Source organism: Leucobacter allii (assembly GCF_022919155.1).
Taxonomy (GTDB): Bacteria; Actinomycetota; Actinomycetes; order Actinomycetales; family Microbacteriaceae; genus Leucobacter; species Leucobacter allii.
Genome location: NZ_CP095045.1, coordinates 846,062 through 1,296,831, shown reverse-complemented (window position 1 = coordinate 1,296,831; position 450,770 = coordinate 846,062). Strand labels below are relative to the sequence as shown.

Annotated in this window: 422 protein-coding genes, 3 tRNA genes, 3 rRNA genes, 1 other RNA gene, 7 pseudogenes and 2 riboswitches (2 of these 438 running past the window's edge); of the genes and pseudogenes, 148 read left to right on the top strand and 288 right to left on the bottom strand. The window is 71.9% G+C overall.

The annotated features are described in order from the left end of the window. The 10 genes from trpB (MUN78_RS06015) to rpe form a co-directional block, all read right to left on the bottom strand. Positions 1–440: the 5' end (the start) of a tryptophan synthase subunit beta gene (gene trpB, locus MUN78_RS06015; protein WP_244693616.1), read on the bottom strand. 814 nt of this gene lie to the left of the window's left edge; 440 of the gene's 1,254 nt are visible here — the first part of the coding sequence; the start codon lies at positions 438–440; its stop codon lies beyond the left edge, outside the window. Between the two features lie 14 nt (positions 441–454). Continuing rightward, positions 455–1,225 carry an indole-3-glycerol phosphate synthase TrpC gene (gene trpC / locus MUN78_RS06010; RefSeq protein ID WP_244693615.1) on the bottom strand — a complete coding sequence of 257 codons (771 nt, stop codon included), beginning with the start codon at positions 1,223–1,225 and terminating at the stop codon, positions 455–457. A 1-nt stretch (position 1,226) separates the two neighbouring features. Continuing rightward, positions 1,227–1,460, bottom strand: coding sequence for a DUF6704 family protein (locus MUN78_RS06005; RefSeq protein ID WP_244693614.1), 234 nt, complete (start codon positions 1,458–1,460; stop codon positions 1,227–1,229). Positions 1,461–1,494: 34 nt separating this feature from the next. Next, entirely contained in the window at positions 1,495–2,097 is a 603-nt protein-coding gene (locus tag MUN78_RS06000) for a Trp biosynthesis-associated membrane protein (protein WP_244729452.1), read from the bottom strand. Then, the gene (locus MUN78_RS05995; protein ID WP_244729450.1) at positions 2,087–3,670 is read right to left on the bottom strand and encodes an anthranilate synthase component I; all 1,584 of its coding nucleotides are present in this window, start codon (positions 3,668–3,670) and stop codon (positions 2,087–2,089) included. The genes MUN78_RS06000 and MUN78_RS05995 overlap by 11 nt, the downstream gene beginning before the upstream one ends. A gap of 48 nt (positions 3,671–3,718) precedes the next feature. Continuing rightward, positions 3,719–4,120: a phosphoribosyl-AMP cyclohydrolase gene (gene hisI, locus MUN78_RS05990; protein ID WP_244693611.1), complete on the bottom strand. Its 402-nt coding sequence runs from the start codon at positions 4,118–4,120 to the stop codon at positions 3,719–3,721. Next, the gene (gene hisF / locus MUN78_RS05985; protein WP_244693610.1) at positions 4,117–4,899 is read right to left on the bottom strand and encodes an imidazole glycerol phosphate synthase subunit HisF; all 783 of its coding nucleotides are present in this window, start codon (positions 4,897–4,899) and stop codon (positions 4,117–4,119) included. Before hisF ends, hisI begins: the two co-directional genes overlap by 4 nt. Positions 4,900–4,913: 14 nt before the next feature. Beyond that, positions 4,914–5,756, bottom strand: a complete 843-nt coding sequence (hisG, locus tag MUN78_RS05980) for an ATP phosphoribosyltransferase (protein ID WP_244729448.1) — start codon at positions 5,754–5,756, stop codon at positions 4,914–4,916. Positions 5,757–5,850: 94 nt separating this feature from the next. Further along, positions 5,851–6,114, bottom strand: a complete 264-nt coding sequence (locus MUN78_RS05975) for a phosphoribosyl-ATP diphosphatase (protein WP_244693608.1) — start codon at positions 6,112–6,114, stop codon at positions 5,851–5,853. 30 nt (positions 6,115–6,144) lie between these two features. After that, positions 6,145–6,807, bottom strand: a complete 663-nt coding sequence (rpe, locus tag MUN78_RS05970) for a ribulose-phosphate 3-epimerase (protein ID WP_244729446.1) — start codon at positions 6,805–6,807, stop codon at positions 6,145–6,147. A gap of 83 nt (positions 6,808–6,890) precedes the next feature. On the opposite strand from rpe, the gene MUN78_RS05965 reads away from it, so the two are divergent. Then, positions 6,891–8,444: a hypothetical protein gene (locus MUN78_RS05965; RefSeq protein ID WP_244729444.1), complete on the top strand. Its 1,554-nt coding sequence runs from the start codon at positions 6,891–6,893 to the stop codon at positions 8,442–8,444. On the opposite strand, the gene MUN78_RS05960 is transcribed toward MUN78_RS05965, so the two are convergent. Genes MUN78_RS05960 through MUN78_RS05950 form a run of 3 tightly spaced genes read right to left on the bottom strand, consistent with a single transcriptional unit; the run spans position 8,375 to position 12,249 of the window. After that, the gene (locus tag MUN78_RS05960) at positions 8,375–9,763 is read right to left on the bottom strand and encodes an MFS transporter (protein WP_244693605.1); all 1,389 of its coding nucleotides are present in this window, start codon (positions 9,761–9,763) and stop codon (positions 8,375–8,377) included. The two genes, MUN78_RS05965 and MUN78_RS05960, sit on opposite strands and share 70 nt — an antisense overlap. A 45-nt stretch (positions 9,764–9,808) precedes the next feature. Next, the gene (locus MUN78_RS05955; RefSeq protein ID WP_429952302.1) at positions 9,809–11,314 is read right to left on the bottom strand and encodes an RsmB/NOP family class I SAM-dependent RNA methyltransferase; all 1,506 of its coding nucleotides are present in this window, start codon (positions 11,312–11,314) and stop codon (positions 9,809–9,811) included. Next, a complete protein-coding gene (locus MUN78_RS05950) occupies positions 11,275–12,249 on the bottom strand; it encodes a methionyl-tRNA formyltransferase (RefSeq protein ID WP_244729442.1) in 975 nt (324 codons plus the stop codon). Before MUN78_RS05950 ends, MUN78_RS05955 begins: the two co-directional genes overlap by 40 nt. A gap of 189 nt (positions 12,250–12,438) precedes the next feature. On the opposite strand from MUN78_RS05950, the gene trpB (MUN78_RS05945) reads away from it, so the two are divergent. After that, positions 12,439–13,665 (top strand): tryptophan synthase subunit beta, encoded by a 1,227-nt coding sequence (trpB, locus tag MUN78_RS05945; RefSeq protein WP_244729441.1) that lies wholly within the window; start codon positions 12,439–12,441, stop codon positions 13,663–13,665. Here trpB (MUN78_RS05945) and MUN78_RS05940 read toward each other — a convergent pair. From MUN78_RS05940 to MUN78_RS05925, 4 genes are all read right to left on the bottom strand, one after another. After that, complete coding sequence (locus tag MUN78_RS05940) at positions 13,662–15,806, bottom strand: primosomal protein N' family DNA-binding protein (protein ID WP_244729439.1); 2,145 nt, start codon at positions 15,804–15,806, stop codon at positions 13,662–13,664. The two genes, trpB (MUN78_RS05945) and MUN78_RS05940, sit on opposite strands and share 4 nt — an antisense overlap. A gap of 2 nt (positions 15,807–15,808) precedes the next feature. Beyond that, on the bottom strand, positions 15,809–17,002 hold the full coding sequence (gene metK / locus MUN78_RS05935; RefSeq protein WP_244729437.1) for a methionine adenosyltransferase: 1,194 nt from the start codon (positions 17,000–17,002) through the stop codon (positions 15,809–15,811). A 127-nt stretch (positions 17,003–17,129) separates the two neighbouring features. Continuing rightward, entirely contained in the window at positions 17,130–17,420 is a 291-nt protein-coding gene (gene rpoZ, locus MUN78_RS05930; protein ID WP_244729435.1) for a DNA-directed RNA polymerase subunit omega, read from the bottom strand. A gap of 61 nt (positions 17,421–17,481) precedes the next feature. Continuing rightward, the gene (locus MUN78_RS05925; protein ID WP_244693598.1) at positions 17,482–18,126 is read right to left on the bottom strand and encodes a DUF8185 domain-containing protein; all 645 of its coding nucleotides are present in this window, start codon (positions 18,124–18,126) and stop codon (positions 17,482–17,484) included. A 96-nt stretch (positions 18,127–18,222) separates the two neighbouring features. Between MUN78_RS05925 and MUN78_RS05920 the strand changes: the two genes are divergently transcribed. Beyond that, the gene (locus MUN78_RS05920; RefSeq protein WP_244693597.1) at positions 18,223–19,086 is read left to right on the top strand and encodes an acyl-CoA thioesterase; all 864 of its coding nucleotides are present in this window, start codon (positions 18,223–18,225) and stop codon (positions 19,084–19,086) included. 50 nt (positions 19,087–19,136) lie between these two features. Here MUN78_RS05920 and MUN78_RS05915 read toward each other — a convergent pair whose 3' ends face one another. The 3 genes from MUN78_RS05915 to MUN78_RS05905 form a co-directional block, all read right to left on the bottom strand. Next, entirely contained in the window at positions 19,137–19,604 is a 468-nt protein-coding gene (locus tag MUN78_RS05915; protein WP_244693596.1) for an acyl-CoA thioesterase, read from the bottom strand. A gap of 10 nt (positions 19,605–19,614) precedes the next feature. Further along, positions 19,615–21,297: an energy-dependent translational throttle protein EttA gene (gene ettA, locus MUN78_RS05910; RefSeq protein ID WP_244693595.1), complete on the bottom strand. Its 1,683-nt coding sequence runs from the start codon at positions 21,295–21,297 to the stop codon at positions 19,615–19,617. A gap of 75 nt (positions 21,298–21,372) precedes the next feature. Then, positions 21,373–21,864 (bottom strand): DUF6993 domain-containing protein, encoded by a 492-nt coding sequence (locus MUN78_RS05905; protein ID WP_244729433.1) that lies wholly within the window; start codon positions 21,862–21,864, stop codon positions 21,373–21,375. 321 nt (positions 21,865–22,185) lie between these two features. On the opposite strand from MUN78_RS05905, the gene ssb (MUN78_RS05900) reads away from it, so the two are divergent. Further along, positions 22,186–22,689, top strand: a complete 504-nt coding sequence (gene ssb, locus MUN78_RS05900; RefSeq protein ID WP_244729431.1) for a single-stranded DNA-binding protein — start codon at positions 22,186–22,188, stop codon at positions 22,687–22,689. A gap of 78 nt (positions 22,690–22,767) precedes the next feature. On the opposite strand, the gene msrA is transcribed toward ssb (MUN78_RS05900), so the two are convergent. From msrA to MUN78_RS05770, 26 genes and pseudogenes are all read right to left on the bottom strand, one after another. Next, positions 22,768–23,277 (bottom strand): peptide-methionine (S)-S-oxide reductase MsrA, encoded by a 510-nt coding sequence (gene msrA, locus MUN78_RS05895; RefSeq protein WP_255821015.1) that lies wholly within the window; start codon positions 23,275–23,277, stop codon positions 22,768–22,770. 144 nt (positions 23,278–23,421) lie between these two features. Beyond that, a pseudogene (nadE, locus tag MUN78_RS05890) lies at positions 23,422–24,243 on the bottom strand (NAD(+) synthase); the annotation flags it as partial. 33 nt (positions 24,244–24,276) lie between these two features. Further along, positions 24,277–27,797 (bottom strand): annotated as a pseudogene (dnaE, locus tag MUN78_RS05885) (DNA polymerase III subunit alpha). Between the two features lie 196 nt (positions 27,798–27,993). After that, a complete protein-coding gene (locus MUN78_RS05880; RefSeq protein WP_244693592.1) occupies positions 27,994–28,167 on the bottom strand; it encodes a hypothetical protein in 174 nt (57 codons plus the stop codon). 183 nt (positions 28,168–28,350) lie between these two features. After that, positions 28,351–29,181 carry a DUF2690 domain-containing protein gene (locus tag MUN78_RS05875; RefSeq protein WP_244693591.1) on the bottom strand — a complete coding sequence of 277 codons (831 nt, stop codon included), beginning with the start codon at positions 29,179–29,181 and terminating at the stop codon, positions 28,351–28,353. Positions 29,182–29,309: 128 nt separating this feature from the next. Beyond that, positions 29,310–30,230, bottom strand: coding sequence for an RluA family pseudouridine synthase (locus MUN78_RS05870; protein ID WP_244729429.1), 921 nt, complete (start codon positions 30,228–30,230; stop codon positions 29,310–29,312). Continuing rightward, positions 30,217–30,825 carry a signal peptidase II gene (lspA, locus tag MUN78_RS05865; RefSeq protein WP_244729427.1) on the bottom strand — a complete coding sequence of 203 codons (609 nt, stop codon included), beginning with the start codon at positions 30,823–30,825 and terminating at the stop codon, positions 30,217–30,219. The genes MUN78_RS05870 and lspA overlap by 14 nt, the downstream gene beginning before the upstream one ends. Positions 30,826–30,833: 8 nt before the next feature. Then, positions 30,834–31,517, bottom strand: coding sequence for a DivIVA domain-containing protein (locus tag MUN78_RS05860; RefSeq protein WP_244729425.1), 684 nt, complete (start codon positions 31,515–31,517; stop codon positions 30,834–30,836). An 88-nt stretch (positions 31,518–31,605) separates the two neighbouring features. Then, positions 31,606–31,902 carry a YggT family protein gene (locus tag MUN78_RS05855; RefSeq protein WP_244693587.1) on the bottom strand — a complete coding sequence of 99 codons (297 nt, stop codon included), beginning with the start codon at positions 31,900–31,902 and terminating at the stop codon, positions 31,606–31,608. Between the two features lie 3 nt (positions 31,903–31,905). Continuing rightward, positions 31,906–32,412, bottom strand: a complete 507-nt coding sequence (locus MUN78_RS05850) for a cell division protein SepF (protein ID WP_244729423.1) — start codon at positions 32,410–32,412, stop codon at positions 31,906–31,908. A 30-nt stretch (positions 32,413–32,442) separates the two neighbouring features. Further along, positions 32,443–33,150 (bottom strand): YggS family pyridoxal phosphate-dependent enzyme, encoded by a 708-nt coding sequence (locus MUN78_RS05845; protein WP_244729421.1) that lies wholly within the window; start codon positions 33,148–33,150, stop codon positions 32,443–32,445. Between the two features lie 5 nt (positions 33,151–33,155). Continuing rightward, the gene (ftsZ, locus tag MUN78_RS05840) at positions 33,156–34,385 is read right to left on the bottom strand and encodes a cell division protein FtsZ (protein WP_244729419.1); all 1,230 of its coding nucleotides are present in this window, start codon (positions 34,383–34,385) and stop codon (positions 33,156–33,158) included. Between the two features lie 169 nt (positions 34,386–34,554). Continuing rightward, positions 34,555–35,694, bottom strand: a complete 1,140-nt coding sequence (locus MUN78_RS05835) for a cell division protein FtsQ/DivIB (RefSeq protein WP_244729417.1) — start codon at positions 35,692–35,694, stop codon at positions 34,555–34,557. Between the two features lie 13 nt (positions 35,695–35,707). Continuing rightward, on the bottom strand, positions 35,708–37,147 hold the full coding sequence (gene murC / locus MUN78_RS05830; protein WP_244729416.1) for a UDP-N-acetylmuramate--L-alanine ligase: 1,440 nt from the start codon (positions 37,145–37,147) through the stop codon (positions 35,708–35,710). Between the two features lie 121 nt (positions 37,148–37,268). Then, positions 37,269–38,447 (bottom strand): MFS transporter, encoded by a 1,179-nt coding sequence (locus tag MUN78_RS05825; protein ID WP_244693581.1) that lies wholly within the window; start codon positions 38,445–38,447, stop codon positions 37,269–37,271. Positions 38,448–38,450: 3 nt separating this feature from the next. Continuing rightward, entirely contained in the window at positions 38,451–39,527 is a 1,077-nt protein-coding gene (locus tag MUN78_RS05820) for a UDP-N-acetylglucosamine--N-acetylmuramyl-(pentapeptide) pyrophosphoryl-undecaprenol N-acetylglucosamine transferase (protein WP_244729414.1), read from the bottom strand. Further along, positions 39,527–40,741: an FtsW/RodA/SpoVE family cell cycle protein gene (locus MUN78_RS05815; protein WP_244729412.1), complete on the bottom strand. Its 1,215-nt coding sequence runs from the start codon at positions 40,739–40,741 to the stop codon at positions 39,527–39,529. Before MUN78_RS05815 ends, MUN78_RS05820 begins: the two co-directional genes overlap by 1 nt. Before the next feature lie 5 nt (positions 40,742–40,746). Further along, entirely contained in the window at positions 40,747–42,291 is a 1,545-nt protein-coding gene (gene murD / locus MUN78_RS05810) for a UDP-N-acetylmuramoyl-L-alanine--D-glutamate ligase (RefSeq protein ID WP_429952301.1), read from the bottom strand. Next, a complete protein-coding gene (mraY, locus tag MUN78_RS05805; protein WP_244729408.1) occupies positions 42,273–43,358 on the bottom strand; it encodes a phospho-N-acetylmuramoyl-pentapeptide-transferase in 1,086 nt (361 codons plus the stop codon). The genes murD and mraY overlap by 19 nt, the downstream gene beginning before the upstream one ends. Next, on the bottom strand, positions 43,355–44,767 hold the full coding sequence (locus MUN78_RS05800) for a UDP-N-acetylmuramoyl-tripeptide--D-alanyl-D-alanine ligase (RefSeq protein ID WP_244729407.1): 1,413 nt from the start codon (positions 44,765–44,767) through the stop codon (positions 43,355–43,357). Before MUN78_RS05800 ends, mraY begins: the two co-directional genes overlap by 4 nt. Then, a complete protein-coding gene (locus MUN78_RS05795) occupies positions 44,764–46,320 on the bottom strand; it encodes a Mur ligase family protein (RefSeq protein WP_244729405.1) in 1,557 nt (518 codons plus the stop codon). Before MUN78_RS05795 ends, MUN78_RS05800 begins: the two co-directional genes overlap by 4 nt. After that, positions 46,317–48,146, bottom strand: a complete 1,830-nt coding sequence (locus MUN78_RS05790; protein WP_244729403.1) for a peptidoglycan D,D-transpeptidase FtsI family protein — start codon at positions 48,144–48,146, stop codon at positions 46,317–46,319. Before MUN78_RS05790 ends, MUN78_RS05795 begins: the two co-directional genes overlap by 4 nt. Before the next feature lie 27 nt (positions 48,147–48,173). Continuing rightward, entirely contained in the window at positions 48,174–48,788 is a 615-nt protein-coding gene (gene ftsL, locus MUN78_RS05785; protein WP_244693573.1) for a cell division protein FtsL, read from the bottom strand. Beyond that, on the bottom strand, positions 48,785–49,771 hold the full coding sequence (gene rsmH / locus MUN78_RS05780) for a 16S rRNA (cytosine(1402)-N(4))-methyltransferase RsmH (protein WP_244729401.1): 987 nt from the start codon (positions 49,769–49,771) through the stop codon (positions 48,785–48,787). The genes ftsL and rsmH overlap by 4 nt, the downstream gene beginning before the upstream one ends. A 12-nt stretch (positions 49,772–49,783) precedes the next feature. After that, on the bottom strand, positions 49,784–50,215 hold the full coding sequence (gene mraZ / locus MUN78_RS05775; RefSeq protein WP_244729400.1) for a division/cell wall cluster transcriptional repressor MraZ: 432 nt from the start codon (positions 50,213–50,215) through the stop codon (positions 49,784–49,786). 1,089 nt (positions 50,216–51,304) lie between these two features. Next, positions 51,305–51,685: a DUF3040 domain-containing protein gene (locus tag MUN78_RS05770; RefSeq protein ID WP_244693570.1), complete on the bottom strand. Its 381-nt coding sequence runs from the start codon at positions 51,683–51,685 to the stop codon at positions 51,305–51,307. Between the two features lie 72 nt (positions 51,686–51,757). On the opposite strand from MUN78_RS05770, the gene MUN78_RS05765 reads away from it, so the two are divergent. Further along, complete coding sequence (locus MUN78_RS05765; protein WP_244729398.1) at positions 51,758–52,858, top strand: polyprenyl synthetase family protein; 1,101 nt, start codon at positions 51,758–51,760, stop codon at positions 52,856–52,858. A gap of 79 nt (positions 52,859–52,937) precedes the next feature. Here the strand turns inward: MUN78_RS05765 and MUN78_RS05760 are convergent, their stop codons facing one another. Next, positions 52,938–53,285 carry an Rv2175c family DNA-binding protein gene (locus MUN78_RS05760; protein WP_244693568.1) on the bottom strand — a complete coding sequence of 116 codons (348 nt, stop codon included), beginning with the start codon at positions 53,283–53,285 and terminating at the stop codon, positions 52,938–52,940. 147 nt (positions 53,286–53,432) lie between these two features. Here MUN78_RS05760 and pknB point away from each other — a divergent pair, with 147 nt between their 5' ends. Further along, positions 53,433–55,394 (top strand): Stk1 family PASTA domain-containing Ser/Thr kinase, encoded by a 1,962-nt coding sequence (gene pknB / locus MUN78_RS05755; protein WP_244729396.1) that lies wholly within the window; start codon positions 53,433–53,435, stop codon positions 55,392–55,394. Positions 55,395–55,515: 121 nt separating this feature from the next. On the opposite strand, the gene MUN78_RS05750 is transcribed toward pknB, so the two are convergent. Both MUN78_RS05750 and MUN78_RS05745 read right to left on the bottom strand, forming a co-directional pair. Next, positions 55,516–56,880, bottom strand: a complete 1,365-nt coding sequence (locus MUN78_RS05750; RefSeq protein WP_244693566.1) for a class II 3-deoxy-7-phosphoheptulonate synthase — start codon at positions 56,878–56,880, stop codon at positions 55,516–55,518. A gap of 78 nt (positions 56,881–56,958) precedes the next feature. Further along, positions 56,959–57,648, bottom strand: coding sequence for a lysophospholipid acyltransferase family protein (locus MUN78_RS05745; RefSeq protein WP_244693565.1), 690 nt, complete (start codon positions 57,646–57,648; stop codon positions 56,959–56,961). A gap of 141 nt (positions 57,649–57,789) precedes the next feature. Between MUN78_RS05745 and MUN78_RS05740 the strand changes: the two genes are divergently transcribed. Beyond that, positions 57,790–59,619 (top strand): AMP-dependent synthetase/ligase, encoded by a 1,830-nt coding sequence (locus MUN78_RS05740; protein ID WP_244729394.1) that lies wholly within the window; start codon positions 57,790–57,792, stop codon positions 59,617–59,619. A gap of 49 nt (positions 59,620–59,668) precedes the next feature. On the opposite strand, the gene def is transcribed toward MUN78_RS05740, so the two are convergent. Continuing rightward, positions 59,669–60,160 carry a peptide deformylase gene (gene def, locus MUN78_RS05735; RefSeq protein WP_244729392.1) on the bottom strand — a complete coding sequence of 164 codons (492 nt, stop codon included), beginning with the start codon at positions 60,158–60,160 and terminating at the stop codon, positions 59,669–59,671. Positions 60,161–60,225: 65 nt separating this feature from the next. After that, positions 60,226–63,624 (bottom strand): pyruvate carboxylase, encoded by a 3,399-nt coding sequence (locus tag MUN78_RS05730; protein ID WP_244729390.1) that lies wholly within the window; start codon positions 63,622–63,624, stop codon positions 60,226–60,228. Between the two features lie 177 nt (positions 63,625–63,801). Between MUN78_RS05730 and MUN78_RS05725 the strand changes: the two genes are divergently transcribed. After that, positions 63,802–64,644 carry a ParA family protein gene (locus tag MUN78_RS05725; RefSeq protein ID WP_244693561.1) on the top strand — a complete coding sequence of 281 codons (843 nt, stop codon included), beginning with the start codon at positions 63,802–63,804 and terminating at the stop codon, positions 64,642–64,644. Between the two features lie 104 nt (positions 64,645–64,748). On the opposite strand, the gene MUN78_RS05720 is transcribed toward MUN78_RS05725, so the two are convergent. From MUN78_RS05720 to MUN78_RS05660, 13 genes are all read right to left on the bottom strand, one after another. Then, a complete protein-coding gene (locus MUN78_RS05720; protein WP_244693560.1) occupies positions 64,749–65,336 on the bottom strand; it encodes a MerR family transcriptional regulator in 588 nt (195 codons plus the stop codon). Between the two features lie 152 nt (positions 65,337–65,488). Further along, positions 65,489–66,166, bottom strand: coding sequence for a transcriptional regulator FtsR (gene ftsR / locus MUN78_RS05715; protein WP_244729388.1), 678 nt, complete (start codon positions 66,164–66,166; stop codon positions 65,489–65,491). A 1-nt stretch (position 66,167) separates the two neighbouring features. Further along, complete coding sequence (locus MUN78_RS05710) at positions 66,168–66,632, bottom strand: FHA domain-containing protein (protein ID WP_244693558.1); 465 nt, start codon at positions 66,630–66,632, stop codon at positions 66,168–66,170. A 160-nt stretch (positions 66,633–66,792) separates the two neighbouring features. Next, entirely contained in the window at positions 66,793–68,271 is a 1,479-nt protein-coding gene (locus MUN78_RS05705) for a helix-turn-helix domain-containing protein (RefSeq protein ID WP_244729386.1), read from the bottom strand. A 64-nt stretch (positions 68,272–68,335) separates the two neighbouring features. After that, positions 68,336–68,695 (bottom strand): monovalent cation/H(+) antiporter subunit G, encoded by a 360-nt coding sequence (mnhG, locus tag MUN78_RS05700; RefSeq protein WP_244693556.1) that lies wholly within the window; start codon positions 68,693–68,695, stop codon positions 68,336–68,338. Beyond that, positions 68,688–68,999 carry an MrpF/PhaF family protein gene (locus tag MUN78_RS05695; protein ID WP_244729384.1) on the bottom strand — a complete coding sequence of 104 codons (312 nt, stop codon included), beginning with the start codon at positions 68,997–68,999 and terminating at the stop codon, positions 68,688–68,690. Before MUN78_RS05695 ends, mnhG begins: the two co-directional genes overlap by 8 nt. Beyond that, positions 68,996–69,577 (bottom strand): Na+/H+ antiporter subunit E, encoded by a 582-nt coding sequence (locus MUN78_RS05690; protein WP_244729383.1) that lies wholly within the window; start codon positions 69,575–69,577, stop codon positions 68,996–68,998. The genes MUN78_RS05695 and MUN78_RS05690 overlap by 4 nt, the downstream gene beginning before the upstream one ends. Continuing rightward, positions 69,570–71,276, bottom strand: a complete 1,707-nt coding sequence (locus MUN78_RS05685; RefSeq protein WP_244693553.1) for a Na+/H+ antiporter subunit D — start codon at positions 71,274–71,276, stop codon at positions 69,570–69,572. Before MUN78_RS05685 ends, MUN78_RS05690 begins: the two co-directional genes overlap by 8 nt. Next, complete coding sequence (locus tag MUN78_RS05680) at positions 71,273–71,740, bottom strand: Na(+)/H(+) antiporter subunit C (RefSeq protein ID WP_244729381.1); 468 nt, start codon at positions 71,738–71,740, stop codon at positions 71,273–71,275. The genes MUN78_RS05685 and MUN78_RS05680 overlap by 4 nt, the downstream gene beginning before the upstream one ends. Beyond that, positions 71,737–74,652, bottom strand: coding sequence for a Na+/H+ antiporter subunit A (locus MUN78_RS05675; RefSeq protein ID WP_244730018.1), 2,916 nt, complete (start codon positions 74,650–74,652; stop codon positions 71,737–71,739). Before MUN78_RS05675 ends, MUN78_RS05680 begins: the two co-directional genes overlap by 4 nt. Before the next feature lie 206 nt (positions 74,653–74,858). Beyond that, a 5S ribosomal RNA gene (gene rrf / locus MUN78_RS05670) occupies positions 74,859–74,975 on the bottom strand. A gap of 142 nt (positions 74,976–75,117) precedes the next feature. Further along, a 23S ribosomal RNA gene (locus MUN78_RS05665) occupies positions 75,118–78,228 on the bottom strand. A 473-nt stretch (positions 78,229–78,701) separates the two neighbouring features. Further along, positions 78,702–80,230 (bottom strand): 16S ribosomal RNA (locus MUN78_RS05660). Together the 16S, 23S and 5S rRNA genes form the textbook arrangement of a ribosomal RNA operon. 475 nt (positions 80,231–80,705) lie before the next feature. Here MUN78_RS05660 and tgt point away from each other — a divergent pair. After that, positions 80,706–82,043 (top strand): tRNA guanosine(34) transglycosylase Tgt, encoded by a 1,338-nt coding sequence (gene tgt, locus MUN78_RS05655; protein ID WP_244729379.1) that lies wholly within the window; start codon positions 80,706–80,708, stop codon positions 82,041–82,043. Between the two features lie 24 nt (positions 82,044–82,067). On the opposite strand, the gene MUN78_RS05650 is transcribed toward tgt, so the two are convergent. From MUN78_RS05650 to MUN78_RS05565, 18 genes and pseudogenes are all read right to left on the bottom strand, one after another. Continuing rightward, the gene (locus MUN78_RS05650; RefSeq protein ID WP_244693550.1) at positions 82,068–83,060 is read right to left on the bottom strand and encodes an NAD(P)/FAD-dependent oxidoreductase; all 993 of its coding nucleotides are present in this window, start codon (positions 83,058–83,060) and stop codon (positions 82,068–82,070) included. A gap of 2 nt (positions 83,061–83,062) precedes the next feature. Continuing rightward, positions 83,063–84,597, bottom strand: a pseudogene (gene gltX, locus MUN78_RS05645) (glutamate--tRNA ligase). 48 nt (positions 84,598–84,645) lie between these two features. Next, positions 84,646–85,596 carry a LysR family transcriptional regulator gene (locus tag MUN78_RS05640; protein WP_244729377.1) on the bottom strand — a complete coding sequence of 317 codons (951 nt, stop codon included), beginning with the start codon at positions 85,594–85,596 and terminating at the stop codon, positions 84,646–84,648. 88 nt (positions 85,597–85,684) lie between these two features. Then, a complete protein-coding gene (locus tag MUN78_RS05635) occupies positions 85,685–85,969 on the bottom strand; it encodes a hypothetical protein (protein WP_244729376.1) in 285 nt (94 codons plus the stop codon). Between the two features lie 96 nt (positions 85,970–86,065). Then, the gene (rlmN, locus tag MUN78_RS05630) at positions 86,066–87,382 is read right to left on the bottom strand and encodes a dual-specificity RNA methyltransferase RlmN (protein ID WP_244729374.1); all 1,317 of its coding nucleotides are present in this window, start codon (positions 87,380–87,382) and stop codon (positions 86,066–86,068) included. Between the two features lie 57 nt (positions 87,383–87,439). Continuing rightward, positions 87,440–88,270 carry an aldo/keto reductase gene (locus MUN78_RS05625; RefSeq protein ID WP_244729372.1) on the bottom strand — a complete coding sequence of 277 codons (831 nt, stop codon included), beginning with the start codon at positions 88,268–88,270 and terminating at the stop codon, positions 87,440–87,442. Between the two features lie 47 nt (positions 88,271–88,317). Then, positions 88,318–88,719 carry a DUF779 domain-containing protein gene (locus MUN78_RS05620; protein WP_244693996.1) on the bottom strand — a complete coding sequence of 134 codons (402 nt, stop codon included), beginning with the start codon at positions 88,717–88,719 and terminating at the stop codon, positions 88,318–88,320. Positions 88,720–88,920: 201 nt separating this feature from the next. After that, complete coding sequence (exaC, locus tag MUN78_RS05615) at positions 88,921–90,444, bottom strand: acetaldehyde dehydrogenase ExaC (RefSeq protein ID WP_244729370.1); 1,524 nt, start codon at positions 90,442–90,444, stop codon at positions 88,921–88,923. A gap of 104 nt (positions 90,445–90,548) precedes the next feature. Beyond that, positions 90,549–91,907, bottom strand: a complete 1,359-nt coding sequence (locus tag MUN78_RS05610; protein WP_244729368.1) for a sigma-54-dependent transcriptional regulator family protein — start codon at positions 91,905–91,907, stop codon at positions 90,549–90,551. 91 nt (positions 91,908–91,998) lie between these two features. Then, positions 91,999–93,099 (bottom strand): carboxylate-amine ligase, encoded by a 1,101-nt coding sequence (locus MUN78_RS05605; RefSeq protein WP_244729366.1) that lies wholly within the window; start codon positions 93,097–93,099, stop codon positions 91,999–92,001. 81 nt (positions 93,100–93,180) lie between these two features. Further along, positions 93,181–93,969, bottom strand: coding sequence for a fumarylacetoacetate hydrolase family protein (locus MUN78_RS05600; RefSeq protein WP_244729365.1), 789 nt, complete (start codon positions 93,967–93,969; stop codon positions 93,181–93,183). Then, a complete protein-coding gene (locus MUN78_RS05595) occupies positions 93,966–95,084 on the bottom strand; it encodes a branched-chain amino acid aminotransferase (protein WP_244729363.1) in 1,119 nt (372 codons plus the stop codon). Before MUN78_RS05595 ends, MUN78_RS05600 begins: the two co-directional genes overlap by 4 nt. A gap of 25 nt (positions 95,085–95,109) precedes the next feature. Continuing rightward, positions 95,110–96,174 carry a 3-isopropylmalate dehydrogenase gene (locus tag MUN78_RS05590; RefSeq protein WP_244729361.1) on the bottom strand — a complete coding sequence of 355 codons (1,065 nt, stop codon included), beginning with the start codon at positions 96,172–96,174 and terminating at the stop codon, positions 95,110–95,112. Between the two features lie 115 nt (positions 96,175–96,289). After that, a complete protein-coding gene (locus tag MUN78_RS05585) occupies positions 96,290–97,414 on the bottom strand; it encodes an ABC transporter substrate-binding protein (protein ID WP_244693539.1) in 1,125 nt (374 codons plus the stop codon). A gap of 3 nt (positions 97,415–97,417) precedes the next feature. Further along, positions 97,418–98,212, bottom strand: coding sequence for an ABC transporter permease (locus tag MUN78_RS05580; protein WP_244693538.1), 795 nt, complete (start codon positions 98,210–98,212; stop codon positions 97,418–97,420). Then, positions 98,209–99,168 (bottom strand): ABC transporter permease, encoded by a 960-nt coding sequence (locus MUN78_RS05575; protein WP_244729359.1) that lies wholly within the window; start codon positions 99,166–99,168, stop codon positions 98,209–98,211. The genes MUN78_RS05580 and MUN78_RS05575 overlap by 4 nt, the downstream gene beginning before the upstream one ends. Continuing rightward, a complete protein-coding gene (locus tag MUN78_RS05570) occupies positions 99,165–100,244 on the bottom strand; it encodes an ABC transporter ATP-binding protein (protein ID WP_244729357.1) in 1,080 nt (359 codons plus the stop codon). The genes MUN78_RS05575 and MUN78_RS05570 overlap by 4 nt, the downstream gene beginning before the upstream one ends. After that, a complete protein-coding gene (locus MUN78_RS05565; RefSeq protein ID WP_244729355.1) occupies positions 100,245–101,702 on the bottom strand; it encodes an amidase in 1,458 nt (485 codons plus the stop codon). Between the two features lie 164 nt (positions 101,703–101,866). Here MUN78_RS05565 and MUN78_RS05560 point away from each other — a divergent pair, with 164 nt between their 5' ends. Beyond that, positions 101,867–102,880, top strand: a complete 1,014-nt coding sequence (locus MUN78_RS05560; RefSeq protein ID WP_244729353.1) for an Lrp/AsnC family transcriptional regulator — start codon at positions 101,867–101,869, stop codon at positions 102,878–102,880. A 62-nt stretch (positions 102,881–102,942) separates the two neighbouring features. Here MUN78_RS05560 and MUN78_RS05555 read toward each other — a convergent pair. From MUN78_RS05555 to guaB1, 4 genes are all read right to left on the bottom strand, one after another. Next, positions 102,943–103,015 (bottom strand) — tRNA-Glu (locus MUN78_RS05555). A gap of 149 nt (positions 103,016–103,164) precedes the next feature. Beyond that, positions 103,165–104,340: an AI-2E family transporter gene (locus MUN78_RS05550; protein ID WP_244693533.1), complete on the bottom strand. Its 1,176-nt coding sequence runs from the start codon at positions 104,338–104,340 to the stop codon at positions 103,165–103,167. A gap of 61 nt (positions 104,341–104,401) precedes the next feature. Further along, the gene (gene thrC / locus MUN78_RS05545) at positions 104,402–105,832 is read right to left on the bottom strand and encodes a threonine synthase (RefSeq protein ID WP_244730017.1); all 1,431 of its coding nucleotides are present in this window, start codon (positions 105,830–105,832) and stop codon (positions 104,402–104,404) included. Positions 105,833–105,908: 76 nt separating this feature from the next. After that, entirely contained in the window at positions 105,909–107,447 is a 1,539-nt protein-coding gene (guaB1, locus tag MUN78_RS05540; RefSeq protein ID WP_244693532.1) for a GMP reductase, read from the bottom strand. A 146-nt stretch (positions 107,448–107,593) separates the two neighbouring features. Between guaB1 and MUN78_RS05535 the strand changes: the two genes are divergently transcribed. Both MUN78_RS05535 and mscL read left to right on the top strand, forming a co-directional pair. Beyond that, positions 107,594–108,538, top strand: a complete 945-nt coding sequence (locus MUN78_RS05535) for a DUF4190 domain-containing protein (protein WP_244729351.1) — start codon at positions 107,594–107,596, stop codon at positions 108,536–108,538. A gap of 75 nt (positions 108,539–108,613) precedes the next feature. After that, positions 108,614–109,030, top strand: coding sequence for a large conductance mechanosensitive channel protein MscL (gene mscL, locus MUN78_RS05530; RefSeq protein ID WP_244729349.1), 417 nt, complete (start codon positions 108,614–108,616; stop codon positions 109,028–109,030). Positions 109,031–109,185: 155 nt separating this feature from the next. On the opposite strand, the gene MUN78_RS05525 is transcribed toward mscL, so the two are convergent. From MUN78_RS05525 to MUN78_RS05515, 3 genes are all read right to left on the bottom strand, one after another. Further along, positions 109,186–110,628 (bottom strand): dipeptidase, encoded by a 1,443-nt coding sequence (locus tag MUN78_RS05525; RefSeq protein WP_244729348.1) that lies wholly within the window; start codon positions 110,626–110,628, stop codon positions 109,186–109,188. Between the two features lie 142 nt (positions 110,629–110,770). After that, on the bottom strand, positions 110,771–111,427 hold the full coding sequence (locus MUN78_RS05520; protein ID WP_244693528.1) for an SOS response-associated peptidase family protein: 657 nt from the start codon (positions 111,425–111,427) through the stop codon (positions 110,771–110,773). A gap of 9 nt (positions 111,428–111,436) precedes the next feature. Beyond that, the gene (locus MUN78_RS05515) at positions 111,437–112,456 is read right to left on the bottom strand and encodes a YihY/virulence factor BrkB family protein (protein ID WP_244693527.1); all 1,020 of its coding nucleotides are present in this window, start codon (positions 112,454–112,456) and stop codon (positions 111,437–111,439) included. 75 nt (positions 112,457–112,531) lie between these two features. On the opposite strand from MUN78_RS05515, the gene MUN78_RS05510 reads away from it, so the two are divergent. After that, a complete protein-coding gene (locus MUN78_RS05510) occupies positions 112,532–113,239 on the top strand; it encodes a GyrI-like domain-containing protein (protein WP_244729346.1) in 708 nt (235 codons plus the stop codon). 39 nt (positions 113,240–113,278) lie between these two features. Here the strand turns inward: MUN78_RS05510 and MUN78_RS05505 are convergent, their stop codons facing one another. Beyond that, a complete protein-coding gene (locus MUN78_RS05505) occupies positions 113,279–114,151 on the bottom strand; it encodes an ABC transporter ATP-binding protein (RefSeq protein ID WP_244729344.1) in 873 nt (290 codons plus the stop codon). Next, a complete protein-coding gene (locus MUN78_RS05500; RefSeq protein WP_244693526.1) occupies positions 114,148–114,831 on the bottom strand; it encodes a FadR/GntR family transcriptional regulator in 684 nt (227 codons plus the stop codon). The genes MUN78_RS05505 and MUN78_RS05500 overlap by 4 nt, the downstream gene beginning before the upstream one ends. Before the next feature lie 331 nt (positions 114,832–115,162). Here MUN78_RS05500 and MUN78_RS05495 point away from each other — a divergent pair, with 331 nt between their 5' ends. Next, positions 115,163–116,938 carry a 2-isopropylmalate synthase gene (locus MUN78_RS05495; protein WP_244730015.1) on the top strand — a complete coding sequence of 592 codons (1,776 nt, stop codon included), beginning with the start codon at positions 115,163–115,165 and terminating at the stop codon, positions 116,936–116,938. A 109-nt stretch (positions 116,939–117,047) separates the two neighbouring features. Here MUN78_RS05495 and MUN78_RS05490 read toward each other — a convergent pair whose 3' ends face one another. From MUN78_RS05490 to MUN78_RS05480, 3 genes are read right to left on the bottom strand one after another with little or no spacing between them, the layout of a single operon-like run. Continuing rightward, positions 117,048–117,824, bottom strand: coding sequence for an ABC transporter ATP-binding protein (locus tag MUN78_RS05490; RefSeq protein WP_244729342.1), 777 nt, complete (start codon positions 117,822–117,824; stop codon positions 117,048–117,050). Further along, positions 117,821–118,615: an ABC transporter permease gene (locus tag MUN78_RS05485; RefSeq protein WP_244729340.1), complete on the bottom strand. Its 795-nt coding sequence runs from the start codon at positions 118,613–118,615 to the stop codon at positions 117,821–117,823. Before MUN78_RS05485 ends, MUN78_RS05490 begins: the two co-directional genes overlap by 4 nt. Then, positions 118,612–119,688: an ABC transporter substrate-binding protein gene (locus MUN78_RS05480; RefSeq protein ID WP_244693523.1), complete on the bottom strand. Its 1,077-nt coding sequence runs from the start codon at positions 119,686–119,688 to the stop codon at positions 118,612–118,614. The genes MUN78_RS05485 and MUN78_RS05480 overlap by 4 nt, the downstream gene beginning before the upstream one ends. Before the next feature lie 32 nt (positions 119,689–119,720). Beyond that, positions 119,721–119,830, bottom strand: a riboswitch (TPP riboswitch). 343 nt (positions 119,831–120,173) lie between these two features. On the opposite strand from MUN78_RS05480, the gene MUN78_RS05475 reads away from it, so the two are divergent. Further along, positions 120,174–120,884: a Ykof family thiamine-binding protein gene (locus tag MUN78_RS05475; RefSeq protein WP_244729338.1), complete on the top strand. Its 711-nt coding sequence runs from the start codon at positions 120,174–120,176 to the stop codon at positions 120,882–120,884. Here MUN78_RS05475 and MUN78_RS05470 read toward each other — a convergent pair. The 3 genes from MUN78_RS05470 to MUN78_RS05460 are packed head-to-tail and all read right to left on the bottom strand — an operon-like array spanning position 120,874 to position 123,391. Next, the gene (locus MUN78_RS05470) at positions 120,874–121,644 is read right to left on the bottom strand and encodes a glycerophosphodiester phosphodiesterase family protein (RefSeq protein ID WP_244729336.1); all 771 of its coding nucleotides are present in this window, start codon (positions 121,642–121,644) and stop codon (positions 120,874–120,876) included. The two genes, MUN78_RS05475 and MUN78_RS05470, sit on opposite strands and share 11 nt — an antisense overlap. 9 nt (positions 121,645–121,653) lie before the next feature. Next, positions 121,654–122,148, bottom strand: a complete 495-nt coding sequence (locus tag MUN78_RS05465) for a YflT domain-containing protein (protein WP_244693520.1) — start codon at positions 122,146–122,148, stop codon at positions 121,654–121,656. A gap of 55 nt (positions 122,149–122,203) precedes the next feature. Next, positions 122,204–123,391: a YncE family protein gene (locus tag MUN78_RS05460; protein WP_244729334.1), complete on the bottom strand. Its 1,188-nt coding sequence runs from the start codon at positions 123,389–123,391 to the stop codon at positions 122,204–122,206. 62 nt (positions 123,392–123,453) lie between these two features. On the opposite strand from MUN78_RS05460, the gene MUN78_RS05455 reads away from it, so the two are divergent. The 3 genes from MUN78_RS05455 to MUN78_RS05445 are packed head-to-tail and all read left to right on the top strand — an operon-like array spanning position 123,454 to position 126,502. Next, entirely contained in the window at positions 123,454–124,725 is a 1,272-nt protein-coding gene (locus MUN78_RS05455; protein WP_244693518.1) for a magnesium transporter MgtE N-terminal domain-containing protein, read from the top strand. Then, on the top strand, positions 124,722–125,336 hold the full coding sequence (locus MUN78_RS05450) for a DUF1003 domain-containing protein (protein WP_244729333.1): 615 nt from the start codon (positions 124,722–124,724) through the stop codon (positions 125,334–125,336). The genes MUN78_RS05455 and MUN78_RS05450 overlap by 4 nt, the downstream gene beginning before the upstream one ends. Next, the gene (locus MUN78_RS05445; RefSeq protein ID WP_244729331.1) at positions 125,333–126,502 is read left to right on the top strand and encodes an Mrp/NBP35 family ATP-binding protein; all 1,170 of its coding nucleotides are present in this window, start codon (positions 125,333–125,335) and stop codon (positions 126,500–126,502) included. The genes MUN78_RS05450 and MUN78_RS05445 overlap by 4 nt, the downstream gene beginning before the upstream one ends. Positions 126,503–126,601: 99 nt before the next feature. Here MUN78_RS05445 and MUN78_RS05440 read toward each other — a convergent pair whose 3' ends face one another. Together MUN78_RS05440 and MUN78_RS05435 are read right to left on the bottom strand one after the other, a co-directional pair. Further along, positions 126,602–127,966: a putative bifunctional diguanylate cyclase/phosphodiesterase gene (locus MUN78_RS05440; RefSeq protein WP_244729329.1), complete on the bottom strand. Its 1,365-nt coding sequence runs from the start codon at positions 127,964–127,966 to the stop codon at positions 126,602–126,604. Continuing rightward, positions 127,963–128,331: a twin-arginine translocase TatA/TatE family subunit gene (locus MUN78_RS05435; protein WP_244693515.1), complete on the bottom strand. Its 369-nt coding sequence runs from the start codon at positions 128,329–128,331 to the stop codon at positions 127,963–127,965. The genes MUN78_RS05440 and MUN78_RS05435 overlap by 4 nt, the downstream gene beginning before the upstream one ends. 153 nt (positions 128,332–128,484) lie before the next feature. Here MUN78_RS05435 and MUN78_RS05430 point away from each other — a divergent pair, with 153 nt between their 5' ends. Next, positions 128,485–129,117, top strand: coding sequence for an O-methyltransferase (locus MUN78_RS05430; RefSeq protein WP_244729328.1), 633 nt, complete (start codon positions 128,485–128,487; stop codon positions 129,115–129,117). A gap of 62 nt (positions 129,118–129,179) precedes the next feature. Here MUN78_RS05430 and MUN78_RS05425 read toward each other — a convergent pair whose 3' ends face one another. Together MUN78_RS05425 and dapE are read right to left on the bottom strand one after the other, a co-directional pair. Then, positions 129,180–129,350 (bottom strand): DUF3117 domain-containing protein, encoded by a 171-nt coding sequence (locus tag MUN78_RS05425; protein WP_244693513.1) that lies wholly within the window; start codon positions 129,348–129,350, stop codon positions 129,180–129,182. A gap of 90 nt (positions 129,351–129,440) precedes the next feature. Continuing rightward, the gene (gene dapE / locus MUN78_RS05420; protein ID WP_244730014.1) at positions 129,441–130,532 is read right to left on the bottom strand and encodes a succinyl-diaminopimelate desuccinylase; all 1,092 of its coding nucleotides are present in this window, start codon (positions 130,530–130,532) and stop codon (positions 129,441–129,443) included. Between the two features lie 62 nt (positions 130,533–130,594). Here dapE and dapD point away from each other — a divergent pair, with 62 nt between their 5' ends. Further along, positions 130,595–131,551, top strand: coding sequence for a 2,3,4,5-tetrahydropyridine-2,6-dicarboxylate N-succinyltransferase (gene dapD, locus MUN78_RS05415; protein ID WP_244729326.1), 957 nt, complete (start codon positions 130,595–130,597; stop codon positions 131,549–131,551). A gap of 284 nt (positions 131,552–131,835) precedes the next feature. On the opposite strand, the gene MUN78_RS05410 is transcribed toward dapD, so the two are convergent. From MUN78_RS05410 to MUN78_RS05305, 22 genes are all read right to left on the bottom strand, one after another. After that, positions 131,836–132,810 (bottom strand): hypothetical protein, encoded by a 975-nt coding sequence (locus tag MUN78_RS05410; RefSeq protein ID WP_244729325.1) that lies wholly within the window; start codon positions 132,808–132,810, stop codon positions 131,836–131,838. A gap of 445 nt (positions 132,811–133,255) precedes the next feature. Then, positions 133,256–134,554 (bottom strand): citrate synthase, encoded by a 1,299-nt coding sequence (locus MUN78_RS05405; RefSeq protein WP_244729323.1) that lies wholly within the window; start codon positions 134,552–134,554, stop codon positions 133,256–133,258. Positions 134,555–134,710: 156 nt separating this feature from the next. Beyond that, positions 134,711–135,790, bottom strand: coding sequence for a succinyldiaminopimelate transaminase (dapC, locus tag MUN78_RS05400; protein WP_244730013.1), 1,080 nt, complete (start codon positions 135,788–135,790; stop codon positions 134,711–134,713). A gap of 38 nt (positions 135,791–135,828) precedes the next feature. Next, positions 135,829–136,149 carry a ferredoxin gene (fdxA, locus tag MUN78_RS05395; RefSeq protein WP_053353380.1) on the bottom strand — a complete coding sequence of 107 codons (321 nt, stop codon included), beginning with the start codon at positions 136,147–136,149 and terminating at the stop codon, positions 135,829–135,831. Positions 136,150–136,249: 100 nt separating this feature from the next. Next, positions 136,250–138,808 carry a glycoside hydrolase family 65 protein gene (locus MUN78_RS05390; RefSeq protein ID WP_244729321.1) on the bottom strand — a complete coding sequence of 853 codons (2,559 nt, stop codon included), beginning with the start codon at positions 138,806–138,808 and terminating at the stop codon, positions 136,250–136,252. After that, positions 138,805–139,554: an HAD family hydrolase gene (locus MUN78_RS05385; RefSeq protein WP_244729319.1), complete on the bottom strand. Its 750-nt coding sequence runs from the start codon at positions 139,552–139,554 to the stop codon at positions 138,805–138,807. Before MUN78_RS05385 ends, MUN78_RS05390 begins: the two co-directional genes overlap by 4 nt. 106 nt (positions 139,555–139,660) lie before the next feature. Further along, the gene (locus MUN78_RS05380; RefSeq protein ID WP_244729317.1) at positions 139,661–140,206 is read right to left on the bottom strand and encodes a prepilin peptidase; all 546 of its coding nucleotides are present in this window, start codon (positions 140,204–140,206) and stop codon (positions 139,661–139,663) included. A 30-nt stretch (positions 140,207–140,236) separates the two neighbouring features. Next, the gene (argB, locus tag MUN78_RS05375; protein WP_244729315.1) at positions 140,237–141,139 is read right to left on the bottom strand and encodes an acetylglutamate kinase; all 903 of its coding nucleotides are present in this window, start codon (positions 141,137–141,139) and stop codon (positions 140,237–140,239) included. A gap of 16 nt (positions 141,140–141,155) precedes the next feature. Continuing rightward, positions 141,156–142,313 (bottom strand): bifunctional glutamate N-acetyltransferase/amino-acid acetyltransferase ArgJ, encoded by a 1,158-nt coding sequence (argJ, locus tag MUN78_RS05370; RefSeq protein WP_244693505.1) that lies wholly within the window; start codon positions 142,311–142,313, stop codon positions 141,156–141,158. After that, positions 142,310–143,383, bottom strand: a complete 1,074-nt coding sequence (argC, locus tag MUN78_RS05365) for an N-acetyl-gamma-glutamyl-phosphate reductase (RefSeq protein ID WP_244693504.1) — start codon at positions 143,381–143,383, stop codon at positions 142,310–142,312. The genes argJ and argC overlap by 4 nt, the downstream gene beginning before the upstream one ends. A 73-nt stretch (positions 143,384–143,456) precedes the next feature. Then, entirely contained in the window at positions 143,457–144,233 is a 777-nt protein-coding gene (locus MUN78_RS05360; protein WP_244729313.1) for an enoyl-CoA hydratase, read from the bottom strand. A gap of 73 nt (positions 144,234–144,306) precedes the next feature. Further along, positions 144,307–144,729 carry an alternative ribosome rescue aminoacyl-tRNA hydrolase ArfB gene (gene arfB / locus MUN78_RS05355; RefSeq protein WP_244729311.1) on the bottom strand — a complete coding sequence of 141 codons (423 nt, stop codon included), beginning with the start codon at positions 144,727–144,729 and terminating at the stop codon, positions 144,307–144,309. 99 nt (positions 144,730–144,828) lie between these two features. Beyond that, complete coding sequence (locus MUN78_RS05350) at positions 144,829–145,953, bottom strand: bifunctional 2-methylcitrate synthase/citrate synthase (protein WP_244729309.1); 1,125 nt, start codon at positions 145,951–145,953, stop codon at positions 144,829–144,831. Positions 145,954–146,014: 61 nt separating this feature from the next. Next, complete coding sequence (gene prpB / locus MUN78_RS05345) at positions 146,015–146,926, bottom strand: methylisocitrate lyase (protein WP_244729307.1); 912 nt, start codon at positions 146,924–146,926, stop codon at positions 146,015–146,017. Then, entirely contained in the window at positions 146,926–148,497 is a 1,572-nt protein-coding gene (locus tag MUN78_RS05340) for an MmgE/PrpD family protein (RefSeq protein WP_244729305.1), read from the bottom strand. Before MUN78_RS05340 ends, prpB begins: the two co-directional genes overlap by 1 nt. Then, on the bottom strand, positions 148,494–149,147 hold the full coding sequence (locus MUN78_RS05335; RefSeq protein WP_244729303.1) for a GntR family transcriptional regulator: 654 nt from the start codon (positions 149,145–149,147) through the stop codon (positions 148,494–148,496). The genes MUN78_RS05340 and MUN78_RS05335 overlap by 4 nt, the downstream gene beginning before the upstream one ends. A 110-nt stretch (positions 149,148–149,257) precedes the next feature. Beyond that, positions 149,258–150,202 carry a VOC family protein gene (locus MUN78_RS05330; RefSeq protein ID WP_244693497.1) on the bottom strand — a complete coding sequence of 315 codons (945 nt, stop codon included), beginning with the start codon at positions 150,200–150,202 and terminating at the stop codon, positions 149,258–149,260. Positions 150,203–150,440: 238 nt separating this feature from the next. Next, positions 150,441–150,854: a VOC family protein gene (locus MUN78_RS05325; RefSeq protein WP_244729302.1), complete on the bottom strand. Its 414-nt coding sequence runs from the start codon at positions 150,852–150,854 to the stop codon at positions 150,441–150,443. A 27-nt stretch (positions 150,855–150,881) separates the two neighbouring features. Continuing rightward, on the bottom strand, positions 150,882–153,491 hold the full coding sequence (gene pheT, locus MUN78_RS05320) for a phenylalanine--tRNA ligase subunit beta (RefSeq protein ID WP_244729300.1): 2,610 nt from the start codon (positions 153,489–153,491) through the stop codon (positions 150,882–150,884). After that, positions 153,491–154,522, bottom strand: coding sequence for a phenylalanine--tRNA ligase subunit alpha (gene pheS, locus MUN78_RS05315; RefSeq protein WP_244730012.1), 1,032 nt, complete (start codon positions 154,520–154,522; stop codon positions 153,491–153,493). The genes pheT and pheS overlap by 1 nt, the downstream gene beginning before the upstream one ends. A 53-nt stretch (positions 154,523–154,575) precedes the next feature. Continuing rightward, the gene (locus MUN78_RS05310; RefSeq protein ID WP_244729298.1) at positions 154,576–156,729 is read right to left on the bottom strand and encodes a 5-oxoprolinase subunit B/C family protein; all 2,154 of its coding nucleotides are present in this window, start codon (positions 156,727–156,729) and stop codon (positions 154,576–154,578) included. Continuing rightward, positions 156,668–157,429 carry a LamB/YcsF family protein gene (locus tag MUN78_RS05305; RefSeq protein ID WP_244729296.1) on the bottom strand — a complete coding sequence of 254 codons (762 nt, stop codon included), beginning with the start codon at positions 157,427–157,429 and terminating at the stop codon, positions 156,668–156,670. Before MUN78_RS05305 ends, MUN78_RS05310 begins: the two co-directional genes overlap by 62 nt. Before the next feature lie 70 nt (positions 157,430–157,499). On the opposite strand from MUN78_RS05305, the gene MUN78_RS05300 reads away from it, so the two are divergent. The 4 genes from MUN78_RS05300 to MUN78_RS05285 all read left to right on the top strand — a co-directional run bounded on the left by MUN78_RS05300 (position 157,500) and on the right by MUN78_RS05285 (position 160,800). Continuing rightward, positions 157,500–158,129, top strand: coding sequence for a hypothetical protein (locus MUN78_RS05300; RefSeq protein ID WP_244729295.1), 630 nt, complete (start codon positions 157,500–157,502; stop codon positions 158,127–158,129). A gap of 151 nt (positions 158,130–158,280) precedes the next feature. Continuing rightward, positions 158,281–159,015: a copper resistance CopC family protein gene (locus MUN78_RS05295; RefSeq protein WP_244693491.1), complete on the top strand. Its 735-nt coding sequence runs from the start codon at positions 158,281–158,283 to the stop codon at positions 159,013–159,015. Next, the gene (locus MUN78_RS05290; protein ID WP_244729293.1) at positions 159,015–159,569 is read left to right on the top strand and encodes a copper chaperone PCu(A)C; all 555 of its coding nucleotides are present in this window, start codon (positions 159,015–159,017) and stop codon (positions 159,567–159,569) included. The genes MUN78_RS05295 and MUN78_RS05290 overlap by 1 nt, the downstream gene beginning before the upstream one ends. After that, positions 159,550–160,800: a Dyp-type peroxidase gene (locus MUN78_RS05285; protein ID WP_244729291.1), complete on the top strand. Its 1,251-nt coding sequence runs from the start codon at positions 159,550–159,552 to the stop codon at positions 160,798–160,800. The genes MUN78_RS05290 and MUN78_RS05285 overlap by 20 nt, the downstream gene beginning before the upstream one ends. 10 nt (positions 160,801–160,810) lie before the next feature. On the opposite strand, the gene MUN78_RS05280 is transcribed toward MUN78_RS05285, so the two are convergent. The 4 genes from MUN78_RS05280 to infC all read right to left on the bottom strand — a co-directional run bounded on the left by MUN78_RS05280 (position 160,811) and on the right by infC (position 163,060). Then, complete coding sequence (locus tag MUN78_RS05280; protein ID WP_244729289.1) at positions 160,811–161,620, bottom strand: TrmH family RNA methyltransferase; 810 nt, start codon at positions 161,618–161,620, stop codon at positions 160,811–160,813. Positions 161,621–161,723: 103 nt separating this feature from the next. Continuing rightward, positions 161,724–162,107, bottom strand: coding sequence for a 50S ribosomal protein L20 (gene rplT, locus MUN78_RS05275; protein ID WP_244693487.1), 384 nt, complete (start codon positions 162,105–162,107; stop codon positions 161,724–161,726). A gap of 53 nt (positions 162,108–162,160) precedes the next feature. Continuing rightward, positions 162,161–162,355, bottom strand: a complete 195-nt coding sequence (rpmI, locus tag MUN78_RS05270; protein WP_010156662.1) for a 50S ribosomal protein L35 — start codon at positions 162,353–162,355, stop codon at positions 162,161–162,163. A 78-nt stretch (positions 162,356–162,433) separates the two neighbouring features. Then, positions 162,434–163,060 (bottom strand): translation initiation factor IF-3, encoded by a 627-nt coding sequence (gene infC / locus MUN78_RS05265; protein WP_244693486.1) that lies wholly within the window; start codon positions 163,058–163,060, stop codon positions 162,434–162,436. A 214-nt stretch (positions 163,061–163,274) separates the two neighbouring features. On the opposite strand from infC, the gene MUN78_RS05260 reads away from it, so the two are divergent. Genes MUN78_RS05260 through MUN78_RS05250 form a run of 3 tightly spaced genes read left to right on the top strand, consistent with a single transcriptional unit; the run spans position 163,275 to position 164,838 of the window. After that, positions 163,275–163,664, top strand: a complete 390-nt coding sequence (locus MUN78_RS05260) for a DUF1844 domain-containing protein (protein WP_244693485.1) — start codon at positions 163,275–163,277, stop codon at positions 163,662–163,664. Positions 163,665–163,672: 8 nt separating this feature from the next. Then, a complete protein-coding gene (locus MUN78_RS05255) occupies positions 163,673–164,497 on the top strand; it encodes an AzlC family ABC transporter permease (RefSeq protein WP_244729287.1) in 825 nt (274 codons plus the stop codon). Further along, a complete protein-coding gene (locus MUN78_RS05250; protein WP_244729285.1) occupies positions 164,494–164,838 on the top strand; it encodes a branched-chain amino acid transporter permease in 345 nt (114 codons plus the stop codon). The genes MUN78_RS05255 and MUN78_RS05250 overlap by 4 nt, the downstream gene beginning before the upstream one ends. A gap of 90 nt (positions 164,839–164,928) precedes the next feature. Here the strand turns inward: MUN78_RS05250 and MUN78_RS05245 are convergent, their stop codons facing one another. The 6 genes from MUN78_RS05245 to MUN78_RS05220 form a co-directional block, all read right to left on the bottom strand. After that, on the bottom strand, positions 164,929–165,825 hold the full coding sequence (locus MUN78_RS05245; RefSeq protein WP_244729283.1) for an SseB family protein: 897 nt from the start codon (positions 165,823–165,825) through the stop codon (positions 164,929–164,931). 5 nt (positions 165,826–165,830) lie between these two features. Beyond that, on the bottom strand, positions 165,831–166,583 hold the full coding sequence (gene priA / locus MUN78_RS05240) for a bifunctional 1-(5-phosphoribosyl)-5-((5-phosphoribosylamino)methylideneamino)imidazole-4-carboxamide isomerase/phosphoribosylanthranilate isomerase PriA (protein WP_244729281.1): 753 nt from the start codon (positions 166,581–166,583) through the stop codon (positions 165,831–165,833). Positions 166,584–166,624: 41 nt separating this feature from the next. Beyond that, the gene (hisH, locus tag MUN78_RS05235; RefSeq protein WP_244729279.1) at positions 166,625–167,257 is read right to left on the bottom strand and encodes an imidazole glycerol phosphate synthase subunit HisH; all 633 of its coding nucleotides are present in this window, start codon (positions 167,255–167,257) and stop codon (positions 166,625–166,627) included. Then, positions 167,254–167,862, bottom strand: a complete 609-nt coding sequence (hisB, locus tag MUN78_RS05230; protein ID WP_244729277.1) for an imidazoleglycerol-phosphate dehydratase HisB — start codon at positions 167,860–167,862, stop codon at positions 167,254–167,256. Before hisB ends, hisH begins: the two co-directional genes overlap by 4 nt. Before the next feature lie 47 nt (positions 167,863–167,909). Next, on the bottom strand, positions 167,910–168,992 hold the full coding sequence (locus tag MUN78_RS05225; RefSeq protein WP_244729275.1) for a histidinol-phosphate transaminase: 1,083 nt from the start codon (positions 168,990–168,992) through the stop codon (positions 167,910–167,912). A gap of 158 nt (positions 168,993–169,150) precedes the next feature. Beyond that, entirely contained in the window at positions 169,151–169,549 is a 399-nt protein-coding gene (locus MUN78_RS05220) for a LysM peptidoglycan-binding domain-containing protein (RefSeq protein WP_244693477.1), read from the bottom strand. 255 nt (positions 169,550–169,804) lie between these two features. Here MUN78_RS05220 and lexA point away from each other — a divergent pair, with 255 nt between their 5' ends. Beyond that, entirely contained in the window at positions 169,805–170,470 is a 666-nt protein-coding gene (gene lexA, locus MUN78_RS05215) for a transcriptional repressor LexA (RefSeq protein WP_244693476.1), read from the top strand. Positions 170,471–170,657: 187 nt separating this feature from the next. Here the strand turns inward: lexA and MUN78_RS05210 are convergent, their stop codons facing one another. The 5 genes from MUN78_RS05210 to MUN78_RS05190 form a co-directional block, all read right to left on the bottom strand. Then, positions 170,658–171,623 carry a methylenetetrahydrofolate reductase gene (locus MUN78_RS05210; protein WP_244729273.1) on the bottom strand — a complete coding sequence of 322 codons (966 nt, stop codon included), beginning with the start codon at positions 171,621–171,623 and terminating at the stop codon, positions 170,658–170,660. Beyond that, complete coding sequence (locus MUN78_RS05205; RefSeq protein WP_244729271.1) at positions 171,620–172,903, bottom strand: uroporphyrinogen decarboxylase/cobalamine-independent methonine synthase family protein; 1,284 nt, start codon at positions 172,901–172,903, stop codon at positions 171,620–171,622. The genes MUN78_RS05210 and MUN78_RS05205 overlap by 4 nt, the downstream gene beginning before the upstream one ends. Continuing rightward, positions 172,900–175,248 carry a 5-methyltetrahydropteroyltriglutamate--homocysteine S-methyltransferase gene (gene metE, locus MUN78_RS05200; protein WP_244729269.1) on the bottom strand — a complete coding sequence of 783 codons (2,349 nt, stop codon included), beginning with the start codon at positions 175,246–175,248 and terminating at the stop codon, positions 172,900–172,902. The genes MUN78_RS05205 and metE overlap by 4 nt, the downstream gene beginning before the upstream one ends. Positions 175,249–175,416: 168 nt before the next feature. Beyond that, positions 175,417–176,913, bottom strand: a complete 1,497-nt coding sequence (gene hflX / locus MUN78_RS05195; RefSeq protein ID WP_244729267.1) for a GTPase HflX — start codon at positions 176,911–176,913, stop codon at positions 175,417–175,419. Next, positions 176,880–177,029, bottom strand: a complete 150-nt coding sequence (locus MUN78_RS05190; RefSeq protein WP_244729265.1) for a hypothetical protein — start codon at positions 177,027–177,029, stop codon at positions 176,880–176,882. Before MUN78_RS05190 ends, hflX begins: the two co-directional genes overlap by 34 nt. Before the next feature lie 78 nt (positions 177,030–177,107). Here MUN78_RS05190 and MUN78_RS05185 point away from each other — a divergent pair, with 78 nt between their 5' ends. Beyond that, positions 177,108–177,731: a class I SAM-dependent methyltransferase gene (locus tag MUN78_RS05185; RefSeq protein WP_244729263.1), complete on the top strand. Its 624-nt coding sequence runs from the start codon at positions 177,108–177,110 to the stop codon at positions 177,729–177,731. 112 nt (positions 177,732–177,843) lie between these two features. Here the strand turns inward: MUN78_RS05185 and MUN78_RS05180 are convergent, their stop codons facing one another. The 22 genes from MUN78_RS05180 to dapA form a co-directional block, all read right to left on the bottom strand. Beyond that, entirely contained in the window at positions 177,844–178,962 is a 1,119-nt protein-coding gene (locus tag MUN78_RS05180; RefSeq protein WP_244729261.1) for a hypothetical protein, read from the bottom strand. 149 nt (positions 178,963–179,111) lie between these two features. Continuing rightward, a complete protein-coding gene (gene dapF, locus MUN78_RS05175; RefSeq protein ID WP_244729259.1) occupies positions 179,112–179,993 on the bottom strand; it encodes a diaminopimelate epimerase in 882 nt (293 codons plus the stop codon). Next, entirely contained in the window at positions 179,990–180,520 is a 531-nt protein-coding gene (locus MUN78_RS05170) for a GNAT family acetyltransferase (protein WP_244729257.1), read from the bottom strand. Before MUN78_RS05170 ends, dapF begins: the two co-directional genes overlap by 4 nt. An 11-nt stretch (positions 180,521–180,531) precedes the next feature. Next, a complete protein-coding gene (gene miaA / locus MUN78_RS05165; RefSeq protein ID WP_244729256.1) occupies positions 180,532–181,476 on the bottom strand; it encodes a tRNA (adenosine(37)-N6)-dimethylallyltransferase MiaA in 945 nt (314 codons plus the stop codon). After that, a complete protein-coding gene (miaB, locus tag MUN78_RS05160) occupies positions 181,476–183,032 on the bottom strand; it encodes a tRNA (N6-isopentenyl adenosine(37)-C2)-methylthiotransferase MiaB (protein ID WP_244729254.1) in 1,557 nt (518 codons plus the stop codon). Before miaB ends, miaA begins: the two co-directional genes overlap by 1 nt. 66 nt (positions 183,033–183,098) lie before the next feature. Continuing rightward, on the bottom strand, positions 183,099–183,890 hold the full coding sequence (locus MUN78_RS05155; protein ID WP_244729252.1) for a regulatory protein RecX: 792 nt from the start codon (positions 183,888–183,890) through the stop codon (positions 183,099–183,101). Positions 183,891–183,894: 4 nt separating this feature from the next. Continuing rightward, positions 183,895–184,968, bottom strand: a complete 1,074-nt coding sequence (gene recA / locus MUN78_RS05150; RefSeq protein WP_244729250.1) for a recombinase RecA — start codon at positions 184,966–184,968, stop codon at positions 183,895–183,897. Between the two features lie 242 nt (positions 184,969–185,210). Beyond that, positions 185,211–185,627, bottom strand: a complete 417-nt coding sequence (locus MUN78_RS05145) for an NAD(+)--rifampin ADP-ribosyltransferase (RefSeq protein ID WP_244729248.1) — start codon at positions 185,625–185,627, stop codon at positions 185,211–185,213. 54 nt (positions 185,628–185,681) lie between these two features. Further along, positions 185,682–185,903, bottom strand: a complete 222-nt coding sequence (locus MUN78_RS05140; protein WP_244729246.1) for a DUF3046 domain-containing protein — start codon at positions 185,901–185,903, stop codon at positions 185,682–185,684. 97 nt (positions 185,904–186,000) lie between these two features. Beyond that, the gene (locus MUN78_RS05135) at positions 186,001–186,321 is read right to left on the bottom strand and encodes a helix-turn-helix domain-containing protein (RefSeq protein WP_244693461.1); all 321 of its coding nucleotides are present in this window, start codon (positions 186,319–186,321) and stop codon (positions 186,001–186,003) included. A 170-nt stretch (positions 186,322–186,491) separates the two neighbouring features. After that, a complete protein-coding gene (locus tag MUN78_RS05130) occupies positions 186,492–187,073 on the bottom strand; it encodes a CinA family protein (protein WP_244729245.1) in 582 nt (193 codons plus the stop codon). Continuing rightward, a complete protein-coding gene (gene pgsA, locus MUN78_RS05125; protein ID WP_244693459.1) occupies positions 187,070–187,666 on the bottom strand; it encodes a CDP-diacylglycerol--glycerol-3-phosphate 3-phosphatidyltransferase in 597 nt (198 codons plus the stop codon). Before pgsA ends, MUN78_RS05130 begins: the two co-directional genes overlap by 4 nt. A gap of 77 nt (positions 187,667–187,743) precedes the next feature. Next, positions 187,744–188,706 (bottom strand): Cif family virulence factor, encoded by a 963-nt coding sequence (locus MUN78_RS05120; RefSeq protein ID WP_244693458.1) that lies wholly within the window; start codon positions 188,704–188,706, stop codon positions 187,744–187,746. Between the two features lie 10 nt (positions 188,707–188,716). Continuing rightward, positions 188,717–191,617 carry an FtsK/SpoIIIE family DNA translocase gene (locus MUN78_RS05115; protein WP_244729243.1) on the bottom strand — a complete coding sequence of 967 codons (2,901 nt, stop codon included), beginning with the start codon at positions 191,615–191,617 and terminating at the stop codon, positions 188,717–188,719. Between the two features lie 120 nt (positions 191,618–191,737). After that, the gene (locus MUN78_RS05110) at positions 191,738–195,136 is read right to left on the bottom strand and encodes an ATP-binding protein (RefSeq protein ID WP_244729241.1); all 3,399 of its coding nucleotides are present in this window, start codon (positions 195,134–195,136) and stop codon (positions 191,738–191,740) included. Next, positions 195,133–195,813 (bottom strand): DUF4194 domain-containing protein, encoded by a 681-nt coding sequence (locus MUN78_RS05105; RefSeq protein ID WP_244729239.1) that lies wholly within the window; start codon positions 195,811–195,813, stop codon positions 195,133–195,135. Before MUN78_RS05105 ends, MUN78_RS05110 begins: the two co-directional genes overlap by 4 nt. After that, entirely contained in the window at positions 195,806–197,374 is a 1,569-nt protein-coding gene (locus MUN78_RS05100) for a DUF3375 domain-containing protein (RefSeq protein ID WP_244729238.1), read from the bottom strand. The genes MUN78_RS05105 and MUN78_RS05100 overlap by 8 nt, the downstream gene beginning before the upstream one ends. Positions 197,375–197,380: 6 nt before the next feature. Next, positions 197,381–198,415 (bottom strand): lipid II:glycine glycyltransferase FemX, encoded by a 1,035-nt coding sequence (locus tag MUN78_RS05095; RefSeq protein ID WP_244693453.1) that lies wholly within the window; start codon positions 198,413–198,415, stop codon positions 197,381–197,383. Beyond that, a complete protein-coding gene (murJ, locus tag MUN78_RS05090) occupies positions 198,412–200,031 on the bottom strand; it encodes a murein biosynthesis integral membrane protein MurJ (protein WP_244729236.1) in 1,620 nt (539 codons plus the stop codon). Before murJ ends, MUN78_RS05095 begins: the two co-directional genes overlap by 4 nt. After that, positions 200,031–201,143 carry a lipid II:glycine glycyltransferase FemX gene (locus MUN78_RS05085; RefSeq protein ID WP_244729234.1) on the bottom strand — a complete coding sequence of 371 codons (1,113 nt, stop codon included), beginning with the start codon at positions 201,141–201,143 and terminating at the stop codon, positions 200,031–200,033. Before MUN78_RS05085 ends, murJ begins: the two co-directional genes overlap by 1 nt. 3 nt (positions 201,144–201,146) lie before the next feature. Further along, positions 201,147–202,733: a ribonuclease J gene (locus tag MUN78_RS05080; protein ID WP_244729232.1), complete on the bottom strand. Its 1,587-nt coding sequence runs from the start codon at positions 202,731–202,733 to the stop codon at positions 201,147–201,149. 103 nt (positions 202,734–202,836) lie between these two features. Then, positions 202,837–203,814 (bottom strand): 4-hydroxy-tetrahydrodipicolinate synthase, encoded by a 978-nt coding sequence (gene dapA / locus MUN78_RS05075; RefSeq protein WP_244693450.1) that lies wholly within the window; start codon positions 203,812–203,814, stop codon positions 202,837–202,839. A gap of 319 nt (positions 203,815–204,133) precedes the next feature. On the opposite strand from dapA, the gene MUN78_RS05070 reads away from it, so the two are divergent. Next, a complete protein-coding gene (locus MUN78_RS05070) occupies positions 204,134–205,138 on the top strand; it encodes a DUF559 domain-containing protein (RefSeq protein WP_244729229.1) in 1,005 nt (334 codons plus the stop codon). Positions 205,139–205,307: 169 nt separating this feature from the next. On the opposite strand, the gene MUN78_RS05065 is transcribed toward MUN78_RS05070, so the two are convergent. The 13 genes and pseudogenes from MUN78_RS05065 to MUN78_RS05005 form a co-directional block, all read right to left on the bottom strand. Beyond that, positions 205,308–205,940 (bottom strand): dihydrofolate reductase, encoded by a 633-nt coding sequence (locus tag MUN78_RS05065; RefSeq protein WP_346730614.1) that lies wholly within the window; start codon positions 205,938–205,940, stop codon positions 205,308–205,310. A gap of 2 nt (positions 205,941–205,942) precedes the next feature. After that, positions 205,943–206,752: a thymidylate synthase gene (locus tag MUN78_RS05060; protein ID WP_244730009.1), complete on the bottom strand. Its 810-nt coding sequence runs from the start codon at positions 206,750–206,752 to the stop codon at positions 205,943–205,945. A 174-nt stretch (positions 206,753–206,926) separates the two neighbouring features. Next, positions 206,927–207,469: pseudogene (locus MUN78_RS05055) on the bottom strand (GGDEF domain-containing protein); the annotation flags it as partial. 361 nt (positions 207,470–207,830) lie between these two features. After that, a complete protein-coding gene (locus tag MUN78_RS05050) occupies positions 207,831–209,429 on the bottom strand; it encodes an APC family permease (RefSeq protein WP_244729227.1) in 1,599 nt (532 codons plus the stop codon). Between the two features lie 222 nt (positions 209,430–209,651). Further along, entirely contained in the window at positions 209,652–210,122 is a 471-nt protein-coding gene (locus tag MUN78_RS05045) for a hypothetical protein (protein ID WP_244729226.1), read from the bottom strand. Next, a complete protein-coding gene (gene dapB / locus MUN78_RS05040) occupies positions 210,119–210,862 on the bottom strand; it encodes a 4-hydroxy-tetrahydrodipicolinate reductase (RefSeq protein WP_244729223.1) in 744 nt (247 codons plus the stop codon). The genes MUN78_RS05045 and dapB overlap by 4 nt, the downstream gene beginning before the upstream one ends. Positions 210,863–210,871: 9 nt before the next feature. Next, a pseudogene (locus MUN78_RS05035) lies at positions 210,872–212,283 on the bottom strand (M16 family metallopeptidase). A 188-nt stretch (positions 212,284–212,471) separates the two neighbouring features. Then, a complete protein-coding gene (locus tag MUN78_RS05030; protein ID WP_244729221.1) occupies positions 212,472–214,736 on the bottom strand; it encodes a polyribonucleotide nucleotidyltransferase in 2,265 nt (754 codons plus the stop codon). Between the two features lie 283 nt (positions 214,737–215,019). Further along, a complete protein-coding gene (locus tag MUN78_RS05025; protein WP_244693442.1) occupies positions 215,020–215,808 on the bottom strand; it encodes an SDR family NAD(P)-dependent oxidoreductase in 789 nt (262 codons plus the stop codon). A 33-nt stretch (positions 215,809–215,841) separates the two neighbouring features. Continuing rightward, a complete protein-coding gene (locus MUN78_RS05020; protein ID WP_244693441.1) occupies positions 215,842–216,336 on the bottom strand; it encodes an SRPBCC domain-containing protein in 495 nt (164 codons plus the stop codon). A gap of 94 nt (positions 216,337–216,430) precedes the next feature. Then, positions 216,431–218,023, bottom strand: a complete 1,593-nt coding sequence (gene serA, locus MUN78_RS05015) for a phosphoglycerate dehydrogenase (protein ID WP_244693440.1) — start codon at positions 218,021–218,023, stop codon at positions 216,431–216,433. Between the two features lie 93 nt (positions 218,024–218,116). Beyond that, the gene (locus MUN78_RS05010) at positions 218,117–218,440 is read right to left on the bottom strand and encodes a hypothetical protein (protein WP_244693439.1); all 324 of its coding nucleotides are present in this window, start codon (positions 218,438–218,440) and stop codon (positions 218,117–218,119) included. Between the two features lies 1 nt (position 218,441). After that, positions 218,442–218,921 carry a hypothetical protein gene (locus MUN78_RS05005; protein WP_244693438.1) on the bottom strand — a complete coding sequence of 160 codons (480 nt, stop codon included), beginning with the start codon at positions 218,919–218,921 and terminating at the stop codon, positions 218,442–218,444. 91 nt (positions 218,922–219,012) lie between these two features. Between MUN78_RS05005 and MUN78_RS05000 the strand changes: the two genes are divergently transcribed. Then, complete coding sequence (locus MUN78_RS05000; protein ID WP_244729219.1) at positions 219,013–219,948, top strand: hypothetical protein; 936 nt, start codon at positions 219,013–219,015, stop codon at positions 219,946–219,948. 10 nt (positions 219,949–219,958) lie between these two features. Further along, positions 219,959–222,598 carry an ATP-dependent helicase HrpB gene (gene hrpB, locus MUN78_RS04995; RefSeq protein WP_244729217.1) on the top strand — a complete coding sequence of 880 codons (2,640 nt, stop codon included), beginning with the start codon at positions 219,959–219,961 and terminating at the stop codon, positions 222,596–222,598. Here hrpB and MUN78_RS04990 read toward each other — a convergent pair. Further along, complete coding sequence (locus MUN78_RS04990; protein ID WP_244729215.1) at positions 222,595–223,584, bottom strand: TetR/AcrR family transcriptional regulator; 990 nt, start codon at positions 223,582–223,584, stop codon at positions 222,595–222,597. The genes hrpB and MUN78_RS04990 overlap by 4 nt on opposite strands. 106 nt (positions 223,585–223,690) lie before the next feature. Between MUN78_RS04990 and MUN78_RS04985 the strand changes: the two genes are divergently transcribed. Together MUN78_RS04985 and MUN78_RS04980 are read left to right on the top strand one after the other, a co-directional pair. Further along, entirely contained in the window at positions 223,691–224,560 is an 870-nt protein-coding gene (locus MUN78_RS04985; protein ID WP_244729213.1) for an ABC transporter ATP-binding protein, read from the top strand. Beyond that, entirely contained in the window at positions 224,557–225,381 is an 825-nt protein-coding gene (locus MUN78_RS04980) for an ABC transporter permease (RefSeq protein WP_244729211.1), read from the top strand. Before MUN78_RS04985 ends, MUN78_RS04980 begins: the two co-directional genes overlap by 4 nt. Before the next feature lie 111 nt (positions 225,382–225,492). Here the strand turns inward: MUN78_RS04980 and ilvC are convergent. From ilvC to MUN78_RS04955, 5 genes and pseudogenes are all read right to left on the bottom strand, one after another. Then, a pseudogene (gene ilvC, locus MUN78_RS04975) lies at positions 225,493–226,533 on the bottom strand (ketol-acid reductoisomerase); the annotation flags it as partial. Positions 226,534–226,606: 73 nt separating this feature from the next. After that, on the bottom strand, positions 226,607–227,116 hold the full coding sequence (ilvN, locus tag MUN78_RS04970; protein ID WP_244693431.1) for an acetolactate synthase small subunit: 510 nt from the start codon (positions 227,114–227,116) through the stop codon (positions 226,607–226,609). A 2-nt stretch (positions 227,117–227,118) separates the two neighbouring features. Then, positions 227,119–228,858: an acetolactate synthase large subunit gene (locus tag MUN78_RS04965; RefSeq protein ID WP_429951719.1), complete on the bottom strand. Its 1,740-nt coding sequence runs from the start codon at positions 228,856–228,858 to the stop codon at positions 227,119–227,121. A gap of 132 nt (positions 228,859–228,990) precedes the next feature. Continuing rightward, on the bottom strand, positions 228,991–230,685 hold the full coding sequence (ilvD, locus tag MUN78_RS04960) for a dihydroxy-acid dehydratase (protein WP_244693429.1): 1,695 nt from the start codon (positions 230,683–230,685) through the stop codon (positions 228,991–228,993). A gap of 61 nt (positions 230,686–230,746) precedes the next feature. Beyond that, complete coding sequence (locus MUN78_RS04955) at positions 230,747–230,986, bottom strand: hypothetical protein (RefSeq protein ID WP_244693428.1); 240 nt, start codon at positions 230,984–230,986, stop codon at positions 230,747–230,749. Positions 230,987–231,143: 157 nt separating this feature from the next. On the opposite strand from MUN78_RS04955, the gene MUN78_RS04950 reads away from it, so the two are divergent. The 4 genes from MUN78_RS04950 to MUN78_RS04935 all read left to right on the top strand — a co-directional run bounded on the left by MUN78_RS04950 (position 231,144) and on the right by MUN78_RS04935 (position 232,882). After that, positions 231,144–231,356 carry a hypothetical protein gene (locus MUN78_RS04950; protein ID WP_244729209.1) on the top strand — a complete coding sequence of 71 codons (213 nt, stop codon included), beginning with the start codon at positions 231,144–231,146 and terminating at the stop codon, positions 231,354–231,356. 130 nt (positions 231,357–231,486) lie between these two features. Beyond that, positions 231,487–231,559 (top strand) — tRNA-Lys (locus MUN78_RS04945). Between the two features lie 94 nt (positions 231,560–231,653). Continuing rightward, complete coding sequence (locus MUN78_RS04940; RefSeq protein ID WP_244729208.1) at positions 231,654–232,457, top strand: inositol monophosphatase family protein; 804 nt, start codon at positions 231,654–231,656, stop codon at positions 232,455–232,457. Next, positions 232,454–232,882 carry a DUF3054 domain-containing protein gene (locus MUN78_RS04935; RefSeq protein WP_244729206.1) on the top strand — a complete coding sequence of 143 codons (429 nt, stop codon included), beginning with the start codon at positions 232,454–232,456 and terminating at the stop codon, positions 232,880–232,882. Before MUN78_RS04940 ends, MUN78_RS04935 begins: the two co-directional genes overlap by 4 nt. A gap of 117 nt (positions 232,883–232,999) precedes the next feature. On the opposite strand, the gene gap is transcribed toward MUN78_RS04935, so the two are convergent. Together gap and MUN78_RS04925 are read right to left on the bottom strand one after the other, a co-directional pair. Continuing rightward, positions 233,000–233,998, bottom strand: coding sequence for a type I glyceraldehyde-3-phosphate dehydrogenase (gap, locus tag MUN78_RS04930; RefSeq protein ID WP_244729204.1), 999 nt, complete (start codon positions 233,996–233,998; stop codon positions 233,000–233,002). A gap of 129 nt (positions 233,999–234,127) precedes the next feature. After that, positions 234,128–235,069 (bottom strand): GlxA family transcriptional regulator, encoded by a 942-nt coding sequence (locus tag MUN78_RS04925; protein WP_244693423.1) that lies wholly within the window; start codon positions 235,067–235,069, stop codon positions 234,128–234,130. Positions 235,070–235,224: 155 nt separating this feature from the next. On the opposite strand from MUN78_RS04925, the gene MUN78_RS04920 reads away from it, so the two are divergent. From MUN78_RS04920 to MUN78_RS04885, 8 genes are all read left to right on the top strand, one after another. After that, a complete protein-coding gene (locus MUN78_RS04920) occupies positions 235,225–236,238 on the top strand; it encodes a permease (protein ID WP_244729202.1) in 1,014 nt (337 codons plus the stop codon). Next, positions 236,228–237,079 carry a TIGR03943 family putative permease subunit gene (locus MUN78_RS04915; RefSeq protein ID WP_244729200.1) on the top strand — a complete coding sequence of 284 codons (852 nt, stop codon included), beginning with the start codon at positions 236,228–236,230 and terminating at the stop codon, positions 237,077–237,079. Before MUN78_RS04920 ends, MUN78_RS04915 begins: the two co-directional genes overlap by 11 nt. Then, complete coding sequence (locus tag MUN78_RS04910; protein WP_244729199.1) at positions 237,069–238,562, top strand: hypothetical protein; 1,494 nt, start codon at positions 237,069–237,071, stop codon at positions 238,560–238,562. The genes MUN78_RS04915 and MUN78_RS04910 overlap by 11 nt, the downstream gene beginning before the upstream one ends. Positions 238,563–238,686: 124 nt before the next feature. Then, complete coding sequence (locus tag MUN78_RS04905; RefSeq protein WP_244729197.1) at positions 238,687–239,655, top strand: alpha/beta hydrolase; 969 nt, start codon at positions 238,687–238,689, stop codon at positions 239,653–239,655. Positions 239,656–239,695: 40 nt separating this feature from the next. Beyond that, positions 239,696–240,679: a helix-turn-helix domain-containing protein gene (locus MUN78_RS04900; protein ID WP_244729195.1), complete on the top strand. Its 984-nt coding sequence runs from the start codon at positions 239,696–239,698 to the stop codon at positions 240,677–240,679. Between the two features lie 93 nt (positions 240,680–240,772). Then, positions 240,773–242,029 (top strand): flavin-dependent oxidoreductase, encoded by a 1,257-nt coding sequence (locus MUN78_RS04895; protein WP_244729193.1) that lies wholly within the window; start codon positions 240,773–240,775, stop codon positions 242,027–242,029. Beyond that, complete coding sequence (locus MUN78_RS04890) at positions 242,026–242,586, top strand: MarR family winged helix-turn-helix transcriptional regulator (protein ID WP_244729191.1); 561 nt, start codon at positions 242,026–242,028, stop codon at positions 242,584–242,586. Before MUN78_RS04895 ends, MUN78_RS04890 begins: the two co-directional genes overlap by 4 nt. Continuing rightward, positions 242,583–243,044 (top strand): DUF3237 domain-containing protein, encoded by a 462-nt coding sequence (locus tag MUN78_RS04885; RefSeq protein WP_244729189.1) that lies wholly within the window; start codon positions 242,583–242,585, stop codon positions 243,042–243,044. The genes MUN78_RS04890 and MUN78_RS04885 overlap by 4 nt, the downstream gene beginning before the upstream one ends. Positions 243,045–243,084: 40 nt before the next feature. Here the strand turns inward: MUN78_RS04885 and chrA are convergent, their stop codons facing one another. The 8 genes from chrA to yczR all read right to left on the bottom strand — a co-directional run bounded on the left by chrA (position 243,085) and on the right by yczR (position 250,982). Beyond that, entirely contained in the window at positions 243,085–244,272 is a 1,188-nt protein-coding gene (gene chrA, locus MUN78_RS04880; protein WP_244729187.1) for a chromate efflux transporter, read from the bottom strand. A gap of 215 nt (positions 244,273–244,487) precedes the next feature. Further along, positions 244,488–244,859: a transfer-messenger RNA gene (gene ssrA / locus MUN78_RS04875) on the bottom strand. Positions 244,860–244,946: 87 nt separating this feature from the next. Continuing rightward, the gene (locus MUN78_RS04870; protein ID WP_244729185.1) at positions 244,947–245,618 is read right to left on the bottom strand and encodes a TetR/AcrR family transcriptional regulator; all 672 of its coding nucleotides are present in this window, start codon (positions 245,616–245,618) and stop codon (positions 244,947–244,949) included. Between the two features lie 35 nt (positions 245,619–245,653). Further along, the gene (gene smpB / locus MUN78_RS04865) at positions 245,654–246,130 is read right to left on the bottom strand and encodes an SsrA-binding protein SmpB (RefSeq protein ID WP_244693412.1); all 477 of its coding nucleotides are present in this window, start codon (positions 246,128–246,130) and stop codon (positions 245,654–245,656) included. A 76-nt stretch (positions 246,131–246,206) separates the two neighbouring features. Then, positions 246,207–247,121 carry a permease-like cell division protein FtsX gene (gene ftsX / locus MUN78_RS04860; RefSeq protein WP_244693411.1) on the bottom strand — a complete coding sequence of 305 codons (915 nt, stop codon included), beginning with the start codon at positions 247,119–247,121 and terminating at the stop codon, positions 246,207–246,209. Beyond that, positions 247,118–248,278, bottom strand: coding sequence for a cell division ATP-binding protein FtsE (gene ftsE, locus MUN78_RS04855; RefSeq protein WP_244693410.1), 1,161 nt, complete (start codon positions 248,276–248,278; stop codon positions 247,118–247,120). Before ftsE ends, ftsX begins: the two co-directional genes overlap by 4 nt. Before the next feature lie 91 nt (positions 248,279–248,369). Continuing rightward, complete coding sequence (gene prfB / locus MUN78_RS04850) at positions 248,370–249,479, bottom strand: peptide chain release factor 2 (protein WP_244693409.1); 1,110 nt, start codon at positions 249,477–249,479, stop codon at positions 248,370–248,372. A 45-nt stretch (positions 249,480–249,524) separates the two neighbouring features. Continuing rightward, on the bottom strand, positions 249,525–250,982 hold the full coding sequence (yczR, locus tag MUN78_RS04845) for a MocR-like transcription factor YczR (protein WP_244729184.1): 1,458 nt from the start codon (positions 250,980–250,982) through the stop codon (positions 249,525–249,527). 62 nt (positions 250,983–251,044) lie between these two features. Between yczR and yczE the strand changes: the two genes are divergently transcribed. After that, complete coding sequence (gene yczE, locus MUN78_RS04840; protein WP_244729183.1) at positions 251,045–251,743, top strand: membrane protein YczE; 699 nt, start codon at positions 251,045–251,047, stop codon at positions 251,741–251,743. On the opposite strand, the gene MUN78_RS04835 is transcribed toward yczE, so the two are convergent. The 5 genes from MUN78_RS04835 to MUN78_RS04815 form a co-directional block, all read right to left on the bottom strand. Beyond that, on the bottom strand, positions 251,744–253,195 hold the full coding sequence (locus MUN78_RS04835) for an APC family permease (RefSeq protein ID WP_244693406.1): 1,452 nt from the start codon (positions 253,193–253,195) through the stop codon (positions 251,744–251,746). 178 nt (positions 253,196–253,373) lie between these two features. Next, positions 253,374–254,174 carry an ABC transporter permease gene (locus MUN78_RS04830; RefSeq protein WP_244693405.1) on the bottom strand — a complete coding sequence of 267 codons (801 nt, stop codon included), beginning with the start codon at positions 254,172–254,174 and terminating at the stop codon, positions 253,374–253,376. Beyond that, on the bottom strand, positions 254,171–255,031 hold the full coding sequence (locus tag MUN78_RS04825; protein ID WP_244693404.1) for an ABC transporter permease: 861 nt from the start codon (positions 255,029–255,031) through the stop codon (positions 254,171–254,173). Before MUN78_RS04825 ends, MUN78_RS04830 begins: the two co-directional genes overlap by 4 nt. 12 nt (positions 255,032–255,043) lie before the next feature. After that, positions 255,044–256,228: an ABC transporter ATP-binding protein gene (locus MUN78_RS04820; RefSeq protein ID WP_244729182.1), complete on the bottom strand. Its 1,185-nt coding sequence runs from the start codon at positions 256,226–256,228 to the stop codon at positions 255,044–255,046. Then, entirely contained in the window at positions 256,228–257,424 is a 1,197-nt protein-coding gene (locus MUN78_RS04815) for an ABC transporter substrate-binding protein (RefSeq protein ID WP_244693402.1), read from the bottom strand. The genes MUN78_RS04820 and MUN78_RS04815 overlap by 1 nt, the downstream gene beginning before the upstream one ends. A 275-nt stretch (positions 257,425–257,699) precedes the next feature. On the opposite strand from MUN78_RS04815, the gene MUN78_RS04810 reads away from it, so the two are divergent. The 4 genes from MUN78_RS04810 (at position 257,700) to MUN78_RS04795 (ending at position 261,204) form a co-directional block, all read left to right on the top strand. Then, positions 257,700–258,167: an Lrp/AsnC family transcriptional regulator gene (locus tag MUN78_RS04810; protein WP_244693401.1), complete on the top strand. Its 468-nt coding sequence runs from the start codon at positions 257,700–257,702 to the stop codon at positions 258,165–258,167. Positions 258,168–258,169: 2 nt separating this feature from the next. Further along, positions 258,170–259,564, top strand: a complete 1,395-nt coding sequence (locus MUN78_RS04805) for an aspartate aminotransferase family protein (RefSeq protein ID WP_244693400.1) — start codon at positions 258,170–258,172, stop codon at positions 259,562–259,564. Positions 259,565–259,802: 238 nt separating this feature from the next. Beyond that, complete coding sequence (locus MUN78_RS04800) at positions 259,803–260,558, top strand: alpha/beta hydrolase (RefSeq protein WP_244729180.1); 756 nt, start codon at positions 259,803–259,805, stop codon at positions 260,556–260,558. 58 nt (positions 260,559–260,616) lie between these two features. Beyond that, positions 260,617–261,204 (top strand): hypothetical protein, encoded by a 588-nt coding sequence (locus MUN78_RS04795; RefSeq protein WP_244693398.1) that lies wholly within the window; start codon positions 260,617–260,619, stop codon positions 261,202–261,204. A 179-nt stretch (positions 261,205–261,383) separates the two neighbouring features. Here MUN78_RS04795 and rpsO read toward each other — a convergent pair whose 3' ends face one another. Then, positions 261,384–261,653 (bottom strand): 30S ribosomal protein S15, encoded by a 270-nt coding sequence (rpsO, locus tag MUN78_RS04790; protein WP_244693397.1) that lies wholly within the window; start codon positions 261,651–261,653, stop codon positions 261,384–261,386. Between the two features lie 323 nt (positions 261,654–261,976). On the opposite strand from rpsO, the gene MUN78_RS04785 reads away from it, so the two are divergent. The 3 genes from MUN78_RS04785 to MUN78_RS04775 all read left to right on the top strand — a co-directional run bounded on the left by MUN78_RS04785 (position 261,977) and on the right by MUN78_RS04775 (position 265,532). Continuing rightward, complete coding sequence (locus MUN78_RS04785) at positions 261,977–263,209, top strand: ammonium transporter (RefSeq protein ID WP_244729178.1); 1,233 nt, start codon at positions 261,977–261,979, stop codon at positions 263,207–263,209. 173 nt (positions 263,210–263,382) lie between these two features. Beyond that, on the top strand, positions 263,383–264,222 hold the full coding sequence (locus MUN78_RS04780; RefSeq protein WP_244729176.1) for an inositol monophosphatase family protein: 840 nt from the start codon (positions 263,383–263,385) through the stop codon (positions 264,220–264,222). Between the two features lie 107 nt (positions 264,223–264,329). After that, a complete protein-coding gene (locus tag MUN78_RS04775; protein WP_244729174.1) occupies positions 264,330–265,532 on the top strand; it encodes an ABC transporter substrate-binding protein in 1,203 nt (400 codons plus the stop codon). Positions 265,533–265,566: 34 nt separating this feature from the next. Here MUN78_RS04775 and MUN78_RS04770 read toward each other — a convergent pair whose 3' ends face one another. Beyond that, positions 265,567–266,493, bottom strand: coding sequence for an NTP transferase domain-containing protein (locus MUN78_RS04770; protein WP_244729172.1), 927 nt, complete (start codon positions 266,491–266,493; stop codon positions 265,567–265,569). After that, a complete protein-coding gene (locus MUN78_RS04765) occupies positions 266,490–267,821 on the bottom strand; it encodes a molybdopterin molybdotransferase MoeA (protein ID WP_244729170.1) in 1,332 nt (443 codons plus the stop codon). Before MUN78_RS04765 ends, MUN78_RS04770 begins: the two co-directional genes overlap by 4 nt. 64 nt (positions 267,822–267,885) lie before the next feature. Here MUN78_RS04765 and fdhD point away from each other — a divergent pair, with 64 nt between their 5' ends. Together fdhD and MUN78_RS04755 are read left to right on the top strand one after the other, a co-directional pair. After that, entirely contained in the window at positions 267,886–268,818 is a 933-nt protein-coding gene (gene fdhD / locus MUN78_RS04760) for a formate dehydrogenase accessory sulfurtransferase FdhD (protein WP_244729169.1), read from the top strand. Beyond that, on the top strand, positions 268,815–271,139 hold the full coding sequence (locus MUN78_RS04755; RefSeq protein ID WP_244693390.1) for an FdhF/YdeP family oxidoreductase: 2,325 nt from the start codon (positions 268,815–268,817) through the stop codon (positions 271,137–271,139). The genes fdhD and MUN78_RS04755 overlap by 4 nt, the downstream gene beginning before the upstream one ends. Before the next feature lie 66 nt (positions 271,140–271,205). Here the strand turns inward: MUN78_RS04755 and fmdA are convergent, their stop codons facing one another. The 3 genes from fmdA to MUN78_RS04740 all read right to left on the bottom strand — a co-directional run bounded on the left by fmdA (position 271,206) and on the right by MUN78_RS04740 (position 273,532). After that, the gene (gene fmdA / locus MUN78_RS04750) at positions 271,206–272,462 is read right to left on the bottom strand and encodes a formamidase (RefSeq protein ID WP_244729167.1); all 1,257 of its coding nucleotides are present in this window, start codon (positions 272,460–272,462) and stop codon (positions 271,206–271,208) included. An 82-nt stretch (positions 272,463–272,544) separates the two neighbouring features. Then, positions 272,545–272,832: an FmdB family zinc ribbon protein gene (locus MUN78_RS04745; RefSeq protein ID WP_244693388.1), complete on the bottom strand. Its 288-nt coding sequence runs from the start codon at positions 272,830–272,832 to the stop codon at positions 272,545–272,547. 85 nt (positions 272,833–272,917) lie between these two features. Then, positions 272,918–273,532 carry an AmiS/UreI family transporter gene (locus tag MUN78_RS04740; RefSeq protein ID WP_244729165.1) on the bottom strand — a complete coding sequence of 205 codons (615 nt, stop codon included), beginning with the start codon at positions 273,530–273,532 and terminating at the stop codon, positions 272,918–272,920. Between the two features lie 217 nt (positions 273,533–273,749). Between MUN78_RS04740 and MUN78_RS04735 the strand changes: the two genes are divergently transcribed. From MUN78_RS04735 to moaA, 5 genes are read left to right on the top strand one after another with little or no spacing between them, the layout of a single operon-like run. Then, positions 273,750–274,148, top strand: a complete 399-nt coding sequence (locus MUN78_RS04735) for a TOBE domain-containing protein (RefSeq protein WP_244729164.1) — start codon at positions 273,750–273,752, stop codon at positions 274,146–274,148. A 34-nt stretch (positions 274,149–274,182) separates the two neighbouring features. After that, a complete protein-coding gene (locus MUN78_RS04730) occupies positions 274,183–274,335 on the top strand; it encodes a hypothetical protein (RefSeq protein WP_244729162.1) in 153 nt (50 codons plus the stop codon). Further along, positions 274,332–275,021 (top strand): molybdate ABC transporter substrate-binding protein, encoded by a 690-nt coding sequence (gene modA, locus MUN78_RS04725; protein WP_346730633.1) that lies wholly within the window; start codon positions 274,332–274,334, stop codon positions 275,019–275,021. Before MUN78_RS04730 ends, modA begins: the two co-directional genes overlap by 4 nt. A 4-nt stretch (positions 275,022–275,025) precedes the next feature. Next, a complete protein-coding gene (locus MUN78_RS04720; RefSeq protein WP_244729160.1) occupies positions 275,026–275,847 on the top strand; it encodes an ABC transporter permease in 822 nt (273 codons plus the stop codon). Positions 275,848–275,903: 56 nt separating this feature from the next. Then, on the top strand, positions 275,904–277,049 hold the full coding sequence (gene moaA / locus MUN78_RS04715; RefSeq protein WP_244729158.1) for a GTP 3',8-cyclase MoaA: 1,146 nt from the start codon (positions 275,904–275,906) through the stop codon (positions 277,047–277,049). 34 nt (positions 277,050–277,083) lie between these two features. On the opposite strand, the gene MUN78_RS04710 is transcribed toward moaA, so the two are convergent. Next, complete coding sequence (locus tag MUN78_RS04710; RefSeq protein WP_244693987.1) at positions 277,084–277,503, bottom strand: molybdenum cofactor biosynthesis protein MoaE; 420 nt, start codon at positions 277,501–277,503, stop codon at positions 277,084–277,086. Positions 277,504–277,576: 73 nt separating this feature from the next. Continuing rightward, the gene (locus tag MUN78_RS04705; protein ID WP_244729156.1) at positions 277,577–278,833 is read right to left on the bottom strand and encodes a ThiF family adenylyltransferase; all 1,257 of its coding nucleotides are present in this window, start codon (positions 278,831–278,833) and stop codon (positions 277,577–277,579) included. A gap of 50 nt (positions 278,834–278,883) precedes the next feature. On the opposite strand from MUN78_RS04705, the gene MUN78_RS04700 reads away from it, so the two are divergent. The 5 genes from MUN78_RS04700 to MUN78_RS04680 are packed head-to-tail and all read left to right on the top strand — an operon-like array spanning position 278,884 to position 282,165. Next, positions 278,884–279,489: a GNAT family N-acetyltransferase gene (locus MUN78_RS04700; RefSeq protein WP_244693381.1), complete on the top strand. Its 606-nt coding sequence runs from the start codon at positions 278,884–278,886 to the stop codon at positions 279,487–279,489. A gap of 10 nt (positions 279,490–279,499) precedes the next feature. Continuing rightward, positions 279,500–279,772: a MoaD/ThiS family protein gene (locus tag MUN78_RS04695; RefSeq protein WP_244693380.1), complete on the top strand. Its 273-nt coding sequence runs from the start codon at positions 279,500–279,502 to the stop codon at positions 279,770–279,772. Beyond that, entirely contained in the window at positions 279,769–281,103 is a 1,335-nt protein-coding gene (locus tag MUN78_RS04690) for a molybdopterin molybdotransferase MoeA (RefSeq protein WP_244729154.1), read from the top strand. Before MUN78_RS04695 ends, MUN78_RS04690 begins: the two co-directional genes overlap by 4 nt. Further along, positions 281,096–281,617, top strand: a complete 522-nt coding sequence (moaC, locus tag MUN78_RS04685; RefSeq protein ID WP_283248410.1) for a cyclic pyranopterin monophosphate synthase MoaC — start codon at positions 281,096–281,098, stop codon at positions 281,615–281,617. The genes MUN78_RS04690 and moaC overlap by 8 nt, the downstream gene beginning before the upstream one ends. Continuing rightward, a complete protein-coding gene (locus MUN78_RS04680; RefSeq protein WP_244729152.1) occupies positions 281,614–282,165 on the top strand; it encodes a molybdopterin-binding protein in 552 nt (183 codons plus the stop codon). Before moaC ends, MUN78_RS04680 begins: the two co-directional genes overlap by 4 nt. Here the strand turns inward: MUN78_RS04680 and MUN78_RS04675 are convergent. Then, the gene (locus MUN78_RS04675) at positions 282,155–283,624 is read right to left on the bottom strand and encodes an NCS2 family permease (protein ID WP_244729150.1); all 1,470 of its coding nucleotides are present in this window, start codon (positions 283,622–283,624) and stop codon (positions 282,155–282,157) included. The genes MUN78_RS04680 and MUN78_RS04675 overlap by 11 nt on opposite strands. 130 nt (positions 283,625–283,754) lie before the next feature. Then, complete coding sequence (locus MUN78_RS04670; RefSeq protein ID WP_244729148.1) at positions 283,755–284,126, bottom strand: FKBP-type peptidyl-prolyl cis-trans isomerase; 372 nt, start codon at positions 284,124–284,126, stop codon at positions 283,755–283,757. Between the two features lie 164 nt (positions 284,127–284,290). On the opposite strand from MUN78_RS04670, the gene MUN78_RS04665 reads away from it, so the two are divergent. Beyond that, on the top strand, positions 284,291–285,148 hold the full coding sequence (locus tag MUN78_RS04665; protein WP_244693375.1) for a fumarylacetoacetate hydrolase family protein: 858 nt from the start codon (positions 284,291–284,293) through the stop codon (positions 285,146–285,148). Positions 285,149–285,229: 81 nt separating this feature from the next. Here the strand turns inward: MUN78_RS04665 and MUN78_RS04660 are convergent, their stop codons facing one another. The 7 genes from MUN78_RS04660 to MUN78_RS04630 form a co-directional block, all read right to left on the bottom strand. Next, the gene (locus MUN78_RS04660; protein WP_244693374.1) at positions 285,230–286,735 is read right to left on the bottom strand and encodes an aspartate ammonia-lyase; all 1,506 of its coding nucleotides are present in this window, start codon (positions 286,733–286,735) and stop codon (positions 285,230–285,232) included. 91 nt (positions 286,736–286,826) lie between these two features. Further along, positions 286,827–288,341 carry an MFS transporter gene (locus tag MUN78_RS04655; RefSeq protein WP_244729147.1) on the bottom strand — a complete coding sequence of 505 codons (1,515 nt, stop codon included), beginning with the start codon at positions 288,339–288,341 and terminating at the stop codon, positions 286,827–286,829. A gap of 81 nt (positions 288,342–288,422) precedes the next feature. Further along, positions 288,423–289,295: a M48 family metalloprotease gene (locus MUN78_RS04650; protein WP_244729144.1), complete on the bottom strand. Its 873-nt coding sequence runs from the start codon at positions 289,293–289,295 to the stop codon at positions 288,423–288,425. Positions 289,296–289,314: 19 nt separating this feature from the next. Continuing rightward, on the bottom strand, positions 289,315–289,884 hold the full coding sequence (locus MUN78_RS04645) for a LemA family protein (protein WP_244693371.1): 570 nt from the start codon (positions 289,882–289,884) through the stop codon (positions 289,315–289,317). 58 nt (positions 289,885–289,942) lie between these two features. Beyond that, the gene (locus tag MUN78_RS04640; protein WP_244729142.1) at positions 289,943–291,358 is read right to left on the bottom strand and encodes a D-arabinono-1,4-lactone oxidase; all 1,416 of its coding nucleotides are present in this window, start codon (positions 291,356–291,358) and stop codon (positions 289,943–289,945) included. After that, positions 291,355–292,623 carry an alanine racemase gene (locus MUN78_RS04635; RefSeq protein WP_244729140.1) on the bottom strand — a complete coding sequence of 423 codons (1,269 nt, stop codon included), beginning with the start codon at positions 292,621–292,623 and terminating at the stop codon, positions 291,355–291,357. Before MUN78_RS04635 ends, MUN78_RS04640 begins: the two co-directional genes overlap by 4 nt. A 109-nt stretch (positions 292,624–292,732) precedes the next feature. After that, on the bottom strand, positions 292,733–292,903 hold the full coding sequence (locus MUN78_RS04630) for a hypothetical protein (RefSeq protein ID WP_244693368.1): 171 nt from the start codon (positions 292,901–292,903) through the stop codon (positions 292,733–292,735). A 40-nt stretch (positions 292,904–292,943) separates the two neighbouring features. Here MUN78_RS04630 and MUN78_RS04625 point away from each other — a divergent pair. After that, positions 292,944–293,017 (top strand) — tRNA-Leu (locus MUN78_RS04625). A gap of 104 nt (positions 293,018–293,121) precedes the next feature. Here the strand turns inward: MUN78_RS04625 and MUN78_RS04620 are convergent. The 4 genes from MUN78_RS04620 to MUN78_RS04605 form a co-directional block, all read right to left on the bottom strand. After that, positions 293,122–294,435: a tyrosine-type recombinase/integrase gene (locus tag MUN78_RS04620; protein ID WP_244729139.1), complete on the bottom strand. Its 1,314-nt coding sequence runs from the start codon at positions 294,433–294,435 to the stop codon at positions 293,122–293,124. Between the two features lie 117 nt (positions 294,436–294,552). Then, the gene (locus MUN78_RS04615; RefSeq protein WP_244729137.1) at positions 294,553–294,996 is read right to left on the bottom strand and encodes an ImmA/IrrE family metallo-endopeptidase; all 444 of its coding nucleotides are present in this window, start codon (positions 294,994–294,996) and stop codon (positions 294,553–294,555) included. A gap of 3 nt (positions 294,997–294,999) precedes the next feature. Continuing rightward, positions 295,000–295,608 carry a DUF4352 domain-containing protein gene (locus MUN78_RS04610; RefSeq protein WP_244729136.1) on the bottom strand — a complete coding sequence of 203 codons (609 nt, stop codon included), beginning with the start codon at positions 295,606–295,608 and terminating at the stop codon, positions 295,000–295,002. A gap of 44 nt (positions 295,609–295,652) precedes the next feature. Continuing rightward, positions 295,653–296,108 (bottom strand): helix-turn-helix domain-containing protein, encoded by a 456-nt coding sequence (locus tag MUN78_RS04605; RefSeq protein ID WP_244729134.1) that lies wholly within the window; start codon positions 296,106–296,108, stop codon positions 295,653–295,655. A 133-nt stretch (positions 296,109–296,241) separates the two neighbouring features. Between MUN78_RS04605 and MUN78_RS04600 the strand changes: the two genes are divergently transcribed. From MUN78_RS04600 to MUN78_RS04480, 25 genes are all read left to right on the top strand, one after another. Beyond that, a complete protein-coding gene (locus tag MUN78_RS04600) occupies positions 296,242–296,502 on the top strand; it encodes a helix-turn-helix domain-containing protein (RefSeq protein WP_244729132.1) in 261 nt (86 codons plus the stop codon). Positions 296,503–297,233: 731 nt separating this feature from the next. After that, entirely contained in the window at positions 297,234–297,998 is a 765-nt protein-coding gene (locus MUN78_RS04595; protein WP_244729130.1) for a phage antirepressor, read from the top strand. After that, entirely contained in the window at positions 297,995–298,297 is a 303-nt protein-coding gene (locus tag MUN78_RS04590; RefSeq protein ID WP_244729128.1) for a hypothetical protein, read from the top strand. Before MUN78_RS04595 ends, MUN78_RS04590 begins: the two co-directional genes overlap by 4 nt. Positions 298,298–298,383: 86 nt before the next feature. After that, positions 298,384–298,689 carry a hypothetical protein gene (locus MUN78_RS04585; protein WP_244729126.1) on the top strand — a complete coding sequence of 102 codons (306 nt, stop codon included), beginning with the start codon at positions 298,384–298,386 and terminating at the stop codon, positions 298,687–298,689. Positions 298,690–298,695: 6 nt separating this feature from the next. Then, on the top strand, positions 298,696–298,890 hold the full coding sequence (locus MUN78_RS04580; RefSeq protein WP_244729125.1) for a hypothetical protein: 195 nt from the start codon (positions 298,696–298,698) through the stop codon (positions 298,888–298,890). A 4-nt stretch (positions 298,891–298,894) separates the two neighbouring features. Then, positions 298,895–299,479 carry a hypothetical protein gene (locus MUN78_RS04575; protein WP_244729123.1) on the top strand — a complete coding sequence of 195 codons (585 nt, stop codon included), beginning with the start codon at positions 298,895–298,897 and terminating at the stop codon, positions 299,477–299,479. Then, complete coding sequence (locus MUN78_RS04570) at positions 299,479–299,805, top strand: hypothetical protein (RefSeq protein WP_244729121.1); 327 nt, start codon at positions 299,479–299,481, stop codon at positions 299,803–299,805. Before MUN78_RS04575 ends, MUN78_RS04570 begins: the two co-directional genes overlap by 1 nt. Next, complete coding sequence (locus tag MUN78_RS04565; protein ID WP_244729119.1) at positions 299,802–300,827, top strand: YqaJ viral recombinase family protein; 1,026 nt, start codon at positions 299,802–299,804, stop codon at positions 300,825–300,827. The genes MUN78_RS04570 and MUN78_RS04565 overlap by 4 nt, the downstream gene beginning before the upstream one ends. Beyond that, a complete protein-coding gene (bet, locus tag MUN78_RS04560; protein WP_244729117.1) occupies positions 300,824–301,705 on the top strand; it encodes a phage recombination protein Bet in 882 nt (293 codons plus the stop codon). Before MUN78_RS04565 ends, bet begins: the two co-directional genes overlap by 4 nt. Continuing rightward, positions 301,702–302,148, top strand: coding sequence for a hypothetical protein (locus tag MUN78_RS04555; RefSeq protein ID WP_244729115.1), 447 nt, complete (start codon positions 301,702–301,704; stop codon positions 302,146–302,148). Before bet ends, MUN78_RS04555 begins: the two co-directional genes overlap by 4 nt. Further along, positions 302,148–302,327 carry a hypothetical protein gene (locus tag MUN78_RS04550; protein WP_244729113.1) on the top strand — a complete coding sequence of 60 codons (180 nt, stop codon included), beginning with the start codon at positions 302,148–302,150 and terminating at the stop codon, positions 302,325–302,327. Before MUN78_RS04555 ends, MUN78_RS04550 begins: the two co-directional genes overlap by 1 nt. 367 nt (positions 302,328–302,694) lie before the next feature. Then, entirely contained in the window at positions 302,695–303,408 is a 714-nt protein-coding gene (locus MUN78_RS04545) for a hypothetical protein (RefSeq protein WP_244729112.1), read from the top strand. Then, on the top strand, positions 303,392–303,739 hold the full coding sequence (locus MUN78_RS04540; RefSeq protein ID WP_244729110.1) for a hypothetical protein: 348 nt from the start codon (positions 303,392–303,394) through the stop codon (positions 303,737–303,739). Before MUN78_RS04545 ends, MUN78_RS04540 begins: the two co-directional genes overlap by 17 nt. Further along, on the top strand, positions 303,736–305,046 hold the full coding sequence (locus MUN78_RS04535) for a replicative DNA helicase (protein ID WP_244729108.1): 1,311 nt from the start codon (positions 303,736–303,738) through the stop codon (positions 305,044–305,046). Before MUN78_RS04540 ends, MUN78_RS04535 begins: the two co-directional genes overlap by 4 nt. 3 nt (positions 305,047–305,049) lie before the next feature. After that, positions 305,050–305,592 (top strand): single-stranded DNA-binding protein, encoded by a 543-nt coding sequence (gene ssb / locus MUN78_RS04530; protein WP_244729107.1) that lies wholly within the window; start codon positions 305,050–305,052, stop codon positions 305,590–305,592. Between the two features lie 135 nt (positions 305,593–305,727). After that, positions 305,728–305,973 carry a hypothetical protein gene (locus MUN78_RS04525; RefSeq protein WP_244729105.1) on the top strand — a complete coding sequence of 82 codons (246 nt, stop codon included), beginning with the start codon at positions 305,728–305,730 and terminating at the stop codon, positions 305,971–305,973. A 160-nt stretch (positions 305,974–306,133) separates the two neighbouring features. Further along, a complete protein-coding gene (locus MUN78_RS04520) occupies positions 306,134–306,598 on the top strand; it encodes a hypothetical protein (protein ID WP_244729103.1) in 465 nt (154 codons plus the stop codon). Between the two features lie 5 nt (positions 306,599–306,603). Further along, positions 306,604–307,050, top strand: coding sequence for an ASCH domain-containing protein (locus tag MUN78_RS04515; RefSeq protein WP_488153896.1), 447 nt, complete (start codon positions 306,604–306,606; stop codon positions 307,048–307,050). Further along, positions 307,047–307,922: a WDGH domain-containing protein gene (locus tag MUN78_RS04510; RefSeq protein WP_244729099.1), complete on the top strand. Its 876-nt coding sequence runs from the start codon at positions 307,047–307,049 to the stop codon at positions 307,920–307,922. Before MUN78_RS04515 ends, MUN78_RS04510 begins: the two co-directional genes overlap by 4 nt. Further along, positions 307,919–308,362, top strand: a complete 444-nt coding sequence (locus MUN78_RS04505; RefSeq protein ID WP_244729097.1) for a hypothetical protein — start codon at positions 307,919–307,921, stop codon at positions 308,360–308,362. Before MUN78_RS04510 ends, MUN78_RS04505 begins: the two co-directional genes overlap by 4 nt. 177 nt (positions 308,363–308,539) lie before the next feature. Next, complete coding sequence (locus tag MUN78_RS04500; RefSeq protein ID WP_244729096.1) at positions 308,540–309,565, top strand: hypothetical protein; 1,026 nt, start codon at positions 308,540–308,542, stop codon at positions 309,563–309,565. 445 nt (positions 309,566–310,010) lie between these two features. Then, positions 310,011–310,634, top strand: a complete 624-nt coding sequence (locus tag MUN78_RS04495) for a hypothetical protein (RefSeq protein ID WP_244729094.1) — start codon at positions 310,011–310,013, stop codon at positions 310,632–310,634. Then, positions 310,631–310,867, top strand: coding sequence for a hypothetical protein (locus tag MUN78_RS04490; RefSeq protein ID WP_244729092.1), 237 nt, complete (start codon positions 310,631–310,633; stop codon positions 310,865–310,867). Before MUN78_RS04495 ends, MUN78_RS04490 begins: the two co-directional genes overlap by 4 nt. A gap of 215 nt (positions 310,868–311,082) precedes the next feature. Then, positions 311,083–311,559, top strand: coding sequence for a helix-turn-helix domain-containing protein (locus tag MUN78_RS04485; RefSeq protein WP_244729090.1), 477 nt, complete (start codon positions 311,083–311,085; stop codon positions 311,557–311,559). Between the two features lie 14 nt (positions 311,560–311,573). Then, positions 311,574–312,863 carry a PBSX family phage terminase large subunit gene (locus MUN78_RS04480; RefSeq protein WP_244729088.1) on the top strand — a complete coding sequence of 430 codons (1,290 nt, stop codon included), beginning with the start codon at positions 311,574–311,576 and terminating at the stop codon, positions 312,861–312,863. A gap of 5 nt (positions 312,864–312,868) precedes the next feature. On the opposite strand, the gene MUN78_RS04475 is transcribed toward MUN78_RS04480, so the two are convergent. Continuing rightward, positions 312,869–313,267, bottom strand: a complete 399-nt coding sequence (locus tag MUN78_RS04475; protein ID WP_244729086.1) for a hypothetical protein — start codon at positions 313,265–313,267, stop codon at positions 312,869–312,871. A 31-nt stretch (positions 313,268–313,298) separates the two neighbouring features. Between MUN78_RS04475 and MUN78_RS04470 the strand changes: the two genes are divergently transcribed. The 23 genes from MUN78_RS04470 (at position 313,299) to MUN78_RS04360 (ending at position 333,244) form a co-directional block, all read left to right on the top strand. Next, complete coding sequence (locus tag MUN78_RS04470; RefSeq protein ID WP_244729085.1) at positions 313,299–314,858, top strand: phage portal protein; 1,560 nt, start codon at positions 313,299–313,301, stop codon at positions 314,856–314,858. 63 nt (positions 314,859–314,921) lie between these two features. Further along, positions 314,922–316,454 carry a phage minor capsid protein gene (locus MUN78_RS04465; protein ID WP_244729083.1) on the top strand — a complete coding sequence of 511 codons (1,533 nt, stop codon included), beginning with the start codon at positions 314,922–314,924 and terminating at the stop codon, positions 316,452–316,454. Between the two features lie 444 nt (positions 316,455–316,898). Next, complete coding sequence (locus tag MUN78_RS04460) at positions 316,899–317,282, top strand: hypothetical protein (protein ID WP_244729081.1); 384 nt, start codon at positions 316,899–316,901, stop codon at positions 317,280–317,282. A 21-nt stretch (positions 317,283–317,303) separates the two neighbouring features. Then, entirely contained in the window at positions 317,304–318,311 is a 1,008-nt protein-coding gene (locus tag MUN78_RS04455; RefSeq protein WP_244729079.1) for a major capsid protein, read from the top strand. Positions 318,312–318,387: 76 nt separating this feature from the next. Then, positions 318,388–318,699, top strand: coding sequence for a hypothetical protein (locus MUN78_RS04450; RefSeq protein WP_244729078.1), 312 nt, complete (start codon positions 318,388–318,390; stop codon positions 318,697–318,699). Beyond that, positions 318,699–318,914, top strand: a complete 216-nt coding sequence (locus tag MUN78_RS04445; protein WP_244729076.1) for a hypothetical protein — start codon at positions 318,699–318,701, stop codon at positions 318,912–318,914. The genes MUN78_RS04450 and MUN78_RS04445 overlap by 1 nt, the downstream gene beginning before the upstream one ends. Before the next feature lie 9 nt (positions 318,915–318,923). Continuing rightward, the gene (locus tag MUN78_RS04440) at positions 318,924–319,322 is read left to right on the top strand and encodes a head-tail connector protein (protein ID WP_244729074.1); all 399 of its coding nucleotides are present in this window, start codon (positions 318,924–318,926) and stop codon (positions 319,320–319,322) included. Positions 319,323–319,359: 37 nt separating this feature from the next. After that, the gene (locus tag MUN78_RS04435; protein WP_244729072.1) at positions 319,360–319,683 is read left to right on the top strand and encodes a hypothetical protein; all 324 of its coding nucleotides are present in this window, start codon (positions 319,360–319,362) and stop codon (positions 319,681–319,683) included. Beyond that, positions 319,680–320,027 carry a minor capsid protein gene (locus tag MUN78_RS04430; RefSeq protein WP_244729071.1) on the top strand — a complete coding sequence of 116 codons (348 nt, stop codon included), beginning with the start codon at positions 319,680–319,682 and terminating at the stop codon, positions 320,025–320,027. Before MUN78_RS04435 ends, MUN78_RS04430 begins: the two co-directional genes overlap by 4 nt. After that, the gene (locus MUN78_RS04425) at positions 320,024–320,488 is read left to right on the top strand and encodes a hypothetical protein (protein WP_244729069.1); all 465 of its coding nucleotides are present in this window, start codon (positions 320,024–320,026) and stop codon (positions 320,486–320,488) included. Before MUN78_RS04430 ends, MUN78_RS04425 begins: the two co-directional genes overlap by 4 nt. Positions 320,489–320,554: 66 nt before the next feature. Continuing rightward, the gene (locus MUN78_RS04420) at positions 320,555–321,067 is read left to right on the top strand and encodes a hypothetical protein (RefSeq protein ID WP_244729067.1); all 513 of its coding nucleotides are present in this window, start codon (positions 320,555–320,557) and stop codon (positions 321,065–321,067) included. 213 nt (positions 321,068–321,280) lie between these two features. Continuing rightward, positions 321,281–321,682, top strand: a complete 402-nt coding sequence (locus tag MUN78_RS04415; RefSeq protein WP_244729065.1) for a hypothetical protein — start codon at positions 321,281–321,283, stop codon at positions 321,680–321,682. 247 nt (positions 321,683–321,929) lie between these two features. Then, positions 321,930–325,019: a phage tail tape measure protein gene (locus MUN78_RS04410; RefSeq protein ID WP_244729064.1), complete on the top strand. Its 3,090-nt coding sequence runs from the start codon at positions 321,930–321,932 to the stop codon at positions 325,017–325,019. Beyond that, the gene (locus MUN78_RS04405) at positions 325,019–325,765 is read left to right on the top strand and encodes a hypothetical protein (RefSeq protein ID WP_244729062.1); all 747 of its coding nucleotides are present in this window, start codon (positions 325,019–325,021) and stop codon (positions 325,763–325,765) included. Before MUN78_RS04410 ends, MUN78_RS04405 begins: the two co-directional genes overlap by 1 nt. Positions 325,766–325,774: 9 nt before the next feature. Then, positions 325,775–326,839, top strand: a complete 1,065-nt coding sequence (locus MUN78_RS04400; RefSeq protein ID WP_244729060.1) for a hypothetical protein — start codon at positions 325,775–325,777, stop codon at positions 326,837–326,839. Next, entirely contained in the window at positions 326,836–327,810 is a 975-nt protein-coding gene (locus tag MUN78_RS04395) for a hypothetical protein (RefSeq protein ID WP_244729058.1), read from the top strand. Before MUN78_RS04400 ends, MUN78_RS04395 begins: the two co-directional genes overlap by 4 nt. Further along, positions 327,807–328,235, top strand: coding sequence for a hypothetical protein (locus MUN78_RS04390; RefSeq protein WP_244729056.1), 429 nt, complete (start codon positions 327,807–327,809; stop codon positions 328,233–328,235). Before MUN78_RS04395 ends, MUN78_RS04390 begins: the two co-directional genes overlap by 4 nt. Then, positions 328,236–329,345 (top strand): collagen-like domain-containing protein, encoded by a 1,110-nt coding sequence (locus MUN78_RS04385; RefSeq protein WP_244729054.1) that lies wholly within the window; start codon positions 328,236–328,238, stop codon positions 329,343–329,345. Then, positions 329,342–330,349, top strand: a complete 1,008-nt coding sequence (locus tag MUN78_RS04380; RefSeq protein WP_244729052.1) for a hypothetical protein — start codon at positions 329,342–329,344, stop codon at positions 330,347–330,349. The genes MUN78_RS04385 and MUN78_RS04380 overlap by 4 nt, the downstream gene beginning before the upstream one ends. A 19-nt stretch (positions 330,350–330,368) precedes the next feature. Continuing rightward, the gene (locus tag MUN78_RS04375; protein WP_244729051.1) at positions 330,369–331,256 is read left to right on the top strand and encodes a M23 family metallopeptidase; all 888 of its coding nucleotides are present in this window, start codon (positions 330,369–330,371) and stop codon (positions 331,254–331,256) included. Continuing rightward, a complete protein-coding gene (locus MUN78_RS04370; protein ID WP_244729049.1) occupies positions 331,253–331,642 on the top strand; it encodes a DUF2746 domain-containing protein in 390 nt (129 codons plus the stop codon). The genes MUN78_RS04375 and MUN78_RS04370 overlap by 4 nt, the downstream gene beginning before the upstream one ends. Then, complete coding sequence (locus MUN78_RS04365) at positions 331,639–331,938, top strand: hypothetical protein (protein ID WP_244729047.1); 300 nt, start codon at positions 331,639–331,641, stop codon at positions 331,936–331,938. Before MUN78_RS04370 ends, MUN78_RS04365 begins: the two co-directional genes overlap by 4 nt. 235 nt (positions 331,939–332,173) lie before the next feature. Further along, positions 332,174–333,244, top strand: coding sequence for a P63C domain-containing protein (locus MUN78_RS04360; RefSeq protein WP_244729045.1), 1,071 nt, complete (start codon positions 332,174–332,176; stop codon positions 333,242–333,244). A gap of 61 nt (positions 333,245–333,305) precedes the next feature. Here MUN78_RS04360 and MUN78_RS04355 read toward each other — a convergent pair whose 3' ends face one another. The 4 genes from MUN78_RS04355 to MUN78_RS04340 form a co-directional block, all read right to left on the bottom strand. Next, on the bottom strand, positions 333,306–333,947 hold the full coding sequence (locus tag MUN78_RS04355; protein ID WP_244729043.1) for an SOS response-associated peptidase family protein: 642 nt from the start codon (positions 333,945–333,947) through the stop codon (positions 333,306–333,308). Between the two features lie 38 nt (positions 333,948–333,985). Further along, positions 333,986–334,198: an SHOCT domain-containing protein gene (locus MUN78_RS04350; RefSeq protein WP_244729041.1), complete on the bottom strand. Its 213-nt coding sequence runs from the start codon at positions 334,196–334,198 to the stop codon at positions 333,986–333,988. Beyond that, positions 334,195–334,500: a hypothetical protein gene (locus MUN78_RS04345; protein ID WP_244729038.1), complete on the bottom strand. Its 306-nt coding sequence runs from the start codon at positions 334,498–334,500 to the stop codon at positions 334,195–334,197. Before MUN78_RS04345 ends, MUN78_RS04350 begins: the two co-directional genes overlap by 4 nt. 607 nt (positions 334,501–335,107) lie before the next feature. Continuing rightward, positions 335,108–335,383: a hypothetical protein gene (locus tag MUN78_RS04340; protein WP_244693367.1), complete on the bottom strand. Its 276-nt coding sequence runs from the start codon at positions 335,381–335,383 to the stop codon at positions 335,108–335,110. A 169-nt stretch (positions 335,384–335,552) separates the two neighbouring features. Between MUN78_RS04340 and MUN78_RS04335 the strand changes: the two genes are divergently transcribed. After that, positions 335,553–337,655 carry a hypothetical protein gene (locus tag MUN78_RS04335; protein WP_244729032.1) on the top strand — a complete coding sequence of 701 codons (2,103 nt, stop codon included), beginning with the start codon at positions 335,553–335,555 and terminating at the stop codon, positions 337,653–337,655. 653 nt (positions 337,656–338,308) lie between these two features. Here MUN78_RS04335 and MUN78_RS04330 read toward each other — a convergent pair. Then, the gene (locus MUN78_RS04330; protein ID WP_244729031.1) at positions 338,309–340,156 is read right to left on the bottom strand and encodes a phosphoenolpyruvate carboxykinase (GTP); all 1,848 of its coding nucleotides are present in this window, start codon (positions 340,154–340,156) and stop codon (positions 338,309–338,311) included. A gap of 129 nt (positions 340,157–340,285) precedes the next feature. Between MUN78_RS04330 and MUN78_RS04325 the strand changes: the two genes are divergently transcribed. Continuing rightward, positions 340,286–341,755: a helix-turn-helix domain-containing protein gene (locus tag MUN78_RS04325; protein WP_244693363.1), complete on the top strand. Its 1,470-nt coding sequence runs from the start codon at positions 340,286–340,288 to the stop codon at positions 341,753–341,755. A 624-nt stretch (positions 341,756–342,379) separates the two neighbouring features. On the opposite strand, the gene MUN78_RS04320 is transcribed toward MUN78_RS04325, so the two are convergent. The 6 genes from MUN78_RS04320 to hisS form a co-directional block, all read right to left on the bottom strand. Further along, on the bottom strand, positions 342,380–343,711 hold the full coding sequence (locus MUN78_RS04320; RefSeq protein WP_244729029.1) for an NAD(P)/FAD-dependent oxidoreductase: 1,332 nt from the start codon (positions 343,709–343,711) through the stop codon (positions 342,380–342,382). Positions 343,712–343,903: 192 nt separating this feature from the next. Further along, positions 343,904–344,386 carry a DUF501 domain-containing protein gene (locus MUN78_RS04315; protein ID WP_244729027.1) on the bottom strand — a complete coding sequence of 161 codons (483 nt, stop codon included), beginning with the start codon at positions 344,384–344,386 and terminating at the stop codon, positions 343,904–343,906. Beyond that, a complete protein-coding gene (locus MUN78_RS04310; protein ID WP_244693360.1) occupies positions 344,383–344,919 on the bottom strand; it encodes a septum formation initiator family protein in 537 nt (178 codons plus the stop codon). Before MUN78_RS04310 ends, MUN78_RS04315 begins: the two co-directional genes overlap by 4 nt. A 21-nt stretch (positions 344,920–344,940) precedes the next feature. Continuing rightward, positions 344,941–346,218, bottom strand: a complete 1,278-nt coding sequence (gene eno, locus MUN78_RS04305; RefSeq protein ID WP_244730006.1) for a phosphopyruvate hydratase — start codon at positions 346,216–346,218, stop codon at positions 344,941–344,943. An 80-nt stretch (positions 346,219–346,298) separates the two neighbouring features. Further along, complete coding sequence (locus tag MUN78_RS04300) at positions 346,299–346,724, bottom strand: VOC family protein (RefSeq protein WP_244693359.1); 426 nt, start codon at positions 346,722–346,724, stop codon at positions 346,299–346,301. Between the two features lie 153 nt (positions 346,725–346,877). Continuing rightward, a complete protein-coding gene (gene hisS / locus MUN78_RS04295; protein WP_244729026.1) occupies positions 346,878–348,176 on the bottom strand; it encodes a histidine--tRNA ligase in 1,299 nt (432 codons plus the stop codon). A gap of 308 nt (positions 348,177–348,484) precedes the next feature. Here hisS and MUN78_RS04290 point away from each other — a divergent pair, with 308 nt between their 5' ends. Next, positions 348,485–349,339, top strand: a complete 855-nt coding sequence (locus MUN78_RS04290) for a LuxR C-terminal-related transcriptional regulator (protein ID WP_244693357.1) — start codon at positions 348,485–348,487, stop codon at positions 349,337–349,339. A gap of 6 nt (positions 349,340–349,345) precedes the next feature. On the opposite strand, the gene MUN78_RS04285 is transcribed toward MUN78_RS04290, so the two are convergent. Further along, a complete protein-coding gene (locus tag MUN78_RS04285; RefSeq protein WP_244729024.1) occupies positions 349,346–350,119 on the bottom strand; it encodes a MazG nucleotide pyrophosphohydrolase domain-containing protein in 774 nt (257 codons plus the stop codon). Positions 350,120–350,260: 141 nt separating this feature from the next. On the opposite strand from MUN78_RS04285, the gene MUN78_RS04280 reads away from it, so the two are divergent. Then, the gene (locus MUN78_RS04280) at positions 350,261–350,794 is read left to right on the top strand and encodes a hypothetical protein (protein WP_244729022.1); all 534 of its coding nucleotides are present in this window, start codon (positions 350,261–350,263) and stop codon (positions 350,792–350,794) included. Between the two features lie 61 nt (positions 350,795–350,855). Here the strand turns inward: MUN78_RS04280 and mfd are convergent, their stop codons facing one another. From mfd to hutH, 5 genes are all read right to left on the bottom strand, one after another. Continuing rightward, positions 350,856–354,542: a transcription-repair coupling factor gene (mfd, locus tag MUN78_RS04275; RefSeq protein ID WP_244729020.1), complete on the bottom strand. Its 3,687-nt coding sequence runs from the start codon at positions 354,540–354,542 to the stop codon at positions 350,856–350,858. After that, a complete protein-coding gene (gene pth, locus MUN78_RS04270; RefSeq protein ID WP_244729018.1) occupies positions 354,539–355,165 on the bottom strand; it encodes an aminoacyl-tRNA hydrolase in 627 nt (208 codons plus the stop codon). Before pth ends, mfd begins: the two co-directional genes overlap by 4 nt. 177 nt (positions 355,166–355,342) lie before the next feature. Next, entirely contained in the window at positions 355,343–355,933 is a 591-nt protein-coding gene (locus MUN78_RS04265; RefSeq protein WP_244693352.1) for a 50S ribosomal protein L25/general stress protein Ctc, read from the bottom strand. 179 nt (positions 355,934–356,112) lie between these two features. Further along, positions 356,113–356,979: an IclR family transcriptional regulator gene (locus MUN78_RS04260; protein ID WP_244729016.1), complete on the bottom strand. Its 867-nt coding sequence runs from the start codon at positions 356,977–356,979 to the stop codon at positions 356,113–356,115. A gap of 26 nt (positions 356,980–357,005) precedes the next feature. Continuing rightward, the gene (hutH, locus tag MUN78_RS04255; protein ID WP_244693350.1) at positions 357,006–358,589 is read right to left on the bottom strand and encodes a histidine ammonia-lyase; all 1,584 of its coding nucleotides are present in this window, start codon (positions 358,587–358,589) and stop codon (positions 357,006–357,008) included. 158 nt (positions 358,590–358,747) lie between these two features. Here hutH and MUN78_RS04250 point away from each other — a divergent pair, with 158 nt between their 5' ends. Continuing rightward, positions 358,748–359,692, top strand: coding sequence for an arginase family protein (locus tag MUN78_RS04250; RefSeq protein WP_244729014.1), 945 nt, complete (start codon positions 358,748–358,750; stop codon positions 359,690–359,692). Positions 359,693–359,782: 90 nt separating this feature from the next. On the opposite strand, the gene MUN78_RS04245 is transcribed toward MUN78_RS04250, so the two are convergent. Both MUN78_RS04245 and MUN78_RS04240 read right to left on the bottom strand, forming a co-directional pair. Next, positions 359,783–360,487 carry a uracil-DNA glycosylase gene (locus tag MUN78_RS04245; RefSeq protein WP_244729013.1) on the bottom strand — a complete coding sequence of 235 codons (705 nt, stop codon included), beginning with the start codon at positions 360,485–360,487 and terminating at the stop codon, positions 359,783–359,785. Between the two features lie 4 nt (positions 360,488–360,491). Beyond that, positions 360,492–361,265, bottom strand: a complete 774-nt coding sequence (locus MUN78_RS04240; protein ID WP_244729011.1) for an SDR family NAD(P)-dependent oxidoreductase — start codon at positions 361,263–361,265, stop codon at positions 360,492–360,494. A gap of 223 nt (positions 361,266–361,488) precedes the next feature. Here MUN78_RS04240 and MUN78_RS04235 point away from each other — a divergent pair, with 223 nt between their 5' ends. The 3 genes from MUN78_RS04235 (at position 361,489) to MUN78_RS04225 (ending at position 364,775) form a co-directional block, all read left to right on the top strand. Beyond that, the gene (locus MUN78_RS04235) at positions 361,489–362,814 is read left to right on the top strand and encodes a bifunctional o-acetylhomoserine/o-acetylserine sulfhydrylase (protein ID WP_244729009.1); all 1,326 of its coding nucleotides are present in this window, start codon (positions 361,489–361,491) and stop codon (positions 362,812–362,814) included. Positions 362,815–362,881: 67 nt separating this feature from the next. Then, positions 362,882–364,087: a homoserine O-acetyltransferase MetX gene (gene metX, locus MUN78_RS04230; RefSeq protein WP_244693345.1), complete on the top strand. Its 1,206-nt coding sequence runs from the start codon at positions 362,882–362,884 to the stop codon at positions 364,085–364,087. A gap of 97 nt (positions 364,088–364,184) precedes the next feature. Next, positions 364,185–364,775 (top strand): hypothetical protein, encoded by a 591-nt coding sequence (locus MUN78_RS04225; RefSeq protein ID WP_244693344.1) that lies wholly within the window; start codon positions 364,185–364,187, stop codon positions 364,773–364,775. 84 nt (positions 364,776–364,859) lie between these two features. Here the strand turns inward: MUN78_RS04225 and MUN78_RS04220 are convergent, their stop codons facing one another. Further along, complete coding sequence (locus MUN78_RS04220) at positions 364,860–365,906, bottom strand: hemolysin family protein (protein WP_244693343.1); 1,047 nt, start codon at positions 365,904–365,906, stop codon at positions 364,860–364,862. Continuing rightward, positions 365,903–367,261, bottom strand: coding sequence for a hemolysin family protein (locus MUN78_RS04215; protein WP_244693342.1), 1,359 nt, complete (start codon positions 367,259–367,261; stop codon positions 365,903–365,905). The genes MUN78_RS04220 and MUN78_RS04215 overlap by 4 nt, the downstream gene beginning before the upstream one ends. A 243-nt stretch (positions 367,262–367,504) precedes the next feature. Between MUN78_RS04215 and MUN78_RS04210 the strand changes: the two genes are divergently transcribed. Genes MUN78_RS04210 through MUN78_RS04200 form a run of 3 tightly spaced genes read left to right on the top strand, consistent with a single transcriptional unit; the run spans position 367,505 to position 372,743 of the window. Continuing rightward, positions 367,505–371,251: a multifunctional oxoglutarate decarboxylase/oxoglutarate dehydrogenase thiamine pyrophosphate-binding subunit/dihydrolipoyllysine-residue succinyltransferase subunit gene (locus tag MUN78_RS04210; protein ID WP_244729007.1), complete on the top strand. Its 3,747-nt coding sequence runs from the start codon at positions 367,505–367,507 to the stop codon at positions 371,249–371,251. 8 nt (positions 371,252–371,259) lie between these two features. Next, the gene (locus MUN78_RS04205) at positions 371,260–372,033 is read left to right on the top strand and encodes a FadR/GntR family transcriptional regulator (RefSeq protein ID WP_244729005.1); all 774 of its coding nucleotides are present in this window, start codon (positions 371,260–371,262) and stop codon (positions 372,031–372,033) included. After that, the gene (locus tag MUN78_RS04200; RefSeq protein WP_244729003.1) at positions 372,030–372,743 is read left to right on the top strand and encodes a cache domain-containing protein; all 714 of its coding nucleotides are present in this window, start codon (positions 372,030–372,032) and stop codon (positions 372,741–372,743) included. Before MUN78_RS04205 ends, MUN78_RS04200 begins: the two co-directional genes overlap by 4 nt. Here the strand turns inward: MUN78_RS04200 and MUN78_RS04195 are convergent. From MUN78_RS04195 to MUN78_RS04175, 5 genes are read right to left on the bottom strand one after another with little or no spacing between them, the layout of a single operon-like run. Beyond that, positions 372,728–373,483 (bottom strand): type 1 glutamine amidotransferase, encoded by a 756-nt coding sequence (locus MUN78_RS04195; protein ID WP_244729001.1) that lies wholly within the window; start codon positions 373,481–373,483, stop codon positions 372,728–372,730. The two genes, MUN78_RS04200 and MUN78_RS04195, sit on opposite strands and share 16 nt — an antisense overlap. Continuing rightward, positions 373,480–374,229: a gamma-glutamyl-gamma-aminobutyrate hydrolase family protein gene (locus MUN78_RS04190; RefSeq protein WP_244728999.1), complete on the bottom strand. Its 750-nt coding sequence runs from the start codon at positions 374,227–374,229 to the stop codon at positions 373,480–373,482. Before MUN78_RS04190 ends, MUN78_RS04195 begins: the two co-directional genes overlap by 4 nt. Continuing rightward, positions 374,226–374,978 (bottom strand): substrate-binding periplasmic protein, encoded by a 753-nt coding sequence (locus MUN78_RS04185; protein WP_244728998.1) that lies wholly within the window; start codon positions 374,976–374,978, stop codon positions 374,226–374,228. The genes MUN78_RS04190 and MUN78_RS04185 overlap by 4 nt, the downstream gene beginning before the upstream one ends. Further along, entirely contained in the window at positions 374,975–376,471 is a 1,497-nt protein-coding gene (locus MUN78_RS04180) for a glutamine synthetase family protein (RefSeq protein ID WP_244728996.1), read from the bottom strand. Before MUN78_RS04180 ends, MUN78_RS04185 begins: the two co-directional genes overlap by 4 nt. 39 nt (positions 376,472–376,510) lie before the next feature. Beyond that, positions 376,511–377,734: a cytochrome P450 gene (locus MUN78_RS04175; protein WP_244728994.1), complete on the bottom strand. Its 1,224-nt coding sequence runs from the start codon at positions 377,732–377,734 to the stop codon at positions 376,511–376,513. Positions 377,735–377,973: 239 nt separating this feature from the next. Between MUN78_RS04175 and MUN78_RS04170 the strand changes: the two genes are divergently transcribed. After that, the gene (locus MUN78_RS04170; protein ID WP_244728992.1) at positions 377,974–379,302 is read left to right on the top strand and encodes a ferredoxin--NADP reductase domain-containing protein; all 1,329 of its coding nucleotides are present in this window, start codon (positions 377,974–377,976) and stop codon (positions 379,300–379,302) included. An 11-nt stretch (positions 379,303–379,313) separates the two neighbouring features. After that, on the top strand, positions 379,314–379,772 hold the full coding sequence (locus tag MUN78_RS04165) for a flavodoxin domain-containing protein (protein ID WP_244693332.1): 459 nt from the start codon (positions 379,314–379,316) through the stop codon (positions 379,770–379,772). Positions 379,773–379,899: 127 nt separating this feature from the next. On the opposite strand, the gene MUN78_RS04160 is transcribed toward MUN78_RS04165, so the two are convergent. From MUN78_RS04160 to MUN78_RS04150, 3 genes are all read right to left on the bottom strand, one after another. Further along, positions 379,900–380,091, bottom strand: a complete 192-nt coding sequence (locus MUN78_RS04160) for a hypothetical protein (RefSeq protein WP_244728990.1) — start codon at positions 380,089–380,091, stop codon at positions 379,900–379,902. Positions 380,092–380,295: 204 nt separating this feature from the next. Continuing rightward, on the bottom strand, positions 380,296–381,099 hold the full coding sequence (locus MUN78_RS04155) for a gamma-glutamyl-gamma-aminobutyrate hydrolase family protein (protein ID WP_244728988.1): 804 nt from the start codon (positions 381,097–381,099) through the stop codon (positions 380,296–380,298). 136 nt (positions 381,100–381,235) lie between these two features. Continuing rightward, positions 381,236–382,738: an APC family permease gene (locus MUN78_RS04150; RefSeq protein WP_244728986.1), complete on the bottom strand. Its 1,503-nt coding sequence runs from the start codon at positions 382,736–382,738 to the stop codon at positions 381,236–381,238. Between the two features lie 255 nt (positions 382,739–382,993). Between MUN78_RS04150 and MUN78_RS04145 the strand changes: the two genes are divergently transcribed. The 3 genes from MUN78_RS04145 (at position 382,994) to MUN78_RS04135 (ending at position 387,474) form a co-directional block, all read left to right on the top strand. Then, entirely contained in the window at positions 382,994–384,019 is a 1,026-nt protein-coding gene (locus MUN78_RS04145) for an agmatine deiminase family protein (protein WP_244728984.1), read from the top strand. Positions 384,020–384,219: 200 nt separating this feature from the next. Continuing rightward, the gene (locus tag MUN78_RS04140) at positions 384,220–384,951 is read left to right on the top strand and encodes a GntR family transcriptional regulator (RefSeq protein ID WP_244728983.1); all 732 of its coding nucleotides are present in this window, start codon (positions 384,220–384,222) and stop codon (positions 384,949–384,951) included. A 273-nt stretch (positions 384,952–385,224) separates the two neighbouring features. After that, positions 385,225–387,474, top strand: coding sequence for an SdrD B-like domain-containing protein (locus MUN78_RS04135; RefSeq protein ID WP_244728981.1), 2,250 nt, complete (start codon positions 385,225–385,227; stop codon positions 387,472–387,474). Positions 387,475–387,490: 16 nt separating this feature from the next. Here MUN78_RS04135 and MUN78_RS04130 read toward each other — a convergent pair whose 3' ends face one another. Genes MUN78_RS04130 through MUN78_RS04090 form a run of 9 tightly spaced genes read right to left on the bottom strand, consistent with a single transcriptional unit; the run spans position 387,491 to position 396,885 of the window. Then, a complete protein-coding gene (locus MUN78_RS04130; RefSeq protein ID WP_244728979.1) occupies positions 387,491–388,555 on the bottom strand; it encodes a LacI family DNA-binding transcriptional regulator in 1,065 nt (354 codons plus the stop codon). Between the two features lie 3 nt (positions 388,556–388,558). Further along, a complete protein-coding gene (locus MUN78_RS04125; protein WP_244728977.1) occupies positions 388,559–389,740 on the bottom strand; it encodes a fumarylacetoacetate hydrolase family protein in 1,182 nt (393 codons plus the stop codon). 26 nt (positions 389,741–389,766) lie between these two features. Further along, positions 389,767–390,558 (bottom strand): enoyl-CoA hydratase/isomerase family protein, encoded by a 792-nt coding sequence (locus MUN78_RS04120; RefSeq protein ID WP_244728974.1) that lies wholly within the window; start codon positions 390,556–390,558, stop codon positions 389,767–389,769. Beyond that, a complete protein-coding gene (locus tag MUN78_RS04115) occupies positions 390,555–391,706 on the bottom strand; it encodes a type 2 periplasmic-binding domain-containing protein (protein WP_244728972.1) in 1,152 nt (383 codons plus the stop codon). The genes MUN78_RS04120 and MUN78_RS04115 overlap by 4 nt, the downstream gene beginning before the upstream one ends. Positions 391,707–391,714: 8 nt before the next feature. Next, complete coding sequence (locus tag MUN78_RS04110; protein WP_244693321.1) at positions 391,715–392,953, bottom strand: CaiB/BaiF CoA transferase family protein; 1,239 nt, start codon at positions 392,951–392,953, stop codon at positions 391,715–391,717. 5 nt (positions 392,954–392,958) lie between these two features. Next, positions 392,959–394,086, bottom strand: a complete 1,128-nt coding sequence (locus tag MUN78_RS04105; RefSeq protein ID WP_244728970.1) for an aldose 1-epimerase family protein — start codon at positions 394,084–394,086, stop codon at positions 392,959–392,961. Further along, positions 394,083–394,844 (bottom strand): SDR family NAD(P)-dependent oxidoreductase, encoded by a 762-nt coding sequence (locus MUN78_RS04100; protein WP_244728968.1) that lies wholly within the window; start codon positions 394,842–394,844, stop codon positions 394,083–394,085. The genes MUN78_RS04105 and MUN78_RS04100 overlap by 4 nt, the downstream gene beginning before the upstream one ends. A gap of 2 nt (positions 394,845–394,846) precedes the next feature. Next, entirely contained in the window at positions 394,847–395,761 is a 915-nt protein-coding gene (locus tag MUN78_RS04095; protein WP_244693318.1) for a sugar phosphate isomerase/epimerase family protein, read from the bottom strand. Positions 395,762–395,793: 32 nt separating this feature from the next. After that, a complete protein-coding gene (locus MUN78_RS04090) occupies positions 395,794–396,885 on the bottom strand; it encodes a Gfo/Idh/MocA family protein (RefSeq protein ID WP_244728966.1) in 1,092 nt (363 codons plus the stop codon). Between the two features lie 204 nt (positions 396,886–397,089). Here MUN78_RS04090 and MUN78_RS04085 point away from each other — a divergent pair, with 204 nt between their 5' ends. The 5 genes from MUN78_RS04085 to MUN78_RS04065 all read left to right on the top strand — a co-directional run bounded on the left by MUN78_RS04085 (position 397,090) and on the right by MUN78_RS04065 (position 403,443). Next, positions 397,090–398,160 (top strand): substrate-binding domain-containing protein, encoded by a 1,071-nt coding sequence (locus MUN78_RS04085; protein ID WP_244693316.1) that lies wholly within the window; start codon positions 397,090–397,092, stop codon positions 398,158–398,160. A 31-nt stretch (positions 398,161–398,191) separates the two neighbouring features. Further along, on the top strand, positions 398,192–399,775 hold the full coding sequence (locus MUN78_RS04080; protein WP_244728964.1) for a sugar ABC transporter ATP-binding protein: 1,584 nt from the start codon (positions 398,192–398,194) through the stop codon (positions 399,773–399,775). Beyond that, a complete protein-coding gene (locus tag MUN78_RS04075) occupies positions 399,772–400,794 on the top strand; it encodes an ABC transporter permease (protein WP_244728962.1) in 1,023 nt (340 codons plus the stop codon). The genes MUN78_RS04080 and MUN78_RS04075 overlap by 4 nt, the downstream gene beginning before the upstream one ends. Next, positions 400,787–401,782 (top strand): ABC transporter permease, encoded by a 996-nt coding sequence (locus MUN78_RS04070; RefSeq protein WP_244728960.1) that lies wholly within the window; start codon positions 400,787–400,789, stop codon positions 401,780–401,782. Before MUN78_RS04075 ends, MUN78_RS04070 begins: the two co-directional genes overlap by 8 nt. Positions 401,783–401,925: 143 nt before the next feature. Further along, the gene (locus MUN78_RS04065) at positions 401,926–403,443 is read left to right on the top strand and encodes an aldehyde dehydrogenase (NADP(+)) (RefSeq protein ID WP_244728958.1); all 1,518 of its coding nucleotides are present in this window, start codon (positions 401,926–401,928) and stop codon (positions 403,441–403,443) included. A 184-nt stretch (positions 403,444–403,627) separates the two neighbouring features. Here MUN78_RS04065 and MUN78_RS04060 read toward each other — a convergent pair whose 3' ends face one another. From MUN78_RS04060 to MUN78_RS04045, 4 genes are all read right to left on the bottom strand, one after another. Continuing rightward, positions 403,628–403,981, bottom strand: a complete 354-nt coding sequence (locus MUN78_RS04060; RefSeq protein WP_244693311.1) for a hypothetical protein — start codon at positions 403,979–403,981, stop codon at positions 403,628–403,630. 122 nt (positions 403,982–404,103) lie between these two features. Further along, on the bottom strand, positions 404,104–405,768 hold the full coding sequence (purH, locus tag MUN78_RS04055) for a bifunctional phosphoribosylaminoimidazolecarboxamide formyltransferase/IMP cyclohydrolase (protein ID WP_244693310.1): 1,665 nt from the start codon (positions 405,766–405,768) through the stop codon (positions 404,104–404,106). A 97-nt stretch (positions 405,769–405,865) separates the two neighbouring features. After that, positions 405,866–406,477, bottom strand: a complete 612-nt coding sequence (purN, locus tag MUN78_RS04050; protein ID WP_244693309.1) for a phosphoribosylglycinamide formyltransferase — start codon at positions 406,475–406,477, stop codon at positions 405,866–405,868. Positions 406,478–406,486: 9 nt separating this feature from the next. Next, positions 406,487–406,912: an OsmC family protein gene (locus MUN78_RS04045; RefSeq protein WP_244728956.1), complete on the bottom strand. Its 426-nt coding sequence runs from the start codon at positions 406,910–406,912 to the stop codon at positions 406,487–406,489. 96 nt (positions 406,913–407,008) lie between these two features. Between MUN78_RS04045 and MUN78_RS04040 the strand changes: the two genes are divergently transcribed. The 3 genes from MUN78_RS04040 to MUN78_RS04030 are packed head-to-tail and all read left to right on the top strand — an operon-like array spanning position 407,009 to position 409,363. Continuing rightward, positions 407,009–407,782: a methionine ABC transporter ATP-binding protein gene (locus MUN78_RS04040; RefSeq protein ID WP_244728954.1), complete on the top strand. Its 774-nt coding sequence runs from the start codon at positions 407,009–407,011 to the stop codon at positions 407,780–407,782. Continuing rightward, positions 407,779–408,495: a methionine ABC transporter permease gene (locus tag MUN78_RS04035; protein WP_244728953.1), complete on the top strand. Its 717-nt coding sequence runs from the start codon at positions 407,779–407,781 to the stop codon at positions 408,493–408,495. Before MUN78_RS04040 ends, MUN78_RS04035 begins: the two co-directional genes overlap by 4 nt. Positions 408,496–408,523: 28 nt before the next feature. Continuing rightward, positions 408,524–409,363 (top strand): MetQ/NlpA family ABC transporter substrate-binding protein, encoded by an 840-nt coding sequence (locus MUN78_RS04030; protein ID WP_244728951.1) that lies wholly within the window; start codon positions 408,524–408,526, stop codon positions 409,361–409,363. Between the two features lie 380 nt (positions 409,364–409,743). Here the strand turns inward: MUN78_RS04030 and MUN78_RS04025 are convergent, their stop codons facing one another. From MUN78_RS04025 to MUN78_RS03985, 9 genes are all read right to left on the bottom strand, one after another. After that, positions 409,744–410,466: a nucleoside/nucleotide kinase family protein gene (locus tag MUN78_RS04025; RefSeq protein WP_244728949.1), complete on the bottom strand. Its 723-nt coding sequence runs from the start codon at positions 410,464–410,466 to the stop codon at positions 409,744–409,746. Continuing rightward, positions 410,457–412,262 (bottom strand): ABC transporter permease, encoded by a 1,806-nt coding sequence (locus MUN78_RS04020; protein ID WP_244728947.1) that lies wholly within the window; start codon positions 412,260–412,262, stop codon positions 410,457–410,459. The genes MUN78_RS04025 and MUN78_RS04020 overlap by 10 nt, the downstream gene beginning before the upstream one ends. A 4-nt stretch (positions 412,263–412,266) precedes the next feature. Then, the gene (locus MUN78_RS04015; protein ID WP_244728946.1) at positions 412,267–413,373 is read right to left on the bottom strand and encodes a thiamine ABC transporter substrate-binding protein; all 1,107 of its coding nucleotides are present in this window, start codon (positions 413,371–413,373) and stop codon (positions 412,267–412,269) included. Beyond that, positions 413,367–413,476: riboswitch (TPP riboswitch) on the bottom strand. (Overlaps the previous gene by 7 nt.) Before the next feature lie 6 nt (positions 413,477–413,482). After that, the gene (locus tag MUN78_RS04010) at positions 413,483–415,285 is read right to left on the bottom strand and encodes a cell division protein PerM (RefSeq protein WP_244728944.1); all 1,803 of its coding nucleotides are present in this window, start codon (positions 415,283–415,285) and stop codon (positions 413,483–413,485) included. Between the two features lie 25 nt (positions 415,286–415,310). Then, positions 415,311–416,084 (bottom strand): ABC transporter ATP-binding protein, encoded by a 774-nt coding sequence (locus MUN78_RS04005; protein ID WP_244728942.1) that lies wholly within the window; start codon positions 416,082–416,084, stop codon positions 415,311–415,313. Continuing rightward, complete coding sequence (locus tag MUN78_RS04000) at positions 416,081–416,860, bottom strand: ABC transporter permease (RefSeq protein ID WP_244728941.1); 780 nt, start codon at positions 416,858–416,860, stop codon at positions 416,081–416,083. Before MUN78_RS04000 ends, MUN78_RS04005 begins: the two co-directional genes overlap by 4 nt. A gap of 6 nt (positions 416,861–416,866) precedes the next feature. Beyond that, positions 416,867–417,883 carry an aliphatic sulfonate ABC transporter substrate-binding protein gene (locus tag MUN78_RS03995; protein ID WP_244728939.1) on the bottom strand — a complete coding sequence of 339 codons (1,017 nt, stop codon included), beginning with the start codon at positions 417,881–417,883 and terminating at the stop codon, positions 416,867–416,869. Between the two features lie 55 nt (positions 417,884–417,938). After that, a complete protein-coding gene (locus tag MUN78_RS03990; protein WP_244730005.1) occupies positions 417,939–418,625 on the bottom strand; it encodes a response regulator transcription factor in 687 nt (228 codons plus the stop codon). Further along, on the bottom strand, positions 418,622–419,872 hold the full coding sequence (locus tag MUN78_RS03985) for a sensor histidine kinase (protein ID WP_244728937.1): 1,251 nt from the start codon (positions 419,870–419,872) through the stop codon (positions 418,622–418,624). Before MUN78_RS03985 ends, MUN78_RS03990 begins: the two co-directional genes overlap by 4 nt. Before the next feature lie 107 nt (positions 419,873–419,979). On the opposite strand from MUN78_RS03985, the gene MUN78_RS03980 reads away from it, so the two are divergent. Next, positions 419,980–420,735, top strand: a complete 756-nt coding sequence (locus MUN78_RS03980; RefSeq protein WP_244728935.1) for a GAP family protein — start codon at positions 419,980–419,982, stop codon at positions 420,733–420,735. A gap of 363 nt (positions 420,736–421,098) precedes the next feature. Here the strand turns inward: MUN78_RS03980 and sucD are convergent, their stop codons facing one another. The 3 genes from sucD to MUN78_RS03965 form a co-directional block, all read right to left on the bottom strand. Next, on the bottom strand, positions 421,099–422,001 hold the full coding sequence (gene sucD, locus MUN78_RS03975; protein WP_244728933.1) for a succinate--CoA ligase subunit alpha: 903 nt from the start codon (positions 421,999–422,001) through the stop codon (positions 421,099–421,101). Between the two features lie 31 nt (positions 422,002–422,032). Continuing rightward, positions 422,033–423,199 (bottom strand): ADP-forming succinate--CoA ligase subunit beta, encoded by a 1,167-nt coding sequence (gene sucC / locus MUN78_RS03970; RefSeq protein WP_244728922.1) that lies wholly within the window; start codon positions 423,197–423,199, stop codon positions 422,033–422,035. A 132-nt stretch (positions 423,200–423,331) separates the two neighbouring features. Beyond that, positions 423,332–425,395, bottom strand: a complete 2,064-nt coding sequence (locus MUN78_RS03965) for a GGDEF domain-containing protein (protein WP_244728920.1) — start codon at positions 425,393–425,395, stop codon at positions 423,332–423,334. Positions 425,396–425,663: 268 nt separating this feature from the next. Between MUN78_RS03965 and MUN78_RS03960 the strand changes: the two genes are divergently transcribed. Beyond that, positions 425,664–426,293, top strand: a complete 630-nt coding sequence (locus MUN78_RS03960) for a TetR/AcrR family transcriptional regulator (RefSeq protein ID WP_244728918.1) — start codon at positions 425,664–425,666, stop codon at positions 426,291–426,293. 77 nt (positions 426,294–426,370) lie between these two features. On the opposite strand, the gene MUN78_RS03955 is transcribed toward MUN78_RS03960, so the two are convergent. Next, the gene (locus MUN78_RS03955; RefSeq protein ID WP_244728916.1) at positions 426,371–428,953 is read right to left on the bottom strand and encodes an ATP-dependent helicase; all 2,583 of its coding nucleotides are present in this window, start codon (positions 428,951–428,953) and stop codon (positions 426,371–426,373) included. Between the two features lie 58 nt (positions 428,954–429,011). On the opposite strand from MUN78_RS03955, the gene MUN78_RS03950 reads away from it, so the two are divergent. Continuing rightward, positions 429,012–430,010 (top strand): asparaginase domain-containing protein, encoded by a 999-nt coding sequence (locus tag MUN78_RS03950; protein ID WP_244728914.1) that lies wholly within the window; start codon positions 429,012–429,014, stop codon positions 430,008–430,010. A gap of 64 nt (positions 430,011–430,074) precedes the next feature. On the opposite strand, the gene MUN78_RS03945 is transcribed toward MUN78_RS03950, so the two are convergent. Next, positions 430,075–431,097, bottom strand: coding sequence for a glycerophosphodiester phosphodiesterase family protein (locus MUN78_RS03945; protein ID WP_244728912.1), 1,023 nt, complete (start codon positions 431,095–431,097; stop codon positions 430,075–430,077). A 138-nt stretch (positions 431,098–431,235) separates the two neighbouring features. Between MUN78_RS03945 and MUN78_RS03940 the strand changes: the two genes are divergently transcribed. Beyond that, a complete protein-coding gene (locus MUN78_RS03940) occupies positions 431,236–432,105 on the top strand; it encodes a Bax inhibitor-1/YccA family protein (RefSeq protein ID WP_244728911.1) in 870 nt (289 codons plus the stop codon). 420 nt (positions 432,106–432,525) lie between these two features. Here the strand turns inward: MUN78_RS03940 and guaA are convergent, their stop codons facing one another. The 7 genes and pseudogenes from guaA to groES all read right to left on the bottom strand — a co-directional run bounded on the left by guaA (position 432,526) and on the right by groES (position 439,849). After that, on the bottom strand, positions 432,526–434,133 hold the full coding sequence (gene guaA / locus MUN78_RS03935) for a glutamine-hydrolyzing GMP synthase (protein WP_244728909.1): 1,608 nt from the start codon (positions 434,131–434,133) through the stop codon (positions 432,526–432,528). 90 nt (positions 434,134–434,223) lie between these two features. Then, complete coding sequence (locus MUN78_RS03930; RefSeq protein WP_244728907.1) at positions 434,224–434,730, bottom strand: DUF3817 domain-containing protein; 507 nt, start codon at positions 434,728–434,730, stop codon at positions 434,224–434,226. Between the two features lie 10 nt (positions 434,731–434,740). Continuing rightward, the gene (locus tag MUN78_RS03925) at positions 434,741–435,640 is read right to left on the bottom strand and encodes an SURF1 family cytochrome oxidase biogenesis protein (RefSeq protein ID WP_244728906.1); all 900 of its coding nucleotides are present in this window, start codon (positions 435,638–435,640) and stop codon (positions 434,741–434,743) included. Further along, on the bottom strand, positions 435,640–436,761 hold the full coding sequence (locus tag MUN78_RS03920; RefSeq protein WP_244693282.1) for a GuaB3 family IMP dehydrogenase-related protein: 1,122 nt from the start codon (positions 436,759–436,761) through the stop codon (positions 435,640–435,642). Before MUN78_RS03920 ends, MUN78_RS03925 begins: the two co-directional genes overlap by 1 nt. A gap of 170 nt (positions 436,762–436,931) precedes the next feature. Next, positions 436,932–438,433, bottom strand: a pseudogene (gene guaB / locus MUN78_RS03915) (IMP dehydrogenase). 73 nt (positions 438,434–438,506) lie between these two features. After that, complete coding sequence (gene rarD, locus MUN78_RS03910; RefSeq protein ID WP_244693280.1) at positions 438,507–439,430, bottom strand: EamA family transporter RarD; 924 nt, start codon at positions 439,428–439,430, stop codon at positions 438,507–438,509. A 122-nt stretch (positions 439,431–439,552) separates the two neighbouring features. After that, positions 439,553–439,849 (bottom strand): co-chaperone GroES, encoded by a 297-nt coding sequence (gene groES, locus MUN78_RS03905; protein WP_087011741.1) that lies wholly within the window; start codon positions 439,847–439,849, stop codon positions 439,553–439,555. 237 nt (positions 439,850–440,086) lie between these two features. Between groES and MUN78_RS03900 the strand changes: the two genes are divergently transcribed. The 3 genes from MUN78_RS03900 to MUN78_RS03890 are packed head-to-tail and all read left to right on the top strand — an operon-like array spanning position 440,087 to position 442,231. After that, positions 440,087–440,569: a DUF4190 domain-containing protein gene (locus MUN78_RS03900; RefSeq protein ID WP_244693279.1), complete on the top strand. Its 483-nt coding sequence runs from the start codon at positions 440,087–440,089 to the stop codon at positions 440,567–440,569. Positions 440,570–440,618: 49 nt separating this feature from the next. Further along, positions 440,619–441,029, top strand: a complete 411-nt coding sequence (locus MUN78_RS03895; protein ID WP_244728904.1) for a DUF4190 domain-containing protein — start codon at positions 440,619–440,621, stop codon at positions 441,027–441,029. After that, positions 441,026–442,231: a THUMP-like domain-containing protein gene (locus tag MUN78_RS03890; RefSeq protein WP_244728902.1), complete on the top strand. Its 1,206-nt coding sequence runs from the start codon at positions 441,026–441,028 to the stop codon at positions 442,229–442,231. Before MUN78_RS03895 ends, MUN78_RS03890 begins: the two co-directional genes overlap by 4 nt. 173 nt (positions 442,232–442,404) lie before the next feature. On the opposite strand, the gene MUN78_RS03885 is transcribed toward MUN78_RS03890, so the two are convergent. The 8 genes from MUN78_RS03885 to glmS all read right to left on the bottom strand — a co-directional run bounded on the left by MUN78_RS03885 (position 442,405) and on the right by glmS (position 449,162). Continuing rightward, on the bottom strand, positions 442,405–442,788 hold the full coding sequence (locus MUN78_RS03885) for a hypothetical protein (RefSeq protein WP_244728900.1): 384 nt from the start codon (positions 442,786–442,788) through the stop codon (positions 442,405–442,407). Positions 442,789–442,904: 116 nt separating this feature from the next. Further along, complete coding sequence (tsaD, locus tag MUN78_RS03880) at positions 442,905–444,008, bottom strand: tRNA (adenosine(37)-N6)-threonylcarbamoyltransferase complex transferase subunit TsaD (RefSeq protein ID WP_244693275.1); 1,104 nt, start codon at positions 444,006–444,008, stop codon at positions 442,905–442,907. Continuing rightward, positions 444,005–444,475, bottom strand: coding sequence for a ribosomal protein S18-alanine N-acetyltransferase (rimI, locus tag MUN78_RS03875; protein ID WP_244728898.1), 471 nt, complete (start codon positions 444,473–444,475; stop codon positions 444,005–444,007). The genes tsaD and rimI overlap by 4 nt, the downstream gene beginning before the upstream one ends. Continuing rightward, positions 444,472–445,116, bottom strand: a complete 645-nt coding sequence (gene tsaB, locus MUN78_RS03870) for a tRNA (adenosine(37)-N6)-threonylcarbamoyltransferase complex dimerization subunit type 1 TsaB (RefSeq protein WP_244728896.1) — start codon at positions 445,114–445,116, stop codon at positions 444,472–444,474. Before tsaB ends, rimI begins: the two co-directional genes overlap by 4 nt. Continuing rightward, a complete protein-coding gene (gene tsaE, locus MUN78_RS03865; RefSeq protein WP_244728894.1) occupies positions 445,113–445,673 on the bottom strand; it encodes a tRNA (adenosine(37)-N6)-threonylcarbamoyltransferase complex ATPase subunit type 1 TsaE in 561 nt (186 codons plus the stop codon). Before tsaE ends, tsaB begins: the two co-directional genes overlap by 4 nt. Then, the gene (alr, locus tag MUN78_RS03860) at positions 445,670–446,854 is read right to left on the bottom strand and encodes an alanine racemase (protein ID WP_244728893.1); all 1,185 of its coding nucleotides are present in this window, start codon (positions 446,852–446,854) and stop codon (positions 445,670–445,672) included. Before alr ends, tsaE begins: the two co-directional genes overlap by 4 nt. A gap of 11 nt (positions 446,855–446,865) precedes the next feature. Next, entirely contained in the window at positions 446,866–447,294 is a 429-nt protein-coding gene (locus MUN78_RS03855) for a holo-ACP synthase (protein ID WP_346730609.1), read from the bottom strand. A gap of 17 nt (positions 447,295–447,311) precedes the next feature. Continuing rightward, positions 447,312–449,162 (bottom strand): glutamine--fructose-6-phosphate transaminase (isomerizing), encoded by a 1,851-nt coding sequence (glmS, locus tag MUN78_RS03850; protein WP_244728891.1) that lies wholly within the window; start codon positions 449,160–449,162, stop codon positions 447,312–447,314. Positions 449,163–449,194: 32 nt separating this feature from the next. Here glmS and coaA point away from each other — a divergent pair, with 32 nt between their 5' ends. Next, positions 449,195–450,208, top strand: a complete 1,014-nt coding sequence (coaA, locus tag MUN78_RS03845; RefSeq protein WP_244693269.1) for a type I pantothenate kinase — start codon at positions 449,195–449,197, stop codon at positions 450,206–450,208. Between the two features lie 132 nt (positions 450,209–450,340). On the opposite strand, the gene glmM is transcribed toward coaA, so the two are convergent. Next, on the bottom strand, positions 450,341–450,770 hold the 3' portion of the coding sequence (gene glmM / locus MUN78_RS03840) for a phosphoglucosamine mutase (protein WP_244693268.1). Its footprint extends 920 nt past the window's final position; only the last 430 of its 1,350 coding nucleotides appear in the window; its start codon lies off the right edge, out of view; its stop codon occupies positions 450,341–450,343.

Sequence of the window (450,770 nt, the reverse complement as noted above, 5' to 3'; positions counted from 1 at the left end):
ATCGTGCACTCGAGGCCGAACAGCGCGGCTGCCGTCGCCGTGGCGACGCCGTGCTGCCCCGCCCCGGTCTCGGCGATGACGCGCGGCTTGCCGAGCCGCTTCGTGAGCAGCGCCTGGCCGAGCACGTTGTTGATCTTGTGGGAGCCCGTGTGGTTGAGGTCCTCGCGCTTGAGGAAGATGCGGGCGCCGCCCGCGTGCGCCGCGAAACGGGGCACCTCGGTGATCGGCGACGGGCGTCCGGCGTAGGAGTGCAGCAGCTCGGAGAGCTCGGCCGCGAAGGCGGGGTCGGCCTGCGCCTCCGCATAGGCCTCGGTGAGCTCGTCGATCGCCGCGATGAGCGACTCGGGCATGAACCGCCCGCCGTATTCGCCGAAGAAGGGGCCCCGCGCGTCGCGCAGAGCGCGGGCGCCGTCGGGCTGGGGGCTCTCGTGTGTGGTCATGCTGCCTGTCCGGGTCAGACGCTGGTGTAGGCGCTCAGCGTGGCGATGGGGTCGTTGGTGACGAGGGCCTCGCCCACGAGCACCGCGTCGGCGCCGGCCTCGCGGTAGCGCTCGACGTCGGCGACGTCGAGGACCGCCGACTCCGCCACGCGGATGACGCCGGCGGGGATCTGATCGGCGACCCGGCCGAACAGCTCGCGGTCGAGCTCGAAGCTGCGCAGGTCGCGGGCGTTCACGCCGATGAGCTGCGCGCCGAGGTCGACCGCGCGGGCCACCTCCTCGGCGGAGTGCGCTTCGACGAGCGGGGTCATGCCGAGCCCGCGGATGAGCTCGTGCAGCGCGACGAGCCGCGCCTGCGGGAGCGCGGCGACGATGAGCAGCACCAGGTCGGCGCCCGCGGCGCGCGCCTCGAGCACCTGGTATTCGTCGCCGATGAAGTCCTTGCGCAGCACCGGGATGCTGACGGCCTTGCGCACCGCCTCGAGGTCGGCCAGGGAGCCCTTGAACTTGCGCTCCTCGGTCAGCACGCTGACCGCGCTCGCGCCGCCCGCCTCGTACTGGGCCGCGAGCGCGTGCGGTTCGGGGATCTCGGCGAGGTCGCCGCGCGAGGGGCTCGCGCGCTTGACCTCGGCGATCACCTTCATGTGCTCGGCGGGCGCGAGCGCCTCGAGCGCGTCGAGGGCGGCCGGGCGCGCGAGCGCCTCGGCCTCGACCACGGCGTACGGTCGGAGCTGTCTGCGGGTCCGCGCGTCTTCGAGGGAGCCCGCCAGCAGTTGCTCGAGCACTTCAGTCGTGGGTCTGGGGGCTGTACTTTGGGCCGTTGACGCCGAAGCCGGCCTTCGAGAGGATCCAGCCGAGCAGCGCTCCCACGATCACCACGCCCACGCACACCCACACCATGGCGGCGTTGTGCAGGAAGAAGAAGACGGTGCCGGCTGCGATGCCGAGCAGCATCACCACGACCGCCGTCCATGCGGCGGGCGAATCACCGTGACCGGGGTCTCCGTGCTGGGTACTCATGAATCTCCTCTGAACAACTGCGGATGGGTCAAGCCTAGCGGATATCGCGGCCGGGGTCGGCGTCGCCGCCGGCCTCGCTCGGGTCGTCGCCGCCGCTGAGCGCATCCCAGTCGGAGATGCGGTCGGGCGCGCCGGAGGCCTCCGCCCGGGGCTTCGCATCGTACTTGCGGCCGGCCGCCGCCCAGCGGCCGCCGGCGACCACGACCGCGATGCCGCCGAGGACGGCGACGGCGCCCGCGACGACGCTCGCCCACACCCACGGCGAGAGCTCGTGCCAGACGACCATCCCCGACGTATCGGATCCGGCGATGCCGGTGAGCGCCGTGATCCGACCGCGGATCGCGGAGAGCGGATCGACGACGACGCCCAGCGTCAGGGCGATGAGGCCGGCGCCGAGCAGCGCCACGAGGACGCCGAGCACGCGGCGGAACACGGGTCCCGCGATCGTGAGCGCGAGAGCGGCGGCGACGACCGCGATGGAGACGGGGGCGAGCGCCGAATTGACGTCGTTCCCCGCGACCGTCTCGACGCGGTGCTCGGTCTCGAGCATGAAGGACACCCAGCGCTGGGATCCGGCGACGAGTCCGAGCCCGCCGGAGAGCGCGACCGCGGCGAGCGTGGAGAGCTTAGCGCGCATGACGTCCGCCTGTCTCCCCGACCGCGAGCTCCGCGAGGGTGTTCGCGATGGCGATCGCGCGCAGCGGCGCCGCGGCCTTGCTGCGGCACTCGGCGTCCTCCGTCTCCGGGACCGAGTCGGCCACGACGCCTGCCCCCGCCTGCACCATCGCGATGCCGCCCGAGATGGTGGCGGTGCGGATCGCGATCGCGAGATCCGCGGCGCCGCCGAGCCCGAAGTAGCCGACCACGCCGCCGTAGACGCCGCGCTGCACGGGCTCCAGCTCGTCGATGATCTCGAGCGCGCGCGGCTTCGGCGCGCCGGACAGGGTGCCCGCGGGGAAGGTCGCCCGGAACACGTCGACGGGGTTCACCCCGGCACGGGTGCGGCCCTCGACGGAGGACACGATGTGCATGATGTGGCTGAAGCGCTCGATGCGCATGAACTCCGTGACCTCGACCGACGCGGGCTCGCACACCCGCAGCAGGTCGTTCCGCGCGAGGTCGACGAGCATGAGGTGCTCGGCGCGCTCCTTCTCGTCGGCGAGGAGCTCGCGCTCGTGCTGCTGATCCTCGTCGACCGTGGCGCCGCGGGGGCGCGAGCCCGCGATCGGGTGCGTCATCACCTGGCCGGTCTCGTGCACCGTGACGAGCGCCTCCGGGCTCGAGCCGACGACGGCGAAGGGCTCCCCCGCGGCGTCGACGAGCTGCAGCAGGTACAGGTAGGGGCTGGGGTTCAGGTGGCGCAGCACCCGGTAGACGTCGAGCGGGTCGGCGGCGCACTCCTGATCGAAGCGCTGGGAGGGCACCACCTGGAAGATGTCGCCGTCGACGATGTAGCGCTTCGCGGCCTCGACGGCCGCCACGTAGGCCGGCGTCTCGGTGAGCCGCGCCGGATCGGGCTCCGCGGCGCGATCGAGCACGCCGAGCGGCGACGGCGACGGCGCGGCGAGCGCCTCCTGGAGCGCGTCGAGGCGCGCCTGGGCATCGGCCCAGAGCGCGTCGCCCGACGCCACGTCGTCCGGGGAGTCGTTCGCCGGGTCGCCCAGCACGTTCGCGAGGAGCACGACGCTGCCCTCCCGGTGGTCGATGACGACGAGCTCCGACACGAAGCTGAGCCCCTGGGTGGGCAGTCCCGGCCCCTCCGTCGGCCCGTGCTCGAGGCGCTCGAACTGCCGCACGGTCTCCCAGCCGAGGTAGCCGACGAAGCCGCTCGCGAGCGGCGGCAACCCCGGCACCTGAGGCGAGCGCCAGCGCTCGTAGACCGCGCGCAGGGCGGCGACGGGGGCGAGCCGGGCGACGCCGCCGGGGAGGATCCGGTCCTCGGGCACGGCGGGGCCCGCCGGCTCCCAGTGCGCGCGGCCGTCGCGCTCGCCGAGCACGCCGAAGCTGCCGGCGCCCACGAAGCTGAAACGCGTCCACACCCCGCCCTGCTCGGCGGATTCGAGGAGGAAGGTGCCCGGGCGGGAGCCGGCCACCTTGCGGTAGATGCCGACCGGGGTGTCGGCATCGGCGAAGATCTCGCGGCAGACCGGGATCACGGCGTGGGAGCGTCGCGCGGCCTCGAACTCGGCGCGCGTGGTCGTCAGGGTCACCGTCCCAGCCTAGCGTCCGCCGCGCGGCCGGCGACCCGCTCGCCCCGCTCAGGCATCGGCTCCCGGCGCGGCGGCGCCTCCCGATCCGGCCTCGGCGTCCGGATCCCCCACGAGCGCCGGGATCTCGCGGTCGGTGAAGCAGCTGCGCGTGCCGGTGTGGCACGCCGCGCCGATCTGGATCACCCGCACGAGGAGGGTGTCGCCGTCGCAGTCCATCGCGACGCCGCGCACGTACTGCCGGTGCCCGGAGGTGTCGCCCTTCCTCCAGTACTCCCGACGGGACCGGGACCAGAAGGTCACGCGGCCCGTGGTGAGCGTGCGGCGCACGGCCTCCCGGTCCATCCAGGCGAGCATGAGCACCTCGCCTGAGACATCGTCCTGGATGATCGCGGGAAGCAGTCCGGTCTCCCCGAAGACGAGCTCCGCGGGCACCGGATCGGGCGCGGTCATCGCCCGGCCCCGTCCGTCAGCCGCACCTCGTGCCCGGCCTCCGCGAGCGCGCGCTTCACCTCGCCGACCGTGAAGGTGCCGTCGTGGAAGACGGAGGCCGCGAGCACGGCGTCGGCCCCCGCCTCGACGGCCGGGGCGAAGTGCTCGAGCCGCCCCGCGCCGCCCGAGGCGATCACCGGCACCGCCGAGACGCTCCGCACGAGCGCCGTGAGCTCCAGATCGAAGCCGGCGAGCGTGCCGTCGGCGTCCATCGAGTTCACGAGGAGCTCGCCGGCGCCGCGCTCGACCGCCTCCCGGCACCAGGCGATCGCATCGATGTCGGTCTCCCGCTTGCCGCCGTGGGTCGTCACGACGAAGCCGGAGGGCATGCGCGCGCTGCGCGTGACATCGAGGGACAGGACGAGCACCTGCGCGCCGAAGCGATCGGCGATCTCGCCGATCACGGCGGGCCGGGCGATCGCGCCGCTGTTGATGCCCACCTTGTCGGCGCCGACCCCGAGCAGCCGCGCCACGTCCTCGGCGCTGCGCACCCCGCCGCCGACGGTGAGCGGGATGAACACCTGCTCGGCGGTGCGCTGCACGACGTCGTAGGTGGTGGAGCGGTCGTCAACCGTCGCGGTGACGTCGAGGAAGGTGAGCTCGTCGGCGCCCTGCTCCGCGTATCGCGCGGCGAGCTCGACGGGATCCCCCGCGTCGCGGAGGTTCAGGAAGTTGACGCCCTTGACCACACGCCCCGCGGCGACGTCGAGGCAGGGGATCACGCGGGTCGCGATCGGCATCGTCCGCGCCCCCCTCAGAGCCTGGCCGCGTGGATGGCCGTGACGAGGATCGCACGGGCGCCGAGGTCGTAGAGCCGGTCCATGACCTCGTTGGCCTCGTCGGCGCGGACCATCACCCGCACGGCCACCCAGGCCCCGTCCTTCAGGGGCGAGACCGTGGGCGACTCGATGCCGCCGGCCACAGCGGACGCGGCCTCGAGCTGCTCGGCCGGCAGATCGTAGTCCATGATCACGTACTTGCGGGCCACGAGCACGCCGCGCAGGCGGCGCAGCAGGCGCTCGATGCCGGGGTCCTCGCTCGGCCCGCCGATGAGGACCGCCGTGGACTCGAGGATCACGGGGCCGAAGATCTCGAGCCCGGCGGCCTTCAGCGTCGCCCCGGTCGAGACGACGTCGGCCACGGCGTCGGCGACGCCGAGCTGCACGGCGGACTCCACGGCGCCGTCGAGCCGCACGAGCGTCGAGACGACGCCCCGGGCGCGCAGGAAGTCGTCGACGAGCTTCGGATAGCTCGTGGCGACGCGCTTGCCGGCGAGCTGCGCGAGGTCGGCGATTCCGCTGCCGACCGGCGCCGCGAAGCGGAACGTCGAATCCGCGAAGTCGAGCTCGGCGATCTCCCGCGCCTCGGAGCCGGAGTCCAGGAGCAGATCGCGCCCGGTGATACCGACATCGAGGGCGCCGGAGCCGACGTAGGTGGCGATGTCGCGCGGGCGCAGGTAGAAGAACTCGACGTCGTTGCGCGTGTCCGCGTGGACGAGCTTGCGGCTGTCCTTGCGACCGGAGTAGCCGGCCTCGGCGAGCATCTGCGCCGCGACCTCCGAGAGTGAGCCCTTGTTGGGCACCGCGATGCGAAGCATGGTCTGTGGAATCCTTCCGTAGTGGCCGGGGCCGGCCGAGTGCGTGCGAGCGTCGGCGAGCGTCGGGGCCGCGGACGGGGTCCGGGCGCCGACGCTAGAGATGCCTGTAGACGTCCTCGGGGCTCAGCCCCTTGGCGAGCATCATGACCTGCAGGTGGTACAGCAGCTGGCTGATCTCCTCGGCGCAGGCCTCGTCGGACTCGTACTCGGCGGCCATCCAGACCTCGGCCGCCTCCTCGACGATCTTCTTGCCGATCGCGTGCACGCCCGCGTCGAGACGCGCGACCGTGTCGCTCCCCTCCGGCCGGGTCTCGGCCTTCAGACGGAGTTCGGCAAAGAGCGCATCGAACGATTTCACGTCACTAGGCTATCGTGTTCCGGCGTCGCGTCAGTGCGCGTGCGCCGCCGCCGCGGCGCGGAGCTCGGCGATCCGCTCCTCGGGCACGCCGCCGTAGACCGCCGAGCCCGCCACGAAGGTGTCGGCGCCGGCCTCGGCCGCGATCCCGATGGTGTCGACGGAGACCCCGCCGTCCACCTGCAGCCAGACCTCGAGCCCGAGCCGCCGCTTCGCCTCCGCGAAGCGGCGCAGCTTCGGCATCATGTCGGGCATGAACGACTGCCCGCCGAACCCGGGTTCGACGGTCATGACGAGCACCTGATCGAATTCGGGCAGCAGCTCGAGGTAGGGCTCCGGGTCGGTGCCGGGCTTCAGCGCGATGCCGGCGCGGGCGCCGATCTCCCGGAGCCGGCGGGCGAGCGCGACCGGATCCGCCGCGGCCTCCGCATGGAAGGTGACGGAGCTCGCGCCGAGCTCGGCGTATCCGGGGGCCCAGCGATCGGCGTCGGCGATCATGAGATGCACGTCGAGCGGGATTGGCGACACGGCCTGGATCCGCTCCACGATCGGCGGTCCCATCGTGAGGTTCGGTACGAAGTGGTTGTCCATGACGTCGACGTGCACGAGGTCTGCGGAGCGGATCGCCTCCAGCTCGGCCTGCAGGTTCACGAAATCGGCGGACAGGATGCTCGGGTTGATGCGCTGCGCGGTCACCCGCCCAGCCTACGCGGTCGGGCGCGCCCGGCACGACGGTCGACCGCGCGCCGCGGACCCGTCGCCACCTCTAGGCTGGAGCCATGGACGAGGAGCTGCCCGAGCCGCGGAGCGCCCGCGGACCCGAACCGCGCGCGCAGCCGCCCCGCGACGCGGAACCCTGGCTCCGCGCGGAGCCGCCGCGCGGCCTCGCCCCCTCCCCCGGACTCGCCCCGTCGCCCGGCTTGGCGCCGCCGCGCGACTTCGCTCCGCCCGAGGGGTTCGGGCTGCCGCAGGGTCTCGCGGCATCGGCGGGCCGGACGCCGCCGAACGCCCCGACGGACCCCGCGCGGGCGCGGGCCGCCGATCTGGCCGCGGAGTCCGCTCCGCCGGCGGCCCCGGGGACCCCGGCAGCGCCGCCAGCGGCAGCGGCGCCAACGGCCCCGGCAGCGCCGGCACCCCCGGCGCCCGGACCATCAGCGGCTCCGACCGCTCCGACAGCGGCTCCGGCCGCTCCGGCCGCTCCGACAGCGGCTCCGGCGGCGCCCGTCGCCGCTGCCGCGGCGGCACCCGCCTCCGTCTCCACGGCGCCCGCCTCCGCGTCGGGCGCAGCCCCCCGCCGCCGTGCCGGGACGGCGGCGAAGCGCGCGGGACTCTGGATCGCCGGCGGGGTCGCGGCGCTCCTCGTGCTCGGCCTCGGCGTCTCCGCGCTCGGTTCGGCCTTCGCTCCGCGGACGGGGCCCGCGGCCGACGCGCCGGGAACGTCGGCGGCGGAGGCCGAGGGCGAGCCGGATACCGCAGCCGGCACCGTAACGGCTTTCCTCGAGGCCCTGGCCGCCGGCGACGCCGAGACGGCGCGCGCCCTCGCGGGCGGCACCGCGGAGGACGCGCTGCTCAGCGACGCCGTGCTCGCGCGCTCGAACGCCCTCGCGCCGCTCGGGGACGTCCGGGTGGAGCCGACGGCCTCCGACGATTCCTTCCGCGCCGAGGTCGACGCCGGCTTCACGCTGGGCGAGCGCCGCGTGGAGCGCCGCTTCCAGCTCTGGAGCTCCGGGGACGGCTGGACCATCTCGGACGGCCTCGTCATGCTGCCGCTCTCCCGCTTCGACGGCTTCGGCACTCGCGTCAACGGCGTCGAGCCGCGGGACGCCTTCCCCTTGGCCTTCCCCGGGAGCTACGAACTCGAGCTGGGGATCGAGGAGTTCGAGGCGGGCGACGGGGCCGCCGCGTTCAGCATCGCGGACGAGGACGATGTCGAGCTGCTCGCGAACGCCCGGCCGGGACTCACGGATGCCGCGACGGCCGAGTTCCGCGCGCTCGTCGCGGAGTCCGCGCACGCGTGCCTCGCCATGACGACGCTCGTCACGCCCTGCGGGCTCGATATCGAGGCGGAGCTCTCGGACGGCGCCGCGCCCATCGACGGCACGATCGCCCATACGCTGAGTCCCGAGGGCGAGGCCGCCCTTCTGGAGCTGGAGCCGGTGATCGACCCGGCCGCACCGGGGCGCGTCACGGGCTCCGCGTACCTCCCGGTCTCCACGCGCGTCGAGGCGGTGCTGGGCGGCGAGATCGTGAGCGGGGAGCTGCTCTACGGCGGCGAGTTCCTCACGCCCTCCGTCGATTTCTCGGCTCCGGTGCCCGAGGTGGTCTGGGAGTAGCTCCGCGAGAGGAGCCGGTAGGAGCGCGTGAGCGAGGCGCCGACGGCGAGCAGGATCATCGCGAGCCCGGACCACAGGAAGATGAGGGCGATGCCGCGGCTGTCCCCGGCCCCGAGCAGCCACCCCCAGTCCCGCCGCCCGGACTCCTCGTCCATGTAGGGGACGATCCAGTACTCGGCGATGGGCGCGACGAGGAAGGACGTGATCGGTGCCGCCGCGGCCTCGAAGGTCATCGCGAGGCCGAAGACGCGCCCCTGCTTCTCGTAGGGGACGACGCGCTGGATGACGGTCTGCTCGGCCGCCTCGATCGCCGGCATGAGCGCCATGAACAGCCAGATCCCCGAGACGAAGAGCCAGGGCAGCTCGCGCACGGTGAACACGGCCCCGAGCGCTCCGAGCACGCCGACGAGCACGAGCATCGTGCGGATCGGGTTCTCGCCGAGACCGCGCTTCGCGACGACCGCGCCGCCGACGATGAAGCCCGTGGAGGCGATCCCGAAGACGATGCCCCACCACTCGACCGGGAACATGTTGAGCCCGTAGGGGTCGAGCAGCGCCATGAAGACGCCGCCGGAGAGGTTGTTGAGCATCGTGAAGATGACGAGCGCGAACAGCCCGGGCACGGCGAGCATCGCCGCCATCCCGCCGCGGAAGTCCACGGCGGAGCGACCGGGATCGTGCGCGATCTCGGGCTCGGGGATCCGCAGGAGGTGGAGATGCACGATGGGGAGCGCCACGAGCCCGAGCGCGATGAGCAGCGTCGCCCCCATCCCGAGCAGGCCGACGGCGAGCCCGCTGAAGACGCTCGTGGCGATGAACGCGATCCCCTGCACCGTGCCGACCAGGCCGTTGGCGTTCGCGTGCCGCTCGACCGGCACGAGCAGGGTGACGGTGGTCGACAGCGCGAGATTGCGCAGCACCTCGACGACGCAGCCCGCGAGCACGACCAGGGTGAAGATCCAGAACCACGGCCCGCCGAGGTCGAGCAGCACGTCGCCCGGCACGGCGAAGAAGACGCCGATGCCGACGGCGAAGGCGAGGAGCGAGGCCCACGCCGAGACGAGCATCACCCGGCGCTTGCGATAGCGATCGACGAGCGAGCCGAACCACATCGAGCTCAGCGCGATGAGGATCATGTAGGCGCCGCCGAGCACGCCGGTCGCCATGATGCTGCGCGTCTCGAGGTACACCCAGAACACCACCGCGAACCAGAGGAAGTTCGTCGTGAGGTTCGCCACCGCCGTGTTCACGAGCACGTGCAGGAAGGTCCGCATCCCTCCGGGAGGCGGCGTCATCGGTGCGACGGCTGCGCTGCTCATGGGATCAGCGTAGGCGCAGCCGCCGACATCCGCGAGCGCCGCCGCTCAGGCCGCCCGGGTGAGCAGGGCGATGAACATCGCGTCGGTGCCGTGCCGGTGCGGCCAGAGCTGCGCGGCTCCCGGCCCCTCGGGCAGGTCGAGCGGTCCGCGGGCGATCCCCTGCAGCACCGCCCGGGCGTCGAGCTCCTCGAGCGCCGGGCGCCGCCGCCGCAGGCGCTCGACCGCGACCCGAGTCTCCGCGAGGTGCGGCGAGCAGGTGACGTAGGCCAGCAATCCGCCCGGGGCGAGATGCGCGACCGCCGCGTCGAGGAGCTCCCCCTGCAGCGCGGTGAGCTCCGGCAGGTCCGCGGGACGCTTCCGCCAGCGCGCTTCGGGGCGCCGCCGGAGCGCTCCGAGCCCCGAGCACGGCGCGTCGACGAGGATGCGGTCGAAACGGGCGTCGTCGCCGCCGAAGGCCGCCGCCTCCCGCCCGTCGTGCGACACCACCTCGACCGCCTCGGCGACGCCGGTGACCGATCGCCGCACGAGCTCGGCGCGGTGCGCGGAAACCTCGTTCGCGCGCAGCCGCGCCCCTGCGGCGAGCGCCTCGGCGCCGAGCACGGCGGTCTTGCCCCCCGGGCCGGCGCAGAGATCGAGCCAGCGTTCCCCCGCTGCGGCCTCGCGCGCCCGTGCGAGGGCGAGCGCTGCGAGCTGCGAGCCCTGGTCCTGGACGCGCGCGAAGCCGTGGGCCGCGCCGCTGCGCGCGATCGCGCGCGCCGGGTCCCCGCCCGAGAGCTCGAGCCCGATCGGCGACGGGCCGACGACCGCGAGCGACTCCTCGCGCGCGGCGACCTCCTCGGGCTCGATGCCGGCGCCCGGGAGCAGCGCGAGGCTCACCCGCGGCGCATCGTTGTCGGCGCCGAGCAGCGCTTCGAGCTCGTCGGCGCGCCCCTCCGCCCGCAGCGCGTCGCGCAGGGCGCGCAGCACCCAGCCCGGGTGGGAGCTCCGCGCCGCGAGCGCGTCGTCCGCGGTGCGCGCCTCGGCGTCGATGCGCGCGTCCCACGCCGCATCCGTCTCCCGTCCGATCGCGCGCAGCACGCCGTTGACGAAGCCGGCCGCCGAGGCATTGGCGACGCGGCGCTGGAGTTCGACGCTCTCGTTGACGGCGGCGTGCGACGCCGTCCGCATGCCGAGCAGCTGATGGACGCCGAGGCGGAGCACGTTCCTCGTGCGGGGGTCGATGCGGTCGATCGGGCGCTCCGCGGCGAGCTCGATGATGCGATCGTAGCGTCCCCGCCAGCGCAGCGCGCCCGCGGCGAGCTCCGTCGCGAGCGCGGCGTCCCGCGCCGCGAGCCCGGCGTCCCCGATGCGGGCGGACAGGGCGAGGTTGGCGTAGGCGTCGCGCTCCTCCACGTCGCGCAGCACGTCGTAGGCGACGAGGCGCGCCGCGGAGATGCGCGCGCGAGGCGCGCCGCCGCGGGGAGCGCCGCCGCGAGAGGCGCCGCCGCGAGGACCTCGTGCGCCCGCGCCGCTCACGCGAGCACCGCCTTCCCGCCGCGGCCCCGCAACCATGCGGCGCCGTCCATCGCCGGCTTGCCCGCGGGCTGCACCCGCACGAGCTCGAGCGCCGTGCGCGCCGTGCCGTCGGCGCCGCCGAGCCGCAGGATCGCCGCGCCGTGCTCGAGGGTGACCGTCCCCGCCGGGTCCGCCACGCCCTCGACCGGCGCCCCGGCGGGCCCCTCGGCGTCGGGGGTGCTGTCGGGTGCCGCGGCGAGCGCGTGCAGCTTCAGCGGAGCCCCGTCGTGGAGCACGTAGGCACCCGGTTCGGGCGTCACCCCGGCCCAGTGGGCGAGCACTTCGTCCGCGGAGCGGGCGAGATCGATCCTGCCGTCCTCCCGCGCCAGCTTGTGCGCATAGCTCGCCTCGCCGTCCTGGGGCTCCCCCGCCGCGGGGTCGGCGGCGAGCGCTTCGACGGCGGCGAGGAGCGCGGAGGTCCCCGAATCCGCGAGCGCGGCGAGCGCCTCCCCCGCGGACGTGCCGCGCGGGAACTCTCGCGCGTCGCGGCTGAGCACGTCCCCGGCGTCGAGCGCGGCGACGAGCCGGAAGACCGTCACGCCGAGCCGCTGCTCGCCCGCCTGGAGCGCGCGCTGCACCGGCGCCGCTCCCCGCCACCGCGGCAGCTCCGAGAAGTGCAGGTTGATCCATCCGAGGACCGGCGCCGAGAGCAGCGGCTCGCGGACCAGCCCGCCGTACGCGACGACGACCCCGAGATCGGGGGCGAGGCCCCGCACCCACTCCGTGGCGGCAGCGTCGAGCCGGTTCGCCTTGAGCGTCGGAATCCCGAGCTCGGCGGCGGCGGTCGCGACCGGCGACGGCGTGGTCACCCGCTTGCGCCCGAGCGGTGCGTCCTCGCGGGTGACCGCGCCGACGACCTCGTGCCCCGCGCGGACGAGGGCGTGCAGACTGGGGACGGCGACCTCCGGGGTCCCGGCGAAGACGATGCGCATCCCCCCATTCTCGCACCGCGGCAGGGTCCGCGGATCCTGCTACACTCGCCGCATGCACGTTGCGCGCGAGTGGTGGATCGCCTGAGGGCGGTCCCCCGTACGCAGCTGCATGCACCCGGCACCGCGCTCCTCGCGAGACGGTGCCGTTTGTCGTCTCCGAGTGGCGCAACGAAGCAAAGGACCACTGCATTGACCCAGATCGATTCCCCCTCCGTCTACCGCGCCGATGAGGCCGGCTTCTTCGGCGAGTTCGGCGGCGCCGCGCTGCCGCCCTTCCTCGCCGCTCCGATCGCCGAGGTCGCCGCCGCCTACGCGGAGGCCTCGCAGGATCCTGGCTATCTCGAGGAGCTGCAGGCCCTGCTCGCGAAGTACGTCGGCCGGCCCTCGCTGCTCTACTTCGCGGAGAACCTGACCCGGCGCCTCGGCGGTGCGAAGGTGTACCTCAAGCGCGAGGACCTCAACCACACCGGCGCCCACAAGATCAACCACTGTCTCGGCGAGGCGCTGCTCGCCAAGCGCATGGGCAAGACGAAGCTCATCGCCGAGACCGGCGCCGGCCAGCACGGCGTCGCCCTCGCGACGGCGGCGGCGCTGCTCGGGCTCGAGTGCGAGATCCACATGGGAGCCATCGACGTCGCGAAGCAGCACCCGAACGTCGTGCGCATGGAGCTGCTCGGCGCGAAGGTCGTCTCCGTCGACGCGGGAGGACGTTCCCTCAAGGAGGCCGTGGACTCCGCCTTCGGCGTCTACGCGGCCGCGCCCGAGGAGTACTTCTTCGCGATCGGCTCGGTCGTGGGACCGCACCCCTACCCCTCGATGGTGCGCGACTTCCAGTCCGTCGTCGGTCGCGAGGCGCGCGCGCAGATCCTCGAGGCGGAGGGACGGCTGCCCGACGCGCTCGTCGCCTGCGTCGGCGGAGGCTCGAACGCGATGGGCCTCTTCGACGCGTTCCTGCCCGACGAGGACGTCCGCATCATCGGCGTCGAGCCCGCCGGCGAGGGCCTGGACACCGATCGCCACGCGGCGACGATGACGCTCGGCGTGCCCGGCATGATCCACGGCATGCAGACGAAGGTGCTGCTCGGCTCCGACGGGGAGCCGGCGCCGGTGCACTCCATCGGCTCGGGGATCGACTACCCCGGCGTCGGGCCACAGCACGCGCACCTCGAGCAGATCGGGCGCGCCGAGTACGTCACCGTCACCGACGCCGAGGCGCTCGACGCGTTCCAGCTCCTCACCCGCGCCGAGGGCATCATCCCCGCGCTCGAGTCGTCGCACGCGCTCGCGCACGTCGCGAAGCTCGCGCCGACGCTGCCGAGCGACGCCGTGATCATCGCGAACCTGTCGGGCCGCGGCGACAAGGACGTCGATTTCGTCGCCGACCGGCTCCGCTCCGGAGCACCCGCGACCGTCTAGCCGTCGAAGACGCCGCGGTCGTCGAAGCGGAGTCGCAGCGCCTCGGGCCGTGCCCGGCCCGGGGCGCGGCCGCGCGTCCGGGACGCGGATCCCGCGGCGTCGGCGACGAGCGCGCCGCGCAGGCGCCTGGCGACCTCGGCACCCTGCCCGTAGTCGAAGCGGACGATCGCGCGGACGAGCCCGTGCGGCGTCTTCGCGGCTCCGCCCGCGGGGATCGCGGTGGGCCCGAGGTGGTCCACGCCGGGGAGCTGCGCGAGCGCCGCGAGCGCGCGGTCGACCTCCTCGGCGCCGCCGCTGACGCTCGCGACGCGCACGGCCGGCGGGTAGCGCAGGGCGTGCCGGTCGCGGAGCTCCCCGTGCAGCCACTCCTCGACGCGCCCCGTCACGAAGGCGCGGACGACGGGACCGCCGCCGGCCGCCATGAGGCACACCCCGTCCTCCGCGACGAGCGCCGCGGCGTTCTCCCACCACCGCAGGCAGTCCTCACCGGCGCGCAGGGTCTCGAGTCCGAGCAGCCGGTCGGCGTCGAGGAGCACGACGGCGCGGTAGCCGCCCGCGGCGAGCGGCTCGGCGCCGCGCGTCGCGACGACGAGCGCCGGTCGTCCGTCGACGCGCTCCCGCGGGTGCTCGCCGTCGCTGAGGAGCACCCGCGCTCCCGCGAACTGCCGTTCGAACTGCTCGACGGTGCGGGCCGAGCCCATGCCGCGCTCCTCGAGGCGCCGCCCATCGCAGCCGCCGCAGCGCCAGCCGGCGGCGTACTCGCCGCACCAGCGGCAGGAGGCGCGCCCGACGGTGCGGAAGCCGATCGGCCCGCCGCAGGCGCGGCACCGGGCGAGCTCACCGCACTCGCCGCACACGGCCACCGGAGCGTAGCCGGGCGTGGCGACCTGCACGAGCACCGGTCCCTCCCGCAGCGCGCCGCGGATCGTGCGGGCCGCGAACTCGGGCACGCGGCCCGCGAAGACGTCAGGGGTCATCGCGGCATCGGCGTGGCGGATGACCGCGCGCCGCGGCGGATTGCGCTGCGCGCGCACGTAGCCGAGATCGACGAGCCGCTGCACCTCCGCGCTGCGCGCGTGCGCGGCGAAGAAGAGCCCCGCGCCCGACTGCTCGGCCCGCACGAGCGCGGCGTCGCGCGCGTGCACGTACGGGGCGAGCGGCTCCGCGAGCACCGGATCGCCGTCGTCCCAGAGCAGGATCGCGCCGAGCGCGTGCGCCGGCGCGTACACGGCGGAGCGGTTGCCGAGCACGATCCGCGGCTGCGCGTCGAGCGCGCGGAGGAACCCGGCGTATCGCTCGGCGCCCGACTGCCGCGCATCGACGCGGACGACCGCGTCGCCCGCGCCCAGGGCGTCGAGGGCGTCGCGGAGCTGGTCGAGGTCGCGGTAGTCCGGGGCGACGAGGATCGCGCTGCGGCCGAGCGCGTGCACCGCGAGCGCGACCCTGGCGAGCTGCGCGGCCCAGCCGCCCACCCACTCCCCCGTGTGGAGCCGTTCGGGGCCGTGCGAGGCCGTGAGCGCGAGCCGCTCGCCCGCGACGAGCGCCGCGGCGACGGCGGCCTCGGCCGGAGGCGCGGCTGCCCCGGCCGCCGCATCCGACCCCCCGGGCTCCGCGGCAGCCGACTCCGAGGCAGCCGACTCCGCGGCTGGCACCTCCTCCGGCGCCTCCGCGGCGGATCCCGCTTCCGCGACGCCCCCGGGCTCCGATCCCGCGGCGATCGCGTCCTCCGGCGTCTCCGAGGCCGCCAGGTGCCGCTTCTCGACGCGGATCTGCCGACTCGGGATCGCGAGCCGCAGGATGTCGCCCGCGGAGCCCCCCGCGCGGTCCGCCACGGCGCGGGCGAGCCGCCAGATCTCCGGCTGCAGCACGGGAACGGGGCCGACGATGTCGGCGATCGGGGAGAGCTCGCCGCCGAACTCGCTGCGCTCGGCGAAGCCGACGACGTAGCCGAAGCTCTTCCGCTCGCGAGAGCGGAACGGCACCCGCACCCGCTGCCCGACCCGGAGCTCCGCCGCGAGCGACGGCGGCACGGCGTAATCGAACAGGTGGTCGAGCTGGGGCAGCGCGGAATCCAGCAGCACCTGCGCGACCGGGCGGTCCCCCGGAGCCTCCGCGCGCTCCGCCGCCGAGGCCGGAGCCACCGCTAGACCCCCGCGGCGGCCCGCAGCTCGGCGATGCGCGGCGTCGCCTCCCAGGTGAACTCGGGGAGCTCGCGGCCAAAGTGGCCGTAGGCGCTCGTGCGCGCGTAGATCGGGCGGATCAGCTCGAGATCGCGGATGATCGCGAGGGGGCGCAGATCGAAGACCTCGCGCACCGCACGCTCGATGCGCTCGACCGGCACGGTCTCCGTGCCGAAGGTCTCCACGTAGAGGCCGACGGGATGGGCCCGGCCGATCGCGTACGCGACCTGCAGCTCGGCGCGACGGGCGAGCCCCGCCCGCACGACGTGCTTGGCGACCCAGCGCATCGCGTACGCCGCCGAGCGGTCGACCTTGGAGGGATCCTTGCCGCTGAAGGCGCCGCCGCCGTGCCGGCTCCACCCGCCGTAGGTGTCGATGATGATCTTGCGCCCGGTGAGCCCGGCGTCGCCCATGGGGCCGCCGACGACGAACGGGCCGGCGGGGTTGATGATGAGTTCGGCACCGCCGCTCGGAAGCTCCACGCGGTCGAGCACCGGGCGGATGACCTCGCGCGCGACGGCCTCCTGCAGGGCGGGCAGCGCGAGGTCAGCGTGGTGCTGGGTCGAGACAACGACGGCCTCGATCGACGCCGCACGGTCCCCGTCGTAGCCCACCGTGACCTGGGTCTTGCCGTCGGGGCGGAGCTCGGGGAGGATGCCGGCCTTGCGCACCTCGGTGAGCCGCTCCGCGAGCCGGTGCGCGATCCAGCTCGGCAGCGGGTGCAGCTCGGGGGTCTCGTCCGTCGCGAAGCCGAACATGATGCCCTGGTCCCCGGCGCCCTGCCGGTTCAGCTCGTCGTCCGCGTCCTCGCCGCTGCGCACCTCGAGGGACGCGTCCACGCCGCCGGCGATGTCGGGCGACTGCTGTCCGATCGACACGGACACGCCGCACGAGGCGGCGTCGAAGCCCATCTCGGAGCTCGTGTAGCCGATCTCACGCACGGCATCGCGCACGAGCTGCGGGATCTCGACGTACCCCGAGGTCGAGACCTCGCCGGCGACGTGGACGAGTCCCGTGGTCACGAGGGTCTCGACGGCCACCCTGGCGCCCGGATCCTGCGCGATCATCGCGTCGAGGATCGTGTCGGAGATGCGGTCGCAGATCTTGTCCGGGTGCCCCTCGGTGACCGATTCCGAGGTGAACTGGCGCAGCGGCACGTGGGCTCCTAGCGTCTGGCGGGCGATGATGGGCGCGGGATCGGGCGCGGCCGGAAACGGGCGGTGGCGCCGGATCCCCATTCAGGGTATCCGACGCCACCGTCGTCGCCGCGCGCGCAGCGGAAGATTACGCGGCCTCCGTGGCGGGGACCTCCTCCGCGGCGGCCTCGGCCCGCGGGGTCATCGTGAGCTTGCCCTCGACGATCTCGTGCAGCGCGATCGACAGCGGCTTGTCGTCCACCGACGAGTCGACGAGCGGTCCCACGTTGTCGAACAGGTTCCCGTCGTGCAGATCCGTGTAGTAATCGTTGATCTGGCGGGCGCGCTGCGACGCGAAAACCACCAGAGCGTACTTCGAATCCACCTTCTCGAGCAGGTCGTCGATGGGCGGATCGATGATGCCGTTGGGGTTGGCCATGTACACACTCCTCTTGTAGACCTCACCATTCTACCGGAGGTGCGGCGATCCCGCGCACCGCTCACCCGAGCAGCGAGCGCACGAGCACGTGGCCGCGACGCGCCGAGAGCCGCGTCCACGTCACCGAGCGCGACAGCGCGACGCGCTCCTCGTCGCGGAGGAAGCCCATGACCTCCGCGGCGAAGGCCGCCGCCGCCGGGACGCCCGGCGCGATCTGCGCGCCCCAGACCGAGGCGCGCACCCGCTGCACGACCGCCTCTCCCGGCTCCTCGGGCAGCAGGGCCGCGACGCGCCCGATGCCCTCGTCCGCGACCCTCCGCAGGGAGGGCGCGTCGAGGGCGCCGGCCGCGTCCCAGCCGGAGACGGGGGGCAGCACGCCCGACCACGCGGCCATCGCGGTCACCTCGGGGAGCTCGAGCGCGAGTCCGACGATCCCGAGACGGGCGATGCGATCGAGCAGCGCGCGCACCGCGACCGTCGAGTCGATCGGCACGGGGGCCTCGGCGAGCGCGAAGGCGCGCATCACGAGCACGACGGGCACGGGGTCCGTGAGCCCGCGCGGCGCCTGCGTGCAGCCGTACACGGCGAGCGCCCGGCCGCGCGATGTCACGCGCACCTCGGGCTGCCCGGCCCGGCCGAGTCGTTCGAGGAAGATCCTGAGGTCGTCGCGGGTCGCGTGGTCCTCGAGCAGCACGGTGTCAGCCATCGCGCCCAGCCTAGCGCCAGCGACGGCCCTAGACTGGCGGTACCCGTCCGCACCGCGTCCCGGGTGCGGCACCGACGCCGAGCAGGAGACCCTTCCATGACCGATGCCCCGTCGCTCCTCGATATGCTCACCGTGCTCGATTCCGGCGCGCGCACCCGCGAGGACATCCTCACGGGGCCGCCGATGCCCACCCCGCACGGCCGCTCCTTCGGCGGCCAGGTGCTCGGACAGGCGCTCGCCGCGGCCGGCACGACCGTGCCGGCCGATCGCCCCATCCACTCGATGCACGGGTACTTCATCCGCCCGGGCGCGAGCGACCTGGGCATGACCTTCGAGGTGGACCGGCTGCACGACGGCCGTTCCTTCTCCACGCGGCGCGTGCAGGCCTACCAGGAGGGCAGCGTGCTGATGTCGCTCATCGCCTCCTTCCAGGAGGACGCTGCGGGGCTCGAGCATCAGGAGCGCATCGAGGTCGCGGACCTGCCCGACCCCGAATCGCTGCCGTCCGTCTGGCAGCGCTACGGGCACCTCGCGGGCGACGGCGGAGCCTCCTGGGTGCTCAACCGGCCATTCGACTTCCGCTACCTCGAGTCGGACATCATCCTCGAGGTGCCGGAACGCACGAACCGGCAGCGCGTGTGGATGCGCAGCCGCGACCCGCTCCGGGGCGACGCGATGCTGCACGCCGCGGCGCTCGCCTTCGGCAGCGACTACCTGCTCCTCGAGCCGGTGGCGCGGCGGCACGGGATCCCCTGGGCCACGCCGGGGATGCGCGGGGCGAGCCTCGACCACGCGATGTGGTTCCACCGCCCCTTCCGCGTGGACGAGTGGCTGCTCTACGAGCTCGACTCGCCCACGGCGCAGGGCGGGCGCGGACTCGCCCACGGCCGCTTCTACGATCGCGACGGAGCGCTCGTGGCGAGCGTCGCCCAGGAGAGCATGCTCCGGCTCCCCCAGTAACCCGGGGCGAGACGCCGCAGGCGCCGGCGCGGCGCCCGCAGGCGCCGGCGTCAGCCGTGCCGCATCGGGACCGGCGCGTCGCGCCACGGCTCGACGGCCGCCCGACCCTCGCTCGAGAGCCGGATCGGGCGCAGCGAACGGCCGTCGACGACGACCACGTGCGTGACCGCCCGAGCCACCACGCGCCGCTCCGGCGCGGCCCCGTCGACGATCTCGTAATGCACCTCGAGGCTCGAGCCGCCGAGCCTCCCGATCCAGAGCTCGACCGTCACGGGGCGGTCGCCGTACTCGAGCACGCCGACGAACTCGATCCGCTGACTCGCCACGAGCATCTTCGGGTCCTCGGGCGCGTCGCCGCGGAAGTACCGTTCCATGCCGGCCTCTTCGCGGGTCGCCCCCGTCCAGAAGGTGCGCACGCGCGCCTCCTCGAGGAGGCGCGCGAAAGCCACGTTGTTGACGTGGCCGTAGGCGTCCTGATCGCCCCAGCGGAGCTCGATGTCGACGTGCACGCGTGCCATGCGCGGCCGTTCAGTCGCGGGTGAGCTTGCGGTACGTGACGCGCGACGGCTTCGCCGCGTCGGCCCCGAGCCGCTCGATCTTGTTCGCCTCGTAGGCCTCGAAGTTGCCCTCGAACCAGTACCAGCTCGCGGGGTGCTCCTCGGTCCCCTCGTAGGCGAGGATGTGCGTCGCGATGCGATCGAGGAACCACCGGTCGTGGGTGATGACGACGGCGCAGCCGGGGAACTCGAGCAGGGCGTTCTCGAGGCTCGTCAGCGTCTCCACGTCGAGGTCGTTCGTCGGCTCGTCGAGCAGCAGCAGATTGCCGCCCTGCTTGAGCGTCAGGGCGAGGTTCAGGCGGTTGCGCTCGCCGCCCGAGAGCACGCCGGCGGGCTTCTGCTGGTCCGGGCCCTTGAAGCCGAAGGTCGACACGTAGGCGCGCGAGGGGATCTCGGTCTTGCCGACCTGGATGTAGTCAAGCCCGTCTGAGACCACCTCCCAGACCGTCTTCTTCGGATCGATGCCGCCGCGGGTCTGATCGACGTAGCTCAGCTGAACCGTCTCGCCGATCTTCAGCTCGCCGCCGTCGAGCGGCTCGATGCCGACGATCGTCTTGAACAGCGTCGTCTTGCCGACGCCGTTCGGGCCGATGATGCCCACGATCCCGTTGCGGGGCAGCGAGAAGGAGAGCCCGTCGATGAGCGTGCGCCCGTCGAAGCCCTTCTGCAGCCCCTTCGCCTCGAGCACGAGGTTGCCGAGGCGCGGTCCTGCGGGGATCTGAATCTCCTCGAAGTCCAGCTTCCGCGTGCGCTCGGCCTCCGCGGCCATCTCCTCGTACCGGGCGAGGCGCGCCTTCGACTTGGCCTGGCGGCCCTTCGTGTTCGAGCGCACCCACTCGAGCTCCTCCTTGAGGCGCTTCTGGAGCTTCTGGTCCTTCTTCCCCTGCACCTCGAGGCGCGCGGCCTTCTGCTCGAGGTAGGTGGAGTAGTTGCCCTCGTAGGGGTAGAGCCTGCCGCGGTCGACCTCGCAGATCCAGGTGGCGACGTGGTCGAGGAAGTAGCGGTCGTGCGTGACGGCCATGACGGCGCCGGGGTACTTCGCGAGGTGCTGCTCGAGCCAGAGCACGCTCTCGGCGTCGAGGTGGTTGGTGGGCTCGTCGAGGAGAAGCAGATCGGGCTTCTCGAGGAGGAGCTTGCAGAGCGCGACGCGGCGCTTCTCGCCGCCGGAGAGATGCTTCACGACGGCGTCGGAGGGCGGGCAGCGCAACGCGTCCATCGCCTGCTCGAGCTGGTTGTCGAGGTCCCAGCCGTCGACCGCGTCGATCGCCTCCTGCAGTTCGCCCATCTCCGGCAGCAGGGTGTCGTAGTCCGCGTCGGGGTTCGCCATCTCCGCGGAGATCTCGTTGAAGCGGTCGAGCTTGCCCTTGATCTCGGCGACGCCCTGCTGCACGTTCTCGAGGACGGTCTGCTCCTCGTCGAGCTCCGGCTCCTGCATGAGGATGCCGACGGAGTAGCCCGGGGTGAGGATCGCCTCGCCGTTCGAGGGCGTGTCGAGGCCCGCCATGATCTTCAGGATCGTCGACTTGCCCGCGCCGTTCGGGCCCACCACGCCGATCTTCGCGCCAGGCAGGAACGCCATGGTCACGTCGTCGAGGATCACCTTGTCGCCGTGCGCCTTGCGCGCGCGGACCATCTGGTAAATGTACTCAGCCATATGCTCTCTCGGGCGCGTCGGCGCCCAGGACTCCCTGCGTCGGACGGATGTTTCGGATCGCCACTACTCTAGCGTTCACCAGTCGATGGCGCGGGTGCTGCCGATCAGGCAGATGTCGCCGTTCGGGCCGAGCGCCGGCTCGTTCTCGGCCGCGAAGCTGCGGTCGGCGGCGACGATCTGGCCGACGAGGCAGTCGGCGCCGATCCGCACCGAGACGAAGATGTTGTCCGCGGGCAGGCCGGTCTTCGATTCGTCGAAGCTCACCTGCATCGCGGCGCGGTCGAAGCCGGCACCGGCGACCGCGTCGACGATCGGCTGCCCCTGCACGGCACCGTCCCCCGCGGCGTAGTCGCGCAGCACCTCCGTGAAGTACGGCAGGTTCTCCTCGGCGGTGCCACCGGGCACGAACTCGGGGGCGACCTCCGGTGCGGCGGGCGCCTCGCGGGTCGGGGTCTCGGGCGTCGGCCCCTCGAGCAGGAAGCAGCCGGTCAGCGTGGTCGACGCGAGTCCGAGCACGAGGGCGCTGAGCGCGAGGCGGCCGGGCTTCGGGGTGATCTGAGAGCGCACCCGATCAGTGTACGCAGTCGGGCTGCGCGGCCGCTGTCGGCGCGCAGGCGACTGCGCGGCGACTGCGCCGCGCAGGCGACTGTGCGGCGGCGCGGCGGGTCGACGCCGCGCCCGCGCTCCGCGTCCGAACTCCGTGCACAGCCCCCGGACGACGGCCGCCCGCCTCGATCCATCCACAGATCCCTCCGGCGCGCCCCGCTCGGCGGGAGCCGGGCGCAGAGTGGAGGGGAGCGGGCGGTCCGGCGACACGCACGGCCCGGGCCGCCCGCTCGGCATCGTCACCGCCCGGGCACCGGCCCGGCAGGCATCGAAGGAGATCCCATGTCCACCGCGCTTAGCATCATCGGCACCGTCGCGACGGAGCCCCGGCTCATCACGACCTCGACCCGCACCGTCTTCTGCTCCTTCCGCGTCGCCAGCAACGACCGCTGGTACGACCGGGAGAAGGCCGAGTGGGTCGACGGTGCCACGAACTGGTTCACGGTCAACGCCTTCCGCACTCTCGCCGAGCACACGCTCAAGTCGGTGCAGATCGGAGACCGCGTCGTGGTCTCCGGCCGGCTGCGCATCCGCAGCTGGGAGACCGACGAGCGCTCCGGCACGACCGCCGAGGTCGAGGCCGACGGCATCGGCCACGATCTGCGCTGGGGCACCTCCGTGTTCACGCGGGACGGCCGCGCCGCGCGCTCGGGGAACCCCGAGGGTTCGGGGAGTTCGGAGAGCCCGGTGCCGGGTGCGGATGCGCGCTCGGCGCCGGGCGAGGAGCCGCCCGCGTCCCCGGAGGATGCCGCCGCGGGCGACGGCTTCGTCCCGGTCGCGGCGTGAGCATCGACCGCCGCGGTCGGGGCCCGGGCACCACGCGCGGATCGCCGCGTCGCCCGGGCAGATCGCCGCGCCGCGGGATCAGCGCAGGTACTCCGCGAAGGCGGCGCGCACCTTGTTCACCTTCGGCACGGCGACCGCCAGGCAGTACCCCTGCGTCGGGTTCTTCGCGAAGAAGTCCTGGTGGTACTCCTCGGCCCGGTAGACCGGGCCGAGCGGCTCGAGGGTCGTCACGATCTCCCCCGGCCACCACTCGGAGGCGCGATCCCTCGCGGCCTCGAAGCGCGCGAGCTGCGCGGGATCGGCCGGGAACATCGCCGAGCGGTACTGGGTGCCGACGTCGTTGCCCTGCCGGTTGAGCTGCGTCGGATCGTGCATGGTGAAGAACGCGTCGAGGATGACCTCCTCGGGGATCACCTCGGGATCGAAGGTCACCGCGACCGCCTCGGCATGACCGGTCGTCCCGGTGCACACCTGCTCGTAGCTCGGGTTCGGCGCACCGCCCCCCGTGTAGCAGGAGACCACCTCGGTCACCCCGCGCAGCTGGCGGTATGCCGCGTCGAGGCACCAGAAGCAGCCGCCCGCGAGCACGTAGCTCGTGGGCCCCTGCTCACGGGGAAGCTCGGCGGCGGGTGACGGTGCGGCGGATACGCCGGCCGGTGCGGGCGCGTCCGACGGGCCCGAGGAGGCGGAGGCCCGGGCTTCCCGGGCCGATCCCGCGGCCCCCGGCCCGGAGCGCCACCAGTCGTCGTCCGGCCCCACGGGCAGGTGGCGCTTGTGCGCCGTCGCGCGGTAGCGGCGCTCCAGGTTCGCAGCGGCCTCGGCCGGCACCTCCTCACCGCGGAGATACGCGTCGATCTCCCCGTAGCTGACGCCGAGGCTCGACTCGTCCGACTGGCCGGGCTGCTCGTCGAGCAGATCCGCCGTCGGGGTCTTCTCCCACAGCCGCGCCGGCGCATCGAGGGCCCTGAGCAGCTCCGCACCCTGGCCCTTCGTGAGCCCGGAGAGCGGCAGCACGTCCGCCGCCCCGTCGCCGAACTTGGTGAAGAATCCCGTGATCGCCTCGGCGGCATGGTCCGTGCCGATGACGAGCAGACCCCGGTCGCCGGCGATCGCGTACTGCGCGATCATGCGCATGCGCGCTTTCACGTTGCCGCGGTTGAAGTCGCTCACCGGCTCGCCGAGCGCCTCGGCGACCGAGGCCGAGATCGCATCGGTCCCCGGAGCGATGTCGACCGCCACCGAGCGGTCGGGGCGGACGAAGGAGAGCGCGAGCTGCGCGTCGTCCTCGTCGCGCTGCACCGCGTACGGGAGCCGCACCGCGATGAACTCCGCTTCGCGCCCCTCGGCGCGCAACCGCTCGACCGCGAGCTGCGCGAGCCGTCCGGCGAGGGAGGAGTCCTGTCCACCGGAGATCCCGAGCACGAAGCCGCGGGCCCCGGGGACCGAGCGCGCGTACTCCGCGAGGAACGACACCCGCCGCTCGACCTCCTCGGGGGCGGAGACGGCCGGCCGGGAGCCGAGCGCACGGACGATCTGCTGCTGGAACTCGCTCATGCCCCACCCTACTCCGCCGTGATTGCCTGGCCGTTACGGAATCGGCGCCCCGACGAGCTCCTCCAACGGCACGAGGCAGCGCGGCCCGAGCAGGCCCTTCAGCTCCCCGAAGAGGTCCGCGGAGATCCGCACCTGCTGGGGCAGCTCGAAGACCCGCACGCTCGTGGCCGTCAGCAGATTGATGCGCACCTCGCTCTCCCCGCGGTGCCGCCCGAGCATGTCCCTGAGGTCCTGCATGAGCGGCTCGGTCGCCCGGCTGTCCGAGAGCGTGAGCATGAGGGTCGAGGCGTCCTCCTGCACCGCCGCGTCGATCGGCTTCACGCCGTAGGCGTGCATGGACATGCCGTCGTCCCTCGCGTTGAGCTTGCCGCGCAGCGCGACGATGGAGTCGGGCTGCAGCAGCGAGCCGAACTCCTGGTAGGACTTCCCCATGAAGAGCGCCTGGATCTCACCCGTGAAGTCCTCGATCGTCACCATTCCGTAGAGATTGCCGGACTTCGCGGTGCGGTGCTGCACGCTCGTCAGCAGCCCCGCGATGGTCACGATCTCGCCGTCCATGACCGAGCTCTGGTCGGGGTGGGTCGCCTGCTCCACCGTCGTGCTGGCCTCCTTCGCGAGCGCGGCGTCGAGTCCGCGCAGCGGGTGGTCGGACACGTAGAGGCCGAGCATCTCCCGCTCGAAGGAGAGCTTGTCCTTCTTCGTCCACTCGGGACGGTCAGGCACCTGCGACACGGCGTCGCCGGGCTCGCCCGAGGCCTCGGCCGCCTCGGCGAACAGGCTGTCGAAATCGAAGCCGACGTTGCCGTTCTCGGCGTCCCGCTTCTCCTTGACCGCGCTCTCGATCGACGGCTCGTGGATCTCGACGAGCGCGCGGCGCGTGCCGCCGAGGCCGTCGAACGCCCCGGCCTTGATGAGCGATTCGACGGTGCGCTTGTTGAGGGCCACGAGCGGCACCTTCTTCAGGAAATCGTGGAAGCTCTCGAAGCTCCCCTTCGACTCGCGCGATTCGCGGATCGCCTCGACGACGTTGGTGCCCACGTTGCGGATCGCGCCGAGGCCGAAGCGAATGTCGTCGCCGACGGCGGAGAAGTTCGCGAACGACTCGTTCACCGCGGGCGGCAGCACCTTGATGCCCATGTGCCGGCACTCGTTGAGGTACAGCGCGAGCTTGTCCTTCGAGTCGCCCACGCTCGTGAGCAGCGCCGCCATGTACTCGGCCGGATAGTGCGCCTTGAGATAGGCGGTCCAGTAGCTGACGACGCCGTAGGCGGCGGAGTGCGCCTTGTTGAACGCGTAGTCGGAGAAGGGCAGCAGGATGTCCCAGAGCGCCTTGACCGCGGCCTCGGAGAACCCGCGCTCCTTCATGCCGCCCGAGAAGCCCGCGTACTGCTTGTCGAGCTCCGACTTCTTCTTCTTGCCCATCGCGCGCCGCAGGATGTCCGCCTGGCCGAGCGAGAAGCCCGCGACCCGCTGGGCGATCGACATCACCTGCTCCTGGTAGATGATGAGGCCGAATGTGGTGTCGAGGATGTCCTTCAGCGGTTCCGCGAGCTCGGGGTGGATCGGCGTGATCTCCTGCAGCCCGTTCTTGCGCAGCGCGTAGTTGGTGTGCGAGTCCGCCCCCATGGGCCCGGGCCGGTAGAGCGCGAGGACGGCCGAGATGTCCTCGAAGTTGTCCGGCTTCATGAGCCGGAGGAGGCCGCGCATGGGCCCGCCGTCGAGCTGGAAGACGCCGAGCGTGTCGCCGCGCGCGAGGAGTTCGTACGAGGCGGCGTCGTCGAGCTCGAGCCGTTCGAGGTCCAGCTCCTCGCCGCGGTTCAGGCGGATGTTCTCGAGCGCGTCGGAGATGATCGTGAGGTTGCGCAGCCCCAGGAAGTCCATCTTGATGAGGCCGAGCCCCTCGCAGGTCGGGTAGTCGAACTGCGTGACGATCTGGCCGTCCTGCTCGCGCTTCTGCAGCGGGATGATGTCGATGAGCGGATCGCTCGACATGATCACGCCGGCCGCGTGCACGCCCCACTGCCGCTTCAGCCCCTCGAGCCCCAGCGCCGTCTCGTAGACGGTCTTCGCATCGGGATCCTCCTGGAGCACGGCGCGGAACTCGGCGGCCTCCTTGTACCGCGCGTGCTCGGGATCGGTGATCCCGGACAGCGGGATGTCCTTCGCCATCACCGCGGGCGGCATCGCCTTCGTGAGCTTCTCCCCCATTCCGAAGGGGAAGCCGAGCACGCGCGAGGAGTCCTTCAGCGCCTGCTTCGACTTGATGGTGCCGTAGGTGACGATCTGGGCGACCCGCTCGTCGCCGTACTTCTCCGTGACGTACTTGATGACCTCGCCGCGACGGCGATCGTCGAAGTCGACGTCGAAGTCCGGCATCGAGACGCGATCGGGGTTCAGGAAGCGCTCGAAGATGAGGCCGTGCTGCAGCGGGTCCAGGTCGGTGATGCGCATGGCGTAGGCGACCATCGAGCCCGCGCCCGAACCGCGCCCCGGCCCGACGCGGATGCCGTTGTCCTTCGACCAGTTGATGAAGTCCGCGACGACGAGGAAGTAGCCGGGGAAGCCCATCTGCGTGATGACGCCGATCTCGTACTCCGCCTGCTTGCGCACCTCGTCGGGGATCCCGTTCGGGTAGCGGTAGTGCAGCCCCTGCTCCACCTCCTTCACGAACCAGCTCGCCTCGCTCTCCCCTCGGGGACGGGGAAGCGCGGCATGTAGTTCGCCGAGGGGTTGAACTCGACGTTGCACCGCTCCGCGATGAGCAGGGTGTTGTCGCACGCCTCCGGGAAGTCGCGGAAGAGGTGCCGCATCTCGGCCGGGCTCTTGAGGTAGTAGCCCGAGCCGTTGAACTGGAACCGGTTCGGATCGTCCAGTCGCGAGCCCGACTGCACGCACAGCAGCGCGGAGTGCGCCTCAGCGTCGGCCTCGTGGACGTAGTGCAGGTCGTTCGTGGCGACGAGCGGGATCGACAGATCCTTCGCGATCTTCAGCAGATCGGACTGCACGCGGCGCTCGATCTCGAGGCCGTGATCCATGAGCTCGCAGAAGAAGTTCTCCCTGCCGAAGATGTCCTGGAACTCGGCCGCCGCGGCGATCGCCTCGTCGTACTGGCCGAGGCGCAGGCGCGTCTGGATCTCGCCCGATGGGCATCCCGTCGTGGTGATGAGCCCCTTGCCGTAGGTCTGGAGCAGTTCGCGGTCCATGCGGGGCTTGAAGTAGTAGCCCTCCATCGACGAGTAGCTCGACAGCCGGAAGAGGTTGTGCATGCCCTCGGTCGTCTCCGAGAGCATCGTCATGTGCGTGTAGGCGCCGGCGCCCGAGACGTCGTCGCCCGCGCCGTCGCCCCAGCGCACCCGGGTGCGATCCGAGCGATGGGTGCCCGGAGTGAGATAGGCCTCGATGCCGATGATCGGGTTCAGCCCGTGGTCCTTGGCCTGGCGCCAGAAGTCGTAGGCGCCGAAGACGTTACCGTGGTCCGTGACCGCGATGGCGGGCATGCCGTGCGATTCGACCGCGTCCATGAGCTGACCGACGCGCGCTGCGCCGTCGAGCATCGAATACTCGCTGTGGACGTGCAGGTGGACGAAGCCGTCTGTGTCGGACACCGATGGAACCCCTTTCGCCGAGGACTTCCAGGGTACCGCTCACGGCTCCGCGTCGGCGCGCGCCGACCGCCCGAGTCGTATGCGCGTTCGTGCATACGACGGCGCGCCGGGGATCCCGACGCCCGGTCCCGACCTCCCGGCGGGGTCAGCGCACGTCGGCGCCGCAGTACGGGCAGTCGTACGCCGCTTCGGGACGGGCCATGCGCTTGAAGACCGTGTGCCACTGCTGGCACATCGATCGGAGGATCCAGTCGCCGCGCGTGGTCTTCGATGCCGTGAGTTTCAGCGCCGTTGGACGCTCCGCGATCGCGTTCGCCATGGTCTCGCCCCTTCGAGGTATGGGAATGGGTACGGAAGCGAACGGATGCTACGGTGACGTCCCCCGCCTCTGCCTGCAGTCAAGCAGCCCGGCGGCGCGTTCTGGCCGTTTCCGGACCCGAACGGAAAGTCCGAACGCCTGCGTCGCCGGCGACGCCCGGGATGACGGGCATCGCTCGGCGCGTTACAGGCAGATCGGCGGGGCGAGTTCGACCGCTTCCCGGTCGACCGTGAACCTCGCGATGCCGCAGAGGTTGGCGTCGGCGTCCACCTCGGCGATCATCGCGGTGGAGACGGACTGCACATCGTAGGCGGTCTGCTCCTGCGCGCGTGCGCTCTCGAGGTCGGCGGCCGGGTAGAGCTTGAAGGAGAGCGAGTTGCCCGCGCTCTTGCCGTCGTAGCGCGTCACCCGCCCCCACGCCGACATGCAGGAGGGGGAATACAAGATCTGCACCTGCACCTCGTCGTCGGCGCGCAGTTCGCTCGCGAGGATCTCCGCGTCATCGGTGCAGACGGTCCGACGCGGATCGACGCCGTCCGCCGCGTCGAGCACCGCGGAGCGTCCGCCTCCGGCGCGCTCCTCCATCCCGCCGATCTGCGCGAGCCAGATCGTGCTCGTGAGGGCCGCGGAGACCACGGCGGCGCCCACGGCGATGACGAGCGTCTGCGCGATCGAGAGCCGCCTCGGCGCCTTCGCGACGGAGACCTCGGGGTCGGCCGCGGCCGCGGCCGCGCTCCGGGGGTCGAGCGAGTGGCGCCGTGCGACCCAGGCCTCGCGGTCTCCGCCGAGCGCCTCGACGAGCTTCACCACGGTGCGCTCGGTCGGCAGCCGTCTCCCGGAGAACGCCTCGGAGATGACGCTCTTCGAGACGCCGGTGCTCGCGCTCAGCGCGGCGAGCGTCGGATCGCCCACCGACATCCGGAGCGCGCGCAGCTCCGCCGCGAACAACTCGGCGGAATCGGCCGACTGGTCCCCCGCGCGGCCGACGGCGCTCGGGTCGAATCCAGCGGTCATCGGGCGTTCTCCTCCTCGGCTGCCGCTTCGCACGGGGACCGGCCCCGAGCCGCCGAAGCGGACGACGGTTCAACGATACTCGATCCTCGTGCGCCGCCGTCGTCCCGCCGGGCCGGCCGCGCCCGCGATCAGCCCGCGTCGAGGACGTCGAGTGCGTGCTGCAGATCGGCCGGATACCCGCTCTCGAAGGCGACCGGCTCGCCGTTGCCCGGGTGGCGGAATCCGAGGCGCTTCGCGTGCAGCCACTGGCGCTGGAGCCCCAGACGCTCGGACAGCGTCGGATCCGCGCCGTACATGCCGTCGCCCACGCAGGGATGCCGCTGCGCGGACATGTGGACGCGGATCTGATGGGTGCGCCCCGTCTCCAGCCGGATCTCGAGCAGGGTGGCGTAGGGGAAGGCCTCGAGGGTCTCGTAGTGCGTCACGGAGGGCTTGCCGTCGCGGGTGACGGCGAAGCGCCACTCGTGCCCGGGATGGCGCCCGATCGGCCCCTCGATCGTCCCGGAGAAGGGGTCGGGGTGCCCCTGGACCACGGCGTGGTAGATCTTGTCGACCTCCCGCTCCTTGAACGCCCGCTTGAGCTCGCGGTACGCCCGCTCGCTCTTGGCGACGACCATGAGCCCGCTCGTGCCAGCGTCGAGTCGGTGAACGACGCCCTGGCGCTCGGCCGGCCCGGAGGTCGCGATCCGGAACCCCGCGCCCGCGAGGGCGCCGAGCACCGTCGGCCCCTCCCAGCCGAGCGAGGGGTGGGCCGCGACCCCGGCCGGCTTGTCCACGACGACGAGGTCGTCGTCCTCGTGGACGATCCCGAGCTCGGGGAGATCGATCGGCACGATCTCGGGACCGCGCTTCTCCTCCCAGGAGACCTCGAGCCAGCCGCCCGCGGGGAGACGATCGGACTTGCCGAGCACGCGTCCGTCGACGGCGACGCCGCCCCCCTGCGCGAGTTCCGCGGCGAAGCTGCGCGAGAAGCCGAGGAGCTTGGCGAGCGCCGCATCGACGCGCTCGCCCGCGAGTCCGTCGGGGACGGGGAGGCTACGGTGCTCCATCGCCCGGCTCCTCGCTCGCCTCGGGCGCCTCCGCGCGCCGACGCTGCCGGGGCGATCCGTCGATGGGCAGGCCGAGCAGCGTGATGACGATGAACAGCGCCATGCCGACGACGATGCCCATGTCGGCGATGTTGTAGATCGCCGGGGGGAAGCCGAGCCACATCCACGGGGTGAGGATGAAGTCGATCACGTGCCCCTCCGGGAATCCGGGTGCGCGCGTGAGGCGGTCCGTGAGGTTGCCGAGCACGCCGCCGAGGAGCAGACCCAGGAAGATGGCCCACGGCAGGGAGCGCAGGCGCCGGATCTGCCACAGGATCACGACGACCACGACCGCCGCCAGGATCGTGAAGATCCAGGTGGCGCCGCTCGCGAACGAGAACGCGGCTCCCGGATTGCGCACGAAGTGCCACTGCAGGAACTCGCCGAGCACCGGGACGGATTCGCCCTCGGGGAGCGTCGCGACGACCCAGTTCTTGACGAGCTGATCGGCCGCGAACACGGCGATCGCGACGCCGAGCAGCAGCAGGGGCACGGCTCGGCGTCGCGATGAGACGGGGGCGGCGGGATGACCCGCCGCGTCGGAAGCTTCGTTCACGCTCCCGGCTACTGCAGGCCGTCCGGCGCGCCGGCCGGCTCGGGCGAGCCGTCGAGCCCGCGCAGCTGGGACTGGATGTAGGAGCGGAGCGTGGAGCGGTACTCGCCCTCGAACTGCCGCAGGTCCTTGATCTTGAACTGCAGATCGCTGCGCTCGTCGCCGAGCACGCGCAGCTCCTCGGCGCGCTGCTTCTGCGCCTCCTCGACGAGCTGGCGCGCGGTGCGCTCCGCGTCCTCGATCATCTGATCGCGCTTGGCCTCGGCCTCGCTGATGAGCGCGTCGCGGGTGGACTCGCCCTCGTGCACGTGCTTGTCGTGGAGCTCGAGGGCGAGCTGCAGCATGGCGCTCGACTTCACCGCGTCGGGCTGCGGCACGGCCGCGGACTCCGCCACGGGCGGCGCGGCCGCCACGGGGGCGGCCGGTGCCGGCGCCTCGACGACGATGGTCTGCTCGGACGCCACGGCATCCTCCCGGGGCGTGCTGGTCTCGGCGCCCTTGCCGGCTTCGCAGGCCGCGAGCTTCGCCTCGAGCTCCTCGATCTGCCCGCGCAGCTCCGCCTTCTCCTGCTCGTGCAGACGCAGCTCCTCGACGATCGTGTCGAGGAAATCATCGACCTGGTCGAGATCGTAGCCGTCGCGGAACTTGGTGATCGTGAACTTCTGATTCACGACATCTTCGGGAGTCAGGGCCATCGTTACGTCTCTTTCGCTTCGTGACCACTGACGTGGTCTGCATCAACGCTAGCAAATAATGTCGGTTTCGCGCAGGTCCGCGCTCGGGCTACGCCCATCCCGGGATGAGCGCGAGCAGGATCCAGCAGGCCAGGAGCGTGAGCATCCAGCCGAGATCGAGGGAGATCTGGCCGATCCTGATGGGCGGCAGGACGCGCCTGAACATCTTGATCGGCGGATCCGTCAGGGTGTAGACGAGCTCGATGAGCACCGCGAGCACGCCCCGGGGACGGAACCGGCGGTTGAGCACCAGGATCCAGTCCAGCACGAAGCGGGCCCAGAGCACGAAGATGTAGATCCGGAGCGCGATCTGCAGTACGGTCCCGATCGCGAGGACGATCCCCACGGCCTACGCCGAGGGAGCGACGAAGAAGGAACCGCCGTCGCCCTGCGGCGCCTCCTCGGCGCTGCCCACCTCGATGTGCTCGGGCGAGAGCAGGAAGACCTTGCTCGTGACCCGCTCGATGCGTCCGTGGAGCCCCATCGTCAGCCCGCTCGCGAAGTCGATGAGGCGCTTCGCCTCGGCGTCCTCCATGCGCGAGAGATTGATGATCACGGGGATCCCCTCGCGGAAGCTCTCGGCGATGACCTTCGCGTCCCGGTACTCGCCGGGGTGCACCGTGAGGATCTCGTTCATGGACGGGGCCGACTGGGGCTTGGTCGGGGTGACGCGGCGCAGCGGCGTCACCGCGGCGCGCTGGGCGGCGGGCCGCGGTGCGGGCTCCGCCTTCGCCTGGGCGGCGGGTGCGCTCTGGCGCTGGGTCGGCTGCGCCTGCTGCGACTGGGCGGCCTGCTCCTCGAGTTCCTCCTCGGCGAGGCCCAGGAACACCATGGTCTTCTTCAGCGGGTTGCTCATCTTCTCTCCCAACGGTGCGGTGCTTCGAGACTACCGGGGCTCCGGGCGTTTCCCGGTGATTGCGCTGCCGATGCGGAGGTGTGTCGCCCCCGCGGCGATGGCCTCGGCGTAGTCGTGGGTCATGCCGGCCGAGATCCGGTCGGCGGCGGGGTCCAGCGCGCGCACGCGATCCGAGTATCCGGCGAGCCGCGCGAACGCCGCGGCCGGCGGTTCCTCGAGCGGCGCCACGGCCATGACGCCGCGCAGACGGAGGCCCGGCGCCTGGAGGACGCGCTCCGCGAGCGCCTCGATCCCCTCGGGGGCGACGCCGCCGCGCCCCGGGTCGTCGGTGAGATTGATCTGGAGGAAGGCGTCGATGACGCGACCGGGTGCTTCCTCCGGTCCGAGGGCGAGAGCGTCGACGAGCCGCTCGCGGTCGATCGAGTGGATCGCCGCCGCGTACCGCGCCGCCTGCCGCGCCTTCTTCGTCTGCAACTGCCCGACGAAATGCCAGCGCAGCCCGAGCCCGGCGAGTTCCTCCGCCTTGGCCTGCGCCTCCTGGTGCCGGTTCTCCCCCACGTCGCGCACGCCGAGCCCGGCGAGCGCGCGTACGAGCGCGGCGGGGTGGAACTTCGTGACGACGATGAGCGTCGTCGCGTCCTCGCCGCGTCCCGCCGCTCGGCTGGCCACGGCGATCCCCTCCCTGACCGCGGAGAGGCGGTCCGCGAGGGCGGGATCCGCCGATGCCTCGACTGCCATCGCGCCTACTTCAGGAAGTCGGGGATGTCGAGGTCGTCGTCGTCGCCGTCGAAGGCGGGGTCGGGCAGCTGCGCCTCGACCGGCGGGTTGGCGAGCACCTCGCCGAACTGACCGGTGGCCGGCGCCCCGCGCTCGGGATCGCGCTCGACATTGCCGTTGAACCCGGGGAAGCCGAGCCCCGTCGCCTCGGCGGTGGCCGCCGCGGCGGGCCGCCCCGCCGCGACCTCCTCGAGGCCTTCGACGTGGCTGCCGCGGCGACCGCGCTCGGGGGCCGAGACCTGCGGGCTCGGCTCGGCGTCGAATCCGGCCGCGATGACCGTCACGCGCACCTCGTCGCCGAGGGTGTCGTCGATCACCGTGCCGAAGATGATGTTCGCCTCGGGATGGACGACGTCCTGCACGAGGGTCGACGCCTCGTAGATCTCGCTGAGCGCCAGGTTCGAGGAGCCCTGGATCGACAGCAGCACGCCGTGCGCGCCCTCGACCGATGCCTCGAGCAGGGGCGAGGCGACCGCGAGCTCGGCCGCCTTGATGGCCCGGTCGGCGCCGCGCGCCGATCCGATGCCCATGAGCGCGGCCCCCGCGCCCTGCATCACGGACTTGACGTCCGCGAAGTCGAGATTGATGAGGCCGGGTGTCGTGATGAGGTCCGTGATGCCTGAGACGCCGGCGAGCAGCACCTGATCGGCGGCGGCGAAGGCCTCGATCATGCTGATGCCCGGCTCGCTGATGTCGAGGAGGCGGTCGTTCGGCACGACGATGAGGGTGTCGACCGCTTCGCGGAGCGTGCTGACGCCCGCATCGGCCTGGGCCGCGCGGCGCTTGCCCTCGAAGCTGAAGGGGCGCGTCACGACGCCGATGGTCAGCGCGCCGATGGACTTGGCGATCCGCGCGACGACGGGCGCGGCGCCCGTGCCGGTGCCGCCGCCCTCGCCCGCGGTGACGAACACCATGTCGGCGCCCGCGAGGGCCTCCTCGATCTCCTCGGCGTGGTCCTCGGCGGCGCGCCGTCCTACCTCCGGGTCGGCGCCGGCGCCGAGCCCGCGCGTGAGCTCCCTGCCGACGTCGAGCTTCACGTCGGCGTCGCTGAGCAGCAGCGCCTGCGCGTCGGTGTTGACGGCGATGAACTCGACGCCGCGCAGGCCGAGCTCGATCATGCGGTTGACGGCGTTCACGCCGCCGCCGCCCACACCGACGACCTTGATCACCGCGAGGTAGTTCTGGTTGCCTGACACCTGGATCCTCCGCCCCTAACCTTCAACCTTTACCTAAGATTCAAGGTTAGTATCGCCGTATACATTTCCTGCGCACCACGGTAGGGCCAGCGACGACCGCGCGCCCCGAGACACGCCGAACGAGCGCAGCTCGCTCCCCGCGGTCGGCGAGTCGCTCGGCGAGCCTCGGTCACCGGAAGACGGGCGCCTCCGAGGAGGAGACGTCGATCTGCTCGACGGGACGGTCGCCGAGCGCGGTCAGCATCTGCCCGAGCACGACGGACTTGAGGGCCGAGCGATCCGCGTCGCCCCAGAGCACGGAGACGCCCGTGTCGAGCGTGAAGGTCACGTCCTGCGCGCTCGTCGCCGTCGCCGCGGTCATCCGGGAGCGCAGTTCCGCCGGCATGTCCCTGAGCGCGGCCGACGCCGAGGCGAAGGCCGGTGAGGAGACGTCCGCGATCGCCCCGCCGCCGAGGGGCACGCCGGCGATCGGGGTCTCGGACGCCCCGAGCACGACGCCCGCGGCGTCGTAGAGCGCGTAGCCGTCCCCGTCGGATCCGATCGCGAGCACGGGGACGCGCTCCTCGATCCGCACGATCAGCGTGTGCGGAGGCACCCGCTCGACGGCGTACTTCTGGATCAGCGGGAAGCCCTCGAGGGCGCGGTGCACATCGGCGTCCTCCACGAGCGCGAGCGGTCTCCCCTCGAGCTCGGCGAGCGCGGCTTCGACGGCCGCGGCGTCGACCTGCGACGCCCCCTCCAGCCGCACCGAGGCGACGGCCATGAGCGGCGTGAGCACGCCGACGCCGACGAACAGCGCGAGCGCCGCGACCGCGGACCCCGCGATGAGCCAGCGCCGCCGTCGCGCGCGGGCGAGCGCCGAGAAGCGTCGGCGCTCGCGCCGGAATCGCGCCTTCCGCTCGCGACCCGCGGCGCGCACCCGGCGTTCGGCCGCGCGCACGCGCGCCTCCGCGTCCCGCACGGGATCCTCGCCCGGCTCCCGCCGCAGGCGGGCGAGCGCCGCCCCCAGCCGCCCGTCCCCGGCGGGGGCGACGGCCGCGTCGTCGCGCCCCGCGCGGAGCTCGCCGAGATCGACCGTCGGAGCGAGGGGGGACGGCGCGTCGCGCTCCGGCGCATCGGCCTCGCGCGGCGCAGTCTCCGGTGCCCCGGACCCCGGCAGTCCGGGTCCGGGCGCACCGGCTCCCGGCGGTCCGGTCTCCGGTAGTCCGGTCACCGGCGCGGCCGACGGCTCCGCGGCGCGGTCGCCCGTCCGCCCGCGCCCGGGGCGCCGCGGTTCCGGGCGCCGGTCGAAGCCGCTCGGCCGCTTCATCGCTCGCGCCGCCTCATCGGCCTTCCGGGGAGACGCGCTCGCGCAGCGCCTCGACGATCTGCGGAATGATCCGGTACACCGTGCCGCAGCTCATCGTGACGAGCACGTCGCCCGGCCGTGCGAACGCGGCGAGGTAGTCCGCCGCCTCCTGCCACTCGGGGACGTAGGCCACGCGATCCGCGTCCGTGAAGTCATCGGCCACGAGCGCGCCGGTGACCCCGGGCACCGGATCTTCCCTGGCGCCGTCGACGGCGAGCACGACGGTGTGGTCGGCGCCGCGCTCGAGCACCTCGGCGAACTCGCGGTGGAGGAGGCCGGTGCGACTGTAGAGGTGCGGCTGATGGACGGCGATGAGCCGCCCTTCGCCCACGACCGCGCGGGCCGAGTCGAGCAGCGCCGCAACCTCCGTGGGGTGGTGCGCGTAGTCGTCGTAGACCCGCACTCCCCCGACCTCTGCGTGGAACTCGAAGCGGCGCTTCGTGCCGCCGAACTCCGCGATGGCGGCCAGCGCGGCGCCGGCCTCGAAGCCGAGTCCCGTGAGCACCGCGAGCGCGCCGACGGCGTTCACGGCGTTGTGCCTGCCGTACACGGAGAGCGCGGCCTCGTGGCGCTCCACGCCGTCGGGGCCCGCGAGCTCGACGGCGAACCGCGCCGGCCCGCTCGTGTCGACCTCGACGAGCCGCACATCGGCGTCGGCGGCCTCGCCGAAGGTGCGGATCCGGGAGGCGTCGAAGGCCGGATCGGCGCGGAGCGCCGCGAGCACCTCGCGGGCCCCCGGATCGTCCGCCGAGATGACGAGCTGCTCGCGCGCGCCGCGGGCGAAGTCGACGAATGCCGCCATGAACGCCTCGCGCGAGCCGTAGAAGTCGAGGTGCTCCGGATCCACGTTCGTGATGAGCGCGATGGCGGTGTCGTAGAGCAGGAACGACTTGTCCGACTCGTCGGCCTCGATCACGAAGAGCTCGTCGCTGCCCTGCCCGGAGCTCACGCCGAGGGACTCGATGATGCCGCCGTTGACGAACGAGGGATCCGCGCCGGCACCGAGCAGGCCCGTCACGATCATCCCGGTGGAGGTCGTCTTCCCGTGCGCCCCGGCGACCGACACGACCCGCTTGCCCCGCGCGAGCCAGGCGAGGCCCTGCGAGCGGTGGAGCACCGGCAGACCGCGCTCCAGGGCGGCACGGTACTCGGGGTTGTCCTGCCACAGCGCGCCCGTCACGACGAGCGTGTCGGCATCCCCGACGTTCGCCGCGTCGTGCCCGATCGCCACGGGGATCCCGATGGCCTCGAGGGCCGCCGTCGAGTAGTTCGCGCTGCGATCGGAGCCGGTGACGGGGACGCCGGCCTGGTGCATCATCCGCGCGATCCCGCTCATGCCGGAGCCGCCGATGCCCACGAAATGCACCCTGCCCAGATCGGCGGGGATCTCGAGCTCGAGATCGGGATAGATCATGGGTCCTCCTAGCGGGGCGAAACGACACTCCAGCGTACCGCTCCCCGCCCGGGCGCGCGGTGAGACCCGCGCGCCCGGCCGGGGAGAACCGAGGTCGCCGGACGGCCGGAGCGGGGCGCGGTCAGGCTGCGGGTCGCTCGGCCTCGGGGCGGGGCACGAGCGGCGTCGCGATCGCGGGCGCGAGCGCCGTGAGCGCCAGCGCGGCCGGGACGCCGATGAGGCCGATGGCCGCGCCGACCACCGGACCGACGGCGGCCGCCGCGAGGAACTGCCCCGTGTTCTGCACGCCGAGCGCGCGGCCGGCCCATCCCGGCCCGGCGATCTCCGCGACCGCGGTGAACGCGAGGCCGTTGTCCGCGACGCTCACGCAGCTCGCCACGACGTACGCGATGGCGGCCGGGATCGCCCACTCCGCCCAGCCGCAGGCGGCGGTCGCCAGCAGCGCGACGATGCCGACGATCGCCACGAGGCGGAGCGGCCCGAGGCGACTGGCGACCCGGTCGCTCCAGACGCCGACGAGGATCCGTCCCGCGGCCCCCGCGAACTGGGCGCCGGCGACGAGGGCGCCGGCAGCGAGCGCGCTCCACCCGAAGCCGACGGTGAACCAGACGAGCCCGAAGGTCGACAGCGCGAACTGCGGCACGACGAGGAGGAGCGACACCGTGTGGATCCGGGCGAGCGTCCCCGATGCCCGGTAGGGGTTCCCCGCCGCCGCGATCTGGGCGCGCGGCGGCCGCTGCGGATCGCGCACGGCGACCGCGCAGCAGACGAGGCTCACCAGGGTCAGCGCGCCGCCGAGCCCCAGGGCCGCGGGGATCCCGCCGGCCTCCGCGAGCGGCGGCACGCCGAGCGCGGCGATCGCCATGCCCAGGGGCTGGCAGGTCTGCCTGATCCCCATCGCGAGTCCGCGCCGCTCGGGCGGGAACCAGCCGGTGATGAGCCGGCCGCTCGCGCTGTTCGTGCACGCGGAGAGCGCGCCGCCGACCACGAGCGCGACGCCGAGCCAGGCGAAGCCGTGGACGAGCATCGACGCCGCCACGGCGACGACCGTGAGCGCGAGACCCGCGAGCAGCACGCGGCGCTCGCCGAAGCGATCGGTGGCGGCGCCCCACGCGACGAGCGAGAGCACGAGTCCGAGGTTCGGCGCGCCGGCGAGGAGGCCGGCGGCGGCGAGGCTCAGCCCCTCCGCCGTGTGCAGGTGCGGGATGAGGAAGGCCGGGGCGGCGGTGACGACGGTGGTCGCGGCCTGGGCCACGACCATGACGCCGAGCATCGCCCAGAGCCGGGCGGGGACGCGCACGGCTCAGCGCGCCGCGAGCGCGTCGCGGACGAGTGCCAGCAGCCGCTCCGTGCCGTCGAGCGTCCCCACACCGCGGGCCCGCTCGGACATCCGCGCGAGTCGCGCTCCGTCCAGCGCGAGCGGGATCAGTGTCTCCCGCACCCACGCCGGTGTGAGCTCCGCGTCCTCCACGAGCAGCGCCCCGCCGGCCGCCACGACGCTCGCGGCGTTGAAGCGCTGCTCGCCGTTGCCGTGGCTGTAGGGGACGAGGACGGCGGGGACGCCGAGCCCGGCGAGCTCGCTGACGGTCGTCGATCCCGCGCGCGACACGGCGAGGTCGCAGGCGGCGAGGGCGAGGTCCATGCGATCGCAGTACTCCAGCACCCGGTAGTCGGCGACGCCGGGATCCTCGAGCTCCGTGAGCCCGCCCCAGATGTGGAGCACCTGGATCCCCGCGGCGGTGAGCTCGGCCGCCGCACCGGCGATCCCCCGGTTGATCGCGCGCGCCCCGAGGGAGCCGCCCGTGACGAGCAGCGTGCGGCGCGCGGGATCGAGGCCGAAGTGCGCGCGCGCCTCGGCGCGCAGCCCGGCGCGGTCGAGCCCCGTGATCTCCGGCCGCAGCGGCATGCCGGTGACGCGGGCGTGCGGGATCGGCGTCCCCGGGAACGTGACGCCGACGAAGCGGGTGGCGCGCGCGCCGAGCCGGTTCGCCATTCCCGGCTTCGCGTTGGCCTCGTGGATCACGACGGGCACACCCTCGGCCGCTCCCGCCCGGTAGGCGGGTGCCGAGGCGTACCCGCCGAAGCCGACGACGACGTCGATCCCCCGCTCCCTGATGAGCGCGCGCACCGCCCGCACGGCGCGGGCGAAGCGCCGGGGGAAGCGCAGCGCGTCGAGGTTCGGACGGCGCGGGAACGGCAGGCGCTCGATCGTGACGAGCTCGTAGCCGCGCTCGGGGACGAGGCGAGCCTCGAGCCCCTCCCGGGTCCCGAGCACCGCAATCCGGGCCTCGGGCTCCTCGGCGCGGATGAGGTCGGCGAGGGCGAGGAGCGGGTTCACGTGCCCGGCGGTGCCGCCGCCGGCGAGCAGATAGCTGGTCATCAGGGGGTCGACGTCCTTCCGCCCGCCTCCGCGAGCTCGTGCTGGTACTGCGCGCCGTCGCGCGCGATCGAGATCACGACGCCGAGCGCCGTGAGGCAGGCGACGAGCGCGGTGCCGCCCGCGCTGATGAGCGGGAGCGGGACGCCGAGCACCGGGAACACCCCGATGACGACGCCGATGTTGATGAAGGCCTGGCCGACGATCCAGACGAGCACGCCGCCCACCACGGCCTTGCCGAAGCGGTCGCGCGCCCGCGTGATGACCCTGAGCATGACGACGGTGAGCACCACGAACATCGCGATCACGAGCAGCGCGCCGATCAGGCCGAGCTCCTCGCCGACGATGGCGAAGATGTAGTCGTTGTCCGCCGCGGGGAGCCAGGACCACTTCGCCTTCGAGCCGCCGAGGCCCACGCCGAAGAGGCCGCCCCCGGCGAGCGCCCACAGTCCGTGCAGCGGCTGCCAGCCGAGCCCGCTGTAGTCCTCGTTGCCCGAGGCGTGGCCGAGCAGGCGGTTCAGACGGTTCTCGCTCGTGAGCACGAAGAACACGACGGCGAGCACGCCTCCGAGCGCGATCACGCCGAGCGTCTTCCAGCTGATCCCGCCGAAGTACATCGCGCCGATCACCATCGCGGCCATGACGAGCACGGTGCCGAGGTCGCGGCCGAGCAGCACGACTCCGAGGGCGATGAGCGCTCCGGGGAGGATCACGGGGATCATCTCGTGCCGCATGCGTCCGAGCAGCGGCTCCTTGCGCAGCAGCACGGTGCCGATCCAGACGACGAGGGCCAGCTTCAGCGCCTCGGAGGGCTGGGCGCTGAAGCCGCCGATCTGGATCCAGTTCCGGTTGCCGTACACGTCGATGCCGAGCGGCGTGAACACGAGCAGCTGGAGCACGATGCCGAGTCCGAGGAACCACCACGCCCAGCGCTTCCAGAACGCGAGCGGCAGGGCCGCGGCGATGAGCATGAGCGGGATGCCGATGAGGGCGAAGGTCGCCTGCTTCCAGAAGCCGCCGAAGAAGCCCTCGTCGGCTACGTAGGACGTGATCGACGAGGAGGAGAGGACCATGATGAGCCCGAAGCCGACAAGGAGGAAGGTGATCGCGTACAGCGCCACGACGGTGCGGTCCGAGCCCGTGCGCAGCGCGGCGCCGAGCGAGATCCGCGCCTGCCCGGGCAGGCCTGCGGAGCCGCCGCCGCGTTCGCCCGCCATGCCCGTCACTCCAGTTCGCGCACGGCGGCCTGGAATCGGCGGCCGCGGTCGCCGTAGTCGGCGAACTGGTCCATGGAGGCCGCCGCCGGCGAGAGCAGCACGGTATCGCCGGCCCCGGCGATCTCTGCGGCCGCGCGCACGGCCTCGCGCATCACCCGCTCGGCGTCGGCCGCGCTCTTCTCGCCCGGAGCGACGCGCACGACCGGGATCCCGGCGGCGTACCGGCCGAGGGCCGCCGCGAGCGGCTCCTGATCGAGACCGATGATGACGGCGCCGCGCAGCCGGTGGGCGTGCGCCGCCACGAGCTCGTCGACGTCGACGCCTTTGAGGAGCCCGCCGACGATCCACACGACCTGCTGCATCGCGCGCAGCGAGGCGTCGGCGGCGTGCGCGTTCGTCGCCTTCGAATCGTCGATGAAGCGCACCTCGGCGACCGTGCCCACGGGCTGGGCGCGGTGCGGATCGGGCTCGAACTCGAGGACGGCGCGGGTGATCTCGGCCGGCTCGACGCCGCGCGAGCGCGCGAGCGCGCTCGCCGCGAGCACGTTCTGCACCATGTGGGGCGCGGCGAGGTGGCGTTCCGCCAGCTCGGCGACCGTCACGAGTTCGAAGGCCTCGCGCTGCCGCTCGGCGTGGAAGCCGCGATCCACGAGGATGCCCTCGACCACGCCGAAGCCGCTCGGCGGCGGCGAGTCGAGGCCGAAGCCGATCGCTCTGGCCCCCTCGACGACGTCGGCCTCCTCGACCATGCGCTCCGTCTCGGCGTCGGCGCGGTTGTAGACGCAGGCGACCTGGGTGTGTGCGTAGACCTTCGCCTTCGCCGCCCAGTAGGCCTCCCGCCCGCCGTGCCAGTCGAGATGATCGTCCGCGAAGTTCAGGCAGGCGCTCGCGTAGGGGGAGATCTCCCCGAGCCGCTCCAGCTGGAAGCTCGAGAGCTCGACGACGATCGCGTCGTAGCCCTGCGGGTCGCGCAGCGCATCGAGGATCGGGGATCCGATGTTCCCCGCCGGGGTCACCCGCAGCCCGCCGGCGGCGAGCATGTGCGCGGTGAGGCGGGTCGTGGTGGTCTTGCCGTTCGTGCCCGTGATGCAGATCCAATCGGCGATCCGATCGGTCTTGTCGCGCAGTCTCCACCCCAGCTCGATGTCCCCCCAGACCGGGATGCCGCGCTCGGCGGCCCAGGCCGTGAGCGGGTGATCGGGCCGATAGCCGGGCGAGACGACCACCAGGTCGGGACCGAATGCGGCCAGGTCGCCGAGCTGCTCGGGATTCGTCTCGGCGCAGAACCGCTCGGCGCCGATGACGTCGAGCAGGCGCTCCCGATCGGCGTCGGGCGCGCCGTAGACGACGCGCACGCGCGCGCCGAGCTCGACGAGGGTGTCGGCGACGGAGAAGCCGGTCACACCGAGTCCGAGCACCGCGACGCGCAGCCCCGACCAGTCGTGGTGCCAGCTCGAGAGCGCGAGCACGCGCTCGCGCGAGGCGGGATGTTCAGCTGAGGGCACGTTCTGCTCCGTCGTTCCGTCCGCGGTCACTGCTGCAGCAACCATTCGCCGTAGAAGGCCCCGACGCCGGCGACCACGAAGAGCCCGGCGATGATCCAGAAGCGCACGACGACGGTGACCTCGGCCCACCCCTTGAGCTCGAAGTGGTGGTGGATCGGGCTCATGAGGAAGATGCGCTTGCCCTTGGTGACCTTGAAGTACAGGCGCTGCAGGATCACGGAGCCCGTCTCGATGATGAAGAGGCCGCCGATGAGCACGAGCAGCAGCTCGGTGCGGGTGAGGATCGCGAGCGCCGCGATCGCGCCGCCGATGCCCATCGAGCCGGTGTCCCCCATGAAGACCTGCGCGGGGTTGGTGTTCCACCACAGGAAGCCCGCGACGCCGCCGAGGAAGGCGGCGGCGATGACCGCGAGGTCCATGGGATCCCGCACCGCGTAGCAGCCGGGCTCCCCCGCCGTGCTCGCGCAGCTCTGCGCCGACTGCCAGAAGCCCATGATGAGGTACGCGCCGAAGGCGAAGATCGCGGCGCCCGCGGCGAGGCCGTCGAGCCCGTCGGTCACGTTGACCGCGTTCGTCGTGGCCGTGACGATGACCATCACCCAGATCACGATGAGACCGACGCCGATGATCGGGCCGAAGGTCATGAAGTCGAAGGGCAGGTCGCGGAAGGCCGAGATGCGCGTGGAGACGGGCGTCAGCCCGGCCTCGTTCGCGAACTGCAGGCCGAGCAACGCGAAGGAGACGGCGATCACCACCTGCCCCGCGATCTTCGCCCAGCCGTTGAGGCCGGCGGAGTTCTGCTTGCGCGCCTTCATGTAGTCGTCGATGAAGCCGACGAGCCCGGCGCCGACGGCCATGAGGATCACGAGGAGCGCGGAGGGCGAGGGCGTCTCGCCCATCACGAGCTTGCCGACGAAGTAGGCGATGACGGAGCCGGAGAGGAAGATGAGGCCGCCCATCGTGGGCGTGCCGCGCTTGACCTCGTGCTCCTTCGGACCGTCGACGCGGATCGGCTGCCCCCAGCGGAGCCGGTTGAAGCCGCGCACGAACAGCGGCGTCAGGAGCAGCGAGTACAGCAGCGAGAAGCCGCCGGCGATGAGCAGCGCGATCATGCGAAGGCCTCCCCCAGGCGATCGCCGAGGGACTGGAGCCCGGCGGCGTTCGACGACTTCACGATGACGGTGTCGGCCGGGCGGAGCGTGTCCGCGAGGTATCCGAAGGCCTCGTCCTGCGTCTCGAAGAACACGCTCTCGCCGTCCCAGGAGCCCTCGTTGATCGCGCTGATGTGCAGGTGCCTGGCCTCGGCTCCCACCACGACGAGCTCCGAGATGCCGAGCCGCACGGCGAGGAGGCCGATCCTCCGGTGCTCCTCGATCGAGAACTCGCCGAGCTCGCTCATCGCGCCGAGCACGGCGACGGAGCGTCCCTCGGGCCTGCGGATCTGCGCGAGCGTGCGCAGGGCGGCGCTCATCGAGTCCGGGCTCGCGTTGTAGGCGTCGTTGATGATCGTGATGCCGTCGCGGCCGCCGAGGGGCTGCATGCGCCCGGGCGCCGCGATCGCGGTCTCGGCGAGGCTCTCCGCGACAGCATCCAGGGAGAGCCCGAGCTCGAGGCCGATCGCGGAGGCCGCGAGCGCGTTGGCGACGTGGTGCTCGCCGAGCACGGGGAAGTGCAGGCGGGCCGACGCCTCGCCGGCGCGGAGGAGGAAGCGGGTGCCGTCCGGGCCGGAATCGACGTCTTCGGCGCGCACCTCGGCCTCCGGGTGCAGCCCGAACCAGCGCACGCGCGCCTCCGTGAGTCCCGCCATCTGCGCGACCCGCGGGTCGTCGCGGTTGAGCACGGCGACGGCGGATGCCGGGAGGTCGCGCACCATCTCGCTCTTCGTGCGGAAGGTCGTCTCGATGCCGCCGAACTCGCCCGCGTGGGCGAGACCGACCGAGAGGACGACGCCGATATGGGGCGGCGCCATCGCGGTCAGCCGCGCGATCTCGCCCTCGGCGCTCGCCCCCATCTCCGCGACGAGGGCGTCGGTGCCCGCGTCGACGCGGAGCATGGTGAGCGGTCCGCCCACCTCGTTGTTGAAGGACTTCTCCGAGGCGACGGTCGCGATCCCGGCGCGCTCGGTCATCGCGGCGACGAGGTTCTTCGTCGTGGTCTTGCCGTTCGAGCCGGTGATGCCCACGATCGTGAGCCTCCCGATCTCGCGCACGCGGCGCACGACCTCGGTCGCGAGCGCGCCGAGGGCGAGCGTCGATTCGGGCACGATGACCTGCGGCACGCGATCGTCCACTGAGCGCTCCGCGACGACGAGCGCGGCGCCGGCGTCCACCGCAGCGCCCGCGAAGCGGTGGCCGTCGGTCTCCTCGCCGCGCCGGGCGAAGAAGATCTGGCCGGGGCGCACCTCGCGCGAGTCGGTCTGCGACGCGCCGCCGACCACGGTCTCCGGCGTCGCCCCTCCCGTCCCGAGGAGGAGCTCGCCGCCCACTGCGGACGCGATCTCTGCGAGCGTCAAATCGATCACGGGAGCAATCCTGCCTCGCGGAGCGCGCCGCGTACCTCGTCACGCGCCGAGTAGGGGAGGAATTGCCCGGCGACTTCCTGATGGTCCTCGTGTCCGGGACCGGCATACAGGATAACGTCATCGGGGCCGGCCATCGAAATGGCCAGGCGCACGGCCGCGCGCGGATCCCCCTCCTCGATCACGGTCGCTCGGTTCGCCGAGCGGGCGCCGGCGAGCAGCTGCGCGCGGATCGCCTCGGGCGGCTCGGAGCGCGGGTGGTAGTCGCAGACGATCACGGTGTCGGCGCCGGCGGCCGCGATCCGCCCCATCTCCTCGCGCTTGCTCGTGTCGCGGTCGCCGTCGGCGCCGAACAGGAAGATGATGCGGCCGGGGGCCACCTCGCCGAGCGCGTCGAGCATGGCCTCGAAGGCGCCGGGCGTGTGCCCGTAGTCGACGAAGAAGCGCGGGCCCGCGCCCCCCGTCGTCATCTCCTCGAGGCGGCCGGGGATGAACACGGGGATGCGGCCGCCCTCGAGGCCCGCCTCGACGCGGGCGATCGGGATACCCGCCTCGTGGAGCATGATGAGGGCGAGCGCGGCGTTCTCCGCCATGAACCGGCCGAAGACGGGCACGCTCCCCCGGAACATGGCCCCCTCGGGCCCCTGCAGCACGAAGGACACGCCGTCGAGCGACTGCCGCGTGACGGCGAGATACCAGTCGGCCTCCTGGCCGTACTCCGTCGCGAGGGTCGTCACCGGGATCCGGGACTCGCGCGCGATGCGCTGGCCGTAGGGCGAGTCGACCACCACGACGCCGCGAGCGGCGCGCTCGGGCGTGAACAGCGCGGCCTTCGCCGCGAAGTAGGACTCGAGATCGCCGAACTCGTCGAGATGGTCCTGCGAGAAGTTGTTGAAGGCCACGACGTCGAAGTGCACGCCGTCGAGCCGGTGGCGCACGACCGCCTGCGCCGACACCTCGATGGCGACGCCCTCGACGTGCTCCTCGGCCATCCGGGCGAGGAGCCCGTGGAGCTCCGAGGCCTCCGGGCTCGTGAGGTTCGCCGGGATCACCTCGTCGCCGACCCGGCGCTCGGCGGTCGAGCTCAGGCCGGGCGTGAGCCCCGCGGCGCGCAGCAGCTCCGCGATGAGGTACACGACGCTCGTCTTGCCGTTCGTGCCGGTGATGCCGAGGATCTTCGCGTCGAAGTCCGCCGTGCCGTAGACGGTCGCGGAGAGTTCGCCGAGCAGGCGCCGCGGATGCTCGGCGGAGACCAGCACGGGCAGGGTCGCGCCCGCCTCGCGCACGAGCTCCGCGCCGGCGGCATCGGTGAGGATCGCGACGGCGCCGCGTTCCGCGGCCTGGGCGGCGAAATCCGCGCCGTGCCGGCGCGCCCCGGGCATCCCGACGTAGAGGTCGCCGCGGCGGACGTCGCGCGAGTCGAGCGACACGCCCGTCGCCGAGGCCGCGGAGGCGGCCCCGTCGGGCGCCGCGAGACCGAAGCGCTCGGCGAGTGCGGCGAGCGGGACGGGGACGGGGTGCTTCGGGCGAATGCTCAGCGCATCTCCGGTACTCACGTGGGGTGGCCTCCTGGGCGGGTCTCAGTACTCCGTGGGGAGCGGGGTGAACTCCCCGGTGGACGGCGGGATGTGGAACGTGCGGATCGTGGCCTCGGCGGCGTCGTGGAACGCCGCGATCGCCGCGGAGCTGCCGTCTCCCCCGGTGCCGGGAACGCAATCGATGCTACCGCGACGTACTGCGGGTCGTCGGCGGGGAAGATCCCCGCGAAGGAGTGCACGTAGTCGGTGCGGTACAGGCCCGTCGCGGGATCGACCTGCTCGGCGGTGCCCGTCTTGCCCGCGATCCGGTAGCCCGGGATCGATACGAGGTCCGAGAACCAGCCCTCGGTGGTCACGGTCTCGAGCATCGCCATCACCTGCCCAGCGGTGTCCTCGGTGACCGCGCGCACCTCCTCCCCGTGATCGGGGACGGTGCGGGTGCCGTCGGCCTCCGTGCAGGAGCTCACCACGCTCGGCGGCACGCGGACGCCCCCGTTCGCGATCGTCTGGTAGACGCCCGCGGTCTGCACGATCGTCGAGGAGAGCCCCTGGCCGAACATGGTGTTGTAGGAGGTCTGGGCGTCCCAGTCGGCGTAGGGCGCGAGCATGCCGGAGTCCTCCACAGGCATCCCGGCCTGTGTCGACTCGCCGATCCCGAACTTGCGGAGGTAGTCGTAGCGGGTCTCCGGACTCAGCCGGCTGCCGAGCATCGAGGTGCCCACGTTGGAGGACTGCACGAGGATGCCGGTCAGCGTCCACTGCATGGGCGGGTGGGGGAAGGAGTCGCCGAAGCGCACGTCGGCCTCGGGCTCGAGGTAGTCGGGGGTGAGGTTCTGCGTGGTCGGCGTCGCGGCTCCCTGGTCGATGAGCGAGGCGGCGGTGATCGTCTTGAAGGTGGAGCCGGGCTCGTAGGGCGCGACGAAGGACCGGGCCTCGCGCTTCGTCGGATCCGAGGCGTCCACGTCGTTCGGGTCGACGGAGCCGTCCTCCGCGACGGCGACGAGCTCGCCGGTGCGCACGTCCATGACGACGAGGTAGCCCCACTCCGCCCCGACCTGCAGCACCTGCTCGTTGATGGCCTGCTGCGCCTCCCACTGCAGGTCGCGGTCGATGGTGAGCTCGACGGTGCCGCCGTTCACGGCCTGCTCGGTGACCACGACGCTGCCGGGGAGCGCCACGCCGTCCTCGCTGCGCTCGTAGGTCTCGGTGCCGTCGACGCCCGTGAGGCACGCGTCCTGCGAGACCTCGACCCCCGCCTGCGGCACGTCCTCGAAGCCGGAGAAGCCGATGAGGTTGCCGGCGACGGCGCCGTTCGGGTAGCTCCGCGTATGGTGCTCGGTGAAGGTGAGCCAGCCGATCTCGAGCTCCTTGAGCGCATTGAGCTGCGTGAGGTCGATCCCGCGCTTCACGTACGCGAAGTCGGACTTGGGATTCTCCGCGAGCGCGTCGTCGACGATCTTCTGGATCTCCGCGGCGCTCTGCCCCGTGACCGCGCCGATCTCGGCGAACGCCTCCTCGGCGGTGACCTCGACGGTGGCCGCTCCCCCGCGCTCGGGGTCGCTCCGCCAGAACTTGCCGCCGTTGAGCTTCGTGTTCTTCGGGGAGAGCTGCACGTCGTAGCGCTCGTCCGTCGTCGCGAGCACCTCGCCGTCCCGGTCGACGACGTCGCCGCGCACGCTCGCGATCGTGACCGGCACGGCGCGCTTGTCGAGCGCGTCGGCGTTGAGCGCGGCGGCCGAGACGATCTGCACGTCGACGAGCCGCACGAGGAAGACGAGCGAGGCGAGCACGACGACGCCGAGCGCGATCGCGCGGCGCTGCCGTGAAGTGCGCGAGTTCCGCATGTTTCCGCTTTCCCTCTCGCCCGCCCCCTAGTGGGTCGCCGGGGCGGGCAGCTTGCCCTTCCACCGTACCGGCGCCTCCGTGGACGCGTCCTGGGATCCGGCGGCCGGGGCGTCGCGGGAGACGAGGAGCCCCGCGGCGTCCACGACCGGCATCGTCTCGAGGGTCGCGTTCGGCACGAGGTTCCCCTGCGCGGCCGTCGTCTCGGTCTCGAGCGAGCCGAGCACGGCGCCGTCGCTGAGCCGCAGAGCGGCCGGTCTGACGTTCTGCACCATGCCGAGCTGCGCGGCGTTCTCGGCGAGGTTCTGCGGCGAGGAGAGCTTGTCCACGTTCTGCGAGAGCACGCGTTCGACCCGGCTGAGGTCGCGCTGCTCGACCTCGAGGGCGCGGGCCTCGTACGCGCCCTGGGAGATCGCGATGCTCAGCCCCAGCTGGGTCGCGAGAATCGCGAGGATGACGCCGACGGCGAGGAGCGCCCCCACGAGGGGGCTGCGGCCGGCGCGTTTCGCCGCCGCAGGCGCGGGTTCCGCGAGCCGCAGGTGGCGCTCGCCTGGCGCGCCGGGAGCGCCCGGCGCGCGGACGGGCGAGGGGTCGGCCGCACGCGCCCAGTCGGGCTCCCGTTCGATCGGGACGGTGGTGTTCATCGTGTGTCCCTCATCCGTTCGGCGGCGCGCAGTCGCACCGGGATCGCCCGCGGATTGCGGGCGCGTTCGTCTTCGGAGGCGAGTTCGGCGCCGCGGGTGAGCAGGCGGAACTCGGGCCGATGCTCGGGGAGCTCGACCGGGAGGCCCGGCGGGGCCGTCGACGTGCTGCGGCTCGCGAGCTCGCGCTTCACGAGGCGATCCTCGAGGGACTGGTAGGACATGATCACGGCGCGACCGCCGACGCCGAGGAGCGACAGCGCCGCCGGGATCGCCCGCTCGAGCACGGAGAGCTCCCCGTTGACCTCCACGCGCAGGGCCTGGAAGACCCGCTTGGCCGGGTGGCGCTGATCCCGCACCGCCGCGGGAGTCGCCCGCTGCAGCAGCTCGACGAGCTGGCCGCTGCGGAGGATCGGCTCCTCGCGCCGGGCCGCGACGATCGCGCGGGCGTAGCGTCCCGCGAGGGGCTCCTCCCCGTAGCGCTCGAAGATGGCGCGCAGCCGCCCTTCGGGGGCGGTCGCGAGCACCTCGGCGGCCGTCTCCCCCGCGTGCTGGTCCATGCGCATGTCGAGCGGCGCGTCCTGGGCGTAGGCGAAGCCGCGCTCGGCGTCGTCGAGCTGCAGCGAAGAGACGCCGAGATCGAAGAGCACGCCGTCGATGCGGGTGACGCCCGCCTCCCGGACGGCCCGCGCGATCTCGTCGTAGACGGCGTGCACGCGGATCGCGCGGTCGCCGAAGCGGCCGAGCCGCGCCCCGGCGAGCGCGAGCGCCTCCGTGTCGCGGTCGAGGCCGATGAGCGTGAGGCCGGGGTGGGCGTCGAGCAGGGCCTCGCTGTGGCCGCCCATGCCGAGGGTCGCGTCGACGACGACCGCGCCGTCGTGCGCGATCGCCGGGGCGAGCAGTTCGAGGCAGCGCTCGAGCAGCACCGGCGTGTGCAGCCGGCTCGGGTCCCGCCCGTCGGGCGTGTTCGTCTCGTCTTCGGTCATCGGGAGCCCGGGCTAGAACATGCCCGGGATCACCTCCTCTTCGATGTCGGAGAACGCGGATTCCTGCGCCGTCAGATACGTCTGCCACGCCGCGGCGTCCCAGATCTCGGCGCGGGACCCTGCGCCGATGACCGCGAGCTCGCGATCGAGGCCGGCGTACTCGCGCAGGCCCTGCGGGATCGTGACGCGGCTCTGCTTGTCGGGCGTCTCGGGGTGCGCCCCGGAGAGGAAGACGCGGAGATAGTCGCGGGCCTGCTTCGAGGCCAGCGGGGCCCGACGGATGCGGTCGTGCATCTCGGCGAACTCCCGCTCGCTGAAGAGGTAGAGGCAGCGCTCCTGGCCGCGGGTGATCACGAGGCCGTCCGCGAGCTCGTCGCGGAACTTCGCGGGGAGGATGACGCGTCCTTTCTCATCGAGCCGGGGCGTGAAGGTACCGAGGAACACGGATCCCTCCTTCCACCGGCTCGCATTTGCCCCTACATTACTCCACTTTCCTCCACTTCACTTCAGACGGGCTCCACTTTATTCCCGCGACTTTCGACTTCGGCGAGATTCCGCGGGTTCCATGCGCGACATTCCGGCACCGCAACGGGGGTCGACGTGCCGCGCACGCGCGGACCCGGCCGCGCGCGTCGTCGCGCCGGCTCTCATGATTCCGCAGAATCGTGCGGTTTCTCGCGACACCGAACCGTCACCCGGGGGCGGTGGAACCGATCCGGTGGAGCAAAGTGGAGGGGATGCGCCGTTCCCGCCCTGCGCTGTGCCAGGCCGCGCTGCGCTGCACCGCGCGCCGCGTCCTCCCTATCCCGTTCCGACTCTCCCCGCACGCCACCCGCCCCGCACGCCACCCGCCCCGCGCCGCCCACCCCGCGCCGCCCGCGCCGGGCCGCCCGCAGCCTCGGCGGCGTTCTCCCCGTCCCGTTCCGCGCCGCGTCCTCCCCATCCGTTCCGCCCCGAGCCGCGCGCCCCGCGACACGCGCGGCTGCGCGACGGCCTCACGGATGACGCATTCCGGTGGGAAGCAGCGCGGGAACGCCGTATCGCGTCATCTCCGCGCGGACCGCGGGCGAGACGCGGCCGCGCAGCGGAAGCGGGCCCCGCCCCGCGCCGCCCGCCCCGGTCCGCCTCGCCACCCCGCGCGGGGAACGCCCGATTCCGCTCACGGATGACGCGTTGCGGTGCGGTACGCGCGGGAGGCCGCGCAACGCGTCATTTCCGAGCGGGCAGGCACGTCCAGCGTGCGGGATCAGGGCCGAGAGTTCTGGACGCGGCGCTGCCGCGCCCGCGGCGGGAGGCAGCGCGGGGGGGGGATCGGGCGCGCGTTCGCCAGGCGCGCACGCGCTCAGGGAGCGGGCATGCACTCAGCGGGCGCGCACACGCCCAGGGAGCCGGCGCGCATTCGGCAGGCGTGCGCTTTAGCGCTCACGACCACACGAGCTCAAGAGCTCAAGAGCTCACGAGCTCACGGGCCGTGCATGCAATGGGCCCGCACGGCGATACGCCGTGCGGGCCCATGAGGCAGAGGGGAGAGCGCTAGCGCTCGCCCTCCATGCGTTCGTCCCAGCGCCGTTCCATGCGCTCGCTGAAGGACTCGCGGGACGACGGCTTCCGATCGTCGGAGCCTCCGGCGGCGGGAGCGTCATCCACCACCGGATCCGATCCCTTCGCGAGCATCAGCATGACGCCGCCGAGCATGGCGGCGAAGCCGATGAGGCCCAGCCACAGCTGCTGCGCGGCGACCCCGGCGATGAGCACGCCGACGCCGACGATCACGACGAGCACGCCGAGAACGAGCGATCGGTAGTTCACCCGACGCCGGGCCCCCGGCGCCGTACGCATGACATCGGCCTCGCTCTGATAGAAGCCACGCTCCATCTCGTCAAGCAGCCGCTGCTCGTGTTCTGACAGCGCCATGACGACCCTCCCGGCTTTCGATATCCTGATGCAGTCCAGTCTACGTCCCCCGCCCGGCACTAGGCTAGTTGCGTGCAGGAAACGACACGACTCGCAGCCCTCGTTCAGGAGCGGATCGGCGATACGATCGCCCGCCATCGCGCGGCGCTCGCGCCGCTCGGAGCCGATGCGGACCCCCTGCTCGACGGCGCCGCCGGCTTCCTCGGCGGCGGGAAGCGCTTCCGGGCGCAGTTCGCGGTGCTCGGGTACCGCGCGGTACGCCCGCTCGACGTCGAGGGCCCCGTCGACGCGGAGTTCGGGGCCGTCCTCGACGCCGCCTGCGCGCTCGAGTTCTTCCACGCGGCGGCGCTGATCCACGACGACATCATCGACCGCTCGGACACGCGGCGCGGCCGGCCCGCCGTCCACCGCGCGTTCGCGGCGCGGCACCGCGAGCACGGCTGGCGCGGCGCGGCCGAGCACTTCGGCCTCGCCGGAGCGCTGCTGCTCGGCGACCTGCTGCAGTCCTGGGCGGACGAGCTCATGGAGGAGGCGCGCGCGGCGATCCCGGACCCCGAGGCCGCGAACCGCGCGCGGGCCCACTTCAACCGCATGCGCAGCGAGGTCGCCGTGGGCCAGTACCTCGACGTGCTCGAGGAGCAGCAGCCCGGCTTCGCCGCCCACGACGCCCAGCTCGAGCGCTCGACGCGCGTGCTCGTCTACAAGTCGGCGAAGTACAGCGTCGAGGCGCCGCTGCTCATCGGCGCGGCGCTCGCCGGCGCCGATGACGCACAGGAGTCCGCCCTCGCGGGCTTCGGTCTGCCGATCGGCGTCGCATTCCAGCTGCGGGACGATCTCCTCGGCGTCTTCGGCGACGCGGAGATCACGGGGAAGCCCGCGGGCGACGACCTGGCCGAGGGCAAGCGGACCGTGCTCGTCACGCTCGCCAGGGAGCAGCTCCCCACCACGACACGGCGCATATTCGACGACCTCATCGGCGAGGAGCTCGACGGGGAGCAGGTCGCGATGCTGCAGCGCACGATCCGCGAGAGCGGCGCGGTCGACCGGGTCGAGACGATGATCTCGCGCAACGTGGAGCGCGCGCTCGGGGCGCTCGACGACGCCGCGATCCGGCGCGACGCGGCCGAGCAGCTCTCACGCCTCGCGGACCGCGCGACCCGTCGGAGCTTCTGAGGCTCTCCGCGGCCGGGGCGCGAACGCCCGTCGAGTCTCCAATCCGCTCCGCTGAGCGCTCCGATCCTCCGTCCTCGCGCTAGAACGCGAGGGACTGCGTCGCGCGGCGCACCGCGCTCTTGCGGCCGGCGCGCAGCGCGGCGACGGGACGCTCCCCGAGCTCCTCGTTCTCGGCGAGCAGCCAGGCCACCGCCTCCTCCTCGGAGAATCCGGCGTCGAGCAGCACCAGCAGGGTCCCGCGCAGCGGCGGCAACGGGTGGTCGTCCAGCACGAACTCGGCCGGGACCCGCAGCACGCCGTCGACGCGCACCGCCGCGAGGTGCCGATCCTCGATGAGGCGGTGGATCTTCCCTGGCGTGAGCTCGAAGCGCTCGACGAGCTCCGGGATCGTCAGGAACTCGGTATCGGGGTCGAGATGCAGTGACACGCTTCCACTCTGCCAGCGTCTCGCGGGCTGCGCAATCCGACGCCCGGAGCCGCCCGACGCGCGATCGGGGCCGGGTCGACGCGCCCGAGCCGCTACACACCGGCGCGCATCAGGCGGTTCCGCCCCGAACTTCCGTAGACTCTCGTCGTGACCTCAGCCCCCGCCGACCCGTTGATCGGGCAGACGCTCGACGGGCGATACGCGATCCGCTCGCGCATCGCCCGCGGCGGCATGGCGATGGTGTACCTCGCGGCCGACCTGCGGCTCGAACGCCGCGTCGCCGTGAAGGTCATGCACGAGCATCTCGCGGAGGACGAGAACTTCACCCGCAGATTCGAGCAGGAGGCCCGCAGCGCCGCGCGGCTCTCCCATCCGAATCTCGTGAACGTGTTCGACCAGGGGCACGACCTCGGGCGCACCTACCTCGTGATGGAGTACCTGCCGAGCATCACGCTGCGCGAGCTCCTGAAGCAGCAGAAGCGCCTCACCGCCGAGCAGACGCTGGAGATCGGCGAGGCCGTGCTCTCCGGCCTCGCCGCGGCGCACCAGGCCGGCATCGTCCATCGCGATCTCAAGCCCGAGAACGTGATGCTCGCCGACGACGGCCGCATCAAGCTCGGCGACTTCGGGCTCGCGCGCGCCGTCAGCGCCAATACGACGACCGGTCAGGCGCTGCTCGGCACCATCGCCTACCTCTCCCCCGAGCTCGTGACGCGCGGCGTGGCGGACGCGCGCAGCGACGTCTACGCCTTCGGCATCATGCTCTACGAGATGCTCACGGGCGTGCAGCCCTTCACCGGTGAGCAGCCGATGCAGATCGCCTATCAGCACGCGCACGACGAGGTCCCCGTGCCCTCGCTCCGCAGCGCCGAGGCCTCGCCGGAACTCGACGAGCTCGTGCGCTGGACGACGCAGCGCGACCCGGAGCTGCGCCCGAGGGACGCGACGGAGGCGCTCGCCTACCTCGAGCCGCTGCGCCACGGCCTCGTGCCGCCGCAGGCGACCCGCGTGCTCCCCGCGGCCGACCCGGCCGACGCCGTCTCCCCCGAGACGAGCGTGCTGGCGGGGACGACGGTGCTCGGCGGGGCGACCGAGATGACCGGCACGACCGTGCTCGCCGGCGCCGCTTCGGCCGGGGCGACCGCGCCGCAGCCGGAGGCGCCCGCGACGCCGCTGGACCGCGCCGCGGAGGAGGGCGCGGCTCGCGGACGCCGCGGACGCTGGCTCGCCGCGCTCGCGGTCCTGCTCGTCGTGCTCGCGGGCGGCGCCGGCTGGTGGTTCGGGCAGGGCCCGGGATCGCGGGTCGCCGTGCCCGAGGTCGCCGGCCTCGAGATCGAGGCTGCGCGCTCCGCGCTCGCCGAGCGGAGCCTCGAGTCCGACGTCGTCGACTGCACGAGCCTCGACATCGCTGCGGGCCTCGCGGTCGGCACCGATCCGGCCCCGGGCACCCGCCTGGATCGCGGCAGCTCGGTGACCCTCTGCCGGTCCATCGGCCCCGAGATGAAGCCGGTCCCCACCCTCATCGGACTCGACCGGGACGCGGCGGAGGCCGCGATCGCGGAGGCGGGCTTCACCGTGGGCGAGGTCCTCGAGCAGCGCTTCTCCGACGACGAGGCCGACACCGTCCTCGCCGCGCTCGGCACGGACGGCGAGGGCCTCGGCGAGCAGTACCCCGAGCAGGAACGGATCGATCTGATCGTCTCGGCCGGGCCGCTGCCCGACGTCGTGGGCGCCACCGTCGCGGATGCCACTCGGACGCTCGCCGACCGCGAGCTCGTCGTCGACGAGACCCTCGGCAGCGAAGCGCACAGCGCCGACATCCCTGAGGGATCGGTCATCGCGCTGCTGCCCGCGACCGACCCGGTGCGCCCCGGGGACGCCGTGGGACTGCAGGTCTCGCTCGGACCCGAGCTCTTCGAGATCCCCGACGTCTCCGGCATGGCGCTCCAGGAGGCCATGGACGCGCTCACCGCTGCGGGCTTCGCCCCGTCCACCCTCGTCCCCGACGCCCTCCGGGGCTTCGCGAAGGCGACGGGCACCGACCCCGCGGCCGGCGAACGCGTCCCCTCGGGCACCGAGATCCGGGTGCGCAGCACCATCTCGCTCTGACGCCAGCGCCGCGGCGAGGCCGCGGATGGATCAGCGGTTCCACGGGTCCGCGGCGGCCGCGGACGCGCCGAGCGCCCCGGAGGCGGACCCCCGGGGCGCTCGAGCGTCGTCTCGCGCCGGGCTACGCGCTGCGCTTGAGCTCCTCCGCCACCTGGAAGGCGAGCTCGAGCGACTGCATGTGGTTGAGGCGCGGATCGCAGAGCGACTCGTACCGGGTCTCGAGCGCCGCCTCGTCGATGTTCTCCGAGCCGCCGAGGCACTCGGTGACGTCGTCGCCCGTGAGCTCGACGTGGATGCCGCCGGGGAAGGTGCCGACCTCGCGATGGGCCTCGAAGAAGCCGCGGAGCTCGTCCATCACATCGTCGAAGCGCCGGGTCTTGTACCCGGTCGCGGTCGTGATGCCGTTGCCGTGCATCGGATCGGTGACCCAGAGCGGCGACGCGCCGGCGTCGCGGACCCCGGCGAGGAGCTCGGGCAGCACGTCGCGGATCTTGCCGGCGCCCATGCGCGTGATGAACGTGAGGCGGCCGGGCTCGCGCTCGGGATCGAGCTTGTCGATGAGGCGGAGCGCGTCGTCGACCGTCGCCGTCGGGCCCAGCTTCACGCCGATCGGGTTGCGCACGTGCGAGAGGAACTCGACGTGCGCGCCGTCCAGCTCGCGCGTGCGCTCCCCGATCCAGAGCATGTGGCCCGAGGTGTCGTACAGCTCGCCGGTGCGGGAGTCGACGCGCACGAGCGGCCGCTCGTAGTCGAGCAGGAGCGCCTCGTGGCTGACGTAGAACTCGGTCCGCGTGAGCGCGGTGTGATCGACCCCGCAGGCGTCCATGAACTTCAGCGCGCGGTCGATCTCCTGCGCGAGCGACTCGTAGCGCTGGTTCGCCGGGTTCGAGACGAAGCCCTGGTTCCAGGCGTGCACCTGGCGCAGATCGGCGAAGCCGCCCTGCGTGAAGGCGCGGATCAGGTTGAGCGTCGACGCCGAGACGTGGTAGCCCTGCACGAGGCGCCGCGGATCGGCAGCGCGCGTCTCCTCGGTGAAGTCGTAGCCGTTGACGAGATCACCGCGGTACGCGGGCAGCGTGACGCCCTCGCGGGTCTCGCTGTTGCTCGAGCGGGGCTTGGCGAACTGGCCGGCCATGCGCCCGACCTTGATGACGGGCATGGAGGCGCCGTAGGTGAGCACGACGGCCATCTGCAGAATGGTCTTCACGCGATCGCGGATCTTGTCGGCGGTCGCCGCCGCGAAGGTCTCGGCGCAATCGCCGCCCTGCAGCAGGAAGGCCTCGCCCCGCGCGGCCGCCGCCAGGCGCTCGCGCAGCTGGTCGGCCTCGCCGGCGAACACGAGCGGCGGCTGCGCTGCGAGCTCCTCGCCGGCGGCCCGCGTGGCCTCGGGATCGGGCCAGACCGGCTGCTGCTTCGCCTCGAGCGCGCGATAGGCGTCGAGGCCTGCGAACGCGCGTGCGGCAGCGGTGTCAGTGAACTGGCTCATCTTCGATCCTCAAATGTGGCATTCGGGCACAGGGAAACCGCGACGCGGCGCCGCGGTCCCTCAAGCTTACCCGCAGCCTCAGGCGGTTCTCGCCTGCGGACGCCCGCGTACGCTGGAGGCGTAGACGTCGATGTACTCCTGGCCGCTGAGCTTCTGGATCTCGAGCATGATCTCGTCGGTCACGGCGCGCAGCACGAAGCGGTCGGCGCTCATCCCGGCGAAACGGCTGAAGTCGAGCGGTTTGCCGATGACGGTGCCGATCCTGCGGATCTTGGGCACCTTCGCGCCGATGGGCATCGCCTTCTCCGTGTCGATCATCACGGCGGGCACCACGGCGGCCCCGGACTCCACGACGAGTCGGGCGACGCCGGTGCGGCCGCGGTAGAGCCGGCCGTCGGGGCTCCGGGTCCCTTCCGGGTAGATGCCGAGCACGTCGCCGCGATCGAGCACGGCGAGCCCCGTGTTGAGCGACGCCTCGGAGGCCTTGCCGCCCGAGCGGTCGATCGGCAGCTGGCCGACCGCGAGCATGAAGGACTTCACGAGCCAGCCCTTGAGCCCGGTGCCCGTGAAGTAGTCGCTCTTCGCGAGGAAGTAGACGCGCCGGTCGATCATCAGCGGCATGAAGAAGGAGTCGATCACCGAGAGGTGGTTTCCCACAATAATCACGGGCCCGGAGGCCGGAATGTTCTCGGCACCCTCCACCCACGGACGATAGACCGTTTTCAGCAACGGCCCGATGATCAGGTGTTTGAATATCCAGTAGAGCACGTCGCGCGGTTTCCTCTCGACTCGGAACAGAATAGCCGACCCGGGGCCGCGTGCGGGTATGCGTATAGGCTGGAAGTCCTATCGAGTGCGGCCGAGAGCCGCACGCCGCAGACCGGTGACATGAGTATCAAGGGAGCTGCCGTGAAACAGTCTGAGACGCCGATCCTCGTGCCCCCGGTGCCCGAGGACAACATCACCGACCTGCTCGAGCAGCGCGTCGCCGCGACCCCGGACCGGGCGCTCTTCGCGGTCCCCGAGGACGGCGGCTGGCGCGACCTCAGCGCCGCCGCGTTCCGCGCGCAGGTCGTGGCGCTCGCGAAGGGCTTCGCCGCGGCGGGCGTCGAGCCCGGCGACCGGGTCGCCTTCATCTGCAAGACGAGCTTCGAGTGGACGCTCGTCGACTTCGCGCTGCACTACGCCGGCGCCGTGATGGTGCCGGTGTACGAGACCTCCTCCCCGCTGCAGATCCACTGGATCCTCGAGGACTCCGGCGCCCGGGCGATCCTCACCGAGTCGGCGGACCACGCCGAGCGCTTCGCCGAGATCAGCGCGGAGTCCCCGGCGGTGACGCTCTCGTGGCGCATGGACGAGGGCGCGCTCGCCGACCTCGCGGCCGGCGGCACCGGGATCGACGACGCCGAGATCGAGCGCCGGCGCGGGCTCGCCGTCGGCAGCGACACGGCCACCCTCATCTACACCTCGGGGTCGACGGGGCGCCCGAAGGGCTGCGTGCTCACCCACGCCAACTTCGTGGATCTCTCCCGGAACGCGGCGGGCGCGCTCGACCAGGTCGTCAATCAGCCGGGCTCCTCGACGCTCCTCTTCGTCACCCTCGCCCACGTCTTCGCCCGTTTCATCTCCGTGCTGGCCGTGCACGCCGGGGTGCGGGTCGGGCACCAGGCCGACACCACGAAGCTGCTGCCGGCCCTCGGCACCTTCAAGCCGACGTTCCTCCTCGCGGTGCCCCGCGTGTTCGAGAAGGTGTACAACTCTGCCGAGCAGAGCACGGAGGCCGACGGCAAGGGCAAGATCTTCCGCGCCGCGGCGAAGGTGGCCGTGCAGCACTCCGAGGCGCTCGACGCCGGCCGGGTGCCGTTCCTCCTCGGCCTGAAGTTCAAGGTCTTCGACAAGCTGGTCTACGCGAAGCTGCGGGAGAAGCTCGGCGGCAACGTCCGCTACGCGGTCTCCGGTTCTGCGCCGCTGAGCCACTACCTCGGACACTTCTACCGCAGCCTCGGCGTCAAGATCCTCGAGGGCTACGGCCTCACCGAGACGACCGCACCGGTGACGGTGAACCTTCCCGACAAGTTCAAGATCGGCACGGTCGGCCCGGCCCTCCCCGGCCACACCATCCGGATCGCCGAGGACGGCGAGATCGAGGTCACGGGCATCGACGTCTTCAAGGAGTACTGGAACAACCCCGAGGCGACCGCCGCAGTCTTCACCGACGACGGCTTCTTCCGCACGGGCGATCTCGGCTCGCTCGACGAGGACGGCTATCTGTCCATCACGGGGCGCAAGAAGGAGATCATCGTCACGGCCGGCGGCAAGAACGTCGCCCCGGCCGCGCTCGAGGATCCCATCCGGGCGAACACCATCATCGGGCAGGTCGTCGTCGTCGGCGACCAGAAGCCGTTCATCTCGGCGCTCATCACCCTCGACCCGGAGATGCTGCCGGCGTGGCTGAACAACGCGGGCGAGGACCCGAACATGACGCTCGCGGAGGCGGCGGTGCACCCGAAGGTGCTCGCAGAGGTGCAGAGCGCGATCGACGCGGGCAACGCCCACGTCTCCCGGGCGGAGTCGATCCGCAAGTTCGTGATCCTGCCGACGGAGTTCGTGGAGGCCAACGGTCACCTGACGCCCAAGATGAGCATCAAGCGCGACAACATCCTCAGGGACTTCGCGGGCGAGATCGCGGCGCTCTACGGCGAGAACCCGCAGACGGAGGCCGTCGCGATCGACCGCTGAGGGCGCGGTGCCGGGCCCGTCGGCGTCCCGGCACCGCCCCGCCGGAGCCTCAGAACCAGGCCGAGGTGCGGATGCGGCGCATCGCCTCGCCGCGGGTCTCGCGGTCGAGCCTGCTGAGGTAGAGCTTGCCGTCGAGGTGGTCGCACTCGTGCTGGAGCGCCTGGGCGAGCAGGCCCTCGCCCGAGATCTCGACGGGCCGGCCGTCGAGATCGATGCCCCGCACCGTCGCCCGCGGATGCCGCTGCACGTCGAACCAGAGATCGGGGACCGAGAGGCACCCCTCCCCGGTCGGCACCGGATCGCCCTCGAGGGCCACGATCTCGGGATTGAGCACGTAGCTCACCTCGCCGTCGATGTGCAGGCTGAACGCGCGCTGCGTGTACCCGATCTGCGTCGAGGCGAGGCCGGCCCGGCCGTCGAAGGCCACGGTCTCGCAGAGATCCGCGACCATGGCGCGCACGCCGTCGTCGATCTCCGCGACCGGGGTGCAGACCGTGCGCAGCACGGGATCGCCGAACAGTCGGATCTCTCGAATGGCCATGGCTCAACAGCCTACCGCGCGCGAGCGCGGCAGGGCCCCGCTCGGGCGCCCCGCCGCGCGGCCGGCTAGGAGATCGCGGCGATGAGGTCGCCGGCCTCGACCGCGCGGGCGCCGGCGAACGCGATCCGCTCGATCGTGCCCGAGACCGGGGCCGTGATCGCGGCCTCCATCTTCATGGCCTCGATCGTCGCGACCGGCTGCCCGGCCTCGACCGCGTCCCCGACCGCGACCTTCACCGTCACCGTGCCCGAGAAGGGCGCCGACACGTGCCCGGGCTGGGTGCGGTCGGCCTTCTCCGCGATCGCGATGTCGACCTGCACCGATTCGTCCTTCACGAACACCTGCCGCAGCTGACCGTTGACGCGCACCATCACCGTGCGCACGCCCTTGTCGTCGGCCTCGCCGATCGCCTCGAGCCCGACGTACAGGCGCACGCCCCTGGCCAGATCGATCGCGTGCTCCGTGCCCGCCTCGAGCCCGTACAGATAGTCGGGCGTGTCGAGCACCGACACGTCCCCGAACTGCTCCCGTACCGCCTCGTACTGACGCGTCGGCTGCGGGAACAGCAGGCGGTTCAGCGTCTCGCGGCGCTCGGCTCCCGGGCGCTCGAGCAGTGCCCGATCCGCGTCTCCGAGCGGGGCGACGGCGATGTCGACGTCGCGCCCCGCGAGCACCTTCGAGCGGAAGGGCTCGGGCCAGCCCCCCGGGATCTCCCCGAGCTCGCCCGCGAGGAACCCGACGACCGAGTCCGGCACGTCGTAGTTCTCGGGATGCGCCTCGAAGTCGGCCGGATCGGCGTCGACCGCCGTGAGATGCAGGGCGAGGTCGCCCACGACCTTCGAGGACGGGGTCACCTTCGGGATGCGGCCCAGGATCCGGTCGGCCGCCGCGTACAGGTCCTCGATCTTCTCGAAGTTGTCGGCGAGGCCGAGGGCGATCGCCTGCTGCCGGAGGTTCGAGAGCTGCCCGCCGGGGATCTCGTGCGCGTACACCCGTCCCGTCGGGGACGGCAGCCCCGATTCGAAGGGCCGGTACACGCTCCGCACCGCGTCCCAGTAGGGTTCGAGCGCGTAGACGGCCTCCTGCGAGAGGCCGGTGTCGCGCTCGGTGTCGGCGAGGGCCGCGACGAGCGCCGACAGCGACGGCTGGCTCGTGGTCCCCGACATCGGCGCCGAGGCGACGTCGACCGCGTCGACGCCCGCCTGGGAGGCGGCGAGGAGGGTCGCGAGCTGGCCGCCCGGCGTGTCGTGCGTGTGCAGGTGCACGGGCAGCTCGAAGCGCTCCCGCAGCGCCGACACGAGCCTCGCCGCGGCGGCCGGACGCAGGAGCCCCGCCATGTCCTTGATCGCGAGCACGTGCGCGCCGGCGTCCACGATCCGCTCCGCGAGGGCGAGGTAGTAGTCGAGGGTGTACTTGTCCTCGGCCGGGGACAGCAGGTTCCCGGTGTAGGCCATCGCGACCTCCGCGACCGCGCCGCCCGTCTCCCGCACCGCGTCGATCGCGACCCGCATCTGCTCGACGTCGTTGAGCGCGTCGAAGATGCGGAACACGTCCACGCCCGTGGCCGCGGCCTCCGCGACGAAGGCGCGCGCCACCTGCGCCGGGTACGGCGTGTAGCCGACCGTGTTCTGGCCGCGCAGCAGCATCTGGATCGGCACGTTCGGCAGCGCCTCGCGCAGCGCCGCGAGCCGCTCCCACGGATCCTCTCCGAGGAATCGCAGCGCGACGTCGTACGTCGCGCCGCCCCACGCCTCCACGGACCACAGCTCCGGCGTCAGCCGGGCGACGTAGGGGGCGACGCGCGCGAGATCCTTGGTGCGCACCCGCGTCGCGAGGAGCGACTGGTGGGCGTCGCGGAAGGTGGTCTCCGTGACCGCGAGCGCCGTCTGCGCGCGCAGGCTCCGCGCGTACTCCTCCGGGCCGAGCTCCAGGAGCCGCTGCCGATGGCCGGACGGCGCGGCCGCTGCGAGATCGATGCCGGGCAGCTTCGCCGCCGGATCGAGGCTGCCCGGGCGGGGCCCGTGGGGCTGGTTCACCGTGACGTTCGCGACGTGCTGCAGCAGTCGCGTCGCGCGATCCTTCGGCTTGTTCAGCGACAGCAGCTCGGGGCGCTCCTCGATGAACGACGTCGCCACGTCCCCCGCCTGGAATGCGGGATCCGCGAGGACCGCCTGCAGGAACGGGATGTTCGTCGCGACCCCGCGGATCCGGAACTCGGCGAGCGCCCGGCTCGCCCGCGCGACCGCGTCCGCGAACGAGCGCCCGCGGCAGGTGAGCTTCGCGAGCATCGAGTCGAAGTGCGGGCTGATCTGCGCGCCGACGTCGATGGTGCCGCCGTCGAGCCGCACCCCGCCGCCGCCCGGCGAGCGGTACGCCGTGATCCGGCCGAGGTCCGGGCGGAAGCCGTTCGCGGGATCCTCCGTCGTGATGCGGCACTGCAGCGCCGCTCCGCGCAGCTGGATGCGATCCTGCGTGAGCCCGAGCTCCGCGAGCGTCTCCCCCGCCGCGATCCGCATCTGCGAGCGCACGAGGTCCACATCCGTGACCTCCTCCGTCACGGTGTGCTCGACCTGGATGCGCGGATTCATCTCGATGAAGACGTGCTCGCCCGCGCGCTCGCCCTCCGTGTCGAGGAGGAACTCGACCGTTCCGGCGTTCTCGTAGCCGATCGATCGGGCGAACGCGATCGCGTCGCGCGTGAGCGCTGCCCGCTTCTCCTCCGAGAGGTTCGGCGCGGGGGCGATCTCCACGACCTTCTGGTGGCGGCGCTGCACCGAGCAGTCCCGCTCGTAGAGGTGCACCGTCTCCCCCGAACGATCCGCGAGCACCTGCACCTCGATGTGCCGGGGCCGCAGCACCGCCTGCTCGATGAACATCGTCGGATCGCCGAAGGCCGACTCCGCCTCGCGCATCGCGGACTCCAGCGCGTCCCTGAGGTCCTCCTCGCGCTCCACCCGGCGCATGCCGCGCCCGCCGCCGCCCGCGACGGCCTTCGCGAACACGGGGAAGCCGATCTCCCGCGCCCCCGCGATCAGCGCGTCGACGTCCGTCGACGGCGGGGTCGAGGCGAGCACCGGCACGCCGGCCGCGATCGCGTGCTCCTTCGCGGCGACCTTGTTCCCTGCCATCTCGAGCGCCTCGCGCCCCGGACCGATGAAGCGGATCCCCGCCCGCTCGGCCGCGGCCGCGAGCTCGGGATTCTCGGACAGGAAGCCGTACCCCGGGTAGATCGCGTCGGCGCCCGCCTCGACGGCGACCCGCACGATCTCCTCCACGTCGAGGTAGGCGCGCACCGGGTGCCCGACCTCCCCGATGAGATACGCCTCGTCGGCCTTCAGCCGGTGCAGGGAGTTGCGATCCTCGTACGGGAACACCGCGACCGTGGACGCGCCGAGCTCGTGCGCGGCGCGAAACGCCCGGATCGCGATCTCACCGCGATTGGCAACCAGAACCTTCTCGAACATACGGAAAATACCCCTTCGTGTCGGTGTTTCTCGGGTTGCCCAGACCGTCGAATCGTTCGATATCAAGATACATGACGGTGCGAGCGCGACGCGCATCTCACCGGGTGGGCGGCCCCGCGCGGCGCGGGATCCGCGATTCCAGCCATGCGGCGGGGAGGGATCCACTAAACTCGTCGTGTGCATGTATTGAGTGTGAGTTCCCTCAAGGGCGGCGTCGGCAAGACGACCGTGACGCTCGGCCTCGCATCGGCGGCCTTCTCGCGGGGTCTGCGGACCCTCGTCGTGGACTTCGACCCGCAGTCGGACGTCTCCACCGGGCTCGCCGTGAACCCCGAGGGCTTCGCGAACGTCGCCGACGTGCTCGAGAGCCCGAAGGAGAGGACGGTGCGCGCGGCCATCGCGCACAGCGGCTGGAACGACTACCACGAGGGCGGCACGATCGACCTCATGGTCGGCAGCCCCTCCGCCATCAACTTCGACGGACCGCACCCGTCCACTCGGGACATCTGGAAGCTCGAGGAGGCCCTGGCCGTGGTCGAGTCCGAGTACGACCTCGTGCTCATCGACTGCGCCCCCTCGCTCAACGCCCTCACCCGCACGGCCTGGGCGGCGAGCGACCGCGTGCTCGTCGTCGCCGAGCCGAGCCTCTTCGCCGTGGCCGCCACCGACCGGGCGCTGCGCGCGATCGAGGAGATCCGCCGCGGGGTGAGCCCTCGCCTCCAGCCGCTCGGGATCCTCATCAACCGCACGCAGCCCGGATCGATGGAGCATCAGTTCCGCATCCGCGAGCTGCGCGAGATGTTCGGCCCGCTCGTGCTGAGCCCGCAGCTGCCCGAGCGCCCCTCGCTGCAGCAGGCGCAGGGCGCCGCGAAGCCCGTGCACATGTGGCCGGGCGAGGCCTCGCAGGAGATGGCGGGCAATTTCGACACCGTGCTGGATCGGGTGCTGCGCTCCGCGGGGATGGATGCGGCCCGCGCCGCCGCGGCGCAGGCGCCGCGCCCCGGCACCGTCACCGACTGACACCGTCACCGACTGACATCGGCACCGACCGGGTGCCTGCGCCGTTCCCGGCTGAGGCCGTCGCGGTTCCCGGCTGAGGCCGGTGCTCGCCGCGCGGCCCGCGGTCAGGAGATCTTCTTGCGGGCCTTCCGCCGTGCTGCCAGCTCGTCCTCGCCCGGATCGCGGTGCTCGTCCATGTCGACGAGCGTCGTCTCGACCTCCCGGAGCACCTTGCCCACGGCGATGCCGAAGACGCCCTGGCCCCGGCTCACGAGGTCGATGACCTCGTCGTTGGAGGTGCAGAGGTAGACGCTGGCGCCGTCGCTCATGAGCGTCGTCTGCGAGAGATCGTGCACGCCCGCCTCGTGCAGCTGGGCGACGGCCGTCCGGATCTGCTGCAGCGAGATCCCCGTATCGAGCAGCCGCTTGACGAGCTTGAGCACGAGGATGTCCCGGAAGCCGTAGAGGCGCTGGGAGCCCGAGCCCTGCGCGCCGCGCACCGTCGGCTCGACGAGTCCGGTTCTGGCCCAGTAGTCGAGCTGGCGGTAGCTGATCCCGGCGGCGCGCGCCGCCGTGGCTCCCTTGAACCCGCCCTGCTGATTCGGCCGGGGCAGGCCGTCGTCGAAGAGGAGGTCGGCGTCGATGGTGAGGCGCTCCGCAGTCGCTTCGCCGGACGACCCCGGGTCGCCGCTCGGCTGCTGGGGCTCTTCCATCGTGTTCCTTCCTCACGCGGCGCGACAGGGGCGCCGGACTCCCCTAACGCTACCGAGCGGATCCGCCCCGTGCAACGACCGACGAACGGCAATTCCGGCGTGTCGACCTCTACTTGAACTTGAAGGTTGAAATCACGCCGATCCGGTCCCGCTCAGGCCCCGCTGATCCGCCGGCGCAACACGCCGGAGCGCACCGTGTCGAGATGTCCGGCGAGCTCGAGGGAGTCCTCGGCGCCGAGCGGCGTCCCCGACTTCACCCCGCGCGAGGAGACCGCGTGGTCGATGAGCTCGGCTTCGCGTTCGGCGGCGACCCGGAGCGGTCGCAGGTGGCGCGGGGTGATGCCGCGCGCCGCGAGTTCGAGCAGCGACGTCAGCTGGGCGACCGCGTCGTGCGGGAAGACCTCGGCCGCGGGCAGCAGCCCCGCCGCGATCGCCTCGCCCAGAAAGCGGGGGCTCGCCCCCGTCGCCCGCCGCAGCTCCTCCGCGCTGAGCACCCGCTTCGGCGCGAGGATGCTCGAGACGTTGCGCTGGGCGGCGCCCGGGATCACCGGGTCGCGCCCGCGATCCACCTCCTCGAGCACCTCGGCGATGACCTTCAGCGGCAGGTAGTGGTCGCGCTGCAGGGTGAGGATGAGCCGCAGCCGCTCGATGTGCTCCTGCGAGAACTTGCGGTACCCCGACTTCGTCCGTGCGGGCGTGATGAGCCCCTGCTCCTCAAGGAAGCGCAGCTTCGAGGGCGAGAGGTCGGTGAAATCGCCCTGCAGCCGGGCGAGCACCTGGCCGATGCTCAGCAGCCCCGAGGGCTGCGGGTGGGCCTCGGCGGCCGCCACCTCAGGAGTCCTCGGCGAGGTCGAAGCGCGAGGCGAAGAAGGTGAAGCGGAACTTGCCGACCTGCACCTCGGCGCCGTCGCTCAGCACGACCTCACCCTCGATGCGGGTGCCGTCGCAGAACGTGCCGTTGAGGGACCCGAGGTCGACGACCGAGAACGCCGTCCCCTGACGGCGGAACTCGGCGTGGCGTCGCGAGACCGTGACGTCGTCGAGGAAGATGTCGACCGCCGGGTGGCGCCCCGCGACCGTCACGTCCTGGTCGAGCAGGAAGCGGGCGCCGAGATCCGGTCCGCGACGCACCACGAGCAGTGCGGCTCCGGAGGGCAGCGCCTCGACGGCCTCCCGCTCGTCGACGGAGAGATCCGTCGCGTGCGCGCGGATGAGCGCGCCGAGATCGTCCCGGAACTGCTGGGTGGAGCGCACTTCGGGCGTATCGGCGCGACGGGCATGCTGTTCGGTGTTCACGTCATCACCCATTCCTGATCTCGAGCCCTGCGGACCGGTCGTCCGCCGGTGCCTCTACGCTATCGCAGCCGGGGTCGGCGGCGCACCTCGCGGCCCGCGATTCCCAGCGCTTCCGGCGGCGCGGCGGGGTCCCGCTCCTCGACGGCGCGGGTCACGCCGCTCAGTGCTCGTGGGACTCGAGGAAGGCGTACACCTCGTGCGCGTCCACGCCGGGGAACGTGCCCGTCGGCAACGCCGCGAGCAGGCTCGTCGGCGTCGCCGCTTCCGGCCACGCCGCGTCCTCCCACTTGCGCGTCAGCTCGGAGGAGGCGCGGCGGCAGCAGCGCTCGTCCGGGCAGAAGGACTGCGTGCGATGCGGCGTCTCGCGACCGCGGAACCACTTCACGTCCTCGAACCGCACGCCCACGCTCACGGAGTACATGCCCTCCTTCGCCTTCTCCACGCGCGAGGTGCACCAGTAGGTGCCCCCGCCGGCCATGTCCGTGTACTGGTACCAGGGGTTGAAGCGGTCGGGCTGCGCGAACACGGTGCGCGCGGTCCAGTTGCGGCACACGATCGATCCCTCGAGGTTGCCGAGCGCGTCGGAGGGGAAGCTCACCCCGTCGTTCTGGTACGCCTTGATGAGCGTGCCGGACTCGTGGGCCTTCATGAAGTGCACCTGGAGCTCCAGCCGTTCCGTCGCGAGGTTCGTGAAGCGGTGGGCGGCCATCTCGTAGGAGACGCTGAAGGCGTCGCGCAGGTCCTCCATCGAGATGCGCCGCTGCTGCTTGGCGTCAGCGAGCACCGAGACCGCGGCGGCCTCGGGCAGCAGCACGGCGCCGGCGAGGTAGTTGGCCTCGACGCGCTGCCGCAGGAAGTCGCCGTAGCTGCGGGGCTCCTCGTGCCCGCAGACGACGCTCGCGAGCGCGCGCAGGATCGGCGCGCGGGCGTCGCGCGTGGGCACATCGCTGCCGAGGTAGATGCGGCCGTTGCGCCGGTCGATGACCGAGCGGGTGGAGTGCGGCATGTCCGTGACGTAGTGCAGGTCGAAGCCGAGCTTCTGCGCGACGTCGGCGATGAGCTGCTGCGAGACCGGTCCGCCGGCATAGCCCACCCCGCGCAGCAGCTCCGCGGCGGCCGCCTCGAGCTCGGCGTAGTAGTTGCCCACCCCGCGCATCTCGGCGCGCAGCTCGGTGTTCGCGCGGCGCGCCTCCTCGGGGGTGGCCGCGCGCTCCCGGTGCAGCCGCTCGACCTCCTGATGCAGGCCGAGCACCGCGCGCAGCGTCTCGTCGCTCGTCGCCTTGGAGACCCGGATCGGCTGGATCCCGAGGGAGGCGAAGACGGAACCGCGCTGCGCGCGCTCGACCGCGATCTCGAGGGCGGCGCGCTCGCTGGGCGCCTCGTCCGCGAGCAGCTCGTCGACCGTCGCGCCGAGGGCCTGCGCGATGGCGCGCAGCACCGGCAGCCGCGGCTCGCGCCTGCCGTTCTCGATTGCGGACAGCTGGGAGGGGGCGCGCTCGACGGCTTGGGCCAGCTGCTCGAGCGTCAGACCGAGCTGCGTGCGGCGTTCACGGATGCGACGGCCGAGCGTGAGGGCGTCGCCGGCCTCCGCGGGGGGCGCGGCGGCCTCGGGGACGGGAGCGGTCTGGAGGAGCGTCATACCCCCATGGTGCCAGGGACGAGAAGTTCCGACAAGCGGAAGAAGCCGGAAGTTTCTGCCGGGATCAGCGGTGGAGCGAATCGCTCCGCTCGATGGCCGGCCCCAGCTCGTCGACGGTCAGCGTGCTCGTGTCGAGCTGTCCCGTGCGGTACGCGGCACGGCCGACCATGTGCGCGGCGATCGGCGCGGTCAGGGACTGGAAGACGAACACCGGCACGAGCGCGAGCAGCGTCGCGAAGGAGCGCTGGTCGAGCGCGATCGCGGCGATCGTGAGCAGCAGGCCGAAGATCTGGGGCTTCGTCGCCGCGTGCAGCCGGCTGAGCGCGTCGGGGAAGCGCAGGATCCCGATCCCCGCGGCGACCGAGAGCACGGCGGCGAGGAAGACGCACACGACCGCCGCGAGGTCGAGGAGCATCTCAGACATGTCCCACCCCCGTGCTCGGCTGCTGCGGCTGGTGCGCCGCGCGGCGCTTCACGAAGCGCGCGACCACGATGGTCGCGAGCGTCGCCGTCGCCCCGATCACGGTCATCAGCGGAATGGTGTCCGTGTGCCCGCGGACCACCATGTCCGCCCCCACGGCCAGCATGAGCGTCGTGAGCAGGACGTCCGAGGCGATCATGCGGTCGAGGATCGTCGGACCGCGCACGATCCGCACGAGGGAGGCGAGCGCGGTCGCGGTGAGCCCGACGCCGGTGGCGACGAGCAGGATCGTGGTGAAGGTGGTCATGCCGTCCTCCTCGCGTTCACGGCCTGCATCTCGGCCTTCGACCCGACCGCGTACACGAGCAGCCGCTCGATCGTGCGCACCTCGCGGCGCATCTTCGTGAGCTCGCGCTGCGTCGGGGTGTTGAGCACGTGCAGGTAGAGCGTCGACTCGAAGCGGTCCACCTCGGCGACGAGGGAGCCGGGGATCAGCGAGTTCGTCAGCCCGACCATGGTGAGGATGAAGTCGGAGCGCGTCGTCAGACGGACCGCGATGATCGACGTCGCGGGCGGCGGCCCCGGCCGCACCGCGAGCCACGCGACCTCCCAGGAAGCCCGAGCCAGGTGCCAGAAGAAGTAGCCGAGATAGCGCAGCGCCCACCACGCGTTGAACCGGCCGGCGAGCGCCACGGGCGGCAGGTAGAAGAGCCGCATCACGAAGAAGGCGACGACGAAGCCGCTCACCGCCGAGAGCGGCGAGACCTCCTGCCAGAGCATCATCCACAGCACGACGAGCCCGAACAGCAGGGGCAGCTCGTACAGCCGCACGCCGATCTCGAGCCGTCGTGCGGCGCGGCGTCCGGCCATCCTCGCCTCACCCATGCGCGCCCCCCTCCTCGTCCAGCACGGCGACCTCGGGCACGGTGTCCCCGCTGCCGCCCCCCGGCGATCCGCCGTCGCCGTGGTCGCCGAGCACGAGCTCCACGGTCCTCCCCGGCTCGGCGAGCTCCTCCCCCGCCCGCGTGGCGAAGGCGTAGAGCGGTCCGGCGAACACCGTGAGCGCGACGCTCACGACGACCATGCCGCAGGTCGCGCCGAACATGAGCCTGGGGATCTCCTTCTGCTCCGCCTGGGGCAGCGCATCGGGCGCGTCCTGGAGCCGCTCGAAGAGCGCCTGCTCCCGGTCGCGCAGCATGAGCGCCTCGGTCGTCGCGGGCTTCGCGGCGGGGGCCTCGGCCTTCGCCTCGATCTTCGCCTCCGCGCGCTTCGGGGAGCGCCAGAAGGCGAGCACCCAGGCGCGGGCGAGCGCGTACAGGGTGAGCAGCGAGACGAGCGCACCGATCCCCATCAGCCAGTACGCCGCGGGGGTGGCGAGCTCGGCCGCGACCGTGAAGAGCCCGAGCTTCCCGATGAAGCCCGAGAACGGCGGGATGCCGCCGAGGTTCAGCATCGGGATGAAGAACAGGATCGCGATGACGGGGGCCGTGCGCATGAGCCCGCCGAGCCCCGAGATCGACGTCGTGCCGCCCTGCCGCTCGATGAGGCCGACCGCGAGGAAGAGCGTCGTCTGCACGATGATGTGGTGGGCGATGTAGTAGATCGTCGCGGCGAAGCCCGCAGCGTTCGCCATGCCGATGCCGAAGATCATGTAGCCGATATGGCTGATGAGCGTGAAGGAGAGCAGCCGCTTGATGTCGAGCTGCGACACCGCGCCGAGGATCCCCACGAGCAGCGTGAGTCCGGCGATAACGAGCAGCAGCTGGTCGACGCTGGACTGCGGGAAGAGCTGGGTCTGGCTGCGGATGATCGCGTAGACGCCGACCTTCGTGAGCAGGCCGGCGAAGACCGCCGTGACCGGAGCGGGCGCGGTGGGGTACGAATCGGGGAGCCAGAACGCGAGCGGGAAGACGGCGGCCTTGATGCCGAACGCGATGAGCAGCGCGAGGTTCAGCAGCAGCTGCACCTCGCTCGGCAGCTCGGCGATCCGGAGCGTGAGCTGGGCCATGTTGACGGTGCCGGTGGCTCCGTAGATGAGCGCGATGGCCGCCAGGAAGAGCACGGAGGAGACGAGCGACACGATGACGTAGGTGACCCCCGCGCGGATGCGCTGGGCGGTGCCGCCGAGGGTGATGAGCACGTAGCTCGAGACGAGCAGGATCTCGAAGCCGACGTAGAGGTTGAAGAGGTCTCCGGCGATGAACGCGTTGAAGACGCCGGCGCCGAGCACGAGGTACGTCGGGTAGTAGATGGAGACCGGCGTGTCCTCGTCGCCGTCGGCGAGCCCCTGGCCGATGGAGAAGAGGAAGACCCCGAGCAGCACGACGGAGGAGACGACGAGCATGAGCGCCGAGACCCGGTCGACGACGAGCGCGATGCCGAACGGCGCCGCCCAGCCCCCGACCTCCATCACGAGGGTGCCGTGCGCGTCGACCGCCCACATGAGGAAGCCGCTCAGCGCGACCACGGCGCTGAGCGCGACGAGCGTGATGCCCTGCTGGAGACGGCGGTGCCCGGGCACGGCGAGGGCGAGGGCGGCGCCCGCGAGCGGGATGAGCACGGCGAGCGGGACGAGCGGGATCATCGCTGCCCCTCCCCGCCCGGCGCGGCGTCCGCCGGGACGTCCGCATCGTCGTACTCCTGCGTCTCCGCGAGGTCCTCGTCCGTGACCTCGTCGGCGGCCAGCGCCTCCGCGGTCGCGATCTCGAGATCGGCCTCGTCGTCCTCGACCCGGTCGTCGTGATCGTGGGCGAGGCGCCAGGAGCGGTAGATGAGGGCGAGCAGGAATGCGCTGACGCCGAAGGTGATGACGATCGCGGTGAGGATGAAGGCCTGCGGCAGCGGGTCGCTCATCTCCTCGGCGCGCGCCCCGTCGGAGATGGGGGCCTCGCCGAAGGAGCCAGACATCAGGAAGATGAGCAGGTTCGTCGCGTTGCCCACGAGGAGGAAGCCGAGCAGCAGCCGGGTGAGCGAGCGGTCGAGCATGAGGTAGACGCCGCAGGCGTAGAGCACCACCATCACGGCGACCAGGACGAGCGGCATCGTCATCGGGTGCTCACCTCCTCCTCTTCGAACTGCGCGACTTCGGCCTCCTCGTGCTCGTCGATCTCCGCGCCGAGGCTGCGCAGCACGTCGAGGATGAGCCCGAACACGACGAGGTAGACGCCGACGTCGAAGAGCGTGGAGGTCACGAGCGGCAGCGAGCCGAAGACGCCGAGGTCGAGATCGATCCACGCGGAGGCGAGCGCCGACTGGCCGAACAGCATCGGCAGGAAGGCCATCGACACCGCGATCGCGAGACCGGTGCCGAGGATGCGGCCGGCGTCGAGGGGCACCGTCGCCCCCAGTTCGTGCCGGCCGCCCGCGAGATAGCGCGCGACGAGCGCGAGTCCCGCCACGAGACCGCCGGCGAAGCCGCCGCCGGGACTGTTGTGCCCGGTCAGGAGGAGGTAGATGGAAAGGATGATGAGGCCGTGGAAGATGAGGCGCACGACGACCTCGAGCAGGATCGAGCGGCGCGCCGGATCGAGGTGCCGGCCCGCGAGCAGCCAGGACACGCGGCGCGCGGGGTCGTTCGGGTCGGCCACGCGGAGCAGCTGCTCGCGCGCGGCGACGCGCGCGTCCCGGCGGCTGAGCTTGGGGCGGTGATCGACGCGCGTCTTCACGAAGACGAGGGAGGCGACGCCGGTCGCGGCCGCGAGGATCACGGAGAGCTCGCCCATCGTGTCCCACCCGCGGATGTCGACGAGCATGACGTTGACCACGTTCGCGCCGTGACCGCCGGCGTAGGCCAGTTCGGGCAAGCGCAGCGAGATGGGCTCGGCGATCCGCGAGCCGAGGGCGATGATCGCGAGCGCACCGATCACGACGCCGACGCCGACGCCGATGCCGGCGCGCAGCCAGCGCTTCCGCGGCGTCGCCCGTGTGCCGATCCGCTGCGGGAGGCGACGGATCACGAGCACGAACGCGATGAGGGTGACGGTCTCGACGAGTGCCTGGGTGAGCGCGAGGTCGGGCGCCCCGTGCATCGCGAAGATCGCGGCCATGCCGTACCCCGTGACCCCGACGAGCACGACCGACTGGAAGCGGGTGCGGGCGCGCAGGGAGAAGAGCGCGGCGACGATCATCACGATCGCGATCGGCAGCTGCACCGGCGAGCTCGCGAGCACGACGTCCGCAGGCCAGAGCGGCGCGCCGCCCTGCAGCGTGCCGACGACGACGCTGCCGCCGAGCGCGGCGACGAGGACGATGAGGATCACCGCGAGGTAGAAGGGCAGCGAGCCGCGCTGGGTGATGGAGGTCAGTTTGACGGCCACGAGATCGACGAACTGCGTCACCACCCAGTAAGCGTGGGAGCCCGACCAGCGCTCGGCCGGCGGCGGCAGCAGGAGGATGGTCCGGCTGAGCAGCTTCGCGAGCAGCGCGCCGACGAGCAGGACGGCGACGGAGCTCAGGAGCGCGGGGGTGACCCCGTGCCAGAGCGCCAGGTGCTCGGCCGCGGTGCCCGCCGCGGTCGACTGCTCCGGAACGAGCGTCTGGAGCACGCCGTCCGCCCAGGGCGCGGCGAGCCCGGCCGCGAGCACGGCCAGCGAGAAGACCGCGGGAGCCACGATGATCGACCACCCCGGTGCGTGCTGGATCGCGGTGTCCGCGACCCCCCGCTTGCTCGCGAAGGCGCCCCAGAGGAAGCGCCCCATGTAGCCGACGGTGAGGATGCTGCCGGCGATCGCGACGACGAGGGCGAGGATCGCGATGGGGTGGGCGTGCCCGACCTCGATGAGCTCGGTGAACATCGACTCCTTCGCGACGAAGCCGAAGAACGGCGGCAGGCCGGCCATGGAGGCCGCGGCGAGCACCGTCACCCAGGCGAGCACGGGCATGCGACGGCCGAGGCCGCTGAGCTTGCGCAGGTCACGGGTCCCCGTGGAGTGGTCGATGATCCCCACGCCGAGGAAGAGCGGCGCCTTCGCGAGCGCGTGCGCGAAGAGCAGGGCGAACCCGGCGAAGCTGGCTCGCGGATCGCCGACGCCGAAGACCATGACGAGCAGGCCGAGCTGGCTCACGGTGCCGTGGGCGACGATGAGCTTGATGTCGAACTGGCGCAGCGCGCGGATCCCGCCGTTGAGCATCGTGATCGCGCCGAGGACGACGAGCGTCTCGCGGTAGCCGGGGACATCCCCGAACGCCGGAGTGATGCGCGCGATGAGGTAGATCCCCGCCTTCACCATGGCGGCGGCGTGCAGATACGCGCTGACGGGGGTCGGCGCCGCCATGGCGCCCGGCAGCCAGAAGTGGAACGGGAAGATCGCGGACTTCGAGAGCGCCCCGACGAGCACGAGGAAGACCGCCGTGACGCCGACGGCGCCCGAGGGCTCCGAGGCGACGATGTCGGAGAGCAGGGAGCTGCCCGCGGACTGCGCGAGCAGCACGAGCCCGACGAGCATCGCGAGGCCGCCGAGGGTCGTCACCATGAGCGCCTGCAGCGCCGCCGCCGTCGAGGTGCGCAGACGGGTGACATGACCGATGAGGAGGAAGGAGAACACCGTCGTGCCCTCCCAGAAGATGAAGAGCAGGTAGACGTCGTCGGCGAGGACGAGCCCCAGCATGGAGGTCGCGAAGCCCATGAAGACCGCTGCGAAGCGTTCGACGCCGGCCTCACCGGCCTCGAAGTAGCGGGTGCAGTAGAGCAGCACGAGGGCGCCGGCGCCGGTGACGAGCAGCGCGAAGAGCAGGGCGACGGGATCGAGCCGGAAGGTGAGACTCAGCTCGAGCTGCGGCACCCAGGCCACGGACTCGACGCGCGTCTCCCCCGCGAGCACGGCGGGGGCGAGGGCGAGCAGCCCCGCGAAGACGAGCGCCAGCAGTGCGGCGAAGATCCAGAAGACGTTTCGTCCGAGTCGGCGGGCCAGCGGATGCGCGATCACGGAGGCCAGAGCGAGGATGAGCAACGCGCCCATCATCGCTCCCATAGGCGGCCCACTTCCGGTTCGGTCGTCGTTTGGATTTCTCCACCCAGTCTACCGGAAAGCCGCCTGACGATTCCGGGTGCGCGATCCCGCGGGTGTCGGGTGTGTGCGGTGGTGCAAGCACACAAAAAAAAGGGGGGTGTCGTGTCCCGACCCGACACTCTTGTCGGACCAGAACACGACACCCCCCACACAAGGGTGTCCGGCGGTGTCCTACTCTCCCACGAGGTCCCCCTCGCAGTACCATCGGCGCTGTCAGCCTTAGCTTCCGGGTTCGGAATGTGACCGGGCGTTTCCCTGACGCTATAACCACCGTAACGCTATCAACATATCAACCACCCACCCCCACACACGAGCACGAGGGGTTGGTGTGGCCGTCCGTTGGGAACCACAAAGTGAACGCGAACATCGTTAGAAAAAACCCATGCACCCACCCACACACAAAGCGGAGGGGGTGAAGAAATCAAGTCATCGGCTTATTAGTACCAGTCAGCTCCACACGTCACCATGCTTCCACATCTGGCCTATCAACCCAGTCATCTCCTGGGAGCCTCACACACCCCGAAGGGTGTACGGAGATCTCATCTCGAGGCCGGCTTCCCGCTTAGATGCTTTCAGCGGTTATCCATCCCGAACGTAGCCAACCAGCCATGCCCTTGGCAGAACAACTGGCACACCAGAGGTCCGTCCAACCCGGTCCTCTCGTACTAGGGTCAGATCCTCTCAAATCTCCAACGCGCGCAGAGGATAGGGACCGAACTGTCTCACGACGTTCTAAACCCAGCTCGCGTACCGCTTTAATGGGCGAACAGCCCAACCCTTGGGACCAACTCCAGCCCCAGGATGCGACGAGCCGACATCGAGGTGCCAAACCATGCCGTCGATATGGACTCTTGGGCAAGATCAGCCTGTTATCCCCGAGGTACCTTTTATCCGTTGAGCGACAGCGCTTCCACAAGCCACTGCCGGATCACTAGTCCCGACTTTCGTCCCTGCTCGACCTGTCAGTCTCACAGTCAAGCTCCCTTGTGCACTTACACTCGCCACCTGATTGCCAACCAGGTTGAGGGAACCTTTGGGCGCCTCCGTTACTTTTTGGGAGGCAACCGCCCCAGTTAAACTACCCACCAGGCACTGTCCCAGAACCCGATCAGGGTCCGTAGTTAGATATCCAATATGACCAGAGTGGTATTTCAACAACGACTCCACCAACACTAGCGTGCCAGCTTCACAGTCTCCCACCTATCCTACACAAGCCACACCGAACACCAATACCAAGCTGTAGTAAAGGTCACGGGGTCTTTCCGTCCTTCTGCGCGTAACGAGCATCTTTACTCGTAGTGCAATTTCGCCGAGTTCACGGTGGAGACAGCTGGGAAGTCGTTACGCCATTCGTGCAGGTCGGAACTTACCCGACAAGGAATTTCGCTACCTTAGGATGGTTATAGTTACCACCGCCGTTTACTGGGGCTTAAATTCAAAGCTTCGGACCAAAGCCCTAACCTCTCCTCTTAACCTTCCAGCACCGGGCAGGCGTCAGTCCGTATACATCCACTTGCGTGTTGGCACGGACCTGTGTTTTTAGTAAACAGTCGCTTCCCACTGGTCTCTGCGGCCACCACACCCTTTCCCACGCAAGGCGGTATAAGCGGGTGGCCCCCCTTCTCCCGAAGTTACGGGGGCATTTTGCCGAGTTCCTTCACCATGATTCTCTCGATCTCCTGAGTATTCTCTACCTGACCACCTGAGTCGGTTTGGGGTACGGGCAACAATGAACCTCACGCCGATGCTTTTCTTGGCAGCATAGGATCACCTGCTTCCCCATACGGGTCCGCATCACATCTCACCCACACAGAACGAACTATTCATCCGCTCCGGGCTACATGCTTACACCGGGACAACCATCGCCCGGCACAGGCTACCTTCCTGCGTCACACCTCACGCTCACCACCCCAGCATCGGGTTCACAGCCGCCACCCAGGCATCACCCGAAGGATCCACCCAAGCATTGGTTTGTTTAGCACTACTGGTTAGGTCTTTGACGGTCCACCGCCGGTACGGGAATATCAACCCGTTGTCCATCGACTACGCCTGTCGGCCTCGCCTTAGGTCCCGACTTACCCAGGGCAGATTAGCTTGACCCTGGAACCCTTGGTCTTCCGGAGGACGGGTTTCTCACCCGTCTTTCGCTACTCATGCCTGCATTCTCACTCGTGTGGCATCCACGACTGGATCACTCCGCCGCTTCACTCGCCACACGACGCTCTCCTACCCATCCAACGAACTGAACCACGAAGGCTTGTCTACACGCTGAATGCCGCAACTTCGGTGGTGTGCTTGAGCCCCGTTACATTGTCGGCGCGGAATCACTTGACCAGTGAGCTATTACGCACTCTTTCAAGGGTGGCTGCTTCTAAGCCAACCTCCTGGTTGTCACAGCAACTCCACATCCTTTTCCACTTAGCACACGCTTAGGGACCTTAGTTGGCGATCTGGGTTGTTTCCCTCTCGACTATGAAGCTTATCCCCCACAGTCTCACTGCTGCGCTCTCACTTACCGGCATTCGGAGTTTAGCTGACGTCAGTAACCTTGTAGGGCCCATCGGCCATCCAGTAGCTCTACCTCCGGCAAGAAACACGCAACGCTGCACCTAAATGCATTTCGGAGAGAACCAGCTATCACGAAGTTTGATTGGCCTTTCACCCCTATCCACAGCTCATCCCCTCAGTTTTCAACCTAAGTGGGTTCGGCCCTCCACGACGTCTTACCGTCGCTTCAGCCTGGCCATGGATAGATCACTTCGCTTCGGGTCTAGGACATGCGACTGAATCGCCCTATTCAGACTCGCTTTCGCTACGGCTACCCCACACGGGTTAACCTCGCCACATATCGCTAACTCGCAGGCTCATTCTTCAAAAGGCACGCCGTCACACCAACAAGGGTGCTCCGACGGATTGTAAGCAAACGGTTTCAGGTACTCTTTCACTCCCCTCCCGGGGTACTTTTCACCTTTCCCTCACGGTACTAGTCCGCTATCGGTCATCTGGGAGTATTTAGGCTTATCAGGTGGTCCTGACAGATTCACACGGGATTTCTCGGGCCCCGTGCTACTTGGGATACACACCACGCGGCCAAGGCATTTCGCGTACGGGACTCTCACCCACTCCGGCCACCCCTTCCAAGATGTTCCGCTATACCTTGACGCTCACGCTCGGAGATCAGCAGCTCTCCACGGCACGTCCCACAACCCCGATGATGCAACCCCTGCCAGGTATCACACACCACCGGTTTAGCCTCATCCGGTTTCGCTCGCCACTACTCCCGGAATCACATGTTGTTTTCTCTTCCTGTGGGTACTGAGATGTTTCACTTCCCCACGTTCCCTCTACCCGCCCTATATATTCAGGCGGGAGTCACCAGGTACGCACGCGCCCTGGCGGGGTTTCCCCATTCGGAAATCCTCGAATCACAGCCCGTTTATCGGCTCCCCGAGGCTTATCGCAGATTACTACGTCCTTCTTCGGCTCCAGATGCCAAGGCATCCACCGTTTGCTCTTAGAAACTTGAAATCACATAAGTATTCAGAAACACGCACCACACACCAACACCCACCCAAACAGGTGACCATCAATGCGGGCACGACCAATGAAATAAATCTAAGTATTCAACACCACCCCGCAAAACAGGATGATGTTGAGATGCTCGCGTCCACTGTGTAGTTCTCAACGTACGGTCAGTCCCGACCCGCCCGGCAACACGTCCGAACAGCCCGGGCCAGAAAACCAAGTCCACCCACACCCCCGCAAGGAGGCATGAGCCGGCTGGGCTTCCAGGACCCAATAATGCGCACCCGAAAAAACAAACCCCGTCACACACCCACACGTTCCATCCCCCCGCCCAAAGACGAGAAGAGTACTAGCACAGGCGAGAAACCAAGCTCGCTCGTTGATGTATGTTCCACCCATGAGCGTCTCCGTGTCACACGAACGGCGACAACCGGGACATTCTGCGCAACCCACAAAGGGTCACGAGTGCTCCTTAGAAAGGAGGTGATCCAGCCGCACCTTCCGGTACGGCTACCTTGTTACGACTTAGTCCTAATCACCAGTCCCACCTTCGACAGCTCCCTCCCACAAGGGGTTAGGCCACCGGCTTCGGGTGTTACCGACTTTCATGACTTGACGGGCGGTGTGTACAAGGCCCGGGAACGTATTCACCGCAGCGTTGCTGATCTGCGATTACTAGCGACTCCGACTTCATGGGGTCGAGTTGCAGACCCCAATCCGAACTGAGACCGGCTTTTTGGGATTCGCTCCACCTTACGGTATCGCAGCCCTTTGTACCGGCCATTGTAGCATGCGTGAAGCCCAAGACATAAGGGGCATGATGATTTGACGTCATCCCCACCTTCCTCCGTGTTGACCACGGCAGTATCCCATGAGTTCCCACCATCACGTGCTGGCAACATAGGACGAGGGTTGCGCTCGTTGCCGGACTTAACCGAACATCTCACGACACGAGCTGACGACAACCATGCACCACCTGTATAGAAGTGTCCAAAGAGTTGACGATCTCTCGCCCGTTCTTCTACATGTCAAGCCTTGGTAAGGTTCTTCGCGTTGCATCGAATTAATCCGCATGCTCCGCCGCTTGTGCGGGCCCCCGTCAATTCCTTTGAGTTTTAGCCTTGCGGCCGTACTCCCCAGGCGGGGAACTTAATGCGTTAGCTACGACACAGAACCCGTGGAACAGGCCCTACATCTAGTTCCCAACGTTTACGGCATGGACTACCAGGGTATCTAATCCTGTTCGCTCCCCATGCTTTCGCTCCTCAGCGTCAGTTACGGCCCAGAGATCTGCCTTCGCCATCGGTGTTCCTCCTGATATCTGCGCATTCCACCGCTACACCAGGAATTCCAATCTCCCCTACCGCACTCTAGCCTGCCCGTACCCACTGCAGGCCCGGGGTTGAGCCCCGGGATTTCACAGCAGACGCGACAAGCCGCCTACGAGCTCTTTACGCCCAATAATTCCGGACAACGCTTGCACCCTACGTATTACCGCGGCTGCTGGCACGTAGTTAGCCGGTGCTTTTTCTCCAGGTACCGTCACCTTGCGGCTTCTTCCCTGACAAAAGAGGTTTACAACCCGAAGGCCGTCATCCCTCACGCGGCGTTGCTGCATCAGGCTTGCGCCCATTGTGCAATATTCCCCACTGCTGCCTCCCGTAGGAGTCTGGGCCGTGTCTCAGTCCCAGTGTGGCCGGTCACCCTCTCAGGCCGGCTACCCGTCGTCGCCATGGTGAGCCGTTACCCCACCATCAAGCTGATAGGCCGCGAGCCCATCCATGTCCGATAAATCTTTCCACCCACACACCATGCGGTGATGGGACATATCCAGTATTAGACGCCGTTTCCAGCGCTTATCCCAGAGACATGGGCAGGTTACTCACGTGTTACTCACCCGTTCGCCACTCATCCACCCGAGCAAGCTCGGGCTTCAGCGTTCGACTTGCATGTGTTAAGCACGCCGCCAGCGTTCGTCCTGAGCCAGGATCAAACTCTCCGTAAAAAAAACAGTGCAACCCCGGGCAGCGGAATAAGCCACCCACACAGGGTTACGAGTTCGAACTGGCAACAGAAACCATCAAACTGACAGTCTCGTTATCCAAAAAAGGAATCACCCACACCCACACCCCAAAAGGGTCCGGGTGACGGGGATAAAACATATTGGCATACACCAATTTCAAGTGCACACTATTGAGTTCTCAAAGACCAGACACCACCCGTCACCCCCAACCAAGGAGGCTCCGAACAGCAACCTGTCCAACTTACCACACCAAGTGCGGTGAGAAGCGCATCACAATCGCCGGAACCGCTTCGCGGCCCGGCTCCGATGCGCTGACAAGGGAATACATTACGCCGAACCGCGACCCGCAGCAACATCCACCCCACACCCGGGCGTGTCGCGCACGCCGTCACCGTGCGGCGACTCCCGGAGGGGGCCACCCGGCCCGCCCGCAGCACCGCGATGCTTAGATGGACGGGTGAACGAGCAGACTGCAGCGACTCCCCCGCCCTCCCCCGACGACTTCGGCTTCGCCGTCGAGCATCGTCTCGGCGCGGGCGGGGCGCTCGGCTCGGACGGCGCGCCGCTCGGCCGTGCGGGGACGATCCGCACGCCGCACGGCGAGATCCAGACCCCCGCGTTCATCCCCGTCGGCACGAAGGCCACGGTGAAGGCCCTGCTGCCGGCGACGGTGCGCGAGCTCGGCGGCCAGGCCGTCCTCGCGAACGCCTACCACTTGTTCCTGCAGCCCGGCAGCGATCTCGTGGACGAGGCGGGCGGTCTGGGGAGGTTCATGAACTGGGAAGGCCCCACGTTCACCGACTCCGGCGGATTCCAGGTCATGTCGCTCGGCGTCGGCTTCAAGAAGGTCATCTCGATGACCGAGTCCGCGTACGCCGACGCCGAGGTCATCGCGAAGACGAAGGAGCGCCTCGCGCACGTCGACGAGGACGGCGTCACCTTCAAGTCCTTCCTCAACGGCGACAAGCATCGCTTCACCCCCGAGGTCTCCATGCGGATCCAGCACGAACTCGGCGCAGACATCATCTTCGCCTTCGACGAGTGCACCACGCTCCTCAACACGCGCGCCTACCAGGAGGATTCCGTCGCCCGCACGGCGCGCTGGGCGGTGCGCTGCCTCGACGAGCACGCCAGGCAGACGGCGGCGCGCGGCCATCGTCCCTACCAGGCGCTCTTCGGCGTGGTGCAGGGCGCCCAGTATGAGGACCTGCGTCGCGCGGCCGCACGAGGGCTCGCGACGATGCGCGGCGCGGAGGCCGAGGCCCAGCGCTTCGACGGTTTCGGGATCGGCGGCGCGCTCGAGAAGCGCGAGCTCGGCACGATCGTCGGCTGGGTGAGCGACGAGCTCCCCGAGGATCGCCCCAGGCACCTCCTCGGGATCTCCGAGCCCGACGACCTCTTCGCGGGGATCGCGGCCGGCGCCGACACCTTCGACTGCGTGGCGCCGTCGCGCCAGGCCCGTGGCGGGAGCATGTATTCCCCGAGCGGGCGCATCAATGCGAAGGCCTCGGCCCAGCGCCGCCGCTTCGAGCCGCTCGATCCCGAGTGCGACTGCTACACCTGCGAGCACTACACGGCGGCCTACCTGCACCACCTCTTCAAGGCGAAGGAGATGCTCTCCTCGACGCTCGCGACGATCCACAACGAGCGCTACATCGTCCGTCTGGTCGAACGGATCAGGCAGAGCATCATCGACGGCGACTTCGCGGAGCTGCGCGACGAGGTGCTCGGCCGGCAGTACGGTCCCGAGTTCGCCCGCGAGGCCGCCGCGCGATACGCCGCGACCGCGAGCTAGGCGGCGTCCCGGGCTCGGCCCGGTTCAGTCGTCGACGCGCCCCACGCCGAGCGCGCCTCGAATCATGTCGAGGTTGAGCTTGGCCGCCACGCGCGCGCCGTTGCCCGCCGCGATGATGAGCTGCTGCGGGCCGGGAGGGACGATGTCGCCGACGGCGTACACGCCGCGGATCGAGCTCTCGCCGCGCGCGTCGACGGAGACGAGCCCCCAGGCGTCGCGCGCGATGGGCAGCTCGCCGAGGAATTCGACGGGTGCGTGCCAACGGGGTCGCACGAAGCCCCCGACCCGGGGAATCACCTCGCCGTCGGCGAGGCGGACCCCCGTCATCTCTGCCTTCTCGCCCACGATGTCGTCGATCGCGCGTCGCTCCACGCGGACGCCGATGCCCGCGAGCTGCGCCTCCTGCTCGGCCCGGATCGTGTCGGCCCCGTTCGTGAACACGATGAGATCCGAGCTGAACCGGCTGATGAGCAGGGCCCGCGAGAAGACATCGGTCGTCTCCCCGATGAGCGCGAGCGGCTCATCGCTCTTCTCGAAGCCATCGCACTCGACGCAGCTGTGCAGAGCGGTCCCGTAGTACGCGCGAATCATGGGGAGCGCAGGCAACTCCTCCGTGAGCCCCGCGGCGAGGAGGACGCGGCGCGCGACGAAGGTCTCGTCGGCGGCGCCGCGGATCCCCGTCGCACGCACTCGGAAGCCGATGCCGTCGGGGAAGCCGACGGCGAGCGCCTCCTCCGCAGCGAGCGGCAGCACCTCGCGGACCACCGCCTGCGCGGTGATCGCGCTCGGGTACGCTTCGAACTCCTCGCGCCCGAGGCGGCGCAGCTCGAGCGGCGAGATACCGTCCCGCGTGAGGAAGCCGTGCGAGCGGAGCGTCGCGGAGTGCCGCGGTCGATTGCTGTCGAGGATCGCGATGCGCCGGTTCGCGCGCACGAGCTGCAGGCCCGCCGAGAGCCCGGCCGGTCCGCCGCCGATGATGGCGACGCCGACGGGCGCCGTCCGATCCTCCGCCGCCATCGCTACGCCGCGCCGGCCGGATCTTCGAGCCGGGCGGCGAGGCTCCGCAGCCGCGCCAGGGTCTCCGCCTTGCCGAGCAGCTCGAAGGACTCGAAGAGCGGGGGCGAGACGCGACGCCCCGAGGCGGCGACGCGCAGCGCTCCGAACGCGACGCGGGGCTTCAGCCCGAGCCCGTCGATGAGCGCACCCTGGAGCGCCTGCTGGATCGGCTCGGTGGCCCACTCGGCCTCCGGGATCGGCTCGAGCGCCTGGATTCCGGCGGCGAGCACCTGCGGCGCGTCCGCTTTCAACGACCGCAGCGCATCCTCCTCCACGACGAGCGCGTCGGCGGTCGTGAAGAGGAAGCCCATCATGCCCACGACCTCGGAGAGCACGGTGACGCGGCTCTGCACGAGGGGACGGCGCGCCGGACGACGTCGAGCTGCGGCGCGCTCGGTTCGACCGGGAGCGCGCCGCCCGCGATGAGGTAGGGCAGGATGCGCCGGCCGAAGTCCTCCTCGGAGAGGAGTCTGATGTGGTCGGCGTTGATCGCGTCGGCCTTCTTCTGATCGAAGCGGGCGGGGTTCGGGTTGACGTCGGCGACGTCGAAGGCCGCCACCATCTCCGCGCTGCTGAAGATGTCGCGATCCGGCCCGATCGACCAACCGAGGAGCGAGAGGTAGTTGAGCAGCCCCTCGGGGATGAAGCCGCGCGACCGGTGATGCAGGAGGTTCGACTCGGGGTCGCGCTTGGAGAGCTTCTTGTTGCCCTCGCCCATCACGTAGGGCAGATGCCCGAACTGCGGGATCGCCCGGGCGATGCCGAGCTCGACGAGGGCGTGGTGGAGCGCGATCTGCCGCGGCGTCGAGGAGAGCAGATCCTCGCCGCGCAGCACGTGGGTGATGCCCATGAGCGCGTCGTCCACGGGGTTCACCAGGGTGTAGAGCGGGGCGCCGTTCGGGCGGACCACGACGAAGTCGATCGTCGAGCCCGCGGGGAAGGTGATGTCCCCGCGCACGAGATCGGTGAAGGAGAGATCCGCGTCGGGGACCCGGAAGCGCAGCGCGGGCTCGCGGCCCTCGGCGCGGAACGCCGCGCGCTGCTCCTCGGTGAGGCCGCGGTCGAAGTTGTCGTAGCCGAGCTGCTTGGGGCGGCCGGCCGCGAGGTTGCGCGCGTCGATCTCCTCGGCGCTCGAGTAGCTCTCGTACAGGTAGCCTGCCGCGCGGAGCCGCGCGATCACGTCCTGGTAGATCTCGCCGCGCTGGGACTGGCGGTACGGCCCATGGGGGCCGCCGACGTCGATGCCCTCGTCCCAATCGAGCCCGAGCCAGCGCAGGGAATCGAGGATCTGCCCGTAGCTCTCCTCGCTGTCGCGCGCGGCGTCGGTGTCCTCGATGCGGAACACGAAGGTGCCTCCGGTATGCCGGGCGTACGCCCAGTTGAAGAGGGCCGTCCGCACCATGCCGACGTGCGGGGTGCCCGTCGGCGAGGGGCAGAAGCGCACGCGAACGTCGCTGCCGGTGGCTGTGGAGAACTGGGGGCTGGCGGTCTCAGACATCGTCCCCAGTCTACTGCGTACGGGCTCCGCGACGCGCGACGACGCGGCTCACGAGACCGCTTCGAGCCCCCACTGCGCGCCGTCGACGCCCGAGAGGAGCCGCTTCGCCAGGCGCACCTGCGGGCTCTCGTTCGCGGTCGCCATGGAGACGATGCCGATGGTGCGGTACCGGGCGGGCGTCAGGGGCAGCGCGCTCGCGTCATCGGGCAGGGAGCGCGCCGCCGCGAGCGCGAGCCCGGGGACGAGGGCCACCGCGCCGCCCGCGGCGGCCATGGCGAGCATCGCGGGGACGTTGTCGGTCTCCTGGATGATGTCGGGTTCGAAGCCCGCCTCGCCGGCGGCGCTGAGGAGGTGCCCGCGGCACTTCTCGCAGCCCGCGATCCAGTGCTCCTCCGCGTAGTCCGCGAGGTCGGCCGCTCCGCCTGCGACCCCGCGCGCCTGCGACACGACGAGCCGCACCTCTTCGCGCCACAGCGGCTGGAAGGCGCTGCCCGCGGGCAGCCCGCCCGCCCCCTCGTAGTCGAAGATCAGCGCGCAGTCGACCTCGCCGTCGCGGAGCATCGCGGTGGCGGCGGGCGGCTCGGCCTCGCGGTACTGCAGCGACACCTCCGGCGCCTCGACCGCGAGTGCGCGCATGAGCGAGGGCACCACGGTCGCCGATGCGGAGGGGAAGCCGACGAGCCGGAGCGTGCCGGCGCGCTCGCCGCGTAGGTCGTCGATGGCGGCGAGCGCCGCGTCGATCTCGGCGACGACGGTGCGCCCGTGGTCGGCGAGGATGCGTCCCGCCGGGGTGAGCCGGATCCCGCGACCGTTCCGTTCTATGAGCGGCACGGCGAGACGCGTCTCGACCCGCTTGATCCGCTGGCTCACCGCGGGCTGGCTGAGGCCGAGGGTGCCGGCCGCCGCGGTGAGGGATCCGGTGGTGGCGAGCGCGTGGAGGATGCGCAGCTCGGTGGAGTCGATCGAGCCGAGCGGCTCGGAGGTGCGAAGCGTGCTCATGACCTGCAGTGTAGCCGATCATAATCCATGATGAAGCAAGACATAACATTCATTCGCGGCCATTATGCCCGGCGCGACGCCGCCGGACTCAGACGCCCCAGAGGGACAGGGCCGAGAGGACGCCCGCGACGGACAGCGCGAGAGCGACCCGCGCGACCGTCGTCGCCGGGCGTCGCGTCGCCCGCGTGATCGCCCTCCAGGCCAGCACGGCGAGCAGTACGCCCCCGATCGGGCCGAGCACGCCGACGACGATCGTTGCACCCCACTGTTGCGGCTCGAAGCGGGGCAGCGCGGTGATCACGAGCCCGAGCGCGGCGAGCACGCACACGGTGACGCCCAGTGCGAGGCCGCGGTCGTCACGGTGCTCTCCCATGCACGCCACGCTAGCACCGTCGTGGGCACGACCGGAGGCGGAGCGATCCCGCGATCAGCCGTTCCGCCTGCAGCGCACGGCGCCGGACACCGCCACTCAGCCCGCCGTCGCGAAGGCCTCGGCCTCGGCGCGGTCCTGCTCCGTGGCGACGAGCTGCCCGCAGGCCCCGTCGATCTCCTTGCCGCGGGTGTCGCGCAGGGTCGTCGGGATCCCGGCGGCGTTGAGCCGGTCGACGAACTCGCGCGTGACCTCCTTGGTGGAGGAGGTCCAGATGGAGCCCGGCGTCGGGTTCAACGGGATCGGGTTGACGTGCACCCAGCCCCTCCCGCGGGCGTTGAGCTTCTCCGCGAGCAGGTCGGCGCGCCAGGCGTGATCGTTCATGTCCTTGATGAGCGCGTACTCGATGGAGACCCGGCGCCCCGTCGTCTCGTAGTAGTGGTATGCGGCGTCGAGCACCTCCTCGACCTTCCACCGGCTGTTCACCGGGATGAGATCGTCGCGCAGCTGGTCGTCCGGCGCGTGCAGCGACAGCGCGAAGGTGATGGGGATGTCCTCCGCCGCGAGCTTGCGGATCGCCGGGGCGAGCCCCACGGTCGAGACCGTGATGCCGCGGGCGGACATGCCGAGCCCCTCGGGCGACGGCGCGATCATGCGGTGCACCGCGTGCATCACCCGCTTGTAGTTGGCGAGCGGCTCGCCCATGCCCATGAAGACGATGTTGTTCACGCGCTCCGGCTCGGCGCCGTTGCCGGCCTCGCGCCGTCGGCCGAGTCCGCCCTCGGCGATCACGCGGTTCGCCTGCACGATCTGATCGAGGATCTCGGCGGTCGACATGTTGCGGGTGAGCCCCGCCTGGCCCGTCGCGCAGAACGGGCAGTTCATGCCGCAGCCGCACTGGCTGGAGACGCAGAGCGTGATCCGGCCCGGGTAGCGCATGAGCACCGACTCGACGAGCGCACCGTCGAAGAGGCGCCAGAGGAACTTGACGGTGTCCCCATCGTCGGTCACGAGCCGCTTCACCTCGGTGAGCAGCGGCGGGAAGAACGCGGCGGCCAGCTCATCGCGCCGGTCCTTCGGCAGATCCGTCATCCGCTCGGGGTCGGTCGTGCGGTGCTCGAAGTAGTGCTTCGAGAGCTGCTTCGCACGGAACTTCGGCAGCCCCAGCTCCACGACCTTCGCCTCGCGCTCGGCGAGGGTCATGTCCGCAAGGTGCGTGTCCGGCTGCTTGACGCGCGGCGATGCGAACTGGAGGGTCGGACGGCCGTCGGGGCTCGTCAGCTGCTGCCATCCCTCGGCCTTCGGGCGCACCTGCGGGCGCGCCGCGGCGGCGCGGGGCCGCGTCTTGATGAGCTTCGGCGGCGCCTCCGGCGAGGGCTGCGCGGCCGCGCCGTGGTTGAGCTTGTTCGGATCCATCGCCTTCTATTGTCGCATCCCCCGGGCCCGGCGGCGTCCGAGCCGCGGATGCGCGGCTCAGAACTCCTCGTAGACGGCCGGATCCTGACCTTTGAGCCGTCCATCGGGGCGGCCGAGCGCCGTGATCGCGGCGACCTCCTCGGGGGCGAGGACGATATTCTCGGCCGCGAGATTCTCGCACTGCCGCGCGGGATCCTGCGACTTCGGCAGCGGCACGGCGCCGCGCGCGACGTGCCAGGCGAGGATCGCCTGCACCGGGGTGACGCCGTGCGCAGCGGCGACCCGCGCGATCACCGGGTCCTCGACGACGTCTCCGCCGCGGCCCACCGGGCTCCACGCCTCCGTGACGATGCCGTGCTCCCGGTGGTAGGCGAGCGCCTCCTCCTGCGGGAACCTCGGATGCAGCTCGATCTGGTTCACGACGGGGCGCACGCCGGTCTCCCCCTCGATGCGCTCGAGGTGCTCGGGCAGGAAGTTGGAGACCCCGATGCGGCGCACGAGGCCGCACTCGCGCGCCTCGATGAGCGCGCGCCAGGCCTCGACGTACTTCCCCGCCCCGGGGTTGGGCCAGTGGATGAGATAGAGATCGATCGCGCCGGCGCCGATCCGGTAGACGCTCTCCTCGACGGTGCGCAACGCCGCATCGTAGTCGTGGTGCCGCCCGGGCAGCTTGCTCGTGACGATCACCTCGGAACGGTCGACGCCGGATTCGCGCACGCCGCGGCCGACGGCGCCCTCGTTCTCGTAGGCGAAGGCCGAATCGACGAGCCGGTACCCGCCGCGCAGGGCGGCGCTCACGGCGTCGGCGCCCGCGACGCCGTTCAGGCGGGAGCTGCCGAGGCCGATGGCCGGGAAGGCGGATCCGTCATGCGCGAGCTGAGCGGTCATGCCCCCACCCTACGCACGGGAGGACTCGTCGCGCGAGGCCTCGGTGGTCACAGCAGTCGGGAGCGGATCAGGAAGCGCCGGCCCTCCGGAGCCTCGAGCGAGAACCCGCTCCCCCGGCCGGGCACCGCGTCGACGGTGAGGTGCGTGTGCGCCCACACCGCGAACTGCTCGCGGGACATCCAGAATCCGATCTCTCGGGGACCCGCATCCGCATCGGCCGCGGGGAGCTCGAGCGTGCCGAGCAGCACGTCCTGCGCACCGGTGCGGAACTCTCCCGCCTGGTAGCACATCGGCGAACTGCCGTCGCAGCAGCCTCCGGACTGGTGGAACATGAGCGGCCCGTGCATCTCCCAGAGCTGCTCGATGAGCGCGAGGGCCGCCGGCGTGAAGGCGAGCCGGCTGGCGGTCTCCCCCGGCACCTCGGGTCGGGCGTCGACGGCGCCCGGGATCGGCTCCGCGGCCGGCGGCGCGGGCGCAGGGGGCGCGGAGCCGTCGAGCTCGCAGCTCCCGAGCTGCGGCGGGACGCGATCGACGTCGGGATTCGGTACGGTGCGGGACACGATGCCCTCCTCGCTGCGGCGACGGTGCCGCTCGGTCTCATGGTACGCCCCGTCCCGCGGCGCTCGCGGGACGGGGCGGGACGTAGCGGCTCAGAAGAAGCCCTGGGCGGTCTCGCTGTAGCTGACGAGCAGGTTCTTCGTCTGCTGGTAGTGGTCGAGCATCATCAGGTGGTTCTCGCGACCGATGCCGCTCGACTTGTATCCGCCGAAGGCGGCGTGCGCGGGGTAGGCGTGGTAGTTGTTCACCCAGACGCGACCGGCCTGGATCGCCCGGCCCGCGCGATAGGCCGTGTTCCCATCGCGGCTCCACACCCCCGCGCCGAGGCCGTACAGGGTGTCGTTCGCGATCCCGATCGCGTCGTCGAAGTCGCGGAAGGTCGTCGCCGCGACGACGGGGCCGAAGATCTCCTCCTGGAAGACGCGCATGGAGTTGTCCCCGCGGAAGATGGTCGGCTGGATGTAGAAGCCGTCCGCGTACTCGCCGCCGAGGTCGGCGACCTCCCCGCCCGTGAGCACCTGGGCGCCCTCCTGCCGGCCGATGTCGAGGTACGACTTGATCTTCTCGAACTGGTCGTTGGACGCCTGCGCGCCCATCATCGTGTCGGTGTCGAGCGGATTGCCGCGGGTGATGCGCTCGGTGCGGTCCACGGCGGCCGCGAGGAAGTCGTCGGCGATGGATTCCTGGATGAGCGCCCGGGACGGGCAGGTGCAGACCTCCCCCTGGTTGAGGGCGAACATGGCGAAGCCCTCCTGCGCCTTGTCCCAGTAGGCGTCGTCGCGTGCCCGCACGTCCTCGAAGAAGATGTTGGGGCTCTTCCCGCCGAGCTCGAGCGTCACCGGGATGATGTTCTCGGAGGCGTACTGCATGATGAGCCGGCCCGTCGTCGTCTCCCCGGTGAACGCGATCTTGCGGATGCGGGGGTTCGAGGCGAGGGGCTTGCCCGCCTCGGCGCCGAAGCCGTTGACGATGTTGACGACCCCCGGCGGGAGCAGGTCGCCGATGAGCTCGAACAGGAACAGGATCGACGCGGGGGTCTGCTCCGCGGGCTTGAGCACGACCGCGTTCCCGGCGGCGAGCGCAGGAGCGAGCTTCCAGGTGGCCATGAGGATCGGGAAGTTCCACGGGATGATCTGACCGACGACGCCGAGCGGCTCGTGGAAGTGGTACGCGACGAGATCCTCGTCGATCTGGGAGATCCCACCCTCCTGCGCGCGGATCGCGCCGGCGAAGTAGCGGAAGTGGTCGACGGCGAGGGGAATGTCGGCGTTCAGGGTTTCGCGGACGGCCTTGCCGTTGTCCCAGGTCTCGGCGACCGCGATCGCCTCGAGGTTCTCCTCGATGCGATCCGCGATCCGGTTGAGGATCACCGCGCGCTCGGCGGGGCTGGTCCGTCCCCAGGCCGGGGCGGCGGCGTGGGCCGCATCGAGCGCCGCCTCGATGTCCTCGGCGGTGCCGCGGGCGATCTCGCAGAACGGTTTTCCGGTGACGGGGGTCACGTTCTCGAAGTATCGGCCCTGGACGGGCGGGACCCAGGCTCCGCCGATGTAGTGCTCGTAGCGGCTCTGGAAGCTCACCAGCGCATCCGGCTGGCCCGGGGCGGCGTACACGACCATGATGGGACTCCTCTTGACGTCGTTGTCGATCCGGATCGGCGATCCGGTACTCGGCATGCTAGGCCGCGCGAGGTTGCACTCGCGTTGCACGGGCCCGTCGCGGGTCACTGCTCCCGAGCGATTCCTTCGAGCCGCGCGACGACTCTGGCGCGCTTGGGCGAGAGCGGCGGCAGCACCTGCAGCAGCGTCTCCCACACCCTGGCATCGTCTGCGGCCCAGTTCTGGGCGTAGTCGAACAGCGGCTCCGCGGCGGCGGACTGCAGCATGGCCTCCCGCAGCGTCGCATCCACGGCGGCCCGAAGCTCCGTCACGACGGGGGCGTCGGAGGCGGGGAGCACCGGCCCCTCGTAGGCCGCCAGAGCGAGGCGGTGCGCGCCGCGGCTCAGCGCCTCCAGGGTCTCGTGCGCGTCGACGCGCAGGGGCGGCTCGAGGCGATACGGGCGGGAGTGCAGTGCGATGCCCGTCGCGTGCTGCTCGAGCCACCGCCGCAGTCGGACCATCTCCGGCCGGAGGGTGCCTTCTGCCCCCGCGTACCCGTACACCCGGTGCGCGAGCTCCGCGGCCGGCAGGCCGTTCGGCGCTGCGGCGAGGGCGAGCAGGATCTCGGCGTGGCGCCCGCTGACCGGGAGCGCGCCGCCGTCGCGCTCGAGCATCGCCGGGTCCCGTCCGAGCACGACGAGCCGCGGCGGCGCCGTCGTGGGACGCGACGGCCTCGCGCGCGTGCCGCGCTCCTGTTCCATGCGCCGACGCAGAGCCGCGAGCTGCAGCTCGGCCTCGACGGCCGCGACCGTCGCGTCCATGAGCGGCATGAGATGCGGCGATGCCGCGCCGTCGCCGCCCGTGACGTCGATCACTCCGATGATCGCTCCGCTCGCGGGATCGTGGACGGGAGCGGCGGTGCAGCTCCACGGGTGCACGGCCCGCGAGTAGTGCTCCGCGCCGAGCACCTGGATCGCGTGGTCGAGGGCGAGGGCGCTGCCGGGAGCGCTCGTGCCGACGGCGTGCTCGGACCAGTCCATCCCGGCGCGGAAGCCCATCTCCTCGGCCCGGGCGCGCAGCCGCGCATCGCCGTCGACCCACAGCAGCCGTCCGGCGGCGTCGCCGAGCGCGACGATAAAGCCGGATTCGCTCGCCTCTGCGAGCAGCAGCCGCCGCACGACCGCGAGCGCCTCGCCGATCGGGTGCGTCCGCTGCAGTTCGGCGAGCTGCGCTTCGTCGATGGCCTGCCGCTCGGGCAGACGATCGGGGTCGACGGTCAGCCTCCGCGCGCGCATCCAGGAATCGAGCACCACCGCGCGAAGTCCTGCGGACTCCGCAGCGCGCTCCGTGCCGCGGTCCCCGTCGAAGCCGCCGTCGAGCCGGGTCGCGCGCTCGCCGATGAAGCGCTCGTGCGCGCGCTCCAGGAAGCGTCGGCGCTCGAGGGCCGATTCCCCCCGTCGGAGGGCCTGCCACCCGTTGGTCATCCCGACCCCCTCCTCGCGGCCCCGGTTGCCTCGAGCGTACCCGAGGCCCGGCCGGCTGTCACCGGGGCGCGGAACCGACGCCGGCGCGGGATCAGCCCGGCGCGTGCCCGGCGCCGTAGAGCTCCAGGAGCGCGCGGATCCCGCCGGCCTCCCAGGCGGTGCGCTGCTGCTGCGCACCGCCGAGGTCCTTGCGGCGTCGCGCGAGGTATGCGTGGACGCGGGCGAGATCGCCCGCGGCCTCGAGCTCCGGCTCCGCATGCGCGAGCAGGGCGTCGATGACGTCGAACGCGGGATGGGGGGCTCCCTCCGCGGGGTGCACGAGCTCCGAACCGAGCCCGTTGCGCGCGGCCAGCCAGTGCGCACCGCGCAGCACGTCCCGCTGGGCCCCCGGCGCGGGCGCGCCCGAGGCGGCGTCTCGGAGGGCGCGCGCCACGAGGGCGCGCAGGAGCAGCGCGAAGTCGACCGCGTCCTCGCCGCGCAGCTGGGCATCGGCGGTGCGCAGCTCGACGGTCGGGTAGCGCTCGGAGAGCCGGATCGACCAGTTCACGAGCGCCGTGTCCATGAGGGCGCCGGCGCGCACGAGCGCCTGCACGGTCGCCTCGTACTCGGCTGCATCGGCGAAGCGCGGCGGGTACCCGGAGCTCGGCCACTGCTGGATGGAGAGGAAGCGCCAGCTCGCGTAGCCGCTGTCCCCGCCGAGCCAGATCGGCGAGTTCGCGGTCAGTGCGAGCAGCGCGGGCGACCAGGGGGCGATGCGCGCGATCACCTCCACACCGGCGTCGCGGGAGGGCACCTCGACGTGCACGTGCGTGCCGGTCGAGTAGTAGCGGGTGACCATGCCGCGCATGGTGCGGTGGATGTCGAGATACCTCGGCTTCGGCACGACCCTGCCGGGGGCGTCGCCGCCGATCGGCGGGAGTCCCGTCCCGGCGAGCACGAGCCCGAGCGCTCCCGCGGTCTCCGCGACGGCGCCGCGGAACCCGAGGATCGCCTCCAGCGCATCCTCGGCGCGCTCGCAGACGGGCGTCGCGGTCTCGATCTGGCTGTGGAAGAACTCCAACTCGATGGGGAGCTCAGGCCGCAGTTGCGCGATCTCCATGACCCCGTCGCGCGGCAGTCCGGTCTCCGCGTCGAGCAGCAGGAACTCCTCCTCGACCCCGAACCTCGGGGCGCTCGCGATGCGCGCTGCCATCTGTGCACCTGTCCTTCGTCGGGGAGACCAGTGTCGCACAGCGATCCGCGGTCGGCCGCGCGACCGGCGGATCGCGCGGTGTCAGACCACGCTGTTGCGGAGGATCCCGATCCCCTCGATCTCCACCTCGACCGTGTCGCCCGCATCGAGCGGCCCGACGCCCGCCGGCGTGCCGGTGAGGATCACGTCGCCCGGCAGGAGCGTGAACGCCTGCGAGGCGTAGGAGACGATGCGCGCGAGCGAGTGGATCAGCTGGGAGGTGCGGCCCTCCTGGCGGATCTCGCCGTTCACGCGCGTCACGATGCGCGCATCGCGCAGATCCGGATCGGTCTCGATCACCGGTCCTAGCGGGCAGAAGGTGTCGAAGCCCTTGCCGCGCGTCCACTGGCCGTCGGCGATCTGGAGATCGCGGGCCGTGACGTCGTTCGCGCAGGTGAAGCCGAAGACGACCGTGAGCGCGTCCTCCTCAGGCACGTCCTTCGCGACGGCGCCGATGACGAGGGCCAGCTCGCCCTCGTGCTCGACCCGCTCGGAGACCTCCGGGCGCACGATGGCGTCGCCCGGGCCGATCACGGAGGTGTTCGGCTTCAGGAAGAGGAGCGGCGCCTCGGGCGCCTCGCCGCCGGTGACGTCGGCCATCTCGGCGACGTGGTCGGCGTAGTTCTTGCCGACGCACACGACCTTCGAACGCGGGATGACGGGCGCGAGCAGGCGCACGTCCTCGAGTCGGAAGCGCCGGCCCGTCGTGTCGTATCCCGCGACCATCGGATCCCCGGTGAGCTCGACGAGCTCGACGCCGCCCCCGTGCTCCGCCTGATCGAGGACCCCGTAGGAGATCTCCCCCTCGGCCTGGAAGCGCGCGACCTTCACGCCCGCATCCCCGCGCCGACGGCGGCCGGGACGATCACGTCGAGCCAGCCGTGAGGGTCCTCGCGCACCCCGAACTGGATCCCGGTGAGCTCCTCGCGCAGCGACATCGTGAGCGCGCCGGGCGCCGCCTCGCCGAAATCGACGATGGTCCCCGCCTCGCCCTTGAGCCGAGCGATCGGGGTGATCACCGCGGCCGTGCCGCAGGCGAAGGCCTCGACGATGGAGCCGTCGGCCACGCCGTCGCGCCATTCGGACACCGTCACGGCGCGCTCCTCGACCGCGTGGCCGCGGTCCCCGGCCAGCCGGATGAGGCTCTTGCGCGTGATGCCGTCGAGGATGTTGCCGTTGAGCGCGGGCGTGATGAGCGTCCCGTCGGCGCGCACGAGGAACAGGTTCATGCCGCCGAGCTCGTCGATCGTGTCCTCCGTGGCGGAGTCGGTGAAGAGCACCTGGGCGCAGCCGTTCGCCGCCGCGATGTTGGTGGGCAGCAGGGAGGACGCGTAGTTGCCCCCGCACTTGGCCGCTCCGGTGCCGCCGTGCCCGGCGCGGGCCAGCTCGGAGGACAGCCAGATCGAGACGGGCTTCACGCCGCCGGTGAAGTACGCGCCCGCGGGGCTCGCGATGATCATGAAGCGCGCCCGGTGCGCGGCGCGCACCCCGAGGAAGCTCTCGTCGGCGATCATGAACGGGCGCAGGTAGAGGCTCTGGTCGGCCCCGCTCGGCACCCAGTCGGCGTCGACCTCCACGAGCTCGTGCACCGCGCGCACGAAGAGCTCGACGGGCAACTCGGGCAGCGCGAGGCGCCGGGCGCTCTCGTTCAGACGCCGGGCGTTCTCCTCGGGCCGGAACGCGACGATCGAGCCGTCCGCATGGCGATAGGCCTTCAGCCCCTCGAAGATCTCCTGGCCGTAGTGCAGCACCGAGGAGGCGGGGTCCATCGGGATCGGCCCGTAGGGGACGACCTCGGCGTCGTGCCACCCGCCGTCCTTCGTCCACGCGATCGAGACCATGTGGTCGGTGAAGTGGTTGCCGAAGCCGGGGTCCGCGAGGATCGCGTCGCGCTCGGACTGGGGCTTCCGCGTCGCGTCGGTGCGGGTGAATGCGAGGTCGCTCATGAGGGTGCTTTCTGCGGTCGAATGGTTACGCGCGGCGGCCGGGGAGGGCCGCGATGATGGCGTCGCCGATGGCGGCGGTCGCGCGGGGCTCGGCGCCGCGGGCGGCGAGGTCGGCGCGCACGCCGGCGCGCACGCGCTCCGCCTCGCCGGGGAGGCCGAGATGGTCGAGCATGATCGCCGCGGAGAGGATCGCCGCGGTCGGGTCCGCCTTCTGCTGCCCTGCGATGTCGGGAGCAGATCCATGGACGGGCTCGAACATGCTCGGGAAGGCGCCCTCGGGATTGATGTTGCCGGAGGCTGCGAGCCCGATGCCGCCGCCGATGGCGCCGGCCAGGTCCGTGAGGATGTCACCGAACAGGTTATCAGTCACGATGACGTCGAAGCGCGACGGATCCTGCACCATGAAGATCGTCGCCGCGTCGATGTGCATGTAGTCGACGGCGATCTCGGGGAACTCCGCGGAGATCGACTGCACGAGCCGCTGCCAGACCGCGCCGGCGTGGGTGAGCACGTTGGTCTTGTGCACCCAGGTGAGCTTGCGGCGCGGCCGCTCGCGGGCGGTCTCGAAGGCGTAGCGGACCACGCGCTCGATGCCGTGCGCCGTGTTCACGGAGACCTCCGTGGCGACCTCGCCCGGCGTCCCCGCGCGGAGCGTGCCGCCATTGCCCGCGTAGGGGCCCTCGGTGCCCTCGCGGACCACCACGAAGTCGACCGCGCCGGGATCGGCCAGCGCCGAGACGACCCCCGGGAACAGCGTGCAGGGGCGCACGTTCGCGTAGTGGTCGAAGTCGAAGCGGAGCTTGAGCAGCAGCCCGCGCTCGATGTTCGCGTCCTTGAGCCGCGGGTCTCCCGGCACCCCGCCGACCGCGCCGAAGAGGATCGCGTCGTGCTCCGCGATCGCGGCCTGCTCCGCGGCGGGCAGGGTCTCCCCCGTCGCGAGGAAGCGCTCGGCGCCGAGGCGGAACTCGGTGCGCTCGAGCGCGACATCGCCGCCGGTCAGCACCGCATCGAGCACGCGATTCGCCTCGGCGACGACCTCGGGGCCGATGCCGTCGCCGGGGATGACTGCGAGCTTGATGGTACGGGTCACGGAGCGCTCCTTAGCATGCCTGGACAGGATGCCTCCAGCATACTGCCGCGCCCGCGGGCTGACGCGCGAGCGCGAGCCGTCCGTTCCGACGGCCCGCGCTCGCCCGGGGCGGGAATCAGCCCTTGAACATCGTCCAGAGCTTGTCGTACTGCTCCTTGACATCGGCCGAGCACGGCACCTGATCGTGCGCGCGCTCCATCGTCTCGGCGTCGGCCACGATCACCGGCGCGTCGCCGTCGCCGGGCTCGGGCAGGAACTCCTCGATGCCCTCGACGGGCGAGGTGTACTTGATGAAGTCCGCGTTGATGGCCGCGTTCTCGGGATCGAGCATCCAGTTCAGGAAGATCTTGGCGTTGTCCTGGTTCTGCGCGTTCGTGAGGATCGCGAGGTTGTCCGATCCCATCATGAAGCCCTCTTCGGGGAACACGTACTCGAGCGCGGGATCCTGAGCCTGAGCGCGGGCGAAGGATCCGTTCCACATCGTGGAGAGCACCGTCTCACCTCCGGCGAGGCGGTCGATCGTGCCGTCGGAGCTGATGATCTTGATGCTCGGCTTGAACTCGTTCAGGAGATCGAGCGCCCGCTGGTAGTCGGCGTTGTCCGTGCTGCAGGCCTCGGCGCCGACGGCCATGAGCGCGGCGTCGATGACGTAGGTCTGGCTGTCGTGGAGCCCGATCTTGCCGCCGGCGCTCGCCGGCGCCGCGAAGTAGTCCGCCCAGGAGGCGACCGGCTCCGTGACCACCTCTGGATTGACCCCGATCCCCTGGTAGACCACCGCGTACGGGGAGGTGTACTTGCGTCCCTCGTCGAAGTACGCGTCGACGAAGGCGTCCTCGATGTTGCCGCCGTTGGGGAAGGTCGTGGTGTCGATCTCGGCGAGCTGCCCGCTCGCGATGAGGTCCCCGGCGACGTAGTCCGAGACCGTGACGACGTCGTAGGTCGCCGAGCCGGTCTTCACCTTGGCGACCATCTCCTCGGCGGAGGAGAAGGTGTCGACGTTGACCGTGATGCCGGTGTCCGCGGTGAACTTCTCGAGCGCATCGGGGCTGATGTAGTTCGTGAAGTTGAAGAGGTTCACCTCCCCGGAGCCCTGCTCGGGAAAGGCGGCGTCGCTGCCGCCCGCGGCCTCGCCGCCGGACGAGGCGCCGCCGGCGCAGGCGGTGGCGCCGAAGAGCAGCGCTGCTGCGGCGACGGACGCGAGCGCGGCTCTGAACGGGGTGTGTGACGTGATGGTGCGCATGGGTCACCCTTTCTTGCGTGTGATGAATCGGGAGAGGAGGAGCACGAGGACGGAGGCGACCAGGATCATGGTCGACAGCGCGTTGATCTCCGGGGTGAGACCCACGCGGAGCGCGCCCCAGATGTAGAGCGGCAGGGTGGTGGACCCCGGGCCGGCGGTGAAGAAGGACATGATGAAGTTGTCCATCGACACGATGAAGGAGAGCATGCCGCCCGAAATGATCGCCGGGGTGAGCATCGGGAGCGTGATGCGGCGGAAGATCCGCCGTTCGTCCGCCCCGAGATCGGCGGCCGCCTCGAATTGGCTCCAGTCGGCCTCGGCGAGCCGCGAACGGATCGTCATCAGCGCGAACGGGAGCCCGACCACCGCGTGACCGACGATCATCGCCGGAACCCCGAGCGGAACCTTCGCGAAGGCGAAGAGGCTGAGGATCGCGATGGCGAGGACGATCTCGGGCAGGATGAGCGGCGCCGACAGCAGCCCGCTGACGAGCGCCGAGTTGCGGCGGCGCATGCTCACGAGCCCCACGGCGACGAGCACGGCCAGAACGAGCACGATGAGCGTCGACCAGACGGCGATGATCACGGAGTTCATGAACGCCTGCTGGATCTGCTCCGAGCGGAACACCTCCGCGTACCAGGCGAGGCTGAAGCCGTCCCACACCATGACGATGTTGTTCGCGTTGAACGAGTACCCCACAATGACGGCGAGCGGCAGGTACAGGAACGCCAGCAGCGCGATGCCGATCCCGGCGAAGCCGGGGAAGGCGTTGAGCGCCTTGAACGCGCGGGATTTCACAGGAGGCTCACTTTCTCGCCCTGGGCCGAGACCCGTTTCGCGGCGAACGCGAAGCCGAGCAGCGCCAGGAGGGTCAGGATCAGCAGCGCGACGGAGATGGCGGCGCCGAACGGCCAGTTCATGGATTCCTTGAACTGCCGCTGGATCACGGTGCCGATGAAGTCGACTTTCGCCCCGCCCAGCAGCATCGGCTGGATGAAGGCGCCGAGCGCCGGCACGAAGACGAGCAGGCTGCCGGCCAGGATCCCCGAGCGCAGGCTCGGCAGCAGCACGCGCGTGACCACGCGCCAGCGCGTCGCCCCGAGATCGTAGGCCGCCTCCGCCAGGCGGAAGTCGAACTTCGCCGCGCTCGTGTAGATCGGGAGGATCATGAAGGGGACGAAGACGTAGACCAGGCCGATGACCGTCGCGAACTGGCTCGGATACAGCGGCAGCGGGGACAGGCCGAGCGCGCCGATCCCGGAGTTGACGATGCCCTGGTCGTTGAGGAGGATCATCCAGGCGTAGGTGCGGATGAGGGTGTTCGTCCAGAACGGGATCGTCACGGCGAGCACCAGCAGAGTGCGCACGCGGGGGCGACGCGTGGCGATCCAGACCGCCGTCGGCACGGCGATCACGATGGCGAGCACCGTCGTGAGCGCCGCGACCCAGACCGAGCGCCACAGCACCTCGAGGTACTGGCCGTTGAAGGCGAAGGTGCCGCTGAAGTCCTCCTCGAACAGCAGTTTCTGCCAGCTCTCGAGATTCGCCGGCCCGGCGACGCCGACTCCGCCCGGCGCCTTGCTCATGAAGGAGTAGACGACGACGAGGATCACGGGGATCGCCACGAAGACGATACCGAGGAGGATGCCGGGTGCGGCGAGCCAGGCCGTCGCGCTCCCGGGCCGGCGCCACCGGGTCTCGCGGAAGCGCTCGGCCGCCGCAACGTCGACCGGAACCGTGGGGTGCGCGCTCATGCGCGCACCAGCCGAGCGGCCCGGGGAGCGATGTCGAGCGCGATCCGCTCCCCGACCGCGCTCGCTCCCGAGTGGTTCGCGTCGACGCGCGCCCAGAGCTCCCCGCCGGATGCGGTGCGGATGCACAGGCGCAGATCGGTGCCGGTGTACTGCGAGGCGATGATCTCGCCGGCGAAGATCCCGTCGGGGACCACGCGGAGATGCTCGGGGCGGATCCCGACGGTCGCCTCCCCCGCGACGCGGATCGGCTCGGCGAGGGCGCCGTCGGGGATCAGCCCCCCGTCGCGCGTCCGGGCTCCCCCGGCCTCGGGGATCACCGGCACGAAGTTCATCTCGCCGATGAACTCCGCGACGAAGCGGTTCGCCGGCTCGGCGTACAGCGCGCGCGGCGCACCGAGCTGCGCGATGGCGCCCTGGTTGAAGACCGCGATGCGATCCCCCATGCTCATGGCCTCCTCCTGGTCGTGCGTCACGAACACGAAGGTGATGCCCGATTCGACCTGGATCCGTTTGAGCTCGGTCTGCATGCCCCGGCGCAGCTTGAGATCGAGCGCCGACAGCGGCTCGTCGAGCAGCAGCACGTCGGGCTGCTTCGCGAGGGCGCGGGCGAGCGCGACGCGCTGCTGCTGCCCGCCCGAGAGCTGCGCGGGCTTCCGGCTGCCGAAGGCCGACAGTCCGACCAGCTCGAGCATCTCGTCGACGCGGGCGGCGACCTCGGGCGATTTCGCCGGCTTGCCCTCCATCTCGAGCCCGAACGCGATGTTCTGGCGCACGGTGAGGTGCGGGAAGAGCGCGTAGGCCTGGAACACCGTATTGACGCGGCGCCGGTACGGCGGCAGACGGTCGATGCGGGCGTCGCCGAGCCAGATCTCCCCGCTCGTGGGCTGTTCGAGGCCCGCGATCGAACGGAGCAGGGTCGTCTTGCCGCAGCCGGAGGGGCCGAGCATCACGAAGAACTCGCCCGGCACGATCTCGAGATCGATGCCCGCGAGCGCCGTGAAGTCCGCGCCCTCCGGCGTCACGAAGTGCTTGGTCAGCTGCCTGATCGACAGCGTCGCACCAGAATCGGTTCCCATTTAGACGACCTCCATGTTCGATGTGTGGGTGCTCGACGCGGCGGCGAGGACGCGCGGAGTCTCCCGCCAGACGGGACGGGCTCGTTCGAAGGCCGCCGCGACGGCGAGCAGCCGGTCCTCGTGCCGCGGCGGGGCGATGAGCTGCAGGCCGACCGGCAGCCCCGTGTCGCTGAACCCGCAGGGCACGCTGATGGCGGCGAAGCCCGTCACCGTGATGCGCCAGCTCGCGCGCATCCACTCGAGATAGTCGGGCTGCGCGATGCCGTTGATCTCCCGCGGCCACGTGGTGCGGGCGTCGAAGGGCAGCACGGCGGTGACCGGCGCGGCGAGCACGTCGATGCGGGAGAACAGTTCCAGCATCCTGCGGTAGACGCGGGTGCGCTGCTCACGGGCCTCGAAGTAGTCCGCGATGGTCAGCCGTTCGCCGAACTCGACGTTCGCGGTGAGCTCGGGGCTGAGCGCGTCACGGTGCTCCGCGAGCAGGTGCCCGAAGGAGCGCGCGTAGTTCAGACCGCGGAGGACGCGGAATGCGGCGTCGGCCTCGGCGAGCTCGGGCTCGACATCGGTGAGGGCGTGTCCCAGCCGCTGGAGCTCGGGGAGGCCGTCGCCGTCGAGCACCGCCGTGACCTCGGGCTCGATGTCGAGTCCGCCCAGGGTGCGGCTCCAGCCGATGCGCAGAGGGGCGGCCGCGGTCTCCGGGGCGGCTGCGAGCGGCTCGGGGAACGCCAGCGGCGCCCGATCATCGCCCCCGGAGATGGCGGAGAGCAGCAGCGCGGCGTCGCCGACGGTCCGGCCCATCGGGCCGTTCGTGGCGAGCGTGTCCCAGGCATCGGTCACCGGCCAGTTCGGCACCCGGCCCATGGACGGTCGGAACCCGACGACGTTGCAGAACGAGGCGGGGTTGCGCAGCGATCCGCCCATGTCCGAGCCGTCGGCGACCGAGCTCAGCCCGGCGGCGAGGGCGGCGGCGGCCCCGCCGCTCGAGCCGCCCGCGGAGCGCGTCGGATCGTAGGGGTTCGTCGTCGTGCCGAAGACCCCGTTGTACGTGTGGGATCCGGTCCCGAACTCCGGCGTGTTGGTCTTACCGTAGATCACGGCACCGGCCGCGCGCAGCCGCGCCACCAAGAGCGAGTCGGCCTGCGGCACGTGCTCGGCGTGCAGCGTCGAGCCGTAGGTGCTGCGCATCCCCGCCGTGTCCTCGAGGTCCTTCACCGCCACGGGCAGTCCCTCCAGCGGGCGGGCGGGCGGCCCCGCGGCCCGTCGGCGGTCGGATGCGTCGGCCGCGCGCTCAGCTGCCGCGAAGTCCGTCGTCACCACGGCGTTGATCACGGGGTTCGCCTCCGCGTGGCGTCGTCGCGTCTCGTGCAGCAGCTCGCGCGCCGACAGCTCGCCCGACGCGAGCGCCGCCAGCTGATCGATCGCGCTGCGCCGGCACAGGTCAATTTCCGATTCGGGCACCAATTCCTCCTTGAATAAGCGAAAGAGAGCATAATCTGCATCAATTTTGCTTCTTTAGGAATAGATGATCACCCGAGATGTCGATAATGTCAAATGAAATCCGCTCACGCGTCGGAGAGCGTTCGTTCCCGCGATAGGCTCCGACATGGACCGAAGGAGCCCCGATGCCTGACACCCTCGACCGGGCCGACCGGGAGATCTGCGCCGCGCTGCTGCGCAACGGACGCGCCCCCTGGCGCCTCATCGCACAGGCCACCGGCATCCAGGAGCGCACCGTGGCGCGCCGGGGGACGCGCCTGCTTGACTCGGGCCTCGTGCGCGTGAAAGGACTCTCCCAGCCCGGACTCGTCAATCGCGGTGAGGGGTACCTCGCCCGCATCGCCTGCGCGCCGGCGGAGCTGCGGGGCGTCGCCGCCTGGCTCGCGAAGCGCGACGAGACACTCTGGGTGGCGACGCTGGTCGGCAGCAGCACCGTGATCGCCGAGTGCTACCTGCGGTTCGAGGATCGCGCCGGATTCATCGAGGAGGAGCTGGCCGCTCTGCCGATCACCCACGCGTCCTTCGCCTACATCGATCACTACCGCCGCACCGTGCGCGGCTGGCACCCGAATATTCTGCGCCCGGAGCAGTTGGAGCAGCTCGGCGAGAACGAGAGCCGCGCCCTCGCGGCCACGTCGCGGGCCGGGGAGGGCCGGCCGTTCGATCCCGACGACGTCGATCTGCAGATCATCGAGCTGCTCAGCACCGATGGGCGCCTGAGCATCGACGCCATCGCGAGCGCCGTCGGCATCGCCAAGCCGACGGTGCGCAAGCGGATCGCGGTCATGCAGGAGACGGATTTCCTGAGCATCCGCGCGGTCGTCGATCCGGCGCTGCTGGGCTTCCCCCTCGAAGCGCTCCTCACCGTCCACGCTCCGCTCGCCGAGCTCGACGCCGTCGGCATCGCGCTCGCCGAGCACTGGCGCACCCGCTGGGCCGTCCAGCTCCCCTCGGAGCGCCGGGCGCAGGCACTCGTGACCGCGGAGTCGCGCTTCGAACTGCACGCGCTGCTCCGAGCGTTCGAGGCCCGTCTGGCTCCCCTCGGCGGTCGGGTCGAGGCGAGCCCGCTCCTCACCCACTACAAGCGCAGCGACGTCCTCCTTCCGGCCGCCGAGGAGCCGCGGACGGCGCACCGGTGACCCGCCGCACCGCCCGCGGAAACGACAGAAGCCCCACCCGAGGGTGAGGCTTCTGCTTCCGGTGACCCCAGCGGGATTCGAACCCGCGTTACCGCCGTGAGAGGGCGGCGTACTAGGCCGCTATACGATGGGGCCGGACGCTGTTGCCGCTTCCGGGGCTTCCCCCGCCGCGCTGGCAACTCATATATATAACCACACTCGCGCGGCGGGAGCCAAATCAGACCGAGCATCCCGGGTGTGTCCCGCATGACGGCGCGGGTCGCCGCGCCGGCCCACGGCCGCGTCTACTGCCTGCGATGGGGTCGCGCCCACTTCGCCGGCGTGTCCGGCCCGTCCCACACCTTGATGACCCCCCAGGCGACGGCGGCGATCGGCACCGCGAGCACCGCGCCGAGGATGCCGCTGAGCACGGTGCCGATGGTCAGGGCGAGCAGGATGACGAGGGAGTGCAGCTTCAGCGCCCGACCCATGAGCACGGGCTGCAGGAAGTTGCCCTCGAGCTGGTTCACGACGATCACGACGCCGACGACGATGATCGCGTTGATCGGTCCGTTCGCGACGAGGGCGACGAGGGCCGCGAGGATGCCGGCGACGGTCGCGCCGACGATCGGGATGAAGGCGAGGACGAACACGAGCGCCGCGAGCGGCAGCGCGAGCGGCACCTGCAGGATGAGGAGGCCGATGCCGATGCCGACCGCGTCGACGGCCGCGACGCCGGCGGTGCCGCGGACGTAGGAGCCGAGGGTCTCGACGACCTTCGTGCCGGAGCGCTCGGCGCGGGCGAGGGCCTCGCCGGAGAAGGGACGGAGGAGGAAGCGCCAGATCGTCGGCCCGTCCTTGAGGAAGAAGAACAGCACCACGATCATGAGCACCAGCCCGGTGATGAAGTTCGTCACGACGCCGACGCCCGCGAGTGCCCCGGAGCCGAACTGGGCGCTCGTCAGGAAGTCGACGATCTGCTCGCCCCACTCGTGCAGCTGCGCCTCGTCGGGCATGAACGGCAGCGTCTTCGACCACTCGACGACCTGCGCGAAGCCGTCCTGCGCCTGGGCGGAGAGGTCGTCCCACTGATCGCGCACGGCCCAGACGACGAGCCAGCCGACGCCGGTGAGGAGCGCGACGATCCCGAGCAGCACGATCACGGCCGCGAGCGCTGCGGGCACGCGGCGGCGGCGGAGCCACTCCGTGACCGGCGCGAAGGTGCTCGCGAAGATCAGGGCGAGCAGGATCGGGATGACGACCGTCGTGAGCTCGCGCATCCCCCAGATCACGGCGGTGGTGAGGATCAGCACGATGATCACCTGCAGCGCGCGCGTCGCGAGCAGGCCGAAGCCGTCGCCCCATGCGCGTCGCGCCCCCTCACCCGCGGCGATCCGTTCGCGGGAGGCGCGCGGGCGCTCCCCCGTCTCGAGACGCGTCACGCGGTCCTCGAGCTCGCGTCGTGCATGTCGTCCGAACATCGGCGCTCCCCTCGTCCCGCTCCAGCCTAGGGCGTGGAGCGGACCGCGCGCACGATCGGGGCTAGCGGGTCGTCGCGTGCTCCGAGATGTACGCGCGCAGCGCCGCCTCGTCGTCCGCCATCTCCGTGACGCGCTGCGGCCGCTCGAGGAGCCCGGCGAGCCGCTCGGGGACGCCGATCCGCTCCCCTGTCGCCTCGAGGACGATCTCCGGGAACTTCGCGGGCTTCGCGGTCTCCAGGACGAGCATCGGCACCCCGGGCTCGCGGTGCTCGCGCGCCACCTTGATCCCGTCCGCGGTGTGCGGGTCGAGCAGCACGCCGTACCGCGCGGAGACGTCGCGGATCGTCTCGACCCGGTCCGCGTGCGTGCTCGTGCCGCTCTGGAAGCCGAACTCGGCCTCGAAGCGGGGCTGCTCGGCGGCGAGATCGATCCGGCCCGTCTCCGCGAGCTCGCGCCAGGCCGCCGCGAGGCGCTCCGGGTCGCGGCCGAGCACCTCGTAGACAAAGCGCTCGAGGTTGGAGGCCTTGGAGATGTCCATCGAGGGGCTCGAGGTCGCGTGCGTCTCCGCCGCGGAGCGGGGCGCGTAGACGCCCGAGCGGAAGAAGTCGTCGAGCACGTTGTTCTCGTTCGCCGCGAGCACGAGCCGGCGGATCGGCACGCCCATGGTCTTCGCCGTGTACCCCGAGAGGATGTTGCCGAAGTTCCCCGAGGGGACCGTGAAGGACACCTCGTAGCCGGCGCGCTCCGCGGCCGGCAGCGCGTCCGTCTGGCGCAGCCACGCCCAGAAGTAGTAGACGCTCTGCGCGCTCACCCGTCCGAGATTGACGGAGTTCACCGCGCCGAGATCGTGCGCACGCTTGAACTCGAGGTCCTCCGACAGCGCCTTCATGAGGTTCTGGCAGTCGTCGAAGACGCCGTCGATGGCGATGTTGTGGATGTTCTCGTCCGTCAGGGAGTACATCTGCGCGCGCTGGAAATCGCTCATGCGGCCCTGCGGGGAGAGCATGAACACGGCGATGCCGTCCTTGCCCCGGAGCGCGTACTCAGCCGCCGAACCGGTGTCGCCCGACGTGGCCCCGACGATGTTCAGCGCGCGATCGCTCCGGGCGAGGACGTACTCGAGGGACTGTCCGAGGAACTGCATCGCCATGTCCTTGAAGGCGAGCGTCGGCCCCTCGGAGAGGCCGACGACGGTCAGCTCATCGCCGAGCGGCGTGAGCGGCACGATCTCGGGCGCGGCGAAGTTCTCGGCGCTGTAGGCGTCCCGGCACATGCGCGCGAGATCCTCGCGCGGGATGTCGGGAGCGAAGCGGGCGAGCACCTCGGTCGCGAGCTCCGGGTAGCTCAGCCCGCGCCACGATTCCAGCTCCTCCGGCGTCACGACGGGGGTCGTCTCGGGCACGGCGAGACCGCCGTCGGTCGCGAGGCCCTCGAGCAGGATCGCGCTGTACGGGACCGGCTCCATGCCGCCTCGGGTCGAGATGTACTTCACCATGCTCCTTCGATCGTTGACCCCTCGATTGTATTCGCCACGACGACGCGCCCGCGCCGCGGTCGCTCGGCGGGCGTCACCAGCTGACGGGCAGAGCCTTGCCCTCCTCGTATCCCGCCGCCGATTGCAGGCCGACGCGGGCGCGGAGGTGGAACTCCCGCACGCTCGCCGCCCCCGCGTACGTGAAGGAGGAGCGCACGCCCGAGGTGATCATGTCGAGGAGATCCTCGACGCCGGGGCGCTGCGGGTCGAGGTAGATCCTCGAGGAGGAGATGCCCTCGGCGAAGAGCTCCTTGCGGGCCCGCTCGAAGGCGTCCAGGCCGCCGAACCGGTGCTGCACGGCCTTGGTGGACGCCATCCCCCACGACTCCTTGTACTGCCGCCCGTCCGCGTCGCTGCGCAGCACCCCGGGCGACTCCGCCGTGCCGGCGAACCAGGATCCGATCATCACCGAGGCGGCGCCCGCGGCGAGCGCGAGCGCCACGTCGCGGGGATACCGCACGCCGCCGTCGGCCCAGACGTGCGCGCCGAGCTCGCGCGCCGCCTGCGCGGTCTCGAGCACGGCGGAGAACTGCGGGCGGCCGACCGCGGTCATCATGCGCGTGGTGCACATGGCGCCGGGGCCGACCCCGACCTTCAGGATGCCGGCGCCCGCGGCGACGAGATCGCTCGCCCCGTCGGCGGTGACGATGTTGCCCGCCACGATCGGGAGGCCGAGGCCGGCGTCCGCGACCGCGCGGATCGCGCGGAGCATGCCCTCCTGGTGCCCGTGCGCGGTGTCGACGACGAGCACGTCCGCCCCGGCGACGGCGAGGGCCCGGGCGCGGGCCGCGACGTCACCCGTGATGCCCACCGCCGCGGCGACGGCGAGCCGGCCCTCGCGGTCGAGCGCGGGCCGGTAGATGCTGCGTCGCAACGCGGAACGCCGTGTGAGGATGCCGACGAGCGCGCCGCCTCGGACGACGCCGACCGCCGCGGGAGCGTGCTCGCCGAGGGCGTTGGACTCCGCGGCGAGGGCCGAGTCGACCGCGTCGAACGCCGCGCGCGGCTCCGCGAGTTCGGCCGCGTCGAGCAGCGGCACGGGCCTGCCGCCGCCGTGGAGCAGGTCGCCGAGGCGCGCGTCGGCCGGCACGCTCGCAAGGCGCGCGGCGGAGAGGATGCCGCGGACGGCTCCGGCGGCCACCGGCGGCGCATCCGGATCGGCGTCCAGGGCGCGATCCGGGGCGCCGGGCGCGCCGTCGGCGACGACGATCGCCTGTCCGTCCGCGCGCGGGACGAGGCGGAGGGCGTCGGCGGCGCTCGCCTCGGGCGGGAGCAGGATCGGCGCGTCGGCCTGCACGGGCTGCGCCTTGACCTGGCCGATGGCGCGCGCCGCGGCGCCCGGGCCGAGATCCTGCGGCAGCACGGCCAGCCCGCCGCGTCGGGCGAGCACCGCCGCGAGGCGCGGTCCCGTCACCGAGTTCATGTTCGCGGCGACGAGCGGCACCGTCGCCGGGGTACCGTCGCCGGGGGCGAGGTCGACGGCGAGCCGGCTCCCGACGTCCGAGTGCCTCGGCACGAGGAAGACGTCGGAGTAGGTGAGGTCGACCGCGGGCATGGCGCCGATGAATTCCATACCCCCCACGCTAGGCCATCGGACGGCGCGAGGCCCCGCCGATCTGGCAGACCGTTTCCCGCCCGCGAACTCGGGAACCGCATAGGATGGGACGCGTCGGGTCGGTCGACCCGCACGGAAGCCCAACACGAGGAGCCATCGGAACCATGTCCGACACCAACGTCCCCGGCGGGGAGACGCCGCAGCAGCCGACCGCGCCGGTGCCGCCCGCCGCTCCCGCATCCGCGCCCCAGGCGCCCCAGTTCCCGCCCGCACCGCAGGCAGCCCCGGCGCCGCAACAGCCCCAGGCTCCGGTGCCGCCCGCGCCGCAGCAGCCGGGGTACGCCCCTCAGGCCCCCGGCTACGCTCCCCCGCAGCAGCCGCAGGCGCCGCAGCAGCCGCAGATCCCCGGCTACGGGGCGATGCCCCCGGCGCCGCCGCAGCCCGGCTACCCCATGGCCGGCGGGCCCGCTCCCGTGCAGCCGAAGGGCCTCGCGCTCGCGGCGCTCATCGTCGGCATCGCGAGCCTCGTGCTGTGCTGGATCCCCTTCATCGGCATCCTCGGCGGCATCGCGGCCATCGTCCTCGGCATCATCGCCATCAAGAAGGCGCAGTCGAAGGGGATGTCGATCACGGGCATCATCACGGGCGGCGTCGCCCTGCTCGCGGCCGCGGCGTTCCTCATCGTCTCCATCGTCGTGCTGAGCTGGGCGTCGAGCACCACCTCCTCGGCGCTCGATGAGCTCGAGCAGGCCACCGAGGAGCTCGAAAGCACGCTCCCCGACTCCCTCGACGACTCCGGGAGCGGCCTCTCGGACGGCACGACGAGCGATGAGCCCGCCGACGACTCCGCGGCCACAACGAGCGGCGATCGCTCGGCGGAGTTCTGCGACGCGCTCGATGCCGCGATGGCCGCCGACGCGCCGATGACCGATTCCGGAGCAGCGGCCCCCGAGCTCGTCGAGGCGTACCGGGAGCTGGCCGCCATCGACAGCCCGCACCAGGACGCCTACGCCTCCTTCGCGGACTACATCGCGGATCCGATGAACGCCGATGCACCGGACGACGAGTACTACACGGCGATCGTGGAGGACTCGATGGCCTGCATGTAACCGCGACCGCCCCGGCCGGCGTCGGTCGGCCGGGACGGTGCGATCACTGAGAACATCTTCGGGAGGGAGAGACGCATGTTCAACGGTTTCAAGGAGTTCCTGCTGCGGGGGAACGTCGTCGACCTGGCGGTCGCCGTCGTCATCGGCGCCGCGTTCAACACGGTGGTGGAGCGGGTCGTCGATTCGCTCTTCAACCCGATCATCGGCATGTTCTTCCGTGCCGATTCGCTCGATCAGGCGCTGACGGTCGCATTGCCGGGCGGCGGCACGCTCGCCTTCGGCGCCATCATCGGCGCGCTCATCAACTTCCTGATCGTCGCGGCGGTCGTGTACTTCGTGTTCGTCATGCCGATGAACCGGCTCCGCCCGAAGGCGGAGGAGGCTCCGGCCGGCCCGAGCCAGGAGGAGCTCCTCGCCGAGATCCGCGACCTGCTCGCGGCGCAGCAGAACCGCGGCGCCGCTCCGCCGGAGACCACGGCGCACAAGCACTGACCCGGCGGACCCGCCAAACCCTACGTCACGCGCGAGCCGCTATGAAGACGTCATAGGGGCTCGCGCGTTCCACAGGGGTTCGCGGATTCCATAGGGGTTCGCGCGTTTCAGCGGGGCTCGCACGATGCGCGGGATGCGCACCGCTCCGCGGCCGCTCAGTCGGCGGTGCGCGCATCGAGGCGCGCGAGGAAGAGCGCCTCGGTGAGCAGCGACTTCTTGAACGAGGCGAGATGGAGCGACTCGTTCGGGCTGTGCGCGCGCCCGTCCGGGTCCTCGACCCCGGTGACCAGGATCTGCGCGTCGGGGAACTCCGTCACGAGCTCGGCGATGAACGGGATCGAGCCGCCGACGCCGATGTCGACCGGGTCCGTCCCCCAGGCGTCGGCCATCGCACCGCGCACCTCGGCGACGGCCCAGCCGCTCGTTTCGACGAGGAAGGCCTGCCCGAGCCCCGCGTCCTCGAAGCTCAGCCGCGCACCGAAGGGGACGTGCGCCTCCAGATGCGCGCGCAGCGCGGCGTACGCCGACTCGGGGTCCTGCCCCGGGGCGATACGCGCGCTGAGGCGCACGCGGGTGCTCGGGATGAGCGTGTTCGAGGCGTGCGCGATGCTCGGCGCGTCGATGCCGGTGATCGAGATCGCGGGCTGCGCCCACAGCCGGCTGAGGATCTCGCCGCGTCCGATCGGCGAGACGCCGTCGAGAAGCCCGGTCTCGCGGCGCAGGCGCGCCTCGTCGTACTCGGGGACCGCGAGATCCGCCGAGGCGAGCCCGGGCACGGCGACCGCGCCGTCGGCGTCCCAGAGGGTGTCGAGCAGCCGCACGGTCGCGAGCATCGCGTCGGGTACGGCCCCGCCGAACATGCCGGAGTGCGAGGCGTGATCGAGCGTCTCGACGCGGAGGTTGCAGGCGACGGCACCGCGCAGGGCGACCGTGAGCGCCGGCGTCGTCTCGTCCCAGTTGCTCGAGTCGGCCACGATGATCGCGTCGGCGGCGAGCAGTTCGCGCTGCTCGCGGAGGAAGTTGCCGAAGGACTGCGAGGCCCACTCCTCCTCCCCCTCGATGAAGAGGGCGATGCCGAGCTCGAGCTCCCTGCCGGTCTCCGCCGCCGCGGCGGCGAGCGCGCGGATCGCGCCGATGTGGGCCATCACGCCGGCCTTGTCGTCGGCGGCGCCGCGGCCGTAGAGCCGCCCGTCCCGCTCGCTCGGCTCGAACGGCGGCGTCTCCCACGCCGCCTCGTCCCCGGGCGGCTGCACGTCGTGGTGCGCGTAGAGCAGCACGGTCGGACGCCCGTTCCTGGCCTCCCGGCGCGCGACGACGGCCGGCTGTCCGAGCGCCGGCTCGGCCTCGTGCTCCTGACCGTCGAGCGGGGCGCGACGGATGTCGACGACGTCGAAGATCCCGGTGCCGCGCAGCAGCTCCGCGATCTCCTGCGCGCTCGCGGCGAGGTGGGCGTGGTCGAAGTCCGGCCAGGAGACGGACGGGATGCGCACGAGGCGCTGCAGCTCGTCGAGCGTGGCGGCGAACTGCGCGTCGACGGCGGCGCGCACCGCCGATTCGACCCCCTCCGGCCGCGCCGATCCCGCGCTCTGCTCGCCCATGCTGCCTCGTCTCTCTCGCGTGCCCGGCCGCTCCGGCCCGGATCCAGCCTAGCCCGGAGGGGCTTCGGACGCCCGGGGCGCCGCGGATGCGCCCGGCCCGCATCGGTCCCGCGCGGACCGATGCCGCGAGGGACCGCGCGGCTCAGAAGAGGACCGCGTCGAATCCGGTCGCCGCGGCCTCGTCGATGCGGAGCACCTCGGCGGCGGCGCCGTCGGAGGCCGCCACCGTCTCGGCGACGAGCGCCGCATCCCCCGGCCGCGCCGGATCGAGCCAGGCCGCGTGGGCGGTGCGCGGCAGCACGAGCGGCATCCGCGGATGGATCTCGGCGGCGGCGCCCACCGCGGCGCGGGTGACCATCGCGTAGCTGAGCAGCGGTTCGCCGGCCGCCTGCGGCACGGGCGTCACGATCGCGGCGATTCCGAACAGCTCGTCGCCCGGCATCGCGAAGATCCCGCCCTGCTCGACGTACCAGTGGGCGGGGAGGATCGCGCGGCGCTGCAGCGGGGCGCGCCAGCTGCGCAGCAGCGCGTCGTCCCGGGCGTTGAAGGCGCTGAAGGGGGCGGGCGCCCCTCCGACGTGCAGCCACCACCAGGCGAGCTCCACGACCGGTTCGCCGCGCCCGCGGTGGATGAGCGGGTTGAGGTTGCGGGCGCGCCGTCCCGTGATGCGCGCCGTGCTCCCCTGCTCGCGCGCCCAGCGGGCGATCGTCTCCCGGGACTCCGGCTCGTGCATCGGGGGCAGGTCGAAGGTCAGCTCCACCCGGTGCGGCCCGCCGCCGAGCCCGTAACTCGCGCACATGCGGCCACCCTAGCCCGGTTCTCCACGAGCGGCATCCCGCTCGCGCTCCTCGGCCGATCGCGCGTCGCGGAGCTCCCGGCTCGCGGCGCGCACGGCGTCCTCCGCGCGGCGGCGCCGGTGCTGCGCGAGCGTCTCGGCGCCGTAGCGCTCGCGGATCCGGTCGCGCGACTCGGCCGTCGCCGTCACGATGTAGCTGCTCGCCACGAGGATCACCTGCGCCGAGAGGTTGAACCAGATCAGCAGCGCGATGAGCGCAGCGAAGGAGGCGAGCAGCGGATTCGCGCTCGCCCCGCGCACGAACAGTCCGGAGAGCTCCTGGAGCACCGTCAGCCCGGCGCCGCCGATGAGCGCCCCGCCCCAGAGCGCTCGCGCCGGAGCGCGCACGCCCGAGAGCACGCGGAAGACGAGAGCGACCGCGAGCACGTCGATGACGAAGACGACGAGCACGCCGAAGCCGCGGCCGAGCCACGACGCGACGGGACCGTCGTCCTCGCCGATCCAGCCGAGCACGGCCGCGATCCCCGACGCGCCCGCGACGCTGAGCACGGCGGCCGCGACGAGGAGCCCGCCGAGCACTGCGGCGACGAGCAGGTTGCGCAGCGCCACCCACACGAAGAACACGTCGTCGTGGAGCTCGTCCGCGAGGATCCGCAGCGCGGTGCGCAGGCTCCCGATCGCGCTGATCGCCGCGCCGGCGAGTCCGATGAATGAGACGACGCCCACGATCGAGAAGCCGACGGGCGCATCGATGCGGCTGAGGTCCACGACCTCCGAGAGCCCGGGAACGGCCCGGTCGAGGGCCGCGGTGAGCGCGGCCATGGCCTCGGGATCGCCGCCGAGCCAGATCGCGGCGGCGGAGAAGCCGAGCAGCACGGCCGCGAACACGCTGAAGAGCGCGCGGTAGGTGATGCTGTCCGCGAGCATGGGTCCGCGATGCTCGCTGTAGCGGAGGTACGCACGCACCGCTCGCCACTGCAGCAGCCGTGCGATCCCGCGGCCCACGATCCCCCGCCCAGCCGCATCCGCCATGCTCCGACCGTAGGGGACGCGGGCGGGGCAGGCAAGCCATTGCCGCCCGTGCGGCCGATGCCGTACACTCCTCGCATGCCGGGGCAGGATCGGGCGGCGAGCGCCGGGAAGATCGATTTCAAGCGGGAGATCGCCGCGTACCGAGCGCCTCGGGGAGCGTTCGAGATCGTCGACGTCCCGAGGCTGCAGTACCTCATGGTCGACGGGCACGGGGACCCCAACACCGCTCCGGCCTACTCGGCGGCGCTCGCGGCGCTCTACCCCCTCGCCTACGCGCTGAAGTTCGCGAGCCGGCGGGAGCTCGGGCGCGACTACGTCGTCATGCCTCTCGAAGGACTGTGGTGGGCCGAGGACATGGCGGTGTTCACCGCGGCCCGCGACAAGAGCCGCTGGGACTGGACGATGATGATCATGGTGCCCGACTGGATCGACGCGGGACGCCTCGACGCGGCGCGCGCGACGGTGCGCGCCGGCCGGGGACGGGTGGCGACGACGCCGGATTCGCTCGGCGACGTGCGGCTCGACGCCCTCGCGGAGGGGTGCTGCGTGCAGACCCTCCATGTGGGCCCCTACGACGCCGAGGCTCCGGTGCTCGCGGAGCTGCATGAGCGCTTCATTCCCGAGCGCGGGCTGCGGATGACCGGCCCGCATCACGAGATCTACCTCGGCGATCCGCGCCGGGTCGCGCCCGATCGGCTCCGCACGATCCTGCGCCAGCCGGTCGCGCGACGGGGTCCGGAGCCCCTCGCCGCGTCCGAGTCCGAGCCGCTCGCCGCGGCCTAGCGGTTCGCCGCGACCGAGTCGTTCGTCGCGACCGGGTCGTTAGCCGTTCACCCCGATCCGGCCGTTCGAGGAGCCCGAGCCCGTCGCGGGGCCCGAGCCGCGCGCGGTCGGGGAGCCGGGGGCCGTGCGCCGCGCGCGGGCCGACCACCGCCCCTCCGCGTGCACGACCTCGATGGGGTGCTCGAAGGCGCGCGAGATCGTCCCGGTCGTCACCACGGCCCCGACCGGCCCCGCCGCGACGACGCTGCCGCGGGCGATCACGACCGCGTGCGTGGTCGTCTCGGGCAGCTCCTCGAGGTGATGGGTCACGAGGATCGTGGTGAGATCCGGCTCCGCTCGGGCGAGCGCGTCGAGCGTCTCGAGGAACTGCTCGCGCGCGGCCACGTCGAGGCCCGTGGTGGGTTCATCGAGCAGCAGCAGCCGCGGCTCCGCGGCGAGCGCGCGGGCGATGAGCGCGCGGCCGCGCTCCCCCTGCGACATCGTCGGCCAGGCCGCTTCGCGGCGCGCCTCGAGCCCCACGTCGGCGAGCAGCGCGTCGGCGCGGGCGAGCTGCTCGGGGCCGGGCGACCAGCGCAGGGGGAGCTCGATCGTCCCGGTGAGGCCCGTGAGCACGACCTCGCGCGCCGTGATCGCTGAGCGCACGGGATGCCGCGGGTTGACGTGCCCGATCCCGCGGCGCAGCTCCTGCAGCTCGACGCGGCCCAGCCGGTGCCCGAGCACGTCGACGGTGCCCGAGGTGGGATGGGTCTGCGCGCCGCAGAAGCCGAGGATCGTGCTCTTGCCCGCGCCGTTCGGCCCGAGCAGCGCCCACCGCTCCCCGGCGCGCACCGTCAGGTCCACGCCGTGGAGGATCTCCTGGCCGTTGCGCCGGAAGACGACGTCGCGCAGCGCGAGGACCGGCGCGGCGCTCACGCGAGGGCCTCCGCGAGCGCGGCGAGATGGGCACGGCTGAGCGCGGAGGCGGCGTCCGCCTCCCGCGCGGCGACGGCGTCGGCGAGCCGTTCGTGCGCCGCGTGGTCGGCGTCCCCGCCGAACTCCGTGCGGATCCGCAGCATCTCGATCATGGCCTGCCGCATGCGCGGCGTGAAGCCGTCGAAGAGCTCGAGCAGGATCGGGTTGTGCGCGGCGACGACGATACCGCGGTGGAAGGCCGTATCCGCATCGACGTGCGCCGCGATCCCGTCCCGCGCGGCCGCCCGCTCCGTCAGGGCGCGACGGATCGCGCGGAGGTCCGCGGGCGTGCGACGGGCGGCCGCGAGAGCGGCCGCCTCCGCCTCGATGGCGGCCCGGGCCTCGAGCACGGAGCGGATGTCGGCGCGCAGCAGCACGGCGTCCCAGTCCTCCCGCGCGTCGAGCGCTCGGACGAACACGCCCGCGCCCTGGCGCGAGGCGAGCACGCCGCGGCCGGCGAGCTGCCGGATCGCCTCGCGCACGGTGGAGCGGCCGACGCCGAGCTGCGGAGCGAGCGTCGTCTCCCCCGGCAGCCGGGCGCCGAGTGGCCACTCGCCCGCCCGGATGCGCTCGAGCAGCAGCTGCGCCGCCTGATCGGCCAGCGGTTCCCTGCGGACGCCGGCGCGTGCGTTCTCCGGCATGCGTCCCCCTCTTCCCGGCGGGGCCCGGCGCCCCGCAAGTGCCGTCAGCGTATCACAACACCTCAACTTGTCTGAGGAGTTGTGCTACAGTGGCTGCCATGCTCTTCCGGATGCTCCACCTTCTGCGCCACGACGGGGCCTGACGCGGCCGGCACCCCGTCGTGGAGCGACGCGCTGCCGGCCGCACCCCGACGATCCGGAAGGAACCCCCGTGTCCCCTCGAGTCCCCGTGCACTCCGAGCACCCCGCCGCCCCGGTCGCCCCCGCGACCCCGGTCGCGACGGCCACCCCCGCCGCCCCGGCCACCTGGAACCGTCAGCGCCCGTCGGGCATGCCGTCCCACCGCTACCGCGACGCCTTCTCCCGCGTCCGGGTCCCGCTCGCCGAACCCGGCGCCGAGGCGCGCCGCTGGCCCGATGCGCGCCTCACCCGAGCCCCCCTCTGGGTGCCCGTCGATCTGCGCGACGGCAATCAAGCCCTCGCCGAGCCGATGGATCCGACACGCAAACGGCGCTTCTTCGAGCTCATGGTCGGCATGGGGTACACGGAGATCGAGGTCGGATACCCCTCCGCGTCGCAGACCGACTACGACTTCGTGCGGCTCATCGCCGAGGGCGGCGTCGCCCCCGAGCACGTCACCATCGTCGTGTTCACCCCCGCCAGGCGCGACCTCATCGAGCGCACGGTCGCCTCGATCGCGGGCATCGAGAACGAGGTCGTCATCCACATGTACACCGCGACGGCGCCCGTGTGGCGCGAGACGGTGCTGCAGCGCGACCGGGAGGAGCTGCGGGAGCTGATCCTCGCCGGCGGTCGGGATCTGCTCGAGCTCGCCGGGTATCTGCCGAACGTCCGCTTCCAGTTCTCCCCCGAGGTGTTCAACCTCACGGAGCCCGACTACGCGCTCGAGATCTGCGACGCGATGACCGAGCTCTGGGACGCCCGGCCGGAGCGCCCCGTGATCCTCAATCTGCCCGCCACGGTCGAGATCGCGACCCCCAACGTCTACGCCGACCAGATCGAGTACATGCACCGCCGCCTCGCGCGGCGCGACGGCGTGATCCTCTCCGTGCACCCTCATAACGATCGCGGCACGGGCGTGGCCTGCGCCGAGCTCGCCGTGCTGGCGGGGGCGCAGCGCGTCGAGGGGTGCATCTTCGGCAACGGCGAGCGCACCGGCAACGTCGATCTCGCGACCCTCGCGCTCAACCTGCATGCGCAGGGCGTGGACCCGATGATCGATTTCTCCGACATCGACGGGATCCGGAGCGTGGTCGAGGACTGCAACCGTCTGGAACTGCACCCCAGGCATCCGTACGTCGGCGACCTCGTGCACACCGCCTTCAGCGGCACCCACCAGGACGCCATCCGCAAAGGCCTGGCCGAGCACCGGGAGCGGGCCGCCGCGGACGGCGTCCCCGAGGGCGAGGCCGCGTGGCGGGTGCCGTATCTGCCGATCGATCCCGCCGACCTCGGGCGCGACTACGCGGCGGTGATCCGCGTGAACTCGCAGTCGGGCAAGGGCGGCATCGCCCATCTGCTCGAGACCGGCTACGGCATCGAGCTGCCGCGCCGCTTCCAGATCGAGCTCGCCGGCCGCGTGCAGCGCTACGCCGACGCCTCGGGCGGCGAGATGACGTCCGCGGAGCTGTGGTCCGTGCTCGAGCGCGAGTACCTCTGGGATCCGGGCGCCCGCTCGCCGATCGCGAGCGCGAGCGTCGACGCGAGCGGGGCGCGCAGCGAGGTCACGCTCCGGATCGCCGGCGCGGAGCATCGCAGCGTCCACGCGGGGACGGGTCCGATCGAGGCGCTCACGGCGGCGCTCGCCTCGCACGGCGCCGCGATCGAGGTGATCGGGCTCCACCAGACGAGCGTCGGCGCCGGGGCCGGCGCCGCGGCGCTCAGCCTCCTGGAGTTCCGCGGCGCCGACGGACGGACGCGCTGGTCGGCCGGGCACGACGGATCCGTGCTGGCGGCGAGTACGGCAGCCGTGGTCCGCGCCGCTGGCACGGCAGTGGTCCGCGCCGCGGGCGCAGGTGCGGGCGTCGACACGGGCGCGGGGGTCGACACGGGCGCGGGGGTTCGCGTCGGCGCGGGCGCCGACTGAGCCGGGCCGTCGGCGGCGCGGGGCGACCGCGCCGCCTCCCGCGACCCGCGTGTCTCGCGGCGTCGCCCGGCGCCCGCGGCGTCGCTCGGCGCCGGGAGCCGCCCGTGGTTCAGGCGGGGCCCTGAGCCACCGGCGTCCCCGGCATCGCCGCGGCGCGCAGCAGCGCGTGCACCCGCTCCTCGAGGCCGGGCACCCGGGGATCGGCGCGGAAGCCGTCGCCGCGGGGGATGTCCCGCGTCACGCCGACCTCCCCCGCGATCCGCCCGCCGCCGAGCACGAGCACCCGGTCGGCCATCCGCACCGCCTCGCGGATGTCGTGGGTGATGAAGAGCGCGCTCCACCCCTGCGAATCCCAGATCCCGAGCAGCCAGCGCTGCAGCTCGTCGCGCGTGATCGCATCGAGCGCGCCGAACGGCTCGTCGAGCAGCAGCACCGGGCGCTGCTGCACGACCGTGCGCAGGAACGACACCCGCTGCCGCATGCCGCCCGACAGCTGCCGCGGGAAGCGATCCTCGGTCCCGGCGAGCCCGAAGGCGTCGAAGAGCGCCCCGGCCCGGCGGCGCGCCTCCGCACGCGGGAGACCCGCCACCTCGAGACCGATCGCCGCGTTGTCGAGGATGCGGCGCCACGGCAGGAGCACGTCGCGCTGCGGCATGTAGGCGAACGGCCGACCGGCTTCGGCGGTGGCCGCCCCGCCGTAGCGGATCTCCCCGGCGTCGGGCCGCTGCGCCCCGGTGAGCAGGCTCAGCAGCGTCGACTTGCCGCAGCCGCTCGGGCCAACGACGGCGACGATCTCCCCAGGGGCCACGTCGAACGAGACGTCCGCGAGCACGGTGCGCGCGCCGAAGCGCTTCGCGATCCCGCGCAGCTGCAGGCCGTCGCTCACCGCTCGCGCCCCTGCTCGATGCGCAGCCACGGCGCGCCGTACCGCTCGCAGAGGACGACGAGCGCGTAGAGGGCCAGCGTGAGGAGCGTGCTCACGGCGACCGCCGCGAGCACGAGGTCGGTGCGGAACACGTGCTTCGCGGACTGCATGTAGACGCCGAGCCCCGCGACGGCGCCGGCGTACTCCGCGAAGATCGCACCGACCACCGCGTAGGTGATCGAGATGCGCAGCGCGGAGAAGAAGGACGGCACCGAGGCCGGCAGGCGGATCATGCGGAAGACGCGGGCCCGAGACGCGCCCATCGAGCGCAGCAGATGCTCCGCCTCGGGATCGGCGGATTCGAAGCCGCGCAGGAAGCCGACGACCATGGGGAAGAAGGTCACGAACGCGACGAGGAGCACCTTCGGCAGCAGCCCGAAACCGAACCACAGCACCACGAGCGGCGCGAGCGCGATGAGCGGCAGGGTCTGGCTCACCACGAGGAGCGGCAGGAGTGCGCTGCGCAGCGCCGTCGACGCGTCGAGGAGCGCGGCGGTCGTGAAGGCGACGGTGACCGAGAGCGCGAAACCGGCGATCGTGGCGGTGAGCGTCGGCAGGGTGTGTCCGAGAAGCGCGGCCCGCTCGGCCACCCCCGAGGCCACGACGCGGCTCGGCGCCGGCAGCACGTCGGCCGGCACGAGTCCCGCCGCGGCGACCGTTTGCCAGATGCCGAGCAGCACGAGGAACGCGAGGATCGGGGCGAGCACGGCGCCGACGCCCCGCCCTCCGCCCGCAACGGACCGGAGGCTCACCCGAGCAGCTCGTCGGTGTAGTACGCACCCCAGTCGGGCTCCTCGGCCAGCGGCTTCCCCTCCGCGTCGACGAGGAAGCCGCCGTCGAAGAGGAACGCGCCGAAGGCCGCCCAGGCCTCGGGGTCCGCGGCGCCGATGGCGCGATCCTCCGATACGAGGTATCCGTCCTGCGCGAGCATCTCCGCGCTCCGGTGCACGAGCTCCTGGGCGGTGCCCAGGGTGTCAGGGTTCGCCGCGATGAGGAGCTCGGCGGCCTCGTCGGGATGCGCGGCGGCGTAGGCGTAGCCGCGGGCGGTCGCCTGCACGAACGCTGCGGCTTCCTCGGGATGGCCCTCCACGTAGGCCTCGCTCGAGACGATGCCCGTGGACTGCTGCTCGGGCACCCCGAAGTCCTGGTAGCGGAACTGCCGATAGGGGGCGCCCTCGAGCTCGGCCTGCAGTCCCTCCCAGGTCGCGACCGAGAGCGTGAAGTCGATGCGCCCCTGCGCCAGCGCCTCGTAGGCCCCGGTATCGAGCACGACCTCGGTGAACTCCCCGGCGCCTCCGTCACCCGCGATCGTCGCCGTGGCGAGCGCCGTGTACAGCGGCGAGCCGAACCCGCCGAACGTCGCCCCGTCGAGCTCGGCGGGGCGGGAGAACTCGTCGCGGTCCCCCGCCACGACGAGGCGTCCGGTGTCGTGCTGCGTCACCCGGTAGACCGAGATCAGGTCGAGCCCCGCCGTGCGCGCGATCTGCACGCTCGACTGGCCGCCGATCCCGAAATCGGCCTCGCCCGCGGATACGAGCTGCGTCGCGGCGGTCGAGCCGTAGGGCAGGATCTCGACGTCGAGGCCGGCGTCGGCGTAGTACCCGAGCGCATCGGCGACGTAGACGCCGATGTGGTTCGTGTTCGGCGCCCAGTCGAGCGCGAAGGTGACGGTGGACCCCCCGGCGGGGTCGGCGGCGGGATCGGCTCCCGCCGGATCGGTCGGCGCGCAGCCGGCGAGGCCGAGCGCGGCCGCGAGCGCGGCGGCGGTGAGCGCGGTGGTGGTGACGCGGCCGGCGGTGCGGCGCGCGGTGTTCGGTCGACGCATGGAAGCGTGCCCCTGTTCTCTCGGTGGGCACGGGTGCGAAAAGAGTGTCTCCCTGCGCTGGCATGATCCAGATCAGGTTCGACGGTCGAAGGTTGATGACCTTCCTCTCAGCCCGGCCTACCGGACTCCCGTGTGCCCCCAGGCTAGCAGCCTCGCGCGGGGGCCGCCGCCCGGCTCCGCTTCCCTCGTTCCGCCACGGACTCCCCGCCCTCATCGCCCTCCTCGGCCTCCACGCCCTCGCCGCCTTCATCGAGCTCGCCGAGAATGACGCGAATGGGCCTCATTCGCGCATGAAACCCCGGAATGCGTGATTTCCGAACGCCGACGGGCGCTCCGCACGGGGCCTGGCGCACGGGCGGGGCCTGGCGCACGGGCAGGGCCGGGCGCACGGGCGGGGCCTGGCGCACGGGCAGGGCCGGGCGCCGACGGGCGCTCCGCACGGCCCCGGGCGCACGCGCGCGCGGGCGATCCCCTAGGGTGGTGGCGTGACCTCATCGATGACCCCGCAGCAGTACGGCGTCGGCGCCCGCTTCACGCTGTCCGTGTACGACTCCGACTACGTGCGGATCATCCTGGACGCGCTCGCCGCCGCGGACGCGGCGGGCCTCGTCGTCGAGACGAACGACATCTCGACCTTCGTGAGCGGGGCGGAGCAGCGCGTGCTCGAGTACCTGGCCGCCGTCATCGGAGCCGCGGCGGCGAGCGGGGCGCACCTCTCCGCCGCGATCCTGCTCTCCCGCGGCTGCCCGGGCGAGCTCCAGTGCGCGCTTCCCCCCGGGGTGCCCGCGCTCGGCGCCGCCCCCGTCTCCCTCGCCGGCACGGGCGTGCGCGCGCGGGCTCACTGGTCCCTCTACCCCCTCCTCGACGCCGGACCGGCCGAACCGGCAGTTCCGGCCGAACGGACCGAACCGGCCGCACCGGAAACGACCGCCCCCGCGGCATCCGCGGACGGGTCACCGGAGCAGGCCCCCGACAGGCACCTGGAGCACATGGCCCCCATCTACGCGGCGATCGAGGCGGCGAAGCGCGACGGGATCTACGCAGGATCCGACCATTACGCGACCCGTCTCGACGGCGATCTCGCGGCCGTCCTCGAGACCGTCGCGAACGCCTGGATCGGCGTCGGCGCGTCCGTGCAGCACGTCGTCACCCATCTCACCGTCTCGGTGAACAGCCCGACGCCGGTCAGCGACTGAGCGCGAGGTCGGCGCGGTCGGTAATGATCCCGTCGACGCCGCGGGCGACGAGCGCCCGCATCCGCGCGGGATCGTTCACCGTCCACACGTGCACCTCGACGCCGTGCCGGTGCGCGGCATCGACGACGCGCGGCGTGAGCACGGGCACGATCCCCTGCCGCTCCGGGATCTGCAGCGCGTCGATCCCCGCGAGGGCCCGGGCGACGCGCGCGCGGGAGCCGGAGGCGACCGCGAGCAGCACGCGTACGATGCCGCCGCGACCCGGGGCGGTCGCCGGTCGCACGGAGCCGGGGACGGCGGCCGCGGCGGCGAGCGCGGCGCGCCTCAGCGCCTCGGAGAAGCTCGTCACGAGGACGCGATGCGCTTGCCCGGCCGCGATCCGCCCGACGCCCGCGGCCGCTTCCGCGGCCTTCACGTCGACGTTGAATCGCGCGTCCGGGAACTCGGCGAGCGCCTCGTCGAGGGTGAGGAGGCCGCCGCGCCCCGCCAGCAGCGCACCGAGCTCCGCGTGCGTGAGATCGGCGACACGGCGGGGGTCGCCGGCGACGCGCCCGAGCTCCGCGTCGTGCACGAGCACGATCTCCCCGTCCCGCGTGGCCCGGCAGTCCGTCTCGAGGTAGCGCGCCCCCGCGGCCAGCGCGGCGCGGAAGGCGGCCCGGGTGTTCTCGGCGACGCCCCGCGCGGCATCCGCCGGTCGCACGAGCCCGCGGTGCGCGAGGACGCGCGGACGGACCGGGTCGGCGAGATACGGATGGGCCACGGCGGCCCGCTAGACGGACGCGGTGAGGATCTGCCTCGCCTGGTGCACGAGTTCCGGCTCCGTCACGAGGTCGTAGCGCGTCGCGACCATCTGCATGACCGAGGAGAAGTCGCGGCGGTTGCGGTTGAGCGCGTAGGAGAGCACGCCGAAGAGCATGCCGAAGCCCGCGCCGATCACCACGGCGGCGGCGAAGACGCCGAGGATCGCCGCGTTGTCCGGCTGGAAGATGAAGAGCAGCAGCCCCAGGAAGAGCCCCAGATACGCCCCGGAGAGCGCGCCCATGAGGGCGATCCTGCCGTAGGTGAGCCGACCCGTGACCCGCTCGACGCTGCGCACGTCGTTGCCGACGATGCTGATCTGCTGCACCGGGAAGCTCGCCCGCGCGAGCACGTCGACGGCGTGCTTCGCGTCCTCGTAGCGGTCGTACGTCGACACGATCTCGCCCTTCGGGATCTCGGGCATCAGCTGCTGACGGGCCCTGCCGCCCGGCGTGGGGGTGCTCATGCCTCGATTCTGCCACCTCGGGCCGCGTGGCACCCGCCCGAAGCGCGGGATCGGTTCAGCGCTCCGCGAACCCGACAACGGCCTGCGGGTAGCCGGGGATCGGGATCGCGCGCTCGCCGTCGCCGTCGAGCGCGATCAGCGTGATCCCGTCCCACCCCTCGTCCCGCGTGTTGCCGCCGGCGACGGCGGCGTACTCCGCGCCGTCGCCATCGCGCCAGAGCGCCACCGTCTCGTGCGGCACGGCGAGGGGCACGACGCGCTCCGCCCCCGTGTCCACGTCGAGGATCGAGAGGTTCGGCGCCCCCGTCGCGCTGCCGAAGGCGCCCGTGCCGACGGTGAGCAGGCGCCGCCCCGCGAGCGCCGTGCCGTGCGCGTGCGAGTTCGCGGCGCTCGGGATCGCGGCGGCGTCGCCGGTGCGGGGATCCAGCCGGAGGACCACCTGCCCCTGGAACGGCAGCAGGATCGACGCGGCGCCCGCGCCGTCCTCCGCATCGGCGCCCGCATCGACCGCTCCGTAATGCGGCTTCTCCCAGGAGGCGAGACCGCCCTCCTCCCCGAACGGCGCGACGCGGTGCTGCACGGCGGTGAAGTCCGCCGTATCGACGACGGTGACGGTGAAGCCGTCGTGATCCACGCTCGCGACCCAGGCCCCTGCAGGGTCCGCGAGCACGTCGAAGGGGCGCGCGCCCACCGGCGCCGAGCGGGCGAACGCGCCCGCCTCGACGTCGTACTCCTCGAGGTGCCAGCTGCCGTCTCCTGGCGCCACCGCGACGGCGACGCTGGCGCCGTCGGCTGCGACGGCGAGACCGAGCCCGCCCGGACGGTACTCCCCCGCCCCGATCTCGGCTGCGGGGTGCAGATAGGGGACGAGCGCGGTCCGCCGGCGCGCCCGGAGATCGAGCACCGCGAGCCCCTCGGCGGTGGCCGCGTAGCCCACGCGCCCGTCCGGGCTCGTGCCGACGCCCCAGGGGGACGCCCCGGCCGCGATCCGCTGCACGGCCTCCGCGTCGGGCAGCGCCGGATCGATCACCGCGACCTCGGCGGCGTGCGCGAGCGAGGCGAGCAGGAGCACCGGCGCGGGCGCCGGTTCGGGTGCCGGATCGGGTGCCGGGTCGGGACGCGGCTCCGCGGGAGCCGGGTCGTCCGGCTCCGGAGCGCAGCCGGCGAGGAGCGCCGCGGTCCCGGCGAGGCCGAGCAGCGCGGCGGCGCCGAGCACGCCGCGGCGGGAGGGGTGCGCAGTCATGCTCCCAGCCTCTCGCAGATGCCGCAGCGGCGCATCTCCGCTCGGAGCGGTAGCGTAGTGGCGTGAGTACTTCCAGGGTCTTCGTCGGGCGCCTCGCCGGGCGCGGGGTGTTCGATCCGGTCGGCGACCGGATCGGGAAGGTGCGGGACGTGCTGGTGGTCTTCCGCGCCGCGGGACTGCCGCGCGTCGTCGGCCTCATCGTGGAGATCCCGGGGAAGCGCCGCGTCTTCGTCCCCATCGGCCGCGTCACCTCCATCGGCTCGGGCCAGGTGATCACCACCGGCCTCATCAACGTGCGGCGGTTCGAGCAGCGCGGCGGCGAGACCCGCATGATCGCCGAGCTCATCGGGCGCGAGGTGCATCTCGCGCCCGAGCGCGCGGGCGGTCCCGCGGCGTCGGCGCGCATCGAGGACGCCGCCATCGAGCGCAGCCAGAACGGCGAGTGGGTGGTGTCCGAGGTGTTCGTGCGGCTGCCGAAGCCCGCGGCGCCCTTCAGCCGCGGCGACGCGCGCACGGTGCGCTGGACGGACCTGCGCGTGCCGAGCAGTTCGCCCGGCACGCAGTCGGCTGAGCTGCTCATCCAGACGCTCGTCGACCTCAAGCCCGCAGACCTGGCCGAGGCGCTGCTCGAGTTGCCGCGGCCCCGGATGCTCGAGGTCATCGACGAGCTGCCCGACGACCGGGTCGCCGACGCGCTCGAGGAGATGAGCGAGCAGGACCAGCTCGCCCTGCTCGCCCAGCTCCCCTCGGATCGCGTCGCCGAGGTGCTCGACCGCATGGAGCCGGACGACGCCGCCGACCTCATCTCCGCGCTCCCCGCGGCCCGCGGCGAGGAGCTCCTCGACCTCATGGACCCGGAGGAGGCGGAGGACGTGCGCCGCCTCCTCGAGTACGACGCGGACACCGCGGGCGGGCTCATGAGCCCCTCCCCGATCGTGCTCTCGGGCGAGTCGAGCGTCGCCGAGGGGCTCGCCATGATCCGGCGCGCCGAGATCCCGCCCGCGATGGCGTCCGCCGTCTACGTCACGCATCCGCCCTACGAGACCCCGACAGGCGAGTACATCGGCCTCGCGCACTTCCAGCGCATGCTGCGCTTCCCGCCGCACGAGCGCCTCGTGTCGCTCATCGACACCGAGATCGAGGCGGTCCCCGTCGACGCGAGCGCGGCGGAGGTCTCCCGGAGGCTGGCCAGCTACGACCTCGTGGCCATGCCCGTGGTCGACGATCAGCAGCGGCTCGTCGGCGTCGTCACCGTCGACGACGTGCTCGACCACCTGCTGCCCGACGACTGGCGCCACGCCGACGACGAGCCCGGGGACGGGGGTGCGCGGTGAGCCTGTTCAGACGCGATCCCGGGCTCGACGCGCCGCTCGCCGCCGGCGGGCGCGCCGCGCGCGGCGACTCCCGCGGCAACGAGCGCTTCGGGCGCTGGACGGAGAGCATCGCCCGCGGCATGGGCACGCCCTGGTTCCTCCTGCTGCTCAGCCTCTTCTGCGCCGCCTGGCTCGCCTGGAACGCCTTCGGCCCCGATGACTGGCGCTTCGACTCGGCGGCCCTCGGCTTCACCGCCCTCACGCTGATCCTCTCCCTGCAGGCCTCCTACGCGGCCCCGATGATCCTGCTCGCGCAGAACCGGCAGGACGACCGCGACCGCGTGCAGATCGAGCAGGATCGCCAGCGCGCCGAGCGGAATCTCGCCGACACGGAGTTCCTCGCCCGCGAGGTGGTGGCGCTGCGCCTCGCGCTCAAGGAGCTGCCGGATCGCGACTTCGTGCGGCAGGAGCTCAAGGCGCTGCTCGCCGAGCTCGACGCCGAGTCCGAGGAGACGCCGCCCACCGAGGAGCCCGCGGTCGGCGAGGACCCGGGCGCCGTGAGGCCGCCGGGATCCCCGGACGACCCGGAGGCGCAGGGATCCTCGGAGACGCCGTCGCAGGACCCCCGGTGAGCGCCCCCGAGGGCGCGAGCGCCGCCGAACGCGCGGTCTGGGAGGCGCTGGGTCGGGTGCGCGACCCCGAGATCCTGCGCCCCATCACCGAGCTCGGCATGGTCGACGAGGTGCGGGTCGACGCCGCGGGGCGTGCCCGCGTGGCCATCAGCCTCACGATCGCGGGATGTCCGGCGGCCCGACGCATCGAGGAGGACACCCGGGCCGCCGCCGGCGGCGCCGCGGGCGTCACCGGCGCGGAGGTCGTGGTCGGGGTGATGACCCCCGAGGAGCGCCGCGCCTTCACCGAGCGCGTGCGCGGCGGCCGGGAGACGCGACCGCAGCAGTTCGGCCCCGACTCGCTGACGCGCGTCATCGCCGTCACGAGCGGCAAGGGCGGCGTCGGCAAGTCCTCGCTCACGGCGTCCCTCGCCGTCGCGCTCGCCGCGCGGGGTCTCGCCGTGGGGCTCGTCGACGCCGACGTCTTCGGCTTCTCGATCCCCGGCATCCTCGGCCTCAGCCGCGACGGTCGCACCGAGCAGCCGACCCGCCTCGACGATCTCATCCTGCCCCCCGTCGCGCACGGGGTGAAGACGATCTCCATCGGCATGTTCCTCGGCGATCAGGATCCGCGGACCACCGCGGTCTCCTGGCGCGGGCCGATGCTCCACCGCACGATCGAGCAGTTCCTCCGCGACGTCTGGTTCGGGGACCTCGACGTGCTCCTCCTCGATCTGCCTCCGGGCACGGGGGACATCGCGATCAGCGTCGGGCAGCTCCTCCCCCAGGCGGAGGTCCTCGTGATCACGACGCCGCAGGAGGCGGCGGCGGACGTCGCCGTGCGCAGCGCGCTCGTCGCCAGGCAGACGGGGCAGCGCGTCATCGGCGTCGTCGAGAACATGGCGGGCCTCCCCGGCCCCGACGGCGGCGTCATCGAGGTGTTCGGCACGGGCGGCGGCGCCCGCGTCGCCGAGCGGCTAAGCGACGCCGAGCATGGGGACGTGCCGCTCCTGGGCAGCGTACCCCTGAGCCCCGGATTCCGGGAGGCCGGGGATCGCGGCGCACCCGCGGTGCTCGCTGATCCGGCGGACCCCGCTGCGGCCGCGGTGCTCACGATCGCGGAGCGCATCGCGGGCCTGGGCCGCGGGCTCAGCGGCCGATCGCTCGGGATCTCGCCCGCGCCCTGATCCGCCTCGCGCCCGATCCGGTGCGCGCCCGCCCCGCGCGCTCCGTTCCTGCCCTCGCCGCGTTCTGCGCGCCCCGATCCGGCACGCGCCGGCTCCGCCTCAGACCGCCGCCAGCTCCTCGACGGGACGCGGCTTGCCGAACAGGTACCCCTGGAAGGCGTCCACCCCGATCCGCCGGAGCTCGGCGAACTGCGCCTCGGTCTCGACCCCCTCGGCCACGACCTGCAGGCCGAGCGTGGTGCCGAGCTCCACGATCGTGCGGGCGATCGCGGCCGCCTGCCGATCCTCCGCGACGGTCGTCACGAAGGAACGATCGATCTTCAGCTGCTGCACCGGGAGCTGATGCAAGTAGCTCAGCGAGGAGTAGCCGGTGCCGAAGTCGTCGAGCGAGGCGAGGATCCCGTCGGCGCGGAGCAGGGTGAGCATGCGGATGGTGCTCTCCAGATCGGACTGCAGCACGCTCTCGGTGAGTTCGAGCTTCAGCCGCTCGGCGGGCACCCCGTGCGTCGAGACGAGCTCTCGCAGCCGCTCCGCGAAGTCCTTGGTCCGCAGCTGGCGCGCGCTCAGGTTCACCGAGAAGGTCACGTCCCGGAACCGCGGATCGCGGCTCCATTCCGCGAGGATGCGGCAGGCCTCCTCGAGCACCCACTCCCCGATCTCCACGATGACGTCGGTCTGCTCGGCGAGCGGGATGAAGCTGTCGGGCGGCACGAGTCCGCGCTCGGGGCTGAGCCAGCGGATGAGCCCCTCCTCACCGATGAGCCTGCGCTCGGCGTCCACGATGGGCTGGGCGTAGAGCCGCAGCTCGCCCGCTCGGATGCCGCGGCGCAGTTCCGAAATGAGGTGGACCCGCTCCTGGGCCTCCTCGAGCATGTAGGGGAGGAACCTCCGCGCCCGCTTCGTGGTCTCGGAGGCCACGATGCGCTTGCGGGCGATGTCCGCGCACTTCATGATCTCGAAGGCGTCGGCCGTCCGCAGATACGCGGCATCGATGAAGCCGGCGGCGTCCGCGCCGTGCGCCGAGCGCGGGAAGGCGGGAAGCGTCCAGATGACGAAGCCGATGCTCGCGGAGAGCTCGATGGGCACGCCGGAGCCGAGATCCGCCTTCCCCGTGAGCGCTGCGCTCACCGCGTCGACGAGCTCGCGGCAGCGCCGCTCGGCGCGGGCGCGATCGGTGCCGAGCGCCCCGGCGAGCACGCCGAAGGTCTCCACGCCGATGCGCCCGAGGCGCACGCCGGGGATGCTGATCGCACGCAGGCGCTCCGCGGCTGCGTCGATGAGGATGTCCCCCGCCTCATATCCGAAGGCGTCGTTGACGGCAGAGAGATCGTCGACGCTCACGCAGATGAAGGCGCCGTACCCTTCGGCCGTGGTGCGGCTCGCCGCCTCCTCGATGGCGCACAGCATCGACCCGCGGTCGGCGAGGCCGTGCACTGCCGGCGACGCGTCCCCGCGGTCGCTCACGTCGCTTCCTCGTCGAAGTTCAGTTCTCCGGGCACGGCGGGTCCGAGCCGTTCCTGCCGCGCCTTCGCGGCTTCGGCGACGCGCTCCTTGCGCGCCGCGGCGCGCGCCTCGCGCTCGTCCTCGACGAGGGCGTCGCGGATGATCCGGCGCGGATCGTACTGACGCGGATCCAGCTGCTTCCAGTCGACCTCGTCGAACTCGGGGCCCATCTCATCGCGCAGCCGATCCTTGGCGCCGTCGGCCATGTGCTTGATGTTGCGCACGAACTCGCCGAGCTTCTTCGCGTACATCGGCAGCTTGTCGGGGCCCAGCACGAACATGGCGATCACCATGATCACCAGTATCTTGTCGATCGTGAGCCCCATTCCCCCCATCGTAGTGGGTGGGGGCCCGGCGCGGACCTCCCGCGACGCCCGAATCGCGGGCTCGTGCGCGTGGGAGGATCCGCCCGTGCGCAGCGCCCCCTACGCTGGGAGGATCCGCGGCGCACGGCCGCGCGGGAGCCCCCGGAGGAGAACGTGAGCAAGCTCGAACGCAACTGGCAGTACGCCGAGCAGTACCCCGGCGAGACGGATGCGCTCGTCCGGGCACGCCGCCTCTCCCTCGAGCTCGGCGTCGAGCCCGTCAGCCGCTCCGTCGCCGCGCAGCTCTCCGCGTTCACGGTGCTCGCGGGAGCGAAGGCCGTCTGCGAGATCGGCACGGGCGTCGGCGTGAGCGGGCTGTCCCTGCTGCGCTATGCGCCCGAGGCGACCCTCACCTCCATCGAGCTCGAAGCCGAGCACCTGCGCGAAGCGAAGGGCGTCTTCGCGCAGGCGGGCATCCCGGCCGCCCGGCTGCGCCTCATCGAGGGCGATGCGAGGCACGTCGTCCCGCGGCTCAACCTCGCGGCGTACGATCTCGTGCTCGTCGACGCGGATCCCGCGCAGCTGCTCGAGCACTTCGAGAACGCGCTCGGCATCGTCCGCCCCGGCGGCTGCATCATCGTCCCCGGAGTGTTCGCGCACGGCAGGGTCCCCGATCCGGCGGCGCGCGACGAGGCGACCATCGCCTGCCGCGACCTCCTCGCCCTCGTGGCGGAGTCCCCGGCGATCGCGCCCATGCTCTCCCCCGCGGGGGACGGCGTGCTCGCGCTCGTGCGGCTCGACGGCTGACGTGCGGACGCACGAAGCCCCGCCGCGCGATGCGGCGGGGCTTCGTGGTCGAGCCGGGCGGATCAGCCGTCGAGCACCGCGGCGAGCACGTCGCGCAGCTCGCCGGCCTCCTCGTCGTTGACCGAGACCACCAGGCGTCCGCCGCCCTCGAGCGGGACGCGGACGACGATCAGGCGGCTCTCGCGCACCGCCTCCATGGGTCCGTCCCCAGTCCTCGGTTTCATTGCAGCCATGACGCCTCCTCGCAAGTTTGGTGGTTCAGTGCCATTTTATCGGGTTCGGCCGCGCCAGGTCGAACGGCGCGACGGCGCATGACGCCGCGATCACCCCGCGGTGGCGAGCCAGGAGCGCAGCGCGTCGGCCGCGGACTCGATCTGCGCGACCGGCACGCGCTCGTCGTCCGCGTGCGCGAGCATCGCGTTCCCCGGCCCGAAGTTCACGGCGGGAATGCCGAGCGCCGAGAAGCGGGAGACGTCCGTCCAGCCGAACTTGGCCGTGGGCACGGCGCCCACGGCGGCGACGAAGCCCTGCGCGAGCGGGGCGTCGAGGCCCGGCCTCGCCCCCGGCGCCAGGTCGACGATCTCCACCTCGTCGGCATCGGCGAAGAACTCGCGCACGACCTCCGCGGCCTCTTCGGCCGTGCGGCTCGGCGCGAAGCGGTAGTTCACCTCGATGTCGCAGCGATCCGGGATGACGTTGCCGGCGACGCCGCCCTCGATGCGCACCGCGTTCAGTCCCTCGCGATACTCGAGGCCGTCGACCACGATGCGCTCGGGTTCGAAGGCGGCGAGACGATCGAGGAGGAGGCCGGCCCGGTGGATGGCGTTGACACCCATCCAGCTGCGCGCGGCGTGCGCGCGGGTGCCCGTGAGCGTGACGCGGGCGCGGAGGGTGCCGTTGCAGCCGCCCTCGATGGTGCCGTTGGAGGGCTCGCCGAGGATCGCGAAGTCCGCCGCGAAGAGCTCGGGGCGGTGACGCATCGCGCGTCCCAGGCCGCTGAGGTCTGAGGCCACCTCCTCGTGGTCGTACCAGATCCAGGTGAGGTCGACGGCGGGGTCGGTGAGCTCCACGGCGAGCGCGAGCTGCACCGCGACGCCCGCCTTCATGTCGACCGTGCCGCGGCCGCGGATGCACGCCTCGCCCGTCTCCGGGTCGATCTCGTCGCGCACCGGCAGGTTGTCGTTGATCGGGACGGTGTCGAGATGCCCGGCGATCGCGACGCGGCGCGCGCGCCCGAGCTCCGTGCGGGCGATGAGGGTGTCTCCGTCGCGCACGACCTGCAGATGGGGGGCGTGCGCGGCGAGCGCGGCCTCCACCGCATCGGCGATCGCGCGCTCGTCGCCGGAGACGGACGGGATGTCGCACAGCGCCCGCGTGAGCGCCACGGGACCGGCGCTCGGGTCGAGGAGGGGCACGGGCTGCGGGGTCGACTCGTCACTCACGGAACCAGCCTAGCGGCACCGATACACTGGCCGTCATGACTGACACCCGCTACGCCTGGTCCGCCGGAATCGCCACGATCGCCGCGAACGGCACCGTTCTCGATGCCTGGTTCCCCGCCCCCGCGCTCGGCAAGCGCCCGGAGGAGCGCGATCCGTGGATCGCGCCGGCGGAGCTCGAGGCGCAGGCGGGCGCCGACGAGGCGCGCGGTGTGGAGCTGCGCCCCGTGAATCTCGAGATCGACCTCGACGCGGCCCCCGCGTCGACGGAGGACGCCTATCTCCGTCTGCACCTGCTGTCGCACTGCCTGGTGCGGCCGAACGCGCTCAACCTGGACGGCGTCTTCGGCAAGCTGCCGAACGTCGCGTGGACGACGGCCGGGCCGATGCTGCCCGAGGAGTACGCGGCGCGGCTGCCGCAGCTCAAGCGGGCGGGGATCACCGCGGTGGGGCTCGACAAGTTCCCGCGCCTCACCGATTACGTCGTGCCCGCGGGCGTGCGCATCGCCGACGCCTCGCGCGTGCGTCTCGGCGCCCATCTCGCGCCGGGCACGACGGTGATGCACGAGGGCTTCGTGAACTTCAACGCCGGGACCCTGGGCGCCTCGATGGTCGAGGGGCGCATCTCGCAGGGCGTCGTCGTGGGCGACGGCTCGGACATCGGCGGCGGTGCGTCCATCATGGGCACCCTCTCCGGCGGCGGCACCCAGCGCATCACGATCGGCGAGCGGGCGCTGCTCGGGGCGAACTCGGGGATCGGCATCTCCCTCGGCGACGACAGCGTCGTCGAGGCAGGCCTGTACGTCACCGCAGGCACGAAGGTCGTGCTGCCGCAGGGCACCGCCGATGCGCCGGGCGAGGCCGTCGAGGTGAAGGCCGTCGAGCTCTCGGGCGTCGCGAAGCTCCTCTTCCGCCGCAACTCGCGCACCGGCGCGGTGGAGGCGCTTCCCCGCGAGGGCGCCGGCATCGTGCTCAACGCCGCGCTCCACGCGTAGCGCCGCCGCGCCCGGGTCGAGGCGCGATCCGGGCGCCCCATTCCCGACCCCGCCCCCGATCCGACCCCGCCCCCGACCCCGAGCTCGAAGCGCTCGCACGTCAGGAAATGTGGGTCGGACGCGCTCCAAGCCGCAACGACTGACGTCCGAGCGGGCCGTCGAGGACGATCCTCGCTCACGGCGGACACGGCGAACACTGCGGACACGGCGGACTCGGCGATCCCGCGTCGCCGAGAACTCGGCGAGCGCTCCGGCGAGTCCGCGCGCAGAGGATCAGCGGGCGCTCACGCGCTCCGCGGATCCCGCCATCCGCGTTCCTCGAGGGCGGCTCGCACCCGCGAGACGAGCTCGCCGGGCCGTCGGCGCAGCGAGCGCGTCACCTCGACAATGTTCCAGCCCGCCGCACGGAGGGCCGCGAGCCGCTCGACGTCGTCCGCGTAACGCCCCTCGTGCTGCTCGCCCTGGTACTCGATCCCGACCCGATATCGCGGATACCGCATGTCGAGACAGCCGAGGAACCGACCGGCGTCGTCGAAGACGTCCCCGTTGAGCTCCGGCTCCGGAAGCCCCGAGCGCACGATCTCGACGCGGACGAGCGATTCCTGGGGCGACCAGGAATCCTCTCGGATCAAGCCGAGCGCCGCGCGCAGCCGCGCGGCTCCGAACCGGCGCCCCTGCGCGAGCGCGTCGGCGAGTTCGGTCATCGCGGCGAGCGGCGGGCGGCCGGCGTCTCGACGGCCGTGCCCGTCGCGGTACTTCCGCACCAGGAAGTCGCCGACGGCCACGAGCTCGGGCACCGAAAGGGTCCCGAGCTGCGCCCAGGCGACCGCCGGAGCGGTCAGGCGCAGTCCGTCGAGCTCGGTCACCGAACACAGACGTGCGGAGAGATTGTGCCCGACCACGCCGTCCGCGCGCGGCGAGCGCCTCGGCAGCAGCACGCTGAGATGCACCGGCGCTCCGGGGCGGTGAGGCACCGGCGCGCCCCACAGGAGCGCGGCGCTTCGATGGCTGAAGAATTGCGTCGGCGTGCTCACGAGGGCGACGGCCCGGATCCGCTCGAGCTCTGCGCGGCGATGACGTTCGAAGCGGCTCGACTGCTCGACCGACGTGATCGGATCGTCGCGCAGCCGCACGCCGCGGCGCGGCGCGATCAGGTCTGCGGCACGCAGCCGGGAAGGCGCGACCCCGCGATCGCGCGCCGACACGGTCGAGAACAGGGCGGGAAGCGATTCGGGAAGCGGCGACCGTGCAGAGGACATGCCTTCAGCATGGGCCGGGAGCCGGCCGACAGGAGGAGTTCTCCACAGCCCCGCAGCGGATCGCCTGCGGATCGGGCGATTCCATGCGGATCGGCCGAGGTGTGAGCGGCATGAACCTGACGCGCCCGCGCAGGCCAGCGCAGACCCGCGCGCGGAACCCGACGCTCGCACGCGGAACCCGCCGCTCGCACGCGGAACCCGCCGCTCGCACGTCAGTAAGTGCGACTTCGGGGCCGCTCAAGCCGCAACGAGTGACGTGCGAAGCACGCGCGCGGCGCGGTCGGCCGGCAGACAGCGGCCGGGAGACAGACAGCGGCCGGCAGACACGGGCCGGCAGTCAGACAGCGGCCGGCAGACACGGGCCGGGAGACAGACAGCGGCCGGCAGACACGGGCCGGCAGTCGGCACAGACCGGCAGCGCGGGCCGGCCGTCAGCGGACCGGGGTCAGCGGTCGAGGTGGCGCTCCGGGGAGCCGATGTAGAGCTGCTGCGGCCGGCCGATCTTCGTCTGACGGTCCTCGCGCGCCTCGCGCCACTGCGCGATCCAGCCGGGCAGGCGCCCGATCGCGAAGAGCACCGTGAACATCCGCGTCGGGAACCCCATGGCCTTGTAGATGACGCCGGTGTAGAAGTCGACGTTCGGGTAGAGCTTGCGCTCCTTGAAGTAGTCGTCCTCGAGGGCGATCTGCTCGAGCTCCTGCGCGAGACCGAGCAGCGGGTCGTTGACGCCGAGCTCCTCGAGCACCCGGCCGGCGCTCTCCTTGACGATGCGGGCGCGCGGATCGTAGTTCTTGTAGACGCGGTGCCCGAAGCCCATGAGCTTCACCCCGTCCTCCTTGCGCTTCACCTTCTCCACGAAGGTGGCCACGCTCTGCCCAGAGTCGCGGATCTGCGCGAGCATGTCGAGCACGGCCTCGTTCGCGCCGCCGTGCAGCGGACCGGAGAGGGCGTTGATGCCCGCGGACACCGAGGAGAACATGTTCGCCCCGGTCGAGCCGACGAGGCGCACGGTCGAGGTCGACGCGTTCTGCTCGTGATCGGCGTGCAGGATCAGGAGCTTGTCGAGCGCATCGACGAGCACGGGATTCATCTCGTACTTCTCGGCCTTGTTGCCGAAGTTCAGCCGCAGGAAGTTCTCGACGAAGTTGAGCTCGTTGTCGGGGTACAGGAAGGCCTGGCCGATCGACTTCTTGTGCGCGTAGGCCGCGAGCACGGGCAGCTTCGCGAGCAGACGGATCGTGTTGACCTCGACGAACTCGGGCACGGTCGTGTCGAGCGAGCTCTCGTAGTAGGTCGACATCGTCTGCAGGCCGCCGGAGAGCACCGCCATGGGGTGCGCGGTGTGCGGCACGGCCTCGAAGTAGTACCGCATGTCCTCGTGGAGGAGGGTGTGCCGCCGGATCTCGTTGGTGAACCCCTCGAGCTGCTCGGGCGTGGGCAGCTCCCCGTAGATGAGCAGGTAGGCGACCTCGATGAAGGTGGACTTCTGCGCGAGCTCCTCGATCGGGTAGCCGCGGTAGCGCAGAATGCCCTCGTCGCCGTCGATGTACGTGATCTCCGACTTCGTCGACGCCGTGTTCACGAAACCGTAGTCGAGCGCCGTGTATCCGGTCTGCTTGGTGAGCGTGCTGACGTCGATCGCGGGGTGCCCGTCCACGGAGTCGAGCAGGGGGAGCTCGGCGCTGCCACCGGGGAACGTCAGCTTCGCCGCCGCCGGGCCCTGGCTCTGAGTCGAATCGGTCACGTCGTCTCCTCGTGAGGTCGAATGCCGGCCGGGCGTCGGGTGTGACGCCGCCGTTCTGTACACCTTAGCGGCTCCCTCGGGAGCCCCCGGACGCCGCCGCATGCGCGGCGCACCCTTCCTAGATTATCTTGACGTCGAACGAAATGTCGATTCGGCTCAGGCCGGGGCGATGCGCTCCGCCGCCGCCGAGATGGCCGCGTCGCTCGCCGTCAGCGCGAGACGCACGTGCTCCGGCGAGTGCGCTCCGTAGAAGTGTCCGGGACCCACCACGATCCCGAGCTCCGCGAACTCGGCGACGCTCTCCCAGGCGTCGCGCCCGCGCGTCGCCCAGAGGTAGAGCCCCGCCTCGCTGCCCTCCACGCGGTATCCGGCGGCTTCGAGCGCCGGCAGGATCGCGGCGCGCCTGGCGCGGTAGCGCTCGCGCTGCTCCGCGACGTGCGACTCGTCGCCGAGCGCCGCGATCATCGCGGCCTGCACGGGGGCCGGCTGCATGAGGCCGGCGTGCTTGCGGACGGTGAGGAGCCGTGCGACGAGCGCGGGATCGCCGGCGACGAACGCCGCGCGGTAGCCCGCGAGGTTCGACTGCTTGCTCAGCGAGTAGGCGCTGAGCACGCCGCGGTGGTCGGGCGCCCCGTCCGTCTCGCCCACGACGCGCGGGTCGAGGATCGAGGGGATCGGCTCCCGATCCCACGGCGACTCCCAGCCGAATTCGGCGTAGCACTCGTCCCCCACGATCACGGCGCCGATCTCGCGCGCCCGGGCGACGGCCGCCGCCAGCGCGGCCACGTCCATCACCCGCCCGTCGGGGTTCGACGGCGAGTTGATCCAGATGAGCTTCGCGTGCGCGGGCCACTCCGAGGGATCGTCGCTCGCGATGGCCTCGGCACCCGCGAGCGCCGCGCCCATCGCGTAGCTCGGGTAGGCGATCCGCGGGAAGACGACGGCCTCGCCCGCGCCGATGCCGAGCAGGAAGGGCAGCAGCGCCACGAGCTCCTTGGAGCCGATCGTGGGCAGCACGGCGTCGGGCGCGATCGTCACGCCGCGCCGTCTGCCGAACCACTCGGCGATGGCCGCGCGGAGTGGCGGGGCGCCCGCGGTGGCGGGGTAGGCGTGAGCGTCGGTCGCCGCGGCGAGCGCCGTGCGCACCGCGGCGGGCGCGGGATCGACGGGCGAGCCGACGGAGAGGTCGAGGGCGCCGCCCGGGTGCTCCGCCGCGCGGGCGGCATAGGGCGCCATCGCGTCCCAGGGGTAGTCGGGCAGCGGCCCGCGCACGGCTACTCCCCCTGCGGCGGGAGCGCCGCGATGATCGGATGGTCGAAGTCGTACGCGCCGGTCTTCGCGGCGCCGCCCGGCGAACCGATCTCGTCGAAGAACTCGACGTTCGCCTTGTAGTAGTCCGCCCACTCCTCTGGCAGATCGTCCTCGTAGTAGATCGCCTCGACCGGGCACACCGGCTCGCAGGCGCCGCAGTCGACGCACTCGTCCGGGTGGATGTAGAGCGAGCGCTCGCCCTCGTAGATGCAGTCGACCGGGCACTCGTCCACGCAGGCGCGATCCTTCACGTCGACGCACGGGAGAGCGATCACATAGGTCACGATTCCTGCCTTCCACTCGGAGCCGGTCGGGCGGTCCCGACCCGCCCATTCTACGCGCAGCGCGCGTCGGCCCCGCGCCGCCCGCCGCGCGCGCCCGCGTTCAGCCGAGGGGCGCGCGGGTGGGGATCGAGGTGGTGACGACCGGCACCTCCCCGTAGGCCAGCGGGATGGCCCCGGTGTCGCCCTCCCGCGGCAGGATGCCTGCGGAGAGCCCCGAGAACGGCCCGAGCTCGGGCCCCTGGTCGGCGAGCGGCACCTCGACGGGCCGACCGGCGCGCACCTCGACGGCTTCGCCGCGCACGCTGAGCGCCACGGGCTCCTCCCCCTCCTCCAGCGCGAAGCGGATGCGCTGCGGTTCGAGGGTCACGAGCAGTCGCTGCCCGCGCCAGGCGAGCGGGAACTCCAGGCGACCCCAGTGCGCGGGGAGCCGGGGGTCGAAGCTGAGCCGCCTGCCCGCGTCGCGCATCCCCGCGAAGCCCTGGACGAGGGTCATCCACACCCCGCCGGCCGAGGCGATGTGCACGCCGTCGGACGAGTTGCGGTGCAGGTCGTCGAGGTCGACGCGCAGCGCGTGGTCGAAGTAGCGGTAGGCGAGCTCGCGGTAGCCGACCTCCGCGGCGACGATGGACTGCACGACGGCCGAGAGCGTGGAGTCCCCCGTGGTGAGGGCGTCGTAGTACTCGAAGTCCCGGCGCTTCGCCTCGCGGCCGAACTCGTCGCTCGCGAGCAGCAGCGCGAGCACCACGTCCGCCTGCTTGAGCACCTGGAAGCGGTAGATGACGAGGGGGTGGAAGTGCAGCAGCAGCGGCTTCTGCTCGGGCGGGGTCGCCGCGAGATCCCACACCTCCCGCTCAAGGAAGTGGGCGTCCTGCGGATGGATCCCGAGCTCCTCGGAGAATGGGATGCTCATGCCGTCGGCGGCGGCCTCCCACGCATCGGCCTCGTCCGGCCGCAGTCCGACGCGGGCGACGAGCTCGGCGTGGGCCCCGGGGGCCTCGCGTTCGAGCCGCCGCACCACCTCCACCGCGAAGCGCAGGTTGAAGCGCGCCATGACGTTGGTGAAGAGGTTGTCGTTCACGACCGTCGTGTACTCATCCGGGCCGGTCACGCCGTGGATGTGGAAGCGGCGCTCGCCGTCGGCGTCGGTGTTCCAGAACCCGAGGCTGGCCCAGAGCCTCGCGGTCTCGACCGGGATGTCGCAGGCGCCCTGGACGAGGAAGGCGAGGTCCCCGGTCGCCCCGACGTAGCGGGCGAGGGCGTAGCTGATGTCGGCGTTGATGTGGTACGCGGCCGTGCCCGCGGCGTAGTAGGCGCTCGCCTCCTCGCCGTTGATCGTGCGCCAGGGGAAGAGCGCCCCGTCCTCGCTCAGCGTGGCCGCGCGCAGGCGCGCCTTCGGGAGCATGCCCTCCCGCGCGCGGAGCGCGTTGCGCGCCCAGAACGGCGAGGTGTAGGTGAGGAAGGGGAGCACGTAGATCTCGGAGTCCCAGAAGTAGTGCCCGCTGTAGCCCGAACCGGTGACGCCTTTCGCGGGGATGCCGCGGCCGTCGGCGCGCGCCGAGGCCTGCGCCAGTTGGAAGAGCGCCCAGCGGATCGCCTGCTGCACGCCGGCCTCGGCCTCGACGCGGACGTCGCTGCGCTCCCAGAACGCGTCGAGGAAGCGCCGCTGCGCCGTCCACCGCGCCTCCGCGGGCTCGGCTGCGACGGACTCGAGCGTGTGCACGCAGCGATCGATGACCTCGCTGAGCCCGGCGGTCGCCGAGGAGTGGTAGGCGACCGTCTTGCGCAGCCGCACGGTGCGCCCGCGCGCGGCGACGCCCTGGAACATGTGGCGCACGCGGTCCGGCGAGGTCTCCACGCGGCGGCGCCAGCCGTCCCCGCCGTCGAAGTCGTGGTCGACGCCGACGCCGAGCCCCCAGCCCGAGTCGTGGACCCGGTAGCTGAGCACGCTGCGCGCGCCGTCGTGGAGCGTCGGTCCGGGATCGAGGATCCGCTCCGTGAGCTGCTCGCTCTTACGGGGGTCCGCGGCGCCGGTGAGTCCGGGGCCCTGATCGGCGCCGGGCGTCTCCGTGTGCACCCGGCCGAGGTCCTGCCGATTGACGACGAGGCTGCTGAGGGTGAGCTCCGCGTCGGCGTCGAGCACGGTCACCGCCATCTCCAGGGTCGCGAGGTGGCGCGATGCGAAGGAGACCATGCGGCGGGTCTCCACGCGCACCCGCTTGCCGGTCGGCGTCAACCACAGCAGCGTGCGCTCGAGGGTGCCGGCGCGCAGATCGAGCGTGCGGCGCACCTCCGAGATGTCGGAGGAGGCGAGGTTCAGCCGCTCGTCGTCGACGTAGATCCTGACGGTCTTCGCGTCGGGGACGTTCACGATCGTCTGCCCGTGCTCGGCGAGCCCGTAGGCGCCCTCCGCGTGGTGGATCGGCCAGGTCTCGTGCACGCCGTTCACGAAAGTGCCGTGGCTGCCGAGGGGCAGCCCCTCCTCGTGGTTGCCGCGCATGCCGAGGTAGCCGTTGCCGAGGGAGAAGAGCGTTTCGTCCTGTCCCGCGAGCGCGGGATCGATGCCGTCGACGACGAGCCGCCAGGGGTCCTCCCCGAACTCGCGCCGGCTCTCGGTCTCCGGCTCGGCGCCGGCGGCACCCGCGCGGTCGAACGGCGTCACGGCAGCATCTCCTCGAGATCGTCGACGACGGTGTCGGCGCCCGCGGCGATGAGGGCGGCGCGCCCGGCGCCGCGATCCACCCCGACGACGAGGCCGAAGCCGCCGGCGCGGGCGGCGGCCGTGCCGGATTCCGCGTCCTCGAACACGGCGGCGCGCGCGGGCGGGGAGCCGAGCGCGGCGGCCGCGCGCAGGAAGGTGTCGGGTGCGGGCTTCCCCGGGAGCCCCTCGCGTTCCGCCGTGACGCCGTCGACGACCACCGTGAAGCGCTCCTCGAGCCCCGCGGCGCGCAGCACCGGCAGGGCGTTGCGCGAGGACGAGACGAGGCCGAGCGGCACGCCGAGCTCCGCGAGCCGGTCGAGCAGGCGGAGCGAACCCGGGTACGGGGCGATGCCGTCGCGGGAGAGCACGCGGGTGAACGCCGCGTTCTTGCGGTTGCCGATCCCGATCACGCTCGTGAGGCCGTGATCGTCCGCGGCGCCCTCGGGCAGCGAGACGCCGCGCGACTCGAGCAGGCTCCGCACGCCGGCGAAGCGGCTGCGACCGTCGAGGGACGCGAAGTACTCCTCCTCGCGGTAGGGCGGGAGCGCGAGTCCCGCGAAGAGCTCGTCGAACGTCTCCGCCCAGGCCCGGCGATGCAGCTCGACGGTGGGCGTGATGACGCCGTCGAGGTCGAAGAGCACGACGTCGACGTCCGTCCAGGCGGGGGCGGTCAGGGGGTGCTGGGGTCGCGGTTCTGCAGTCGGCACACGCCCAGCGTAACGAGCGAAGATGCACGGAGACCACCCCGTCGTGTGACGGCTTCGTGACGGTGCCGCGGACGGGGATACGGACGGGGGCGGGCTGCGCGCCGGCTCAGCCGCGCCCGCCGAGCAGGGCGAAGGCGAGCGCGATCCAGCTGCCGAGGAGCAGGCAGGGGGCGAAGGGGATCGTGGCGGAGCGGCGCCCGCGCAGGATCCCGGGCAGCGCCCACACCGCCGCGATCCCGCAGCCGAGCGCGAAACCGGCCCCGAGCGCCGGCCAGCCGCCGAAGTGCCCGAGCACCGCGCCGACGAGCGCCGCGAGCTTCACGTCGCCGCCGCCGATCGGGCCCGAGCCGCCGATCGTGCCCGAGCCGCCGCCGAGCAGCGCGGCTGCGAGCAGCGCGGCGAAGCCCGCGGCCGCGCCGCCGAGCGTCCGGCCGAGCACGGCGGCGCCCCACGCCGCGAAGGAGCGCTCCGGCTCCCCCGACCACGCGCCGGCGGCGACGGCCGCCGCGAGCAGGAGCAGCACCGCGGCGAGCGCGGGCAGCAGGATGCGGTCGGGGATCCGCCGTGCGCGGACGTCCGCGACGGCGAGCGCGGCCCCCGCAGCCGCGTACAGGCCGAGCGCGGCGCCCTGGAGGATCCCGACCCCCGTCATCGCGCGCCCGCCGGCCCGGTTCCCCGACCCCTAGGGGGTGACCTCGGTGCCGATCCCGCGCTCGGTGAAGATCTCCAGCAGCACCGAGTGGGGCTCGCGGCCGTCGATGATCGCCGCCTTCGAGACCCCGCCGCGCACGGCGTCGAGGCAGGCGCGCATCTTCGGGATCATGCCGGACTCGAGGCTCGGCAGCAGCTCCTCGAGCTCCGTCGCCGTGATCGAGGAGACCAGGGACTCCCGATCCGGCCAGTCCGCGTAGAGCCCGGCGACGTCCGTGAGGATCACGAGCTTCTCGGCGCCGAGGGCGGCCGCCAGCGCGGCCGCGGCGGCGTCGGCGTTCACGTTGAGCGAGTCCCCCGGGCGATCCATGTCGGGGGCGATCGAGGAGACCACGGGGATGAGCCCGGCGTCCAGCAGCGCCAGCACCGGCTGCACCCGCACGTCGACGACGTCCCCGACGAGGCCGAGATCCACGAGCTCGCCGTCGACCTCCAGCGGGGGCCGTCGCCGTCCGACGAACAGCCCCGCGTCCTCGCCCGTGGTGCCGGCGGCGAGGGGGCCGTGCGCGTTGATCTCGTCGACGAGCTCGGGATTCACCTTGCCGGTGAGCACCATGCGCACGACGTCCATGGTCTCCGGCGTGGTGACGCGGTAGCCGCCGCGGAAGGCGCTCTCGATGCCGAGCCGCGCGAGCATCGCGTTGATCTGCGGTCCGCCGCCGTGCACGACGACGGGCCGGATGCCCGTGTGCCTGAGGTACACGATGTCCTCCGCGAAGGCGCGCAGCAGCGCCTCGTCGACCATCGCGTTGCCGCCGAACTTGATGACCATCACCGCGTCGCGGAACTTCTTCAGCCACGGCAGCGACTCGATGAGGACCTCGGCCTTCGCGGCCGCGCGCTCGTGGTCGAGCGCGGTGGTCGTGTTCGTCATGGCGTCCCGTCTCCCGTCAGCTCGAGTAGGCGCTGTTCTCGTGCACGTAGTCGTGCGTGAGATCGTTCGTGCGGATCGTGGCGGTCGCCTCGCCCGCGAAGAGGTCGATCTCGACGTGCGTGCGCCGGGGCGCGAGATCGCACTCCTCGACCGGGCGGTCGGGGGCGCCGGCGTGGCAGAGCCGCACGCCGTTGAAGGCGACGTCGACGGCGTAGGGGTCGAACTCCGCGCTCGTCGTGCCGATCGCGGCGAGCACCCGCCCCCAGTTGGGGTCGTTGCCGAAGATGGCGGCCTTGAAGAGGTTGTTGCGGGCGACGGATCGGCCCACCTCGACGGCCTCCGCCGTGCTGCGCGCGCCCCGCACCTCGATGTCGATATCGTGGCTCGCGCCCTCGGCGTCGGCCTGCAGCTTGCCTGCCAGCTCGTCGCACACCTCCGCGAGGGCCGCCGCGAACGCGGCCTCCTCGGGCGCGACGCCGGAGGCGCCGCTCGCGAGGAGCGTCACCTGGTCGTTCGTCGACATGCAGCCGTCGGAGTCGAGCCGGTCGAAACTCGCCCCGGTCGCGCCCCGCAGTGCGCGGTCGAGGGCCGCGTCGCTCAGCACCGCGTCCGTCGTGATGACCACGAGCATCGTGGCGAGTCCGGGGGCGAGCATCCCCGCCCCCTTCGCCATCGCGCCGATCGTCCAGCCGTCGCCGCGGCGCACCGCGGTCTTCTCGACGGAGTCGGTGGTGAGGATCGCGGCGGGCGCGGTGACGTCCTCGGCGGAGAGCGCGGCGGCGAGCGCGGGGACGTTGCCGACGATCTTGTCGCGGAACGCCTGATCCCCGGTGCCGATCAGCCCGGTGGAGCACACGAGGATCCGCTCGGCGTCCGGCTCCCCGATCGCCGCGGCGACCGCCTCGGCGGTGAGCCGGCTCGTGTCGTAGCCGAAGTCTCCGGTGAAGCAGTTCGCACCGCCGGAGTTCAGCACCACGGCTCGGGCGGTCCCCTGCGCGACGACGCGACGGCTCCACAGGATCGGGTTCGCCTGCGCGCGGTTGCTCGTGAAGACGACGGCGCTCGCCGGGGCCGGACCGTCGTTGACGACGAGCGCGAGGTCGGGCTTGCCGGTGCTCTTGAGCCCGACGGCGATGCCGGCCGAGCGGAAGCCCTGCGGGATGGTGACGGTCACGGTGCGACTCCATTCGTGGTGAGCCCGGTCGATTCCGGGAGGCCGAGGGCGATGTTCGCGGACTGGATCGCGGCTCCGGCGGTGCCCTTGGCGAGGTTGTCGAGGGCGGCGACCACGACGACGCGGCCGGCCGCCTCGTCGACGGCGAGCCCCATGAGGCAGGTGTTCGCTCCGAGGGTGTCGGCGGTGCGCGGGAAGGTCCCCTCCGGGAGGAGCTGGACGAAGCGCTCCTCGCCGTACGCGGCCTCCCACGCGGCGCGCACCTCGGCCGCGCTCGTCCCAGGGACGAGCCGGGCGGAGGAGGTCGCGAGGATCCCGCGACTCATCGGCACGAGCACGGGCGTGAAGCTGATCCGCGGGTCCGCGGCCCCCGCGCCGCGGAGCGCCTGCTGGATCTCGGGGATGTGGCGATGGCCGCCGCCGACCGCGTACGGGTTCGCGGAGCCCATGAGCTCCGCGCCGAGGAGATGGGTCTTCGCCGCCTTGCCGGCGCCGGAGGGTCCGACGGCGAGCACCGAGACGAGGTCGTCGGACTCGATGACCCCGGCGGCCACGCCCGGGGCGAGGGAGAGCGCCACGGTCGAGGCGTTGCATCCGGGCGCGGCGATGCGCGTCGCACCGACGAGCTCCTCGCGCTGCTTGCGCCCGCCGGCTCCGACGCCGGCAGCGCTGCCGGCGCCGACGAGCAGCTCGGGCACGCCGTAGCTCCAGGGCTCGTGGTGCTCCCCGCCGTAGAACGCGGCCCAGTCGGCCGCGCTCGCGAGCCGGTGATCGGCGCCGCAGTCGACGGCGAGGCGCACGTCGCGCAGCTCGGCGGTGAGCGCGCCCGAGGCGCCGTGGGGCAGGGCGAAGAACACCGCGTCGTGGCCGTCGAGCACTTCGGGCGTCGTCTCCTGCAGCGTCAGGTGGCCGAGTCCGCGCAGGTGGGGCTGCGCGGCGACGAGGGGCTGCCCGGCGCTCGAGTGCCCCGTGACGGTGCGGATCTCGAACTCGGGGTGGGCCGCGAGCAGGCGCAGCAGTTCACCGCCCGCGTATCCGCTGGCTCCGGCCACGGCTACCGAATAGCTCATCGACTTCCCTCCGTCAGACGCACGAATGCCTCCTATTCTGGCACTCCGGACGGGCCCCGCCTGACGCGCGCCCTCAGCGGTGGCGGAACTCGGGTGCGCGCTTCTCGGCGAAGGCGCGCATCCCCTCCTTCTGATCCTCCGTGGCGAAGGCGGCGGCGAAGGCCTGGCGTTCGAAGCGCAGCCCCTCCGCGAGCGGCATCTCCTGCGCGGCCTGCAGCGCGTCCTTCGCCGCGATGACGGCGGGCAGGGACTTCGAGGCGATGGTCTCGGCGAGCGCGGCGGCCTCCGCGAGGAGCTCGTCCGCCGGCACGATCCGGGAGACGAGACCGGCGCGCTCGGCCTCCTCGGCGCCCATCATGCGGCCGGTGAGGATCATCTCGGCGGCCTTGTACTTGCCGATGGCGCGCGGCAGCCGCTGCGATCCCCCGAAGCCGGGCAGGATGCCGAGGGTGATCTCCGGCTGGCCGAACTTCGCCGTGTCGGCGGCGAGGATGATGTCGCACATCATCGCGAGTTCGCATCCGCCGCCGAGGGCGAAGCCCGACACGGCGGCGATGATCGGGGTGCGCAGGCGCTCGAATCCGACCCATCCCGGGAAGGGCCCGCCGAGAAGCATCTCGGCGTAGCCGTGCTCGGCCATCTCCTTGATGTCCGCGCCCGCGGCGAAGGCCTTCGCCGATCCGGTGATCACGATTGCGCCGATCCCCGGGTCGGCGTCGAATCCCGTCGCCGCGTCGATGAGCTCGCGCACGAGCGCGCCGTTGAGCGCGTTGAGGGCCTCGGGCCGGTTGAGCGTGATCGTCGCGACGCGTCCGCGCGTCTCGGCGATGATGCAGGTGTATGCGTCCATCGGGTAGTCCTTCCTCGTGCGGCGCCGCCCCGGGCGCCCCTCCCTACGCTACCCGGCGCGCGGTGCCCGAGGCCTACTCGCCGGGCGGCCGGCGTCGCAACCGCTTCGTGTCCGAGCGCCGCGCCTTCGCCTCCAGTCGGCGTCGCACTGCGCCCCGGCCGGGCCGCGTCGCGCGTCGCGGAGCGGCGTCGGGGGCGAGCCCCTCCCGCACGAGCGCCGCGAGCCGGGCGCGCGCCGCCTCGCGGTTGCGCAGCTGCGAACGGCGCTCGGAGGCGGCGACCGTGAGCGTGCCCGCCGCGAGCCGGGGCGCCAGGCGCGCGAGGAGTCGGGCGCGCTGGGCCTCGCTCAGCGCCCCCGAGGCGGCGACGTCCCAGCTCAGCTCGACGCGGCTGTCCGAGGTGTTCACGTGCTGCCCGCCCGGCCCCGAGGCGCGGGAGAAGCGCCACGACAGTTCGGCGCCGGGGATGCGCAGGGCGCGCGTCACCTCGAGATCCATGCTCCCAGCATCTCACGCCGACGTTCTGACGCACCCTGGCGGCGCGGGCCACTGCGGCTCCGCGGGGCGGGCCGACGCACCTCACGGCATGTGCCGCATTCAGCCCTGCGGCACGTGCCGCTCCTCGGGGCCGTCGTACGCCGAGAGGGGCCTGATGAGCGCGTTCGCGGCCGCCTGCTCCATGATGTGGGCCGTCCACCCCGTCACCCGCGCGGCGACGAAGAGGGGCGTGAAGATCTCCGTGTCGAAGCCGAGCAGGCGGTACGCCGGTCCCGAGGGGTAGTCGAGGTTCGGATAGATGCCCTTACGCGCGACGAACTCGCGCTCCAGGGTCTCGTACAACTCCGCGAGCCCGGTGTCCCCAGACTCCTCGAGCAGCACCTCGAGGGCCGCGCGCATGGTCGGCACGCGCGAGTCGCCGCGCTTGTACACCCGGTGCCCGAAGCCCATGATCTTCCGCTTCTCGGCGAGCGCCCGGTCGAGCCACGGCCCCACCCGCTCGGCGCTGCCGATCTCGTCGAAGAGGTGCATGACGGCCTCGTTGGCGCCGCCGTGGAGGGGGCCCTTGAGCGCGCCGATGGCGCCGACGACGGCGGAGTAGAGATCGGCCGTCGTCGAGGCGATGACCCGGGCGGTGAAGGTCGACGCGTTGAAGGAGTGCTCGGCGTAGAGCACCATCGACACGCGGAACACGTCGACGGCGGCCGCCGAGGGCAACTCCCCGAAGGTCATCCACAGGAAATTGCTCGCGTAGTCGAGGTCGTCGCGCGGCGGGATCGGGGCGAGGCCGCGACGGCGGCGCTGCACGGCCGCGACGACGGTGGGCAGCTGCGCGAAGAGGTACCGGGCGCGCGCGAGGTCGAGTTCGGGGTCGGTCCAGGCGCCCGGCCCGTGCAGCGTGTCGTCGCAGGCGCCGAGCTGACTCACGACGGTGCGCACGACGTCCATCGGATGCGCGGTGCCGGGGAGCGTGTCGAGCAGCGCGAGCGTGCGCGGGTCGAGCGGCCGGAGCGCGCGCTCCTCCCGCTCGAACGCCGCGAGTTCGTCGGCCGTCGGCAGTTCCCCGTGCCACAGCAGCAGCGTCACCGCTTCGAACGGCTGCGTGGCGGCGAGCTCCTGCACCGGGTAGCCCCGGTAGAGCAGACTGTTCGTCTCGGGGTTCACCTTGGACACCGCGGTCGTGTCGACGACGACGCCCGCGAGGCCCTTGTGGATGTCGGTCATGATTCCTCCTCGAATCGTGGGGTCGGATGCGGCGCGGCGCCCGCTCGCGGGGCGACGGCGCTCAGCGCCGCACCTCGAAGTTGAAGACGCCGGAGTCGAAGCGGTTGTAGGACTCGTAGTCGACGAGGTCGTAGAGCTCCGCGCGGTGCTGCATCTCGTCGAGCTTGCCCGCGAGGTGCCCCTCGGCGTGCAGCTCGTCGAGCGCCCGATCGGTCGCCCCCATCGCGATCCGGAGCATCGACACCGGCCAGATCACGATGTTCATGCCGATGTCGGCGAGCTGTTCCGTCGAGAACAGCTCGCTCTTGCCGAACTCGGTCATGTTCGCGAGCAGCGGCACGTCGACGGCCTCCCGCATCGCCGCGAACTCCTCGAGGGTGCGCATGGCCTCGGGGAAGATCGCGTCCGCGCCCGCGTCGACGAGCGCACGGGCGCGATCGACGGCGAGGCGCAGCCCGCCCGGCCCGGGCTCGGTGGCGCGGATGTCGGTGCGGGCCATGATGAGGAAGTCGGGATCCCGACGCGCCTCGACCGCGGCCCGGATCCGCTTGAGGGCCGTATCCTCGTCCACGACGCTCTTGCCGTCGAGATGGCCGCAGCGCTTCGGGTTGATCTGATCCTCGATGTGGGCACCGGCGATGCCGGCGTTCTCGAGCGTCTGGATGGTGCGCGCCACGTTCATCGGCTCGCCGAAGCCCGTGTCGGCATCGATGATCGCCGGCAGCTCGGTCATGCGCGCGATCTGTTCCCCGCGACCGGCGACCTCCGTGAGCGTGGTGAGCCCGATGTCGGGGAGTCCGAGGTCCGCCGCGAGCACGGCGCCCGAGATGTAGACGCCGTCGAAGCCCTTGCGCTCGATGAGGCGCGCCGAGAGCGGGTTGAACGCGCCGGGGAACCGCAGCAGCTCACCGCTCGCGAGTCGTTCGCGGAGCGCCCGGCGCTTCGCCTGGGGGGTGGTCGTGCCGTACAGCATCAGAACAGCCCTCCCTGCGCCTCGGGGTGCGCGGCGACGCCGCGCTCGAGGACGCCGGGGGCGGCGACGAGGTTCAGTCCCCGCACCTCCGCAGCGGTGAGCTCCGGCAGGCGCTGCACGAGGGCGAGGAAGCGCTCGATTTCGGCGGGCGCGAGGACGGGCTCGGCGAGAAGCCGGAACTTGCGCACGTAGTCGGCGCGCGCGAAGGGACGTGCCCCGAGCGGGTGCGCGTCGGCGACGGCGATCTCCTCCTCGATCCGCCCGCCGCCGGCGAGCAGGATCTCGACGCGCCCGCCGAACGCCTTCTCCGCGGGGTCCTCGGAGTGGTAGCGACGGGTCCACTCGGCGTCCTCCGCCGTGACCACCTTCTGCCAGAGGGCGACGGTGTCCGCCCGGGCGGCGCGCTCCGGCGCGTAGGAGTCGACGTGGTGCCAGCCGCCGTCCTGCAGCGCGACCGCGAAGATGTACGGGATCGAATGGTCGAGCGTCTCGCGCGAGGCCGCGGGGTCGTACTTCTGCGGATCGTTCGCGCCCGAGCCGATCACGACGTGCGTGTGATGGCTCGTGTGCAGCACGATCCGTTCGATGTTCGCCGGATCGCGCAGCTCCGGCCGCTGCGCGCCGAGCCGGCGGGCGAGGTCGATCCACGCCTGTGCCTGGTACTCCGCCGAGTGCTCCTTCGTGTAGCTGTCGAGGATGGCGCGCTTGGGCTCGCCCGGGGCGGGGAGCGGCACCTCGTAGGCGGCGTCCGGCCCGTCGAGCATCCAGGCGATCACGCCGTCCTCGCCCTCGTAGATCGGCGCGGGCGCGGTCTGTCCGCGCATCGCCCGGTCGACGGCCTCGACGGCCATCTTGCCGGCGAACGCGGGGGCGTGCGCCTTCCACGTCGAGATCTCGCCCTTGCGGCTCTGGCGGGTCGCCGTCGTCGTGTGCAGGGCCTGCGCGACGGCCTGCGCGATCACGGGGGCGTCGAGGCCGAGCAGCGTGCCGATGCCGGCCGCGGCCGACGGGCCGAGATGCGCGACGTGGTCGATCTTGTGCCGGTGCAGGCAGATCGCGCGCACGAGATCCATCTGGATCTCGTAGCCGGTCGCGATGGCCCGCACGAGGGCCGCACCGTCTGCGCCGACGTGCTGGGCGACCGCGAGGATCGGCGGGATGTTGTCTCCCGGGTGCGAGTACTCGGCGGCGAGGAAGGTGTCGTGGTAGTCGAGCTCCCGTACCGCCACGCCGTTCGCCCACGCCGCCCATTCGGGGCTCGTGAGCGACGCCGAACCGTCCGCGCCGTCCGAACCGTCCGCACCGTCGAGCCCGAAGAGCGTCGACCCGGCGCCGCCGCGGGACACCGGGTGCGCGAGCGCCTGCGCGCGCGCCGCGACGATGGGCGCGCGGTTCAGGGACGCCGCGGCGACGGCCGCGTTGTCGATGACGCGGTTGACGATCATGTCGACGACGGCGGGCTCGACCGCGACCGGGTCGGCCGCGACCTCCGCGATCTTCACGGCGAGCTGCTCCGCCGCGGGGAGCGGCTCCTCGCTGCGGTAGACGCGGACGTGGTGGGTGAGGGTCATGGACGGCCTTCCTCTCGGGGCTCGGCGATGGCGCCGAGGATCGCGGTGAGCGCGCGATGCAGGTGGACATGGGTGGCGTGGGCGGCGAGCTCGGCGTCGCCGGCGGCGATGGCCTCGGCGATGAGCGCATGCTCCGCGACGGAGGCCTCGAGCCGCGCCGCGTCGTCGCGCGCGAGCCTCCTCGCCCGGACGAGGTGCCTCCGGACCGGCCGGAGCGCCGCCGTGAGGTAGTCGTTGTCCACGGCGGCGTCGATCGCCGCGTCGAAGCGGGCGATGAGGGCGTAGTACGCGTCGGCGTCCTCCGATCCCGCGGCCGGGCGGGCCTCGGCGAAGGCCACGGCGAGTTCGGCGAAGGCGCCGCGATCGCCGCGCTCGGCCGCGAGGCGCGCCGCGGTCTCCTCGAGCGCGCGCCGGGTCTCGAAGAGGGCGCGGACGTCGCGCGCGTCGAGGTCGGCGACGACGACCACGCGCGGCGAGACCTGCCGCAGCAGCCCATCGGCGACGAGCCGGCCGATCGCCTCCCGCATCGGGGTGCGGCTCACTCCGATGCGCAGTGCCTGCTCCACCTCGCCGACGACCGCGCCCGGAGCCAGCGCCCCGTTCTGGATCTCGGCGAGCAGTTGCGCGTGCGCCCGATCGCTGGCTCGCATGACTCCCCCTCCGACCCGTTCAGCGTATACATAGTTGACCAATTCACGCAAGTGAAGCTGAGTCAAGGGAATTTACGTATACATTCACGAGTTCGCGGGAAGGTCCCGCGTCAGAACTCGGCGATCACGATCTTGTGCATCCGCATCATCCGCTCATAGGCGCCGGGCCGCTCCATGAGCTCGCCCATGTTCTCGGGCACGATCTGCCAGCTCACGCCGAAGCGGTCCGCGAGCCAGCCGCACTGCTCCGCCTCCGGCACCGCGGAGAGGCGATCCCACAGCAGGTCGATCTCCGCCTGGTCCGCGCAGCGCACCTCGAGGGAGACCCCGCAGCTGAACGTGGTGTCCTGCGCGACGCCCGAGTCCATCGCGGCGAACCACTGCTCCCCGATGCGGAAGTCGGCGAACATCAGCGCTTCAGCGGTCGCCGGACCCGTCTGCGCGCCGTAGGGGAAGCGCGATCCCGCGGCCGCGTCGGGGAACGTCGAGACGTAGTGGTCGATCGCCTCCGCGGCCCGGTTCTGCACGGGGCCCGCGAACATGAACGCCGGGATGAGGAACGGTCGAGGATCCCCGGCCGGATCCGTGAGCATGAGCTGCCAGCTCACCCCGAAGCGGTCCTCCACCCAGCCGTAGCGCCGGCTGAAGGGGTATTCCTGGAGCGGCATGAGCACGCGTCCGCCGTCCGAGAGCGCCCGCCAGACCGCGTCGAGACCCTCGCGGGCGGCCGCCTCCGCCGCGGCGGGGCCGTCGGCGTCGGGGAAGTCCGACGGATCGAAGTTCAGGATGAACGACAGCGAGGAGTTCGGCGAGAACTCGTCGCCGGCGTTGATGAGCGTCAGCCGGGTCGCCGCCGCGTCGGGATTCGGCGACGGGATGGTGACTGCGACCGTGAGCGGCGCCCCGGCGAAATCGAGCTGGAAGTCGAGCAGCCCGGTCTCCGGGTAGCGCGACTCGACCTCGGTCGTGGCGCCGGGGAACGCGGCCGCGTAGGCGGCCCCGACCTCCTCGGCGTTCCTGTTGCACCAGATGTTCGGCACGATCTTCTGCGACATGGGGAGCCTCCTCGAACTCGCACGGTCCTCCCAGTATCACCCCGCGTCGTCCGGGCGGCCCGATTCCCCGGGAATCCCGCAGGAATCACGAGAACGGGGCTCAGCTCGGAGCATGCCCCCCGTTCGCGTCATCCGCGGCCGGGCGGCACGCGGGGCGGGAGCGCGCGGGCGGGAGCACGCGGCCGGGGGGCGCGCGGGGCGGCACGCAGGGCGGGAACGCGCGGGGCGCCCTCGGGGCTCAGGCGGCGGGATCGTCCTCCGAGCCGATCAGCCAGCGCACGCCGTAGCGGTCGACGAGCTGCCCGTCGATCGCGCCCCAGGGGCGCCGGACGAACGGCTCGATGATCCGCCCCTCGGCCGCGAGCGCGGCGAAGCAGCGCGCGAGCTCGGCGACGGGGGCGGTGCCGAGGAGCGAGAGGAACATGCCGCCCATGTGGACGGCGTCGTCGTCGGACCCCGCGTCGGCGCCGGCGAGCGCCACCGGTCCGGTGAGCACGCCGTGCGCGATGGCGTCGCCCGGACCGTCCGTGCGCCCGAAGGCGGCGTAGTCGTGCAGCTCGAGCTCGCCGCCGAAGACGTCGCGGTAGTACGCGAGCGCTTCGGCGGCGTTGCCGGGGAACAGCAGGTAGACCCCGGGCGCTCCCGCGCTCATGCGATGCTCCTCACGACGTCCGCCGCCTCAATCCCGAAGTTTCGCGCCGAAGGCGAGCTCGGCGGCGGCGACGCCCGCGAGCTTCGCCGCGCTCGCCTCCTCCGCCTTGAGCGTCCGGTCGCCGGCGCGGAAGCGCAGCGCGAAGGTGAGCGCCTTCGCGCCCGCCTCGAGCCCCGAGCCGCGGTAGTCGTCGACGATCGCGGCGTTCTCGAGGAGCTCACCGGCCCCGGCGACGACGACGGCCAGCAGATCCCCCGCGGGCACCTCCTCGGCCACCACGAGGGTGAGGTCCTGCGTGGCGGCGGGATAGCTCGACAGCGGCGCCGTCTCGGGCTCGCGCGGCGCCAGCTCGACGAGCCGGTCGAGCTCGAGCTCGAAGGCCGCGACGCGGCCGGGCAGGTGGTGCTCGGACACCAGCTCGGGCAGCAGCTCGCCGGCGACGCCGACGACCACGAGACCGCCCGCGTCGCCATCGGCGTCGCTACCGTCGAGCGGCACGCGCACGCTGAGCTCGGCGGTGCGGCCCGGGTGGAAGGCGCGGTGCGCGCCCTGAGCGACGACGAGCTCGGCCCCGACGGCCGCCGCGACCGTCCGCGCGGCGTCGATGGCGTCGGCCCAGTCGAGGAGTCGCGGCGCCGCCCCCGGCTGCTTCGCGACCGCTTCGCCGAGGAGGAGGCCGGCGGCGCGGCGCGGCTGCTCGGGGATCGAGGCGTCCAGCTCCGCGAGACGCTCGTCGGCGGGCCGCTCGGCCAGCGGCGGCACCTCCGCGGTGCCGAGCGGCGCCCCGGAGGACGTCCCGGGCGCGAACACGGCGCCGAACTCCACGAGCGCGAGATCGGTGAGCCCGCGCGAGACGTTGCGCTGCGCCGCGGTCACGAGGCCGGGCAGCAGCGAGCGCCGCAGGAAGGGCGACTGCGCGTCGAGCGGATTCGCGAGGCGGATCGCGGCCGTCGACCCCGGGTTTCCGGCCTCCGCGGAATTCTCCGGGCCCGCGCCGAAAGCGTCGAGCTGGGCGCGCGCCACGAACGGGTAGCTCTGCACCTCGTCGAGCCCGGCGGCGGTCGCGATGTTCGCGGCGCGGCGGCGCAGGCGCTGCTCACGGGTGAGTCCGCGGCCCGCGGGGGCGACGGGGAGCACCGACGGGATGCGGTCGTAGCCGACGATGCGCGCGACCTCCTCGACGAGGTCGGCCGCGCGGCCGAGGTCGGAGCGCCAGCTCGGCGGGGTGACGCCGAGGTCCGCATCGCCGTCCGCGCCGAGCGCCACGTCGCAGCCGATCATCTCGAGGGCGCCGGTGATCTCCGCGTCCGTGTAGTCCGTGCCCAGGAGGCCGTTCACGCGGGACTTCCGCAGCCGGATGGGTGCCGGGGCGAACTCGGGCACGATCGCGCCGCCGAGCGGGTCGGCCGTGCCGCCCGCGAGCTCCACGAGCAGGGCCACCATCCGCTCGGCCGCTGCGGGCGCCACGAGCGGATCGACGCCGCGCTCAAAGCGCTTCGCGGCCTCGCTCGGCAGTTTGTGCCGGCGCGCGCTGCGCGCGATGGAGACGGGGTCGAAGGTCGCCGCCTCGACGAGCACATCGGTGGTGGATGCATCCGCTTTCGTCGACTCGCCGCCCATGACGCCGGCGAGCCCGATGGCGCCCGATGCGTCGGCGATCACGAGATCCTCGACGTGGAGCGCGCGCTCCTGGCCGTCGAGGGTGACGAGGGTCTCCCCCGGCTCCGCGCGGCGCACCGTGATGCCTCCGGAGAGCTTCGCGAGGTCGTAGGCGTGCAGCGGCTGCCCGAGCTCCAGCATGACGTAGTTCGAGATGTCCACCTCGAGCGACAGCGAGCGGATCCCCGCGAGCTGCAGCCGCGCGACCATCCACGCCGGCGTCGGCCGGCTCTGGTCGATGCCGCGCACCACGCGCGTCACGAATCCGGTCGCGCCGGCGCGCCCGCGGATCGGCGCCGCGTCGGCGAGGGTCACGGGGAAGCCCGATGCCGTCGCGGGCGTCACGGCCAGCGCGGGATCGCGGTACGCCGCCCCCGTCGCGTGCCCGTACTCCCTGGCCACGCCGCGCACCGAGAAGGCGTAGCCGCGGTCGGGGGTGACGTTGATCTCGACGGCGGTGTCGTCGAGCCCGAGGAGCGCCTTCGCATCGCGGCCCGGCTCGAGGGACGCGGGATCGAAGCCCCAGCGCTCGAGCACGATGATCCCGTCGTGATCCTCGCCGAGCGACAGCTCGCGCGCCGAGGCGATCATCCCGTCGGAGACGTGCCCGTAGGTCTTGCGCGCGGCGATCTCGAAGCCGCCGGGGAGCACGGCCCCGGGAAGGGTTACCACGACCTTGTCGCCGGCCTCGAAGTTGTGCGCGCCGCACACGATCCCGCGGACGTCCTCGCCGCCATCGGCGGCCCGCGCCCCCTCGGGCGCGACGCGCACCCGGCACCAGTTGACGGTCTTGCCGTTCGAGTGCTCCTCGGGCTCGCGGGAGAGCACCTCGCCCACCACGACGGGTCCGGTCACCTCGAAGCGCCGGATCGACTCCTCCTCGAAGCCGACGCGCACGAGGTCGGCGTGCACCCGCTCCGGGGTGGCGCCCTCGGGCAGGGTGACGTACTCGCCGAGCCAGCTGAGTGGAACGCGCATTAGACCAGTCCTCCGAACTGACGGTTGAAACGGACATCGCCCTCGACCATGTCCCGCATGTCGTTGAGGTCGTGGCGGAACTGCAGCGTCCGCTCCACGCCCATGCCGAAGGCGAAGCCCTGGTACTCGTCGGGGTCGATGCCGGCAGCGAGGAGCACGTTCGGGTCGACCATGCCGCAGCCGCCCCACTCGACCCAGCGCGCGCCGCCCTTCGCGTTCGGCTGCCACACGTCCATCTCCGCGGACGGCTCGGTGAAGGGGAAGAAGTTGGGGCGCAGGCGGATCTCGGCCGCCTCGCCGAACATCTGCCGCGCGAAGTGCTCGAGGGTGCCGCGCAGGTGCGCCATGGTGAGCCCGCGGTCGATCGCGATGCCCTCGATCTGGTGGAACACCGGGGTGTGCGTCGCGTCGAGCTCGTCGGTGCGGTAGACCCGGCCGGGCGCCACGACGTAGACGGGCAGCTCGCGACCGAGCAGCGAGCGCACCTGGACGGGCGAGGTGTGGGTGCGCAGCAGCAGGTGCCGATCCGCCGGTTCGACGAAGAAGGTGTCCTGCATGGCGCGCGCGGGGTGGTCGGGATCGAAGCCGAGCGCATCGAAGTTGAACCACTCGTGCTCGAGCTCCGGCCCCTCCGCGATCTCCCAGCCCATGCCGATGAAGATGTCGCCGATCTCCTCCTGGAGTTGCGCGAGCGGGTGGCGGCTGCCGGCGCGGCGGCGCACCGGCGCCGCGGTCACGTCGACCGTCTCGGCGAGGAGGCGCGCGGCCGCCTCCCGTGCGGCGAGCTCCGTCTCGCGCCCCTGGTAGGCGCCCTCGATCCGCCCGCGGGCCTGGCCCATGAGCTTGCCCGTCTGCGCCTTCTCCTCCTTCGGGACCTGACGCATGAGCGCGTTGAGCCCCGCGATCGCCGAGCCCTCTCCCGAGTGCGCGGTGCGGGCCGCCTTCAGCTCGGCGACGGTGCCGGCCGCGGCGAATGCGGCGAGCGCCGCGTCGACGGCCGCGTCGGCCGCTTCCTGGGTGATCGGATTCATGTCTGCCACGAGGATCCATCCTACCGGGCTCGGGCCGCGGGCCCGGCGCGGGCTCAGCCGTCGTGGGGCGCGGAACGGCGGGCGTCCGCTGCCCCGGCGGGGCCGGCGGCTTCGCCCGGGATCCCGGCTGCGCCGAGGATCCGCGCCAGCACCGCCCGCACCGCCGACCCGTCCCCCGCGCGGAGGGCCGCGTCCACGGCGGCGGCGAGCGCCCACGGCACGGCGACGGAGACGCGGCGCCCGTCGACCTCGAGCGCGAAGCGCACGGGCTCCGGCGGCCCCGGCGCGCCCGGCGCGTCGGGATCGACCGGCGTGAACCGTACGGCGTCGCCCGGGCACAGCTGCGCGGCGAGGTCGAGATCGGCGTCGAGCACGGTGCCGATCACGGGATAGCCGCCCGTGACCGGGTGATCGGCGAGGAAGAGCACGGGACGCCCGTCGGGCGGCACCTGCACCGACCCGGCGACCATGCCCTCGCTCGCGAGCTCGGCGCCGGCGGCCGCCGCCGTCCGCGCGAGCGCGGGTCCCGCGAGGCGGATGCCGACCCGGTCCGCCCGCGGCGTGACCCGCCAGGCGGTGCGCGCGAAGGCGCGCCGCGATGCGACGGCGAACCAGTCGTCACGGGGGCCGGGGACGTAGCGCAGCACCACGAGCGCACCGGCGCGGACGCCGGGATCCGGGCTCGCGGCCTCCCGCGGCCCGGTCGTGGCTTCCGGATCGCCGGCGTCTGGCGCGGTCGCGGCCTCGGGATCGCCGGCGCCCGGCCCGGCCGCGGCGTCCGTCCCGGCCGCGGTGTCGGGCCCGGCCGCGGTGTCTGGCCCGGCCGCGGAGTCGGACCCGGCCGGCGCAGACCCGGAGCCGCCGTCGAGCCGGAGCGCGTCGCCGGCGCGCAGCGGTGCGGGACCGAGGCCGGCGAGCGTGTCGCGCGCGCGGCTGCCAAGCACCGTCTCCCCCGCGAGCCCGCCGCCGAAGGCCAGCACGCGCCGCAGACCGTTCGCGAGCGGCCCGAGCCGCAGCACGTCCCCGGCCGCCAGGGCGATCGGTCTCCCCGGCCCGACAGCCGCCGCTTCGACGGAGCCTGGCGCCTCCCCGGGCGCGGAGGCCCGCCGACGGACGACGCCGACCGCGCCGGGCGCCCCGTCGACCGCGACGACGATCGGCCGTTCGGCGCGCAGGGCGAAGTCTCCGCCGAGGATCTCGAGGGCCGCGGCCCCCGAGGGGTTTCCGACGGCGGCGTTCGCGCGGATCAGCGCGCCGCGGTCCAGGGCGCCGGAGACGGTGACGCCGACGTCCGCGCGCCCCGGGCGGCCGAGATCCTGCACGAGCGCGAGCATGCCGGGGTCGAGCACGGTCGCCGCCGGGGCCGTCGACGCGGACGGTGCCGTCGGCGCGACCGCCGCCGTCGCGGCGCCCGGGGCGCGCATCGCCGTCGCGGGCCCCGCCACCGCGAGCGCCTCGCGCACGGCTCGGAAGCGCACGGCGTCCCCGGGGGCGACGCGCGCCGCCGGGTTCCGCTGCGCATCCCACATCCGCTCCGCGGTCGTGCCGATGAGGCGCCACCCTCCGGGGGAGGGCGCCGGGTACACCGAGCTGAAGCCGCCCGCGAGCGCGACCGCGCCCGCGGGCACCCGGGTGCGCGGAGCGTCGAGGCGCGGGACCGAGAGGCGGGGATCGCCGCCGGCGAGGTAGACGAATCCCGGGGCGAACCCGCCGAAGGCCGCCTGCCACGACGTCCCGGTGTGCGCCGCGATGACACCGTCCACGCCGAGGCCCGTGAGCGCCGCGACCTCGGCGAGGTCGTCGCCGGCGTACACGACGTCGATGTCGATCGTGCGCCGATCCCCGGCCCCGGTGGCGGAGCCCGCGATCGGCGCTTCATCGGCGGCGTCACGGGCCGCCCCGGAGGGCTCCGCCGCAGCGAGGGCGTTCAGGGCGCGCGCCGCGCCCCTGGCCGACTCCCGATCGGCGCAGCGCACGAGCACGGTCAGCGCCGCGGGCACCGTGTCGACCACGCCGGGGAGCGCGAGCGCGCGGAACGCCTCCGCCACGCGCAGCACGGCCCCGAGATCGCCGAGCTCGACGACGCAGGCGAGGTCGCCCGCGGCGCGCACCCGACGGGTCCCGTCCTCGTCCCGGCGCTCGCGCTCAGGCCGCGACGAAGCTCCGGATCGCGACCCCGGCGTCCTCGAGGGCTGCGCGGATCTCACGCGCCAACTGTACCGCCGACGGCGCGTCGCCGTGCAGGCAGATGGTCTCGGGGGTGAGCTCGATCTCGCCCCCGTCGACCGTCGTCGCGCATCCCTCGGCGACCAGTCGCACCGCCTGCGCGACGGCCGCCTCCGGCGCGAGAACGGCCCCGGGCTCGCCCCGCGGCACGAGACTGCCGTCGGCGCGGTAGGCGCGATCGGCGAATGCCTCGGGAACGACCCGCAGGCCCGCCTCGCGGGCGAGGCGTTCGATCGCCGACCCCGGAAGGACGACCAGGGGAAGCCCGGGGTCGACGTCGCGCAGCGCCGCGACGACGGCCCTCGCCTGCACCGGGTCGTGCGCGATCCGGGTGTAGAGGGCGCCGTGGGGCTTCACGTAGCGCACCGATGTGCCCGCGCTGCGCGCGAGCGCCTGCACCGCGCCGATCTGGGCGACGATCTCGGCGGCGAGCACCTCGGGGTCGTAGGCGATGAACCGTCGGCCGAAGCCCGCCAGATCGCGGTAACCGGGGTGGGCTCCGACGGCGACGCCCAGTCGCGCCGCCGCGCGGCACGTCTCCCGGATGCCCGGCGGGTCGCCCGCGTGGAAGCCGCAGGCGACATTCGCGCTCGAGATCGACGCGAGCACCGCGGCGTCGTCGCCGAAGGTCCAGCTGCCGAAGGATTCGCCGAGGTCGGCGTTCAGATCGATGCTCGTCACCGCTGCGTCCTCTCCACCCGGGCGGAGCCGTCCCCGCCCGCTCCGATCATCCCACGGGTATCATGGGGGCATGCAGGGTCCGACCGGAGCGAGGCGCGCACGCGCGTCGGCGCGCATGGGGCGCGGAGTCCGCGCGGCCCGCGGCGCCTCCGGCGCGCTCGTCGCCACGCTGCTCGCCGCCGCCTCCCATGGCCTCGCCGGCGGCGCGATCACCTGGCTCGCCGTCGCCGCGACGGCGCTGCTCGCGCTACCGCTGTGCACCGCGCTCGCCGGCCGCGTCGGCTCGCTGTGGCGGCTCGTCGTCGGCGTCGGCGCCGCCCAGTTCGTCTACCACTGGTCCTTCGCGGGACTCGGCACCGGCACGGCCGCGGGCGGCGCGGCTGAGGCGCTCCCCGCGCACGCCGCGCACCTCGCCGCGCTGCAGCGCTTCACCCCCGCGGCCGTCCCGGCGGACGGGGCCATGTGGCTCGGCCACGCCCTCGCCGCGGCGCTGACCGTCGCCCTGCTGCACCGCGGCGAGCAGGCCGTCCTCTCGCTCGCGCGTCTCGTGCTGCGAGCACTGCCCCGCTCGTTCCCCAGGCTCGCGCCGCGGCACTCGAGCGCCGCGGCGGCCGTGCCGCCGGCCCCCGAGCACGCCGAGCTGCGCGAGCGATGGCTCGGCGTCTCCCTGACGCACCGGGGTCCGCCGCTGCCGGCCTGATCCCCAACTCATCATCGTTTTCCGCGCCGCGACGCGCGCCGGGCCCGCGGGCTGCGGCGACGCGTCGTCCGCGCACGCTGCGGCGCGGCCGAATGCCCCGCAGCGCGCCGGCGCACCACCCCGGATCACCGGAGAAACCCGAAAGACGCACATGTCACGTACCACCATGTCCCCCGTCCGCCCCGCCGCCGTGCGGCGCAGCTCCTCGCGAGCGCTGCGCCTCGCCGCCGCCGGCCTCCTCGCCGGAGCCGCGTCGCTCGGCGTCGCCGCCCCCGCGTTCGCGCACGACCAGCTCGTCGACACCACCGCGCTCACCGCGGAGGACGGCGCGCTCACCGGCGTGCAGCTCACCTTCAGCAACAGCATCATCGAGGTCGGCACGGAGATCGCCGTCACCGACGCGAGCGGAGCCGACGTGACCGACGGCGCCCCCGAGGTCTCCGGGCCCGACGTCGTCCAGCCCGTGCTGGCGGAACTCCCCGACGGCAGCTACGACGTCGCCTGGCGCGTCGTGTCGAGCGACGGGCACCCGATCGACGGCGCCTTCGCCGTCGAGATCGCGGGCGGCTCCCCCGAGCTGCAGGAGGCCGACGCGGACGATCACGAGCACGCGGAGGAGGCCGCCGGCGCGGAGCACGAGCACGCCGACGACGAGCACGCCGACGACGCCGCTGCCGGAGCGGACGCCGAGCATGCCGGCACCGCCTCCGGGACCTCGACCGGGCTCGCGATCGCGATCGGCGCGGGCGGCGTGATCGTCGTCGCCGCCGCGGTGGCCGCGATCATGGTCGGTCAGCGCCGCCGCGCCGCCGGGATGGGCGGGGACGCCGACGGCGGGTCGCGCGCCGACGGACGCTCGTCCTCCGACGACGAGGGACGCGCCTGATGCGCGCCGTCGCCGCGCTCGCGGCCCCGGCACTGGCCATCGCGCTCCTTGCGGGCTGCGCGAGCCCGTCCGACGCTCCCGCGGGCGCCGCCGCGTCCGCCGAGACGAGCGGCTCGGCCGCCGCCGCCACCACCGCCGAGGGCGTCGCTCTCTCCGGCGGCTGGGCGAAGGCCGGCGAGGGCATGACGGGGGTGTTCGGCACGCTCGAGAACACGGGCGAGGCGCCGGTCGTCCTCGAGCGCGTCGAGAGCCCGGCCGCGGGCATGATCGAACTCCACGAGACCGTCACCTCCGGCAGCTCGTCGACCATGCGCGAGGTCGACGGCGGCTTCGAGATCCCCGCCGGCGGCTCCGTCGAGCTGGCCCCTGGCGGTGACCACATCATGTTCATGGACATGCCGAAGGCCCTCCTCGCGGGCGACGAGGTGCCCCTGACGCTCGTCTTCGATGACGGCTCCACGCTCGAGGTCTCCGTGCTGGCGAAGGACTACGCCGGCGCCGAGGAGAACTACGAGAGCGGCGCCCCCGGCGACGATGCGCACGCCGGGCACTGATCGGATCGACGCACCGCGCTTCGGCCGCCGCGCCCTCCTCACCGGGGGCGCGGCGGGCGCCGGCCTCGGCGCCGCGCTCGGCGCCGGAGCGGTGCTCGGGATCCCCGCGCTCACGGGAACGGAGGACGCCCCCGATCCCGCCGCCGCGGGTTTCGGCGGCGAGACGCTGCCGTGCCACGGCGCGCACCAGGCCGGAGTGGCCACGGCGCCGACCGCGCACGCGCGCTACCTCGCCTTCGCTCTGCGGCCCGAGACCGACCGAGCCGCGCTCGCCCGCATGTTCCGCATCCTGAGCGACGACATCGAGGGGCTCGCCTCCGGCGAGGCTCCGCTCGCCGATCCCGAGCCCGAGCTCGCCGCGAGGCCGGCACGGCTCACGATCACCGTCGGCGTGGGGCCCGGGCTCGTGGACCGCGTCGATCCCGCGCGACGGCCGGCGTGGCTCGCGCCGCTCCCGTCCTTCGCGCGCGACGCGCTCGACGGGCGCCACGACGGCGGCGATCTGCTCTGCCTCGTGCAGGCAGACGATCCGCTCGCGATCGCCCATGCCGCCCGCATGCTCGCGCGGGACCTGCGCTCCTTCGCCGAGCCGCTGTGGACGCAGCAGGGGTTCCGCCGGGCGCGCGGCGCGGAGCCGGCCGGGACTACGATGCGCAATCTCATGGGGCAGGTCGACGGCACCGTGAACCCGTCGCCCGAGGACCCCGACTTCGCGGACCTCGTGTGGTGCGACGGCCGAGCCTCCGCGAGCGACGCCGCCGACGTGTCCTGGCTCGCGGGGGGCACGGCGCTCGTGCTGCGGCGGATCCGGATGGAACTGGACACGTGGGATCGCGTGGACCGCCCCGGCCGGGAGCAGACGATCGGGCGCACGCTCGCGGACGGGGCACCGCTCACCGGTGGCACCGAGCGCAGCGCGGCGGACTTCGACGCGCGCACCCCGCACGGTCTGCCCGTCATCCCCGGCTACGCGCACATCCGCCGCGCGCACTCGGAGGACCCCGCCGAGCGGATCTTCCGGCGGAGCGCGAACTACGACGCGGACGGCGAAGCCGGGCTCGTCTTCGCCTGCTTCCAGCGCGACCCGCTCCGGCAGTTCGTGCCCATCCAGCGCAGGCTCGACGAACTCGATCTGCTCAACGAATGGGTGACGCACACGGGTTCCGCGGTCTTCGCGGTGCTGCCGGGCTTCGCGCCGGGCGGCGTGCTCGGCGCGGCGCTGCTCGCCTGAGCCGGCGCGACTACCCGCGCTGCGCGAAGGCCGTCTCGTAGAGCAGCACGCTCGCCGCGGTCGCGAGGTTCAGGGACTCCGCCGCACCGTAGATCGGCAGTCGCACCGAGCGGTCGGCCAGCGCGCGGTCGGACTCCGTGAGCCCTCGCGCCTCGTTGCCGAACACCCAGGCCACGGGACCGCCGAGAGCGCCGGCGTTCCGCGCGGCGAGCAGGTCCTCGCCGCGGACATCCGCGGCGAGGACCGCGAGCCCGGCGTCGCGGGCCGCGCCCGCGGCCTCGGCGAGGCTCGAGGCCACGGCGACGGGGAGGTGGAAGAGCGACCCCGTGGTGGAGCGGACGACCTTCGGGTGGAACGGGTCGATGCTCTCCCCCGCGAATACGACGAGATCGGCACCGGCGGCGTCCGCCGCGCGGAGGACGGCGCCCGCGTTGCCGGGATCCCGCACCTCGTACATGATCGCGATGAGCCGGGCGCCCGCGCTGGCCGCGGCGAGGGGCGTCTCCCAGCTGCGCGCCACGGCGACGACGCCCTGCGGGTGGACGGTCTCGGCGATCGCCGCGAGCACCTGGGGGGTGACGCGCTCGAGCGCAGCGCCGCCGTCGGACGCGAGCCGATCGATCTCGTGCTGCCAGGGCTCCGTGCCCATCGTCGCGAACACGGTCTCGACGAGCTCGGGACGGTACGCGAGGAGCTCGCGCACGGCCTGCGGCCCCTCCACGAGGAACCGGCCCTGCTGCCGGCGATCCTTCTTCCGGACGAGCGCCGCGGCCCGTCGCACGCGCGCCGACTGGGGGTTCTCGAGGATCGCTTCGTTCATCCGCACCAGCCTATCGCGCGAGGCCGCGTCCGGGCGTCGCCGGAACGCGCAGGAGCCCCGCCACCGGAACGGCGGCGGGGCTCCTGCAGAGCGTCGGAGTCGCTTACGCGGCCTTCGGCGCCGAGGTGTCCTCGGGAAGTGCGTTCTTCGCGACCTCGACGAGGGCGGCGAAGGCGGCGGGCTCGTTCGTGGCGAGCTCGGAGAGCATGCGGCGGTCCACCTCGACGCCCGCCAGGGCGAGGCCCTGGATGAAGCGGTTGTAGGTGAGGCCGTTCGCGCGGGCGCCGGCGTTGATCCGCTGGATCCACAGGCGACGGAAGTCGCCCTTCTTCTTGCGGCGGTCGTTGTACGCGTAGACGAGGGAGTGGGTGACCTGCTCCTTGGCCTTGCGGTACAGGCGCGAACGCTGCCCGCGGTACCCCTCGGCGCGCTCGAGGATGACGCGACGCTTCTTGTGGGCGTTGACGGCCCGCTTGACTCTTGCCATTTCAGTTCTTCCTTACGAAATTCTCAGATGAAAGCTGTGCGCTCGCGTCGGGCTCAGTGGCCGAGGAGCTTCATCGCCTGCTTGGCGTCGCCCTTGGCGAGCACCTGCTCGGCGTTCAGGCGGCGCTTGCGCTTCGAGGCCTTCACCTCGAGGTTGTGGCGCATGCCGGCCTGCTGCTTCATCAGCTTGCCGGAGCCGGTGAGCTTGAAGCGCTTCTTGGCCCCCGAGTGGGTCTTCTGCTTGGGCATCGATCTCTCCTTGTTCAGTGCGCGCCCCGGAGGGCTGCGTGGTGCGCGGGGCAGCTGCGCGAGGCAGTGCGCCGCAGATTATTCGCCGTCGGCGGCGGGCGATGCCGCCTTGTCCGCGCGGCGAGTGGCCTTCTCCTCGGCACGGCGGGCGTTCTGCTCCGCCTTCGCCTCGGACTTGTTCTTGAGCGGGGCGATGACCATGACCATGTTGCGGCCGTCGATCCGCGGGTTCGACTCGACGGTGCCGAACTCCGCGATGTCCTCCGCGAACTGCTGCAGCAGCCGCACGCCCATCTCGGGACGCGACTGCTCGCGACCGCGGAACAGGATCATCGCCTTGACCTTGTCGCCCTGCGACAGGAAGCCGACGGCGCGCTTGGTCTTGGTCTCGTAGTCGTGCTTGTCGATCTTCAGACGGAAGCGAACCTCCTTGAGGATCGTGTTCGCCTGGTTGCGGCGGGCTTCCTTCTGCTTCTGGGCGGCCTCGTACTTGTACTTGCCGAAGTCCATGATCTTCGCCACGGGCGGCTTCGAGTTCGGGGCAACCTCAACGAGATCGAGATCGGCGTCCGCCGCCAGGCGCAGCGCGGTCTCGATCGGCACGACACCGACCTGCTCGCCACTGGGTCCGACCAGTCGCACCTCGGGGACGCGGATTCTGTCATTCGTACGGGGATCGCTGATCGCCGGCTCCTCTGATCTCATGGGTCGGTCCTCCCGCTCGGGGAGCCACGGACGGAGATCAGGGCCGCGCATGCGCCGCCCGCACCCTTCAGCTGCCGTGTGAACGACGGGGTGCCAACTACCCGGTAACCTGGATTCGGTGCCGGGTGGGAGAATCTCCGCTTCCGTATCCCGGCAAGTCGCCGAGAACCACAGGCAATCCTAGCACACGACCGCAGCGAACAGTCAGGACCCCATGAGCGAGCAGACCGCAGACCAGCACGAGACGCGCGCGGAGGATGCCGCGCAGGCACCCGACGACGTGGCGCAGGCGACCCGCGACATCGCGGACGTCGCCGCCGTCGAGGTCATCACGACCGCGGCCGTGCACCTGCTCAGCGCGGCGGCCGTCAAGGTGGGGCTCGCCGACGACCCGGAGTCCCAGACCGACCTCGACGAGGCCCGCAAGCTCATCAACGCGCTCGCCGGCCTCATCACGGCCGGCGCGCCCGAGGTGAGCGACATGCACGCGCGCAGCCTCCGCGACGGACTGCGCTCGGTGCAGCTCGCCTTCCGCGAGGCCTCGACGATCCCGGATCCGATCGGTCAGGGCCCCGGCGAGAAGTACACGGGGCCCGTGAACTGAGCCCGCTCGTGCCGCGCTCCCGGCGGGCGGGCATCGCGCGCGGCGTCGCCGACTCGCTCGGCGTCGGGATCGGCATCTTTCCGCTCGGCGTCGCGCTCGGCGTGCTCGTGGTGCAGGCCGGGCTCCCCGGATGGGTCGCGCCGGCGCTGTCGATCGGCATCTTCGCCGGGTCCGTCGAGCTCCTCCTCGTGAGCCTGCTCGCGGCGACCACCCCGATCCTCACCATCGCGGTGACGGTCCTCGCGATGAACTTCCGCCACGTGTTCTACGCGCTGTCGTTCCCCCTCGACCGGGTCTCCCCGGGGATCCCCCGCGCCTATTCGGTCTACGCGCTCATCGACGAGGCATACGCGACGTACGTGCTGCTGCCCGCCGGACAGCTGAGCTCGGCCCGCATCGTCGCGGGACAGCTGCTCATGCAGGCCTACTGGGTGGCTGGAGGCCTCCTCGGCGTGGCGCTCGCCGGGATCCTCCCGGCTCGTCTCGAGGGCCTCGAGTTCGCGCTCGTCGCGCTCTTCGTCGTCATGACGCTGGACGCGGCGCGCAGCCGGAACGAGGTCCCGTCGCTCCTGCTCGCGGGCCTGTCGGTCGGCGTCGCGCTCCTCGCGTTCCCCGGCCAGGCGCTGCCGGCGGCGCTCATCGTGTACACCGCGCTGCTCGCGCTGCGCTTCGTCCTCGCGCGCGGGAGCGACGACGGGCCGGACGGCGACGTGTCGCGCGATGGACCGAGCGGCGGGTCGCGCGACGGCGGATCGGGCGGGGCGGCCGGCAGCGCGACGGACGGTGCGCGGCGGGGCGATCCGGGATCCGCGGCGAGCGGGGCGGACGCATGAGCGTCGCCCTCGCCGCGCCGTCGACCGGGTACGTCATCGCCGCCATCGCCGTCGCGGGCCTCATCACCCTCGCGCTGCGGGCGCTGCCCTTCGCCGCGCTGAAGCCGCTGCGGAAGTCGCGGTTCGTGCAGTCCCTGGGGCGGTGGATGCCGGCCGGGATCCTGCTCATCCTGGCCGTGGTCGTGCTCGGCGGCGAGCTCGCCGGCCGCCCGGAGCGGGTCTGGCCCGTCGTGATCGCGACGGGCGTCACGGTCGCCGTGCACCTCCTCGCCCGACGACGCGCGCTCCTGAGCATCGCGGCGGGCACCGCCTGCTACGTGCTCCTGCTCGCCGTGTGGTGAGCCCCGGCGCCGGGGTCGGCGCTCGGCGCGGTGTCGGCGCCCGGCGCCAGGATCAGCGCCCGGCGCCACGGTGGGCGCTCGGCGCCGGGATCAGCGTTCGGCGACGGGGCGCACGCGCATCGAGTCGACCCGGTCGGCGATGACGGCCGAGCCGGCCCAGCGCTCCTGGAGCCGGCCGAGGAGCGCGCGCAACCCGTCGGGGTCGAGCCCCGGGACGACCCTCAGCCGCACGTCGACGTCCGGGAGGCGGAGGCGCGACTCGGGGTCCGCGGGGGCGAGCCACACGGCGGACACCTCACGCTCATCGGCCGCGGAGGCGTCGAACGCGTCCTCGACCTCGGGATCGGCCCAGGCGGGGAGGTACCGCTCCCCCAGCGCGAGCGCGCGCAGGGCCGGGCGACGGATGCCGAACTCCCGCTCGGCGTCGGCGGCGTCGAGCATGAGCAGGTCGGTCCGCTCCTGGGCCGCCGCGACGGCGGCCTGGACCCCCGGCACCGGGATCGGCCTCGCTTCGGCGTGCCAATTGCCGAGCGCCGCGGTCGAGCTGAAGACGGGCAGCACGCGACGGCCGTCGGGGGCGGCGACCGTCACGATCGACAGCTCCTGGGACTTCTCCACGGTGCGTCCGTCCGGCGTCGTCCCGAGTGCTCCGGCGTCCGCGAGCATGGGCACGAGCACCCGCTCCCTGCCGAGGGCGGCGATCACGGCGGCATGGGCCCCCGCGAGCCGTACGACGGCATCCCAGTAGTCGCCGGCGGTCCGGGCCCCCGCGGTCAGCGCCGCGGCCGCGCGCACCTCGGCGACGGCATCGACGACCGCGGCGGGGCCGGAGCCGTCGTCGCCGGCGAAGGCGGTGCCGTGATGGTCGAAGGTCCGTCCTTCCCAGGGGAAGCCCGCCGAGTCCGCGGCTCCCCCGGGGACGAGGCTCTCCGGGACGCCGGTGGCGCGCGGCGCGTCGCCGGTCGAGGGGAGCTTCTTGATGGCCACGGGGCCTACGCGTCCCCTCCGGCGACGTCGAGCGCGGCGGGCAGCGTGAATGCGCCGTCGTACAGCGCCTTGCCGACGATGGCCCCCTCGACGCCCAGCGGGACGATCCGGCGGAGCGCTGCGAGGTCGTCGAGGCTCGACACGCCGCCTGAGGCGATCACGGGACGGTCGGTGCGCGCGCACACCCGGGTGAGCAGGTCGATGTTCGGGCCGCGGAGCGTGCCGTCCTTCGTCACGTCGGTGACGACGTAGCGCGGGCAGTGCGCGTCCTCGAGGCGCTCGAGCACCTCCCAGAGGTTGCCGCCCTCCTCGGTCCAGCCGCGGGCCGCGAGGGTCTCTCCGCGCACGTCGAGGCCGACCGCGATCTGGTCGCCGAAGCGCGCGATGACGGAGCGCGTCCATTCGGGGTTCTCGAGGGCCGCCGTGCCGAGGTTGACGCGCCGGGCGCCCATCTCGAGCGCCGCCTCGAGGCTCGCGTCGTCCCGGATGCCGCCGGAGAACTCGATGTTCACCCCGCCGGCGCGCTTGATGATCTTGCGCGCGACCGCGACGTTGCTGCCGCGCCCGAAGGCGGCGTCGAGGTCCACGAGGTGGATCCACTCGGCGCCCTGCTCGATCCAGTCGAGCGCGGCGTCGACGGGGCTGCCGTAGTTCGTCTCCGTGCCGGCCTCGCCCTGGGTGAGGCGGACCGCCCGCCCGTCGACCATGTCGATCGCGGGGAGCAGCTGGAGTTTCGGGCCCTGTGCGAGCTCGCTCATGGGATGGGGTCTCCTTGTTCGGATGCGGGAGGGAGCGCGGCCTAGAGCGCGGCGATCCAGTTGCGCAGCAGCTGGATGCCGGCCTCGCCGGACTTCTCGGGATGGAACTGGGTGGCGCTGAGCGGGCCGTTCTCGACGGCCGCGATGAAACGCTCGCCGTGCTCGGCCCAGGTGACGATGGGGCGGGTCGCCTCGGTGCGGCCCTCGATGCTCCACTCGGTCGCCGCGTTGCTGTGGACGAAGTAGAAGCGCTCCTCCGCGATTCCCGAGAAGAGCGTCGAGTTCGCGGGAGCCTCGACCGTGTTCCACCCCATGTGGGGCAGCACCGGGGCGCGGAGCTCGCGCACGGTGCCCGGCCACTGGCCGAGCCCCTCCGTCTCGACACCGCGTTCGATGCCGCGGGAGAACATCACCTGCTCCCCGACGCAGATGCCGAGCACGGGACGCCCGCCGGCGAGACGGCGGTCGATGAGCTCGTCGCCGCGCACGGCGCGCAGCTGCGTCACGACCGCGTCGAACGCACCGACGCCGGGCACGAGGAGCCCGTCCGCGGCGAGCACGGCCGCCGGATCGCGGGTGAGCTCGACATCGGCCCCGGCGCGGGCGAGCGCCTTCACCGCCGAGTGCACGTTGCCGGACCCGTAGTCCAGCACCGCGACGCGCTTCACCGTCACAGAGCGCCCTTCGTCGACGGGATCCCCGCGACGGCGGGGTCGAGCGCCTTGGCCTCGCGGAACGCGCGGGCGAAGGCCTTGAACTCCGCCTCGGCGATGTGATGGGGGTCGCGGCCTTCGACGAGCCGCAGGTGCACGGTGAGCCGCGCGTTGAGGGTGAGCGCCTCGAAGAAGTGACGCACCATGGACCCGGTGAAGTGGCCGCCGATGAGGTGGAACTCGTAGCCCGCCGGCTCGCCGGAGTGCACGAGGTAGGGGCGGCCCGAGATGTCGATGACGGCCTGTGCGAGCGCCTCGTCCAGGGGCACGAGCGCGTCGCCGTAGCGGGAGATCCCGGCCTTGTCGCCGAGCGCCGCGAGGATGGCCTGGCCGAGGAGAATGCCCGTGTCTTCCACGGTGTGGTGCACGTCGATGTGCACGTCCCCGCTCGCCCGCACCGTCAGGTCGGTGAGGGAGTGCCGTGCGAACGCGGTGAGCATGTGATCGAAGAAGGGCACGCCCGTCTCGACGTCGGATTCCCCCGAGCCGTCGAGGTCGAGGCTGAGGCTGATCTGCGATTCGCTCGTGGCGCGCTCGAGCGCTGCGGTGCGTGGGTCGGCGGTCATGCGGCCAGTCTATCCGGGAGGAGCGCAGGCGCGGGCCCGCAGCGCGCTCAGGCGCCGCCCGGCCCGAGGGCCGCGATCGCCTCGATCACGGCGCTGGTCTCGGCTTCGGTGCCGGCTGTGATGCGCACGTGGCCCGGGATCCCGAGATCGCGGATCAGGATGCCCTGCGACCGGAGCGCCGCGAAGGTCGCCGAGGGATCCCGGAATCCGCCGACGAGCAGGAAGTTCGCCCCGGAGGGATGCACGGTGTAGCCGAGCTCGGTGAGGGCCGTATCGAGGCGATCTCGCTGGGCGCGGATGTCCGCGACGGTCGCGAGCATGGCGTCCGCGTGCCGGATCGCGGCGGTGGCGGCGGCCTGGGTGAGCGCGGAGAGGTGGTACGGCAGGCGGACGAGCCGCAGCGCATCGATGACGGCGGGATCCGCGGCCAAGTAGCCGAGACGCACGCCGGCGAAGGCGAACGCCTTGCTCATGGTGCGCGAGACGAGCAGCCGGTGCCGCCCGGGGAGCAGGGACACGGCGCTCTCGCGCTCCGCGTCGAACTCCTGATAGGCCTCGTCGACGATGAGGATGCCGTCGAAGGCGTCGTAGGCGGCGAGGATCACGTCCCGCTCGAGCGGGGTGCCCGTCGGGTTGTTCGGCCCGCAGAGGATGACGATGTCGGGCCGATGCTCGCGGAGCGCGGCGGCGACGCCCTCCGCGGTGAGCGCGTAGTCCGCGGGTCGCGGGACGGGGATCCAGCCCGTGTCCGTCCCCGAAGCCAGGAGCGGGTACATGGAGTAGGTGGGCGTGAAGCTCAGCAGCGTGCGGCCGGGCCCCCCGAAGGCCTGCAGGATCTGCTGCAGCACCTCGTTCGAGCCGTTTGCCGCCCACAGCCCATCGGCGTCCAGCCCGTGGCCGAGGTACCCGGCGAGCGCCGTCCGCAGCTCACCGAACTCCCGATCCGGGTAGCGGTTCACGCCGCGAACGGCCTCGGCGAGCGAGGCGGTGATATCCGCGAGCACCTCCTCCGGGATCGGATGGGTGTTCTCGTTCACGTTGAGACTCACCGGCACCGGGTCCTGCGGGGCGCCGTAGGGCTCCTTGCCGACGAGGGATGCGCGCAGTGGGAGGTCGCTCAGGCTGGTCACCGCCCCAGTCTACGCGGGCCGGACGCGCGAACACGCGGGCCGTCCGCGCCGGGATGCCGACTCCGGGCGGCGCGCGACGCGCGCACCGAGTCGGTGCGCGCGACCCGTCGGCGTGACCATCGAAACGGTGCGACCGTCGAGACGGAGCGAGCGTCGGCTCAGAGGCCGAGCTCCTCCGCGGAGACCGCGACGGGGCTCTCGGCGTAGCGCAGGGGCACCGCGAGCGGCTGTCCCGCATCGACGCCGGAGCCGTCGAGCTGGTTCAGCCGCACGATCTCCGCGACGACGTCGCGCGGATCCGCCGCGGGATCGAGCGCGGTCGCGAGCTCCCAGAGCGAGGAGCCGGACTGCACGACGACGTAGGGGAAGGACTCGCCGGACGCCGCATCGGAGGCGACCGCCTGCGGTGCGCTGAACGTCGCCAGCAGCGCGAGCACTCCCGCGACCGCGATCGTCGCGAGCCCGCCGAGCACGACGCGACCGCGACGGGTGAGCCGGAGCCTCACGGCCCCGACGGCTCCACGCAGATCCTGCTCCGGCATCGCCTGTGCACTCATGAGGGGCTCCTTCCGATCCGACGACGGCGACGCGGCCGCCGTGCGAACATCTGTTTCGAATATATCTTCGATCCTCGATCCCTGCAAGCCGCAATCGAAGATGTGTTCCGATTTTTTCCGCGACACTCGAACATCTGTTTGCCGGTCTTCGAACGCTGCGGCTAGGGTTTCGAACGACGGGATCATTTGAACAGGGACCACCGACATTCACCGTGTCGGACCCGCCGCAGCCCGCAGGGGCAGGAAAGGACAGCGATGAGCACCGGAGCCGCGCCCCGCCCCCCGAAGCCCCTGAGCGAGAAGCAGCAGGCCATCCTCGAGTGCATCGCCCGCTCCGTGGAGTCGCGCGGCTACCCGCCGAGCATGCGCGAGATCGGCGACGCGGTCGGCCTCTCGTCCCTCTCGAGCGTCACGCACCAGCTCAGCAGGCTCGAGCTCGGCGGCTACATCCGGCGCGATCCCAACCGCCCCCGGGCGCTCGAGATCCTCGTCGAGCTCGCCGGCACGTCCGGGGCGGTCGCCGACGCGCCCCAGCAGCAGCCCGAGGAGGCGGCCTACGTGCCGCTCGTCGGCCAGATCGCCGCCGGTGTGCCGATCACGGCGGAGCAGCAGGTCGAGGAGCTCGTGCCGCTCCCCCGGAGCCTCGTCGGCGACGGGCAGCTCTTCATGCTCAAGGTCGTCGGCGACTCGATGGTCGATGCGGCGATCTGCGACGGCGACTTCGTCGTGGTGCGCCAGCAGCGCGACGCGGAGAACGGCGACATCGTGGCGGCCATGCTCGACGGCGAGGCGACGGTGAAGGTGTTCCGACGCCGTGACGGCCACACCTGGCTCCTCCCCCGGAACTCCGCGTTCGAGCCGATCCTCGGCGACCACGCGGAGGTGCTCGGTCGCGTCGTGGCGGTGTTCCGCTCAGTCTGACTCGCACTCGCCGAGCGGTCGACGCCGACCGCGATCCCGACCGTGACCGCGATCCCGACCGCGATCGCGGTCGCGGTCGCGGTCGCGAGACCCTACGGGAGCGCCGACACCCTATGAAAGCACCGAGACCCTACGAAATTCGCGCTTCCTTACATAGGGTCTCGCGAGCTACATGGGGTCTCGCGAGCTACACAGGGTCTCGCGAGTTCCCTGGGGGCGTGCGAGCCCGATCCGCCGCGAACGAGGCCCGGAGCACCGGGTCCGGGGCGAGCAGATGCAGCTCGCGCAGCACCGCGAGCACCTGCTCATGGCGGTTGAAGGTGTACAGGTGGATCGACGGCGCCCCGCCCGCGATCAGCTCGCGGGCCAGTCCGATCGTGTGCTCGACCCCGAGCTCCGGCGCGTACCCGCCGGCAGCGTCGAGCGCGCGCACGAGCCCCTCGGGCGCCGGACGCCCCGCGAGGGAGGCGACCTTCCGCAGCTGCGCGCTCGTGGAGACGGGCATGAGCCCCGGGAGCACCGGGATGCGCAGGCCGCGCTCGCGCGCCTCGGCGACGAAGCCGAGGTACTCCTCGGCGCGGAAGAAGAGCTGCGTGATCGCGAACCGCGCCCCCGCCTCCTGCTTCGCGACGAGCCAGTCCAGATCCTCGGAGCGCGAGCGCGAGAGCGGATGGCCGTTCGGGTAGGCAGCGACCGCCGTCCGGCCGACGCTCGTGAGGGCGGGCCGATCCGCGCGGGCCTCGGCGACGAGCTCGACGAGCTCCCGCGAGCTCAGGGATCCGGCAACGGCGGCGTCGGCCTCGCCGCTGCCGCGCGGCGGATCGCCGCGGAGCGCCAGGAAGTCGTGGATGCCGGCGTCGAGGATCCCGTGGATCGCGCGCCGTACGGCCTCCCGCGTCTCGCCCACCGTCGTGAGATGGGCGAGCGGAAGTGCGCTCGTGCGGTCGCGGAGGTAGCGCAGCAGGTCGAGCGAGGCGTCCCGATTCGAGCCGTTCGCGCCGTAGGTGACCGAGATGAAGTCGGGTCCGGCCGCCGAGAGGTGCTGCACGGCGTGGCCGAGCGCGAGCGCCGCAGCTCCGCTGCGCGCCGGGAAGACCTCGAAGGAGAACCGGGTACGGGTCGGCGCGCTGCCCGTGAGCAGCAGGGCGCTCATCCCGCACTCCCCGCGCCGGGAGCTGCGGACGCCGACGGGACCGCGTGCCCCGGCAGCACCGCGGACGCCGGAGGCACCGCGGACGCCGACGGCACCGCAGACACCGCGAGCACCGGGGACGCCGCGCCCGCGAGCTCGGCCGTCGCGAGCGCAGTGCCCCGCACGCGCGCCGCGATCTTCGCGAAGGCGACGTCCCGCGCGAAGTCGGGCGAGCCGTGCCGCGGCTTCTCGTCGACGAGGTACGGCGAGAAGCCGCAGTCGTCCGTCGATCCGAGCCGCTCGGGATCGATGAACCGCGCCGCCCGCACGAGCTGGTCGCGGATGTCCTCGGCGGTCTCGAGCTTCGGGCTCGTCGGATCGGTGACCCCGAGGAGCACGCGCGGTCCGCGCCCGCTCCCGGCGCCGGAGCGCAACTGCCTGCCGATGAGCCGCGCCACCCGGTCGGGCTCGGCCTCCCCCGCCGCCTGCACGAGGAAGTACCCCGCCTCGATCTGGAAGAGCTCGGGGAGCAGCTCCGCATAGTCGACCTCGGCGCTGTGCGCCGAGTCCTGGTCGTTCCCCGGGCAGGTGTGCACGCCGACGGCGGCGCGATGCTCGGGCGGCAGGAGGTCCAGCACGCGATTGATGAGCCCGATGAAGCCTCCGAGCGCTTCCGGCCCGGCCCACGGCGCGCGGATGTCGCGCCGCAGGGCGAGGCGACCCTCCGTGAAGTCGATGCTCACGCGGGAGGCTCCCGCGGCGAAGCACCGGCGGATGTCCTCGGCGCAGCCGGCGACGATGTCGTCGAGGATGTCCTCGCGGGCGTGGGCGCCGATCCCGCCCTCCGGCACCATGAGCGAGAGCATCGACGGCGAGACCACCGCCTGCTTGAGCGGGTGCGCGGTGATCGTCCGCGCCCGCGCGACGTCGTCCGCCGCCCAGGCGCGGAACGCGAAGGGGGCGCGGGCGAGGCTCGGCACGACCCGGTGGTGCCCGTCGGCGAAGACGGCGAACACCGGGCCTTCGGTGACCTCCGCGGGGTCCGGCGCGGGGCCCAGGGGGTAGCTCGCGAAGCTCTGCCTGCGCTGCTCGCCGTCGCTCAGGATCGGCGAGCCCGTCTCCGCCATCCGCGCGAGAGTGTCCCGCACGGCCCGCTCCTGCTCGGTCGCGAGCTCCGCGGGGTCCGCGAGCCCGGCCTCCGCGTCGAGCACGGCGCGTTGCAGCCGCGCCGGGCGGGGCAGCGAGCCGACGGGCTCCGTGGCGAGCGCGCCCGTCGGCCACGCCCCGGCCCCGCCGTTCATGCGGTGCCGGCGCCGGCCGGCGCCGCATCGGCCCGCACGAGTCGCGCCGCCCGCACGAGGTTCGTGAGGCTCGCGACCGCCTCCTCGTATCCCCGCGTCTTCAGCCCGCAGTCGGGGTTCACCCAGAGCTGTTCGCCCGGGATCCGCCGCCCGGCGATCCGGATGAGCTCCGCCTGTTCCTCGGCGCTCGGCACGCGCGGCGAGTGGATGTCGTAGACGCCCGGGCCGATGCCGCGGGAGTAGCCGTGGTCGCCGAGCGGCGCCACCACGTCCATGCGGCTGCGGGCCGCCTCGATGCTGGTCACGTCGGCATCGAGGCCGTCGACGGCGCCGATGATCTCCCCGAACTCCGAGTAGCACAGGTGCGTGTGAATCTGGATCCCGGGCCCGGCGCCGCTCGTGGCGAGCCGGAAGGCGCCGACCGACCAGTCGAGGTAGGCGCGCTGCCGCTCGGCGTCGAGGGGCAGCAGCTCGCGCAGCGCGGGCTCGTCGACCTGGACGATGCGGATGCCCGCGGCGACGAGATCGTCGATCTCGTCGCGCAGGGCGAGGGCCACCTGATCGGCGGTGTCGGCGAGCGGCTGATCGTCGCGCACGAACGACCAGGCCAGGATCGTCACGGGGCCGGTGAGCATCCCCTTCACGGGACGCTCCGTGAGCGACTGCGCGTAGCCGCTCCAGGAGACGGTGATGGGCGCGGGGCGCGACACGTCTCCCCAGAGGATGGACGGCCGGGTCGCGCGCGTGCCGTAGGACTGCACCCAGCCGTGCTCGGTGACGGCGAAGCCGTCCAGATGCTCGGCGAAGTACTGCACCATGTCGTTGCGCTCGGCCTCGCCGTGCACGAGGACGTCGAGGCCGATCTCCTCCTGCAGCCGGATCACGCGCTCGATCTCCGCGCGCAGGAAGCCGTCGTAGGCCTCCCGGTCGATCTCGCCGCGGCCGAAGCCGGCGCGGGCGCGGCGGATCTCCGCGGTCTGCGGGAAGGATCCGATGGTGGTGGTCGCGAGCTCGGGGATCCCGAGCGCGCGCTGCGCATCCCGGCGCTCCGCCTCCTCGCCGCGGCGCCGATCGGCCTCGCCGACGGCCGCAGCGCGATCCCGGATCGCGCCGACGTGCACGCCGGGCGCGGAAGCACGGTCGGCGAGGGCGGCGTCGGTCTCGGCGAGCTCTGCGGCGATGGCCGCCGAGCCGTCCGCGAGCCCTCGGGCGAGCGTCGCCGTCTGCGCGACCTTCTGGTCGGCGAAGGCGAGCCAGCTGCGCAGCCGCGCATCGAGCCGCGTCTCCTCCGCGACGTCGTGGGGCACGTGCTGCAGGCTGCTGGCGGTGCCCACGACGGTGGCGATGCCCGCATCGCGGAGACGGCCGAGGCGCTCGAGCGCGGCGCGCAGGTCGGTGCGCCAGACGTTGCGCCCGTCCACGACCCCGGCGACGAGCTGCGTGCCGGTGAAGGCCTGCGCCAGCGAGCCGTCGGCGAGCGCCGCCTCGGGGAGGCCGCCGCGGACGAGGTCGGCCTGCACGGCCTCGACGGGCAGCGCGCCGAGACGGGGCAGGGCGGCCGCGGAGTCCCCGTAGGGCGCCGCCAGCAGGATCGCGGGGCGTGTGGCGCCGCCGCCGAGCCGGCGGTACGCGCGCTCGACGAGCGCGAGCGTCTCCTCGCGGGAGAGCAGCAGGGAGTCGGAGACGAGGGCCGGCTCGTCGAGCTGCACCCATTCGGCGCCGGCCGCCGCGAGCGACGCGAGCAGCTCGGCGTAGACCGCGACGACCTCATCGAGGCGATCGATGGGCGTGAAGCGCCGTCCCGCGTCGTCCGAGGGCTTCGCGAGGAGCAGGTAGGTGACGGGCCCCACCAGCACCGGGCGGGAGGAGACGCCCTGCCCCCGGGCCTCGACGAGCTGCGCGACCAGCTGCGCCGGGTCGGCGGCGAACGGCGTGCGCTCGTCGATCTCGGGGACGCTGTAGTGGTAGTTCGTGTCGAACCACTTCGTCATCTCGAGCGGCTGGTGCCGCTCGTCACCGCGGGCCAGCGCGAAGTAGCTCGCGAGGTCGCCCGCCCCCGCGATGTCGGCGAAGCGCGCCGGGATCGCGCCGAGCGCGAGGGTCGCGTCGAGCACCTGGTCGTAGAAGCTGAAGCTCTCGGGGATGGCGCCGCCGGCGGCGGGGAGCCCGAGCGCGACGAGCCGCTCGCGGGTTGCGGCGCGCAGCTCCCGGGCCGTCGCGCGCAGTTCGGTCTCGTCGATGCGGCCCGCCCAGAAGGATTCGACCGCGCGCTTGAGCTCGCGGCGGCGGCCGATCCTCGGGTAGCCGAGGATCGTGGCGGTGGGCAGGGGGGTCGTCGCGGTCATGGTCATCCTTTGCGGTCGGAACTCAAGGTTCGAGGCCGGCTGCCTCTCCCCGTGGAACCCCATCAAGGTATGCCGATGGCGCGCGTCCGCCCTAGCCCTGTTGCCGACTATGACCGGAGTGCGGCTCCGCTTATCCCTGTCATCACGCGGAATCCCTCGGCGCTTCCCCTATGCCGAGAGGTAGCCCTCGAGCTTCGCGAACATCTCGCCCGTGACGTACGCGCGCACCCGTGTGCCGGCCTCGACGTACTCGGTCTCGAGCACCCGGTTGCGCTCGTGCAGCTCGGCGACCAGCTCACCGCGATCGTAGGGGATCACCGCGGTCACCTCCCGATCAGGGATCGGCAGGGCCGCGTCGATCCGCGCCCGCAGCTCCTCGATCCCCTCGCCCGTGCGGGCGGAGACGAAGACCGCGTCCGGCACGAGGCCGTGCAGCACGAGCCGCTGCGAATCGTCGAGGAGATCCGCCTTGTTGAACGCGACGAGCTCGGGGATGGCCTGCGCGTCGACCTCGGCGATGACGTCGCGGACGGTGCGCAGCTGCGACTCGGGATCGGGGTGCGAGCCGTCGACCACGTGCAGGATCACATCCGCCTCGCCCACCTCCTCGAACGTCGAGCGGAACGCCTCGACGAGCTGGTGCGGGAGGTTGCGGACGAAGCCGACCGTGTCGGCGTAGGTGAAACTGCGCCCGTCGGCCGTCTCGGCATGCCGCACCGCCGTGTCGAGCGTCGCGAAGAGCTGGTTCTGCACGAGCTCCTGAGTGCCGGTGAGCCGGTTGACGAGGCTCGACTTCCCCGCGTTGGTGTACCCCGCGATCGCGACCGACGGCACCTCGCCTCGCTTGCGGCTCGAACGCTTCGCCTCACGGGCCGGTGCGAAGCCGGCGATCTGCTTGCGCAGCTTCGCCATCCGGGTGTGGATCTTGCGCCGATCCAGCTCCATCTTCGTCTCGCCGGGGCCGCGGGAGCCCATGCCGGCGCCGCCGGAGCCGACCTGGCCGCCCGCCTGGCGCGACATCGACTCGCCCCAGCCGCGCAGGCGCGGCAGCAGGTACTCGAGCTGCGCGAGCTCCACCTGCGCCTTGCCCTCGCGGCTCTTCGCGTGCTGGCTGAAGATGTCGAGGATCACGGCGGTGCGGTCGATCACCTTGACCTTCACGACGTCCTCGAGCGCGCGGCGCTGGCTCGGGGCCAGCTCGGTGTCGGCGACGACCGTGTCCGCGCCGACGGCGGCGACAAGCTCCTGCAGCTCCCTGGCCTTGCCCTTGCCGAGATAGGTGCTCGGGTCAGGGTTCGCCCGGCGCTGCAGCAGTCCGTCGAGCACGCGCGCGCCCGCGGTCTCGGCCAGGGCGGCGAGCTCGCGGAGCGAGTTCTCGGCGTCCTCGAGGCCGCGCTGACCGGAGCCGGAGTAGACGCCGATGAGCACGACGTTCTCGAGGCGCAGCTGGCGGTACTCGACCTCCGTGACATCCTCGAGCTCGGTCGAGAGTCCGACGACGCGCTTCAGCGACGCGCGATCCTCGCGCTCCATGCGGATCGCGTCGAGGTCGTCGGCGAGTCGGTCGTCGGAGGCGTCGCCGAGGGCCTGCGCGCCGCCCGTGAGGTCGTGCACGCGACCCGCGTCGCGGATCACGGTGGCGCCTCCGGCGGCGCGCGCCAGCACCCGGTCGAGCGGGTCCGCCGCGGCCCCCGTGTCGTCTCCTCGGGCGCCGCGGTCTCGTCCTCGAGCTCCGGGGTCTCCCGCTGGTCCACTTCTTCTTCTGAGAAACGTTTCGTCATCTGGCCTCCAGTGTACGTCGGCGGCGGTCCGGGCGCGTCCCCGTTCGCCCACGGCGCAGGCGCTGGGATACTGGAGGGGTGAATCAGCACTACTTCTCGGCGTCGCCCGCGGGCGCGCTGGAGCCCCGCGAGATCAAGGCGGTGCTGGCGGGCGCCGCCCGCACCGTCCTGACGGCCGGAGGGGTGTTCAGCCCCGAGCAGCTGGACCGCGGCACCGGGATCCTGCTCCGCGAGCTCGCCGCCGATCCCGCGCTCGGCGACGATGCCGCCGGCCCGCTGCTCGACATCGGCTGCGGTTGGGGGCCGATCGCGCTGGATGCGGCGCTGCGCGATCCCGAGCGCGAGATCTGGGCGATCGACGTCAACGAGCGCTCCCGCGAACTGACCCGGCGCAACGCCGCAGGGCTCGGCCTCGAGCGGGTGCGCGTCGCCGCCCCCGAGGACGTTCCGGCGGAGCTCGGCTTCGCCGAGATCCGCTCGAACCCGCCCATCCGGGTGGGCAAGGAGGCGCTGCACGGCATCCTGCGGCAGTGGCTCCCCCGGCTGAGCGCCGGCTCCGAACCCGGCGTCGCGCACTTCGTCGTCGCCAAGCACCTCGGCGCCGATTCGCTCCAGCGCTGGATCGCGACGGAGTTCCCCACGCTGGAGGTCTCCCGCATCGCCCGCGACAAGGGCTTTCACGTCATCCGCGCGCAGGCGTAGCCGCGCGATTCACTCGAACCGGGGTCGTTCGGCCGGAACACCCCCTCGCGCGTCATTTCCACGGTCGCGCAGGCCCAGTGCCCGGCGCTCAGCCCGGAGCTCAGCCCGGAGCTCAGCCGGCGTCGCGCTCGCCGGCGTCGGCGGCCGGGTCGAAGCGGCAGAGGCCCGAGACGCCTTCGCCGTACAGCACGACTTCGAGGCCGTCCTCCAGCCCCGCCGCCGCGACGCCGGCGTGCAGCTCCTCCGCCAGCTGCTCGGCCGCAGCGCTCGCCTCGCACCATGTCGCGCGCCATCCGGGCCCGGCCTCGGCCTCCGGCGGGAGCGGCGTCGCGCGGGGGCTCCCCGGCGTGTCGCCGATGAATCGTCCCCACGCCGTCGGATCCTCGTCCCAGCGCCCGCCGGGGAGCAGCAGCACCCCGCCGATGCGCGTCGGAGACGCGTCGAGCCGGAAGGTCCACTTCGCGCCGTCCGCCGCGTCCGTGCTCGCCGCGGCGATGGCCTCCAGCACGCCGAGCGCGGCGTCGCCGAGCGCCCGGTCGTGCCGCAGGCGGAGTTCGGGGTCGGGGTCCACCGGCTTCGCCCCCTCCGGGATCACGAGCGAACGGACCTCGGCCTGCCCGTCCGCGTGCGGCTCCTGCTCGGCGACGATCGCCCGCGCGGCGGCCTCCACCTGGCCGGACACCGGCGTCCCCGTCTCCGCTGCGGGAACCCGGGAGACCAGGAAGGCGACGGGAGTCCCATCGTGCTGCCGCTCGAGCACGACCTCCTCGGGCCATTCGGCGAGCACCGTTTCGATGACGTTGCCGTAGTCGTCCGGCGGAACGCTCACGATGTCCGCGGCGAAGGAGATCCGCGTCGCGTGCGACGCGAAGCCGATCGCCGTCTGATCGTGCCGGCAGCCCGTGATGCCCGTGATCTCCTGGAGCACGCGGTCGAACCGCGCCGCGTCGGGATCCTCGAGGAAGACGACATCGACGCCGATGCAGACGGACGACCCCTGCAGGAATCCGCCGTCGCCCGGGGCGCTGCGCACCTCCTCCACCGTGCCGGCATCGCCGAGCACGGCGGCGAGCGCGTCGAGCTTCTCGTGTTCCGTGGAAGCGGCTCCCGACGATCCCTCCGCGCCGATCGGCGTGCGCCCGGAGCAGGCGACGGCCCCGAGCGCGAGCGCTCCCGCGAGCATCGCCCCGACGACGCGGGCGTACGGTCGGACCGGTGCATCGGAGCGCATGCCCCCATCGTAGAGCTACGGATCGCGGCGGCCGCGCGGAACGCACGCGACCGGGGTCCATTCGGCCGCAGAGCCCCTTGCGCGTCCTCCGCGCGGCGATCCCGCGGGGCGGGTGCGCGATCGGGACGACTCCGCGGGGCCGACCGGGATCAGGCCTCGGGCAGCTCGATCTCGCCCGAGTAGACGAGCTCCGCCGGCCCGTTCAGGGAGACGTGCTCGCCCTCCTCCGTCGGGAACATCCGCACGGCGAGCCGCCCTCCCGGCACGTCGACCCGCCAGTGGTTCGGCATGCCCTCGCCGCCCCAATGCCGGAACGCGAGCGCCGCAGCGGCGGTGCCGGTGCCGCAGGAGAGCGTCTCGCCGACGCCGCGCTCGTGCACGCGCATGCGGATCCTCGCGACGCCGTCCTTCACCAGCGGATCGGCGGGCACCACGAACTCCACGTTCGCACCGTCGGCGGGCTCCGGGTCGAGTGCGGGGCGTCGACCGAGGTCGAGCGCGTCGAGCTCCCCGTCGTGCGCGAGCGCCGCGACGATGTGGGGGTTGCCGAGGTCGATACCGAGGCCGGGCCTGGCGACGTCGAGACCGTGCGCCGCGACGAGCCGCTCCGGCGCGAGCCGCCACCGACCGAGGTCGACGGTGTAGCCGGAGACCCCGGCGAGCACGTCCTTGACGCCCGCGCGGGTGCCGATGGGGAGCGTGTCCCGGCGCTCCGGAGCGACGAGCCCCTCGGCTATGAGGTAGTGCGCGTAGACGCGGATCCCGTTGCCGCACATCTCGGCCGGCGTGCCGTCGGCGTTCCAGTAGTCCATGAACCACTCGGCCTCCGGCTCCTCCGCGAGGCTCGCCGCCCCTTCGGGGAGCGCGCGCGAGCGCACGGCGCGGATGACGCCGTCCGCGCCGATGCCGAAGCGGCGGTCGCACAGGAAGCGGATCTGCTCAGGCGTGAGCGGGCGCGTTCCTTCGGGATCGGTGTAGAGCACGAAGTCGTTGCCGGTGCCGTGGCCCTTGGTGAACGCGAGGGTGGTCATCGCCCCAGTCTACGGGGCGCTGCCGCGGGGGCGTCCCGCGGCTCGGAGGCCGGGGCATGATCCGCGATGAGCCGTCTGCCGCGCACGTGCACCTCGTCGGTGCGGTAGCCGAGGGCGTCGTACAGTCCGAGCGCATCGCCGTTGTCGCGGCGCACCATGAGCATGGCCTTCGGGCAGCCGAGGGCCAGGAGCCGCGCCTCGGCGTCGGCCACCAGGGCCCGGGCGATCCCCGCGCCCCGTCGCGCCGGGTGGACGGCGAGATAGTACATCCATCCGCGATGCCCGTCGTATCCCGCCATGACGCTGCCCACGATGGCCTCCGGAGCGGCGACGTCGCCCCTCGGCGCACCCGCCTCGGGGACGGGAGCGCGTTCCACCGCGAGGCGGAAGAGCTCGGGCTGCACCGTCAGCTTGCGGGCGATGTCGGCGCGGGGGTCGTTCCACGGTCGCGTGAGCCCGCACCGCTTCCAGAGCGCGACGACCTCCTCGGTGTCCGCCGTATCGAAGGCGCGCAGCGCGACTCCCATGCTCGTCCTCCTCACGCATCCGCACGCGCGCGCAGCAGCGCCCCGGGCAGTTCCCCGGCGGCGAGCCATTCGATGCCCGCGTAGCGTCTGAACCAGCTCACCTGGCGCCGCGCATAGCGACGGGTGAGCGCCTGCGTCTCGGCGATCGCCTCCGCCTCCGTCATGCGGCCCTCGAGCTGCGCGAGCGCCTGCGCATACCCGATCGCCCGCGAAGCGGTCGGGCCGTGGGCGATGCCGTACGGGAGGAGGCCGCGCACCTCGTCGAGGAGCCCCGCAGCCCACATCGATTCGACTCGGCGGTCGAGCCGCGGTACGAGCTCGGACCGCTCGCAGTGCACCCCGAGGAGGCGGGTCGCGCCCGGGAATCCGCCGTACCAGTGCTCGGGCGCCGCGGGCAGCTCCGTCTGGGCCTCGCCGCCGAGCAGGGCCACTTCGAGCGCCCGCACGACGCGGCGCGGATTGCGCGCATCGACCGCTGCGGCGGCGCGCGCGTCGATGCCGCGCAGCCGTTCGAGCAGCGGATCGACGCCGGCGCGCGCGGCCTCCGCCTCGAGCTCGGCCCGCAGCGCGTCGTCGCGCGGCGGGAAGCGGAAGTCGAAGAGCACGCTCGAGGCGTAGAGGCCGGATCCGCCGACGAGGATCGCGTCGGCGCCGCGGGCGTGGATGCCCGCGATGGCCCCACGGGCGCGCGGCTGGTACCAGGCCACCGTCGCCTCCTCCGCAGGGGTCAGCGCGTCGAAGAGGTGGTGCGGGATGCCCCGGCGCTCCGCGGGGGCGAGCTTCGCCGTGCCGATGTCCATGCCGCGGTAGAGCTGCATCGCGTCGGCGTTCACGATCTCGGCCCGGCGGCCCTGCGCGGCCAGCGCCTCCGCGAGGTCGAGGGAGAGGGCGGACTTGCCGGTCCCCGTCGCGCCGACCACGGCCCACAGCCGCGGGGCCGGGGCCTGCCCGGGCATCATCTCGTCCGGAGCGCCGGCAGCCCGAGGCTCACGACGCGCGGCGCGCTGCCGCTCGCCGCCGCCGGGGCGGGGACGCCGCAGCTCTCCGCCTGACGCCGATCCCACGCGTCGCCGGCGCGCGTGCGCCGCACCGCGTACCGGGGCGTCGCGGCCACGGCGGAGTCGGCGATGAGGAAGTGCGGCGCGGCGCTCGTCACCTCGACCGTGACGACATCGCCCGGTCGGGGCTCCTCGGCGCCCTCGGGGAGGGCGAAGTGGACGAGGCGGTTGTCCTCAGCCCGGCCGGAGAGCCGGCGCGTCGCGGCGTCCTTCTTGCCCTCGCCGACGGCGACGAGCACCTCGAGCGTGCGCCCGATCTGCGCGAGGTTCTCCTCGTGCGAGATCCGCTCCTGCAGGGCGAGCAGCCGCTCGTAGCGCTCCTGCACGACCGCCTTGGGCAGCTGGTCAGGCATCTCGGCCGCCGGGGTGCCCGGGCGGATCGAGTACTGGAAGGTGAACGCGCTCGAGAATCGGGACGCCTCGACGACGCGAAGGGTCTCCTGGAAGTCCTCCTCCGTCTCGCCGGGGAACCCGACGATGATGTCGGTCGTGATCGCCGCGTGCGGAATGCGCGCGCGCACGGCGTCGAGGATGCCGAGGAAGCGCTTCGAACGGTAGGAGCGCCGCATCGCCTTGAGCACGGCGTCCGACCCCGACTGCAGCGGCATGTGGAGCTGCGGCATCGCATTCGGGGTCTCGGCCATCGCGGCGATCACGTCGTCGGTGAACGCGGCGGGGTGCGGGCTCGTGAAGCGCACGCGCTCGAGGCCCTCGATCTCGCCCATGGCGCGCAGCAGCTTGCCGAAGGCCTGCCGGTCGCCGAACTCGACGCCGTAGGTGTTGACGTTCTGCCCGAGCAGCGTCACCTCGATGGCGCCGTCGTCGACGAGGGCCCGCACCTCGGCGAGGATGTCGCCCGGTCGACGGTCCTTCTCCTTGCCCCGCAGCGAGGGGACGATGCAGAAGGTGCAGGTGTTGTTGCAGCCGACCGAGATGGAGACCCAGCCGCTCGATGCCGAATCGCGCTTCGTCGGCAGCGTGGAGGGGAACACCTCGAGGGACTCGAGGATCTCGATCTGGGCCTCGGCGTTGTGTCGCGCGCGCTCGAGCAGCACGGGCAGGGAGCCCATGTTGTGCGTACCGAAGACGACGTCGACCCAGGGGGCCTTCGCGACGATCTCCCCCTGATCCTTCTGCGCGAGGCATCCCCCGACGGCGATCTGCATCCCCTCGCGCTGCCGCTTCACCCCGGCGAGCGTGCCGAGGCTGCCGTAGAGCTTCTTCGCGGCGTTCTCGCGCACGGCGCAGGTGTTGATGACGACGACGTCGGCCGCATCCGCGTCCTCCGCGGCGACGTATCCCGCGGCCTCGAGCGAGCCGGAGAGCCGCTCGGAGTCGTGCACGTTCATCTGGCACCCGAGCGTGCGCACCGTGTAGCTGCGCGGGGTGCCGTCGGGGCGGAGCGCCGCGGGCGACGGCGCGATCTCGGTGGGATCGGCGATGGCGAGACTCATGCGCCCAGTCTACCGAGCGGCCCCGGCGGCGCCGTGCGCCCGGGATCAGGCGCCGTGCGCCCGGGATCAGCTGAAGCGGACGCCGCCGGAGGGGCGACCGGCGCCGTCGAGCGCCTCGCGCGCGGCCCGCGCCGCGGGCTCGCCGGACCAGCCGCGCCGTGCAAGGAAGCCGAGGAGGCGTCGTTCGGCGGTCTGCCGGTCGAGCCCGCCGAGCTTGCGGGCCCGATCGACCGCGGTCTCCCGCAGCAGCGCGAACTCCTCGTCGACGTCGAGTGCTCCGAGCGCCTCCTCGATGACCGCGTCCGGCAGCTTCCGGCCGCGGAGCTTCACCCGGATCTGGGAGCGGCTCGCGCGCTTGGAGCTCCGCAGCTTCTCGGTGACCGCGCGGGCGAGCCCGGAATCGTCGAGGTAGTGGCTCGCGATGAACTCGTCGATGACGGTCTCGACCTCCCCGGCGTCGTGCTCGAGCCGGAGCAGTTCTTCGCGCAGCTCTCCGCTGGATCGCGCGCGGCGCGCGAGGATCCGTACGCCGTCCTCGGCGCAGCCGGCGCGCTCCGACGGGGCCTCCGTTGCGGGCTCGTCGATGGCGACCGGCGCGCGCGCGATGCTCGGCAGCTCCCCGGGTTCCGCCCCAGGGACCTCCCCGGGATCGACATCGGGCTCGGCTCCGCCGAGCTCGGGAGCGCCGCGCGCGGGGGCGCCGGAGGCGGCTCCGCCGGGCTCGGGCCCCTCGGACGCCGGGAGCCAGGAGCGCTGCGCCAGCCGCGAGCGGAGCTCGATGACCTCCGCGAGGTCGCCGCGCTCCGCCGCGCGCTCCGGTCGCGGCGCTTCGGGCGGGGGCAGGAATCGCACCGCCATGGCGCTAGGCGCTCACGCGCTGCTCGCCGTCGCCGATCGTCGCGATCGGTGCCGCGCTCTCCTCGGCGGGCTGATCGCTGCGGCCGTTCACGCCGAGCTTCGTGAGGATCTTCTCCTCGATCTCGGAGGCGATGTCGGGGTTCTGGATCAGGAAGCGGCGCGCGTTCTCCATGCCCTGGCCGAGCTGGTCCCCGTCGTAGGTGAACCAGGCCCCGCTCTTCTTGATGAGCCCCTGCTCCACGCCGTAGTCGATGAGCGAGCCCTCCCGGGAGATGCCGATGCCGTAGAGGATGTCGAACTCGGCCTGCTTGAAGGGCGGCGCCATCTTGTTCTTGACGACCTTGACCCGCGTACGGTTGCCCACGGCGTCCGTCCCGTCCTTGAGGGTCTGGATGCGTCGGATGTCGAGCCGCACGGAGGCGTAGAACTTCAGCGCCTTGCCGCCCGAGGTCGTCTCGGGGCTGCCGAAGAACACGCCGACCTTCTCGCGGAGCTGGTTGATGAAGATCGCGGTGGTCTTCGTGGCGTTGAGGCTGCCCGTGATCTTGCGCAGGGCCTGGGACATGAGGCGGGCCTGGAGGCCGACATGGCTGTCGCCCATCTCGCCGTCGATCTCGGCCTTCGGCACGAGCGCCGCGACGGAGTCGATGACGACGAGGTCGACCGATCCCGAGCGGATGAGCATGTCGGCGATCTCGAGCGCCTGCTCCCCCGTGTCGGGCTGGGCGACGAGGAGCGCGTCGATGTCGACGCCGAGCTTCTGCGCGTACTCGGGATCGAGCGCGTGCTCCGCGTCGATGAAGGCCGCGATGCCGCCCGCGCGCTGCGCGTTCGCGATCGCGTGCAGGGTGAGCGTCGTCTTGCCGGAGGACTCCGGGCCGTAGATCTCCACGATCCGGCCCCGCGGCAGACCGCCGATGCCGAGGGCGACGTCGAGCGCGACCGAGCCGGTCGGGATGACCTCGACGGGAGCGCGCTCCTGGCTGCCCATGCGCATGATGGCGCCCTTGCCGAAGTTCTTGTCGATCTGCGCGAGCGCCGCCTCGAGCGCCTTCTCGCGATCCTTGGGTGCTGCCATGTCCTGCTCCTTTAGCTGTGCGCGGCGCCGCCGCTGGGTTGCTGCCTACCGACTGTCCGGGGCGGTGGCCCCGGGACAAGGCGTTGGGCGGCTGTTGCTTCACACCCTAGGACGGGCCTCCGACATCGGGGTGGCGGAGGGCGGATCTGTGGATGATCGGGCGAACTGCCGACCTGTGGACGAAGCTAGCACGATTCGAACACATCTTCGAAGCGATGCGCGGCGTGTCTCGCTCGACGGGCTCAGTTGAGGATCTCGCCCCGCCGGTGCGCGGGCACGTCCACGAGGCGCTCCCGCCAGCCGCGCAGCGCCTCGGGCGTCAGCCGCGGCCACTCGCCGAGCTCGCGGACGACGCGCAGCGGCGCGGCGCTCCGATACGAGCGCGTGGGGTTTCCCGGGAACTTGCGATCGGTCACGTTGGGGTCGTCCTCGAACGCGCCGGTGGGCGCCACCTCGTACACGCGCGGGGTCGCCGAGCCGCCCGCCAGTTCGCCCGCGAGTTCGGCCGCGAGCCCCGCACCGTCGGGCAGCGCGGTGAAGTAGACGTGGCGCATGACCACCTCGGGGCGATAGTTCGACGGGCGGCCGGGGGTGATCAGATCGCCGGCGCGCAGCTCGGCGATCGTGCCGTGGAAGAACGGCCCCGTTTCCTCGCCCATGCGCGCCCCCTCCCGATCAGCCTGGCACACCGCGGCGCTCCGGGGAAGACCGGTTCAGTCCCGCGGATCGGGCAATCCGCGACCGTAGCGCCGCTCGGGGGGCACGTCGAGGTCCGCGCAGAGCGCCTCCCAGACGGCCCGGGCGGCGACGCCGCGCTCGAGGGCCTCCTCCGCCGTCCCGCCGAGCGCCGCCAGCCAGTGGTCGCGCAGCAGCACCCCGGCGTATTCCGCGCCGAACTCCGCGGCGCACGCTCGCCGGAACTCGCTCAGCTTCATGACGGCCGTTCCTCTCGGATCGGCGCCGCGCAGCGCGAGGCGCCCGCTCCCGCGTGCGCGGGGGCGGGCGCCTCGTGCCGCCGGCGGTCCGCGGGACTCAGGAGACGAGCTCGGGCGCGTAGCCCGAGACGAGATCCGCGGGGATCGTGTCGGGCACGCGGTCGACGATCGGGAGCGCGAGCCCCTCGACCACCGCGAGCCGCTCGCTCACCTCGCCCATGATCACGGACAGCGGCGTATCGAGCGCATCGGCGACCGCCGCGAGGATCTCGCTCGACGCTTCCTTCTGCCCGCGCTCGACCTCGCTCAGGTAGCCCAGCGCCACGCTCGCCTCGCCGGCGACCTGACGGAGCGTGCGCCCCTTCTGCAGTCGGAAGTCACGCAGCACGTCGCCGATTTCCTGACGCATCAGCACCATGTGGGTCCTCCTTCACTCGCACAACGCCCGGGTCGTGCATCCACCCTACCCGCTCTGCCGCGGGATCGCCGCTGCGGGAACCTCCGACCACGATGGTCGGTGTCACAGGAGATAACCTCGACACTACCGCGGCTATTCCTGAAACTTCGCTGAACTTGAGTCAATTGGGCTCAAGTTTGATCCGGATCGAGCGCGGCGAGCGCGAGCGCGAGCGCGGCGCGCACCGTGGCGGAGCGGATCTCCGCGCGTCCGCCGGACGTCTGGAGCCGACGCGCGCGGCGGGATCCGCCCGCGTCCACCGCGACCCAGACCGTGCCGGCGGGCTGACCGGTCTGGGGATCGGGATCGGGCCCGGCGACGCCGGTCGTCGCGACGCCGAGCCAGGCCGCTTCGGCGACCGCACCGCGATCGTCGGCTTCCCGCCCGGCGGCACCCGCCGCCGGCGCGCACGGCGGGACGGCGCAGGCGCGCCTGACGCCGGCGGCCATCTGCTCGGCCACGTCGCCGTCGACCGGGCCCCGCTCCCGCAGCAGTGCGACGTCGACGCCGAGCAGCGCGGCCTTGAGCGCCGTGTCGTAGGCGATGATGCCTCCGCTGAACACCCGGGAGGCGCCGGGGACCGTCACGATGGCGTCGGCGAGGAGCCCTCCGGTGAGGGACTCCGCGACGGCGACCCTGATGCCGAGCTCCCCCGCGCGCGCGACGAGCGCCGCGCCCAGTTCGGCCGTGGACCCCGGGTTCCCGTCGGTCATCCGCCGACCCGACCCGCACGGAGGAAGCCGAGGATGTAGTCGATCCCGCTGAGGATCGTGAGGATCACGGCGGCCGACATGGTGAGGATGTTCGCCCAGACGGCGACGGGCGCCGCCGCTCCGAGCACGCTCGCGAGCGGCAGCAGCGCGAGGGTGATCGCCACGGACTGCACCACCGTCTTGAGCTTGCCCATCCAGGCGGCCGCGACGACGACCTCGCTCGCGATCATGAGGCGATGGACGGTCACGCCGACCTCGCGCAGCAGCACCACGCCCGTGACCCACCACGGCAGCTCGGCGAGGATCGAGAGTCCGACGAGCGCCGCCCCGGTGAGGAACTTGTCGGCGATCGGATCGAGCAGCTTGCCGAGGTTCGTGATGAGCCCGCGCGAGCGCGCGAGGTGCCCGTCCCACGCGTCGGTGGCGATCGCGAGCACGAAGAAGGCCGCGGCCGCCCAGCGCAGCGGCCCGTCCGCTCCGCCGTCGGCGAGCAGCATCCACAGGAAGAACGGGGTCGCGACGATACGGGCGCCCGTGATGATGTTGGGTGCGTTCCAGTTGCTCGGTGCCGTCGCCGGTGCATCGCTGCTCATACCCTGCAGCCTACTGGAGGGCGCTCCGACGCCCCGGGGGCGCCGATGCGCGGCCGAGCCTCGGGGGCGCCGACCGCTCAGTACGGGAGGATCGACACGTCGAGCGCATCGCGAGCGGCGCCGACCTCGATCTCGGCGTCGACCGCGCGGGCGGTGCCCGATGCGGACACGCGCGCGCCCGAGTCGTCCCGCCCCGACAGCTCGACGGAGAAGCGGCCGAGATCCGCGAGCGCGCCCCATCCGTAGGCGTCGGTGAACTCCGTCGCCCGCGGAGCCTCGAGCATCTCGACCTCCGCGACGAGCTCGCTCCCCGCGGCGAGATCGGTCGCGGCCGCGTCGATCTCGATGCCGCACTCGCGCAGCGCGCTCGGTTCGGTGCGCTCGGCGCACTCCTCGTACCAGTCGTCGATCTGCCGTTGCACCTCCTCCGCGTACGCCTCGGCGGGCACGAGCCACTCCTCGGCCGAGAGGTAGGGCGAGCCGCCGGCCGTGGACACCACCGCGTTCGGGCGGAGCTCGAAGAACTCGCTGAAGGAGATGAGCGTGTAGGCGCCCGCGTAGACGGGGATCTCCCCGCCGGCGCGAGGGAAGGGTTCGGCCATGCCCCGAAAGGCCAGCACGGAGGTGAGCTCCGAGTCGGCGAGCACGGAGGTGCGCAGCCCCTCGGCGACGCGCCACTCGCCGTCGACCCGCAGCAGCTCGAGCCGTTCCCGGTGACGCTCCCCCTCGAGCGCGTAGCTGACGTCCCCGCCGGCCCGGCCGCGATCGAAGTCGACGCGGAACCCGCGCAGCTCGGCGTCGGCGATATGCTCGGCCGACGCGACGGCCTCGGGGTCGACGCCCGGGCCGAGGGGCGACACGGCGAGCGCGTCCGCGCGTTCCGCGTCGCCGGCGGCGACGGCCGCGACGTAGTCCTCGGCGACCTCGCGCACCGCGCCGCTGTTGTGCGTGCCGGCGTCCACCGCGATCGCCGCGCCGGCCCCGCCGAGCACGAGCACCGTGAGCACGGCTGTGAGCGTCCAGCCCCATCGAGCGTTCATGTCGCCTCCGTCAGTCGCGCCCGGTCAACTGCCAGGCGTCCTCGTCGCCGTCCCCGTCGACCTCCTCGAGGCCGGCCTCGTACTGCCCGATCGGGTCGTCGTAGCGATCGTCGCCGAGCGGAGCGATCACGTCCGTGGCGGACTCTCCGTCCGGCGCCGCGTCGGGCGCACCCGCCCCGACCGCGGACGCGCCCGCCGCCATCGAGGCCTGCGGAGCCGAGGCCTGCGGAGCCGCGGTCTGCGGAGCCGAGGCCTGCGGAGCCGCGAACGCCGGCCGGCTCGCGCCGGCGCCCGTGATCCGCGCGAGCACCTCCGGGAGCTGCTCCGGCGTCACGAGCACGTCGCGGGCCTTCGACCCCTCGGAGGGCCCGACGATGTCGCGCGATTCCATGAGATCCATGAGCCGCCCGGCCTTCGCGAAACCGACGCGGAGCTTGCGCTGCAGCATCGAGGTCGAGCCGAACTGCGAGGAGACCACGAGGTCGATGGCCGCGACCAGCACCTCGAGATCGTCGCCGATGTCCTCGTCGATCTCCTTCTTCTCGGCCGCCTGCGCCACATCGGCCCGGTACTCCGGCTGCGCCTGCGCCTTGACGTGGCTCACCACCTGGGCGATCTCCGTCTCGTTCACCCATGCGCCCTGCACGCGCATCGGGCTCGACTCGCCGTTGAGCAGCAGCAGGCCGTCGCCCTGACCGATGAGCCGCTCCGCGCCGACCTCGTCGAGGATGACGCGGGAGTCCGTGCCCGAGGCGACCGCGAAGGCGTAGCGGCTCGGGACGTTCGACTTGATGACGCCCGTGACCACGTTCACCGAAGGCCGCTGGGTCGCGAGCACGAGGTGGATGCCCGCCGCACGGGCGAGCTGCGTGATGCGCTGGATCGAGTCCTCGACGTCGCGCGGGGCGATGAGCATGAGGTCCGCGAGCTCGTCGACGACGACGAGCAGGTACGGGTAGGGCTTGAGCACGCGCTGACTCCCCGCGGGGAGGACGATGCTGCCGGAGCGCACGGCCTCGTTGAAGTCGTCGATGTGGCGGAAGCCGAAACTCGCCAGATCGTCGTAGCGCATGTCCATCTCCTTCACGACCCACTGCAGCGCCTCGGCCGCCTTCTTCGGGTTCGTGATGATGGGGGTGATGAGGTGCGGGACGCCCTGGTAGACGGTGAGCTCCACCCGCTTCGGGTCGACGAGCACCATGCGCACCTCCGCGGGGGTCGCCCGCATGAGGATGCTCGTGATCATCGAATTGATGAAGCTCGACTTGCCCGATCCCGTCGCGCCCGCGACGAGCAGGTGCGGCATCTTCGCGAGGTTCGCGACGACGAAGCCGCCCTTCACGTCCTTGCCGACGCCGATCGTCATCGGGTGCGGGCTGCGCTGCGCCTTGCTCGAGCGCAGCACGTCCCCGAGTGCGACGTTCTCGCGGTCCTGGTTCGGGATCTCGATGCCGATGGCGCTCTTGCCGGGGATCGGCGAGAGGATGCGCACCTCGTTGGAGGCGACGGCGTACGAGAGGTTCTTCGACAGCGCCGTGACCTTCTCGACCTTCACGCCGGGCCCGAGCTCCACCTCGTACTGGGTGACCGTCGGCCCCCGGGAGAATCCGGTGACGCGGGCGTCGACCTTGAACTCCTCGAATACGCGCGCGAGGGCGGCCATGATCTGGTCGTTCGCCTCGGTGTGCGCCCGCGGCGCGTCGCCGGCGGAGAGGGCCGACTGATCGGGCAGGCGGTACTCCGCCGTCGACCCGGGCTCGTGCGGCGGCGCGACAGCGAAGGGCGTCGTCTCGGCGGGCTCGTCGCCCGACCGCGGTTCCGCGGGGGCGGCGAAGTCGTCCCAGGAGTCGTCTCCGAGCCCCGACGCCGGGGCGGGGTCGGCCGCCTGCACCGCGGCTTCGGCCTGATCGAGCTCGTCGAAGAGCTCCGCGGGGAACGCGTTCGTCGCGGCGGGCGCGTCGGGCGCGAGGGCCGACTCGAAGGCGCCCTCCGCCCGGGACTCCGGCTCCCCCGCGCCGAGGGCCGCGTCGAGCGCCGAGGCGTCGCCGGCGTAGGCCGGATCCTCCTCGCGCCCCGAGGCGTTGCGGCGCCACCAGGGCAGCGCCCCGCCGTCGCCCTCCTGCTCCTCGAGGTCGAAGAGCGTGTCGTCCGACGCGGCGCGCCCGCGTCGCTTGCGGGCGGGTTCCGGAGCCTCCTCCGGCGCCTCCGCCGCGACCCCGAAGAGGAAGTCGTAGGCCTCCCGCAGTCGGCGGGCGATGCGCGACGGCGGCGTCTTCGTCACGATGAGCACGGCGAAGAGAAGCAGGAGCGAGAGCACCGGCGTCGCGACCCAGAGCGTGAGCGCGCCGAGCGGGGCGCCCACCATCCAGCCCAGCAGACCGCCGGCCTCGGCGAGCGCCGGCATGCCCTCCTGCGGGTTCGGCCGACCGCCGTAGAGATGCGTCAGCCCCGAGACCCCCGCGACCGCGAGGAAGAGCCCGATCGCGATGCGCCGGTTGTCGTTCACGCTCGAGGGATGGTTGAAGAGCCAGAGCGCGAAGCCCGCCATGATGATCGGCAGGCCGAAGGCGACCCGCCCGAAGAGCCCGCCGAAGGTCCAGGCGTCCAGCTGCGCGGCCACGGGCTGCCCGATGAGGAACCACTCCACCACGGCGCCGGCGACGGCGAGCAGCACGAGCAGCAGCGGGATCCCGTCTCGGCGGTCCTCAGGCGCGAGCGGCTCGAGCCGGAAGGCGCGGGCCGCGCCGCCGACGGCGTGCGCGAGGCCGTTCCAGGCGCGCACCACGACCCCGTCCTGGGGCTCCGGTTCGGCGAGCACCCGCGTCTTCGCGGAGGTCCGGGTGCTCGCCGCGCGGGAGCCCCGCCCGGCGGGCTTGCCCGATTTTTCGCGCGACGACGTCTTGCTAGCCATGGGACCAGGGTACGTTCAGCCGCCGACAATGGCGAACAGGCGCTCCGGGCGGTCCCGAAAACCCCGCACGACCCGGGCCGCCGAGCCGGCCGAGCCGACGGGGGTGCCCGGGGCGTCAGGTCAGCCCGGGAGCGCGACCTTCGGCTTCGCCCAGGATCGGCCGGCCGTGTCCTTGAGGATGTCGTACTCGACGTCCACGTGCGGCTCGATCGCGCTGTACTTGTCGTTCGGGGCGCCGATGACGAGCTGGAAACCGAGGCCGCGCCACGCCCCGATCGCGCGCTTCGTGAAGTGCGCGTCGGCCTTGATGAGCGCCTCGTCGAGGAACACCGGGGCGTAGCGGGGCCGTTCGGCGCCCGCGTCGCCGAGCTGGTAGCGCAGCGCCGCCCCCACGATGAACGCGATGAGCTCCTGGGACTCGCCGCCCGACTTCTCGCCGATGTGATCGTAGAGCGCCACGTGCTCCCCCGTCTCGGCGCGCACCTTCTCCGCGCTCACCCGCACGTGCCCGCGCACGTCGACGAGGTCGGCGAAGTCGGGCGCGGTGCGACGGATCCGCTCGATCACCCGGGACATCCGGTCGTAGGCCCCAGCACGATCCTCGTCGCTCTCGGCCGCCTCGATGCGCGCGCGCACCTCGCGCAGCTCCCTGCGGAAGCGCGTCCGCGCCTCCGACCGGGTCTCCCGCGTGGCGATCTGCAGCCGGTGCGCGTCGTCGGAGAACGGGAGCGCGCGCATGATGCGGTTGATCGGCTCGATCCGGTCGCCGATCTCGCGCAGCGCGCGCCGCAGCGTCGACTCGAGGTTCGTCAGGTCGTTGCCGGAGAGCTTGAGCAGGCTGTCGCGCCATTCGGCCTCGAGTTCGTGCAGTCCGCTCGTCTCGAGTTCGGCGAGGATGCGCGCGAAGTCCCCGAAGGAGGTGTCGGGGTCGGCGCGGAGGTTCGGGTTCGGCCAGCTCTCCAGGAATCCCTCGAAGACCCGCGCGAGCGCCGCTCGCTGGTCCTCGAGCGTCTCCTGCGCGAGGCGCCGGTCCTCGAGGAGGCGCTTCGCCGCCGTCTCCATCACGGCGTCGAAGCAGCGCAGTTCCTCGTCCGGCGCGGCATCCGGCGCGGCATACGTCGCGGCATCCGGCGCGGCATCCGGCGCGGGGCCCGTGCCGTCGGTGCCCGACGCGAAGCGGTCGTCGAGGTAGGCCGCCTGGGCGGGCGCCAGGGCGCGGCCGGCGTGCTCCGCGGCGTCGACCGCGCCCTGCGCCGCATCGACCTCGTCGCTCAGCGCGGCCCAGCGCTCGGCGATCCGCTCGCGGACGGCCTTGGCCCGGCCGACGTCCTCCTGCAGCGCGGCTGCGCGCCGCCCCGCGTCGGCGAGGCGCCGCTGCAGCTCGGTCACCCGCGCATCACCGTCCGAGATCCCCGCGATCACCGCCTCCCAGCGCGCCTGCTCCCGCAGCACGGCGTCGACGTCGAGCTCGCTCCAGCGCAGTTCGGCGATGCGCGCGTAGACGGCGCTCCTGGCATCGAGCTCGTCGAGCGCGGCCGCCGCCAGCCGCTCCGTCTCGGCGGCGGCGGCGAGGCGCTCGCGCAGCCGCTCGATCTCCGCGTCGAGCGCGGCGAGCCGCCGGCGGTTCGAGGTGCCGAGCGCGTTCGCGCGGCCCTGCCCGCCGTGCGCGCCCGAGCCGCCGCGGGAGCTCTGCCCCGTGATGGTGAGCGCGGCCGGATGCCGGCCGAGCTCGGCGGCGCTGTCGACGCAGACGAAGTCGAAGCCGTCCCTCAGCCGTTCCTCCAGCCACCCGGCGAAGGCGCCGTCGCGCACCTCGAGGCGGCCGGGGAGCGTCGCGGGATCGGCCGCCGCGGGGCGCGCGAGACCCGCTCGTGCGCCCTCGTAGCTCAGGCGCACCGGAGCCGGCACGCCGTCGATGGCCGCGCGGAAGCCCGCGAGCCGTTCGCGGTCGACGAGCAGCTTCGTCGTGAACCCGCCGAGCGCGAGGTTGCAGGCCTCGCGCCACGGCTCGAACTCGGTGCGCACCTCGAGCAGCTCGCCGACGAACGGCAGCTCGTCGGCGCGGAGCCCCGCCGCGTCGGCGAGGCGCTCGCGCGCCTGCTGCAGCGCGGCGGGGATGTTGCTGCTGCGCTCGCCCGCCTCCCGGCGTTCGGTCTCGGCGGCGGCGAGTTCGGCGGCGAGCGCGGTGCGCGCGGCGCGCGCCTCGGCGTAGGCCTCGCGCGGCGCCGACTTCGCGCCGGTCGTCGCGAGTGCTGCCGCGGCCTCCTCGGCGAGGGCCGCGAACTCTGCCGCGGTGCCCGCGGCGAGCCCGAGCGGCGCGAGCAGCTCGTCGAGCCGGCCGCGCGCCGCGCGTACCGTCTCCAGACGGCGCGCGATCCCGCGCAGCTCGCGCTCCGCGGTCTCGATCCGGTCGCCGCCAGACGCCCGCAGCAGTTCGCGCAGGCCGTCGCGGTCGGCCTCGGCCGCCGCCGCGGCCGCCTGCTGCTCGCGCACCTCGGCCTCGGCGCGTCTGGCGCGCCGCTGCAGTTCGGCCTCGGCCGCGCGCAGGCGCGCGAGTCTGCGGTCGCTGCGCCAGAGCGCCACGAGCGAGCCGGGGTCGGCGGGCCGGCCGAGCTCCTCGAGCAGCCGCAGCCGGTCGATCGCGGCATCGATCCGTTCCCGCATGCCCGCGATGGGGCGCAGCGCGCGCACCTGCTTCTGCGCCGTCACCATGCGCTCGCGCGTGCCCTCGAGCTCGTCGAAGTGCGCGACGACGGCGTCGGCGGTCGCGAGCGACTCCGGCTCCTCGAGCACCATCCGCTTGTAGAGCTCGTCGACCGTGGTGATCTGCTGCCCCGCCTGGATGCGGGCGAGGAGGCTCATCGCCTTCGCCCCGGCGCCGGCCGCGCCGATCCCGAGCACCGCATGGAGCCGCGCCGAGAACTCGCGATCGGTCGGCACGGGCTCGAGGCCGGCCGCGCGCAGGGCCGCGTCCGAGAACCGGCGGGCCGCGGCGGCCTCGAGATCCCGCAGCTCGACCGGGCCGTCGGCGCTCGCGCGCACCCGCACGGTCTCCTCGAGCGCCCGGGCGCCGGCCGGGATGTACCAGGCGCGCACGGCCGAGAACCGCGATCCGTCGTGGTCGACCCAGGTCATGGCGATCGCCGTCCAGGTGTCGGCGCCGTCGCCGCGCAGCACGCGGGTGCGGGTGCCCTCCTCGCTGCGCGACACGTCGAGCTTGCCCCGCGCGTAGGAGAGGATGTTGCGCTGCTCCTCGCCGCGCGCCCGCCCCATGACCCCGCCGTTCGATGCGCCGTTGAACGGCGTGGTGTGCGGCATCATGAGGGCGATGTAGGCGTCCATGAGCGTCGACTTGCCCGATCCCGACCCGCCGCACAGCAGCGTCGCCCGCGGCGAGAACCGCACGCGGTGCGCGCCGTCGTAGCCGCCCCAGTTGACGAGCTGGAGGTCCTCGGCGAGCCACTGCTGGCCGCGGGACCCCGCGGGGATCAGCCCGAAGAGCGTGTCGAGCATGGTCATCGGGTCGCCCCCTCCGGTTCCGCGGTCCGCTCGCGCAGCCACGCGTCGAGCTCGCGCAGCCGCTCGGCGCTCAGCACGATCTCGACGAGGGGGCCGACGCGGTAGCGGCCCTCGGACTCCTCGTCGACGATGCCGTCCTGGCGCAGCCGCGTGAGCGCCGAGCGCACGGCGCGCTGGCGCTTCGCGAGATCGCCGTCGGTCTCCGCGAAGTAGCTGAGCACCGTCTGCTCGACCTCCTCGACGTCGACGCGGGCCGCGGGCTCCCCGGAGCTCGACTCGCGCTGATAGACCGTCCGCAGATACACGAGGACGAGGGTCTCCGCGCGGGAGTAGGCCTCGTCGCGCAGCAGGATCGGCGCGTCGAGGCCCTCGGCCCGCACCTGCTGCTTGTAGGCGACGCCGCGCCCCTGGTCGACGACCAGGCGGACGAAGAGCTCGTGCAGCCGGGACTCCACGAGGTGCTGGTGGTCGAGGAGCACCCGCCAGTCCTCGGGATGCCGCTCGGCCAGCAGGAAGCGGCGCTGCAGGAGCCGCACCAGCACGCGCCGCACCGCGGGGTCGAGCACGCCGCGGTCGCCGGCGAAGCAGGCGTCGGGATCGCCCTCCATCGGCAGCGGGGCGACGAAGGGCTCGGGATCGGGGCGCGCGGGGTCCGGGGCGGGCACGGGATCAATCATCGTCGGGGTCCTTGTCTGCGGGGGCGGGAGCGGGCGCGGGGGCGGCGTCGGGCGCGGAGGCGGCGTCGGGATCGGGCGCGGGGTCGGGCCCGGGGTCGGCGGACGCCGTGACGGCGGCGAAGGCGAACTCGCGCCGCGTGCCGTCGGGGCGGACCGCGCGGGCCACGGAGACCTCCTCCCCCTCGGTCATGCCGTTGCGGTGGGCGATCTCGAGGAGGCCGAGCAGGTCGACCGGGCGCCGCGTGGACGCGTCGGCGCCCGCGAAGGCCTCGGCGAGGTCGAAGCGGTCGCCGAGGCCCGCGACGTACGCCTCGAGCTCGGCGTAGCGGGGACCGCCCCAGGCACGGGTATCGGCATCGGCGAACTCCGCCTCGGCCGCGCCGTCCGCGAGCGGGGCGGGGGTGCGCGGCGGGCGGAGCTCGCTGACGGTCTGCCTGAGGTGCCCGATGCCCGCGCTCGGGAAGCCGCGCACCGGCGCCACCTCCTCGCCCGGCCGCGAGCTGCGCATCCATCCCTGCAGCCCGGACATGACGCTCCGCAGCAGTTCGTCCACCTCGCGGTCCCGCGCGGGATCGTGGGTGCGCACCTGGGCGGTGATGACGTGCGAGGCGCCCCGCTGCGCCGTGAGCACCTCCTGCACGCCCTGCTCGACCCTGCGGGCGACGGCGTCGAGGTCGTCCCGCTGCTGCGCCCCGAGCAGCCGGGCGAAGGGCTGCCCGAGGAGCGCGCGGAGCTGTTCCGTGAGCCGATCGATGTGCTCCGGATCCCCGATGAGGGCGAGCGCGCCCGAGAACGCGCGTCCCTCGGGGGTCGCCTGCATGACGTGCTGCCCGCGCTGCAGGTACTCCCTGAGCACCTCGCCCGCCGGGCGGACGTCGCGGCGCAGTTCGGCGACGACGTCGCGCTGCATGGCGTTGATCGACTCGGCCACCCGGGAGAAATCGGCGGGCAGCTCGCGGGAGAGGTGGAGCACGTGCTCCGCGCCCTCGATGAGCTGCTCCTCGTCGGGCGGATCCATCGCCCGCCCCTCGCGCTCGGCCGCCTCCAGCCGCGCGATCTCCGCATCGAGCGCCGCACGCTCCCCGTGGAGCCGGGCGAGGCGCTCCGCGGGATCGGTCTCGGCGTGCTGCACGAGCTGCTCGACCGAGTCGAGCAGCGTGCGCACGCGGGAGCGCGAGACGCGGCTGCGGCCGCCGCCCGCGCGCCCCGCGATCTCGAGCGCGCCGACGGCCTGCGCCGAGAGCCGGTAGACCTCCGCGCCGTCGACGATCTGCGGCACGAGCCAGCCGAGCCGCACCCAGGAGCGGCAGAGCTCGCGCGGCGTGCCGGAGGGCAGCCCTCGGCCCTCCTCGGCGTAGCCGGCGGCGCGCAGCTCCTCGACGGCCTCGCCGATCTCGGCGTGCGCGTCGGGGATCGCGACGGCCGGTCGATCGGCCGTGAAGACGAGCGACAGCACGGCGACGACGAACGGCGCGTGGCGCCCGTGCAGGAGGTCGAGCGTGGGGTTCGTGAATGCCGCGAGGGCGCGCCGGTAGGCGCCCGCGGCGCGGGTGGCGGTCACGCGGGCTCAGCGGCGGCGGAGCGCGCGCACGACCCGCTTGGCGAGCGGCAGCCCCTCGGTCCAGATCCCGTACCCCGGCCCCGGGCGGTCCCACGAGCCCGCGAGCAGGTTCTCGTGCGAGGCCCAGCCCTTCTTGAAGGTCGTCACGCCGTCGTTGATGAGGCCGCCGAAGTCGTAGCGCTCGATCCCGATCGAGCGCATGTGCCGGATCACGTGCCACTTCAGCGCGTAGTTCGCGCGGAGCCGCTGCCCCGTCTCGTCCATGCCGCCGTAGAGCTCGAAGGCGGTGCGCTCCGATTTCGCCATGAAGAGGAAGGCGACGGGGCGGTCCTCGACGTAGGCCGCCCACACCGGCGCGTCCTCCCCGAGCATCGTGAACGCGTCGTGGTAGTAGGAGTCCTCGTGCAGGCCGAAGTCGGCGCGCTCGCTCGTCCGCCGGTAGACCTCGAGGCACGCGTCGAGCTGCGCGCGCGTCTCCACGGGGCGGATCTCGAGCGACTCCTCCCGACCGGCCTTGCGCACGTACTGCCGGTGCTTCTTCGACATGTCGCCGAGCAGCTCGTCCTCCGGCGTGCGCAGGTCGAGGATCAGCGTGCGCGCGGGCAGCACGGGCGTCCGGGCCTCCCGCCACTTCGGCCCGAGCGGGAAGGCGCCGGCGTCCTCATCGGGCTCGATCGACACGGCGACGGCGCGACGGGTGGCGCGCACGTGCTCGGCGACGGCCTCCGCGATGGCGGCGGGGCCGGGCTCGGCGGCGGGCCGCTCGGGATCGGCGGCGTCGCGGGCCACGACGGGGCCGCGCGGCGCGTAGACGAAGCCGCCGAGCGGGCCGGGCAGTCGGCGCGTGAGGAGCTGGCAGGCGCCGACGACGCTCCCGTCGCCGGCGCGGACGAGCACGCGCTCGGCGCTCCAGCGGTGCGCGGCCTTCAGTTCGCCCCAGCCCCACAGCTGCAGGGGGTGGCCGCCGAGGCGCCTGATGGTCGCGTCCCACTCGGCGCGATCGGTGCAGGGGGTGACGGTGAGGTTCGCGGCGGAGGTCACGAGCGGTTCCTTCGGAGTTTGCGGGAGACGAATGCGGTGAGCTCGGCGAGCTCTGGCGAGCGGAGCAGGCCCAGGCAGAGGACGTAGGCGCCGGCGACGACGGCGGTGACGGCGAGGGCGAAGGCGAGGGCGATGGGCGCGCCGGCGTCGGGCACGGCGAGACGGAGCAGCCACGCGACGAGCAGGCCGAGCAGGAGCGCCGGCGCGGCGGCCAGCACGAAGGTGACGACGCTGCGCAGGATCCGGCGGCCGTCGATCGCCCCGATCTTGCGCCGCAGCATCCAGCTCGCGAGGAGCGCCTGCACGATCGTGGCGAAGGACCAGACGAGCGCGAAGCCCATGCCGATGCGCGCCGCGGGGAGCACGGCGGGCAGGCACAGGGACAGCGCGATCACGATGCCCATCTGCACGGAGGTGAAGACGAACGGCGTGCGGGTGTCGGAGAGGGCGTAGAAGGCCCGCTGCACGACGAAGAGGAAGCTGTAGGCGGCGAGGCTCACCACGTACGCCTGGAGCGCCTGCGCGAACTGCTCCACCTGCAGCGCCGTCGCCCCGAAGTTGATGATGCGGGCCACGAAGGGCGCCGCCGCGAAGAGCGCCGCCGAGCCGAGCACCATGACGAGCGCGATCTGCCGCGCCGAGGCGGAGAAGTCGGCGCGGAACTCCGCCATCCGCCCGGTCTGCCCCCATTCGGAGAGCCGCGTGAAGTACGCGGTCGCGAGCGAGACGGCGATCACCGAGTGCGGCATCATGAAGATGAGCCACACGTTCTGCATCGCGCTCGTGGACGGCCCGTCGCCCGAGCCGATCGCGACGATGTTGTTCGTCACGAAGCCGCCGAGCTGCATCACGGTGATCGTCGCGAGGCTCCAGCTCGCGATGCGGGCGGTGCGGCCGAGGCCCATGCCCTTCCACTTGAAGTCGGGACGGTAGCGGATCCCCGCCTTCCGCCAGGAGACGAAGAGGATCAGCGCCTGCGCGACCACGCCGAGCGTCGCACTGCCGGCGAGCACGCCGATCGAGAGCGGGTCCCATTCGAAGACCGTGCGGGAGCCGTGCGGGTCGGCGCCGAAGAGCACGATGAAGAGCACGATGCCCGCGATGCCGATGACGTTGTTGAGCACGGGGGCCCAGGTGAACGGGCCGAACACGCTCTTGGCGTTGAGCACCTCGCCGAGCACCGTGTAGAGGCCGTAGAACACGATCTGCGGGAGGCACCAGTACGCGAAGCCCGTCGCGAGCGCCAGCTGCTCGGGCGGCCAGTGCACCGCGGTCAGCCACACGATCCAGGGGGCCGCGAGCATCGCGATCACCGTGATCGCGAAGAGCACGGCGGAGATCAGCGTGAGGATCTTGTTGATGTAGCCCGCGCCGCCGTCGGGGCCGTGCGCGGCCCGGACGATCTGCGGCACGAGCACCGCGTTGAGCATGCCGCCGAGGAGCACCATGTACAGGGTGTTCGGCAGCAGGTTGCCGTTGGCGAAGGCGTCGGCGGAGACGGCGCCGACGGAGCCGATCGCGTAGGCGAGCAGCACGGCCTTCACGAGGCCGAGGATGCGCGACACCATGGTGCCCGACGCCATCACGGCGCTCGCGCGGATGAGTCCTGCGGCCATCAGTAGTAGGGGTCCTTCTGCAGGGCGAGGGAGGCGCGGCGCGCGATCCGATCGCCGAGCCGGGTCCACAGCGCGTAGGCGCGCCGTCGCAGCGGCAGATCGTAGGCGCCCGCGTAGTCCGTGATCACGGGCTGGAAGGATCGCTTGAACTGGCCGACGCCGAAGAGCGGATGCTCGCGGTCGTCCGCGCGATCGCTCGGGGGCGCCCCGCACAGGTCGTGCACGGTCGCGCCTCGCGCGTTCGCCCACCGCAGGACCTCCCACTGCAGCGCGTGCGACGCGCCGTACGCGGTCTTCGCCCGCACCGAGGCGCCGTCCTTGTAGGTGGTCTTCGCGCCGAGCCCCATGGCGAAGGCGCCGGCGACGAGCACCGGCGCGCCATCGGCGTCCGGGCGATGGGCGAGGAACAGCTGGCCGTCGCCCGAGCGGGAGAAGCTCTGCCAGAACTCGCGGTAGTACCGCTCCGAGCGCAGCACGAACCGACCCTCGGCGGTCTCCTGGAGCAGACGGACGAACGCGGCGCAGTTCTCCTCCGTCGCGGGGACCCGCGAGGCGACGATGCCGTCGCGCGCGGCGCGCGTGATCGCGTTGCGGGCCTTCTTCCCGAGCCCGGCGAGGAGCTCGCGATCCGCCTCGGGCGTTCCCGGGGCGGCCTCCGTCGCGACGTCGACGAGCACGGTCGACGGGTTCGGGATGATCCGGACGGTCTCGCGGTACCCGGCGGCGCGGATCGCGGGCCGCGCGGCCGGGGCGAGGCGCGGTTCGATCTTCAGGAGGAACGCGCCGCTGCGGCGCGCGAGCGCGGCCACCGCGGCCGAGACGGCGAGCACCGCCTCGGGATCCTCGCCCGCGGGACCCGCCGGCAGATGCCACCACTCGCCGAGCAGCGGCACGCGCTTGGCGAGCACGCCGACCGCGACGGGCGGCGCCGCGGTCCGCTCGACGATGACGCGCCGATCCCGGTACCGCCCCTCTCGGCGCTTCACGCCCAGGTAGGCGTCGCCCATCCACACCTCGCCGCCGCCCGGGTTCGCCGCGACGAGCGCGTCCCACTCGGAGCGCTCGGCCTCGGTCGCGAAACGGGCGACGGCGTCGGATGCGGCGGGAGCCACCCCCTACACCACCACCACGACGGGGACGATCATCGACTTGCGGCGCAGCTTCGTGCCGACCCAGCGGCCGACCGTGCGGCGGGTGATCTGCTGCAGGGCGTGCTGATCGGTGACGCCGTCCTTCATGGCCTGCTCGAGCGCATCGGCGATCTGCGGCTTGATCTTGTCGAAGACCCGGTCGTCCTCGGCGACGCCCTTGGCGTGCACCTCGGGACCGGAGACGATCTGGCCGAGGCTCGTCTCGACGACAGTGATCACCGAGATGAAGCCCTCCTCGGCGAGCGTGCGGCGATCCCGCAGATCGTCGTCGGTGACGCGGCCGACGCTCTTGCCGTCGACGTAGATGAAATCGATCTCGAGCTGGCCGACCTTGCGCGCCACGCCGTCGACGAGGTCGACGACCGTGCCGTTCTCGCCGATGATGGTGCGGTTCTGCGGCACCCCGGTCTCGATCGCGACGCCCGCGTTCGCGATGAGGTGCCGGTACTCGCCGTGGATCGGCATGACGTTCTTCGGCCGCACGATGTTGTAGCAGTACATGAGCTCGCCCGCCGAGGCGTGGCCGGAGACGTGCACCTTCGCGTTGCCCTTGTGCACGACGTGCGCGCCGAGCTTCATGAGGCCGTTGATGACGCGGTACACCGAGTTCTCGTTGCCCGGGATGAGGCTCGACGCGAGGATCACCGTGTCGCCCGCGCCGATCTCGACCTGGTGCTCCTGGTTCGCCATGCGGCTGAGCACCGCCATCGGCTCGCCCTGGGAGCCGGTGGACATGTAGACGATGCGCTCGTCCGGGATGTCGCCGCTCTTCTTGAGGTCGACGAGCACGCCCTCGGGCACCTCGAGGTAGCCGAGGTCGGAGGCGATCTTCATGTTGCGCACCATGGAGCGGCCGAGCAGCACGACACGGCGGCCGTTCTTCTGAGCGGCGTCGAGCACCTGCTGCACGCGGTGGACGTGACTCGAGAAGCTCGCGACGACGACCTTGCCCGTGGCCTTCTCGATGACGCGCTCGAGCACGGGCCCGATGTCCTTCTCGAGCGGGGTGAAGCCGGGCACCTCGGCGTTCGTCGAGTCCGTCATGAAGAGGTCGACGCCCTCCTCGCCCAGGCGGGCGAAGGCGCGCAGATCGGTGATGCGGCCGTCGAGCGGCAGCTGGTCCATCTTGAAGTCGCCCGTGCCGATCACGAGGCCGGCGTCCGTGCGGATCGCGACCGCGAGCGCGTCGGGGATCGAGTGGTTCACCGCGATGAACTCGAGATCGAAGGGGCCCGTGGTGATGCGGTCGCCCTCGGCGACGACGCGCGTCTCGGGGCGGATGCGGTGCTCCTTCAGCTTCGCCTCGACGAAGGCGAGGGTGAGCTTCGATCCGATCAGCGGGATGTTCTCGCGGCGCTTGAGCAGGTACGGCACACCGCCGATATGGTCCTCGTGGCCGTGCGTGAGGACCACGGCGACGATGTCGCCGAGCCGATCCTCGATCTTCGAGATGTCGGGGAGGATGAGATCCACGCCCGGCTGGTGCTCCTCGGGGAAGAGCACGCCGCAGTCCACGACGAGCAGCTTGCCGTCGATCTCGTAGACCGTCATGTTGCGGCCGACTTCGCCGAGTCCGCCGAGCGGCGTGACGCGGAGGGTGCCCGCTTCGAGTGCGGGCGGGGTGATGGGGGGTTGGGCACTGGGCCTCCTGTTATTAGCGGGTGGTGCCTGCGATCTGGGGCAGGGCACCGCCGGCAGCCGCGTTGCGGTCCGGCCTGAAGTTCGAGAAATCGACGCCCGGGACGTCCGTCACGAGGGAGAGCTCGTCCTCGATGAGGGCGGCCTCCCACTCCTCCGGACCCACGAGGGGCAGTCGGACACGGGGGCTGCCGATGCGGCCGAGCCCGTGCAGGATGTACTTCGTCGACACAGTACCGGGCACGTGCGTCATGACGGCGCGCACGAGCGGCTCGAGCCGCTGGTGCATGTCGCGCGCGGTGTGCAGGTCGCCGGCGTTGACCGCGTCGATGATGGCGCGGTACGGCGCCGAGGCGATGTTCGCCGTGACGCCGATGAGGCCGGTCGCGCCGATCGCCAGCTCGGGGAGCACGTTCGCGTCGTCCCCGGAGAAGTACATGAGGTCGGTCTGGTTGAGCACGCGGCTCACCTCGCTGAGGTCGCCCTTGGCGTCCTTCACGGCGAGGATGTTGGGGTGCTTGGCGAGGCGGAGGATCGTCTCGTACATGATGGGCACGCCCGTGCGGCCGGGGATGTCGTAGAGGATCACCGGGAGGTCGGTCGCATCGGCGACGAGGCGGAAGTGCGTGAGCAGGCCCGCCTGCGTCGGCTTGTTGTAGTACGGCGTGACGATCATGACGCCGTCGGCCCCGGCCCGCTCGCTGGCGCGGTAGAGCTCGATGGCGTGCGCGGTCTCGTTGGAGCCGCCGCCCGTGATGATCTTGGCGCGGCCCGCGGACACCGACTTCGCGACCTCGACGAGCCTGATCTTCTCGGGGTCCGTCAGCGTCGAGGTCTCGCCGGTCGTCCCGGTGACCACGATGCCGTCGGCGCCGCTCTGGATGCAGTCGTCGATGTGCTTCTCGGTCGCGGCCCAATCGACTTCGCCGTCGGCCTGGAAGGGCGTGACGAGCGCGACGAGGACCTGACCGAAGGGGTTTTCCTGGTGTGCCACCCTCCTAGGCTACCGGACCTTTCGGCTCCGGGCGCCCAGGCGGCTCCGCCCCTCCGCACTCCCTCGGGCGGCCCGGGGCTCCGCCCCTGCTCCCGGGGCGCGTCGCGGCACCGTCCCCGCTCCTCTCCCCCCCCCGGGGGGGGAAAGCGCCGCGGATGACGCGAAGCGGGCGCATTCCGCGCAGTCGCCCCGCCGCGCGTGAATTCCGCAGCCGCATCGGGCGGAGCGGATGCCGCTCACAGGCGCGCCGAGCCCGCGTGCGTCGGGTGCGCCCTGTGGATATCACGGGATCCGCGCTGCGCCGGGGCAGCATCGGAGCATGTCGCGACACCCGCAGCCGCTACCGCCCCGTCTCCGGCTCGCGCCGTTCTCGGTGCGCGAGGGCCGCGCCGCCGGGCTCACCGACGACCGCCTGCGCGGACGCGACCTTCTGCGCCCGTACCGCGGGGTCCGCGCGGCGGCGGATCGAGCCGACGGCGCCGGATCCTCCCCGGACCCGCTGCGTCTGCGGCTGCTGCATTCGGCCGTCGCGTACCTGCCGCTGCTCAGGGCCGAGCGGGGCGAGCTCTTCAGCGGCACGACCGCGCTCCTGCTGCACGGCGCCCCGATCCGCCTCACCCGCGTCGAGGTCCACGTCGTGATCCCGCGACCGCACGGGCCGGCGAGAACCGCCGGTGTCCACGGGCACAGCACCGCGGTGCCCTTCGCCCCGCACGTCATCCGGGCGAGCGGGCGCCTCCTCCCCTGCGTGCCGCCGGGCATCGCCCTGATCCAGGCGGCGCCGCTGCTCGCGTTCCGGGAGCTCGTGGTCGCCGCCGATCACCTCATCGCGCCGGTCCGCGGCGGGAGCCCGCTCATCGCGCACGCGGAGCTGATCGCGCTGGCCGCTCGCAGCCGCGGCGCGGGGATCCAGAAGCTGCGCATGGCGCTGCAGGCGGCCAGAGCCGGCGCCGAGTCCCGCATGGAGACGCTCATGCATCTCGAACTCGCGAAGCTCGGGAACGACACGCTGGAGCTGCAGGCCGTGATCCGCGATCGGCGGGGGCGTTTCATCGGACGGTTCGATGCCGCGGACCGCGAGCGCAGGCGCATCGTCGAGTACGACGGCGAGCAGCATCGCACGGATCGTCGGCAGTATCTCCGCGACGAGCGCAGGCTCGACCAGGTGCGCGAGGAGGGCTTCGCCGTGCTGCGACTGCACCGGGAGGACTTCTTCGACGCGCAGCTCTCGAGCACCGGGGCGCGCATGCTCGCCTTCCTCGGCCGCGACCCCCGTCCGGTGCCCCGCGGCCTCGCCCGCTACCTCCACGCGCCCACGCACTGAACGCCCCGCCCGGCTCGTCGCGCCCCGGCACGCCCGCCACTCCAAACGCCCGAGACCCCGCGGAATTCACGCGAACGGGGCTCACGTCACGAGTTCAGGCCCGTTCGCGTGCATCGCAGGCCAGTCGGGACGCGCGCGACAGGACATCGGGCGCGCGAGGGAGCGCCGCTCAGGCGCGGTGCCAGCGCTCGAAGCGGTAGCCGAGGCCCGACCGCGAGACGAGCGGTTCCCCGGGGTCGACGAGCGTCCACTCGGAGCCGATCGGCGGGGCGAAGGTGTCGGCATCCGGCACCTCGAGATCGATCCGCGTGACGATCAGCTCATCGGCGAGCGGCATGGCCGCGGCGTAGAGCGAGCCGCCGCCCATGATCCAGGCGGTGTCGGAGGCCTCGTCCGCGGGCGCGGCCGTCCCAGGCGCGTCCGCATCCGCATCCGCATCGGCCCCGGAAGCGTCGGTGCGGGGCGCGTGCGCACTCGTGGACTCGGCCGCGCGAGTCCCGGACGATCCCGCGGCCTCCGCGGCGCGCGCGACCGCGTCCTCGAGCGATCGGACGACGACCGCCCCGGGCGCGTCGAGTTCCGCGGCGCGCGTGACGACGAGATTCGTGCGCCCGGGCAGCGGACGGAAGCGCTCGGGGAGCGACTCCCAGGTGCGCCGCCCCATGATCACGGGCGCACCGAGCGTCACGCGCTTGAAATGCGCGAGATCCTCGGGGAGCCGCCACGGCATGGTGCCGCCGCGGCCGATGGCGCCCCGCCCGCCGGCGCCGCGGGCCTCCGCCCACACCATCCCGAGCCGCACGGCTACACCGCCACCGGAGCCTTGATGCCCGGGTGGTGCCGGTAGTCGAGCACCTCGAAGTCCTCGAGCGCGTAGTCGAAGATCGAATCGGCCTTCCGGATCGCGATCCGCGGATACGGGAACGGCTCCCGGGCGAGCTGCCGCTCGACCTGCTCCACGTGGTTGTCGTAAATGTGGCAATCGCCGCCCGTCCACACGAACTCGCCGGGCTCGAGGCCGGTCTGCTGCGCCACCATGAGGGTGAGCAGCGCGTAGCTCGCGATGTTGAACGGGACGCCGAGGAACATGTCGGCCGAGCGCTGGTAGAGCTGGCAGGAGAGCTTGCCGTCGGCGACGTAGAACTGGAAGAAGGCATGGCAGGGCGCGAGCGCCATCTCGCCCAGATCCGCCACGTTCCAGGCCGACACGATGATGCGGCGCGAGTCGGGGTTCTGCCGCAGCTGATCGATGACGTTCTGGATCTGGTCGATGTGCTCCCCGGACGGGGTCGGCCAGGAGCGCCACTGCACCCCGTAGACGGGGCCGAGCTCGCCGCGCTCGTCCGCCCACTCGTCCCAGATCGTCACGTCGTGCTCCTGCAGGAAGGAGATGTTGCTCTCGCCGCGGAGGAACCACAGCAGTTCGACCGCGACGGATTTGAAGTGCACGCGCTTCGTGGTGAGCAGCGGGAACGACTCCGCGAGATCGAAGCGGATCTGCTTGCCGAAGAGGCTGCGAGTGCCGGTGCCGGTGCGGTCCGACTTCGGGTCGCCGTGCTCGTAGACCTCGCGCAGCAGGTCCTCATAGGGGGTCGGGATCGCGTTCGCACTCACGCGCGTCAGTCTACCGCCCGCCTCCGACACCGGATCCGGCACCGCCGCAGAAACCGGTCCAGGCACCGCCGCAGATCCCGCCTCCGGCACCGCCCCGGGCGCGGAGGCGGCGGCGGCCCGCTTCCGCGCGCGTTTCGCCTCCAGCATCCGCAGGTCCGCGCGCGACACGAAGTCCCTCGGCGCCTCGCCCCGCCGCCATTCGGCGACGCCGAACGACCAGGCGATCGGCGCGGCGTCGCGCTGCCAGCGCTCGCCGATCCCGGCCGCCTCGCGCGCGTCGCGGCCCGCGAGCAGCACGGCGAACTCGTCCCCGCCGATCCGCCCGATCGCGTCGTCGCGCCCGAGCCGCGGCCGGATGTCGCCCACGAACTCCTGGAGCGCGCGGTCGCCGGCGAGGTGCCCCCGGTCGTCGTTCACCGCTTTGAAGCCGTCGAGGTCGACGTAGAGCAGGGACAGCGGTTCCCCGCGGCGCTCGGCTCGCGCCGACGCCCGCCGCAGCTCGCGCTCGAAGCCGCGCTGGTTCCAGACCTCGCACAGCGCATCCGTGAGCGAGGCCCGCTCGATCCGGCGCTTGAAGGAGCCGATGAGCTCGCCGAGGGCGACCCCCGTCGTCGTGAGCGTGACGAGCACGGGGACGAGATCCGCGCCGAAGCGCACGAGCACGATCGTCGCGTACGCCGCGAGCCACCCGAGGCCGAGCAGGCGCGCGAACCACATCGGCGTGAACCAGACGAGGTAGAGGAAGAAGGGCGCGAAGAGCAGGCCGGTGTTGAGGGCGCGCAGCTCGTTGACGGCGAAGACCGCGGACGGGACGACGACGAGCATCGTCGCCACCATGAGCGTGCGCGCCGCGCCCCGGGAGAAGCGGCGCCCGCGGAGGAGCACGATGACCGCGACGAGCACCGCGGCGATCGCGACGGCGACAAGGTCCGGCCGCGGCGCCTCCCCTGCGCGCAGCCAGCCGGCGTTCAGGCCGGCGAAGACGGCCCCGGCGAGGAAGAACGCGGCGGTCGCGAGGGATCGCTCGGACTGCCGCACGCCCCGTCGCATCGCTCCCCGCCTCCGCCCCCGGCCGCGCTCAGCCGGGGATGCCGTCGTCGAAGACCGGCGCGGCGTCGGCCCCCTCGCTGTCGTCGCCGCGGGTGATGACCTGCCCGCGGAAGAACGCCGGGGACCTCCGCGACCAGACGAGCATCAGTACGACGCCGATGACGAGGACGAGCACGCCCAGCACGCCGACGAGGCCCATGCCCCAGAGGCTGCTCCCGGAGCCGAAGGCCGGATCGAAGCTGTCGATGGTCGTCTGCACGAAGGTGAACAGCAGGAAGACGCCGCCGAGTCCGGGCAGCAGGACCTTCAGGCAGAGCGCGCCGAAGCCTTCGCGGCCGGCGGTCTTGCGGAAGTACCACGTGCTCGAGAGCGCGGTGATGCCGTAGTAGAAGCAGACCATCATGCCGAGCGCGGTGATGGTGTCCCAGAGCACGTCCTCGCTGAGGAAGCGCATGATCGCGTAGAAGGCCGACGCGACGACGGAGGACCACAGCAGGGCGACGTACGGCGACTTGTGCTTGGGGTGGATCTTCTTGATCGATGCGGGCAGCGCGCCGTAGTGCGACATCGCGAGCAGGGTGCGCGCGGGCGAGATCGCGGTCGTGTTGATGGAGGAGACCGCGCTGAGGAGAATGCCGAGGGTGAGCAGGATCGCGGCCCCGCCCATGACCGGGTGCGAGATCGCGGCGAACACGTTCTCCGCGATCGAGGTGTTCGCGAGACCGTAGCTGTCGGTGCCGACGCCGGCCCAGACGAGGGTGGCGGTCGCCGTGCCGACGTACATCACGAGCAGGATCGCCACGAGGATCATGGCCGCCTTGCCCTCGGTGGACATGCGCCCCTTCGAGCGCTTCGTCTCCTCGCCGAGGGTGAGCACGGTGTCCCAGCCCCAGTAGACGAAGATGGACACGGCGAGGCCGGCGGCGAACGCGCTCAGCCCGTCGATCGCGAAGGGGTTGAACCAGGAGAGTTCCGGGGTGTAGCGGACGCCGGTGTTCGGGTTCGGATCCGCGAAGAAGAACATCGCGAGGATGAACCAGACCATTACGCCCATCTGGAAGAAGACGGTGATGTACTGGAAGATCTTCGTCGAGGTCATGCCCGAGTACGACACCCATGTGGCGAGCGCCATGAAGGCGAGGCAGGTGACGATGTTGATGCCCACATTGTCGGCGAGGTCGGCGATGCCGGGATCGCCGAGCGCGATCGCGAGGGTCTCGTAGAGGAAGTCGACGGCGACGCCGGCGAGGTTCGAGAGCACGAGCACCGTCGCGGCGATGAGCCCCCACCCCGCCATCCAGCCGATCCACGGGCCGAAGGCGCGCGTCGCCCAGGTGAATGAGGTACCGGAGTCCGGCATGCGATCGTTGAGTGCGCGGTACCCGAAGGCGACGAGCAGCATCGGGATGAAGCCCGCGAGGAAGATGGCCGGCGTCTGCCAGCCGACGCCCTGGGCCGCCGGCCCGACCGCCGAGGTGAGCGTGTAGGCGGGCGCGCACACGGAGAGGCCGATGATGACGGCCCCGAAGACGGTCACCGTGCCCGACTCCAGTCCCTTGCGGCTGATGCCGCTGACGGAGTCGAGTGCTCGGGTCGGGGGGCTCGCGGGTGCGCCCTTGCTTGCCATGGAAGCTCGTCTCTCTCGGGGCGTCGTGAGCCCCGGATCACTTCGGCACCGGCGGGCTGTGCGCAGAGTCTCATCGACTGAGGCCGGTGCGGTCCGCCGACGATTCTAGGCAGCTCGCTCCGCATTTCGCGAATCCTCTTGAGGAAATCATCGGAATCCGTTGCATTTCGCCCCGTTTACTGTGCCGATCCCTCGAATTCGATGACGAGGCGGGGGATCTCCTCAGTTCGTGGCGGTGCGGCGGTCCCGCCGGGCGAGCGCGATGGCCTCGCGGATCGCCGCGCGGGCGCGCTTGCGGTCCCCGCAAGCGTCGTAGACGATCCCGAGCCGCATCCACGCGCGCCAGGAATCCGGATCGGCCTCGGTCTCGGCCCGGTAGCGCGGGAACGCCGCGTCGGCGTCCTCCCGCACCGGCCGCCCGGAGGGGTGCGTGGCGACCGGCTCCTCGGGGAGCAGCCCCTCCGCCTCGAGCCGGTCCGCGAGCCCGGTGGACTGCGCGCCGAAGAGGATCTCGCGCCCGAGCGCCCAGGCGCCGATGAGCGGGAGGATGAGCATGGCCGCCCCCATGACGACGGGGACGGCCTCCCCCGAGGCGAGCAGCGCGATCGCACGGATCCCGGCGAACACGAAGTAGAGCACGAGCAGCGCGCTCATGACGGCGACCCCGGCGATCGCCCGCGCACGTGCGCTCACGCGGCGCCCCCGGCGTCCAGGCCGAGCAGCGCGTCGAGCCCGATCGTGAGGCCCCGGGCCCCGGGAGCGGCCTCGAGCGCGGCACGGATCCCGGCGCGGTAGGCCTCGTTCGAGTGGGTGTCGTGGGTGAGCGTCAGCACCTCGCCCGGCCCGCCGAAGCGGACCTCTTGCTTCGCGACGACACCGGCGAGGCGCAGGCTGTGGATCGGGATTCCGGCGACGAGTTCGCCGCGGGCGGGCTGCTCGGCGAAGGGGGCCTCGGTCGCCCGGCCGCCGCGCGCCTCGGCGATGATCTCGGCCGTGCGCACGGCGGTGCCGCTCGGCGAGTCGACCTTCTTCGGATGGTGGGCCTCGATGATCTCGACGGCGTCGAAGTACGGGGCAGCGATGCGCGCGAGCGCGGTGCCGAGCACCGAGCCGAGCGAGAAGTTGGGGACGACGATGACGCCGCGCTCCGGGGCGGCCGCGAGCCGATCCCGCAGCACGGCGAGCCGATCGGCCGACCAGCCGCTCGTCCCCACGATCACCTGCTGGCCCCGCGACAGCGCCCGGTCGACGATCCCCGCCGACGCCTCGGGGTGGCTGGCGTCGATGAGGATCTCGGCGTCGGCCCCCGCGTCGATCGGCGAGGCGCTCCCCAATCGGTCGACGAGCGCGAAGCCGGGGTGCGCCTCGACGACCTCGCAGATGAGTGATCCCAGCCGGCCGGAGGCCCCGGCCACCGCTACGCGCTTCGACATGCCCTCAGCCTACCGGCGCGCCCCGCCCAGCCCGGATCGCGCGGTGTCCCCCACGGCGACCACCGTCTGCGGCCGCCCCGCGAGCAGCGCCGCGATCTCGCGGATCTCCTCGGCCGTGACGGCGGCGAAGCGTTCGAGGGAGGCGTCGAGATCGTAGAGCTCCCCCGAGCCGAGCTCGGCGCGCGCGAGACGGCCCATGCGGGTGTCCGAGTCCTCGAGGGCGAGCGCCGAGGAACCGGCGATCTGCCCGAGCGCCCGCTCGTGCTCCTCCTCGGTGATCCCCGAGTCCGCGACCCTGCCGAGTTCGACCCGGCTGAGCTCGACGACCTCGGCCGCCTTCTCGGGAGCCGATCCCGCGTACATGCCGAAGACCCCGGAATCCGAGTAGCTCGCGCCGAAGGAGTAGGCCGTGTAGGCGAGCCCGCGCTTCTCCCGGATCTCCTGGAAAAGGCGGCTCGACATGCCGCCGCCGAGCACGGAGTTCATGATCCCGAAGGCGAAGCGCCGCGGATCCCCCGAGCGCAGCCCCTCCGTGCCGATGAGGAGGTGCACCTGCTCGCTCGGGCGCTCCGTGAGCTGCAGCCGGGCCTCGGCCGCGGACGCCGCGCCCCCGGTCGCGTCGGCCATCGCGGCGCCGTCGACGCGCCCCGCCGCACCGGCGCCCGGGAGGCGACGGGCGGGCAGGGAGGCCCGATCCGTGTGCCAGCGCTCCTCGGGCGAGGCGTCGAGCGCGGCGACGATCTGCGCGACGAGGTGATCGTGGTCGACGGCGCCCGCGGCGGTGACGACGAGGGTCGCCGGGTCGTAGCGGCCGCGGTAGTGCGCGTCGACGTCGTCGCGGCGCGCCTCGCGGATCGTCTCGGGCAGGCCGCCGATCGGCCGGCCGAGCGGGTGCTCGCCGAGCACCGCCTCGAAGAAGCGCTCGTTCGCGACGTCGGCGAGATCGTCGGCGGCCATCGCGAGCTCCTCGAGGATGACCTCGCGCTCGTTCTCGAACTCGCCGCCGTCGAGCACCGAGTTCGTCACCATGTCGGCCAGCACGGTCACCGCACCGTCGAGGTCGGCGTCGCGCACCTTCGCGTAGTAGCAGGTGTACTCCTTCGCGGTGAGCGCGTTGTGCTCGGCGCCGATGCGGTCGAAGCTCGTGGCGATCTGGAAGGCGTCCCGCGTCGGCGTGCCCTTGAAGAGCAGATGCTCGAGGAAGTGCGTGGAGCCGAGGCTGCCGGGCGCGTCCCCCGCTCGGCCTGCTCATCGCGCGAGCCGACGCCCACCCAGAAGCCGATCGATGCGCTGCGCGCCCCCGGCATCCGCTCCGTGAGGACCCGCAGGCCGCTCGGATGCACCGTGCGGCGGACCGTGCCGCCGCCGAGCTCGGCGGTCAGCTCGGGGCGGTCGAGGGGCAGGAGGATCGGATCGCGCATCCTCCCAGCCTAGGGCCTCGCCCCTGGTCGCGAGCCGCACGGAACAGCCGTGCGCTCGGCGGGCGAGCCGGACGAGCCGGGCGCGTCGGGCGCGCCTCGGGTGCGCCGCGACCGGCGGCACGACGACGTCCGCCCACCCCGGGCTGCCGAGCAGCGCGGGGCGGGCGGACGTCGTGGAGCGGAGCGGGCTATTCGGCCGCGGGCGCCTCCTCGGCCGCCTCGGCCGCGGGGGCCTCCGCCTGCTCCTCGAGCACGGGCTCGAGGGAGAGCTTGCCGCGGTCGTCGACCTTGGTGATCTTGACGAGCACCTTCTGGCCGATCGAGAGCACGTCGTCCACGCTCTCGATGCGCTTGCCGCCGGCGAGCTTGCGCACCTCGGAGATGTGCAGCAGGCCGTCCTTGCCCGGGAGCAGGGAGACGAACGCGCCGAAGGCGGCGTTCTTCACCACGGTGCCGAGGTACTGCTCCCCGACCTCGGGGTTCTGCGGGTTCGCGATGGCGTTGACCTGCGCCCGAGCCGCCTCGGCCGAGGGGCCGTCGACCGCGCCGATGTACACGGTGCCGTCGTCGTCGATCGAGATGTCGGCGCCGGTCTCGTCCTGGATGCCGTTGATCGTCTTGCCCTTGGGCCCGATGAGCTCGCCGATCTTCGCGACCGGGATCTGCACGGAGATGACGCGCGGCGCGGTCGGCGCCATCTCGTCGGGGGTGTCGATCGCCTGCGAGAGGACGTCGAGGATCGTCGTCCGGGCCTCCTTCGCCTGCGACAGCGCGCCGGCGAGGACGTCGGAGGGGATCCCGTCGAGCTTCGTGTCGAGCTGGAGGGCCGTCACGAACTCGGAGGTGCCGGCGACCTTGAAGTCCATGTCGCCGAGCGCATCCTCCGCGCCCAGGATGTCGGTGAGGGTCGCGTAGCGCGTCTCGCCGTCGACCTGATCGGAGACGAGGCCCATCGCGATGCCCGCGACGGGGGCGCGCAGCGGCACGCCCGCGTTGAGCAGCGAGAGCGTCGACGCGCAGACCGACCCCATCGAGGTCGAGCCGTTGGAGCCGAGCGCCTCGGAGACCTGGCGGATGGCGTACGGGAACTCCTCGCGGCTCGGCAGCACGGGCACGAGCGCCCGCTCCGCGAGGAAGCCGTGGCCGATCTCGCGGCGCTTCGGGCTGCCGACGCGGCCGGTCTCACCGGTCGAGTAGGGCGGGAAGTTGTAGTGGTGCATGTAGCGCTTGCTGGTCGTGGGCGACAGCGAGTCGATCTGCTGCTCCATCTTCAGCATGTTCAGCGTGGAGACGCCCAGGATCTGGGTCTCGCCGCGCTGGAAGATCGCCGAGCCGTGCACCCGGGGGATCACCTGGACCTCGGCGTCGAGCGCGCGGATGTCGCGCAGACCGCGGCCGTCGATGCGGGCGCCCTCGGAGAGGATGCGGCCGCGGACGATCTTCTTGGTGACCGACTTGTACGCGCCGGAGACCTGGCCCTCGGCCGAGGCGTCGAGCTCGCCCGCCGCGACCTTGGCGGCGACGGCCTCCTTGACGCGGGCCTTCAGCGCGTCGTCGGCGTCCTGACGCTCCTGCTTGTCGGCGATCTGGTAGATGCCGGCGAGCTCGCCCTCGGCGAGCGCCTCGACCGCGGCGTACACCTCGTCGGTGTAGGGCGGGAACACGGGGTACTCCTGCACCTCCTTCGCCGACTGCGCGGCGAGCTGCTCCTGCGCCTTCACGAGCTGGGTGAGGAACGGCTTCGCCGCCTCGAGGCCCTGCGCGACGACGGCCTCGTCGGGCTTGGTCGCGCCGGCCTTGATGAGGTTCCAGGAGCCCTCGGTCGCCTCGGCCTCGACCATCATGATCGCGACGTCCTCGGTGCCGTCGGCCTGCGTCACGACCCGGCCAGCGACCATGAGGTCGAAGACGGCGTCCTGCAGCTGCTCCGCGGTGGGGAACGCGACCCACTGGTCGCCGATGAGCGCGAGGCGCACGCCGGCGATCGGGCCCGAGAAGGGCAGACCGGAGATCTGCGTCGACATCGAGGCCGCGTTGATCGCGAGCGCGTCGTAGAACTCGCCGGGCGCGATCGAGAGCACGGTGACGACGATCTGCACCTCGTTGCGGAGGCCGTCGACGAACGACGGGCGCAGCGGGCGGTCGATCAGGCGGCAGACGAGGATGGCCTCGGTCGACGGGCGGCCCTCGCGACGGAAGAAGGAGCCGGGGATCTTGCCCGCGGCGTAGGAGCGCTCCTCCACGTCGACGGTCAGCGGGAAGAAGTCGAAGTGATCCTTCGGGTGCTTCGAGGCGCTGGTCGCCGAGAGGAGCATGGTCTCCTCGTCGAGGTACGCGGCGACGGCGCCCTGCGCCTGCTGCGCGAGACGGCCCGCCTCGAAGCGGATGGTGCGCTTGCCGAACGAGCCGTTGTCGAGCACGGCCTCGGCGAACTTGATTTCAGGACCCTCCACGGGTTCTCCTTACTCACGAGAGCACGCGACGGACAGTCCGGGTCGCCGCAGCGATGGCCGCGTGGACCGGAGCTGATGTTCAGTAGAAGGCCACCCTGCTCCCGACGCGACATCTCGTCGCGGCCGCCAGGGGGATCCACCACCGAAGACCAGCCCGCCCGTCGACGTGCTCGGTTCTTCGTTGACGCAGACGTTCGTCTGCGGTATCAGCGTAGCACCGCCGCCCCGAAAGACCCCAGTGCGCGCGCCATCGGCCGGGTCTCCCTCCGCGGGCGCCGCAGCGTCACCGCGCGGCGCCCGGCTCCTCGTCCACCGAGTTGCCGCCGTCGACCACGAGCACCTGCCCCGTGAGGTAGGAGGCCGCGGGCGAGACCAGGTAGGCGACGAGCGAGGCGACCTCCTCGGGCCGTCCGGGACGGCCCATCGGCGTCCGCGAGCCCATCTCGATCTCCTCCGCGGTGGCCGACCCCGTGGCGATCCACCCGGGCGCGACGACGTTGCAGGTGATCCCCGCCCGCGCGTAGTCGACCGCGAGGGATCGGCTGAGGCCGACGATGCCCGCCTTGGCCGCGTGGTAGGCGGCGTCGCCGCGATAGGCCATGACCGCCCCGGAGAGCGAGCCGACGTTCACGATGCGGCCGAATCCGGCCTCGCGCATGGGGGCGAGGGCGGCGCGGGAGACCAGGAACGTGGTGTCGAGATTCCGCGAGACCGAGCGCCGCCACTGCGCGTCGGTGGTGGCGCCGAGCGGCGCGGGCTCGTCGCTCGAGGTCACCGAGACCATGCCGGCGTTGTTCACGAGGGCGTCGAGCCGACCCCACCGCGAACGCGCGAGGCTCACGAGCGCTTCGGCCGCCGCGGGATCGGTGAGGTCTCCCACGAAGCCGAGGGCCTCGCCGCCCGAGCTCGCGAGCGCATCGGCCCGCGCGTGGATGCGCTCGCTCGTGGCGGCCACGATCAGCCGGTGGGTGGGCGCGAGCGCTCGCGCGCACGCCATGCCGATGCCGTCGGGCGCGCCCGCGCCGGTGACGATCGCGACGGGGCGGGAGTCTGCTGCGGATCCGGTGCTCACGGCCCCATTCTCCCCGAGTGCGGGCGCCCCGGTCTAGCGGTAGAAGCCCTCGCGCAGATTGATGCCGTGCTCGAGCCACGCCTTCATGGCAGCGAGCATCCCGCTCCACCCCATGCAGTTGCCGAAGGCCCCCTGGGCCCCGCCGGCCGTCACGCGCCAGGCGCGCTCGGTGATGCGCACCTCCGTGCGGCTGCCCGCGTCCACGCCCGTGAAGACGAAGGCGACCTCCGTCCCCCGCGGGTCGACGGTCGCCTCGGGCTCGCCGCCCCAGCGGAGGACGATCCGCTCGGGCGGCTCGGCCGAGAGCACCTCGACCGGGAAGGCCCCGGGGAAGTCGGCGAAGTCCCACTGCACCGTCGCGCCGGTCTCCGCACGCCCCGACGCGCCGCCGGTGGTGAAGTAGCGGCTGAGGATCCCGGGGTCGGCGACGGCCTCGTACACCTCGGCCGGCGGCTTCGCGATGAAGCCGAAGACGGTGAATTCCAGTTCCTGCATCTCGCCCGGATCGGGTGCGGCTGCGCTGCTCATGGGCCGAGCCTACGCCGCCGCGCCGCGCATGGCGAGGGCCCGGTGCTCGCGCACCGGGCCCGCGCCGAGCCGTCGCGCCCCGGGCGCCGCGGCCTCAGACCGTGTCGATATCGATCATGTGGATCGCGTCGGCGCCGATCGCACCGCGCAGCAGACCGATGAGCGATTCCTCCACGGGGGCGTCGACGGAGAGCACGGACAGGGCCTTCCCGAGCTTCTCGTCGCGCGCGATCTGCAGGCCGGCGATGTTCACGCCCGCCTCGCCGAGCACGCCGCCGTAGGTCGCGACGATGCCGGGGCGGTCGGTGTAGCTGAAGACGACGAGGTGCTCGGGGATCGGCAGCTCCACCTCGTAGCCGTTGATCTCGACGATCTTCTCGACCTGCTTGGGGCCCGTGAGCGTTCCGGAGACCGACAGCGTCGTGCCGTCGGTGAGCGCACCGCGGATGGTGATGACGTTGCGGTAGCTCTCGGAGACGGTATCGACGGTGAACCGGACCTCGACGTTGCGCTGCTCGGCGAGGAGCGGGGCGTTGACGTAGGAGACCGGGTCGCTCACGACCTTCGAGAAGATCCCCTTGAGCGCGCCGAGGCGCAGCGCCTCGACCTTGTGCTCGGCGAGCTCGCCGTGCACCTCGATGTCGAGGGATGCGATGGCCCCGTCGGCGAGGCCGGCGAACACCTGGCCCAGCTTCTCGGTGAGGGGGAGCCCGGGACGCACGTACTCGTCGATGACGCCTCCGGCGACGTTCACCGCGTCGGGCACGAGGTCGCCTGCGAGGGCGAGGCGCACCGACTTCGCGACGGCGACGCCGGCCTTCTCCTGGGCCTCCTCCGTCGAGGCGCCCAGGTGGGGGGTGACGTTCACGCGGTCGAGACCCGTGAGCGCGGTGTCGGCGGGGGGCTCCTGCACGAACACGTCGAGCGCCGCGCCGGCGATCTCGCCCGCGGCGAGCGCGGCGGCGAGCGCCGCCTCGTCGATGAGGCCGCCGCGGGCGACGTTCACGACGTAGGCGGAGGACTTCATGGCCTTGAGCTGCGCCTCGCCGATCATGCCGAGGGTCTCCGGCGTGCGCGGCATGTGGATGGTGAGGAAGTCGGCGCGCTCGACGAGCTCCTCGAGGGAGACGAGCTGCACGCCGAGCTGCTGGGCGCGCGCCGCCGTGACGTAGGGATCGTAGGCGACGAGCTCCACGCCGAATCCGCGCAGGCGCTCGGCGACGAGGGCGCCGATGCGGCCGAGGCCGATGATGCCGACGGTCTTCTCGTAGAGCTCGATGCCGGTGAACGCCGACCGCTTCCAGGCGCCGGCGGAGAGCGACGCGTGGGCGCGCGGCAGATGCCTGGCGAGGCCGAGGATGTGGGCGACGGTGAGCTCGGCGGCGCTGATGATGTTCGAGGTCGGCGCATTGACCACCATGACACCGGCCTGGGTCGCGGCCTTGATGTCGACGTTGTCGAGTCCGACGCCGGCCCGGGCGATCACCTTGAGCCGCGGCGCCCAGCCGATCGCCTCGGCGTCGAGCTGCGTCGCCGAGCGGACGAGGATCGCATCGGCCGATCGGAGCGCCGAGCGGAGCGCCTCGCGGTCGGTGCCGTCGACGTGCACCACCTCGAAGTCCGGGCCGAGCGCGGCGATGGTGGCGGGAGACAGTTGTTCGGCGATCAGCACGACCGGCGCAGACATCAAGCGGATCCTTCAGTTCAGTGACGAGGACATGCGCGCATGGCACGCGCTTCCCAGTCTACTGCGCGCGGGCGCCGCCCCCGCGCGGGCCCGTTACGCCGCGAAATACGTCGACTCGGGGACGAGGTGCATGATGTCGATCTGCAGCGCCCCGAGCACCGCGATGCCCGCGGCGAGCAGCAGCAGCCTGAAGCCCGACGACCGCCGCCGACCGAGGAGGAGCGCCGCGGCGAGCAGCGCGATCGGCAGCGCGATCCCGAGCATGAGCCACACCCACCCCGACGCGCTGAGCCCCGTGCCGAGGGCGGCGCCGAGTCCGTGCATGCCGATGAAGTTGCCGACGCCGGCGATCGCCGCGTAGACGTAGAGCCCGGCGAGGAGGATCCCGATGATCCAGACGGTGACGGTGCGGATCATCTCAGGCTCCACTCGCGACGAGCATGGGCAGGGGCAGCAGCACGACCGCGCCGACGAGCAGCAGGAGCGCCAGGCGCCGGGTGCGTCCGCCGCGGCTCGCGGCGAGCGCCGCGAGGAACCAGAGCACCGGCGCGCCGGGCGCCGCCCAGAGCAGGATCTGCTGCAGGGTCTGCCCGAGCGCACCGCTGCCGGCGGCGGTGAACGCCGTGAACTCGGCGTAGGCCTGCGCGATGACGAGCCAGCCCCAGGCGTAGAGCATGTACAGGCCCCCGAAGACGCCGAGCACGACGAGCGCGCCGTTCGACATCTGCCGCGGGGCGCCCTCCTCCCCCGGCTCCGGCGGATCGGCCGTCGCGGCGTCGATCGCGGCGACGGGGTCGGCGACGGGCGGCTCCTCAGCGATCCCGGCGCCCTCGCCCTCGACCGTCCATCCGCTCGCGAGTGCGCTCTCCCGAGGCTCGCGTGGGGTCTTCTTGCGCATCCCCCCAGCGTATCGGCGCTACCTCCGAACTCGCCGATCCCGCTAGTCTGAGAGCATTCCCAGGTCGCCGAGCCACACCGGAGGAGCTCCCGTGTCCGATACGCCGCAGAAGAAGGTCGTCCGCGTCGAGCAGCGCGCCCAGGCGCCGGGTGCGCACTCGTCGGGAGACCCCGGCGCCGGCCCGGCGTGGACCCCGACGCCCGAGGCGAAGGCGAAGGCGACCCGCCTGCGCTGGATCGCCTGGGCGGCCTGGATCGTCGCGATCGGGCTCGAGGCCTTCGCGATCTTCTGGGTGCTCAAGCAGGTGCCGGTGATCTTCTGGCTGCTGATCGTGCTCATCGTCGCGACCGGCGTGCTGTCGGTGCTCGGCTCGCTCGTCTGGAAGCAGGCGAACCGCCTCGATCCGGCATCCCGGCAGGATGCAGTGCGGTTCTTCATCCAGAACCAGCTCGGCGCGATCGTGGCGATCATCGCGTTCCTGCCGCTCATCATCCTGATCTTCATGAACAAGAACATGGACGGCAAGCAGAAGGCCGTGGCGGGCGGCATCGGCGTCGTCGTGCTGCTCATCGCGGCGGCGTTCGGCATCTCGTACGACTCCCCCTCGCAGGAGCAGTACGCGGAGGAGACGAACATCGTGCAGCAGCTCACGGGCGAGGATCTCGTGTACTGGGTGAAGGGCGGCTCGGTGTTCCACGTCTGCGAGGCCGTGCCGGACGTCAACAAGGAGTCCGCAGACGGGCAGATCTATCAGGGCACCGTGGCCGCCGCGCACGAGGCCGGCAAGGAACGCCTGACCAAGCGCTGGCAGAGCGAGGCCGTGAACTACTGCGGCTACAGCGACGAGCAGGTCGCCGCCGTCGAGGCTGCGGTCTCCGGCGAGGGCCCGGCGGTCGGCGATCCCGCCACCGGCGCGGACGAACCGGGCAGCGGGGAGGCCGGCACCGGAGCCAGCGGCACCGAGGAGAGCGGCACCGAGGAGACCGGCACCGAGGAGACCGGCACCGAGCAGTCGGCCACTCCCTAAGCTGGAGGGCATGACCGCCGCGCACCGCTTCGCCCTCGACGCCATCGGCGCCGGCCTGCCCGTCGCGGCGGCCGAGGCGGAGCTGCGGGCCTCCGCCGCGCGGGGCGTGATGGTCGTCACCGCGCCGCCCGGCACCGGGAAGACGACCTTCGTGCCGGCGCTCGTCGCGGACCTCGTGGCGGCTCGCGGCGGCGGTCGCACCGTGCTGACGCAGCCGCGACGGGTGGCGGTGCGCGCGGCGGCCGCTCGCATCGCCGCGCTCGACGGCGGCGCCGTCGGCGGCGCGGTCGGCTTCACCGTCCGCGGCGAGCGCGCGGTCGGCGCCGGGACGCGCCTCGAGGCCGTGACGCCCGGGGTGCTGCTGCGGCGCCTCCTGGGCGACCCCGAGCTCGCCGGCGTGGACGCGGTGATCCTCGACGAGGTGCACGAGCGCTCCCTCGACGGGGAGCTGCTGCTCGGCATGCTCGCCGAGCTGCGGAGCCTGCGGGAGGATCTCCTCCTCGTGGCGATGTCCGCGACCCTCGACGCCGACCGCGTCGCCGAGGTGCTCGGCGACGCGAGCGGCGCCGCGCCGATCGTGGCGGTGCCCGCGGCGCTGCACCCCCTCCGCGTCGAGTACGCGCCGCCGGCGGAGGCCCGCCTCGACGCGCGAGGCGCCGCCCGCGGGTTCCTCGCGCACCTCGCGGAGCTCGCGGCGCGCGCGCAGCGCGAGGACGGCGTCGACGCCCTCGTGTTCGTGCCGGGCGCGCGCGAGGTCGACGCACTGCTGGCGCTGCTGCGCGGTCGGCCGGAGGTGCGCGCCGGCGGCGTCGAGGTGCTGCCGCTGCACGGCCGAGTGCCGGCACGGGATCAGGATCGCGCGGTCCGCGGCAGGCGGGTCGACGAACCGCCCCGCATCGTCGTGAGCACGGCGCTCGCCGAGAGCTCGCTCACGGTGCCGGGCGTGCGACTCGTGATCGACGCCGGACTCTCGCGGGAGCTCCGTCGCGACCGCTCCCGCGACATGACCGGCCTCGTCACCGTCAGCGCCTCCCGCTCCAGCGCCGAGCAGCGCGCGGGCCGCGCGGCGCGGCAGGGCCCGGGGCGCGCGATCCGCGCCTACTCGGAGGCGGAGTTCGCGCGCATGCTCCCCGATGCGGCTCCCGAGATCGCTTCGGCCGACCTCGCGGACGCCGCCCTCGCGCTCGCGGCCTGGGGCGCCCCGGGAGGCCGCGGCTTCCGCTTCCCCACGCCGCCGCCCCCGGGCGCGATGGCCCGCGCCGAGGCGACGCTCGGCGCGCTCGGCCTCGTGTCGCCGGGCACCGGCGGCATCACGCCGCTCGGCCGCACGGTCGCGGGCCTGCCGGTCGGGGTGCGGGAGGCGCGCGCGCTGCTCGCGGGAGCCGTCGCGCTCGGCGACGCGGCGCGCGCCGCCGAGGTCGTGGCGGCGATCGCCGACGATCATCGCGATGCGGGCGCGGATCTGCCGCGCCTCCTCCGCGAGCTCCGCGGCGGCCGTGCGCCCGGTGCGGCGCGCTGGCGCCGCGAGCGGGATCGGCTCGCGCGCATCGCCCGCGAGCACGCTGCGACGTCGGGCCCCGCCGCCGGAACGGGCGCGGCGGGCGCGGTCGCACGTTCGGACGCGGCGGCGGCCGGCATCGTTCTCGCACTCGCGCGGCCCGAGTGGATCGCGCGGCGCGTCTCCGAGGGCTCCCGGGCCTACCTGCTCGCCAGCGGCACGCGCGCGGCACTCCCCGAGGGCAGCGCGCTCCTGGACGGCGAATGGATCGCCGTGCGGGAGGTGCAGCGCGCCGAGGGGCGCGCCGCGGCCGGCACGGGCGCCGTCATCCGCCTCGCCGCTCCGTTCGAGGAGTCCGGAGCGCTCGCCCTCGGCGACGCCCTCCTGACCCGCACGCGCGCCTCCCGCATCGAGGACGGCCGCGTGCGAGTGCGCGAGGAGCGGCGCCTCGGCGCGATCCTGCTCGCGGCGACGCCCGTGGCCGCCCGCCCCGAGGACACGGCGCCGGCGTTCACGGCGCACCTCAGGGAGCTCGGACTCGGGGCGCTCGACTGGCCGGCGGCCGCGGTCTCCCTGCGCGGCCGTCTCGCGCTGCTGCACCGGGAGCTCGGCGAGCCGTGGCCGCGCATGGACGACGCGTCCCTGCTCGGCCGCCTCGAGGACTGGCTCGGGCCGGAGCTCGCGCGGCTGCGCCCCGGCGCGTCCCTCGACCGCCTCGACATGGCGACGGCGCTGCGCCGGCTCCTCCCCTGGCCCGAGGCGGCGCAGCTGGACGCGCTCGCGCCGGAGCGCCTGCCGCTGCCCTCGGGCGGCTCGGCGAGGATCGACTACCCCGCCCCGGGGCGCGGCGCGGTGGACGACGGCGCGCACGCCGAGCTGCCCGTGATCGCGGCGAAGCTGCAGGAGTGCTTCGGCCTCGCCGACACCCCGCGGCTCGTCGCCGGACGCGTCCCCGTGCTCGTCCATCTCCTCTCGCCGGCGCGGCGTCCGCTCGCCGTCACGGCGGATCTCTCCTCCTTCTGGAACGGGCCCTATCAGGAGGTGAGGCGCGAGATGCGCGGCCGCTATCCGAAGCATCCCTGGCCCGAGGATCCGTGGACGGCGCAGGCGACGGCTCGGACGAAGCGGTCCGCCGCGGGGAGGCCGGGCTAGGCTCCCCGTCCGCGCGCCGCGCCGCCGGGGTCCGGTTTCGCCGCGGCGCGGGCGGCCGCCTTCGCCGCCGCCTTCGCGGCGTCCTTGGCGCGGTCGCGCTGCTCGCGCAGTCGCGCCACCCGGCGCTCGAGCTCGCCGGCACGGCGCTGCGTCGCCGCCCGCAGCGCCGTGGCGGCCGCGAGCTCACGTTCGGCGCGCGCGAGTTCGCGCGCCGGGGACGGCTCCGCGTCATCCGCCCCGGAGCCGCCGTCCGCGTCATCCGCGCGCGCGGTCGCGGCGATCCCGTCGGCGATGCCGGGCAGCAGCAGATCCAGCACCACTCCCAGGTCGTCGGATGCGGCGTCGCCGGCCCCGTCGCCGAAGAACGCGCCGGAGACGATCAGCCGCTCCACGTCGGGGAACGCCCCCTGGCCGACGATCTCCCTGACGAACGCGACGGTACCGGGCGTCAGCGGCGTCTCCGCGGCGAGGCTGCGGCGCTGCCGGGCGAAGCCGGACACGAGCACGGAGAGCAGCATGAGCACGGCGAGCTTCTGCTCGTCGTCCCCCGGCAGCGTCCGCATGGCCCGCATCCCGGTGTCGACGATGCGCATCTGCGCGGGCATGAGCAGCGCCTCCACGGCGGGCGGGATCTCGATGATCCACGGGTGCCGTTCGTGGAGCGCCTCGAGTTCGCGCGCCCACTGCTCGAGCCCGAGGCGCCAATCGCTCTCGTCGACGGCCCACTCGGCGTCGCCCGAGGCCGCGTCGAGCATGAGCTGCGAGAGCTCGTCCTTCGAGGCGACGTACCGGTACAGGGCCATGGTCGTGAAGCCGAAGCTCTGCGCCACCCGCTGCATGGTGACCGCCGCGAGCCCCTCGGCATCGGCGATGCCGATCGCCGCCTCCACGATCCGCTCGTGGCTGAGCTCGCGCTTGGGACCGCGCTGCGGGGCGGCCGCGACGCCCCACGCGAGCGAGATCAGCCGTGACACTGCTTCCGACATGCACCCACCTTCCGCCTCCACTGTATGCCAGGCACACGGTGTTGCACACATACAGTTTATGACGCATACTGCTTATGTCGCATACACCTCTCGGGAAAGGACCCCCATGGACCGCGCGATCCGCATCACAGGACTCGTGAAGCGCTACCGGCACCCGGTGCTCGACCGCCTCGACCTCGAGATCGACGGCGGCGTCTTCGCCCTGCTCGGCCGCAACGGCGCGGGCAAGTCGACGCTCGTCTCGATCCTCACGACGCTCGTCGCCCCCGACGCGGGCACAGCCACCATCTGCGGCGTCGACGTCGTGCGCTCCCCCGCGGCTGCCCGGAGGCGCATCGGCGCCACCGGCCAGGAGGCGACCCTCGATCAGCTGCTCACCGGCCGCGAGAACCTCGTCATGCTGTCGGCGCTCCTCGGACTCGGCCGCCGCGGGGCGCGCCGGGCCGACGAGCTGCTCGAGCAGTTCGCCCTCGTCGAGGCCGCCGATCGACCGGTCTCGGGCTACTCGGGCGGCATGCGACGACGGCTGGACCTCGCCGCGTCGTTCATCACCCAGCCGCCCGTGCTCTTCCTCGACGAGCCGACCACGGGTCTCGATCCGCTCAGCCGCCGCAGCCTCTGGGACGACGTACGGCGCTTCGCGGCGACCGGCACCACCGTCTTCCTCACCACCCAGACCCTCGACGAGGCCGAGGCCCTCGCCGACCGCATCGCGGTGCTCGAGCACGGGCGCATCATCGCCGACGGCACGGCCGCCGAGCTCACCGCGCGCGTCGGCGGCTCGCAGCTCGTGCTCCTCGACGACGCGGGCGACGCGCGGCGCTCGATCGACACGGACGGCAGCGCCGCATCGATCCGGGCGGCCCTCGACGCCCTGCCCGAGACGGATCGCGGCGCGCGCGTCGAACTGCGCACCCCCACCCTCGACGACGCCTTCCGGGCGCTCGTCGGCAGCACCCCGGAAGGACGATCATGACCGCACCCCGCCGCTCCGCCCCGACCGCGACGGACGGATCCGCCCACCGGGCGGCCGCCGACCACCGCGGCGCCGGCCCGCTCCGCTCGAGCGGCGTCTTCATCCGCCGCAGCCTCCTCCACAGCCTGCGCGACGGCGAGGGCCTCATCATGGCCATCGCCCTGCCCGTGCTCCTCATGCTCGTCTTCACGCTGATCTTCGGCGGCGCCATCAAACCGCAGGGGTACATCGACTTCGTGGTCCCCGGAGTGATCCTGGTCTGCGCCGGCTTCGGCGCCTCCTCGGTCGCGGTCGCGGTGAACCGCGACTTCACGCTCGGGGCCATGCGCCGCTTCCGCACCATGCCCGTCAGCGTGCCGACCGTGCTGGTCGGGCACATCGTCGCCAGCCTCATCAGGAACCTGCTGGCCACGGCGATCGTCATCGGAGCGGCCTTCGCGCTCGGCTTCCGCCCGAGCGCGGGGCTCGCGGGCTGGGGCGCGGCTCTCGGGCTCGTGGCGCTCTGGATCCTCGCCATCACGGCGCTCTTCGCCTTCGTCGGCATGGTCGCCTCGAGCCCCGAGACCGCCAACGGGTACGGGTTCGCGCTGCTGTTCCTGCCCTACCTCTCGAGCGCGTTCGTGCCCGTCGACACGATGCCCGTGTGGCTCAGGGGCTTCGCCGAGCACCAGCCGGTCGGTCCGCTCGTGGACACCATCCGCTGGGCCCTCACCGGCGCGGGAGCACCGCACGGCCTCGCGGCGCTCGCCTGGTGCCTCGGGATCATCGCCGTGTCGGCGGTCCTCATCGCCTGGCGATTCCCCCGCAGCGCGGACCGCTGAACGCCGCACGGCCGCGCGGCGGACCGCCGGGCCCGCGCCCGGAGGCCGCACCGCACGACCGAGGCCCCGGGGATCCGTGCGGATCCCCGGGGCCTCGTCTCGCGCAGTCGATCAGCGCGCGGCCGAACCGTCGACGTAGTCGGAGTCCTGCTGCTGCCACGCGAAGAGCTTGCGCAGCTCGACGCCCGTCTTCTCGATCGGGTGCTGCTCCTCCTTGGCGCGCAGCGCCTGGAACTCGGGGGCACCGGCATCCTGATCGTCGATGAAGCGCTTCGCGAAGGCGCCCGACTGGATGTCCGCGAGCACCTCCTGCATGCGCTCCTTGACCTCGGGCCCGATGACGCGGGGGCCGGAGACGTAGTCGCCGAACTCCGCCGTGTCCGAGATCGACCAGCGCTGCTTGGCGATGCCGCCCTCCCACATCAGGTCGACGATGAGCTTGAGCTCGTGGAGCACCTCGAAGTATGCGATCTCCGGCTGGTAGCCGGCCTCGGTGAGCACCTCGAAGCCGTACTGCACGAGGTGGCTGGTGCCGCCGCAGAGCACGGACTGCTCGCCGAAGAGATCGGTCTCGGTCTCCTCGGTGAAGGTCGTCTTGATGACGCCGGCGCGCGTGCCGCCGATCGCCTTCGCGTAGGACTTCGCGGTCTCCCAGGCGGAGCCCGAGGCGTCGACCTCGACGGCGATGATGTCGGGGATGCCGCGGCCGGCCTCGAACTCGCGGCGCACGGTGTGCCCGGGCGCCTTCGGGGCGACGAGGATGACGTCGACGCCCTCGGGCGTCTCGATGTAGCCGAAGCGGATGTTGAAGCCGTGCGCGAAGGCGAGGGTCTTGCCCGCGGTCAGCTTGTCCTTGATCGACTCGGTGTAGATCGAGCGCTGATGCTGATCGGGGGCGAGGATCATGATGAGATCGGCCCACTCGGTCGCGTCGGCGACGGACTTCACCGTGAAACCGGCCTCCTCCGCCTTGGGGATGGACTTCGAGCCCTCCTTGAGCGCGATGACGACGTCGACGCCCGAGTCGCGGAGGTTCATCGCGTGCGCGTGCCCCTGCGAGCCGTAGCCGACCACGGCCACCTTCTTGCCCTGGATGATCGAGAGATCGGCGTCCTCGTCGTAGTACATCTCAGCCACTTGGCGTTCTCCTTTGTGTTGTGGTTCGTGGAATCTGTCGCGCCGCCGGTCCGCGACGCCGTCGTCCGCGTTGCGGACGCGCGCGCCGTCAGTTCTTGAAGACGCGCTCCGTGATCGACTTGGAGCCGCGGCCCATCGCGATGAGCCCGGACTGCGCGATCTCCTTGATGCCGTAGGGCTCGAGGACCTTCAGGAACGCCTCGATCTTCCCCGTGTCGCCGGTCACCTCGATGGTGAGCGCGTCGGGGACGACGTCGACGACGCGGGCGCGGAACAGGGTGACCGCCTCGAGCACGTGCGAACGGGACTGGTTGTCGGCGCGGACCTTGATGAGCACGTGCTCGCGCTGCACCGAGGTCGACTCCTCGAGCTCGACGATCTTGATCACGTTGACGAGCTTGTTGAGCTGCTTCGTCACCTGCTCCAGCAGCAGCTCGTCCTGATCGACGACCACGGTGATGCGCGAGAGCCCGCGCATCTCCGTCGGGCCGACGGCCAGCGACTCGATGTTGAAGCCGCGGCGGGCGAAGAGCCCCGCGACACGGGTCAGCAGACCCGGCTTGTCCTCGACGAGGAGGCTGAGTACGTGGCGGCTCATGGTTACTCCCCCTCCCATTCGGGGCTGTGATCGAGTGCGTACTGGACGTCGCTGTTCGAAGTGCCCTGGCGGACCATCGGCCACACCATGGCGTCGGCGCTCACGACGAAGTCGATCACGACGGGGCGGTCGTTGGTCTCGAGCGCGAGCCGGATCGCGTCGTCGACCTGATCCTCCCGCTCCACGCGGATCGCGAGGCAGCCGTAGGCCTCCCCGAGCTTGACGAAGTCGGGCACGCGCTGCGAGCCGTGGCCCGTGTTGAGCTCGGTGTTCGAGTAGCGGCCGTCGTAGATGAGGGTCTGCCACTGCCGCACCATGCCGAGCGAGGAGTTGTTGATCACCGCGACCTTGATCGGGATGTCGTTCACCACGCAGGTGGCGAGCTCCTGGTTCGTCATCTGGAAGCAGCCGTCGCCGTCGATCGCCCACACGACGCGCTCGGGCTCGGCGACCTTCGCCCCCATGGCGGCGGGCACGGCGTAGCCCATGGTGCCGGCCCCGCCAGAGTTCAGCCACGCGTTCGGCCGCTCGTACCCGATGAACTGGGCGGCCCACATCTGGTGCTGGCCGACGCCGGCGGCGTACACCCCCTCCGGCCCCGTCAGCTCGCCGATCCGCTGGATGACGTGCTGGGGCGAGAGCAGCCCGTCGCTCGTCTCCTGGTATCCGAGCGGGAACTTCGCGCGCAGCGCGTCGAGGCGCTGCCACCACTCGCCGAGGTTCGCGCACTCGCGGCTCACCTTGGCGGTGGAGACGGCGGCGAAGAGGTCGGCGATCACCTCGGCGGCGTCGCCGACGATCGGCACGTCCGCCGCCCGGATCTTGCCGATCTCGGCCGGGTCGATGTCGGCGTGGATCACCTTCGCCTCGGGGGCGAAGAGCGCCGCCTTGCCCGTCACCCGATCGTCGAATCGGGCGCCGAGCGTGATGAGCAGATCGGCCTCCTGCAGCGCGAGCACGGCGGGCACCGTGCCGTGCATGCCTGGCATGCCGAGATGCTGGCGGTGCGAGTCGGGGAAGACGCCGCGCGCCATGAGCGTCGTCACGACGGGCGCGCCGACGAGCTCGACGAGCTGCCGCAGCTCCGCCGCCGCTCCGGCGCGCACGACGCCGCCGCCGACGTAGAACACGGGGCGCTTCGCCTCGGCGATGAGATCGGCCGCGGCCTGGATCTGCTTGCTGTTCGCCTTCGTGATCGGTCGGTAGCCCGCGAGCTCGACGCGCGGATCCCAGACGAAGTCGAACTCGTCCTCCTGCGCGTCCTTCGTGATGTCGACGAGCACCGGGCCGGGCCGACCGGTCGAGGCGAGGTGGTACGCGGCCGCGATCGCCCCCGGCACGTCCTCCGCGCGGAGCACCTGGAAGGAGTGCTTGGTGATCGGCATCGTGATCCCGACGATGTCCGCCTCCTGGAAGGCGTCCGTCCCCATGAGGTGCGAGAACACCTGCCCGGTGATCGCGAGCAGCGGCACCGAGTCCATGTAGGCGTCGGCGATCGCGGTGACGAGGTTCGTCGCGCCGGGGCCTGAGGTGGCGATGCAGACGCCGACCTCTCCGGAGGCCGCGGCGAAGCCCTCGGCCGCGTGGCCGCCGCCCTGCTCGTGGCGCACGAGCACGTGGCGCAGGGTGTCGGCGTCCATGAGCGCGTCGTACAGGGGAAGCACCGCGCCGCCGGGCAGGCCGAAGACGTCGCTGACGCCGAGCGCCTCGAGGCTGCGGATGACCGCTTGCGCGCCGGTCATCCGTTCGCCGCGCGTGGACGCGGAGGGTGAGGGGATTGCACTCGAATCCGAGGTCATGTCAAGCTTTCGTGATCGTAGATGGAGTCGCGGTCCACGGGCCGAGCCGGCGCGCGGGGCGCGCGGGTCGACGTGCTAGCCGGTGACGGCGCCTTCGGAGGCCGAGCCCACGAGTTTCGCGTACTTCGCGAGGACGCCGCGCGTGTACCGCGGGGGAAGCGGGGCCCAGGTGTCTCGTCGGGCCTCGAGCTCAGCGGGTTCTACCAGCAGATCGAGCGTTCGTGCGGCGATATCGACCCGAATCAGGTCTCCGTCGCGAACCAGTGCGACCGGACCGCCGTCCGTCGCCTCAGGTGCAATATGGCCGATGCAGAGGCCGGTTGTGCCGCCCGAGAATCGTCCGTCCGTCAATAGTAGTACATCTTTCCCGAGCCCCGCGCCCTTGATGGCGCCGGTGATCGCGAGCATCTCGCGCATGCCGGGCCCGCCCTTCGGACCCTCGTAGCGGATGACGACGATGTCGCCCTTGCCGATCTTGCCCTCGGTGAGGGCGTCCATCGCCGCGCGCTCGCGCTCGAACACCCGGGCGGGCCCCTCGAAGACGTCGGCGTCGAAGCCCGCGGTCTTCACGACGGCGCCCTCGGGGGCGAGCGTGCCGTGCAGGATGGTGAGGCCGCCCGTCTCGTGGATCGGATCGTCGAGCTGATGCACGACCTCGCCGTCGAGCGGATCGGGGTTCAGCTCGGCGAGGTTCTCGGCCATGGTCTTGCCGGTGACCGTGAGCGCGTCGCCGTGCAGCAGCCCGGCGTCGAGCAGGGCCTTGAGCACGACGGGCACGCCGCCCTGGCGATCGATGTCGGCCATGACGTACTTGCCGAAGGGCTTCATGTCGGCGAGGTGGGGCACCTTCGCGCCGATGCGGTTGAAGTCCTCGAGCGTGAGATCCACCTCGGCCTCGCGGGCGATCGCGAGGAGGTGCAGCACCGCGTTCGTGGATCCGCCGTACGCCATGAGCAGCGTGATCGCGTTCTCGAACGCCTTCTTGGTGAGGATGTCGCGCGCCGTGATGCCGAGGCGCAGCATGTTCACCACCGCTTCGCCGGAGCGGTGCGCGTAGTAATCGCGTCGGCGGTCGGCGCTCGGCGGCGCCGCGGAGCCCGGCAGGCTCATGCCGAGCGCCTCGGCGATCGAGGCCATGGTGTTGGCCGTGTACATGCCGCCGCAGGCGCCCTCGCCCGGGGCGATGGCGCACTCGATGCGCTTGAGGTCCTCCTCGCTCATGGTGCCGGCCTTGCACGCCCCGACCGCTTCGAAGGCGTCGATGATGGTGACTTCCTTCTCAGTGCCGTCGGTGAGCTTCACCCAGCCCGGCGCGATCGACCCGGCGTACAGGAAGACGGAGGCGAGGTCGAGGCGGGCCGCGGCCATGAGCATGCCGGGCAGGGACTTGTCGCAGCCGGCCAGCAGCACCGAGCCGTCGAGGCGCTCGGCCATCATCACGGTCTCGACGGAGTCCGCGATGACCTCGCGCGAGACGAGGGAGAAGTGCATGCCCTCGTGGCCCATCGAGATGCCGTCGGAGACCGAGACCGTGCCGAACTGGAGCGGGTAGCCGCCCCCGGAGTGCACGCCCTCCTTCGCGCCCTGCGCGAGCCGGTCGAGGCTCAGGTTGCACGGGGTGATCTCGTTCCAGGAGCTCGCGATGCCGATCTGGGGCTTGTCCCAGTCCTCATCCCCCATGCCGACCGCTCGGAGCATGCCCCGGGCGGCGGCCTTCTCGATCCCGTCGGTGACGTCGCGACTGCGCGGCTTCATATCGATCTCTGCCATGCGCACAGTCTATGCCCTGCGGCATGCCCGGAGGGGCCGCGGCGCGGCCCCGGCCCCGGCGCTACTTGCCGATCGCGGGGAGCCAGGTGAAGGGGATCACGAAGCCGAGGATCGTCGCGGCGAGGCCCGCGGCGAACGTCCAAACCTCCGCGGCGCCGAGCTCGGGGTTGACGCCGTAGCTCATGAGGACGAAGCCGCCGAACGCGAGCACCATCGAGAGGATGAAGACGACGGCGGTCACCGCGCCCACCGCGCCCTGCGAGCTCTCCTCGAACAGGTTCCCGGTCTCCTGCTTCGCCATCCTGGGCACTCCTTCACGGTGTCGACGTCTGCGTGCCGCTGGCACGTCGCGCCCCGCGGGATGCGGGGTCGCGCTGCCAGGATATCGCACGCGGGGCGGCGCGGACGCTAGGCTGGAGGCCGTCGGCACCAGACGGACGAGCGGCGGAGGAGCGAGCATGTCGATCGGCAAGTACGTCACGAACCCGGGAGTCCTCGGCGCGGCGCTGGGCGCCGCGTCGACCGCCAAGCGGACCGCCGGCATGCGGAGGGACTGGCGCCGCCTCCTCGTCTGGGGCGTCTGGCTCGCGGGCCTCGCCCTCGCCGTCGCGAGCGTCGCGATGCAGGAGCAGGACGACGACTTCGACTCGGCGCGCAAAGCGCGGAAGTAGCGCGCGGTCCGACCGCGCGACGTGACACGCGCGGAATCCGTGCGCCGCCGCCTCGGATTTGGGAGCGCCTCGCGGCCGTGCTAGAGTTTTCTCTGTTGCACGGCGAGGATGGCCTCCCGGGCGGCGGAATGCGCCTTTAGCTCAGTTGGTAGAGCAGCTGACTCTTAATCAGCGGGTCCACGGTTCGAGCCCGTGAGGGCGCACGGTTCAGGCCCGAGATCATCACGATCTCGGGCCTTTGTCGTTGTTCCGGAATCGATTCACCCCCAGTTCACGCCACATTCGCGAAGGACGCCCATGACCGACACGCCCCCCGCCCCCTCCGCGGATCTCGCGTTCGCCCTCGAGCTCGCGGAGCTCGCGGATGCGATCTCGCTCCCCCGGTTCCGCGCCGCCGACCTCGCCGTGGAGACGAAGCCCGACCGCACCTTCGTCACCGATGCCGATCGGGCGGTGGAGGAGGCGCTGCGGGCGCGGATCGAGTCGGAGCGTCCCGGCGACAGCTTCTTCGGCGAGGAGTCCGGCCGCGCCGAGCGCGGGGACCGGAGGTGGATCATCGATCCCATCGACGGCACCTCGAACTTCCTCCGCGGCGTGCCCAACTGGGGGACGCTCATCGCCCTCGAGATCGCCGGCTCGCCGACCGTCGGCGTCGTCTCGGCCCCGGCCTTCGGGGCGCGCTGGTGGGCCGAGACGGGCGGCGGGGCGTGGAGCCGGACCGCGGGCGAGGCCGTGCGACGCCTGCGCGTCTCCGGCGTGCGCGAGCTCGAGCACGCCTCGCTGAGCTTCCAGAGCATCGAGCAGTGGGATCTCGCCGGCTATCTGCAGCCCCTGATCGCCCTCGCCCGGTCGGTGTGGCGGGACCGCGCCTACGGGGACATGTGGTCGTACATGCTGCTCGCCGAGGGGCTCGTCGACATCGTCGCGGAGTTCGATGTGAAGCCCTACGACCTCGCCGCGCTCGTCCCCATCGTGCGAGAGGCCGGCGGTCGCTTCACCGACATCGCCGGCAACGCGAGCGCCTGGAACGGCAGCTCCCTCGCGACGAACGGGGCGCTGCACGACGCGGTGGTCGCGCTCATCGACGGGGCGCGCGCGTGAGCGGCGCGACCACCGCGGTCGCCCAGGCCGGGCGGCGCGCCGCGGGGACGGGGAGCATCGTCGGGGCGCTCGTCCTCGACGCCACGCTCGTCGTGCTGTTCGCCTGGCTCGGCCGGAGCGAGCATGCGCGCGAGGCCACGCTGGGCGGCCTGTTCGGCACGGCCTGGCCGTTCCTCGCAGCCCTCACGGTCGTCTGGATCGCGGCGGCCGTCTTCCGGCGCCCGCTCGCGCCGCTGCGCTCGGGCCTGCCCGTCTGGCTCGGCACCGTGGCGCTCGGGCTCGCTCTGCGGGGTCTCGGCGGCGGCGGACTCGCGCTGCCCTTCGTCGTCGTCACCGCCGTCGCGCTCGGCGCCTTCCTGGTCGGCTGGCGCCTGATCGCCGCGCTGCTGCGGCGCCTTCCCGCGCGCGCCGAGCGCACCCGGTAGCACAAGGGGGATGCCCCGCCCCGGGATCGGGACGGGGCATCGGACAGCCGTCCGCACGAGCGGGCCACTCGCGCGATCGACTGCGGTCTGGAGGCCGGAGCACCGCTCCGGCTGCGCTCAGGCGGCGAGCTTCGTGAGCACCTGCACCGCGCGGTTGGAGAAGCCCCACTCGTTGTCGTACCAGGCGGTCACCTTGACGTGCCTGCCGTCCACGTGGGTGAGTTCGGAGTCGAACACCGAGGAGTGCGGGTCGCCGACGATATCGGAGGAGACCAGCGGCTCCTCCGAGTACTCGAGCACCCCGGCGAGCGGCCCGGCGGCGGCGGCGCGATAGGCCGCGAGCACCTCGTCCCTCGTGACCTCGCGGGAGACCGTGGCCGTGAGCTCGACGATCGATCCGACGGGCACCGGCACCCGCACGGAGCCCCCGCTGAGCTTGCCGTCGAGCTGCGGCAGCACGAGCCCGATCGCCGTCGCGGCGCCCGTCGAGGTCGGCACGATGTTCAGGCCGGCGGCACGGGCACGGCGCAGGTCGGCGTGCGGCGCGTCCTGCAGGCGCTGGTCGGCCGTGTAGGCGTGCACGGTGAGCATGGACCCGTACTCGATCCCGGCGAGCTCGTCGAGCACCTGCGCGATGGGGGCGAGGGCGTTCGTCGTGCACGAGGCGTTCGAGAGGATCGTGTGCTGCTCGGGGTCGTAGAGCCCGTCGTTCACGCCGACCACGACGGTCAGGTCCGCGCCCTTCGCCGGCGCACTCACGAGCACGCGGCGGGCACCGGCCTCGACGTGCTTGTGGGCGTCCTCCCGCTTCGTGAAGAAGCCCGTCGACTCGAGCACGGCGTCGACGCCGAGCTCCCCCCAGGGGAGCTTCGCGGGGTCGCGCTCCGCGAGGATCTTGATGCGGCGTTCGCCGACGATGAGGTCGCCGCCGTCGACGGAGACGGGCTCCGGGAGCTTGCCGTACAGGCTGTCACGTGCAAGCAGGTGGGCCAGCGTCGCCGCGTCCGTGAGGTCGTTGATCGCGACGAGCTCCAGTCCGCTGTCCTGCTCGAGCATCGCGCGCAGCACCCCGCGTCCGATGCGTCCGAAGCCGTTGATTGCCACTCGACCGGTCATGAATATGCGTTCCCTTTCAGATACCGGGTCACTCGTTGTCCAGTACTAGATTGGACCGTTCCGAGCGGGGCGACCAGTGGCACAGATGCCATAGTTCGAACCTAATCTGCCAACGCTCGGGCGTGTCGCTCAGGACCCCTCGGAGAAGGCCCTCCGGTACTCCGTCGGGGTCGTCCCGAGCACCGCGCGGAAGTGCCTGCGGAGGTTCGTGGCGGTGCCGAGGCCGACGGTCGCGGCGATCTCGTCGACGCCGAGATCCGTCTCCTCGAGGATCTCCCTGGCGCGATCCACGCGGGCCCGCATCACCCACTGCATGGGCGTGTACCCGGTTTCGTCGAGGAACCGCCGGGAGAAGGTGCGCGGCGACACCCTGGCGTGCTCCGCGAGACGGGCGATCCCGATCGGATCGCCGAGGTGCCGCAGCGCCCATTCGCGCGTCTGCGCGAATCGCTCCCCGTGGGTCTCCGGCACGCTCTGCGGCACGAACTGCGCCTGACCCCCGCTGCGGTAGGGCGCCGCGACGAGCCGGCGCGCCGCGTGGTTCGCGACGGCCATCCCCGACTCCTTGCGGAGGATGTGCAGGCAGAGGTCGATGCCGGAGGCGGCGCCCGCGGAGGTGAGCACGGAGCCCTCATCGACGAAGAGCACGCGCTCGTCGACGCGGATCCGCGGGTAGCGCTCGGCGAGAATCCGCGAGTAGTGCCAGTGGGTCGTCGCGCGGAGCCCGTCGAGGAGCCCGGTCTCGGCGAGCGCGAACGCCCCCGTCGAGATCGCGGCGAGGCGCGCGCCCCGCGCGTGGGCCGCGCGGAGCGCGTCCGCGAGCGCCGCAGGCGGCGGCTCCCGGTCGGGGTGGCGGTATCCGGGCACGAAGACGAGGTCGGCCGCTTCGAGCGCCTCGAGGCCGTGCTCGACGTGATAGGAGAGGCCGTCGCCGCCCGCGATGGCGCCGGGACGGACGCCGCAGACGTCGACCGAGTACGGCATGCTGGCCCGCGTCGTGAACACCTGGGCGGGGATGCCGACATCGAGGGGCTTGGCCCCCTCGAGCACGACGACCGCGACCCGTCTCATGCGGCCCAGCCTAGCGCGCGGCCGCGCGGCCGCGCGGCGAGCCGGGTCGCCGCGGCGACGGCGCGGCGCCGAGGGGAACCGCCCGCCCCATGCCCTACACTGATATTCGTTCTCATTCGCAGCAATCGGTCGTCTCGCACGCCGGAGGGGGATGCATGCCGTCGACCGCGCGGCCCGCGCGCACGGGCCCGGCCCTCCGCATCGCGTTCGGCGCCGCGATCGCCCTCGCCCTCCTGGCCGCGCTGCTCGCCGTCCGCGCCGCGAGCGGCGCCCTGCTCCCCGGCCTGCCCGCCGCGGCGGCGGACCTCGTGACGCTCTCCCTCAGCGTGTTCATCGAGTCCCTGCCCTTCGTCTTCCTCGGGATCGTCTGCTCGACGCTCGTCCGCGTCTGGGTCCCCGAGCGCGTCATCGATCGCGTCCTCCCGCGTTCCCCGGCGCTCCGCCGCGCCGCGCTCTCCCTGGTCGGCGTCGTCATGCCCGTCTGCGAGTGCGGCAACGTGCCGCTCGCCCGCGGGCTCATGATGCGCGGCTTCTCCGTGGCCGAGGCCGCCACGTTCCTCCTCGCCGCACCGATCCTGAACCCCGTCACGATCCTGACGACCTACCACGCCTTCGGCTGGGACCACGGGATCCTGATCGCCCGCATCGCGGGCGGCTTCGCCGTCGCGAATCTCGTCGGATGGCTCCTCAGCACCCACCCCGAGCCGGGGGCGCTGCTCGAACCTCGATTCCGCGCCGCGTGCGGCCACGAGCATGCGGCGCCTGGCGGGCGCCTGCGGCGCAGCCTCGAGGGCCTCGCGGAGGAGACGAGCGCGCTGCTGCCGGCGCTCGTCATCGGCTCCGCGCTCGCCGGGGCCATCCAGGTCGGCGTCCCGCGGGAGCTCCTGCTCGTCCTCGGCGCCCATCCGCTCTGGTCCGCGCTCGCCCTCATGGCGCTCGCCTTCGTCATCTCGATCTGCTCGAGCGTCGATGCCTTCTTCATCCTGTCGCTGGGCTCGACGTTCATGCCGGGCAGCATCGTCGCCTTCCTGCTCTTCGGCGCGATGATGGATCTCAAGATGCTCGCGCTGCTGCGCACGACGTTCCGCGGTCGGGCGCTCGCGTATCTCGCGGCCGTCGTCGGGCTGAGCTGCCTCGTGATCGGATGGGGGATGAACCTTGTCGCGTAGCACCGGCTCCCGGCTCTGGATCGGACCGGTCCTCGGCATGATCGGGATCGCGGCCGTGCTGTGGCTCGCCGCCACCGGCCGGCTCGGCTGGTACATCCATCCGCGCTACGCGGCCTTCACCGTCACGATGTGCGCCGTCGCGGCGCTCGGTCTCGCGGGCGCCGCCTCCCTGCTGATCGAGCGGACGCGGAACGGGCCGGGCCGGGAGGCGGACGCCGGGCGCGCGGGCGGGACCGTCGCCGCGTCGGTCGACCGTCACGGTCGACCGGCCCGACGCGCGAGACTCGCGGAGCAGGGAGGGTGGCTGCTCGTCGCGCTCGCCTGCGCCGGGCTGCTCATCGCCCCGCCCGCCACGCTCTCGACCGCGCTCGCCCAGCAGCGCCAGCTCGCCGAGGGGACCTCGGCGACGAGCCTCCCCGCCGCGCCCGGCGGACCGGGCACGGCGCCCGCCGAGGCCGCAGGCGACGGGGACGCGGCTGACGGCGACGCGCCGACCGTGCGCGACTGGGCGGGGATGCTCCGGCAGAACGGCGGCGTCGCCCTCGAGGGCCGTCGCGCGACCATCAGCGGTTTCGTGCTCGCCGACGGCACGGACGCCGGGAGCGCGGCCGCGGAGTTCGCCGTCGCCCGATTCGCCGTGTCCTGCTGCGCGGTCGACGCGCAGCCGGTGGGGGTGCCCGTCGCGCTCGCGGGCTGGGCGGACCGGTACGCCGAGGGGAGCTGGGTGCGGGTCGCCGGCGTCTTCGTCGCGAACCCCGACCCGACGAGCCCGAACGCCGTGGTGCTGCGGCCCGCCGAGATCACCGAGATCGACGCACCGGAGGATCCGTATGTGTACTGAGCGCGGAGGCGGCGAGCGCGGACGCAGCCGCGGACGGCGCTCCGTCGTGCGGGCCGCCGCCGTCGCCCTGCTGGCCCTCCTGGCGCTCGGCCTCGCCGCGGCGAACCTCGCCCAGGGGCCCCGGCTGCGGACGGCCGAGGTGCACCCCGGGCTCGTCGTCTCCCGCACCGACCAGCGTCTGGTGCTCCGCCTGAATCAGCCGCTCGAGGCGCTCGCGCCCGGCGATGTCGACGTCTCACCCGACGCCCCCTTCGTCCTTTCGACGGAGGGGTCCGACGTCACCATCCGCTTCACCGGCATGCTCGCCACCGACACCCGGTACACCGTCGAGGCGCTCGTGCGCAGCGCGGCGCTCGGCACGACGCGCACGGTCGGGACGGCGTTCACCACGGCCGATCCGCCCGTCACCACCCTCGTCGGCGGCGAGCGCATCCTCGAGCACCGCCTCGGCGATCCCGCGGCGACGCGCACCGTGCTCGACGCCGCGACGCTCCCCGGCGCGCCCGCCATCCGGGAGTTCGCCGCCTCCGGGGACCGCCTCGCCGTCGTCACGGACGCCCTGCCGACGGGCGGCGCGGTCGAGCCTTCGGGACGGACCGCCCCGGGGTCGGAACTGCGCCTCGTGACGGTGCCCGCCCGCGACGGCGAGGCGCACGGGATGAGCGATCCGGACGCCGCGGGCGCGACGGCTCCGGGCGCCGCCCCACGGCTCCCGCTCATCGCGCTCGACCGGCTCGAGCAGCTCCGCGCCGATCCGCGGGGCGGCCTGATCGGCGTGGTGGGCAGCGGCACCGGCACCGACGGGGTCGCGCGCGACCGCACGCTCTTCCTCATCGACGCCGCCCCGGGCGTCGACGCCCCCGCGGTCACCGCCCTCGCCGACGCCGACGGGACGCCGCTCGTCGTCGACGACTGGCGCTTCGTGCCGGGCACCGGCGCGGTCGTCGTGCGGGACGGCTCCGGGAGGATCCTCCTCTCCGAGTCCTTCCCCGAGGCGCGCGTCACCGATCTCGGCCTCGCCGGGCCGGGGCGCGCCCCGGAGCTGGGCGCGCTGCTGCCTGGCGGGACCGCGCTCGCCGTGCTCGACGCGGCGGGCGGCGATGCGCGGATCCTGGAGCTCTCGGGGGCCCGGACCGGCGACGTGCGGCTTCCGCTCCCGGAGACGTCGGCGCTCGTCCCGTCCGGTGCCCCCGCCGGCGGGGCCCTCCACCTGGACGCGGGGACCGTCGTCGACGTCGTCGCCGCATCCGACGGATCCGAGCGCATCGAACTGCGCACCGCGGCGGGCTCGCGGACGCTCTACGCCCCCGCGGCGAAGGACACGCGCATCGGGCGGATCTGCCTCTCGCCGAACGGCGAACGGCTCGCGGTCGAGCGCCTCCCCGCGCAGGGCGGCGAGGCCTCGACGAGCTTCCTCGCGATCGACGGCGAGGCCGCCGCGCCCCGCTCGGTGATCGGCGGCGCGCCCAGCTGGTGCGCCTGAGGGGCGATGCGCCGTGGCGGGTCGGGACCGTCGGCATCCCGGCCGTCCGGCGGGTGCGCCGCACATGCGCGTGGCGAAGAATGGCAGTGTCGCGACGAGGCGACGACGGAACGAAGGAGTTCGCATGACGACCGAGACCCGGTATCCCCCGTTCGACCCCGAGCTCGGCGCCGCGCTCGCGGTCCTGGCCGAGGTTTCCCCGCCGACGATCACGCCGGAGATGATCCCGGCGATGCGCACCGGCAATCCGGCGCTCGCGATCGACGACGACGCGTTCGACGCGGCCGGCCTCGAGCGGCGCGATGTCGAGATCCCCGGCTACCGGGGCGATGCGATCATCGTCAGCATCGTGCAGGCACGAGGACGCACCGGCACGGGACCCGGCATCTACCACACCCACGGCGGCGGCATGATCATCGGGGACCGCTGGACCGGGATCGCGGGGCTCTTCGGCTGGATCGTGAAGCACAACGCGGTCGCCGTGACCGTCGAGTACCGGCTCGCGCCCGAGTTCCCCGACCCCGTGCCCGTCGAGGACTGCTACGCCGGGCTCGCGTGGACGGCGGAGCACGCGGCGGAGCTCGGCATCGACCCCGACCGGCTGCTCATCGCGGGCGGCAGCGCCGGCGGCGGGCTCGCCGCGGGCACGGCGCTCCTGGCGCGGGACCGGGGAGGCCCCCGACTGTGCGGGCAGCTGCTCATGTACCCGATGATCGACGACCGCGACACGACGGTGTCGACCCGGCAGATCGACGGGGTCGGCGTCTGGGACCGCACGAGCAACCTCACCGGATGGACGGCCCTCCTCGGGGATCGACGGGGCGGCGACGACGTCTCCATCTACGCCGCGCCGGCGCGCGCCACGGATCTCTCCGGCCTGCCGCCCGCCTTCATCGACTGCGGCTCCTCCGAGGTGTTCCGGGATGAGGACGTCGCCTACGCCTCGGCGATCTGGGCCGCCGGCGGCGACGCCGAGCTCCACGTCTGGCCCGGCGGATTCCACGCCTTCGAGGGGTTCGCCCCTCAGGCGGCCCTGTCGCAGAAGATGCTCGCGGCGCGCGACAATTGGGTGGACCGCATACTCGGGTCCTGAGGGCGCACGGCGCCCGACGAGCGTGCAGGGAGGAGTGCCGATGCAGGAACTCGCCGGGCGCCTGTCGGCGCTCTCCCCCGAGGCCGGGGAGTCGCTCAAGGTCATCGCCTACTTCGACGCGCTCGTGGCGGACGGCGCGGGGCTCGAGGCCGTCGTGCGCGCCGCCGCCGTGCTCGGCGGCGCGCCGGCCGCCGCGATCCTGCCCGGGCGCCGCATCCGCGTCGACGCCGACGGGGTGCGCAGCCGCGACGCCGCCGACACGGCCGGGGCGCCGGACTGGCCCGAGCTCCGTGCCGGCGGCGCGGCGGTGCGGTTGGAGCGCTCGGGCGAACCGCAGCCGCACGACGAGCTGATCCTCGAGCGGTTCCTGCTCGCCGTGTCCGCGCTCGACGCGCGCAGCCATCCGGAGGCGACGGCCCTCGAGATCCTGCTCGACGGCGCGCGCTCCGAGGCCGAGCGGGCGACGGCCGCCGCCCGCCTGCGGCTCTCCTCCGGCGCGCCTGTCGCCGTCTGGGCCCTCCGGGCGGAGGACGCGGAACCGGGCACCGGCCGCGGCGCCGTGCTGGTCGACCGCCTCGGGCCGCTGCGCGCGCGACTCGCGGATCCCGCGGCCCCCGCCCCGGGGGAGCCCGCCGGTACGGCGGTCGCGCCGCACCCGGGAGCGCTCCCCGACGCCTGGCGCGACGCGAGGATCGCGCTCCGGCTCGCCGACCGGCGGCGGCCGGTCGTGCGCGCCGAGGACCTGGGCGTCCTCATCGAGCTCGCCCGGTCTGAGGCGTCCCGGATCCGCGCGCACCCCGACGTCGCCGCGCTGTCCCCGCTCGACGCGCGCACGCTCGAACTCCTGGACGCGCTCGTGCGGGCGCCGAGCGTGCGCGCCGCCGCGGAGGAGCTCGGCGTGCACCACAGCAGCCTGCAGCAGCGGCACGCCTCGCTCGTGCGGCAGCTCGGCTACGACCCCCGCGCGGCCGACGGCCGGCTCCGCTTCGAGGCCGCGCGCATGATGGGCCGGCTCTCCGACTGATGCCGCCGCCGCGGAGTGGACATCGGCGCCGGGCTGCATTAGTTTTGTCACAAAATCACTAGCGCGGTCCGCCGGACCGGTACGGGAGGATCGATGAGGATCGCGATCGCGGGGGCCGGCATCGGCGGACTGCTCACGGCGCTGAGCCTCGAGGCCGCGGGCTTCGACGACATCGGCGTCTACGAACGCTCGGCGGAGATCCGCGGCCTCGGCGTCGGCATCAACCTCCTCCCCCACGCCGTCCGCGAACTCACCGAGCTCGGGATCGTCGACGACATCGCGGCGCACGCCGTCCGGCCGACGTCGCTCGCCTACTTCAACGCCTTCGGCCAGTCGATCTGGAGCGAACCGCGCGGCACCGCGGCGGGCTACCGCTGGCCGCAGCTGTCGGTGCACCGCGGCCGGCTCCAGCTCGTCCTCCGGGACCTCGTCCGGGAACGGCTGGGCGAGGTGATCCGCACCGACCATCGACTCGTCGACGTCCGCTCCGGGGCGGACGCCGCGGGCCGCGCGCTCGCGCGCTTCGCCACCGGACGGGGCGCGCAGGAGGTCGCGGCCGACGTCGTCATCGGCGCCGACGGCATCCACTCCGCGCTCCGCGCGCAGCACTACCCCGCCGAGGGCGCCCCGCCCTCGAACGGGCTGACCCTGTGGCGCGGCGTCGCGCGCGCCGCCCCCTTCCTCGACGGGCGCACCATGATCATGGCGGGCGACGGGGAGCTGAAGTTCGTCGCCTACCCGCTCGGGCCGGTCGAGGCGGACGGGCGGATGCCCATCAACTTCATCGCGGAGCGCCGCGAGGCCGGCGGCGCATCGCGCGCCGCCGAGTGGAACCGCGCCGTGCCCGTGGAGCCGATCGCCGAACGCTTCGCGGACTGGCGCTTCGACTGGCTCGACGTCCCCGCCCTCATCCGCTCCGCCGACGAGATCCTCGAGTACCCCATGGTCGACCGCGACGCGCTGCCGCGCTGGACCTTCGGGAACGCGACGCTGCTCGGCGACGCGGCCCACGCGATGTACCCGAACGGCTCGAACGGGGCCTCGCAGGCCGTGCTCGACGCGCGCACGCTCGCGCACCGCCTCGCGACGGCGGCGACGCCGGAGGAGGGGCTCGCGGCCTACGAGGCCGAGCGCCGCCCGGCCACGACGGCGCTCCACGCGCAGACGCGCGGCACGGGACCGGAGCGGGTGATGCTCCTCGCCGCCGAACGGGCGCCGCAGGGCTTCGCGCACATCCACGAGGTGATCGCGCCCGAGGAGCTCGAGGACATCGCCGCGGGCTACAAGCGCGCGGCCGGATTCCATCCCGAGTCCCTGAACGCGCGCTCGTCGCTGACCGTGCGCGGATGACCGCTGCGCCCGGAGCCTCGGCCGGCTTCGACCCGGCACGGCTCGCCGCCGTGATCTCGCCGCTGCGGCGCACGCTGCTCGCGGCCGCGCGCGCGGCGGGTTCCCTCCCCGACATCCCCGACGCGCAGATCCAGATCATCCGCGCGCTCGAGACGGCCGAGGCCCCCACGCCGGGCGAGCTCGCCACGCGGCTGCGGCTCGACCGCTCGACGATCAGCAACCTGCTCGCGGCGATGGAGCGCTCCGGCCTCGTCGAGCGACGACGCAGCCCCGCGGACCGCCGCTTCGTGCGGGTCAGCCTCTCCGCCCGGGCGCGCGGGATCTTCGCCGCCTTCGACGACGCGAGCTCCCGGCTCCTCGCCCGCGCGAGCGGGGCGCTGCGCCCCGAGGAGCTCGCGACGATCGGCGCCGCCCTGCCCGCGCTCGAGCGGCTCTCCGAGGCGCTCGCCGACGCCCCTGAACCCGACCCCGATCCCGCGGACCGCGCCGGTCCCGCGGCCGCCATCGATCCCGCGGCCGTCGCCACGAGCGGCGGCGCAGAACAGGAACGAGCATGACCCTCCCCGTCCCCTCCCTCGCGCACGTCTTCGACGTCGAGGTCGCCCTCGGCGCCCTCGAGGACCACGGCGCCACCCGCGCCGGGCACCGGCGCGTCATCCCCATCGTCGGCGGCAGGATCACCGGCGCGCTCGAGGCCGAGATCCTGCCGGGCGGCGCCGATTGGCAGATCGTGCGGTCGGACGGTTCGATCGAGATCGACGGCCGCTACTCCGCGCGCACGACCGCGGGCGAACTGCTGTACCTCCAGGCGAACGGGGTGCGCAGCGGCGAGCCCGCGGTGCTCGAGGCGCTGCTGCGGGGCGAGGCCGTCGATCCCGCCGACTACTACTTCCGCACCGTCGTCACCATCGAGACGTCGGCGGAACGCCTCGCCGCCTATCAGCGCGCCCTCTTCCTCGCGGTCGCCGAGCGCGGCGCCGACGTCGTGCGCTACTCCACGTACCGCTTCGCCTGAACCGTCCGTCGCCGCGCGCTCAGGCCCAGGCGGCGCCCGCTCAGGCCCAGGCGGCGCCCGCTCCCGTCCCGGCCCCGAGGAGCCCCGCGAGCACGCCGCCGACGGCGCCCGCGAGGACGACCGCCCAGACGGGCAGCCGTCCCCCGACGAGCAGGAGCAGGCAGCCCGCCGCGATGAGCGCCGGCGCGACGCCGGTCACCCCGGTGCGGATGACCGGGTCCCAGAGCGCTGCGGCCAGGATGCCCACGACCGCGGCGTTCGCCCCGGCCAGCGCGGCCCGCGCGGCCCATCGCCCGCGGAGGCGTTCCCAGAACGGCAGCACGCCCACGAGGAGCAGGAGCCCGGGTGCGAAGACGGCCACCAGCGCGAGGAGCGCCCCGAGCGGGGCGGCGGGGCCCGGCTGCATCTCGAAGCCGAGGAAGGCCGCGAATGCGAAGAGCGGCCCCGGCAGCGCCTGGGCCGCCCCGTACCCGGCGAGGAAGCGCTCGGGCGGCACCGCCGCGGCGATCGCCGGCTCGGCCTGCAGCAGCGGCAGCACGACGTGGCCGCCGCCGAAGACGAGCGCGCCCGCGCGGGTGAACGCGTCGGCGATCGCAGCCCAGGGGTCGTGGGTGACGCGGGCGAGGATCGGCAGGCCGGCGAGCAGGAGGCCGACGGCGAGCAGCGCGGCGATGCCGGCCCGGCGCGGCACGCGCACGGCGAGCGGCTCCGCCGGGCCCTCGGCCCCGGTGCGACAGCAGACGATGCCGGCGAGCAGGCCGACGGGGATCGCGACGAGCTGGCCGAGGCCGCCGGGCACGAGCAGCGCGAGAGCCGCCGCCGCCGCGGCGATGAGGATGCGGCGCAGCTCGGGGGCGAGGGTGCGCGCCATCCCCCAGACGGCGTGCGCGACGACGGCGACCGCGACGGCCTGCAGGCCGAGCACGAGGCCAGATCCGAGCGGACCGTCGAGGGAGACGGCGCCGACGGCGAAGAGGACGATCAGGAGGGCCGAGGGCAGCGTGAACGCGGTCCACGCCGCGACGGCGCCGAGCGGCCCGCCGCGGAGCAGCCCGAGGGCGAAGCCGAGCTGGCTCGAAGCCGGTCCGGGCAGGAACTGGCAGAGGGCGAGGAGCTCGGCGTACTGCGCCTCGCTCGCCCAGCGCCGGCGCACGACGAGCTCCTCGCGGAAGTATCCGAGGTGGGCGACCGGACCGCCGAAGGAGGTGACGCCGAGTCGGAGGAACACCCGGAAGACCTCTGCCGCCCGACTCGCGCTCCGCGCAGGGCCGCCGGCGGCCGCGTCGGAGTTCACGCCGCGGACGTGCCGTCGACGGGCCGCGCGGCACGGGTCTCGCTCATGCCCACGATGGTACCGGCCGGCGCCATCGCGAGCAGCCCGGACACGCGCGGGCCCCGAGGTGTTCACCTCGGGGCCGCGCTCCGCGCATGATGCGAACGCTCTCGTGGAGCCGCGGGGAATCGAACCCCGGTCCACTTCGACGATTCCGTGCCTTCTACGAGCGTAGTTCGTGCAAGCGTTCTACTCGGCCCCGTCCGTTGTCACGAACACCTCAGACGACAGGCCCAGTTCCAGTGCAAGTCCCGGTACGCCCTGAAACGCGACGCACCAGCAAGCCCCCTCAATGACGCCAGGAAACCGGGGCGGAGGCCCACCCGACCTGACGGACTCGGTCTCGTGCTTAGGCAGCGAGAGCGAAGTCGGTGCGCTTAGCGTTGGCACCTATGGTGTGCGAAGGGCGTTTACGAGATAACTCCGCGTCCTCGGCCCGCTTCTCACAGTCTCAAATCGACGTGTCGAAACCGATCGGCCCCGAGCGTGCACCACGGGGGTGCGGTCGGGGCGTTCGCATCATGCGCTGTGGAATTGTCGTGCTCCGACGCTGCCGCCGGAGCACACCATCATACCACGTCCGCGTCGTCCGCGTCGAGGGCCGCGGCCACCGCGGCGGCGAGCTCGTCGGGGTCGAGGCCGAGCAGCCAGGCGCTCGCGTCCACGACGAACGACGCGTACGCCGCGTCGCCGATCGCGGCGCTGTTCGCGTACGCTCCGAAGCCGTCGACCGCGATGAAGATCCGCACGCTCGCGGCGCGGGCGTCCGCCGCACGGAAGGCGCCGGCGTCGACGCCCGCGCGCACGAGCTCCGCCAGCCGGTCCTGGTCGAGGCGCTCCTGCTCCTCAAGCGCGCCCGCGAGCGCGGGCGAGAAGCGGGCGAGATGCCGCGCGTTCAGCCACAGCCGCGCCTGGGCGATCCCCTCCTCCGTGCCGACGCTCCCGAGGAATCGCGCGAGGCGCGCGAGCGGCCCGGCGTCATCGCCCGCCGCCCCGCGGCCGAGGTGGCGCTCCCGATCCCCCGTCACGGCCGCGGCGAAGGCCTCGACCACGAGCGACTCGGCCGCCGGGAAGTAGTGGCTGATGAGCCCGGGGCGGACCCCGAGCCTCTCGGCGACGGCGCGCAGCGTCACCCGTTCGAGGCCGTCGGCGAGCGCGATCCCGGCGGCCTCGGCGACGATCTCGGCGCGCCGCTCCCCGGCGGGCTTGCGCACCCGAGCCCCGCGCGTCACCTCCGGCATGGCCTCAGTCTATTGGCCCGGACGCCAACAGCGGGTCACTCCCCCATGCGGTTCTTCGTGCGCATGGCCCGCTCGGCCTCGCGCTTGTCCTGCCGTTCGCGCAGGGTCTGCCGCTTGTCGTACTCGCGCTTGCCCCGCGCGAGCGCGATCTCCACCTTCGCCCGGCCGTCGAGGAAGTACAGGCGCAGCGGGATGATCGTCATGCCGCCCTCGCGGGTCTTCTGGAAGAGCTTGTCGATCTGCTGGCGGTGCAGCAGCAGCTTCCGCTTGCGGCGCGGCGCGTGGTTCGTCCACGAGCCGTTGAGGTACTCCGGGATGTACGCCGCGTCGAGCCAGGCCTCACCGCGCTCGATGAAGACGTAGCCGTCCACGAGCGAGGCGCGCCCCATGCGCAGCGACTTCACCTCGCTGCCCGTGAGCACCATCCCCGCCTCGTAGGTGTCGAGGATGAGGTACTCGTGACGCGCCTTCTTGTTGGAGGCGATCAGCTTCTCGCCGGTCTCCTTGGGCATCTCCTCATCCTCTCGCTCGCGGGCCGAAGCACCAGCGTAGCGCACCGCGGCCCCGCACCGCGCCGGATCCGCGCCGCTAGACCCTGAGGTAGCGGGTGATCGCGATCTTCGCCGCGATCGCCGACAGCACGACGCCGATGAGGATCAGCACGGGCGGCACGACGAGGGACTGCTCCACCGTGATGTAGCTCGTGAACGGCACCTCGCTCGCGAGGACGCCCTGCACGAAGAACTTCACGATCGCGACCGACGCCGCGCTCGCGAGCACCGCGCCGACGAGTGCCGCGATGATCCCCTCCAGGATGAACGGGGTCTGGATGAAGCGGTTGGACGCGCCCACCAGGCGCATGATCCCGATCTCCCGCCTGCGCGAGAACGCCGAGAGCCTGATGGTGGTCGAGATGAGCAGCATCGCCGCGACGAGCATGAGCCCGGCGATGGCGATGGCGGTGTAGCTCGCGACGCCGAGGAACAGGAAGATCCGGTCGAGGAGGCTCCGCTGGTCGGACACGCTCTGCACGCCGGGGATGCCGGCGAAGGTCTCCTGGATGATGTCGGAGCGCGACGGGTCGGAGAGCTTCACCCAGAAGGTCTGGTTGAGCTGCTCGGGCTTCGTGATCTCCACGATCGGGTTGCCCGCGAACTGCTCGGTGAACTGCTCGTAGGCCTCGTCGTGGTCGACGAAGAACGTCTCGTCGATGTACGGCGCGAGGGTGTCGGACTCGAGCGCGTCGCGCACGGCGGCGATCTCCTCCTCGCCCGCGTCGGTGCCGGCGCAGGTCGAGCTCTCGTCGTACGCCGTGCAGAGGTAGATCGCGACCTGCGCGCGGTCGTACCAGAAGGTCTTCATCTGCTGGATCTGCAGCTGCATGATGATCGCCGCGCCCACGAAGGTGAGCGACACGAAGGTCACGAGCACGACCGAGATGACCACCGAGAGATTGCGGCGCAGCCCGTTCCAGACCTCGCCGAGTACCAGTCCCGCCCTCATCGCACCGGCCCCACATCCGTCTGATCGTCGTCCTTGCGGTTCAATCCGAGGTGCTCGGCGAGGCTGCCGGTCTCGGACATCTGCACGGGATCGGGGCGATCCGGGTCCAGGAAGCCGGGGATGCGGCGCTCCTGCGGACCGTCCGGCCGCAGCGTGTCCTCGTCGACGCCGTCGTCCTCCCCGCCGAGCGGGTTCGGCTCCTCGAAGACGCTCGCGCTGCGCGCGGGCACGACGACCGTGTCGGTGTCGGCGGCGGGCTCGTCCGCGCCGGCCGCCGGCGGGCGCGCGGCCTCGGGCGCCTGCGGCGCGGGCATCGCGATCGCGGCCGTCTCCGCGGCGACCGCGGCCTCCACGTGCTCGGCCGAGTCGGTCTCGGGGGCCGCCTGCGGCGAGAGCGCGGCCCGGACGACCGCCTCCGTCGTGCGGAGCACCTGCACGCCCTGGGCGGAGAGGTCGGAGACCGGGATCGAGGCGGTCTCGCCGTAGCCGCCGCCCACCTCGTCGCGCACGACAGCGCCCTGCGAGAGCTCGACGACGCGCTGCTGCATGATGTCCACGAAGGCGGCCTCGTGGGTCGCCATGACGACGGTCGTGCCCGCCGCGTTGATCGCGCGCAGCAGCTGCATGATGCCGAGGCTCGTGGCCGGGTCGAGGTTGCCCGTCGGCTCGTCGGCGAGCAGGATCGCGGGCTTGTTCACGATCGCGCGGGCGATCGCGACGCGCTGCTGCTCGCCGCCGGAGAGCTCGTGGGGGAAGCGCTTCGCCTTGTTCGCGAGCCCCACCATCTCGAGGGTGTCTGGCACAGCCTCCTGGATGAAGCCGCGGGACTTGCCGATGACCTGCAGCGAGAACGCGACGTTGTCGTAGACGGTCTTGTTCGTCAGCAGGCGGAAGTCCTGGAAGACGGTGCCGAGATTGCGGCGGAAGTAGGGCACCTTCCGCGAGGAGATCTTGCTGAGGTCCTGCCCCAGCACGTGGATCTTGCCCGAGCTCGGCTGATCCTCACGCAGGACCAGGCGCAGGCAACTGGACTTCCCGGATCCCGAGGCGCCGACGATGAACACGAACTCGCCGCGGTCGATGTTCATATCGACGCGGTCGAGCGCGGGCTTCGCCGTGCCCCGGTATTTCTTGGTGACGTTCTCGAAGAGGATCATGACGTGACGACCCTACGCCGGTTCCCGCGGTGCGCCGCGCAGGCGCGCAGGGGTTGCGGGCATTCCCAGGATGCCGGGGCGCCTCCCGGGATCAGTCGTTCTTCGCGAGCGAGCGCCAGCGGATCCCCGCCGCGATGAAGCCGTCGAGGTCGCCGTCGAAGACCGCGTCGGGCTGCGAGGACTCGTGGCCCGTGCGCAGGTCCTTCACGAGCTGCTGGCCGTAGAGGAAGTAGGAGCGGATCTGGTCGCCCCAGCTCGCCGTGATGCTGCCGGCGAGCTCCTTCTTCTTGGCGGCCTCCTCCTCGCGCTGCAGCAGGAGCAGGCGGGTCTGCAGCACGCGCATCGCGGCGGCGCGGTTCTGGATCTGCGACTTCTCGTTCTGCATCGAGACGACGATGCCCGTCGGGATGTGGGTGATGCGCACGGCCGAGTCGGTGGTGTTGACGGACTGGCCTCCTGGCCCGGAGGAGCGGTAGACGTCGACGCGGATGTCCGTCTCCGGCACATCGACCTCGGTCGCCTCCTCGAGCAGCGGGATCACCTCGACGCCGGCGAAGCTCGTCTGCCGCTTGTCGGCCGAGCCGAACGGGCTGATGCGCGCGAGGCGGTGCGTGCCGGCCTCGACGGAGATGGTGCCGAAGGCGTAGGGCGCGTCGATCTCGAAGGTGGCGGACTTGATCCCCGCGCCCTCCGCGTAGGAGGTGTCGAGCATCTTCGTCGCGTAGCCGTGCTGCTCGGCCCAGCGGAGGTACATGCGCAGCAGCATCTCGGCGAAGTCGGTGGCGTCGTCGCCGCCCGCGCCGGAGCGGATCGTGACGACGGCGGCGCGCTCGTCGTACTCGCCGGACAGCATCGTCTGCACCTCGAGGTCCTGCATGACCTTCTCGAGCGCATGCAGCTCGTCGGCCGCCTCGGCGAGCGCGTCCGCGTCCTCCATCTCCTGCGCCAGCTCGACGAGGACCTCGAGGTCGTCGATGCGGCCCTCGACGCCGCGGAGCCGCTTCACGCGCGCCTGCCGATGCGACAGGCCGCTCGTCACCTGCTGCGCGGCGGCGGGGTCGTCCCACAGCCCGGGCGCCGCGGCCTGCTCCTCGAGCTCCGCGATCTCCCGATCGAGCTTCGGCAGGTCGGACACCGCGGCGATGTCGGCGTAGGTCGCGCGGAGCGCGCGGATGCGGGCGCTGAAGTCAAGATCGAGCATGATCCCCTAGCCTACCCGTCGCGACGCCTCCGCGGCGCGGTCCGCTCAGATGACCGCCGCGGACGCGGCGTCCGGCGGTGCGGCGTCGCGCTCCGCCCGCCAGGCCTCCGCGAGCCGGGTCGCCGCTGCGGCGAGTGCGTCCTCCGGCGCCGAGAAGGGCAGGCGGAGGAACCGCTCGAAGACGCCGGGGCTGCCGAAGCGCGGGCCTGGCGGGAGCTGCAGCCCGAGGGCGGCCGCCCGTCGGCTGAGCCGGCTGCTCGCGCGCGCGCCGAGGTCGACCCAGACGCAGACGCCGCCCTCCGCCGCGCTGAGCCGCCAATCCGGGAGCTCCGCGCCGAGCCGTTCGACGAGCAGCCGGTGCCGGCCGGTGAGCTGCCGACTGCGCTCCGCGAGGATCCGCTCGTAGTCCTCGAGCGCGAGAAGGGCGATGGCCTGCGACCAGTCTGCGGTGCCGAGATCGCCGACTCTGCGACTCGCCTCGAGCCGCGCGATGAGCCCGGGGGCCGCGCGGATCCAGCCGATCCGCAGGCCGCCCCACACCGTCTTCCCGAGGGAGCCGACCGTGAGGATCGCGTCCTCCTGATGCGCCCGTTCGGCCGCCGCCGCGAACGGTCGGATGCGGCGGCTGCCGCCCAGGCAGAGCTCGGCCGTCGTCTCGTCGACCACGACGTGCGCCCCCTGGTCGACGAGCGCGTCGATGAGGGCGGGGCGCAGCTCCTGCGGCATCCGCAGCCCCGTCGGGTTGTGGTGATCGGGGATGAGGTAGGCGACCCTCGGCGCGCTGCGCCGCGCGATCTCGAGGATCGCGGCGGCATCGTAGCCCCCGCCCGCGGTCGCGCCGACGGGCAGCTCGGCGACGAGCGCGCCCGTCGCGGCGAGCGCCTCCCGGGCGTGCGGGTAGCTCGGGGACTCGATGAGGCTGCGCTCGCCGCGCCGGAGCAGCGTGCGCGCGATGAGGAAGATCGCGTGCTGCGCGCCGAGCGTCACCATGATCTGCTCGGGCGAGGTCGGCAGACCCCGGAGCGCGTAGCGGTCGGCGATCGCGGCGCGCAGCGCCGGCATGCCGATCGTGTCGTAGCCGGGGCCGGAGAAGAGGCCGGCGTGCTCCCGCGCGGCCCGCTCATGGAGCTCCGCGAGCCCGCTCCAGGGCTCGGGGCAGGCCGCCGACAGATCGATGCCCGGCCCCCCGACGGCCCACAGCCCGGGCCGGGCGCCCGTCGGCGTGCGCACGACGCTGCCGGAGCCGCGCCGCGACACGACGACGCCGGTCTCGCGCAGGCGCCGGTACGCGGCGCTGACCGTGGTGCGGCTGACGCCGAGCGCCTCGGCGAGCAGCCGCTCGGCGGGGAGCACCGCGCCGGGCACGACGCGGCCGTCGCGCACGAGCAGCGTCACGCTGGCGCAGAGCTCCTCGTACCCGTGGCCGTCGCCCCGCCAGGTGCCGAGCAGCTCCGCGAGGCGACGCGCGCTCACGCGCTGCGCGGTCGGCCAGATCTCACCCATGATGCCACCGTAGACAGATTGGCATCTTGTTCGCAAGGCCAATTCGGAGTGGACTGATCTCCATGCTCGGACGACTCGCACGCCTCATCCCCGGACTCCTCCTCTACGGCATCGCCGACGCGTTCATGATCCGCGCCGCGATCGGCGTGGACCCCTGGACCGTCTTCGCGCAGGGCCTCTCCCTGCGCACCGGGCTGGGCATCGGCCTGCTCACGAACCTCATCGGGCTCGCCGTGCTGCTGCTCTGGTGGCCGTTGCGGCAGCGGCCGGGGATGGGGACGGTGCTGAACATCCTGCTCGTCGGACCGGGCATCGAACTCGGGCTCTGGCTGCTGCCGGTGCCCGAGACCCTGTGGCTGCGCTGCCTGTTCTTCGCGATCGGGCTGCTGCTGCTCGCGGTCGCGAGCGGGATCTACATCGGCGCGCACCTCGGTCCCGGGCCGCGCGACGGGCTCATGACGGGGCTCCACCACCGGTTCGGCACGCCGATCTGGATCGGGCGCACGGCGATCGAGGCGACCGTGCTCGCCGTCGGATGGCTGCTCGGCGGCAACGTCGGCATCGGCACCGTCGTCTTCGCCCTGTGCATCGGGCCGCTGTGCGCGGTCGCGCTCCCGTTCTTCGACCGCGATCGGCGACGCGGCGGCGCGAGCAGCGCGGGCGCCGCGGGCAGCGCGGGCGCCGCGGCGGACCCCGCTGATGCGCGCGAGCCGCGGGATCCCTCCGGGGACCCCGCGGCTCGACCGGCGCCGACGGCGTGACTAGCGGGGCTCGCCCGCCGGCTCCGGCTCGGGCTCCGCCCCGCCCTCGGGCAGCTTGTTGAAGCCCGTCACCGGCTGGTTCTCGTCGAACGACGCGACCTTCCGCGTGAAGCCCCTCGTGATGACGGCCAGGTAGACGATGCCGATCGCCGTCCAGATGAGCCCGCCCAGCAGCGCGTGCCCGTCGAGGTTCACCCACAGGAGGCCGGTGAGCAGCGTGCCCACCACCGGCATCACGATGTAGTTGAAGATGTCCTTCGGGGTGCGCCGCCGCCCCTTGCGGATCGCGAACCACGCGATCACCGAGAGGTTCACGAAGGTGAAGGCGATGAGCGCGCCGTAGTTGATGTAGGCCGCGATCATCTCGAGCGTGAAGGCGATGGCGAGCAGCGAGATCGCGCCGGTGAGCACGATGTTGAAGGTCGGGGTGTGCGTCTTCGCGTTGATGAAGCCGAACACCCGCTTCGGCAGCACGTTGTTGCGGCCCATGACGAGCAGCATGCGCGACACCGAGGCGTGCGAGGCGAGGCCCGAGGCGAGCGTCGCCGCGAAACCGGCCGCGGTGAGGATCGCGGCGAGCGTCTTGCCGCCCACGAGCTCGCCGATGATCGGCAGCGTCGAGTCCTCGACGAACTGCATGTCGCCGCCCGGCGCGAACTCGTTCCAGTCGGGGAAGCGCTGCTGCGTGAAGTAGCCGGCGATGAGGAAGATGGCGCCGCCGAGCACGACCGTGAGGAGGATCGCCTTCGGCATGATCTTCGGCGTCTTCGCCTCCTCCGCGTACATCGTCACGGCGTCGAAGCCGATGAACGAGAAGCACACGATCGTCGCGCCGGCGAGGACCGCGCCGAACTCGACGCCGCTGTGGAGGAAGGGCTGCACCGTGACGACGCCGCCGACCCCGGCGCCGCCGGAGAGCTGCACGATCACCATGACCACGAAGACGGCCATCACGACGATCGAGAAGACCAGCAGGATCATGTTGACGTTCGACGTGCCGCGCATCGTGAGGTAGATGATGCCGGTCACGAAGACGACGTAGAGCACGACCCAGACCCAGCCGGGCACGCCGGGGAAGAACGCCTCGAGGTAGCTGCGGATGATGAGGCAGTTCACCATCGGAAGCAGCATGTAGTCGATGAGCGCCGTCCAGCCGACGACGAATCCGACGTTCGGGTGCATCGACTCCCGCGCGTAGGTGTACGCGGAGCCCGCGCTCGGGATCGCCCCCGCGATCTTGCCGTAGCTGATCGCGGTGAAGACCATGACGATGAGGGCGACGAGGTAGGCGAGCGGCACGACGTTGTTCGTGTCGCGGGCGACGAGGCCGAAGGTGTCGAAGACGACGGTGGGGGTCATGTAGCCGAGGCCCAGGCCGACGATGGCCCAGAGCCCGAGGCTGCGCTTCAGGGTGCCGCCCCGCGAGATCGTCGCGGCGGATGCATTCGCCATGTTCTCTCCTTCAAGAACGCGGCCGCCGCGCGCGGCGCTGCCGCGCGCGATGGCGTCTTCATGCGGCGAAGGTGATTTCGCCAAGCACTCATCCTGCACCCGCGACCGCCCGGGCGCAAGCCGAACACGCGCGATGTCCCCCGCCCGGAGCCTCCGGGCGGGGGACATCGTTCACGGGCTAGGCGCGCGCGAGCCGCTTCTGCTTGTTGATGTTCACCATCTGCACGATGATCACGAGCAGCAGGGCGCCGACGAACACGATCGAGGCGAGCACGTTCGCCTGCGCGGGCACGCCCTTGAGCGCGGACACGTAGATGAACTTCGGGAACGTCGTGGCCGTGCCCGAGTTGAAGTTCGTGATGATGAAGTCGTCGAAGGAGAGCGCGAAGCTCAGCAGCGCGGCGCCGATGATGCCGGGGGCGAGCATCGGCAGCGTGATCCGCCAGAACACCTGCCCGGGCGAGGCGTAGAGATCGCGGCCGGCCTCCTCGATGGCAGGGTTCAGCGAGGCGACCCGAGCCTTCACCGCCACGACGACGTACGAGATGCAGAACATCGTGTGCGCGAGGATGATCGTGCCGATGCCCTTCTCGACCCCCGCGAGGAGGAACTGCGCCGCGAGTCCGGCGCCGAGCACGACCTCGGGCGTCGCCATCGGGGTGAACAGCAGCAGGCTCACGGTCGAGCTGCCCCGGAACTTGTAGCGCACGAGCGCGATCGCGATCATCGTCCCGAGCACGGTCGCGATGACCGTCGCGACCACGCCGACGAGGATCGAGTTGCCGAAGGCGGTGCACACCTGCGGCGCGCCGCAGGGATTCTGCCAGTTGTCGAGCGTGAAGCCGCGCCAGATGATGTTGTTGCGCCCCGCGTCGTTGAACGAGAACAGGATCACGTGCGCGATCGGGAGGAGCAGGTAGATGAGGGCGATCGCCCCGACCACCGGCACGAAGGCCTTGCCCAGCGTGAAGCCCTTCACAGCAGATCCTCCGCCCCGCTCTTGCGCACGTACGTCGCCACGATCACCAGGATGATGACCATGAGGATGATCGACAGCGTCGCGGCCATCGGATAGTTCTGCGTCTGCAGGAAGTTCGACTCGATCACGTTGCCGACCATCGTCGTCCCCGTGCCGCCGAGGAACTCCCTGGACGCGTTCACGTAGTCGCCCGACATCGGGATGAAGCTCAGGAGCGTCCCCGAGACGATCCCCGGCATCGAGAGCGGCAGGGTGACGCGGCGGAACGTCGTCACCGGTGAGGCGTACAGGTCGGACCCCGCCTCCAGCAGCCGCAGGTCGAGCGCCTGCAGCGAGGAGAACATCGGCAGCACCATGAACGGGATGAAGTTGTACACGAGGCCGAAGATCACGGAGAAGTGCGTGCCGATCCACTCGTTCGGGAGGATCGACTTCCACGCCAGCGTCCGCAGCAGGAAGCTGATGAAGAACGGGGCGACCACGAGGATCAGGAGCACGCCCTGCAGCATCGGCTTCGAGCGCACCTTCACGCCGATGAGGTACGCGAGCGGGTAGCTGATGACGAGGCCGACGATGGTCGCGATGAGCGCGTAGCCGAAGGAGCGCAGCAGTTGCGGCCAGTACTCCGAGAGCGCCGCCCAGTAGTTGGAGAACTGCGCGGCCGCGACGTACTGCCCGATGCCGCCGGAGTCGGCGGGGGCCTGCAGCGAGGTGAGGATCAGCTGCACGAACGGCGCCACGAAGAACAGCAGCATGTACGCGATGCCGGGCAGGAGCAGCAGCAGCGCCACCCATCCCTTGCGCTTCGGCGCCTGTTCGACGGCGCGCGTGCCGCCGGAGAATGCGGTGAATGCCATGACGCCCTCCGCTTACTCCGCCAGCGCCGCGCGGGTCGCGATCGCCCGCGTCGAGAAGTCGGCGGTGAGCGCCCCGGTGTCGAGCCGGTCGTCCGCAAGGCCGAAGGTGTGCTCCGTGTGCCAGCTGAGCCAGGCCTCGTCGCCGAGCGCGGCCTGCGGGCCGGCCTGCAGGTTCTGCGCGAAGACCTGGACGGGGCCCGCGCCAGGCACCTCCACCGTGTACTGCGTGCTCACGCCGATGAAGGAGACGTCCGTGATCCGCCCCGGCCCGATCACGTTCGTGTCGGCCGCCGCCGGCGGCTCGGCGAGCGAGAGGTGGAGCTTCTCCGGGCGCACGCCGACGGTGATCGCGCCGCTGTCGCGGACGCTGCGCGCGCGCGGCACCGAGATCCTGGACCCCCCGAAGTCGGTGTGGAGCACCTGCTCGGTCCCGCCGGCGACCTCGACCGCGAACAGATTCGACTGGCCGAGGAAGTTCGCGACGAAGACGGTGCGGGGCAGTTCGTAGAGCTCCTCCGGAGCGCCCATCTGCTCGATCCGACCCTTGTTCATGACCGCGACCGTGTCGGCCATCGTCATGGCCTCCTCCTGGTCGTGGGTGACGTGGAGGAAGGTGAGACCGACCTCCTGCTGGATCTGCTTGAGCTCCTGCTGCATCTGCCGGCGCAGCTTGAGGTCGAGGGCGCCGAGCGGCTCGTCGAGCAGCAGCAGCGCGGGCCGGTTCACGACGGCGCGGGCCAGGGCGACGCGCTGCTGCTGGCCGCCGGAGAGCTGCGCGGGCTTCCGATCCGCCACGTGGTCGAGCTCGACGAGGCGCAGCGCCTCGTGGGCCTTCCCCACCGGATCGCCGATCCGGCGCCGGCGCAGTCCGAACGCGACGTTCTCCAGCACGCTCATGTGCGGGAAGAGGGCGTAGGACTGGAACACCGTGTTCACCGGTCGCTTGTGCGGCTTCAGTCCGCTCACGTCGGTGCCGCCGATGAGGATCCGACCGGCCGTCGGGTCCTCGAGCCCCGCGACGAGGCGCAGGGTGGTCGTCTTGCCGCAGCCCGACGGCCCGAGCAGCGCGAAGAACGATCCCGCCGGGATCGTGAGATCCAACTCCTCGATCGCCGTGAAGCCGGGGAAGCGCTTCTGGATGCCGACGAGCTCCAGGTCCGCTCCGGACTCGGCGAAGGCCGCATGCTCCGCCGCCATCAGAGGCCCAGCACGTTCTGGAACTCGGTCGAGTACTTCTTGTCCTCCTCGGCGGAGAGCGTGCGGAAGGAGTGCAGGTGCTCCCAGTCCGCCTCGCTCGGGAAGATGAGGGGGTTGTCCGCGTTCTCGGGGTTGACGGTGCGCATCGCCTCCTGCGTCCCCTTGACCGGCGGCACGTACGTCACGTAGTCGGCGACCTCGGCCATCACCTCCGGCTGGTAGTAGTAGTCGATCATCTCCTCGACCCGGGCCTTCGCCTCCGCCGAGGTGCCGTTCGGGACGGTGAAGGAGTCGGAGGCGATCATGCCGCCGGATTCGGGGATCTCGAGCGTCCACTGGTTGTCGTTCTCGGCGTTGAGCATGATCACGTCGCCGGACCACGCCATCGCCGCCAGCGCGTCGCCGGAGATGAGGTCCTGCGTGTAGCTGTTGCCCTTGACGTTGCCGATCTGCCCGCTCTTGAGGGCGTCGTCGAGCCACGCCATCGCCTCGTCGAACTCGGCGTCGCCCCAGTCGCCCGAGGGATCGTGGCCGAGCCCCGCGAGGATCATCCCGACGGTGTCGCGCATCTCGCTGAGCACGACGACCTTGCCCTTGAGCTCGGGGCGCAGGAAGTCGTCGAGGGTCTTGATGCCGTCGGGCACCGCCTCGGTGTTCCACACCCAGCCGGAAGCCGGAAGCTGCCACGGGATCGAGAACTTGCGCCCGGGATCGACGTCGAGCGCGTCCCACTGGGCGTCGACGAGATTCGCCTGCACGTTCGGCAGGTTCGCGTAGTCGAACTCCTGCACCTGCTCGGCCTGGATGATGCGCCCGTTCATCCAGTCCGTGAAGGTCACCACGTCGTACCCGGTGTACTGGCCGAGCTCGAGCTGATCCTTGATCTTGCCGTAGAAGGTGTTGTTGTCGTCGATGTCCTCGATGTAATCGACCTCGTAGCCCGACTCCTCCATGAAGCGGTCGAGCGACGGGTAGCTGCCGCTCTCCTCGTCGTAGTCGAGGTAGTAGGTCCAGTTGCCCCAGACGACGCCGTCCCCGCTGCTCGATCCGCCGCCGGCGCAGGAGGCGAGTCCGAGCGTGCCCGCGCCGGCCGCCCCGACCGCGGCGCCGCGGAGCAGCTGCCTGCGGCTGAGCTGCGCGCCGCGGATCATCTGGACGATATCGCGGACGATGGGGTCTTGTGGCTGTCGTGCCATGAGATCACTTCCTTGGTTTCTCATATCCGGGTACCGACTCGCGCACGGGCGGCGCCAATGCCGGGGTGTGCATCGAATATTGCACAGACGGGGAATCGTTGCCAAGCGGACGCCGCGACCGACACGGATTCTTCACACAATGGTGATGTTCGGCGCGGGAATGCGTGCGGAATCAGCGCTTCTCTCTGGGAAGCAGCGTGGAGATAGGCAGGATTCAGGCTCGAAATCTTCGGATTCCTTTGCTTTTTCCCCTCGCGGCTGCAAGAATCAGTCGCGTGAGCAGCGCACGCACTTCACCGGCACTCGACGCGACGTCGAAGGCGATCATCGAGCAACTCCAGCGCGATGGCCGTCGTTCGTACGCCGAGATCGGGAAGGCCGTCGGCCTCAGCGAGGCCGCCGTCCGCCAGCGCGTGCAGAAGCTCACGGATGCCGGGGTCATGCAGATCGTTGCCGTGACCGACCCGATGCGCCTCGGCTTCAGCCGCCAGGCCATGCTCGGCATCCGCGTGTCCGGCGATACCAGGGTCGTCGCCGATCGCCTCGCCGAGATGCCGGAGATCAGTTACGTCGTGCTCAGCGCGGGGTCCTTCGACATCATCGCGGAGGTGGTCTGCGAGGACGACGATGGCCTCATCGAACTCCTCAACGAGAAGATCCGCAAAGTCGACGGCGTCGCCTTCACGGAGTCCTTCGTCTACCTCCAACTCACCAAACAGAAATACGACTGGGGAACACGATAACCATGTCTTTTGATCCCACTGCTGCGGTGGACACCGCTGCGCTCCAGGCCTCGGCCAAGCGCCACATGTGGCCGCACTTCACCAACCGGAAGGTGCTGAACGACGGCATCCCGGTCATCACGCGCGCCGAGGGCCACCACATCTACGACGCCGCGGGCAAGCAGTACATCGACGGCCTCGCGGGGCTCTTCGTCGTCAACGCCGGCCACGGCCGCGAGCGCATCGTGCAGGCTGCGGCCAAGCAGATGCAGCAGCTCGACTTCATGCCGATCTGGTCCTACGGGCACCCGGCGGCCATCGAGCTCTCGGAGCGCCTCTCCTCCTACGCTCCCGGCGAGATGAACAAGGTGTTCTTCACCACGGGCGGCGGCGAGGCCGTGGAGTCCGCCTTCAAGCTGGCGAAGCACTTCTGGAAGATCCAGGGCAAGCCGATGAAGCACAAGGTGATCTCCCGCTCGGTCGCCTACCACGGCACCCCGCAGGGCGCCCTGGCCATCACCGGCATCCCGGACATGAAGAAGTTCTACGAGCCGCTGACCCCGGGCGGCCACCGCGTGCCGAACACGAACTTCTACCGCGCCGACGAGATGGGCGCCCCCTCGGACGACCTCGAGGCCTTCGGCCAGTGGGCCGCGAACCGCATCGAGGAGGCGATCCTCTTCGAGGGTCCCGACACCGTCGCGGCCGTGTTCCTCGAGCCGGTGCAGAACTCGGGCGGCTGCTTCCCGCCTCCCCCCGGGTACTTCAAGCGCGTCCGCGAGATCTGCGATCAGTACGACGTGCTGCTCGTCTCGGACGAGGTCATCTGCGCCTACGGCCGCGTGGGCGACTTCTTCGCCTCGAAGGCCCTCGGCTACGAGCCCGACATCATCACCTCGGCGAAGGGCATCACCTCGGGCTACGTCCCGCTGGGCGCCATGATCGTCTCGGACAAGGTGTCGGAGCCCTTCACCTCGACGGAGAACACCTTCTACCACGGCTTCACCTTCGCCGGTCACCCGGCGGCGGCGGCCGCGGCGCTCGAGAACCTCGACATCTTCGAGGAGGAGGACCTCAACGGCCGCGTGCGCGAGAACAGCCCGCTGTTCCGCGCCGAGCTCGAGAAGCTGCTCGACATCGACATCGTCGGCGACGTCCGCGGCGAGGGCTACTTCTTCGGTATCGAGCTGGTCAAGGACAAGGCCACGAAGGAGACCTTCAACGAGGAGGAGTCGGATCGCCTCCTGCGCGACTACCTCTCCCCCGCCCTGTGGGAGGCCGGCCTGTACTGCCGCGCCGACGACCGCGGGGACCCCGTCATCCAGCTCGCGCCGCCGCTGACCATCGGTCCGTCGGAGTTCGCGGAGATCGGCGGCATCCTCCGCAGCGTGCTGAAGGACGCCTCCTCGAAGATCTGATCGCGGATCCGTGAGGCCGGGGCATGATCCCGGTCGCCGGCTCGAGGCCCGTCCCACCCGTTCGAGGTGGGGCGGGCCTCGCGCGTTCTGCGTCCCGCACCCGATCCGAGCGGAACGATCCTCGCACGCTCTCATCCACCCGATCCGGGTCGCTCGGGCAGGGTGCGCCCGGCGTGCACCCTGCCCGGGCGACCCGGATCGGGTGGGGGCGCGGCGCGGCGCGCGATACGCTGGAGCCATGACCGTTTCCCGGCGTCCGCGTTCGCTCCGGATCGCCGCCTGGATCGGCATCGCGCTCGGCGCGCTCGTCCTCGTGGCGATCGCGGCCTTCCTCGTCTGGGCCGGAGTAGGGCGCATGGACGCGGATCCGGCGGCCGTCGCCGCGCTCGAGGACGATCCGGCCGTCACCGCCACCCATGCCGACGGCGCGTGGGTCGTCGCGCCCGCGACGGAGCCCGACGGCACCGGGCTCGTCTTCCTTCCCGGCGCGAAGGTGGACGCCGCGGCCTACGCTCCGACGTTCCGGGAGCTCGCCGCCGAGGGCACGACCGTCGTCATCCCCGATCTCCCGCTGCGCTTCGCGATCCTCGAGACCCGGGGCATGGACGACTTCACGGCGTACGCGCCCGATGTCGAGCGGTGGGCGGTCGGCGGGCACTCGCTCGGCGGCGTCCGGGCGTGCCAGCTCGCGGCGGACGACCCCGACGTCGCGCTCCTGCTCCTCGCCAGCTACTGCGCGGTCGATCTCGCCGACAGCGGCGTCCCCGTGCTCAGCATCTCGGGATCCGCCGACGGGCTCTCGACGCCGGAGAAGATCGACGGCGCCGCGGAGCTCCTGCCGGCGACGGCGGAGTTCGTGGAGCTCGCCGGCGCGAATCACGCCGCCTTCGGCTGGTACGGCGCGCAACCGGGCGACGGCGACGCCACGACCTCGCGCGCGGACGTCGCCGCGGAGGTCAGCCGGCTCGTCCACGCGTTCCTCGCCGGGTCCTGAACCCTCCGCCGGTCGTTCCGCCCTCGGCGATCGCGCGCGCGTGGTCTAGGCTGCGGGCATGAGCACTCAGGATCCGCAACACCCGGCCGCCGCGAGCCCGGCATCCGCGCAGTCCGCGCCCGCGCAGCAGCCCGTGCCCGCGCCGCACACGCCTGCGCAGGCGCCGCAGGCATCCGCAGCGGCGCAGCCCCCGCCCGCGCAGTGGGCCCCGGCACCGCCGCAGGACGCGCAGGCCCCGCAATACGGGCAGACCCCGCAGTACGCGCAGACCCCGCAATACGCGCAGGCCTCGCAATACGAGCACGGGCGGGCGCCCGCGCAGCCCGGCAGGGTCAACGTCTTCGGCGTCGTCGCACTCGTGCTCCTCGTGGCGGAGATGCTGCTCTCGGCCGTCTCGCCGCTGATCTTCCGCGCGGCGTCGATGTCGAGCATCGACGCGATCTCCCTCGTCAGCCTCCTGCTCACGGTCGTCCACCTCGGCATCGCGCTCGTCGTGATCGTGCTGGCGATTCTGGGCGTGCTGCGCCGCGACGCGCCCCGCATGCGGTGGGCGGCGATCGGCGCGCTCGTCTCGGCATCCCTCACCCTCGTCGGCACGCTGCTCATGCAGGCGGTCAACTGGATGACGCCGCTGCTCCCCTACTGACCGCCCGGGATCCCCGTGGCGCCCGGCGTCCAGGACGCAGGAGCCCGGGATCTCCGGGTCGGGGAAACTCCGGGTCCGAAGACCTCCGGGCGCACCGGCCGCGCGCGCAGAAGCGCCCCCCGTCCGAGGACGAGGGGCGCTTCGCAGCGGCGTCCGGCGATCACCGGACGGACGGCGCCTTAGCGGCGCAGACCGAGGCGCTCGATGAGCGAGCGGTAGCGAGCGATGTCGATGTCCTGGAGGTAGCCCAGGAGACGACGACGCTGACCGACGAGCAGCAGCAGACCGCGGCGCGAGTGGTGATCGTGCTTGTGGGTCTTGAGGTGCTCGGTCAGGTCCTTGATGCGCTGCGTGAGGATCGCGACCTGCACCTCGGGGGAACCGGTGTCTCCCGGCTTCGTCGCGTACTCGTCGATGATCGCCTTCTTGACCTCTGCGGGCAATGCCATAGCGGTCCCCTTTCTCCTGCTGCGCGGCGCCGTCAGCGGGATGCTGGGGCTCTCTTTCTCCGCGGCCGTTCCAACGGCAACCTGTACATATTAGCAGAAGCTCCCCCGCCGCGCGGCCGCGCGCACCGCGCCGCGCCCGCGCGGACCGCAGGATATTCGCCCCGCTTCCCAAGAACTTCGAAACCTGCGCGAAACACGACGCACAGAAGTCGTTACACCGCAGAAACTGCGACGCAACGCGACCGCGGCGAAGCGGAAACACCCCGGGCGCACACTGGACACACGGAGACCTCGGCCAGCCCGAGAGAAAGGCGGAAATCCCCATGGAACTCACTCCGCAAGACGTGTGGACCCTCGCGAGCACCGCGCTCGTCCTCATCATGACCCCGGGGCTCGCCCTCTTCTACGGCGGGCTCGTGCGCGTGCGCTCCGTCGTCAACATGATGCTCTTCAGCGTCAGCGCGATGGGCGTCGTGGGGGTCCTCTGGATCCTCTTCGGCTACAGCATGAACTACTTCGCCGAGGGCGAGAGCGGCTTCGCGGGCAGCCCGCTCAAGGACTTCGGGCTCGTGGACACCGACCCGGCCGCCTTCATCGGCGTCGGGTTCGGCGCGGTCTTCGCGATGATCACCACGGCGCTCATCTCGGGCGCGATCGCCGATCGCGTCGGCCTCGGCTCCTGGGTGCTCTTCTCGGGGGTGTGGGCGACCTTCGTCTACTTCCCCGTCGCGGCGTGGGTCTGGGGCGGCGGCTGGATCCAGAACCTGGGCAGCACGCTCGGCCTGCCCGACGTCATCGACCTCGCCGGCGGCACCGTGATCCACATCAACGCCGGCGCCGCGGCCCTCGCCCTCGCCATCGTCGCGGGGAAGCGCATCGGCTTCGGTCCCGGCTCGCACAAGCCGCACAGCATCCCCCTGGTCACCATCGGCGCCGCGCTGCTGTGGTTCGGCTGGATCGGCTTCAACTCGGGCCTCGCCACCGAGACGGGCGAGGCCGGCCTGATCCTCGTGAACACCCTCGCGGCCCCGGCCGCCGGCATCGTCGGCTGGATCATCATCGACGTGATCCGGCAGAAGAAGCCGGGCGTCATCGGCGCGGCCTCCGGCGCCGTCGCCGGCCTCGTCGCCATCACCCCCTCGGCGGCGAACCTCTCCCCCGTGTGGGGGCTCCTGCTCGGGCTCATCGCGGGCATGGCCTGCGCCTTCGCGATCGACTGGAAGTACCGCCTCGGCTACGACGACTCGCTCGACGTGGTCGGCCTGCACCTCGTCGCCGGCGTCATCGGCTCGCTCTACCTCGGCTTCTTCGCCTTCGACGACGGCCTCTTCGTGGGCGGCGACGCCGGACTGCTCCTCGTCCAGGCGATCTCGGTGGTCTCGGTCATGGTCTACTCCTTCGTGGTCTCGCTCGTGATCGCACTTGGCGTGAAGGCCGTCACCGGTCTCCGGGTGCCGGCCGAGGTCGAGGAGGAGGGCATCGACGCCGTGCACCACGGCGAGGAGGCGTACGCCTACGCCACCCCCGCCGAGGAGGAGGCGGCCGCGCGGCCCTGATCCGGGAGGGCGCGCGCCGGAGGGGGCGGGATCGCAGGCGCGGTCCCGCCCCCTCCGGCGCGCACAGGATCGGCGCGCACAGGATCGGCGCGCACTTCCGGATCGGCTCGTACGGGATCGGCGCGCACAGGACCGGCGCGCACGGTCCCGCGCGCACGGCGTAGGCTCGATGCATGACGCGCGCCCCGGACCCCGCCCCCGTTCCCGACGCCCTCGCGGAGGAGCTCCTGGCACTCGCCGCGCGGATCGCCGTCGCCGCGGGCGAACGGGTCCTCGCGCTGCGGGCCCGCAGCGTCGCGGTCGCGGCGAGCAAATCGAGCGAGACCGACGTGGTGACGGAGGCCGACCGGGAGTCCGAGCGGCTCGTCGTCGAGATGATCCGCGCGGCGCGGCCCGAGGACGGCGTGCTCGGCGAGGAGGGCGCCGGCATCGCGGGGAGCAGCGGCATCACCTGGGTGATCGATCCCATCGACGGCACCGTCAACTACCTCTACGACCTCCCGATCTACGCGGTGAGCATCGCCGCGACGGTCGCGGACCCCGCGGCGTTCGCCGACGGCCGGCGGGCGATCGCCGGCGCCGTGTACGCCCCGCGCACGGACGAGCTCTTCACCGCGAGGCAGGGCGGCGGTGCCCGGCTGGGCGGCGAGCCGATCGCCGCATCGGGCAAGCGCGAGCTCGCGACGGCGCTCGTGGGCACGGGTTTCGGCTATACCGTCGAGCGCCGCACGGAGCAGGCCGAGGCCGTGGTGCGCGTGATCCCCCGCGTGCGCGACATCCGCCGCATCGGCTCGGCCGCCTACGACTTCTGCCTCCTCGCCTCGGGGCGGCTCGACGCCTACTACGAGCGCGGCCTGCAGCCCTGGGACTACGCCGCCGGCGCGCTCATCGCCCGGGAGGCCGGGATCGCGCTCCTCGGCGCGGACGACCGGACCGCACCGGGTGAACCGTATCTCTTCGCCGGGGCGCCCGGCCTCGTCGAGGAGCTCCGGGGGGTCGTGCTCCCGGCGTAGCGTCGCGTCAACACGACTGTCATGGGCGTTTACTCCGCGGCATCCGCTGTGCCAGGATGAGTCGCAACGGTCGCAGCGCCGCGGCCGTGGTCTCCGAAGGAGGAACCATGCACCCCCAGCCCGCCGACCCCGTCGTCCGCGCCCTCGTCCACCGCATCCGATCCGCGCGGCTCAGCCGGCGCCAGCTCCTCACCGGCGCCGCCGCGGGGGCCGTCGGGATCGGGGCCGGTGCCCTCGCCGGCTGCGCCGGTTCCGGCGGGCCAGGAGACGGCTCCGGCGGCACCGTGCGCTGGGCGAACTGGACCTACTACCTCGACTACGACGAGGACGCGGGGACCTGGCCGTCGCTCGACGCCTTCATGGAGCGCACGAACATCGACGTCGAGTACTTCGAGGACATCGACGACAACAAGACCTTCGTCGCCAAGATCAAGGATCAGCTCGCGCTCGAGCAGGACACCGGCTACGACGTCTTCGTCCCCTCGGACACAACGACCGTGCGCCTCCTGGAGCAGGAGCAGCTCACGAAGTTCGATCGGAGCCTGCTGCCCCACGTCGACGGGGAGATGATCGACATCGTGCAGCACGCCTCCTTCGACCCCGACCGCGACTGGACGATCCCCTACCAGGCCGGGCTCACCGGCCTCGTCTACAACACCCAGCTCTACCCGGCGGGCGTGCGGGAGGTCTCGGACCTGTGGAGGCCCGAGCTCGCGGGGAAGGTGAACCTGCTCACGGAGCAGGACGACACCCTCGCGCTCATCATGCTCGAGCAGGGCGTCGACATCGAGGGCGACTGGGGCGACGACGAGTTCGCGGCGGCGCTCGAGGTCGCGGAGCGCCAGATCTCGAGCGGACAGGTCGCGACGGTCAAGGGCAACTCCTACACGCAGGACCTCGAGCAGGGCATCATCTGGGCCGGCATGTGCTGGTCGGGCGACATCGCGATCCTCAACGAGGAGGCCGGCGAGGAGGTCTGGAAGTTCGTGGTGCCGGACTCCGGGGCGTCGGTCTTCACCGACTCCTTCGCCATGCCGACGGCGACGGCCGCCTTCGAGCAGGTCCACGCGCTGGTCGACTACTACTACGAGCCGGAGGTGGCCGCGCAGGTCGCCGCGTACGTGCAGTACGTGACCCCCGTCGCCGGGGCGCGGGACGCCATGGCCGCGAGCGGCACCCCGGAGCTCGCGGAGAACCCGCTCATCTTCCCCGACGAGGAGATGAGCGCGCGGATCTTCGACATGCGCGCGCTCACGGCGCGGGAGGACAACGAGTACTCGCAGGCCTACCAGCGGATCCTTGGTAACTGAGTCGGGCGGCGCGTCCCGCGGATCGGGGCGCGGTTCAGCCTGCGGCGTCCTTCCACGCGGCGGCCCGGGACGTGAGCCGCTCCGCGAGCTCGGCGAGCACGGCGGGATCGGCCGCATCGCCGGACGCCGCCGCGCGCCCGTACGCCATGCCGAGCAGGAAGGTGGAGAGCGGAGCGGCGGGCCGCGCCACGTCGTGGGCGACGTCGCGCGCGACGTCGAGGACGGTGCCGATGCGCACGGCGTCGGCGGGGAGTCCGAGCTCCGAGGCGGCGACGGCGAGCCAGGCGTCGAGCGCTTCGGGGGGCAGGTGCTGGGCGGCGGACATGGGAGCTCCTCTGTTCGGTGCGGGAACGGTCGCCGCGACGGCGGGCGCGAGCGCCGCTCGCGCCGCGGCGAGGTCTTCAGGGGTGTCGATGTCGGCGACGATCGCCGTCGGCGCATCCACGTAGCGGATCGCGAGACCGGCGAGGGCGCGGCGCAGGGGACGGCCGGCGACGTCGCCGGCGAGCGCGACGACCCCCGCGCGCAGGGCGGCGACGCGGTAGCGGCCGGCGAGCCACTGCGCCCGCCCCTCGGGGTCCCGGAGCACGCGCGCGTCCTCCGCCGCCGCGAGCGGCTCGGCGAGGAGCACCCGCACCGCGTCGGCGGGCCGCACGAGGTCGCAGGAGAGCAGCAGCGCCTCGGCGGCATCGCCGACGCGGGGCAGCGCTGCGGCGAGCGCCGCCAGCGGGCCGCCGAAGGGCGGATCCTCCCGGACGACGAGGCAGCCGGCTGGCGCCGCGCGAGCCGGGCCCGCGACGACGATGCGGGGCTCTCCCGCCGCGGCGCCGCGGACCGCCGCGACGACCCGGTCGACGAGCCGCTCGCCGGCGAGCTCGATCCCGGCCTTGTCGGCGCCGCCGAGCCGTGCACCGCGTCCCCCCGCGAGCACGATGGCGGCGACGGCGGACGCCGCGCTCATGCCTCCAGCAGGATCACGTCGACCCCCTCCCCCGCGGCGACGTCGCCGCGCTCCGGCGCCACGAGCGCGTAGCCGTTCGCCGAGCCGTGTCCGCCGACGGCGTGGGAGACGCCCCGCGGGTCGACGGCCGGCCGGCAGACGAGCCCCTGCGGCTCCCGGCGCACGCGCACGGGCAGCACCTGCAGCCGACCGGGGGCGCCGCGCCAGCCGGTCTCGGCGACGGCCGGGAGCCGCATCCGATCCGTCGCCTCCGCGCCCTGCATGCGGAGCAGTGCGGGCCGTACGAACAGCTCGAAGCTCACGGCCGCGCTCACGGGGTTGCCCGGCAGCGCGAAGATCCGGGCGCCGCCCCGCAGCCTCCCGGTGCACTGGGGCTGCCCCGGCTTCACCGCGACGCTGACCGCGCGCACCCCTGGCTCGTCGGCGAGGGCCAGCCGGACGACGTCGTGGCGGCCGGGTCCGACGCCGCCCGTCGTGATGACGACGTCGACGCGGCGCCCGAGCTCAGCCAGGCGTGCGCGGAGCGCTGCGACGTCGTCGCCGCCCACCCGGACGTCCGCCGCCGGGAGGCCCTGCTCGGCGAGCAGCGCCGTGATGAGGAGCGAGTTCGACTCCGGGATCTCCCCGCGCGCGAGCGGCTCCCCCGGGGCGCGCAGTTCGGCGCCCGTCGCGATCACGGCCACCCGGGGCGCGGGGCGCACTCGCACGACGTCGACGCCGGCGGCGGCGAGCGCCGCGATGCGTCGGGCGCCGAGTCGGTCCCCGGCACGGGCGAGGACGGCGCCGACGCGGGCGTCCTCGCCGCGGCGGCGCACGTTCGCGCCGGCGTCGACGGGGCTGAAGAGGCTCACCTCCTCCTCCGCCCAGCGGCCGATCGACGCGTCTCCCGCGCCCGGCTCGGCGACGGGCCCCGGCGGCGCATCGCCCCGGGTGCGCTCCACGGGCACGACCGCATCGGCGTCGCCGGGGAGCGGCGCACCGGTCATGATCCGCACCGCGCTCCCCGCGGGGATCGGCGGATCCTCGGCGCTGCCCGCGGCGATCTCGCCGACGATGCGGAGCCGCACGGGGCCGGCCTCCGAGGCTCCGGCGGCGTCCCCCGCGCGCAGCGCGTAGCCGTCCATCGCGGAGTTGTCCCAGAGCGGCAGGTCGTTCCTCGCGCGGGCGTCCTCGGCGAGCACCCGGCCGCCGGCCTCGCGCAGCGGCGCCTCGGCGGCCGGCAGCGGCGGCGTCTCCGCGAGCACGCGCGCGAGATGCGCCTCGGCGCTCACGCGCTCGACGCGCCCGGCTCCATCGCCGCGCCCGCCCGCTCCGCCGTGCCCGCCCATCCTCGCTCCGTCCGCCGTGGTGTGCCGCCTTGCCCCCGAATGCTTTCGATGCTATCCAAGAGGTGTGTCACGTATCGCAGCGCGCCGACGAGTGACCCGCCTCACCGCGGGCGGATCCACGACCCGGCGCGCCGATTTCCTCGCCGTCGAGGAGCCCCTCGAGATCCGCGTGCAGGGCAGCCCGCTCGCCGTGACCATGCGGACCCCCGGCCACGACGTCGAACTCGCGCAGGGCTTCCTCGTGTCCGAGGGCGTCATCCATCACCCGGGCGACTTCGCCGCCGCGATCCACTGCGCCGCCGACGGCGAGCCGAACACCTACAACGTCCTCGACGTCGGCCTCGCGCCCGGCGTCGCCCCGCCCGACCCGAGCCTCGAGCGGAACTTCTACACGACCAGCTCCTGCGGCGTCTGCGGCAAGGCGAGCATCGACGCCGTGCGCACGCAGTCCCGGTTCTCCGTCGCCGACGACCCGCTCGTCGTGGATGCGACGACGCTCATTCGCTTCCCCGAGGAGCTGCGCGCGCAGCAGGCCGTCTTCGAGCGGACCGGCGGACTGCACGCGGCCGCGCTCTTCGACGGCCTCACCGGGGAGATGCTCGTGCTGCGCGAGGACGTCGGGCGGCACAATGCCGTCGACAAGGTCGTCGGCTGGGCCCTCGCGCAGGGCCGCGTCCCGGCGCGCTCCTGCGTGCTCATGGTCTCCGGGCGCGCGAGCTTCGAACTCGCGCAGAAGGCGCTCATGGCGGGGATCCCGATGCTCGCGGCCGTCTCCGCGCCCTCCTCCCTGGCCGCCGAGCTCGCGGAGGAGGCCGGGCTGACGCTCGTCGGCTTCCTCCGCGGGGATTCCATGGTGGTCTACACGCGCCCCGACCGCGTCGCGAACGCGACGGCGGCCGGGGATCCCGAGCCCCTCCCCGACGCGGCCGCCGGCATCGCCGCCGACCCCCACCCGGACGCGCCCGCCGCGCCCCTCCAGAAAGCAGTGCACTCATGACGCCCCAGGCCCCGCGCGAGGACTTCTCCGACGCCGACATCGAGATCTCCGAGCCCAAGGACTACGCCGCGGGGCTCGGCGGCGTGTTCCACTCGATGGAGCCGGCGATCAAGACGATGGGCCTCGCGCGGACCGCGAAGCTCATGACGAAGATCAACCACAAGGACGGCTTCGACTGCATGAGCTGCGCGTGGCCGGATCCCGACCACCGCAAGATCGCCGAGTTCTGCGAGAACGGCGGCAAGGCGGTGACCTGGGAGGCGACGCCGCTGAAGGTCGAGCGCGCGTTCTGGCAGGAGCACTCGATCAGCTCTCTGGAGGACAAGACCGAGTACTGGCTCGGGATGCAGGGCCGCCTCGTGGAGCCGCTGCACAAGGCGAAGGGCTCCGACCGCTACGAGCCGATCTCGTGGGACGCCGCCTACCGGATCGTCGCCGACCACCTGCGGGCGCTGGACAGCCCCGACGAGGCGGCGTTCTACACGAGCGGCCGCGCGTCGAACGAGGCCGCGTTCGTGTACCAGCTGCTCGCCCGCGTGCTCGGCACGAACAACCTCCCCGACTGCTCGAACATGTGCCACGAGTCCACGGGCACGGCGATGAGCCACACGGTCGGGATCGGCAAGTCGACGATCGCCTACAGGGACTTCGGCGAGTCCGACCTCATCATCGTGATGGGGCAGAACCCCGGCACCAATCACCCGCGCATGCTCACCGCGCTGCAGGAGGCGAAGGAGAACGGCGCGAGGATCGTCGCCGTGAACCCCCTGCCGGAGGCCGGTCTCATCGGCTACAAGGATCCGCAGCGGGTGCGCGGCTACGTCGGGAAGCCGACGCAGATCGCCGACCAGTTCATCAAGATCCGCTCGGGCGGGGACATGGCGCTGCTGCAGGCGATCTCGCAGCGGGTGCTCGCGGCGGAGGCGGCGGCGCCAGGCACCGTGCTCGACCACGATTTCATCGAGCGCCACTGCGACGGCTTCGAGGAGTTCGCGGCGCACATGGCGCAGGTCGATGCGCGCGAGGTGGAGCGCGCGACGGGGATCTCCGAGGCGGAGATCGACGAGCTCGCGCAGGCGTACCTCGCCGCCGACAAGGTGATCATCTGCTGGGCGATGGGCGTCACCCAGCAGCGCAAGGGCGTCGACACGATCCGCGAGATCATCAACCTGCTGCTGCTGCGCGGCAACATCGGCAAGCCCGGCGCCGGCGCCTCCCCCATCCGCGGCCACTCCAACGTGCAGGGCGATCGCACCATGGGCGTCTGGGAGCAGATGCCCGATTCCTTCCTCGATGCGCTCGGCGCGGAGTTCTCCTTCGAGCCGCCGCGCCATCACGGGGTCGACGCGGTGCACGGGATCCGGGCGCTCGACCGCGGGGAGATCAAGGTGTGGATGGGCCTGGGCGGGAACCTGCTCGGCGCGATCTCCGACACGAACCTCGCCGAGTCGGCGATGCGGAAGACCCGCCTCAGCGTGCAGCTGTCGACGAAGCTGAACCGCTCCCACGTCATCACCGGCGAGGAGGCGCTGATCCTCCCGGTGCTCGGCCGCACGGAGGTGGATCTGCAGGCGTCGGGCCCGCAGTACGTCACCGTGGAAGACTCCGTCTGCGCGGTGCACGCCTCGCACGGCCAGATCGCCCCGATCTCGGACCAGGTGCGCTCGGAGACGGCGATCGTGACGGGGATCGGGCACGCGCTGTTCGGGGATCGCCACGGCATCGACTGGCTCGCGATGGGCCGCGACTACGACGTGATCCGCGATCACATCTCGCGCGTGGTCCCCGGCTGCGAGAGCTACAACGAGAAGACGCGCACGAGGGACGGCTTCGTGCTGCCGAACGGACCGCGCGATTCGCGCACCTTTCCCACCGACAACGGCAAGGCGCATCTCACCGTCAACGAGCTGGAGCACGTCGCGTGCCCGCCGGGGCGCCTGATCCTGCAGACGGTGCGCTCCCACGACCAGTTCAACACGACGATCTACAGCCTGAACGACCGGTATCGCGGCATCAAGAAGGGCCGCTACGTGATCTTCGTGCACCCGGACGACCTCGCCGAGCTGGGGATCGCCGACGGCGATGCCGTCGACATCTTCAGCGAGTGGCGGGACGAACCCGATCGGGTGCTGCGCGGCTTCCGCGCGGTCGCGTACCCGACGGCGCGCGGCTGCGCGGCGGCGTACTTCCCCGAGGCGAACGTGCTCGTACCGCTGGACAGCACCGCGCTGGAGAGCAACACCCCGGTCTCCAAGGCCGTGATCGTGCGGCTCGAGCCGGCGCGGACGCCGGCCGGCGTCGGCCGCCCCGCGGTCGTCTGAGGACCGACGGCGCGCACCGGTGGCGGGATCCCGCCACCGGTGCGCGCCGTCGGAACGCTCGCGCGGCTACACGTTGGCCGCGCTCGGCGCGCCGATGCCCGGGTCGATCTGGAAGGGCCCGTCGGCGCTCGGCCGCACGTCGAAATCGAAGATCTCGACCGGCAGGTACACGGTGGAGCAGGAGTTCGGGATGTCGACGACGCCGGAGAGCCGGCCCTCGATGGGTGCGGCGCCGAGCAGCAGGTAGGCCTGCTCGGGGCTGTAGCCGAACTTCGTGAGGTAGTCGATGGCGTGCAGGCAGGCGCGCTGATACGACAGGTGCGAGTCGAGATAGCGCTGCTCACCGTCGAGCGTCACCGAGGTGCCCGAGAAGGCGAGCCAGTGGCTGTAGTTCGGCTCGACGTTGCCCGGCATGAAGATGGCGTTCTCGCTCACGCCGTAGGTCTCCATGCCGCCCCGGATGATGTCGACGCGGAGGTCGATGAAGCCGCCCATCTCGATCGCCCCGCAGAAGGTGATCTCGCCGTCCCCCTGGGAGAAGTGGAGATCGCCCACCGAGAGGTTCGCCCCGTCCACGAAGACCGGGTAGAAGACCCGCGATCCCTTCGTGAAGTTCTTGATGTCCTGGTTGCCGCCGTTCTCGCGCGGCGGTGCGGTGCGCGCCGCCTCGGCCCCCACCCGCCCCCACTGATCCCTGGGCAGCCCGCCGAGGATGGCGTGCTCGGCCTCGGGCGGCAGCGCGAGCGGCGGCACCCGATCGGGGTCCGTCGCGATGAGCGCCCCCTCGCGATGGTTCCAGGTCGCGAGGAGATCGGCGGAGGGCGCGGTGCCCATGAGGCCCGGGTGGATGATGCCCGTGAAGGAGACCCCGGGCACGTGGCGCGAGGTCGCCGTCTGGCCGGCGAAGTCCCAGACGGCCTTGTAGGCGTCGGGGAACTGCTCGGTGAGGAAGCCGCCGCCGTTGTTCCGGGAGAAGATCCCGGTGTAGCCCCACCCCTGACCGGCGAGGGGCCCCGAGTCCTCCTGAGGGATCGGGCCGACGTCGAGGATGTCGACGACGAGCAGGTCGCCGGGCTTCGCCCCCTCGACCCGGAACGGGCCGCTGAGCGTGTGCACGGTGAGCAGCGGCGCGTCCAGGATGTCCTGCGCGGAGTCGTCGTTGACGATCGCGCCGTCGAACCACTCGCGGCAGTCCACCCGGAAGCTGTCGCCCGGTTTCACCGTGGCCACGGGCGGAATCTCGGGGTGCCAGCGGTTGTGGCCGATCTTCTCCTGCTCGGTGAACTTCTTCGAGGAGTCGAGTCGGAAGATGTGCTCGGGCATCGGGTTCTCCTTCATGTCGCTGGGTCGTGCGGTGGATCAGGTCGGTGTCGGAGCGGCGGGCCGGCGCGCGGCCGCCGCGGGATCAGGGCCGCGGCAGCTTCGCGTGCAGCGGGTTCGTCGTCGTGCGCTGGGCCCGCCCGGGTGCACGCGCGGGCAGCCGGTCGACGACCTCCGGCTCGTGCGCGCTGCGCGCCGAGCGATCGAGGAGGCCGAACGCCGCGGTCCCGGCGCGCGAGAGATGGGGCGCCGTGATCGTGCGCCGCGCCTCGGCTCCGCAGACCCGGCAGACGGTCTCTGCGGGGACCTCGGACATGGCGAAGCGGGCGTCGAATCGGCATCCGGCGGAGCATCGGAAGGAGTAGCTGGGCACGGCCCTGGCCTTTCGTTCGGGATCGGGGGTTCTGGTCGTTCGGGATCGGGGGCTCCGGGGGCGGGGCTCGGCTCGGAGAACCGGGTCAGGCGGCCGCGGGGGGCGGAGCGGCCGCGCGCGGCCGCCCGAGCAGCCAGGACAGCGCGAGCAGCACGACGGCGAGCACGGCGGCGACGATGCCCTCGACCGCGCCCGTGCGGTAGGCGCCGGCGAGGAGGAGCATCGCGGGGACGGCGCCCGTGAAGACGCCGAGCAGCAAGGTGAACCAGCCCGTCGTGCGCGTGAGGGCGTCGCGGCCGCGGGCGAGGACGAGGAAGAACAGGAACCAGAGGACGGCCCACGACCACCAGATGACGCCGAAGACCGGATCGGCGAACATCGTGAACTGCAGGATGCCGTAGACGATCGCGCAGCCGGCGACGAAGAGCGAGAACCACCCGAGCCCTTCCCCCGGGGCGCCGGTGAGCTGGTTCCAGGCGACGTAGAGGTAGGTGAAGCCGAAGAGGTAGAGCCCCGAGGCGCCGAGCACGGTGCCGGCGTCCCCGCCGGACTGCAGGATGATGAGCGTCGGGAAGACGACCTGCACGCCGCCGACGAAGAGATTCATCGCGGCGGCGGCCTTCCCCGGCACGATGCCCAGGAGCATCAGTCCGTTGATGAACAGCACGGCGCCGACGTACAACAGCCCGACATTGCTCATGTTCTCTCCCTCGCGGCACTGCGTGAAGAGCGATCGGGAACGCACCCCGATCCGGCTCCGCCGGCGCCTCCTCGTCGAGGCCCCGACCCTACTGAGGACCGTAGCCCGCCGCCGGCTCCAGCGTCAACAGCCTCGCGCGGCGGCGCGTTCGCGGGCATCCTCCCGTGCGGAGAACATGCTTGCGATCCACCGCGTGCGCGGCGATATGATCGGTTCCATGACGCATTTCCGGATCGGCGAGGCCGCCGCGCTCATCGGGGTGAGCGACGACACCATCCGGCGCTGGGCGGGCGACGGCCGGCTCGACGCCGGACCGGACGACGGCGGGCGCCAGACCGTCACCGGGGCGTCGCTCGCCCGCCGGGCGCTCGAGCTCGCGCCGCCGTCCGCCGAGCCGGGCGCGCTCCGGCGCAGCGCGCGCAACCGCTTCACCGGCATCGTCACGGCGGTGCAGCGCGAGGGGCTCGTCGCCCAGGTCGAGCTCCAGTGCGGCCCGAACCGCGTCGTCTCGCTCATGACGGCGGAGGCGCTCGACGATCTCGCGCTCGAAGTGGGCTCGCGGGCCGCCGCGATCGTCAAGGCCACCACCGTCATCATCGAGGCCGAGCGCCGCTGAGCGGCGCCCGCCCCGCACCGACCCAGGAGTCCCCGTGCCCCGTACCCCGCACCGCCCGCGCCGCGCTCTCGGCGCGACCCTCGCCGCGGCCGCCCTCGCGCTCCTCGCGGGCTGCGCGAGCGCCGCGCCAGCCGACGACGCGACCGGGGGACCGCCGGCGGGGACGACGGGCTCGCCGGAACGCTGACTGTCTCGGCCGCGGCCTCGCTGCAGCCCGCGTTCGAGGAGCTCGCCGCCGCGTTCACCGAGCAGCACGCCGCGGTCGACGTCGAGCTCGCCTTCGACGGCTCCTCCGTGCTCGCCGCGCAGATCATCGGCGGCGCCCCCGTCGACGTCTTCGCCTCCGCCGACGCGGCGAACATGACGAAGGTGGCGGACGAGGGTCTGCTCGCCGCGGACCCCGTGCGGTTCGCGACGAGCAGCCTGCAGATCGCCGTCGCGCCGGGCAATCCGCTCGGCATCGAGACGCTCGCCGATCTCGCCGCGCCCGGGGCGGGCGGCGAGGCCCCGATCGTCGTCCTGTGCGCGGCGGAGGTGCCCTGCGGCGCGGCCTCCCACCGGTTGCTCGAGCGCGACGGCGTCGCGCTCGTCCCCGCGAGCGAGGAGCAGAACGTGACCGCGGTGCTCACGAAGGTGGCGAACGGGGAGGCCGATGCGGGGCTCGTGTACCGCTCCGACGTGCTGCGCGCCGAGGGCGATGTCGAGGGCATCGGGATCGACGGCTCCGTCGAGGCCGCCGGCAGCTACCTCATCGCCCCGATCGCCGGTTCCGCAGCCCCCGACGCGGCAGCGGCCTTCGCGGAGTTCATGCGCTCCGACGAGGCGCAGGCGCGCTTCGAGGACCTCGGCTTCGGCCCGGCCTCGGCGGGCTGAGACGATGACGGGGAGCGGGCGCGCGGTGCGGCGGGACGTCCCCGCCGTCGTCATCGCGCCCGCGATCCTCGGCGGCGGCGTGCTCGTGCTGCCGCTCCTGGCCCTCCTCGCCCGCATGGACTGGGCCGCGCTGCCCACCGCGCTCGCCGCGCCGGAGACGGCGAGCGCGCTCGGGCTGTCGCTCGGCACCGCGCTCGCGGCGACCGGGATCTGCCTCGTGCTCGGAGTCCCCCTCGCGGTCGTGATCTCACGCACCTCGGGCATCGTGGCGACCCTGCTGCGCGCGGTCGTGACGCTGCCGCTCGTGCTGCCACCCCTCGTCGGGGGTCTCGCGCTCCTGTCGCTGCTCGGCCGCGGCGGCGTACTCGGCGACGCGCTCGCCGAGGCGGGGATCCGCGTCCCGTTCACGACCGCGGCAGTCGTGATCGCCCAGACCTTCGTCGCGCTGCCGTTCCTCGTCATCTCCGTCGAGGGGGCGCTGCGCGGCGTCGATCCGGAGATCGAGGAGGCGGCCGCGACCCTCGGGGCGTCGCCGAGCGGCGTGCTGTTCCGGATCACGCTGCCGCTCGTCGCGCCCGGGCTCGCCGCGGGCACCATCCTGTGCTTCACGCGCGCCCTCGGCGAGTTCGGTGCGACCGCGCTCTTCGCGGGGAACGCCGCGGGCACGACCCGCACGATCCCGCTCGCGATCTACACCGCGTTCAACGGCGCGGGCGTCGCGCAGGACACGGCCCTCGCCCTGTCGCTGATCCTCATCGCCGTCTCGGTGACGGCGCTCGTGCTGCTGCGCGGACGGGCCTCGGGACGGACCGACGCCGCGGTCTGACCCGCCGACGTCCCGAGCGGGAACTGCTAGGGTGACTGGCGCAGGAGGTGCCGCGAATGGGAGATCGGGATCGGGTCCCGCCGCGCCCGGGCGACGCTCGGAGCCCCGGACGCGCACGGCGGCTCCCCGCCACCGGGGAGCGCGGGCCGTCCCTCGTCGACGCCCGGGGCCGCGGGCTCCGCGATCTGCGGATCTCGGTCACCGATCGCTGCAACTTCCGCTGCGTCTACTGCATGCCCCGGGAGATCTTCGGCCGCGACCACGTCTTCATGGAGCACGACGAGCTGCTGAGCTTCGACGAGATCGAGCGGGTGGCCGCCGCCGCGGTGTCGCTCGGGGTCGACAAGCTCCGGATCACGGGCGGAGAGCCCCTGCTCCGGCGCGGCATCGAGGAGCTGATCGCGCGTCTCGCGCGTCTGCGCACGCCGGACGGCCGGCGCCCGGACCTCGCGCTCACGACGAACGGCTCCGCGCTGCGGGTGAAGGCGGCGGCGCTGCGCGCCGCGGGTCTCGACCGCGTCACCGTCTCCGTCGACTCGCTCGACGAGGCGCGCTTCCAGGCGATCAACGACGTGCGCTTCCCGCTCGCGCGGGTCTTCGACGGGATCGCGGCCGCGCAGGAGGCCGGGCTCGGCCCGGTGAAGGTGAACGCCGTGATCAAGCGCGGCGTCAACGACGACGAGGTCGTGCCGCTCGCCGAGCGCTTCCGAGGCACGGGGATCGTGCTGCGGTTCATCGAGTTCATGGACGTCGGAGCATCGAACGGCTGGCGCTGGGACGACGTGGTGCCCTCGGCGGAGATCGTCCGGCGCATCGACGCCGTGCGCCCGCTGGAGGCCGTCGCCGGGGCGCGGGAGGGCGAGACCGCGAAGCGCTGGCGGTACCGCGACGGCGCGGGCGAGATCGGCGTGATCTCGAGCGTCACGGGCGCGTTCTGCGGCAGCTGCACGCGGGCGCGCGTCTCCGCGGACGGCACGCTCTACACCTGCCTCTTCGCCTCGCGGGGCGTCGATCTGCGGGAGCTGCTGCGCGGCGGGGCCGCCGCATCGGGCGTTCCGGGCGCCGACGACACGGCCCTCCGCGCCGCGCTCGCGGGGATCTGGGAGCGCCGCGACGACCGGTACTCCGAGCTGCGCGCCGCGCTGCCGCCCGAGGCGACGCGCGATCGCGAGCGGATCGAGATGTCCTACATCGGCGGCTGAACGGGCCGCACGGGCATCGCCGGCGCGTGCCGGGTCAGAGCCCGACCCACTCGCTGACCCCGTCCGCGTAGTGCTGCCGCTTCCAGATCGGCACCTCGCGCTTGATCCGCTCGACGAGGCGCTCGACCGCGTCGAAGGCCTCCGCGCGGTGCGGCGCCGAGGCGGCGGCGACGAGGGCGGCATCGCCGATCCGGAGCGCCCCCACGCGGTGGACGGCGGCGAGCCGCAGCCCGCTCCGCGCGCTCTCGGAGTCGACGCAGTCGGCGATGAACCGCTCGGCGTCGGGATGCGCCCGGTAGTCGAGCGCGCGCACCCCGCGCCCGCCGTCGTGGTCGCGCACGATGCCGTGGAACATCACGACGGCGCCGCACTCCGCCGCCTCGACGGCGTCTCGGACCGCCCGCTCGTCGATCGGCTCCTCCGAGATGCGCGCCAGCCGCTCCGTCGCCGTCATGCCCACGTCCCGTTCCTCCGCGTCCCGCACGTCCCGCTCCTCCGTCCCCGCGTCACCGCGCCCCGTCCCCGCGTCACTGCGCCGCCCCGTCCCCGCCGCGCTCCACGAGCTCCGGCGCGGCCGGGGCGAACGCCGCGATCCCGCCCTCCAGATAGGCGACGTCGACGCCGTCGGCGGCGAGCGCCGCGGCGGCGCGCACCGAACGCGGGTCGCGCTCGCAGTACGCCACGACGAACTCCCCCGCCAGGTGGTCGGGCGCACCGTCCGCCTCTATCCGCTCGACGGGGATCCGCTCGGCCCCGCGCAGACGGCGCTCGGCGAACTCCTCGGCCGTGCGCACGTCGATGAGCCGCACGGGGTCCCCGGCGCGCAGCCGCGCGGCCAGCTCGTATGCGGTGAGCGCCGAGGACCGCCCCGCGGGGCGCGCTTCGGGACCGACGCCGCAGAACGCCGCGTAGTCGACGAGCCCGGTCACCCGCTCCGCCCGCGGGTCGGGCCGCACGCGGAGCTCGCGGGTGCGCGCGGCGAGCGCGTCGTAGAGCAGCACGCGCCCGATGAGCGGTTCGCCGAGGCCCGTGATGAGCTTCAGCGCCTCCGTCGCCATGAGCGAGCCGATCGTGCCGCAGAGGCCGGGCAGCACGCCGCCGCTCGCGCAGTCGAGGACGCTGCCGGGCGCGGGCGGTCGCGGGAAGAGGTCCCGGTAGCCCGCGCCGTGCGCGTGCCAGGCGACCCCGAGCTGTCCGGAGTACTGCAGGATCGCGCCCCACACGAGCGGGATGCCGGTGAGCTCGGCGGCGTCGTTCGCGAGATAGCGGGTCGGGAAGTTGTCGCTGCCGTCGAGCACGAGATCGTAGCCGGCGAGGAGTTCGCGCGCGTTCCCCGAGGTGAGGCGCAGGCGATGCCGGTCGACGCGGATCCCCGGGTCGAGCGCCGCGACGGTCTCCGCGAGCGCGTCGACCTTGGGACGCCCCACGTCCGCGGTGCGGTGGGTGGTCTGGCGGTGCAGATTCGAGAGCTCCACGATGTCGTCGTCGACGATCCCGATCCGCCCCACCCCCGCACCGGCGAGGAACGGTACGCTCGCGCAGCCGAGGCCCCCGGCGCCGATCACGAGCACGCGGGCCCCGGCGAGCCGGCGCTGGGCCTCCTCGCCGAAGCCGGGGAGCGCGAGCTGCCGCCGCGCGCGCCCGCGGGCCGCGGCGGAGAGCTCGGCGACGGGCGCGACGAGCGGCACGGGAGCCGCCGGCCGTCCGGCCGGGCCGGGCGCGGAGGCGTCCCGGCCGGTTCCGATCGGCTCGGCTGCGGGGCCTCCGCCGTCAGTGCTGCGCATACCCACCATTCTATGAGCCGCGTGCCGGACGCCCTGGCTAGCCTGGAGGCATGACCGCGCCCGCCGACACCTCCGCTCCGCACATCCGCGATCTCGACTGGCCGCGCCGCACGGCTCGGCTGCGCCTCCGCCCCGCGGAACTCGCGGACGCGGACGCGCTCTGGCGGCACCGGGGGCTGCCGGAGGTCGGGTACTGGCTGAGCTGGCGCCCCGCCGACCGGGCGGACTGGGACGAGGCCTATGCCGGGAAGCACCGCGATCTGCTCGTCGTCGAGCACGAGGGCCGCCTCATCGGCGACGTCATGGTGCGCGTCGTGGACGGCTGGAGCCAGCGGGAGGTGGCCGAGCGCGCGGCCGGCGTGCAGGCGTCCCTCGGCTGGACGCTCGATCCCGCGGCCGGCGGGCGGGGCTTGGCGACCGAGGCCGTCGAGGCCGTGCTCGAGGCGTGCTTCGACGGGCTCGGCCTGCGCCGCGTCGAAGCCGGCGCCTTCGCCGCGAACGAGCCGTCATGGCGCCTGATGGAGCGGCTCGGGATGCGCCGGGAGGCGACCTCGGTGCAGGAGTCGCTGCACCGGGATCTCGGCTGGATCGACGGGGTGCTGTACGCGCTCCTCGCCGAGGAGTGGCGCGCCCGCCGGGAGGGGTCCGCGCGCTAGCATGGGCGGTATGGCTCCGATCACCGTCAGATACTTCGCCGCGGCGGCCGATGCGGCGGGCCGCGAGGAGGAGCGGTGGAGCTTCGCCGGCCCGGCGTCGCTCGGGGCGCTGCGCGCCGGGCTCGCCGAGCGCTACGGCGACGGCATGCGGCGCGTGCTCGACTCGGGCTCGTTCCTCGTGGACGGCGTCGTCCGCTGCGACGACGGCGAGATCGGCGCCGTCGGCCGGCCCGCGGACGACCCGCTCGTGGTCGACGTGCTGCCGGCCTTCGCGGGCGGATGAGCGGCGCGGACCGGCCCGCCGCGACGACGCCCGCCGAGCACGCGGCGCGCGTCGCGGAGCTCGTCGGCCCCGTGCTCGCGGCGCTCCGCGACGCGGAGCCGGAGCGCCTCGCGGTCGACGACCCGGGGCTTCCCGGCCGGGTGACCGCCACGGAGCTGCGCTCCGGCATCCCGCTGCCGCCCTTCGACAACTCGCAGATGGACGGCTACGCGGTGCGCGTCGCCGACCTCGGGGCCGCGGGCCGGGCCGGGCCGCGTATCCTCCGCATCGGCGCCGCCACCGCCGCAGGCGATCCGCCGATCCCCCACGAGGCCGGTACGGCGGCCCCCGTCATGACCGGCGCCGCGATCCCGATCGGCGCCGACGCGGTGATCCCGATCGAGCAGGCGGATCCGCCGCGCTTCGACGCGCTCCGCCGTCCGGGTCCGGGCGCCGCGGCGGACGTGGAGCCCGGCGGGGCGCCCGGCGCGGCGGACGACGCGCCCTCCGCCCGGGTCGCCTTCGCGACGGTGCCCGAGCCCGGCGCATTCATCCGTCGACGGGGCTCGGACCTGCCCGCGGGCGCCGTGATCCTCCCCGCGGGGACGCGGCTGCGGCCGAGCGGCATCGGTCTGCTCGCGAACGCCGGTGTCGCCGTCGTCCCCGTGCGCCGTCGCCCGCGCGTCCTCCTGGTCTCCACCGGGGACGAGGTGACGGCGCCCGGTGCGCCGCTCGCTCCCGGCCGGGTGTACGACGCGAACGCCCCGCTCCTCGCCGCCGCGCTGCGCGCCGCCGGCGCCGAGGTGACCGCGATCCGCATCGCGGACCGGCCCGAGGCGCTCACCGAGCTCGTGGCCGGGCGCGGCGGGGCGCACGAGCTCCTCGTCACCTCAGGCGGCATCAGCGCGGGGGCCTTCGAGGTGGTGCGCGAGGCGCTCGCACCCGCGGGGGTGGCGTTCTCGGGCATCGCCATGCAGCCGGGCGGTCCGCAGGGCGCGGGCGTCGCGGCGTGCGGCGGCGTGCGGCTCCCGGCGCTCTGCTTCCCGGGGAACCCGGTGAGCTCCGCCGTCTCGGCGGAGCTCTTCCTCCTGCCCCTGCTGCGGCTCCACGCGGGGCTGCCCGCGGGGACCGCCACCGAGCTGCGGCCGCTCGCCCACGACGTCGACTCGCCGCCGCGCAAGCACCAGCTGCGCCGCGGACGCCTCGATGCCGAGGGCCGCGTGGTCCTCACACCGCCGAGCTCGCACCTGCTCGCCGACCTCGCCGCGGCCGAGCTGCTCGCCCACATCCCCCTCGGAGTCGCGCACCTCGCCGCCGGCTCCCCGATCGAGATCCAGAGGTTCGATGTCTGATACGCAGTCCGGGACGCCCGGAGACGATCCGGGGACGGCCGCTCCGGCCGGCCTCACCCACCTGCGCGCCGACGGCAGCGCGCACATGGTCGACGTCACGGACAAGCCCGTGACGAAGCGCACCGCTCGCGCCGAGGCGATCCTCGAGACGCGGGCGGACGTCGTCGATCGCCTCGTCTCGGGCGAGCTGCCCAAGGGCGAGGCGCTCGGAACGGCGCGGGTCGCGGGGATCATGGCGGCCAAGCGCACCCCCGAGCTCATCCCGCTCTGCCATCCGCTGCCGCTGTCGAAGGTGGCGGTCGACTTCGAGACGGAGGCCGAGCGGGTGCGGATCGTCGCCACGGTGACCACCCGCGGCGTGACCGGCGTCGAGATGGAGGCGCTGACGGCCGCGAGCGTCGCGGCGCTCACGCTCTACGACATGATCAAGGCCGTCGACCACCACGCGGTCATCACGGGCACCCGGGTGCTCGCGAAGTCCGGCGGGAAGAGCGGGGACTGGGAGGTCTCGTGAGCGCGGCGGACGGTGCCGACCGGCCGCGCGACGACGAGCGGCGCGCGCGCGTGGTCGTGGCGTCGACGAGCGCGGCGGCCGGGACCGCGGCGGACACGACGGGCCCGATGATCGCCGCCTGGCTGCGCGAGCGAGGGTTCGCGACGCCGGAGCCCCGGGTGGTCGCCGACGGCGCGGACACCGCCGCGGCCGTCCGCGCGGCGCTCGCGGACGCGCCCGAGGTGCTCCTCACGACCGGGGGCACCGGCGTGTCCCCGAGCGACGCGACCCCGGAGGCCGTCGAGCCGCTGCTCGACGTGCGGCTGCCCGGCCTCGTCGAGGAGCTGCGACGACGGGGCGCGGCGGTGCTGCCGAGCGCCCTGCTCACCCGCGGGGTCGCGGGCTTCGCCGGCCGCACCTTCGCGATGACGCTGCCCGGCTCCCCGGGCGGCGTGCGCGACGGGCTCGCGATCCTCGACCCGATCCTCGATCACCTCATCGCGCAGCGCGCGGGCGCGGGCCCGCACGGCCCGCGCGATCCGGCGGCGGGGCGCCCGGTCAGCCGGTGACCCCGAGGAGCGCCTCGAGCGGGCCGCGCGCGAAGAAGACCACGAAGCCGGCGGCGACGATCCACAGCAGCCAGTGGATCCGCCTCGCGCGCCCGCTCAGGGCGTGCACGAGCACCCAGGCGACGAAGCCGGCGCCGATGCCGTTCGCGATCGAGTAGGTCATCGGCATCACGGCGACCGTGAGGAAGACGGGCAGCAGCACCCGGAAGTCGCCGAGGTCGATGTGCCTGATCTGCGCCATCATGAGCGCACCGACGATGACGAGAGCCGCCGCCGCCACCTCGGTGGGGACGATCTGCGTGAGCGGCGTGAAGAACATCGCGAGCAGGAAGACGAGCCCGGTGACCACGTTGGCGAAGCCGGTGCGCGCGCCCTCGCCGATGCCCGCGCCCGACTCGATGAAGACCGTGTTCGACGACGAGGAGGTGAGTCCGCCGGCGATCGCCCCGACGCCCTCGACGACGAGCGCGGACTTCAGCCGCGGGAAGTTGCCCTGCGCGTCCGCGAGCCCCGCCTCCCTGGACAGTCCCGTCATCGTGCCCATCGCGTCGAAGAAGTTCGTGAAGAGCAGCGTGAAGACGAGCATCACGATGGTGACGACGCCGACCCGGCCGAGGTCGAAGCTGACCGCCCCGATGAGGCTGAGATCGGGCACGCCGAACGGCGCCCCCTCGAGCGTGGGCACGGTGAGCCCCCAGCCCCCGGGCTGCTCGGCGGCGGCGCCGAGGTGCCAGATCGACTCGACGATTACCGAGATCACGGTGCCGGCGACGAGCCCGATGAGGAGCCCGCCCTTCACCTTCGCCGCCAGGAGCACGCCCGTGAGGATGAGGGTGACGACGAAGATGAGCGTCGGGACCGTGACGACGGAGCCGCCGATGCCGAGGCCGACGGGCGGCGAGGCGCTGCCCGTGGACGTCACGAAGCCGGAGTTCACGAAGCCGATGAAGGCTATGAACAGGCCGATGCCGACCGTGATCGCGAGCTTGAGCTCGACCGGCACGGCGTCGAAGATCATGCGCCGCAGGCCCGTCGCGGCGAGGAGCACGATGAGGACGCCGTTGATGACGACGAGCGCCATCGCCTCGGGCCAGGTCACCTGCCCGACGACCGAGAACGCGAGGAAGGCGTTGATGCCGAGCCCCGCGGCGAACCCGAAGGGCAGCTTCGAGACGACGCCGAAGAGGATCGTCATGACGCCCGCGGTCAGCGCAGTGACGGCGCTCACCGCGGGGAAGGCGAGGGTGTCGCCCGCGATGTCGGTGCCGCTCGTGAGGATGATCGGGTTGAGGATCACGATGTAGGCCATCGTCACGAAGGTGACGAGCCCGCCGCGGATCTCGGCGCCGAAGGTCGAACCGCGCTCCGTGATGTGGAAGTAGCGGTCGATCGCGCCCGCCGCCCCGCCGCCCGCGGGCCGCTCGGTGCTCGCTCCGGTCTCCTGCTCCGCTGCTGCCATGCCTCTTCCGCTCCTCGGGCTGAGTGTTCGCTGAACAGCAAGAACAGTATCATTCCGGCGCGCCGGAACGCGCGAGCGCCCGCCCGGAGGGACCGGGCGGGCGCTCAGCCGCGGGATCGCGGGGCCGGGATCAGCTCACGCCGAGCAGATCGATGACGAAGATGAGGGTCTTCCCCGAGAGCGGGTGCCCGCCCGAGGTGCCGTAGGCCTGCGCCGGGGGCACGATGAGCTTGCGGCGGCCGCCGACCTTCATGCCGGGGATGCCCAGCTGCCAGCCCTGGATGAGGGCGCGCAGCGGGAAGTTGATGGATTCGCCGCGGCCCCAGGAGGAGTCGAACTCCTCGCCGGAGTCGTACTCGACGCCGAGGTAGTGCACGTCGACGGTGGAGCTCGCGAGCGCCTCCTCGCCGCTGCCCTCCACGAGATCCACGATCTCGAGCTCCGCCGGTGCGGGGCCCTCGGGGAACTCGATCTCGGGCTTCGTCTTCGGTGAATCAGTCATGCCCTCATTCAACACGATGGCGCCGCGCGCGTCGCTCCGAGTTCGCTCAGAGGGAAACGCCGCGCCGGATGCGCCGTTCGTGGGAACCCTCCAATCCGGCGTGCCCGACACGTCAGGAAGCCGCGGAAACGCGCCGCGCTCCCCGGGTCGGATACCCTGGACTTGTGAGATTCGCACATGTCGTCCCGTCCCCCGGTTCATCCCCCGAGCTCGTCGTCGTCGACGGCGACCGCTTCGCCCCCGTGCGCTCGCTCGGAGCCGCGTACGAACGGCTGCAGGACCTCGTGGAGGCGGGGCCCGACGGGCTCGAGGCGCTGCGCGCCGCGCTGCCCGGTGCGGCGTGGTCCCCCCTCGCGGGGGCGAACTGGGCGCCGGCCGTGCTGCGGCCCCCGATCGTGCTGGCCGTCGGGCTGAACTACGACGAGCACGCGAGCGAGCTCAGCCTCGACAACGACTCGGGGCCGGTGCTCTTCTCCCTCTTCCCGAACTCGCTCGGCGCGCACGAGGGCGAGGTGCCCCTCCCCGGGCGGCTCAGCGAGGAGGTCGACTACGAGGGCGAGCTGGGCATCGTCATCGGCCGCGCCGCGAAGGACGTCTCGGAGGAGGAGGCCCTCGACCACGTCTTCGGCTACACCGTCATCAACGACATCACGGCCCGCAACATCCAGTTCCTCGAGCCGCAGTGGTCCCGCTGCAAGTCGTTCGACGGCTTCACCCCGATCGGGCCCGTGGTGGTCACCGCCGACGAGATCCCCGACCCCCAGGCCCTCGCGATCACGACCGACGTCGACGGGCTGCGGGTGCAGGACTCGACGACCGGCTTCATGATCCGCTCCGTGGCGCAGCTCATCGCCTCGCTCTCGCAGTCCACCACGCTGCTCCCCGGCACGGTCATCTCCACGGGCTCCCCCGGCGGCGCGGGCCGCTCGCGCAAACCGCCGCTCTACCTCCGCCCGGGCACGGAGGTCACCGTGACCATCGAGGGCATCGGCGCGCTCACCTCGCACTGCGTCGCGGGCTGAGCCGCCATCGGGCCGCCGGAGACGGCTGAGGGCGGCGGGATCGGTGATCCCCGCCGCCCTCAGCCGTCTCCGGCGCGTGCGCTACTGAGCGTCGCCGGCCGTCGCGGACGGGGCGTCCGGCGACGTCTCGGGGAGCGTCACCGCGGCGTCCGTGATGACGTCGATCACGTCGGTCTCGGGGGCGAGACCCGCGAGCTTCGAGGGCTTCAGGATCTCGTCGAGCTGCGCCTGGTCGAGGAGGCCCCGCGAGGTCACGAGCTCGGAGACCTTCGCGTTGGTGGCGAGCGCCTCCTTCGCGAGCTTCGCGGCCTCCGCGTAGCCGATGACCGGAGCGAGCGCCGTGATGACGGTCACCGAGCGGGAGACGGTGTCCTCGAGGCGCGCCTCGTTCGCGGCGATGCCGTCGACGCAGTTCACGCGCAGCGTCCGGCAGGCGCGCTCGAGCCAGGTGATGGACTGGAAGAGCGAGTGGGCGATGACCGGCTCGAAGGCGTTGAGCTGCAGCTGCCCGGCCTCCACGGCCATCGACACGGTGACGTCCGCCCCCGCGACCGAGTAGGCGACCTGGGTGACGGCCTCGGGGATGACCGGGTTCACCTTGCCCGGCATGATCGAGGAGCCGGCCTGGCGCGCCGGCAGCGTGATCTCGCCGAGCCCGGCCTGCGGGCCGGAGGAGAGCAGCCGGAGGTCGTTCGAGATCTTGGAGAGCTTGAGCGCGCTGCGCTTGAGGGCGCCGGAGAACGTGATGAAGACCCCGGTATCGCTCGTGGACTCCACGAGGTCGCCCGCGGTCACGAGCTCGAGCTCGGTGATCTCGCGGAGGTGCTTGACGACGGCCTCCTTGTAGCCGCGCGGGGCGTTGATGCCGGTGCCGATTGCGGTGGCGCCCATGTTGACCTCGCGCAGCAGCGAGACGGCCTCGCGCAGCCGCTCGATGTCCTCGCGCAGCGTGACGGCGAAGGCGTTGAACTCCTGGCCGAGGGTCATCGGCACCGCGTCCTGCAGCTGCGTGCGGCCGACCTTGATGATGTGCGAGAACTCGCGGCCCTTCGCGGCGAAGGACTCCGCGAGCAGCCCGAGCTCGTCGAGCAGGCTGCCCAGCGAGAAGGCGAGCGCGATCTTGATGGCCGTCGGGTAGGTGTCGTTGGTCGACTGGCTGTGGTTCGTGTGATCGTTCGGGTTGATGAAGGCGTAGTCGCCCTTGGCGTGCCCCGCGAGCTCGAGCGCGCGGTTGGTGATGACCTCGTTCGCGTTCATATTCGTCGAGGTGCCCGCGCCGCCCTGGATGACGCCGACCACGAACTGGTCGTGGAGCATGCCCGTCTTGATCTCCTCGCAGGCGCGATCGATGAGCGTCGCGCGCTGCTCGTCGAGCGCGCCGATCTCGAGGTTCGCCCGCGCGGCGGCCTGCTTCACGCACGCGAAGGCGCGGATGAAGTCCGGGTACACGGAGATGGGCCGGCGTGCGATCGGGAAGTTCTCGTGCGCCCGGGCCGTGTGCACGCCCCAGTACGCGGAAGCGGGGATCTCCACGCTGCCGATCGAGTCCGTTTCGGTTCGCGTCTGGGCTGAGAGGAAATCACTCACCGGGTATCTTGGCTCCAAATCGAATGCTGTGCGGGGACGACCGCTCTGACAGAGACCAGCCTACCCGTCGCCGCGCGCCTCCGGGCGGGCGTCAGCGCATTCTGCGGCCGCCGTCTCCCGGGGCGCCCGGCTCCGCAGGATCGTCTCCGTGCGGGGCTCCGGCACCGGGATCCTGCGACGTCTCCGGGGGCGCCTCCGCGTCGAGGTCGTCAATGCGGATCGCTCCGGTCGCCGATGCCGTCGATCCCTCCTGCGGCACCGACTCGCCGGCGCCGATCGCCGGCCCCCCGCGGCGCAGCACCGAGATCGGCGCCGTCAGGGTCTCGGTCTGCCGTCCCGGATCGTCGCCGCGGCCCGGTCGACCCGCGTGCGTCACCGTGACGCGGAGGCCCCCGCCGCGGTGGAAGCGCAGTCCGCGTTCCACGAACAGCCAGGCGAGGCCGATCCCGAAGGCGAGGAGCCCCGCGATCGCGCTGATCACGAGCGTCGACCGCGGCCCGAGCGCGTCGGCCGCGAGACCCACGAGCGGCGCGCCGATCGGCGTTCCTCCCATGAGGATCGCCATGTAGAGCGCGAGCACCCGACCCCGGACCGCCGGGTCGGACGTCGTCTGCACGAAGCCGTTCGCCGTCGTCAGCATGGTCGAGATCGCGAGCCCGAAGCAGACGAGGGTCGCCGCGAACGTCCAGAAGCTCGGCATCAGCGCCGCCAGCAGGCTCACGAGCCCGATCCCGCCGACCGCGACGATCACCACGCGCATGCGCGCGGAGGGGCGCCGCGCCGCCAGCAGCGCGCCCGAGAGGGACCCGATCGCGAGGATCGAGGAGAGCAGTCCGTAGTCGCTCGCGCCGCGGCCGAACTCGACGGCCATCGTCGAGGAGATCACCGGGAAGTTCATGCTGAACGCGCCCACGAGGAACACCATGACGAAGATGACGAGCAGATCGTGCCGCCGACGCACGTAGCGCACGCCGGCGGAGAGCTGCCGCAGCTGCGACTCGCGGGGGACTCCCGCGGGCTCCGGCGGCTTTCGCGCCGAGATGAGCAGCAGCGCCGCGAGCACCGCGAGGAACGACGCGGCGTTGATGAGGAACACCCATCCGGAGCCGACCACGGCGATGAGCACGCCCGCCACCGCCGGGCCGATGAGCCGCGCGGAGTTGAAGGAGGCGGAGTTCAGCGCGACCGCGTTGGAGAGCTGGGCCGGCCCGACGAGGTCGGAGACGAAGGCCTGCCGCGAGGTGGTGTCGAAGGCGTTGACGAGGCCGAGTCCGAGCGCGAAGGCGTACAGGTGCCACAGCTCCGCCGCGCCGGTGATGAGCAGGAGGCCGAGTCCGGCGGCGAGCAGCATGAGCAGGCTCTGGGTGACCAGCAGCACCCTGCGCCGGTCGAAGCGATCGGCGACCGCGCCGCTGAACGGCACGAGCAGCAGCTGCGGCCCGAACTGGAGCGCCATCGTCACGCCGACGGCGGCGGCGTTGTTCTCGGTCAGCTCCGTGAGCACGACCCAGTTCTGCGTCGTCGACTGCATCCAGGCGCCGATGTTGGAGACGAGCGCCCCGCCGAACCAGATGCGGTAATCGCGCACCGACAGGGAGCGGAACATGCCAGCCACTCGGCGTCCACCCCCTTCGACGGTCCTTCCCAGCCTATCGGGCGAGCGGCGCGCGGCGCGTCCGCTCGGGGTTCAGAACTTCCCGCCCATGTCGAGCAGGCGGCGGATCCGATCGGGGATGGGCGGGTGGGTCGCGAACAGGCGCTGCACCATGCCGGGCTTCAACGGGTCGGCGATCCACAGGTGCGCCATGCTCGACTGCTGCTTCTGCAGCGGCTGACCGAAGGTGGAGAGCTTGTGCAGCGCGCTCGCGAGCGCTTCCGGGTGCCGCGTCGTGAGCGCGCCCGTCGCGTCCGCGAGGTACTCGCGCTGCCGCGAGACGGCGAGTTGCACCATGGTCGCGACGAGCGGCGCGACGAGCATCGCGACGAGCCCGAAGATCATGACGATCGGGTTGGCGTTGTTGTTGCTCCTGCCGAAGAACGCCATGCGCACGAGCACATCCGCGATCATGCCGACGGCGACCACCAGTCCGTAGACGATCATGGACACCCGGATGTCGTAGTTGCGCACGTGTCCGAGCTCGTGGGCCATCACGCCCTCGAGCTCCGCGTCCGTCATGATCTCGAGCAGGCCCGTGGTCGCGGCGACCATCGCGTGCTCGGGGTCGCGCCCGGTCGCGAAGGCGTTCGGCGCCGGGTCGTGCACGAGGTACACCTCCGGCATCGGCGTGCCGGTCGTGATGGCCAGGTTCTCGACGATCCGGTAGAGCCTCGGATGGTCGGCCTCGGTGATCCGCTGCGCGCCGCTCATGGAGATCGCCTGCCGGCCGGCCATGAAGTACTGGAAGACGGCGTAGCCGATCGAGACGGCGACGACGGTGATGACGATGCCGGGCGAGCGGTAGATGGTGGCCGCCAGCCACCCCAGTCCGCCCACGATCCCGAGGAACAGCAGGATGATCAGGACGCTGTTGAGCTTGTTGCGGCGGATCGCGCGGTACACGTGCCTCCCTCCGCGGGCGTCAGAACTGGATGCGCGGCGGCTCCGAGATCGACGCGATGTCGTCGACCTCGAAGAAGTCGCGCTCCGCGAAGCCCATGCCGCGCGCGAAGATCGTGTTGGGGAACACCTGGATCTTCGTGTTGTACTCGCGCACGCCGCCGTTGTAGAAGCGGCGGGCCGCCTGCACCTTGTTCTCGGTGTCGACGAGCTCGCTCTGCAGCTGGAGGAAGTTCTGGCTCGCCTGCAGCTGGGGATAGGCCTCCGCGACCGCGAAGATGCTCTTGAGCGCCTGCTGCATGTGCCCCTCGGCGACGGAGGCCTCGGCGGGCCCCTGGGCCGAGATGGTCTCCGCGCGCGCCTGCGTGACGGAGTCGAACACGCTCTTCTCGTGGGCGGCGTAGCCCTTGACCGACTCGACGAGCGCCGGGATGAGGTCGGCGCGCCGCTTGAGCTGCACGGTGATGTCGCTCCACGCCTCGTCGACGCGCACGCGGAGCGTGACGAGCGAGTTGTAGGTGATCCAGACGTATCCGACGAGGATGACCAGCACCCCGGCCGCGATGAGCAGCGCAATCAATCCACCAGACATGCTCTGCATCATAGCGGTGCCGCCCACGAATCCCCTGGGCCCGCCGCGGATGGCGCGGCTACGCGCCGAGCACGCGGCGCAGGTACGGGTTCGCGAAGACGCGCTCGGGATCGAGGCGGTCGCGCGCCGCCGCGAATCTCTCGAAGCCGGGGTGCACGGCCGCCAGCTCCGCGGCCGTGCGGGTGTGCATCTTGCCCCAGTGCGGGCGCCCGTCGTGGGCGGCGAGGATCGCCTCGGCGTCGCGGAAGTAGCTCCGATCCCGGTCGCGGTGGAAGCGGTGCACCGCGATGTACCCGGTCTCCCGCCCGTGGGCGGTGGACAGCAGCAGCTCGTCGGCGGCGGCGGCGCGCACCTCGATCGGGAAGGAGACCCGGTGCCCGCGGCGCTCGATCATGGTGCGCAGCTCGCGGATCGCCTCGGGGACGGCCTCGAGGGGCACCCCGTACTCCATCTCGCGGAAGCGCACGCGCCGCCGCGTGACGAAGACGCGATGGGACTCGTCGGTGTAGGCGCGCCGGCTCGAGGTCCCGGCGATGAGGCGGTTCACGGCCGGCGTCGCGGCGGGAAGGGCGCTGCCGAGCGCGGCGCAGACGCCGAAGGCGAGGTTGTTCGCGAGCTCCTCGTCGAGGAATCGGGCGGCCGGGGCGAGCGGCGCGCCTGGCGCGTCGAACGGGAGGCGGGTGTTCGTCTTCGTCCGGGCGCTCGCGGTGTGCGGGAACCAGAAGAACTCGAAGTGATCGGCCGCGCGGCTGCGCTCCGCGAAGCCGTCGAGCACCGCCTCGAGCGGGGCGGGCGCCTCCTCGGCGTGCAGGCGGAAGCGCGGCACGCACTGCAGGGTGAGCGACACGATCACGCCGAGCGCGCCGAGACCGAGGGCCACGGCCGGCAGCAGCCCGGCGGCGTCCGTCGCATCGGCGGGCGATCCCCCGGCGGCGTCCGTCGCATCGGCGGGCGATCCCCCGGCGGGCGATCCCCCGACGGGCGTCTCGCCGAGGTCGAGGACCTCGCCGGTCCCGGTGACGATCCGCGCGCCGACGACCGCCGTCGCGAGCCCGCCGAGGCCGAGGCCCGTCCCGTGCGTCCCCGTCTGCGTGGCCCCCGCGATCGTCTGCCGGTCGATGTCCCCCATGTTCGGCAGCGCCAGGCCGAGCGGCTCCAGGATCGCGGGGAGCTGCCACAGCCGCGTGCCGCCGAGCAGCGTCACCCGGCCGCGCGGGACATCGGCCGAGACGAGCCCGCTCAGGCCGTCGGGGTCGAGCCGGATCCCGTCGGTCGCGCCAATGGCGGTGAAGCTGTGCGAGGCGCCGATCGGCTTCAGCGTGCGACCCGTCTCGCGGGCGCGCTGCACGGCGCGGACGATCTGCGCCTCGCTGCGCGGGGCGATCGCGAGCGCGGGCAGGCTCCGCTCGGTGCCGGCCCAGTTGCTCCAGGGGCGCGGCGCCGGCCGCGGGGGGCGCCGGGTCGGATGGCTCACAGGAAGCACCGTCCTTCTCCTCGATAGCTGGGGAGGGGGTCGAGGGCGACGGGCCCGTCCCCCTCGGGCGCTCCGACGAGCACCGGCACGATCTCCCCGACGTGCTCGAGCGGCTCGCCCGCCTTCGCGTGGCGGAACCAGACGCGGTCCCCCGGCCGCAGCTCGGCGGCCGCCGTGCCGCGCACCGGGGTCTGCACCTCGCCCGCGCCTTCCCGGGGCTCGAAGGCCAGCCCGGCGGGCCGCACGGGGCGCGGCGCGCGGTCCGCCCCCGGCGGCCCCGAGGCGATCCAGCCGCCGCCGAGCAGCGTCGCGCGCTCCGTGTCCGGCCGGCGGACGACGTCGAGGGCGAAGCCGAGCGCCGGGGCGACGTCGAAGTCCCGGTAGCGGTCGAAGAGCAGCGGGCCGTACAGTCCGCTTCCCGCGGCGACCTCCGTCACGGCGGGCTCCGCCGCGGTGCGCTCCACCGATCCGGTGCCGCCGCCGTTGACGAACTCGAGCGCGGCGATCTCCCGCACCGCGGCCACCGCGGCACGGCGCCGCTCGGCGAGCTCCGCGCCGCTGCGCCGCTGCACCGCGCGCATGAGCCGGCCGTTCACGGCGCCCGCCGCATCGGCCACCCCCGCGATCTGCGCCTCGTAGGCCATGATCCCGACGAGGGCGAAGCCCGGGCGCGCCTGCACCGTCTCTGCGAGCGCGCGCAGCTCGCCGGGCGCGTGCAGCGGAGAGCGGCGGACCCCGATGTGGCCGAGGCCCGGGCTCCGCCAGGAGGCGTCGAGATCGAGGCAGACGCGGATCGGTGCGCTGCGGGTGCTCGGCGCGGCGGCGGCGTCGACGAGGTCGAGCTGCGCCGCATCGTCGATCATGAGCGTCACCCGGGCGGCCGCCTGCGGGTCGCCGCCCAGGCGCGCGAGCGCGGCCCGATCCGCCGTCGGATACCCGACGACGACGTCCTCGACGGTCTCCGCGAGCCAGAGCGCCTCGGCGAGGGTGTAGGCGAGCACGCCCCGGAAACCGGGGAGGGCGAGCACGGCGTCGAGCACGCCGCGGACGCGCACCGACTTGCTCGCGACGCGGATCGGCAGGCCGCCCGCTCGCCGCACGAGATCGTCGGCGTTGCGCCGCAGGGCGTCGACGCTCAGCGCGACGACGGGCGCCGGGCGATCCCGGGTCGCTCGGTCGAGCGCGCCCCAGTAGCGCTCGGCGTCCCGCCACGGCTCCGCGCGGGAGGCCGCGATGATCTCGGGCGCGCTGAGGTCGAGGAGCATATCCGCAGTGTAAAGGGTCAGAAGGCCCCCGCGCCCGGGATGCGTGCCCGGTCCCGCGCCCGATCCGCCGATTCCTCCCCCGCCCGACGCGGCCGCGTCCTCCCGCAGCTCAGTCCTCGCCGAGGTCGCGGCGCAGCTCCGCCTCCCACGCCGCGCGCGCCGCGGCGCGGTCCGCGCGGGCGGACTCCCGCCGGGCGCGCCAGGCGCGGGCGCGCAGGCGCAGAGCGAGCGCGACGGCGATGAGGATCGCGACGACGAGCAGGATCTTGGCGAGCAGCACGGGCTCAGCCTAACCGGTGTGGAAGGATGAGAACCCCGCCCCCCCCATAGCCCAACTGGCAGAGGCAGTCGACTTAAAATCGACGCAGTCTGGGTTCGAATCCCAGTGGGGGGACCGTCAGCGGCCCGACTCCCCTAGAAACATAAGGGATCGCGGGCCATGATCGCCTCGGCGAAACACGGCGCCAGATCGGCGTAGACAGCACATAGACAGCATGACTACGCCGCCTCCAGAAGGCCTGCAGTCTCGGTGGCCTTCGCCAACGCCTTCTCGCGGTGCTCCGAAACGGCGTCAATGACCTCGTCGAGACGGTCGTGCCAGAGGTGCGCATAGGTGCGCATCGTCTCCTTCGGCGTCTTGTGGCCGAGCATCTTCTGCACGACGAGTGGATCCGCGCCGGCCGCGATCGCAGCAGAAGCTGCAGTGTGGCGAAGCTTGTGAGGAGTGAGGTCACGCTCGTCCTCAAGCCCCGCGAGCCTCAGCGCCGGGACCCAGACGTTTCGGCGCCAGTTGCGCTGATCCACGGCTCCGCCGCCGCGCTTCACACGGAACAGCCACTGCTCCCCCGGCTCGTCTTCCATGAGCGGGGTGAGCTCCTCGAGCGCGTACCCATGAACTGGGATGGAGCGCGTCTCCCACGTCTTCGGCGGGCCGATTACTCTGCGACCACCCTCGGTCGTCCATGTGCGTTGCACTGTCGCCCGTCGCGCGAGCGGCTGTACGTCGCGAACCTGAAACGCGGTCGCTTCGCCGATGCGGGGGCCTGACGATGCGAGAACGTGGATGAGGGCACGATCGCGATGCTCGCCCGAGACCTTCGCGCAAGCCGCGGCGAGACGCTCCACCTCCACGTAGTCGAGAATCGCGAGCTCGGACGCGGGTGCCACCCGTGGGAGTTCGACGTGCCGCATCGGATTCCTCGGCATCCAGCCTTCGTCGTGCGCGTAGCGAAGAACGCTGGTGAAGGTTCGGCCGACGATGTCCCGCACCCGAGAGGGCGCAAGGCCTTTGATCTCTCGCCCCTCTGATCGTCCCGTGTAGGTGCGTGGCGCGGTGCCGGTAACCAGGTCGTCGATCCAGGCGTCGATCGCTTCCCGACTGATCCGGTTGATCGGGGTCTCGGCCCACTTCGGGAGGATGTGCACGGCGAGATCGGTGCGGTACGCGTCGATCGAAACAGCTTTCGGGCGTCGCTTCGACTTCATCCACGTATCGGCGAGTTCCTTGAAGCGCTGCTCGGTCTTCTCTGGGGGTGCATACTTCCCCATCCGAATGTTGTCCTCGAGCTCTGCGAGGTAGGCCTCTGCATCGGCCTTGCTGCCGTAGAGGCGCCCGCGTTCACCACCGTCGGGCTCGTACCATCCGACACGCCATCGGGAACCTTTGCCGTAGCGTGCGGTGCGGAAGTGCTCGGGGAGGGTGCGCAGGTTCTTGAGCTCGGCGGCGCTGGGCGAGATGCGGACCTTGGCGCCGTCGGGCATGAGGGCGTGTGCGTCCTTGACCCAGAGGTCGGTGATCCAGGCCCTAGCCATGGGGTCGCTCGACTATCGTGTTGTTCATCGGTTCACCTTTCTGGTGGATCGTGTCTGAGCCCTCGTGGCGCGGTTCTTGCTTGCCGGCTGAACGCGCTGCGGGGGCTTCTTCTGTTTCTAGGCGGCCTCGACCTTCGCGAGCCACTGCCCTGCACCCATGTGCGGGTCGAGGTACACGGTGTCTCCGATGCGCTCGAGGAGACGCTGGTACGCCTCAACACAGCGCGTGACAACACCGAGGTCGTGCGCGATCGCCGGCACATGGCCTTCTCGGAGCGCCTCGAACTCACGGTAGGCGTCGAGTTCGATGAGGCGGAGCGCGGCCCACTCGTCGGCGCGCCTCTCCTGGCGGGCATTCTCCGGACCGAACATCGACGGCACGTCACGGAAGGCTGCGTGGCCGAGCTCGTGCGCGAACGTGAACCGCATCAGACGCGGGGGCATGTCCTCGCGAAGGCGGATGCGTTTCAGGTCATCACGGTACTCGCCGTTGCGCTGGGCAAGGGGGCGGAACTCGACGGAGATATTCCCCGCATCCGCGAGATCGAAGAGTTGCTGCATGAGTCACTCCGTCGCGGGGACGACCCATTCCCATCCGGTCCCGCCGTCAAGGCTAAGGACGAGCGTCCCTTCAGTTGTGGGGACGTCGAGCACCACGGACCCTGTCACCCTCTCGCCGGCGCCGATTCTGTCGGGCAGCCTCTCGCCATCAGCGAGGCAGCTGTACCCTGTCCCGGTTGCAGGATCGCTATTGGCGGTGGTGCCGTTCGCGTCGATCCACTTCCAACTGCCGTTCGACTGGGCCAGAACAGTGTTCGGATAGTTCGGGGTCGTGACGACATCCATATCGACACGGATGAAGTGCCCTCGCTCAGACGGGAGCGCATACTCCGCGGTGCAAGGTGCGTCAACGACGATGGATTTGATCACGAGCTCAACGTCGTTCACATCATCATCGTTGTAGACCACGCCAGCGGTCTCTCCGAGCTTCTTGATGAGGTTTCCCCGCTCGCTCATCGGCGGCGTGTCAGTAGGCTCTGCCACTGGCTCCTCCTCGACCGCTTCCACTTCGGGTGCCGGCGATTCCTTCGGCTCGCTACTGGCGCACCCGGTGATTACCCCCAGTCCAAGCAAAGCAGTGAGTGCAATCGCGGATGGGATTTTCATAGCCATAGAGTGAACTCCGTTCATGTCAGGCGAGCATCTAGCAGCTCGGGTTAGTTAAGAAAATGCTCGTCTGAGTCGTTCGGATCGTCGATCCGCTCCGACGCGGCCGCCAGCTCGTCCTCGACAGGCTCGCGGGTGAAGTCGGGATAGTGCACGGTGCCTCCCTTGCCACTGGGGACGCTATCGAAGACGTCCGACTCCCCCTCGGGAACGGCAGCGAGTCGGCGGGAGATCTCGTCCAACAACTGCTGATCGGTCGCGTCCGCCAGAGTCCCTGAAATCGACAGGGATGAGAGCTCCGAATGGGTCACGATCCCTTGCGCAACGAGCGCGTCCGGAATCGAGGCGTCAAAGGCGCGCGCGATCTTGACCACCGCTTCGGCAGTGAAGCTCCCGTTCTGCGTGTACCGATGCAGCGATGCGATCGGGATCCCGCTGCGCTTTGACACTTCGTTCAGCGAGACAGAGCCCGCCGTTGCTGCGAACCAGTCGTTCATTTCGGTCATGCGTTCCATTTTGGAATATCTGCGGAGATTTTTCAAGCCGGAAAGAACTTTCCAAATCGACTTGACCGAATCACATCAATGTGATTAATCTCTTCCACATCGGAACACTTACTCCAGATCGGAAAGGATTGAAATGGCGACCATCGCTTTGAGGCCCGGGGCGCTCGACCGAGTGCAGGCCTACTCCAACATCACCGACGACGGCGCCTTCGCTCGAGCGATCGGCGTCTCACCTTCCACCCTGCACCGCGCGAAGACTGGGCAAGGCGAGTCTCCTCGACTGATCGCGGGGATGGCGAAGGCGTTCGGATTCTCGCTTGGCGAGATCGCGATCGCGGTCGAAGAGCCTGAGTCCGCCGAGTCCGCGCAGCAGCACGAGGCGGTGGCGTCGTGAGTGGGGCACCGCGAGGCAAGGCGGAGCAAGAGGTTAAGGACGCGTACCACAAGGAGTGCATGGCGGCTGGGAATGAGTTTGCTCGCGCGGTGAAGGATGCTGCTGCGACTCGGGATGACCGGATCGTGATCGCGAACAGGACTCGAGATATGATGCTCCGCGAGTTGAAGTCGGTGGGGTCGTGAGCATTCTGGATGTGCTCTACGTCGGAGTTACCTTGCCTATTGGCCTCGTCGCCCTAGGGCTTGGCATCAAGTCCGAGATGCGGTCCAGGGCGTTGCTTCCTCCGGTACATGTCGCCAAGTCGGCGCGTTCCGAGAGCGCTGATGATGCCGCTTCCCGTTCCGAGGACGAGTCCAGCTAATGCGATACGCAAGCGATTCCCCGTCAGTAGGCACGAGGACCATCTTGAACTCCCCGTCTGCGTCGACATGGTCGTGTAACGGACGCCCAGATCCAACGTGGCCTCCGAACACTTCGACATGTACTCGCTGCGCGTCTTCGCCAGTCCGGTTGATGAAGCGCGTGGTGTGACCGTCGGTAACTACCCAGAGCTCGCGGTATCGCATCCTCAGCTCGGCTCGGATTCCGAGGATGAGCGCTCCGATCGCGATCAGGGATGTGCCAGCCCATCGAGCCCAATCCCACCAATCCACTGATTGCCTCTCTTCAGCAAAAGATGCCTCGCCGTTGCACCGGCGAGGCGAGAACACCAGGAAGCAGGAAGCCCAATGTCCAATCAGATCGTACCGTTCGATTTCGGCGAGCACCACGTGCGTGTCATCGTCCTGGAAGGTGATCCGTGGTTCGTGCTCGCAGATCTCTGCAACGTGCTCGAGATCAGCAACGTCGGTAACGTGGCCGCCCGCCTCGACGACGACGTGAAGGGTATCCATACTGCGGACACCCCTGGTGGTCGTCAGCAGATGACGATCGTCTCGGAAGCAGGCATGTACGAGGTCGTGCTCCTCAGCCGGAAGCCGGAAGCCCGCGCGTTCAAGCGCTGGGTCACCGGGGCTGTGCTCCCGCAGATCCGCCGCACCGGTTCCTACGGCGCGCAGGAGGCGCTCTCTGAGGACGAGATCGTGCACCAGGCTCTCGCGATCACGGTTGCCCGAGTTGAGGCACTCACGGCGGATGTCGCCGCGCTAACGCCGCGCGCTGAGTCTTGGGACCAACTGGCGGATAGCTCGGGCACGTACACGGTCACGGACGCTGGGAAGCTGCTCGCCTCGGCGGGCTGCCAGACCGGGCCGCGACTCCTGTTCCAGCAGCTCGCCGGGATGGGATGGATCTTCAAGCGGTCCGGGATCTGGACGGGGAAGCAGGACAAGATCAACGCTGGCCTACTCGCCGAGTACGCGGGGTCGCACTTCCACCCGCGGACGGGTGAGCGGGTGCTCGACGCTCCCACCGTGCGCGTGACGGTCGAGGGGCTCGGGCAGCTGCGCGAGTTCTTCGGAGGCGCGGAACCGCTGATCGAGGTGACGCCGTGAGTGCGCCAGTCGTTCAGCTCGTGAGCGCCGTCGATCCCGAGCCTGAACCCCCGGAGGTAGAGGCGGCCGCGCCCGCGCTGCTCGAGGACGCCCCGGACCTGATGTCGCCGGCGACACTGTCCGCTGTGCTCGACGACATCAAGGTCGCCACGCTCGCGGAGTGGCGTACGAAGGACAAGGGGAAGCCGGTCGACGAGATGGTCGGTCCTCCCTGGCGGAAACTCGGCGGCGCCGTCCGCTACCTCAAGGGTGACGTCATCGACTGGATCGGGCGTCTGCCCGTCGGGATGACCTCCTAGCACCCCCTTTTCTCCTGCCTCGCGTTCGCTCCGTTCAGGGCGAGGCCTGGCTACTGCATACCCAATTTCGGAAGGAAACCAATCTCATGGAGCTCGTCATCAGCGTGCTGGCGCTCATCGCCATGCTCGGCGCCATCACCCTGCTCGTATTGCTGTTCATTGATCGTCTCCGAGCTCGCCGACGGCAGCGGGCTATGGAGGAAGCGTTGCAGCTCGCGATGGACGCATTCACGGCGTCGGTCGAGCCGGTCGCTGTGCGCGCCGATTCGGAAGCGGGCCGCCGGCTCATCTCGGAGATTCGGCGACGCGGGTCGTGCGGGTGCCCCGACTGCGAGGAGGAGCGGCGCATCGCGCACGCCGAGCAGCAGCAGCAGCAGGGCGACGAGCGGTGACCGCGCATGGATTGGACGCGGATCGTGTGGCGGCTCCTGTGCCTGCTCACCGCCATGTCGGCGCTGCTCGCCATGACCGGCCCGTTCTGGGTCTTGCCGCCGCTCCTGCAGGGGGTCCTGTTGCTGATGGGTCTGCTCGCCGGCGCGTGCCTGTGCATAGCTGGCTGGGCCGACTGGTCGCAGCGATCCGACAGGCGGTGACCCGGTGAAGATCCGCCACGTCGTCGGACTCGACCTGTCGCTCACCAGTACCGGGGTCGCGGCACTGTCGCTCGACACCGGCATTATCCGCCTCGAGCGGGTTCGCACCTCCGGAGCGAAGGACGCTCCGCTCGTGGAGGTGCTCGCCCGCATCGGCCTCGCACGCCGCGGGATCATCAGCCACGTCCCCCTTGACCGGTCGCTCGTCGTCGTCGAGGCCCCCTCACATGGGTCGCGGTTCGGGAAGCCGCACGAGCGGGCCGGCCTCTGGTGGCAGGTCATCTCCGAACTCCACGGACGCGGGCACGTGATCGCGCAAGCGTTCCCCCGCACCCGGGCGAAATACGCCGCCGGCCACTTCCCTGTCGCGGACCCGAGGAAGGGGCCGTCGAAGTCGGAGATCGTCGCCGCGACCCGGGCCGACTTCCCTCACCTCGACATCACGAACTCTGACATCGCGGACGCGCTCGCCGTCGCCCGCATGGGAGCCCGTCATCTCGGCTCCCCCATCGACCCCTCCACCCCGCAGCGGGTGCAGGCCGTGGCCGCTGTCCGGTGGCCCGAAACATCCACGGAAGGAATGAACTGATGGTTCTCAAGTACACGTCCAAGCGTCCCGACGAAGAGCTCGACGGCCTGCAGGATCACGAAGCCCACTTCAAGGGCCACCAGCCCGCCGACATCGTCGCAGTGGTCGTGGTCAGCGGGCACACCGTCGTGGAGGACATGAACGACGGCCAGCGCACTGCGACGGTTCGGGTCAAGCAGATCGAGCCGGTGGACGGGGACGACGCGGCCACGGTGCGGCAGTTGCTCCGCGACCGGTACGCGAAGCGCACGGGGAACGAGCCGCTCCCGATCGACGAGATCGAGCAGCCGAAGCTCGAGATCGTCGAGGGTGGTGATCAGGAGTGAGCGCCACGTTCATGGAGCCGGCGCTCGCGGATCTCGAGGCCCGCGCCGGGGCGTCGGACCAGGACCGGGAGGCGTGGCTCGCCGAGCGGCGCCAGGGTGTGACCGCGACCGAGCTCGCGAAGATCATGACCGCGTCGAACCGGCAAGTCGCGATCCAGGACCTCGTCCGGCAGAAGCGCGACGGCGACTCGTTCACGGGCAACGCCTACACGGAGTGGGGGAAGGAGCGGGAGCCGGTCATCGCCGCGGATCTCGCGGGGTACGGGGTGGTCCCGGAGTCCCGAGTATTCCACGCCGCCGGCAACTCGCGGCACCTCGCGTCCCCGGACGGCCTTTCGGTCGACTTCGACGGCGGCATCGTGCTCGACGAGATCAAGACGTCCGGCAAGCCGCTGCCGAAGGGCTCGCCCGCGCTCGATGCGGCCGGGTACGAGTGGCAGATGCAGTGGTGCTGCTACGTCATCGGCGCGACCGGGTGCTGGCTGAACGTGGAGCAGCGCCTCGGCAATCCGGGCGATTTCCGGCCGGGGCCGCGCTCGCGGGAGTGGTTCCCGCGTGACGAGGGCATGATCGCCGAGCTCGTCGAGGTCGCTGACATGGTGCTCGCCGCGATGGACAGCGACGTCGCACCGGCCCTCAACGAGGAAGTCGACACGCACGCGGTTAACTACCTCCGCGCGCTGGACGAGGAGAAGCAGTGGGCGGCGCTCAAGAAGTCGTCCTACGCGGCCCTCATCGATCTGGGGATCTCGCAGGAGTCCCCGCTCGCTCGGGTCACGATCACGCCGGCCCGTCCGGGTACGGAGACCGTCGAGGAGGTCGTCGACCTCGAGGCAGCACAGGCGGCGCATCCGAAGGAGTTCGCGCAGCTGCAGCGCGCGATCAAGCGTGTGGCGAAGCTGCAGGCCGCGTGGGACGAGCTCGCGGACGCACATACGAAGAGCGTGGCTGTGGTCACGAAGGGGACGGCGGCGCGGGCGACCGTGACCGCTGGGAAGCAGACGAAGGAGCAGAAGGCATGAGTACCGCACTCGCACTCCCCGCACAGGGAGATCCGGCGCAGTGGACCCCACAGGAGGCCGCGCTCGTCGAGGCTGCCGGCCTCGTCTCGGGGCGCGGGCAGAATCGGCAGCTTGCGCCGCGGGCAACGGTGGAGGCGTTTCTCGCGCACTGCCAGCGCACCGGGCTCGACCCAATCGCTCGCCAGATCTATGCGATCGAGCGTGGCGGGAAGTGGGGCATCCAGATCTCGATCGATGGTGCCCGCCTCGTCGCCGAGCGCTCGGGCGAGTATGAGGGTCAGACGTCCGCCCAGTGGACGGCCGACGGCATGACGTGGGTGGACGTGTGGCTCGACGATTCGAAGCCGCCGGCCGCCGCCCGGGTCGGGGTGTATCGGCGATCGTTCCGTGAGCCGTTGTTCGCGGTGGCTACCTTCAAGGCGTACTCGGCGGGCGGGCCGATGTGGCAGAAGATGCCTGCCCTCATGCTCGCGAAGTGTGCGGAGATGCTCGCCCTGCGGAAGGCGTTCCCGCAGGACCTGTCCGGCCTGTACAGCTCCGAGGAGATGGATCAGGCGGCACCGCGCCCCGCGCAGCAGCGTGCTCCGCGGCCGGCGCCGCGGCCCGACGCCGAGCCCGAGACAGTGCAGGGCGAGCTGATGGACGAGCCGGCGCCGGAGACCCCTGCGGCACCGGAGTTCGACCGGGCTGACTGGGTGAACCGAATCCAGGCGTGCCTGCAGGACGACGACGCGGAGGCGGGCATCAACGGTCTGCGCGAGCTCCATGGTGAGGCGCGCGCTGCGGGTCTCCTGCGCGCCGTGCTCGTCGAGGACCTCACGCTCGATCAGGTTCTCCGCGAGTCGAAGGCCGAGATTCTGGCGCGAGGTGGGGCGTGAGCGAGCAGCCGCATACCGCTGCCGAGGTTGAGGGGTGGGTGGCGAAGATGCGGAAGGAAATCGCGATCGAGCCGCCCGCCCCGGGCGTGGTCCGCACCCCGGACCAGATCATCCACCAGCTCGAGCTCGTCGATTCTGTCGCGAATAAGGCGCTGTGGATCGTGAAGGAGGCCGACCGGGTGCGCGGGGACGCGTCCGAGGTGCTGCTGCGGGCGAAGTCGCGGGCGCAGGTCAGTGCGGAGGGCAAGAACGCTGCGGAGCGTACCGCGGCGGTGGACCGTGCAACCGAGCCGGAACGGGCAGAAGAAGCGGCGGCGCAGATTGCCTACCGGTACGCGAAGGGGCTCGCGGATCTTGTCGATTCACGGAAGTCGAGCCTGCAGACGCAGTCGAAGCTCGTCCTCGCGACCTACCAGTTGGCTTCGAGTCCGAGGAGGCCGTGATGCTGCAGGAGGTTCATGCCGGTGATGTGGTCCGTGTCGATGGGGAGCCGCAGCCGTGGCGGGTGGAGAGCAAGACGCGGGACGGGCTGCTCACGCTGGAGGCGCTGCATGCGATGAATCGGATGCGGTGGGCCGGGGTGCACGAGTTCCGGGTCGAGAAATCGGCGGTGTTCTCGTGAGCAATCGACAGAGCGGGCGCATGCCGGAGAAGACGGTTCGGGCGCTCGAGGAGCGCTCCGGCGGTCTCTGTGAGGCCGGCTGTGGGCGGGTGGCGACGGAGATCCATCACCGCCGGTTCCTGTCCAGGGGTGGCCGGCACAATCTCGCGAATCTGCTCCACCTCGACGGGGCCGGGAATCACAACACGGGCGAGTGCCATGGGGTCGCGCATCAGGGGGTGGCTCCGCCGGGGTGGGCGATCAGTCGGCATGAGCGCCGCCACGAGAACGAGATCCCGTTCGTGGATCTTGGGGGGCGGTCGTGGTGGCTCGACGACGAGGGCGGGAAGACGGACCGTCCACCAACAGCAGGAAGGAGATGAGAGAGATGGCAGAAGGATTCGCAGCGATCCCGACCTGGATGATCCGCGACCCAAAGGTCAGCGCGACCGCGATCATGGTGTTCGGCTCTCTGGCGTCGCGAGGTGGCCTCGAAGCCGTCATTCCGTCGCGGGCCACGATCGCGCTTGAAGCTCGATGCTCAGTTCGCTCGGTGTCATATGCCCTGACGGAGCTCGAGAATCTCGGAGTCGTCGAACGCCTCGAGCGGATCAGCGACGGCGGCGCTCGCCTTTCGAGCGAGTACGTCCTTTCGAACCGCCCCCGTGCACACGCTGCACAGGGGGTGGGCACTGAGTGCAGGGCCCCCGTGCAGGAAGCGACATCTGTACCTCTTATAGAGGTAGATAGTTCTGAGGTAGATACATGCGCATCTGCGCATGCGCAAAGTGCGCACTCCTTCGAGGACTGGTGGAAGGCCTACCCGCTCAAGAAGGACAAGGGTCGCGCTCGAACGGCCTATCGGACCGCGCTCAAGAAGACCTCCCACGAGGTACTGGTCGCTGCCGCGATCGCATACCGCGACGACCCGAACAGGGTGCAGGCGTTCACGAAGTACCCGGCGTCGTGGCTGAACGCTGAGGCGTGGGACAACGGCCCGCTCCCCCAGCGTGCTGCACCCGGCGGGACAGCAGTGGAGCGCATGGAGGCCCGCCTCCGAGGCCTCGGTGCGGAGGGGGTGCAGCGTGAGCTCGGCGCCTGACCCACTGACCCATGCGCAGCGTGCCGCGTTCGCGACCACCGAGGGCGACCGGGTGCGGGCCCTGCAGCCCGTGTCGCCTCTCGGGCCGACCGATGAGCGGCCCCTGATCCAGGACGCACGCGACTGCTACCGGCTCCTCGCCTGGGCGGCCGCGCTCGACGGCCGCGACCGGGGCGAGTACGAGGCCGCCGCATGGTGGGAAGCCCTCGCCCCGTTCGGATTCGCGTTCGAGGACGCGCGGATCGCGATCACCCGCCACTACACGCGCTCCCGCTACCCCGTGATGCCCGCCGACATCATCCAGATCATCGAGGACGGAGACCTGCCGTGATCGAGTACGACCCCCTCACCGAGGGGTACATGCTCTGCGCCGTGTTCGCCGAACCGTCCCGCGTCTGGGAGGTGCGGCAGATCATCCGCGAGACGGACTTCGCGGTCCCCCGCAACGCGGCCATGTTCTCGATCATGTGCGACGTCGCCGACCGTGGGGATACCGTCTCCCCGATCACCGTCAACGATCGGAAGATCGCGGCGGGACGGACGCACGAGTTCACCGACGCCTACACGCATGAGGTGAACGGGCTCGAGGCGCGCGGCTACCAGGCGATGCAGTATGCGGAGATCGTGCGCCGGCACGGTGAGCGCCGCAAGCTGCACGAGGCCGCCACGGGAATCCAGGCACTCGCAGCTGCGGGGGATGCTGAGGGCGACATCGTGGAGAAGGCTGCGGGCCTCATCGCGGACCTGCGGGACGGGACGCTGCGGCAGTCGCGTCCGATCGGGGCCGCGTTCTCGGGCCTCGTGGAGGAGATGAGCACGACGGCGCCGTTCACGCCGACGCCGTGGCCGTCGCTGAACGCGATGATCGGCGGCATCCGCCCCGGCAGCCTCTACACGGTCGCCGCGCGCTCCGGTGGCGGCAAGTCGATCTTCGGCCTGCAGCTCGCCCTGCACATCGCGGAGCTCGGGAAGCGGGTCGGGTACGTGTCGCTCGAGATGACCGAGAAGGACCTCCTGAAACGGCTGATCTCGATGATGCAGGGCATCCACCAGTCGGCGCTGCAGAACCACCAGCTCACGGAGCAGGGGTGGGCGTCGGTGCGGGATGCGGAAGCCGCCGTGCAGTCGCTCCCGCTCGAGGTGTTCGACCGTCCCGGCGCCCGATGGGAGGACGTCATCGGCTTCGCACGCGCCCTGCACCGCAAGGGCGACCTCGGCCTGCTGGTGATCGACTACCTCGGCCTCGTGAAGTCGCCGCCGGGGTCTGTGTCTCGGCAGCAGGATCTCGAGGACTGGGCGAACGGGGGGAAGCAGCTCGCCAAGGAGCTCGGCTGCTCGGTTCTGATCCTCGAGCAGCTCAACCGCAACATGACGAACCGGCCGAACCCGCGCCCGATCGTCTCGGACCTGCGCGGCTCGGCGGGCCTTGAGCACGCGTCGGATGCCGTGGTGCTGATGCACCGCGGCGAGAAGAAGATCGGCGGCCGCGTCGTGAAGACCAGCGATGTCGACTTCATCGTCGCGAAGAACCGCCAGGGCGAGGCGGCGACGCGAACACTCCGCTTCGAGGGGCAGTTCGCGCGCATCGTCCAGAAGGAACACGAAACCACCGCTCTCATCGAGCAGGAAGAGGTATAGATCATGGCCGGAGAACCGTTGATCACCGTTGTTGGGAATCTCGTCGCAGACCCCGAGGCGCGCGTCAGTCAGGCGGGCAAGCCGTGGGTGACGTTCCGCATCGCGTCCACCCCGCGCGTCCGCGATCGCCAGTCGGGCGACTGGGCCGACGGCGAGCCGCTGTGGCTCGGCTGCCGCGCATACGGGGAGAGCGCCGACAACATCGCCGCGACCCTCACGAAGGGCATGCGCGTCCTCGTGCAGGGCCGTCTCACGCAGCGCAGCTACACCGACAACCAGGGGCAGCAGCGCACCTCCCTCGACCTCGAGGTGGACGAGATCGGACCCTCGCTCCGCTTCGCCACCGCCGCAGTGACCCGGGCCGGCAGCGGTCCGGCCGGTGGCGGGTATGCGAAGACCGGGCCCGGCAGCCAGCCCACCTACGGGCAGACCGAGGGCGGAGGGTACGGCGCCGCTCAGGGGCAGGCTGCGTGGGGCAGCCCGGCCGCGCAGCAGCAGTCCGGGGAGCCGTCCGGTGGCGGCTTCGACGACGAGCAGCCGTTCTGACGAAATCCGCGATCTGAGCGCACGAAACGCCGCTGGCACTCAAGACCCCGAGTCATGGGCAGAAAGCCCGCCAAATCCCAGCGGCATCACGATTCAGGGCATGTTCTGCCCGCACCACCAGGACGGAGGGCCATCGTGGCCATCAGAGACACCATCATCATCGATATCGCGACCGTCGAGGTCAGCGACGAACTGCGAGTCGAGCTCCGGCAGCAGAAGAAGCTCACCGAGTACACCGCGCAGCAGGCACGCGACCTCGCCGGCGAGCTCCTGATCGCCGCGGACGAGGCAGATGCCGCGATCGACGCCGACATGGCCGCCCGCGGCATGCGTCTGACGCACGGCGTCATAGTGACCGACGAAGGCGAGGTCGTGCTGTGAAAGGCGTGACGTGCCTCGCAGCACCGGTGTCCTGGCGGGCGTCGTACTGCGGGAGCACCAGGAACCCGATCGCGCCGCTCAGTGGCGATACGTGCCCGAACTGCCTGGCTGCGTTCCGTGCTGACGAGCTCGCCAGCAAGATCCGAGAGGAACACACACGATGAGTACCTACGCAGCGAAGACGGACGTGACGAGCGACCGGTCCCGAGGCGAGATCGAGAAGACCCTCAGCCGTTACGGCGCGACGCACTTCGCCTACATGACTGAGCCCGGTGCCGCGCGGATCGCGTTCCAGGCCGCGGGTCGGCAGGTGCGCTTCACGATCCCGCTCCCGGACCCTGAGGCGCGCGAGTTCACCCACCACTCGAGGGGCGTGCGCACGGCGTCGGCGAGGGAGGCGGCCTACGAGCAGGCGACTCGCCAGCGGTGGCGCGCGCTCGCGCTGGTGGTCAAGGCGAAGCTCGAAGCGATCGAGTCGGGCATCGCGACGTTCGAGCAGGAGTTCTTCGCCCATACGGTGCTGCCGAGCGGCAGCACCGTCTTCGAGGAGACCGGCTCGCAGGTCGACGCCATGATCGCGACCGGCATGCCGGGCCGCCTGATGCTGGATGGAGGCCGCTCGTGACCGAGATGCGGATCCTCACGGTCCGGCAGCCGTGGGCATGGGCCATCATCCACGGCGGCAAAGACGTGGAGAACCGGGTGCGGAACATCGCGGGTGACTACCGCGGCCTGGTCGCGATCCACGCAGGCATGGCCAACTTCGAGAAAGGCAACGCCGCGGCGCGTCTCCACAAGCAGCTGCACGGCACCGATACACCGACGGAGATCGTCTTCGGGGCGATCCTCGGCGTCGTCGACCTCGTCGACGTGCACACTGCCAGCGAATGCGCAGAGATGACGTTCCAGGGGTATGCGTTCTGCTCGAGCTGGGCAGAGGCGGACGCGCACCATCTGGTGCTCGAGAACCCCCGCCCGCTTGCCTCACTGGTCCCGTTCAAGGGTGCGCTCGGTCTCCGCCGACTCGATGAAACCACTACCGCGCGGGTTCTCGCGCTGATCGGAGATTCCCGATGACGAACCAGCAGGCCCCCGTTCAGGGTGGCGCGACCGAGGAACAGATCCAAGCCGTCGTCAGTGGTAGCACTTCGGACGGGCATCACACGTTCGACGAGCTCTACGACTACCGCATGCTGTACAACGCCCACTCCGCGAACGGGTGGCTCGAAGCGGGCATCGACGTCGTGAAGTCATGGCGGCACAGCGACGGAGAGCTGTGCTTCGGCGGCGGATGGTTCATCGTCACCGCGACGCTCCCGACCGGGCAGGTTTCGAACCACTACCGCGCGGCGAACTGGGATCTCTTCAACGTCCCGGAGGTGGATTTGCCGCCGAAATACGACGGTCACTCGCCGGCGGATGCTGCCGATCGCCTCCGTCGAGCCCTCTCAGTGTCTGCGTCCGCCGATCCATCGGACGAGCACCATGATGCCGAGGAGCGTCAGGCCGAGTGCAAGTGCTCGGCGTACTCAGAGGATCGCGGTGGCGGGTACTTCGAACTGATGCTCGAACCGGAGCCGGACTGCCCCGAGCACGGTGCTGGCATCGCTGCCGAGTCCGAGGATCATGCGGCAACGGTAACAGGCGAGCGGGACGGCCTTGCGAAGGCGCTGTGTGCAATCGAGATGCGCTCTAAGGCGGCAACGCTGGAAGAAGTGGTCGCTGGCATCGAGCGATGGACTCGTCACCGCCACGAAGCGGATCGCCTGATCGAGGAGCTGTACGACTACGGCCTTTGCCTAGTCCCGACTCTTGGGCGTGACATCGCCGGGGAGACCGAAGCCGAGGTCGTGAAGTGCGGACCGGAGCCCGAGGAGTGGGACAGAGAGGGCGCCGCATACCTGCGCGGCCTCCGCCGTGCCGCTGAGATTGTGAGGGGTGGACGATGACTGATATCGCGACGGTCGTGTTCAATGGCCGCTCGTTCGGCCCTTTCCGTGAAGGTGAGCTCGGATACGAGCTGGTCATGGAGATTCGGCGACTACAGGCCGCGCTCGCTCGCGCTGCTGCACCCGAGCCCGTCGCCCAGGAGGCGTTCGATCCGTTCCTTTCGCCCGCTGAGGTCCAGGCCCTGCCTGTCGGAAGCGTCGTGATGACGGAGACGGACCCCGCAGTGTTCGGTGCTTACGAGCAGCGCGTGTGGCAGCGCTTCGGTGGCGAGCCTGATTGGCAGTTCAGGAGCCCTCGGCACGAGTGGCAGTCGACCGATGGCGGGTTCCAGCGCGTCGAGGACCGCGACTGGCCTCCGGTCTTCTCGAACAATCGGCGGGTGCGGCTGCTCTACACTCCCGGGCCGCTGCCGGTAGGGGGTGAGAGCGATGGCGAGTGAGTGCGCAAACCAGCTCGGAGGGAGTTGTTGCGTTCGCCCATCGGGTCACGCCGGAGCCTGTCGAGCGGATTCGGGTCATTGGTGGGCTCAGTACGACTCAGGACGGCCCGACATGGAGCCGTTCGCCCCACTTCCAGACGATCCATACGCTGACCAAGACATGAGAGAGGTTTGGAAATGACGACCACACCTGAAACCCCGGAGCAGATCGTGGCGGAGGCATTCACCGCGGCACGGGAGCCCGAGTACAAGATCCCGGAGCCACAGGACCATGAGGACGCCGTGATCGCTGTCGCAGCACTCCAAGCTCACGGTCTGCTCGCGGGTGCCCCCACCGAGGAGCAGTTGCTCGATATCTTCGAGACCCACTACCTCGTGCCCCGGGATGACCCGGAGTTCGATCTGCGGGCGCTGCTGAACGGGCTCGTGGCGGTCGCTTCTGCTGCTGGTGTCGCCACGCGCCCTGCCCCCACAGAGGAGCGGCCCTACTCGGAGGACATCGACCACGAGTACGGGGCGTGGGAAACCAACGACATCGAGGAGCATGCGCACGACATGCTCGCCGTCGTGCAGCATCGCCGCGCTGCTGCTGGTGTCGCCCCGCAGGAGCCGGAGTGGGAGCACGGCGTGATCGGTGGCCATGATCTCCTCTCACGGCTCATGGACACGCTCGCCTACTACCACTGCCGGTCGGTGAACCCGAAAGCAGACAGCCCCTACCAGGGCTATCACGCCATGTCGGAGGATCAGCGTGAGTTCCTGCGGGAACGGCAGCGTGAGGCGGCCGAGGAGGTTCTGCGCATGTGGCGTGCCGAGGCCTCGCCCGCCCCGTCCCCCGACCGCGAGGAGCTGATAGCAAAGGCCCGTGTGGAAGCAGAGCGGTACAAGCGCGGGCTGCGAGCGATGTGTAACGGCGCGGAGTTCGACCCCGCGGACCTGAAACGGCGGGCATTCGTGCAAGGCGTCGAGTGGGCGGCTACGTCTCTCGCTGCCCCGGTAGAGGTGGACGAAGCGAAACTCGCCGAGGTGATCAACGCCGCGCTCGCCGAGTGGGAAGGCGAGGAACCGAGCGAGGTGTTCGTCGCCTGGTTCATCAAGCACCGACTGGCCGAGTGGCTGCGAGGTGGTCGGCAGCCTCCGTGCAACAAGATGAACTTCCCCTGTGCTCGTGTGGTGCCTGAGCGTAAGGAGAAGCAAGGATGAAGCTGAAGATCACCTCAGATGAGATCTCTCTCGCGGTAGAGATCAATGCTCTCGCGCGCGGCTGCAGCAGGCTCCGAAGTCGGCTCAACCGAAATGGTACTGATCCCATACTTCAAGTACTCGATCGCTGCGCCAGACCCGAGCGTGAGGAGACGAGCAAGGTCCTCCCTTGCCGCGTAGTCGCCATTCTGCAGATGGGCAATAATCGTATTCCCATCGCGAATGTAGTCGAGGTCTGCTTGCCATCGGTATACAGCGTCAGCGTCTCGCGTGCCGGACGGGTACACGGGGCTGTAACCCGATCCAGGGCCCTCGAATACATAGCCGTCGGGAACCTGATCAGCGTCCCCTCCCTGAGTGAGGTGTTGCGGTCCGCCAAGCGCAATCCATGTTGTCATGCTCCCCACCGTAGCGTCACACGGGTCCACTCGAAAGCAGGTCGAGAATGAGCACGGTCGAACGCACTTGGGGTGAGTGGTTTCGCTGGCACCTCGACCCGGTCCCGTTCCAGCTGGCCCACATGCGCGAGCTCGCCGAGTCCACGATCGCAGCACAGGACACCAGCGCCGTGGTCGTGTCCGGGAGCAGCGAGAAAGCACGACTCCCCTACCGCGTCGACCCCGCCGACGACGCCGACCTGCTCTACGCCACCCTGATCATATTCGGCCGTGAGATCGCGGAGAAGGTCGGCGGCGCCTCACCGCGCGCGCTCCGTGAGCGCATGTGGACGGGACGGGACGAACCCCAAGGCCTCCCCCTCGGCACCCCCTCGGATGCGTTCACCCTCGCTTCCGAGATCATCCTGTGGCTGCGCAGCATCTCCCGCGAGATCGAACACCGCACCGCCGCCGGCGAACTCGGAGACTCCCCCACCGACCTCGTCCGGGTCATCAGGGAGATGCGCGGCCGCTACCCCAGGGCAGAAGCGAAGTTCAAGGCGTACCGGCCGAGACCCTGCCCGGCGACCGGCTGCGGCGAGTACACCCTGTACCCGATCTGGGGCCCCGACGGCCTCCACGCGATCCGCTGCGACACCTGCGGCGCACGATGGGACACCGAACACAGATGATCACCGACCGCCCGTTCTACACCTACCGGCAGGCATCCGCCCGCGTCGGCAGGCACGTCGACACCATACGGAAGTGGCGGCGCCGCGGCCTCCGCATGACGTGGGACGAGCACGGGCGCCGCATCGTCGAACACGAAGCACTCCTCACATGGTGGCGAGAGTCCCGTGAGCGGGACCTCAGAAACCGCGGAATCAAGTCCGACACGCCGATAAGCGCAGAGGACTTGCTGTAGCAAAGGGGGCCACCCCTACTGTGAGTGTTGAGCAAGTGGGCCGGAACACGACAACACGTCGAGTCCCGGCCCTTGCTCATTCCTTCCGAACCGCGGCACGCGCGGGCCAGGAGCTCCACAGCTCGCGCGTGCCCGGCCCCCCAACGCCGCCTCACAACACCGAGGAGGCACACGTGACGGAGCGGCGCGGATCAATCCACCCGAAACGTGCACAGGTGAAGAAGCTCCACGCTGCGGGGCTCTCTGCGAACGCGATCGCGAAGAAGCTCGGGGTCTCGCAGTCGACCGTCTCCCGGTGGGCGAAGCAGGACGGCCTCCGCTTCGACCGCACTCGCACGGCTGAGGCAGTCGCCGCGCACACGATCGATCTCGCGGCGGCTCGTACGCGGCTCGCGGAGAAGATGGCTGCGCGTGCTGAGCAGCTGCTCGACAGTCTCGACGGCGAGTACCTCGTGTACAGCTTCGGTGGCCGCGACAACACGTACTCGGAGCATCTGCTCAAGAAGCCGCCTGTTGAGGTCGTGCGCAACGCGGTGACGACGGCTGGCATCACGTTCGACAAGCTCACCCGGATCGTGGAGAAGGATCCGGACGTGTCGGGTGCACAGTCGGTGGTGCAGTCGCTCGAGGCGGGCATCCTCGCCGCAGCGGAGGCGCTCAGGCAGCCGGAGACCTCGGCCGACTCCGAGTAGCTCGAGGGGAGGCCGTGTTGGACGCTATGGCCGGCCTCACCTCGATCATGTCTCGTGCGCAGCTTCTCAGCGTGGCGGACTGCACGAAGGCGAAGATCGCGCTCTGGTCGGGCGCGGTGCGCTCGGGCAAGACGTTCATCTCGCTGTTCGCGTTCCTGTTCGCGGTGCTCCGCGCCCCGAAGACGGGTGTGATCATCATCGTGGGGCGCACTCTCGACACGATCAATGGCAATCTCTTCTCGCTGCTGACGAACCCGGAGATCTTCGGGGCGCTCACGAAGTACATCAAGTACACGCCCGGCGCGAAGACCGCGACGATCCTGGGCCGCACCGTCCACCTCTATGGCGCCAACGACGCCTCGAGCGAGACGAAGATCCGCGGCTTGACAGTGTCGCTCGCGTACGTCGACGAGGCAACGATCATCCCCGAAGCGTTCTGGGACATGCTCGTCACCCGCCTCTCCGTCGACGGCGCCCGCCTCCTCGCGACCACGAACCCCGGCAGCAAGAACCACTGGCTCAGAAAGTCGTGGATCCTCAAGGCGCGCGAGAAGAACCTCATCCACTTCGCGTTCACGATGGACGACAACCCGTCCCTCTCCGACCAGTTCAAGGCGGAGATGAAAGCCTCCTACGCGGGCGTCTTCTACCTCCGCTTCATCGAGGGCCAGTGGACCAACGCCGCCGGCGCCGTCTACTCGATGTGGGACGAAGACCGTCACCTCATCCCGCACACTGAACTCCCGCCGATCCGACGCACCCTCGCCGTGGGCATGGACTATGGCACCACGAACACCACCGCGGCGCTCATGCTCGGGCTCACCGACGAAGCGCAGCCGCGCCTCATCCTCATCGACGAGTGGCATTACTCCAGCGCCGAGCACCACGGCGAGACTCTTCCGGACGTCGAGCTCTCGAAGCGGTTCCGTGCCTGGCTTGCCGGCAAGCACGCCCCCGACGGCGTCTACATCCCCGCACCCGAGTACGTGTTCCTCGACCCCTCAGCGGCGTCGATGCGGGCGCAGCTGCACTCGGACCAACTCACCCCGTGGGCGGCCGACAACAGCGTCCTCGAGGGCATCGCGAACATCTCAAACCTGCTCGCACAAGGCAAGCTCATCGTCTCGGACCGGTGCGAGACGTTCCTCGCCGAAGTCACCGAGTACGAGTGGGACGAGAAGGCATCCGAGGACGGCGAGGATGCCGTGGTGAAGCGCGACGATCACGCCCTCGACGCTGCACGGTATGCGATCCGGTCGACGATCGGGCAATGGCAGAACGAGGTCTACTCGCTCGCCGCCTAATCGGGCTATCGTCTATCCCGCGCAGGCGCGGACATGCCCGCAATGTAGGTAATGACCCCGAGAACCAACGTACCAAGACCGAACCATTTACCAGGCCCGTCTTCCTTCAGACTTGTGAACAGCATTAACGCGCCGGCTGCATACGCAGCACATGCGGCTATCAGGGCATAGACACGTTCCTTACCTATCGGGTAGGCCTGGTCCCTGACTCTCGCGGCTAGAACATCGATTGCCTTCTCGACAGCCAGCGCCGCTTCAGAACCTGCGCGCAGCTCTTTTCTGAGTGCGACAAGACGTTCGAGCTTCCGCATGGGGCGATCGTCCTTCCGCAGCCCCCACACAGTCGAAATGAACACGAGCACGGCGCCGGCAACCGTCGCCACGGCACCCCATTCAATTTCCATAGTCGTTCACATTACCGGGAGGTACCTACTCATGCCGATGCCTGCCGCGAACTCTCCCTGGCCGCCGAAGGCCTGGCAGCCGGCGTACGCCCAGTACGAGGAGAACGACGCCTGGCTCACCGGCGACACGACCACCTTGCAGAAGCTCTACCGAGGCGAGCAGGCCACGCACACCCGGCGCGGGCAGCCGCTCAGGGGCGGGCTCGTGGGCGCCGCGTCTCGCTTCATGTGGGGTCGCCCCGTCCCGGCGGGTGAGCACCGGACGCGCGTGCATCTGCCGCTCGCTGCGGACCTCGCGACGCTCGCCTCCGACCTGCAGTACTCGGATCCGCCCGTCACGGACTTCGCTGACGGTCAGGAGCAGGTCACCGAGCTCGCGCAGGCCCGCCTCGACGACATCCTCAACGGCGACGCACACCACGCGATGCTCAACTCGATGGGAGAGATCAAGTCCGCGCTCGGCGCCACGGTCATCATCCCCCGCTGGGACGTCGAGCTCGAGGACCATGTCTGGCTCGACTACGCCGCCGCAGACACCGTCGTCCCAGTCTTCCGGCATGGCCGCCTCGTCGAGGTCACGCTGTGGTCGGAGTACTCGGACGGCACGCACGTGTACTGGCGGCATCTCGAGCACCACGCCACGGGCTACATCGAGCACGCGCTCTACCGGGGCACGAAGACGAACCTCGGCACCCGAGTCCCGCTGCAGGAGCGTCCCGAGACGGAGCCCTACGCTGCCCTCATCGACGGGGAGTCGCGCATCCCCACGCAGATCGATCGGCTCACTGCCGGCTACCTGCCGAACGCTCCCGCGCTGGCCTGGCGAAAGCAGGCAGCCCTCAAGGATGCCGGCAGATCCGACTTCAACCAGCTTCCCCCGCTGTTCGACAACGCGGACGAAACATGGTCGTCCTGGATGCGGGACCTCAAGCTCGGCGCCGGCCGTCTCATCGTCCCCGAGGCGTACCTACGATCGAACGGGCCCGGCGCCGGGGCGTCGTTCGACCTGTTCCAGGAGATGTTCGTCGGCCTGCAGGTGCCCGGCAGTGTTGGCGACGGCATGGACCTCACCCCGAACCAGTTCCAGATCCGCGTGCAGGAGCACTCCGACACCCTCGACAAGGTGATGCTGCAGATCCTCCACAAGGCTGGCTTCTCTCCGTCCGCGTGGGGGCTCGGCGACAGGAGCGGATCGCAGGCGACTGCGACGGAGATCCAGCAGCGCGAGCATCGCACCGAAACGTCCCGGTCGAAGAAGAACCTCTACGACCGGATGGTGCTCTCCCGCATGGGGTCTGTCGCGCTTGAGCTCGACGGGATCCTCTTCCCGGGCAAGGGCGGCGGCCGGTACGACCTGAACGTCGTCTTCCCGGACATCTCCCGTACCGATCCGAAGGTTGAGGCGGAGACGATCGGGCTGCTCAAGGTGGCCGAGGCGATCAGCACGGAGACCGCGGTGCGGCGTGCGAACCCCGACTGGGAGGACGATGCGATCGCCGAGGAGGTCGCACGCATCCAGAAGGTCAAGGATGCACAGCGGCCCCCGGATCCGTTCGGCATCGACCGCGTCGACGACGAACCCGAGGAGTAGCGCACATCTGCCACGTGCTGGCCCTCTCTCACCTTGCAACCCTGAGACGAGAGGACCAACACCATGGTCGAGCAGTGGCCCGGCGACTCCCCCGCCGCGTGGATCGACGACATCGGACACGCGATCGCGGAACGCTACCGCCGCATTGAGGACGCGCTGCGTGCGACGCTCGAGCGGCTCGCCGACCAGCACCTCGACACCCCGGCCGACACGATCGCCCGCTACCCTGCGATTCAGGAACTGCGGGAACAGGCCGAGCGCTTGGTACTGCAGGTCGACCCGGAAAAGCTCGCGAAGTGGGCGACCGAGGAGGCGGCGTCGGGGGCGTCGGCGGAGATCTCCCGCGCCCTCCTCGACTTCCCCGCCTACGCAGCGCGCGGCGTCTCGAAGGTGACGTCGCTCACCGCCGGCGGCGCCTACGCTGTGGCCGCGGTCGAGCTCGACCTGCGCGACAGCCTGCGCGCCCTGAACGCCCGGATTCTGCGCGCACCTGTCGACGCCTACCAGGCGATGACGTCCAAGCACGTCGGATCCCTGCTCACGGGGATGACGACGTCGCGGGCGCTCCACCGTCGCATCCTCGACGAGTACATCGCCGAGGGCATCACGGGCTTCACCGACAAGGGCGGCCGCCGGTGGACAATCGGCGCCTACTCCGAGATGGCAACACGGAGCGCCGCTGCGCGCGCCTGGCGAGACCAGTCCGTCGCATCCATGACCGCGGCCGGCATCACGACGTTCACGCCCGTGATCGGCTCATCGGCCTGCTCAAAGTGCGGTGCCTGGCAGGGAAAGATCGTCACTGATGGCGGCCCCATCGGCGACATCGTCGTGCCGCATGCGATCACCGGGGAGCCGACGACGATCCACGTCGATGCGACGCTCGACCAGATGCGCGCGAGCGGGTGGGGACACCCCAACTGCCGCTGCACGCTCGTGCCTGGCCTCCCGGGCGGTCCGGATCCGACGCAGTACTCGACGCACGACCCGCAGAAGAAGGCCGACCGGGAGAAGCTGCGCGCGCTCGAGCGGGACGTGCGGCAGGCGAAGCGCGACGGCGATCCCATGGAGATCGGCGAAGCGCAGGCCGCTCTGCGCGAGCACGTCGAGGAGACCGGGATCATCCGCCGCGAGTACCGCGAGCAGCTCCCGTTCGCGGACGGTGGCGATCGGAACCCTCGTGGTCGCACCGCGCCGACGACGACTTCGGTGCGCCGGCCAGGATCGTTGTTCATCCCCGAGGGCCTGGACGTTGGTGCGCACGAGCTGAGCACTGCGGCACGCATGCAGGAGCTCGGGTACAACGTGTCGTTCCGGCCTCTCGCCCACGGTCACAATGTGAAGAACCCGGACGTCGTCATGGACGGCGTCATCTGGGAGTTCAAGGCACCACTCGGCGGCGGCAAGAACACCGTCGACCATCAAATGGCTCGGGCGAGGAAGCAGAGCAACAGGCTCGTCCTCGATCTGCGCCGGTCAACTCTCGATGACGCGCACTCGATTGAGCAGGTTCGCCGGCGGCTCTCGTCGGAGCGGAAGCTCACGCACGTCATCGTGATCGGCCACGACGGTTCGGTCACGTTCCTTGAGCGGTGACATAAGGAAAGCCAGCTGGGCTGTGCGACCTGGGCACTGCCTGCTGGCTTTCAATCACAGGATACCAGCCTCGCCTTAATTGAGCGAGGTTCCCATGCCCGACCTCGGGCCCGACGTTGCCTGAGGAGGCACGACCATGTCCAACACCACCCCGTTTCAGCGCCACGGCGACCCCGTCGCCATCGGCTGGTCGATCGGCCGGCCCCCGCACGCCCTGCGCGGCATCCGCTTCGCTGACGGTGACGGATCCGCCCCTCCCGCCGCTGGCGGTGCCGAGAACGCGAATGCCGGTGCTGCAGGAGCGGCGAACCCGCCCGCCCCGAACCCGGGCCAGGTGGCCGCGTTCTACGCCGCCCAGAACGGCGGCCAGGCTCCCCGGCTGCACCGGCACCGCAGGCACCCCCGGTCGTGCAGGGCTTCACGCCAGAGCAGGTGCAGAAGCTCATGAGCGATGCCGACGCAGCTGGGAAGGCTGCTGCTGACGCGCAGGCTGCGCTCGCGGCGATGCAGGCCGAGCGGGACGAGGCGCGCGCGCAGATCGCGGAGCACGCCCGAACGTCGGCGATCACGGCGGCCGCCGGCGAGAAGGCGAATGCCGCCCTGCTGCTCGATAGCGCGAAGTTCCAGGCCGCGGTGAAGGACGTCGACCTCACCGATCAGGCCGCGCTCGGCGCCGCGGTCGAGTCGTTCGTGAAGGACAACCCGGCCTACGCCGCCGGCCCCGCGGCGCCCGCGCTCCCCAACACTTCCGGCGGCACCCCCGCCGGCGGAACGACCACCAAGCCCACCACGCTCGCCGGCGCCCTCGCGGCCGCCATGAGCGACTAACCACGAAAGGAGCACGCCCTCATGGCTGTTTCGCTCGCAGAGTCCAAGAACAACGCCACCACCGACGTCGACGTCACCGTCATCGACGAGTTCCGCAAGACCGGCGCCGTGCCGGACTCGCTGATCTTCGACGACGTCGTCAACCCCGCCGGTGGGGGCGACACCCTCGCCCACTCCTACCGTCGCCTCAAGACCCAGGCGACCGCCGCCACTCGTGCGGTGAACACCGAGTACACCGACCAGAACGTCGAGACCGAGCTGTTCACGACCGAGCTCGCCGTTTTCGGTGGCTCGTTCTCCGTGGACCGCGTCACCCGACGTATCGGCCCCGCCGCGTCGAGCAACGTCGCGCTCAACATGGAGCAGAAGATCAAGGCCGCGAACGCGAAGTTCGCTGACCTCGTGATCAACGGCGACCGAGCGGCCGATTCCAACGCGTTCGACGGGCTCGACAAGGCCCTCACCGGGTCGTCCACCGAGCTCGGCCTCACGACGGTCACGGACTGGACCGACTTCGACACCAACGCGCGTGCCGAGCACAAGGCGCTCGACCTGATCGACGAGTTCCTCGCGAGCCTCGACGGAGCCCCGACGCTGATCCTCGGCAACCGGTTCTCGCTCGCCCGCGTGCGTGCTGCCGCCCGCCGCGCCGGCATGTACACCCGCAACCCCGTCGAGGGGCTGCTCGGGCAGGACGGCCGCCCGATCGAACGCGAGCAGTACGGGAACATCGTGTTCGCCGATGCGGGCCAGAAGGCGGGCTCGACCGACGAGATCATCCCCGTCGGCACCCGTACCGTCGGCGCGGACTCCGTCACCGGTCTGACGGATCTCTACGCCTACCGCGTCGCCCTCGATGGCTTCTGCGGTGTCTCCACGATCGGCGGGCAGCTCGCGCAGGCCTACCTGCCGCCGAACGACACGACCTCGGGCGCCCTCAAGCGCTACGAGGTGGAGATGGGCCCGGTCGCGGTCGAGCTCCGCGCCACGAAGGCCGCCGCGGTCCTGCGGAACGTCAAGGTCCGCTGACCCACCCCGCGCGTGCGGGCCGTGCATGCTCTGTGCGGCCCGCACGCCCCCAATTACCCCTGAGGAGGGAACCATCATGGCACCCAAGGTGCAGACGCCCGTGAAGGGCTACACCGGCAAGGTCGCGGGCGTCACGTTCGCGGACGGCGTCGGCGAGACCGAAGACCCTGCCGCGCTCGCGTACTTCGAGCGCCACGGCTACGAGATCGGCGCTGGCGACGAGGGCAAGGAGCCGTCGCCGAAGGAGAAGCTGCAGGCCGAGGCCAAGGCGCTCGGGCTCGACGATGCCGGCAAGGTCGACGAGCTCAAGGCCCGCATCGCTGAGCACAAGGCCGCCGCCGAGAAGAACGACGGCGGCAAGGGCGACGAGGGCAAGGAGCCGGCCTGATGACCCGCTACCGGCACCCAGCCGGCGCGCCTGGTCGCGTCGTGCTCGGTGGCGTCGCGTTCATCGACGGCGTCTCGGCCGACATCGACCCAGGTCCGGCAACGCGGCAACTCTTCGAGGCCACGGGAGTCACCCCGATCCCAGCGGATCCCGCTGCGGAGGAGCCTGCCCCGGCTGACGACACCGAGAAGCCCGCGCGCAGTCGCCGGAAGTGAGGAGCTGAGATGAGCCGCACCTACGCGACCGAGGCCGAGCTGACGGCCTATCTGGACCCGGAGCCCGCGCCTGCGGGTGCGGCTCGTCTCCTCCGCGACGCATCGCTCGAGGTCGACGAGATGCTCTTCACCGCGATCTACTGCGTCGACCATGACGGCAACCCGACCGAGGCCCCCGTGATCGAGGCCCTGCGTGATGCGACGTGCGCGCAGGCCGAGTACCGCGCCGAATACGGGGATGAGCTCGAAGCCCTGAACCAGGGTGAGTCGATCAAGCTCGGACCGGTCAGCTTCGGTGGTGCGTTCTCGTCCGGGCCGAACCCGAAGCCGCTCCCGCGCTACGCACCGAAGGCGCTCCGCTACCTCCGGCTCGCAGGCCTCATCCCGGGGAGCATCACCGATGGGTAGGCGGCTGTCACGGCGCCGTCTCGAGGCTGCTCTGAGCGTGCTGCTCCCGCACCGCGGTCTCGTGGTGGTGGAGCCGTACCTCGGTGGTGCCGCGAACCGGCGCATCTTCGGACCGCCCGCGACGATTGAGCGGGCGCTGATCGTCGACTCCGACGAGCTCGTGCGCGACCAGTACGACGCCGAGGTGGTCGCATCAACGACCATCTACCTCGAACGGGCGGCGACCGGCGATCTCCCCGCACCCGAGACGCGGGTGACGGTTCGCGCTGGCACTGCCGACGAGCGCGTCGTGCATGTGATCCGGTGCGATCGCTACGAGCATCCCGACATCGCCGACCTGCTGGAGGTGAGGCTCCGATGATCAGCACGAACGGCGAATGGCACGGTGACATCGTCTCGGCCATGCTGCAGGGCAACGCCGCCGAAGCGCTTAACCACGGCGCCGAGCTGCTGCGCGGCTACTCGGTGCCGCTCGCTCCGAAAGATCAAGGTGACCTTCGAGGTTCGGCGCAGGTGACGCCGGCGACGCCCGGGAACCTCGAAGCGCACGTCTCCTACGACACACCGTATGCGGCCCGGCAGCACGAAGAGCTCGACTGGCGCCACGACGACGGGCAGGCGAAGTACCTCGAGCAGCCACTCGAAGACCACCGCGACGACCTCATGCAGGCGATCGCGGCGCGTCTCGGGAAGGGGCTGCCGTGACCTACACACCCCGCCGCTACACCGGCCGTCTCATGGTGGGCATCGCCGAGCGCATCGACGCTGCAGGCCTCGCTGTCTACGACCCCGACCACGACACCGTCCCGTACCCGGCCGATGTGCGCGGCATCTACTTCGACCACTCGCCGACGGGGCGCGGGGCCGAGACGCTCGCGACGTGCGTGATCACCCCGTACATGCCGCAGGCGGGGATCCTCAACATCGAGCGGACCCGCATCCAGATCCGCGCACGCCATCCCCAGATGGGCGCCCTCGAGGTGCGCGACTGGCTCGACGACATTCGCGCCGTCTTCCCAGACCTCACGAATCTGCAGATCGGCGGCATCTGGTTCGACCGCGTTCGGCAGCTCGGCTCCACCACATGGGGAGAGCCGAACACGACGGAGGCGCTCGAGACCACGCAGAACTTCGAGTTCCGCGGAAACCGCTTCCCCGGCGACTGACCCAGTCCCACCCGACCCAAGCCCCTGGCATCCGCTGGGGGCTTTTCTCATACCCGAAGGAGAATCATGCCTTTCACCCCTGCCCCGCCCACCCCGGGCATCAACGGCAACAGCTACGAGTGGCACCTCGACGTCGCGTCGATCCCCGTCACCGGCGAGCCCGCGTTCCTCAACTGCCCGGACATCACCGCGCTGCAGCCCAACCCGGCCCCGAAGACGACCGACGGCAGCACGTACGCGAACCGTGGTCAGGACGACACGAGCGTCATCGGTGAGACCTTCACCGTCGGCTACGACGCGAAGGTGGTGAAGAACAGCGAGGGGAAGGTCGCCCCCTACCTCGGTCTGCTCATCGCGGCCGCGCAGGCGAACCTCGAGGGCGGCGACCCGACGAAGAAGGTCCTGAAGGCGCGCGTCTACCACGAGTGGATCGAGGAGCTCTCGTGGGAGTTCACCGCCGAGGTGTCCTTCCAGCGGAAGAACACCGGCAACGCCGATACCGAGTTCCTGTCCTTCACGCTCACGTCGAAGGGCGATCGCAAGATCGTGCCGAACCCGGCCCTCGCCGACACCCCGTAACCAGACGGGGCATCAATCCCCTCGGGGGTGCGCCTGGTCGTGCCGCACCCCCGAGGTTCTCCCGTGCACGACCCACAGACTTTCAAGGAGCACGACCATGCCCACCACTGCCAGAGAGCACGGACGGTACCTCGTCATAGACTTCGGCGAAGCAGGTACCTTCGCGGTCCCCCACTGAACGGCAAGCAGGGTCGCGAGGCCCTCGACATCCTGATGGGAATTACCCTCGGCCTCACGAAGCAGCAGCACGGCCCCGAACGCGAAGCCACGGACACGGAGCGCCTCACCCGCCTCAGCGTCGGCTTCTCAGGAGTCACCGGCCGGATCCGTCGAACTCGCTTCAACAAGCTCCGTGCTGCCCAGCAGCAGGAACTCGCTCAAGCCGCGATTCTCTGGAATGTGCATGGAGGCTCACTCGACGCCGTGCACGACCTCCTCGACGAGGCGGGTGGTTACCCAAAAGCCCTCGGACGCGTGATGCGATCTTGCGGGCAGGGAGCCGCATACGAAGTGCTGATGACCTTGCTCAATGGGGCCGACCGGGCACTGAGCTCGGTGACGGCTTCTTCGGCGCCTACGACTATCCCGACTGGTACCGGGAGTACCTCCGACTGATCGGCTCTGGTGCAACCGAGGGTGGCGGGGTCGACGCACGCGACTTGTGGGCGCATGCGCTCGAGCATTGGCGCGCGTACGTCATCCCAGACCTTCTACGTTTCTATCCCGCACTTGGTCAAGACGAGGAACAGCTGCTCCAGCGCCCCTGGCGTGATCTCAGAGACGTGATCCTCGCGCTCTTCGCTATTCCCGACTCGCTGACCGGCGCCACATTCGCGCGTCAGCGCCGAGACAAGGAGACCTCATGAGCTTCGAAGTCGGTCGCCTCTCCGCCGCCCTCACTCTCGATGGCGTGCAGGAGTTCAATCGGGGCCTTGACCAAGCCGGCCAGAAACTCAAGGCCACCGGCAACGAAGCGAAGACCGCTTCCGGTCAGACGTCGTCCTTCTTCCAGGGCGTGAAGCAGGCCGCCACGGAGACCCCCCAGCAGCTCACCCTGATGGGGTCCGCCTTCACGAAAGTCGGTCTCGCTGCAGGAGCCGCAGCAACTGTCGCGATCGCGAAGTGGGCGAACTTCGATCAGGCCATGTCGAACGTGTCCGCAGCGACGCACGAGTCCGCGGCAAACATGAAGCTGCTCGAGCAGGCCGCACTCGATGCCGGGGCCCGGACCGTTTTCTCCGCGACGGAGGCCGCGAACGCGATCGAGGAGCTTGCGAAGGCGGGCGTCAGCACAGCCGACATACTCGCTGGCGGGCTCGACGGGGCCCTCGATCTCGCGGCCGCTGGCGGTCTCGGCGTGGCTGACGCTGCGGGCATTGCCGCCACCGCACTCAAGACATTCAACCTCGAGGGCTCGGACATGTCCCATGTCGCTGACCTTCTCGCCGCCGGCGCGGGCAAGGCGATGGGTGACGTGTCCGATCTCTCGGCAGCCATGAACCAGTCGGCGATGGTCGCGAACGCCACCGGGCTGTCGATCGAGGAGACCACGGCCGGCCTGGCCGCATTTGCTTCGCAGGGTCTTCTCGGCTCCGACGCGGGGACGTCGTTCAAGAGCATGCTGCAATCGCTGACGCCGAGCTCGCAGGCAGCCGCCGACACGATGGCAGAACTCGGGATCTCGGCGTACGACTCGCAGGGCAACTTCATCGGCCTGGCGGAGTTCGCTGGCCAGCTGCAGGGCGCACTTTCGGACCTGTCTGTGGAACAGCAGCAGGCTGCGCTCAAGACGATCTTCGGTAGCGACGCGATCCGCGCTGCGACCGTCCTCTACTCGGAGGGTGCGGACGGGATCCGCGAATGGGAAGATGCCGTCAGCGACCAGGGGTATGCAGCTGATACTGCTGCCGCCCGACTCGACAACCTGAAAGGCGACCTCGAAGCTCTTGGCGGCGCACTCGACACTGCATTTATCCAGAGCGGATCCGGAGCGAACGACGCCCTGCGTGATCTGGTGCAGCTCGTTACGAGGGCCGTCGACGCCTACAACGAGCTTCCCGCACCTCTGCAATCGGCCACGGTGGGAGCAGCACTACTCGTAGCCGGCGTCGGGCTGCTCGGCGGCGCGTTCATGACTGCGACGGTCAAGGCCTACGAGTTCAAGACGGCAGCCGCTGAGCTCGGCCTCAGTGGCGCGAGGGCAAGGGCTGGCCTCGGCTCCCTTGTCACGTTCCTGGGTGGTCCGTGGGGCATCGCACTTGGACTTGCGACGGTAACGACGTTGGGATTCAACCGCGCAATGGAGGAGTCCAAGGTCTCTGCTCAGGAAATGGAGATCGCGCTCAAGCAGGGGAAGAACGGCTTCGAAGCAATGCAAGCTGAGGCCGGTAAGGGCCTCAACGTGGCTTGGGTCTACGACATGGCATCGAGCGTAAGCAATCTGGGCGCAGTACTCGACGAGAACGCAGGCTACGCGAACAGCTTCACGAAGTTCTTCCTGCAGAACTTCGATGATCGGTCGGCTATTGAGAACGTCAATGAGCTCGGCCGCTCTCTGGCCTCGATGGCGTCCACTGATCTCTCGGAGGCTGCGTCCCAGTTTGAAGCGTTTGGAGAGGCCGCCGGGCTTAACCGGGAACAGCTTGGGCTCGCCCTTGATGAGATGCCCGAGTTCAAATCGGCTCTGCTCGATGCCGCGAACGCTCAGGGGATCGCAACGGACGAGGCATCGTTGCTCGCTCTCGCGCTCGGAGAGGTCGACGTTTCGGCCAGCGACAGTTCCTCGAGCGCGACATCGGCCGCCGATGCGTACATGCAGCAAGGGGACGCTGCAGCGGAAGCCGCCGAGGCCCTGCAGGGGCTTATCGATGCGCTGATGAGGGCGAATGGGATTGGGCAGGACAGCGAGCAAGCGAACGCCGCCTACCAGCAGACACTCGCCGACGTGCAAGAGCACATCGCCAATGCGCAGGCCGGAGTGGATGGGTTCTCGGCATCCCTGGATGCGAACACCCTTGAGGGCGCGAAGAACCGCGATATGTTCGCAGGCCTCGCCGAGGATTCGCAGGCCGTCGCGCAGGCACAGTTCGACGTCGAGTCGGCAACGCTGAGCGCGGAGGACGCCGCTGCCAACTACCGCGCCCGACTCGAAGAGGGACGAAACGCCCTAATCGACCAGATTACCGCGCTCACGGGGAACCGTGACGCTGCGGTGCAGTTCGCTGATCAGGTCTACCAGATCCCCGATATCCATGAGACGGAGATCATGGCGGAGACCGCAAAGGCGCAAGCGGATGTCGCGGCCTTCACCTCGGCACTGAACGACGTACCAAATGAAAAGTGGACGAGTCTGTTCGTCAACCGTGGAAACTCGGCGGAGGAACTTCAGGCGCATCTCGATGCGCTGAACAACATTCCTGGCTACAGGGAAACCGTCATCGCCACGGTCATGAAGCAGACCGGAGCACCTCGTGGTCAGGTTGGCGCGGCGTATAACTTTGCCGGCGGAATCTATGGCCTCCACGGTCAGAACTTCGCCAGCGGGGGGCTTGTGTCCGGCATCTACCGCGCAGTTGTCGGCGGAATCCCGAAACGCGGCATCGACGGAACCCCGCACATCTTCGCAGAGGCGGAGATGGGCGTTCCGTGGGAGGCGTACATCTCGGGCCGGTCCGGGTCGCGGAGTCGGAACATCGACATCGCCCTCGAGTCACTGAACCGCCTTGGATTCCCAGTCGTCCCGGCTTCCGCACTGCGTGGCGTGCCGCGCTTTGCGGATGGCGGGGTCACCGGCGGAGCGTCCTCAGCGCCTTCGGCGTCCCACTCTTACGCCCCATCAGCAGGAACGGCGGTGAGCATGCAGACCAACATCTACGGCGCCCCTGGGCAGTCCGAGGACGAGATCGCACGCATCGCGGAAGCCCGCATCGCCTACCGGCTGCGGGGGCTGTGATGCGGGCCCGAATCGGCGGGCTCGAGCTCAACGGCATGGACATCGCCCAACGGTCCCGCTTCACGATCCACAACGACGGCCTCCGCGGCTGGTTCGAAGGCGTGGGCGTGAAGCGGGACGCCGTCGAGCGGCAGAACGCGCACGGCGACTACGACCTCCCGGTGTTCCGGGAGGCACGTGTCGTGAGTATTCAGGGCCTCGTCAACACGCGCTCCGACATGGAGCAGGACGAGGCCATCAACGCGCTGCTCGGCGTCTGCGCCGACGGCGGCCGCGAGCTCTTGACCATCGAGTCCCCGCTCGGCCCCACCTGGACGTACGTTCGCCTGTCGGACGGTACCGAGGTGGATCGGCTCGTGCTCGGGAGAACCGCGAAGTACCGGCTGACGCTCCGCGCGGCGGATCCCCGCAGGTACGGTGCCGTGCAGTCTTTCACCGGAACCGAAGTGGACGTCCATCACTACGGCAACGCGATCGCGGCGCCGGTCGTCGAGGTGGCCGGGCCACACACGGCACCGTACACCGTGACCGGCCCCGACGGCCGGGTCGTGGGCATCACGCAGACGCTCACAGCATCGCAGACGCATCGCATCGATTTCAGCACCGGCCGCGTCGAACGCAACGGCGTCGCGCAGCTCGGCGCGACCTCGTCCATGGACGTGTGGGGCATACCTGCAGGCAGGCCCGCACCGATGACGATCTCGTCCGGCGTGATGACGGTCTCCGTCGCCGACACCTACCTGTAGGAGGTCATCGTGTGGTCGTACACCATCCACGACACGATCACGGGGAACCGCATCATGTCCGTAGCGCCGTCCTCCGGCCGGTGGGGGCGCACCCCGGGCGGGGGCTCCGGCGAGCATGTCCTCCAGCTGCTGGATGCTGAGAACCCGATGCCGCGGGAGTGGATCAGGAACATCGCCACCCCGAACGAGCGCTGCATCGTCGTCGCCTGGGCCGGCGTCCCGCTCTATGCGGGGATGATCCTCAACGTCCGGTATCGCCGCAAGGACGGCACCGTGAGGTTGAAGCACGCCGACATCCGGGCCCTCATGGCCCAACGGCTCACCTTCGGCGTGGGCGGCTACCCCGTCGGCGACTTCTCGTCGTCCGGGAAGACGTTTTCCGGCCTGGTGCGCGACATCATCTACCGTGCCGTCTACCACTGGCAGGAGCACTGGCGGCTCCCCATCGATCTCCCTGCCGACGGCACCGCGACCCGATCGCTGACGTCGAAGGCGTGGGAGTGGGCCACGATCGAGGACCTGTTGCAGCGCGTCGAGAAGCGTGGCGCCGCCGTCGACTTCGACCCGTACTACGACAGCGAAGGGCGTCTGCGGTGGGCGACCCGCGTGGGCACTCCGACCCTGCCAGGCGAACGGCTCGAGTTCGTCGTCACCGCCCGGGACTCCCCGGTCACGGATCTCGAGGTCGAGCTCGACGGTACGGAGCAGCTGACGGGTGTCTTCTACATGGGCAAGGGGTCCGAGGCGGACATGCGGTACGGGGAAGCGAAGGTCTCCCCTGGCAACGTGCCAGTGCGGGACGCCGCCAGATCCGCGAAGGACGTCGCCGAGGCTGCCGCCCTCACGCAGATGGCGGAGAAGGACCTCGCCGAGCACTCCTCCGCGGCGGTGGTGTGGTCGTTCGACCTCGTCGCGGACGATACCTGGAATCCCGCGCTCCTCAAGCCCGGCGCACGCATCGCGCTCGAGACCCGCGGCGACCCGTTCCTCGCGGACATGTCCCGCGATCTCGTCGTCACCGGCGTCTCCGGTGATGGGAGCCGAGTCCTGAAACCGGAGGTGATGCCCGCGTGAGCGCTTTCGATCTCGAACGTCTCCTCGCCGAGCTGCAGCGTCGCGTCCACATCCTCGAGGTGACGCAGCCCATGGGCTACTCGTCCGTGTCCGAGGGACGGTCCCGGTTCTCGGGGAACGAGTCGTTGCTCGTGCAGGGCTCCGGGAAGGTGGAGGGCTGGTGGGTCGTCACCGGCACTCAGCGCGTCACCGGCCTGCTGGAAGGGTCGGGCACGCTCGACTGGACGGGGCCGTGGGCGCTGCGCGGGGCAGGACAGATCCCCGGCAACATCACCGGCGCGGGCACGCTCATCTGGACGGGCCCCTGGGATCTGCGCGGCAATGGCCAGATCAAGGGCACGCTCGACGTGTCCGGGGCCGCGGAGTTCTCGAACACGATGCGGATCGCTGGGACGACGACCCTCGCCGCTCTGCTCGATGTCGTCGGCGGCAGGATTCGCGCCGGCAACATGATCATCGACGGTACGAGCGGCGGAAGCATCGCCTCATCCAGTGGGATCACCATCGGCGGTCCGCTCGTGAACATCGCTGCTGCCCTCACCCAGACGATTAGCCTGCGGGCTGCAGCGATCGAGACCGTGAACCTCGATGTCACCGGCTCGAAGAACTTCAAGATCCCGCACCCCACTCGCCCTGATCATTTCCTCCGTCATGGGTCGACCGAGTCGCCCGTGTCGGGCACGGAGTACTGGGGGACGGAGACGCTGGACAGCGCCGGGGAAGCGGTTGTGGAACTGCCGGAGTACTTCGAGGCGCTGAACAAGCCCGAGAACCGCGGCATCCAGATCACCCCGGTCGGGAGGCCGTTCCTTACCGGCGCTGACCCCATCGTGAACGGCACGTTCAAGGTCTATGGCGATCCCGGCCGCGAGGTGTCGTGGCTCGTGAAGGCTGAGCGCCGTGAAGAGCACGGCGGAGAGTTCGTCGTCGAGGAACCGGTCTTCGGACCCCAACGGGAGGAGACCCCATGACCGTCTACACGTACAGCGGGACGCTGGCCGACTTCGGCGCCGCACCGTTCCCGACGGCGAAACCACGCCTCTGGGTGTCGCCCCTGCAGGATGCCTTCGGACCAGACGGGGGCGTCCACGCCGCACGTCAGGTGCCCATCCCGGTGAGCACGGGCGGGTCGTTCGACGTCGCGCTCGTCGCCTCCGCAGACCTCACCCCGCCGACCCGCTACTCGCTCCGATGCGAATGGCTCGACGCCGCCGGCATCGTCCGGGGCTGGGCGCAGTGGGATTTCACCGCGGCAATCGGCGGCGGCCTCATCGCCGACATGACTGACCAGATCATCACACGCGTCTGGTGGGGCACCGAGCCCCCGCCCGTGCAGCGCACGGGCATCTATTGGATTCACCCGACCACGGGTGACGTACGAGAGTGGGTGGAGTAAATGGCCTGGATTGCAACGGACAACATCAAGGGGCCCCGAGGGGAGAAGGGGCCCGCCGGCACGGTGTCGTCGGTAAGCGCGGCGACGCTCCCGCCGGGATCGCCCGCGGAGGCCACGCTCACGGGCACCGAGGACGTGCACATGCATCTCGGGATCCCGCAGGGCGAGCGCGGCCCGCAGGGCCCTCCCGGGGTCGCGTCGTCGGCGTCGGCCGAGAGCGTGCCGGCGGAGGAGCAGGCCGCGGTGATCATGTCGCAGGAGGGCGAGCTCGTCCACGTGCACTTCAAGGTGCCGCGCGGTGCGCCGGGGGTGAATGCGATCCCGACCGCGGAGGCGATCGGGGCGAACCTCGCCGCCCCGGATAGCCTCGCCCGCCCGGGCTTCGCGGACGGTATCGCGCAGGTCGTGCAGGATCCTTCCTCCGCGGTCGCGATCCACCTCGCCCAGCAGCAGGCGACCGGCCTCGCGGGGAAGGCCGATCTCGTCGGCGGCCGGGTGCCGGCTACCCAGGTCGGGAAGAGCCAGACCGCGACGAATGACACCGTGCCGGTGCGCGGCACGTCGGGGCAGCTCCCCGGCATCGGGGATCCGCTGGTCGCGACCGACGCGGCGAACCGCCGCTACGTCGACACCAAGCATGCGACGCTCGCGGGCGATATCGAGCTCCTCGAGGCGCAGACGGCGCTCACGCAGGACCTCATCGCGACCGGCACCGTGTCGGCGACGTGGACGGGAGCGTTCGAGCTCGCAGCAACGCAGTGGTATCCGCTGCTGGTCGCCCCGCAGGACATGGAGATCGTCGGAGTGAGCCTCGTCTTCGCGAACGCGATCGATCTCTTCGGCTCCACCAACGTGATGACCGCACGCGTGTTCCACCGCCTGCGCGCGTCCGATGCGGCAGTGAACGTAGTGCAGAAGACCAGCCAACAGGAAGCACTCACGAGCGCGGACCGGGCGAAGCCGTGGGACATGTCGGCGGGCACCTGGGGTGCCGCGGCGGACCGCATCGTCCCGGCCGGCCGTGTCCTCTCGCTGCTGTTCAGCTTCACGGGCACGGCGAAGATCCTCTTTCCGGTGACGGTCACGATTCAGTGGAGGCCGGTCCGATGACGATCACCCCGGGTCGTCGGGAGGGGCAGTCGGTCGTGCTCCTCACCGACGGCCACGCCGGACGCGTCACGGCATCCACGGACTTCCTGACGGAGTCGCAGCATCGCATGTGCGGCATCGACGTCGACTGGCTCGCTAGCTTCGCCACGGTCGTCGGGCTCGCCGGCGACAACATCAACTACTCGTCCCCGACACTGCCCGCGGAGGATCCGGAGGCGCTCGCGTGGCTGCAGGCGCGCGACCGCTCGCACGCCTCCTACCTCGTCACGACCGGGAACCACGACTACGCGAACGCCGCGACGCACGAGGCACGGGGCATCGCCGCGTGGCAGGCGGCCATGGGCGGCCTGCCGAAGTACTCGCACGCACCCGCTGGCGAGACCGCGGCGGCGGGCCTGCAAGTCGTCGCCCTCTCTCAGGAGTCGATGACCCTCGCCGAGTGGCTGTCCCCGGCCGCCGCGGCCGCGGACGAGCGCCCCCAGTTCAAGCCAGGCCGCGGCTTCGCGCTCACCGACAACAGTGCGGATCCGCTCGACCAGACGACGGCGCTCGGGTACCTGCGCCGGCGGCTCGCGACGGGCCGGCCCACGTGGCTGATGGTGCACTATCCGCCGCAGCAGCAGTACGGGTCCTCCTACTACCTCGACGGGGCGACGTCGGCCGCGATCACGCAGATCGCGTCGACCTCCCCGAACCTCGTCGGCATTCTGAGCGGCCACTACCACGCGAACCCATTCCGGTCCCCGGATCACGTGAAGCCGCTCACGATCGGCGACCGCACGATCGCCGGTATCAACGGGCCCGCGTGGGGCGGCGCCATGAGCGCGGCAGGCGGGGAGCCCCTCAGCTACCCGTTCGAGTCGCCGTTCATCGCGACCGTGGTCACCTACGCGCCGGGGACGGTGATCGTGCGGTGGCGCGATCTGATCCGGCGCCGCTGGGTGAAGTCGATCCACGGGTATCGGTACGAGTTCCCGGTGTCTTGCACCGCCCCCATCGCCTAACGACACCGAGGAGGACTCGATGGTCTACCTGCAGATGCCGGTCGAAGGCGTGCTCACGGACGCCTTCGGTTGGCGCGACCCGGTCTACAACGCGGCGGGACAACTGGTCGTCGGTGAGCAACTGCACTCCGGGCGCGACATCGCGGCACCCGAAGGCACGCCGATCTACGCTGCGGCGCCGGGAACGGTATCCCGGATCTGGTGGGATGCGTTCGCGAGCGGCGCCGGCGCGGGCGGCTGGATGATCGAGCTCGACCACGGCTCCGGCATCTCTACCCGGTACGCGCACAAGCAGGCGCGCTCGTGGCGCAGCCTCGGCGAGTACGTCACCACCGAGTCGGTGGTCGGGCACGTCGGCAGCACCGGCGCCGCGACGGGCGCTCACCTGCACTTCGAGGTGCTCATCGGTGGCCAGTTCGTCGACCCCGACCTCCACCTGCATCCGCGCGCTACGGCCGATGCGCCACCCCCACCACCACCGCCACCACCTTGGGAGGACACCATGCAGCACTTCGCCGGCCAGTCGAAGCGCACCGCCCCGCAGAAGATCCGCGAGAACACGCTGACGCGCGTCCAGATCAACGATGCGGGCGACGTGACGCTCGCCTGGCCGCCCGGCGATGTCGTGTCGATCACGGCCGATGTGCGTCTCGCCGGAGAGCCGGAGTCCCGGGTCGAGGTCACGCTCGTGCGCGAGACGGTCGTGGCCGACAAGGTGACCCGGACGCAACGCATCGGCCAGTCGCGCGGCATCGTCGATTCGGCCGGGCTGGCCGGCCTGCAGGTGTCGGGGGCGTGCCCGCTCGAGGCGGGGCAGCGGCTCCGCGTGCTCGTGCAGACCCAGGCCGGCGCCGGGGTCTCGACGATCGAGCGCGTCGAGTACCGCGGATACGCGAGACCCGCATGACGGAGGCGGTCGTCGTCGCCCTCATCACCGCGGCCTCCGGTGTCGCGGTCGCTGTCGTCGGCGGCATCTTCCTGCTCTTGCAGAACCGGCGGCAGAAGCGTCGCGACGCCCACGTCTCGGAGAAGCTCGAGGTCGTGCGCGAGCAGGTGCAGAACAGCCACGGCACGAACCTCCGCGACGACCTCGACCGAATCGCCGACGGCCTGATGCAACTCGGCAAGAACGTCGAGGGTCTCGCCTCCGACCTCCGCGGAGTACGACGAGACATCGGCCGGCTCGATCGCCGCGACATCGAAGACGGCGCCGACCTGCGCGACCTGCGCCAAGAGTTCAACCGCCGCGTGCGAACTATCGAAGACACCCTGAACCCGAAGGAGACCCCGTGAACATCCAGTCCGTCCGTACCTATATCGCCGCGCTCGTCGGCGTGCTGCTGCTTCGCCTCGTCGCGGCCGTCCCCGCGATCGCCGCCGTCATCGACTGGATCGATGGCGTCTTCCTCGAGGCCGGCCTCGCTGGCGCGTCGGCGCTCGCGCTCGTAACCGCGGCCATCACCGCGGCCGCCGTGCTCGCCTATCAGAAGGCGGCGCAGTGGTTCGGTGATCGCTGGCCCCACATCGAGAAGTGGATGCTCGGATCCTCCGCACGCCCGACCTACGACCCCGAGCACGCCGCCGAGTAATGGCCGCGCAGCGCACGTTCTGCCCCCTCCCAGACCTTCGGGTCCGGGAGGGGGCTTTTCGCGTCTAAGCAAGCATTAGCCCTTCGCGCCTGCATGCAGATGCTTGCAGGCGTGGCGAGCAAAAGTGGGATTTGTCGCACAAGATCGCCGTAATATCGGGAAATATCCAGGCGAGCGAAGCCTTGAAACCTCGTGCTATGCTTACCGGCAAGCATAAGTTACGGCAGGAGGCCGCATGTCAGGTGCAGAAGAAAACCCCGGACTCTTCGACCCCAGCGAGGGCGGGAAGGCGCGAGCGCGAAAGCTCACCCCCGAACAGCGTCGAGAGATCGCCCGCCGCGCCGCAGAAACCCGGTGGGACTCGTCCATCCCCCAAGCTCAGTACACCGGAGTCCTTGCCATCGGAGATAGCCGCATCGACTGCGCAGTCCTCCCTGACTCCACCCGCGTCCTGTCACAAGGCACCGTCCTTTCTGCACTCGGGCGAGCTCCATCGATGGGAGGACGCAAATCGGGCGACGCGGCAAGGCGAGCGCCCTTCATCAGCGCAGGGAATCTTGATGATTTCATCACCCCAGCCACGCTCGAACGGCTCGAGCCGATTCGGTACCGCCTGCCCGGACAACGCTTCGTCAGCACGGGCTACCGCGCTGACGCGTTGCCGATGGTGTGTGAGGTCTACCTGGCAGCTCGTTCGGCTGGTGCATTGAAGGACTCCCAGCTGGCAATCGCCCAGGCCGCAGAACTCCTGATGCGGAGCCTGGCTCAGGTCGGCATCCAGGCCCTGGTAGATGAAGCTACCGGCTACCAGGAAGTCCGCGCGCGTGATGAGTTGCAGAACCTTCTTAAGAAGTACGTCTCCGAGTCCTTCCGACCGTGGGTCCAGGTGTTCCCCCAGGAGTTCTTCAGGGAGATCTACCGCCTCTACGGCTGGGAGTATCGCGAGGGCAAGACGAGACACCCTCAGTACATCGGGAAACTGATCAACCAGTACATCTATGAGCCTCTCCCCGATGGTGTTCTCGATGAACTGCAGCGCGTCAATCCGAGGAATGAGAGCGGGAACCGTCCGCGTAAGCACCATCAGCATTTGACAGTTGATACCGGCAACGAGCATCTGGACAAGCAGATTATGGCCGTCACCACATTGCTCCAGGTCAGCGAGGACCTTGACCAGTTCAAGGAACTCTTCGCGAGGCGCTTCCCGAAGGTTTCCGAGCGGAGAGTCCTACGAGTGAACGTCAATGACAACGACGGCGTGGTGACACTCTTCGAGGACGACTGGCTCACCGAAGTCACCAGTTGACCAAGGCACGCATTCCGCCCCCTCCCAGACCTCCGGGTCCGGGAGGGGGCTTTTCGCGCGTTTACGCCGCGGTGAGCGCGCGAGAGATCTCGTCGGAGCCGTGCTGCACCTGGGTGACGAGCTCGGCGTCGCCCGGGCGCTCGGGGTCGAGCCAGTCGTCGTGCATGTCGCGCGGCAGCACGAGCGGCATCCGCGAGTCGCCGCGGGAGGTGATGACTGTCGCGGCCTCGCCGACGCCGGCGCGGGTCACGAGCGAGTAGGAGATCGTCGTCTCATTGCCGACGGTGCGCGGCGCCATGATCGCGGCCATGCCGAAGAGCTCGCCGTCGGGAAGCCGCCAGATCTTACCGCCCTCGGCATACCAGTTGGCGGGGAGGATGGCCCGGTGCTGGAAGGGCTTCCTCCACTTCGACATCAACGCGTCATCCCGGGAGTTGAACGCGGTGTACTTCGCGGGCTGCCCTCCGACGTGCAACCACCACCAGGCCAGATCGAGCCGGCGCTCGCCGTCGGCATCCTGCCAGATGATGGGGTTCAGATTCGTCCGGCCGTCCTTCCTCGTCCGGCTCGTGTTCGCCTTCCCGCCCCACGCGGCCGCCCACTCAGCGAGCAACTGCTGTGGCCCCTGCTCGCTCATCGGCGGGAGGTCGTCAGGCATGGGGATGCGGCGGCCGCTGCCGTCGAGACCATATGACGCGCACATACCGGCAGCGTACGCCGCGCGGCTGCGGCACGGTAGAGCTACCCGTCGTAATCGTCGCGGTGCCGACGGCGCGGGTTCGTCGTTGCCTTTACGAACAGCCTGACCAGGCTTCGCTTCTTCTCGAGGTATGCGTGCGTCTCGATCTCGCCGGCGGCATACTGCTCTTCGAGTTCGTGCAGAGTTTCCTCGGCAGCCGACGCGTCGAACCTTGACGAATTGCCGCCGATCGATTGCCCCTCCCGGATGCTCAAGCGGCGCCTCCGTTCGCGACTTGCTGTTCTCGACCTCGATTATTCTCGTGCGGTGAGCCCGGGCCTCTGTGATTGTGGCGGCCGGTCTGGTGGTTCGTCGGCCACCTGACGGAACTGTTGGCCTCCTCGATGCTGTCGTACATGGCGACGAGCCGACGCCTGTGGGGTTCGGGGTGCCAGGTGAGGACGAGGTACTTGGAGAGCTGCTGCCGGTCCATGATGCACTGGATCATCGCCACTGGGTGCTCTTCCGGGTCGCGCATGACGGCCCAGAGATCGGTCTCAATCTGGATGTAGGGCATCCGCTTCCGTACGCTTCCGCCTGCTCGATAGCTTGGCACCCGCCGACCTCCGTTCGAATCTGTGTTCGAACATGGTACGTCCGGCGGCTGACATCACTCACTCCCAGGGGAGCTTCTCAGGGAGCGCTGGCAGGATCCTGACCACCCCGCACCCGGGATCGCTGCAGCGCACGGTGCCCCCGATCCTCTCGGCGGGGCCACCGCACGCGATGCAGATCCACGACGTCGGGGGCATGGGATCAGTCTGCGCACTCGAACGCCGAAACGGAAGCAGCGGGCAGACAGCATTCAGACAGCATGACATCCCGAGCGTTGCCGAACTATCCCCACTCAGGCCGAGGAGCGGGCCTCAAAATCCCTGATCAACCACGGAACCAAGCCCACCTCGGCAGAATCATCCCGAGGTATCCCGAATTGGCTAGATCATGCGGAAGTTCACGTCCGGTGGATCGACGCAGTCTGGGTTCGAATCCCAGTGGGGGGACCGTCAGCGGTCCGACTCCCCCCCCAGGAACATAAGGGATCGCGGGCCGTTCCGGTGCAGCCGCGCAGCAGCCGCGCAGACCGGTGGACGGCTTGCGGACGAGGTCGCCCGCAGGATCCCGGTTCAGAGGCGCACGACCCCGAGCATCTGCCATCCCTCGGGCACCTGCGCCCGGAGTTCCGCCATCGTCTCGGCCTCGATCTCGCGGAGGCCGTCGCGGCGGGCGTAGGTGCCGGTCGCCGTGATCGCCGTCTCGCCCTTCGCCATCGAGACCGGGGCGAGCACGAGCCGGAAGCCCTCCGGCGTGGCGTCGGCGAGCTGCGCGCGCACGCTCTCGAGCCCCTCCCCCTTAACCTCCAGCTGCGTGGTTTCGACGGGACGGATCGTGGCGCGGAGCATGCACCCAGGATATCCGCTGCGGCGACGCACGGGTCCCGTCGGGCGGGGCGCCGGTCGGTGCGTGTCGGCCGGGGCGGCGGGCTCGGGCCTGTACGGCATAGCGCTCACGGATCCCACCATGGCCCCATTCATCGTTGCCGCATAGCTCGCACTGGAGTACCTTCGTCCCATGGGGATCTTCGCTCGCGCACGGTCGCGCGTCCTGCCGCTCGCGCTCGCCGGCGGCCTGCTCGCCGCGGCCGGGGCGGTCGCGGTCGCGCCACCCGCGCAGGCGTCCGGGTGGTACGTGCTCAATGTCGACGGATTGCGCAGTGCGCTCGCGGACTGCAGCGTGGTGCCCAATGTCGTGACGCTCGCCGTCGACATCAGCGCCGCCGGCGAGGAGATCGCCACGAGCTGCACCACGCAGCTGCGCTTGAACGCCTTCGACCTCGATCTGCGCAACATCAGGATCGCTCCTGGCACCGAACTCGAGATCGTCGACGGAGCCCCTCCGGGCGGCGACCCCGGTACGCTCACGGTCGATGCGAGTTCGGCGAGCTACGTCTCGGGCATCCGCACGACGGATGCGGCGCTCGTCGTGTCGAGCGGGCGCGTCGTCGCGAGCGGCGGCGTCAACGCGTCGGCGATCGGCGGGGACCTCGCGGAGGCCGCCGGATCCCTCACGGTGCGCGGCGGCACCGTGCAGGCGACCGCATACCCGGGCGGCGGGTACGGCACCGCGATCGGCGGAGGCTACCTCGGCGGCTCCGGCGGCGACGTGACCGTCAGCGGGGGCGTGCTCACCGCGACCAACGCGACGGCCTACGGCACGACGATCGGCGGAGGCGGCGCCGGGTCCGCGGGCGACGGCGGCGACGGCGGCGAGGTCGTCGTCACCGGCGGCACGCTCATCGCGACGGCCGACGGATTCGGCTCCACCGCGATCGGCGGAGGCGACGGAGGAATCGGCGCGAACGATCGCGGCGGCCGGGGCGGCAGCCTGACCATCGGAGCCGATGGAACGGTGATCGCCAGTTCGCCGCGCACGGCCTTCGGCGAGGGCGGTTCGAGCGGCCCCGCGACCCCGGGACGCTTCGGCAGCATCGCCGTCGACGGCGCGCTCCGGCTTCCGAGCGGTGCGCTGCAGGTCGCGGAGACCGTCGATCCGGGCGCGGAGATCCGGGTGGGCGCCACGGGCGCCATCCTGGGCGGCGAGGACGATCCGACGGTGGGCGCCGCGATCACGGGCACGGGCCAGATCCAGAACGACGGCGTGATCGCCCTCTCCCCCGACCCGTCGCTCGTTCTGGGGAACAACCGTCTCCTCGACTTCGCCACCGGCGACCCCGAGATTCGGGTCTTCGCACCGACGATGTCGGAGGGATACCGCGCGCTCCCCGCCCCGCCCACCGGCACCGCGTGGAACACCGCGGCCGACGGCTCGGGAGCATGGTTCACCGAGAGCTCCGACGCTTCCGGGAGCGGCACGACCGAGCTGCACGCCGTCGCGCCCGCGGCGCTCGTCGCCTCGAGCGACCCCGGCGAGCTCACCGCCACCGCGGGAACCCCCTACACGTACCCGGTGACCGCGCTCGGCCCGGACGGCGCGGCGCTCGATCCGCAGCCGGCGATCGACTTCACCTCCCCGGACTGCGCCCTGCCCGCGGACGGCGTGTTCACCGCGGCCGGCAGCTGCACCATCGCGGCGACCGCCTCCGTGCACGGCGTTCCGCTCGAGACGAGCTTCGAGGTCGACGTCGTGGCGGGCGCGCCCGCTGCGCTGGCCCTCTCGGCACCCGCGACGACCGTGGCCGAGGGCGGATCCCTGACCTTCTCGGTCGCCGGCGAGGACGCGTACGGCAACCCGGTCGACACCGCCGGCGCCGCGCTGAGCTCGTCGGTGGCGAGCGATGTCGTCGACGGCCTCACGGTCACCTTCCCCACCGCGAGCCCGCACGACATCACGGCGACGCTCGGCGACGCCGTCTCCGATCCGCTGCGCATCGAGGTCGTGCCCGCGCCCGATCCGTCGAGCGACGCCGGAGCGGACGCGGATCCGGGCAGCGACGCCGGCGCGAGCGCCGGAGCGGCCTCGTCCGGGTCGAGTACCGCCTCGGGATCCGGCACATCCGCGGGCGCGGGAACCGCGTCGGGATCGGGCACGACCTCGTCGCCGGGATCCCTCCCCATGACCGGCGCCGGGGCATTCCTCCCGATCGCCGGCGCCGCGGTGCTGATCCTCGCCGCGGTCACGGCGTTCGCCGCGGCCGCGCGCGTCCGCCGCCGCTGATCCGTCCCGTTGATTCAGTGCCACTGATCCGGCGCCGCTGATCCGGCGCCGCTCATCCGCCCGGTCGATCCGTCGCAACTGATCCAGCGCCGCTGATCCGCTCCGCGCGCCGCAGCCCCGCCCCCGCGCGCCTCAGCTCAGCCCCCGCGCGCCTCAGCTGCCCCACCGCCACGTCCCCTTGGTCGTCCGCCCGCTGTCCGGCTTCGCCACCCAGCGCTTTTCCGCTTCGCCGTCCTCCCTCGGTTCCCTCGCGGCAGCCTCCACCGCTGCGGCTGCATGCATTCCCCGCGCGCCCTCCCGCCCGCATGACTCTCCGACGATCCGGGTCACTCCTGCAGGGTCCATCTCTCCCTCACCCTGCCGGAGCGACCCCGATCACTGCAGCAGGTGGGGAGAAGCGCGAGAGCCGGGAGCCTCGAATCGCGCGAGCGCGCGATCCCGCACCCCGAGCTCGATCCCGGAACCCGAGCGCGATCCTCGGATCCCGAGCTCGATCCCCGAACCCGATGCCCGAGTTTCCGGGTCACGCTCGCAGGGTTCGTTTCGTCCGCACCCTGCCGGAGCGACCCGGATCGGGACCTCGGGCCGGTGGAAAGAGTAAGCCCCGCCGTTGGGCAGAACGGCGGGGCTTACGGTCTGGTGTGCGGCCGCGGCTACGCGCGGAGGCGCGTGCGGAGGCCGTCGAGCTGCTCGCGCAGGGCGACGGGCACGCGATCGCCGAAGCGGTCGAAGAACTCCTCGGTGAGCTCCGCCTCGGCGAGCCAGGAGTCGGGATCGATCGCGAAGAGCTCCTCGAGATCGGCCGCGGGCACCTCGATCCCGTCGAGCTTGAGCTCGCCATCGGCGGGCACGGTGCCGATCGCGGTCTCGCGCCCCTGCACGTCGCCCTCGACGCGGCGGATGATCCAATCGATGACGCGCGAGTTGTCGCCGAAGCCGGGCCACAGGAAGCGGCCGTCGGCGCCCTTGCGGAACCAGTTCACCTGGAAGATCTTCGGTGCCTGCTCGCCGAGCGTCCGTCCCATGTCGAGCCAGTGGCCCCAGTAGTCGGCCATGTTGTAGCCGCAGAACGGGAGCATCGCGAAGGGGTCGCGGCGGAGCTCGCCGACGGTCCCCTCCTGCGCCGCGGTCTTCTCGGAGGAGATGGTCGCACCGACGAAGACGCCGTGATCCCAGGAGAGCGACTGGGCGACGAGGGGCACGTTCGTCGCGCGACGTCCGCCGAAGAGGATCGCGTCGAGCGGCACGCCGTTCTGCTCGTACCAGTCCTGGGCGAGCGTCGGGGTCTGCTGGATCGGAACGGTGAAGCGGGAGTTCGGATGCGCCGCGACCCGGCCGGACTCCGGGGTCCAATCCTCGCCGCGCCAGTCGATGAGGTGCGCCGGCACCTCATCGGTCTTGCCCTCCCACCACACGTCGCCGTCGTCGGTGAGCGCGACGTTCGTGTAGATGGTGTTCCCCCAGAGGGTCTCCATGGCGACGGGGTTCGTGGACTCGCCGGTCCCGGGGGCGACGCCGAAGAAGCCCGCCTCCGGGTTGATCGCGTACAGCCGGCCGTCGGGACCGGGGCGGAGCCAGGCGATGTCGTCGCCGATGGTCTCCACCTTCCAGCCGGGGATGGTCGGCTGGAGCATGGCGAGGTTCGTCTTGCCGCACGCCGAGGGGAACGCGGCCGAGAGGTGGTAGGCCTTGCCGCTCTCCTCGTTGGTGAGCTTGAGGAGCAGCATATGCTCGGCGAGCCAGCCCTCGTTGCGGCCCATGACGGAGGCGATGCGGAGCGCGAAGCACTTCTTCGACAGCAGCGCGTTCCCGCCGTAGCCGGAGCCGTACGACCAGACCTCCAGCGTCTCGGGGAAGTGCGTGATGTACTTGGTGTCGTTGCAGGGCCAGGCGACGTCCTCCTGCCCCTCCTCGAGGGGCGCGCCGACCGAGTGCACCGTCCGGACCCACTCGCCGCCAGGGCGGATCCCGTCGAGCGCCGCCTGCCCCATGCGGGTCATGATCCGCATGTTGAGCACCGCGTAGGGCGAATCGGTGATCTCGATCCCGAGCTGCGTGATCGCCCCGCCCACCGGCCCCATCGAGAAGGGGACGACGTACATGGTGCGGCCGCGCATCACGCCGTCGAACAGCGGGAGGAGCTCCGCCTTCATCGCGTCGGGGGCGGCCCAGTTGTTGGTCGGGCCGGCATCGGCCTCGTTCTCGGAGCAGATGAACGTGCGATCCTCGACGCGGGCCACGTCGCCGGGGTGCGAACGGGCGAGGAAGCTGCCGGGGCGGAGGTCCTTGTTCAGCGGGATCAGCGTGCCCGCCTCCACCATCTCCGAGGTGAGGCGGTTCCACTCGTCCTGGGAACCGGTGCACCAGACGACCGCGGCGGGGCGGGTCAGCTCGGCGACCTCGGTCACCCACTGCAGCACCTCTGGATTGTCGGTCGTCGCGCCGCTCACGACGAGATCCTCGATCGAGATCTCGGTGGCGATGGCCTGGCTGGGTCCCATGACGTTCTCCTCGGTTGTTCCGCACGGATCTGTGAAGAATCGGTAACACTTCCATTCTGAGGAACCGATTCATCCGCAGTTCACCAATCTCAGTGTAAATTTTCACCATTTTTGACATATAGTCAATCCATGGCCCCGGAATCGACCTCCACACTCACGCAGGCGGAACTCGACCGCCTCCTGATCGGCAAGCGGCTGCGGCACTTCCGCACCCGCGCCGGCCTCACCCTCGAACAGCTCGGCGAACGGGTGGGGGTGGTCGCCAGCCAGCTCTCGCTCGTGGAGAACGGCCGGCGCGAACCGAAGCTCGGTCTGCTGCAGGCCGCGGCACGGGAGTTCGGGATCGACGTCGCCGAGCTCCTGAAGGCCGAGGCCCCCGATCACCGCAGCGCGCTCGAACTCGAGCTCGAACGCGCGCAGTCCGCGCCGGGCTACCAGCACCTCGGCCTCCCCCACGTCCGCGCCCCGCGCACGCTCGGGGACGACACGCTCGAGGCCCTCGTCGGCCTGCACCGGGAGCTCGCACGGCGATCCCGCGCCGCGGCCGAGACCTCCGAGGAGGCCAGACGCGTGAACACGGAGCTGCGGATGCTCATGCGGGAGCGGAACAACTACGTTCACGAGATCGAGCTGCTCGCCTCCGATCTCATGCGCCGCATCGGGCACACCACCGGCGCCGTCACCCACCGCGAGGTCGCGCAGGCGGCCGAGCTCCTGGGCTTCACCCTCATCTTCGTGGACGACCTCCCCTCCAACACCCGGAGCATCACCGACCTCCAGCACGGGCGCATCTACCTGCCGCCGGCGTCGATCCCCGGCGGTCACGGGCTGCGCTCGCTCGCGCTGCAGGCCATGGCGCATCGCGTACTCGGGCACTCGGAGCCCGCGAGCTACGCCGAGTTCCTGCAGCAGCGCCTCCAGATCAACTACTTCGCCGCCGCGTGCCTCATGCCCGAGGAGCGCGCCGTGGAGTTCCTGCAGCAGGCCAAGCGCAATCGCAATCTCGCGATCGAGGACTTCCGCGACGCCTACGGGGTGACCCACGAGGCCGCGGCGCACCGCTTCACGAATCTCGCGACGCAGCACCTCGATCTGCGCGTGCACCACTACCGCGCCGATGGGGCCGGGGCGCTCGTGCGCGGATACGAGAACGACGGCCTCCCCTACCCGATCGATTCCTCCGGGTCGATCGAGGGGCAGGTGCTCTGCCACAAGTGGGGCGGGCGGACCGCCTTCAATCGCACGAATCGCACGAGCGAGTTCTACCAGTACACGGACACGCCGGCAGGCACCTTCTGGTCGAGCGTGCAGACGGGCGACGCGGAGCTCGGTCCGTTCGCGATCGCCTGCGGCGTCCCCTTCGACGAGGCGAAGTGGTTCCGCGGGCGCGACACGGACGTGCGGAAGCGATCCACCTGCCCCGATCCCGCGTGCTGCCGGACGCCGAGCCCCGAGCTCCTGCAGCGGTGGCAGGGGAAGGCGTGGCCGAGCGCGCGCATGCACCAGCACGTGCTCACCCCGCTGCCGACGGGCTCGTTCCCCGGCGTCGACGATACGGAGATGTTCGAGTTCCTTGCGAAGCACGCTCCGGAGAGCTGAGGCGGCCAGCCGCTCCCGGAGCCCGGGGTCCGTCTTCGGGGCGTGCGGAGCTGTCCACGGAGGTCCGGGCGCTCGCCCCAGCACCCCGCACTCTCGAACCCCGACCCCGACCCCGGGACGCGCGATCCTCGCACGTCAGAACCTGCGACTTGAGCGCACCCCAGGTCGCGATTCCTGACGTGCGAGCGCACCCAGATGCGGTCAGCGGGAGCGGGTGCGCGCAGCAGGGCCGGGTGTGCGCAGCGCGAGCCGGCCTCTGCGGAACCTCGACTGGGAATGATCCGGGTCACGACCGCAGGGTGCGAGGCCGCAGCACCGTGCCGAAGCGACCCGGATCCGATCGAGATCGTGCTGGAGCGACCCGGATTCGCGGAGGACCCGCGGAACACCGGATCGCGGCGGCCGGGAGCGGTGGGCGGCAGCAGAGGATCGCGGCGACCGGGAGCGGTGCGCGGCAGAACCGTATCGGAACGGGAACACCCAGCGCGAACGCGCCGCGGGAACACACAACGGGAACATGCAGCACGAACACGCAGCGCACACGACGGAGGCCGCCCGGCAGCAGTGCTGCGGGGCGGCCTCCGACTGAGCGGCATACGGGCACGGCACCGTATGCCGCGCGCGCTACGCCTTGGGGCGGCTCGCGAACTCCTCGAAGATCGCGCGGGGCTCCTGCACGGCCTCGATGTTGACGGTGTCACGGCCGAGGAAGAAGTGCCCGACCCACCCGCCGAACACGCGCCACTTGCGCTCCCACGTGGGGATCGCGAGACCGTGGTAGAACCGGTGCGCGAGCCACGCGAAGTAGCCCTTCATCGCGAACTTGCCGGACTGGAACACACCCGTGTTGACGCCGAGGCCCGCGACGGCGCCGGCGTTCTTGTGGTTGTACTCGGCGACGCCCTCGCCGCGGATCGCCGCGACGATGTTCTTCGCGAGCAGGCGTCCCTGGCGCACGGCGTGCTGCGCGTTGGGCACGCAGAAGCCGCCGGGGCCGGGGGTCGGGGAGATGTCGGGAGTCTGCGAGGTGTCGCCCGCGGTCCAGGCGCCCTCGACGACGGCGCCCTCCTCGGTCGTGACCTGCAAGGTCGGGCTGCCGATGACGTGCCCGCGGGGACCGATCGGGAGATCGGTGCCGCGGAGGAACGGCCGGGGCATGACGCCCGCGGTCCACACGATGAGGTCGGACTCGTACGTCTCGCCGGTCGAGAGCTCGATGTTCCCGTCGACGGCGGAGGAGAGCTGCGTGTCGAGGTGGATCTGCACGCCGCGGCGCGTCTGATCCTTCACGACCCAGTTCGCGGTCTCCTGCGAGACCTCGGGCATGATGCGCCCCATGGCCTCGACCAGGTGGAACACGGTCTCGTCGAACGCGATCTCGGGGTAGCGGCGCAGCAGCGAGGTCGCGAAGGAGCGCAGCTCGGAGATCGTCTCGATGCCGGCGAAGCCGCCGCCGACCACGGTCACGGTGAGGAGGCGGGCGCGTTCGGCGGAGCCCTTCGGCAGCGACGCGGCGCGCTCGAAGTTGCCGACGAGGCGATCGCGCACGGCGACGGCCTCCTCGATCGTCTTCATGCCGATCGCATTGTCGGCGATGCCCGCGATCGGGAAGGTGCGCGAGACCGATCCCGTGGTGACGACGATGTGATCGTACGCGAAGTCGTAGGCCTCGCCCACGTTCGGGGTGATCGTCGCGGTCTTCGTCGCGTGCGAGATCCCCGTCACCTTGCCCGCGATGTTCGCGGTCCTGCTCAGGTGGCGGCGGCGGGCGACCACGGCGTGGCGGGGCTCGATCGAGCCAGAGGCGACCTCCGGGAGGAACGGCAGGTATGCCATGTACGGCAGCGGATCGACGATCGTGACCTCGGCCTCACCCGCACGGAGCAGCTTCTCGAGCTTCCATGCGGTGTAAAAACCGGCGTAGCCACCACCAACGATCAGAATCTTCTTCGCCACGAAGCGGTCTCCTTGCAGCAATGAGCGAACGGCACGCGCCCGCGTCGCGGGCACAGAAAAAGCGGGCGAGGTTCGCCCGTCGCCTCTACTCTACCCCCAATGGGCGCGGGCGCTTCGCCGCTTCGACGGATTTCACGACGGAAACGGACGGAATCGCGCACGGATCATGCCACCACCGCAGTTTCCCCGGTTTCAACCGGTCCAACCGCTCCGTTCGAGGGCGAGGTCGCCGATCGGATTGACGCCGGGTCCAGCAGCGAGCGCGTGCCCGATGAGCGCGTGCAGGCACTTCACCCGCGTCGGCATGCCGCCCGCGCTCACGCCCGAGAGTTCGGGCACCTCGCCCGCGCTGTCGCGATCGGCGATGTACTGGGCATGGGCCGCCGCGTACTGCTCGCGGATCGTCTCATCCTCCGCGAGCAGCTCCGCGAACTCCGCCATGACGCCGGCCGCCTCGAGCCGGGAAGCCGCGGCGACCGCCTCGGGATGGCAGAGGTAGTAGAAGGTGGGGAACGGCGAGCCATCGGGGAGGCGCGGCGCCGTGGCGACGACGGCGGGGCTGCCGTCCGAGGCCCGGGCGGCGATGCCGACCACGCCGCGGGCTTCGCGGCCGAGCTGCGCGCTGACGGCGTCGATGTCGGCCGGGGTGGGTGCGGGGTAGGGCGGTCGGGTCATTCTGCGCTTTCTTCAGCGGCGGCGTCCGGATCGGGCTCCGCCGCGGGGTCGGGATCGGCGCCGCCGGTGCCGGCGCCGAGTTCTTCTGGGGTCGCGTCCGTCGTGCCGGCGCCGAGCACGGATGCCGCGAGCCCCGCGGCCCAGTTGCTCGTCATGCGCGAGAGCTCGGGATTCGTCTCCTCATCCGATTCGACGGGGAGCACGATGTCGTCGATCACGTTGAGCTGGGTCTCCCCCGGCATGACGTAGAAGAGCCGATCCCGCGCCTGCGAGCGGATGTAGACCGGGTCCTTCCACTTCGCGCGTTCGGCGTCGATCTCGTTGACGGCCGCCTGGTGCTCCTGCACGCTCTCGCGGAGCTCGGCGATCTCGCGCCGCTGCTGGACGTAGGTGGAGAGGCTCGGGCTCACGATCACGGCGCCGGCGAGCACGAGGACGACGACGAGCACGGTGAAGCCGCTGAAGCGGAGGCTCGAAGCCCAGGCCCCGAGATCCTCCCGCCAGCGCCTCACCGTGCCGTCGCCGCGTGCCATGCGCGCCTCGCCGTCCGGCGGCTACGCCGAGAAACGGGGGAAGGCCGCGCGGCCGGCGTAGCGCGCTGCCGCGCCGAGCTCCTCCTCGATGCGGAGCAGCTGGTTGTACTTCGCGACGCGATCGGAGCGGGCGGGGGCCCCGGTCTTGATCTGGCCGCAGTCGGTCGCGACCGCGAGGTCGGCGATCGTGACGTCCTCGGTCTCGCCCGAGCGGTGCGACATCACCGCGGTGTAGCCGGAGCGCTGCGCGAGCTGCACGGCATCGAGGGTCTCGGTGAGGGTGCCGATCTGGTTCACCTTGACGAGGATCGAGTTGCCCGCGCCCTTCGCGATGCCGTCGGCCAGGCGGGCCGGATTGGTCACGAAGAGGTCGTCGCCGACGAGCTGCACGCGGTCGCCGAGCTCGGCCGTGAGCTGCTGCCAGCCCTCCCAGTCGTCCTCGGCGAGCGGGTCCTCGATCGAGACGAGCGGGTAGCGGTCGAGCAGATCCGCGTAGTAGGCGCTCATCTCGGCCGAGCTGCGCTGCTGCCCCTCGAAGGTGTAGACGCCGTTCTCGAAGAACTCGGTCGACGCGACATCGAGCGCCACGGCCACGTCGCGTCCCGGCTCGAGGCCGGCGCGCGTGATGGCCTCGACGATGAGATCGAGCGCCTCGGCGTTCGTGGGCAGATCGGGGGCGAAGCCGCCCTCGTCGCCGAGCCCGGTCGACAGGCCCTTCTCGTTGAGCAGCGCCTTGAGGGCGTGGTAGACCTCGACGCCCCAGCGCAGGCCCTCGGAGAACGTCTCGGCGCCGAGCGGCACGGCCATGAACTCCTGGATGTCGACGCCCGTGTCGGCGTGCGCCCCGCCGTTGATGATGTTCATGAGCGGGACGGGGAGCGTGCTCGCGTTCGGGCCGCCGAGGTAGCGGTAGAGCGGCAGCTCGGCGGCCGCGGCAGCGGCGTGCGCCACGGCGAGGCTGACGCCGAGGATCGCGTTCGCGCCGACGCGCTGCTTGTTCTCCGTGCCGTCGACCTCCTTGAGCACCTCGTCGATGATGCGCTGGTCGTCGGCGGAGAAGCCCTCGATGGCGGGCGCGAGCTCGTCGAACACCGCATCCACCGCCTTGGTGACGCCCTTGCCGAGGTAGCGGTCCTCGCCGTCGCGCAGCTCGTAGGCCTCGAAGGCGCCGGTCGAGGCGCCCGAGGGCACCGCGGCGCGTCCCACGGAATCGTCGGTCAGGCCCACCTCGACCTCAACGGTCGGGTTGCCACGCGAATCGAGAATCTCTCGGGCGATCACCGCGTCGATAAATGCCACCATGCGCTCCTTCGGAGGGTTGTTGCGGGGGTCTCTCGGCGCGGGCGTCGCGCCGCGACCAGTCTAGCGGCCGCGACGGCTCACCCCTCGAATGCCTCGGGCCCCTGCTCGGCCGCGGCGGGGTCCATGTACAGGAACTCCATGATGTTCCCGTCCGGGTCCTCGAGGTCGCGCGAGTACATGAAACCGAGATCCTGGGGCGGCTTCGGCTCGCGACCGCCCGCCGCGATCCCGGCGTCGACGATCGCGTCGACCGCCTCGCGCGACTCCCGCGAGAGGGCGATGAGCACCTGCGCGGTCGCCCGCGCATCGGCGACGGGCCGATCGGTGAAGGTGGCGAAGTACTCGCGCGTGAGCACCATGAAGAACACCTGCTCGTCCCAGACGACGCACGCGGCGTTCTCGTCGGTGAAGAGCGGGTTGATCTCGCAGCCGAGCGCCGTGTAGAACGCCTTCGCGCGCTCCAGGTCGTCGCTCGCGATGTTGACGAAGATCTGCGTGGCCATGGGAGTCCTCCCGGATCGAGGCCGCCTCTGCGGTGCGGCGCTCCCGCCAGCGTCGCACCGGCCGCGACTCCCGTCAAGACACCCGGCTGGGGCGTCCCTCGACGGGCACCGACGCGGGGCGATCCGAGCGGACCGGGATCCGCCGCGCGCGGGTTACGGCGCGAGCGGCCGGAACTCCAGGGCGTCGGCGTCCCGGACGCCCGCGCGCACGTTCGCGACGCTGCCGAAGCCCGCCTCCGCGATCCGCGCGAGCAGCGTCTTCATGTTCTTCTGCCGCTTCTCGAGCCGCACGCGATGCCCCCGGGCGACGAGTTCGCGCTTGAGCGCCAGCAGATCCTCGAGCGCCGCGTCGGGATCCGCGACGAGCGCGACGTCGGCGGGACCGGTCTCCTCCGGCAGCTCGATGAGGTCGACCACGCGCTCGAAGCCGATCGAGAACCCGACGGCGGGGACGTCCTGCCCGAGGAAGCGCCCCACCATGCCGTCGTAACGGCCGCCGCCACCGACGGAGCTGCCCGATCCCGGGTGCGCGATCTCGAAGATCGTGCCCGTGTAGTAGCCCATGCCGCGCACGAGGGTCGGGTCGAAGCGCAGCTCCACGCCGGCGGGCAGCCCGCCGGCGAGCGCCGCGCCGAGCGCGGCGAGGTGCGCGACCCCCTCCGCTCCGGCCTCAGCGGGGAGCACGGCGGAGATCGCCTCCGCGGCGAGCGGGATCCCCGCTCCTGCGAGGGCGGGCTCGACCTTGGCGAGCACCGCCCCGAGCCGCTCCGCGGCCGCGCCGTCGATCTCGCGCAGTTCCTCGACGACGCCCGCCGCGCCGATCTTGTCGAGCTTGTCGACCGTGATGAGCGCGCGCTCGTGGGTCTCTGCGGGGAAGCCGCAGTGCTCCAGCAGCCCGAAGAGGATGCGGCGGTCGTTGACGCGGATCACGCAGCCCTCGAGTCCGAGGGCTGCGAGCGCCTGGGAGGTGGCCGTGATGAGCTCGAGCTCCGCGAGCGCGCCCGCCTCGCCGATGATGTCGATGTCGGCCTGCACGAACTGCCGGTAGCGCCCCTTCTGGGGACGCTCCGCGCGCCAGACCGGCGCGATCTGGATCGAGCGGAACACGGGCGGGAGCTCGGCGCGATGGCTGGCGTAGAAACGCGTGAGGGGCACCGTGAGGTCGAAGCGCAGTCCGAGGTCGGCGAGGCTCTCCACCTCGCCGGCCTCCGCGGCCGCGGCGAGCGCCTCGGGGCCGATCCCGCGCTTGAGGATCGAGAAGCTGAGCTTCTCGTTGTCCCCGCCGAGGCCGGCGTGCAACCGGGCGTAGTCCTCCACGACGGGGGTCTCGATCTCGTCGAAGCCGTGCGCCCGGTAGACGCTCCTGATGATGCCCAGCGCGTGCTCGCGGCGCGCCTTGTCTGCGGGGAGGAAGTCGCGCATGCCGCGCGGCGGATTCACGGGGTTGGCCATGGTCCCCTATTCTTCCACGCCACGACTCCCCCGAGCGCCGCGGCGTCCGTCGGGGTGCGGCGTCGGACGGGCTGCAGCGTCGGTCGGGGTGCAGCGTCGGTCGGGGATGCGGAGCGGGTCGGACCGTTCCCGGTCCGAGATGCGCCTTCCGTCGGGGATGCGGCTTCGGTCGGTCCGATCGGGCCGGATCCGCCCGACCGAAGCCGCATCCCCGACGGAACGCGCGGTGCGCACGCGGCCCGAAGCGGACGACGCCCGCCTCCCGCCTCCCGCGGGTATCATGGCGTGATCCCCGAAAGGACGGTGCAATGACGCCCCCGGCCACTCCGACCGCGCAGCGGTCGCTCGACGACGCCGTCGCCGCGTTCGCGCGCTCGACGGGCATTCAGGTGGCGTTCGGCGGCTTCGAGTCCCGCGGGGTGACGCGGGTCACGGCCGCGCGCGGCCACGTGACGCGCGGTCTGCTCGACCTGCGCGTCTCCGCCGGCCTGGGACTCGGCGGCAAGGCCATGCTCGAGCGCCGGCCACGGCTCACCGCCGACTACGAGCACTCCCCGCACATCACGCACGACTACGACCGCGAGATCCTGGGCGAGGGCATCGTCACGCTCGTCGCCTTCCCCGTGGTCGTCGGCGGCGAGACGCGCGCCGTGCTGTACGGCGGCTCGCGCTCCGCCGTCATCGCGGGCGGGGTCTTCGAGCGCTCCGTCGCCGCGGTCGTCGAGCGGCTCGCCGGGGAGATCAGGCTGCAGGACGAGGTGGATCGCCGCGTCGCGGCCCTGCGCGACGAGGATCGCGCCGCGCGCGCCCTGCCCGCGGAGGCGCTCGAGGAGCTCCGCGAGAGCTACGCCGAACTGCGCGGCATCGCCGCGGCGGTGGCCGATCCCGAGCTGCGCGCGCGGCTCTCCGCCGTCGAGCACCGGCTCGCCGCCCTCGGCGCCCCTCCCGCCGCGTCTGCCGCGGCCCCGGCCGCCCTCTCGCCGCGGGAGACCGACGTGCTCTCCCTCGTCGCCCTCGGTCGCGCGAACGCCGAGATCGCCGCGGCGCTCGGCCTCACCGAGGGAACCGTGAAGGGCTACCTCAAGACCGCCTCGGCGAAGCTCGGCTGCTCGGGCAGGCTCGCCGCCGTGAGCACGGCGAGACGGCTGGGACTGCTGCCCTGAGGCGCGTCAGCCGTCCGCGTGCAGGGCGCGGGCGGCGAGCCGGTCGACGGCGCGCCGCAGCGCGCGGTCGGGGTCGACGCCCGCCGCATTCGCGCGGGTGACGAGGGCGAGCATCGCATCGCCGATCCCGAACTCCGCGAGCTGCCGCTCGTCCGGGCCGATCACGGCGGCGAAGGGGTCCTCGGGGTGCTGCTCGACCGCGGAGGTGTCGATGTGCCCCCCGCGCTGCAGCCGGTCGACGACCTTCGCAGCACGCGCGAGGGAAGGCATCCCCGCAGGGATCCCGTCGAGCGGGCCGCGGCTCCCCCGCTCCTCCCCCGCGGCGTCCTCCTTGAGCCGCTCCCACTCCCGGTCCAGCTCCTCGACCGAGAGGTACCCGCGGTCGCCGAAGACGTGCGGATGCCGGGCGACGAGCTTCGCGTTCAGCTCCTCGGCGACCGCGGCGAAGTCGTAGCCCTCGCCGTCCCGCTCCGCGATCGCGGCGTGGAAGAGCACCTGGTAGAGCACGTCGCCGAGCTCGGCACGCACCTCGTCGGCGGGGAGCCCGCGCTCGATGGCGTCGATGACCTCCGAGGTCTCCTCGACGAGATAGCGCGTGAGCGATTCATGGGTCTGCGCCGCGTGCCACGCGCAGCCCCCGGGCTCGACCATCCGCCGCACGGTCCCGGCGACGCGCTCGAGCGCCGCTCCCGGAGCGGCACGGACGGTGGGCTGGCTCGCGGGCCTGCCCCCGGCGTCCGCTCGGCTGCGTTCTCGGGCCCCGTCACTCGCGCTGCGCATGCCGCCCAGCCTAGCCGGGGCCCCTGGCACGCGGCTGATGCCGTCGCCGCAGCGCGCCGCGCAGGTGGAATCCCAAACGCCCGGAATCGATAGACTGCCTGAGGCGTCCGACCGGGCGCCGTCTCAGGGGGAAGGACCACCATGCACACCCAGATCCGTCGTACCGGCGCCGTCCTCGCGGGCCTCGCACTCGCCGCCACGCTCGCCTCGTGCGCGGGCGGCCAGAGCGTCGCCGACGCCTGCGCGATCGCGACCGACGCCGACACGAAGATCAACGAGTCGAACTCCGCCATCACCGAGGGCTTCTCCGATCTCACCTCGGGCGAGTCCGTGAACTTCGGCGAGCTCCTCGCCCCGGCGCAGGACGCGCTCGCGGACGCGCAGCAGCAGATCACCAACGAGGAGGTCAAGGGCGCCTACGACAAGATCGTCACGAGCTTCTCCGCGACCGCCGACATGCTCGAGAACGTCGACCTGTCGGTCTTCCAGGACCTCGCGGAGCTGCAGAACCTCGATCTCAGCGATCCCGCGAACCTCGATCGCATCGAGGAGCTCCAGGCGAAGAGCGACGAGATCCAGGAGCAGACCCAGGGCCTGCAGGAGGATCTCAAGACCACACAGGACGATCTGATGTCCGCCGTCACCGAGCTGAACGAGGTCTGCGCGGCCGGCTGACCCGCGCACGGAACGACGGCGCCCGCGCATCCTCGGATGCGCGGGCGCCGTCGTCTCCGGCTCACGCCGCGGGCGGCGGATCCTCCTCCAGCAGCGTCTGGAGGACGCGGCTCGTCCAGGCGACGATGTCGTCCTCGTCGCCGACGCGCCGCTGCCCGACGCCCGCGAGCGGGCTGCGCGCGGACGCCGTGCCTCCGGGGAGCGGGATCTGCAGGGAGCCGCTCGCCTCCACGTACCGCGAACCCGGGTACATGCGGTTCATCCGCATGCGGCGCGAATCGAGCAGCTTCACGGGCTCGATGCGCAGGGCCGGGCCGGCCGCCACGACCTTCGCGAGGCCGAGCCGCGCCGCACGGCGGCGCAGCGCCGACACCGCCGCGAGCCGCTGCACCTCGAGCGGAGGCTCGCCGTAGCGGTCGGTGAGCTCCTCGAGCACGAGGGCCACGTGGTCCTCCGGCGCCTGGGGATGGGAGGCGGCGGAGAGCTTCTGATACGCCTCGAGCCGCAGGCGCTCGCTCTCCACGTACTCCTCGGGGATGTGCGCGTCGACCGGCAGCTCGAGCACGAGCTCCACGGGGCCCGCGCTCTCCTCGCCCTTGAAGGTGCTCACGGCCTCGCCGATCATGCGCAGGTACAGGTCGAAGCCGACGCCCGCGATGTGGCCCGACTGCTCGCCGCCGAGCAGGTTGCCCGCGCCCCGCAGCTCGAGATCCTTGAGCGCCACCTGCATGCCCGAGCCCAGCTCGTTGTTGGTCGCGAGCGTCTCGAGCCGCTCGTGCGCGTGCTCGGTGAGCGGCTTGTCGGGGTCGTAGAGGAAGTACGCGTAGGCCCGCTCGCGGCTGCGCCCCACTCGACCGCGCAGCTGGTGCAGCTGGCTCAGCCCGTACTTGTCGGCCGCGTCGATGATGATGGTGTTCGCGTTCGCGATGTCGAGGCCCGTCTCGATGATCGTCGTCGAGACGAGGACGTCGAACTTGCGCTCCCAGAAATCCTGCACGACCTGCTCGAGCTGATGCTCGCTGAGCCTGCCGTGCGCGACGGCGACGCGCGCCTCGGGCACGAGATCCGCGATGTGCGCGGCCACGCGGCCGATGGAGGAGACGCGGTTGTGCACGAAGAACACCTGCCCCTCGCGCAGCATCTCCCGCCGGATCGCGGCGCCGATCTGCTTGTCGCTGCGCGGGCCCACGAAGGTGAGGATCGGATGGCGGTCCTCCGGCGCGGTGGCGAGCGTCGACATCTCGCGGATGCCCGTGACCGCCATCTCCAGCGTGCGCGGGATCGGCGTCGCGCTCATCGCCAGGATGTCGACGTTCGTCTTGAGCTTCTTCAGCGCATCCTTGTGCTCGACGCCGAAGCGCTGCTCCTCGTCGACGATGAGCAGCCCGAGATCCTTGTACCGCACGTTGTCGGCGAGCAGGCGGTGCGTGCCGATGACCACGTCGACCGTGCCGGCCGCGAGCCCCTCGATCGTGTCCTTGGCCTCCGCGTCGCTCTGGAAGCGGCTCAGCGGCCGCAGCCGCACCGGGAAGCCGGCGAAGCGGTCCTGGAAGGTCTCCAGGTGCTGGTTCACGAGGAGCGTCGTCGGCACGAGCATGGCGACCTGCTTGCCGTCCTGCACCGCCTTGAACGCGGCGCGCACGGCCACCTCGGTCTTGCCGAAGCCGACGTCGCCGGCGACGAGGCGGTCCATGGGGATCTCGCGCTCCATGTCCCGCTTCACCTCGTCGATGGTGGTGAGCTGATCCTGCGTCTCCGCGTAGGGGAAGGCCTCCTCGAGCTCGTGCTGCCAGGGCGTGTCCGGGGAGAACGCGAATCCCTTCGAGGCCACGCGGGCCGAGTAGAGCTTGACGAGCTCCACGGCGATGTCGCGGACCGCCTTGCGGGCCTTCTTCTTCGCATTCGCCCAGTCGCTGCCGCCCATCTTGGACAGCGCGGGCGCCTCACCGCCGACGTAGCGCGAGAGCTGGTCGAGCTGGTCGGTGGGCACGTAGAGCTTGTCCTTGGGCATGCCGCGCTTCGTCGAGGCGTACTCGAGCACGAGGTACTCGCGCAGCGCCTTCGTCGCGTCGCGCCCGATGCCGGTGGGCACCATGCGCTGCGTCAGCTCGACGAAGCGCCCGATGCCGTGCGTCTCGTGCACCACGTAGTCGCCCGCGACGAGCTTCAGCGGGTCGACGACGTTCTTGCCCCGACGCTTCGCGAGCTTCTGCCCGCTCGCGGCCTGCGCCGCCGCGGAGCGGCCGAAGAACTCGGCCTCGGTCGCGAGGAGGAGCTTCGCCTCGGCGCTCTCGAAGCCCGCGCTCGCCGCGCCCGTCACGAGGTAGACGACGCCGGCGTCGAGCTTCTCGGGCAGCGCGTCGACGATGCGCGCCGCGGCGCCCGCCTCTGCGAGCACGTCGCGGGCGCGTTCGACGAGCCCGGCGCCCTGCGCCGTGACGACGACGCCCCAGCCGTCGCGCAGCCGATCGGAGAACAGCCGGATCGCCGCGCCGCTCGCCTCGGCCCCCACGGCCGCCCGCGGGAAGGGGCCGCCCGAGACGTCGAGCTCCGCCGCGGCCCCGGTCGCGGCGGCGGGGACCGCCGGCGCGGATCCCGGGGACGCGGCGACTCCGGATCCGTCCTCGGCATCCCCCGTGCCGTGCACGAACGTCGAGAGCGTCCACCAGGGTCGTCCGGTCGAGGCCGTCCGGAGCTCGCCGACGGCGAGCATGCCGCTGTCCTCGACCGGCACCGGCGCGTCCGCGCCGGCGGTCGCCGCGTGCCAGGCCGCCTCGAGGAACTCGCGGTTGGTGTCGGCGAGGCTGACGGCGCGACCGGCGACGCGCTCGGGGGAGACGACGAGCACGGCGCCGCCCGCGGGCAGCAGCGCGGTGATCGGCGCGAGGCCGGGCACGAGCTGGGGCAGGAGGCTCTCCATGCCCTCGACCGGGATGCCCTGGCTCATCTTCTCGAGCAGCGAGGAGAGCGCGGGGAAGCGCGGCAGCAGCTCGGCCGCGCGGGCGCGGACCTCGTCAGTGAGGAGCAGCTCGCGGGCGGGCCACAGTTCGATCGCGGGCAGGGGCTCCCCCGCGCTGCGCTGGTCCGACACCGCGAAGCGACGGATCTGGTCCACCTCGTCGCCGAAGAAGTCGACGCGGACGGCCTGCTCCGCCGTCGGCGGGAAGACGTCGAGGATGCCGCCGCGCACGGCGAACTCGCCCCGGCGGGTCACCATGTCGACGCGCGTGTAGGCGGCGTCGACGAGGCCGCGCGCGACGGCGTCGAGGCCGGCCGAGTCGGCGCCGGCCGTGAGCACGATGGGGCTCGCCTCGGCGGCGTGCGGCGACACCGGCTGCAGCGCGGCGCGCACCGAGGCGACGACGACGAGGGGCGGCGCCTCCGACGCGGCGTCCCGGCCGTGCTCGCGGAGGAGTCGGAGCGTCGCGGCGCGGCGCCCGACCGTCTCGGCGCTCGGGCTCAACCGCTCGTGCGGCAGCGTCTCCCATGCCGGGAACTCGGCGGTCACCGCCTCGGGCAGGAGCGAGGCGAGCGCCGAGCGGAGGGCGTCGGCCTCCCGGCTCGTCGCCGCGATCACGAGGAGGGCGCCGCGATCCCCCGCCTCGCGCCTGCGGCGGAGCAGACCGGCCACGAGCGGCGCGCGCAGCCCCTCCGCCGCCGAGAACTCGGCGTCGCCATTCGCGGCGTCGAGCGCGCGCGCGAAGGAGGGCGAGGCCTCGAGCAGCCGATCGATCCCCTGCAGGCTCACTTCGCGGTCCGTCCGTGGAAGCGCTGCTGCGCGGCGAGCAGCCCGTCCTCGACGAGCGACTCCGCGGCGTCGGCCGCGTCCTCGAGCAGCACGGGGAGGTTCTGGCGCTCCGTCGACCCGAAGGGCTTCAGCACGAAGTCCGCGGGGTCCTGCTGGCCGGGCGGGCGGCCGATCCCGATCCGCACGCGCAGGAACTCGGGGGTCGCGAGCGCCTTCGCGATGTCGCGCAGGCCGTTATGGCCGCCGTGCCCGCCGCCCTGCTTGAGCTTCACCGTGTCGAACGGCAGATCGAGCTCGTCGTGCAGCACGACGACGCGCCCGGCGGGGATGCCGAAGTACTTCGCGAGCGCCGAGACCGGGCCGCCCGAGGTGTTCATGTAGCCGTTCGACTTCGCCAGCACGAGCTTCGGCGCGCCGGGGCGCAGCCGGCCCTCGGCGATGCGTGCCCCCGTCCGATGCGGGGAGAACCGCGCGCCGATGCGCTCGGCGAGCACGTCGAGCGCCATCTGGCCGACGTTGTGCCGCGTGGCCTCGTACTTCGCGCCGGGATTGCCGAGCCCCACGATCAACCAGCCGTCTTCGGACACCCGATCCTCCGCTTCTTTCCGTCTCCGCCAGAACATCCGCTCCCTCTCCCGCGTTCCATTGTCGCAGCGACCTCCGACGCGCGCCGAGCGCGTGCGCACGCCGCGACGACGCGCGACCGCGCGCGGGGCGGCGAGCAGCGCCCCGGGAAGCGAGAAACGGCCCGCCGGCCGGGTGCCTGGGCACCGGGCCGGCGGGCCGTCGTCGCGCGCCGCCTACTCGGCCGCGGCGTCCTCCGAGGCCTCCTCGGCGTCGTCGCCCGCGGCGCCGCGCGGCACGACGATGTTCACGACGAGTTGCTCGGGATCGCCGATGAGCGACGCGCCCTTGGGGAGCTCGACGGCGCCGGCGAGCACCTGCGCACCCTCCTCGAGGCCCTCGACGCTCACGACGACGTTCTCGGGGATCGCGGTCGCGGGAACGCTCAGGTGGATCGTGTTGAGCTCCTGCAGCGCGTTGGTGCCGGAGAAGGACTCGCCCTCGACGTGGATCGGGACCTCGACGTCGACGGTCTCGCCCTTCTTGACGACGAGCAGATCGACGTGCTCGATGATCTGGCGCACCGGATCCTTCTGCACGTCCTTCACGAGCACGAGCTGGGTCTTGCCCGAGAGGTCGAGCTCGATGACCGCGTTCGCGTGGCGCACGATGAGGCTGAGCGGGTGGGTCTCGACCGAGACGTGCACGGGGTCGGTGCCGTGGCCGTAGACGACCGCCGGGGTGTGGCCCGCGGCGCGGAGCTTGCGGGCCGCGCCCTTGCCGAAGTTCTCGCGGGGGGTGCCGACGAGCTGGTTCTTCTCGCTCATAGTGATTCTCCTTGCGGGCTCTCGCCCAATGAGGGCGGTCTGGCCGCCGGGATTGGTGTCTCGCACTCGCGTCGGAACGCGGCAAGATGGCCCGCTGAGGCAGTCCGTCCCGCGTCGATTACGGGCGCTGAGGCCCCTCGCCGAAGTACAGCGGACAAGTCTACACCACCCGCGGCGCGTCAGCGGACCGCCCCGCGGCCGTGGATCCGCGCGGAGAGCGTGTCCGCTGCCGCGCGCACCTCCGCGGCGAGCCCGGGGAGCCGGTCCGCGTCGACCTCCCGCTCGGGGAAGGTGAGCGCGATGGCCGCGACGGGCCAGCCGCGGTGGTCGAGCACGGGCGAGCCGATCGAGGCGAGGCCCTCGGTCACCGAGCCGCGCTCGATCGCGTAGCCGCGGGTGCGCGTCTCGTCGAGCACCGCGCGCAGGCGCGAGTAGCGGTCGATCTCGGGATCCCGCGCGGGAGCGGCCGCGCCGGCCGCGCCTCGCGCTCCGGCCTCGACCCCTGCGCCGTCGTTCCCCGGGGCTCGGGGATCGTCGGTGCCGCGCCTCCGCACGAACGCCGCGCGGTCGGGGAAGAGCGCGCGCAGCTGCGCCTTCGGCAGCACCGCGAGGATCGCCCGGCCGCTCGCGGTGAGGGGCATCGGCAACCGGACGTCGACGCCCGTGACGAGCGATGGGGATCCCGGTGCGCGCTCCTCGATGACGTAGAGCACGTCGCGGCCGTGCGGCACGGCGAGGTGCCCGCTGAGCCGCACGCGGTCGACGAGCGCGGCCACGAGCGGGCCCCCGAGCCGGGCGAGCGGCTCCTGCCTCGCATAGGCCGAGCTCAGCTCGACGGCGGCGATCCCGAGCCCGTAGCGGCGTTCGTCGGGGAGGTGCATCGCGAAGCCGTGCTCCTGCAGCGTCTGCAGGAGCTGGTAGACCGTGGAGCGCGGCAGCCCGAGCCGCTGCGCGATCATGCTGGCCGGCTGCGGGCCGCGCGAGGATGCGAGGAGGCTCAGGATCCTGAGCGTCTGGTCGGCGGCCGGAGCCTTCGGGGTGCTCACGCTCGCAGCCTACCCGTGCACCGCGGTCAGACGAGCCGGCCCGCCGCAGCCTCCTCCACCGCGGCGAGCACGGCCCCGTCCGAGACGAAGCCGTGGGCCGCGGCGATCGCGGGCGAGAGGAACGCGTCGGTCTCGGGCGCGGGGATCCGGGTGCGGAAGAGCCGGTGCACCGCCCCGGTCGCCGGCGCGGGCTCCCCCGCGCCGTCCGCGGCGCGGAAGTCGAGCGCGCGCGTCGATGCGAGCAGCTCGATCCCGAGCACCCGCGCGAGGCCGTCGACGGCGCGGCGCAGCTTCCGCCCCGCGGCCCAGCCCATGGAGACGTGGTCCTCCTGCATCGCGGAGGAGGGGATGGAGTCGACCGAGGCCGGCGCGGCGAGCCGCTTGAGCTCGGAGACGATCCCCGCGGCCGTGTACTGCGCGATCATGAGGCCGGAGTCGAGCCCGGGATCGGCGGCGAGGAACGGCGGCAGGCCGTGGTTGCGCGCGACGTCGAGGAAGCGGTCGGTGCGGCGCTCGGAGATGCTCGCGACGTCGGCGACGGCGATCGCGAGGAAGTCGAGCACGTAGCCGACGGGGGCGCCGTGGAAGTTGCCGTTCGACTCGACGCGGCCGTCGGGGAGCACGACCGGGTTGTCGATCGCCGAGACGAGCTCGATCCCGGCGACCCGCTCGGCGTGCGCGACCGTGTCGCGCGCGGCGCCGTGCACCTGCGGAGCACAGCGCAGCGAGTACGCGTCCTGCACCCGGGTGAACTCGCCCGCGCGGGGCCGCTGCACGAGCGCGGACCCCGCGAGCACGCGGCGCATGTTCGCCGCCGCGGCGGCCTGCCCGGGATGGGGGCGCAGCGCCTGGAGGTCCGCCGCGAAGACGGCGTCGGTGCCGGTGAGGGCCTCGACGCTCGCGGCGGCGGCGATGTCGGCGACGCGGAGCAGCCCCGAGAGGTCGTGCAGCGCGAGGCAGAGCATGCCGAGCATGCCGTCCGTGCCGTTGATGAGCGCGAGACCCTCCTTCTCGGCGAGCACGAGCGGGGCGATGCCGGCGGCGGCGAGCGCCTCCGCCGCGGGCACGGTCGCGGCGCGCGGGTCGCGCGACACCCGCACCTCGCCCTCCCCCATGACCGTGAGCGCGCAGTGGGCGAGGGGGCTGAGGTCGCCCGAGCAGCCGAGCGAGCCGTACTCGTGGACGACGGGGGCGATGCCGGCGTTCAGGATCGCGGCGTAGCTCTCGGCCACGGCGGGGCGGACGCCGGTGCGCCCCGTCACGAGCGTGTTCAGGCGCAGCAGCATGAGCGCGCGGACGACCTCGCGCTCGACCTCCGCGCCGGTGCCAGCCGCGTGCGAGCGGATGAGGCTCCGCTGCAGCTGCTGCCGCTTCGGCGCGGGGATCTGCACCTTGGCGAGCGCGCCGAATCCGGTCGAGACGCCGTAGTGGGGACGGGTGTCGTTCGCGAGGTCCTCGACGACCGCGCGGCTCGCGGCGACGCGCTCGAGCGCTTCGGGCGCGATCGCGACGGGCGACTCGTCGCGCGCCACGGCGACGACGTCGGCGACGGTGAGCGGGGCCGCTCCGAGGAGGACGGCGCGGGGCGCAGGGGATGCGTGCTGGGTCATGCCTCGATTCCAGCGCATGCGCGGCGGGCGCGGCGGACCCCGCACCGCGCAATTGTCCGGGATCCCGGACAGCACCGCCCTCGGGGCGCCGACGCCCGCGCCGCGCCGTGGCAGGCTGGCCGCACGACCCGACGCCGAGCGGCAGGAACGGAACGACGATGCCCCAGCCCCAGCTCCCCCACGACCCCTCCTGGCCGCGCACGGGCGGCTGGCCGCCCGCGGAGGACGTCTCCGGTCCGCTCGACCTCGCCCTCATCGGGGTGCCGACGGCGCGGACGTCGCTCTCCCCCACCGGCGCGGACGCGACGCCCGGGGCGATCCGCGCCGCGCTGCGGCGCTACGCGGGCCACCTCTCGGCGCCGGGCTCCCCCGCCGAGCGCGGGGCGGAGCCGGAGCTCGTGATCGACGAGGCGCTCGCGATCGTCGACGCGGGCGATGCCGAGGACCCGGACACCGATGCCGGGGAGGCCCGGGCCGCCCGACGGATCGCGGGACTCGGCTCCTGCGCGCGCCTCGTGGTCGCGCTCGGCGGGGACAACGCGCTCACGGTGCCCGCGGCGCTCGGCGTCTGGGGCGACGCGATCGGGACCGCCGGACTCATCACGCTCGACGCCCACCACGATCTGCGCGACGGCCGCAGCAACGGCTCGCCCGTGCGGCGGCTCGTCGAGGCCGGGCTCGATCCGCGCCGCGTCGTGCAGATCGGCATCGCGGACTTCGCGAACTCGCGGGCGTACCGCTCGCGGGCGCGCGAGCTCGGGATCACCGTCGTGCACCGCGACGAGCTGCACGAGCGCCCGCTCGCCGAGGTCGCCGCCGAGGCGCTCGCGATCGCGGGCGCGGCGGGCGGTCCGATCCATGTGGACCTCGACGTCGACGTCTGCGATCGCGCCGTCGCGCCGGCGTGCCCGGCGTCGCTCCCCGGCGGCCTCCAGGCGCACGAGCTGCGCCGCCTCACCCGGCTGCTCGCCGCCGACCCGCGCGTGCGGGGCGTCGACATCGCCGAGGTCGACGCGAGCGCCGACGCGCCCGACGGCCGCACGGTGCGCCTGGCGGCGCTCCTCGTGCTCGAGGCCGCGGCGGGCCTCGCCCTGCGCGGCTAGGCGAGCTCGCGCGGCGCCCCGGCGCATCCGCTCCCGGGCCCGACCCGTGCCGGCGCCGACCCCGTCGCCGTCACCCGCGCCGGGGACCGCTCAGGGGGTGCCGGGCGTCGGGAGGCGCCAGTCGACGGGCGGCGCGCCCTGCGCCTCGAGCGCCGAGTTCGCTCGGCTGAACGGCCGCGAGCCGAAGAAGCCGCGCGAGGCGGACAGCGGCGAGGGATGCGGGCTCTCGACGCGCGGCACGTCGCCGAGCAGCGGTGCGAGCCCCCGCGCGTCGTTGCCCCACAGGATCGCGACCAGGGGTCCGCCGCGGGCGACGAGGGCGCGGATCGCGTGCTCGGTGAACGCCTCCCAGCCGCGCCGCCGATGGGACGCGGGGGCGCCGGCGCGCACCGTGAGCACCCGGTTGAGCAGCATCACCCCGTGATCGGCCCAGGCGGTCAGGTCGCCGTGCGGTGCCGGCGGGATGCCGAGGTCGTCCTGCAGCTCCCGGTAGATGTTCTGCAGGCTGCGCGGGATCGGCCGCACCTCGGGCGCGGTCGCGAAGGAGAGCCCGATCGGATGGCCCGGGGTGGGGTAGGGATCCTGCCCGACGATGAGCACCCGCACGTCGGCCAGGGGCCGGCGGAACGCCGCGAGGATGCGATCGCCCGCGGGGAGGATCCGCTGCCCGGCCGCGCGCTCCTCGTTCAGGAAGCGGCCGAGCTCGGCCAGGCTCTCCGACATCGGCGCGAGCGCCTCCGCCCAGTCCGGCGCGACGTGCCCGTGCTCCGCGAGCTCCGCCAGTCCCATCGCCACCGGCTCAGCCCGCCTTCGGGGCGAGCGGCCCGCGGTGCGTGTGGAAGACGCTCGACTGCGCGACGGGGCGCAGCACGATGAGGTCCTGGTTGACGTGCGGCGGCTGGACGAAGGCGCCGACGAGCACCCGCGCGACGTCCTCGGCGGTGAGCGGGACGACGTCCTCGTAGGGCTTGCGCGCCCCGGCCGCGTCGCCGCGCAGGCGGTTCAGGGTGAACTCCTCGGTGTGCACGAGGCCGGGGGCGAGCTCCATCACCCGGATCGGCTCGCCGGCGAGCTCGAGCCGCAGCACCTCGGTCACGGCGTGCGCCGCGTACTTCGCGGCGTTGTACCCGCCGCCCCCGGCGTAGGCGGCGAGCCCGGCCGTCGAGGTGAGGTTCAGGATCGAGGCCCAGCCGCCGTGCGCGGCGCCGGCGCGCAGCACGGGCAGCAGCGCCGCCGTGACCGTGCGCAGGCCGAGCACATTGACCTCGAACATGCGCCGCCAGTCGTCGTTCGAGGCGGACTCGACCGACTCGGTGCCGAGCGCGCCGCCGGCGTTGTTGACGAGCCCGGTCGCGCCTCCGGTCGCCTCGACCTCGGCGGCCATCGCGGCCACCTGCGCCTCGTCGGTGACATCGCAGACGACCGGGTGCGCGCCGGTCTCCGCGGCGAGGGCGTGGAGCCGATCCGCGCGCCGCGCCACCGCGACGGTCTCCCACCCGAGCTCCGCGAAGCGGCGCACGGTCGCCGCTCCGATCCCCGAGCTCGCCCCGGTCACCACCACGCGATCCGCCATGCCGATCCTCCGTCCACCCGGCGCGGGCCGCCGCGGCCCCGCCCTTCGAGCATACAAACATTACGCGGCGTGTCCCGCTCCGTTGCCGCGCTCGGCGGCCCTCCGTACGCTCGAGGAACATCCGCCCGACGTATCCCTTCCCGATACGATGCAGGGGTCGCGTGCTCGCCCGCCGCGCACGGGGCCGCGGCACCCGACGACCGACTCACCGAGGAGCAACTCCATGACCGACCAGACCGCCTGGGGCTTCGAGACCAAGCAGATCCACGCGGGCCAGCAGCCCGACGAGACCGGCGCGCGCGCCGTGCCGATCCACCAGACCACCTCCTTCGTCTTCGACGACACGACCCAGGCGGCGAACCGCTTCGCGCTCGCCGAGCTCGGCCCCATCTACACGCGCATCACGAACCCGACGCAGGCGGTCGTTGAGGAGCGGGTCGCGGCCCTCGAGGGCGGCACCGGGGCGCTGCTGCTCGCGAGCGGCCAGGCGGCCTCGACCTTCGCCGTGCTGAACATCGCGAACGCCGGCGACCACATCGTCTCCTCGAGCTCCATCTACGGCGGCACCTACAACCTCTTCAAGTACTCGCTGGCCAAGCTCGGCATCGAGGTCACCTTCGTCGAGGATCAGGACGACCCGGCGGCCTGGCAGCGCGCCGTGCGCCCGAACACGAAGCTCTTCTTCGCCGAGTCGATCGCGAACCCGCGCTCCAACGTGCTCGACATCGCCGCGGTGGCCGAGGTGGCCCATGAGAACGACGTCCCGCTCATCATCGACAACACGGTCGCGAGCCCCTACCTCGTCCGCCCGCTGGAGCACGGGGCCGACATCGTGCTGCACTCCGCCACGAAGTTCCTCGGCGGCCACGGCACGACCATCGGCGGCGTGATCGTCGACGGCGGCCGCTTCCCCTGGTCGGAGCACGTCGACCGCTTCCCCGGCCTCACCGAGCCCGACCCCTCCTACAACGGCGTCAGCTACACCGGCGCCGTCGGCGACGGCATCGCCTACATCATCAAGGCGCGCGTGCAGCTGCTGCGCGACCTCGGCTCCTCGATCGCCCCGCACAGCGCCTGGCTCCTGCTGCAGGGCATCGAGACGCTGTCGCTGCGCGTCGAACGGCACGTGCAGAACGCCCAGGAGGTCGCGGAGTGGCTGGACGCCCACGAGGACGTCGCCACGGTCTACTACTCGGGGCTCCCCTCGAGCCCCTGGTACGCGGCCGCGAACCGCTACGCGCCGAAGGGCGTCGGCGCGGTGCTCGCCTTCGAGCTCAAGGGGGGCGTCGACGCGGGCCGCGCGGTGGTCGAGAACGTCGAGCTCTTCAGCCACGTCGCCAACATCGGCGACGTGCGCTCGCTCATCATCCACCCGGCGTCGACCACCCACTCGCAGCTCACCCCCGAGCAGCAGCTCACCGCCGGCGTCACCCCCGGGCTCGTGCGCCTCTCGGTGGGGCTCGAGCACATCGACGACATCACGGCCGACCTCGAGCGCGGCTTCGCGGCCGCCCGCGAGGTCGTCGCCGCGCAGTCCGCCCAGGCCTGAGCCGGCCCGGGGCCGCGGCGCGTAACAATCGCGCACGGCCCCGCCCGGACGGGCACAATGGGTGGTTATGGATTGGCAGACGCCCGAGGACTCGTTCCCGACCGACTTCATCACCGACGCGCAGCTGCGCGCGCTGATGGGGCGCCCGCCGATCTCGGGCGGCTGGCGGGACGGCGATCCCGTCGGCGAGCGCCGCTTCGCGTCGATCGGCGCCTTCGCGACCGAAGCGGGCGAGGAGCTGCCCGCGGTCCGCATCGCGTACGAGACGTTCGGCGAGCTCGCCCCGCAGCGCGACAACGCGATCCTCGTCTTCCACGCGCTCACCGGAGACAGCCACCTCGTCGGCGCCGCGGGACCCGGGCACCCCACGGACGGCTGGTGGTCGGAGATCGTCGGGCCGGGCAAGCCGCTCGACACCGACCGCTACTGCATCGTGGCGCCGAACGTCCTCGGCGGCTGCCAGGGCTCGACCGGCCCGGGATCCCTCGACCCGAACGGACGCGAGTGGGGCGGAAGGTTCCCCTACCTCACGATCCGCGACCAGGTCGCCGCCGCCGTCCGCTTCGCCGACGAGCTCGGGATCGAGCGGTTCGCCGCCGTCATCGGGGGCTCCATGGGCGGCATGCACGCGCTCGAGTGGGCGATCGCCCACCCCGATCGTCTCTCCCGGCTCGCCGTCATCGCGGCGCCCCCGGTGACGACGGCGGACCAGATCGGCCTGAACCTCGTGCAGCTCGAGGCGATCCGCTCCGACCCCTTCTACCGCGGCGGACACTACTACGACGCCCCGGACGGCACCGGCCCCCACCACGGCCTCGCGACGGCGCGGCGGCTCGCGCTGCTCAACTACCGCAGCCACACGGAGCTCGACGACCGCTTCGGCCGCTCGTGGCAGTCGGCGGTGAGCCCGCTCGGCGGCGGCGGCCGCTTCGCCGTCGAGTCCTACCTCGACTTCCACGGGAACAAGTTCACCCGGCGCTTCGACGCCGGAAGCTACGTGACGCTCGTGCAGGCGATGAACTCCCACGACGTCGGCCGGGGCCGCGGCGGTGTCGCCGCGGCGCTCGGCGCGCTCGACCTCCCGACGCTCGTCCTCGGGATCCCGAGCGACCGCCTGTTCACGCTCGAGGGGCAGGACGAGATCGCGCGGCACGCGCCCGGCAGTCTCGACGGCGGGCTCGCGACCCGGATCGATTCGCCGTTCGGCCACGACGCGTTCCTCATCGAGTTCGCGCGCGTCGGCGCCCAGCTGGAGCGCCTGCTCGCGAGCTGAGGCCGCGCTCCCCTCGGACTCCCCGACGGTTCCCGGGAGCCTCCCACCTTGCGCGCGTAGGCTCGCCGGGTACCGTCGATCCCAGAAGGAGCAGGAATTGTCCGTCACGCGAGTGAGCCGCTCCGTCCGCGTCTTCGGCGTCGTGGCCACCGTATCGGCGGCGCTCCCCTTCGCCCTCACGGGGTGCTCCCCCGCGGCGGACATCGGCGCGCAGGCCGCGGAGCTCCAGGCCGCGGCGGGCTCCGACGTGCTCGAGGTGCCGGTCGTGACGATCTACGACGTCACCGACGCCGAGCTCACCTCCGCCGAGGGGGAGATCGGCGGCTCGGTCGCCGGGGCCTTCGCCGCGCACGTGGAGACGAGCGGCTACTTCGTGCTCAACGACGGCGTCATCACGGGAGCCGAACTGCGCGCGCGCCTCGCGGCGTTCCCCGAGGCGAAGTTCGTCCTCACGCAGCCGACGGTGCTGCGCCGCGAGGGCGGCGACCCGACGGTGACCGCGGTCGGCACGCTCTCCGTCAACGGCATCGTGCACCAGGAGGCGCAGCTGCGCCTCACCCCCACGAAGCTCGACGAGGAGAGCGCCGAGTTCGACCTCGACTTCGACATCCCCGACAGCCCGCTCACGAGCGGCGCGGACCTGCCGGTCGACGAGATCAGCGCGCACCTGGTGCTCTCCGCGCGCTGAGACGCGAGCGGCGCGCCGACGTCGCGCCGCAGTGCGCCGACGCCCGCCCGGGGTCCCGGTTCTCGGGGTCCCGGGCGGGCCCCGCTACCGTCCGTGACCGCGCCGCGTCGCGTCGTGCACCTCGCCGACGAGCTCCTCGATGACGTCCTCGAGGAAGACGACGCCGAGCTCGGTGCCGTCCTTCTCGAAGATCCGTGCGAGGTGGATCCCCCGCTCCTGCATGCGCGCCAGCACGTCCTCGAGCTCCGTCTGGGCGTGCAGCGCGATCATCTCGCGGATCCGCTTCGCCGCGATGGGCTCCGCGATGCGGTCCTCCCCGAGGCGCACGAGATCCTTGATGTGCACGTATCCGTCGAGCTCGCCGTCGCTCCCCGCGATCGGGTAGCGCGAGAAGCCGTGCTTCGCCACGGCGGCCTCGACGTCCTCGGGCGTCGAGCCTGCCGGCAGCACGACGAGGCGATCGAACGGCACGAGCAGGTCGGCCGCGCGCTTCGCCGTGAACTCGAACGCCGCCGAGAGCGCGCCGCTGCGATCCTCGAGCACGCCCTCGCGCGTCGAGTGGCTCACGATGCTCGCGACCTCCTCGAGCGTGAAGGTGCTGTTCGTCTCCGACTTCGGCTCGACGCGGAACAGGCGCAGCACGCCGTTCGCGATCGCGTTGAGCGCCGCGATGACGTGGCGGAGCACCCGCGAGACCGCGACGAGGGGCGGCGCGAGGAGGAGGACCGCCTGGTCGGGCATCGAGAAGGCCGCGTTCTTCGGCACCATCTCGCCGAAGACGACGTGCAGGTAGGTCACCCCGACGAGGGTGAGCACGAACGCGACGACCCCGACGACCTCGGGCGAGAGCCCCGTCCACTCGAGCGGCCCCTCGAGCAGGTGGTGGATCGCCGGCTCGGACACGTTCAGGATGAGCAGCGAGCAGACCGTGATGCCCAGCTGGCTCGTGGCGAGCATGAGGGTCGCGTGCTCCATCGCGTAGAGGGCGGTCCTCGCGCGCTTGGAGCCCGCCTCGGCGCGGGGCTCGATCTGCGAGCGCCGCGCCGAGAGCACGGCGAACTCGGCGCCGACGAAGAAGGCGTTCACGGCGAGCAGCACCACGAGCCAGACGATTCCTGCCCAGTCGCTCATGCGCGCACCCCCGCCCCATCGGTCCCCGCGGCTTCGGAGTCGTCGTCGGACCCGTCGGGCAGCGGGGCGCTCGTGTAGCGCAGCCGCGCGACGCGGCGTCCGTCCATCCGCTCGATGCGCAGGGTGCCGCCGTCGGGCAGCCCGACCTCGTCGCCCGCCACCGGGATACGGCCGAGCTCGCGCAGCACGTAGCCGGCGACCGTGTCGTACTCGTCGTCCTCGGGGATCTCGATCCCGGTCTGCTCGCGCACCTCGTCGGGGCGCAGGTCGGCGGGGAAGGTCATCTCGTCCGCCGTGCCGACCACGCCGGCCGCCGCGCGATCGTGCTCGTCGGCGACCTCGCCGACGATCTCCTCCACGAGATCCTCGAGAGTGACGATGCCCGCCGTGCCGCCGTACTCGTCGACGACGATGGCGAGCTGGAACCCCCGGGAGCGCAGCTCTTCGAGCAGCTGGTCCAGGCGGATCGTCTCGGGCACGCGGAGGACCTCCTCGGCGAGCGCGGCGACCGGCACCTCCGAGCGCTTGGCGCGGGGCACCGACACGGCCTGCTTGACGTGCACCACGCCGACGACGTCGTCCCGGTCGTCGTCGATGACCGGGAACCGCGAGTAGCCGGTGCGACCCGAGAGCTCGAGCACGGCCTGCGCCGACTCGAGCTTCTGGATGCTCTCGATCCTGAGGCGCGGCGTCATGACGTCGCCGGCCGTGAGCTCGGAGAACCGCAGCGTCCGGTCGAGCAGCGTCGCCGTGTCGGCCTCGAGCAGGCCGGCGCTCGCCGAGTGGCGCACGAGCGAGGAGAGCTCCTCCGCCGATCGGGCGCCGGAGAGCTCCTCCTTGGGCTCGATGCCGATGGAGCGCAGGATCCCGTTCGCGCTGCCGTTGAGCAGGGCGACCGCCGGTCTGAACACGGTCGTGAACGTGGCCTGCGCCGGCATCACGATGCGCGCCGTGGCGAGCGGCTTCGAGATGGCGAAGTTCTTCGGGACGAGCTCGCCGACGATCATCGAGAACACGGTCGCGACCGCGACCGCGATCGGCGCGCTGATCGTGCGGCGGAACTCCTCGGCGACGCCGAGCCCCGCCAGCGGGGCGTCGAGGAAGGCGCTGATCGCGGGCTCGAGGGTGTACCCGGCGAGCAGCGTGGTCAGGGTGATGCCGAGCTGCGCGCTGGACAGGTGCGTCGAGGTGACCGCGAGACCCTTAATCACGCGGTCGAGGCCGCGCGCGCCCTCGGACCTGCGCCGCTCGAGGTCATGCCGGTCGAGCGCGACGAGGGAGAACTCGGCGGCGACGAAGATCCCGGTTCCGGCGGTCAGCACGACGCCGATGAGCAGCAACCACCACTCGTTCATCCGCGGCACCCGCCGCGGGGCTGGGTCCGCGCCTCAGCGCGGCCGGTACTCGGAGGGTCTGCGGGTCTTCGAGAGTCTGCATCCATAGCACCCTCGAGATTATCAGCGATCGCTGGGAACTCCAGCGCTGCGCGGATCGCGCGGCCACCCGGAAAGGCGTAGTCTTGAACACGGTTGCGGCTATGGAGCCCTCGATCCCCGTTCCAGGCCGGCCGCTCACGATCTCAACGAGAGGAAATCGCTTTGGCGGAGCGTACGGAAACCGGCGCGCAGGCTGGTTCCGCAGAAGATTTCGGTGCTAACGCGTGGCTCGTCGACGAGCTGTGGAAGCAGTATCAGGTGGACAAGGACTCCGTGGATCGCTCCTGGTGGCCCGTGCTCGAGCAGTACGGCGGCGCGGCCCCGTCCGGGCAGGCGCCGCCCAGCGCCCCCGCCCCGAACACGACCGCCGCCCCGAACGCGAGCCCCGCCCCGAACACGACCGCCGCCGCGAGCGCGGCCGCGCCCGCGACCTCGCCGATCCCGACGACGACCCAGCCCGCGCGCACCACGAACGCCGCGCCCCGCGAGGCGCCCATCCCCGCGGACGCCCCGCGCGCGACCACGAGCCGCGACGAGTCGGAGACCCTCGAGGATCAGGTCACGCCGCTCAAGGGCATGGCGCGCACCCTGTCCAAGAACATGGATCAGAGCCTCACGGTGCCGACCGCGACGAGCGTGCGCACGATCCCCGCGAAGCTGATGATCGACAACCGGATCGTCATCAACAACCATCTGCGGCGCAGCCGCGGCGGCAAGGTCTCCTTCACGCACCTCATCGGCTGGGCGCTCATCCAGACGCTCAAGGACTTCCCCAGCCAGAACGTCGCCTACGCCGAGGCCGACGGCAAGCCGTCCATCGTCGTGCCCGCCCACATCGGCCTCGGCATCGCGATCGACCTGCCCAAGCCCGACGGCACCCGCTCGCTGATGGTCCCCTCGATCAAGCGCGCCGAGACGCTCGATTTCAACGAGTTCCTCGCCGAGTACGAGGATCTCGTCAAGCGCGCGCGCGCGAACAAGCTCGGCGCCGGCGATTTCCAGGGCACCACCATCTCGCTCACGAACCCGGGCGGCATCGGCACGGTGCACTCGGTGCCGCGGCTCATGGCCGGCCAGGGCAGCATCATCGGCGCCGGCGCGCTCGAGTACCCCGCCGAGTTCCAGGGCGCTTCGCAGGAGACGCTGAACCGCCTCGGCATCTCGAAGACGATCACGCTGACGAGCACCTACGACCACCGGGTGATCCAGGGCGCGGGATCGGGCGAGTTCCTGAAGCACGTGCACGAGCGCCTCATCGGCGGGCACGGCTTCTACGAGGAGATCTTCGCGGCGCTGCGCATCCCCTACAAGCCCGTGCAGTGGGCCGCGGACCTCCACGTCGACATCACGGGCGCCGTCGACAAGACCGCCCGCGTGCAGGAGCTCATCAACTCCTTCCGGGTGCGCGGGCATCTCATGGCCGACGTCGATCCGCTCGAGTACCGGCAGCGCACCCACCCCGATCTTGAGATCGAATCGCACGGCCTCACGTTCTGGGACCTCGACCGCGAGTTCGTCACTGGCGGCATCGGCGGCAAGCGCACCATGCCGCTCCGCGACATCCTCGGCGTGCTCCGCGACTCGTACTGCCGCAAGATCGGCATCGAGTACATGCACATCCAGGATCCGGCCCAGCGGCTGTGGCTGCGCGACCAGCTCGAGGTGCCCTACGCGAAGCCGAGCCACGACGAGCAGATGCGCATCCTCGAGAAGCTCAACGAGGCCGAGGCCTTCGAGACCTTCCTGCAGACGAAGTACGTCGGCCAGAAGCGCTTCAGCCTCGAGGGCGGCGAGTCCGTGATCCCGCTGCTCGACGCCATGCTCATCGACGCCGCGGAGGACGGGGTCGACAGCGTCGACGTCGGCATGGCCCACCGCGGCCGTCTGAACGTCCTCTCGAACATCGCCGGCAAGACGTACGGCCAGATCTTCCGGGAGTTCGAGGGCGCGCAGGTCGCCAAGTCGGGTTCGGGCGACGTGAAGTACCACCTCGGCACCTCGGGCGTCTTCACCGCGCCCAACGGCACGCAGGTCCCCATCCACCTCGCCGCGAACCCCTCGCACCTCGAGACCGTCGACGGCGTGCTCGAGGGCATCGTCCGCGCCAAGCAGGATCTCAAGCCGATCGGCTCGTTCACGACCCTGCCGATCATCATCCACGGCGACGCGGCGATGGCCGGCCAGGGCGTCGTCTACGAGACGATGCAGATGTCGCAGCTGCGCGGCTACCGCACGGGCGGCACCATCCACATCATCATCAACAACCAGGTCGGCTTCACGACGCTGCCGCTCGACTCGCGCACCGGGATCTACTCCTCCGACGTCGGCAAGGTCGTCCAGGCGCCCATCTTCCACGTGAACGGCGACGATCCCGAGTCCGTCGTGCGCGTCGCGAAGCTCGCCTACGAGTTCCGCCAGCGCTTCCACATCGACGTCATTATCGACCTCGTCTGCTACCGCAGGCGCGGGCACAACGAGGGCGACGACGCGTCGATGACGCAGCCGCTGATGTTCGACCTCATCGAGGCGAAGCGCTCCACGCGCCGCCTGTACACGAGCGCGCTCGTCGGCCGCGGCGACATCACCGAGGAGGAGTACGAGAAGTCGAAGCAGGACTTCCAGGACCGCCTCGAGCAGGCCTTCATGGAGACCCACGCGGCGCAGACGGGCGCCATCCCCGTCATCGACACGAGCGGCATCGCCGAGACCGCCGAGACCGGCGCCGTGCCGACCGCCGCGCTCGAGACCGCCGTCGACCGCAGCGTCGTCGAGCGGATCGGCGACGCGCACGCCAACAAGCCCGAGCGCTTCACCGTCCACCGCAAGCTCCAGCAGCTGCTCGACAAGCGGTTCGAGATGAGCCGCGAGGGCGGCATCGACTGGGGCTTCGGCGAGCTGCTCGCGCTCGGCTCGCTGCTCCTCGAGGGGACCGCGGTGCGCTTCGCCGGGCAGGACGCCAGGCGGGGCACCTTCGCCCAGCGGCACGCGGTCTTCCACGACCGGGCGAACGGCCAGGAGTGGATCCCGCTGCTCAATCTCTCCGAGGAGCAGGGGCGCTTCTGGATCTACGATTCGCTGCTCTCGGAGTACGCGGCCCTCGCCTACGAGTACGGCTACTCACTGCAGCGGGAGGACGCGCTCGTGCTGTGGGAGGCCCAGTTCGGCGACTTCGCCAACACCGCCCAGGCCGTCATCGACGAGTACATCGCCGCCGCCGAGCAGAAGTGGGGCCAGCAGTCCTCCGTGGTCATGCTGCTCCCCCACGGCTACGAGGGCCAGGGTCCCGACCACTCCTCGGCCCGCATCGAGCGCTACCTGCAGCTGTGCGCCGAGAACAACATGGTCGTGACGCGCCCCTCCACCCCCGCGAACTACTTCCACCTGCTGCGCCGCCAGGCGTACGCGCGGCCCCGCAAGCCGCTCATCGTCTTCACCCCGAAGTCGATGCTGCGCCTGCGCGGCGCGACCTCGGCGGTCGAGGAGTTCACCGAGGGCTCGTTCCGCCCCATCATCGACGATCCCGCCGTCACCGACCGCGCGGCCGTCGAGCGCGTCATCCTCGTCTCGGGCAAGGTCTACTACGACCTGCGCGCGGCGCTCGACAAGCGCCCCGATCCGCGCGTCGCGCTCGTGCGCGTCGAGCAGTTCTACCCGATCCCCGGCGTGGAGCTCGGGCGCGTGCTCGCCCACTACGCCGGCGCCGAGCTCGTGTGGGTGCAGGACGAGCCCGAGAACCAGGGCGCCTGGCCGTTCATCTCCCTCGAGCTGTCCAAGCAGCTCGCGAACGACAAGATCCGGGTGGTCTCCCGACCCGCCTCCGCGGCGCCCTCGACGGGCTCCGCGAAGGTGCACGCCGTGGAGCAGGAGGCGCTCATCGCGCGCGCCCTCGGCTTCGGCGACGAGTCGTAGGCGACCGGGTGCAGCAGCCGCTCCTCGGAGGCGACGCGCCGCGGGATTCCGCGGCCGTCGGCCCCGGTGTCGGGAGCATCGCCCAGCGGATCGCGACCGCGATCTCGCTCGGCATGCTCAGCGTCGGGGAGCGGCTGCCGCCCGAGAGCGAGCTCGCGGCGCAGTTCGGGATCGCGGTCGCGACGCTGCGCAAGGCGCTCGCCGAGCTCCGCGAGCAGGGCATCGTCGAGACGCGGCGCGGACGCAACGGCGGCACCTTCGTGGTGCGGACGCCCTTCCCCTCGGCCGCGGCCCTGCGCGCCTCGCTCGCGGCGACGAGCCTCGTCGCACTGCGCGACTTCTTCGACGAGCAGGCGGCGGTCTCCGGCATGGCCGCGCGGCTCGCCGCCGAACGCACCTCGCCGGACGGCAGGACCCGGCTCGCCGAGTTCGCCTTCCAGGCCCGCGAGGCCAGGGGCATGCGCGACCGCTCGCTCGCCGACAGCCGCTTCCACTTCGAGGTCGCGGTGCTCAGCCAGTCCCCGCGCCTGCTGGCCTCGGAGCAGCGCCTCCAGTCGGAGCTCTCGCCGTTCCTGTGGTGCGAGGAGATCTGCACCGCCTCGGCGCAGCTCGCCTTCACCGACCATCTCGCCATCGTCATGGCCGTCGAGCAGCGCGATCCCGAGGAGGCCGGCCGGCTCGCGGTCGCGCACGTCCGCGCCAACATGCGCCTGATCGTGGACGGCAAGCTCGCGCTCGCCCGGGCGGCGCTCGCCGAGCCCGACGCGGAGGACGGCGCATGAGCGGCGCGGAGGCCGGCATGCACGGCACGATCGACCGCATCGACGCGTGGTTCGGGCGCAGGTTCACGCGACTCGAGCAGCTCGGCGAGCAGCTGCTCGGCGTGCTCCGCTTCGACGCCGCCGGGCGCATCGAGCTCACCGAATCGGCCCGCAGGCGCCTGAAGTCGGTGGCCGTGCGCTATCTCGCCGAGGATCCGGTACTCGACGGCTGCGGCCTCATCTTCGCGCACTCGGCGCTCGGCACCGAGAACGGCCACCTCGAATGGTGGGTCCGCGAGGACGAGACCCGCTTCGCCCGCTACTCCTTCGGCGTCGTGCCCGGGGGCGACCGCTACTACGACTACGACCACCACGAGTGGTTCACGCGCGCCTTCGACGAGGGCGCCGCCGCACTCGTCGGCCCGTACATCGACTACCTCGGCGTCGAAGCCTACGTCGTCACGCTGACGGTGCCCGCCGAACTCGACGGACGGCGGATCGGCGCGGTCGGCAACGACATCCAGGTGCAGGACCTCGAACGGGATCTCCTTCCCGTGCTGCTGCGGGCCCCGGCGGAAGCGGCGGTGCTCGGCGCGCACGGCCACGTGCTCGTCGGCACCTCCTCCCGCTTCCTCGCCGGCGACCACGTGCCCGCCGAGACCCCGGGCTACCGGAGCGCACCGGTGGGTCCTGCCTCGGCGGGCCTGCGGATCCTCTACGCCGCCGAGTGACCCCGTGCCGCGGCCCCCGCGGCGGCGAGCGTCGCGAAGCGCTCGGCGAGCGCGCCCCAGTGCCTGCGGAGCTCCGGCTCGGCGTCGCGGACCGCGGTGACGATCGGCTCCGCCGCGCGCCCGAGCCGTTCGAGCCCGTCGGCGTCCTCGAGCACCCACGCCTCGGCCGTGGGCGTCGTCGCCTCCGGATGGAACTGCACGCCCCAGGCCGCCTCGCCGAGGCGGAAGGCCTGATGACGGCACGCATCGCTCGAGGCGAGGAGCTCCGCGCCGGGCGGCAGCTCGGCGATCTCGAGATAGTGCCACTGGACGACGGGGGGCTCCGTCCCCGCCAAGGGCCCGAGCACGGGATCCCCCGCGGTGCGCGGAGCCGCCTCGGCGAACGATGCCGTGCAGAGCCCGATCTCCGGTCCGCCCGGCAGGGTCGCGACGACGCCCCCCGTCGCGACGGCGAGCAGCTGCGCGCCGAGGCAGATCCCGAGCGTCGGGGTGCCGTTCGCGACGCCCTCGGCGAGCAGCGCGCGGGCATCGGGCAGCCACGGCGCCTCGGCGTCGTCCTCGGGGCCCATCGAGCCGCCGAGCACGATGAGGGCCTCGAACCCCGCGAGGCTCTTCGGCAGCGGCCGACCCGCGTCGGGGCCCACCACGACGAGCTCCGCCCCGCCGGCCGCGAGTCCGTCGGAGAGGAGCCCGATACCGGCATTGCCCTGGTGCTCGACGACGAGCACGCGCGCGCTCATGCGCCGACCCGTTCGCCGATGCCGCGGACGCGTTCCGCGGCCCCGTCCGACCCGGTGCCCGCGGCGGCGCGCTCGACGAGCCAGTCGAACAGCGCCTGCTGCTGCGGGTCGTCCGCCGCCGTGTCCTCGGGGTGCCACTGCACGGCGAGGAGCTCGGCGGCGGGCAGTTCGACGGCCTCCACGACGCCGTCGGGCGCCCGGCCGACGGCGCGCAAACCCTCGCCGAGCCGGTCGACGGCCTGGTGGTGGTAGGAGGAGACGGGCACCGCGGCCGCGCCGAGCACGGACGCGAGCGCGGAATCCGCCTCGAGGCGCACCTCGTGCACGCCGTCGCGGTGCGGGCTCGCCTCGGGCAGATCCTGCACGAGAGTCCCGCCGCGCTCCACGTTCAGCAGCTGGAACCCGCGGCAGATCGCGAGCACCGGGATCCCGAGCGCGAGGGCGGCGGCGATCGCCTCGGCCTCGAAGGCGTCCTGCGCCGGGGAATCCGCGGTCGCCGTCGCGGGGTGCGGGTCCTGGCCGTAGCGCCCGGGATCGACGTCGGCCCCGCCGGGCACGAGCAGGCCGTCGAAGCCGCGCAGCCGCTCGACGAGCGGCGACGCCCCCTCCGCGAACAGGGTGAGCGGCTCGCCGCCCGCGCGCACGACCGCGCGGAGCACCGCCGCGGCGACGGCGCTGCCGTCGAAGCGGAGCCCGTGGATGCGGTTCGACCACATCCCCGTGACGGCGATCCGCGGGGCGCTCATCGCGCCCGCCCCGCCTCGGCCGCGCTCGGCGCGAGCGGGAAGGGGAGCAGCGGCATCCACTCCGTCCAGACCTCGGCGAGCGCGCCGTCGGCGACCACGGCCTCCAGCGCGGCGTCGAGCTCCGCGCGCAGCGCGTCGTTGCCCGGCGCGACGCCGATCCCCCAGCGATTGCCCGTGAGCACGGTGAAGGCCTCGACGAAGTCGGGATCCTCCCTCCCGAGCGGGATCATCACGACGTCGTCGTCGACGAAGCCGTCGATCTCGCCGGATCGCGTCGCGGCGATCATGTCGCCGAACACGTCGTCGCTCGCGCCGAAGCTCACGAGCTCGACCCCGGGGAACGTCTCGGCCAGCTTCATGTTCGTGGAGTTGGCGATCGCGCCGATGCGGTACCCGGCGAGCTCCTCGGCGGATCGCGCCGGGTCGTCGGCGCGGACGACGAGGGTCTCGTTGAAGACGGCGTACGGCAGGGTGAAGTCGACGAGCGCGGCGCGCTCCGGGGTCATGCCCTGGCCGCACCAGACCGCGTCGGCGTCGCCGCGGCGCACGGCGGGGATCATGTCCTCCCAGGGCAGCATCACCCACTCGATCGCCGCGCCCATGCGCTCCGCGACGAGCGCGGCCGCGGCCGGTTCGTAGCCGCTCCGCGTCCGCCCGTCGGGGCTCTTCGCGAAGAGCGGCAGTGCCTCGGAATCGATGCAGGCGAGCCGGAGCACCCGCCCCGCGTCCTGCGCGTCGATGTCGTTCACGGAATCGCCTCCCAGTACTGATCGAACTCCCACTGCGTGATTTGGCCGCAGTAGCGGCCCCACTCGTCCCGCTTCAGCTGCAGGAAGATCCGCGTCAGCTCCTCCGGCATGGCGCCCATGAGGTACGCATCGGCCTCGAACGCCTCGATCGCGCTGCCGAGCGTGTTCGGGATGACGACGTCGCGGATCACGGCGCTCGGCTCCCCCGGGTCCCCCGGTTCGAGGCCGGCCTCGAGCCCGTGCTCGATCGCCGCGAGCAGGTAGAGGTGCGAGAGGTATGGGTTCACGCTGGCGTCGGGGAGGCGGTACTCCATGCGGCCGTTCGCCGAGATGCGGATGGCGACGCCGCGGGTGTCCAGCCCCCAGTCGGCCCCGGAGGGGGCGAACTGGCCGGCGTCCCAGTAGCGCTTGTAGGAGTTGACGGTGGAGCCCATGACGAGCATGGACCCGGGGGCGTGCAGCAGCATCCCCGCGATCGCGTGCCGCGCGGTCTCCGTGGCGTGCAGCTCGACGCGGCCGTCCTCGACGACGTTCTCATCGCCGCCGGGTCCGCGTCGCCACAGGCTGAGGTTGTGGTGGCACCCGTTGCCCATCTTGCCGTTGTAGGGCTTCGCCATGAAGCTCGCCTCGAGCCCGAGCTCCCGCGCGACCTGCTTGCAGATCTGGCGGTAGCTCGTCATGCGCTCGGCGGTGAGCTCCGCCCGGTCGTAGTCCCAGTTGAGCTCGATCTGGCCGTCGTCCTCGTAGTCGCCCTGGATCATGTCGAAGTCGAGCGCCTGCGCGTAGGCGATGACCTTCTTGTAGACGGGACGCATCTTCTCGAGGTTCTCGACCTGGTAGGCGGGGCTCTGATCCTCCTTCGCGACGACCTCGATCCCCGGCCCCGTCCACGTCATCTCCGGCTCCAGACCGCTGCGCAGCTCGAGGCCGGTGCGCTCGGTGAAGGCGCGGTGGGCGACGCGGAAGAGCGCCCGGGTGTCCAGGGGGATCAGCCGTCCGCCTGCGGCGCCGAGATGGGGCGGGTCGTAGGCGGTGCAGAAGATCCGCCCCACCTCGTCGTCCCAGGGCAGCACCTGGAAGGTCTCGGGCTCGGGCAGCCCCCAGAACTCGTGCGCGTCGACGCCGCCGCCGATGAGCTCGCCCTCGCGGCTCGTCTGGAGGTCGGTGAGCGCGGTGCGGTGGAAGGCGATGCCCTTGCGCAGCATGCGTTCGAAGTGCCCGGCGGGGACGACCTTCGCGACCGTGCGGCTGCCGAGGGTCGGGATCATGTAGTAGATGTACTTGACGCCGGTGGCACGGATCCGCTCGCCGAGCGCGGCCACGACCTCCGGGCGGAGGTTCGCCTCCTGATGGCGCGCGAAGGCGGTCGTGTCGGCCAGGATCTCCCGCAGCGCGGCGCCGAAGCGACCGCCGGCGCCGGCATCCTCCGGGACGGGCGGGGGGCCGGGAGGAGCGGCCTGCGGCCGCTCCTCGGCGATGATGAGATTCGACATGGGGGGTCCTTTCGTCGTCGGAAGGGTCGAGCGCGCCGATCAGCGCACCGCGAAGTCGATGGGGAGCCGGATGGGTCCGTGGTTGCCCGAGTCCGGGAGCCAGGCGTCCCCGCCCGGGCACCGGACGTCGGTGATCGCCTGCGCGAGCAGCGGCAGGGCCACGCTCATGTCGGCGCGGGCGATGAAGTGCCCGATGCACTTGTGCACGCCGCCGCCGAAGGTGTGGTGCTGCTTGCGGCCGCCGACCTGGATGTCGATCTCGGGGTCGGGGAACGCCTCGGGATCGGTGCCGCTCGACATGGTGAACAGGTGCACGGTCGTGCCCTTCGCGATCTCGAGCCCGTTGAACTCGAAGTCCTCGTTCGCCTCGCGGGTCACCCAGCGGGTCGTCGGGTTGACGCGCAGCGCCTCCTCGAGAGCGGGCCGCGTGAGCTCGCCGGGGCGGCTCGCGAGCAGCTCCCACTGATCCGGATTGCGCATGAAGGTCTGCAGGATCAGCCCGAGCTGATTGCGCGTGGTGTCCATGCCGCCGAAGAGCATCAGCACGAGCGCGTTGCGCAGCTCCGTGTCGCTCAGGCTGTCGCCGTCGCCCCGGCTGACCTCGAGCAGGTGGGACACCATGTCCTCCCCCGGCGCCTCGCGGCGCTCCTCGATGAGCCGGTCCACGAAGTCGTAGAGCTCCTGCACCGCGACGTCGACGCGCTCGATGTCCTCCTTGATCGTGACGCTGAGCGCGTAGCCGACCGTGTTCGCGCGGGAGGCGATGAACGGCCAGTGCTCGTGCGGGAGCCCCATCATGGCGCAGAGCGCGCGCGTGGCGAAGGGTTCGGAGAAGTCGGCGACGAACTCCACCTGCTCGCCCCGCTCGTGCTTCGCGATCATGCCGGCGATCAGCTCCTCGGCGATGCGGGTGAACTCCGGTTCGAGCCGGCGCGCCACCCCCGGGGAGAACGCGGGGTTGAGGAGCCTCCGGATGCGATCGTGCTCGGTCCCCTCGAGGACGAGCAGGTTCTTCGCCCACCACTCGTAGAAGACGCCGGAGTGGACGCCGTGGTGGTCGGGCCACTTCGCGCTGCCCTGATCGAGGCTGCGATGCTTCAGCAGCTCGGTGACCTCGCGGTAGCGGAGCACGCCGTAGCCGTAGTTCGTGCGGGCGTACCATGAGCGCGCGCGGGCCTCCCGCACGGCCTCCGAGTTCATGGCGAACTCCGGAGCGGAGATGTCGAGGTACGGCACCGGGTCGGTGGTGCTCTGAGCGGTCATTCGTACTCCTTCGTCGAATCCGCCGGCGCCGGGATGTCGCGCGAAGGCGGTCTCCCGAGGCCGGTTGCAAATAAGCTATACGTGAATGTTTTAATGCGCAAGTGCATTCGTGAAACCTGCCAGAAACTTTGATTCACACGGAAATAAATCATTCACAGTACGCATATTTATCGGGTACACTGGCCGGATCACGGGGCGACGCTGCACCGGCCGCGCCCCTCGACCGCGAAGGAGCCGTGATGACGACCGTCCCCCGTCCGCAGATCGCCGTCGTCGGCAGCGGCCCCTCCGGGTGCTACCTCGCCCAGGCGATCCTCCGCGCGCTGCCCACGGCGGAGCTCACGATCTTCGACCGCCTCGTCTCCCCGTTCGGACTCGTCCGCTACGGGGTCGCCGCCGACCACCAGCACACGAAGGCGATCACCCGTCAGTTCGACCGGCTCTTCCAGGGCGGCGGCGCCCGGTTCGCCGGCGGCATCCGGATCGGCGACGACGTCGGCCTCGCCGCGCTCCGCGACGCCTTCGACGCCGTGATCCTCGCGACGGGGCTCCCGGCGGACCGGCCCCTCGACGTCCCCGGCGCGGACCTCCCCGGAGTCGTCGGCGCCGGCGCGGTGACCCGCGCCCTCAACGCGCACCCCGATGCCCCGACCCGCCTGCCCGCGCTCGGCGGCGATGTCGTCCTGCTCGGCGCGGGCAACGTCGCCCTCGACGTCCTGCGGTTCCTCGTGAAGGATCGCTCGGGCTACGCGGAGAGCGACGTGGCCGACGAAGCGCTCGCCGGCTATCTCGCGGCACCGGCGCGGCGGGTCGTCCTCGTGAGCCGCTCGGCCGCGGCCGCGTCGAAGGGCGACCCGCAGATGCTGCGCGAACTCGCCGCGCTCCCGCGAGCGCGCTACTCGGTTCCGGATCCGGCCGGCCCGGCCGATCCGGCGAGCCCCGCCGGTCCGGCGGATGCGGGCGATCGGACCGCGGCCGCCCGCGCCGCGGCGGTCGCCGCGCTCGTCGATCCCGACCGCGGCCCGTTCCCCGGGCCGGAGGTCGAGCTCCGCTTCGGCGCGGCGCCGCTCCGGATCCTCGGCACGGAGCGCGTCACGGGCGTCGAGCTCGACGTCGCGGGCGAGCGCATCGTCATCCCCGCGGACGCCGTGATCTCGGCGATCGGCTTCGCGGGCGAACCGCGCGACGAGGTCGGCAGGCTCATCGCCGAGACGCCCCCCGACCCCGCGTCCGGCCGCCTCGGCGCCGGCCTCTACCGCGCGGGCTGGGCCCAGCGCGGTCCCCGCGGCGCGATCCCCGAGAACCGGGCGTCGGCGAAGCTCGTCGCCGACGAGCTCCTCGCCGACCTCGCCTCGGGCGCCCTCGCCGTCGACGGCGACCGCCCCGGCTTCGCGGGGTTGCCGCCCGAGACCCGGGCGCGCGCCGTCGACTACGAGCACTGGCTCGTCCTCGACGCGCACGAACGGTCCACGGCGCCCGCCGACCGCGTGCGCCGCAAGCTCCCCGACCACGACGCCATGGTCGGCATCGCCCGCGGCGACGCCGCCGCACCCCACCCCCACCCCTGAGAGGACCCACCGTGAACATCACCATTCTCTTCGGCACCGAGTCCGGCAACTCGGAGCTCGTCGCCGAGGACCTCGGCGCGGAGCTCGGCGCGCACCACGACGACGTGGAGGTCCGCGATCTGCAGAGCTTCGATCCGTCGGAGCTGAGCGCCGAACGCTTCTACCTCGTCATCTGCTCGACGCACGGCGAGGGCGATCTGCCGAACACGGCCATCCCCTTCGCGGAGGCCTTCGACGCCGCTCCCCCCGAGCTCGCCGGCGTCCGCTACGCGATGTTCGGCCTCGGCGACATGTTCTACGAGGAGACCTACTCCCAGGGGAGCGAGCACCTCGACCGCCGCTTCGCCGAGCGCGGCGCGGTGCGCGTCGGCGAGTACGGGCGCCACGACGCGTCCTCGTGGGACCTGCCGAGCGATGCCGCGCTCGCGTGGCTGCCCGGGGTGCTCGCAGCCGCGAGCGTCCCCGCCTGATCCCGCCGCGCCTCGCCGGAGGCGATCGCTCAGGGCACGGGCCGGCCCCCGGTTCCCCACCGGGCGCCGGTGCGGCACGGGGTCCTTCGCCCGGGGCTGCGTGTCGCGTCTCCCGCAGCCGCGTGACTCAGCGTCTGCCGCGACGCATGCCGGCGATGAAGCCGACGACGGCTCCGCCCGCCGCCCCGATGCCGGCTCCGGCACCGGGGTTCCCGGCCCAGAGGCCGACGAGCGCGCCGATGCCGGCGCCGAGAAGGATCCCGGCGATCGTCCAGGTCATCGACGCGCGGAGCAGGGGGTTCTCGTGATGTTCGCTCATACCGTCCACGCTAGAGCGGATGCGCATCGCGGGCCTCCGCCGCGAGACGGAGATCCCTCGTTCTCACGATGGAGGCCCGGCACCCCGCCCGGACCCGCCCGGGACTCGACGACCGGCCGGCGGCCGCGAAACACTGCCGGCGGCGGCGGGCGCTGCGCAGGCACGATCACGACCGCTACCGCGACCGCGACCGCGACGCCGACCCTATGAGGCCGCGGGGACGCTCCGCGCCGCGGCGCGTTCGACGAGCGCCCCGAAGATCGCCGCGCGATCCCCGGCATCCGCCGCCGGCTCCTCCGGGTGCCACTGGATCCCGACCGCCCAGCTCGCGGTGCGGTGCTCGGTGCCCTCGACGATACCGTCGAGGGCACGCGCCGTCGCGCGCAGTTCGTCGCCGACCCGGTCGACGGCCTGGTGATGGCCGTTCCGCACCACGGCCTCCGTGCGCCCGAGGATCCCCGCGATCCGCGACCCCGGCTCGAGACGCACCGTCTCGTCGAGGAAGAGCGGCCCGCCCGGCCCGCCGCGGTGCAGGGCGTACTCCGCGATGTCGGGGATCAGGGTGCCGCCGCACGCGACGTTGAACAGCTGCGACCCCCGGCAGATCGCGAGCGTCGGCAGATCACGGTCGAGCGCCTCGCGGATGAGCGCGATGCAGAACTCGTCGGCGCGCCGGTCGACGCCGTATTCGTTCGCCGGCGGCGGCCCGGCGAAGCCGTAGCACCGCCCGTCGACGTCGCCGCCGCCGAGCAGCACGACGCCCGCGGCGTCCTCGAGCGCCTCCGCCGCCTCCGGGAGCCGCGCCGCTGCCGAGTCGACGAGCCGGGGCCGACCGCCGGACTCGCGGATCGCCGCGAAGGCGATCCGCGTGAAGGAGTCCTGCAGCGCATGCGCGCCGGCGTCCATGCCGGGGAAGGTCAGCGAGACGACCATGGGGATGAGGGGGCCGGCGGGGTCCTCCCCCGTCGTGTCGAGGAAGGGGGAGGGATCGACGCGGAGGTCGGACATGGGGTCTCCTTGCTGCGAGCGGGTGCGGGGCGCCGCACGGCGGGCGCGGGCCGCGGGGCGAACCGGGGCGCCGCACGCCCGACTCCGGGCGCCCCGGTCGGGCGCCCGGAGTCGGGCGGGGTCGAGCGACGGCGGCTCAGCGGGCCGCCGGGACGCGGATCGGTCCGCTCGCATCGCCCGCCGGGGCCTCGCCCCGGTTGTAGGCCTTCGACGCGAGCATGTAGATCCATCCGACCGCCACGACCGCGATCGAGGTCATGATGAGCAGGTAGTCCTCGGCCCAGCCGCCGCCGGTCGGCCGCGGCCACAGGATGTTGACGACGGCGACCGCGCCCCAGACGAGAGCGATGATGTTCACGGGATACGCCCACGCGCCCAACCGGAACTTGCCCGCCGGCTGCCAGCCGAGGATGCGCGCGCGGAGCGCCGCGAGCACGACCATGCCGAAGCCGACGTAGATCCCGACCGTGCCGAAGCCGACCATCGCGGTCAGTGCGTCCTCGAGCAGCAGGGACAGCGCGACGACGGCGGCGGGGAAGAGCCCCGCGGTGAGCAGGGCGTTGTGGGGCACGTGGCGGCGCTCGTTGAACTTGGCGAGCGCCTTCGAGCCGGGCAGGAAGCCGTCGCGCGCCATCGAGTACACGAGGCGGCTCGCGGCGGCCTGCAGGCTCGTGATGCAGGAGATGAACGCGACCACGATGACGAGCATGACGAGCGGGAAGATCGGGCCGAAGGCCTGGTGCAGCAGCTCGCCGATCGGATCGGCGACCTCGCCGCTCGCGACCGCCGCGAAGTCCGGGACGGCCAGCACGAGCGAGAACACCAGCAGATTCGCCGCGAAACCGCCGATGTAGAGCGTCATGCGCATCGCCTTCGGCACGCGGGAGCTCGGATTCCTGATCTCCTCGGCGACGTCGCCGTTCGCCTCGAATCCGTAGTAGGCGAACATGCCGATGAGCGCTGCGGCCGCGAAGGCGCCGAGGTAGCCGCCGGCCGCGTCGTCGCCGATGCCCTGGTTGTCGAAGAGCACGGACCAGTCGTGCTGCCGGCCGAAGAGCAGCAGGTAGCCGCCGATGACGACGGAGCCGATGAGCTCGGCGATGAGGCCGACCGTCGCGGCGAGGCTCAGCACCCGCGTGCCCATGAAGTTGAGCACGGTGGCGATGACGAGCGTGCCGAGCGCGACGAGTACGGTCCCGCCGGCGTCGAGCACGCCGCCGAACACGGAGGCCACGAACGGCGCGGCGCCGTAGGCGACCGCCGCGATCGTGCCGACGAGCGCGACGACGTAGATCCAGCCGTTCATCCACGCCCATTTGCGGCCCCAGAGGCGCCGCGACCAGGGGTAGACGCCGCCGGCGACGGGGTAGTTCGAGACGACCTCGCCGAAGACGAGGGCGACGAAGAACTGCCCGACGAGGGCGATCACGAGCGCCCAGGCCATCGGGGGTCCCGCCTGGCCGAGGGAGATCGCGAACATCGAGTAGACGCCGGCGATCGGCGACAGGTAGGTGAATCCGAGCGAGACGTTGCCCCAGAAGCTCATCTCGCGTTTGAAGGTGGTGTCGTAGCTGTAGCCGAGCGACGCCAGGTGGGCGGCGTCCTCATCGTGCTCGGCGACGATCTCGTGGTCTGCCATGGTCCTCGGTACTCCCTCGTACGCTCGACGGATTGCCCCGCTCGCACCGATGCTCGCGGTGCCATACAACCTACATCTAGAGGTTTTATTTCTCAACACATTCGCGGAACTCGAAACGAAGAGGAAACACTGACCGCGAATAAACATGCATCTATGAATGAAATAGCGCGCGCACCGTGGCGCCTCGCCGTTCCCTTATTGGTCACCCTGCCAGTAGACTGGCCCCGACCGATCCAGCGATCCCGAGGAGCACCGATGACGACGTGGCGCATGCCCATCGAAGGACACGAGCAGGAGCGGCTGTGGCTGGCCTGGCCCACCAGCGGCTACACGCTCGGCGACACGGAGCCCGAGGCCGAGGAGGCGCGCGCCACTTGGGCGGCCGTCGCGAACGCCGCGAGCGAGCACGAGCACGTCACGGTCGTGGTGAACCCGGGCGACGAGACCGTCGCCGCGAAGCATCTCTCGGGCCAGATCGACCGGCTCGTCGCCCCGCTCGACGACGCCTGGATGCGCGACATCGGCCCGAGCTTCGTCATCGGCGACGACGGCAGGCTCGGCGCCGTGAACTACGTCTTCAACGGCTGGGGCGGCCAGGAGTGGGCGAGCTGGGAGCACGATCGGCACATCGGGCGCATCGTCGCCGAGGCCGCGGGCGCCGAGCTCGTCGACTCCGAGATGACGAACGAGGGCGGTGGCATCCAGGTCGACGGCACGGGCCGCGTGATCCTCACGAGGACCGTGCAGCTCGACCCCGGCCGCAACCCGGGCTGGACCGCGGCGCAGGTGGAGGCCGAGCTCGAGCGCACCATCGGCGCGACGAGCGCGATGTGGCTCCCCCGGGGGCTCACCCGCGACCACGACACCTTCGGCACCCGCGGCCACTCCGACATCCTCGCCGCGTTCGCGACCCCCGATCTGCTCCTCATGCACCGGCAGGATTCGCAGTCCCACCCCGACCACGCGATCGCCCGTGAGAACCGCGAGGTCGCGGAGCGGTACCGCGCCGAGCAGTCCGCCGGCTTCGACATCGTCGATCTGCCCGCGCCCGAGACGCTCCGCGACGAGGAGGGCTTCGTCGACTACAGCTACATCAACCACGTGGTGCTCAACGGAGCCGTCCTCGCCTGCGCCTTCGACGATCCGGCGGACGACCGGGCGCTCGCGGTGCTGCGCGAGGCGTATCCCGGCCGCGAGGTGATCGGGATCGACGCGCGTCCGCTCTTCGCACGCGGGGGCGGCATCCACTGCATCACCCAGCAGCAGCCGAAGCTCGCCTGAGCCCGGCGCCGCGGCGCGGACCGCCCCAGAGCCGGGGCGCGAGCCTCCGGGAGCCTCGGCGCGGACCGCCCCGGAGCCGGGGCGCGAAGCTCCGAACGCGGCGCGCATCGGCCGGTCCGGCGCCGCCGCACCGGCAAGTCGTGGGAGGATCTGATCGGTGCGTCGCCCGGCGCCGCACCGATCAGGCACCGAGGAGTTCCATGTCTTCCTTCCCCACCGCGTCCGACGGCGCGTCCGCGGGCGGCGCGCCCTTCACACCGCTGACGCGACCGCTGAGCCTCCGCGAGACCGTGCTCGAGCAGATCCGCACCGCCATCATCACCGGCGAGATCGCCGAGGGCGAGCTTGTCTCCGCTCCCACCCTCGGACAGTCCCTCGGCGTCTCCGCGACACCCGTGCGCGAGGCGATGATGGAACTCGCGCGCGATGGCGTGGTGGAGACCGTCAAGAACAAGGGCTTCCGCGTCACCGCGATGACCGCTGCCGAGCTCGACGACCTCGCGGAGATCCGGCTCATGATCGAACCGCCGGCGATGCACCGCGTGGCCGGCCGACTCGACGACGACTCGACCGCGGCGCTCACGCGCCTCGCCGACGCCTGCCTGCGCGCCGCCGAGCACGGCGACCTCGTGGAGTATCTGCGCCACGACCGGGAGTTCCACGCGGTCGCGCTCCGGCACGCGGGCAATGCCCAGCTCGTGCAGCTCGCGACCTCGCTCCGCGTGCGCACGCGCATGTACGGCATCGCGACGCTCGCGCGCGACGGCCGCCTCGCCGCGTCGGCGCGCGAGCACCACGAGCTCGTCCGCCGGCTCCGCGCGGGCGACGCGGACGGCGCCGAACGACTCATGCGCACCCATATCGGGCACGCCCGGAAGGCCTGGGCGACCGGCCGGCCCGAGGCCGGCGAGTTCGCCGGCGACACCGAGTAGCGACCCGCGTCCGCACCGCCGTCAGGGCGAGGCCGGGTCGCGACCCGCGCCCGCACGGCCGACGACGAACGCGCGTGCGGCCGCCTGCCGTGCCGACGGCGGACGGGGGCATCGATCGGCATATTTCCATTCGAGCGTCACGAAACGCCTCGACGGCCGTCTGATGAGCTGAAGGGGGTCGGTCCGTGTCGCCGTGCGGCGACGCGGAGCGACAGCATCCCCACCCCTGCATTCGCGCGCGCCGGTGGGCGCGCGGAGGAGAGGACGCCGCTCATGCCCCAGTCGCACCACCGGAGACCCGGCCGCACCTCCCGCGGCGCTCTCGCGCTCGCCGCGGCCGTCGTGGCCGCCGTCGTCGTCGGCCTCTGCGCGGCGCCCGCGCAGGCCGTGTCGCAATCGGGGCTGCGATCCACTGAGCTGTACGCGTACGCCGAAGCCGGGGACGCGGTGGGCTTCAGCTTCGCGAACTCGCAGGGGGTCGAGGTCCGCTCGCCCGACGGCGCGGTCGCGGCGAGTTGCCCATCGGGTGCCTGCGCCGGCGAGATTCCTTCCGCTCTGGCGGGCGTATGGGTCGTGCGGTACACCGCGGAGACCGACAACACGACCGCCTGGACCCTGCAGGTCGCCGACGCCTCGGGAACTGCCATCCCCGGTCGGGTGTGGGCGGAGTCCGTCAACTTCAGCAACACGGGCTTCGGGTCGAGAACCTTCTCGGCGACGTATCTCTCGGAGTTCGGCGGGATGTACAGTGCGCAGTTCACCGGTCACCGCGGATGGGTCTTCTCCCTCCGCGCCAGCAACCGCGGCGTGATGTTCAACGACGGGTCCTGCCTTCCCGCGTACCGGTCCGTGCCGATGAGCGGAGTGGTCGAGGCCGCGGACGGCGCGCTCCCCGCGATCTCCGGCGACGACTACCTGCTCGACAGCCCCGCGTGCCGCGACAACGGACTCGTCTTCTACCGCATCTTCTTGGGGGAGACGCCCGATCCGGCGATGCCGGCGTCGACGGCACTGTGGGGCGACGGACGCACCTCCCAGCAGTGGGTGCTCCCGCCGTACCAGACCCCCGAGATCACCGATCTGCAGTACGCTCGCGACGGCTTCACCGCCGCCGGCACCGTGACGGGCACGCTGTCCGGGCAACCCGGCGTCATCCGCCTGCGCATCGACACGGATGCGAACGGGGTGTTCACCGATGCCGTCGACGTCGAGTTCGACACCGCCGCGGCCACCGGCGGCTTCTCGATTCCCTGGGACGGCAGGGACGGCGCCGGCGATGCGGTGCCCCCGGGTCGCGGCTTCGCGGTCGAAGCCGAGTTCCTGGGCGAGTCCGAGATCCACTTCCTCGAAGGAGACGTCGAGGGGCGCTCGGGTGGGATCCGGGTCACCCGGATGAACGGGCCGGACGCGCCCGACTCACGCGTGAGCTGGAACGACGGACTCCTCCCCGGGATCCGCGCCACGACCACGACTCCGCTCATCGGGGATCGGGTGGACAGCGCCGCGGGTGCGCACGCCTGGGAGTTCAACGGCAACGGGTGGGGGAACGCGCGGATCGTCGATGATTGGATGACCATCGCCTCGGGGAGTGCGCGCGTCGCGCTTCCGGTCGACGGGTTGCCCGTGCTGCGCCTCGGCGAGCTCGTGTGGTACGACGCCGACCAGAACGGACGGCAGGATCCCGACGAGCCGGGAATCCCCGGCGTCACGGTCTCCGTTCTCGCGGCCGACGGGACCGTGCTGGGAACGACCGCGACCGATGCGATGGGCATCTACGCGTTCGAGGGTCTGAACGCCTCGACCGCAGCACGCGTCTCGTTCGACGTCTCGACCGCCGACGTGACGGGTCTCGCGGACGCGTTCGGGGTCGCCTCCACGGCGCAGCTGGCGTTCACGACACAGCACGCACCGGATGCGGCACCGGAGCTGGACTCGGACGTCGACCCCGGCACGGGAGAGTCGGCGCTGCCCGGCACGGCAGGGAGCGCCGACATCCGGATCGACGCCGGCCTCGTCGCGCACGGTCACCTGACGATCGCCAAGACGGTCGCGGGTCCGGCCCCCGCCGGGTTCGCCTTCGGCTTCACGGCCCGGTGCACCGACTTCCGCGGCGCGTCATCGGAGCATCCCTTCAACGTGAAGTCGGGCGAACGGCTCGCGCTGGCCCTCCCCGCCGGGATGGAGTGCGCCGTCGAGGAGACGGAGCCGGGCGGAGCCTCAGCCGTGCAGTACGCCGTCGACGGCGCCGAACTGGATCGTGCGCCGACGCTCACGCTGTCCCCGGCGGCGGGCACCCCGGAGCTCGTCGTGACGAACACCTTCGCCGCGCCGCCGTCGACGCCGGGTGACGCGACCCCGGAGCAGCCGAGGGGCTCCGTCGACGCCGCGGGCGGTCCCGAGGCGCTCAGCGTCACCGGGGGCGATGCCAGACTCCCGCTGCTGTTCGGCGGTGCGCTGCTCGCGCTGGGCGGTGCCCTCCTCGCGATGATCAGCCGGTCACGCGGCCGGAGGCACGAGGTCTAGGCTGCCGACGGCGCGCTCAGCGCTGCCAGACCGTGCTCTCGCCGAGCACGAGGGTGTGGCCGACGTCGACGATCCTCGCCTCGCCCGTCTGCCGTCCGCCGGCCGCGATCCGCTCGAGCAGCACCCGGCCGGCCTCCTCGCCGATGCGGCGGCTCGGGATCGCCATCGTCGTGAGCTGGGGCACGAGGTGACGGCCGACCTCGAAGCCGCCGAAGCCGGTGATGCCGAGCTCCCCGGGAATCGCGACGCCGCTGCGCACCGCTTCGAGCGTCGCGCCTGTCGCGAAGACGTCGCTCGCGAACATGATGAGGTCCGCCCGGGGCAGCTCGGACCGGACCTGTCTGAAGAGATCCCGCCCGGCATCGAGGCTGACGCCCGCGGCACCGGAGTCGAGGATCCTGACGGGCACCCCCGGATAGAGCCGACGCATGCCGTCCTCGAAGGCGGCACGGCGGCGGAGCGCGCGCACGTCGCCTCCGGCGAACTGGCCGGCGAGCACCGGGCACCGGTAGCCGAGGGCGTGCACGTGCTCGAACAGCGCGCTCATCGCGGCGTAGTTCGAGAAGCCGACGACCGAGTCGACCGGATGCTGGGTGAGCTCCCAGGATTCCACGACCGGCACTCGCGCGGCGGCGAGCAGCGCCTGCGCCTCAGGCGTGTGCTCGGTGCCGACGAGCACGACGCCGTCGGGCCGGCGGCCGAGGAGGGCCCGCAGCGTCGCCTCCTCCTGCTGCAGACTGTACTCGGTCGTACCGATGAAGAGGTGGTAGCCGTGCGGGGCGAGCACGCTGTCGAGGCCCTGCACCGTGTCGGCGAAGACGGACGCGGAGACCGCGGGGATGAGCACCGCGATCGTGTTGCTGCGGTTGGAGGCGAGATTGCTCGCGGCCAGATTCGGCACGTACCCCGTGGCGCGGATCGATGCCTGCACCCGTTCGAGCGTGTCCTCGGACACGACGTCGGGGGTGCGGATCGCACGGGAGACGGTCTGCGGGGAGACCCCTGCGTGCTCGGCGACCTCGGCGAGGGTGACGCTCCGCGTCGACCGACGGCTCGCCCGCCTCCCCGCCTCAGAGCTCATTCCTCACCTCAGCAGTCCTCGCTCCGCCAGGTTGCGCATGAGCGCCCCGACACCGAATTCCCAGGGCGCGCACGTCTCGCTGTGCGCGACGCGATTGACCAGGGCCCCCAGTTTAGGCGATGAGATGCGCACGACGTCTCCGACGCGGTGCGTGAACCCGGCTCCCGGCTCGCCGCGATCCTCGGTGGGGGCGAACAGGGTCCCCAGGTAGAGCACCGCCCCGTCGGGGTACTGATGATGCGGGCCCAGGAGATGCGAGACGAGATCTTCGGGGTCGCGGCTGATCAGGCTCATGTCGGAGGAGGCGCGCAGCTCGAAGCCGTCCTCTCCCTGCACCCGCAGCTCGACCTCGGCGCGCCGCACGTCGTCCAGGGAGAAGCGCTCATCGAAGAGCCGGATGAACGGCCCGAGGGACGCCGAGGCGTTGTTGTCCTTCGCCTCGGGGAGGAGCAGCGCGCTGCGGCCCTCGTAGTCGCGCAGGTTGAGATCGTTGCCGAGCGTCGCTCCGAGGATCCGCCCCGAGCCGTCCAGGACGAGGACGACCTCGGGCTCGGGGTTGTTCCACTCCGACGTCCGGCGCACGCCGATCTCGTCGCCCGTGCCGACCGAGGCGAGCACGGGGCACTTGGTGAAGATCTCGGCGTCCGGCCCGATCCCGACCTCGAGGTACTGGCTCCACAGCCCCTGATCGATCAGATAGCTCTTGAGGCGCATCGCGCCCGGGGAGCCCGGCTCGATGGCGCCGAGGTCGCCCCCGATCACCTCGAGCACCTGCGCGCGTACGCGGTCTGCCTCCGCGGCGTCGCCGCGGGCCCGCTCCTCGATCACCCGCTCGATCATCGACACCGCGAAGGTCACTCCTGCGGCCTTCACGCACTGCAGGTCGATGGGCGAGAGGAAGCGCGTCGCCGAGCGATCGCGACGCATGGTCGCCGCGAGGATCTCCTCGGCGGACCCGAGCACCGCGCCCGCGGCCGCCCGGGCGGCCGCCGCGGGGTCGTCCGCGGACATGAGCTCGCTCACGGTCGCGAAGGTTCCCGAGAGGTCTCTGACCTCATCCGCGGTGACGAGCACGGGGCTCGGGCCCGCGACGCGGGGATCCCACGCCCGTCCGATCAGCGTGGCGGCGTCGTGGTCGAGCGGGAGCGTGGCCGTGAGGCTCGCGGGCCAGGTCGTGTGGGTCATGTCGATGGTCCTCGTGTCGGTGCGGATCAGCGTCCGCGGAAGGCGGCGTCGCGGCGCTCGGCGAAGGCGCAGCGCCCCTCCGCCGCGTCCTCGGTCGCGAAGGTGATGGTCTGCAGGTCCCGCTCGTAGGCGACGGCCTGCTCTTGCGGCATGTTGTAGGCGGCGCGGAGGTTCGCCTTCGCGGTCTCGATCGCGATCGGCGGGCGCGAGGCGATGACGACCGCGAGCTCGCGGGCCCGCGTCATGAGCCCGTCCGCGGGCAGCACTTCGCTGACGATGCCCCAGCGAAGTGCCGTCTCGGCGTCGATCATGTCGCCGGTCATGGTCATGACGGCGGCGTTGCTCGGCCCGGCTGCGGCGGCGAGGAACGCGGTCATCCCGCCGCCGCCGATCCACCCGAGCTTCACCTCGGGCGCCGCGAACCGGGCGGTCTCGGCGGCGAGACGGATGTCGCAGATCAGCGAGGTCTCGAGCCCGCCGCCGAGGGCGTAGCCGTTGACCGCGGCGATGACCGGCTTCCGCAGCCGATGGAGCGCGTCGCAGTAGTCCATGCGGTTGCGGAACTCCCACGGCGTCGCGTACTGATCGAGTGCGCGGATGTCGCTGCCGGCGCAGAACGCCCGGTCCCCCGCACCGGTCAGGATCACGACGCGCACCTCGGGGTCGTGGTTCGCGGCCGTCGCGATCGCCTCCAGGGCGGAGGACATCTCGGGCGTGACGGCGTTGAGCTTCTCCGGGCGCTGCAGCGTGACGGTGAGCACGAAGTCCTGCAGCGCGACGCCGATGTGCTCGGTCGCGAGATCGGTGATGCGGGTCATGCGGGATCCTTCCGATGGGTCCGTTCGGGGGTGCCGTGCGGGGCGACGGCGAGCGCGGTGAGCCGGGCGACGGCGTGGGCGGGATCGACCGCGCCGGAGAGCGCCTCGCGCACGATCGCCGATCCGTGCTGCTGCGCCTCGGGGAACCCCGAGGCGCGCGGGCGCACGACCGCGGCCTCGATCGTGGCGCGCGTCGCCGAGTAGAAGGCGCCAGCCGCGGCGTCGACCTCGGCGTCGTCCCAGGCGGCTGCGGCTGCCGGCTGCCCGAGGAGCTCCGGGACCAGCCTGCGCTGCGTCGCGGGGGCGACCAGCCAGCTCAGGTAGGCGCGGAAGGCGTCGTCGAGCGGCGCACGGCGGCTGATCGCCACTCCGGTGCCGCCGATCGTCGACCCGGGGAGGCCTCCGGGCGCCATACGGGGCGCGTCTCCGAAGGCGACGGGCGCCGGCGACTCCGGGAACGCGTAGGTGACGTATCCGTAGACGAGCGGCACGTAGGCGAGCGGGTCGTCGGAGCCGACGCGCTCGAGGAGCCCGATCGGGTTGAGCCCGGCGTACTCGCGGCGGGAGCGGGCGTGCACCGAGCGCAGCACGTCGAGCGCCGCGAGCGCGGTCCCCTCGTCGAGCCACGGCTCGCCCGCCGCGTCGACGGGCGGTGCTCCGAGCGACGCCGCCACGGAGAAGAGGCTGAGCAGCGCATGCGGGCCGGCGAGCGAGAGGGCGACGGGCGCCTCGCCCGCGAGTCGCTCCACGTCGTCCCAGGTGGCCGGAGCCCGGCCCACGATCCTCGGGTCTCGTGCGCTGACCTGGGTGGCGGCGTCGATGGGCAGCGCCCAGGTGCGCCCGTCGAGGCGGTAGGAGCGGAGCGAGGGGCCGACGTACGCCTCCTGCAGCGCCGGGGAGGCGTCGCCGAGCACCTCCTCCATCGCCCGCAGCGACCCCGTCGCGAGCGCGTCCCCGAGATGCGGATGGTCGAGCACGACGAGATCGTAGCGGGCGCACAGCTCCTCGATCGGGTGCCCCTCGAAGCCCTCGAGCGGCTGCGCCTCCCAGACGACGTCGACGCCTCGCTCGCGCCAGAGCGCGGACGCCGCTTCGAGCCAGACGCGGCCGCGCGGGTGGTCCCAGGTGAGTCCTCGGTACTGCGCCATGGCGGACCCTACGCCCCGCGTCCGTCGAGGGGCGCGCCGGCGGCGTCCTCGAGCTGGGCGACGACCCCGCTCGCGATCAACCGGTCGGTCTCCGCATCGGTGAGCCCGATCGATGCGAGCACCTCGCGGCTGTGCTCCCCGGTCTGCGGCGCTCCGCGGTACACCTCGGCCGGCGTGCGCGAGAACTTGTAGGGGAACCCGGGGGTCTTGATGCGCCCTTCCGTCGGGTGCTCGTACTCGACGAAGGTGCCGTTGTGCGCGATCTGCGGATCGTTGACGAGATCCTCGTAGGAGTAGACGGGACCGGCCCAGACGCCGCGTGCCTCGAAGTACTCCATCCATTCCGCGCTCGTGCGCTGCTCGAGGGCCTGCGCGGTGCGGGCGAAGAGCTCGTCGCGCATGCCCCATGCGGCCTCGTCGTCCGCGAATCCGCGCAGGGAGTCGTCGTCGAACAGCTCGGCGAGCACCTCCAGCGAGACGAACGACAGCACGATGTACCCGTCCTGCGTGCGGAAGGATCCGTAGGGCGAACGGATGTAGACGTGCGCGTGGGGCTGCGCGCTGCGCTTCTGCGGCACGCGGCCCACGGTGTAGACGGACAGCTCCTGCATCTGCAGCGCGGTGAGCGCGTCGAGCATGTTCACCGTGACGAGCTGCCCCTCCCCCGTGCGCTCGCGGTGCAGCAGCGCCGCGAGGACTCCCTCGAACGCGGTCGAGGCCGTCACCGCGTCGGCGAGGTACTGGCCGGCCGCCTGGGGCGGCTGGCCGACGGCGCCCGTCGAGAGCATCGCCCCCGACATCGCCTGCAGCAGCAGGTCCTGCCCCGGCCGGTCGCGATACGGGCCGTCCTCGCCGTACCCCGAGATGGAGACGTAGACGATGGCCGGGTTGATCTCCCGCAACGACTCGTAGTCGACGCCGAGGCGCTTCGCGACGCCCGGCCGGTAGTTCTGCAGGAAGACGTCGGACTCCCGCACGAGCCGATACAGGAGCTCGCGCCCGTCCTCGTCCTTCAGGTTCACCGCGAGCGATCGCTTGTTGCGGTTCAGGGACAGGAACGAGACGTTGATCTTGTTGCCGACCGCTCCGCCCGCCGGGGTGTGGCGCTGCCACTCCCCGGTCGTCGGCTCGACCTTGATCACGTCGGCGCCCAGGTCGCCCAGGCGCTGCGCCGCGAACGGCCCCGCCATCGCGATGGAGCAGTCGAGCACCCGGTATCCGCTCAGCACTCCGTCGTTGCCACTCATCTTCTCTATCCTTCGTCTCCCAGCACCCGCGCCCGCGCTGCCGCGGTCGCCTCGGTGCCGTCCAGCAGCGTCACCGAAGTCCGGTAGCGCCGCGATTCGCCGTGCTCGAGCCACGTCATCGACCCGTCGGCGCGGGCGTCCGCCTCGCCGCCGACGTGATGACTCGACGGCTCGAGTCCGACCCCGTACTGCCCGTCGCGCAGGTTCTGCCACTCGAAGAAGTTCGGCATCCCCTCCGGGTCCCAGGCGAGCTCGACGCCGAAGGCGCCGTCCGCGCGGAGGAGGGCGACCCGGTGCAGCCCGTCATCGCCGACTGCGAGTTCGTGCTCCCAGACCTGCTCCACGAAGCCGCGGCGGGGCTCGACGAGCGTGTGGTGCGGCGCGCCCTGCTCCTCGGTCGACGGAGACTGCCAGAGGTGGCGCTGCACCGAACCGACGAACTCGGTCCCCTCGTCCACCACGGGCCAGCCGATGTTGATGTGGTACAGGAACATGTGCGGCGTGCGCTCGAAGCCGAGGTTCACGACCTCGTCGTCGATGCGGAAGCCGGCGCCGTGGATATCGACCTCGACGGTGCGGCGCAGCCTCAGGTGCTCCCCGAAGGAGGTGGCCTGCACGATCTCGCCGCGCACGCGCAGCACACCGCCGGTCTCGCGCCAGTCCTCCTCGACCGAGAGCAGACGCGCCGGCAGCGAGCTCAGCCGGCCGTGGAGGCCGTGGCGCACGGTCGGCTTGGGCGGGTAGGCGTACTGCGAGGCGTCGACCTCGCCGCCGAAGAGCGTGTGGTCGAGGCCGCCGCTCACCAGGAAGCCGTCGAGCGTGCGCAGCCAGGAGAGGCCGTCCTCGGCTTCGACCTCGTGCAGCGCGGGATGGCGGTACCCGTTGCCCGAGCGCCACGACACGGGCACGCCGCGGTAGCGCACGTCGCCGATGTCGAAGGCGCGATCGACGAGCACCTCGATCTCGAGGCCGTCGGCGTTGCGGATCTGGAGGGCGCGCACACCGCGCTCCTGCCCGTTGGAGAGCTCGACCTCGCGGATCTCCGCGAACGCGGCGAGATCCCCGGTGCGGCGGCGCAGCTCGCGGGTGGGCTGCCGGATCGCGGCGCCGAACCAGTCCTGGTCGCGCATCATGCCATCACCCAGCCGCCGTCGACGTTCAGCGTCTGCCCGGTCATGAAGGACGAGTCCTCGCCGACGAGGAAGGAGACGACCGCGGCGAGCTCCTCGTTGCGGCCGCGGCGCTTGATCGACTGCCGCGAGACGACCTGCGCGTCGTACGCCTCGGGATCGCCGTTGATCTCCTCCGCCTTCGTCGGGAACGCCCCGGGCTCCACGCAGTTCACGCGCACGCCCGCCGGGCCGAGCTCGCGGGCGGCGGCGCGGGTGAGGCCCACCGCCGCGCCCTTCGTGGAGACGTAGCTGACGAGGTTCTCCCAGCCGCCGTGGAAGGTGATCGACCCGATGTTCACGATCGCGCCCGAGCCGCGCGGCGCCATCCGCCTCGCGGCCGCCTGGGTGCCGGCGAAGTAGGCCGTCTGGTTCACCCGCACGACGTCCTCGTACTCCTCGAGCGGAATCTCGAGGAAGGGCGTCGCCGGATAGATCGCGGCATTGTTGACCATCGCGCCGAGCGGGCCGAGCTCGCGCTCGGCGGCCGACACCGCGGTCTCGATCGCCGCGGCGTCGCGCAGATCGAGTTCGATGACGACGTGCGGGATCCCGTGCGCGTCGAGGAGCGCCGCCGTCTCGTCGAGCGTCGCGCGCCCGCGCCCGACGACGGCGATGCCGAAGCCGTCCTGACCGAGGCGGAGCGCGATCGCCCGCCCGAGGGCGCCCCCCGCGCCGGTGACGAACGCGGAGCGGGGGGCGGAGGGTGCTGCGGGACTCATGCTCAGACGCCCTGCCGCTTCAGGGTCTCGCGGATGAACTCCTTGGCACGGGGGATGTCGGCCTCGTCGAGGTGCTCGATGATGAGCGGGATGTTCGGGCTGCGCTCGGCGAGCCGCTTGACGTAGAGGTCGTAGTCGAGGGAGCCGAGGCCGGCGGCCGGCAGCTCGATCTCGCCGACGCCTCGGAAGGTGTGCGAGGCGAGTGCGTCGTCGTCGCCGATGTCGGCGTGCTTCTCGCTCTTGTCGGCCCCCGCGCGCTTGACGTCCTTGGCGTGCGCGATGCGCACGCGGTCGCCGAGCACGTCGAAGACCTCGTTCAGCACGCCCGCCTGATCGTCGATGTTGCTCTGGTCGAAGTAGTTGGTCGGGTCCATCAGCAGTTCGAGGCCGGGGTGCTGGATGTCGTTGAAGACGCGCGCGGTCTCGCGCACCGAGCCGATGACGTTGTTGACGTAGGTCTCGAGCAGGAAGGTGGCGCCGTGGTTCCAGGCCTCCTCCGCGAGCTCGGTGAGCACGGAGCGGACCTGCTCGTAGGCGTCCTCCGAACGGTTGTGCTCGTGGTGGTCCCACTCGCTCTCGGGGTTGAAGGTGCCGGACTCGCTGATGACGTACGGGGTGCCGAAGTCGCGGGCGCTCCGGATGATCTCCTTGAGTCGCTCCACATTGGCGCGCCGCTTGTCGAGGTCGGGGTGCACGATGTTGGTGTAGCCCGAGATCGCGCAGATGGGGGCGTCGTGGTCGCGGAAGGTGTCCTGCACGCGCTTCGCCTTCTCCCGGGTGATCTGACCCGAGGAGAGATCGATGTCCTTGAAGTGGAGGTCGAGCTGGACGGTGTTCAGCCCGAGCTCCTGGACCTTCTTCGCGGTGGTCTCGAGGTCGTAGGGGAAGTATCCGGAGAAGATGCCGATCTGGATCATGGTGGTGGTGCTCCTTTGCTGGGTGATGCGGGTCAGAGGGTGAATTCGTCGAGCCGGACCGCGCGGTGCTCGTCGAGTGATCGGTACGCCGCTTCGACGAGTGCCATCGTGCGGACGTTGTCGGCGACCGTGAGCGCGGGCTCCCCGCCGTCGATCGCGTGCTGCAGCTGCTCCATCACGCCGGCGAAGGCGTGCGGGAACCAGTGGGTGTCCCATTCCGGGGTCACCCACCGGCCGTCGGTCTCGACGGTGGAGGCGTAGCTCAGGGTGGAGGGGACGCCGTCGGGCCAGCCGATCGTGCCGCGCGCGACCCCCTCGGTCCCCTCGACGCGCCACGAGATGAAGAAATCGGAGTCGTAGCCCTCGATCCGCGGGCCTCCCCAGACGTCCTCGCGGGAGACGGCGAGGACGCCGTTCGGGAACCGCAGGGTCGAGGCGACGATGCCGTCGGTGTGCGCGAAGCGCGTGCGCGGGTCCGTTCGCCCTGCCGTGGAGATCTCCTCGGGGTCTCCGAACAGATAGCGCAGCGCATCGAGGTGGTGCACGCTCATGTTCGCGAGCGTCAGGCGATCGTATTGCTCGAGGAAGGTCTGCCAGTGCGGCACGGCGTGCATGTCGATCGCCGCGAACACGGGCTCCCCCAGCGCCCCGCGGTCGAGCAGCTGCTTCAGCGAGCGGATCGACTGGTCGTAGCGCATGTTCTGGTTGACCGAGAGGATCTTGCCCGCCGCGGCGGCCTCGTCGCGGAGCGCGATCGCCTCCTCCAGCGAGAGCGCGAGCGGCTTCTGCGCCAGGATGCCGGCGATGTGCGGCTGCTGGAGCGCGAGCCGGATGAGCTCGGGCTGCTGATCGGGCGGGAACGCGATGTCGACGATCTCGACGCGCGGATCCAGGATCAGATCCCGCGGCGACTCGTGCACCGTCCCGATGCCGTAGCGCTCGGCGACCTTCGCGGCGTTCTCCCTGGTGCGCGACGCGATGGCGACGACGGGGAACCCCGCCTGCCGGTAGGCCTCGAGGTGCTGATCCGCCATGATCGCCCCCGCCCCGATCGCCCCGATCGCGTGCGAACGCGTCCGGATCGGCGCGTCCGGTTCGAGCCGATGCGTGTCCGCTGATGCCATCTCTCGCTTCCTCTCTGAAGGATCCCCGCGACGGTGCGGGGTGCATGAACATTCTCTCAACATGTTAGCGCTCTTGGCAGCGCTACCATTTTGATGTTAGTCTCACCTCGCGGCGTTCGTCAACACGCTCCGGAAGTCCGCGTTCCGACCTCCGGAACCGCTCAGCAGACCCGCGAATCGCACTCGTTTTCAAAGGAGAAACACATGCACCACTCGCAGAAGATCGCGCGCGGCATCGGCATCGCCGCCGTCGCGGCGCTCGGCATCGGCCTCATGTCCTGCAGCTCCGCGCCCGCCGATTCCGGAACCGCCGCGGAAGGCGGCGGCGCGGCCGACGACACCTTCGTCATCGGCTTCGAGCAGCCGCTCGGCGGCCAGGCCTGGCGCGAGACGGGGCTCGCCGCGATGCAGGCCTTCGCGAAGCGCGAGTACGGCGACAAGGTCGAGCTCAAGATCGTGCGCACCAACGACAACGACGCGGCGCAGCAGAACGCGGCGATCCAGAATCTCATCGCCGAGGGCGTCGACGCCATCCTCTTCGATCCCGCCTCGGCCACCGGTGCGGACGCCGCGATCGCCCAGGCCGAGGCCGCGGGCATCCCGGTCTTCGCCAACGGCGGCCCGTACGACAACGACTACGTCTACACGGTGTCGACCGACTGGGCGAGCGCGGGCAAGACGGGGGCCGAGTGGCTCCTCGAGCAGCTCGGCGACAACAAGGACGTCGTGCTGCTCGAGGGCGTCGCCGGAGTCCCGCTCAACGACACCTCCGTCCCCGAGGCGCGCAAGATCCTCGAGGACGGCGGCGCGAACATCATCGCCGAGGGCGCCAACAACTGGAACGAGGCCGACGCGCAGAAGGCGATGGCCCAGATCCTCCAGTCGCATCCCGATGTGGGCGGGGTGTACTCCTTCCTCACCGGCGGCCAGGGCGTGCCCGAAGCCTTCGCCGACGCGAACATCCCCTTCGTGCCCGTGGTCGGCGGCTCGGGGTACAACGGGGAGGCCTGCACGCTCGTGAAGTACCAGGACGAGGGCCTCACCGGCAACATGATCTTCGGCCACCCCGCGATCTACGCGAAGGGCCTCGAGCAGGCCGTGATGCTCCTCGAGGGCGAGGAGATCGAGCAGGAGCAGTACTTCGCTCCCGCGGAGATCACCGACGAGAACGCCGAGGACTTCTGCCTGCCCGACAAGCCGGACAACTTCCAGCTCGGCTACGACTTCCCCGGCCTCGACATCACGCTCGACGAGTACCTCGAGTTCGCCAAGTAGGCGACGCTGCAGGAGGGACGGTCGTATCAGCATGTCACAGCACTCCGCTCCGGTCGGCGTCGACGCATCGGCGCCGACCGGCAGCCCCGCGCCGCTCGTGGTGGCGCAGGGTCTCAGGAAGAACTACGGTGCGGTGCGCGCCGTCACGGACGTCGACTTCTCCGTGTTCCCCGGCGAGGTGCACGCCCTCGTCGGGGAGAACGGCGCGGGGAAGAGCACCGTCTCGAAGATGCTCTCGGGGGCGGTCGTCCCCACGAGCGGCAGCATCACCGTCGACGGCGCCGAGCTGCACGGCGGCGGCATCGCTCGGGCCCGGGCGCTCGGCATCGCCTGCGCGTACCAGGAGATCGCGCTCGTGCCCGAGTGGACCGTGGCCGAGAACCTCGCGCTGCCCGAGTGGACCGTGGCCGAGAACCTCGCGCTGCCCGAGACGCCTCCCGGCAGGGCGTTCTCGCCGCGCCGGGCGCTGCACCGGGCCGAGCAGATCCTCGACGAGCTCGGTCTGCCGCACATCGACCCGCAGGCGCGGCTCGGCACGCTGCTGCTGGCCGACCGCCAGCTCGTCGAGATCGCTCGGGCGATCGCCGCGAAGCCGAAGCTGCTGATCCTCGACGAGGCCTCCAGCGCGCTCACTCCCCCGGGTGTGGAGTGGCTCTTCGACCGCATCCGCGAGATCACGGCGACCGGATCGGCCGTCATCTACGTCTCGCACCGGCTCCAGGAGCTGCAGGTGATCGCCGATCGCGGCACCGTGCTGCGCGACGGCGGGCCGGCCGGCTCCTTCGTCCGCGGCGACTGGGACGAGGACGAGCTCATCACGATGATGGCCGGTCGCTCCACGCAGAAGCAGTTCCCGCCGGCGCCGCCCCTCCCCGCGGATGCGCCGCTCGCGCTGGACGTGCGCGGCCTGCGATCGCAGCGGCTGAGCGACGTCACGCTGCAGGTGCGCTGCGGCGAGATCCTCGGCATCGGCGGCCTGCAGGGCCACGGGCAGACGGAGCTGCTCCGCGCGCTCTTCGGAGCGGTCCCGGCGACGGCCGAGCGGTGGGAGGTCGCGGGCGACCCCGTGGGTTCCCTCACCCCGCGCCGAGCCGTCAGAGCGGGCATCGGCTACGTGCCGGAGGATCGCAAGACCGAGGGGCTCGCCCTCGAGCTCGGCGTCGGCGAGAACCTCTTCGCCCCCTGGCTGAAGCTCGCCGGGGCGGGAGGCAGCCCCCAGCTGCGGGCGGAGCGGAGCTGGATCGACGGTGTGCTCTCGGCGCTCAGCGTGCGCACGCGCGGGCCGCTCGAAGCCGCGGGTGCGCTCTCCGGCGGCAATCAGCAGAAGCTCGTCTTCGGGCGCTGGATCGACCGCGGGCGCCGCGTGCTCATCCTGCACGATCCCACCCGCGGCATCGACGTCCGCGCCAAGCAGGAGATCTACCGCGCCATGATGGCCCTCGCCGCGGAGGGCGTCGGCATCGTCTGGTTCTCCAGCGAGGTCGAGGAGCTCGTGCACATGTGCCATCGCATCGCCGTGCTCTATCAGGGCGGGGTCGTGCGGGAACTCGAAGGAACGGACATCACCGCGGACGCCGTCGTCGGCGCCGCGGTGGGAATGGCGGCGAACTCATGACCACCGGCACGATCTTCACCCCGATCGCGCGTCGCAGGGCGCTGCCGGTCTGGATCCAGCGCTCGCTCCACGAGGGGGCGCTGCCCCCGTTCCTGGCGTTCGCCGTCTTCATCGGCATCTACCTCGCGGTGAACCCCTCCCTGCTCACGCGCTTCCAGCTGCAGACGGCGGCGAATCTCGTCGTGCCGCTCGCGATCGCGGGGCTCGCGCAGCTCATCATCGTCCTGATCGGCGGGATCGACATCTCGATCGGCGCCGTCATCAGCCTCTGCAACGTCGTCTTCGCGACGAGCCTCTCGGGTCTGCCCGGCCCGGTCGCGCTCGCCGTCGCGCTCGCCGTCGGGGCGGGGTGCGGCCTCTTCAACGGCGTGCTCGTCGCGTACGGCGGGCTCCCGGCCATCGCGGTGACCCTCGCGAGCACCTTCATCATCGGCGCCATCGCGCGCATCGTCCTCGATCGACCGGGCGGCGCCCTCGACCAGACGATCTTCACCGTCACGAGCGGCGAGGCGCTGCCCTTCCTGCCGATGTCCATCGTCTGGCTGCTGCTGGTCTGCATCGGCATCTGGTTCGTCCTGCAGCGCACCGCCTTCGGGCGGCAGATCTACGGGGTCGGCTCGAGCCGGGACGCCGTGCAGGCCGCCGGCATCAATGCGCGCTTCACCGTCCTGGGCGCCTTCGTGCTCTCCGGGATGCTCGCGGCGGTCGCCGCGGTGCTCCTCGCCGGCTCGACCGTGACGGGCGACCCGCGCAGCGGCGATCCGTACCTGCTGACGTCGATCGCCGCCGTGGCGCTCTCCGGCGCGAGCTTCGCCGGCGGGCGGGGGTCGGTGCTCGGTACGGTCGCCGCGGCGATCACGCTGGGGCTCGTCGGCAATCTGCTCTTCTTCGCCGGCATCAACTCCTATTGGCAGTACGTGGTCAACGCCCTGATCATCTTCGCGGTCGTCGCGATCCCCGTCGTCGTCCGCGTCGTCTCCACCCGCAACGCCCTCGCGAAGGGAGGATCGCATGTCTGAGCTCGCCGCACCGGCACCGTCCGGGACCGCCGCCGAACCGCTCATCCGGAGGCTGCTGCGCCGCATGCCCACGAGCGCCTGGGTGTTCGTCGCCTTCATCGCGCTGTTCCTGCTGAGCGGGCTGCTGCGTCCGAGCCTCCTCACCTTCGGCGGACTCATCACGACCGTCACGTTCGCCGCGATCCTGGCCCTCGCCTCCTTCGGGCAGACGATCGCCGTCATCCAGGGCGGCATCGACCTCTCGGTGCCGAACACGATCGCCTTCGCGGCGCTCTCCTTCCTGACCTGGAACGCCTCGCTCGGCCCGGTCCTGGCGCTCCTCGGAGCGCTCGCGGCCTCCGCCCTCATCGGCTTCGTCAACGGTTTCGTGATCGCCAGGATCGGGCTCACCCCCATCGTGACCACCATCGCGATGAACGGGCTCCTGCTCGGCGTGCTGCTGCTGAGCTTCAGCGTCTCCGAGCTCACGGACGTCCCCGCGTTCCTGCAGGCGGTCACCGCGAACAAGCTGCCGTTCCTCGGCACGACGATCGCCGCGGTCGTGCCGCTCGCGCTCGTGGTCCTGCTGGCGCTGTGGGCTCTGCTGAACTGGACCGGCTGGGGGCGCGCGCTCTTCCTCGTCGGATCCTCCGAGGCGGCCGCCCGACTCGCCGGGCAGCCGGTGGCGCGGATCCGGATCACCGGGTACATGCTCAGCAGCACGCTCGCCGGCCTCGCCGGCATCGCGATCGTCGGCTACTACAACCAGGCGGAGCCCATGATGGGCGCCCCGTACCTGCTGAGTTCGGTCGCGGCGGTCGTCGTGGGCGGTGCCTCGATCTTCGGGGGGCGCGGATCGGTGCTCGGCACGCTCGCCGGCGCGCTCGTGCTCGGGCAGGTCTCGACGCTCGTCGTGGTGTTCAATCTCGGCACGACGGTGCAGGACGTGGTGTACGGGGCGATCATCCTCGTGGTCGTCGCCCTCTACGGCCGATCCGGCAGCAGATAGCCGAGCCTCGCGGGGAGGTTCCGGCGCCGCCGGAACCTCCCCGGCTCCCCGGGCGGACGCCGTCCGCTCGCTACAATGAACCCCGGTGCCCGGGTCACGATCGCGTCCGGGCACCCCATTCGAAATCGTGGAGGAATCACGGAATGACCGGCACCCTGTCCCCTGAACTCGAGCGCATCGTCGCGGCTGCGGCCGCCGCGGCGCCCGCATACGCGGCGACCGCCCCCGCGGATCGCGCCCGCGCCATCGTCGCGGTCGCCGACGCCCTCGAAGGCGCCCGGAGCGCCCTCGTGGAGATCGGGGCCCGTGAGACGGGGCTCACCGAGGCCCGACTGAACGGCGAGGTCACCCGCACCGCCGTGCAGCTCCGTCTCTTCGCGGACACGCTCGTCGCGGGCGCCCACCTGGACGTGCGCATCGATCCCGCCGACCCCGACTTCGCGCTCGGCGTGCGCCCCGACCTCCGCCGACTCCTCATCCCGCTCGGACCGGTCATCAACTTCTCGGCGTCGAACTTCCCGTTCGCCTTCTCCGTCCTCGGCGGAGACTCCGCGGCGGCGCTCGCGGCCGGCTGCCCCCTCATCGTCAAGGCGCACTCGGGCCACCCCGAGCTCTCCGACGCGACCGCTCGGGTCGCGATCGACGCCCTGGCGGCGGCCGGCATGCCCGAGGGCGTGTTCTACCTGATCCACGGCCGCGAGGCCGGCGTCGCCGTGCTGCAGGACCCCCGCATCAAGGCCGGATCGTTCACGGGCTCCATCGGCGTCGGCCGACTGCTCGCCGACATCGCGGCGGCCCGCCCCGCCCCCATCCCCTTCTTCGGAGAGCTCGGCAGCGTCAACCCGGTCTTCGTCACGGCCGCGGCCGTCGCCGAGCACGGCGAGGCGATCGCCGCGGGCTACGTCGCCAGCGTCTCCGGCTCCGCCGGCCAGCTCTGCACGAAGCCCGGGTTCGTGTTCGTGCCCGAAGGCGGCGCGCTCGAGGCGGGCATCGCCGCCGCGGCCGCGGGCACGCCCGAGCATCGGCTGCTCGACCCCCGCATCTCGCGCAGCTACGAGGAGCGCCGCAGCACGATTCTCGGCACCCCCGGGGTGCGCGCCGTCGTCGAGGGCGGCATCCGCTTCGACGAGCAGGGCCACGGCTGGGCCACGCCGACCATCGTCACGGTCTCCCTCGCGGACTTCCGGGCCGGCCACGCCGGGCTGATCCACGAGGCCTTCGGGCCGCTCTCGATCCTCGTGGAGGTGCCGGAGGGCACGGATCTCGCGGCGCTCGTCCCCGAGTTCTTCGAGGGCAATCTCTCCGGCACCCTGCACCTCGGGGCCGCCGAGGCCGCGGGCACCGCCGAGCACGTCGACGAGCTCCGCGCGCTCGTGGCGGCCCTCTCCCAGCAGGTCGGCCGCGTCCTCTTCGACGGCTGGTCCACGGGCGTCGCCGTCACCCCCGCGCAGCAGCACGGCGGACCGTGGCCCGCGACGAGCAACGACAGCTCGACGTCCGTCGGCACGGCGGCCATCACCCGCTTCCTGCGCCCCGTGGCCTACCAGAACGCCCCGGCCGCGTTCCTCCCGGAGGCGCTCCGCGACGACAACCCGCTCGGCGTGCCGCAGACGATCTCCCCCGCGGGCGAGTCGCAGGGCTGGGGAGGCCGCTGGCGCTGAGCGGCTTCCCGGCATCCCGGGGCCCTGCCCCGGGGCGCCGGGTCCGGGCACCGGACCCGCGCCTCGATCCCGGACCGCGCGCACCGCACCGCATCGAGCACGTCGCGCGCCTCGTGCGCCGCAGGAACGAGAGATCCCCCTCGGAGGCCGGCCTCCGAGGGGGATTCGTCGTCCGTCGTGCGGCTCAGTGCCAGAGCACCGCCAGCGCGACGTTCACGGCCGACAGCCCCGCGATCGCCCCCAGCACGCCGCCCGAGACCGGCTGCTTCTTGCGGTTCACGAGGATGAGCACGATGATCGCGATGAGGACCAGGAGCTTCACGCCGATCTTCGCATTGTTCGGCTGTCCGCCGAGCATGTAGATCGAGCCGACGAGCAGCAGCCCGGTGACGAAGAGCAGGTTCGCGCCGTGGAGGATGCCCGGCGTGATGCGCGCCCGGGCCTCCTTCACGGCGGACAGCTGCGCGAGCGTGCTCCCGAACACCGCGCCGAAGCCCACGATGTGCAGGACGACCAGAATTCCCTTGACGATTTCCACGGTCTCATTCTCCCGAGCCCGCGGGCCATCCGCCAGCAAGGCGAGGCTTGCCCACCTCAGATGAATGCGCGGGAGCCCCGGGGACGCCACGCACGGCGTCCCCGGGGCTCCCGCGCGGGCGCTCAGTGGAAGAAGTGCCGCTCACCCGTGAAGTACATGGTGACGCCGGCGGCCTGGGCCGCAGCGATCACCTCGTCGTCGCGCACCGATCCGCCCGGCTGCACGACGGCGCGCACCCCGGCGTCGAGGAGCACCTGGAGCCCGTCGGCGAAGGGGAAGAACGCGTCGGACGCGGCGACGGAGCCGCGCGCGCGGTCCCCGGCGCGGTCGACGGCGAGGCGGCAGGAGTCGACGCGGTTGACTTGCCCCATGCCGACGCCCACGGAGGCGCCCTCCGCCGCGAGCAGGATCGCGTTCGACTTCACCGCGCGGCAGGCGCGCCAGGCGAATTCGAGCTCGGCGAGCGTCGCCGCATCCGCTGCCGCGCCCGCGGCGAGCGTCCAGGCGCTCGCCGGCGCGAAGGAGCGGTCGGCGTCCTGCAGCAGGAAGCCGCCCGAGACCTGGCGCAGCTCCACCGGGTTCGGCGCGAAGTCCGCGGGCAGCACGAGCAGGCGCACGTTCTTCTTCCGGGTGAGGATGGCGAGCGCCTCGGGCTCGAAGCCCGGAGCAACGATCACCTCGGTGAAGATCTCGGCGACGGTCGCGGCCATGCCGGCCGTGACGGTGCGGTTCGCGGCGATCACCCCGCCGTAGGCCGAGACGGGGTCGCAGGCGTGGGCGAGCTCGTGCGCCGCGGCGATGGCGTCGTCGGCCCCCTCGGGCGCGACGGCGATGCCGCAGGGATTCGCGTGCTTGACGATGGCCACCGCCGGCCGCTCGTGGTCGTAGGCGGCGCGGAGGGCCGCGTCGGCGTCCACGTAGTTGTTGTACGACATCTCCTTGCCGTGCAGCTGCGTCGCCTGGGCGATGCCGGCGCCGTCGCTCTCGGTGAAGAGCGCGGCGCGCTGGTGGCTGTTCTCGCCGTAGCGCAGCACGGCCTCGCGCAGACCGAAGGTCTCGTAGCCGACGTAGCCCTCGGTGTCGGCGAAGACGCTGTCGATCGAGTCCTCGTCCGCGGCCGCCGCGACGGCGGCGGGCTCGGGAGCCTCCCAGCCCGCGTCCTCCTGGTCGAGGAACCAGTTGGCCACGGCGGCGTCGTACTGGGCCGTGTGCACGAAGGCCTCGGCCGCGAGGGAACGGCGCTGCGCGAGCGAGGTGCCGCCGGCCCCGACGGCCGCGATGACGTCGTCGTACCGCGCCGGGGAGACCACGATGGCCGCGTTGGCGTGGTTCTTCGCGGTCGCCCGCACCATCGCCGGACCGCCGATGTCGACGTTCTCGATCACATCGGCCGCGGGCTTGCCCGAGGCGACGGTCTCCTCGAAGGGGTAGAGGTTCACGACGACGAGCTCGAAGGCGGAGAAGCCGAGCTCCGCGAGCTGCGCGCGGTGGTCGGCGAGGCGGAGATCGGCGAGCAGTCCCGAGTGCACCGCGGGGTGGAGCGTCTTGACGCGGCCGTCGAGCGCCTCGGCGAAGCCCGTGACCTCGGAGACGTCGGTGACGGTGTGCCCCGCGTCGCGGATGGTCGCGGCCGTCGACCCCGTCGAGACGATCTCGACGCCGGCCTCGGCGAGCGCCGCCGCGAGGTCGAGCAGGCGCGTCTTGTCGCTCACCGAGATGAGCGCGCGCCTGACCGGGATCACGTCTCGGTGCTCGTAGAGGCTGGGGTCGTGGCTCTGGACTGCCATGTGCTTCCTTACGTGGGTCGTCCCGGGAGCGCGACGCGGTTCTCGGGATCGGTTCTCTGGCTGGGACCTGCGACGCGCGCAGGACGATGGACGGGGATCAGGCGGGGGACGGAGCGGGCAGCTCCAGCTCGCCCGCGGCGATCTCCCGGACGGTCTCGACGAGGAGCGGGCGCTCGAGCTCCTTGATGCGCTCGTGCAGCTCGGCCTCCGACTCTCCGGCGACGACCCGCAGCGCGGCCTGTCGCAGCACGGGCCCGGTGTCGACGCCCTCGTCGATGATGTGGACGGTGACGCCGGTCTCCTCGGCGCCGGCGGCGAGCGCGTCGCGCACGGCGTGCGCGCCGGGGAAGCGCGGGAGGAGCGCGGGGTGGGTGTTGATGAGGTGCGGGGAGAACTCGCGGACGAATCCGGCGGGGAGGATCCGCATGAGCCCGGCGCTCACGATGAGGCCGGGTTCGGGGCCGGTGCCCACGCCGTGCTCCTGGATCGCCGCGGCGAGGAGCTGCCCCCACTCCTCGCGCGATCCAGAGTCCCCCGGACGCACGACGCACGTCGGGATCCCCGCCGCTTCCGCGTGGGCGAGGCCCGGCGCGTCCGTATCGGAGGCCACGCAGACGATGCGCGCCGGAAACCCGGGCTCGGCGGTCGCCGCGATGAGCGCCTGCAGGTTACTGCCGCCGCCGGAGATCAGAACCGCGAGTTTCAGCACCCGATCAGTTTACGCGACGGCCGAGACCGACACCGACGAGCGCCCGGCGAGCATGCGGGAGACGGGGCACCGCTCGTGCGCCGCGGCGGCGAGCGCCGCGGCCGACGCCGGGTTCTGCCCCGGAAAGTGCAGTTCGGCGCGCGCGGCGAATTCGAAGCCTTCGCCGTCCGTGCGGCGATGCAGGGAGATCTCGGCGCGCGCCTCGACCTCGATCCCCGGCCCCGCGACCACCCGCGCCGACGCGTTCAGGCACGTCGCCCAGGCGAGCGCGAGCAGCTCCTCAGGGTTCGTCGCACCGCCGCGGTCCGTCGCGGTCGGCGGCGCGACGGCGACGCGCAGACCGCCCGCGACGGCGCTCTCGCCGGCGATCCCCGTGGTGTTCGTCGCGACCGCCGTGAAGAGCGCCGCCTCCGCCTCGGGATGATCCGCATGCATGCCGTCCGCCTCCGTGTTGCGTTCCGATGGATTCCCGCATATGTTATACCGAGTCTAGGAAATCCGAAACGGAGGGCGCCCCCGCATGATGCCGCGATGATCCGCTCGGGCGTTGCCGGGGTGCCGGCGATCCGCTTCGAGCACGTCACCCGCCGCTTCGCCGCCGCGGGCGCCGAGACCGCGGACGCCGTGCTCGCGCTCGACGACGTCAGCTTCGACATCCCGCGCGGTGCGATCTTCGGCATCCTCGGGGAGAGCGGGGCGGGCAAGTCGACGCTGCTGCGGATGATGAACGGCCTCGATCACCCGACGAGCGGGCGGGTCATCGTCGCGGGCACCGACCTCGCCCCGCTCGCGAAACGGCAGCTGATCGCGCTGCGACATCGCATCGGCGTGGTGTTCCAGGCCTTCAATCTCGTCGGCAACCTGAACGTCCGCGCGAACATCGCGCTCCCCCTGCGGCTCCAGCGCCGCAGGGACCCGGAGCGCGTGCGGGCGATGGCGGCCTTCGTCGGCCTCGAGCACCGACTCGAGCACCACCCCGCGCAGCTCTCCGGCGGCGAGCAGCAGCGCGTCGCCATCGCCCGGGCGCTCGTCACCGATCCCGCGCTGCTGCTCTGCGACGAGCCGACATCGGCCCTCGACACGCACACGACCGCGGAGATCCTCGCGCTGCTGCGCGCCACGCGCGCGGAGTTCGGGACGACGATCGCGCTCGTCACGCACGAACTGGAGGCGGTCAAGGCGATCTGCGACGCCGCCGCAGTGTTCGAGCGCGGCCGATTGCAGGAGATCGTGGAGGTCTCGGCCGGCCGCGCGCCGCGAGCCGAGCGCTACCTCGACCATGTCCGCACGGAGCTGGCCCGATGACGGCGGCGATCGCGGCGTCCGGACGGGCCGCGGCGTCCCTGCCCGAGGAGCTGGGCCGCATCGCCGCCGAGCACGGCTCCGAGATCGCCGCCGCGATGGGCGAGACCGGCTACATGGTGCTCGTGTCGATCCTCGTGGCCGTCGTCTTCGGCACCCCCCTCGGCACCCTCATCTTCCTCACCCGCGAGGGCGGGATGCTGCCGCGCCGCGGCCTCTGGACCGCCGCGAACCTCTACGTGACGATCGTGCGATCCTTCCCGTTCCTGCTCTTCGTGGTCTTCATGATCCCGCTCACCCGCCTCGTCTTCGGCACCACGTTCGGCACGGTCGCCGCGACCTTCCCGCTCGCCTTCGTCGCGGTCGCGATCTACGCGCGGCTGACGGAGCAGATCCTGCTCGAACTGCCGAGCGGGCTGACCCAGGCCGCGACCGCCATGGGCGCGACGATCCCGCAGACGGTCTTCCGCTTCCTGCTGGTCGACGGGCGCTCGGGCCTCGTCTACGCGCTCACCTCGGCGACGATCAGCTTCGTCTCGTACTCGACCGTGCTCGGCGTCGTCGGCGGGGGCGGCATCGGCGACTTCGCCATGCGCTACGGCTACCACCAGTACGACTTCACCCTCATGTACGTCGCCATCGCGCTCATCGTCATCTGCGTGATGCTGCTACAGAGCCTCGGCAATCGCGTCTCGCGCAGGATCGACCACCGCTGACCCCCGTCCCCGATCGAAAGACAGGCCCATGACCCGCCTCCCCCTCCTCCGCACCGCCGTCGCCACCACCGCGGGCGCCGCGGCGCTGCTGCTGCTCGCCGGTTGCGCCACCGGCGCCGACGCGTCCGGCACCGGTTCCGGCGCCGGCGATGCCGATGCGACGCAGGTGCTCACGGTCGCCGCGACGACCACGCCGATGACCGATGTCGTCGAGGCCGCGGCCGAAGCGATCGCGGCGCCGTACGAGATCGAGATGGTCGAGGTCGCCGACTACGTGCAGCCGAACACGATGCTGCAGCACGGAGAGCTCGATGCTAACTTCGTGCAGCATCCGCCCTTCATGGAGGAGTTCAACGCCGGCAACGACGCCTCGCTCGTCGCCGTCGAGCCGGTGTACCTCACCGTCGTCGGCATGTACTCCTCGATGCACGACAGCTTCGCCGATGTCCCCGACGGCGGGAGGATCGTCATCCCCAACGACCGCTCCAACGCCGCCCGCGCTCTCCTGATGGTGCAGGACGCCGGACTCGTCGAGCTCGACCCCGCCGTCGACGAGTGGGCGGTCACCGTGGACGACATCACTGCGAACCCGCACGATCTGCGGTTCACCGAGATCGACATCATGCAGCTCACCGCCGCCTACCCCGAGGCCGACGCCGTCTTCCTGCACGGCACCTTCGCCCGGCAGCTCGGCCTCGTCCCGGAGGAGGACGCGATCGCGCTGGAGCAGGATCCGCAGTTCGCGGTGAACCTCGTCGCCCGCGAGGACAACGCCGACTCCCCGGAGGTCCGCGCGCTCGCCGAGGCCTTCCACAGCGATGCCGTGCGCGAGAAGCTCGAGGAGCTGGAGGTGCCCCCGGCGTTCTGAGGCGGTCCCGCCGCGGGGACGCCCGTCGCCGCGGCGGGGATGCGGCGTCGGTCGGACATGCGGCTTCGGTCGGATGCGGCTTCGGTCGGAGATCGGGTCTCGAACGCGGATGCGGCTTCGGTCGGAGAACGGTTCCCGAACGCGGGCGCGGCTTCGGTCGGAGAACGGTTCCCGAACGCGGGCGCGGCTTCGGTCGCAGATGCGGCTTCGGTGAGCCCAATGCGGCGGATCCGGACTCACCGAAGCCGCATCCGTCACCGAAGCCGCGTGACGCACCGCACGTCGCACGTCATACGTTGCGGGTCATGCGTCGCACGTCACACGTTGCGGGTCACGCATTGCGGGTTACACGTCACACGTCGCACGTCACGCATCGCACGTCACACGTCGCAGGCGATGACCTCGTCGGCGAGCGCCCAGGGCTCGTGCGCCGCGAAGAACGCCGCCTCCTGCGCCGCCCAGCGCTCCCAGTGCGGGGCGAAGACGTCGCCGTCCCTGGCGAGCGCCCGCTCCCGTCGCAGCGCCTCGGGGCAGTCCAACCACACGGCGCGGACGCGCTGTCGCGCGGCGCCGGATCCGCCCGCGATCTCGCCGGCGGCGCGCATCGCGGAGACGCGTTCACCGGTGCCGGCGGCGGAGCGCCCCGGCGCCGCCCCGTCGGCATTCCGCCGCGCCGCCGCATCCGCGCGCGCGCGTTCCGCCGCATCCGCGCGCACCCGCGCCGCCGCATCCGCGTCCACCCGCTCCGACCTGCCCGCGCGCACCCGCGCCACCGCGGCCGCGAGATTCGCCGCCGTGAGGGCGCCGCAGCCCTCGATGATGAGCGGAACGCCCGCCGGCACCGGCACGCGCTCGGCGAAGGCCCGCGCCTCCCAGTCGTACCGGCGGTACACGCCCGTGGTGAGCGCCTCGGACACCGCCCGGGATCCCAAGGCGAGACCGTCCCAGCCGGGGTAGAGATCCTCCACGTGCAGCACCGCCGCCGGGCGGCCGTCCGCGCGGAAGCGCTCCGCGATCCGCGCGGCCAGGGAGGTCTTCCCCGACCCCGAGCGACCGTCCAGGATGACGACGTCCACGCCGTGCAGCTCGCGATTCACACCCACGCGATCTCCTCCCGCCGCGGCGCGTCCCCCGCGATGCGCCCCGGCGACCCGATGCCGGCCCCCGAGCGTCCGCCTCCGATCGGCCCGGCTCCCCGGCCCCGAGATCTCCCCCGCCCGCCGAGCCGCAGCCGCCCGCCGAACCGCAGCCGCTCGGCGAGCAGCATGACGGCGGCGGTGAGCGCGCCGAGCACGACGGCCGCAGCGAGCCCGGCGCCGTAGCTGCCCGGTGCCGGGTGCCCGACGAGCTCGGCGATGGCGACGGGCAGTGTCTGCTCCCCCGGCCGCACGAGGAAGGACGTCGCGCCGAACTCGCCGAGCGATGCGGCGAAGGCGAAGCCGAGCGCGAGGCCGGCGGATCGACCGAGCATCGGCAGGTCGATCGTGGCGAGCACGGTGCCGGGCGCCGCGCCGAGCGTGGCGGCCGCGAAGCGCAGCCGCTCGTCGATGCCGCGCAGCACGGGGAGGAGGATCCGGACGACGAGCGGGAGCGCGACGAGGGCCTGCGCGATGGGGATGAGCGCGGCCGAGGTGCGCAGATCCAGCCCGATGCCCAGGGGACGGTGCATCGTGAGCAGCAGTCCGAAGCCGAGCGTCACGGCCGACACCCCGAGCGGAAGCATCACCAGGCCGTCGAAGAGCTCCTGGCTCCTCCTGAGCACGCGCGAGGCCGGTCGGCGCGAGAGCACGAATGCGATGAGGATCCCCAGCGCCATCGCGAGGATCGCGGCGACCGCGGCGATCCGGACGGAGAGCCCGATCGCCGTCAGCACGGGCGCGTCGAGCGGCAGCCCGACCGGGGGCTCGGCGAGCGCCGCGTAGTTGGCCAGCGAGAAGCCGCCGGAGGCATCGCGCAGCGAGCGCAGTACGAGCGCGAGGATCGGCAGCGCGTGCAGCAGGAGCACGGTGAGGCCGAAGACGAGCAGCGCCGGCAGATCGGCGGCGCCCGGGCGCTTGGCGCGGGGCGCGGCGTCGCGGAGCTCGACGGCCCGCTCCCCCGAGCGTCGGAGCCGGGCCGAGACGAGGAGCGCCGCGCCGACGATCGCGAACTGGGCGAGCGAGAGCACGGCCGCGCCGCGGAGGTCGAGGAACTGCACTGTCAGCCGGTAGATCTCGGTCTCGACGTTCGCGAAGGCCCGCCCCCCGAGGATCAGCACGACGCCGAATGATGTCGCGCAGAACAGGAAGACGAGGGCCGCCGCGGAGGCGAGGGCCGGCGCGAGCGCCGGCAGCGTGACGGTCAGCCAGGCGCGGACGTGGCCGGCTCCGAGGATCCGGGCGGCCCGCTCCCCGCTGTCGTCGATCCGCTCCCAGAACCCGCCGACGGTGCGCGCCACGAGCGGGACGTTGAAGAACGCGAGGGCGGCGACGATGGCGGCGAGGCTCCGATCCCAGCCGAGCCACGCCAGCGGACCCCCCGGCCCCACGAGCGCCGAGAATGCGACGCCGACGACGACGGTCGGCAGCACGAAGGGCACCGTGAGGATCCCGCGCAGCAGCGTCCGGCCGGGGAAGTCCAGGCGGTAGAGCGCGTACGCCGCCGGGAGCCCGAGCAGCACCGAGACGACCGTGGCGAGCCCGGCCTGCGCGAGCGTCTGGGCGATGACCCTCCCGGTGCGCGCGGACCCGAAGACCTCGGGGAGCCCGCTCGCGTCGAGGCGCGGGCCTCCGTCGCCATCGGAGACGAAGCCCGTCGCCACGAGCGCGAGCACCGGCCACAGGAAGAACAGCGCGAGGAACGCGAGGGGCAGCGCTGCGGCGAGCGTCCAGCCCGCGACGCCCCACGCGCTCCGGCGCACCGGACTAGAGCCCGATCCGCTCGCTCAGCGTTCGCAGCCAGCCCTCGCGGCCCGCCTCGATGGCGCTCGGCGAGAGGTCGTGGGTGCGGTCCGCCTCGGGCTCGGGCGCGAACTCGGTCCAGGCCGCGGGGAGCTCCACCGCGTCATCGACCGGCGTCATGTACATCGCGTCGGGGATGGTGCGCTGGAACTCCTCGGACACCAGGTAGTCGACGACGGCGCGGGCGCCCGCCTCGTTCGCGGCGCCGGCGAGGACGCCGGCGTACTCGACCTGCCGCGTGCAGGTGTCGAGCAGCGCTCGGGTGCTGCTCGACTCGCCCTCGGCATCGACGGTGAAGGCGGGCGAGGAGGCGTAGGAGACGACGATCGGCAGCGTGCCGCCCTCCCCGCCCTGCGTGAACCGGCCGTAGTAGGCGTCGCTCCAGCCCTGCTCGATGCGCGCCCCGCCGTCGACGAGCCGCTGCCAGTAGTCGGCGAAGCCCGCCTCGCCGAACGCGGCGACCGTGCCGACGAGGAAGGAGGCCCCGGTGGAGGACGCGGTCGGGTCGAGGAGCACCGTGAGGGCGGCGTACTCGGGATCGGCGAGATCCTCGTAGCTCTCCGGCTCGGGCATCCCGGCCTCGGCGAACCACGACGGATCGATGTTCACGCAGGTCGCACCGTGATCGACGGGCACGAGACCCGTCTCGGCGATCGCCTGTGCACCGGCATCGGCGTCCTCCGCCGCGGCGAAGCGGGCCGCGCTCTCCGGGAGCCCCTCCGGCGCGTACGGCGCGACGACGTCGTGCTCCACGAGGCGCGAGGCGAAGATCGTGTCGACTCCGAAGAAGGCGTCGGCGATCGGCGCGCCCTGGGTGAGCACGAGCTTGTTGGTGAGCTCCCCGCCGTCCCCCGCCGAGACGACCTGGACGTCGTAGCCGGTCGCGGCGCTCGCGGCGGCCGCGAACTCCTCGTTCGGGAACGAGTCGTGGACGACGAGCGTCACGGTCTCGCCGCTCGCCGCGTCATCATCGCCGGCGCAGCCCGCGAGCGATGCTCCGAGGGCGAGGGCGACGAGCGTGGCGGCGATGCGGGATCGACGGGACTTCAGGAGCGTGCGTGCAGGCAACATCGAGGCTTCCTTCCTCCGCTGGCATGAACCAGATCAGGTTGAACGGTCGGAGCTCGCGTGCTCCCTCTCAGCCCCGCGCGTCGGGACTCCCGTGGATTGCCCCGCCAGCTTAGCGCCCGCGCGGCGGGAACCGCCAACCGCGGCGCGCGCGCCGCTCCTCGGGCGCCTCCGTCTCGCCCTCGGGGCGAACGGCGCTGTCCCAGGCGTAGGCGCGGAGGATCTCCGCCGTCTCGGCCTCCTCGGCGTCAGCGGTCCCGTCGGTCTCGGCGTCCGCCGCCTCGGCCGCTTCGACGTCGAACGCCTCGGTGTCGAACGCCTCGGTGTCGATCGACTCCGTGCCGATCGCCGCGGTGTCGATCGACTCCGTGCCGATCGTGCTCGTGTCGATCGTGCTCGTGTCGAACGCTTCCGCGCCGAACTCGCCGGCCGCGATCTCGCCGACCGCCGGCTCCGAGTCGGGATCGGCCGGCTCGGCCTCCGTCGTGGCGACGGCGACCGCGACCGCGTCGCCGCCGCGACCGGATGCCCGGGGATCCGCGGGATCGGGGCGGCCGACCGTCTCCGCGCGCCCCACCAGATCCGAGAGGTCGACCGTCGCCTCGGCGTCCGGACCGCCTCGCGCGCGGGCGCCCGCGAGCCGCTGCAGCGCCTCCGTCCCGGGCAGCGCGGCGGGCAGCGCCTCCCGCACGCGGGAGAGGTCGGCACGCCCGGCCGCCGCGCCGAGCAGCAGCCCGACGCCGAGCTCGGCGGCGGCGAGCCCGCCCGCGAGCCAGGGGGACGCACCGGCGGACTGGAGCCGGTCGGGGCCGAGCGCGCCCGAGGCGAGCGCCGAGATCCCCGCGACCCCGAGCCCCGCGAGCAGGGCGGCGACGACCGGCATCGCGAGCGCGACGGGCCAGCTCGCGCGCCGCAGTTCGTCGCGCCGGGCGAAGAGCAGAGCGACGCCGATGCCGGCGACGACGAGCAGCGCGGGCGCGATCGCGCCCCAGGCCCCCCAGCCGTCGGGCACCGCGCCGAACAGGGGCAGCGCCGGCAGGGGGCCGAGCAGGGTCTCGAAGGGACTCACCGAGCTCCCCGCGCCGATCGCGAAGCCCGCGCCGCTCAGCCACGCGAGCGCCCAGGTCACGGCGACGGGCAGCAGGGCGAGCTGGGCGAGGAACACCAGCACGGAGCCGAGCGGGTCGAGCTGGAGACTCTGCGTGAGCGCGATGACCTCGCCGTAGCCCGCCACGCACGCGACGGCGGTGGCGATCGCGGCGAGCCCGACGGCCGCCGCGAGTCCCGCGGTCGCGATCCGCAGGGTCTCGGCCGCGCGAGCGGGGAGGGCGGCGACGCCCCGCACGCCGACCCACTCGAGACCGCGCTGCAGCGCACGGAGGCTCGCCGCCCACCAGGGATGCGCGTCACGTGCCGCGCGGAGCACGAAGGCGGCGCCCGCCACGAGTGCGTATGCCGCTGCAGGCATGAGCGTCGCCGCCCACGCCGGCGCGCCGAGCAGCGGGGCGGCCAGCAGTGCGACGGCGAACGCGACGGCACCGAAGCCGATCGTACCGCCGAGCACGCCCGCGGCGCCGGTGCCGCCCCGACGCCCGAAGCGCCACCCCGCGCGTCCCGCGAGCGCGGCCGTGAGCAGGGTGATTCCGAGCGGCATGAGGGTGACCGTGAAACTCAGCTCCTCGGCGGCGAAGCCCCAGCCGAGCATCGCCTCGGCGCTGAGCGAGAAGGCGAGCGGCACGCCGTGCGCGAGGAGCCAGATCCCCCCAACCGCCGCGGCGACGGCGCTCGGCTCCGCGGACAGCCGGAACGTCACCGCCCAGAGCAGCACGGCGGGGACGGCGACGACGACGAGGCCGGCGAGCGCGACGGCGACGGCCTCGATCGCGGCGATCGTCGCGGTCACAATGGATCTCATCGACGGAAAGCTTACTCTGCGCGGCTCAGGCGGCGCCGTGGATGAGATCCAGGATCCCGTCCTCGAGCCCCTGGAACTCCGCGGTGCGCTCCGACGCGAGCGTGCGCGGTCGCGGGATCGGCACGTCCACGATCCGCTGCACGCGCCCGGGACGCGGGCTCATCACGACGACCCGATCGCTCGTCACAACGGCCTCGCCGATGTCGTGGGTGACGAGGAGCACGGTGAGCCGATGGCGTTCCCAGACCTCGAGGAGGAGCTCCTGCATGGTGCGTCGTGTGAGCGCGTCGAGGGCTCCGAACGGCTCGTCCATGAGGAGGATGTCTGGGCCATAGCTCAGGGAGCGCGCGAGCGCCACCCGCTGCTGCATGCCCCCGGAGAGCTGCGCAGGGAAGGCCTCCTCGAAACCTGCAAGGCCGACGAGGCTGAGGAACTCCCTGGCCCGCTCGGCCCGCTCGGCACGCGTGAGACCGGCTTCGCCGCGCAGTGCGAACTCGACGTTGCGCTGCACGCTCAGCCACGGCATGAGCGTCGCGTGCTGGAATACGACGCCGCGGTCCCGCCCCGGCCCGGTGATCGCCCGGCCGTCGACCTCGAGCGTTCCGGCGGTGGGCGGTTCGAGTCCGGCGATGAGGGAGAGCAGCGTCGACTTGCCGCACCCGGAGGCGCCGACGATCGAGACGAACTCGTTCTCCGCGACGGCGAGGTCGACGCCCTCGAGCGCCGTGACGGCGCCGAACCGCTTCACGATCCCCGCGACGCGCAGCTTCGGCTCCGCGGAGGTGGTCTCGTCGATCATGCGCGACCCTCCTGATAGGCGAACAGACGGCGCCCCGCACCGCGCATGAGCTGGTCGAGGATCAGGCCGAGCACGCCGAGCACGAGGACGTAGCCGATGATGAGCTCCGTCTCGAAGAAGCGCTGCGCGACCGTGATGCGGAAGCCCATGCCGCTCGACGCCGCGACGAGCTCCGCGACCACGAGCCAGGTCCACGCCCAGCCGAGCGTGATGCGCAGAGCGTCCCAGATGCGCGGCATCGCCGAGGGCACCACGATGCGGGTGAGCAGTGCGAACCAGCCGAGCCCGAGCGTCTCCCCGAGGCTCACGAGCGTGCGCGGGGTGCGCCGCACGGCGTCGGCGACCATGAGGACCTGCTGGAAGAAGGTGCCCATCCAGATGATGAGGAACTTCTGGCTCTCCTCGATCCCGACCCACACGATCGTCAGCGGCACGAACGCCACGACCGGCATGTACCTGATGAAGTCCATGAGCGGCTCGAGGGCCGCCTCGACGCGGGCGTTGACGCCCATGAGCGTCCCGATGGGCACGGCCATCACGGTCGCGAGCGCGAACCCCACGAGGATCCGGAAGGCGCTCACCCCGATGTCGGCCCAGAGCTCGCCGTTCGCCGCCTGCGCGCCGAGCGCACCGAGCACCTCGCCGGGGCCGGGCAGGAACATCGGATCGACGACGCCGAGCGCCGTGACGAGCCACCAGGCGCCGATGAGCACGACGAAGGCTGCGACGGCGGTCGTCAGGTACGCGGCTCTGCCGATGGGGCGCCCGATGCGCATGCGGTGCTACTCCCCCAGGAACTCGGTGCGGATCGCCGTGCTCGCGTCGACATCGCCCGAGATCAGGCCGATCCGCTCGGCGACGGCCGCGAGCGCGGGCAGCGTCTCCTCGGCGTAGGCGCCGGTGAGCTCGTCGCGGTTCTCGGCGAGCGTGTAGTAGTGGACGCCGTCGAAGGCCGTCTCGAGGTCGGCCACGTCGGAACCGACGCCGGCGGCGATGATGCCGCGCGCGGTCTCGGTGTCGGACTCGGTGAACGCCACCGCGTCGTCCCAGGCGGCGAGCACCTCGCTCACCTCGTCGGGGCGCTCGTCGAGCACGTCGTTGCGCACGACGAGGACGTCGGTGATGAGTCCGGGGTACTCGCCGGCCGTGGCGACGGCGCTCACCCCGGCGTCGGCGCCGAGCGCCTCGCTGACATAGGGCTCGTAGGTGACGCCCGCGTCGACCCGCCCCGCGAGCAGCATGGGCGCGACCTTGTCGGCGGAGGCCTCGACGACCTCGATGTCGTCGAAGGAGAGCCCCGCCTCCTCGAGGGCCTCGGCGAGCAGGATCTCGCTCGTCGCGCCGCGCTCGAACGCGACGGACTTGCCCGCGAGATCGGCCACCTCCTCGACGCCCGCGCCGCTGAGGATCGCGTCGGCGGTCGTCGCGGAGTCGAGCATGAGGACGATCGACACGTCGACCCCCTCCTCGATGAACTGGAGTGCCGCCTGCGCGCCGACGTTCGCCATGTCCAGACGCCCGGCGGCGAGCGCCGCATTGACGTCCGCGTCGGCGTTGAAGCTGGACAGCTCGACGTCGACGCCGCGATCCTCGAAGAAGCCCTGCTCGTCCGCGACGTACCACTGCCCGTAGCCGAGCCAGGGCTGCGTGCCCATGCGGAAGGCCTCACCGGCGGACGCCCCTGCGGCGGAGCCGGAATCGGAGTCGGCCGACGGCGCGGCGCATCCGGCGAGGCCGAGGGCGAGCGCGGCGGTCGCGGCCGCTGAGGCGGCGAGGGAACGGAGGAGACGACTGGTCACGGCGATCCTTTCACGGCGGAGCCGACGTGGATCCCGCCGGCGCAACCCTCCTATCCTACGGGAGGCGGGCCGCGCCCCCGACCGGGCGCAGCAGCGCCACGGCGTGCGTGCGGCTCTCGGCCCCCAGCTTCACGAGGATGCTCGAGACGTGCGTCTTCACCGTCGGCACCGAGATGCCGAGGGCGGCTGCGATCCGCGCGTTCGATCCGCCCTCGGCGAGGCCCGCCAGCACCTGCCGCTCGCGTTCGGTAAGCGCCTCGAGCCCCGGAGGGGCGGGCGCGGCGACCGTCGACGCGGGGTCGGGGACGGCGTCGGCGAGCGCCGCGAGCGCGCGCCGGGTCACGCGGGGATCGAGCACCCCCTCCCCCGCGGCGACGCGGCGGACGGCCTCGGCGAGCGGGGCCGCCTCGGTCGTCTTGAGCAGGAAACCCGCGGCGCCCGCGCGGATCGCGGCGAAGACGAGCTCGTCCTCGTCGAAGCTCGTGAGCGCGAGGACGGCCGCGATCCCCTCGTCGACGATCCGGCGGGTCGCCGCGATGCCGTCCGTGCCGGGCATCCGCAAGTCCATGAGCACGACGTCCGGGCGCAGCGCCCGCGCGTTGCCCTCGGCAGCCGCCCCGTCGGCGGCCTCGCCGACCACCTCGATGCCCTGCCGCTCCAGGATCATGCGCAGCCCTTCGCGGATCATGGCGTGATCGTCCGCGATGAGCACGCGAGGGCTCGTCCGCTCCGCGCCGCTCATGACCTCGGCCCCGCCGCGGGCAGCCACGCCGAAACGGACCAGCCGCCGCCGTCGGGTCCCGCCGCGAAGTCGCCGCCGAGGGCCCGGACCCGTTCGTCGAGCAGGCGGAGCCCGAGACCCGAGCCCCGCAGCTCGGGGTGCGGGAGCGGCCGGCCTCCCCGCGTCGCGATCATGACCCCGACGCCGGGGCGCGGCTCCCCGCCGTCCGCGGCTCGCTCGGAGGCCGCGACCCGAACCCGCGCCGTCGCCCCGGCGTCGTGCCGCGCGGCATTGGCGAGCGCCTCCCGCACGATCTGCCCGAGCGCGCCGTCGGCCTCCGTCTCGAGAGCGACGGCGCCGTCGTCGGCGAATTCGACCTCGAGGCCTGAGCGCCGCGCCTCGGCGACGAGCTCGGGGAGACGGTCCCGCCCGGGAGCCGGACAGGGGCGGGGCGGCTCCGCGGCATCGGCGCGGAGCACGCCGATGAGGTCGCGCAGCGCCGCATGCGCCGCCAGGCTGGAGTCGCGCACCGCGCGGAGCGCCGCCCGGTCGTCCGCGGGCCCCGGCTGGGCCGGATCGCCGGAGCTGAGCGTCGCCTCGGCGCGGATCGCGACGGCCGCCACGTGCCCGGCCACGACGTCGTGGAGCTCGCGGGCGACGCGATCGCGCTCCGCGCTCACGGCCGCCGAGCGGTCGAGCGCCGCGAGCCGCGCGAGATCCGCCGCCCGTTCGCGGTACAGCGCGACGAGCTCGGTCGACTGCGCCACCGAGTTCGCGTACCAGTAGGTCATGCCGAGCAGCGCGCCGAGTTGCAGGCCGATGAGGATCGTCGCGCGCGGGTCGCCCGTGACGAGCTGCGCGAGCACCGCGCCCGCGATCGTCACGACGACGATGCCGCGCAGTACGATGCGGCGTCGCGCCGGGGACAGCACCAGGATCCCGGCGTGCAGCAGTTCGAGGACGGCGAGCAGCGGCACGAGGCCGCCGACGGTGAGCACGTCGACGACTGCCACGGCGACGGCGAGTGCGAGTCCGATCCACGGCGCGCGGCGCCTGAGGAGCACCGTCGCGGCGGCCGGGATCGCGGTGGCGAGCATCCACCACCCCGCCGGCCGCTGCGGGAGCAGCGAGAGGTCGCTCCAGATCCCGCCGAGACCGAGCGCCGCGAGGATCACGGCGATCGCGAGATACACGAGCGCGATCTGCCACGGCCGGAGCGGCGGCCGCCGCTCGGGCTCGCCCTCCTCGGGCTCCCAGGATCTGCTCATGCCTCCATCCAAGCAGCACGCCGGCGCGTCCGCCTCCTCCGAAGGTCTGAGAGCGGCTCATCCCTCCCGCCGATGCGGGCGCGCGCGGTCCGCGCGAGGCTGACGGCATGGACTTCCTCGACACCGTCCCCCTGCCCGCCGCGCTCGCCCTGCTGGCCCTGCTCGACGGGCTGAGCGTCGGGACCCTCCTCATCCCGCTGTTCTTCCTCATCGCGCCGGGGCGGGTCCGCGCCGGTCGCATCCTGCTGTACCTCGCGACGATCACCGGCTTCTACCTCGTCATCGGCGTGCTCTTCCTGCTCGGGCTCGGGAGCATCATCGAGTTCGCCGCGGACGCCCTCGCGAGCGACGCCGGAGCGTGGCTCCTGCTCGTGATCGGCGTCGCCCTCTTCGCCTCCGGGCTCCTGGTGTGGGCCGCGGACGCCCGCCGCCGCCGGCTGGTCGCGGCGGGCCGCGCGGCGCCCGAGACGGGGCGCATCGTGCGCTGGCGCGAGCGGGTGCTCGACGAGCGCGCGAGCGGCGGCGCGGTGATGGGCGTGGCGATCGCCGCGGGGCTCGTCGAGATCGCCGGCATGCTCCCCTACCTCCTGGGCATGACGATGCTCGCGGGATCCCCGCTCGGCGCTCCGGCACGCGTCGCGTACCTCGCGGGATACTGCGCGGTCATGGTGCTCCCCGCGCTCGTGCTGCTCGCCGCGCGCATCGTCGCGGCCCCCGTCGTCGCCGGCCCCCTGGAACGGCTCGCCGCCTGGTTCCAGCGCACGGGGGCCGAGAACACGTCGTGGATCCTGTGCATCGTCGGCTTCCTCGTCGTCCGCGGCGCAGCGCAGCGCCTCGAGATCGCGCTGCCGATCATCGGCTAGCGCGCCGCGGCCCCGGGACGCCAGCAGCGCCCTCCCCAGCACCGCGGTCCCTCGCCAGCTCGTCCCGTCACCCCACCGTCCATCCGCGGAGCACGTTGAACACGTCGAACACGTCGAATTCACGCGAACCGGGGGACACCCGACGCATCGCACCGGTTCGCGTCATTTTCAGGGCGGGGCGGGGGACAGAGCGGGCGAGGCGAGACAGCGGGGTGGGATAGGGCACGGCACCGCAGAGGGGGCGGGACGGGGCGGGACGGGGCAGCACGGGACGGGCCAGGACGGGACGCAGCGGACGAGACGCCGCAGGCCCCCGATCCGCGTCACCGCGAGTCGGGGGCCTGCGTGGCCGAATGCGACGGCTCAGAGCGCGGCGAAGGCCGCGCGCAGCAGCTCGGCGGTCTCGGTCGGGGTCTTCCCGACCGTGACGCCGGCGGCCTCGAGGGCCTCCTTCTTCGCCTGCGCGGTGCCGGCCGAGCCGGAGACGATGGCGCCGGCGTGGCCCATGGTCTTGCCCTCGGGCGCCGTGAAGCCGGCGACGTAGCCGACGACCGGCTTCGTGACGTGCGCCTTGATGTACTCCGCGGCGCGCTCCTCGGCGTCGCCGCCGATCTCGCCGATCATCACGATCGCCCGCGTCTCGGGATCCGCCTCGAACGCGGCGAGCGCGTCGATGTGCGTCGTGCCGACGACGGGATCGCCGCCGATCCCGATCGCCGTGGAGAAGCCGAGATCGCGCAGCTCGTACATCATCTGGTAGGTCAGCGTGCCGGACTTCGAGACAAGCCCGATGGGCCCCTTGCCGGTGATGGTCGCCGGGGTGATGCCCGCGAGCGCCTCGCCCGGGGTGATGATGCCCGGGCAGTTCGGCCCGATGACACGGGTCTTGCCGCCGGTGGCCTTCGCGTGCGCCCACAGCTCAGCGGAGTCCTTGACGGGAACGCCCTCCGTGATGATCACGAGGAGGCCGATGCCGGCGTCGATGGCCTCGACCGCGGCATCCTTCGTGAATGCGGGCGGCACGAAGGCCACGGAGACGTTCGCGCCCGTCTCGGCCATCGCCTCGGCGACGGTCGCGAAGACCGGCAGCTCCACCGGGGCTCCCGAGGCGTCGGTGTGCGTGACCGTCGTGCCGGCCTTGCGGGCGTTCACGCCGCCGACGACGTTCGTGCCCGAGGCGAGCATGCGGGCGGTGTGCTTGGTGCCTTCGCCGCCCGTGATGCCCTGGACGATGACCTTGGAATCCTGGTTCAGGAAGATCGACATAGTGCTAGTTTCTTTCCGAGTCTCGTCGTGGTCAGCGGGCGTTCGCCAGCTCGGCGGCCTTGTCGGCGCCCTCGTCCATGGTGGCGGCCTGGGTGACGAGCGGATGCGCGGCCGCATTCAGGATCGCGCGCCCCTCCTCCACGTTGTTGCCGTCGAGCCGCACGACGAGGGGCTTGTTGGCCGCGTCGCCGAGCTTCTCGAGCGCGCCGACGATGCCGTTGGCGACCGCGTCGCATGCCGTGATGCCGCCGAAGACGTTCACGAACACCGCCTTGACCTGCGGATCGCCGAGGATCACGTCGAGCCCCGCCGCCATGACCTCGGCCGAGGCGCCGCCGCCGATGTCGAGGAAGTTCGCCGGCTTCACGCCGCCGTGGCGCTCCCCGGCGTAGGCGACGACGTCGAGCGTCGACATCACGAGGCCCGCGCCGTTGCCGATCACGCCGACCTCGCCGTCGAGCTTCACGTAGTTGAGATCCTGCGCCTTGGCCTTCGCCTCGAGCGGATCCTCGGAGGACTTGTCCTCGAGCGCCTCGTGCGCGGGATGGCGGAAGTCGGCGTTCGCGTCGAGCGAGACCTTGCCGTCGAGCGCGACGATCTCGCCGCCGCCGGTGAGCACGAGCGGGTTCACCTCGACGAGGGTGGCGTCCTCCCCGGAGTACACCTCGTAGAGCTTCTGGAACACCGGGACGACCTTGCCGACCAGCTCCTCGGGGAAGTTCGCGGCGCGCGCGATCTCCTCGGCCTTCGCGGAGTCGATGCCCGTGATCGGGTCCACCTCGACGCGCGCGAGCGCCTCGGGCTTCTCCACCGCGAGCTGCTCGATCTCCATGCCGCCCTCGACGGAGCAGAGGGAGAGGTAGGAGCGGTTGGCGCGATCGAGCAGCACGGAGAAGTAGTACTCCTCGGCGATGTCCGCCCCCGCCGCGACCATCACGCGCTGCACGACATGCCCCTTGATTTCGAGACCGAGGATCGCCTGCGCCGCCTCGAACGCCTCCTCGGGGGTCTTGGCGACCTTGACGCCGCCGGCCTTCCCGCGCCCGCCGGTCTTCACCTGGGCCTTGACGACGACCACGCCGCCGAGCTGCTCGGCGGCCGCACGCGCCTCCTCCGGCGTGTCCGCGACGATGCCGGCAAGCACCGGCACTCCGTATCGCTCAAATAGATCTCGTGCCTGGTACTCGTACAGATCCACGTACTGTCCTTCGTTCGGGAGTATTCGGTGTCTGAGGCAGAAAAATGTCTCGATGTCGAGATAAGTCGACCGCGCGCCAGTCTACCATCGCCGCATGAGCGCGATCCCCGCGCCCAGTGGGGTATCGCGGCCTCAGCGCCGCCGTTTCGCGCGGTAGAGCTCGGCGTCCGCGCGCTCCAGGGCGCCGTCGAGATCCTCGCCGGGGACGAGCTCCGCGATGCCCCAGGACCAGCGGTACGGCGACGCCTCGCGCAATCGCCGGATCATCGCCTCGGCGGCCTCGGCGTCGCCGCGCAGCAGCACCGCGAACTCGTCGCCGCCGAGCCTCGCGACGAGGCCGAGGTTCTTCGCGAAGGGCGCGCGCATGCCCACCGCCCCCGCCCACGCGCCCGCGGAGTCGCGCAGCGCCGCGTCGCCCGCGGCGTGACCGCCCTCGTCGTTCAACTGTTTGAAATCATCGAAGTCGATGATCGCGATCGCCGAGGCATCGCCCTCGCGCTCCGCGCGGGCGCGCAGCCGCGGGCTCAGCAGCAGCAGTCCGCGGCGGTTGAGCGCGGACGTGAGCGGATCGGTGAGCTCCTCGTGATGCACCTGGCGCCGCACCGCGATCGCCCCGCCGAAGCAGAAGACGGCGATGAGGATCGCGTAGGCAATGACGATGACCCCGGACACTTGACCACCGCCGAAGTCGGGGTTCCAGACGAGCGTCAGGGACACGCGCGCCACGGTGAACGCCATATAGCAGTAGGCGACGGGCCGCGCGAAGAACCAGGCGACGTAGAGCGCCGTGAGCGGCAGCTCGAGCAGCGCGTTCACACTCGCGTGGAGGTGCTGGGCGTTGAGCAGCAGGAAGCTCGACCACGCCGCGCTGACCAGCACCATCGCGAAGCCGCCCCACCGGGGAAAACGGCTGCCGAGCGCGAAGGGCAGGATCGCCCCGAGCGCATAGACCGACATGAAGACGATGACGAGAGCGAACTGGAAGTGCGGGTGCCCGACCGCCAGATCGACGGCGAAGACGATCGCGAGCACGAGCGAGACGGTCCCCGTGACGAGGGAGAACGGCGACTGCCGGCGCAGGAACGCCTCCGCGGCGGCGCGCAGCACGGGCAAGCCTTCCCGTCCCGATTCGGCGTCCCGCTTCGGCCCGGAGTCCCGCGCGGACCCTCCGGCGGTCTCCGAGGCGGGCGGATCCGCGATCGAGGCCGTCGGCGCGGCGTCCGAGGCCGCGCCGACCTCGGACGCTCCGCGGGTGCGCCGCTTGCGCGCGTAGAGCGCCCGGTCGGCCCGGTCGAGGATCGTCTCCGGGGTGTCGCCGGGCAGGGGCTCGGCGATCCCCCACGACCAGGCGTGCTCGCCCTGCTCGATCAGGCGCGCGACGATCTCCGCCGCCTCCCGCGCGCTCGTCCGCGGCAGGAGCAGGGCGAACTCGTCTCCCCCGAGCCGCCCGATGACGTCCCGTCCACGGATCCGCGTGCTCCAGGACATCACGGTGCGGGTGAGCGCCGCATCCCCCGCCGCGTGCCCATCGCGGTCGTTGAGCGCCTTGAGCCCGTCGAAGTCGATCGCGACGAGGGCGAAGGATCCCGGAGCGCCGGCCCGGCCGAGGGACCGCTCGAGCCGCTCGCGGAACCCCGACCGGGTGAGGGCGCCGGTGAGGGAGTCCGTGCTCGCGGCGCGGAGTTGCCTGCGCCAGAGGTAGAGTCCTGCGCCGTAGCAGACGGCGAGGGTGAGCAGGGCGTGCACCGCGACCGGGACGCCGAGGATCCCGTCGCGGTGCAGCAGCGGGTTCATCGCCATCACGATGCCGAAGCAGAGGAGGCACGCGGCGATGAGCAGCCCGGCGAGGCGCGGCGCGATGAACCACCCGAGGTAGAAGGCGATGATGGGCAGCTGCTGCACGGAGGCGACCACCGACTGGGGGTCGCCGGCGAGGCTCAGGTAGTAGCTCTGCGCGGCGATGAAGACGATCGTGCCGACGATCCCGAGTGCACGGGGAACCCGGCGGCCGCTGAGGAAGCTCGCGGCGCTGCACCCGAGGCAGAACACGAGAAGCGCCCAGCTGATCCAGCGGTGCTCCAGGTGCGTGTGGAAGAGGAGGTCGACCACGACGGTGAGCGCGAGCAGCAGGGTCGCGAAGATCAGGAACAGCGAATGCGGGCTCTGATCCCGGGCCCGATTCGACAGCCACCGCATGCCGGTTCCCCTCCCGTCGTCGATCTCGACCCGGCAACTGGCATCCGGGCACCACTGATCCACCCCACGACTGCGCGGTTCCCGCGCCGGCCCATCCCCAGGGACAGCGTACACATGCGATTCCGTGGAACTCCACAATGCGCCCAGAGACTCGCCGCCCGTTCGGCCGGATCGGGAGCGACGGGTACACTCGAGGCGACCGTCGCCGTGCCGGTCCTCGTGAGGCCGGAGGCAGCCCGTACATCGGTCGCAGATGGAGTTGATCGCGATGAGCACCGGACAGGACCCCAAACCGGAGGGACTGCGCGCGCGGAAGCGCCGCGCCACCGAGAACGCGATCGAGACCTCCGCCGTGCGTCTCGCCCTCGACCTCGGCGTGGAGCACGTCACGGTGGAGGCGATCTGCGAGGGTGCGGACATCTCCCGCAGCACCTTCTTCAACTACTTCGCGGCGCGCGACTACGCGATCGTGGGCCGCGCGATCAGCATCCCCGAGGGCACCGAGGCCTTCGCCGTGCTCGACAGCTCCCCGGACGACCTGCCGCTCGGCATCTTCCGGCTGCTGTTCGCGGCGATCGGGCACACCCACGTGAACTCGGAGGTCGCCCGCATGCGCACCCGCCTCATCACGGAGCAGCCCGAGGCCGCCCGGATGACGCTCGCGACCCTGCTCGAGTCGAGCTATCACCTGATCGCGCTCGTCACGGCATGGCTCGCGGCCCATCCGGAGCACGCGAAGCTCGACGCGCCCGAGCGGGAGGCGGTGCTCGCGGTGTCGCTCGTGCACGGGGCGATCACGGTGCAGATGAGCACGTGGATGGCCGGCGAGGGCGACGTCAACGCCGAGGACGACGATCTGCACCGGGTGATGGCGGAGTACCGCGCGTTGCTCGCCTGACCCGATGCTCGCGGCGGTGCCGCCGCGAGGCGGTCGGCGCCGCGGCATGCCGCCGCGAGGCCGGCCCGAGCCGCGGCCTAGTCGGCTGCGCCGGCCTCGATCTTCTCGATCGGGGCGAGTTTCACGAGCAGCTTCCGCTCCCCGACGGCGTCGAACACCACGTGCGCGATCCGCTTCGACCCGGCCCCGCTGACGCCCGTCACGCGGCCCTCGCCGTACTCGTCGTGGCGGATCCGGTCGCCGGTCCCGAGCTCCAGGTCCCCGTTGTCGCGCGCGCTGCCGCCGATGAGGTTCGGGAAACCGCCACCGGCGGCCTGCGCCGCCTTGGCCTGCCGCTTGCGCTCGCGCCACTTGTCGAGCGCCGACTGCATGTTCCCGCTCGCGGGCTCGGAGACCGCGGCCGCGCCCGATCCCCTGCCGGCCGCGCCGGATCCGAACGACACGGCCGAGTCCCGGGACGTGCCGCGCGCGCCGGATCCGTAGCCCGAGCCCCGTGGCGCGTTGAGCGCGCGCGAGGCCGTGCCGCCGCGCCCCGTGACCTCGCCGGGCGACTGGCGCCAGGCGATGAGCCCCTCGGGGATCTCCTGCAGGAAGCGCGAGGGCATCGCCACCGAGACGTCCCCGAAGGTGGCGCGGGTGGAGGCGAGCGTGAGGTACAGCCGTTCCCTGGCCCGGGTGATACCCACGTACATGAGCCGGCGCTCCTCGCTGATGCCCCCGACCTCGTCGACCGACATCTGGTGCGGCAGCAGTCCCTCCTCGACGCCGGTGATGAACACGGCCTTGAATTCGAGTCCCTTCGCCGTGTGCATCGTCATCAGCGAGACCGTACCGCTGGAGTCGTCGAGGTCGTCCGCCGCGGCGACGAGGCTCACCTCGGTGAGGAAGGCGAGGAGTCCGGCCCCCGGCTGCTTGACGTCGAACTCGCGGGCCACCGCGAGGAGCTCCTCGAGGTTCTCGGCGCGCGCGTCGTCCTGCGGGTCGCGCTTCGCGCGGAGCTTCTCGATCATCTCCGTCTCATCGAGGATCAGCTTCAGCACGTCGCCCACGGGCGCCGGGGCGGCCTCCTCGCCCGCGACATCGCTCGCGCCCCCGCCCGCAGCCATCCGCGCGGCGCGCAGCAGCAGCGCCGCGAGCTCCCGCACGGTCGTGCGCAGCTTCGGCCCGAGCGGGCCGACCTCGTCGGCGCGCGCCATCGCCTCGTGGAAGGAGACTCCCTGCGCCTCCTGGAAGTTCGCGAGATGCGCCTCGGCCATCGGCCCGATCCCGCGCTTGGGTGCGCCGAGAAGGCGGGACCAGGCGATCGGATCGTAGGGATTCGCGATGCTCGTGAGGTACGCCATCGCGTCCTTCACCTCGGCCCGCTCGTAGAACTTCGTGCCCCCGAGCACGCGGTACGGGATCGCGGAGCGGATGAGCAGCTCCTCGAGCGCGCGCGTCTGCGAGTTCGTGCGGTAGAACACGGCCACGTCGCCGTAGGCGATGCCGGCCCGATGCAGGTCCTCGATCTCCTCGGCCACGAAGCGGGCCTCGTCGTGCTGCGAGTACCCGGTGAAGCCGACGATCTGCTCGCCGTCGCCCTCCGAGGTCCAGAGGTTCTTATCCTGCCGATCGAAGTTGTTGCCGATCACGGCGTTCGCGGCGCTCAGGATGTTCTGGGTCGAACGGTAGTTCTGCTCGAGCTTCACGACCTCGGCGCCGCGGAAGTCCCGCTCGAACTCGACGATGTTGCGGATGTCGGCGCCGCGGAAGGCGTAGATCGACTGGTCGGAGTCGCCCACCACGGTGAGGCTCGCCGGCGGAATCCGCCCGGAGGCGTCGAGCTCGCGCTCCCTGGCGGGCGGCATCAGCCCGGCCACCTCCTCGGGCTCCACCGGCTTGGTGAGCTCGCGGATGAGGGAGTACTGCGCGTGGTTGGTGTCCTGGTACTCGTCGACGAGGATGTGGCGGAAGCGCCGCTGGTAGACGGCGGCCACGTCGGGATGCGCGCGGAAGAGATGCACCGTCTGACCGATGAGGTCGTCGAAGTCGAAGGCGTTGGCGCGCCGCAGCTCCTGCTCGTACATCGTGAAGATCTCGACGAAGAGCCGGTCTCGGGGGTCGCTCGCGTTCATGGTCGCCGCGTAGGCGCCGGCGTCGGCGAGCTCGTTCTTCAGCCGCGAGATCTTCGCGCCGGCGTTCGCGGGCGTGAAGCCGTAGGTGTCGGCGTCGAGCTCCTTGATGATCCGCTTGAGGAGCGCGCGCGAGTCGGCGGAGTCGTAGATCGTGAAGCCCGAGACGTACCCGAAGCGCTCGGCCTCCCGCCGCAGGATGCGCACGCAGGCGGAGTGGAAGGTCGACACCCACATGCCCTGGGAGGCCTCCCCGAGCAGCCCGTCGATGCGCTCGCGCATCTCGGCCGCCGCCTTGTTCGTGAAGGTGATGGCGAGGATCTGGCTCGGCCACGCCTCGCGCTCCCGGATCAGGTGGGCGATGCGGTGCGTGAGCACACGGGTCTTGCCCGAGCCGGCGCCCGCGACGATCAGCAGCGCGGGGCCGCGCGCGATCACGGCGCGCTCCTGCGCCGGATTCAGGCCGTCGAGGAGGGCGTCCGTCCCGCCGGCGGACTGCGCGCCGCCGATCGGGACGCCGGAGGGGTCGAGAAGTTCGAAGTCGCTCATCGTGCGACCAGTCTAGGCGGAGCCCCCGACACCCGGACGCGTCCGACACAATGGAGGGGTGACCGACTCCCCTCGCCCCTCCGTGCTCGTGTTCGCGACTGGCGGCACCATCGGCATGCACGCGACCGACGCGGGGCTCGCCCCCGATCCCGCGTTCCCCGACGTGCTCGACGCGCTCGTCGCCGGCATCTGCGTCCCGCTCGCGGTCGACTGGCGCATCAACCACCTGCAGCCGCCGATCGACAGCGCCAACGCCGACGCCGAGACGGCGCCGAAGATCGCGCGGGCCGTCCGCGCCCGCGCTCGCACGCAGCGCCCGCGCGGCATCGTGATCCTGCACGGCACCGACACGCTCGCCTACACCGCGGCGAGGCTCGCCTTCGAACTCGGGGACCTCGGCATCCCCGTCGTCGTCACCGGCAGTCAGCTCCCCCACGGCGCGCCGGGTACCGACGCCGGCGCGAACCTGTCGCTCGCGGTCCGCGCGGCCGTGCGGGCCGCCAGCACCGCCCCCGTCTCGATCGCCTTCGGCGGCGCGATCCTGCCCGCCGTGCGCGCCGAGAAGCACCACACGAGCGCGCTCGGCGCGTTCCGGGCGGAGGTCGAACTCGCCCCCGCCCCCGCGGGCGTCCCGCCCCGGCTCCCCGAGAGCGTCGCCTCGCTCGCCCCGGCGCGGGTGCTCGCCTTCCGCTTCACCCCCGGCGTCGTCGCCGAGGACCTGCGCGGGGCGGTCCTCGGCCGCCCCGCGGGGCTCGTCCTCGAGTGCTACGGCTCGGGCAACGGGCCGATGGCGCGGCCCGGCATGCTCGGCGCACTGCGCGAGGTCTGCGACGCGATCCCCGTGGTCGCGGTGTCGCAGTGCGCGCAGGGCGGCGTCGACCTCGGGCGCTATGCGGTCGGTCGCGAGCTGGCCGCGGCCGGGGTCATCGACGGCTCGGACCTCACCGTCGAGGCCGCGCTCGCGAAGCTCGGCTTCCTGCTCGACGCCGGCTACCGCGGCGCCGAACTGCGCGCGCTCGTCGAACGCAATCTCGTCGGGGAGTGCCTCGGCGCCTGACGGCGCCCGGCTGCGCGGGGCGGGCGCCCGGCTGCGCGCGGCCGCCGCTCGGCCGGATCGCGGATCAGCGCGTCTCCGCCCGGCGAATGGCGACGCCGAGATCCGGGTGGTCGACGAAGATCCCGTCGACCCCGGCCCGGAGGATCAGCGCGAACTCGTCCTGCCAGTCCCCCCATTCGGCGCCGCGCAGGGAGGACTGGTAGCGGAGGTTGAGGTAGCGATTCTCCGGGCGGAGCGTCCACGTGTACACGCGCAGGCCGTGATCGTGCGCGCGGGCGGCGAGATCCGTCGTGCCGGTCGCGCGGCCGAGCGCGTTCACGCGGATGAGATCGCCCTTCGCGACGCTGATCCCGTCGACCCGGTCCGCGAGCAGTGCGAGACCGGCGTCGCTCCGGTACCAGGCGTACCCGCGCGACGGCGCCCCCGCGAGCGGTTCGTCGGCCGGCGCGCCGGAGCGCTCGGCGAGGAACACGATCTCGGCGCCCGCTCCCGCCGCGCGCATCCGATCCAGCACCCCGAGCTCGAAGCACTCGATCACGAGCCGATCGGGCCGGGCGTCCCACCCGGTCGCCGCGAGCTCCGCGAGCAGCAGCGCGCCGATGTCGATCCCCTGTCCGAGGAGGAAGCGCGCGTGCTTGATCTCGACGACCACGCCGATGCCCCGGCCGAGGCGCGCGCTCTCGGCGTCGACGATGGCGAGCACATCGCGCAGCCGCAGGATCGGCTCGGCGCCGTCGTAGGCCCGGTTGTCGGGGCGGACCTTCGCCAGCCGCTCTCGGCAGCGCAGCGTGGACAGCTCGGACCACGTGAAGTCCTCCACGAACCAGCCGTGGACCCGTGTGCCGTCGACCGTCTTCACGGTGCGCCGACCGCGGAACTCCGGGCGGCTCGCCACGTCCGTGGTGCCGGAGATCTCGTTCTCGTGCCGCACGACGAGCACGCCGTCGCGCGTCGCGACGATGTCGGGCTCGACGGCGTCGGCGCCGAGCTCGCAGGCGAGCCGGTACGCGGATGCCGTGTGCTCCGGGCGGTACCCGGGGGCGCCCCGGTGGCCGATGACCAGCGGTCCGGGAGCCGTGTGCTGCATGGCACCAGCCTAGGACACGGGCGCCGCATCCGCCTGGCGCGCTCCGCGTCCTTGGACGGGGTACGGGAATCCCAGCGCATCCGAAGCTGCTGTCGATAGTCTGGGAATCTGACATACGCCTGGAAAGGATTCCGACGCATGAGCAACCCGGCTCTCAGCAACAACCCCGCACTGAACGGCAAGACCCTCACCGCGGACGAGCTGCGCCGCATCTACGACCAGCCCGCTGCGCAGACGCAGCGCCCCGGCATCGACGACGCGGCCACGGGCGCCGCAGCGGTGAACGCTGCTGCGCAGGCCGGCTTCGGCGGTCAGCAGCCGCCCACGGCCGCGCCCTCCGAGAAGCCGATGACCTACGAGAACACGATCTCCAAGACCGTGCTGCTCTTCGTCGTCGTGCTCGCCTTCGGCGCGGTCGGCTGGTTCGTGCCGATCCTCATGCTCCCCGGCGCGATCATCGGCCTCGTCCTCGGCCTCGTCAACTCCTTCAAGAAGCAGCCGAGCGTGCCGCTCATCGTGCTGTACGCCGTCTTCCAGGGGCTCTTCCTCGGCGGCATCTCGCAGGTCTTCGAGGCGCAGTGGTCCGGCATCGTCTCCCAGGCCGTCATCGGCACCCTCGCGGTGTTCGCGGTCACGCTGCTCCTCTTCCGGAGCGGCAAGGTGCGCACGAGCCCGAAGATGACGAAGATCTTCATGGTCGCGATCTTCGGCTACCTCGCCTTCTCGATCGTCAACGTGATCCTCATGCTCACCGGCGCGAACCAGGATCCCTGGGGCCTGCGCGGTGCGACGCTCTGGGGCATCCCGCTCGGCGTCGTCATCGGCGGGCTCGCCGTGCTGCTCGCCGCCTACTCGCTCGTCATGGACTTCGAGCTGATCCAGAACGGCGTCAAGAACCGCGTGCCCGAGAAGTGGGCCTGGTCGGCCGCCTTCGGTCTCATGGTGACGCTCATCTGGCTGTACGTCGAGATCCTCCGCATCCTCGCGATCCTCCGCGGCAATAACTGACCCGGAAGACGCGACGACCGAGCGCCGGGCCCCACGGGGCCCGGCGCTCGGTCGTTGCGGGGCCGGGAATCGCGGCGGCGGGGTGCTGAGCTTCCGGCACGAGTGCAGCGTACGATGCGGATCGGTTCGCTGCGGCGCCGTGCTCGCTGCGGCGCCGGGCCCTCTGCGGCGCCGGGCGCCGCCGGCGCCGCACCGTCCGTGAGGGATGCGGCTTCGGTGAGCCCGAAACCGCCGATCCGGGCTCACCGACGCCGCATCCCCGACCGACGGGGCGACGGGCGAACGGGACCGCACGGACCGGACGGGAGACGACGAGCGGAGACCGCACGGGAGACGACGAGCGGAGACGACAAGGAAACGGCGTGAGCCCGGCCGCAGCCGGGCTCCGCCGTACGGGTGCGCGCGGAACGCGCGGTCACCCTACTCCCACTCGATGGTCCCCGGCGGCTTCGACGTCACGTCGAGCACGACGCGGTTGACCTCGGGCACCTGGTTCGTGATCCGGTTCGAGATGCGGGCGAGCACGTCGTAGGGCACCCGGGTCCAGTCCGCGGTCATCGCGTCCTCCGAGGAGACCGGTCGCAGCACGATGGGGTGGCCGTAGGTGCGGCCGTCGCCCTGCACCCCCACGGAGCGCACATCCGCGAGCAGCACGACGGGGCACTGCCAGATCTCCTGGTCGAGACCGGCGGCCGTCAGCTCGGCGCGGGCGATCGCGTCCGCCTCGCGGAGCGTCTCCAGCCGATCGCGCGTCACCTCGCCGACGATGCGGATGCCGAGCCCGGGGCCGGGGAACGGCTGGCGCCCGACGATCGCCTCGGGGATCCCGAGCTCGCGGCCGATCGCGCGGACCTCGTCCTTGAAGAGCGCCCGCAGCGGCTCGATCAGCTCGAAGTCGAGATCCTCGGGGAGCCCTCCGACGTTGTGGTGCGACTTGATGTTCGCAGTGCCCGCTCCCCCGCCGGACTCGACGACGTCGGGGTACAGGGTGCCCTGCACGAGGAACTTCACCTCGCCGCCCTCGGCCCGGGCCTCGTCGACGAGCTCGCGCTGCACGCGCTCGAAGGCGCGGATGAACTCGCGTCCGATGATCTTGCGCTTCTGCTCCGGATCGGTGACGCCGGCGAGGTGCCCGAGGAACACGTCCTCGGCGTCAACCGTGATGAGGTGCACGCCGGTCGAGGCGACGTAGTCCTGCTCGACCTGCTCGCGCTCTCCCTTGCGGAGCAGCCCGTGGTCCACGAAGACGGCGGTCAGCTGATCGCCGACGGCCGCGTGCACGAGGGCGGTCGACACGGCGGAGTCGACGCCGCCGGAGAGCGCCGAGATGACGCGGGCGCTCCCGACCTGCGCGCGGATCCGCTCGACCTGCTCGGCGATCACGTTGCCGGCGTTCCAGTCCGCAGGGATCCCCGCGACGTGGTGCAGGAAGTTCTCGAGGACCCGCTGGCCGTGGTCGGAGTGCTTCACCTCGGGGTGCCACTGCACGCCGTAGAGCCGGCGCTCGGCGCTACCGAACGCCGCCACCGGGGTGACGGCGGTGCGCGCGAGCACCTCGAAGCCGGCGGGCGCCTGCTGCACCGCGTCGCCGTGGCTCATCCACACGTTCTGTGCCGCAGGCTGTCCGCCGAGGATCGCCCCGCCGCCGCCGAGGACCTCGGCATCGGTGGCGCCGTACTCCCGGTCGCCCGTATGGCCGACTTCCCCGCCGAGGGCCCGGGCCATCACCTGGAAGCCGTAGCAGATGCCGAGGGTCGGGATCCCGAGCTCGAAGATCGCGTCGTCGAACTGCGGGGCGCCCGGCTCGTAGACGGACGACGGACCGCCGGAGAGCACGATGCCGAGCGGCTGCCTGTCCTCGACCTCGGCCGCGGTGATGGTGTGCGGCACGAGCTCGGAGTACACCCCGGCCTCGCGCACCCTGCGGGCGATCAGCTGCGCGTACTGCGCGCCGAAATCGACCACGAGGACCGGGCGGTGCCCGGTATCCGACTGTTCTGCCTGTGTCGCAGCGTTCGAGTGGGCCATGTTCGCTTGGGAAGGCCTTTCAGGGTTGAGGTGGTGCGGGGATGATGCGCATGCCGATTCTACCCGCGGACGCGCGCCGCGGGCGCGCGGCTAGGCCGAGGCGGCCGGGCGCGCCGGGGCGCCGGCGCCCTTCTCGGCGAGGAAGTCCGAGACCTGGCGCGCGACGCGACCCTCCATGAAGAAGGACATGAAGGGGATCACGCCGCCGAGCGCGAGCAGCACGAAGCGCGGGAAGCGCCAGCGCATCGGGCTCCAGAGCATGAAGCAGGAGACGAGGTAGACGACGTAGAACCAGCCGTGGGCGATGAGGATGAGCAGGGAGATGTTCGTGCCCGTGCCGGTGGAGGTGAGCTCGCAGCCCTCCTGCCAGGGGAAGAACAGCGAATACCACTGGCACGCCTCGCCGACCACGACGGGCGCGAAGCCGATACCCTCGCCGCCGCCCGCGAAGAGCTCCACATGGGTCGGCGAGTACTTCAGGATCATCTCGGCGAGCAGCGTGAGGAGCATGACGCCGGTGACGATCGAGGTCACCTTGTAGAGGCTCAGGGCCTTCCGGATGCGGGGGTAGTCGGCGGGCTTGGGCTCGAGTCGCATGGCTTCCATTCTACGTCCGCGCATCCGGCGCGGGATCGGGGTCGGGATCGGTCGCCGCGGCGGCCTCGGCCTCGAGGAGCTGCAGCTCGTGCTCCCGCTCCCACGCGTCGCGGGTCAGCCGGAACCAGAAGAAGACCGCGAAGCCGGCGAAGACCACCCACTCGATCGCGTAGAAGACGTTCAGCCAGTTGACCTGCTCGGGCGGCAGCGCCGGCACGGAGTCGATCGCTGCGAGCGCGCTCGCCCCGGCGGGGGCGCCGTCCGCGTGGAGCACGAGATAGCCCGAGTAGACGGGGGCGTCGACCTCGCTCCAGGAGTTCGCGAGGAACGCGGGCATCATCGTGCGCATCACCTGCGGATCCTCGTCGCCGTCCGGGATCTGGGGCCCCTCGGGCGGCATGTAGCGTCCCTCGATGCTGCGGGGCTCCGCGAAGGCGGGATCCGCCTCGAGCTCGGCGATCGCGTCCTCGGCGAGCACCGTGCTCGGCGCCCAGCCGATCGCGACCGCGAGATGCGCACCGGCCTCGGCGTCCGGGCCCTCGGTGACGAGGTGGCCGACGACCCAGGCCCCGCGCTCCCCCTGGTTGTCGCGGGGCGCGACGACGCGCGTGTCCCCGGCGACGAAGGCGCCATCGAGGCGCACGACGACCGCCGCGCCGGCCTCCGTCACGCCCTGCGCGGTCGTGGACACCTCGGCGAGCGCGCGGGGCGTCTCCGTGTCGACCGCCTCGACGGCGCTCGTGCGGATCGCGCTGCCGAGCTGCCACTGCCCGAGCCAGGCGAACCCGGCGGCCACGGCGAGGGCGAAGAGCAGCGCGAGCAGCCACTGCGGCCGCCGCATGATCTGCCCGAGGGTCGGATCCCCGAGGTACTCCGGTTTCGTCGGTCGATCGACCGCCTCCGCGGGCATTACCGCTCGGCGTGGACGATGCCGACGCGCTGGAACTCCTTGAGCTCCGAGTAGCCGGTGGTCGCCATCGCGCGGCGCAGCGCGCCGATGAGGTTCGCGCTGCCGTCGGGGACGTGCGCCGGGCCGTTGACGATCTCGGAGAGCGGAGCCACGGAGCCGACCGGCATGCGCTGCCCGCGCGGCAGGTCCTCGTGGTGCGCCTCCTGCCCCCAGTGCCAGCCGCGGCCGGGCGCCTCGGACGCCTTCGCGAGGGCGGCGCCGAGCATCACGGCGTCGGCACCGCAGGCGACGGCCTTGATGAGATCGCCCGAGGTCCCGAGCCCGCCGTCGGCGATGACGTGCACGTAGCGCCCGCCCGATTCGTCGAGGTAGTCGGTGCGGGCCCCGGCGACATCGGCGATGGCGGTGGCCATGGGCGCGCGGATCCCGAGGGTGACCCGGGTGGTCGAGGAGGCGCCGCCGCCGAAGCCGACGAGCACGCCCGCGGCGCCGGTGCGCATGAGGTGCAGCGCCGACTGGTAGGTCGCGGCCCCGCCGACGATCACCGGCACGTCGAGTTCGTAGATGAACTGCTTGAGGTTGAGCGGCTCGCGTCCCTCCTGCGCCACGTGCTCGGCCGAGACGGTGTTGCCGCGGATCACGAAGAGGTCGACCCCGGCGTTCACCACGGTCTCGGTGAACTCGGCGGTGCGGTGCGGAGAGAGCGCGCCGGCGACGGTGACGCCGGCCTCGCGGATCTGGCCGAGGCGGTCCCGGATGAGCTCCGGGCGGATCGGCGCCGCGTACAGCTCGCGCATGCGCCGCACCGCGGCGAGCGGATCGGAGAGCTTCGCGAGCTCCGCGAGGAGCGCCTCGGGGTCGTCGTGGCGGGTCCACAGCCCCTCGAGATTGAGAACGCCGAGCCCGCCGAGCCGGCCGAGCGCGATGGCCGTCTCGGGCGACATCACCGAGTCCATCGGCGCGCCCAGCACGGGGATCTCGAACTGGAAGGCGTCGATCGTCCAGGCGGTCGAGACGAGCTCCGGATCGCGGGTGCGCCGGGTCGGCACGATGCCGATCTCGTCGAAGGTGTAGACGCGCCTCGCGCGCTTGCCGCGGCCGATCTCGATCTCGTTGCTCACCCGCCCAGTCTATCGGGCGCGAACCCGGCGGGTGCTGAGCGCGCCCCCTGCACGCCCCGGGCAGGGGCGACGGCGGCTCCCGGCACCCCGGTGCCGGGATTGGGGCTCGACGCGCGACACCCCCGCGCCGCACGGGGCGGCGCGGGGGTGTCGCGGGGAGGAGGATCGGCTCAGCGCTTGTAGTTCGGCGCCTCGACGACCATCTGCACGTCGTGCGGGTGGGACTCCTTGAGCCCGGCCGCGGTGATGCGGACGAAGTTGCCGCGTTCCTTGAGCTCGTCGACGGTGCGCGCGCCCACGTAGAACATCGACTGGCGCAGGCCGCCGGTCATCTGGTGCACCACGGAGCCGAGCGGACCGCGATAGGGCACCTGCCCCTCGATCCCCTCGGGGATGAGCTTCTCGTCGCTCGGCACGTCGGCCTGGAAGTAGCGGTCCTTGGAGTACGAGGTGCGCTCGCCCCGGGTCTGCAGCGCGCCGAGCGAGCCCATGCCCCGGTAGTTCTTGTACTGCTTGCCGCCCACGAACACGAGATCGCCGGGGCTCTCGTCGGTGCCGGCGAGGAGCGAGCCCATCATCACGGACGAGGCTCCGGCGACGAGCGCCTTCGCGATGTCCCCGGAGTACTGCAGGCCGCCGTCCGCGATCACGGGCACCCCGGCGGGCGTCGCGGCCTTGGCCGCCTCGTAGACCGCCGTGACCTGCGGCACGCCCACGCCGGCGATGACGCGGGTGGTGCAGATCGAGCCGGGCCCGACGCCGACCTTCACCGCGTCGGCGCCGGCCTCGACGATGGCCTTCGCGCCGGCGTAGGTGGCGACGTTGCCGCCGATCACGTCGACGTTCGCGAACGCGGGGTCGCCCTTGATCTTGGCGATGATGTCGAGCACGCCCTTGCTGTCGCCGTTCGCGGTGTCCACGACGAGCACGTCGACGCCGGCCTCGACGAGGGCGCTCGCGCGCTTCCACGCGTCGCCGAAGAAGCCGACCGCCGCGCCGACGCGCAGTCGCCCCTCGTCGTCCTTCGTGGCGAGGGGTACTGCTCCTCCTTGTCGAAGTCCTTCACGGTGATGAGACCGGTGAGCCGACCGTCGCCGTCGACCAGCGGGAGCTTCTCGATCTTGTGCTCGCTGAAGATCGCGGCGGCGGCCTCGCGCGAGATCCCCGTGGGCGCCGTGATGAGCGGCATCTTCGTCATCGCGTCGGCGACGCGCACCTGGGCGCGGTCCTTCGGGTCGATGAAGCGCATGTCCCGGTTGGTGATGATGCCGAGGAGCACGTCGTTCTGATCGACGACGGGGAGCCCGGACACGCGGTACTCGCCGCACAGCGCGTCCACCTCGGCGACGGTGGCGTCCACGGAGGTGGTGACGGGGTTCGTGATCATCCCGGCTTCGCTCCGCTTGACGCGGTCGACCATCTCGGCCTGATCCTGGATGGAGAGATTGCGGTGCAGGATCCCGAGACCGCCGTTGCGCGCCATGGAGACCGCCATGCGCGTCTCGGTCACCGTGTCCATCGCCGCCGAGATCAGCGGGATGTTCAGCCGGATGCGCCGCGTCAGCTGGGTCGAGGTGTCGGCATCGCTGGGGATGACGTCGGTGTGCGCGGGCAAGAGCAGCACGTCGTCGTAGGTGAGACCGGTGAACGCGAAGGGGTCACGCTGTTCCATGGAACCTCTATCTGTGTTGGGGATGGGACTGCCAGAGATTCGCGGGTGCACGGATGCGGCGCCCGCACCGCTTTCAGTCTAAGGGCACGGGGGCGGTGTTCGGCTGCGCTTCCGGCGAACGTCGGAGCTGCCGCACCATGTCGGCGACGAGGATCACGAGGGCGATCCACACGGCCACGAAACCGATCCACCGCGCCGCCGGCATCTCCTCGCGCGTCACGAACGCGCCGTAGAGGAAGCCGAGGACGGGCGTCAGGAACTGGAGGAACCCGAGGTAGGCGAGCGGGAGCCGGCGGGCCGCCTCGCCGAAGAGGATGAGCGGGATCGCCGTCATGACGCCGCTGACGAGCACGAGCGCCGCGACGCCCGGACCGAAGGAGAAGGCGGTGACGCCCGCGAGCTGGGCCACGACGACGAGCTGCACGACGGCGACGGGCAGGGACACGACCGTCTCGGCGGCGAGTCCGCTGACGCCGTCGATCGTTTCGCCCGCGTGCTTGTGCACGGCGCCGTAGAGCCCGAAGGAGAGCGCGAGGCCGAGCGCGATCCAGGGGAAGGACCCGTAGGCGACCGCCGCGACGACGACGCCGACCGCTGCGATGCCGACCGCAACCCATTGCGGGCGGGACAGCGGCTCCTTGCGGAAGATCACGCCGATGAGGATCGTGAAGAGCGGGTTGATGAAGTAGCCGAGGGCGGTCTCGATGACGTGCCCCGTCATGACGCCGATCACGAAGATCTGCCAGTTGGCGTAGAGCAGCAGCGAGGACAGCGCGAACCAGCCGAGCAGTCGCGGGGTGCGCAGCAGCGCCAGGAACGGCCCCCAGCGCCGCATCGCGGTGAGGAGCACCGCGCAGAAGACGAGCGTCATGGCGACGCGCCAGGGCACCACCTCGAAGGGGCCGACCATGGCGATGAGGCCGAAGTAGAAGGGGAAGACGCCCCAGAGCAGGTAGGCGCCGAGCCCGTATCCGAGGCCCGCACGTGTCCGCTGCATCGGATCAGTCTACGCCCGAGCGGAGCACGGTCGCGCCGCCGGGACGGCGCGACGGGCCGCGGAAACGGCGGCGGGCCCGCCGATCCGTCGTGGATCGGCGGGCCCGCCCGCTGGAACGCCTCTCAGCGCGTGACGACCGCGAGGATGTCGCGGGCCGAGAGCACGAGGTAGTCGTCTCCGCCGACCTTGACCTCGGTGCCGCCGAACTTGGAGTAGATCACCACGTCGCCGACGGCGACGTCGAGGGGGATGCGGGTGCCGCTGTCCGAGACGCGACCGGGGCCGACCGCGACGACCTCGCCCTCCTGCGGCTTCTCCTTCGCGCTGTCGGGAATCACGAGACCCGAAGCGGTGGTCTGCTCCGCCTCGACCTGCTTGATAACGATACGATCCTCGAGCGGCTTGATGGCGACCGACACAGTTGACCTCTTTCCGAATGGTGAAGTGTGGTTACGCGCCGCACATCGCGAGCGCGTCTACCGTGCAGTCTATGGCCCGCGTTGGCACTCTCGCAAGGGGAGTGCCAACGCGTCGGGTGAGGATCGCGGACAGCGAACGCCCGTCGCCCCCGCCCGCGCCCTGGACTCGCGGACGCGCATCAGTAGACTGAGGGCACGCAGACCCGAGGAGCATCGGCGAGACTGAAGGAGCGCGACATGTCCACCCCCACTTTCCCGCAGCAGCCGGAGGACCAGGCGAACACCCAGGCCCAGCCCACGACGCCCTACCCCGCAACGCAGCTCCCCGGCGGCGCGCCCTACGGCGCCCCCGCCGCACCGTCCCAGCCCGCCCCCGCCTACGTCGCGCAGCCGCAGCCCCGGCCCGCCGTGCCCGCGAGCACCGACACGACGCTGGCGGGCACGAACACCTTCGCCCTCCTCGCCATCATCCTGGCCTTCCTCGCGCCGCTCGCCGGCATCATCTTCGGCCATCTCGGCCTCAGCCAGATCAAGCGCAACGGCGACGCGGGGCGCGGCATCGCCCTCACCGGCCTCATCATCAGCTACGCCTACTTCGTCCTGGTCGCGCTGCTGGTCATCGCCTACATCGGCCTCATCTTCGCGATGTTCGCGGGCATCGGCGCCCTGGCCGAGGGCTTCGGCAGCTACGACTACAGCGACGACTACGGCAGCTACTGAGCCGCATGACCGGACGCGTCCATCGCGACCACCGCAGGAAGAGAGCAACGTGACCCAGCAGGATCCCCGCACGGGCCAGCAGCAGCCCTACGCCCAGCCGGGCCAGTACCCGCAGCCGCAGTACCAGGCCCAGCCGCCCGTCGCGCCGCAGCCGCAGTACCTGCAGCAGCCCGCGTACTACGCCGTCGCGGCGCCGACGAACGTCCTCGCGACCCTCTCGCTGATCGCCTCGATCGTCGGCTTCTTCAGCTTCGCGATCCTCTCCATCGCGGGCATCGTCATGGGGCACATCTCCCTCTCGCAGATCAAGCGGCGCGGCGAGAACGGCCGCGGCATGGCGATCGCCGGTCTCATCATCGGCTACATCGGGGTCGCCTTCTGGATCGTCCTCATCGCGTTCTGGCTGTTCATCCTCGGCGCGGTCGTCACGGCCGGCGCCGCCACCTCCAGCTACGCGTGACCCCGGGCTGGGAGGAGCTCGCGACCCCCGCGGGTCTCGGGCTCCTCGACCGGATCGCCGCCGAACGCGACGCCGGCCGCTCCCTCGACGCCGTCTCCCGCGCGCTGCGCGCTGCGGGCGTCGAACCCGCGCTCCTCGCGGCGGCGCTCACCCAGGAGGAGCTGCGCGCGCGGGCCGTCGCGAAGTTCGGCGAGCGGGCGCGCGGCATGCTCTTCACGCGCGCCGCCCTGGAACAGGCCACGCGGGCCGAGGCCGCCGCGCTGCACGCCGAACGCTTCCGGGCCGCCGGCTGCGCTCGGGTCGCCGACCTCGGCTGCGGCATCGGCGCCGAGTCGCTCGCGCTGATCGCCGCGGGCGTCGCGCCGCTCCCCGTCGAGCTCGACCCCCTGACCGCTGCGTTCGCCGCGCACAACCTCCGCGCGGCCGCCGCACGCGCGGGCGCCCCCGCGCCCGAGGTGCGCCTGGGCGACGCCGAGGCGCTCGGTCCGGGCGACGCGGACGGCGCGTTCCTCGACCCGGCGCGGCGCACCGCGGGCCACAGCGATACCCGACGCCTCGCCTCCCCCGACGATTACTCCCCGTCCCTCCGATTCGCCTTCGGCCTCGCCGAGCGGCTGCCCACGGGCGTGAAGCTCGGCCCCGGACTCGACCGGGAGCTCATCCCCGAGACCGCGGAGGCGCAGTGGGTGTCCGTCGACGGCCAGCTCGTCGAGACCGGCCTCTGGTTCGGCCCGCTCGCCCGGCCGGGGATCCGCCGGGCGGCGACGGTGGTGCGCGACGGGACCGTCGCCGAGCTCACGGGCCCCGACGACGCCGCGGACGCCGAGGCGCGCGGGATCGGAGCGGTGCTCTACGAACCGGACGGCGCGGTCATCCGCGCCCGGCTCATCGGCGCGCTCGCCGAGCGCCTCGGCGCGGGCATGCTCGCGGAGGGGATCGCGTACCTGTCGGCGGACCACCACATCCCCACCCCCTTCGCGAGCGCCTTCCGGGTCGTCGCGGAGCTGCCCGTGCGGGAGCGGGAGCTCCGACGCGCCCTGGCCGATCGGAGCATCGGCGCGCTCGAGATCAAGAAGCGGGGCGCCGACGTCGATCCCGCGCAGCTGCGGAAGCGGCTGAAACTCGCGGGTCCGCACCGCGCGACGCTGATCCTCACGCGTGCGGAGGGACGCCGCGTCGCTCTCCTCGCCGAGCGCCTCTGACGCCCGCGCGACGCGGGGTGCGGCGGCCGCGGCGCACGGGCCCGGCGGCTCGACGCCACCCCGGAACGGCGCGGGATCCGGCCGTCGCGCACCGATCCTGCCGCGGCGCACGGGCCCGGGAACGACGCAGCGCCCCGGGGATCGCATCCCCGGGGCGCTGCCTGCTGCCGCGCCTACTGCTGCTCGAGCTGCTCGAGCTGCTGCTGCAGGTTCGGGTCGTTGAGCGCCGCTCCCACGACCATCGCGACGACGATCATCGCGATGATGGCGAGCACGATCGCGAGCGCGCCGGTGATGATGCCGGTGAGCGACATGCCCTTCGACTGCCCCTTCTTGCGGGCGACGATGCCGAGCACGACGGCGACGATGCCGCCGATGATGGCGAAGATGCTCAGGAACCACGCCAGGACGAGGCTGACGATGCCGACGATGAGCGAGGAGAGCGCGAGGCCCTTCGGCTCGACGGCCGGCGCGCCGTACGCCGGGGCGGCCGGGGCCTGCTGGGCCGGCGGGACGGGAGTGGACGCCGGGTCGTTGCCGGGCAGGTTCTCGGACATGGTGCTCCTTCGATTCGTATGGGTAACAGGACCGAGGTCCCCCTACAGGATTCAAAGATAGCGTTCAGCTTGGGGCTTTCGCGCGCATTTCGCGCGATTTTTTTCCTCCGGGGGGTTCAGCGCACCTGGACCTCGGTCACGGGGAGCGTGGAATCGGCGCCGAAGCCGAGGCCGGAGGGCGCGCGTCCCGCTCGCATGAGCTGCGCGCCGATGGACGCGATCATCGCCCCGTTGTCCGTGCACAGCGACAGCGGCGGGACGCGGAGGGCGACGCCCGCGGCGGCCGCGCGCTCGCGCGCCAACTCGCGGACCCGCGCGTTCGCGACGACGCCGCCGCCGAGGAGCAGCCGGGGCACTCCGAGCTCCGCGCAGGCTGCGAGCGCCTTCGAGAGGAGCACGTCGGCGACGGCCTCCCGGAAGCTCGCGGCGACGTCGGCGACGGGGATCGGGACGCCGTCGTCGGCGTGCTCCGCCGCGAATCGCTCGACCCAGCGGGCCACCGAGGTCTTGAGCCCGGAGAAGGAGAAGTCGTAGCGGTGGCGCTCGAGGTCCTTGGGCCGGGTGAGCCCGCGGGGGAAGCGGATCGCCCCGGGGTCCCCCGCGGCGGCGACGCGATCGATCTCGGGCCCGCCGGGGTACGGCAGGCCCAGGAGGCGCGCGACCTTGTCGAATGCCTCTCCGGCCGCGTCATCGATCGTCTCGCCGAGGAGCTCGACGTCCCCGATGAGGTCGCGCACGAGCAGCAGCGAGGTGTGCCCGCCGGAGACGAGCAGAGCGATCGTGGGCAGTTCGAGCTCCCCCACGGCGCCCACGGCCTCGCGCAGCCCCTCGCCCTGCAGCAGATCGGCGCCGACGTGCCCGACGAGGTGGTTGACCGCGTAGAGCGGCCGGTCGAGCGCGATCGCGAGCGCCTTCGCGGCCGAGACCCCGACCATGAGCGCCCCGGCGAGGCCCGGCCCGCTCGTCACGGCGATGCCGTCGAGCTCGGCGAGCTCGACGCCGGCCTCGGCGAGCGCGCGCTCGATGGTCGGCGTGAGCGCCTCCAGGTGCGCCCGCGCCGCGACCTCGGGCACGACGCCGCCGTACCTGGCGTGCTCGTCCATGGAGGATGCGATCGCGTTGGCCAGCAGGGTCCGGCCGCGGACGATCCCGATCCCGGTCTCGTCGCAGCTCGTCTCGATGCCCAGCACGAGCGGCTCCTCGTGCACCGTCCCCGTCATCCCCGTCCCTCCAGATCGAGCCGCATCACCACGGCGTCCACGCCCTCCGGCTGGTAGTACTTCGGGCGCACCCCGATCTCGGCGAAGCCGAGCGAGGCGTAGAGGCTCTGCGCCACCGGGTTGTCGGCCCGCACCTCGAGGAAGACCTCGCGGGCGCCACGGGCGACCGCTTCGGCGAGCAGCGTCTCCATGAGCCGTCGCCCCGCTCCCCCGCCGCGCTCGGGCTCGGCGATCGCGATGGTCTGCACGTCGGCCTCGGCGCCGACGACGAGCAGGCCGGCGTAGCCGAGCAGCTCCCCCGACTCCTCCGCGGCGAGCGCGAGATAGCAGCGGTGCTCCGCCGTGAGCTCTTCACGCATCATCGCCCGGCTCCACGCCTCGGCGCCGAACACCTCCGTCTCGATCCGCCAGATCGCGTCGAGGTCGTCGATCGTGGCCGGCCGGAGGACGAGGTCGTCCCGGTTCACGTCGACACCCGCTTGGGCGCGCCCGGAGCGGCGACGTCGGGCGCGCGGAGGTACACCGCGCGATCGGCCTCGAACGGGCTGCCCGCGGCGAGCTTGCGCGCGGCGAGCGCGAGCAGGCCGTCGCCCGGGATCCGTTCGGGCCACCGCTCGCCCGGCTGTGCGACGTGCCCGTCGCGGGCGACGAGCCGGGGGCCGGCGACGCGCTGCGGGATCCCCGCCCAGTCGAGGCCGGCGTAGTCGGTGACGAAGAGCTCGCGCCGCCTCGCGTCCTGCACCACCCGCACCGAGGCGGTCGCCCCCCGATCGAGGTCCTGGAGCGCGACCGCGTCGTGCCCCTGCACGGGCAGCAGCGGCACGCCGCGCCCGGCGGCGAAGGCGTGCGCGGCGGCGATGCCGACCCGCAGACCGGTGAACGGACCGGGGCCGACGCCCACGACGACGCCCTCGACGTCGCCGGCCGCGGCGCCGCTCGCCCGGAACACCTCGGCGAGGAGCTCCCCGATCGCCTCGGCGTGACCGCGGGGGTCGTCGCTGGCGGCGAGGTGCACCCGCCCGCCCGCGGCGAGCGCCACGGTCGTCCCGATCGCGGTGTCGATGGCGAGGAGGACCCGGTCGCCCGGTCGCCGCACCCCGCGGGTCATCCCAGCACCCCGTCCGCCCAGCGCGGGCCGTGACCGGCGACGGTGACGGTCCGGGCCTCGACGGGCTCCTCGGCCCAGTCCTCCTCGTCCCAGTCCTCCTCGGCCGGCTCGCCGCCCGCGGTTCCGGCACCCGCGGTTCCGACACCAGCGGCTCCGGCACCCGCGGCTCCGCCGACGGGGCGCTCGATGACGACCTCGATCCAGGAGTCCCGCGCGCCGACGAGCCCGCTCCCCCACTCCGCGACGACGACGGAGCCGTCGAAGTCGAGGTCGAGGTCCTCGAGCTCCGCGGCCTCGCCCAGCCGGTAGGCGTCGACGTGCACGAGCGGGGCGCCGTCGCCGAGCGACGGGTGCGTCCGCGCGAGCACGAAAGTCGGGCTCTGCACGGGCCCCCGCACCCCCAGGCCCTCGCCGATGCCGCGCGTGAGCGTCGTCTTCCCGGCCCCGAGCGGACCGGTGAGGATCACGAGATCCCCCGCCGCGAGCCGGCGACCGAGCGACACGCCGAGCTCGTGCATCGCCTCGGGGTCGCCGACCCGCAGCGTCGTCGCGCTCATGCCGCGTCCCCCGCGGCAGCCGGGGCGCCGACCGCGGTGGCCGGGGCGTCGACCGCGGCCACCGAAGGCTCCGCATCGACGGGGATGCGCCGCACGCGCGGCCCGATCCCGACGATGATCTCGTAGTTGATGGTGCGCATGAGCCCCGCCCAGATCTCCACGGGCGGGTGGCCGCGCTCGGGGTCCCCGAAGAGCACGACCGGCTCGCCGAGGTCGATGCGCCCGGCGATCGGCCCGACGTCGACGATGAACTGGTCCATGCCGATGCGTCCGACGATCGGCCGGTGCTCGCCGGCGATCGTCACCCAGGCTCCCGCGCCGTTGAGCGCGCGGGGCATGCCGTCGGCGTAGCCCATCGGGACGAGCGCGAGGGTCGTGGCCGTCTCGCAGACGTGGTTGTAGCCGTAGGAGACGCCCGTGCCGGCCGGCACGGCGCGCAGCGCCACGATCTCGGAGCGCAGCGTCATCGCAGGAACGAGACCGAGCTGCGCAGAGGTCTTGTCGGCAAAGGGGCTGAGGCCGTAGGCCGCGACGCCGACCCGCACCGCGTTGTAGTGCAGGTGGGGCAAGGTCAGGGTCGCAGCGCTCGCGGCCAGGTGGATGAGCTCCGGCTCGATCCCGACGGCGCGCAGCGCGGCGATCGCCTCGTCGAAGCGGGCGGCCTGCGCGCGATCGTGCGCGTCCCCGGCATTCGCAAGATGGCTGAAGACGCCGCGGACGCGGATCGCCCCCGCGGCCTCCAGTTCCGCGGCCCGTGCGAAGAGCGGCGCCCACTCCTCCGGGGCCGCGCCGTTGCGGCTGAGCCCCGTGTCCACCTTGAGCTGCACCACCGCCGTGCGGCCGAGCCGCGTCGCGGCGGCCGCGAGATGCTCCAGCTGCTGCGCGTGGCTGATGCCGATCTCGATCCCGGCGGCGACCGCCTCGGAGAAGTCGACGCGCACGCCGTGCAACCAGCACAGGATCGGCGCCCCGATGCCGGCCTCGCGGAGCGCGAGCGCCTCCTCGAGGTCGGCGGTCGCGACCATCGTCGCCCCGGCCTCGAGGGCGGCCGCGGCCGCGGCGCGGGCCCCGTGGCCGTAGCCGTCGGCCTTCACCACGACGATCACGGCGCCGCCGGTGAGCTCGCGGATCCGTGCGACGTTGTGCCTGATCGCGGGCAGCGAGATCTCCGCGACCCGCATCGATCCTGTCCTCATGAGGCTCCCGTCCCGTTGTCCTCGCCGCGTACCGCGAGCGTATCGTGCGCGGCGGCCGGGCCGCCGCCCTCGCCGAGGTGCTCGACGACCACGAACGCGGTGGCGTGATCTGCGTCGTGGGTCATGGAGAGGTGCGCCCGGTCCGCTCCGCGCGCCGCGAGTGCCGCGCTGAGGCCGGGAGTCGGCGCGAAGGCGGGCGCGCGTTCCCCGTCGCGCACCACCTCGAGGTCGGACCAGCGCAGCGCCCCGGATCCGCCGAGCGCCTTGATGAGCGCCTCCTTCGCGGCGAAGCGCGCCGCGAGCGACGCGATCGGGAGCTCGCGCTCCGCCGGTGCGAAGAGCCGTTCGCGCAGCTTCGGGGTGCGCTCGAGCTGCTGCCCGAAGCGCGCGATGCCGACGGTGTCGACGCCGATCCCCGTGATCATGCTTCCTGCGCGGTCGGCTACTCGACCGTGACCGATTTCGCGAGGTTGCGCGGCTGGTCGACGTCGAGCCCCTTCGCGGTCGAGAGCTCGAGCGCGAACCACTGCAACGGCACCACCTGGAGGAGCGGTTCGAAGAACGCGTCGGCGAGCGGCAGACGGATCACGTCGTCGGCGTAGGGCAGCACCGCGGTGTCGCCCTTCTCCACGACGGCGATCACGCGGGCGCCCCGGGCGCGGATCTCCTGGATGTTGGAGACCACCTTCGAGTGCATGAGCGGCGAGGTGCGCGGGCTCGGCACGAGCACGAACACGGGCTGGCCGTGGTCGATGAGCGCGATGGGTCCGTGCTTGAGCTCGCCCGCGGCGAAGCCCTCGGCGTGGATGTACGCGATCTCCTTGAGCTTGAGCGCGCCCTCGAGCGCGATCGGGTAGCCGACGTGGCGGCCGAGGAAGAGCACGGAGCGGGTGTCGGCCATCCAGTGCGCGAGCTGCGCGATCTGCTCGTGGGTGTCGACGGCCTCCTGCACCTTCGCGGGCAGTGCGTCGAATTGCGCCACGGCCTGCGCCGAGTCCTCAGCGGAGAGGGTCCCCCGCACCCGTCCCAGATGGAGCCCGACGAGGTAGAGCGCGGTGATCTGGGCGACGAACGCCTTCGTCGAGGCGACGGCGACCTCCGGGCCGGCGTGCGTGTACACGGCGGCGTCCGACTCCCGGGGGATGGTGGCGCTCTGCGTGTTGCAGACCGAGACCGTGGTGACGCCGCGCTCGCTCGCGTACTTGACGGCCATGAGCGTATCCATGGTCTCGCCCGACTGGCTCACCGAGATCACCATCGTGCGGTCGGAGAGCACCGGATCGCGATAGCGGAACTCGTGGCTGAGCTGCACCTCGACGGGGATGCGGGTCCACTGCTCGATCGCGTAGGCGCCCACCTGCCCGGCGTAGGACGCGGTGCCGCAGGCGATGATGATGATGCGATCGATGCCGCGCAGCCGCTCGTCGCCGAGGGCGGTGAGCTCGGGGATCTCGACGCCCGCGGCCGAGACGCGCCCGCGGACCGTGTTGCCCACGGCGTCGGGCTGCTCGGTGATCTCCTTCGCCATGAACGACGACCAGCCGCCCTTGTCCGCCGCATCGGCGTCCCACTCGACCTCGAACTCCTCGAAGTCGACCTCCGCACCGGCGAAGTCGGTGATGCGCACCTCGTCGGGGGTGATGACGGCGATGTTGTCCTCGTCGACCGCGACGGCCCGACGCGTCGACGAGACGAAGGCCGCCACGTCGGAGCCCAGGAAGTTCTCCCCGTCCCCGAGGCCGACCACGAGCGGCGAGTGGTGCCGCGCGGCGACGACCTTGCCCGGCTCGTCCCGGTGCATCGCGAGGAGGGTGAAGGTGCCGTGCAGGCGGGTGACCACGGAGCGGAAGGCGGTCTCCAGATCGCCCTGCCGCGCGACCTCGCGCCCGACGAGCGCCGCGACGACCTCGGTGTCGGTCTCGCTGAGGAGCTCGACGCCGTCGCGCTCGAGCTCGTCCCGGAGCTCCGCGAAGTTCTCGACGATGCCGTTGTGGATGAGGGCGAGCTTGCCACCGTCCCCGAGATGGGGGTGCGCGTTCGCGTCCGTGGGACCGCCGTGGGTGGCCCAGCGGGTGTGCCCGATGCCCGTCCCGGAGGCGCTCAGCGGGCTGGCCTCGAGCAGCTCCTCGAGTCGCGCGAGCTTCCCGGAGCGCTTGCGCACCGCGATCTCCCCGCCGCGATCCACGACGGCGACGCCCGCCGAGTCGTAGCCGCGGTACTCCAGACGCCGCAGGCCGTTGAGCAGGACTTCGACCGTGTCATTCGGGCCGACGTATCCGACGATTCCACACATGCGCTCCAGTTTAGTGGCACGATGGATGCACGATGGCCGAGACAAGCAGCGCTGCAGCGCGCCCAGATTCCCCGAGCACCGTCCCCGTCAGCACCGATACGCAGGCGCTGCTCCGGCCGGAGCTCACCTCCCCGTTCACCGAGATCGACCGCGCCGAGTGGGCGCGGCTCGCGGACGAGACCCCGCTGCCCCTCACGGAGGCCGAGCTCGCGGCGTTCCGCGGGCTCGGGGAGCCGCTCGACATGGCGGAGGTCTCCGAGGTGTACCGGCCGCTGAGCCGGCTCATCAACCAGTACGCGATCGGCGTGCGCGAGATGCACCGGCGCACGCGCGGCTTCCTGCACCGCGACGGCGAGCCGCAGAGCCCCTTCGTCATCGGCATCGCGGGCTCCGTCGCGGTCGGGAAGTCGACCGTGGCGCGCATCCTGCGGGATCTCCTCGCCCGCTGGCCCGAGACGCCGAGCGTCGAGCTCATCACGACCGACGGCTTCCTCTATCCGAACGCGGAGCTCGAACGACGCGGCATCGCGCACCGCAAGGGCTTCCCGGAGTCCTACGACCGTCGCAGCCTGCTGCGCTTCGTGACCCAGGTGAAGGCGGGCGTCGCCGAGGTGTGCGCGCCGCACTACAGCCACCTGGTCTACGACATCGTGCCCGACGAGGTGACCGTCGTCCGGCGCCCGGACATCCTCATCGTCGAGGGGCTCAACGTGCTGCAGCCGGCGTCGATGGAGCATCCGCTCGCGGTGAGCGACCTCTTCGACTTCTCCGTGTACGTGGACGCGCGCACCGCGGACATCCGCGCCTGGTACCGCAACCGCTTCCTGAAGCTGCGCGAGAGCGCGTTCGCGAACCCGAGCTCGCACTTCCGCCGATTCGCGGCGCTCGACGACGAGGCGGCGGTCGCGGTCGCGGACGAGTTCTGGAACAACATCAACGAGCCGAACCTCGTGGAGAACATCCGCCCGACGCGGGCGCGCGCCACCGCGGTGCTCCGCAAGGAGGCGGACCACCGGGTGCAGAAGGTCCTGCTCAGGAAGATCTGAGTCGGGCGCGCCGGCGCTTCCGGAGCGCGCGGGCCGCGCGTGCGCACCGGGCGGCCCGCGCCCGGGCGCGGACCGCGCGCCGACCCGGCGCCGTCGACGGCGCGCGCGGCGTCCGACGGCCCGGCTCGGAGTTCAGATCGCGAGGCGCTCCTGGACGATCGCGGCGAGGTCGTCGGCGAAGCTGCGCGCCTGCGACGCGTGCTCGGCCTCGACCATCACGCGCACGACGGGCTCGGTCCCCGAGGGGCGCAGCAGTACCCGGCCCTTGCCCGCGAGCGCGGCCTCGACCTGGCGGACGGCCTGCTGCAGCACCTCGTCGCCGTGCACGCCGGCGCGGTCGACGCCGCGCACGTTGACGAGCACCTGCGGATAGACGGTCATGCACGACGCGAGCTCGGCGAGCGTCTTGCCGGTGCGCGCCACCTCCGCCGCGAGATGCAGCCCCGTGAGGATCCCGTCCCCCGTGGTCGCGTGCTCGCTCATGATGACGTGGCCGGACTGCTCGCCGCCGAGCGAGTACCCGTGGGCGTTGATCGCCTCGAGCACGTAGCGGTCGCCGACG

What these genes read in the sequence shown, in the direction of transcription:
- MUN78_RS06005 (WP_244693614.1), bottom strand. Translation starts at nt 1,460, where the DNA reads ATGAGTACCCAGCACGGAGACCCCGGTCACGGTGATTCGCCCGCCGCA.
- MUN78_RS06000 (WP_244729452.1), bottom strand. Translation starts at nt 2,097, where the DNA reads ATGCGCGCTAAGCTCTCCACGCTCGCCGCGGTCGCGCTCTCCGGCGGG.
- hisI (WP_244693611.1), bottom strand. Translation starts at nt 4,120, where the DNA reads ATGACCGCGCCCGATCCGGTGCCCGCGGAGCTCGTCTTCGGGGAGACC.
- hisF (WP_244693610.1), bottom strand. Translation starts at nt 4,899, where the DNA reads ATGCCGATCGCGACCCGCGTGATCCCCTGCCTCGACGTCGCCGCGGGG.
- hisG (WP_244729448.1), bottom strand. Translation starts at nt 5,756, where the DNA reads ATGCTTCGCATCGCGGTGCCCAACAAGGGCTCACTCTCGGAGGTCGCG.
- MUN78_RS05965 (WP_244729444.1), top strand. Translation starts at nt 6,891, where the DNA reads ATGGACGAGGAGCTGCCCGAGCCGCGGAGCGCCCGCGGACCCGAACCG.
- MUN78_RS05960 (WP_244693605.1), bottom strand. Translation starts at nt 9,763, where the DNA reads ATGAGCAGCGCAGCCGTCGCACCGATGACGCCGCCTCCCGGAGGGATG.
- MUN78_RS05955 (WP_429952302.1), bottom strand. Translation starts at nt 11,314, where the DNA reads ATGGTTGCGGGGCCGCGGCGGGAAGGCGGTGCTCGCGTGAGCGGCGCG.
- MUN78_RS05950 (WP_244729442.1), bottom strand. Translation starts at nt 12,249, where the DNA reads ATGCGCATCGTCTTCGCCGGGACCCCGGAGGTCGCCGTCCCCAGTCTG.
- rpoZ (WP_244729435.1), bottom strand. Translation starts at nt 17,420, where the DNA reads ATGGCCAACCCCAACGGCATCATCGATCCGCCCATCGACGACCTGCTC.
- MUN78_RS05925 (WP_244693598.1), bottom strand. Translation starts at nt 18,126, where the DNA reads ATGGCTGACACCGTGCTGCTCGAGGACCACGCGACCCGCGACGACCTC.
- MUN78_RS05920 (WP_244693597.1), top strand. Translation starts at nt 18,223, where the DNA reads ATGACCGATGCCCCGTCGCTCCTCGATATGCTCACCGTGCTCGATTCC.
- MUN78_RS05915 (WP_244693596.1), bottom strand. Translation starts at nt 19,604, where the DNA reads ATGGCACGCGTGCACGTCGACATCGAGCTCCGCTGGGGCGATCAGGAC.
- ettA (WP_244693595.1), bottom strand. Translation starts at nt 21,297, where the DNA reads ATGGCTGAGTACATTTACCAGATGGTCCGCGCGCGCAAGGCGCACGGC.
- ssb (WP_244729431.1), top strand. Translation starts at nt 22,186, where the DNA reads ATGTCCACCGCGCTTAGCATCATCGGCACCGTCGCGACGGAGCCCCGG.
- MUN78_RS05880 (WP_244693592.1), bottom strand. Translation starts at nt 28,167, where the DNA reads ATGGCGAACGCGATCGCGGAGCGTCCAACGGCGCTGAAACTCACGGCA.
- MUN78_RS05875 (WP_244693591.1), bottom strand. Translation starts at nt 29,181, where the DNA reads ATGACCGCTGGATTCGACCCGAGCGCCGTCGGCCGCGCGGGGGACCAG.
- MUN78_RS05870 (WP_244729429.1), bottom strand. Translation starts at nt 30,230, where the DNA reads ATGGAGCACCGTAGCCTCCCCGTCCCCGACGGACTCGCGGGCGAGCGC.
- MUN78_RS05860 (WP_244729425.1), bottom strand. Translation starts at nt 31,517, where the DNA reads ATGGCCCTGACTCCCGAAGATGTCGTGAATCAGAAGTTCACGATCACC.
- MUN78_RS05850 (WP_244729423.1), bottom strand. Translation starts at nt 32,412, where the DNA reads ATGAGCAACCCGCTGAAGAAGACCATGGTGTTCCTGGGCCTCGCCGAG.
- MUN78_RS05845 (WP_244729421.1), bottom strand. Translation starts at nt 33,150, where the DNA reads ATGGCAGTCGAGGCATCGGCGGATCCCGCCCTCGCGGACCGCCTCTCC.
- MUN78_RS05835 (WP_244729417.1), bottom strand. Translation starts at nt 35,694, where the DNA reads ATGAAGCGGCCGAGCGGCTTCGACCGGCGCCCGGAACCGCGGCGCCCC.
- murC (WP_244729416.1), bottom strand. Translation starts at nt 37,147, where the DNA reads ATGATCTATCCCGATCTCGAGCTCGAGATCCCCGCCGATCTGGGCAGG.
- MUN78_RS05820 (WP_244729414.1), bottom strand. Translation starts at nt 39,527, where the DNA reads ATGACCAGCTATCTGCTCGCCGGCGGCGGCACCGCCGGGCACGTGAAC.
- MUN78_RS05815 (WP_244729412.1), bottom strand. Translation starts at nt 40,741, where the DNA reads ATGGCGGGCGAACGCGGCGGCGGCTCCGCAGGCCTGCCCGGGCAGGCG.
- murD (WP_429952301.1), bottom strand. Translation starts at nt 42,291, where the DNA reads ATGGTTGCTGCAGCAGTGACCGCGGACGGAACGACGGAGCAGAACGTG.
- mraY (WP_244729408.1), bottom strand. Translation starts at nt 43,358, where the DNA reads ATGATCGCGCTGCTCATCGCCGGCGGCTTCTCGCTGCTGTACTCGCTG.
- MUN78_RS05790 (WP_244729403.1), bottom strand. Translation starts at nt 48,146, where the DNA reads ATGCGGAACTCGCGCACTTCACGGCAGCGCCGCGCGATCGCGCTCGGC.
- ftsL (WP_244693573.1), bottom strand. Translation starts at nt 48,788, where the DNA reads ATGAACACCACCGTCCCGATCGAACGGGAGCCCGACTGGGCGCGTGCG.
- rsmH (WP_244729401.1), bottom strand. Translation starts at nt 49,771, where the DNA reads ATGACCGAAGACGAGACGAACACGCCCGACGGGCGGGACCCGAGCCGG.
- MUN78_RS05770 (WP_244693570.1), bottom strand. Translation starts at nt 51,685, where the DNA reads ATGGCGCTGTCAGAACACGAGCAGCGGCTGCTTGACGAGATGGAGCGT.
- MUN78_RS05750 (WP_244693566.1), bottom strand. Translation starts at nt 56,880, where the DNA reads ATGAGCCAGTTCACTGACACCGCTGCCGCACGCGCGTTCGCAGGCCTC.
- def (WP_244729392.1), bottom strand. Translation starts at nt 60,160, where the DNA reads ATGGCCATTCGAGAGATCCGACTGTTCGGCGATCCCGTGCTGCGCACG.
- MUN78_RS05730 (WP_244729390.1), bottom strand. Translation starts at nt 63,624, where the DNA reads ATGTTCGAGAAGGTTCTGGTTGCCAATCGCGGTGAGATCGCGATCCGG.
- MUN78_RS05720 (WP_244693560.1), bottom strand. Translation starts at nt 65,336, where the DNA reads ATGGAAGAGCCCCAGCAGCCGAGCGGCGACCCGGGGTCGTCCGGCGAA.
- MUN78_RS05705 (WP_244729386.1), bottom strand. Translation starts at nt 68,271, where the DNA reads ATGACGCTCCTCCAGACCGCTCCCGTCCCCGAGGCCGCCGCGCCCCCC.
- mnhG (WP_244693556.1), bottom strand. Translation starts at nt 68,695, where the DNA reads ATGTCTGAGATGCTCCTCGACCTCGCGGCGGTCGTGTGCGTCTTCCTC.
- MUN78_RS05695 (WP_244729384.1), bottom strand. Translation starts at nt 68,999, where the DNA reads ATGACCACCTTCACCACGATCCTGCTCGTCGCCACCGGCGTCGGGCTC.
- MUN78_RS05690 (WP_244729383.1), bottom strand. Translation starts at nt 69,577, where the DNA reads ATGGGTGAGGCGAGGATGGCCGGACGCCGCGCCGCACGACGGCTCGAG.
- MUN78_RS05685 (WP_244693553.1), bottom strand. Translation starts at nt 71,276, where the DNA reads ATGATCCCGCTCGTCCCGCTCGCCGTGCTCATCCCGCTCGCGGGCGCC.
- MUN78_RS05680 (WP_244729381.1), bottom strand. Translation starts at nt 71,740, where the DNA reads ATGACGATGCCGCTCGTCCTGGTCGCCGTGATGGTGGTGCTCTACGCC.
- MUN78_RS05675 (WP_244730018.1), bottom strand. Translation starts at nt 74,652, where the DNA reads ATGATGGGCGCGTTGCTCATCCTCGCTCTGGCCTCCGTGATCGCGCAT.
- MUN78_RS05650 (WP_244693550.1), bottom strand. Translation starts at nt 83,060, where the DNA reads ATGGCGGCGGAGGATCGGACGGCGCCCGTCGGCGTCGCCATCATCGGC.
- MUN78_RS05640 (WP_244729377.1), bottom strand. Translation starts at nt 85,596, where the DNA reads ATGAGCACGCTTCGCACCTCCGAGCCGCTCGGCTCGATCGACTCCACC.
- MUN78_RS05635 (WP_244729376.1), bottom strand. Translation starts at nt 85,969, where the DNA reads ATGGGAGAGCACCGTGACGACCGCGGCCTCGCACTGGGCGTCACCGTG.
- rlmN (WP_244729374.1), bottom strand. Translation starts at nt 87,382, where the DNA reads ATGGATCCGAACAAGCTCAACCACGGCGCGGCCGCGCAGCCCTCGCCG.
- MUN78_RS05625 (WP_244729372.1), bottom strand. Translation starts at nt 88,270, where the DNA reads ATGACCGCTCAGCTCGCGCATGACGGATCCGCCTTCCCGGCCATCGGC.
- exaC (WP_244729370.1), bottom strand. Translation starts at nt 90,444, where the DNA reads ATGGTCGTGTACGCCGCCCCGGGCCAGCCGGATGCGCTGGTGAGCTTC.
- MUN78_RS05610 (WP_244729368.1), bottom strand. Translation starts at nt 91,907, where the DNA reads ATGACCAACGGGTGGCAGGCCCTCCGACGGGGGGAATCGGCCCTCGAG.
- MUN78_RS05605 (WP_244729366.1), bottom strand. Translation starts at nt 93,099, where the DNA reads ATGGCAGCGCGCATCGCGAGCGCCCCGAGGTTCGGGGTCGAGGAGGAG.
- MUN78_RS05595 (WP_244729363.1), bottom strand. Translation starts at nt 95,084, where the DNA reads ATGAGCGACCTCGCATTCACCCGCACCGACGCGACGCGGAAGCCCCAG.
- MUN78_RS05585 (WP_244693539.1), bottom strand. Translation starts at nt 97,414, where the DNA reads ATGCGCACCATCACGTCACACACCCCGTTCAGAGCCGCGCTCGCGTCC.
- MUN78_RS05575 (WP_244729359.1), bottom strand. Translation starts at nt 99,168, where the DNA reads ATGAGCGCGCACCCCACGGTTCCGGTCGACGTTGCGGCGGCCGAGCGC.
- MUN78_RS05570 (WP_244729357.1), bottom strand. Translation starts at nt 100,244, where the DNA reads ATGGGAACCGATTCTGGTGCGACGCTGTCGATCAGGCAGCTGACCAAG.
- MUN78_RS05560 (WP_244729353.1), top strand. Translation starts at nt 101,867, where the DNA reads ATGCCTGACACCCTCGACCGGGCCGACCGGGAGATCTGCGCCGCGCTG.
- MUN78_RS05550 (WP_244693533.1), bottom strand. Translation starts at nt 104,340, where the DNA reads ATGTTCGGACGACATGCACGACGCGAGCTCGAGGACCGCGTGACGCGT.
- guaB1 (WP_244693532.1), bottom strand. Translation starts at nt 107,447, where the DNA reads ATGGAATTCATCGGCGCCATGCCCGCGGTCGACCTCACCTACTCCGAC.
- MUN78_RS05535 (WP_244729351.1), top strand. Translation starts at nt 107,594, where the DNA reads ATGTCCGACACCAACGTCCCCGGCGGGGAGACGCCGCAGCAGCCGACC.
- mscL (WP_244729349.1), top strand. Translation starts at nt 108,614, where the DNA reads ATGTTCAACGGTTTCAAGGAGTTCCTGCTGCGGGGGAACGTCGTCGAC.
- MUN78_RS05525 (WP_244729348.1), bottom strand. Translation starts at nt 110,628, where the DNA reads ATGGGCGAGCAGAGCGCGGGATCGGCGCGGCCGGAGGGGGTCGAATCG.
- MUN78_RS05520 (WP_244693528.1), bottom strand. Translation starts at nt 111,427, where the DNA reads ATGTGCGCGAGTTACGGGCTCGGCGGCGGGCCGCACCGGGTGGAGCTG.
- MUN78_RS05515 (WP_244693527.1), bottom strand. Translation starts at nt 112,456, where the DNA reads ATGGCGGATGCGGCTGGGCGGGGGATCGTGGGCCGCGGGATCGCACGG.
- MUN78_RS05510 (WP_244729346.1), top strand. Translation starts at nt 112,532, where the DNA reads ATGCCGGGGCAGGATCGGGCGGCGAGCGCCGGGAAGATCGATTTCAAG.
- MUN78_RS05500 (WP_244693526.1), bottom strand. Translation starts at nt 114,831, where the DNA reads ATGCCGGAGAACGCACGCGCCGGCGTCCGCAGGGAACCGCTGGCCGAT.
- MUN78_RS05495 (WP_244730015.1), top strand. Translation starts at nt 115,163, where the DNA reads ATGCCGTCCCACCGCTACCGCGACGCCTTCTCCCGCGTCCGGGTCCCG.
- MUN78_RS05480 (WP_244693523.1), bottom strand. Translation starts at nt 119,688, where the DNA reads ATGCGTCGACCGAACACCGCGCGCCGCACCGCCGGCCGCGTCACCACC.
- MUN78_RS05465 (WP_244693520.1), bottom strand. Translation starts at nt 122,148, where the DNA reads ATGAGCACCCCCACGCCGGGCGGCAGGGCCCGTCAGCAGCTGATGCCC.
- MUN78_RS05460 (WP_244729334.1), bottom strand. Translation starts at nt 123,391, where the DNA reads ATGACTGCGCACCCCTCCCGCCGCGGCGTGCTCGGCGCCGCCGCGCTG.
- MUN78_RS05435 (WP_244693515.1), bottom strand. Translation starts at nt 128,331, where the DNA reads ATGGGGCTCACGATCGACAAGATACTGGTGATCATGGTGATCGCCATG.
- MUN78_RS05425 (WP_244693513.1), bottom strand. Translation starts at nt 129,350, where the DNA reads ATGGCTGCAATGAAACCGAGGACTGGGGACGGACCCATGGAGGCGGTG.
- dapD (WP_244729326.1), top strand. Translation starts at nt 130,595, where the DNA reads ATGACTGACACCCGCTACGCCTGGTCCGCCGGAATCGCCACGATCGCC.
- MUN78_RS05410 (WP_244729325.1), bottom strand. Translation starts at nt 132,810, where the DNA reads ATGTCCTCTGCACGGTCGCCGCTTCCCGAATCGCTTCCCGCCCTGTTC.
- dapC (WP_244730013.1), bottom strand. Translation starts at nt 135,790, where the DNA reads ATGGCGCCCTATGCCGCCCGCGCGGCGGAGCACCCGGGCGGCGCCCTC.
- MUN78_RS05380 (WP_244729317.1), bottom strand. Translation starts at nt 140,206, where the DNA reads ATGACGGGGGTCGGGATCCTCCAGGGCGCCGCGCTCGGCCTGTACGCG.
- argB (WP_244729315.1), bottom strand. Translation starts at nt 141,139, where the DNA reads ATGACGAACACGACCACCGCGCTCGACCACGAGCGCGCGGCCGCGAAG.
- argC (WP_244693504.1), bottom strand. Translation starts at nt 143,383, where the DNA reads ATGAGCTATTCGGTAGCCGTGGCCGGAGCCAGCGGATACGCGGGCGGT.
- MUN78_RS05360 (WP_244729313.1), bottom strand. Translation starts at nt 144,233, where the DNA reads ATGGACGCATACACCTGCATCATCGCCGAGACGCGCGGACGCGTCGCG.
- arfB (WP_244729311.1), bottom strand. Translation starts at nt 144,729, where the DNA reads ATGGATCTCGAGGTGACGCGCGCCCTGCGCATCCCCGGCGCCGAACTG.
- MUN78_RS05350 (WP_244729309.1), bottom strand. Translation starts at nt 145,953, where the DNA reads ATGACCGACATCCACAAGGGCCTCGCGGGCGTCGTCGTCGACACGACC.
- prpB (WP_244729307.1), bottom strand. Translation starts at nt 146,926, where the DNA reads ATGCTGTACGGCACGACCACCCCCCAGGCGAAGCGCCGGGCGCTCCGC.
- MUN78_RS05340 (WP_244729305.1), bottom strand. Translation starts at nt 148,497, where the DNA reads ATGACCCTCACCCACCACGTCCGCGTCTACCGCAGCGAGGAGCCGCTC.
- MUN78_RS05335 (WP_244729303.1), bottom strand. Translation starts at nt 149,147, where the DNA reads ATGCGAGCCAGCGATCGGGCGCACGCGCAACTGCTCGCCGAGATCCAG.
- MUN78_RS05330 (WP_244693497.1), bottom strand. Translation starts at nt 150,202, where the DNA reads ATGTCGCAGAAGATCGTGCCGAACATCTGGTGCAACAGGAACGCCGAG.
- MUN78_RS05325 (WP_244729302.1), bottom strand. Translation starts at nt 150,854, where the DNA reads ATGAGCGCGGGAGCGCCCGGGGTCTACCTGCTGTTCCCCGGCAACGCC.
- pheT (WP_244729300.1), bottom strand. Translation starts at nt 153,491, where the DNA reads ATGCGCGTTCCACTCAGCTGGCTCGGCGAGTACGTCACCCTGCCCGAG.
- pheS (WP_244730012.1), bottom strand. Translation starts at nt 154,522, where the DNA reads ATGAATCCGATCACCCAGGAAGCGGCCGACGCGGCCGTCGACGCGGCG.
- MUN78_RS05300 (WP_244729295.1), top strand. Translation starts at nt 157,500, where the DNA reads ATGCAGGGTCCGACCGGAGCGAGGCGCGCACGCGCGTCGGCGCGCATG.
- MUN78_RS05295 (WP_244693491.1), top strand. Translation starts at nt 158,281, where the DNA reads ATGTCACGTACCACCATGTCCCCCGTCCGCCCCGCCGCCGTGCGGCGC.
- MUN78_RS05290 (WP_244729293.1), top strand. Translation starts at nt 159,015, where the DNA reads ATGCGCGCCGTCGCCGCGCTCGCGGCCCCGGCACTGGCCATCGCGCTC.
- MUN78_RS05285 (WP_244729291.1), top strand. Translation starts at nt 159,550, where the DNA reads ATGCGCACGCCGGGCACTGATCGGATCGACGCACCGCGCTTCGGCCGC.
- MUN78_RS05280 (WP_244729289.1), bottom strand. Translation starts at nt 161,620, where the DNA reads ATGAACGAAGCGATCCTCGAGAACCCCCAGTCGGCGCGCGTGCGACGG.
- rplT (WP_244693487.1), bottom strand. Translation starts at nt 162,107, where the DNA reads ATGGCAAGAGTCAAGCGGGCCGTCAACGCCCACAAGAAGCGTCGCGTC.
- rpmI (WP_010156662.1), bottom strand. Translation starts at nt 162,355, where the DNA reads ATGCCCAAGCAGAAGACCCACTCGGGGGCCAAGAAGCGCTTCAAGCTC.
- infC (WP_244693486.1), bottom strand. Translation starts at nt 163,060, where the DNA reads ATGAGATCAGAGGAGCCGGCGATCAGCGATCCCCGTACGAATGACAGA.
- MUN78_RS05260 (WP_244693485.1), top strand. Translation starts at nt 163,275, where the DNA reads ATGAGCGAGCAGACCGCAGACCAGCACGAGACGCGCGCGGAGGATGCC.
- MUN78_RS05250 (WP_244729285.1), top strand. Translation starts at nt 164,494, where the DNA reads ATGAGCGTCGCCCTCGCCGCGCCGTCGACCGGGTACGTCATCGCCGCC.
- priA (WP_244729281.1), bottom strand. Translation starts at nt 166,583, where the DNA reads ATGAGCGAGCTCGCACAGGGCCCGAAACTCCAGCTGCTCCCCGCGATC.
- hisB (WP_244729277.1), bottom strand. Translation starts at nt 167,862, where the DNA reads ATGACCGCCGACCCACGCACCGCAGCGCTCGAGCGCGCCACGAGCGAA.
- MUN78_RS05220 (WP_244693477.1), bottom strand. Translation starts at nt 169,549, where the DNA reads ATGAGTGCACAGGCGATGCCGGAGCAGGATCTGCGTGGAGCCGTCGGG.
- lexA (WP_244693476.1), top strand. Translation starts at nt 169,805, where the DNA reads ATGAGCACCGGAGCCGCGCCCCGCCCCCCGAAGCCCCTGAGCGAGAAG.
- MUN78_RS05210 (WP_244729273.1), bottom strand. Translation starts at nt 171,623, where the DNA reads ATGAGCGCCCTGCTGCTCACGGGCAGCGCGCCGACCCGTACCCGGTTC.
- MUN78_RS05205 (WP_244729271.1), bottom strand. Translation starts at nt 172,903, where the DNA reads ATGAACGGCGGGGCCGGGGCGTGGCCGACGGGCGCGCTCGCCACGGAG.
- metE (WP_244729269.1), bottom strand. Translation starts at nt 175,248, where the DNA reads ATGACCGCGACGACCCCCCTGCCCACCGCCACGATCCTCGGCTACCCG.
- MUN78_RS05190 (WP_244729265.1), bottom strand. Translation starts at nt 177,029, where the DNA reads ATGACGAAACGTTTCTCAGAAGAAGAAGTGGACCAGCGGGAGACCCCG.
- MUN78_RS05180 (WP_244729261.1), bottom strand. Translation starts at nt 178,962, where the DNA reads ATGCGCTCCGATGCACCGGTCCGACCGTACGCCCGCGTCGTCGGGGCG.
- dapF (WP_244729259.1), bottom strand. Translation starts at nt 179,993, where the DNA reads ATGACCACCCTCGCGTTCACCAAGGGCCACGGCACCGGCAACGACTTC.
- MUN78_RS05170 (WP_244729257.1), bottom strand. Translation starts at nt 180,520, where the DNA reads ATGGGAGTCGCGCTGCGCGCCTTCGATACGGCGGACACCGAGGAGGTC.
- miaA (WP_244729256.1), bottom strand. Translation starts at nt 181,476, where the DNA reads ATGCCCGGGCAGGCCCCGGCCCCGCGGCTGTGGGCCGTGGTCGGCGCG.
- miaB (WP_244729254.1), bottom strand. Translation starts at nt 183,032, where the DNA reads ATGAGTCTCGCCATCGCCGATCCCACCGAGATCGCGCCGTCGCCCGCG.
- MUN78_RS05155 (WP_244729252.1), bottom strand. Translation starts at nt 183,890, where the DNA reads ATGGCGGTGCGATTCCTGCCCCCGCCCGAAGCGCCGCGACCGGAGCGC.
- recA (WP_244729250.1), bottom strand. Translation starts at nt 184,968, where the DNA reads ATGGCAGCACCCAAGGATCGCGAGAAGGCGCTCGAGGCGGCGCTCGCG.
- MUN78_RS05145 (WP_244729248.1), bottom strand. Translation starts at nt 185,627, where the DNA reads ATGGGCGAGGAAACGGGGCCGTTCTTCCACGGCACGATCGCCGAGCTG.
- MUN78_RS05140 (WP_244729246.1), bottom strand. Translation starts at nt 185,903, where the DNA reads ATGAAGCTGAGCGAGTTCCGGCGAGCGTGCGCCGCGGAGTTCGGCGCG.
- MUN78_RS05135 (WP_244693461.1), bottom strand. Translation starts at nt 186,321, where the DNA reads ATGGTGCTGATGCGTCAGGAAATCGGCGACGTGCTGCGTGACTTCCGA.
- MUN78_RS05130 (WP_244729245.1), bottom strand. Translation starts at nt 187,073, where the DNA reads ATGACCGACGGGAACCCGGGGTCCACGGCCGAACTGGGCGCGGCGCTC.
- pgsA (WP_244693459.1), bottom strand. Translation starts at nt 187,666, where the DNA reads ATGAGCAGCGATGCACCGGCGACGGCACCGAGCAACTGGAACGCACCC.
- MUN78_RS05120 (WP_244693458.1), bottom strand. Translation starts at nt 188,706, where the DNA reads ATGAACGCTCGATGGGGCTGGACGCTCACAGCCGTGCTCACGGTGCTC.
- MUN78_RS05115 (WP_244729243.1), bottom strand. Translation starts at nt 191,617, where the DNA reads ATGGCTAGCAAGACGTCGTCGCGCGAAAAATCGGGCAAGCCCGCCGGG.
- MUN78_RS05110 (WP_244729241.1), bottom strand. Translation starts at nt 195,136, where the DNA reads ATGACCATGCTCGACACGCTCTTCGGGCTGATCCCCGCGGGGTCCCGC.
- MUN78_RS05105 (WP_244729239.1), bottom strand. Translation starts at nt 195,813, where the DNA reads ATGATTGATCCCGTGCCCGCCCCGGACCCCGCGCGCCCCGATCCCGAG.
- murJ (WP_244729236.1), bottom strand. Translation starts at nt 200,031, where the DNA reads ATGGCCGCAGGACTCATCCGCGCGAGCGCCGTGATGGCGTCGGGCACC.
- MUN78_RS05080 (WP_244729232.1), bottom strand. Translation starts at nt 202,733, where the DNA reads ATGACGGTCTACGAGATCGACGGCAAGCTGCTCGTCGTGGACTGCGGC.
- MUN78_RS05070 (WP_244729229.1), top strand. Translation starts at nt 204,134, where the DNA reads ATGTCGCGACACCCGCAGCCGCTACCGCCCCGTCTCCGGCTCGCGCCG.
- MUN78_RS05050 (WP_244729227.1), bottom strand. Translation starts at nt 209,429, where the DNA reads ATGGCAAGCAAGGGCGCACCCGCGAGCCCCCCGACCCGAGCACTCGAC.
- dapB (WP_244729223.1), bottom strand. Translation starts at nt 210,862, where the DNA reads ATGTCGAAGCGCGTAGCGGTGGCCGGGGCCTCCGGCCGGCTGGGATCA.
- MUN78_RS05020 (WP_244693441.1), bottom strand. Translation starts at nt 216,336, where the DNA reads ATGAGCAGCGCAGCCGCACCCGATCCGGGCGAGATGCAGGAACTGGAA.
- serA (WP_244693440.1), bottom strand. Translation starts at nt 218,023, where the DNA reads ATGTCTGCGCCGGTCGTGCTGATCGCCGAACAACTGTCTCCCGCCACC.
- MUN78_RS05010 (WP_244693439.1), bottom strand. Translation starts at nt 218,440, where the DNA reads ATGATCCGCACCGTCACCGTCTGGATCATCGGGATCCTCCTCGCCGGG.
- MUN78_RS05005 (WP_244693438.1), bottom strand. Translation starts at nt 218,921, where the DNA reads ATGCGCAAGAAGACCCCACGCGAGCCTCGGGAGAGCGCACTCGCGAGC.
- hrpB (WP_244729217.1), top strand. Translation starts at nt 219,959, where the DNA reads ATGACCGCCGCGCACCGCTTCGCCCTCGACGCCATCGGCGCCGGCCTG.
- MUN78_RS04990 (WP_244729215.1), bottom strand. Translation starts at nt 223,584, where the DNA reads ATGTCGGAAGCAGTGTCACGGCTGATCTCGCTCGCGTGGGGCGTCGCG.
- MUN78_RS04985 (WP_244729213.1), top strand. Translation starts at nt 223,691, where the DNA reads ATGGACCGCGCGATCCGCATCACAGGACTCGTGAAGCGCTACCGGCAC.
- MUN78_RS04980 (WP_244729211.1), top strand. Translation starts at nt 224,557, where the DNA reads ATGACCGCACCCCGCCGCTCCGCCCCGACCGCGACGGACGGATCCGCC.
- ilvN (WP_244693431.1), bottom strand. Translation starts at nt 227,116, where the DNA reads ATGAGCCGCCACGTACTCAGCCTCCTCGTCGAGGACAAGCCGGGTCTG.
- MUN78_RS04965 (WP_429951719.1), bottom strand. Translation starts at nt 228,858, where the DNA reads ATGACCGGCGCGCAAGCGGTCATCCGCAGCCTCGAGGCGCTCGGCGTC.
- ilvD (WP_244693429.1), bottom strand. Translation starts at nt 230,685, where the DNA reads ATGGCAGAGATCGATATGAAGCCGCGCAGTCGCGACGTCACCGACGGG.
- MUN78_RS04955 (WP_244693428.1), bottom strand. Translation starts at nt 230,986, where the DNA reads ATGGCGAAGCAGGAGACCGGGAACCTGTTCGAGGAGAGCTCGCAGGGC.
- MUN78_RS04950 (WP_244729209.1), top strand. Translation starts at nt 231,144, where the DNA reads ATGTCGATCGGCAAGTACGTCACGAACCCGGGAGTCCTCGGCGCGGCG.
- MUN78_RS04940 (WP_244729208.1), top strand. Translation starts at nt 231,654, where the DNA reads ATGACCGACACGCCCCCCGCCCCCTCCGCGGATCTCGCGTTCGCCCTC.
- gap (WP_244729204.1), bottom strand. Translation starts at nt 233,998, where the DNA reads ATGACCGGTCGAGTGGCAATCAACGGCTTCGGACGCATCGGACGCGGG.
- MUN78_RS04925 (WP_244693423.1), bottom strand. Translation starts at nt 235,069, where the DNA reads ATGAGACGGGTCGCGGTCGTCGTGCTCGAGGGGGCCAAGCCCCTCGAT.
- MUN78_RS04920 (WP_244729202.1), top strand. Translation starts at nt 235,225, where the DNA reads ATGCCGTCGACCGCGCGGCCCGCGCGCACGGGCCCGGCCCTCCGCATC.
- MUN78_RS04910 (WP_244729199.1), top strand. Translation starts at nt 237,069, where the DNA reads ATGTGTACTGAGCGCGGAGGCGGCGAGCGCGGACGCAGCCGCGGACGG.
- MUN78_RS04905 (WP_244729197.1), top strand. Translation starts at nt 238,687, where the DNA reads ATGACGACCGAGACCCGGTATCCCCCGTTCGACCCCGAGCTCGGCGCC.
- MUN78_RS04900 (WP_244729195.1), top strand. Translation starts at nt 239,696, where the DNA reads ATGCAGGAACTCGCCGGGCGCCTGTCGGCGCTCTCCCCCGAGGCCGGG.
- MUN78_RS04895 (WP_244729193.1), top strand. Translation starts at nt 240,773, where the DNA reads ATGAGGATCGCGATCGCGGGGGCCGGCATCGGCGGACTGCTCACGGCG.
- MUN78_RS04890 (WP_244729191.1), top strand. Translation starts at nt 242,026, where the DNA reads ATGACCGCTGCGCCCGGAGCCTCGGCCGGCTTCGACCCGGCACGGCTC.
- MUN78_RS04885 (WP_244729189.1), top strand. Translation starts at nt 242,583, where the DNA reads ATGACCCTCCCCGTCCCCTCCCTCGCGCACGTCTTCGACGTCGAGGTC.
- MUN78_RS04870 (WP_244729185.1), bottom strand. Translation starts at nt 245,618, where the DNA reads ATGCCGGAGGTGACGCGCGGGGCTCGGGTGCGCAAGCCCGCCGGGGAG.
- smpB (WP_244693412.1), bottom strand. Translation starts at nt 246,130, where the DNA reads ATGCCCAAGGAGACCGGCGAGAAGCTGATCGCCTCCAACAAGAAGGCG.
- ftsX (WP_244693411.1), bottom strand. Translation starts at nt 247,121, where the DNA reads ATGAGGGCGGGACTGGTACTCGGCGAGGTCTGGAACGGGCTGCGCCGC.
- ftsE (WP_244693410.1), bottom strand. Translation starts at nt 248,278, where the DNA reads ATGATCCTCTTCGAGAACGTCACCAAGAAATACCGGGGCACGGCGAAG.
- prfB (WP_244693409.1), bottom strand. Translation starts at nt 249,479, where the DNA reads ATGCTCGATCTTGACTTCAGCGCCCGCATCCGCGCGCTCCGCGCGACC.
- yczR (WP_244729184.1), bottom strand. Translation starts at nt 250,982, where the DNA reads ATGGGTGAGATCTGGCCGACCGCGCAGCGCGTGAGCGCGCGTCGCCTC.
- yczE (WP_244729183.1), top strand. Translation starts at nt 251,045, where the DNA reads ATGCTCGGACGACTCGCACGCCTCATCCCCGGACTCCTCCTCTACGGC.
- MUN78_RS04835 (WP_244693406.1), bottom strand. Translation starts at nt 253,195, where the DNA reads ATGGCGAATGCATCCGCCGCGACGATCTCGCGGGGCGGCACCCTGAAG.
- MUN78_RS04825 (WP_244693404.1), bottom strand. Translation starts at nt 255,031, where the DNA reads ATGGCATTCACCGCATTCTCCGGCGGCACGCGCGCCGTCGAACAGGCG.
- MUN78_RS04820 (WP_244729182.1), bottom strand. Translation starts at nt 256,228, where the DNA reads ATGGCGGCGGAGCATGCGGCCTTCGCCGAGTCCGGAGCGGACCTGGAG.
- MUN78_RS04815 (WP_244693402.1), bottom strand. Translation starts at nt 257,424, where the DNA reads ATGGCACGACAGCCACAAGACCCCATCGTCCGCGATATCGTCCAGATG.
- MUN78_RS04805 (WP_244693400.1), top strand. Translation starts at nt 258,170, where the DNA reads ATGTCTTTTGATCCCACTGCTGCGGTGGACACCGCTGCGCTCCAGGCC.
- MUN78_RS04800 (WP_244729180.1), top strand. Translation starts at nt 259,803, where the DNA reads ATGACCGTTTCCCGGCGTCCGCGTTCGCTCCGGATCGCCGCCTGGATC.
- MUN78_RS04795 (WP_244693398.1), top strand. Translation starts at nt 260,617, where the DNA reads ATGAGCACTCAGGATCCGCAACACCCGGCCGCCGCGAGCCCGGCATCC.
- rpsO (WP_244693397.1), bottom strand. Translation starts at nt 261,653, where the DNA reads ATGGCATTGCCCGCAGAGGTCAAGAAGGCGATCATCGACGAGTACGCG.
- MUN78_RS04785 (WP_244729178.1), top strand. Translation starts at nt 261,977, where the DNA reads ATGGAACTCACTCCGCAAGACGTGTGGACCCTCGCGAGCACCGCGCTC.
- MUN78_RS04780 (WP_244729176.1), top strand. Translation starts at nt 263,383, where the DNA reads ATGACGCGCGCCCCGGACCCCGCCCCCGTTCCCGACGCCCTCGCGGAG.
- MUN78_RS04775 (WP_244729174.1), top strand. Translation starts at nt 264,330, where the DNA reads ATGCACCCCCAGCCCGCCGACCCCGTCGTCCGCGCCCTCGTCCACCGC.
- MUN78_RS04770 (WP_244729172.1), bottom strand. Translation starts at nt 266,493, where the DNA reads ATGAGCGCGGCGTCCGCCGTCGCCGCCATCGTGCTCGCGGGGGGACGC.
- MUN78_RS04765 (WP_244729170.1), bottom strand. Translation starts at nt 267,821, where the DNA reads ATGGGCGGGCACGGCGGAGCGGGCGGGCGCGGCGATGGAGCCGGGCGC.
- MUN78_RS04755 (WP_244693390.1), top strand. Translation starts at nt 268,815, where the DNA reads ATGACGCCCCAGGCCCCGCGCGAGGACTTCTCCGACGCCGACATCGAG.
- fmdA (WP_244729167.1), bottom strand. Translation starts at nt 272,462, where the DNA reads ATGCCCGAGCACATCTTCCGACTCGACTCCTCGAAGAAGTTCACCGAG.
- MUN78_RS04740 (WP_244729165.1), bottom strand. Translation starts at nt 273,532, where the DNA reads ATGAGCAATGTCGGGCTGTTGTACGTCGGCGCCGTGCTGTTCATCAAC.
- MUN78_RS04735 (WP_244729164.1), top strand. Translation starts at nt 273,750, where the DNA reads ATGACGCATTTCCGGATCGGCGAGGCCGCCGCGCTCATCGGGGTGAGC.
- MUN78_RS04720 (WP_244729160.1), top strand. Translation starts at nt 275,026, where the DNA reads ATGACGGGGAGCGGGCGCGCGGTGCGGCGGGACGTCCCCGCCGTCGTC.
- moaA (WP_244729158.1), top strand. Translation starts at nt 275,904, where the DNA reads ATGGGAGATCGGGATCGGGTCCCGCCGCGCCCGGGCGACGCTCGGAGC.
- MUN78_RS04710 (WP_244693987.1), bottom strand. Translation starts at nt 277,503, where the DNA reads ATGACGGCGACGGAGCGGCTGGCGCGCATCTCGGAGGAGCCGATCGAC.
- MUN78_RS04705 (WP_244729156.1), bottom strand. Translation starts at nt 278,833, where the DNA reads ATGCGCAGCACTGACGGCGGAGGCCCCGCAGCCGAGCCGATCGGAACC.
- MUN78_RS04700 (WP_244693381.1), top strand. Translation starts at nt 278,884, where the DNA reads ATGACCGCGCCCGCCGACACCTCCGCTCCGCACATCCGCGATCTCGAC.
- MUN78_RS04695 (WP_244693380.1), top strand. Translation starts at nt 279,500, where the DNA reads ATGGCTCCGATCACCGTCAGATACTTCGCCGCGGCGGCCGATGCGGCG.
- MUN78_RS04690 (WP_244729154.1), top strand. Translation starts at nt 279,769, where the DNA reads ATGAGCGGCGCGGACCGGCCCGCCGCGACGACGCCCGCCGAGCACGCG.
- moaC (WP_283248410.1), top strand. Translation starts at nt 281,096, where the DNA reads ATGTCTGATACGCAGTCCGGGACGCCCGGAGACGATCCGGGGACGGCC.
- MUN78_RS04675 (WP_244729150.1), bottom strand. Translation starts at nt 283,624, where the DNA reads ATGGCAGCAGCGGAGCAGGAGACCGGAGCGAGCACCGAGCGGCCCGCG.
- MUN78_RS04670 (WP_244729148.1), bottom strand. Translation starts at nt 284,126, where the DNA reads ATGACTGATTCACCGAAGACGAAGCCCGAGATCGAGTTCCCCGAGGGC.
- MUN78_RS04655 (WP_244729147.1), bottom strand. Translation starts at nt 288,341, where the DNA reads ATGTTCCGCTCCCTGTCGGTGCGCGATTACCGCATCTGGTTCGGCGGG.
- MUN78_RS04645 (WP_244693371.1), bottom strand. Translation starts at nt 289,884, where the DNA reads ATGTCTGGTGGATTGATTGCGCTGCTCATCGCGGCCGGGGTGCTGGTC.
- MUN78_RS04635 (WP_244729140.1), bottom strand. Translation starts at nt 292,623, where the DNA reads ATGCTCCTCGACCTCAGCGCGCCCGAGATCATCGCGGCCTCCCGCGCG.
- MUN78_RS04620 (WP_244729139.1), bottom strand. Translation starts at nt 294,435, where the DNA reads ATGGCTAGGGCCTGGATCACCGACCTCTGGGTCAAGGACGCACACGCC.
- MUN78_RS04615 (WP_244729137.1), bottom strand. Translation starts at nt 294,996, where the DNA reads ATGCAGCAACTCTTCGATCTCGCGGATGCGGGGAATATCTCCGTCGAG.
- MUN78_RS04610 (WP_244729136.1), bottom strand. Translation starts at nt 295,608, where the DNA reads ATGGCTATGAAAATCCCATCCGCGATTGCACTCACTGCTTTGCTTGGA.
- MUN78_RS04605 (WP_244729134.1), bottom strand. Translation starts at nt 296,108, where the DNA reads ATGACCGAAATGAACGACTGGTTCGCAGCAACGGCGGGCTCTGTCTCG.
- MUN78_RS04600 (WP_244729132.1), top strand. Translation starts at nt 296,242, where the DNA reads ATGGCGACCATCGCTTTGAGGCCCGGGGCGCTCGACCGAGTGCAGGCC.
- MUN78_RS04595 (WP_244729130.1), top strand. Translation starts at nt 297,234, where the DNA reads ATGTCCAATCAGATCGTACCGTTCGATTTCGGCGAGCACCACGTGCGT.
- MUN78_RS04585 (WP_244729126.1), top strand. Translation starts at nt 298,384, where the DNA reads ATGGAGCTCGTCATCAGCGTGCTGGCGCTCATCGCCATGCTCGGCGCC.
- MUN78_RS04580 (WP_244729125.1), top strand. Translation starts at nt 298,696, where the DNA reads ATGGATTGGACGCGGATCGTGTGGCGGCTCCTGTGCCTGCTCACCGCC.
- MUN78_RS04570 (WP_244729121.1), top strand. Translation starts at nt 299,479, where the DNA reads ATGGTTCTCAAGTACACGTCCAAGCGTCCCGACGAAGAGCTCGACGGC.
- bet (WP_244729117.1), top strand. Translation starts at nt 300,824, where the DNA reads ATGAGTACCGCACTCGCACTCCCCGCACAGGGAGATCCGGCGCAGTGG.
- MUN78_RS04550 (WP_244729113.1), top strand. Translation starts at nt 302,148, where the DNA reads ATGCTGCAGGAGGTTCATGCCGGTGATGTGGTCCGTGTCGATGGGGAG.
- MUN78_RS04545 (WP_244729112.1), top strand. Translation starts at nt 302,695, where the DNA reads ATGGCAGAAGGATTCGCAGCGATCCCGACCTGGATGATCCGCGACCCA.
- ssb (WP_244729107.1), top strand. Translation starts at nt 305,050, where the DNA reads ATGGCCGGAGAACCGTTGATCACCGTTGTTGGGAATCTCGTCGCAGAC.
- MUN78_RS04520 (WP_244729103.1), top strand. Translation starts at nt 306,134, where the DNA reads ATGAGTACCTACGCAGCGAAGACGGACGTGACGAGCGACCGGTCCCGA.
- MUN78_RS04515 (WP_488153896.1), top strand. Translation starts at nt 306,604, where the DNA reads ATGCGGATCCTCACGGTCCGGCAGCCGTGGGCATGGGCCATCATCCAC.
- MUN78_RS04510 (WP_244729099.1), top strand. Translation starts at nt 307,047, where the DNA reads ATGACGAACCAGCAGGCCCCCGTTCAGGGTGGCGCGACCGAGGAACAG.
- MUN78_RS04505 (WP_244729097.1), top strand. Translation starts at nt 307,919, where the DNA reads ATGACTGATATCGCGACGGTCGTGTTCAATGGCCGCTCGTTCGGCCCT.
- MUN78_RS04500 (WP_244729096.1), top strand. Translation starts at nt 308,540, where the DNA reads ATGACGACCACACCTGAAACCCCGGAGCAGATCGTGGCGGAGGCATTC.
- MUN78_RS04495 (WP_244729094.1), top strand. Translation starts at nt 310,011, where the DNA reads ATGAGCACGGTCGAACGCACTTGGGGTGAGTGGTTTCGCTGGCACCTC.
- MUN78_RS04490 (WP_244729092.1), top strand. Translation starts at nt 310,631, where the DNA reads ATGATCACCGACCGCCCGTTCTACACCTACCGGCAGGCATCCGCCCGC.
- MUN78_RS04475 (WP_244729086.1), bottom strand. Translation starts at nt 313,267, where the DNA reads ATGGAAATTGAATGGGGTGCCGTGGCGACGGTTGCCGGCGCCGTGCTC.
- MUN78_RS04470 (WP_244729085.1), top strand. Translation starts at nt 313,299, where the DNA reads ATGCCGATGCCTGCCGCGAACTCTCCCTGGCCGCCGAAGGCCTGGCAG.
- MUN78_RS04465 (WP_244729083.1), top strand. Translation starts at nt 314,922, where the DNA reads ATGGTCGAGCAGTGGCCCGGCGACTCCCCCGCCGCGTGGATCGACGAC.
- MUN78_RS04460 (WP_244729081.1), top strand. Translation starts at nt 316,899, where the DNA reads ATGAGCGATGCCGACGCAGCTGGGAAGGCTGCTGCTGACGCGCAGGCT.
- MUN78_RS04455 (WP_244729079.1), top strand. Translation starts at nt 317,304, where the DNA reads ATGGCTGTTTCGCTCGCAGAGTCCAAGAACAACGCCACCACCGACGTC.
- MUN78_RS04450 (WP_244729078.1), top strand. Translation starts at nt 318,388, where the DNA reads ATGGCACCCAAGGTGCAGACGCCCGTGAAGGGCTACACCGGCAAGGTC.
- MUN78_RS04445 (WP_244729076.1), top strand. Translation starts at nt 318,699, where the DNA reads ATGACCCGCTACCGGCACCCAGCCGGCGCGCCTGGTCGCGTCGTGCTC.
- MUN78_RS04440 (WP_244729074.1), top strand. Translation starts at nt 318,924, where the DNA reads ATGAGCCGCACCTACGCGACCGAGGCCGAGCTGACGGCCTATCTGGAC.
- MUN78_RS04430 (WP_244729071.1), top strand. Translation starts at nt 319,680, where the DNA reads ATGATCAGCACGAACGGCGAATGGCACGGTGACATCGTCTCGGCCATG.
- MUN78_RS04420 (WP_244729067.1), top strand. Translation starts at nt 320,555, where the DNA reads ATGCCTTTCACCCCTGCCCCGCCCACCCCGGGCATCAACGGCAACAGC.
- MUN78_RS04415 (WP_244729065.1), top strand. Translation starts at nt 321,281, where the DNA reads ATGGGAATTACCCTCGGCCTCACGAAGCAGCAGCACGGCCCCGAACGC.
- MUN78_RS04410 (WP_244729064.1), top strand. Translation starts at nt 321,930, where the DNA reads ATGAGCTTCGAAGTCGGTCGCCTCTCCGCCGCCCTCACTCTCGATGGC.
- MUN78_RS04405 (WP_244729062.1), top strand. Translation starts at nt 325,019, where the DNA reads ATGCGGGCCCGAATCGGCGGGCTCGAGCTCAACGGCATGGACATCGCC.
- MUN78_RS04390 (WP_244729056.1), top strand. Translation starts at nt 327,807, where the DNA reads ATGACCGTCTACACGTACAGCGGGACGCTGGCCGACTTCGGCGCCGCA.
- MUN78_RS04385 (WP_244729054.1), top strand. Translation starts at nt 328,236, where the DNA reads ATGGCCTGGATTGCAACGGACAACATCAAGGGGCCCCGAGGGGAGAAG.
- MUN78_RS04380 (WP_244729052.1), top strand. Translation starts at nt 329,342, where the DNA reads ATGACGATCACCCCGGGTCGTCGGGAGGGGCAGTCGGTCGTGCTCCTC.
- MUN78_RS04375 (WP_244729051.1), top strand. Translation starts at nt 330,369, where the DNA reads ATGGTCTACCTGCAGATGCCGGTCGAAGGCGTGCTCACGGACGCCTTC.
- MUN78_RS04370 (WP_244729049.1), top strand. Translation starts at nt 331,253, where the DNA reads ATGACGGAGGCGGTCGTCGTCGCCCTCATCACCGCGGCCTCCGGTGTC.
- MUN78_RS04360 (WP_244729045.1), top strand. Translation starts at nt 332,174, where the DNA reads ATGTCAGGTGCAGAAGAAAACCCCGGACTCTTCGACCCCAGCGAGGGC.
- MUN78_RS04355 (WP_244729043.1), bottom strand. Translation starts at nt 333,947, where the DNA reads ATGTGCGCGTCATATGGTCTCGACGGCAGCGGCCGCCGCATCCCCATG.
- MUN78_RS04345 (WP_244729038.1), bottom strand. Translation starts at nt 334,500, where the DNA reads ATGCCCTACATCCAGATTGAGACCGATCTCTGGGCCGTCATGCGCGAC.
- MUN78_RS04340 (WP_244693367.1), bottom strand. Translation starts at nt 335,383, where the DNA reads ATGCTCCGCGCCACGATCCGTCCCGTCGAAACCACGCAGCTGGAGGTT.
- MUN78_RS04335 (WP_244729032.1), top strand. Translation starts at nt 335,553, where the DNA reads ATGGGGATCTTCGCTCGCGCACGGTCGCGCGTCCTGCCGCTCGCGCTC.
- MUN78_RS04330 (WP_244729031.1), bottom strand. Translation starts at nt 340,156, where the DNA reads ATGGGACCCAGCCAGGCCATCGCCACCGAGATCTCGATCGAGGATCTC.
- MUN78_RS04325 (WP_244693363.1), top strand. Translation starts at nt 340,286, where the DNA reads ATGGCCCCGGAATCGACCTCCACACTCACGCAGGCGGAACTCGACCGC.
- MUN78_RS04315 (WP_244729027.1), bottom strand. Translation starts at nt 344,386, where the DNA reads ATGACCCGACCGCCCTACCCCGCACCCACCCCGGCCGACATCGACGCC.
- MUN78_RS04310 (WP_244693360.1), bottom strand. Translation starts at nt 344,919, where the DNA reads ATGGCACGCGGCGACGGCACGGTGAGGCGCTGGCGGGAGGATCTCGGG.
- MUN78_RS04300 (WP_244693359.1), bottom strand. Translation starts at nt 346,724, where the DNA reads ATGGCCACGCAGATCTTCGTCAACATCGCGAGCGACGACCTGGAGCGC.
- hisS (WP_244729026.1), bottom strand. Translation starts at nt 348,176, where the DNA reads ATGGCCAACCCCGTGAATCCGCCGCGCGGCATGCGCGACTTCCTCCCC.
- MUN78_RS04290 (WP_244693357.1), top strand. Translation starts at nt 348,485, where the DNA reads ATGACGCCCCCGGCCACTCCGACCGCGCAGCGGTCGCTCGACGACGCC.
- MUN78_RS04285 (WP_244729024.1), bottom strand. Translation starts at nt 350,119, where the DNA reads ATGCGCAGCGCGAGTGACGGGGCCCGAGAACGCAGCCGAGCGGACGCC.
- MUN78_RS04280 (WP_244729022.1), top strand. Translation starts at nt 350,261, where the DNA reads ATGCACACCCAGATCCGTCGTACCGGCGCCGTCCTCGCGGGCCTCGCA.
- pth (WP_244729018.1), bottom strand. Translation starts at nt 355,165, where the DNA reads ATGTTCTGGCGGAGACGGAAAGAAGCGGAGGATCGGGTGTCCGAAGAC.
- MUN78_RS04265 (WP_244693352.1), bottom strand. Translation starts at nt 355,933, where the DNA reads ATGAGCGAGAAGAACCAGCTCGTCGGCACCCCCCGCGAGAACTTCGGC.
- hutH (WP_244693350.1), bottom strand. Translation starts at nt 358,589, where the DNA reads ATGACCCAGCACGCATCCCCTGCGCCCCGCGCCGTCCTCCTCGGAGCG.
- MUN78_RS04250 (WP_244729014.1), top strand. Translation starts at nt 358,748, where the DNA reads ATGCCCCAGCCCCAGCTCCCCCACGACCCCTCCTGGCCGCGCACGGGC.
- MUN78_RS04240 (WP_244729011.1), bottom strand. Translation starts at nt 361,265, where the DNA reads ATGGCGGATCGCGTGGTGGTGACCGGGGCGAGCTCGGGGATCGGAGCG.
- MUN78_RS04235 (WP_244729009.1), top strand. Translation starts at nt 361,489, where the DNA reads ATGACCGACCAGACCGCCTGGGGCTTCGAGACCAAGCAGATCCACGCG.
- metX (WP_244693345.1), top strand. Translation starts at nt 362,882, where the DNA reads ATGGATTGGCAGACGCCCGAGGACTCGTTCCCGACCGACTTCATCACC.
- MUN78_RS04220 (WP_244693343.1), bottom strand. Translation starts at nt 365,906, where the DNA reads ATGAGCGACTGGGCAGGAATCGTCTGGCTCGTGGTGCTGCTCGCCGTG.
- MUN78_RS04215 (WP_244693342.1), bottom strand. Translation starts at nt 367,261, where the DNA reads ATGAACGAGTGGTGGTTGCTGCTCATCGGCGTCGTGCTGACCGCCGGA.
- MUN78_RS04200 (WP_244729003.1), top strand. Translation starts at nt 372,030, where the DNA reads ATGAGCGGCGCGGAGGCCGGCATGCACGGCACGATCGACCGCATCGAC.
- MUN78_RS04195 (WP_244729001.1), bottom strand. Translation starts at nt 373,483, where the DNA reads ATGAGCGCGCGCGTGCTCGTCGTCGAGCACCAGGGCAATGCCGGTATC.
- MUN78_RS04190 (WP_244728999.1), bottom strand. Translation starts at nt 374,229, where the DNA reads ATGAGCGCCCCGCGGATCGCCGTCACGGGGATGTGGTCGAACCGCATC.
- MUN78_RS04180 (WP_244728996.1), bottom strand. Translation starts at nt 376,471, where the DNA reads ATGTCGAATCTCATCATCGCCGAGGAGCGGCCGCAGGCCGCTCCTCCC.
- MUN78_RS04175 (WP_244728994.1), bottom strand. Translation starts at nt 377,734, where the DNA reads ATGACCGCTCAGAGCACCACCGACCCGGTGCCGTACCTCGACATCTCC.
- MUN78_RS04170 (WP_244728992.1), top strand. Translation starts at nt 377,974, where the DNA reads ATGACGACCGTCCCCCGTCCGCAGATCGCCGTCGTCGGCAGCGGCCCC.
- MUN78_RS04160 (WP_244728990.1), bottom strand. Translation starts at nt 380,091, where the DNA reads ATGAGCGAACATCACGAGAACCCCCTGCTCCGCGCGTCGATGACCTGG.
- MUN78_RS04155 (WP_244728988.1), bottom strand. Translation starts at nt 381,099, where the DNA reads ATGTCCGACCTCCGCGTCGATCCCTCCCCCTTCCTCGACACGACGGGG.
- MUN78_RS04150 (WP_244728986.1), bottom strand. Translation starts at nt 382,738, where the DNA reads ATGGCAGACCACGAGATCGTCGCCGAGCACGATGAGGACGCCGCCCAC.
- MUN78_RS04145 (WP_244728984.1), top strand. Translation starts at nt 382,994, where the DNA reads ATGACGACGTGGCGCATGCCCATCGAAGGACACGAGCAGGAGCGGCTG.
- MUN78_RS04140 (WP_244728983.1), top strand. Translation starts at nt 384,220, where the DNA reads ATGTCTTCCTTCCCCACCGCGTCCGACGGCGCGTCCGCGGGCGGCGCG.
- MUN78_RS04135 (WP_244728981.1), top strand. Translation starts at nt 385,225, where the DNA reads ATGCCCCAGTCGCACCACCGGAGACCCGGCCGCACCTCCCGCGGCGCT.
- MUN78_RS04130 (WP_244728979.1), bottom strand. Translation starts at nt 388,555, where the DNA reads ATGAGCTCTGAGGCGGGGAGGCGGGCGAGCCGTCGGTCGACGCGGAGC.
- MUN78_RS04125 (WP_244728977.1), bottom strand. Translation starts at nt 389,740, where the DNA reads ATGACCCACACGACCTGGCCCGCGAGCCTCACGGCCACGCTCCCGCTC.
- MUN78_RS04120 (WP_244728974.1), bottom strand. Translation starts at nt 390,558, where the DNA reads ATGACCCGCATCACCGATCTCGCGACCGAGCACATCGGCGTCGCGCTG.
- MUN78_RS04115 (WP_244728972.1), bottom strand. Translation starts at nt 391,706, where the DNA reads ATGGCGCAGTACCGAGGACTCACCTGGGACCACCCGCGCGGCCGCGTC.
- MUN78_RS04110 (WP_244693321.1), bottom strand. Translation starts at nt 392,953, where the DNA reads ATGAGTGGCAACGACGGAGTGCTGAGCGGATACCGGGTGCTCGACTGC.
- MUN78_RS04105 (WP_244728970.1), bottom strand. Translation starts at nt 394,086, where the DNA reads ATGATGCGCGACCAGGACTGGTTCGGCGCCGCGATCCGGCAGCCCACC.
- MUN78_RS04100 (WP_244728968.1), bottom strand. Translation starts at nt 394,844, where the DNA reads ATGAGTCCCGCAGCACCCTCCGCCCCCCGCTCCGCGTTCGTCACCGGC.
- MUN78_RS04095 (WP_244693318.1), bottom strand. Translation starts at nt 395,761, where the DNA reads ATGATCCAGATCGGCATCTTCTCCGGATACTTCCCCTACGACCTCGAG.
- MUN78_RS04090 (WP_244728966.1), bottom strand. Translation starts at nt 396,885, where the DNA reads ATGGCATCAGCGGACACGCATCGGCTCGAACCGGACGCGCCGATCCGG.
- MUN78_RS04085 (WP_244693316.1), top strand. Translation starts at nt 397,090, where the DNA reads ATGCACCACTCGCAGAAGATCGCGCGCGGCATCGGCATCGCCGCCGTC.
- MUN78_RS04080 (WP_244728964.1), top strand. Translation starts at nt 398,192, where the DNA reads ATGTCACAGCACTCCGCTCCGGTCGGCGTCGACGCATCGGCGCCGACC.
- MUN78_RS04075 (WP_244728962.1), top strand. Translation starts at nt 399,772, where the DNA reads ATGACCACCGGCACGATCTTCACCCCGATCGCGCGTCGCAGGGCGCTG.
- MUN78_RS04070 (WP_244728960.1), top strand. Translation starts at nt 400,787, where the DNA reads ATGTCTGAGCTCGCCGCACCGGCACCGTCCGGGACCGCCGCCGAACCG.
- MUN78_RS04065 (WP_244728958.1), top strand. Translation starts at nt 401,926, where the DNA reads ATGACCGGCACCCTGTCCCCTGAACTCGAGCGCATCGTCGCGGCTGCG.
- purH (WP_244693310.1), bottom strand. Translation starts at nt 405,768, where the DNA reads ATGGCAGTCCAGAGCCACGACCCCAGCCTCTACGAGCACCGAGACGTG.
- MUN78_RS04045 (WP_244728956.1), bottom strand. Translation starts at nt 406,912, where the DNA reads ATGCATGCGGATCATCCCGAGGCGGAGGCGGCGCTCTTCACGGCGGTC.
- MUN78_RS04040 (WP_244728954.1), top strand. Translation starts at nt 407,009, where the DNA reads ATGATCCGCTCGGGCGTTGCCGGGGTGCCGGCGATCCGCTTCGAGCAC.
- MUN78_RS04035 (WP_244728953.1), top strand. Translation starts at nt 407,779, where the DNA reads ATGACGGCGGCGATCGCGGCGTCCGGACGGGCCGCGGCGTCCCTGCCC.
- MUN78_RS04030 (WP_244728951.1), top strand. Translation starts at nt 408,524, where the DNA reads ATGACCCGCCTCCCCCTCCTCCGCACCGCCGTCGCCACCACCGCGGGC.
- MUN78_RS04015 (WP_244728946.1), bottom strand. Translation starts at nt 413,373, where the DNA reads ATGTTGCCTGCACGCACGCTCCTGAAGTCCCGTCGATCCCGCATCGCC.
- MUN78_RS04010 (WP_244728944.1), bottom strand. Translation starts at nt 415,285, where the DNA reads ATGAGATCCATTGTGACCGCGACGATCGCCGCGATCGAGGCCGTCGCC.
- MUN78_RS04005 (WP_244728942.1), bottom strand. Translation starts at nt 416,084, where the DNA reads ATGATCGACGAGACCACCTCCGCGGAGCCGAAGCTGCGCGTCGCGGGG.
- MUN78_RS04000 (WP_244728941.1), bottom strand. Translation starts at nt 416,860, where the DNA reads ATGCGCATCGGGCGCCCCATCGGCAGAGCCGCGTACCTGACGACCGCC.
- MUN78_RS03990 (WP_244730005.1), bottom strand. Translation starts at nt 418,625, where the DNA reads ATGAGCGGCGCGGAGCGGACGAGCCCTCGCGTGCTCATCGCGGACGAT.
- MUN78_RS03985 (WP_244728937.1), bottom strand. Translation starts at nt 419,872, where the DNA reads ATGAGCAGATCCTGGGAGCCCGAGGAGGGCGAGCCCGAGCGGCGGCCG.
- MUN78_RS03980 (WP_244728935.1), top strand. Translation starts at nt 419,980, where the DNA reads ATGGACTTCCTCGACACCGTCCCCCTGCCCGCCGCGCTCGCCCTGCTG.
- sucD (WP_244728933.1), bottom strand. Translation starts at nt 422,001, where the DNA reads ATGTCGATCTTCCTGAACCAGGATTCCAAGGTCATCGTCCAGGGCATC.
- MUN78_RS03965 (WP_244728920.1), bottom strand. Translation starts at nt 425,395, where the DNA reads ATGCGGTGGCTGTCGAATCGGGCCCGGGATCAGAGCCCGCATTCGCTG.
- MUN78_RS03960 (WP_244728918.1), top strand. Translation starts at nt 425,664, where the DNA reads ATGAGCACCGGACAGGACCCCAAACCGGAGGGACTGCGCGCGCGGAAG.
- MUN78_RS03955 (WP_244728916.1), bottom strand. Translation starts at nt 428,953, where the DNA reads ATGAGCGACTTCGAACTTCTCGACCCCTCCGGCGTCCCGATCGGCGGC.
- MUN78_RS03945 (WP_244728912.1), bottom strand. Translation starts at nt 431,097, where the DNA reads ATGCAGCACACGGCTCCCGGACCGCTGGTCATCGGCCACCGGGGCGCC.
- MUN78_RS03940 (WP_244728911.1), top strand. Translation starts at nt 431,236, where the DNA reads ATGAGCAACCCGGCTCTCAGCAACAACCCCGCACTGAACGGCAAGACC.
- guaA (WP_244728909.1), bottom strand. Translation starts at nt 434,133, where the DNA reads ATGGCCCACTCGAACGCTGCGACACAGGCAGAACAGTCGGATACCGGG.
- MUN78_RS03930 (WP_244728907.1), bottom strand. Translation starts at nt 434,730, where the DNA reads ATGCGACTCGAGCCCAAGCCCGCCGACTACCCCCGCATCCGGAAGGCC.
- MUN78_RS03925 (WP_244728906.1), bottom strand. Translation starts at nt 435,640, where the DNA reads ATGCCCGCGGAGGCGGTCGATCGACCGACGAAACCGGAGTACCTCGGG.
- rarD (WP_244693280.1), bottom strand. Translation starts at nt 439,430, where the DNA reads ATGCAGCGGACACGTGCGGGCCTCGGATACGGGCTCGGCGCCTACCTG.
- MUN78_RS03900 (WP_244693279.1), top strand. Translation starts at nt 440,087, where the DNA reads ATGTCCACCCCCACTTTCCCGCAGCAGCCGGAGGACCAGGCGAACACC.
- MUN78_RS03885 (WP_244728900.1), bottom strand. Translation starts at nt 442,788, where the DNA reads ATGTCCGAGAACCTGCCCGGCAACGACCCGGCGTCCACTCCCGTCCCG.
- tsaD (WP_244693275.1), bottom strand. Translation starts at nt 444,008, where the DNA reads ATGACGGGGACGGTGCACGAGGAGCCGCTCGTGCTGGGCATCGAGACG.
- tsaB (WP_244728896.1), bottom strand. Translation starts at nt 445,116, where the DNA reads ATGACCCGCGGGGTGCGGCGACCGGGCGACCGGGTCCTCCTCGCCATC.
- tsaE (WP_244728894.1), bottom strand. Translation starts at nt 445,673, where the DNA reads ATGAGCGCGACGACGCTGCGGGTCGGCGACCCCGAGGCGATGCACGAG.
- alr (WP_244728893.1), bottom strand. Translation starts at nt 446,854, where the DNA reads ATGCGGGTCGCGGAGATCTCGCTGCCCGCGATCAGGCACAACGTCGCA.
- MUN78_RS03855 (WP_346730609.1), bottom strand. Translation starts at nt 447,294, where the DNA reads ATGATCACGGGGATCGGCGTCGACACCGTCGGCATCGCGCGCTTCGGG.
- glmS (WP_244728891.1), bottom strand. Translation starts at nt 449,162, where the DNA reads ATGTGTGGAATCGTCGGATACGTCGGCCCGAATGACACGGTCGAAGTC.
- coaA (WP_244693269.1), top strand. Translation starts at nt 449,195, where the DNA reads ATGGCCGAGACAAGCAGCGCTGCAGCGCGCCCAGATTCCCCGAGCACC.